Source organism: Sphingobacterium sp. MYb382 (assembly GCF_037572665.1).
Classification (GTDB): Bacteria; Bacteroidota; Bacteroidia; order Sphingobacteriales; family Sphingobacteriaceae; genus Sphingobacterium.
This window is the reverse complement of the sequence record NZ_JBBGZT010000024.1, coordinates 346030-733518: the sequence shown is the minus strand read 5'-3', so window position 1 is coordinate 733518 and position 387489 is coordinate 346030. Positions and strand designations below refer to the sequence as shown.

The window sequence follows — 387489 nt, the reverse complement described above, 5'->3', positions numbered from 1 at the left end:
GTTGATACTTGCTGGTGTATCATCATTGGCAACAAGCAAGGCTGCATCCACGACAATAGTAACCTCAGCGCTAGAACAATTTGTTGGGTTCAATACCTCACAAATTGAATATGGATAAAAATAGGTGCCTGCTGGAGTTTCCGGTGTAACCGTAATCGCCCCGTCACCATTCATCGTAATATTCGCATGTGGACTTACGCCAGGTGTTAAGCTGACTTCCGTAGGATCAACAACATTACCGTTCAGCGTATCGTTATCCAATACCGAAACCGTCGTACCACCATCTTTACCGTTGATACTTGCTGGTGTATCATCATTGGCAACAAGCAGATTTGTAACGGTAATAAATATAGCACTCTGATTATTATCTAATTCATTATCTTGTGTATCGGACTCCACATCCGCCACGTTATTGGTATCCCCAGTCTCCAATACTAGCGCACGTATCGTTAATTGAGCTTCCTGATCAACATCCAAGTCACCAATAGTCCATAATCCCGTAGTTTCGTCATAATTACCAATACTGGCAACAGCCGAGACAAAAGAAAAACCTGATTTAAGAATATCCGTCAGCACCGTATTCACGGCCATAGCCGGACCATAGTTTTTAACATCCAGTGTAAACACAATCTCCTGGCCCACCTTCTTCGCATAGCTATCCGCCGTCTTCACCACTTCCAAATCTGCCGAACAACCATTGACCACCACTTGAATAGCGTTCTCAATCGTACAACCTTCATTAGTTACGATTTTCAGGATATATTCACCCGCATCACTAAAAGCGACCTCCGGAATACTGATACTTGCTTCCGTAGAAATGACGGCACCATCTTTTTCCCAAGAAAAGGAAATCACAGTTCCAATAGGACCAGCATTAAGTTCCAAAGGTTGACCTAAGCACAGTACGCCATCAGTAGGGTTTGCATGAATTATATTAATTGAGTTTGCGTCTAGCATTTCAAACTCATATGGCGTGGAGCCAAATGAATTGCTAATGTTGAATTCGTAGACACCCAAAGTCAAACCACTAACAGAAAAGACGGTATTACCTTCTGGGCCAACCGTTCCTTCAAAATAAGGAGTATAAGGACCGCCATCCGCTTTGCGTCTATATTGAAAACGATAATCAGGCTGCATATCCTCCATGATCACCGACAAGGTTCCTGTCGTTAATCCCGAACAAATTAAACCACCAGACCGTATGCCATCTACGAGGATAGGTAATACGCCACCTGCAGTCAACTCAACGGTATAAACATTCATATAACATTCAGGCTTATCTTGGTTGTTACCATAGGTACTTACCATATAGTTAACGATCGTATAAGTGCCTGGTGCTAAATTAGACCACTTCAAGTTTCGCATACCCACCAGTACATTTGTCGGATAACCAGCAGGACCATCAATAATTTTATGACGAACTGTACTACCGCCAATACTTGTATTCGAAAAACCGGTGTAAGTAGGCGTTAACTGCAAATCAAAGTTTCCAGAAACAAGCTCTATAGGCTCAAAGACCGTCTGCACATCGTAAACGAAGTTTGGCATGGTTAAATTTCTGGCCACGTAATCAGCCCCAGGACAGTTAAAGGTAACCTCCATATCATACCTCACTCCTGCTGCAATGCCACTTGCAACGACAACCGTAGCCATGGTATTTGCCGGCTCACTATTTATGGTGACACTGCCTAACAGTCTACCCGTCACCTGTTCAATCGCTTTGACGGTCATTGGGTAAGCATTAGGCTCCCCATTTGGTAAATCAAGCACTGCTAAACGTCCTGCATTCTTATCACAGCCATCAGGTTGTGTCCGTCGTTGGAGTTGCTTTTTCGCGATAGGGGCTACTACAATAATTTTCTCTATCACAATCCCACATTCATTATAAACAAGGGCTTTATAGCGTTTATTAGGCACAAGCTCGTGTTTCACCAAGTGCGCACCAATTGGCCAGTTGGTCTCGGGTATCGCATCGCCACCGATAACCTCATTATTTGTTCCATCAATTTCAAAAATCCGATATTTTACCGTTCCTCCTACCAACGAAGCGGCAGGCGTAGAGGTAGAATTGTCTACTGCAGAAATAAACACGAGTTCCACATTTTTCTTTGTCCCAGTTTCACAAAACCCTTCACCAGGCTGCCTATCATTCAATGGTCGCACAGCCATCCCTACATTAATAGTAGCTACGTTTTCAGGTTTACAATTATCCCTTACTTCAACACCAATAAGGTTAGAAGTCGAGGTAATCATATCCCGATTGGCCGCATTAGCGGCAATTGACGTCTTATTTGCATATGCTGTCCAAGCGCTCCAAGCATTATTCCCTAAACGCATTCGATATTCCAAGGTAGGCGACTTACTATTCACGTCTACAATGGCTGGATTAAAATCATAGGTACAGGCGCCAGCTCCAAGTGCAAAAGCAAAATTATTTACGTTTCTACTTAACACAATCGGTGTGGGCGTCAGTAAATCTTCCGTTACTTGAGCCGCCCGAACAACAGTAGCACCACAGGCATCCCTAAGCGTAACCTGATAGGATCCTTTTACCAGTCCTTTGAAGACATTGCTACTTTGAAAATTCACCCCATCAATGGAATACTCAAAAGGCTCTTTCACATTTAGCATGCCTTTATTATCATGAACGGTAAGTGTACCTGCCGCTACACAGGGTATTTCATACGCTGTAGCTTCAACGACATTGGTTATGGATGGAGACGCATATTCTAGTAGCACTGTTGCGACCTTTACGCCGACTAGGTTCGCCCCTTGATACACCGCTACGGTGTATGTACCCGCTGGTACCGCCAAAAACTCAGGAAGCTCTTGTTGTGGCCGCAGTTGCGTAGAAGGATTGATTAGCGCAAACCGCGTTTGCGCGTTAATACCAGTTGCCTGAACGCTAATTGTTCCGTTTCCAGGACAGGTTACATTCGTGGATAACACCGTAAAGTCAGTGACCTGTGCTATTGTCTTTATTTGCCCCAACATTAGTAGGCACAATAGCCCAATGGAGGAAATCCGTTTTAGTAAAGAAGAAAGGTCCATCTATGGGATAGTTTTGTTAAAAAAAAGTTAAATAGCGACATTCGGTATTTCATAAGCATTAATAACAAGCAACATAGGATTTTGTTTCACTTATAGTTCAACAATTTAACTCTTAAGAATTTTGTTAAACAATAGTGTCCATCTAAAAAATAGAAAACTCAGAATTGAACAACTATTTTTTTAGTAGGATAAAAAGATTAAAGTTCCGCAAATCACAAAACGCCAAATCATCAAGTAATATGAGATGAAATCAGTGAAATAAGAACTGTTTAAATAGACTAACGACTAATTTCAATCGAATACCTGCACATGATATTATAAAAGTGCCTCATGTAGCGAATTAGCCTGACAAGCTTAAACGTTTACATCGATAAACGGATTAATGAACCTTAACGACTATTTCCTATGGGCTAGAAAAAAGAGTAACTTAAATGTTCTTCTTTTTTTTGCTTTCTAGACCGTTTTCGAAACATCATCAAATTTAGTTCCTCTTTAATGAACATTTATCAGAAATGTCTTAATCTAATACTAATTAAACTTTTACGGGCTTAAATCATTACTCAACAGCTCTACTTTTAGTGAGCCTTTACAGAAATAATGGTCTACCAAATTATTAGGAAACAATGTATTGATTTTTAATAAAGGGATGTTGCCCCTACTGTTATTAACATAAAGTATCAATCGGCTACATGTAGCCTTCATTTTACGTCTCAACAAAATAAATTAAATGGAAATCATAACTATCCTTGGCTTCGCAGTGCTTATATTCCTGCTACAAAACCTAAAAAATGAAATCACAACGCTTCGGCGAGGATTAGACGAGGCCCTTGATCAGCTAATTTCTATTAGGCAAACTTTTGAAGACAAACAGGAAGATACGCTTGAACCGGTTGACCTCCAGCCCGACCTTCAACTTGCTGAAGCGCCTATCACTGTCGAGGAAGAGCACAGCATACCTATAGAAGTCGACGCCGTGCCAGCATATGAGACGGATGAACCTATCGAACAGCATATTGTCGCCGAAACTACATATCCTACAGAAGAACTGCTACCAAGCCTTCCAGAACCGACTTTTCTGCAAGAAGTCGAAGACAACGATGTGTATGTACAGGAGGAAGATTTAGTACCGGAGCTTGATTGGTTTGAGCGGTTTAGACGGGATAACCCGGATATAGAAAAATTTATTGGTGAAAACCTCATCAATAAAATAGGTATTATCATCTTGGTATTAGGGATAAGCTACTTTGTAAAATATGCTATCGACCGAGACTGGATAAACGAGCCTGGTCGCGTGGGAATCGGCATACTATCGGGTGGTATTTTGTTAGGTATAGCGCATCGTCTACGTGCCAAGTTTAAAGCCTTTAGTTCAGTGCTTGTTGCCGGAGCGATATCGGTTTTTTACTTCACCATGGGCATTGCTTTTCACGACTATGGTTTGTTTAGCCAAACTGTGGCTTTTACAATAATGGTCTGTATTATGCTATTTTCCGTATTTGTGTCGCTAGCCTATAAACGGCAGGAGCTGGCCATCTTAGCCACAATTGCGGGTTTTGCTGTTCCTTTTATGGTAAGTACCGGGCAAACAAATTACCATGTACTCTTAACCTATCTCTGCATCTTAAACTGCGGGATATTAACGATGTCATACTTTAAACGTTGGTTTATCCTGAATTTCACAGCCTTTATATTAACATTTTTTATCGTGTTGGGTTGGTATGCCTTATTAAAAGATAGCAGCATAATGGTACAGCAGCATACCTTGATATATAGCAGTTTATTTTACCTCATCTTTAACCTTGCTTTTATTATTAATAATATTAGGCAGAAAACAAAATTCACCAACTACGAAATTTTCGCCGTAATCATCAATAATGCAGCCTATTATGGCATTGGCTATCAGACTGTACATATAATAGCCCCTCAATACGCAGGTCTGTTTACTTTAGGCATCGGAATTTTTAACCTGTTATCAGCGTCCTTCATTTATAAACGCTATAAGTTGGACAAAAACATTATTTATGTACTTATCGGTTTAGCTTTAACATTTACGACCCTTACCATACCGGTACAATTTGAAGGAAATTATATTACGATATTCTGGGCCTGTGAAGCCATTTTATTATTCTGGTTAACGAATAAAACAAAATTATATGGTTTTGTGGTTGGTGCTATTATTGTTCAATGGCTATCGGTTCTAAGCCTATTTATAGATTTAGTAGCCTATCCCAATAAGACGGTGGCCTTTGTGTTGGGCTTCAATTCTACTTTTATAACGGGCTTAACGGTTATTGGCACCTTCCTATTCACTTATAGGATGTTAAAAAAACATGCATATGTTTATACGTTTGTTGAGTTCACCTTTGATCCGGTCTTTTATCGGAAGATTCTCTATGCTACAGTCCTACTATTCGCCTATTTTTTACCCATCATAGAGATCAGTTATCAGGCGAAAAATTTCTTTAGCAATAGCGCTACAATAAATTTCTTTCCATACCTATACCATATGCTGTACAGCACTATTTTAATCTACTATATTCAAAACCGAAGTTCTTCCCTCCGCGCAATAACGAAGGTCTTGATTATTGTCAATATGGCGGCATACCTATTAATTGTCTACCGATTGCCATTAATAGAGAAAATGCAAGCATTATCCAGTAATAGCAAAGATCTACCACTAGCTTTCCTATTCCACTACATCAGCCTACTGCTACTGCTATCTCAAACTTGGACATTCATCAAAACATTCCTATTCGAAGGTGAAAAACTGATGAAATCGCAGCAGCTATGGTTATGGTTTATTGGCTTTTTCATCGTGTACCTATGTAGTAGCGAACTCAATATCATCTGCTTGATTAACACCGTATCGAAAAACCATTATAATGAGACCTTCTCTATGGTTATTAGAGCTTTATTCCCTATTCTTTGGGGTCTATTATCTTTTATCTTCTTAACAGTGGGCATAAAAAGAAACCTGAAGATTGTGCGCATCATCGCGTTAACCCTATTGGGTATAACCATCGCAAAGCTCTTTTTATTCGATATTTCCGAAATATCGGAAACTGGGAAAATTATTGCTTTTATCTTATTAGGTGCCTTAATATTAGTTATATCTTTTGTATATCAAAAAATTAAAAACCTTGTTGTCGATACCAATGAGCAAACAGATGACTAAAAAACTTTTATTCTTTCTGCTTGGTTACTTTTTTACGGCTCTGGGGCAGGCACAACAAATTCAAGGGCAATTAATGGCGACCGACAACGGCTACCATATCATTCCTATACCCGAGGCTTTTCGTGCCTTATTAGGTAACGATGTAGGGATGTTACGACTAAAGAATGAAAATGGTCGAGAAATTCCTTATGTCCTAAAAAAGCTTCCAGAAAGTAAAATAAACTTTAAATCGGCACAGTACAAACGCGTGTTGAGCGATAGCAGCGAGCAGATTATCATAGAGAACCCGAATCGAGAAGAGTGGCAATCAATCTCCTTCCGCATCGCGAATACGAATGTAAAAAAAAGGTATACCCTAGCGGGTAGTAATGATCTACAGCGTTGGTTTAGTATTGAAAGTTATGGGGTACTAAGCGATTTAAATGCGATAAATCAAACGACGTCTATTAAATCAATCAGTTTCCCGCTTAACGATTACAAATACCTACGTTTTATCTTCGATAACACAAGAACAGCTCCTATAAATATTTTGGAAATCGGCTTCATCACGAATGAAAAGATAAAATCGACGCTGGAGCAATTACATACGTTGAAGAGTACAATTGTAAACGACCCTAGAACGAAAAGCACCATTATACTTTTCACCAAGCCCAATCGTTTACCTGTAGACCATATTCAGTTTCATATTACGACACCTAAACAATACTATAGACAGGCTAAAATTTTTAATATACTGAAAAACACGACAAACCAACAGGCACAACAAAATCAAACAGCTTACTTTACATTAACGGAAAGAAACCTTACAGGTCAGCCTATAACGAATAACTATTCGGAAACATTTTGCATTGTCATCGCTAATGAAGACAATGCTCCATTACAGATAGACAGTATTTCTGCCTACCAGCTACCGATAGAAATTATCGCCGACCTCACAGCTGGATCTAGTTATGTTTTGGAAGCAGACAACAATTGGCATGCTCCAAATTACGATTTAGCGATGATTAACATGGAGCTTCCCTCACACATCCCAATCGCAAACGTAACACAAATAAAGTCGTTGGCAGTTAAAGTTCCACAAAAAACAGAACCCGAAGAAAAGGAAGAAAACAGCCGCACCCTACTGATTGTCTGCTCAATAATTGGTGTGGCTATCGCCTTTTATTTTGGACATAGCTTGTTAAAAGATCTACGTAAAGAGTAGTTGTACTACGCCTATAAGAACCTTTATATACATGCAGAAATAGGAAAAACAGGGTATTCCGCGACACTTACTCAAACCAATATACAACATTGGCATTAATGCAAGCGGTACGACGGACGTCTTTTAATTCATCCGTTAGTAACAATTTTACAGAAACACCAACAATACCATTGATCCAATCTACTAGAAATGTAAAAAGCAACTCCCACGAGTTGCTTTTTACATTATGGACAATCTACGACACCTGATTTAAACGTTCCAGCTTCCTAAATCACCTACTTTTATTATCCAGTTTTAAACATGTCTTAATTCGAGGTCTTTTAAACTTCTTTTGGCCTTCCCTCCTTCATGCCAACACTAAATTTAGTTAATCCTTATATGATAACACACAAAAGTGTGTAGGGCGACCTTTACGTCCTTACTTACCCAATTTATACATACAGTTTTAACCTTATCGGCACAGCAAATTTTATACATGTTGAAAGAGTGAATATACGCAATGTTATCACCTTCTTTCATTCCCCACACTAAAGAGGGAATTACGAGATCCGCTCATCACATGGATATTTAAATAATAAGAGCAGATCATCTATACCTAAAAAACAAACATTTATTATGAAAGATTACTTAAAATTCATTAAAAGGGTAAAAGGAATTAAAAACCGCACTTCACCCCTAAAAGCGTTACTTATTGGTTTTATGCTTTTTAACTCCTGTAACGACAAAATTTCACTACCTGAAAATGAAGTAGAAATTTCAGGTTCACAAATGGATACCACAACTAGTGTAGCAACCTCCTTATCCTCCTATTCTTTGGTTGACTTGGAAAAAATTGCAAGCGATCTTGAAAAGCAAGGTTACGATGTTTCTAGTACGATGCAACAGATCAGGGAACAGAATCCTGTAAACCCTAAAGCTAGAACGACTGCATTAATTATACATTCCAAAAAAATAGTGGTGAAATTACCGAACCCTGCTAACCCTCTTGTAATGATGGATGTGTCGGCAGTTTTACTTTACCCACGTTTACACGCGCTGCTACACCAGAAACAGTTGATTGTAGCGACCCCAGGCACATATGTGATTAATAAATTAGCACCATCAAATCTATTCGGCAACTTATGGACCTTAAAGGGATCTGATTTAATCGACGGAATAGCGATAGCCCCTTATCTATTAAATGCGGGACTTCAGCCTGTATTAATTATTGACTACCCAGGTTTTGGCAGCTCTCATGGGCAATTACAGCATCCGTACTTAGACCAAAAAGTTATCGCCGTAAGCTCTATTAGATTAATCAGGGCCGCACAGAAAACCCTTAATCAGGATTTCGTAAAATTAGCGAGTGATGATTTAATTATAACCGGATATTCGCAGGGTGCCTTTTCTGCTACAGCTATTGCTCGAGAAATAGAGACAAACCGAGAGCATAAAGACCTATCCATTAAGCTAATTTCTGTAGGTGGAATTCCAGCCAACCTGACTAAGGTACTAGATTACTCCATAGCTAAGGATTATGCTGAAATTCCCTACTTTTTCCCGTATGGCCTTTGGGGATATAAAAAAGTAAGATATCCGAATATTCCTGTTGCCAAAATTATGAAAGAGCCCTATTACACCATGAGTTTTAATGATTTTAACGGGTATGGAGCTATAAATTATCCACAAAAACTATCGGCTATTTATACAGCAGATTTTTTGACGAACTATAAAACCAGTAATACCTACTCGGAAGTCAGAAGAGCACTTGACGAAAACAATATCAAACCATGGGTAAATAAGGCTCCCCTTTTTATGCTGCATGGAACAGCAGATGTAACAGTAGAATTTAAACAAGCAAAGAGTTTTGCACTCAAAATGAATGCTGCCGGAGGCAACGTGCACTTCGCCGAATACCCTGGGTTGAATCATTATAGCGGCGCAATTGCATATGTCGCAGCATTCAATTTACAATTAGCTTTAGCAAAATAGTAAACCTCCTAATTTAGGATGCTGTAAAGGGCATCCTAAATTAGAAAAATATTAAGGCTGACAGACCATCCTATTGTGCTCGGTAAAAAACAATTAAAGCTTCTCTCTGTTAAAAAAGTGGCTTATGTCGATAATAATTAAACTTTTTGTGGTATCCCTTGATTTTTAAAGCCTTTATTTTTGAAAAAAATTAGGAAAAAGATTTGTCCATCTCTTTTCCATTATTATCAAGGTATCACTTAGCACAAGCTACACACAAACTTATTTAACATATGAAAAAATTAGGATTACTACTATTTACTGCCAGCATCTTTTTAGGCTGTTCAAAGGATGACAAAAATGATATCCCACAAGTGGAAGGCTGTCTGGTTACAAAACTGACCATACTTCCTGCAGAAATCGACGACAGCAAATTTATCGCATCATTTAATTATGACCAATCAGGACGAATTAATGCTATAAAAAGCAATAGTATTGATAATGGAGAAAATGACGAGGTCCTCATCACTTTTAATTATACAGCCAATAAAATTACAGCAGTTTCAAAAGAGGCAGGCGATGAAGATGAAATTCTTGAATTTACGCTAGATGATAAAGGTCGTATTACTGCTGGAAAAGAAGTTAGAGAAAAAGGAGAATCTTTAGCATTCAACTTTACCTATAATCCCGCAGGACAACTTGAAAAAACGACTGAAACATATAATAACAAAATTTCAACAGAAGAATACCTCTACACAAATACGAATCTAACTTCCTTAAAAAATGCTTCGGGGAATTTTTCACTTAGCTATGACCTCACGAAGAAATATACACCATATAGCACGGTTACATCTCCTTACTCAACTTTTTCAGAATTTGAAAATATCCAACTATTAGTTTTTTTCTATGAAACTGGATTTTTAGGTAAAAAATCAACAAACCGTATCACATCAATAAAACATAATGATGGTTTAACAATTCCTTTCACCTATAAAGATGATGCGCAGGGAAATGCAACATCAATAACAACAATTGTAGAAAACACCCCTGTAATTCACTTATTAGAATACTATTGCAGATAGGCAAACTAGGATTTTATTGAAAAAGGTTAAAATGGTCGTCTTCAGATTGGAGGCGACCATTTTAACCTTTTGTACGAGGCAATCCTTTTTCATATAAAAGAATAAAACACACTCCCACCAGTAAGAATTAACAATTCTTAAGTCACCAACCTTAACACACTTATTATCATGAATAAAGCCAAGTTAATATTTTATTAAAAAAATAATCTATTAAATAGATAGATATTATATTTAATAACTATATTTGTTTCATCATTTCATAAATGACTTGATGGACAACGGAAACTTAGTCAACTGATCAACAGGAAGTTTTCCATATTTAGCAAACCGTAATATATTATCCCTTATGGAACAAAATCTACCAAAACCACTACAAGCAGAATTTCAATCTCTAGAATTCTTTGCCTTCCCACAAACTCATCTTTGCATCGCATCCATGCGAATGTGTTACTAGTCGCTACTGTAGAGCATCAAACTACAGATTACCTATTATCTTACGTATTTACAAGTAATCAATTGGCGTTGGCACTTGTTGTTTAATTATTAACTATTAATACATATCTAATGAAAAACACTAGAGTACACCTGTATTCTATCAGCTTTCTATTGCTTAATTTTTTGGTTTTCACTACAGCTACTTTTGCACAAGTAAAACCAATCGTTAATGCCTCCTTAGAAGGTAAAATAATAGATGCAATCACAAAAGAGCCTATCGAAGATGTAACCGTCCAACTGGATGCCGTTACGCATAGTGTGAAAACAGATGGACAAGGGAAGTTCCAATTTGTAACCGGACAAAAGCTACCGTTTAAGGTACGCATAAGCCACCTAAGCTACCTACCGCTAGCTTTAGTTATTGAAACCAGCCCGATCACCATTGAATTAACGCCCCTTTCCAAGGAGCTCGACGAGGTTGTCGTGACGGGTGTTGCACAAGGAACAAGCCGCAAGAAGCTATCTTTTGCTTTAACAAAAATAGACAATGAGCTGATTGGTACTGTGCCTTCTTTGGACGCTTCTACCAGCTTACGTGGCAAAGTAGCGGGCTTGCGCGTTAATCAGGCCGGCGGAAATGCCGGAGCCTCCGTTTACCTACGCGGTTCAAAATCTGTAACAGGCGAAATTGAACCTTTGATTGTCATCGATGGCTTTGTAACGTCGCTTCGTCTTTCGGATCTTAACCCCAATGACATCGAGACGATTGAGGTCGTAAAAGGTGCTGCAGCATCGGCCCTCTATGGAACACGTGGAGAGGGTGGTGTTATCCAGGTATTAACGAAGAATGGAAAGAAAGAAGGCAAACTAAATATCAACGTAGACAATGAATTGGGTTATTCCAGTTTGCTATTGTTGCCGCCATTATCTTACAATCACCACTTTAAAGTAAATCCCGACGGATCATTCTTATTGGTTAATGGCGCGCGCGTTATTGATTACAAAGAGAATGGTTACTCGGTCAATCTACATCCCTACAAAGACTATGTAGATAATACAAAAAACCTGCTAGGTAGAACAAGCTACTACACAAATTCCGCTTCTCTAGGTGCTAGCGGCGAAAAGTACAACATATTCTTATCTGCACAAAACCAAAACAAAGGCGGTGTTTCCCCCGTGGTTAGTGCTGACAAAAGACAAAATATTCTATTCAACTTAGGTTATAAAATAACACCTAAAATAACCGCGGACCTGACAACGCAGTACAGCTATTTCGATACACCTTCAAATGCGGTATCTAGCCGTTCCGAAGGCTTGCTATACTCCACTTTATTGGTTGAACCTTTTATCGATTTAAGCGAGAAAGATGCTTCAGGCAAATATGTTTATCTGCCTAAAGGGAGTAACTTATCAGGACAACAATGGACAAATCCATTTTATAGACTAAGCAACGAAGAGTACGCTTATCAAACGGAAAACTTACTCTTAGGTGGTAAGCTGAGATATGTAATCACCGATCATTTAAGTGCCGAAGGAGCATTATCCTTACAGACAAAACAGTACAACACGGAAGAATACTATCCGAAAGGCTACCAAACGATTGTTCCAGACATTGAGCTAAACAACGGTAACTACGCTTTAACGACACAACGTTCCAACAGCAAGAATGGCCAATTTCAAGTAAACTATAACCGCAAAACAGGAAAGGTAGACTGGGGATTAACGGCTAAGTATGTATACGAGTTCTCCTCAAAAACAGGATTTAATGCCTCAGGAAGAAACCTAACGGCTCCCGTAAAAAGCTTAAATGTGACCGAGCCGAGCACCCGTAATATCTCCTCTACTTGGGAAAAAACCGTTAACCATGGTTATTTCTTAAATGCGAAGATAGCATGGGCCGATAAAGTGTTTATTGACGCTTTGGGACGCCTAGATCAAAGTTCACGCTTTGGTCGCGATGTAGGTACGGCCTTCTTTCCACGTATCTCAGCAGCATACCGTCTTACAGAAGATCTGAACCTGAATCCAATCACCGAGTTGAAGCTCCGCGTAGCCTACGGTAAAGCGGGTAGCCTTCCACCATTCGGCGCTAAAGATAGCCGAGTACGCATCTCCAATACAGGCGGGGTTAGCTACACACAAAATGACAACACCAACCTAAAAAGAGCCATTACCGCAGAGACGGAGCTTGGTTTTGATGCGGTACTTTTCAAACGATTGAACGTGCAATTTAACTATGCATTTTCGAATAGTACCAACGACTTTATTTCCGTTCCTGCCTTCACACCTATTTCAGGGTCTGCAAATATTTATGACAACCTAGGAGCAGTGAAGTCGAACTCCTTAGAGTTGGAAGTAAATGGAAAAGTAATCGAGCAGAAAAAATTCTCCTGGACCTCAGGCCTAACATTCAGTAGAGTACGCAGCCGCATAACTTCCTTGGGCGATGTGCCTGAATTTACATCCAACGGCTATAGAAAGGCTGTGGGCGCAAGCACAACTGCAATCTATGGCTACAGCATCCACTCGGACCTTGGTCAGCTACAAACCAACCAGCAAGGTTTCGTTACCAATGCGGGTGATGGCACGAAGCGCATAGATGACTATGTTGTCAATGAGTTTGGCGTGGTTGTAGAAAAAGCGGCTTTAGGAAAAGCAAATGAAGCACCTGTATTTTATGTGAATGCCGCGACAGGTAACGCTAAGATTCTAGGAGATGCTAATCCTGATTTCTTAGTTGGCTTTAGCAACACATTTAACTACGGGCCTTTCTCTTTATACACGGTACTTGATTGGCAGCAAGGCGGACAGAAGTTTAACGAAACCGCACAGTACTTGACGTATGTATACCGTTCTGCATTCTCGGATGCTACAGCGGCAGCGGGAAAACCATTAAACTTCACCACCCAAGTGTTCAATGCATCGCAAGTAACAGACTACTGGATTGAGAAAACGACCTACTTGGCGCTACGTGAACTATCGTTATCCTACAAACTACCGACACAGAAGCTAGGCGTTGCCAAAATATTTAAAAATGCAAGCCTATCGCTTATCGGCCGCAACTTGTTCATCTGGACCAATTTTGAAGGTACTAACGTGGATGGTATCGGACAGGATGGCTTTAATTACCCTACCTACAGAATTATCTCGGGTAAATTAACCTTTAATTTTTAATGTAAAGCGTTTAGCACAAGACTATGAAAAAGATATTTTTAAGTATAGCAATTGCTGCGTCACTTACCTCGTGTGAGTCTATAGGTTTTGACGATCCGTCGACCTTAACCAACGAAGCAGCCATAGACAAAATAAAAAGCTTAGGCTATGTATTAACGACAAGTAGTATACAGACAGCCTTTAATACGACGACGAGCAATGCCGGAGGTTCCCACTTTAGCCTATGGGCCGATCAATCGACAAATACTAACGGTAGCCAATCGTGGTGGGATTTTGCCAATGAACCACGTATTCGCCTAAATAATAATGCAGCTTATCGCGGCTATGCTGCCGTGCGCGAGATTTATGCCAACTTCTATCAATCCAATTTGGATGCTACCAAGGTGATTGACATGATTGAAAACCAAAAAATAACCATCTACGATGATAAGGGTGCCGACCGCACACAAGACTGTCTAATAGGCGCCTACTATGCCAAAGGTGTTTCACAAGGCTATTTGGGTGTTATCTTTGACCGTGGTATTATCGTCGATGATACCAACCTGAAGTTGCGTGAATTTCCGCACTCCTACAAAGATCTTATTGCCAACGGCATCAAACATCTAGATAAAACATTACAGCTTGTTGAGGCTTCGCCGAATCTGAATTTTGACTTTCTGAAAGGCGTAACAATTTCGAAGGCCGATTTGGTGCTTCTCATCAACTCGCTTTCCGCACGTATCCTATCATCGGTTGCGCGCGATAAAGTGGAGGCTGAAGCATTGGGCGAACAGCACTGGAAAAAAGTACTAGACTATGCCAACAAAGGATTCACCAAAGATTACACCATCACCACTACGGTAGGTGGCTATTACAATGCGTTGGTGGATGTATTGGAAAGACCGTATGGTACGGCCTCTTATGTGCCGGCAGATATAAAAATTGCTTACCTAGCCGACAAAACAAAGAAAACACCAAACTTATACCCGCTCGACAACTCGGTTATTTTAGCGCCGATAGCATCGGATGATAAACGTTTTTATCAGTATTTCACCTACACGAGCAACTTCGGAATCCTACTGGAGGCACGCGGTAGAGGCTTGTTCAGCAACTACCTACGCTCGCGCTGGATGTATCCAAAGCAATCGACATTAAACGTAGCTGGAGCTATAAATCCGTATTTCTTAGCCGAGGAAACACGTTTACTACGTGCCGAGGCAAAATATTGGTTGAAAGACTATCAGGGTGCCGCAGCTGAACTAAACAACCCTACCGCAGCACGAAAACTTAAAGGGGGATTACCTGATATTGCGGCCTCTGCGAGTGTGTTGCGCGATGCGCTTCACTATGAGTATGCTATCGAGATTGATGGTGCTGGTGGAACTTTTGTGCCCTTCACCTTTATGCGTCGCAACGACCTCCTACAAGGTGGTACACCGACCCAATTCCCTATTCCGCAAGTTCAGCTAGAACTAATTGGCGAACCGGCCTACAGCTTCGGTGGGAAAGATGCCGCAGGTGAAAAAGGTAAATATGGCGAACTCGGTACCGCCAGAGACAACGGATGGAAGCCTTCCCTATAAATTAGGCTCTTCCAAAAAATAGACTAACCCTCCATTACATAGTGGCCTTTTGTTTTCTATGCGGCGATTAAGTGCAATCCTTAATCAAAGCAGGAAAGCAAAGGCCCTTTTTTATTAAAGTCCTTTCGCTATGCTAGGAAAACACATATACCTAGATGGTTGACGTCTCATTAGATATTAAAAGCAAAACAATCTGCACTTTGTTGCGTATTTAATTTTAAAACAGTAATATTACTGCAATTAAATAACCGAACATGTCTTTTGACATGCTGTAGGAGTCAAAAGGCTTTTACTTAACAATAAACCATTGTGCATCACCTTATAGGTTTTGTTACATGCTAAAAGAATAATTATGAAAAAGATGAGGTTTACACTTCTTATTTGTGTCTGTTTTCTTCTTGTCCAATCGACCTACGCTCAGTTTCGTACAGGCGCAGAGCAGACGGCAGCCTATGTGGGCTACCTTAAAGGAAAACGTGTCGGCATGGTGGTCAACAATTCTTCCAAAATAGGCGATAGCAGTACTGTTGACAGCCTTATCGCTTTGGGCGTTACTATTGTCAAGGTTTTTGGCCCGGAGCATGGTTTCCGTGGTGATGTGGGTGCTGGCGTTAAAGTATCTAATGAGATAGATCCTAAAACGGGAGTCAAAGTGGTATCCCTATATGGGAAGACGAAGAAGCCTACAAAGGAAATGCTATCCGACGTAGACATATTGGTTTATGACATCCAAGATATTGGCGTTCGTTATTTTACCTATATCGCGACCATGCATCGCGTTATGGAGGCCTGTGCGGAGCAAGGGAAAGAGTTAATTATCCTTGACCGCCCGAACCCTAACGGTTATTTTATTGATGGGCCAATCTTGGATATGGCTTACAAATCGGATATCGGGATGCACCCGGTTCCTATCACGCACGGGATGACCGTCGGCGAATATGCACAAATGATTAATGGTGAAGGCTGGCTTGCTAATGGCGTTCAGTGTAAAATCAAGGTTATTAAAATGCAGAACTATAGCCATGACATGCCTTACCTACCTCCTGTGAAAATGTCGCCAAACATCAACACAGCACAAGCGATACTCCTTTATCCAGCGACCTGTTTATTTGAAGGCACCATATTGAGTGAGGGTCGTGGTACCCAATATCCATTTACGGTAATAGGCAGCCCTGCCCTCAAAGGCATTTATTCGTTCTCGTTTACTCCTGTGAGCATTAAAGATATGAGCGCTACGCCGATTTACAAAGATCAAGTTTGTTACGGATTAGACTTGCGGAATGTTGATTTACAAAAGCTAAGAGCAGAGAAAAAGGTAAACCTTTCATGGCTTATTGAGACGTACAACAAGTACCCTAAAAAGGAAATTTTCTTTGACAACAAGCAAAGCAAGGAAATCGTACCTTTTGAGAAACTGGCTGGAGGCACCAAATTAAAAGAACAAATTGTAGCAGGCATGACTGCTGAGGAGATTCGCAAAAGTTGGGAACCAGACTTAGTAACCTACAAAAAAATGCGTCAGCAATACGTATTATATCCTTAAAAAAAGAACCGCCCTATCCTTTCGGATACGGCGGTCTCAACAAAAACCGATAAATAATTCTCCTGCGGCCAGGAGAGCTATTTACCAATTACAGGTTCGGGTTATTGTTTAATTCGTTTAGCGGTATCGGGAATAAGAAATAAGTGCTATTTGCCGTTATACTCTTACCATCCGGGAACTTCGTGATATAATGTCCAACGACGGATGCTGTTTTTCCGGCATCATCGATAAAAGTCTCATTTGTTTCACGACGAACAGGCGCTGTTTGTGTACGTAAGATATCATACAAACGGAAACCTTCACCCCACAACTCTTTACGGCGCTCCAGAAGTATCTCTTCCACAGCTGTTGTTTTATTGAAACTAGCCACGCTCAAATCAGGAAGGTTACGTTTACGTCTTAATTCATTCAGCAGGTCGATAGCACCCTTCACATCGTCTAGTCTAGCTTTACTTTCAGCTTCGATTAACAATTGCTCGGAAGCACGCATCAACACAATATGACCATCACGATTCGGGTGTTTATTTCTAAACTTACGGTATCGGTATGAACGATAGATAGCCTCTGCCGGCTGCTTAGCGATCTCAAATAGTGATTTGCGTACATCGCCATTAGTAAACAAACCGATAAAATTTGGATCCGGCACAATACTATTATAACCGAAGTATAAATTTACACCTTTAGCATCGGTCGCATAAGGCGTTGTCTCAATATAAGCTAAAAATGATGCTCCACCTAAGTTTTGCGTTTGTGTTTGGGGATGTCCCCAAATCCACTCTGAATTGCTGACATCGTTAAAGCCCTCGGTATATTGCGTAGCCGTCATAATAGGATAACCTACACGTGCTTTGTTAGCATAATCGCGCGCCTGTTCCCAGTTTTCTTGGGTGAGGTAGGTTCTTGCTAATAGGCCGTACACCACATTAAGATCGAGTCTATTTTTCACTTTACGTTTAAAGCCTGGCAACAGTTTTTCGGCCTCCTTCAGGTCGCCAATAATCTGGTCATAAACCTGCTTCACTGTCGATCGTGGCTTAGGCTCTGTTGTCGGTGTTGTAGGGTCGGTATAGATAGGAATAGCTTTTGCATTCGGATCTTTCACATAGGTAAACTGATACTGACGTACCAAGTTCAGGTAGTTCAAACCCCGCAAAGCATAGGCCTGCCCTTTCAGGTGCTTCAAGCTCTCTTTGCTGCTATCATCAATCTTAATATTTGCGATCAGGTTGTTGGCATGATCGATAGACTTATACTGCAAAGTCCAAAAGAAAAGCGCACGTCGTGTGCTGTTATCAAAAGGATCTTTATAGGGATAGGAGTCACGAAAACCGTAGCGTCCATCACGCGCAATAGCATCTTCCCCCATCACTTCGTGGGTCAAGAAAATCGCTGGAAGCCCAGGGTTATCTTGCGAGGTACTATTCTCCATCAGGAAGCGCAACGATCCATTTATAAAAGCATCGATATTACTCTCCGAGGAGAATACCTCGGGCGTAGTAATCTGCGTTGCTGGTGCTGTATCAAAGAAACTATCCCCACAAGACGAGAGTGTCAATAAGGGTAAGATAGCAGCTATATATTTAAATTTTAATTTCATCATTGAAACACATTAATGGGTTAAAAGGAAACATTAAGAACCAATGCATATGATTTCTGTGCTGGATAACGGTAGTAGGTAACACCACTTACTGCTTGTTCAGGATCCAAGCCCTGTGTTCCATAGAAAGTCAACAAGTTCTCGCCGACAAAGCGGACACGCACATCCGACAGCGACCATTTAGAAACCAAGTTGCGCGGAATGGTATAGCTGAAACTTAAGTTCTTCAAGCGGCCATAGCTTGCGCTACGTAGAAAACGCGTCGAAGGAATGGAAGTCCAAGAATCCGTTACATAGGCTAATCTAGGGAAGTCGGTATTTGGATTTTCTGGTGTCCATCTATTTAGCGCCTCTTTCGACCAGCTTCTACCTGGCGAAGAACCTACATGCATAATCATCGGTTGGTCACCATCAAATATTTTCCCACCTAAGCTATAGGAGAACAAGAAAGATAAATCAAATCCTTTATAGCTAAAGTTATTGCTAATACCTCCATATAAATCAGGCAAAGAGCTTCCTTGAAAATAAGGCGTTGCTTCCGTCTGGTTGGCTGTGGTCGTGCGTCCAGTAACGTTACCTTGCGCGTCCAACACATCTTTATACCAGGTAGCTTTACCATTTTCAGGGTTTACACCAGCCCACTCTTTGATAAAGAAGTCATAGATAGAACCTCCTTCGACCATCTTTTTCGTGTTACCATACTGCCCAATAGAACCCGTTAAGATTTCTTTCTGCGGAAGCTTGGTTATTTTATTTTTATAGTGCCCGAAGTTGGCCGTCACCGACCATCTGAAGTCTTTGTTACGAATAGGAATACCTGTAATCTGGCCATCGATACCTCGGTTACTCAAAGAGCCAATGTTGGCATCGATACCACTATAGCCTGTTGATGGAGAAAGCGGCTTTTGGAAGAGTAGGTCTTTCGACTGACGGTCGTACACATCAATCTGAGCAATCAATCGATTATTGAATAAGGCGATATCGGCTCCAATATTAAGGTTTAAGTTCGTCTCCCATTTTAATTCTGGTGTTGGCAAGTCGGAAGGCAACAGGCCTAGCTGATCCAAACTATTGTAGATAGAATAGAATCCGCCGTAGGCGTAATTTCCAACCCTATCGTTTCCTTGCGCCCCATAACTAGCACGTAAGTTCAAGTTATTAATGGTTGTCACATCACGCAAGAAAGACTCTTTCTTCACGTTCCATGCGGCCCCCAATGACCAGAAGTTACCCCAGCGCGACTGTTTACTGAAGCGAGAGGAACCATCTCTACGGTAGCTTGTCGAGAAGTGATAGCGATCTAGATAATCATAGTTCAACTGTCCCAACCAGCTGGACAGTTTATAGTCCGAAGAGGTACCATTAAAAACACCACTTACCGTTCCTGCGGAAGGCTCCGTTTTACCCAACACTTGAAAACCCGTACGGCTTCCCGATAGCGAAGAACTTCCTTGCACGTAAACCTCGGGTCCTGCTAATGCAGAAATATGATGTTGATTACCAAAGTTCGTGTCGTAGTTTAAAAAACTGTTTACCGTATAGTTTAATGCTCGACTGGAACTACGGCTTGCCGACCCAGCTCCTTCCGTCAGAACACCGGTCGTATAGTAAGAGTGCGAATAGCTATGTCCACTGGTCGTGCGGTAGTCGATATTGGCGGTTGATTTTAAAGACAACTTATCCGAGAAGGAGATCTTGATATTGGTACCCAACAGCACAGACTCATTATTTGTTCCGGAGATTGCATTTTCAGCACTTCCTAAGATATTGGAGCCGCTAGCTGCCGTTGTTGGTCGCCACAATCCATAATCCCATTTTTTATTACCCTGTTCATCCAAAATCAATGACCCATCTGGGTTGCGTTGGTAAACGGGATATAAATCGGATACTAAACGCTGGAAGTTGGCAAAGTTACCCGTGTTGCTATCACTCTGCGTTGGCGAACGCTGGAAACCCGATGACAAAGCGATATTTCCACCGGCCTCAAACCAAGAGTTTACCTTCGACTGCACATTGGTACGGAAATTATAACGGCTGAAATCGGCCGTACGAATCCACCCTTGCTCGTTCAGGTAACCACCCGAAATATAGTAACGCGTATTGGCACTACCGCCGCTTAGGCTAAGGTCATACTGCTGGCGAACACCACGTCTTGAAATAGCCTTGCCCCAGTCGTCGTTCCATAGCGGCGTTGCTCCCGCTACCAACTTACCATCTACACCTACAGGCTTCGGAAAGTTAGGTCCAAAAATATTGACCTTTAGGGCACCATCTACGAGGTAATCTGTCGCATATTGTGCCGCAACGGCTGCCGATTTACCTTGATCTAGCTGCGTATTACGAATGGCTTCCCATTGCAATTCATAATACTCTTGCTGTGATAGGTATTCATAATCTTTAACAGCACGCCCCGTAAAACCATAGTTTGCCGAGAAATTTACGGAGGTCTTACTATTTAATTCACCCGATTTGGTCGTCACAACGATTACCCCATTGGCACCACGCGAACCATACAGCGCGCTGGCGGTTGCATCTTTCAATACGGAAATGGAAAGGATATCTTTAGGATTCAAGTTGTTCGCATTCGCTCCCGGAATACCATCGACCACATAGAGTGGTGCTGTTGATGCATTCACAGAACCTACACCACGGACGAACAAGTCGGCATCACTACCTGGCTGTCCTGCGGAAGCAATAGACTGCAATCCAGGCACCGTACCTTGCAAGGCTTTACCGATGGTGGTTATCTGTAGGTTATCTAATTCTCTACCGCTAACGGTGGAAACAGAACCTGTGTAACTTGACTTCTTCGCTGTCGTATAACCGACAACAACGGTTTCTTCTAATGCATTCTCAATAGGCTCCAACTGAATAACGACAGGAGAAGTACTGATGACTAAGGTTTTACTTTCGTAACCAACGAAAGATATAGTAACCGTAAACGGCAATTTCTGTCCCGTCACGAATTGGAACTTACCAAATTTATCGGTCGTAACCTGATGGGTTACATCTTTCAAACTTAGGGTAGCTCCCGAAAGTGAACGTCCCGTGGCAGCATCCTGCACCACTCCGCTGAGCACCGCATTAATAATAGGTTTCGCCTGCTCTTGTGCATGGGTAGGTGTAATCACCCCGCCGCCCGAGAGCAAGAGAAGAAAGTAAAACAGACTTGTTTTTTTCATCGTCTTTACTATTTTTTAGGTTGTATTTAAGGAATAAGCAACGCTTTGAAGCGCGCTTATTCACCATATATTTCTTTTAATTTCTCCTGCAGCTCTTCGCCTTTGATATTACGAGCGACGATAACGCCATGCTCATCAATAAGCAAGTTGCTCGGGATAAAACGTACCCCATAAAGTGCTGCTGCCTCGGTATCCCAGAATGCTAAATCAGACACTTGTGCCCAATCAAGGCCATCATCTTTAATGGCTTTCACCCAGCTTGCTTTATCCTTATCTAAGGAGACACCAAACACGGTAAAGCCTTTGTTTTTATACTTTTGGAAAGCCGCTACTACGTTTGGATTCTCTCGACGACATGGTCCACACCAAGCAGCCCAGAAATCAAGAAGTACATAGCCCTTACCTAGGTGGTCACTGAAACGAACGGTATTTCCATTAGGATCTTTAGACACAAAGTCCAAAGCTTTCTTGCCTGGCAATACAGCTCTTTGCTTTTGAATCAAGTCTTTCAAGATGCTCACATACTGCGTTTGCTGCAATGAAGGGTCTAACAACTTGATATGTGCTTCCAGCTCATCTGGTGATAGATTGTACGAATAGTTGCGGAACAAGGTGTAAGCGGCAACGATAGATTTTGGGTCTGTCTCGATAAACTCTTTAGCCGTTTGTTTACGCTGCTCTTTGCTGGAGCTTTCAAAGTAGGCCTGTGCTTTTGACCCTTTGACCTCTGCACGTCCACCTTTTTCACCCCATTGGATAGCTACTTCTATCGGGGCATCCTCGAGAAACACCTGCACAGGATAGCCGTCGCCTGTCAGTTTCAACCCATAAAGCTCAGGCAATTGAACCTTCGTTGCGAAGCTAAAACGACCATTCTTCACGAGCGTAGAGTCTACGGTTTTGAATATTTTATTATCATATTGTTGAAGGTAAATTATACCATCTTTTGCGCCTGTTACTGTTCCTTTTAAGCGTAAAGGAGCGACTTTTTGTGCCGATGCTTGTACAACGAATAGTAGCATCAAGGCTGCGAATCCTATTAGTTTATTTTTCATATTATCCTTACTTATACTTGTTTATACGTTTGTTTTTTATCTTCTTCCTCCTGATTGAATCGTTTGCCCTAAGAAAACAGCATTGAAGAAACTGCGTGCATTTCCAAAGGATATCCCGCGGAATAGCGGATCCTCAACAAAATAGACAATGCTACCACTGCCACTACTTTCCACCAAAATGCTAGCGGTACCTTCCAATTTCTTTTGATTTTCCTTTGAAGCATATCCATTTAGCAGGGGTGCTTTTGTATAGATCGCGACATTATTATAGGGCTGGTCGCCAAGCTCTACAAAGAGGTTGTGACTACGGTAAACGGGCTTACTTTTTTGTGTAAAACCATAGCCTATAGGGTGTGTACGGTCTATTTCAGTATTGAAATAGGTGCCTCCAATACGCTTAGTACCTTCTCTTCCTTGTGCAGAAGCATATTCATAGCGTTCCTTCGACTTAGCTTCTTTACCTTCTTTGGCCTCTTTAGCGTCAGCACGCTCAGCACGGGCGCTTTGAAATTTGAAGGATGCTACTTTCTGTTCAGCAAGCCATTCGCCGGTGCGTCCGACAGCAATTAAGGTTCCTCCTTTTCGTACCCATGCTTGAATACGGTCAACAGCAGGCTTCCCTAAAGCGGAATACTCGCCGCTCACCAACACCAATACTTGATAATCATCGAGGTTCACACGGTTAAACTGTTCGACATTCACGCGTAATAAAGACTGCTCTAGCTGACGCTCGAAAGCATACCACACCTCACCCGCTTCGTAAGCGCTCACACCATTACCGGTCAACAACAGTGCATTTTGAGGCTTCAGCGCCTTAAATCCGCTACTTCCTAAATCTATACCTTTACTGCTATAGCCTGTCGTCGTCGCTGTGATAGCGATATCGCCACGTTTATTTAGGTCTTGCAAAACCGCAAATAAAGCATCCGCAGAAATTGACTGTCCACTCACAGGAATCAATAGGGTCCCATAATCAAATGCTAAAGGCTTCCCTTGGTCTAAAACTTCAAACTGACTGCTTGATGATTTAACGATGATTCCTTTTTGTAGCAATTGCGACAAAAACCAAGGAGCTCCTTCTTGACGCCAATCAACAAGGTAAGCGTAGTCACTTCTACTTACTGCGGGAGCGACAACTTTCGCTGCCGGTTGGTTGCTTTCACCTTTATCCAAATCTTGTTTTATTCCAGCATAAGGAAAGCCGTAGAGGTAAGCAATGGAATTGCCTGACCCATCATAAAATACGCTGTCCACATACTCTTTAGCTTCGTCGAAGATGACCTTCACGAGGCGGTAGTTGGCTTGCGCTGTCGGAATAATAATGGATGATCCTTTTTCAAAATCTTTACCATCTACTTTACGATCGCGCGTATTTTCGGCATATTGAATTTGATGCTGATCCAATAATTCTTTGAAATTCGCTGCGGTACGGTCTCTATATTTTAAGTCGACGAGATATCCTTTTACAGGATCTTTAGCCGCTAACTCAAAAGCCGAACGGAAGAACTTCAGCTGGTTGTCTTGCAGCTTATCTCGATGATCTACGGACGCCGTAATGCTAGCTAAAGCGATTCTAAAATGGTTACGAATGGCCAAAGGATAGGTCAGATCGCCATTGCTGGTGGTTTGAAATAAACCACGCGGGCTTGCTTGTTCAAAGAGAATACCCAAGCTTCCCGCATGGTCAGGATAGGTTGATCCGTATGTTGGGTTAATGTTATCGAATTGTTCTTTAGTGAAGTAAAAAGAGCCAATCTCATTCAATGCTTTTGCATAATAGGTTGCGAAAAGCTCGTTCAGTTGAAAGGTACTTTTAGGTACTAAAGGAGACTCTTGTGCTTCTGGTTTTGTCGGTTCAAAGAAGAAAGAGGAAGCAGCGCCCATCTCGTGGAAATCTCCCTGAAAATGAGGCAACCATGATTGGAAATAACGAACACGAGCTTTACTTTCTGGATGTACTTGATTTACCCAGTCGCGGTTTAAATCAAACCAATAGTGGTTTGTGCGTCCTCCGGGCCATACCTCATTATGTTCGCGATCTAACGCGCTACCATTGGGCGGGAAAGCACTATTGGAATTTACCCATGTTATATAGCGGTCATAGCCATCTGGGTTACGCACAGGATCTACAAAGAAAATGGCCTTATCAAGCTCTTCTTTCACCTTTGGATCTTCGGATGCAGCGAGGTAATAGGCTGTCAAGATGGATGCCTCAGCTGCCGAACTTTCATTACCATGCACGCTAAAGCCTAAAAATACCAAGCCTTTCTGGTCTGTTGCACTAGCCGCTTGATTATTTTTAGCACGGTTGATCGTTTCAATATGCTGTTGACGAATTTGATCAGCTTTGCTGATATTTTCTGGTGAAGATACCTTCAGCACCACTAAAGGTCTACCCTCCCAGGTATAGCCTAGGGTATCTATCTTCACACGGTTAGAGCTCTTCGCTAGCGCCTGGAAGTAATTCAGTATTTGGTCATAACGGGTATGGCTATGTCCAATTTGACGTTTAAAAAATTGACTAGGTGTAGGCACCGCAGCCGAAAAACGGCTGTTCGCCGGAAAGTAATAATCTCTCTCTAAGTTTAATGCGGATGCTCCAGTTTTTAATTCTGCAGGTGTTGAACCTACCTGAGCTAGGGCAATAAGGGTGCTGCTCCATAGAAAAACAGGCAACACCAAGTATTGTAAAAATACCGTGTATTTTTTCATGCGGATGAATATTTAATAAATGAATACAGGCAAGTACTTGACTTGCTTCAGGATAGGCACATAGAAAGCTAAGCTAACTGAAGTACCTTAATGAATGGAGGTGGTATTTAAGCGCAGCAGCGCATTCGACACGACAGGGAGATACGTCGTATTCCTTTTATAAAAAATAGAGTAGTCAAGGTTGAATTTTCTGATTTCATAGTAGCTGTCTTCTGTTAGATTAATTCGTTGCCAACGCCAATTGATAAACGATTCGTATGCAAATATATAACATATCACTATAAATACTACAGGAATAGTAGTCTTTTTTTAACTTTTTTTGACATCTCTTAATTAATAGCGCCTTTTTAGCTTATAAACCCCATTTATTAACCTAATAAATTATTCCCAAGCAAGCTCCGTTATCTGTAAAATGTTAGCCCAGAGCAGTATTGTCAGCCTAGGTTTAGGCTCTTCCTTATTCAACATTGTACCCAGACTCCTCTCCCCCATCCGATGATGAGTAAGAAAAAACAGGATAAGGGACTTGATTCTCATCGACTTCCAGTATCTTTGCGCTCAACTATTTTTTTGACATGAAATTATTAAAAGACCGCATCTTAAAGGATGGCAAAAGCTTTGCAGGTGGAATATTAAAGGTCGATAGCTTTATCAATCACCAGATGGATCCGATTTTAATGAAATCCATAGGCGTTGAGTTTGTTCGTCGTTTTGGCCATTTGCCGATTAATAAAATTGTAACGATTGAAGCTAGTGGTATTGCGCCGGCGATTATGCTAGGCTATCTACTAGAGCTGCCTGTTGTTTTTGTTAAAAAGGCAGTCCCTAAGACGATGGAAAATATGTTGACATCATCGGTATACTCTTACACGAAAGATAAAACGTATGATATCTGCGTAAGTCGTGATTTCCTAACCCCTGATGATAAAGTTGTATTTATCGATGACTTCTTAGCCAATGGTAACGCTTCTATTGGTGTGGCTGACTTGGTACAAAAAGCTGGTGCCGAACTTTTAGGCATGGGCTTTATCATTGAGAAGTCTTTCCAACAAGGTAGCGAGCGCCTTCGCGAACTAAATATTCCGATTGAATCTTTAGCACGCATCAAAGCGTTGGGCGACAACCTAATTGAATTTGAAGAGAACTAGATATACTGCTGCATAGGAGGCATAAAAAAAGCATCAACCCCAAAGGATTGATGCTTTTTTTATGTGTAGGAATTTACTTTCCTATCGACCAGTGGATAGCATTGCTAAACATGGTGGTAAAGTCTTTCGATGCAAATAAAGAGCCGCTATGACCGATTAAGAAATATACGTTGCGTGCTTTAACGCGTGGATTGCTCCAAATCACGGGATGATCGCCCATCTTGATGTCGGAAGGAGGCTGGTAGCTATCTTCATCTACGCGCGCCAACACATGTGTTTTTTCTCGCGGACTTTTATCGAAGGTATAAAATTCATCGTTGGGAATTAGGAAATGTGGGTTCACTCCTTTCATCACAGGATGTTTTGTATCTTCTACATAAACTGTTGCCGAGGCAGTCTTAGCGATATAATTTTTAAAGCGAACACCGCCTAAAAAATCGGAAAACCACTGCCATAGCGGGTACCCATCAAACTCGCCTAAAAGACCAGCATGGTGAAAACCTACCCATCCACCTTTACCCTTCTCGATATAATCTATAAAAGCATCTTCCGCTTCTTTCGACCAGGTATATGGCGGATAGTCCAACTGGATGATGGTCTTAAACTGGGCTAAATACTCTTTAGTAATCTTCTTGGGGTTATTGATTTCTTCAATTTGGAAACCGTCCTTTTCTCCAGTTTTACGTAACCACTCCAATGCGGTATCTGTGAAGGAAGCGTGCTGACCACCGCGTTCGGTGAGCACTAACACTTTTGTTTGTGCCTGTGCTATAGTCAATAGGCTAGCCATGAAAAGGCAGACCAACACAAGGTAGCGGAAAGAAAGACCGTCCTTTCCGATGCTTAATAATCGTTTTGTGAACATCTATATGCGTTTATATTTTTTAAAATTCTGCTGTTAAGGAGAGCCACTTTCCTGCGGTTGTCATCCACACCTCTTTGTATGTAGCGTTGTTCGCTTGTGGCCAATATGGCACATCTTCGTTATAACGAGTCTGAATACCGACAGGCATTTCGCCAACCATCTCTCCTGGCAATGGGCAATATTGCTGTGCAAAGTTAGCGCCCTCTCCATAGATTAATGACTGTCCAAAAGGATTTTTACCTACCGTCCAGTATAGCTGTTCACGGCCAATCTGCAATAGCTCCTCGTTCTTCAAATACTTACCAACGATAGTCGCCGCCTTACCATGGCTGAGGTGAATGGCAGCATTACCACGGAATGAAAACCATACCGGAAAACGTTTTAAATAATACTCATTATCCAATTGCACCCCTTGTTTCAACTGGTCAGCATAATCATCTTTCGCTTTTGCTCCCGCAAAGAGATGCTGTCTATTGAAGCTCAAGGAATCTTTAGCCTCATCGATATGATAAACACCTGCTGGCGCCATACCATAAGGTGCGGTATACTTCATAATCTTGGTTAGGTAATCACCATACGACTGCAAGGATTCACGCCAAGCATGCTGACGTGCATGATTGGGCTGTCCTTCGGCAAGGGCGACCAATGCCTGCGCATATACCTGCTCGCGCGATTGGTGATTGGCATGAACGACTACTTTCTGCTGCTTATCACGGTAGAAGAATCCTTTCAGTCCATCAGCATCGGCCAGCGGTGTTTTGCGCTGTGCCAACAACACTTCTTCCATAAAGTCTACAGCATGTTGTGCATACTTTGGATCTTTGGTCAACTTATACAATAAGCTGGCCGCCCAAGAGGCTGTCGCCATAAATTGACTCTCGGAAGTATTGTAGCTATGCTCCCAAAAAATTGGAAAATGATCGTATCCTTTTTCTTTCCACTTGGCCAAGGCGAAATCGAAATCTTCTATGGCTACTTTACGTAATTTTTCCGCTAGCGCGGGATCTTTACCGACACTCATCGCTCCATATGCTTCATAGCCCGAGAATAAGAAATTGTCGAAAGGACTATCATGCACACGCGCTTTCATATCGTCCATATTACCAATAAGGCCATCCGTCCATATCACAATGCCGACACTACTCGCTCGGTATCCCTTACCCAAACGGGTCTTCAAGACAAAGTCTAAGCCCCACTCTGCTTCTTCCAATAGACGTAGGTAAAGGGCTGGGTTTTCATCTTTAACTTTATTGGCCATTTCTAGCAAAGCAAATACCACATCACCCGTTTGCAAACTCTGCTGCGATAAATCGCCTGCATCATGCCATCCGCCGTTGTAGGCTAGACGTAGCCCTTCATGTGTAGCACCAATATCGGCATGGCAAGAGCCATGTTTTTCCGAAACAGGATGCCCACAGCGCTCGCAGAAAATAAAGTTCAACACGCGCCATACGGAGTTTTCCCAGATATTAGCACCGATGCTAAAAGGCTCCGTGCGGCTATTGCCAACACTAAGCAAATACTGCCCCGCAGTAGAAAAAGCGGAAAAATCTAATACCTGATAACTACCAATACTTGTTTTTGCCGTCGTAACCTTTCCTTCGTAGGCCACTGTACCATCGCTCGCTCGCAGGAGTTTAAATACTTTCGCCTTTTCGCTATCATCACTTAGCAGGGCTGTTTTCAACCCTTGCTGATCATAGCCCGAAGAGGAATAGATAATGCGGTTGGGAACAGGCTGCCACCCCAGCATACGCTCGGGTTGTTCTATTTGTTGGAGTTCGACTCCTTCGATAAAGAAATTCAACGAGTCGCCTGTAGTGCGATCTTTACCAAAACCAGGTACACCAAAGGCAATACGCGTAATCTTATCACGTGGCAAGTCGCCAATTTCTAGGTAGCAGGTATTCCATTCGCGATTGACTAAATTAATTTCGTGTGTCCCTTCGCGATAATATTCATCAGGAATCTTCTGCTTACCATCGTTGTAATAGTGTAAGTTTAAGTGGATATTTCGCCCTCCTTCACAATCGGGATAAATACGAAAAACAATACGGTTGTACTTCTCCCAATTTTCTCCGCCTACCTCAAATACCGCAGAAGCGCCGCCATAGTTGGCGTAGTCGCCATCAGCAGGAGCCCCAGGAGCCCATTCTTTACGCACCGTTGGCACTTGCAGCTTTATGCTTCCTTGGCTCGATTGCGCATGCTGTTTCTCCAGAAATATTTTACCTACACCCTGCTGACGCCAGTTTTTGAAGTCTGTAATTCCTTTTGGCTGATAGCGCTGTAGGACCTTCTTTTTCCATCCTAAATTTTCCAAGGAAAGCACCGTGTCTAAAGGGAGCGGTCGATGCAAAATACCCGTTTGCCAGATTTCTTCATTCAGCTTGGGATCTTTGGTCAACTTTGGTGTCTGCGCTAACCCCAGTTGGAGCAAGAATAGCGATGCAATACTGGTGGATAAGATTTTAAATCGATTCATCTTTTTTATTTTGCATTAAATGGAGCTTTGAATTCTTTTCTAAAAGTCTGAATACCGTCGGAAGGAAAATCCTTAGGCACGGGTTGTGTCACCTGTCCTGTTGCGGCCCATTCACATCCACGCAACAGTGTCACTTGAAAACCGGTACATTCCATGGCATAGCGTAGTTCAGGATCGTTCCCGACATGGCCCATAACCGTTACGAACGTGCGTCCTTTACCGTAGTTTACAGTCCACATTATAGGGTCTTCACGTCCATCATTACGTGAATCTGTATCGTCTATCGTTGTTGCTAGAATTTCCATATGCTGACCCGGCCCACGCAACCTTGTATATAGCTCATCTTTAAAATGGCTCCATAATGGAGGTAATCCTTTCAAGATGGGATGTTCCATCTTTTTATGGCGTACGGTGAACGGATGTTGCAGGCCATGATGCCCCGCAGACCCCGGACTATAGTCATATACGATACGGTCATTTTTATAATACACATAAGGGCCTACACGCTCATCGCGACCATCCCAAGCACCCAATGCGGTCATTTTATTATACGCAGGCCAATCGGCCATCGGCACAATAGCGGAATGGATGACGACAAGGGCACCACCATTCTCCATGTATTGCTCCATATCGCGCTGGGTATCTTTAGGCCATGTTGTTCCGCCATAATTTACAATCACCAAATCAAAGCGCTTAAAGGTTGGTCGGAAGCCCGAAATATCTTGTCCTAGAGGAGGCGTAATTGCTACCTCTACACTAAAACGGTCACTATTTTCCAATATTTTCTGAATAGCATCGGTACTACCCTTCCACCAGTGGTTTCCATCTTGCCCGGTCACGATTAGCGCTTTAAGCTTTTGCTGCGCCAAGGCAGGCATAAGCTGCAGGAAAAATAAGCCCACAAAGAGCCATATGTATCTTAATTTCATGTCTATTGCGGTTATTTACTTTTATTAAACTCAATACGGTCATACACCCATTGTCCACGAAGGTTGTTACCATTTTCATCTACGGTAAACTGACCATCTTTTAAATAACGTCGGTACAATTCGAATCGACCGTCTTTATTACGGTCTTCCAAGATAAGTTCTCGTTTATCGGATAGTATTTCGGACGACGTATATTTCACTTCTTTAGAATAGTGACCGATTATAACGTAGTAGGAACGAAATAAATCGAAATAAGGATAGTGCCCCGCGTCTCTAGCGAATAAAATTACTTCTACCTCTTCGGCCTCATCTTCCATGGGCACGACCTTACTCTGGTTGAATCCGTAGCCCGACTTAACGACCGAGGGAGGATAGGCATTCCAGGTACGAGCTTCTGAAGTTTGATATTGGGCATGCGAAGCTTTTGTAAAACACAAAAACGCAAAAAGGTAAAAAACATGCTTGAATGTCATTCTTATCTTTTTAAATAAAATATTTTTTTGACTTGGTATAGGTTTGCTAAGCATTGAAGCTTAGCATGGTTATCAGCACAATATAAGAAAAAAAGCTTCAGTCTACTTACTAAAGACTGAAGCTTTTTCATTTTATTTCCAACCAGGGTTTTGATCTAAAGCACCTTTAGAAGCATCAATCTCCTTTTGAGCGATTGGGAAATAGCGAAATTTCTCTGTCCAGCCTTTAGCTGCCAGGATCTCGGTACCTTTATCGAAGCGCATTATGTCAAACCAACGTTGCATCTCATCAATAAATTCGTAACCACGCTCTTCAAACAAACGATTTAAAGCATCAGTTTTTGACAATCCTTGCAAGCTAATTCTGTTGCTAGCATTTTGAAAAGCACGATCTCTAATTTGGTCAAACCAAACCTGTCCTTCGGCATCTACCTGCCCTAAGCTTCGTACCTGCAACTCTGTAGCTAAGAGTAAAACATCCGCGTAGCGGAAAAAGCGAAATGGCATAGAATAGTTGTTTAACGGATTTACATCGGTTGCATTCTCCTTGCGTGCATGGTATTTATAATGACCTAACCATTCAAATTTCTCTTGATTGGTTTGAATACGAAAAGCAGCACTAGATTCCAATTGACCAGAAGCAACTAAGGCATTCACTTTATCGATTTCTTTCTTATAGTCGATTACGGTACCTTCACGGCGCGTATCACCTGTTTTAAACATTCTGTAGATGGTGCTAGGCATGGTATTCTGCCCATACCCTTCACGAAGGCCTCCCTGTGCTGCCGAGCGAGGATCAATAACGCCACGACCGCTCAATGCTCTTCCCAAACCATTTCCTTCGCCAGAGTTATTACCCGCATAGGCGATATCATAAATATTCTCGGAGGAGAACTCTCCTTCTTTCAACCAAATCTTGGTGTAATCAGGAAGTAAAGCATAGCGTTTGCTAGCAATGATTTCTTTCAAATCTGCCAAAGCTGTAGGGTATGCTTTTTCATCACGCTGAAACAACACAATTTTTGCGCGCAATACACGTGCTGCATCTTTACTTACTCTTCCTTTTTGTGTACTTCCTTTTTCCGGTAAATACTGGATAATATCATTCGAAAGATCATTCATCATAAATTGATAAATCTCTTCACGTGTGCCTTTCTTCACGGAATAAATCTGTGATGGCGACAGACGATCACCTATTAATGGAAACTGCTCGTAGCCCATAAATAAATGGTAGTAGAATAATGCTCTGTAGAACTTTGCTTCAGCAGAGATAGCATTGGTAAATGTCGCTGGAAGGCTGCTTTGATTTAACTTAGAAATCAAAATATTACAGCTGGTCACACCGTTATACAAACCATAGTCCCACTCATTCCACCATGCTGGAGACGTGGTCGGGTCGAATGTAAATCTATCATACTTTTCTTTGTATACCCCTTCACCAATTCCGCCTCCTGATTCTGACTCGTCGGAAAGTAGCGAGGCATAGCTAAACACCTCCATCAAGCCATTTTGAGCATCATCCATGACGGCATGCAAGCCCATCATTACTTCTTGTTCATTTTTATAAAACTCCTGCTCAGAAACCTGCGTCGACGGGTTTATCTCTAGAAATTTACTACAAGAATTCAATCCTACTAGCAAAGAAAGAATAACTGTTGATCTTATAATTGTTTTCATTAGCTTCTAATTTATACGTGAATAGATAGGGTTAAAAGGTTACACTCGCGCCAATCGTGAAAATCTTTGCTTGCGGGTATGTACCACCATCAAAACCATTACGTGTACCTACCTCAGGATCGTAACCGGTGTACTTTGTTGATGTCCACAAGTTTTCGCCTTGTGCAAATACACGTAGCTTAGACATCCACAATTTTTTAATCGTTGCCTCCGGCAATGAATACCCTACTTGCAACACTTTTAAACGTACATAATCACCTTTTTCAACAAATAAATTGGATACCCAAGTTGTGTTGTGATTGGGGTCTCCTTCTACTACGCGTGGCATCCAGTTGGATGTCCCTTCACCATGCCATCTATTCAACCAGCTGTCGTCCCAGTTGGCCTGCGTAATATTAGCTCTACGGTAGAACTTATAAATTTCATTGCCTGCTACACCTTGCAAGAATGCTTGCACATCAAAGCCTTTCCAATCGGCATGTAGATTAACGCCAAAGGTCCAGTCAGGATTTGGTTTTCCTAACATTTGACGGTCATTACCATCTAGGCTGCCATCACCATTCACATCTTTGAAGCGTACATCACCCGGTTTAGCATTTGGCTGGATAAGCGCACCTGTTTTCGGATTCACATAGGCATTTACCTCATTCATATTTTGGAAGATGCCATCATGCACATAGCCATAGAAAAATCCATATGGCTTGCCCGACTCCATCCATGTAACGGTACCGCCAAGTCCACCACCGATAATATCGAGACCTACGCGGTCTGGACCGATATTGCTCACGACATTTTTCACGTAAGAGGCATTAGCTCCGATTCCAAAGTTCACTTTGTTGATTGTTCCTTTGTAGGACGCTTCCAACTCTACCCCTTTATTTTTTACCGCACCATAGTTCACACGCATACTTCTAAAGCCTGTGTATTCTGGTAATTGCATCCAAAGCAACATATCTTTGGTGTTTTTCACGAAGTAATCTGCTGTAAAACTGAACTTACCATTGAATAGACGTAGGTCTAAACCGATATCCGTCTGCTCTGAAGTTTCCCATTTAAGGTCTTCATTCACATAACCTGATGTTTTTGCTCCTGTAAGTACTTTGCCATCAATAACGGCATTGTAACCCACAGACATGTTGCTGGTATATCCAAAAGCACCAATCGCCTCATTACCATTTTGTCCCCAGCTCGCTCTGATTTTCGCAAAGTCTAACCAGCCCGGTCTGTTTTCCATAAATCCTTCTTTCGTCAATACCCACCCTGCGGATACAGAAGGGAAAACGGCATATTTATGCTTGGGTCCAAAATTGGATGAGCCATCACGACGCATCACCGCTTCAAAGAGGTATTTTTCATCGTAATTGTAGCTTGCTCTACCAAAAACAGATACCAACTTATGCTCTGATGCCCCGCCACTAACACGCTCGTTAGCACGATCAGCCGTTGCGATATCGATATACGCTTTATTCAAATCAACCACCAACAAATCGTAGTCTGTACCTGATAAGTCGGAATAGAAGTAAGAAGACATTGTTGTTCCGGCCAATAAGTTTAGGTTATGCTTATTCCACGACTTCGTGTACGACAATACATTCTCTACTTGCCAAAATTTGGAATCTGACTTTAAGTCTTCTACGATGGAGTTTTGGTTTTTATTATTTGTATTTAGGTCGTAAACTGGCGTCACCTTACGGCGCGAATTAAATGCCCAATCTAAGCCTAAGGAGCTCTTCAGTTTCAAGCCTGGTAAAATAGAAACATCTATGTTCATATTAGACCCGAAATATTGTGGCGTGCGCAATTGATTATTATTAACCTGCATCGCTGCCAACGGATTGTTGATCTCATTGAGGTCGATAATATTGTAAGGCATCCCGTTAGGAGCGACAATATAGTTCGGAAAGTTTTGTTGATACTGCTTGATCTTTGCAGGATCCGTCTGATAGATAGCTTCTGTTGGTGGCAACATGTTTATCGAAGCAATTAATCCACCGGCTTCCGAGTTTCCTATATCAGAGCCTTTTCTACGCTCTTTAGCATAGTTGGCAATAGTGGTAAACACCACTTTGTTCAACCAGTTTCTGGAATCTTTATCCATCAATGTCGTTGAATAGTTCAAGCGCGCGTTCGTACGTTCATAGTCGGAATAGCCCTTTCCAAAAATACCGGACTGCTCAACATTAGAAAACGAAGCATAGAAACTACTCTTATCGGTACCTCCGGATAAGGAGAACTTATGGTTCTTCAAGGGTGCATTCTTATACGTTAAAGCCTCTTGCCAGTCGGTATTCACCGTAGATGGCGTAGGGAAGTATGGCGATTTACCGGAGTTCTGCGCCATCTCGTTCATCAACATTTGATAATCTGTGCTATTCAACAGCTTAATTTTACGTTCTGGATTTTGGATGCCATAGGTAAATTCGTAGTTCATTTGCGTAGGGCTACCTTGTCTTCCTTTTTTTGTACTCACTAGAATTACACCGTTTGCTCCACGTGCACCATAGATAGCAGCCGAAGCGGCATCTTTCAAGACCTCGATGGATTCAATATCGGAAGGATTCAAATAGTTTATACCGGAGTAAGAAGGCATACCATCCACGATGTATAAAGGTCCAGCATCATTCACCGTACCTGTTCCTCTAATTCTGATTTTAGAGTTAGCACCAGGCTGTCCGGATTCAGAGGTAATCTGCACCCCCGAAACTTTACCCTTAAGTGCATTCTGCACGTTCGTTGGATTTCCAAGATCTAGCTCATCGGCTGTCACTCGACTGATTGCTGCCGAGACTACACTTTTCTTTTGTGTTCCGTAACCGACTACGACAACTTCTGATAAATCAGAAACTTGGTCTTCGAGCACCACACGTATTGTTCTTTCGTTGGTTACATTCACGTCCTGTGGTTTAAAACCTACAGCCGTAAATTGTAGTACAGCACCATTCCCCGTTAACTCCAAATTGAAAGCACCTTTACTATCGGTCATTGTTTTTTGTGAAGTCCCTTTAAGCAATACCGTTACAGACTGCATCGGTGTGCCTTGCGCATTAACAACGGTACCTGAAATTTCCTTTTTCTGTTCTTTCACATCAGTCGTCACCGCCTTTTGCTCTTTTGCTGGAGCTTTTTCAATAACAATACGGTTATTACGGACGAAATAACGTAAAGACTGGGGGCTTAAAGCCTTATCCAATATGGTTTCTAACTCGGCATTATTCATGGATAGGCTCACCGGCTTACTGCCGGCTAAATCTTCTTCTAAATACAAAAAATGGAAGCCCGTTTGCTTACGCAGGTCTTCGAAAAGTCGCTTAAGACTTATATTTTTTGAGTTTATGGAAGCACGCTGTCCAAATACCTTGGCTGTAAGTTGCGTTGTCGAAAGCACGACTAGCAGGAGTATAAACTTGAGCATCATCAAAAGCTTAATCAAATCACTATTAGGGGACTTGCTAAAGCAAGCCATTAATTTTTTATACATTTGTAAATGGGTTTGAATTAAATTGGTTACACAAAACTATCATCATTTAGGCCCCAGCATTTGATGCTTTATGACCGGAGATGTTCCAGCATTTCCGGTTATATTTTAAGGCGAATATATAGGCTTAACTTACCATACTATCCGGACCTCCTTTCCTGTTCTATTAAATTTAAAACCACTTAATAATTCCAAATCTTGCAACAGGTCGTCTAACTTTCCTGTGATAGGAAATGAACCACCAATACGCTTGGTAGGCAACCCCTTCTCGGTTACCACAGAAATATTGTACCAACGGGCAACGGTCTGCATGACCGAAGCTACGTCCATATCGTTAAAGACAAAATACCCATTGCGCCAAGCCATTGCCTGATCAAGGTCTGCTTTCTGCAAATGCATATCTACCCGACCTACTGCACTTATAACGGCATATCCTGGCTTCAAAGCGAGCTGTTTATCTTCTTTACGAACGGTAACAGCACCTTCAAACAGGGTTGTTTTCACGATCTTTTCTAGCGGATAAGCTGACACATTGAAATGGGTACCATGGACTAACACTTCCGTTCCATTGGCCATCACTTTAAAAGGTTTACTGGCATTTTTAGTCACTTCAAAGTAGGCTTCACCTTCTAGCTGGACATAGCGCTCATTCGTAGCGAACACACGTGGAAAGCTAATTTTTGAAGCGGCGTTAAGCCATACCTGGGTTCCATCTGGCAAAGCAAAATTAAATTGCTCTCCCGTAGGAACCTCAATGGTACAGCTACCCATATCTTGGCTACTATTTTCGAGTATATTTTGAATATTCTCCTCATTATCTGAGTCAAGCGAAATAGCTCGACCATCGGCGGTTCGCAGTATAACCCCAGAAGCTTGTTGATCAACGGAAGAAGCTAGCTGCTGTACGGTTGTTGTTGGTGCCACCTGCTGATATGTCCACAGAAAATAACAAACGCCAATCAGCAGTATTGCAGCCACAGATGATGCTACCCAATATGTCTTTAGGGGTCTCACAGGTTTTTTGATTCGCTGATCTATCTCTTGTTTGATTTTTATCTTCATCAGCAATCGTTGTTCTTCCGAACTCCATTGCCAATGATTAATCATCGGATTTTTCAGCAATATTTTTTCGATAAGTGCTTGCTCCTCTTTCGAACATGCGCCAGCAGCATACCGTTTAAAAAGTATTTTAAACTCTTCTTGATTCATAATTGAGATTTTGACTTTAAGGTAAAATCAATATGAAGAGTATGTTAAATCACCCAAAGTGGTAGCTGTTTTTACACAAAACACATAAACACCTAAAATACAGATGATTAATTTTTGTAAAAGGAAGAAAAATAATCAAAAATAAGGAAAACAGTAAGGTAAGGTAAATAGGCAGGGTCAATATGATGACGCAGAAACTTCAATGAATTATAGATTTGTTTTTTAACCGTTTGGTCGGATATATTCAATAATTGAGCAATTTCCTGGTAAGAAAGATATTGTTTTCTACTCAGAATAAATATCTCCCGCATTTTTACAGGAAGCTTATCAATCTCATTATCAATCCAATCGCTCAGTTCCTTCAGCTCGACCAACTCTGGAGACGAGACATCAGGCGCTGCATAAAAAGAAGACATCTTCTCTACCAAGTGCTGGTTTTTAAGATTATCCTTCAATCTTTTAAATGCTTTATTACGTGCTAGTATGAAAAGATAGGCTTTTATAGAGCGGATGCGAGGAATCTGCGCTTTTATCTCCCAAAAGCTAATGAACGATTCTTGTACAATATCGGCTGCCTCGTCGAGGTCATTCAAAATACGCATCACGTACTTGAACAAATCCTCCCAATAGGTTTCATAAACATGTGAAAATGTAGCTTCATCCCCATCTGCCAATAAGGATAATATTTTTGGATCATTGGCATTGGTTATCATCCCTACTTAGCATTTATTTGATTGGTTCTGCAATCTTACAAAATTTCAAGAGGATTGCAAAATATCGGTTTCATAAAAAGAACTACGTAAAAGCCCCAATTTTTCGCACAACACCTTCAAAGTCATCGCGCAAAATCTTGGCTTTATTTTTCATCTTCGTCCTGTAATTATAGATGGTATTCACAGAATAGCCTAGAAAGTTAGCAATCTTCGTACTGTCCTGGATTCCCAATCGGATAAGTGCATAAATACGTATTTCTGTATTTAAAACTTCTCCTTTTTTGATTACTATTTGCTCATCATCGAGCAATAAAGCATTAAAATGTAGCAAAAAGTCAGGAAAAAGATTTAAAAACATCCTATCGAAATTGGCATATAGCTCCTTAAATTCAACTTCCTTTAGTGTGGTATCACGGGTGGCTGTAAAAAGAACTTCATGCTGATTATGCTGCAATTTTTTATGAACCATCTTCCGGTAGTCATCGAGCTTCACGATATAAGAAGAACAAGCATCCAGGAAGTAGGCTATGTATTCCTCTTTGATGAGATTTGCTTCGGCGACTTCTAAATTTCTTTTCTTCAGCTCTTCGTTTGTGCTAGAGAGCTTTCTATTCAACTCCGACAATTCTTCATTGATTTCCTTAAGCTTACGGCTAAAATTTTGTCCCTTCTTCATCTGCTTATAGACATAAACGACGGACACACTCAAGAGTACAGATAAGACGGAGGCGAGAATGAGTAAATAATGTAATTGCTTATTTTTTTTATCACTACGCAATTGATATTCTTTATCGATGATGGACTGTATCGTCAACACTTCGGAGCTGCGAATACGACTGTTGTAGTCACCACTATTCCCAAGCGCAAAACGAATATATGCATAGGCTCTATTAACATCCCCTTCTTGCATCAGCAGGTTCGCTAATTGAGAAATAGAGGCATTATCTTTAATTCCATGCTGCACGTCGGATAGTGCCGACAAAATCAGGTATTTCTTCTCGTTAACAAGATCGTTCATTTTTCGAAAAATCAACGATCGATGGAAAGTCACTAAAGCATATTGCGTAGTATTAGGCATGGCAAAGTTCAACCTTTGAGCATTAATTTCCAATGCCTTTGCATACGTTCCTTTAGTTCTTAATGATTTTTCTAAAGTACGTAGATAGATTTCACTCCCTTTCTCCGCATTTTGCAATAAAGAATCACTATAAGCATTTGCTTTTCGCCAATATTGACGTCGATTTCTACTATCTTGACTATACATCCCCAGGCCCGTATAGAGCTCTCTATTGGCGAATAAATAGTCTAAATATTCATCTTTATTTAACGCTTTCACATCCATTTTCTCCAATAGGTCTGCACTTTCTTTATACATTCCCAATCGGACAAAAAATATAGCAGAAGCAATTTGTGCTTCTTGAACTTTCGACAAATCTGGCAAGGTCTCTGCTAAGTCCATATTGGCATTTAGATAATGTATCGCAGAGTCTGAAGAATAGGCTTTGTACTCTTTAAACAGCAACTGATTGAGCCTATAGGCTTCTCCTGCATTATCTTTACGCTTAATCAACTCTTCTTTAAGCGCTTGTATCCTTCTTTCTTTAAGATGTATATAAACTTCATTATTTTGTATATAGCTATCTAATTTTTGTAACAACGTGTCGGGTACATCATGCGCTGTTGCAGCGATGGTGCATATAAAAAGTAACATCGAAAGAAATAGATACTTATGCATAAATAGGTTGGTTAGGCTTATCTATCAAAATTTCAGCTAGTTCACAATAACGGGATAACAAAAACGTCTTTAGAATTGGCTTAAATCATGGTTTTGACTGACTAAAGATAATAATTAAAACGAAAAATAAAGATTTGTTCCATGTTACGAAAAAACAAATTTTATGCTGTTTCACGAATGTGCAGAACGTATAAAAGCAAGGAGAAGCCTCCTTGCTTTTATATAAAAATAAGACTCATTAAAATACACAGGTTTGTGTCAGACAAATCAATGTATTGCAGTCGTTATTATTTCTTAACGACTTTTTTTGTCGATGGGCTTATCAAAGACTCCATTGATGGATACAACAATCGACGACGATCTGTCAACTCTAATTTTACATAGGTCTTAGCGAGATTTTTATATTCTTTTTTCGCTGGATCTAGCTCCACAATACGTAATAAATCGACACATAAATCTTGCTGTTTAGCTTCCCATCCACTGATCTGCTTATAAGGCCAACTCGTCACTCCTTTTCCTAAGAAAGTCGCTAAGTAGTCTATGGCTTTATAGATAGAACGTCCATCGGCAGACTGTTCAGCCAACAAATTAATACCCAGCTTTTGCGCTGTAGCAGCGACATCAATCATGTGGGTTAAATTGTACTGCGAATAATGATAGGCCAATGTGCGCCATAGCTCATTGGGTTGTTTTCCATCAGGTTCTATTTGTGCAAATATTCTACGCGCAGGAAAGTCGTTAATCACTTTTCTTGCTGCATCTTCATTTCCTGAAAACAGGTAATAGGTAACCATTTGGGAATCGTATGCTGTTGCATGATTGTTTTTCGCATTCTCCTCCGCAATCCCTTGACTACTTTCTTTCATCCATTTTGCAAAGTCAGAAAACCATTGCTGCAACCCTTGCTCTAAGGCAGGCTTATAGCTCGGAGAACTTTTCAACAGCGGCAAACTATTGATCATGCCGACAAAGGAATAACTATCGATAAGTCCTTCAGGACGTCCTTTTGAGCCATCACGACCTGGGATAAACTGCGAATATTCTAGATTGGGATTCATTCGAGTTTCCTCATCAAAAAACCAAACACGAACAAGTTGCACAGCCTTATCGGCATATTTCTCATCACCACTATAGAAATAGGCTAAAGCAAGGGTATTTACGGCACCACACATATCTCCCAAAGTATTGCGATCATACCCATTTAACTCAGGATTCGACTGTCCATCTTTAAAGACATAAGGAAGCCCATCTTTCGTCTCAGGGTTAGGCCACCAATAGCGACTTAAGCTCACATAATCGTGTTTATCGCCACTAGGGGCGCGTCCTTTTTTATTAGTTACCGAATAAATATGTCCATTTAGCGCTTTGTCTGCTTGCGCAATCAACGCTGCATATGCTGGAGCATATGCAGCTTGATTAACGTGTTCTTTTATCGTTTGCATCTTCTGGGCGTCCCAAATCCATTGGGCCTTAAGGCCTGCAATAGATAGGAACCCGACAAGCAATGTTAAACTTAATCTCTTTATCATCATTCAAGTTTATAGGTTGATTAAATAGAAGAATTATTTAGTTCCACTTAAAAGAAACTACAGCACGAGCTGGTACCGCATAGGTAAATTGCTTACGTCCATCAGAAACAGCAATCTCTCTAGCTTTTGTATCTTTATTAACCAATACTAACGCGCGAGACCCATCTTTATTTTCAAAACCTGTATAATCAATCGCATCATCGGCATTTTTTGTTGTGCCAATACGTACTGCACCAGGCTTAACAACTGCTGCCAAATGACTAATCACATAGTAATGTGAATTACGTGTAATTGTTTTAAAATCTTTCGCAATATCGACAGCACCATAGCATGTTTTACAACCTTCCTCACGCCAAGGGCCGCGGTCAGCATCCAACATCAGGTTCCACACCATAACACCTTTACACCAGTTATTTAATGTGCCCGTTCCTAACTCCTGCATATCTTCGACCAAACGAATGGTAAGATCTTGCCCTTTATTCCAAGTACCGATAGAAGATTCTGTAAAGATTAATTCTTTATCTGGACGAGCTTCATGAATTTTCAACAATTCACGGCGGTTTCCACCATAGTTATGGTAAGCAGCACCCGTAAAATATTTAGCAGCTTCGCTATCTTCATAGATATGCAAAGGATACTGTTGTTGATCCTTCATATTATCATAGTTATAATTATGATCGAAGGCATATACTTTGGTTTTTAAACCTGCTGCGGCCAACTTAGGTCCTAAACCAGCCTTCACAAAGTTTAATTGCTCTTGCCAGCCCATAAAAAGAGAAGCGGAATTACCACGATTAAGCGGTTCATTTTGTGGTGTGATGGCATAGATTTTCAATCCTTCTTTTTCAAAAGCATGAATCCATTTCACAAAATAGGTACCATAATCTTCATAATATTTTGGATTTAGTTGACCACTTGTCCATGAGTTAAAAGGTTGTAAGTCGGTTAGATTATTAACCTTCATCCAGCGTGGAGGTGTCCATGGAGATCCTAGAATTTTGATTGACGGATTAATTTTAAGGATTTCTTTAAGAATAGGGATTACGTAATTATGCTCTTCATCTTGCAAAGCGAAATGCTCAAGGCCTTCCTCATCACAACAGGTGTATTCGCTCATCGAAAAATCAGAACAGCCAATAGAGATACGAATATAACTATGACCAAAGCCATTTATAGGATCGAACGTTTCTTTTAAGAAGCGTAAACGATCAGCCTTATTCATTTGCATTAAGTTATAGCAAGTAGACCCAGTAACGGCGGCGCCAAAGCCATCAATCTCTTGGAAACGTACTTTAGCGTCAAGCTCAATAGTTGTTGCATTGGCACTCACTTTTGCCGAAGCTTTTTGATTTGTTTTCTTTAAATCTCACGACCGGTCACCCTTCGTCGTATAAATGGATACGTTAGCCTGGGGTAAAGTATTTCCCGCGAAAGCTGCCGACCCAACAAAGCAGGTCAACATTAAAGGGGCAATACTCTTCTTCAACCATGTAAGATTAGGTTTGATCATGTTCTTCATTTATTTTTCAGTTGTTATTAAGGTTTATCGCTTGCTTTTATTTTACAAGCTAGGTTAAAATGGTATTCAGCGATTTCATATCAAGGTTTTATCAAAATGCGTTCAAGGAGGAATAAACAGCGCTTCAAATCTATCATTTCAAGAGATCAAACAGGTCTACTTTTAAAAAAAATGAAATAGACAATCTCCTTAAAAAAATACAATAAGCTCTAATATAGCATTTTAATAGATTCGTAAAGCTAAAAAAAAGTAGTAAATAATAAGAAAACACAATGGTTTTGTTACTAAGTGGACTGCTATAGGGCATCTATGCTAGAAAAAGGGACACTACATCTTTTCCTCTCCAAAAAAAACATTAAACACTGAAGAACAAATAATTAGCAGTCCCCAAAATATATGATTGTTTCACTTTTTTTTCCAGCTAAATTTTGTCCTGCCTTTACTCTTTACATTTGTTTCATACGGATTTATTAGCAACGGGCCTACCGTGACATATTTCCCAAATAGAGAAAAACTAACCTTTTTTTTAAAACCTTATTGCTTGTACTATGATGAAATAAATTTACAAGAACCTAGAATAAAAATGTCGTAAAGACAGCGCAGTAAACTAACCAAAAGTATAGTTACAGAATGGACTAAAACACTATCCTGTACACCAAAATTTCAAACCTAATTAGTCAAATAACATGAGAAGAAAAGAAAAATTCTCCGTGCTGTTTGGAGAATTGTTTTCGCTTTCCTTTTTACCGAAAGAACGCTTAAGCACTCTTAACGCATCCTCCATTTGGGCGTTCATCGTTCCTCAAGATGGAATCAAACAAACGTTCATGCCTCATTTTCCTTCCCTGAAGGCAACATTCATTCGTTTATCCTAAAGCTGCAACTTATGAATATAAGAAACATAACAAAAGCCTTTACCCAGGCAATGAATGGAAAAATGTCCTTGCTACTTTTTCTTTTCTTGATTCCTTTTACACTGTGGGCACAAAATAAGAGTGTAACGGGTTTGGTAACCGATAATAAAGGAAACCCCGTTGCTGGCGTAACAATCTCCGTAAGAGGCCAAGATGCAAAAACAAATACGGACGCTAATGGACGTTACAGCCTGAACATAACGACAGGGAAAACGTTAATCTTCACCTATGTTGGTTTTAATACCGAAGAACATAACTTAAAAGCGGACGAAAACACCGTAAATATTAGGCTGACAGAAAGTGCAGCAGATATCGATGAGGTTGTAGTCGTTGGTTTTGGTAAGCAGAAAAAAGAAAGTGTTGTTTCCTCCATCAGTAGTGTTACTGCTAAAGATCTTGCCGTAACAGGACGTGGGCTAACCAACTCCCTGGCGGGTAAGCTTCCTGGAATTATCGCTATCCAACCATCGGGTGAGCCAGGTTATGATGACTCCAACTTTTGGATTCGTGGTATCAGTTCTTTCGCAGGCGGTACAGGTCCATTAATTATTATCGATGGAGTACCTCGTAGTAAAAGCGATATGAGCAATATTCCTGTTGATGAAATTGAAAGCCTTTCCGTATTGAAAGATGCAGCAGCAACAGCGGTATATGGAGCAGAAGGCGCAAATGGGGTGGTTTTAATCACGACAAAACGAGGTATACCACAAAAAACGGCTATCTCTGCCAACCTACAACATGCTGTACGCAAACCTTTACGCTTGCCAAAATCGTTAGACTCTTACAACACTATGGTATTGGTCAACGAGGCAGACTGGAACTTTGCTGGTAATCCGACAACATGGTTGCCGACAATAAGCGATGACATTTTAGAAAAATATCGCACTGGATCAGACCCTGATCTTTACCCCAACACCAACTGGCTAGATTTGTTAAAGCCGAGCACCAATGTTTCACGTTATACGTTAAACTTCCGCGGTGGTGGTGATCGGGTACGCTTTTTCACTTCAGGAGCCTACTACTCTGAGGATGGTTTATACAAGAGTAATACGATAGAGAACTATAGTTCCAACTTAAAGTATGATCGTTTCAATTTGCGTTCAAACATTGATATGGACATCACAAAATCAACCAAAATGTCGGTCGATCTTTCGGGCTTTTTTGTTAAGCAAAATGCACCTTCTATCACGGCTAATGATTTATGGAGTTTAGTTGCCTTAACACCGAGACATCTCTTTCCGATGATTTATTCGGATGGCACCTATGCCGAACATAGTCTTTTTTCTACAGGTGCAGAACGTGTAAATCCATACAATCAACTTAATTTAACGGGCTATAGCCGTAATCAAGAAGTCACCATACAATCTAAGGTAAGCTTAACACAAGACCTATCTGTAATAACGCCAGGCTTATCGTGGCGTGGAGCATTAAGTTTTGACAACTTATCGCAAGGACGTATCAACCGCACAAAAGAACCTAGAGCTTTCAATGCAAAAGGACGCAATCCAGATGGAAGCCTATTATTAACCCAAGTACGTTCGGGATCAGCCTTATCCAATCCAGTATCTGCTGGTAGCTCGGGCGAACGCAACACCTATATTGAAACCGCTTTTGACTATAAAAAAACCTTCGGTAAGCACGACGTATCTGGTTTATTTCTTTACAATCAGAAAGAAAAACAATATCAGAATAGATCTACCGGTGTTGAGATGCTTCCTTTCCGCAAACAAAGTGTTGTTGCCAGAGGTACTTATGGTTTCGACAATCGCTATTTGCTTGAAGCGAGTATCGGTTTAACGGGTAGTGAAAACTTTGCTAAAGGCTTCCGTTGGGGTACATTCCCAGCTGTGGGTGCCGCTTGGTGGGTCAGCAATGAAAAATTCTGGGAACCCGTAGAACCAATCATCAATAAATTAAAGTTCCGTGCATCTTATGGTAAAACAGGTAACGATGTTATTGTAGATTTAGCACGATTCCCATACCGTGAGCAAGTTGAAGAAGGTGCACCAGGCTACAATTATAGCTGGACCGGCGGTGCCGGGGTCGGCAATAACGGGCAAGGAAGTGGAAGCCCTGGTGCAGGAATTATTGAAAAAGATTATGCAACACCAAAACTGAAATGGGAGGAAGAGAATAAATTTAATACGGGTATTGATATTGGTTTGTTTAAAAATCGTATCGATGCGACTATCGACTTTTTCTATAATGAACGTTCTGATATTTTAGTACGTCGTCGGACAATTCCAACAGTAGCAGGTTTCCGTGTGACTCCTTTACAAAACTTTGGACGTACAACCAACCAAGGTATTGACATGAATGTTACAGGATCACAACGTATTAATCAGGTGAACTTAACGGCTCGTTTAACCTATACCAAAACGAGAAATAAAATCATCGAATATGATGAGATACCACAGGCTTTCGACTACCAAGCAGTTACGGGACAACGTATTGGACAACCAATGATGCATATTGCAGAAGGACTATACACTCCCGATGATTTCATTATTACCAAAAGAGCAAATGGAAGTGAAAACTATGAGTTAAAACCAGGTATTCCTGACCCAAGAACACAAGTATCCCCAGGTGATATTCGCTATAAAGATTTAAATGGCGATGGTATTATTGACTCTTATGATGCTAGTTACACAAATGGATTCTATTCAAGTGCAGCACCTGGCGTCGTTTACGGCTTTGGCTTAACAGCCGATTGGAAAGGATTTAGTATCGGCGCCTTCTTCCAAGGAGCTGGTCAATTTTCGACCAATTTACTAGGAAAAGCGGAAAACTTCTTCCCTTTCCAGCGTGCGGTTAGTGATGCTGCATTGCGTGAAGAAGCAATGGATCGTTGGACAGCAAGTGACCCTTACAACCAAAATGTCCTATTCCCACGCATAAGCTCAAGCAACAACTCCAATAATACAAGAGCAAGCTCTTGGTGGTATAGAGATGCTTCATACTTACGCCTTAAGAACGTAGAATTTGGTTATTCTGTGAACAAGAACTGGTTAAAACGCTACCACGTCAACGGAATGCGCGTATATGTGCAGGGAGAAAACCTCGCTACTTGGGATAAAGTAAAATTCTGGGATCCTGAGATTACAGGCCGTTCGGGATCACGCTACCCAATTAGTGCTACATGGACCTTTGGATTAGATATCACTTTTTAATTGAATCGAAGATGAAAATATTAAATAAAATACTGTTTTGCTCTTTATTAGCAACAACAGCCTTATCAATGTCATGCGCCAAATACCTCGATGTATCAAGCGAACTGGCAGACAACCTAACCATAGATGGTGTCTTTGAGAACGCGAATTATGCAAAACGCTGGCATGGGAACACGTACAACTGTATTATTGAGTACTCTAAAAATGCCGCAAGTGCCGACAATATGAGTAACCCTTGGTCTGCGATATCTGGCGAGCTTGTTACCAACTTTGCACGTAACATCATGGTATCTGGCTACAATGCCGGAAATGCGGGCTACCACCGTTGGGCTACGCAATACCAATATATCCGTCAAGCACTAATCTTCATTAAAAGAGCACATCCTATCGATGGCTCAGGGAGTGATGCCTTCCCGTTGGAGGAGGTAAACCGCTTAAAAGATGAATCCAGATTTCTAATTGCTTATGCTTACTTCACCTTACTAGAGCTTTATGGACCAGTTCCGTTAATCACAGAAATTGAAGACTCGCAAAATCAAGATATAGACTATGCTCGTGCGCCAATGGACAATATCATCAACTATATTGATGGTTTATTGGGCGAAGTGATTAATGCAGGCGTACTTCCATCAACCATCAAAAATAGTGGTAACGGTACCTACAATACCGGAGAGATGGTTCGCCCAACAATCGTTGCTGCAATGGCCTTGCGTGCTAAGCTTTGGGTATATGCCTCTTCCAAGCTTTTCAATGGTGGTTTTGCCGAAAGTTTGAGCGTAGTAAACCGAGATGGAACACAGCTTTTCCCAAGCTATAATGCAGATAAGGTTCAAAAAGCAAAAACACATTTAGAGGCTTTCTTAGAATATGCACATGGCCGCGGGCATAAGCTACACGAAGAGTTCAATCCGGTTACAAAAGCATTAGATCCGCATGAATCTATCTATCAATTGTTCCAAAAGTATAATGATGAAATTATATGGGCAACTGCATACAACAATTACAGCGATCCAAATGCACAGGAACGCCGTAGTAACCCTATTGAGTTGTATTCCAACCCAACAAGTTTTGCGAACATATCCATCTCTCAGGAGTCGGTAGATGCCTTTTTCATGAATAATGGTCTTACTATTTATGACCAAGGAAGTAATTACAAAGAAAATGGTTTCACCACGGTCAATAACCCAACCCATGTGAAGAACAATCCTGATCCGAATGTATTCAACATGTATGCAAACAGAGAGCCGCGCTTCTATGCAACGGTGGGCTATAATGGTAAAAGTTGGCACCTACATGCCAATGAGCATCAAAAACCGTCGGGAATTTTCTATCAATGGTTTGGAAAACAAAAGCCTTCAGGTATGACTTCTGGAGAAAACTGGCCGCGTGCAGGTTACTTATTCTACAAGTTTAAGAATAGACGTATTGTACAAGGAAGAACTTCCGTAGATGTAGCAGGTGCACCGGGTACACCATTTACCGTTTACACATCATGGTCTAGACCTTCTATTTTATTGCGTTTAGCAGATTTCTACCTTTACTATGCTGAGATTCTGAATGAAATAAACCCTAATGACCCGAGAATCATCGAATACATTGATAAAGTGAGAATCCGTGCAGGTATTCCGGGCTATGCTGCCATGAAAGCCAACAATACGAAAGTAAATGTCATTGGCAATAAGGAGGCGCAATTCAAAGCTATCGTTCAAGAAAGACATGTCGAACTCCTTGCTGAAGGACAACGTTGGTTTGATATGCGCCGTTGGATGATTGCTGATCCAACAGCGGCCAATCAACCCGACAAAGGTGGTGTTGATGGTGATATGACGCGTATTTCGGGTATGTATACGAATGGATTCGACAACATAAGCATTACGGTAGGAAATCAGGCAACACCAATACGACCTATAGGTGACCCTGAATCCTTCTTCCAACGCACACAATTAGAAAATCGTCGTTGGTACAAAGAATATTATTGGTATCCTGTTCCGCAGAATGAAATCAGTAAAAGTCGAGGCAGTTTATTGGTACAAAATCCATTATGGCCAGCTGTCATCGTACCTAAGTAATCTAATTTAAAATTATCCTTCTTTAATCCTGCAAGCTAAACCCTTGCAGGATTTTTTTTGTAGGTCGATTCCAGATCATTTTACTTCATTTTTCCTTTTGACCGCTAATGAACATACGACTGTTCATTAGCGAACAGTTGTTCAAGATGCTATAAAAACACAAAAACCTGAAAAACAACTATTTAAAAAGTTTGGCAAGGCCATTGCCTATATCCATGAAAAAGAACTTAAGATTTTTAAAAAAATAAAAGATGAAAAAGACAATTACCCTACTGATGAGCGCCTTTCTAATGATTGTATCGCTACAGACAATGGCCTCAAACAAGGCTAACCCATTAAAAAACTTTAACGCTACACAGATTTTAACAAGCTATGTAGAATCTGCTACACAAGGTAAAACAGAACTCAACAAATACCTTTTGGCAAGCGACTTCACGTACCAAAACAGTAAAAATGAAAAAACATACAACAAGCGTGAATACTCGGACTTTACAGAAGCTAGCAAAGGACTAAAATATGATTGTACGACAACCTATGAAGTAACGGAGCAGTATGGCGACGTATACCGTGCAAAAATTACAATGAAGTTTGCTCAATTTACACGTGTTGATTATGTTACTTTAACGCAGTCTAAGGACAGTTGGAAAGTAAGTCAAATCATTACAACCTATCCATAATCTTCAAAAAAATCAACAAAAAACCGGCTCAGTTATCAGAAGCCGGTTTTTTTTGTTAAAAACTGCTAAATACAGTCAGTGAAGGCAGATAAAATCAAAAATAAAGTAACTTAGCACCACCGGATTTACATCCTTAACTCGCTAACAAACGGTATGAAACCTATCCTAAAACTTTTTTTATGCCTCCTGCTGCTTCCTATTAAAAGCTTGATGGCACAAGTTCAATTTATTGACGAAGTTAGTCTACAGCCTATTCCTTCGGTCAATGTATATCACCAAAAAGGAAACCTTATTGGTTTTTCCACCAAGGAAGGCATCTTGGAGTTTATACCTGAGGGGAAAGCTAAAATTAGCTATCCCTTACAAATCCATGTGCAGCATGTATCCTACGAGAATGCCACCCTACAGATAGCAAATGAGAACGACAAAAAGACCATCCGCTTAAAGCCTCGTGCAAATGTTCTTCCTGAAATTGTGATGAACAAGCCCGACGCAGCATTTGTATGTATCCGTGGTTACTTCCGCTCCTTGGAGACCTACAATTTGGAGCATAAATACTTTGCCGATGGCATCATGGAGTTTTACATTCCTTTAAAAAAAGGAAGGGTAAAATATAAATTGCTAGACTACCGTGTTTACCGGGACTCCGCCGTTGTAAAAGAATATAATGAAAAAATGGGACCTTTTTTTCAGGCGCCACGTGTGGTTGATATTGCAGCAGGAAAGATGCTTGACCGGCTCACCAAGCTACAACAAATAGAAACAAGCGATAGCAGTATAAGTTTACAGAAAAAGAATAGCGAAGTAGGACATGTTTTAATTGCTAAGTCCCAAAATTCATTAAGCTTCTATCAAGATGAAGTCCTTCCGGACACGGTAAGATTTCAAAAAATATTCCGCCTAGAGGCGAAAATACGACATGCCGCATCTATAGAAAATTATGCCTCGACATCCTTAAATACGGTATCGGCTAAAGATTTGCAAAATGTATATCAACTCATCACTGGCAGTATAAAACGGAAAGCCGAGTTTGGACACATACCCTATGAAGTTATCAATGAGTTTTATGTGATGGACCGCAGCTTCCTTTCCGAAAGCGCCTACAAAAAAATAGAATCCGAATTGACAAAAAACGTCTATAAAGTACCAGCACATAGCAGGTATAAAGAACGCTTTTGGGAAAATCTAACCCCTTATGATATTGCCCCCATCAACCAAGGCCTAGCAACTCAATTGGGAAAAAACTTGAAATTAGTAAACTAAAATCCAGCAAAAAACAAAAGGCCCGAACATAAACTGCTCGGGCCTTTATTATTTTATTTTTAAAGTCCTTTCAATAGATCTCCCCATAATTCGGGGGCGTCTGTTTGTACGATACGTACAAAGGGAAAACGCTTCAAAAAGTCGGTGTAAATGGAAATACCTTTCTTGGCCGCTTTATCATCGGCTTCGCCCAAGCTGTTTATCCAAAAGAAATAACCTTGCTCTTTCCAGCTATTCAAAACTTTCAAATCCGTAAAAGAATCGTCTAGGTGTACTACTTTGGTCATAGCTAAGGATACAATTTCACGTAGGTCATCCATACTGCGTGCACGCGGAAAAAGCGTGATCCTAGGATTTAATGCATGTAAATCAGCCATCTTTTGATACTCGTAAAGAAAAAATAAAACCTCGTCCTCCATTCCTTCTTGATGAATTAAGGCATAGGTCTTTTCCATAAAGCCATCTCTATCCTCTTTGTAGTCAATATCGATAATAACTTTACCCTTACAGCGTTTCAACGCTTCTTGAAAAGTTGGAATACGCTGCTGACTTATTTTACCATTTGCTGTTTCGCGCAAATAGAGCTGCTGAATTTCAGCATAGGTATACTCACTAATTTTTCCCTTTCCATTAGTTGTTCGATCGAGCTTTTGATCATGCATCAATACTAAGACACCATCTTTTGTGGCGCGTACATCTAGCTCAACCACCGAAACACCTAGTTCTATAGCCGCATCAACAGCGGCTATAGAATTTTCCGGCGCGTGGTTATGCGCCGCACGGTGTGCTGCAACATGGATGTCTTGCTTTCCCAGTTTGGCCAATAAAACTGAAGATTGCGCAAGCGCTGTTGTAGCTAATGAAAGGTTAAAAATTGTGGTTAAAAAAAGTCTTATACGTTGAGAAATCATTATTTCTTCAATTCAAATGAATCAAACAATTCACCATTCAGCTTGTAAGCTTGAAGCTTTAAACTTTTAGGTGTAATATGGATTACTTGATACAGCTGCGTATGCGAAGTCGCTACTTGCATCCATCTGTCCGAATCGGAATCATACATTTTTGGCCCTGCTACAGAAAGTAAATAAACAGGACGTGCTTTGCCGATAGATCCGCGTGCATAGGTATGATCATGACCTTGCAGCACAACATCAACACCATACTGTTCAAAAACTGGTTTAAATCGCTCACGCAAAATTGTATTATCGCGACTCTTAGCCGTTGACAACACCGGATGATGCATCAAAACGATATTCCATTTTTTCTTAGAGCTTTTCAAAACATCCGTCAACCAGTTCAACTGAATTTCAGCAGATATCGAGTCGAGCATAATCATCTGCGAGTTTAAAGAAATCACACGCAGATCTTGGTAGTCCATATAGTAAACAGACTCCTTCAAGCCATCAGGCCCATTAGTAGGCAGATTAAACTGCACTTTCCAGTGTGGGTCAAGTACAAGATCACGTGCCTCATTACGGGTATACTCGTGGTTTCCTGGCGTAGGCACAGCAGGTATCATTTGGTGAATGAAACTCGCTCCCTCAAACCATTCTGCCCATTCGTTATCCGTATTCGAACGGTTGATTAAATCACCACCATGCATAATAAAGCGCGCATTTGGTGCTTGCTGGAAGGCACGACGAATGCTTCTTGACCAAAGGGAACGCAAATCATTTTGGGCATCGCCCAAATAAATAAAAGAAAAATCACCCGCTACATCTGCTGTACGAAATTGATTCCATGAGCTCCAATTTTCACCATCACCCACACGGTACACATATACTGTACCTGGTTTTAGGTCTGTAAAAGTCACGCGTTGGTAGGCGTCTGCTCTTCCTGGCTCCCGATCTAGCCAAAGACGTGTTCCCGTCACGGTTACAGCTTTCGTTACTAAATCTGGCGCGCTTAGTTCTTCGGCTACTTGCCCCACCACATTACCACTGCGATTATCGCTACGCCACGATACCGACTGGGTAGTTGTTGGATCTGCCGACCAAGTCAACATGATACGATCTGGCAACTTACCAGCTTCTTGCGCAAGGGCATTTCCCAAACTAGCACTTAGGCCAAGGGCAATAAAAAAGGTTTTTAATCTCATGCTTATTTATGTATTTAGTAATTTTTAACTTACCAAGGTTTGTTGGTGCCTTGTAGCAACCAAGACTTTGACCAAGGGCTGTTTTCATTGTCAGCCTGCGAATGTGCCGTTTTCTCTATACGACGTAAGGCTTCTTCAGCATTCGCCTGGTTCACGGTGAGCTCCGTTTGCATGTAAGGCAAACGAAGGGGCAATACGGTACGTTTTGCCGCTGGTCCAGCTTTCAAAGCAGGAAATCCTGTACGACGGTAGTCAAACCAAGATTGTGCTGCTGTAGACCAACTCGCTATCCATTTTTGTTCTATAATTTGCTGTTGCGTACCCGCAAAAGCAACAGTTGCTTGCTGGATATAGATATTGTAGTTCGCACTTTTACCCCATACGTCGAAAGAGTTTTTCACCGCTTGTTCGTAATATTCTTTAGCCGTTCCTTGTGTTTTCCACCCTTTTACAGCAGCTTCGGCTAAAATGAAATTAACCTCAGCAGCCGTTAGCAAACGTGCTCTCAACAAAGGTCCTTCAGCTTTTTGATAAATCTCGTTTAAGTAGGAAACGTGAGGATTCACCGACGACTGTCCTGGCGTTGGGTTTAAATTATAGGTCGAAGGATTTTGTGACACACTCGGTGGTAACCCCACATAGTCGGTATTCGTATTGATCGCAATACCTTGCACCACATCGGATGAAACTAGACGCACACCATTAACAATTTTATCCGTTTTTGCGGGCAGCGTAGCATCTACTTGAATAGGTATCTCTACTCTTTTTGCCCAAACAGTTAAGCGTGGATCTTGTAGCGCACGCAGGCGCTCCACCAAGGTAGCACACATCTTCAAACGACGATAGTTACTACCTCCCGAATCATAAACTGTATTTGATGGCCAAGAGTCACCACTATTTTTGCCGACATAAGCCATCGATGGTTCATCCGCAATTTGGGTAATAACAGGGTATTTATCAGGCTGACCTAAAATTGTTTCTAAAGTTTGACGAGCAAATGCTGGATCTTTCTCCGAAAGACGCATCGCATAACGAAGGATTAATGAATTTGCTAAGCGACGCCATTTTGAAGCCTTTCCAGCAAAAAACACATCCGCATTTGGGAGAACAGATTCATAGGCACCATCAGCCTTTGACAGCACATCATTCGCTTGTAATAACTCATTAATGATGCCTTTATAAATCACATCTTGCTGATCATATTTTGGGAATCTGTATTTCACATCATTTTGATCTCCTTTTACAGCATCCGTATAGGGAGCATCGCCCCACAAATCGGTAATTAATCCAAATGTATAGCCACGAACGACTAATGCTACACCTTGATGAAATTCCCATCCTAAGGTCTCCGCACGTTTACGCATCAACTCATTATTACGCAATATCCCGTAATAACCTTCCCAGCTCAAGATTCCTCCCGTCCAGGAGTAATCGTTATGACCTGCAAACCAAGCATCCATCTGCGTATGTTGCATCACACCCCCTAAATCGGTGAAGCTCAAATTTTCATAACTCGTGCCAAGACCTGTCAACACCGTTGACATCAGCAAGTTGGGATTCGCGAGTTCCTCACTAGGGCCATTTGGATCTTTATTCAATTCCGTTAAATCATGGCAGCCCGTAAAACTTAGGCCGAAGGCCAAGACTAACAAGGTCCGTTGTATATGATTCCAATATTTTATCATTGCTATTTCTTTCTTAAAAACCATGGGTTTAATCATTAAAAAGTAAGGTTTAACTTAAAGCCAATTGGCATAGACCAAGGCGTCACATTATAACGTTCAATACCTTGTTTAAAGGAACCTGCCTCTGGTTGAAAGGCTTGTTCAGGGTCAATACCTATGTTCGCTTTTGTCCATAAAATTAAGTTCCGCGTATACACGCCTACAGATCCGCCAGATACACCAAGTTTCTTCAACCAGTTGCCTGTCATATCGTAGCTGAAAGAGAGCTCTCTCAATTTGATGAAAGAAGCATCAAATGTAGAAGCGCTCATAAAATCCCATGGATAATCATCTGAATAAGCAATATACTTTGTTCCTGCTCCACCTAAATTCTCGGTATAACCGGTAATATTTCCTTTCGCATCATACTGCGCAATCACCCCTGGATTGAAAACACCATAGTTTCCTGAATATTTCCCGAAATCGACAGGAAAGCCACCATACTCATCACCAGGACCACCAACGATAGGGAAGAAATTACCTTTCACACGTACTAAATCATTATTAACTAAGTGATCGCGCAAAGCAGCACCTTCCAATCCATTTGGATTGATTAGTCGGTCAAGGAAGCGCTGTGTCGTTAAGTTAGACTCGAAATAACGATAGGTCTGCGACATAAACTTACCGCCAAAGCGCATATCCGCCGCGATATTCATGGTAAACTTTTTATAGCGTACACTAGACTGTACACCCATCGTAAAACTAGGGTTAAAGTTTCCGATTTTATTTCTCGCATTGTTGATACGAATAGCTTGCCATCCACCGTCTTTATCTAAAATAGGGTACCCGAAATACGGTGAACTAGGGTCCTCAACAGTAACCAATTGCGAATCGTACAAATCACCAATCTCCTCACCCAGATAGGTACGTGCTCCACCTCTACCTTCCGTCCAGAACGTATGGAATTTCATACCATCAGAAAGCTCGTTAAGGCGTGTACGGTTGCGTGACCAGTTTACGCCGATATCCCAAGTCCAATCTTCTTTTTGAATAGGACGACCTGTTAATGCCAACTCAAGCCCTTTACTTGTCAGTAAGCCGGCGTTGATATTCACCGAATTATAGCCACTCGACGGCGGTAAAGTCGTCTGCATAATTTGGTTTGTATTTTCGATACGGTAATAGGTTCCTTCAAATTTCAAGCGGTTGTTCCATAAACCAATATCAGTACCAAACTCAAAAGAAGTTGCTAATTCAGGCTTTAAATTTGGTGTCCTTAATCCGCCTGAACGGCCCATACGAATCACATCGCCCCAACCGCCAGCATTACCTAAAGTATTGTACAAGTTGTAAGGAGACGTATCGTTACCTACACGCGCAATACCACCTCGCAATTTGAATAAGCTAATTGTTTTTGGCAGTTCAAACACCTTATCGGCTAACACACTTAAAGAAGCGGACGGGTAGAAATAAGATCTATTATTGGCAGGTAGCGTACTCGACCAATCATTTCTTCCTGTTACATCTAAATAAACCATATCACGGTAGCTGACATTTAATAAGCCATAGATACTGTTTACCGCTTTTTCAGACAGGGAACTAGCATAATCCAAGCTGGAGGGAGCGATATTTGATAAGGTGTATAAATCTGGAGTAATTAATCCGGTTTTATTTTTAGAGGTATTTGACACGGCAGTACCGCGATAATAGCGGGTATTACCACCTACAGATGCTGAAAAATCAAAATCACCGACTTTTTTCTTATACGTTGACAAGAAATCGGCATTTTGCTCACTATTCATAAGGTTAACAAGACCATAAGCACCACGAGGCTCATTGGTGTAACTAAATGGAATTTTAGTTTCCCTATTCTCCCAATATATATCTGCGGCATAGCGAACCATTAACGTCCAATCACGCATAATGTTCCAATCTAAGCGCAGGTTTCCAAAAACACGATCGCGTGTAAATGCATTGTTCACCCCGTAGGCTAAGAAATATGGATTGTCCTTCTCTCCAGGAGCGGTACTCAATTGCTTTAACCCTTCTTGCCCCGGTACCCAGTAGTTTTTTAAATCTAGAATATTAATGTGTGGAGCTACAGCATAAGCTGCTTGCAAAGGATTCGTCCCTCTGTTACCTGCAGGACGGTTATTGGAATAGTTACGACTTCCGTCTACCTGTAACCCCAACGTTACTTTATCACTCAGTCGCATCGATGAATTTACATTCAAGGAGTTTCTAAACAAGTCTGAGTTGGGAACAATACCACGATTACTCATATTGGTATAGGAGAATCTATAATCTACCTTCTCACTTTTATTGGCTACAGAAAGTCCATTGGTGGATGTTATCCCCGTTTGTACGAAATTCTTGATATTATCAGGGTAAGATTTCAACTCCGTTGGAATACGTTTTCCATCTTGCCCAATAGGACTATTCCATTGAATAGCTTTATAGCCTTTATCTAGTGCTGGCCCAACCATCACACTGGACATCTCATCAATAGTCAAATCGCCCGTAGATTCACCTGGTTTCAAAGGCATCGTTCCACTCGCAAACTTATTATGCAAGGAGATAAATTTGTAAGGGATATCCAATACCGTATTGCTCGTTACGGAGATCGTCATCTTCTCGGCGGTTTTACCACTCTTTGTCGTAATCAATACGACACCATTACCAGCACGCGAACCATATAAAGCCGCCGCACTAGGGCCTTTTAGGATAGAAATGCTCTCAATATCATCGGTGTTGATATTAGATATTGCATTACCATAATCCACCTTATTTCCATCACCAATCTGCCCTACGTTGCCAAAGCCATTCATTAGTGGTACGCCATCGACAACAAATAAAGGCTGATTATCGCCTAGGGAAGTCGCTCCACGGATAATCATACTTACCGATGAGCCTGTAGGACCTGCAGAACTGATGGACACGCCTGGCACTTTACCCGCCATAGCGACCATAAAGTTGTCATTCACCACACGGTTCATGTCTTCACCTTTGATACTACCGACCGAATAACCCAGGGAACGATCTTTACGTTTTATCCCTAAAGCCGTTACGACCACCTCTTCCAGGTCGCTACTTTTTTGTTCCATCACCAAGCGTTCCTGTTGCTTGCGCTGCGCATCAACACGCACCGTAGCACGGAACTCTTTATAGCCCATGTGGGTCACCACTAGGTTGTACGTACCTTCAGGAATTTGGCCTTCCGCTACCCCCTGCTCATTGGTAGAAAAGCTACGATTTAGGGATGTGATACGGATAGAAGCACCAGCAATAGGCGCTCCGTTTGCATCAACAATTTTTATATTTAACGGATAACTAGCTTGTTTACCTGTTTTTTGCACCAAGATAAAACCGCCTGCTTTCTGCTCGGCGACGATATTTGTTTCTTTTAAAATGTATTGTAAAATCTCATCAATCGGTGCATTTTGAAAAGAACGCTCTTGAACGCGCACGTTCTCTAATTTTAGTCCTTTAATATCATAGCCGATGGAGATTCCAGTTTCTTTGGCCAATTGCAATAAGGCTTGAGCCGCCGTACTACCCCCAAAACGAATACTTACACGCGTTGACAACTCTTGCCTCACGGTTTCATGTGTAACAGCCATCGCTGGTAGCGTACTGATTAGGCTAGCACTAAGCATAAGCCCCGTCGTTAATTGGGTAAGCTTTCCTTTTTTATACATATATTTGTGTTCGTGTTTTTTATAAACATGTGATTAAATGGTGCTCACTGAATGATTTCGCCGTCTGCCAGTTTGAGCACTTTTTTATTTTTCGGATCCTTTCCGATAAGCTTCTACTGGTAAAGTATTACTTCATGGTTTTTCCTCCTATATTTTAATTGATGAATGCTACATATCATATCCATTATATGCTCCAACGACTGTACGTTAGGCATCAATAATGTATATCGAAAATCAACGGTATTTAAATTTTCGCTTGCTAGGTGAACCCCAAAGCGATTGCTCAACAATTCTTGTAAATCTTTAAACGATGCTTGTTGAAAAAAGATACCTCCACGCGTCCATAGGTCGACATAAGCAGGTGTATTGCCTGTTAAGACGAAGGTTTGTGTCATTGAGTCATAGGCTAAGCCCTCTCCTTTGCGCAAGATATGTGCTAGCCCAGATGTATGCTGGCTTATTTTTACCACACCTGTCTTCACATCGACACGCATATCGTGTGACTCCTTAAGGTGACGTACATTGAAAGAGGTTCCTAGCACTTGAATGGTTAAATCGCCCGACTCGATGCGGAATGGATGAAGCGTATCACGATGCACATCAAAAAATGCCTCTCCACGTTCTAGATTGAGCTTACGATTTTTCGCATAACCGTCGGCACGATAGCTCAAGTGTGTATTTCCACCCAGCCAAATCACCGTACTATCGGGTAGACGGTATTGTTTTACTTCTCCAGCATGTGTTTGCACCTCGATTAAATCGCCTGACAGGCGGATTTTATACATACCTAAGTAAACGAATGTACCCAGCAAGAGTACAGCCGCTGCAACAAGCCAACGGTAAGAGGACTTTAAAGTACGCTGCGGTGCCGGTTGAACCTGCGCTTGCAAGCTCTCAAAAATATCTTGACGGATTTTCTCCTTATGATCTGCATGCTGAAAGGGATTTACTTTACCCCTGGAGATGGACTCATACCAAGCGTCTATCCCTGTTTTCTGCTGCTTGGAAAGTTTACCATCCAAATAATCGCGAAGGAGTTGTTTACGTTTTTCTAACTTCACTATTTCCTGATTTATATAGACAATACAGGAAGAAGGCTAGAAAGTACTTTAAGAAAAGATGGTGTTTATGTTAAAAAATCATGAACAATATAAGCACTGCTTAGGAATAGCAGAACGAGACTATTTTCCGTAAAACTTTGATTAAGGTCTTGCTTAAGTCTACGACGTGCTTCCGTCAGGTAATTCTTTACGGTTTGTTCTGCGATATTTAGCGCTTGCGCAATTTGCGTAATGGAATGATTATCATTGCGCATCAAGTATACTGCTTTTACCAAAGGAGGTAGTGCTGAAACCGATTTATCAACAAGCTGCTCGAGACGTTCATAATCACGAGGGCTATATTGACCTTCGTCGATGAACACATCCATACGCTGAGCTACTTGTTCCCAGACCTGTTTACGTACTTTTTCAGAAGCATAGTAGTTAAGGATTTTATTTTTAACAGCCTTCCATAGGTAAGGCTTTAACGAAGAATAATCGGTGCTTATAAGGTGCTTGCGCTCCCAGAGGTGTATGAAAACCTCCTGCACTACGTCTTTCGCTAATTCTTCATCTTGCACATGCTGAAAGGCACGCCGATAGAGTTCTTCCCAATAGCGGTCAAAAAAATAAGTAAAAGCCTGCGAATCTCCTTCTCGAAAACGGATCAGGTAGTCAGACTCAATACTTGGTTGGTTGGCGTTCACGCGGTAAAGATAAACATGCAAGGTTAGCTCAATATTAAATCTATAGACAAGTGTAGTTTTTTTTTAAATAAGGCCCTTTCATGGGTACAAACCTCCATACAAGTCTTTAAAATCGAACTATTATTTTCAGTGATTAATTAAAAAAGCGATTATTCTTCACCGGAATATGGCATTGATCCTTATACACTTGCCAGCCTCCAACCATCATGGCTCGCCATACATCAACCTTGAGACTATTAGAGTCTTTATCAAACAGCGCCGAAAAAGAACTTTTATACGTACCTACAATATCTCCTAGTGCATTTCCAAATTCGAAATCGATGCCGTTAAGTGAATAGCCTAAATAGAGAGAACCACTGGAGCCATATCCCCCATGTCGGGTACTCGTTACAAGCATCATCCATAGTTGACCCACCTTGCGTACTTCCAGATGCCATGGATCTTGACCACTTCCCCAGGGTCTATTTTTCACGTTTATCTTTACATAGTTTACATCACGTATAAGATCAGGATATTGATTCGGAGAAGAAGAAACAATTCTACGAATCGCTATTTCGTTAAAATAATTACCAGCAATGGGTTCGCCCGTACTTATCGCATAGGTATAATATTTATCATTATCCTTGATAACAGAAGGAGCAATCATATCAATTCCTTTAAACGGCCACTGGCAAACAAGCTTATCATCGGTCCATCGTTGTCCATCTGTAGTTTCTGTCACCAACAATGATCGGTCCGTCGGGAAAGAGCTTTTCCGATAATAACACAATAGCTTCTTGTTGTCGAGCAACAAGTTAACATCTGAATTATAAGCGACGCCTTCGGGACATGGGGTAATCGGATTTATACCTCCAGCGGGTTCCATCCAATTATTGCCATCCACCGAATGAAATATATGTGGATTTTCATACTGACTATCCCCTCCAGGATAAGGCGTTATCGCCATCCAATAAGGAAAAGAATTCCACTTCTCAGGGATATACAAAACAGAAGGATGCGTCCATCCCGTTTTTGCTAACATAATACTAGGGCGATCACCATCAGCATTTGCACGACCATAGGCCGTCGAAACGAAACTCAAAGGGTTGCTCCCTTTAGTATAACTTAGTCGATCTAAATCTAGAATTTCAAACTTGTTGTTTTTGGTTTTGTCGCCAGGCTTAAGATGCTCCTCCTTACTACAGGAACAAATGAAAACAAGCAAAATGAAATACGTAATTCGCTTCACCTTTTAAAGGATTTAGTGTACAATAAAAAAACGGATAAAGTTATTTTATTTTTTCATTTTCCAATAGGGTGAACAAAAATATTTTATCTATCACCAGAAAAGACTACAAAAACTCATTATCAGCAGCTTGAAGCCCTTATTTTAAATTCAAAAAGCAAGGCATTTTAATACGTTATAAAAAAATAGGGCAACACTCTATGTGTTGCCCTATCTATAATTCCGTTTGGATAAGCTAAATTATCTTCTTTCGTTGTATACACCAACCTCAGTCAATACGGCTTGTGCTTTAGTTTTTTCGATGTTCAAACGAACTTTCTTTCCAATTACGGTATCGAATCTAAACACTTTGATACGACCTTGAACACTAGGTTTAGCATTGATCGGGTACCATTTTCCATCTTTCAAATACTCAACTTGGTAGCTTGATGAATGATCTTTACCTTCAGTAACAACAATTGTATTGAACGATTTAGAACGATCAAATGTCAACTCGTACCATGGTTTACCTGGATCTGCAGCATTAGAAACCCAAGAACTATTGAAACTATCATCATTGGCAAAGTCCATGATATTCATATCATCACTCCAACTACTATTACTGACTACTTTTTTAGCAATGTTGCTTGCAATAATAGGGTATTCATACTTTGGAAGCTCTTTATAGTTCGTGTTGTTTGTATAATGCTTACCAATCTCTGCTAAAGCATCTAAAGCATTCTTATCGATTGTACCGTCCGCATTTGGCGCAACATTCAACATGAAGTTACAGTAAGCTTGGTTGTAGGGGATGATGAACTCTTCCACCAATTTCTTAGCATCTTTAACAGGAGTCGTTGGAAAATTTTTCTTCCAGAACCAATTTTGCTGCAATGGTAAACAAGCCATAGCAGGCAATTTGTTGTGCTCTTTAGAGATAAACTGACCAGCACCTTGCTCGTATGATTTAATATCCGTGTAGAACAATAAGTCACCAGGATATTTCGCGGAGTTCAAGTCCATCACTAAACAGTTTGGCTGAAGTGATTTTACCAAGAAGTAGATATCATCAAAAGGAATATCATCATATTAAATACGCGACCATGGCGCATCCCAACCATCGATAACCAAGGCATCAATCTTGCCATATTTCGTCAAAAGCTCGGTAATCTGGGCTTTAATTAAGTCGATTTGCTGTTCTGTAATTTGGTTAGGACGAATACCTTGGTGTGTATCCAAAATAGAATAGTAAAGCATGACACTTAAGTTATTCTTGCGGAAGGCATCGGTAAATTCTTTCACAACGTCTCTCCCAAAAGGGGTATTCATCACGTTATAATCCGTTGTCTTCGTATCCCAAATTGGGAAACCACTATGGTGCTTTGTTGTTAAACAGCCGTAGGTCATTTTCGCAGATTTCGCCGCTTTAGCCCATTGATCGGCATCCAACTTCGGAGAATTAAACAATTTTAAAGAAGCATTGGGATCAGACCAGTCTTGATCCATAAACGTAGGCATACCATAATGGATAAACATACCAAAGCCAAGATTTACAAAGTCCAATTGGTTTTTACGCAATTGAGCCTCTAGGGGCTGTGTCTGTCCGCACACCTGACCCAAGGTCAACATATTAAGTAAAACAAACAGATAAGTAACAAAGTAGGTTTTGTTCATAATTTATTGATTTTAATTTACCTACAAACATAGGGTACAAACCCCTCAATTAAACTTAACGAATACCTAAATAATGCTTAACAAAAGCTTAACAGAGACGCTGAAATAGAGAATTTATCCTAGATTTAGATCATGAAAGTCAAAGACAATCCGATAGTATATAAATGGATATTGGTCCTTAGCTCTATAGCTTTAACCTTTATGGTGACTTTTTTGGTGTTCAATACATACAAACTAAAAGATGAAAGCTTTCACACCTTCCAAAAAGAAAGCATGGTTGCCGCCTATGGCCACTACATCAAGAATGATAAATTATTCCCGGGAGGAAATGCGATTTTTACAGACTATTTTGAGAAGCATCTTCCCCATTTATTTACCATAGAAGATAAAGGCACCTTTGAAAAAACGAAAGATAGTGTTGTCAATGAGCTCATTAACCACCTGCGACAAGCAAGTAATTTTGACGCTATATTTGATCAGATTCTTACCGACCAGCATTTGGATAAAGACTTTATCTATAAACTTACTTTCGACAAACTGGAAATCATGAAAGATCCAGCCCAGGGCTGGTTTACCATCTATGGATCAGAGGACCCGTATGCTGGTGCCAGCATCGCCGGCACCTTAAAGAGGGTGTCTTCCAACAACCGAGCACTTCAACTATCGGTCAATGATAACCACGGTTATGACTATCGATTTACGTACAACTTGTATATAGACCGTCCAAACCGTGTTTTCCAGGTTATAAAGGACATGTCATTGGTCTTATTTTTCTCCATTTCCTGCATTGTCCTCACAATCCTGATTAACTACCGTACCTTTCAAAATTGGGTAAGCCAGCGTAAGGAGACACAGCTAAAGAACGATTTCATCCAGCATATTCGTCATGAGTTCAACACGCCGATAACCACAATTTTGGTCGCCGCGCGCACTTTAAATGAAATGCCGCTCCTCGGCAAAGATGCTAAAGATGTCTTCGAGACGAGTGCTATTATTGAGCGTCAAGGTATACGACTTCGTGGCTACGTAAAGCAAATTTTAACGTCCATTACGATGGAGGAGCAAGAACCTGAGCTTCTACATTTAGATATCAATAAGCTGACCTCGGCGTTATTACGCGATATCGTTTTGCGCTTTGAAGATAAAATAACGATTACCTACCAAAAGGCAGAAAAACCGTACCTAACTTGGGTAGATACACTTCTTTACCTGTGTATACTAGACAACTTAATAGAAAACGCCTATAAGTTCAATAAAGAAAAAGAAAAAAGCGTGCATATCTTCTGGAAGGAAGCTGGAAAAGATAGTGTGCATTTATGTGTGCAGGATAATGGTATCGGTATTAAAGACCAGGATATGGATTACATCTTCAAGAAGTTCTATCGATCGAAAAGCACACCAACCAAATCGGGCTTAGGGCTGGGGTTATACTATAGTTATTTATGTGCGACAAAGATGAATTGGCAGATTAAAACCATAGCGCACCAAGCACAAGGAACATTATTTGAAATTACCATTCCACTTAAAAGCGTGTAAGATGAAAGAACTTAAAGATATATTATTAGTTGAGGATGAACCTGCGTTAGGTGCTGTTTTATTACGTTATCTAAAAAGCCACGGCTACCAGGTGGAGTGGAGTCCTTCTGCCGAGGATGCCTTAAATAAATTTTTGGACTGCAACTTCCGTCTACTACTTATCGATGTGCAGCTTCCCGAAGAAGACGGCTTCCAGCTAGCCGATAAAGTCAAAAAACTATCATCTACACAGCCTTTACTTTTCTTAACAGCGATGAGCGGCAAAGAGAATAGAAAACGGGGCTTAGCACTAGGAGCTTTTGATTATATCGAAAAGCCCTTTGAAATGGATGAGCTCATGCTCAAAATACAGAATATACTTAACTTCACGACACAAAAACCTATAGACAACTCCAGCACAGAGGTAATCATGCTCGGCAATATGTCGTTCTATAGAAGTCGGCTAGCCCTCCTTGCTGCCGATGGGGAGCAGAAGAATATGACTGTACGGGAAGCAGAGATATTAGGCTTTTTAGTAGAGCGCAAGAATAGATTAGTCCTCAAAAAAGAAATACTATTAAAATTTTGGGGAGATGCCGATTACTTTAATGGCAAAAGCTTAGAAGTCTTTATCTCTAGGCTTCGCAAATTACTTAAAGAAGAACCTTCAATTAAAATAGACAGTATTTATGGTGCTGGTTATATCCTAATTACTAACGAATCCTAATACGTTTAGCTGTCATCCTTATCAAAAAGAAGCAACACGTTATCCATTATCGCCAAAAACCAAACACAAAAACCTAAAATACAGATTATTAAAACATGCTTTTATAAAGTTGAAATATAAAGCTTTAATATTTATATTTGCTCCGCAAAATTGTTCTTTCAAAGGGTGTTTGGAAAACAATGCGGATTATTTTAAACGTAAACTTATTAAAAGAGATTTTTAGCAGCAGCTAGTCATAATTTGAGTCTGGAAGCTCCTTGTTTTAGCATTTCCTCCAAAGTGCAACAATAGCCCATACGCATCTAAAGAAACTTAGAAGCCCTGATAGTAACGCCATGAAACTTACAAAAGAAAACCCATTTTTCTACAATAGAACATATCTCTATTTGCTTGGATTTTTAGTAACCCTAGTTATTACGTTCCTTGAAGTCTCGAAAGGAAGACATCATAATTTTATCGTCTTCGCCGGAGCTTCCCGTGATTTCTGGCTAGGTATAAGTCCCTACAGCGAAGCATGGATAGCCAACAATGGGCGTTTTTTCTTGTATATGCCTGACTTCTCTATCTTATTTAGTCCTTTTGCTATGCTACCCTCCTGGCTCGGTCCATTTGCATGGAATATATTTAACTTCAGTTTATTCTTCCTATCGATTTTTAATCTGCCCGCTTTTTTCAGCGAACGACAGAAAGCCAACATGTTCCTATTCACCTTTTTGATATTAGCGCAAAGTTTACTCTCTTTTCAATATAATATTACTGTAGCCTACATTTTCTTGTTCGCCTACAGCCTCCTTGAACGAAAACAATATTTCTGGGCAATTCTCCTGATTATGATATCTGGGATGACCAAGGTATACGGTATTTTTCAGTTGGGCTTATTACTTTGTTACCCGCAATTCTGGCGTAACATAGGTTATGTAGTAGTAACGGGCATTGCACTCTTTTTATTGCCCTTAGTAAAATTATCTCCATCAGAATTACTCCCTTACTATCAAGAATGGATAGATATTCTGTCGTTACACCATACGAGTCAGCTTTTTGATTCTATCTATTATGTAGAGCCTTTCTTGTCGCTCACAAAGCCGTACTATCGCTATGTGCAGCTTGGAGCTCTCTGCATTTTAGCCGTCATTTTACTTCTAAACCGCAAGAAATATGACAGTTGGGCCTTCCGCGCACAAGCATTGGGCGTACTGATGGGCTGGACAATTTTATTTAGCGATGCAGCAGAGAAACATACCTATGTTATTGCCCTTGCAGGCTATATGCTTTGGTATTGGAGCCTTACAGAACGTCAGAAAATAGATAAAATTTTCTTTTGGGCGGCCTTCGTGTTATTATGTGTCGTGCCTATCGATATTATTATACCGAAGCCTGTTATGAATATCATCTGTTATACGTTATGGCTAAATGTGTGGATATTCCTTTTTATATGGATAAGAATGGTATGGATAACCTTCTTACGCCACAGCAAGTCAAAAAATCAATTATTATATAATTTAGTATGCAACACTTCTACGACTTAGATATTGTACTTCCTTGTTACAATCCTCCTCCGGATTTTGTAGAAGTACTCAGCAGTAGATTCAATGAATTACAAGATGCTTACCCAGAGAAGCATTTTCGCCTCATTGTATCCAATGATGGCTCAGCGCGCAACTTTGGGCAAGCAGAGCAAGATGCACTACGTGCAACCATTACGAATTGCCTTATTGTAGATAACAAGGTGAACAAAGGAAAAGGAGCTGCCGTGCGTGCTGGAATAGCATGTTCCGACGCCCATTATACCCTTTATACGGATATTGATATGCCTTACTCTTTGGAGTCTATGTGTCATGTTATTGATCGCACCTTTTCGAACACCGATATTGTTATTGCCGTACGCAACATGAGCTACTATTCCAAATTGCTCCCATTGCGTCGTATCATGTCGCATGGCTCTCAGCTAATGAACCGTGTGTTTTTAGGTATTCCCTACACGGATACACAAGGGGGATTAAAGGGGCTATCTGCACGAGCACGACAAGTGATGCTGCGTACCAAAATAAACGACTTCCTTTTCGACACCGAATTTATCGTCCTTGGTGCTAAGCACAAAGATTTTCGTATCGAAAATGTAGAAACCAACCTTAGAGATGGTATCTTCATGTCTAGAATGTCCCTTTCGGTATTATTCCGTGAATCGATGAATTTTGTAAAAATAGCTTCATACCGATGATTGTTAACCTCACTTTTGATGTTGAAGAGTTTGACTTCCCTACCGAGTATGGTAAGGAGGTTCCTTTTGAAAGCCAACTTTCGGTATCAACCGATGGACTTATGTCTATCTTACAGGTGCTAGAAAAACATCACGCGAAAGCGACTTTCTATGTGACGGCAAACTATGCGCAGCATAAGAAGGCTCTTATCCAGGATATCCAACAAGCGGGCCATGAAATAGCTTCGCACGACTTTTACCATGCTCCAGGAAGTAAGCTACAACCTAAAGCCTCAAAAATAGCGCTCGAAGAAATTACAGGACAGCCTGTGTTGGGCTACCGATCACCACGCTTGGCTAAAGTAACGGTGCAAGAATTACAAGAAGCTGGTTACCGTTATAATTCGTCGATGAACCCCACGTGGATTCCTTCGCGCTATAATAACCTGAATAAACCAAGGTCTGTATACAAGGAAGATACGCTCGTTCAATACCCGACTTCGGTATCATGGCCTTTCCGTATACCGCTATTCTGGATTTCCTTTCATGTGATGCCTATTGGTTTTTACACTTCACTAGCGCTATCAGCGCTAAAGAAAGATGGGCATCTAAATTTGTATTTCCACCCTTGGGAATTTGCTGACCGACTAAAGGAAGAGGCTTTTGCGGTACCGGCTTATATTGCCAAATGCTCAGGAACCGAACTGGTTACTAAATTAGATCAGCTGATCACGGAGTTAAAAACGAAAGGCTGTGCCTTCCAAACGACTAAACAATACTTAGGTTTCGATGTCTAAAATAAAACAGCTTATTCAAAAGCTATTCTCCTATTCTATTATTCGCTTTATTTTTGTTGGCGGTATTGCGACGACCGTTAACTTCAGCATATATTACCCCTTAGTATATATCAATACAAACCCTACGCTAGCCTACCTGATGGCTTTTACGGTAAGTATTATATGTAACTATTTCCTATCGTCGTATTTTACGTTTCAGGTGAAACCTGAATTAAAGCGAGCTTTACAGTTCTTGGGCGCTCACCTGATAAACTTAGGAAATGAACTTCTTATACTTAATGTTTTAATTCACTCTGGCGTTAACAAGTATTATGCCCCTTTATTGGTTCTTGCGATCGCCTTCCCACTAAACTTTGTCATCGTGCGCTATGCGTTAAAAGGAAATTTTATGCTAAAGGTTTCAAAATTATTTGGCATAAATAAAGCCACACATTAAAAGAATTTTTCTGCTAATACTAACTGGTGGGCGGTGTGTAGACAAGAATCTCACCAGGCAAGCCATCGAAATCTTTAAACTCCCGAGAGACGAATCCTTGGTTGATTAGTATTTTTCGGGATGCTTCATTCTTAGGGTCAATAATCGCGAATACATATTTTAGCTCGGGATGGCCCTCCAGCTTTACCATAAGTTGCTGCGCTAAAATGGTTCCTATCCCCTTACCCCAAAATTCAGGCAGCAGGATGTAACCTAGCTCTACCTCTTCTGGGTTATCAATGGTTATTTCCAATTTACCTAAGCCCATAAAAGCGTCAGAAACCGCATCGAAGACCATGAAACTACCGAAATTTGCATGTTGTCTATTGCTAAACAACAGCTTCTCAAAGTCTGCTTCGGCCTCTTCCTGCGATAAAGCACGCTCGGTTATCATCGCCATAACACGCTCATCACCTACCAATTGATAGTAGGCAGAAAAATCCTCTCGGTTAAATTTCTTCAACCGTAGCGTTATACGTGTAGCTGTGTATTTAATGGTCATCTTCAATTAAGATACAAAAAACACACCAATTTTCCTATAGCTATAAAAAACAACGAGCCGGTATTTCTACCGACCCGTCGCCTCTATCTAATAATCAACCTATCCCAATAGGTGGACTACTTGAGGTATACTTTACGAATAGCTTTATTCGGAGCATCTAAAACATAGATTGTCCCATCTTTATCAACAGCCATATCGGTGATATTACCAAATTTAGCAACCAATAATGAACCGTCGACAAAACCATTTCCATTTGTTTTGTAAAGCGTTGTCGTACGTCTACTGGCAATATCTACCTCTCGAATATTGAATGAATAACGTTCTCCAACGCGGATTTTATTCTCGAAACGAACCATCGTTCCGATATTGTTAAACAAAGCGGATGTTCCATCTTGATAACCACCATCGGAGCTACCCACCCAGTCTGTTACGCGCGTACCGTTAGGGGTCATCAAATGAATAGAGTTTCCTGAACTTGAGCTTTGATCGGAATAGTAGAAGCTTCCATCGGTATCAATAGCCGTACGTGCAGTCACAGAAAATGCCTGTGCAAATCTCGAGTATACACCTGTCGGAATAACCTTTACTAAACCTGCAGAAAACGAATTATTGTTCGAAACATACAAATTACCAGCCTCATCGACAGACATATGTCCAGGCTTAAATCCGGACGCATGTATCGATCGCTGACCACTAGACGTGATTTTTACGATGTTGTCATTACCCATATCACCGATGTAAATGTTATTTTGCTTATCAATAACAATTCCGAAAGGCGTGTTAAAGGTAGCGTCGGCACCATTTGCCTGCAAGACAGACACTGCGCCTGCTGGTGTAATTTTCTTCACATTCTTATTGTTGGTATCCGTCACATACAGATTACCCTGCTGATCAATAGCGATCGCCGTCATGTAGCTCGCAAACAGTGATGTATTAGGACCTCCAGCTAAGGTTACCACTCCTGCACGGCGGAAATTAGTAGGCGCTACAGCTTCTTGACCATCGACTTTAACACGCACAGCACCGGTACTTAAACCCGCTGGCGCATCCAACACCAGCTTATTTTCCGTTGCTGTTTTCACCGGTGTCAATACACCATTGAAATACACTTGGTTTTCCGTTACATTCGTACTAAAACCTGTACCGGAGATGGTTACCTGCGTGCCCGCCATACCATTATCTGGCGTCATGCCGATGACACCTAAGTTCTGATCCTTAAACTGTGGCCCTTCGGTAACCTGATCATTAACAACCACACGTACCGTCCCCGACCCCGTACCACCCGGAATCTTTAGCTTTAATTCTTCGGCATTGGCCGAAATAACAGAAATAAGAACGTTGTTAATATACACCTTATTTTCACTCAAATCAGCACTAAACAGTTCGCCTGAGATCGTCATTTCCACATCTTTAGGCCCACTCAATGGGGATACGGTTCCAATAATAGGTTTACCAACAACCGTAAATGCGGGACCTGTAATTTTCTGATTGTTGATATTAACAGACAAAGGACCGGAGCTCACTTTATCGGGTGCTAAAACGACCAATTGCTTATCGGTCGATTCGACAACGACAGCTCGCTCCCCATTGAAGTCTACAATATTACCAACAGCCTGCTCTTCAAAACCAACACCGCTGATTACAACACGTGTACCTTTACCTCCCGACAACGGCTTAATGCCATATACCGCTTGATACTTGAAATTTTGACCTTTAGACTCTTTACCTTCTACTTTCACCGAAACTGGACCAAAGCCAGCTTCATCAGGGACTTCCGCAACGATAACCTTATCGGAAACACTAACAACAAGTGCTTTTTTACCATTAATAGACACCTCCGCTAATCCAGCTGTACTACCAAAGCCCTCTCCTTCAATCCGTATCTGCGTTCCTTCCATACCATTCGTAGGAAAGATTGTGCTTACCGTCAAGTCTTGGTATGTATAGGTACCGATAGACAACACTTTCTCTTGATACTTAACTTCAAGCTTCCCGCTCGCACCACCCTCCGGCATCCGCAATACCAAATAATCAGCTGTAGCACTGATCACTTCGGCATCTTTACCTGCAATGGTCGCTTTATAATCTGCGATGGAAGTCGAAAAGCCAGACCCAGCAATCGTTACCAACGTACCTGCCCTTCCCGAATTCGGGTAATAATCCTTTACGACTAACTCTGGCTGTGGTGCGGTGCCTTCCTTTTTTTCACAACTGACGAACCCCAAAATACTGAGGAACAAAATCATCGTTAGTTTAATAGTGTGTTTCATATTTCATGTATTTGGTCCTTTATAAGCGCCTAGCAAAGGAAGACCGAAGCCTTTCCTTCACCTACTGCGCTTTTTCGACCTGTTTATGATCAATCGTTTATAGTTTGTGATAAAACATCCTTTAGAAGGTATATCTTACGCCAAACTGCATTTGTGTTCTCGAGTTAAAATAGTCGATACTATACGGCTGTCCTGGATCTGCAAATGTAAATACAGGCCAACTTCCACCATTCTGCTGCGGCGGAAACAAGGAAGGCGTCAAGCCCACACTGCTCGTCGAGTTGAATGTATTTGGAGAGAAATACTGAACTCCCCATTTTTTGTATAGTAAATTAGTAACATTGATAATATCCGCTGAAAGCGTAATAAATTGACCTTTATTTTTGTTGACCGGAATGTCATGCGCAATCTTCACGTCTGCCTGCACATTCCATGGTGTTCTACCCATGTTACGCTCTGTATATTTACCACGACGACTACTTAAGTAATCATTACCGTCTATAAACTTATTAAAAGCCGCTGCTTGCTGAACTGCTGTAGCACCACCCTCCATATCTTTGAAGTAACGAATAGCTTCATTTTGCTGTGGCACATACACGATAGAAACTTGCTGTGGCAATCCTTGGATATTATTGTTTACCACCCCATAGGTAAATGGGCTTCCCGACTGTGCACTAAAGAATAGCGTGAAATTTGTCTTACCCGCCGATCTCCATTGCTGACTATAGTTGAAGCTCGTAATGATACGATGACGAATATCAAAGTTACTTGCTGCTAACTTTGGATTATTCGGTACTAAAGCCTGATTCAACTGCCAGTTACTCTCCATCGAGTTACGCACCCCATTACTTAAGTCTTTAGATTCGCCATAAGTGTAGCTTGCTGTAGCTTGGAAATTTTGACCTACCGACTTGCTCACCGTTGCTGTCAAACTATAACGGTACCCTTCACTCGCATTACTCAATAAATAGATATTCGAGAAACGACTGTCCACAGCACCGCTATAAACAGGCTGTTGGTGTTCCTTATCATAGCCATACCAAGTTGGGTTGTCCTTCGTATTCAACTGTTGAAACATAACATCTTTAATGTTTCGTGTATACATCCCTTCAAGGGTAAACTTCCAGTTGTTTGCCGCTTCATAATCGAAGCCTAAGCTTGTACGAAACACCTGCGGCAACACAAAGTCATTATCCACTAAATCCACTTGTGTCTTCCCACTATTCGGGTTAGTCACGTCAGCACCATTCTGCGCAATAAAATCGGCCAACCCATTCGGACTAGGCTTAATAGCGTCCGAACCGGGTACAAACGGCTTTTGATCAGCACGCTGGTCGAAAGCACCATACGTATCACCCGTATTGTAATAGGCATAGGCCAACCAAGCAAATGGAACACGGCCTGTAAACAAACCAGCACCTCCACGAATCACCAAGCGACGATCTTCTGTAGCTTCCCAACGGAAACCTACACGTGGCGATACCTGCACACGATTTAAGAAATCATTCTTAATACGGCTTAATGGGGTATACTGATAGGTCGTACCGAAGTAAGGGTCAGCCTGTGCATTTTTCACCTTATCACTTAAGGTTGGCATTTCTGGAAGATACGTCCAGTCGGCACGTAAACCCGGTGTGATACGTAAACGATCGTTGATGCGGATCTCATCCTGCACGTAGATACTATACATTTGAATACCGAAATCTGCCGCTGGGTTATTTTGGATGTATTCTCTTGTGTTGTTTTTGTAGTTGTAGCTACCACGCACACGGTACGGGTTATTACTTAAAAAGTCTTCAATATTATTAAAGTCGACACGTCCATTCCAAGCGTTCACAAATCCATAACGGATGTTGTAAAGCTCATTATGCGTTCCGAAAAGCAATTTATGCGCCCCGATATTATAATTTATATTCGCCGTTAACTCCAAGGTACGTTGTTGCATCTTGAAAATACTAGCCTCTCTATCGGTACCTAGATAAATCGTTGTTCCTGGCGTACGTCCTTGAATCTGTACTTGCGGTAAGGTAGGGTCACTCAATGGGTCACGACTATCATTAACTACCGTATAACCAATAACAGCATTACCAGACAGAGAATTACTGAAACGGCTCTTCAATTCAGCCACGGTACTCGTCTGATTGTTGGTTTGCTGGAAAGTCATACTCGAGAATCGGAAATCTTGCTGATCACGATCCATATGTGTAGCCTTACTAAAAATGGTATTGTTACGTACCGCCAATTGATGCTTATCATTAATATTCCAGTCCAAACGATTAAAGAACTTCGTCGATTTTGACCAATTCGTATACACATCGGCAGTACCCGCGTCGAAGATATTGCCATAGCGCCCTTTAACGGCCGATGAAATAGCCTCCGCATCAGCCACACTCAAAATATGAGCCGTCTCCGCCTGTCCGATACTCAACTGCGTAGGGTCATTACGATGGGTTATCTCCTCATTACTGAAGAAGAAAAGCTTGTCTTTAATGATTGGAAAACCGATACGGAAACCTGCTTGATAGTCATTAAAGTCACTATTCATCTTGCCTAAACTCCCTACGCGATCTTTACCAACCACGGCAGCATTACGCCCGAATCCATATACAGAACCCTCCACCTTGTTGGTACCACTACGCGTTACCGCATTGACAGATCCACCCGTGAAATTACCAATCTTCACATCGTAAGGCGCTAGGTATACTTGCATATCCTGAATCGCATCGATAGAAATCGGATTCGTACGTGTGCTACTACCAGCCATCCCCGAAGTACCTGTCTGCCCACCTAGCGAGGGACTAAAGCCGATGGCATCGTTGTTAACAGCACCATCTACAGTAACGTTGTTATAACGAAAGTTCGCTCCACCAAAGCTATTATCTTTACTCGCCTGCGGCGTAAGACGTGTTACATCCGTAATCGAACGGCTAACCGATGGCATATTACGCACCTGCTCTCCGCTGATATTCTTTCCTGCGCCATAGCTATCCGCACGCTGGCGTTGTGCCCGTGCCGACACCACCACTTCATCCAATTTTTGGGAGGAGTTACCCAAGATGAAATTTAACTCCTGTGCGCCACCAAGACGAATAAAAACCTCCGACTTCACTTCCGTTTGTTGGCCTACCATATTTACCGTAACCTCGTAGGGGCCACCAATACGCATGTTATTGATGGTAAATCGGCCGTTTTTGTCTGTCGACAATGCATAGCGAGTTCCCGACGGCGTGTGTATGGCCTCTATCGTGGCGCCCACCAACGGTTGCTGTGTGGCATCAGCCACACGCCCCGTTAAGGCACCTGAAGTTTCCTGTGCCCACGTTAATGTCGGTGTAATAAAACATAGAAGGAGTGCCACTATAATACTAGGCCAACTCTTTATTTGATGAATAAAATTCATTTTTCTGTTCCTTAATAGTTGATTATTGGGTAATACGTAAGGCTTGATCAACAATATGCAACACGCCATTACCCGTTAAAATATCCTGTTTTATCACGCTTACCGCCGTTGTATTTCCGAGCCCTTTTAAGGTAATTCCATCAAATAAGCTTGTGGAGCCAGTCGCTTTTTTTAGCGTAATGGCAACACTATTACCATCCAGCATCGCTTGTCGGGAAACATTACTCGGCCCTGTACTCAAGATATAATCATAGATAAAACGTCGGTCTCTAACGATATGGTAGTCTACCAAACGTTTAAGCTCTTCTACGGCTATGCCTTCAATCTGCTGAACTGTTCTATACCCTAAAGCTTCCATCGCCATATTGCTCGGTGCGAATACGGTGTATGGTCCATTTTCAGCCAGCGTTTGTGCCAATCCGGAGCGCTGCAACGCTTGTGCAAACAAAGTGATATTCGGCTGTGCAACGATAGCGTCCATAATTTTATCATGCTGATAAGGCGTAAGCACCCTATCCAATACTTGGATAATGCCGTTCGACGCCGGAATATTTGTCGCCACAACACGTGCCCCATTTAATGTCAAAACGGTATCTGCACCTTTAGCCCAGCGCGTTGCGAAGACTTTTCCACCGCGCGTACGAATCTCTTGATTGAAGAGAAATGGAAGCTTATTGAGTTCGTATTTACCATCCATAAGGTGGTACTTAACCAATTGAGAGACGACCGACGGTCGTTCACTCAAAATACTAACGGTGTTATTGTATCCTGCCTTCCCAAAGGCAGCATCCGAAGGAGCAAGCACCGTAATCGGTCCATCATTACTTTGGAGCTCTTTATCTAAGCCACTTACACGTAAAGAGGCGCTCAGTAACGAGAGATTAAAATTGTCGGCAATAACCATATTGAGCCTATTGCTATCATATGCTACCACAGTACTTTCCGCTTTATCACAGGATACAGTTAATACGCCCACAAACAGGACTGCATATAATTTATAGTGTTTTACGTACTGTCTCATCTATTTAAATTTAAATCCCTTGGGTACAAAAAGATTGTCAACAACATGGATAGGTCCATTTAAGGATAAAATATCGCCATCGATTACAGTTGCAGCAGGGGCATTACTACCTTTAATTTTGATTTGCACACGACCGCTGTTTACAGTAAACTCTAAAGGCATTTTGTAAGCATACTCTGGTCCCACATTGCCCGCCAAACTCACGTAGTAATCATTCAGTCTCGGGCCTAGATCGTTGCTAAAGAAAACAGTCGCATTCTGTATAGCGCGGTCACCTCCCGGTGATAGACGCTGAAAGAAACGACCAAAATCACGATGATAGTTATACAAAGTATCCATCGGATAACCGCCACGAATGTCAAAATACTCCTCATCAAAACGTGCATTACCATGTGTTAAATTGAAGTTGACAATATCCTCAACGGTATTAAAACCGACCTTACGAAAGGCTTCATCCGTTGGCGCAAACAAAGTAGAGACAACTAAATTTTGTCCAACATATCCTTCATAAATAGGACGTGTGAATGTCCAATCTTTCGTATAATAGGATCGGTAGAAGGCATAGGAGGTCATAAATTCGTCGTCATCTGGCGTATAGCCCAAATAAGGCTCCAGCTCGGGTGCGATAGTTTCAATAAACGCCCGATCAGTTAACCTTTGTGAGGCAACAAAGAGGTTGAAACGTCCATCTTCTTCTAAAACCTCCAACATTGTTTTCGTTGGTTTTTCGATGGTACTACTCAAAATATAGAGTCCTCCGTTGGTTGCCGGCGCATAATTTAGCTTTCCTGTTTTTTTGCCGTTGGCAAAGAGCTCGTCACCCTGAATTTTAAGATAGTAGCGATGATGGTACAAATCATAACTCACTGTACCTGGTACATTCCCATCATAATATTTTACGTAAACACCTGGTTTTGGCAATAACGATTTAACCATCAAGTTGTCGGAACGGTCTCGCAAATCCACAGGCTTCACATCACTCATGCTCACATACAGCAATAAGAGACTATCCACATTTGCCGCTGACATGGCTTGAATGCTAGCGACTGTCAGTCCTTTAGCTTGAAAAGCAGCATCTGAGGGTGCAAAAACCGTAAACCGTGCTCTTGTCCCTTTCTCTTGCATAATATTCTTAATGCTTCCTTTTTCCCAAGCGGCATAAAATGTTTTAAGCTCTGCGGCCTTAACCATCAAGTCTCCTAAGGAAGACTTTACCGTATCCGGGTATGGTACTTGCTCACCCTCCGGATCGGGCATAAATTCTCTTTTTTGACAAGCCGTAAAAAATAAGGCTGTTGCCAAAAACAATAATCCCCAGACCGGTATTAAATTCTTTCTGTTTTTCATTTTCTTATTTTTTAATCGCTTGATCGGATCTCAACAAACCTGTTTCGGTAAGATGAATGAGGCCATTACTACACAAAAAATCCATATTAGCCTGAATATTGGAACTTGCCACAGCAAGAGTTCCATCAAAAGGCCCGTTACCCGCTCTTATGCTTAGGCCAAACGTCAATATCCACGATGGATATTCTTCCGCGGAGCCGAAAGTAGCTAGGTGTTGATTGTTGCGCAGCTTATACGTAATACTACCACCACCACTATTAATTTTCGCAAAGATTACCGGATCAGAAATAAAGAAGTGCTTCTGGGAAATGATGTAAGCGCCAAACAAAACATCGCCATCGTACTTATCTACAGTCAATTCTGCTATTGTTTTCGACGTAATACCTAGTTTTTCTAATACGGCATTGCTTGGCACAAATAGCGTCACAGGACCTTTGCCAGCAAGCTCATCCCAAAGACCAAACTTCTTCAAGCCAGCAACAAACACACTGTAGGCTGGTCGCTTTGCTAACCAATCTTGTACCGACACTTCAAACTGAGGCTTCATAACCTTATCTAGAATATGAATGACACCATTGGCTACCGCAACATCTCTACGGCTAGCTTTAGCACCAGAAAAATAAAGCTTATCGCTCTCGCCCAATTTGCCAACACTTTCCGGAGCGAAGGATGCATATAGCTCACTACCCTCTAGTGTTGCATAGCGCATATCCGCAGTGTTCGATGGAATATCTTGCACATACAAACGACGTGGCAAAATATGATACCCCACAATACGCTTTAAACTATCAAGGTTCATTTTATCGAAGTCTGTAGCCTTGGTAACGCCAACCTCTCTAAAGGCATTGTCATTCGGGACCAGTAGCGTAAATGGGCCTTTTTCGTTAACTTCTTTATCGTATCCTGTTTTCTTAAGCGCAGCATAAAAAAGCTGTGTATCGTAATTGTTTTGTATAAAGTTTCCTGCCATCCGGATATTATCATTCGGTGCAGCCATCGTAAGATCATCGTATTTACAACCTGTAAAGCCTAGGATGGACAGCACAAGCAGCCATAACCAATTTTTGGTAGATACCTGCTTTTGCATAAGTGCCCCTATATTCCAATTTGTTGTTCTCATTTTTAATATCTCCTTATCCGAATTAATAAATTGGTGGTGCATATTTACGTTGAATAGTCGTCAAATAGATTCGTCCGTTCACCACTTCAATGGTATTTACCGTAGCAAATGTTTTAGGATTGTCTTTACCCGAGTGTATATTAACCAATAGATTGGGCAGCATAGTACCATTGTCATTACTCTGCATAGATACTTTACCGTTCAACACACAATTCACGGCAGCCCAATTTGATCCCGTACGGGTATCACCATCATAGAAAGGGTTGTTCGTAGGATCCATCCCTGGGACAAAAAAATCAAACCGTTGCCAGATATCGGTTTTTATACCATCAGATTTATTGCTGGCCCATAAAGGAAAACTCACATATGGACTCACCGCATTAGACGAAGTATTGCGTTTTACAGAGGCAAAATACTTCCCTTTGTAACTAGGCACCTTTTCGCCCGTATGCTGCAACACCGCTTGACTTTCATACAAGGATAAAAAGATGTTCATCTCCTCTTTGATACCACTTTTAAAGCTTCGTAAACTGGCACTATTATCTTTCAAGTCTTCACTCGCCTCCCAAAATCCCTTGGCACTCATGTTGTAGAAATTCACATAGACCAACGAGTCGGATAAAGGAAGTTTATAGAAATTTTCGTGACGCAATAAAACATCATGGCTCTTTTTAACGAAGTCCGTCTGCAACAAATGCAAGGTATACACCTCTTTACTATTTAAATTGATAACCGTATCGATAAGAATATCCTTTTTCAAGCGATCTTCAAGCTGAAAAAAAGGAACCGTATTTTTCGGTCTATAGGCAAACACAACACGTACATTGCCTGCTGGAACCTGCGCCCAACTACTCAAATCAAAACCATTCAATACGGGACCGACAAGTACATTCTCTTTACCTGGATATTCTGGATTATTTACCGAAGTACTACTCCCAACATGCGATGGATATGGCGGAGCATAAGGCTCCCGCTTATCCAAGAAGTCACCAACAATTTCAGCGCCTGTAAGCATGCCCGATGCGTCTGTCGTTGGGTTGATTAACATACAGAAATACGGCACCTTATCATCTTTCGTTTCTAAGGTTTGTATATAATTCAGGTTATTGAAAACACGCAAATAAGCAGGTTCTTCAATTTTGGTATACTCTACTTTTGTACAACCCGTAATCGCGAAGCACAGGGAAACAAACATTCCCAAAACGAGATATAAATTATTTCTTTTCATTACCTACTATGTTTAATAATGACTATTCTTGCTTGTTCGTCGGCACCTACAGCACTACCTGTTTTACCGATTAAGACCACAGAGAAAACACCAGGCTCCTGCGCTGGCAATTTTCTACCGGCCTTCAAATACAAATCTTTATTCGCGATAAAACGCTCACTCGCCAGCACCTCAATATCTTTAGCCCAAATACCAGGCACCACTGTCGGTGTAGATCGATAAGCAACAATTTCATATGAAGGAGCAAGCATATTCGCGAGGATGTAAGGCTGCTCAAAAATTGGAAGGCCAGGTTGCAAATTTGTTTTCGCAGCTTTCAAGTCCTGTCCATTTCTGGCCGTAAAAGTGAGGTATGGATTACCAACCGAAAGATTAAGGTATCTGTCAGCGTTGAAATAATTAACTTCCATACGTCCATAGGTAGCATCGTCCTGCACAGGCAACGACAAACTGCCACTCAAATCATTAGCCAACACCAACAGCCTTGGTGTTCCATTTGCTTCAGGGTGCAGCCATAAGGTATAGTTTTGTGAAGGCCTAAGCACCTGATCGGCTGTTGCCAGCACTTTCCCCGAAGCATCTATTGCCTCTATTTTTGCCTGTCCATGCACAAAAGTGCTATAATCACTAGCCGTACCGAAGTCTACACTTTTGGCAATTTCCTTCCCATTCACACGAAAACCGATAGCCTGCTTACCAAAACCATTAGCCCCTTGTACACGGTAAAAAGTCTGATTTACAACTGGCGTAACATCCGTGATTACTTGAAAAGAGTTCTGATACATCGTTACCGTTTCACCCAGCTCGTTCGAGATGTACTCAAACTTCTGTGGCGCTATAACAATCGTATACACACCACCTGGTTGGTATGTTTGAATAGGAGCAAATGTTAAGTTTGTATTTCTAGTATAATCAAATGGCAACGTCGACGTTGGCGGATCTAACACCACCGACTCTGGAAAAACTTTACTCTGTGCCGGAACCTGACGACCATCAGTCATCAATATCTTAAACTGATACGTCCCATAAGGCACCTCGATATATTCAGAATATTTTCCTGCTGCCGTGATATTATTTGTCTTCGCATCAACCAATGTTCCATCGGCATAAGCCAAAGAAACAGGCCCCTCCAATTTCTCCTGCATACCTGTAGGTCCTGATGCTGGATTTTTGATAGCCCCTGAAAGATTGACAATCCGAATTTTAAAATGATCCGCTTTCGCCGCCGTGGTTACCGCACGAGAAACAGGTACCACCTCTTGCTGTCCATTCATAAAGAAGGTAGGCAACAGGTAATAATCGGTCGGGTTCTGGTAACTATTTGTCACCTTAAAATTAATATCCTCGTTGATACCACTTCCCGGATAGACACGCGTAGCAATATGCAAATCAATATGCTCCTGCTTATCAAAAAGGTTCTGCGGGACATTCCATATTTTCCCTAATCTCCCATCGCCCGGAAAATAAGACGTCGCTGGATATTTGTAATAATCAGGACCACGCGGGTTTTGCACCACGAAATTGGTTAAGCTATCGCCATTGGCGACAACTTGATTAAAACTGGATAAATTTATAATACGTACATTGGAGTTTGCCCGATAATCTGTCACTGGACGATTATCAACCGTTATATCTATCTTCTCCTTTTTACAAGACGAAAACAGTAGGGCTACAAATCCAAAAAACAAAAGATAATTTCTTTTCTGTTTCATAGTTAAAACAAATTATAGGTAAAGCCTAACATAATTTCGGTTCCACGTTGAAAACTACGGTTGATATAAGTATTACCATACCATTTACCTCCTGTTTGTGGATTAGCATATACCGTTTGTATAGCTGGGTTCAAGATATTCTTTGCATACCCCTTAAACTGAATACGCTTATTGATGCGCTGACGCCATACGAAATCTAGATAAGGGACTGGACGACTGTATAAATCAGGCTCACCAGTAAGGTTAATCTGCACCAGACGTTCGCCAACAATATTAAATGTCAATGTCAAGTCCGTACCAAGTTTTTTATTGTCGTAATTCAACCAGGCATTTACCGAATAAGGAGCCTGCTCAAACAAAGGGCTATTTTTAGGCGTATAACGGTCTAATGAACGGTTAGCTTCATAGCGCTCCTTCGTTTTCTGGATATCACTCTGAGCCAACAATAAGTTAGAACCCAAGAAGAAATTTTCCAGTGGATCATACAACAGGCCTAAGTTTTTAACCAACTCCAGCTCTATACCCCACACCTTACCAATATTTGGATCATTCTGAAATTGAATCGTAGGAAACTCTGGATAAGTCGCTGCCAAGCCATCAGTCTTCAAGCTGAAAACCTTTACCAATTGGTTTTCTATCCGTTTTCCAAAAGCTGAAATCGCGATAACCTCTCCTTTTGCAGGAAACCATTCCCAACGAAAATCCGCATTCTGCGTATATTGATTTTTAAGATTTGGATTACCAACAACTAAACCCATCTGGAAAGCATCGAACTCAAATACATTGGTAATCTCACGCAATTCAGGACGTGCCAATGTAGAATTGTACGCCACCCTAAAATTCATATTATCGTTTAAGGTGTAGGTAGCATTTACGGAATAAAAAGGCTTGTACCCTGTTTTATACACCGAATTTGGATCCGTTGGGTTCAACGGAATACGCGTCCCATTTGGTGAGGTCGCCGTCAATGAAGGATCCAAGAATACATTCGCTGTATCTACTGCCGAGCCTATATTTGTTTTCTCAAAACGTACACCACCGGCCATTCTAAAGCGCTCGCTAAAGCGCAAATCAAGCATCCCATACAGCGCATTAGTCTCAAAATGACCTTTATAATTGTTAGGCGACTTTTGCATATTGTATAAAAATCCACCCGTCGGCATCGTTCCTTCACCTTGTCCAGGCATAGGCACTTTAACACCAATCACCTCGTTACTTACCAAACGGTCTAGGTTTCCATGCACATCATATAAGGAGTTCGCTTTATATTGGGAGAAATTGGAACCCGGCAGAAACAATTGGTTCTCCGTAAACTTACGATCACGGAACAAGTAGTTGAAACCTGTTTTAAACTCCTGCTTTTCGCCAAATAATTTAAAAGGAATGGTTAAATCGGCTTTATAGTTGTAGTTTTTCTCATCAAGGTTACGCCATCTACGTCCGTTAGGCTCTGCTTGCATAACCCCAAAAGGACCAAAACCATTCACGAAACCCGACGTCAGCGCATACATATGCTCACTATAAACGAATCCCTCCGACGGTCCCTGCGGGCCTGTTGTGGAACGACGGTAGTAACCGCCACCTCGCGGCGTATAGTCGGCTAAGCTCACAAAGCGAAAATCAGGGTCGTTCTGCGTAGACTTAGAATGTGCTGCATTGTAGCTTAAGCGAGGCGACAAAGCACTCGCAAAAAACTTATGCTCTCCCTGTAGGTTGAACGTATTAAGTGTACGATAAGATTGTTTTAAAGAATAAATTGTACTGCGCACATCGCCCGGCAATCCCGTATATTCATAACGACCATTCAAATTCGTTGTAACCGTTTCACCGCCCCAGCTACCCAAGTATTGCATACTTATTTCATGACGGGGATTAAATCGGTAGGTAAGTCCGGCTAGTGTACCATAATTTAAAGTCTCCGTTCCTGTATTTTCCTTGTAAGTCTGGTATTTCCCCATAAACAAGCTATTTGGGGTGATATAGTTCGGAATATTACGGAAGCTATACACATCTGGATTACCCGTTACCACTCCTTGGTAAATACTATATTGTGTTAAATCGCCTCCAGAAATATCCGTTGTACGACGGTAATAATTAGCACCAAGAATTACCCCTAGCTTATGCTTGTTAAACACATCATAACTATTTCCGAAGGTTGCTGAATACAACTGATTTAAAGGCGCTTTACGATAAGCACTCGTCATAACTGGATCAAAGCCTTGCATAATCCCATTGACACGGTTTACCTCTTGGTATGCTGTAGGGCTATAATTACTGTTTGCAATCATCTTATGAATCGAGGAAAGACCATCAGGATATTCTTTCGATAGGTTTAAAAAATCTTTAGATAGGTTTTTGTTGTTGATTTTTGTGCCCAAAAAGCCCATTTCACTATTCCAAAAGCTGTTGTAGCTTCCGCCAATACCAATATTGGAATTCATTCCCGTTTGTGCGATAACCTCAAAAGTCATTTTCTCTGGTACCGATTTCGTTTTCAGTTCCACAATACCCGAGGCCGCATCCGCAGGCTTATCTGGCGTTACTGTTTTATAAACCGTGATGTTATCTAACAACGATGCAGGCACCAAATCCAACGGAATCGTGCTACGGTCAGGATCCGAAGAAGCCAAGCGTACACCATTCAACTGCCCAATAACAGAACGGTCACCAAGACCACGCACCGCAACATATTTATCATCCGTCACCGTCACCCCCGTCACGCGCTGTAAAGCCTGTGTCGTCGTTAAGCTACCCGTACGTTCGATAAGTTCTGCCGAAATAGCATCCTGAACAGTAGATGATTTTTTACGTTCCTCTAAAACAGCCTGTTCTGTATTGGCCTTCTTACGTGCTTGCACCGTCACTTCCACCTCGGCCAAAGTAGAAGCCTTCGCTTTTAACCGAACCGTAAACTTCGCATTGTTCGCGCCCACCGCAACTTCATGTGTCTCATACCCGAGATAGCTCATTTGCAAGGTAGCACCAGCTGTAGGCACATTCATCACGAAATTACCTTGTTGATCTGTAGAGGTAGATCCCTGTCCGCCTTTCACACGCACAGACACGCCGCCAATAGGTGCTCCCGTACTGGCATCCAGCACGCGACCTTCAACACGTATCGTTTGTTGAATCCGCTTAGCTCCTCCTGTCTTCGCATCTTCCGTAATGATGACAGACTCCTCTTTAATGATAAAAGAGTAAGGAAGATTTGCAAAACAAAGCTTCAAAACCTGATCTATCGTTGCATTCTTAGCCTCCACAGAGACCAATCGGGCATTATTAAACAGATTCGTATCGTAAAAAAAATCATACTTGGTTTGCTTTCTGATTTCTTCTAAAACGCTCTGAATATGACTATTTTGCCTATTTATAGTAACACGCTGTGCATAAGTAGAGGCACTAACCTGTACCAACAAGCATGTTAATAAGACCATGGTGATTTTCATAACACGCATGATTTGATAAAAATTCATACTTTTGTTTACGTTAATATTATCCAATTTTGATGTTTACCGACATTGTATGTAGATAAGCTTAACAATACAGCCAAAGGTGTTCCCGCATCTTTGGTTTTTTTGTTAGCTATCGTGCTCCTTAGAAGTACTAGTTCGTCACGATAAGCCTCCTTCCTTCTAATGTAATTTGTACTTTATTTGTAGATTGAATAATCTCAATAATTGTAGATAGAGGCTTCTTCCGCGACACCATACCGTTGAAACGCATAGACCTCAAATGTTCTGGACACGACACCTCCACATCATACCAACGCGAAAGCTCCCGTAGGATACGCTCCAAGCTTTCCCCTTGAAAAATAAAATCACCCGTTTTCCAAGCAATCTCCTTCTCTGTCGCGACGGTACTCACTTTAAAAACATCCGTCAATACCGCCTGCTGGCCAGGCTTCAATAACACCGACCCCATATTTCCTTCCCCCTGAATGCGCACACTACCCTCCACCAGCGTGGTACGTATCGCTGGCTCATCGGCATAAGCATTCACATTAAACTGCGTACCTAATACCTGAATCGTCTGCTTTTCCGTTTCCACAAAGAATGGAACCCGCTCATGACTATTCTTTTTCGTCTGCTTAGCCACCTCAAAATAAACCTCCCCCGTCATCTTCACCCTTCTTTCTGCAGCAGCAAAACGTACCGGATAGCTCAGCGTAGAAGACGCATTCAGCCAAGCTTTAGAACCATCGGGCAGCGTGATTTGAAACTGACCGCCACGCGGGGTCGCAATCGTATTGAAAGTAGATTCCGCTAATTGATTGTCCGGACCACGATATACAATACTTCCATCATCAGTTTTTTCAATATGCACACCCGATTCCAACGCAATTTCACCCTGCTTCACCTCCGACAGCGAAATCGTCGATCCATCGGCCAGAGTCAACAAGGCGTGATCCGTCCCCGGACTTACGGCAGGCAGCCCATTGGCAAACTCCGCTTGTGGCCCCTTCTTGTTGCGCAGCACAAACAAAGCTCCCGTAGCTAAAGTCAAGAAACCAACAACCACCGCCGCATAGCGCATACGTGCCTTAGCACGCTTCATCCGCAAGCGATCGGCTTCATCAAAATTCACGATGATAGCCTCCGAAATACGGCTCTTTATTTTTTCCTTCCACGACTCCATCCGTGGGCGCATATCTTCGGCAATCTCCTCCTCGGCAGCCGTTTCCTCCATATCCTTTTGCAACATCAGCTCGTGCAACAGCGCTAACATTTCCTCCTTTTGCAACAAACGATTCACCTCCTGCTCTTCGGCGGGGCTACATGCATTGTTCAAAAATCGAATGAAAAGTTCTCTTATTTCCATGTACTTTCTGGCTCTTCTATCGCCACTCTATAGTACTACTCGTAAAAAGACAGCCCCTACCACCTAGTGAAATGAAAAAAAAAGTAAAAAAATGAAAATTAGCTGCTAAACCCTCTTTTTATACGTTGGGCGCTCCCCTATGGCGCTTTTCATGGCGCCATAGCGTCGGGCTTTCCGCACTCGCTTTTGGCGCTAAGGCGCCAAAGAGCTCAAACAGATGCTCCAATCCCTAGCGCATCGCCCGAAAGGGCAAAAAACTAACGATACAGAAAAATAGATTATTAAAAAAAGGAATGAAAAGCCTCCTTACAGGAAAAAAGGAAACAGCAGGCTCATTAAGGTTAAATACTCTTTGGTACGTTTACGAAAAATTTCCAAGGCCGCCGCCACATAGTTCTCTACCGTATTTACAGATAGATTCATCTCCTGGGCAATCTCCGCATAGGTAAACTGCTCTTCGCGGCTAAGCTGAAAAACCTTCCGCCGCTGCGGGCTCATACTGTCCAGCGCCTGACGATATACATCCTCCGCATCGGCAGACAATACCAAATCGTCACCCTTACGGTGGTCAATCAACGTTTCTGAAAGCGATGTTTCATCAAACTTCACCAACGGCGGAATAGCACGCCTACGCTGGTCAACAATTTTATTACGCATACAACGATAAAGGTAAGCACCAAGCTCGCCCGTCAGTTCACGTGTATGACGCTTATCCCAAAGGTCAAACAGCAAGTCCAACATTAGCTCCTCAGCAATCTCCTCCTGCGCTAAATAGCGTAAAGCCTGCTTATAAAGCTTCAGAGAATAACGTTTAAAAAGCTCATTATAAGCTTTCACATCGTCCTCTTTGCAGTATGCTAATAATTGAAAATCGGCTACTTGATTATAATCCACCTTGGTCGTTGTTTACGGCTGTAAATTTGACAAAGGCGGATGTGCTTAGTATAAGCTTTCTATTAAGTTATTATTAATTGCAAAAAAAACAGGCCTCTTGTGAAGACCTGCTCTTTCTAATAAGTTACAATATTAAAAATTCTATTTAGTAAGCCACTCCGTAATCAGTGCCTTTAATTTTGGATCACTAGGGCGTGGGCTATCTGCGGTAATCAAATTACCAGCCTTGTCAATCAAGATATAACGCGGAATAGCATTCACTTTGTAGGCTTCGGACAACGGGTTAGCAACACCAGCGTGTAGCTGAATACCTTTCAACCCTTTTGTCTTTACGTACTCCTCCCATTTTGGTTTATCCTGATCCGTTGATACGCCTACAAAAGCAACGGCCTTACCTTGAAATTCCTCGTTCAATTTCTCCCAGAAAGGCTCCTCCGCACGACAAGGACCACACCAAGTAGCCCACATATCAATCAATACAACTTTCCCCTTTAAATCTGTTAAACCAGTCTTCTTTCCACTTAAATCAGGAAAAGAAAATTGAAAAGCAGGAACTCCAGTCTTTGTCTCCACCAGCTTGGTCTCTAGCGCTGTCAGCCGTTGCTGCTGCTCCGGCAAGGTGAAATACGCCTGATACTGATCACGCAACTCCTGAAAATCGCTGTACGAACGTGCAGATTCTAAACGCTGCAAAACATACTGTCCCTTCAACAAATTTGAAGGAATGGCATCCACTTGCTGCTCTAAAGTAGGCTTGCCTGCTAAATCAACTTTACTATACACCAATTTACTTATAAAACGATCCCCATAAGGAAAACGCAGCAAATCATCCGTCAGGAAGCGGTCTGCCTTAAAATCATTATAATAAGCCGTACGTTCTTCTTTACTCGGATGGGCGATACGTGGCATGTATAAATAAGAAATGGCATAGTAGGCAAAATCAGTCTCCACCAATTGAGCGAAGAACGTATCAAAATTCACATTTCCCGTGCTTACCAACTTTGCTATTCCTGGCAACTTCCCTTTAAAGGCCTCAACTTCTGGAAAAAAATCTACATACGTACTTACACTACCTAAACTCGTTGCCTTTGTTTTAAAGGTAACAGTCTCCTTATCCCAAGCGGCAAGAGCCTCATTCTCCTTGCTATTTTTCCCTTGCAACTCATACCCTTCTTTAGTAAGTTTTAAATTTAACTCTTCATTACCACGGAAATAAAAACGATAAAGGCCCTGCTGACTTTGTAGGCTACCGTTGCCAACAGCATAAAGACCTTCATATTCCGGCGTAAAGCGAAAAGCAAAACGCCCTTGACCATCTGGCGTAGCGGTAGCAATCTCAGCCAACCGACCATTAAGGACCTTATATAAGCCTACGTTCTTTGTAGACCCTCCCTCAACAACCCCATTAATATTACTCGGGGATTGCGCAAAAGCAGTGTTCATTAACACCGCAAATACGATAACAAGTACTTTTTTTATCATTTTTATTAAGGTTTTAAAATTAATTCATGGTTATGGCTAATGCCTTCTTAGCAACGACAGGCTGAAAATGGCTAATATTCTTTTGCTCAACAGCTTCTTTCAATGCTGTGATATCGGTATCCTTTAATGTCAATCGAGAAGTAGAAATATCTTGCTGCAGCAAAAGACTCATCTCTTTCTTGGCCCCATTCCAATCGCCTAAGTAAGCATAAATAATAGCGAACTTATAGTTATCTACTGGAGCGAAGGGCTTACTTTTTTTTGCTTCCAAAAACAGGGCACTCAAACGTGTCAAAGCCTTCTTATTGTCTTTCTGATCAATAATCACCTCTGCCAAGGCATTGCTACGCTCATCCCAAGAAGAAAAAAGGGAGTACTTATCCATCAAGTCTAGATAAACAAGAGCATCTTTACTGCCCTTGTAGTAGTTGTTTATATGTATAGGTAGATACACAGACCATAATCTATCATTATAAACAGGTCTGACCCGATTCAAGGTTACCGCTATACTATCTAAATGTTGCTGCTTTCCGAAGGCCTGCAATCTTTGCTCGACCAATTTATTGACCTTATTGAGTAGTAAGGTTCCGCTATATCTTTCTATTAATTCAGGTAAATGCGCATAAACCCATTCGTTTACTTCTTGCGTATTCACTAAGGTACTCACTACAAATGGGACTTCATCATACAAGCTCTTTCCTTTTAAAAAGAAGGGGAGCTCCCCAAAATCACCTTTCTCTCCTTTGCGCATATAGCGATAGTTATACGACGCTGGATATACGTAATCTAAATACGCATCAAAAGCTAAAAACTGCTGCTCCTCACGTTTATTTTTTAGTTGCTGCAGAAAAGGAATAAAACGATTCACGGCCATAAATCCTGCCTCTATGTCTAGGACTTTCCCCGCAGCATCAACCGCAACATAAGTCGGAAAACCACTAGCTGCATATTTACGTGCTAACTTCATTCCATCCTCTTCCTTAAAAACATCCGTTTTATACAGAATAAAATCTGAAGCTAACCGGCGTGCAACTTCCGCATTAGGAAACACTTGTTCATCCATTTGCTTACAGGGCATACACCCTTCAAAGTATAAATCAATTAAAATGATTTTACCCTCCTGTTGTGCCTTTTCTTTACAAGCCTCAAAACTGCCTGTAAACACATAATCTTGCGCATAAATGCCTACCCTTGCGCCCAGCACAAAAAGCAAAAGAATCAATATTTTTTGTTTCATCTCTCTATAATTAAAATAGTCAACGATAGCTCTGTAAGCTATAATGATACCGTCGCTTGTCCCTCCAATACAACAGGTACGGCATTTCCATCTTTTGCCATTCCCTGAATTTCCTTAATCAAATTACCCTTACTTTTTATGACGTCTGCTTTGAAGCCTCCAATATTCAACACTTGCACTCCTACAGCCAATAAACTAACCCCTTGAGCATCCAAACCGGAGCTAATTACAAACAACTCGCCTTGATTATTCCATCCAAATTGACAGCCCTTGACAATAAAATCTTGTGGATATCTATGCAAACGATTGGGACTAAAAAACAACTCACCTTCCGCTAAATTTATCGTCAGATTGTATCTGCTTAACATGCGAACACCAATGGACCCATCAGCTCCTGGATTCCAATTTTCATTATGGCTCGTACCACCCATTAGCGTTACAGGTAGCGCAGGCATAGGTGGCAATGCAGCAATTTCAAACTGATGGCTAGCCCCCAGGAAGGTCGGCGACGAGATTCCCATGCTCACTGTGGAAGCTTGAATTTCCGGTTTAAAACCCGAAACCAATAACTTATGCTGACGAACAAAAGGTCTAAAACAAATTAAATCATAAGAAGCACCAGTGTCAAATACAAACGTCCCTATAGCACGCTGCCCTTTGACAATATCCAGCTGTCCAGGAACGAGCAACAAGCCTGAAGGCAATGTGATAGGTATCCTTTGTCCTTTCCCTTCATAGGTGTAATCCCCAAAACTATAGAGAGATAAAATATTTCTATCATAATCTATCTTCGTCAAATAGCGATATAGCAGCGTGTTCCCAATAATACCCTCAGCATGATCTTTTTTCATCTCTGGGAAAATCGCAATCCCCATTCCAGTCAACTGAATATTATCCAATAAGACCGTATTATTTTCAGAAACGTTAATCTTCGTATTTCCTCCGACAACGGAAGCATTGTTTTCACGAGTCACCTTAAGGCCAATCTCCGCGGCCAAAGATTCACTAACAGCCATCCCATCAGCACCAGTGTCAAAAAGTAAGCGAATAGGCCGTTGAAGCTCATTGATGAAAACAGTCAGAATAATAGACCCGTTATGATTTTCAAAAGGAATATCAGCCAAGAGTCTACTTTTGGGTTCACGAGACATCCCGTACAGCTCGTCAAACAGCGTGCTGTAAATAAGTTTTCCATCTGCGTCTACGAGGAGACTACTCAATCTAGCTTTTCCATCTCTCGTCGTTTCCACGTCATACAAAATACCCTTAGCAACTTTCTTACGACCGACCTCCCGAATCGATTCAACAGGGTAATTTGTTAAAATCTGCCTTAACTTAAAAGCAGCTCCTTCGTGTGTAGAGCCCGACACCGAAAAAGAAGAAGATAAATAATCCTGCAAAACCGCAGCATCCTTATCCTGAAAAGCCCGCTGCACAACACCCAACAAAGGATGCTGTGCATAGACTGCCATTGACGAAAAAATCAACATAAATAAACAGAACGCTAATGTTCGTTTTATAAAATAATAGGGCATAGTTTAGTTTAAAATTAATCGTAAGATCGTTTCAGGATTAATACGAATTAGGATAAGTATATTCAGTTGTAGATGGAGAAATATAAACTATAGCTGCAGCATTTCCTTTTCCTGACAATGTCTGTACAGGTGTTGAATTTAGATTTCCTGAGCTTTTAGTAAACATTCTAACCTTATATTCTCCTCCTTGTTTAGAGCCGACTAGGACATAATTAAAGCTATATCCAGTGTTAGCAGCCTCCGTATACTTCAAATGCTTAATAAAGGTTATTTCTTCTCCTGCAGGCGTAGCAAATTGCAGTTGTTCAAAACCGTTACTTAAATTTCTGCTATAAACCTGATTATTGTAAACGAAATATAAAAGATTCTCATCCTCATAAAGTAAGGTATACAAACTACCCTGGTATAACTTCGTCGATGGCTCAATAGCTGTCTTTTTTAGTGTCAACACAAATTTGTTTTTCTCTACAAGGGCTAGCGATTTCAAACTTGGATCCGATTTATCTTGGAGAACTGCATAGCCTACTGTTTTATAATAATAATCAGGTGCAGGGAGATAAATGTTGTTTTTGATGCCTAAAAAAAGAACATTTTGATTATTCTTCGCTGCCGAAAAATCATTATCAGGCATGTCGCTATAGGTTGTCAAAGTTGAGCCATATCCATTGCCTAAGGTCACAAAAGAACTACCAAGCTGGTCAAACAAAATCGGATCGACACTTGCATTTGAAAGCATATATTTAGATAATTCATAATTTGTGTTGTTTGCATCTAGCATCACCTTTCCTCCAAACTGTCCCGAGTTAGCACTCATCGCATAGATATTGTAAAGTTGTCCTTGATTAATAGCATATAGTGCTGAGGACCCATTGAATATACCCGTTACACCATTAATTACACGACTTCCCCCTAAAAACAAGCTTTCTTTATCACGTAAATATTTTAAGTTATTAATGCCAATCGTTTGAACATCCTTATCCGTAGCGACATACAATGTTCGGGTATTTGAAAACAAATTAGGATTAAGAACATTACTTTTGTAATTACTTGCAAACGCCAGAAAGCCGCCCTTTCCTTCAATTTTTTTATTGTTAGTTTGGCTATATACATTTTCCATTTTCCCATCAGCAAGTATGGTCTGTGGGGTAAAAAATAAATCCAAATCTGAATTTACACCATCATCCTTAAGCACATACCAGCCACGTGTAAAAAAAGTGCTTACAGCCAAAGAAGTGTTCTTATACTGTGTAAATCCCGTTTTCTTATTCTTTACAATAAATACCAAAACCCAGGTCGTAGCACTTTTTTGAATAAAATAATTCAATGCTTGAGTCCGTGCAATGGTATCGAGTGGTTCTGTACGTCCTTGGACATTCGTCTCATAAATTCCCCATCGATATTCCAACTCACCTTCTTTATTAGACTTAACTTGGGGAAATATTTTCAACGTATCTTTTTGCGATATCACACTATAACTCGGTTCAAAACCGGTAATTTCTATCTTTTCGGCATCTGTATAATCATAATTCCCTTTGTCTTTAGCACAAGAGAAAACGATAAATAACAAGATAAACCCTATAAAATATGGTAACTTTTTCATCTTAATCGTTAATTAGGGAAAGTAATAAGTTCACCTTTCTCGTCGCGTAATGGTGCACCAGGATGTTGCTTGTTGTAATCAATCAATGCCATCGCTAAAACGGATTTGAAATAATTATTCTGGTCAATAGGTAGATTAGCAATAAAGCTCTGATCCCATTTCTCACCTGTAGTCTCAATCATAAAAGCATGCTTACGGACACTGTAGGCTCCAAAATAATATTGCGTAAAAGAGGCTGTCCAAGCGTTAGGTTTACTCAAACGGTCTGTAAACTCGAGCTTACGTTTTAGTTTTGTCGGCTCTCCAAGAGCAAACTGATCATTAGCCAAAAGCTCAAAGCTTAACGTTACCGTCTTACCTTTCAACTCTTCATCACGAAGCACAACAACAGGTACACGTGCATGAACAGAATCAGCTTTGATGACATAATGAGGAGCCAAGCTAGAATTATCAAAAGCGATGTAATGCTTCCCCGGCTGAGCGTTGTCAACTCCTGACACATTGATCTGTCTAAGTTTATAATTACGATCCTGCTTTTCTACAGCTCCAATTGTATAGACATCAAAATAAATGGTATCCTGCTTTATGAACTCTGGTGTATAATAAAACGTTTCAGATTTTAAGGAGTCCGTATATTCATTAACCACACGCCCTGGTATTATGGGAGGCCCAAACTGGATACGAGCTTCACTATTGAATAGGTAAAATTGATCTTTTTTACATCCGTAAGAGAGAAATAAAACCGATAATACCACTATATATAAATAAGTGTTTCTTTTCATAATTTAGTTTAATTAGTTGTTTCAACGGTAGGCATAGGCAACAAGTAATTAACGACAGCAGTTGCCGGAACAAACAAAATCTGTTGCTTAGGGACATTTAATCTTTTATAAGCATAATAAGATTGTCCTTCACCGTAAAACTCCTTACGATATTCTTTTACAACTTCTTGTACAAGCGTTGGATAATCAATAGGATTTGTTAGCGCGCCAATGTTACGTGCTATTCTAAACGTTTTCAAATAGTTTACACCTTCAGCAAACGGTGCGGCCTCTGCAAGGATTAAGTATAGCTCACTTGTACGGATTAAAGGTATCTGCTTATAATCGGTCGTTACAGTTACATTGTCTGTGGTTACCCAATATTTACGAATTACATTAGCACGGGAACCGTTAGCAAGCGTAATTAAGTTCCACAAAGAAGACTCCCGAAAGTCCGTTCCTGTATTTCCATACAACTGTGAGGTAATTGTGGTCGCAGCAGTTCCTTTTTTAAAATTGGCATTACCAAAATTATCGGTATACGTTTTTCCCATATCGAAGGCATACAATCCTAAAATATGTTCTGTTGTCAAAACATAGTTTGTAGCTGTATAGTCCGCCCCTGAAGCTAATTTAAACTTCAAGCCACCATCAGCATTCTTTGCTTCAACCACCTCTTTGGCGGAGACATAAGCCTCATTTTTATCACCGTACCACAAGTGAGCACGCGCGTCCAAAGCCTTCATGGCATAGTAATTCATGCGCATATTTCGATAGGACAAGAAATTGTCTGTCGGTTTAAAACTGCTCCCAGACCCATTAGGGTTACGTACATCTGCCATCGAGTATGTTAATAGGGGGTCAAATGGTTTTATGAGGTTAGTTGCTTCCTCTAAATCAGCAAAAATATTGGCTTTAAAAGCTTCAAAAGAAATACGCTGATTAATCTCTCGGTTAAACAGGGTCACATAGGCCAATTTATTTCCATTAGTGGGATCGCTAGGAACGGGCCCATACAGACGCATTAAATCAAAATGAATATAAGCACGCAATGCCAAGCATTCTGCTTTTACAACTTCATACAAACCGGGAGTAATCAAAACAGACCGTCTAGATTCTAGATTTTGTAAAATAGAATTAAGGTGCGCTACTGTATAGTACTGTACGCTAAATATGGTATTAAAACGATTAATTACGTCAACATGCCCATAGTTAAATAGGGTCAATTGCTGAGGCAATGTATTTGCAGTAACATCCCAACTGGATATTAAATGCTCAATCGTAGAAAAACTAAGTTCTTTTCCATACGTTTCAGAACTTTTGGCGATAATGTAAACACCCGCTAAGGCATCTTTAAAGCCTTGCTCTGTACTAAATTGCTCAACATCAGGAACCTGAGTTTTAGGAACAATATCTAAAAATTTGTTACAAGCACTAAAAAATAAAGCACCGGTCAAAAGAAAGAGGTTTAGGTAATTCTTCATAGTCCTTAAAAAGTTGCGTTAATACTAAAGGTGAATTGACGAGAGAATGGATAAACTGTCCCTCTTTCTTGACGAATGCTTGACACTACAAAAGGATCAGTCACATCAACGGCAACGTTGACATTATGAAAACCAATTTGTTTCACCCAATTTGCATAACGAAAATCATATTGAAAATTAAAACTACGCGCGTAAAGGGTACGCTCATCCTGTACAAAACGTGATGTTTTATATGTAGGCTTATCATTAAGCAAGCCTTTGAATGGTTTGAAATCTCCCGGTTGCAACCAACGTCCCTCAAAAACACGCTTGTCAACATTATACTTGTAACTACTTGTTTCTACCCGATCAACAAGTGTTTTGTTATAGGCTTGCCCGCCAAATTTAAACCCGAAAGAAGCGTTGAAAGTAAAGCCTTTATAACGAAACATCGTATTAAAGTTACCCCAAGCCTTCGGGTCTGTATTTCCAACAGCCGTCACGTCATTAGCACTCCAAGTATATGTTGGCAGTCCATTTGCTGAAAGATAAAGCTCCTTCCCAGTACTAGGGTCGATACCCAGCGAAGGAACAACCCAAATTTCATTGCTTGAATATCCTTCTATGTACATCTTGCTGACGTCATTCAAGTTATCACGAAGCACTTTTTGAGCATCCTTTAAAGCTTGAGAGGTTTCTATGACTTTATTTTTGTTATGTAAAACCGTCCCGGAAATAGCCCATGTGAAACGGTTAACATCCTTAAATAAAAAAACCGTCGCATAAAGCTCAAAGCCTTTATTCCGTAGCTTTCCAACATTAGCTGTATAATATGAGAAACCATTAGAGGCTGGTGTATTGACTGAAGAAATAAGATCATTCGTATTTTCAACGTAATAATTCCCTTGTAGCAGAACGTATTTATTAAATAGATCAACATCAGTCCCGATATTAAACTTCAGAACTTGTTGCCACTTCAAATCAGGATTTCCCAGTCCTAAAAGATAAGATCCATTCCAGTTGTAATAACGATTATCTGTAAAATAGCTGTAAGTTGTTAGTGCTTGATAGGTGTTGAAATTAGTTGACCCCGACGTTCCTACCGAACCTCTAATTTTTAAACGGTCGACAAAGCCTCCTATATTAAAAAAAGACTCTTCATGTAGGTTCCATCCCAAACCGGCAGACCAAAAGGGAGCAAAGCGCTTGTCAGCACCAAATTGCGAAGAGCCATCCATCCGAAAAGTCCCATCTACAAAATAACGGTTGTCATAATTATAGTTTGCATTGGTAACAAGACCGACGGTACGATAGAAATACTCAGAGCCCGATGGTTTTCCACCCTTAGCATATTGCAACGCCATAGAAGGAAAATCTAAATTAGCATTTGGAAAACCCTCTGCTACAAATCGATAGTTTGAATTTTTACTTTGATAAACATTAGCCTCAGCACCAATAAATATTTGATGCTTCTCTTTCAGCCGCTTACTATATGATACATTTAAAGCACTTTCATAACGCATTCCATTTTCTAATCCCAATGCATAATCTCCCTTCCTGAAAATATCATCACCCGTATAATTTGCGAATGCAGTATGTTCAGCCGGTCTAAACACATCAGTTTGCTTATTAGATTTTGTAAAACTGAACTTCCCAATTAAGCGTAAGCCGGGTTGAATAGTCCATTCTACCGCCGTCTGATTGGTGATATCTGTTTGGTCTCCTTTATTCAAATTGTTCAACGTAGCATTGAACAATGGACTCGTTGGTAGGCTGTTCCAAACGCCTGAATAATCGGTATTCCCAGGATTACCCAATAGTTTATTTACACTGCCGTTCTCATTATAAGGCCTCCAATATGGATTAAGACTTACATAATCGGAGAAGCTACCATAAGGAGATATGGTATTCTTGATATTATTAATATTTAAATAGTTACGAAAAAGAAGCCCTTTGTAAGCGTACGATAAGGTAATCGACCCATTCAACGTATTTCTTGCCGAACCTTTCATGACACCGGCAGTATTATTATTCTGAATTCCGGCGGAATACCGAAATTGACCATCTCCGCCTTCCAAACGCAGGTTACTTCGCAAAGCATATGACGTACGTAGCGGGATAGCTAACCAATCTGTTTCAACACCTTTGTTGACTTCATCCAACAAAAAATTATAGTAACGCTTCAGTGGAATATCGGTACTTGCATTTGGAGAATTATATATCCCTGCTAAACGCTCCAGCTCTAATTTATCTTTGGATTTCAATAAATTATAACCGTTCAAATCGGGTGCTTCCACCTTTAGCTCGGAACCAAAAGTAACACGAAGTCGGCCGGCTTGCGGCAGCTTCGTTGTAATTACGATTACTCCATTTGCTCCTCTAGAACCATAAAGCGCAGTCGCTGCAGCATCCTTTAAAATTGTTAAAGACGCTACATCATTCTCATTAATATCAATAAGTGCACGTAAAGAAGATTGAAAGCCATCTAACACAATCAAAGGTGTATTAAGCTGACTTGAGGACTCGCTTTTTATCTCATTTACATTTGGAATACTTGAGTTTCCACGTAGCTGAATTTCGGGGAGCCGATTGGGATCATTTCCATACAAATTGTTTTCAATAATATTAAAAGAGGGGTCAATATTACGTAAAGAGGTAACCAAGTTTCTAGAACCATACTGTCGCAATTCTTGGGTAGTAACAGTTCGTGATGCTCCTGTGAAACTTTTATCTTCCTTCTTAAAAATACCGGTAGAGACGACCACTTCTTCCAGCTCACCCTTAGCCACTTTCAGTCGAATAACTTGGGACTCTTCCGTTGAACGAACCTTTTGCGTATGTTTCACAAAACCTAACAGACTAAAGACGACCTCTTGATTGTTTGCACTTGCTGGCAACGTAAACTCGCCTTTTTCATTTGTAGCAACAGCTTGCTTCGGGTTATTTTTAATAGAAACGGTAACTCCCGCCAAAGGCTTTCCTTCTTCATCAACGACAACTCCACGAACATAAGATTGGTTCATCGCAACAACAATGGTTTCTACGACCTGAAGATTCGTAGAGCGTGAGGCCGCAGAGCTGGGTAATCCGGCACTCTTCTTAATGACGATGGTCTTATCAAAGTAATCAAAAGTAAAATTGCTCCGCTGAAGAACCGTATTTAGGGCACGCTCTAAGGGTTCCTTATTCAGGTCTACATCAATCCCTTTTACGGTAGCGATATCAGCTTTTTTGTAGAAGAAAGTGTAGCCACTTTGTTTTTCGAAATCCTTCAAAATAGATTCCAAACTAGCTTTATTTTTTTTTAGCGTAATCTGTTGGGCATAACTATGCGCATTAACATAGGAAAAACCTAAGCCCAACAGTAAGGCTATAAGGTTCATTTTCATAAAAATAAAAAATAATGGTCGAGCAGTAATAATGCATATAGGAACCTCCTTTAAAAGCGGTTTGTGCATAGCATGACCTTGTTCTTGAGGAAACGAGGTGTTTTTACCTCGCTGCAAGAACGGATTTAAGAAAAAATTCATTAAATTCGGAGTTGGTTGTAATGAAAAAAATATAGATCGTTTCTGACGTTATAGCCGTTTTTAGAATCGGGTTCTGCGCCAACAGAATCCGATTTTTTTATGGCCTAACTCCACTTAGGTTGAATTTTGGTATTGTTTCATGTCGTTCGGTTAGGTTAATGTTAATTAATGATCAAGCTGATTCGCTTATCCTTGCCAATCAGCGCTTTGGTTTTCAATTCTGCGTAATTCAATAATTCAATCAATCGGTCTAAAGGTAAATTCCGCGGAATCTTACCTTTATATAGGTCGATTTGACCACTCGGCTCATACTGGATATTAATATCATACCAGCGAGCAATTTCTGCTAAAACAGCTTCCGTATTTGCTCCATCAAAATAAAACTGACCCTGTGTCCAGCTTAATATACTTTCCACATTGACGGATTTCACTTTTATAGTCCCTCCTTTCACAACAGCCTGTTCGTCGGGCTTTAGTAGTACCTGTTTTCCTTTGTCGAGTGCGTTGTGTACTAAGACAGAACCCTCAGCTAGAGTTGTCTCTACCTGTTGCTGATCGAGATAGCTTTTGATGTTAAACTTAGTGCCTAAAACCTGAACTCGTTGCTGCCTTGACTCTACGATAAATCGACTTTTATTCGTCGTTTTATGAACTTCAAAATAGGCCTCCCCTTCAAGCTTAACAACACGGTCGCCAGCGCCAAAAGAAGAAGGATAGGTAAGCTTAGAATCGGAATTTAACGTAACTCGTGTACCATCCTTTAAGGTTAACTGATACATTCCCCCTTTCGGAATCTGCAAACTATTATACTGTACCTTCTCGCTTCCATTCTTTGCATCCTGATAGCGAATTTCACCCTGTGCATCCTTAATTATAAGCGATTCTCCAATTTGAATGGACTTATGCATCTCCAATTGATCCAAATCAATCTGCTGTCCATTTTCTAAAACAATAGTTGCCTTCCCTTGTCCGGGCATGATTTGAGCAAGCTCTGCTGTAGTAACTAGTATTTCCTTATTAAAATAGGAAAACCCAAAATAACCAAGAACAAAAGTTGCCACCGCAGCAGCAGACCAACGCACAATCGTATGACGTAAACGCCTAGCACGATCTTTACGAATAGAATGCATCAAACGCGTCTTCACCGCATTTTGCATCTTTTCAAGCGTTGGCGTTGTTTCGGAGGAAGTATTAGATAGATCATCATACCAATCTAAAACCTCCTTTTTGTTCTGTACTTTTAAGTTTAAAAAACTCGTTAGCTGCTTATAAATTAGCTTTACACGCTTCATAAAATGATTGCAATATTTCGGGCACCGTTAATAGTTAAGTGTATAAAAAGAGAGAGAACCCCCACTCGGAATAGATTTTTTTTTAAAATAATAAAACAAAGCTTCTAGCGATTATACGCAACCTCCTGATAGCCTTAGTTATATGCTTTTCAACTGTAGATTCAGAAATTTCCATTTTTTGAGCAATTTCTTTATTCGTAAACGATTCATTACGACTTAGCTTGAAAACTTCACGACATTTTTCTGGTAAATTTTCAATCTCATTCGCAACCATGTCAATGAGGTAACGATAATGTAATCGCTCCTCAATAGAAACACTTTCATCCAAAACATCAACCTCCTGAACATCAACAGCGTGTAAATATGGCATTGTTTTTCTGTAATGTGCTAAAACAAGGTAACGACAAGAAGAATATAAGTAGGCAGGAAGGTTTTCGATAGTTTTTAGTTGAGCCCTATTTTTCCATAAAGACAAAAATAAATCATGCAAAATATCCTCCGCAACATCATAGTCAACAACCTTAGTAATTAAGTGTCGCATCAATGCAGGAGAGAACAAATCATAAAGCGTAGAAAAGGCTCGTTCATCTCCGCTCGTAATTCGCTCCACAAGAAAGTCTAAATCATGTAACTCTATCTCTTTCATGATAATTCTCGAATAAACGTAGTAATTTCATAATCTCCAAGCCTACCCCAATAGCACAATCCATGAAAACCAAATGAATCAATCGATTTATAGGGATTAACGGTTACTAGTACAACGGTTTCGCTAGTAAAGCAAATATAGAAGTAAAAAATAGTCTACCAAACCTGTAGTTTATTTTTCACACCTTTATTTTCCGTTAAATCATATCTCTTCACCGAGAAACCGTTCAAAGTACAATCACAATACAAACACGATAATTTCATTTTTCACCTTAATTTATGCACGAATCAACAAGCAATAGACATAAAAAAGATTTTTAGGCTTATCAAAGCTATAAATATAGATGACATTATCCCATTTAAAATAAATTTTATGAAACCTTTCTCACAAACAGTACTTTGTTTAAAAAAAACTAAATTCACATACTTTTATCACCGTAACAAACTGTAATTCTACTGCCTATTAAATAATAAATCATGAGTCTACAGCAAGCACAACTAACCCCTGCACAACAAGAAGGTCTTCTTCAAATCTTACAAGAACGCTTTGAACAAAATATGCATCGCCATGCGAATCTAACATGGGTTAGCATCAAACAACGCTTGGCCAGCAATCCCGAAAAACTATGGTCCTTACACCAAATGGAAAGTACAGGTGGTGAACCCGATATTGTATCCTTTGGTCAACAGGAAAATGAATATACTTTTTACGATTGCGCAAAGGAAAGCCCTTCAGGAAGACGCAGCTTATGCTACGACCAAGAAGCGCTTGATGGCCGAAAAGCAAACAAACCGCAAAATAATTGCATCACCATTGCTCAAGCAATGGGTATAACCATACTGAACGAAGAACAATACCGAAAGCTTCAGGCCATCGAGCCCTTCGACCTAAAAACATCGAGCTGGATAGACACCACTCCAGAGATTCGTAAGCATGGCGGTGCTATCTTCTGTGACCGTCGCTACAACCATGTTTTCACCTATCATAATGGCGCCGACTCTTATTATGCCGCGCGCGGATTTCGTGCTTTTCTACAGATTTAACAAAATGGAAACACTTTAAATACACCAGAGTATCGCTTTTATTCCGTATATTACACTTATTAAACAAGCGTATACAGATTATGGGAGAGTTCGTAAAAACACAACACAACGACCATATTGCATGGATTGCCCTTGACCGAGGGAAATCCAATGCCTTACACATGGAGATGATCCAAGAGCTCCGTGAAGAGCTGAAGGCAGCAAAGGAAAATCCAGCATTGGAGGCCGTTATACTTCATGGTAAAGAAAGCTTTTTTTCCGCAGGCTTAGACCTTATTGCCCTCTATCAATATGATGAACCACAAATGGAAACCTTCTGGGCCGCATTTATGGACCTTGTTTCCGAACTAGCTTCTTTTCCAAAACCAACAATTGCATCCATTACCGGGCATAGCCCTGCCGGCGGCTGCGTGCTCGCCCTTTGCTGTGACTACCGCGTGATGGCAGAAGGAGAATTTGTTATCGGCCTAAATGAGATTCCGGTAGGCATTACCGTTCCTCCGAGCATCTTTGCCCTATACAGCTTTTGGATAGGACAAGCGGCAGCCTATCACAACCTTTTAGAAGGAAAGCTCCTATCACCAAAAGAAGCATTAGCAAGTAAACTAATTGACGAGTTGGTACCTGCCGACCGCATACATACCGCCGCAACGCGTAAAGCCAAAAGCTTGATGCAATATGATAAACATGCATGGCAAGCCAGCAAGTTAAACTTCCGTCAGCACCTACTCGAAGCACTAGAAAAAGATAAAAAAACAGCTATACCGCAGGTACTAGCACAATGGTGGCGACCATCGACACGTACAATAATGAAAACAATTATTGAAAATCTCACCCAAAAGAAAGGTTAATCATGGTTCAAGGAGCATTACATAAAGACGCACTCAAAGGAAAGACAATTGTTGTTACTGGGGGCGGAACAGGACTAGGCAAAGCTATGTCTACTTATTTCTCTTCACTAGGTGCTAACCTGGTTATCACCAGTAGAAAGATTGAAAATCTTCAAAAAACCGCTGGAGAGATAACCACAGAAACAGGAAATCCTGTATTGCCTATCGCTTGCGACATACGCAATACAGAAGAAATAGAACAGGTACTTAAAGCAGCAGAAGAAGCTTTCGGACAGGTAGACAGCTTGGTCAACAATGCTGCCGGCAACTTTATATCGCCAACGGAACGCCTGTCGTCGAATGCCTTTTCGACGGTTATCGATATCGTCCTGAAAGGTACCGTAAACTGCACCCTTACTTTCGGAAAAAACTGGATAGCGAAAAAACAAAAAGCATCCGTTTTAAATATTGTCACCACTTATGCTTTTACAGGTTCCGGTTATGTCGTACCTTCGGCTGTAGCTAAAGCTGGTGTAGCGACATTAACAAAATCATTGGCCGTCGAGTGGGGTAAATACGGTATTCGCCATAATGCGATTGCACCGGGTCCTTTTCCGACAAAAGGCGCTTGGGATAGGCTTCTTCCGGGAGACCTACTTGAAAAGTTTGATTTTAAAAACCGTGTTCCGTTGAAAAGAGTAGGCGAACACCAAGAACTTGCTAACTTAGCGGCCTTACTTGTATCCGACTACACAGGCTTCATCAATGGGGAGATAATAACAATTGATGGAGGCGAATGGCTACAAGGAGCAGGACAATTTAACGGGCTTGATGCCATCCCTACCGAAATGTGGGACACTATTGAAAAAACAATACGAAAAAGTAATGAAAAATAGCTTTCTATTCATGAGCATTATCCTGTTGGTCACCGTAGCTTGTGGACCAACGAAAAAACAAAATGAAGAAAAAAAAGATAGCGTAACCACCCTTGTGGATACGACAAGTATCCCGGTTACGGCAAATCTAAAAGAGGTTATTACGGAATTTGCTCAAGCCTACGTAAGTCAAGATCAACAAAAGATAAATACACACATCAACCCTGAACTGGGCCTGTATATCATCTACAGGCCCGGTGCAGGTGATGAATATACCCACGTAGACAGCATAAACTTCAAAAAACCAGTGCCGGAGCATTTCCCTTACGGAAAAATCAGCACGACGGATCTTATTTCCTTTGCGAAGTTGCCAGAGTTTGACTGTGGAACAGACCGCTGGTCTAAACTTGGCTTTTTCTGCGACACCACGAAAACACCAAACCAGCTATCTACCATCATAAATTTCAAGAAAGAATTTGAGCCTATTTCATCAAGTGAAGTAAGCAAAATTCAAACGATTGAAAAAGATAGCTACCGCGTCATCTTAACGCGTGGTGACAATCTGATTTTCCATGTAAAAAAATATAAAGACGCTTGGTATGTTATCACCTTAGACCGTGCCTACGGCTGGTGTGATGCCTAAGCATACGATTAAGAAACATCTACCTTAAAGAATATATAAAACGTATGAGTAATATTGACCAAGCCACACAGACACGTGTACAGCAGTGGCTGAGTGCGGAGTACGACGAGCAAACGCGTGCGCAAGTACAGAAACTTATTGACCTAAATGAAGAAACAGAGCTTATCGATTCTTTCTACAAAGAATTAGAATTTGGCACCGGGGGATTACGCGGAATTATGGGGGTGGGCTCCAACCGTATTAATAAATTTACCATCGGCAAAGCAACACAGGGGCTAGCAAACTACCTGAAAAAACAATTTCCGGAAACACCTCTTAAGGTGGCCGTGGCTTACGATAGCCGCAATAACTCACAATCCTTGGGACAGCTTGTGGCGGATGTTTTTTCGGCAAATGGAATCTTCGTTTATCTTTTTGAAACCCTAAGGCCAACGCCTTTACTTTCCTTTGCCGTTCGTCATTTCGGATGTCAAAGCGGTGTTATGCTGACAGCATCACATAACCCGAAGGAATATAACGGGTATAAAGCGTATTGGAATGACGGTGGACAACTTGTTGCTCCGCATGATAAAAACGTCATTGACGAAGTAAATGCCATTCAGTCTGTCGCATCGATTAATTTCACGCGCAATCCTGAATTTGTAGAGGTTGTAAAAGCAGACTTTGACGAGCTATACATCCAAGCCAACAAAGCTTTATCCTTCCACCCGGAGGTCGTAAAAAAACAGAAAGATTTAAAAATCGTCTTCTCGCCAATTCATGGAACAGGCGTCACCCTTCTACCAAAAATGTTGGAAGCCTGGGGTTTTGACAATGTATATGTCGTGGCAGAACAAGCGGAGCCTAACGGTAATTTCCCAACAGTTGTTTATCCAAACCCAGAGGAAGAAGAGGCTATGACCCTAGCTTTAAAAGCAGGAAAAGAGCGTGATGCTGATATCATTTTAGCAACAGATCCAGACGCTGACCGTGTAGGTTTAGCCGTAAAAAATAATAAAGGGGTATTTCAACTGCTAAACGGAAACCAGATTGGTAGTCTTCTGGCTTACTATGTGCTCTCTTCCAAAAAAGAAAAAGGCACCTTAAAAGCAAACCAATACATCGCCAAAACAATTGTTACCAGCAATTTAATATCGGATATCGGTAGTAGTTTTGACATAAAAACGTACGAAACCCTAACAGGTTTTAAATTTATCGGAGAGGTAATCACTAAGCACCAAGCCAATGAGGAATACCTTGTCGGTGGAGAAGAAAGCTATGGTTTTCTAGTCGGTGAATTAGTCCGTGATAAAGATGCCATCAATAGTGCTGCATTTATTGCAGAGATGGCTGCTTACTTTAAAGAACAGGGCAAGTCCTTATTTGAGGTGTTACTAGCGATTTATCAAGAATATGGCTTCTACCAAGAAAAGCTTATCTCTTTAACGAAAAAAGGTAAAGCTGGTGCTGAAGAGATTCAAGAGATGATGCGCAACCTACGTGCAAATCCGCCACAACAGTTAGGTGGAGTCAATGTACAAGAGATACGTGACTATCAAACGCTGGAGAGCCATGTGTTAGACACCGGCATCAAAGCACCTATTCTTTTACCACAGTCGGATGTATTGCAGTTTATCACCGTAGATGGCGACGTTATCTCAGCTAGACCTTCGGGCACCGAACCAAAAATAAAGTTCTACTGCTCGGTAAAAGAACCACTAAGCAGCGCTGCAGATTACGAATCCGTAGCACAGAAATTAGAAGAAAAAGTTCAACGTATAATGGCTGATATTGTAAAATAGAAAAAATGGAAAAGTGGAAAGTCTTAGCATCTAAGTACCTCGTTCAACGCCCTTGGGCAACCTTACGGGTAGACACCTTACAAATGCCCAATGGAAACATTAAAGAGGAATACTATGTATTGGAATACCCCAATTGGGTGAACATGATTGGTATAACCGAAGACAACACCATCATCCTTATCAAACAATATCGCCATGGAGCAGAAGATATCCTGCTGGAGCTTCCTGCGGGTGTCATCGAGAAGGGTGAAGACCCTGCCGATGCAGCACGCCGGGAGATGTTGGAAGAAACAGGCTATGCCTTCTCACAGATAGAGAAAATAGCAACGCTCTATGCCAATCCCGCAACAAGTGGGAACCAGACCTACACCTACCTCCTACAACAAGGGAGGAAAGTGCAGGAACAGGATCTTGACAACTCCGAAGATATAGAAGTCGTAGAGCTGTCGATAGCGGAAGCAAAACAACTGCTCCTCGACAACAAATTTGCGCAGGCTTTGCATACTTCTGCCCTATTCTACGCTTTAATAAAGTTGGGTGTCCTTTAAGGATACCCAACTTTATTTCATAAACAACGCAGTCAACCGAATTTTACTGGCCTTTTTTGTACCTTTGCTGTATGGCAAGAGAAATTTTTGAAACAAAAAGAAAAGCATTAAAAATCAACCTGAATTCCGACATCTACGGCACCTTTGCCGAGATTGGCGCAGGACAGGAAGTGGCACGCAATTTTTTCGAAGCTGGAGCAGCCTCAGGAACTATTGCCAAATCCATCTCTGCCTACGATATGGCCTTCAGTGATGCCATTTACGGAGAAGAAGAGTCCGGCCGCTATGTGAGCCGTACCCGACTTACCAAAATGCTGAATCATGAATTCAACCTCCTGCAGGAAAGACTTCAAGGTGAAAAATATGAATCCAAAAAATTCTTCGCTTTCGCAGATACCGTTACTACGCTGAACTTCACCAAAACCAACGAGCCACACGGCTGGATTGGTATCCGATTCCAACATGAAGTAGACGGACCAACAAACGATATCATTATACACGTAAGACTACTGGATAGCGACTCTCGCTTACAATCTAAAGTATTGGGTATTCTAGGCGTAAACTTGATTTTCGCTGCCTACTACTACGCGGAGAATCCAAAAGTCATGATTGAATCCTTAGTGGACAACCTATCTGTTGGATCGGTAGAAATCGACTTGGTAAAAGTATCAGGCCCAGTTTTTGAAACTGCCAATGAGCGTTTATTGAACCTCTACTTAATTGCTAAAGGATTTGCCAAAGCTGCTATTTTCCGCCCTGATGGAAAAGCAGCGCAAATGAAAGACTACTTGTACAAGAAGAATATCATTATCCTTCGTACCAAATATCGTCAAAAATCAAATCCTAACTTTGACCTTTTCAACCTTGCCGTTGAGCAGTTTGTCAAAAATACGGGATCAGCACCTGAAGACACCGTCTTGCTGATTGAAGTATTGATGGGCAACGTATTGGAAGAAGATAGCAAAATCACGGATGAAGATTTAACTTATTTTGCGGAACGTGCAGAATACCTCTGCTCGACAGGAAACAACATTATCGTATCCAACTTCCGTAGAAATAACCATTTGGCCGAGTTTATCAAGAGCTTCAAACCACAACATGTCGGTATTGCAACCAACGTGTCCAACTTGAAGAACATCTTTAACTCCGACAACTACAATAAAGAAAAATATACACACGAATTGCTATCCTATATCTCAGGAATGTTTAGCAAAGATGTTAAGTTATATGCTTATCCATACCGTGATCGAAAAACAAATACCATCATCACTAGCAAGAACCTTCCAGTTTGTGGTCAAGCGAAGCCATTATTTGACTTTTTAATACAAAACCAATACATCGTAGATATTGAGAACTACGATGATGAGTTTGTAAAAACAGTATAAAAGAAAAGCGGGAATCTTTATAGATTCCCGCTTTTTTATAGCTAGTGTAGCCCTCGTCTACAAGTATTTCTTAAAAATAGAATACAAGATTTTCATATCTTCATCCGTTAGGTTCGCCGTGTTCGTATCCTTCTGAATGTAATGTATCTTAAACGCTTTAATTGCAGCATCCAATTGCTTCACATCATAACCAATAACGCGTAGCGCTAACTTCGGATCAAAACCTACCGGCGGAGTTTCTAAAACGTCATCATACCAAAAACCAAAACCTCTATCCGCTAATACTTTCCAAGGAAAGCGTGAAGGATCATTTTTACGCGTAGGCGCGTAGTCCATATGCCCAATGAAATTGGCTTGCGGAATCTTATAGGTATCCTTTAAGTATTGCAATAAAGAAACCAAAGCATTAACCTGCGCATCCGTCCATGGGTCGGTCGTACCGTTGTTGTCCAACTCAATACCAATAGAGGATGAATTTAAGTCTGTATCGTTCCCCCAACGACCAGCGCCAGCATGATGCCCACGGTATAAATCATTCACCATTTGTACAACTTTGCCATTACGACCTACCACATAATGAGAACTCACGCCCGCACGAGCACTATGAAATGTTTTAACCGTCTGCGCTAATGAATCCTGTGCCGTATGGTGAATCATTACGTAGTTAGGCTTACGAATACCAAAGTTAATCGAGGCAATCCATTCCTTATCTGCCGTAGCAACCTTCTCCAACTGTCCTTTTACCGGAGCTTCTTTATATTGCTGCGCAAACTCTCCAGCCTTCTGTTTATATACTTTTTCTGTAGCGGCATATTTACCACCACCACAGGCAGCAAGCAAGCTTATGCCTACTGCTGAAATCATAAAGCTTATTTTTTTCATCATAATTTTTTATCAAATGTACTCGCTTTATTGCGTATTCATGCATGTTTGCAAAAATATACAGCAAACAAATCTGTTACAAAAACTGTAAATAAGAACAAACGCTTTCCCCTAAAATAAGAAAAACTCCCTAGATATTCATCTGGGAGTTTTTCTTTATACCTAAAAGGAAGGATTAAGCTTCCGCGTATTCTTCGATAGAAGGACACGAACAAATTAATGTTCTATCTCCTTGCGAATCATTCACGCGACCTACTGAAGGCCAGAATTTCTTCGCTTTCACATAAGGAAGCGGGTATGCTGCCGTTTGACGACCGTAAGGTCTTGTCCACTCATCAGCCGTTACCACATCCGCCGTGTGCGGCGCATGCTTCAATACGTTATCTTTTTGATCAGCTTCACCAGCTTCAACCGCAGCAATCTCTTGACGGATAGCAATCATAGCATCACAGAAACGATCTAACTCTGCTTTAGACTCCGACTCTGTAGGCTCCACCATTAATGTTCCAGCAACAGGGAAAGAAACCGTTGGTGCGTGGAAACCATAATCCATCAAACGCTTAGCGATATCCGCTACTTCGATGCCTACAGCTTTGAAACCACGACAATCTAAAATCATCTCGTGTGCACAACGACCATTAGCACCTGCGTATAATACTGGGTAGTGGCTTTCTAAACGTGCTTTGATGTAGTTTGCATTTAAGATAGCTGTTTGCGTAGCACGCGTTAAGCCATCAGCACCCATCATTGCGATATATGCGTAAGAAATAGTTAAGATCGAAGCCGAACCAAATGGTGCTGCCGATACCGCAGAGATACCTTGCTCGCCAGATACCGCAACCACTTCATGGTTTGGTAAAAATGGAACTAAGTGTGCTGCAACACCGATAGGGCCCATACCAGGACCACCACCACCATGTGGAATACAGAAAGTCTTGTGTAAGTTCAAGTGACAAACGTCTGCGCCAATAAAGCCAGGGCTTGTTAAACCTACTTGTGCGTTCATATTCGCACCATCCATATATACTTGACCACCATGTGCGTGAATCACCTCACAAAGCTCAATAATAGATTCTTCAAATACACCGTGTGTCGAAGGATAAGTAACCATCAAAGAGTTCAAGTTTGCAGCATGTTCTGCAGCTCTCACTTTCAAATCGTCCATATCGATGTTACCATGCTCATCACATTTCACAACAACAACCTTTAAACCAGCCATCGATGCTGATGCAGGATTTGTTCCGTGTGCTGATGCAGGAATCAAACAGATATTACGGTGACCTTCGCCACGGCTTTCATGGTATGCACGAATAACCATCAAACCAGCATACTCACCCTGAGCACCTGAATTTGGTTGGAATGACATCTTCGCAAAACCGGTAATCTCCGACAACCAATCGTTTAACTCGTTGATTAAAGCCATGTAGCCCGATGTTTGATCAATCGGTGCAAAAGGGTGCAAACCACCAAAATGTGCCCATGTCAATGGAACCATCTCCGTTGTAGCATTCAATTTCATTGTACATGAACCCAAAGGAATCATTGAATGACATAAAGACAAATCTTTAGCCTCTAATGATTTTATATAACGCAACATTTCACTCTCAGAGCGATAGCTGTTAAAAATAGGGTGTGTCAAATAAGCTGACTGACGAATCAACGCTTCTGGAATAGAGCTCGCTGATAAGTCTTTAACCAATGCTTCTAAGTTCACATCGCTTAAATTTTTGCCTTTAACCTTAGCAAAAACCTTTACAATTGTTTCGATATCTTCGTATGAAGTTGTCTCGTCGATAGAAATACCAACAACATTATCACTATAGAAGAAATTCAATTCGTGGTTTAAAGCTTCACTTTTCAATCCACCAACTTCAGCACCCAATTGAATACGTAACGTATCGAAATATGTTTTATTCGTTTGCTCGTAACCCAACTCTTGAAGTGCTTTATCCAACAACTTCGTTAAATCATTGACACGGCTAGCGATATTTTTAATTCCTTCAGCACCGTGATAAACAGCGTAGAAAGAAGCCATAATAGCTAATAATGCTTGTGCTGTACAGATATTTGAGGCCGCTTTATCACGACGGATATGCTGCTCACGTGTCTGTAAAGCCATACGCAAAGCATAGTTTCCATTCGCATCCGAAGTAACCCCGATGATACGTCCTGGAATATTACGCTTGAATGCATCTTTAGTAGCAAAGAAAGCAGCGTGAGGACCACCAAAGCCCATTGGTACACCAAAGCGTTGCGAGTTACCGACAACAACGTCAGCTCCCCATTCGCCTGGAGGCGTCAATAAACTTAAAGATAATAAATCTGCAGCAGCACAAATCATAATGCCTTTATCAGCCGCAGCAGCTGTAAATGTACGGTAGTCTTCAACAGTACCATCAGCCGCAGGGTATTGGATAAATGCAGCAAACACATCTTCCGTAAGATTAGCCGTAGCTAAATCTGCTACACGAATTTGAACCCCGAAAGGAACAGCGCGTGTCTGCAATACATCAAGTGTTTGTGGGTAAATATTAGGTGTAACGAGGAACGTCTGCGCATCTTTGTTTTTACGCGCATTGTATAACATGAACATCGCCTCTGCTGCTGCCGTAGCCTCATCCAATAGCGATGCATTTACAATTTCTAATCCCGTCAAGTCCGAAACAGCCGTTTGGAAGTTCAACAACGCTTGTAGACGTCCTTGCGCAATTTCCGCTTGGTAAGGCGTGTATTGGGTATACCATCCTGGATTCTCCAAAACGTTACGTTGAATAACACCAGGAACCGTAACATCATAGTAACCTTGACCGATATACGATTTGAAAACCTTATTCTTACTCGCTACCTCTTGAACTTTAGCCAAGTAAGCTTTCTCGCTTAGGGCTGTAGGTAGGGTCATCGGTTTCTTTAATCGGATTTGGCTAGGAACAGTCTGTTCGATAAGTTCATCCAATGATTGTACTCCTAAAAAGGATAACATCTCTTGCGCTTCCGTGGAACGAGGTCCAGTGTGGCGATCTACAAATTTTTCTTGATAAAATACGTTACTCATTTTTACGCTTAACTTTTTGACCTGTATAGCCCTAACACCTCATTATTCGCCATTAGCGGCCACACGATTTTCATATACTTTTGAGAGCACAAAGATACGACTTTAAAAGTGAATAAATAACGAAAGAAAACATCCATTACCCTATAAAATCAAAAAGATGATAACATCGCCATGAACAGCCTTCAGCAAAAAGGAAAAACGTATTAGCAACCTAGATAAAAACAACAAAAATCAGACAATTTACCCGCACTAGAAAAACATCAGCAGCCAACAATTGTAACAAATAAGGTACTACTGATGACCGCTATTCACCCACAACCGCCCCTTCTCCTGACCCCACATATAATGTAAGCGACAGATTCATCTTAAATCGCCTGAAAATATGTAATTTTGCAGCTATGAATTCGGAAAGAAAAGTTAGAGTACGTTTTGCGCCAAGCCCTACGGGCGGCCTGCACCTAGGAGGTGTACGTACAGCCTTGTTTAATTACCTTTTTGCTCGACACCACAAAGGGGAGTTTATCCTAAGAATTGAAGATACTGACCAGACACGCTTTGTACCTGGAGCAGAAGAATATATTACGGAGTGTTTAGATTGGTGCGGATTAACGCCCGACGAAAGCCCCAACAAACCGGGCGCTTTTGGACCATACCGCCAAAGTGAACGTAAACCATCCTACCGGAAATTTGCCGAGCAGCTTATCGAGAATGATAACGCTTACTACGCTTTTGATACTGCCGAAGAATTGGACGCACAGCGTCAGCTTCACCCCAACTTCCGTTATTCGCATGAAAATAGAATGAGCTTACGCAATTCTTTAAGCCTATCGGCTGAAGAAACACAGCGTTTGTTAGCGGAAGGACACCCACACACCATTCGTATTAAAGTACCGGTGGATGAGACTATATCTTTTGAAGATATGATTCGTGCCCGTGTTTCCTTCGACTCCAACCTTGTAGATGATAAAGTTTTACTAAAAGCAGACGGCATGCCTACCTACCACTTAGCCGTGGTTGTAGACGACCATGCTATGGAAATATCCCACATCTTCCGTGGTGAAGAGTGGTTACCTTCGGCGCCTGTTCACATCTTGCTTTGGGAATATTTAGGATGGAAAGATGTGATGCCGAATTGGGCGCACTTACCATTGATTCTTAAACCTGATGGAAATGGTAAATTAAGTAAACGTGATGGTGACCGTTTGGGCTTCCCCGTATATGCAATGAACTGGACAGATCCAAAAACGACCGTTGAAACTAAAGGATTCCGCGAAATGGGCTTCTTGCCGGAGGCATTTGTCAACATGTTGGCTGTACTTGGTTGGAACGATGGTACAGAACAAGAATTGTTCACCATTGACGAGCTTATCGCGAAATTTAGTGCCGACCGTATCAGTAAAGCCGGTGAAAAATTCTATTTCTAAAAAGAAAAATGGTTCAACCATGAGTGGTATTAAAAAAATCGACCAGTCGGTAATTACTGAAAGTGTAAAAACTATCCTTACTCAACATAGCGTTTAAAATAAACACGACAACTACCTAAATGCAGTAATTGGGTTAGTTAAAGAAAGAATGACCTTCGTTGAAGACTTCTGGGAGCAAGCATCTTTCTTCTTCCAGCGCCCAACAACATTCGATGCTGATGCTGTAAAGCCGAAATGGAATAGCGACAAATCGCAATTCTTTACAGACTTAACGCAAGACTTCGAGCAGGTGGAAGAATGGACCGCAGCCGTATTAGAGCCTTTATTCAAGAATAAAATCGCTGAATCAGGCATGAAAGTAGGCGAGCTCATGATGCCTTTCCGTATCATGCTTGTCGGTGGAAAATTTGGCCCTGATGTTTTTCAAATAACAGCCCTTTTGGGTAAAGAAGAAGTATGCAGCCGCATCCACGATGCGCTTCCTCACTTCGAATAGCCTAAAAAAGCAGCAGCGCAACAAAGCACTGCTGCTTTTTTTTATCCATTAAACGCACCCTTTTAAAACCTAAATAAGCAAGGCTATTTTCTCTTAATTTAGTACCTTAGCTATCATAAAACCTATAGATAGACATGAAAATAAAATTCATTTACCCTTTATTGTTAGTGTTGATTAGTGTGCTAAGCATTAATCTAGTCACAGCACAGCAAAAACAAAAATATCCTGAAGAAGCATTAGGCTGGAAACTTGGCGCACAGGCTTACACCTTCCGTCTTTTCACATTCGAGCAAGCCTTAAACAAAATTGATAGCTGCAACCTACGCTTCGTAGAAGCTTACTATGGTCAGCCTATTGGTGCTGGAAGTGAAGAGAAATTTGGCCCAGGATTATCGCCTGAAGGCCGTCAGTTAGTAAAAAAACTATTAAATGATAGAGGAATAACACTCTACGCCTTTGGAGTAGTCAATGGGAATAACGAAGCAGAATGGGAACGCCTATTCGCATTCGCTAAAGACATGGGTATTCAGGTTATAAACTGCGAGCCGCAAGAAGATCAGTTGGATATTGTTTCCGCACTATGTGATAAATATGATATCAAAGCGGGTTTACACAACCATCCTGAACCATCCATCTACTGGCAACCGGAAACCGTATTGAAAGCCCTAGAGGGACGCAGTAAGCGTATGGGGGCTACAGCAGATGTAGGCCACTGGATGCGCTCCGGATTGGACCCTGTGGAATGCTTGAAAAAACTAGACGGACGTATTATACACTTACATTTCAAAGACTTAAACGAATTTGGAACGAAAAAAGCACATGATGTTCACTGGGGAACAGGAAAACTTCCTTTAGAGGCTGTTATCAAAGAGTTGAAACGTCAAAAATTTAAAGGCATGCTTTCCGCAGAGTATGAGTACAACTGGGAAAACAATGCACCAGACGTTAAACAAAGCGTTAAAAACTTTCGCGCTATATTGCGTTAAGCAAAAGCGATAATCACGAAGAAAGGCTTGCTAAAGATGTACATCGAACACCACGACGACATCGCGTAGCAAGCCTTTCTTTTTCTTTATGGGCTAAGAATGCATAAAAAATAAGTACTTTGCAGGAAGATATGGTCAACAAAGAACACCTATACCAATATAACAATAAGCAACGCTGGAAACTGTTGCTCTTTCTTTTTGCGGCCTTCATAGCGGCAGCATCTCTACTATACACCAACTACTTAGTCAAAAACCTGTCGCGTTCAGAACGAACGAAAGCAGAAGTATGGGCGATGAGTACCAAGAGCATCATCAGCATGCCCGATGTAGACGATGAGTTCATCAGTTTTGTCTATGCCGTTCGTGACAGCCTATCCATCCCAGCAATTATCACTGATAGCGCGGGGAATATCATTTTTTGGCGTCAACTCGACAGTACAAAAACAAATATTCAAACACAAACAGACTCTGCTGTTACACACCTTGAGTATGATCCGGGTTACTTCCAAAAGCAATTGTCGCTCATGCAGCGCAATCACGCCCCTATCTACCTAAAGCTTGATACGGGTGGAACTTGGTTGGTATACTACCGAGATTCCGACGCTCTTCGCCAACTGCGCATATTCCCCTACTTACAATTGTCATTAATTGCGCTGTTCCTCATTATTGCCTATACCGTTTTTAATTCCATCAAAAAATCGGAACAAAACCAAGTATGGGTTGGTATGGCCAAAGAGGCAGCACACCAACTGGGCACCCCTATATCCTCGCTAATGGGCTGGTTAGAGCTGGTACGCATCAAATATGCGGCGCAAGACGATAGCATCCTCAACGAGATGGAGCGTGATGTGAACAGACTAGAGATTGTGGCCGATCGTTTTTCAAAAATAGGATCTACCCCTACCCTTACCAATCACCTCATCTATCCGGTGATTCTCGATTACATGAATTATTTCCGGATTCGCACCAGTGAAAAGATCCACTTTGAGCTTACCGGCGACAAAAACTTAGAGGCTAAATTAAACATACAGCTCTTCGACTGGATTATAGAAAATTTATTGAAAAACGCGGTAAATGCCATTGAGTCAGAGGGCAACATCAGCATTAATATTACCGACAACATTGCAAAAGAGGAAATTTTTATAGACATTAGTGACACAGGAAAAGGAATACCGAAGTCAAACTTTGAAACAATCTTCCAACCGGGCTTCACCACGCGCAAACGTGGATGGGGATTAGGCTTAAGCTTAACGAAGCGCATGGTGGATTACCATCAAGGACAAATATTCGTCAAAGAATCCGAAATAGGAAAAGGAACTACATTTAGAATCATACTTAAAAGCAACTTAAAATATGAACCCACTCAAGTCTGACGAATATCCAGCGATTTACAATCCTTATATTGAACAAGTTGTAGGCGAAGTGCTTGATGTACTCAACGAACAACTGGAATCATTTCCTGAATTTATAAAATCAATCCCCGATGATAAAGGTGCTTATACCTATGCGGAAGGAAAATGGACGATAAAGGAAGTGCTGTGCCACATCTTGGATACAGAACGCGTCATGGCCTATCGTGCATTACGCTTTTCTAGAAACGACATGACTGAGCTCGAAGCCTTTGAGCAAGACGAGTTTGTGCAAAATGCAAGACACAACGAGCGCAGCTTCGATAGTATTATACAAGAGTTTATCCACCTCAGAAAAGCCAATTTGCTTTTCTTCGAAAGCTTAAATGATAACGAACTGGAAAGAAAAGGAATGGCCTCCGGTCGACTTATTACGGTAAAGGCTTTTCTATATGTTATTGCAGGACACCTTACCCACCACAGAATCATTCTTAAAGAACGCTATTTAAACAATGAAAACGCAGTCAATCTGGTTTAGGGAATATTCCCTCACAGAAATCAACAGTATTTTCGCCCGATACATGACCGAATTCCTCTCCATCAAGGCGACGGAAATAACGGACAACACCATAGTGGCTAGCATGCCCGTAAATGAGCGTGTTTTTCAGCCTTTTAAAATTTTGCACGGAGGAGCATCTGTCGTCTTGGCGGAATCCATAGGCAGTGTAGCCTCCAACCTTATCGTAGACCCCGATAAACTGGTCGGTGTCGGCATGGAGATCAACGCCAACCACCTTAAGTCGGTTGCCGGAGGCACCGTTTATGCACATTGTACGGCCATACATATAGGCAAGAAAAGCCATGTGTGGGATATCCGTATAAAAAATGATCAGGACGAACTGATTTGCATATCGAGGCTCACCGTTGCCATAATAGATAAAAAATAATACAAACAATATAGGCTACCGTTTGTACTATAATAAAGAAACCCTTATAGCTAGGTTTCATGATACGGTTTAGATTTCGAAGAGACTATGCCCATCATAGTCTCTTCGCTATTGTAGATAATTCACTTCCAGCCTTTTTACTTTCAAAATATTTCAGTAGTCTTGTATAGGCAAACCGAATCCACTATCTACGCGCCTTAATTATGATTATTGAAAAACATCTTAGCATAATACCATGAATGTAACACCAACTGGGAGAACAGCATTCCGTCCTATGGCCATCTGCTGTGCCCTCTTCTTTATCCTAGGTTTTATCACTTGGGCTAATGGAACCTTAATTCCATTTTTAAAGATCGCTTGTAACCTAGAAACTGATCTACAAGCTATTTTAGTAACCTTCGCCTCCTACATTGCTTACTTCTTCTTAGCCCTACCTAGCTCTTGGATTTTAAAGAAAATAGGATTCCAAAATGGACTTGTCGTAAGCTTACTTATTTTAGGCTTGGGCTCTTTAATATTTATCCCAGCAGCTGATAGCAAAAGCTACGCCCTCTTCCTTACGGGTATTTTTATTCAAGGCTCAGGAATGGCTCTACTTCAAACAGCAGTAAACCCTTACTTAAGTATCATTGGCCCGATTGATAGTGCTGCACAGCGTATATCTATCGCTGGCTTCTTCAACAAATCGGCCGGTATCCTTGTTCCGATTATATTTGGAACCTTGTTTCTGAAAGATGCTGAAAAGGTAACCGCCAAATTAGAAGCGACAGTAGATATTGTAGAGAAAAATGCCATCCTCGATAAATTAATAACCCGTGTACACACGCCATACATCGCGCTAGCGGTTATCTTCGTGCTCTTCGCTATTTTCTTAAAATTCACCAAGCTGCCGCCAGTAGATGTAGATGCGGAAGAAGAAGTCGATGAATCGGCAGACAAGACTACTGTTCACAAGCAAAAAACATCCGTGTTCCAATTCCCTCACCTTTTCTTAGGTGCTTTAGCTATCTTTTTCTGCGTAGCGGTAGAAGTAATGGCGGGAGACATCATCGGAATATATGGCCGAGAACTGAATGTAGATCGTTTCTTTGTGACCTACGCGACCGCTTTTACATTAGCCTGTATGCTCGTTGGTTATATCGTTGGTATTATTGCCATCCCAAAATATGTATCTCAGCAGTTTGCCTTACGCGTATGTACTCTTGCAGGTATACTCTTCACCAGCTTATCGGTTTTCACAACTGGCACAACGTCGTTCATCTTTGTAGCCCTGTTGGGAATAGCCAACTCCTTAATGTGGCCAGCAATCTTCCCATTAGGAATTAAAGGATTGGGTAGATTCACCAAAACAGGATCCGCTATTATGATTATGGGTATCGCCGGTGGAGCCATCTGGCCATTAATTTATGGGTATTTAAAAGACTCTTTAAACATAGACTTCCAGCATGCCTTCCTATATGCGATGGTTCCTGCCTACTTATACATCCTTTTCTTCGCCGTAAAAGGGCATAAAGCAGGAAAATAGTACTATTAAAAAATATAACAAAAGAGCGTTTGTCCTACCGGTACAGGCGCTCTTTTGCGTATTGACGATATTTTTTACTTTATAGCGACCACTTTTTTCTAATAATCTCCCTATCTTTAAGTTGTTGAGGACTGGTCAACCAAGGTTTCACGATGTGCAAAGTTATGTTGCACGTTCAAACGAAGCATAACAACAAAAACTATATACAATGAAAAAAACACTTTTATCGCTTCTGATGACAGCAGGCTTATTGCTTTCGCTTTCTGAGGCAAATGCACAAGCTAAATTTCCGCAAGCAAGTAGCACGGCAAAAATCGAACAAACGGTTGGAATCCGTAGCATCCACCTAACTTACCAACGTCCAAACATCAACGCACGTACAATTTTCGGTGGTCTTGTTCCTTACGATCAAGTATGGAGAACAGGCGCTAACAACATTCCGTCGATTACCTTTGAAGAAGCGGTAACTATCGCTGGAAAAACAATTCCTGCTGGCACATACGGAATTTTCAGTATCCCTACGAAAGGCGACTGGACTATTATTTTCAGTAAAAACGAAAAACAATGGGGTTCATATCAGTACAAACAAGAGGAAGATTTTGTACGTTTCACAGCTAAAGCTCATAAAATAGCGGATAAAGTGGAGACTTTCACCATTGCTTTCGAAAATGTAACACCAAAAGGAACAGACTTAACAATTGCTTGGGAGAACACGAAAGTATCCTTCCATATTGCTGTAGATCAGTCTAAAGAAATCGTTGCATCTATCGAAGAAGCAATGAAAGGTGCAAAAAAACCATACTTCGCAGCAGCACAATACTTCTACACCAATGACCTTGACATTAAAAAGGCCGTAGAATGGGTTAATGAAGCGGATAAAGAAAATTCACAAGCAGCACACATTAAATACTGGAAAGCTAGAATTTTATTGAAAGCTGGCGATAAAGCTGGTGCTATCAAAGCAGCAACTGAAGGTGTAAACCTTGCTAAAGCAACAAATACAGAAGAATATGTGAAATTGAACACGCAGGTGATCAACGAAGCAAACAAAAAATAAGCTATATGCAACATGTAAAGGGTTCCAAATTGGAGCCCTTTATTATTTATATGCTTTTTAGCAAAGCATCATAAAGTATCTCTACCGGATGGTAAGCACGCTCTTGTACGCCATCTTTTATCTGATGACGACAGGAAGATCCCGAAGCAGCTACTAAGGCCTCCTTGGCCTTCGCACGAATTGTAGGAAAAAGAACAAGATTACCTATCTTTTGTGATAAGGCATAGTGCCTCTTTTCATAACCAAAAGACCCCGCCATACCACAGCAGCCCGAATTAATCGTTTTCACAACATAACCTTTTGGAATACCCAATACCTTCGCGACACCGCCCTGTAAGCCCCATGCCTTCTGCTGGCAATGCCCGTGCAGCAATATCTCTTTAGCATTATTTGTGAACTGACCCGACTGAATGCGACCAGCCTCCTGCTCCCGCAGTAGAAACTCCTCAATGGTTAAAGCATGCTTAGCCACCTGCTTCGCTTGATCCAGCAAGTCAAGCTCCACCAAATCAACATACTCATCCCTAAATGTCAGCACCGTCGATGGCTCTACAGCAACAAGAGGAATACCGGCTTCCAACAGTGGTGAAAAAACACGTACATTTTCCGTTGCTAATTTCTTCGCTTCACGCAAGAAACCTTTCGATATCAAGGCTCTGCCACTAAAGGCATGATTAACAGACAACACCTGATAACCAAGCTCCTCCAAGAGCATAATCGCCTTCTTACCAATCGCTACATCTTGATAATTCGTAAATTCATCAAAGAAGAAATAAACTTGCCCTTTCGGGCGATGTAGGACGGGTAGGCTACGCTGGGCAAACCATTGGCGTAGTGAAGTTCTTCCTATAGTGGGGATAGCGCGTTCGTCCGCAAATCCCAATACTTTTTTCAGCAATCTACTGCTCCACGACCAGGTAACCACAAGGTTGTAAAGTCGAGGAACATGAGCAGCCATTGCTGTCATTTGGTCTACATGGCCTACCATCCAGGTGGCCAAAGGCACCCCATTACTATCATGATAAGCCTGCAAGAAGTCGGCTTTCAGCTTGGCCATATCCACACTCGATGGGCATTCAGATTTACAAGCTTTACAGCTCAAACATAAATCCATCACCTCTTTAAGTTCGGGATGGTCAAACGGATTTTCCTTTGTCGAGGTCGTCAAAAGCTCACGCAACATATTAGCCCGTGCCCTTGTCGTATCTTTTTCCTCCTTGGTAGCCATATAAGAAGGGCACATCGTTCCGCCCGAAAGATGGGTCTTCCGGCAATCGCCAGAGCCATTGCACTGCTCGGCGTGTTGCAAAATATTTTGTCCCGCATAGCGAAATACACTAGGTATCGCTCGCTGTTCCTTCCCTGGCGTATAGCGCAAGGAGCTATTCATAGGTGCTGTATCAACGATCTTACCCGGATTGAAGATACCTAGCGGATCCCACGTTTTCTTGATACTTTGCAAAAGCCCATAATTACGCTCCCCTAGCATCAAGCTAATAAATTCACCACGCAGACGGCCATCACCATGTTCGCCACTCAGCGAACCGCGGTAACGCTTCACCAGGTGGGCAATTTCCGTAGCCACCAACCTAAACTGCTCGTTACCTTCTTTTGTCTTTAAGTTAAGGATAGGGCGTAAATGGAGCTCACCAGTTGCAGCATGCGCATAATGCACGGAATAGAGATTATGCTTGGCCAATGTAGCGTTAAACTCAGCAATATAAGCAGGCAAATCGGCCACATCAACCGCTGTATCTTCGATAACAGCCACCGGCTTATTATCTCCAGGCGTATTGCTCAACAAGCCTAAACCCGCTTTACGCAAATCCCAAACTCTTTTTTTATCAGGACCCAAAATTAGTGGGAAAGCATAGCCCAGACCAGCATGACGCATCTCGGCCTCCACAGCCATCACTTTAGCACGGATAGCCGTTTCATCGGCTCCGTCATATTCAACAACCAAAATAGCGGCAGGATCACCTTCGACAAAAAAGTTATTCTGCGCCTGCTGCATATTATTTTTGGTGCATTCCAAGATATAATGATCCATCAGCTCGGCCACAAGTGGCTGATGCTTTAAGGCAATCAGATTAGCTTGTAGCGCATCATCTAACGTATCGAAATGTATACATAGCAGGCCCGAAGGTTGGATAGGAAGGTCTACGAGCGCTAGTTTAATGGAAGTAATAAAGGCTAAGGTGCCTTCCGAGCCACAAATAAGCTTGCAGAAATTAAAAGGAGCTGCGCCCGCCGTAAAAGGATCACTCTCAAGCAACAAGTCGATTGCATAGCCTGTATTTCGACGTTCAATGCTTGGTTTTGGAAACTCAGCACGAATCTCTTCTTGATTGCCATAGTCACTCAGCAAGCTGCGAATATGCTTGTAAAGCTGCCCTTCCAAGTCCGTTTGTTCACACTTCGCACAAAAAGCGTCAAAATCCAAGGCCTTAAAAGTAACCAATGAACCGTCACTTAAAATAGCCTCGACTTCTAAACAATGCTCCCGTGTGCTTTTATAAATTAAGGAATTGGAACCACAAGAATTATTGCCTACCATTCCGCCAATCATAGCACGGTTGGCAGTAGATGTCTCCGGACCGAAGAAGAAACCATGAGGCCTCAAATATTGATTCAACTCATCACGAATAACCCCCGGCTGCACCTGTACCCACCGTTCCTCCTTATCAAGGCTAATAATATCCGTAAAATAACGCGATATATCCACCACGATTCCGCCCCCGACGACTTGACCAGCAAGGGAAGTACCTGCGGCACGCGGAATCAAGGAAAGTCGCTGCTCGGTAGCAAAGCTAATCAACGTTTGTAGGTCACCCACGGTGCGCGGGATAGCTACCGCTATCGGCATCTCCCGATAGGCAGAAGCATCTGTCGCATACAAGATGCGCATCTGCTTATCCCAATATAAGTCGCCCGCTAGTGACGTTGCAAGCTGTTGAAAAAGCCTTTCCCTCTCCATCTTTTCGTATTATTTCGCCTCTCCTGTAATTTGAGTTGTATAGGTACTTTCAAATATCTTATCCGCATTATTCGCTTCAAATCCCTCTCTACGGTGTTCCGGACGGATATCCGCCTTCGGTAAATCAGCAAATTTAGGTAATACCCCACGCTCTGCAAATTCGACATAACTCCCCGCGATGGGCAACATTTTCCCGTCGGCAAAAGTAGCATCATACAAGGCCGACACGGTACTACTTTGACGTAGCAAACCATCCGCACTCGTTTTAATTTTTCCACCGGAGCTATTAAGTTTGATGCCTATGCTTTCTAAAAAGGCATTAAAGGCCTCTAGCGTATTGTAGCCTTCGGGTAAGGCATGAATACTAATTGTATAATGATTGAGGTAATAGCGGTTGTAAATCGCCCAAGCGGCATATTCACTCTCGGCAAGTAAAGTTGTATACTCTTCCGAGGTCGGCAATGCCCATAAAGGCTTCTGCAAAAAATTCGCCACCTTTTGTCCATTTTGCAAGTCTAGTGTATCAACAGGGTCGACAACAATCGCATCGGTATACCGGTGGATTATGGCTTGCACCGCTGGACTTAATGCCTCGATAATTAATTCAGACACAAAAATACGTGGGTAATCCGGATTCGCTGGTGCATACCAATACGCATTTAGCTTCTTCTCTTCAAAGTAGAAGTAATCCTTGCGTGTATAACCATAGGCCAAGAAAATCTTTTCAAAGGAGGCAATTCCAAGATGAGGAACACCTAAAGTACGAAAGGCGATATGATCATTGACAATATCAGCTTGCTCCTGAATGATAGCTTTAGCCAATAAGCTGTTTGTAATTTTTGACACATCAGTCACATGTTGGCGATAATGTGCAAACAAATCATTTAAGACAAAGTCTAAAGGTTCTTGCTCTTCAAAATGCATAGCCGAAAAATTTGAGGTTTACAATGCATTAAATCTAAGCATTCATTCGAATAATAAAAAGAATTTATAAACAATATTCGACACGAAAGCATAAATATCGAATTAAATACGAAAAGCGCTACAAGTCTTCTTTCAATATTTTCTCTAATTCTTCGGGTGTCAGGTTCATGTTTACATTACCATCTTTGGCAAGCGAAATTTGTCCTGTTTCTTCCGATACAATAACCGCAATGGCTTCCGACACTTCCGTCACACCAATAGCGGCACGATGTCTCAATCCAAATTGAGGGGGTAAATCTTCACTATCTGACAAGGGCAATACGCTGCTCGCCGTCATAATGCGGAAGTCAACAATAACAACCGCCCCATCATGAAGCGGACTATTCTTAAAAAAAATGGATTCTAACAAGCGTTTGGACACAGGCGCATCAATATACTCCCCACTCGATTGATAATATTCTTCATCAAAGTAACGAGAGAATACCAACAAAGCCCCTGTACGCGATTTAGACATGCTACGGCAGGCTTCAATGATTGGTTTTATCTGCTCGGCATGATCAACCTGACTCGTGCGCTTATTCCCGAGGAAAGACCATAAGAATTTCTTCCTCCGCAAGGAGATATTTTTTCCGATATGAATCAAAAAGCGTCTTATCTCCTGCTGGAACACGACGATTAAAGCGATAGACCCGACAGAAATAAAACCACCAAATATCTCCGTCAGCAGGCGCATCTCCATTTGCTTCACGACAAGATATACGCCGTAAAACAAGAGTAATCCTACGAGAATATTAACCGCGATGGTTCCCTTTATCAAACTATAGATATAATAGATGATAATGGCTACCAGTAGAATATCAATGATATCCAACAACCGGAAGCTACTTAGTATGTTTAAATCAAATCCCCCCATGTATAAGATGCAATTTAAGAAAATTATAACAAGATTTTTTGTTTATGCTTTAATCCTATTCCACGAATTTAATTGAGGCCTATATTTTCAAGGTAAGCCACAGCCCTTAAAAATAATTTAAATACGCTTTTGCGCCCCTGAACTAGGTAGAAATAGATACATTTGTAAGACTAAATCATGTGTGACTATGACTAAACTATCCGTTAATATCAACAAAATTGCTACGCTACGCAATTCTCGTGGTGGCAATACGCCGAATGTATTAGCCGCAGCCCTAGCCTGTGAGCGCTTTGGTGCTGAAGGAATCACGGTACACCCACGTCCTGATGAGCGCCATATTCGCTATCAAGATGTGTATGACCTCAAAGCAGAGATCACTACAGAATTCAATATTGAAGGAAACTGTCAAGAACAGAAATTTATTGACTTGGTATTAGCCAACAATCCAACGCAAGTTACGCTAGTGCCTGATGCTCTTGGTCAAATAACGTCAAACCACGGTTGGGACACCATCAAAAATAGAGACTACCTAAAAGATATGGTGAAGCTTTTCAAAGATAAAGGTATCCGTGTATCGATCTTTGTAGACCCTGATGTTGACATGGTAGAAGCGGCCGCAGAAACAGGAACCGACCGTATAGAGCTCTATACAGAAGCCTATGCTGAAGGATTCGGCTTTGATTCGGCGGCAGCCGTTGCCCCTTATTTTCATGCCGCCAAGAAAGCACAAGAAGTAGGCCTAGGCCTCAATGCAGGTCACGACTTAGACCTCAATAATTTAAAATATTTCAATGAGCATATCCCAGGATTACTGGAAGTAAGTATTGGTCATGCCCTAATATCGGATGCCCTATACCTAGGCTTAGAGGAAACCATTAAACGTTACCTCGCTAGTTTAAAAGCATAAAAAAAGGAGAGCTAAGCTCTCCTTTTTTTATTTAATACCTTTAAATATTCTACTCCAACGAATCTTCGATAAGAAAGATCCTTGTTCATCGTAACTCATCCATGTAAATAAAGCTTTACCTACAATGTGGTCTTCAGGCACAAAGCCCCAACCACGAGAGTCTAACGAATTATGGCGGTTATCACCCATCATCCAGTAGTAGTTTTGCTTGAACGTGTAGCTTGTAGCCTTTTGATCGTTCACATAATAACCATCTGCTTTTTTCTCAAACTTATTACCCTCATAATCACGAATAGCACGCGCATATAAAGGCACACTCATCGAGTCTAAAGGAACAGTCCATCCTTTAGCAGGAATAGTAATCGGACCGAAGTTATCAAAGTTCCATAAGTATTTAGAGCTATGTGGATAGGTATCACCTAAAATGGTACTCTTATCTAAAATTCCAATCACGACAGATTTAACATTACCCCAGCTTTTTACTATCGCAGCCTCATCCTCCGTCATATAAACACGGAAGGTATTCGGCTGATTTACGGCCGAATATTCTAGTCGTAAGTCATCCATCTTCTGCTTATTCAACCCTGAATCATCCGTATACACGTAATAATCCATCTGCATCTCTGCAGGCACAACAGCTGGCTTACCATTTATCACAAGTTTAGCCTCGTGCATCTCCACGACGTCACCCGGCAAACCTACACAACGTTTGATATAATTCTCACGCTTATCAATTGGACGTGTAATAATGGTAAACTGATTGTGAATTGCTTCTTTACCCATGTAACGAACCATATCAGCATAAGTCTGATCTGGATATTCCAAGATTACCGTATCTCCCGCAGGGTAGTTGAAAACAACCACATCATTACGTTCTATTTTCTGGAAACCTGGCAAACGTTTGTAAGGAAGCTCAATAAGCTCTGAATATGCTTTACCACCCGTTATCGGCATGGTATGGTGCGCAAAAGGAAATGCTAATGGCGTCATCGGAATACGTGGGCCATAGTTTAATTTACTGACGAACAAGAAATCGCCAATAAGTAAAGTACGCTCCATCGATCCCGTAGGAATCATGTACGCTTCAATTAAGAAACCACGAATCAGTGTTGCAGCAACTGTAGCGAATACAATGGCATCTGCCCACTCGCGAACGACGGTCTTCTTATATGGATATTTCTTCTTAAACTCTTCTGTATTTGACTGACCTAAGTATTTCACCTTAGGATCGCGACCCCAGATAGGCAATACAATAAATGGACAGATAACAGCCGCTGCCGTCTCCCAAAATCTGCGTTTGCCGAAGCTCTTTAAAAGATCAAAATACAAACCGTAGAAGATGAATATATTCACAATAGGCACTAACAAAAGTAATACCCACCATGCTGGACGACCCGTCAATTGCGTCATCACGTATTCACGATAAAAAGGAATAATAGCTTCCCATCCTTGTTTTCCGGCCTTCTTAAACAGTAGCCATAAACCATAGATAAAGAATATCGTAAACAGTGCAAAAATTATATACCACATAGTATAAATCAAATTATATTTTTATAAGCCTCCCGCTCAGTATTCCGCTGCGCGGGATATATTTTAACGGCTTCGCTTACGCTTGATTAAAATCAAACATATCCGTCACCTGATAAAAACCTTTTTTACCAAATAGCCACTCGGCCGCAACAACCGCGCCAAGGGCAAAGCCTGCTCTATTATGTGCAGTATGCTTAAACTCGATTTGATCAACCTCCGAGCTGTACACCACCGTATGCGTACCCGGAACCTCCTCGATGCGTAGACTCTCGATTAATAACTCATCGGCTTTTGGAATAACTTCGTCTCCCTCACCTACCAAATCATTAACCCATGTTTTCTTATGGTCAACGCCATTTAAGATACCTTCCGCAATGGTAATAGCCGTTCCACTAGGGGAATCCAACTTATGCACATGGTGAATCTCTTCAACCTGCACATCGTACTGCTTATACGGGTTAATCGCTTTCGCCAATAACTTATTGATATGGAAGAAAATATTCACGCCAATACTAAAGTTTGAACCAAACAATAGCGATTGATTTGTATCGATACAGATGCTCTCTACTTCATCCAAATGCTCATACCAACCTGTGGTACCGACTACAATCGGCAGATTAGCTTCAAAACAAAGGCTGATATTTGCCAACGCGGCAGCGGGTTCGGAAAAGTCTATCGCTACATCTGCTCCTTCTAAATCTTCGGGAGCTAAGGATTCACGGTTATCTTTATCGACAATAAGGGCAATTTCATGTCCTCTTTTAATGGCCAACTGTTCTATTTGTTGGCCCATTTTGCCGTATCCTAACAATACTATTTTCATATAAATATTAGGTTTTCTAGTTTAGGTTCATTGTAAGTTTTAAGCCTGGAGCAACAGCAGCGCCTTGAAAAGACATGCTACCTGTGCCACCAACAACAGGCATTAAAGTTGGTGATAATTTCATCGTCATATCGCGACCGATATTCCAGCGGTTTTTAAGCATCGAGTCCGTATAGGCCTCAATAACGTTAATTCCCCACCAACCGATGGTCAATAAAACGGTAAGATCACGATTACGACGTGCGTAATCTTTCTGATTAATCAAACCGCTTTCTGTCCAGTTTTTTAAATCGGCATCATCCGACGGTACACCAGGATTCGATATACGAAAATCAAGCTCATTCAAGAACTTCTTATAATACCACTGCCAGTAATCAATAATCAAATACGAAGCGGTAAATCCACCGTAAATAACCGGTACTTTGATCCACCACAGCCCTTTATTGGTATACTGACCCCAGCCCGGCACCATCAACGAACGACGCCACGCCACGCGCGACAGATGTTCGATTTCTAATCGAGCGGAATCTTTCTTAATTCCATTATAATAGTACTTTTCGCGCTCCTGCTCCGCATGTATACGGGCTTTTTTTTCTTTACGCGTTTCCTTCTTCACGGTGTCTTGTGCAACTTTATCCTTCGCCAACAAAGAGTCGGCGACGACTTTCTTACTCAAGCTATCAACAGAAACAGGCTTTGTTTCTTGTGCTACCGCTGCAAAGAACAGAAACAAATAAAAAAAAACGCTGACAATATATCGCATTACCAATCTAATAATTCCAAAATACGGCTCAAATCATCCTCACTATCAAATGGAATTTCAATAGCTCCTTTACCACGTGCATTTTTTAAGTTCAATCGCACACGTGTTGAAAAACGAGAAGCTAAATCATCTTCAATTTTTTGATATTGAAAATCAAGTTGCTTTCCTACCTCATGCTTCTTAGGCTTAGACTGCTGTTGGATATTTCTAACCAAAATCTCCGTCATACGTACGGATAAGCCTTTATCTAAGATCTCTTGATATACAAACAACTGTTTATCAACCTCGCCAACATTAATCAAAGCACGCGCATGGCCCATAGAAACCTGTCCATCGCGAATACCTGCCTGAATAACTGGCGGAAGCTTCAACAAGCGCAGGTAGTTAGTCACCGTAGAACGGTTCTTACTGACACGCTCGCCCAATTCCTCTTGTTTCAAGTTACACTCCTCAATCATGCGATGAAAACTTAAGGCAACCTCAATGGCGTTTAAGTTCTCCCGTTGAATATTCTCAATCAAGGCCATTTCCAACATCTGTTGGTCATTGGCAGTACGCACGTAAGCAGGAATTTCATCGATACCAGCCAACTTGGAAGCACGTAAACGACGCTCCCCACTAATCAGCTGATACTCATCTTTGCCAACCTGTCTAACGGTGATTGGCTGAATCAACCCTTGTACCTTGATGGAATCTGCTAACTCGATTAAAGCTTGCTCATCGAAATCTGTACGTGGCTGAAACGGATTTACCGCAACCTGATCAATGCGTATAAAATTGATGCTTCCAGCAGCAGATACTACTGTATCTTTAGCGCCACCTTGTGGAGCAACAAGGTTTCCTCTAGAAACCTCAATATCTTCACTCTGCAATAATGCACCCAGTCCTTTTCCTAACCCGGTCTTTCTTTGTAATGCCATACTATACTGTTGCTGTTTGCGTTTCTTCCATCACTAAACCATTCTTTTGAAGGATCTCGCGTGCCAAGTTCAAATAATTGATAGCTCCTTTACACGAAGCATCGTGCATAATGACAGAGATACCGAAACTTGGTGCTTCACTCAAACGCGTGTTACGTTGAATAATTGTATCGAATACAAGTTCACTGAAATGCGTACGTACCTCTTCAACAACTTGATTTGATAGACGTAAACGCACATCATACATCGTCAATAAAATACCCTCGATTTCTAAGCTTGTATTTAAGCGTGTCTGAACAATCTTAATTGTATTCAACAATTTACCTAATCCTTCCAATGCGAAATACTCACATTGAACCGGGATAATAACGGAATCAGATGCCGTCAAGGCATTAATCGTAATCAATCCTAAAGATGGCGAACAGTCGATGATGATAAAATCATAATCATCCTTAATCTGCTCGAGCATTTTCATCATTTTATATTCACGTTCGTGCATATTGATCATCTCGATCTCGGCACCAACTAAGTCAATATGTGCTGGAAGTAAGTAAAGATTGGGCGTATCAGTTGCTTGTATCGCATCATGCGGATCCAAATCGTTCACCAAGCACTCATAGACGCTAGCCTTGATGACGCGTGGGTCGAAACCAATACCTGACGTGGAATTTGCCTGTGGATCTGCATCCACTAACAATGTCTTGTGTTCCAAGACTGCTAAACTAGCTGCAAGATTGATGGAAGTCGTCGTTTTACCTACACCACCTTTTTGATTAGCAATTGCTATAATTTTTCCCATGAGATTGAAATCCTTTAGTAATCTAAACACCAATGGCCTAGCATCCTTTCAAAATTAATTTAAATAAACATGCTTTGTTGCATAGAAATGCTTAAATCATGTTAAAATTAGTACTTTTGACCCGCACGCTTACCCGTAGGCTAAGGGTGCTAAGATACAAAAAATAGAACAATCACTTTATATTGATTTTAGGCTTTTTCCTAACAGGTAATCAACATGAATCTAATCATCGCAGGAACAAACAGAGAACAGAGCAATTCACTAAAAGTAGCACAATATTATCAGAAACATTTAGCGAAAAAAGGAGAATCCTGGCAACTATTATCATTGACAGACCTGCCTGCGGACATCAGTATTTCAAACCTTTACGGAAAGAAGAGCCCTGCTTTTGCGGGCATACAAGATATCGTGTCGGCAAGCACGAAGCTGGTCTTCATTATCCCGGAGTATAACGGTAGCTTTCCTGGTATTTTAAAAACATTTATTGATGCTTGCGCATACCCGATGTCGTTCCATCACAAAAAAGTTGCACTGGTAGGCATCTCCACAGGGCGCCACGGAAATATCCGCGGATTGGACCACTTCACAGGTGTATGCAACTACCTTCGCATGCATGTATTACCGCTTAAGGTATACCTCCCACAAATTCAACATAGCATTGATCTGCAAGGAGACTTTCATGAGCCGGGAAGCATACGTTGTATTCAAGAGCAGATTGAGGAAATCAACCTATTCTAAAGAAATACAAAAAGCATTAGATTGTACCCTTAACGATGCTCTCTAATAGCTCATCCAAGTTAAAGCGGAATTGCGCTTGTTCACTTTTGCTAAACGGTAGGTTTTCTTTTTCCTGATCGTAGTAGAACATCCGCCAGTCGCCATCGTGGTATTCTAAAGCGGATAGATTTTCCACCCAATCGCCAGAATTCATATACACGCAGCTTCCTTTTTTATTTTCTACCCGTCGAATCTGTGGCTGATGAATATGTCCACAAATCACGTAGTCATACTTATTCTCAATCGCTAGATGAGAAGCAGTATCTTCAAAATCAGTGATAAACTTAACCGCCTCTTTCACGGAGTTTTTAATACGCTTGGAAAGCGAATATTTTTCTTTACCGAACTTCAACAAAGCCCAGTTCACAACATTGTTAAGCTGAATCAAACGATCATAACCCCAGCCTCCCAACTTCGCCAACCACTTGGCATGCTGTACGGAAGCATCGAACACATCGCCATGGAAAATCCAAGTACGCTTGCCTTTTAAATTCAGCAGCAATCTATTCGTTAAGGTGATCTGTCCCAGCTGCATCTTCCCAAACTTACGCAACATCTCATCATGGTTGCCCGTAATGTAGACCACTTCACAGCCTTGATAAGCTAAGTCTAAAATGTATTTTAGAACGCGTAAGTGCGACTCTGGAAAATAACTTTTCCGAAACTGCCAAATATCGACGATGTCTCCATTTAGCACAAGCATCTTAGGCTTTATCGAAGAAAGATATTGCAACAACTCTTCCGCCCGACAACCGTAAGTACCTAGATGTACATCAGAAATAACAACAAGTTCAACTGCTCTCTTCATAATCGTTTTTTCAAAATAAGCAGAATAGTATGAATTCAGTATTTCGTATAAATTAAATAATCATTATATCTTAAAAAAGAAAACAACAGCCTCATTCAGAATAATATTCGTAAAATTTGACCTACTCAAGAATGTTACCTATCTTTAAGTACCCTTTATAGATTGATTATGTTGAAAATTCAAGTGAAAAATGAAACAGGCCGATTACGCGCTGTTATCCTTGGCATCGCCAATGAGAATGGCCCTGTGCCTACGATAGCCGATGCTTACGACCCTAAGTCGGCCGAACATATAAAAGCAGGAACTTATCCCGCGGAATCCGATATGGTTTTTGAGATGACAGCCTTTCAGCAATTACTAGAGCGCTACGGGGTAACGGTCTATCGGCCAAAAATCATCCCCAACCTAAATCAAATCTTTACGCGTGATATAGGCTTCGTCATTGACGACACCTTCGTAAAAGCAAACATCCTACCCGATAGGGCCGAAGAGTGGGAAGCTATAGCCTTTCTCACCCAGCAGATAGATCCTTCAAAATTCATAGAAGCACCGCCCGAGGTACATATGGAGGGAGGCGACGTCCTGCTATGGAACGACTACATCTTTGTTGGCACCTACCATGGTGCTGACTACGCTAATATCAACACGGCACGAACCAACCAAAAAGGAGTTGACTTCCTCACCGAATCGTTCCCTAAAAAGAAAGTTAAAGCGTTCGAACTCATTAAGTCTATGACCGATGCTCGAGCAAATGCATTACACTTAGATTGCTGCTTTCAGCCGGTAGGCACTGATAAAGCAATTATCTATCCTGGAGGATTTAAGCACCGAGAAGATTACCAATACCTCGAAGACCTATTTGGTAAAGAAAACCTATTTGTAATTGATGCCGACGAGATGTACGCTATGTTCAGCAATGTATTCTCCATCAGCGACAACATCGTTGTATCCGAAAAAAGATTTGACAGACTCAATCATTGGCTACGCGAAAAAGGATTCCGAGTGGAGGAAATACCTTACCATGAAATTGGTAAACAGGAAGGTCTTTTACGCTGCTCTACCCTCCCACTATTCCGAGACTAAATTGCTAATGTATGCAACAAACGACAGACACCCTGCTACTGGTACGTCCATTTTCTTTTCGGAAAAATGAGCAAACGGCTGTAAATAATTATTTTCAATCGGATTTACCTAGCGACACCGCCAATGCGGATGCACAAGCAGAATTTGATGGCTTTGTAAGCAAACTGCAATCGGCAAAAATAAACACCATCATCCTCCAAGACAGTGGACAATGGGACACCCCGGACAGCATTTTCCCTAACAACTGCCTATCGACACATCAAGGAATAGCCGTCCTCTACCCCATGTTTGCCGAAAATAGACGATTAGAGCGCAACATAGATTACGTAGACCACCTCCAGAAGCGTGGCTACAAGATCACTGAAGTGGTTGACTATACACCGGAAGAAAGTGCGCATCTTTTCTTGGAGGGAACAGGCTGCCTTATCTTAGACCGCATCAACAAGATTGCCTACTGCTCCCTATCCGAGCGTGCGCATGAAGAAGTAATATCACGTTTTTGTAAGGATCTCAACTATCAACCCTGCATTTTCGAAGCCAAACAAAGTGTGGCAGGAGAGCGAAAAGCTATTTACCATACCAACGTTATGCTATCTGTCGGGCAGTATTTTGCCGTCATTTGCCTAGACAGCATTGATGATGTGGCACAACGTGAAAAGGTGCTGGCACAACTCCATCACAGCAAAAAAACAGTTATCATAATTAGTGAAGCACAGATGCATGCATTTGCGGCCAATATATTAGAGGTAAAATCTACCGAAGGGAATCCATTCATCATCATGAGCAGCACGGCCTATCATAGCTTTGACAACAGCCAACGGGAGGCCTTAGCCCAATTTGGTGCGCTCATCCACACCCCATTAAACACGATAGAAACAGGAGGTGGCGGCAGCGCACGCTGCATGGTGGCCGAGATTTTCTAGGTTAAAAAAGCATGCTGGAAGCATACTTAACGCAATATAAAAGGAGCCACTTTACAAAGCGGCTCCTTTTTCTATGCTACACGTACAGTTTGCCTAATGGCGAACCATTCGTTGATTAATATTCAATTGGGAAATTAAATTCCACCGTACCATTTTCTGATACCCCAGTTACGCGGACAATATTACGTTTGGAGTTCGCTAAAGCAGATTCTACATCATCCACACTATTCACAGCCTTACCGTTTACTTGCGTAATCACTAAGCCTTTTTCTACTCCGAAATACTCAAACATACCACCTCTACGTACTTGCGTTACCACAACACCTGAGTTAACACCAAATTTTTTCTTCTGTGCGTCCGAAGCTGGCGTGAAGCTGGCGCCTAATTTATTGAAGATCTCGGTAGCACTTTTACTGCTTCCCTCTTCATCAGATGCCTTTTTAGTATCTTGAGGACGTAAAGTCAATGTTGTTTCACGCTCTTTACCATCCCGCTTGAATGTAATTTTAACTTTGTCGCCAGGGCGAAGACGCGCAACACGTTCTTGCAAATCAGATGATGAATAGATCACATTACCTTCGACTTTCGTCAACACATCACCTTTTTTGATACCCGCATTTGCTGCCGCTCCATCTTTAACTACGTCTTGAACGAACAAACCGCTGACGTCCTCAATTTTGTACTCTTTACGAACAGCCTCGTTAATTTCATTGAACGTTACGCCAATATAACCACGCTGAACAGCACCAAACTCCTTGAAGTCATCCATGATTTTCTTAACCAAATCTACTGGTATCGCAAATCCATAACCTGCATAAACTCCCGTAGGCGAAGCAATAGCTGCATTAATACCTATCAGCTCACCTCTTGTGTTCACCAAAGCGCCACCGCTATTTCCTTTATTAATTACGGCATCCGTTTGAATAAAAGATTCAATTGCTGTATTCACCATAGGCTCATTACGCTGTCCATAAGGTGAACGCTGATTTTGTTCACCTAAGATTCCGATTTGTCGACCTTTGGCACTAACAATACCTGCTGTCACGGTAGACTGCAAACTTAATGGATAACCAACAGCCAATACCCACTCTCCAATCTGCACATTATCTGAATTACCAAAGCGCACAAATGGCAAACCTGTTCCACTAACCTTCAATAAAGCTAAGTCAAAATCAGGATCACGACCAATTACTTTTGCTTGGAACGTACGTTTGTCTGTCAACTGCACCTCAATCTTATCAGCATCTTCCACGACGTGGTTATTTGTTACAATGTAACCATCTTGCGAAATCAATACGCCAGAGCCCGAAGCCTCTGCCTGCCTAGGCTGACCACCACCACGCTGTTGAGGCATGCCGAAAAACTCTTCAAACATATCAAACGGAGAACCGCCGCCACCGCCGCCACGACCAGAACTCTTGGCCGTCATGGTTACTTTAATATGAACGACGCCTGGAGAGACGGCCGCAGCCGCTTGTGTAAAGTCTGGATTGCCCGCAGAAGAGACTAAATCTGCTCCCGTGCTGCTTGCTCCTGGATTTTTTGCATAGAACACTTTTTGTTGTTCTTCGAACGACATATTGTTCATTTGCTTGCTCTCAAAAACCTTATATCCTCCTATAGCAACAGCTCCACCGACGAAAGCTGTCAATAAACTTATTCCTATTTTCTTCATAATCTATTTACTCTAATTATCTTTAACCATTCTTATTGTATGGCTTATTCAAATGTAATACCATTAGGAATGGCACGACAAGTTTTGTCAGTTAAAAAATGTTAACACAGAGCTTCTAAAGAGCTATTTAACAAGATTTAACGTATAGACAGCGCTTTGTAACAAGAATATTAATTTTAAACGTAATTTTCAAACCAATGTCTACAAAAATTAGATTTTCGAAATACCAAGGTGCGGGCAACGACTTTATTTTAATAGACAACAGAATGTCTACTTTTGAGCGCGCAAACACCGACCTTATAGAGAAACTCTGTGATCGCAAATTTGGAATAGGTGCAGACGGATTGATGCTCCTTCAATATACGGAAAATTTCGATTTCGAAATGGTTTATTACAATGCGGATGGACGTCCAAGCACCATGTGTGGCAATGGCGGACGTTGTATTGTTGCTTTCGCCAAAGACTTAGGCATTGTAGATAAAGAAACTGCCTTTTTGGCTGTAGACGGACCACATCATGCCTTCATCCAAGACAATCAAGTCGACTTAGGCATGATTGACGTAGACACTGTTAGCCGTGATGAAGATGCCTACGTACTCAACACAGGGTCGCCACACTACGTTAAAACGGTAAGCAAGCTACAAAACCTTGATGTATATACCGAAGGTTATACCATACGCAACAATGACACCTATGGCAAGGAAGGTATCAATGTAAACTTCGTGGAGAAAGAAAATGATGGTTACTTTGTGCGCACTTTCGAGCGTGGCGTAGAAGATGAAACCTTAGCATGTGGCACCGGGGCAACAGCAGTAGCCATGGCTATGGCTATAGCGGAAGGAAAAGAAGGCGAGATAGAAATACCAATTCGCGTGTTGGGAGGTCAGCTTTACATTGCCTTCAACCGCCAAGGGCTTCATTTTACGAACGTTAGACTTAAAGGACCTGCTGATTTCGTCTTTCAAGGAGAAATCTAGAGAAAAGATAGACAAACCCATTAAAACAGGCTTTTTATTCCTAAAAAGCCTGTTTTTAACCAAACTATTCTGTATATTGCATCCTTTTTTAGGGATGTAATGCAAGAAGTGAACAGTAAACTACCTTTTAAATTAGTGTACTCCTTAGGGGAACACCCTTATTTAGGTTACTTAATTGAACCTCATATTGTACAGCTGAATCCCAACGGATCTTACTCCCTCACCTACAAACGTATATTTACCAATACCATTGGCGACTTTGCTCCCGCACTAGACGAAGTAGATTATCAAATCATCAAGCTTCTAGACGAGATTGAACAGACGCACATCATTAAGCGCTACCATAAAAAAGCAGTACGTCCCTTAGATTTCTTTGGTAAAATATTCGATCAGAAAATACTCGATCAGCTACGCCCCAAAATAGAGCAATACATGCTATCAGCCTTAAAAATAATTGGTGACAAACCATTATTCCTCATGAGCAAAGATGGCTACCCAGCAGATCAGAAACTACAGCTAGCGAAAGAACCTGCATCCATACTCTTTCATTTCCGTCGTGACGAGGAAGAAACACGCTACTTCCCTACCCTTAAATACCAAGGGAATCGACTCGATTTCATGTATAAAGGCGGACAGGTTATCATCAACAAGCAGGCTTGGTTATTATTAGAAAACACACTTTACTCCTTTGAGCAAGGCGTCGATGGCAAAAAGCTAAGTCCTTTTCTCAACAAACGCTATATCGCAGTTTCGCGCACTACAGAAAAGAAATACTTTGAAACCTTCGTTGTAGGTCTCGTCGAAAAGTACCATGTATATGCGGAAGGATTCACAATAAAGACCCATAAAGAAAATGCTCAGCCTGTATTAAAGCTTTTTTATGTCGCCTCCGGCGAATCTTTCCTACAGCTATCCTTTAATTACGGTCCCTACAATTTCAGTGCTGGTGGCGTACAGCCCATCAGTGTACGCTTGGAGCATCTTCCGGAGACGGACGACTACATCTTTCATCGTGTCAAGCGCTCCCTCCTATGGGAACAAAAGCAGGCGGATTTCCTACAAAGTTTAGATCTCCAAAAGAAAGATGCTTTATTTGGCTCCTACAGCACAACCAACGACGAGTCTGTAATCGCATGGCTCAACCAATGGCAAGAGACCTTACAAGAAAAAGGATTTGAGATAACACAAGAAAAAGGCGCTAAAACAATATTCATTGGGAAAACATCCCTCGAAATTGAAATCGAGGAAGGTAACGACTGGTTTGATGTGAAAGCCATGGCTTATTTTGGCCCTTATGAAATTCCTTTTCTTCAATTACGTGATAACATTTTAAATAAAATCCGGGAGTTCACCCTTCCGAATGGGGAAATTGCGATTATCCCTGAAGAGTGGTTCGCTCAGTATGAACATCTCTTCCATTTTACAACGCGGAAAGATGCCTTAAAGCTCAGCAAAACACATATCGGCCTGCTCTACGAAATATCTGAGCATAGCCAAGTGACCTTTCACCGCAAGCTGGAGAAGCTACTGGAGTTTGACCAAATTGAAGACCAAGAAGTACCGCAAAACTTTAAAGGCGAACTACGCCCTTACCAGAAAGCTGGCTACAACTGGTTTCATTTCCTACAGCGCTATAAATTTGGTGGCTGTTTAGCGGATGATATGGGTCTGGGTAAAACGGTGCAGACATTAGCGTTATTGCAAAAACAAAAAGAAGACCTTAAGGATAGTGACCAAGCAAAAACATCGTTGCTGATTCTACCGACCTCACTCATATACAACTGGCAGAAGGAAGCCGAGAAATTCGCTCCTTCCTTACGTGTTTTAATACACACGGGATCAAATCGACTAAAAGACGCATTTGGCTTCTCTCATTTCGATTTAATCATCACCACCTATGGAATTGCACGTAGTGACGAGGAACTTTTAGCTAAATTTTTCTTTAACTACATCATTCTTGACGAAAGTCAACATATAAAAAACCCAACATCGAAGTCATTCAAAGCGACGAAAAACTTAAAAAGTAAGCACAAGCTTACCTTGAGTGGTACACCTATTGAGAACTCCGTTGCTGATATATGGTCACAGATGCACTTCTCCAACCCCGGCCTACTGGGCTCGTACAGCTTTTTCCAGAAGGAATTTGTGATTCCTATTGAGAAAAAGAAAGACGAAGAGAAAGCGGCGAGGCTACAAGCCATTATCAAACCTTTTATCTTGCGCAGAACCAAAGATCAGGTAGCGAAAGAGCTTCCTTCGAAAACGGAACAGACCATCTTCTGCGAGATGACCGAGGAACAAGCGGAACGCTACGAAAGTGTGAAGTCGGAATACAGAAATGCGCTCCTCGACAACACCTTACAGCAAAATGGAAAAGGCAATCAAATTCTATTGCTACAAGGTCTAACGAAGCTACGCCAACTTGCCAACCACCCTAAAATGTTGGATGAGAATGAGGTATTATCGTCGGGTAAATTTGACGTAGTAACGGAGATGCTGGAGTCCATCATGGCGGAAGGCCATAAAGTATTGATATTCTCACAATTTGTGAAGCAGCTCCAGCTTTTTAAGAGTTATTTTGATAAGCATAAAATAGCACATGCTTATTTAGACGGAAGCACCAAAGATCGCCAAGCTGCTGTTGCAGAATTTAAAGATGGGAAGGACATACAGGTCTTCCTAATATCGATTAAAGCTGGCGGCGTAGGCCTCAACCTTACCGAGGCAGACTATGTCTTTATATTAGACCCGTGGTGGAACCCTGCCGTCGAGCAGCAAGCTATTGACCGCTCACACCGTATTGGGCAGACTAAAAATGTATTCATCTACAAATTCATTAGTAAGGATACGGTAGAAGAAAAAATATTAGCCCTTCAGGGACGTAAAAGAGCCCTTTCTTCGGCCTTAATCACCACCGAAGAAAGCTTCATCAAGTCTTTAAGCAAAATGGATATCCAAGAGCTTCTAAAATAAAAAAACGGCAACCCCTCGGTTGCCGTCAAACTTTACAATAAACTATTATTTAAAATCATTTTCATTCAGTAATTATTTTTTGGTTTTCAAGATATTTATAACTAGAATTACAGTAGCAACCAATATAAACTAGTCTTGTTAAAATATCTGAAGTACCTAAAGTACCTTATTCTACTAGCCATCGTAAGCTTCGTTGGCTACGACTTTATACGTTCTTTAGAAACCTTGGATGACGAATTCAAAAGTGGCATAGCAGCCTACCCTAAAATCAAGGATACGTACTATACCATTTTTCCAGAAAGCTCTCGAGATAAACTAGAACTTAGACCGACCTTTTTTAGAAAAAGAAATAATCCTACGGCCAGCTTTTCGGACAAATCAAAGGACTACATACTGATTGTAAACAAGTACGAATTGGCAAAGGAAGACCAAACGATAGCTGACATCATTCAGCTTACGCCCAACAAAGCGCCGATACCAACAAATAAAGCATATCATGAGACAGGTAAAACATCCGAATTTAAGGTATACCACAGTTTTGACTCAATACCTGCCGTAACGCAGCTTTTTGTTTCTCTAAAAGGGGAAAATATAAAAACCTTAATCAAAACAGACTCCTTGATTAATTACGCGATGAACTTGAACGAACTGCAAATATCTCGTACAGAAACGGCAAATGCATTCAACATTGTCAGCCAAGAAGGCTTGATAAAAAATAGCAAAAACTATTTCGAGATTCTCTTCTTAAAAAAAGAAAAATCTCTCTTTGTGATCTACAAACTTAAGAACTATGCAAAAAACAATATTTCGGATGAGCACCTATACAAACTCTTTATTCAAGAATAGAAAACAAAGCATGAAAAAAAACATCGGGTTAATTTTATTTTTCACGACCGTTTTTCTAGCAAACTGTACACTAAGTTCTGTCACCCACACCAACAGAGCAAAAGACCAAGATTTTGCGAAAGCTTTTATGGAAAAGTTTTTTGTCAATTTTAAAGAGGGAAACACCAAAATGTTATACCCCTTGTTTAGCACTTCTCCTTACACGAACAGTATGGAAAAACGTAACGAAAAAATAGACGAGATGTTTAACTCAAGTATAAAAACCCTTGGACCTATAACCTATACCAAGGTTATTTCTTGCAATACAAAAGTCAATGAAGGTGACAAACCCTCTGCTGAATATTTCATCTCTTTTGAAGTCGGTCACCAGAAATACATCACAAAAGAAAGTTTCAAACTAAATCAAGAAGGAGACTCTGTAAAAATCACATATTTCAAAGTAGACCCAATAAGACCACTGTAGCAGAGTTACAAAAGAGGAAGCTTCATCAAGTCTTTAAGCAAAATGGATATACAAGAGCTTCTAAAATAAAAAACGGCAACCCCTCGGTTGCCGTCAAACTTTACAATAAACTATTAAACAAAAAAATAAAATACTTCAGAATACGCTTACCGCTGCTTAAAGGCATCAATCCCCTTTTGCAGATAGGCGGCATAGCTACCGATATCATAATTCGCTCCACTAGGAGGTAGTAACACGTCGCCATTTGGATTTACAATGACATATAATGGCTGTGAATTGCTATTAAATGTAGCTGCTTGAAAATCACTATTCTTATTACCTATGGTCTTAATTTTCTTACCTGAATAGGTTGATACATACTGTTCTTCTGGTTGCAATTGCGTGCGGTCATCAACAAACAACTCCACCATCACAAATTCATTGCGTAATAGCGATGCTACCTTTGGATCAGTCCATACGTTGGCTTCCATTTTGCGACAGTTCACACAGTTCCAGCCTGTAAAATCGATTAAAACAGGCTTGCCTAGCTCTTTAGCTGCGGTTAGGCCTTCCTCATATGCGTAGTACGGCTCAAATCCTTTTGGTGTTCCACGTTCGTGGAAAATATCGTAATATTTCTTTGTCTTTCCTGCTGTTGCGCTCGGTGCTGCAGGGCTAAAGTTGCTGACTGAAAGGTCAAAATCTTGTGTTGCCGAAGGCGGCAGGAAAGCCGAAATAGACTTCAACGGCGCTCCCCACATACCAGGAATCATATATATTACAAAGGCGAACACAACAACTGCCAATAGCGTACGTGGTACCGATAAGAAAGGTAAGGGACTATCATGCGAGAAGCTGATTTTACCGATAAGGTATAAGCCCATCATCGCGAAGATAACAATCCATAACGCCAAGAATACTTCGCGGTCTAACCAGTTCCAGTGGTAAGCCAAATCGACGTTTGATAAGAATTTTAAAGCTAAAGCAAGCTCTAAGAAGCCCAATACAACCTTCACGCTGTTCAACCAACCACCTGATTTAGGAAGCGATTTAAGCATAGAAGGGAATACCGCAAAGAGTACAAAGGGTAGCGCTAAAGCAATAGAGAAACCTAACATCCCGATTGCAGGACCTAAGCGCTCGCCTTTTGAGGCAGCCTCAACGAGTAATGTTCCGATAATCGGTCCCGTACAAGAGAAGGACACTAAAGCCAAGCTAAACGCCATAAAGAATAAGCCTACAAGGCCTCCTTTATCAGATTTAGCATCTATTTTGTTAACAAATGAGCTTGGTAAGGTCAATTCGAAAGCACCAAAGAAGGATGCTGCAAAGACGACCAAAATCAAGAAGAATATAAAGTTGAATATTCCGTTGGTGGAAAGTTCATTTAAAGCGTCGGAACCAAAAGCGATGGTGATTAGCATCCCTAGGGCCACATAAATCACGATGATAAACAAGCCATACAACAAGGCTTGTGATACCCCTTTGGCTTTAGAGCCTGCTTTTTTGGTAAAGAAACTTACCGTTAGCGGCACCATCGGGAAGATACAAGGCATAATAAAGGCGGCGAAACCACCAACAAGGCCTGCAATGAATATTTTCCATAAGGACTGTTTCTCGGATGGGCCTGCGGTAGCTAAGGCATCCGTTGTATGTGCTGTACTATCTGCCGCAAGGCTATCCTTTCCGTCGGTAAATACCAAGTCGTCGGGAACTTCTAGTAAGGTTTGATTTGCTGTGTCTGCTTTAGCTTCTGTAAAGGAAACGTCGTCAAAAGAAATCAGACTGTCCTGTTGCAGACTTGCATTTCCCAGCAAAGGAAAGACTAAAAGCTGGAGAAATACAAAGTACGTAATGAATTTGCGCATAACTCTATTTATGATAATATGCTAAAATAGAAAAAAGGCAGTAAAGAACTGCCTTTTCAACTATGTATAATCGTAAAAATTACTTAATTGTTACGCTGAAGGCGTATTCGTCAGGAGGTAGACATCTTTCGGCATCACAAACCATGAATTCTACTACACCTTTAACGACAGCTGATTTACCTGTTAAATTAACTTTTTGTTGAAAAACAACCTCTTTCTCGTAGTAAGGAACATTCATTTTGAAGTCCTTTTCATATTTCGATTTAGGTGCCGGAGCAGCTACTTTACCGTTCAACGTGAATTCTTTTGTTGGGTTAATGGTAAAAGTCGTTGAGATTGGCCCACCATCAGGTACGTTTAAACCGTAAATGTGCCATCCTTGATCAACAGTTGCTTTAATAAAGATTACTCCTTCTTTATCATTTAATTTTTTTACTGCCGTAGTCCATTTAACGGGCTGGTGTATTTGTGCGACAACGCCTGTTATCGTGAATAATACAACGGCTATAAGTAAACTTAATTTTTTCATATTATTAATCAATTATAGATGTATGACTATTTGTTGTGTTAGAAGGTTTAATGATTAAGACATTCTTCTTAAAGCCAAATGTAAAAAGACTACACACAGTAAGCAAGTAATTTTGCTGTTATAGTGTCATAAAAGTGGGCTGACGAATTTAATTTCTTTTAAATCAAAAGATTGGATATTCCCGGCTATCAACACTTGTAGTCGTCCTTGGGTATCTACACCTTGTATTATTCCTGTATATTCTTCCCCTTGAATTTCATAAATAGCTTCTTTATCTTTTTGAAACAGCAGCTCATTATATTTGTTTAACAATAAATCACCGTCTTCAACGTTTATGCTAGCGTACACCGTTAAAATGGATTCGAGTAAGTCTAAGCCTGTTTCCTCAATATTGTATACTAGTTCACTTTCTTGCCTTAGGGATGTAGCTTTATCGCGCAGTTCTGGTGGAAATTCGGCTTGGTTTAGATTAATGCCGATGCCAATAATGCTGGATTTAATTGTGCCGCGATTTAATTGGTTCTCTATTAAAACTCCACCGACCTTTTTGTTGTTAACATAGATGTCGTTTGGCCACTTAATTTTTACATTGTTTACCAGTTGACTAGCCCAAGCGTGAATACCAAGTGACACAAGCATGTTTAGGTTGAAGGCGGAAAGCGGATTTAACTGCTTTGGATAGAGCACAAAGCTGATGGTTAGGTTTTCGCCAGGTGCTGAAAGCCAGGTTGTTCCTCGCTGTCCTTTACCTTGTGTTTGATGGTTTGCCATAATGGCAGTCCCTTCGGCCCTTGGCGTAGTATTTGACAAGTACTCCTTTAGATAATCATTTGTTGATGGAGTTTGCTCCAAGACAATTAAATTTTGTCTGAGGGAAAGTCGGGAAAATGTATTATTTTGCAAAAGGAAATGTATTAAAGGGTACAAACATTGTTCAAAATTAATGTTTTTTAATGAGTAAAGATACAAAAACGCAATTGTCTGGTAAGCTTGCAGAAGCCGTAGTCCTCGGTATGCAAGAGAAAAAAGGTAATGAAATTGTACGATTAGATATGCGTGCTATTCATGCTACCCTGTCAGATTATTTCGTGATCTGTCATGCTGATTCGACGATACAAGTAAATGCAATTGCTAAAAGTGTCGAAGAAGAGGTGTTTAAGGCCTTTGGGCAAGACCCTTGGCGTAAAGAAGGGCATGCAAATGGAGAGTGGGTATTGTTAGATTTTGTCGACGTCGTTGTTCATATCTTTAAAACAGAAAAAAGAAGCCATTACGGCATTGAGGACTTATGGGGAGACGCCCATGTAGATAGCTATAGAAGCGCCTAGGTAATTGAGTAGATAAAGTAAAAAGATATAAAAAACTGTAATGAAGAAAATTCCAAGTAAGAAGGTAACACCTATTCCTCCCAAATTTAACATGATATGGCTCTGGATATTGATTATCCTAGGTTTCTTCGGGTTGCAATACTTCTTCAGTAGTGGTACGGTAAAAAAAATCACTTACGCTGAATTTGAGCAAAAAATGTTGTTGCCAGGTGATGTTGATAAGTTGGTTGCTACGAAGAATAATGATCTTATTGATGTAGAAGTTTTTATTAAGAAGGATAAGTTATCCGACGAAAAATATAAAGAAGAGGCTCCAAAGTCAAATTCACTAATGGTAAGTCCGTCGACTGGACCTCAGTTTGTGTTTACGGAGCCTTCGGCTGATATTTTAGAGAAAAAATTGCAAGCTTCGCAAGACACTTTGGCCGAAGGCCATACGAGAGTTTCCGTTAGCTATGAAGATCGCTCTAATCCTTGGACGGGTTGGTTTGTAACATTTATGCTTCCATTGTTAATCATCGTTGGTATCTGGATGTTGCTTATGCGTCGCATGGGCGGTGGAGCTGGCGGTGGCGGTGGTGCTATTTTCAATATCGGAAAGTCTAAAGCACAACTGTTTGATAAAGAGTCGCAAATTAATATCACGTTTAATGACGTTGCTGGTTTAGAAGAAGCGAAAACGGAGGTTATGGAAATCGTTGATTTCCTTAGAAATCCGAAGAAATACACCAACTTGGGTGGTAAGATTCCTAAAGGAGCCCTTTTAGTAGGCCCTCCAGGAACGGGTAAGACGTTATTAGCGAAAGCTGTAGCGGGTGAGGCACAAGTACCTTTCTTCTCGTTGTCAGGTTCTGACTTTGTGGAAATGTTCGTTGGTGTTGGTGCATCACGTGTACGTGACTTATTTAAACAAGCAAAAGAAAAAGCCCCTTGTATCATCTTTATTGATGAGATTGATGCTATCGGTAGAGCGCGTGGTAAAAACTCGATGATGGGCGGTAACGATGAGCGCGAAAATACATTGAACCAATTATTGGTAGAGATGGACGGTTTTGGTACAAACGTGGGGGTTATTATCCTTGCTGCAACCAACCGTTTAGATGTATTAGACTCTGCTTTATTGCGTCCAGGTCGTTTTGACCGTCAGATTTCTATTGACAAACCAGATTTAATTGGTCGTGAGGAAATTTTTAATGTGCATTTAAAACCATTGAAACTTTCGGAAGAAGTGGATGCTAAGAAATTGTCTGCGCAGACACCTGGTTTTGCTGGTGCCGAGATTGCCAACGTATGTAATGAGGCCGCTTTGATTGCTGCTCGTAAGGATAAAGAGGCGATTAGCATGCAGGATTTCCAAGATGCTATTGACCGTGTGATTGGTGGTTTAGAAAAGAAAAATAAAATCATATCCCCTGAGGAGAAAAAAATCGTGGCTTATCACGAGGCTGGACACGCTATTGCGGGATGGTTTTTAGAATATGCAGATCCATTGGTTAAAGTATCTATTGTTCCTCGTGGAGTTGCTGCCTTAGGGTATGCACAATACTTACCAAAAGAACAGTTCTTATACACAACAGAACAACTGCTGGATAGTATGAGTATGACAATGGGTGGTCGTGTTGCTGAGGATATTACTTTTGGTCGTATCAGCACAGGTGCACAAAACGATTTAGAGCGTATCACGAAACTTGCTTATGCAATGGTTTCCGTGTATGGTATGAATGATAAGGTTGGTAATATATCTTTTAGAGATAGTTCTGGTGAATCCCAGTTCCACAAGCCTTATTCTGATCAAACAGCTGAGCTTATTGATGAAGAAGTACGTGTGCTAATCGCTAATATTTATGAGCGTACGCGTCTCTTATTATTAGATAATCAAGAGGGCTTAATTAAGATTGCTGAAAAACTATTGGAGAAAGAGATTTTATTCCAAAGTGATTTAGAAGAAATCTTGGGTAAACGTCCTTTTGATAATCGCACTACTTATGATGAGTTTGTAAACGGTGGAGCTGACGGTGGTGGTGTACCACAAACGGAGTTTCCTATTGAGTTGCCTCAAGAAGCTGAAAACAAACTTGATTTAGGCAAGGACAACGAAGAAGTACAGTCTAATTAATCCATAAAAAATTAGTCTAAAGTTGTCATTTATCGATTTTATCGATGGGTGACAACTTTTTGGCATTTGTTTTACCGGGAACATGAATACTAGGAATACGACAGCTAAAGAACGGATGCTCAAAAAGATTCGCCAAGCGCTTTTGGTGAAACGAGAACAGCCACATCTGGATTTTGAAGACTCACCTTTGTATAAGGATGAGGAAGAGCCTTTAGATGTCACTTTTGCACGGGAGTTTACAGAGGTCAAGGGTAATTTTGTCTATTGTGATGGTGAAATATCCGTTATTGAAAACCTAATTCTTCTTGCAGAGGAGCTTAAAATCACTAAAATACACGTGTGGGAATCTTCCTTACAGCAGTTTTTGGATGAATATGCTTTTCCAATCTATAAGACTCCTTATCATATGGAGGCTATGGAGGCTAGTATTACAACCTGTGAGGCTCTTGTAGCCCGTAATGGAAGTATTATAGTCTCTAATGGAAACGCAAGTGGTAGACCTCTTAGTATCTATCCTCCTGTACATATTGTGATGGCAAAGGCTTCACAATTGGTGATGGATGTGAAGCATGGTTTACAAAAGGTCAATGAAAAATATAAAGGCCAACTGCCTTCGATGTTGAGTGTGATTACTGGACCTAGTCGTACCGCTGATATCGAAAAAACATTAGTATTGGGAGCACACGGCCCAAAATCATTGTACGTCTTCCTTGTCGAAGATCGTTTTTAAACAATTTTTTTATGATTGAATACCTGTATCTTACGCCTGTTGCTTCTGTAATCTTTGGATTAACGATAGCACTTAGTGTCTATGTTTTTTCCAATCCGCAGTATTTCGGAAAATTTATGTTGCACCCCTACGGTATTTATAGAGATAAATCGCGGGTATACACTATTTTAACTAGCGGCTTAATCCATAAAGACTGGATGCATCTGTTGTTCAACATGATGACTTTCTATTTCTTTGGTTTTAGTTTGGAATTGATGTTCGTACAGTTTTCTGGACCGACCGGTCATTTGCTGTTTGCGCTGCTCTACATTGTAAGCTTAGTGCTCAGTGATATTCCTACCCTTATCCAACAGAAAAATAATCCAGGTTATTATAGTTTAGGTGCTTCGGGGGCTATTTGTGCGGTGTTGTTTAGCTTTATTCTGTTTCAGCCTAAGTCTATGTTGGGCTTGTTTATGATTATTCCTATTCCAGCATATCTTTTTGCTTTTTTGTTTTTAGGCTATTGCATTTGGGCTTCCAAGAAAGCTCAGGATGGTATTAACCATGATGCACACCTATTTGGGGCGCTTTCCGGCTTGTTAATCACGCTATTGCTATACCCTTGGGCTTTTAGGCATTTTGTAAGTCAGTTTATTTAAGACTTTCATTTAACCACCCCAGTTTTCTCGGTCAAGACTTCTAAAATGGATGGCTTCGGCAATATGTTGTGAGGCAATGTTCGTAGACCCATCCATATCTGCTATTGTTCGTGCTACTCTTAGGATACGGTCGTAAGCTCTAGCGGATAGTCCTAAGCGTTCCATGGCTACCTTAATGAGTTGTGCACTCGGTTCATCGAGGTCGCAGTATTGGCGTACCAGTTTAGACCCCATCTGCGCGTTGCTATGTAGGTTTTTAAGCTCTTTGAAGCGCTCCTGCTGTATTTTTCTTACCTCGATTACACGTGCTCGAATCACCATACTTTTCTCTCCTTGTTGCGTATCTGTTAGCTCCTTGAAGGCGACAGGTGTTACTTCAACATGCAGGTCAATACGATCGAGGAGGGGACCAGATATACGGCTTAAATAGCGTTGTACCATGGCGCTACCACAGATGCATGTTTTCTCAGGGTGGTTGTAGTAACCACAAGGACAGGGGTTCATGGCTGCGATAAGCATGAAGCTGGCTGGGTAATCTACAGAGAATCGTGCTCTAGATATTGTAATGTTGCGAGATTCAATGGGTTGGCGCAGTACTTCTAATACGGCACGTTTAAATTCGGGAAGCTCATCTAAAAAAAGTACACCATTGTGTGCTAATGATATTTCTCCGGGCTGTGGATGTGTGCCTCCCCCGACTAATGCGACATCAGATGTAGTATGATGAGGGGCTCGGAATGGACGTTTTGTCATTAGTGAAATCCGACTTTTTAGTTGACCAGCGACCGAATGTATTTTTGTTGTTTCCAGAGATTCTTCCATGCTTAAGGGTGGAAGTATGGTTGGCAATCGTTTCGCGAGCATGGTTTTTCCCGAACCTGGAGGGCCTATTAAAATAACATTATGGCCCCCTGCGGCGGCTATTTCTAAGGCTCTTTTGATGTTCTCTTGTCCTTTTACATCGGAAAAGTCAGCGCCTGTTTGTTCATTTTCTTGAAGAAACTCTTTCTCAAGATCGATATATACGGGTTGAATATCACTTTTTTCTGCACATATGGCTACTACGTCTTTTAGGTTGCGCACCGGTAGGACGGCTAGTCCGGTTACTACTGCTGCCTCACGTGTATTTTCTTCTGGTAAAATAAACCCTTTAAATCCATCTTTTAATGCCTGTATGGCAGACGGAAGGGCTCCTTTCACCGGTTGTATTGTTCCATCTAAGGATAGTTCACCCATGAGTAAGTATTGGGCGAGCAATGTACTACTTATTTGGCCAGATGCAGCTAGTATACCTATCGCAATGGATAAGTCAAAGGAAGAGCCTTCTTTCCGCATGTCAGCAGGGGCGAGGTTTACCACAATTTTTTGTCGTGGCATACGGTATCCTATAGCCATTATGGCACTCTCTACGCGTTGTAGGCTTTCTTTTACGGCGTTGTCAGGTAAGCCTACCATATAGTATCGGGTGCCAGTAGATATATTTACCTCGACGCTAATGGTGGTTGCTTCAATGCCGTAAACAGAACTGCTGTAGGTTGTTACGAGCATGGTTCGGTTATAATTGATTTACTTAAATATACGGTTAAAACCACAAGATTCCAAAACTATTCCTGTCATGAGTGTTTGCTTTGGAAAGGTTTTTGTAGTATCTTCAAAAGCCAATGTAAAGTGCCTAACTGGTTGGGTACGTGCTTTTGGTAATATCAAATGGAAACCGCGTGCGCTGCGCGCAAAAATGATTATCATATGAATGAAAACGGAAAAGTCGTTACAGCCTTATTGGCTGGTGTAGCAGTAGGGGCATTATTAGGGATGTTATTTGCTCCAGAAAAAGGATCAGAGACGCGTGACAAAATTAACGATTCATTGGCTGACTTGGGCGATGCTATTAAGGAGCGTGCAGAGGAACAGTTTGATCAAATTAATGAATTGAAAGAAAAACTTGTTGCAACTTTAAAGTCAAAAGTGTCTAAGATTGAGGCCGCTATTGATGATGAGATTGAAGAACATGCATAATTGCATTTCGGAAGTTACTCTTATTAGTTTTAAGCAGATGTAAGATGAAGCTGTTATCGTGTAAGCGTTCAGCTTCATCTTCCTAAAAAAATAGATGCATGGAAGAAGAAAAATTCTCTTTTAGTGGTACTTTTCAAAAAGGAAAGGAATACATAGATACACAAGTCCAGTTGGCTAAGCTTAAAGTGATGGCCAGAGGCTCTCGACTTATAGGTTCGATAGTATTAGATATCACAAAGTTGATTCTTTTTCTATTGGTTCTATTTTTCTTTTCACTTGCCTTAGGTTTTTATCTCAGCGCATTATTGAATAACTATGCTTTAGGTTTTTTCCTTACGGGATGTATTTTCCTGTTGATTATTCTTATTGTACGACTATTGGAGCCTAAAATAGAAGATCTTTTCAGAGATGCATTAATTCGTAAGCTGACAAGTAGATGGGATGATGAAGCAAAAAATGAATCGGAAACTTTAAAAGAGAATGATGATGAAAAGCATGCATAAAATAAAAAATCTGGCAGATCTTAAAGCTGAAATTGCACGTGTTGAGCTTTTAAAGAGAGAACAAGAAGGATATTTGTTGGATCAGTATACTTTGCTTAAGCATAAAATTGAGGCTCCTCGTCGTTTTTTTGGTGGTATTACCTCTGCTATTACTGGTGGAAATATGATGAAAAACGTAGTTTCTGCTGTTGGCAAGGCTGCCCAAAGTCAAGATGCTGATTGGTTGACGCGAGTATTGCAATTTGGTGCTCCTTTTGTGTTGAATTCGACCTTGTTGAGAAATGCAGGTTGGTTGAAAAAGGCGCTTGTTATGGTTGCTTCAGAGACAGCTATTGGTCAAGTAAATCAGGATAAGGTAAGCGGACTTGTTGGAAAGCTTACTAATTTTATACGCCCAAGTAAACGTAAGAAAAAACAAAAAGAGGTTGTTCCTCCTGTTATTGAAGACGAAAGCCCGGATTTCGGACTTCCGCCAAATAGCGAAACTTTCTAGGCTAAGTTTCGCTTTATAAAATCTTGGTAAGCTAAGGCAATACCCTCGCTGAGGTTTGTTTTATGCTTCCAGCCTAATGCGTGTAGCTTGCTGACATCCATTAGTTTTCGTGGTGTGCCATCAGGCTTTGTTGCATCAAGTTTTAAACTTCCCGTATAGCCTACAATTTCTTTAATCATCAACGCTAAATCTTTAATGCTAAGGTCTTCTCCCACACCAATATTAATGAATTGAGGCTCGCTGTAATTATCCATTAAAAATACACAAGCATCACCTAAATCGTCGGCATACATAAATTCGCGTAGCGGCGTTCCCGTTCCCCAAATTACAACTTCAGGACTGTTATTTATCTTTGCTTCGTGAAAACGACGTATCAATGCAGGCAATACATGTGAATTCTCGGGATGATAGTTATCATTGATACCGTATAAATTTGTAGGCATCACAGCAATGAAATCGCAACCGTATTGAGACCTGTAGGCCTCGCACATTTTGATTCCAGCAATTTTAGCAATAGCATAAGGCTCGTTTGTAGGCTCTAATGTACCAGTCAATAGATAGTCTTCCTTTAGTGGTTGTGGTGCCAATTTAGGATAGATACAGCTTGATCCTAAAAAGAGCATTTTTTTCACATGATGCACTTTACTTTGGTGAATGACGTTGTTTTGAATAGCGAGATTCTCATAAATGAAATCCGCTCTGTACGTATTGTTTGCTATAATTCCACCAACTTTTGCTGCCGCAAGAAAGACATAATCAGGTTGTTGGTCAGCAAAAAAATCGGCTACGGCCTGTTGATCCCTAAGGTCTAATTCCTGGGAGCTGCGCAAAATGAGATTGTTGTATCCTTTTTTCGTTAGACTACGCACAATGGCGGATCCTACCATGCCACGATGGCCCGCTATAAATATTTTAGCTTCTTTTTCCACGTTAAAGTATTGATTACTGCAAATATAAGTTTATTTTTGCGGACAAATTATTAGAAAATGGGTAAGGACAAGTTAAGAAAGTTTGCGGAAGTGTCCACTTTTGCCAATGTAGTGCAGTTAGAAGATGGTAAATCATATCAGGGGAAATGGGCTTCTGAATTTTTTAAAAACGATAATCCGGTCATCTTAGAATTGGCCTGCGGAAAAGGGGAGTATACCGTGAATTTGGCGAAACAGTTTCCGAACATAAATTTCTTAGGTATCGATTATAAAGGTAATCGGATTTGGAGAGGAGCAAAGACCGCCTTAGAAGAGGGTATTACGAATGTCGGCTTCCTACGCATACAAATAGAGACCATTCTTGAGCATTTTGCTGCTGGCGAGATTGCGGAGATCTGGATTACCTTTCCTGATCCTCAACCACAAGAAAGTCGTGAGAAAAAACGCCTCACAAACCCTACTTTCTTGACGAAGTACAAGTTGTTATTGGTGGAGAATGGTATCATGCACTTGAAAACGGATAACGATGGCTTCTATGCTTACACGATAGAGCAAATTGAGGCACTTTCTTTACCGAAGCATAAAGAGACAATTGACTTGTACAAATCGGACTTAGTGGATGAAGTATTGTCCATAAAGACCTATTACGAACGTAAATATCTCGCCGAAAATAAAAATATTAATTACGTACAATGGAGCTTTTAAAAAGCTCCTTTTTTTATCTCTTTATTTTAGAGATTCTTACCTTTTGTCTCCTGATTTTAGGTGCCATAACGCTCCGCTGCTGAGGTAAAAGTCTTTACTTATAGCGTTATTTCTTCCTTCTTTTTTCTATTTTTTATACAAGAAACCTTTGGACGAGTTATAGAACTTAATATATGGTTAAGGAGTCTTCTTTATGCATCTTTTTGCGGTCAACATCGACTGAGGTTTGATTGTAAAAGATGTAAAGATGATTATTGCTTATATATAGGTTTTTACAGAATTAATAGTGCGTATTGTTGCTTTTTTGTGGAGTAAATTTGATGAAATATGTTTTTCTGCAAATATTTTGGATAGCCTTTTCCTCGTCTTTTTTACTAACTAACGATTCTCATATCTTGTTTTTCGGAAAATCGTAACACAAACGCTTACATAAATGTTAACATTTGTTAAATTATGTAAGTCTTTGTTTTTCAATGTGTAAAACTTTGTTTTTTTTGTCTCAAATTCTTAGGTGGACAACTGCTTTTATAAAATGAGACAGTTTTTGGGGCTCTCGCTCCTATATTTGCGCCTGTTCTTTTTTGGGGAATACTCCCAAGAAGCTAATCAGACTATTATTTTCTTTATTATCAAATATGAATTTAAGTGTTTTACCTTTAAAAATGAGTAGTTCAATTAAGACGCCCGTCATGGCCTGTCTTTTTGTGCTAGCTCTTCTATTCAATGGACCTCTATTAGCACAGACACAAAGTAGTGTGGATGGAAGTGCGGCAGTTCCTGATTTGGATATTTGCGGAAGTGGAAAAGAGTTTTCTGTTACGCTAAAACCAGGAGGGGCAGACGTTTGTCTCGGGACGTTTGAAATTGACATTCCCATAGGCATGAACTATGTCAAAAATTCGGCTAAAATTACGGGCGCCACTCCGGGGTTTGATTTAGCAGAAGTTGTTGATGTAAGTGGACGGAAAGTCACGCTGAAAATCCCGTTAGTTTTGCGTACGGAGAGTCCTGTGATTACTTTTCAGTTGAGCGCCTCCTGTAGTGCGTTAGATCTAGGCCTTGATAAACGTTTAGTCGGTTATACATGGACTCCGGGTTGTTCAACAACCCAAACTAGAAAAGCAACGAGTAATACGATAAATCTACGTTTTGCGAAGTTAAATATTAGTATGCCTCAAATTAACCAGGCTGGTATTGGGGTGCCTGTTTCGCGTAAGATTACCATTGATAACTCCGGTAATGCGCCGATATCTAATATTTCTGTTCGTCCTACTTATGGAGCCAGCTTAGAACGTGTGTCGCACACAGGTACAAACTGGACGTATGACGCAGCAACTAATTTATATACATTTAGTGGAACACTTAATGAAGGAACTTCGGTTTCGTTTGATGAAGAAGTAAGAATTACAGGTTGTGGTAGTGGAGAGTCGTCTTATGACGCTTTTTATGGTTGTGATGAGGTGTGTGAATATGGTAGTACGGAGCAACCTGCTACAAATAATGTGGTAATCGATCGTACGAAAGTACCTATTATACGATTGACCGCTGTTAAACCAATTGTTGAATGTGTTGGACAAACGTATCCACATATTTATACCATTACAAACTCAGGATCGGCTATGGCGACAGATCTTGTGTTAAATCTTTTAGCTGGCGATAAACCAGCAAATATTACAGTTACTGATGCTGCTGGTGGTACGGTTGATGCCGCTACGAGTACGATTACCTTCGCTAATTTGGCAGCAGGTGAATCATTAACGATTAAGTTTGATCAGTTTTATCCAGCAGCTACTGATGCTGCCGACTGTAGCCAACGTCCTGATGCTTTTGACATCGCTAATACACATTATAAGTTAGCGTATGTAAATGCAGGAGCATGTGATGATAATGGAAATTCGCCAACGGTTAATTTGAGTGGAGAAACGAATCAAGGTTATAAATTTGCCTATTCAGGTAAAAATGTAGGTGAGCTTGATATTACTCACGGAGAGTCATATTTAGGTGAGATTCGTTTTGACGCTTTTGGTATACCGAAAGGTAGTTATGATGCAGATAATGCTTCTTTTAGTTTTGATATTAAAGTTTCTCCAAATTTAACAATCACTGACCTTTCTGAGGTTCACTTTATGTATTCGGGAAGAAAGGTTACTCTTCCTGCAAGTGCGGTTACCGCTGTTACTGGTGGTTATCGCGTTGTCTTAAAACCAGGAGATGTTGATTTTTGGAAAAAAGGAGAAGCGACGACTGTTATCGCGAAACAGTTGAGCCTGCAATTTCCTTTAGCGCTTGACTGTGATGCTGGTAAAGAAGCGAGTTATAGCGTGACTGGAAATTTTGACCGTGGTTATGCATGTACGCCAAGTACAGCTATTGCGTTTTCTTGTGAAAACGTGAACTTAGAAACGCACTGCCCAGATGGTGACTGTGAAGAAGGTGGATTGATGCGCGGTGTTTCTAGTTTGAAGCGTGTGAACTATGGCTACAAGGTTGATGGAGCAAAATTACCTATCCTTCAAAATGGAGAATATGTGAAATGGACTGCTACTGATAATTTATCAAGTATCAGAGAACGTTCTTTCATTGCATTTGATACATTAGAAATATCTCAAAAAGGTAAGGTTATTGGTGCAGACTTTAAACAAGCTGGATTTAAAGTAACTTATCCTGATGATTTAGATATCGTTGAAATTGAAAATAGTGGTAAGCTTATTATTAAGCGCGCTGGTCAGGCTGATCTTGTTATTGATGGCTTGTCAATTTCTTCTGGCGGAGAAAATGTGTTTTTAGTAAACTTTCCAAATTTAGATCTTAATGAAGATGACGAGCTTTTTGCTTCCTTGCGTTTGATGCCACGTAAACAAGATGCGGCAAGTGAGTTAAGATCATTCCCTACAGATTTCTGGCTTGTAAAAAATCAAGTTTCATATGGATGTGGAGATACCTATAAAGCTACAGGTGTTTATGGATCTACTATTTTATCTGTAGGTGCTGCTGATGATAAATTTAATATGGAGACTTGCGAAAGCGGAACGAGCGGTGCAGGTGTTGAAATTAAATTTGATTTAAACACATTGTCAGAAAGTGATGCTTTATTCTTAAATGAATTAAGACAGCAAGTTGTTCCTAAGAAAGTCGTATTGACTATTCCTGCTGGTCTTACTATGAGTGCTTACGTATTGGAGATTCATGGTAACAATGGTACTATCTTAAAAAATAGCTACCCAACAGCAACAGCTATTACAAATAGTACCTATACGATTGACGAGCTTGATAAAAAATTAGCAACCTTAAGAGCAGGTCGTGTTTACGACGGTCCGTTCTTAGACGAAGGATACAAAGTTATTGTTCGTCCAGTTGTTGCTATGGATTGTGCGACAAGTTTTGGAAACCAACCACAGTCGCCAAGTTTAAAAATGAATGCCGAGGTTACTGTTGTGGGTACTTTCTTTAATGATAATAAAGGATACCGCAATGAAACAAAAGTATTCAATCAAGAATTTACGGTAACGACCGATCGTAACAAATTATTGATTTCGGCTCCGGTTCGTTCTGTTAATGCATATTCTAAAGAAGTAAAATGGATTATCGAGGTGCGCAACACTTCAGGGTTCAGAAAATTTGATAATGTATGGTTAAGCAAAACGAATGTTACCGACTTAACGGTTATTCGTGCACAGGAAATTGTTTCACTTACAGATACGGTTAAAGTTGGAAATGTCATCACTGCCTCTAACGGCGAGTTAGTTTCATTTGGTGCTGTAAATCCTAACGCTACCCGTTACTTTATGCTGACGGCTACTTACCAAGATTGTGCTAGCACAAGATTAGATGTGGCATTTGGATCATCGTGTGGTGCTGCACCTACGACATATGCTGCAGGTAAAGATTGTTCGGTAGCGTTTACACAACCGTTAACATTCATTCCTCAAGATGCGGAATTCCAAATTGTATTCAAGAAACAAGGGGAAGTAGGTAAAAGACCAGCACTTTGTGAGGAGATAGAGTATATTTTAGAGGTGAATAACGCAGGTGGTGAGGCTCATGATTTAAGTATCAGTGTTCCTATTAAATCACTTGAAGGCTTAGAGTATGTGGCAAATTCGGCTAAATACAGTATCGTTTACGCTACAGAACCAGGTGCACCTGCATTTAGCTTAGTGCCGACTTTTACGAATGTAGACGGTACTTTAAAATTTGATATTCCGGCAGCGAATATTCCAAAACTAAAAAGAGGTGAACGTTTTTACTTAACCTTTAAACTTGTTGCTAAAGACTGTACATTCAAAAGTGGTCAAAGTTTCCAAGTAGCAGCTAATGGTACAAACTTCTGTGAAAATCCGGTAGCGGAGAACAGAAGAAAACCAGCTGGTTCGTCACGTATTATTATTGATGGTGCGCTAGAAGCAGAACCAACGGTAGAGTTGAGCTCTAGAGTTTCTTTAAATATTACAAACCCTAGTACACCACAAAATTTAACAGCTCAGTTTTCTAGTGTTATTAAGAATACTGGTCAGGCAAGTGGTGCTAACCCAGTTCCTGCAGGAACAAATATTACAAGTGATCAAAATTATTTCATTACGTTACCAACAGGTTGGATATTTAGAGATGGTCCGACGGCATTATTTAAAGCTAATGAAGCAACTTTCGTAAGTGAAACAAATAACCGTTACGTATTCAAATTTGTGGATAATGTAACGCCAAACAACTCATTAGAACTTAATGATGTAACGCTTGTTTATAGTAATCCTTCGGAAGTATTAGGCTGTGATCATGACTTTGGTCCGATTACACATGGTATATTTACTTTGTATAAACCAGTATCTATTTGTGCTAATCCGGTTACGGACCCGAGTTGTATGTCCGAATTGATTACAGCTTCTGCTCCACTTGATTTTAAATTAACGAAGCCAGAGAAGCCTGTTTTAAATAAAGAAGCTATTTTCTGTGTTACTGATAATGCTGAATTAAAAGATGTAGATATCACTAAAAATCCAAACTATTTCTTCTATTGGTATGAAACGGCAACGAGCACAACGCATTTGCCTGAAAATACGAAGTTAGTAAATGGTAAAAAATACTATGCAGAGTACAGCTTAATCAACGGTGGTAACTGTCCAAGCGAACGTTTAGAAGTAACGGTTCGTGTTGACGAAGTTCCTATTGTTGATGCAGGCCTTAATCAATTAAGCTACGACAGCGGTACATTTACTTTAGCGGGTACAGCTCCAGCAACTAGTAATCATGAAAGTGGTAAATGGACTGTGGTATCGACAACAGTACCAGGTGTTGTTTTTGAAGATGATACAAAATACAACACGAAAGTTACCATTAATGATAAAGCGAAGGTAGTTTTGAGATGGACATTAACAAATGCATGTGCTGCATTTGATGATGTGAACTTAGAATTCCAACGTCTTGTTGATTTGGGTATTACTAAAACGGTTGAAAATCAGAAAAGTTTATATATCGTAGGCGATGCGGTAAGTTACAAATTAGAGGTAACGAACCACGGCCCAGGTAAATTGTTTAGCGGTGATATTGTTAAAGTTCAAGAACAATTGCCTGCTGGATTAAAAGATGTTAAATATTTGTTTGAAGGTGATACATATACCGACAGAAACTTCACAGACTTTAGGTTGAAACGTGATCTTCTAGTTGGTGAAAAAATTACCATCACTGTTCAAGCAAAAGTAGATAAGGCGCTTGTAGGAGAGCCAAGAAGTCAAACAAGAATTCCATTAGCAAATAGCGTTCGCGTTTCTCCTCCAGCAGGTGTTCGTGATGAGAATCCTGCGAATGATAATTCTGCTGCAAATATTGAAGCGACACGTCAAGTTGACTTAGCCGTTTTGAAAACAGCTAACAAAACTGAGGTATTTGCTGGGGAGAATATTGAGTACGCAATTAGTATTAAAAATAATGGACCTGCAACATTTGGCCAAGGCGAGGTATTACGATTAAAAGAATTGTTGCCTGTAGCAGATGGATTAACGAATATAACTTTTAGCGCAACAAATAATCACGTTTTTAACTTCCTTGGAGAGCAACTTTCGTTAGGAAAATCTTTCGAACAAGGAGAGACAATTGTTGTGACTGTTAGAGGTACCGTTCCGGCAAACTCTAAAGTAACACAAATTGTAAACAGCGTATTTGTTGATGCTCCTGCAGGTGTAGAAGAAACGAATACGAACAATAATCAATCGTCTGTAACAACAACTGTTAAGCGTAAGGCTGATTTAGGAGTAACGAAAGTTGCCAATAAAGCGGAGGTTGTTTCAAGTGAAACATTAAGTTACACGATTACGGTAACTAACAACGGTGTAAGTACATTATTATCTGGTGAGACATTGACTCTTAATGAGCAAGTGCCAGCAGGGTTGACAAATGTGAGCTATACACCTTCTATTGGTACATACTCTCCAACAAATAAAGAGTTTACATTAGGTAGAGATTTACCGTCAGGTGCTAACTTTACCTTGGTCGTATCGGGTACGGTTCCTGCAAACTATACAGGAGCTAACTTAATCAACCGTGTAACGATTGCGCCACCAACAGGTGTTATCGATGAAAACCCAACAAATAATGAAGCTACAGTAACTACACCAGTGAAACGTAAAGTTGATCTTAATGTAGTGAAGACGGCTAACAAAACAGCGGTTATTGCTGGTGAAACGTTAACGTATACGATTACGGTTACCAACAATGGTCCAAGCACCATTTTAAATACGGAGGTTTTAACCTTCAATGAGCAGCTTCCTGCTGGATTTACAGTGACGTCTGCTACAAGTGCGAAAGGTACTTATGATGCAGCACTTAAAACCTTCACATTAGGAAGTGATTTTGTACAGGGACAAAACTTTACGCTTGTTATTGCGGGAACAGTTGATGCAAATCGTGCTGTTGGCAATTTAGTTAATACCGCGTCGGTTTATCCTCCTTCAACTATTGAGGAGACAAAACCTGGAGATAACGAGTCTACGATCACGACTCCTGTAACACGTGATGCTGACTTAGCGGTTACGAAGGTTGCAAACAAAACTACTTTAAATGTAGGTGATGCGTTGACGTATACCATCACGGTAACGAACAATGGATCGAGTACCTTATTTAAAGATGAGTTAGTAGGTTTAGATGAGCAACTTCCAGCGGGCTTTGTTCAAGATGGAGCAGTTGCGACAGGCGGTACTTACAATGCTGGTAATAAAACTTTCCAATTGGCAAGTGATTTAGCCAAAGGGCAAAGCTTTAGCTTAGTTATTTCGGGTAAGATTGCGAACGATTTCAAAGGTTCGTCTGTAACCAATACGGTTAAAGTATCTACGCCAACAGGTGTTACGGATAAAGATCCGAACAATAATACAGCTACGGTTACGACACCAGTAAAACGTGTTATTGATTTAGCGGTTACGAAGGTCGCTGATAAAACTACGGTAGTAGCAGGTGAAGCTATCACCTACACGATTACCATTGCCAATAATGGTGCTGCGACGATAACGAAGGATGAAATTCTTGCGGTTACAGAACAGTTACCTGGTGAGGCAGCACTACGCTCAATTTTTAATTCTGTAACAGGTGGACACACATTTAATTTAGCGAATAATGCATTGACGTTGAATAGTGATTTTGCTTTTGGAAACAAGATTATAATCACTGTTACGGGAGTTGTTCCTGCTAACTTTAATGGAAGTAGTGTAACCAACTTAGTTAATATCAAAGCGCCAGAAGGTATTGATGAACCAAATAAAACGAATAACGATGCTAAGGTAATTACGCCAGTTGCTCGTGTTGCTGATCTTGGTGTAACGAAGGTTGCTAACAAAACACGCGTAGTAGCTGGTGAGGCATTAAGCTACACGATTAAAGTAACGAATAACGGTCCTACTACCTTATTGCAAGGAGAAACGATTGGTTTAGTGGAAACTTTACCTGTCGGATTAACGGGCGTTACGTACTCATCGATTGGTGGTATGTATGCAGCAAATACTAGTGAGTTCTTATTATCTAGAAATTTAGCGAAAGATGAGAGCGTGACACTTACGGTGTCGGGTACAGTGGCTGCAAACTATAATGCTGCAACAATCAATAATACAGTTAAGGTGTCTACGCCAACAGGTGTTGATGATAGCAACCCTAACAACAATGAGGCTACGGTTTCTACACCAGTAGATCGCAAAGCTGATATCGCTGTTGTTAAAACAGCTAACAAAACTACCGTTGTTGCTGGTGAACCATTAAGCTATACTATTACGGTAACAAATAATGGTGTGAGTAGCTTATTAGCAAACGAGTCAATAGGTTTAGATGAACAATTGCCTGTTGATCTTAAAAATGTAAGCTATGTTGCTGTTGGTGGAACATATGATGCTACCGAAAAAACATTCAAATTACAAAATGAATTCGCCAAAGGACAACAAGTTACGCTTACTGTATCTGGTACAGTTGCGGCAGACCGTCTAGCGGGAACTATTGTAAATAAAGTAACAGTTACTGCACCGACAGGTGTAACGGATGAAAATCCAACTAATAACGAATCTGAAGTAACGACTCCAGTAACACGTGATGCTGATTTAGCGGTGACGAAAGTTGCTGACAAAACCAACCTAACGGTAGGTGATGCATTGAAATATACTATTACAGTGACGAACAATGGTTCGAGTACTTTATTAGCTAATGAAGTTGTTGGTTTAGATGAGCAGCTTCCTGCTGGATTAACGAACATAGCTTATCAGGCAACTGGTGGTACGTATAATGCGGGAGCGAAAACTTTCCAATTAGCAAGTAACCTTGCTAAAGGACAAAGCTTCACGCTTGATGTTACAGGTACTGTTGCGGTGAACTATACAGCAACAAGTATTACAAACACAGTGAAAGTATCTACGCCAGCAGGTGTTACGGATAAAGATCCGAATAATAATACCGGTACAGTGACAACGCCAGTAAAACGTGTTGTAGACTTAGCGATCGCCAAAGTAGCTAATAAAACTATTGTTGCTGCGGGTGAGGAAATCGAGTATACTATTTCTATTACAAACAACGGTGTTGCTACACTAGTAACAGGTGAGATTGTACCGGTAACAGAACAATTGCCAAATACAGCTGGTTTGACGAATGTTGTTGCTACAGCTTCGAACAATCATCACTATAGCTTAGTAGGCGGTCAGCTGACGTTGAGAAATGACTTTGCACAAGGAGATGTTATTACGATTACGGTAAAAGGACTTGTTCCACCTAAATCTAGAGAGATTGAATTGGTGAACAAAGTAAATGTAAAAGCGCCAACAGGTGTTACCGAAACAAATCCAACGAATAATGATGCCGAGGTTAAAACACCAGTAATCCGTCAAGCAGACTTAGAAGTTGTTAAAGTAGCTGATAAAGCTGTAGTAGTAGCAGGAGAGCCATTGAAATACACAATAACAATCACCAATAAAGGTACGACAACATTGTCTGCACGTGAGGTGATTGGTGTAGATGAGCAACTTCCAGCAGGATTGACAAATGTGAAATATACCAACACAGGCGGTACGTATAATGCAGCGAACAAAACGTTCAGATTACGTGACGATATGGCGACAGGCCAAAGTGTTGAAGTTACTGTTTCAGGAATTGTCGCAGCAAACTATACAGCGAAAACAATTACGAACACGGTGAGCGTAAGTACACCAGTAGGCGTAAGTGATAATAATTTAAATAACAATACCTCAACCGTAGTAACGGATGTAGAGCGCAAAGCTGATTTAGCAATCACTAAGGTGGCTAATAAAGATACAGTTGTTGCTGGCGAAGCATTAGTATATACGATTGTTGTGAAAAACAATGGTGTGAGCTCTTTAGTAGCTGACGAATTAATCGGCTTGACGGAACAACTTCCTGCAGGTTTGGTTGATGTCACTTATACGACTAAAGGAGGAACATATGACGCGACAGCGAATACCTTCAAGCTAGCGGCTGAAATGCCTAAAGGAACAAGTGTTGAGTTGAAAGTGTCGGGTACAGTTGCAGCAAACTACATTGCTAAAACCATCGTAAATAATGTAAACGTAGCGACTCCAGCAGGTGTTGATGATGACAACCCATCGGATAATGATGCTATAGTAACAACTCCTGTAATTCGCAAAGCTGATTTAGCGGTAACAAAAGTAGCCGATAAAGAAACAGTTGTTGCAGGTGAAGAGTTGGTATACACGATTAAAGTAACAAACAATGGTGTGAGCTCGTTAGTAGCAAATGAAGTAATCGGCTTAGATGAGCAGCTACCTGTTGGGTTAACCAATGTGAGCTACACAACTTCTGCGGGTGTTTATGATGCGACAGCGAAAACATACACACTAGCTGCAGAATTTGCAAAAGGTGATAGCTTTACGCTTGAAGTAAAAGGTCTAATTGATGCTACTTACACATCGAAGACTATCGTAAATAAGGTTAAAGTTTCAACACCAGTTGATGTTAGAGATGAAAACCCTAAAAACAATGAAGCGACAGTAACAACTAAGGTTGTTCGTCATGTTGACCTAGGCGTTGTTAAGGTTGCTGATAACCAAGTGACGAAAGTTACAGCTGGAACAGCACTTAGCTACACGATTAAGGTAACAAACAATGGCGTGAGTACCTTATTAGCAAACGAGATTGTTGGTCTTGACGAGCAAGTTCCAGCAGGATTAATCAATGTTAGCTATGTGCCAACAGGTGGTACTTATGATGCAGCGAAGAAACAATTCACATTAGGTGCAAACTTTGCAGCAGGTGATAGCTTCACGCTTCAAGTAGTAGGTACAGTTGCAGCGAACTACACGGCTAAAACCATCGTCAATAAAGTGGTCGTTAGTACGCCGAAGGATGTTATCGATGAGAACCCTACAAACAACGAGTCTACAGTAACTACTGAGGTAAATCGTAAAGCTGACTTAGCAGTTATCAAGACTTCTGATAAAGCAGTTGTAGTTGCAGGTCGTGAAATCACATACCGTATTGCTGTAACAAACAACGGTATCAGTAGCCTTGTGAAAGGTGAGCGTATCGGTCTAGTTGAGAAATTACCAGCAGCATTAGAAAATGTACGCTTCACATCAACAGAAGGAACGTACGATTTTGCAAAATCAACATTTACGTTAAACAAAGACTTTGTAAAAGGAGAGACAATCACGCTTGTTGTAAACGCAAAAGTGAAGTCTTCAACAGAAGAAGGTCATGTGTTAAACAACACGGTAACGGTAAGTACACCTGAAGGTGTTGAAGATGAAGATCTGACAAACAATGATGCTGATGCAATCGCTAAAGTGACACGTATTTCAGATGTTAAAGTAGAGAAAACAACAACAAGAATGGCTCCATACATTGGTATGGAAACAAACTTCACGATTACCGTAACGAATAACGGTCCTAGTGATGCAAGTGAAGTTGTTGTTCTTGAGAAGTTGAGAAGCGGATACAAATATGTGAGCTCTACAACATCGAAAGGTACATACGATGAGAAAACTGGTCTTTGGAATGTAGGTGAGTTACCATTCGGTTCGAAAGAAACCTTATCTATCACCGTGATGGTGTTGACTACTGGCGACTACGCGAACAATGCGAAAGTAGGCTTGAAAGAGTTAGATGAAGTTCCTGAAAACAATGAAGTAACGATTACGCCTAAGCCGATTCCTTCTCCACCAGTGGCGAATGATGATAAGCAAACGACGAAATCTAACACACCGGTTGACATTTTAATTTTAGACAACGATCGTCCAGGATTAACAAACAGTCCACTTGTACCAAGTTCGGTAGAGATTCTTACACAGCCGAAACATGGAACGATTACAATCGATGCAAATGGTAAAGTTGTGTACACGCCAAACCATGGTTATGTTGGTGAGGATGATTTTACATACCGTGTGAAAGATGAATTAGGATTCTGGAGTAACGTAGCAACAGTAACGATTACCGTTGTCGCTAACGACTTGTTTATCCCGAATGTCTTTACGCCAAACGGTGATGGAAACAACGACAACTTCGTGATTATTGGTATCGAAGGATTCGATCGCGTAGGCATTACCATTGTTAACCGTTGGGGTAATGAGGTGTACCGTAATGAGAATTACGACAACACTTGGAACGGTAGAGGTTTGAATGAAGGTACTTATTACTACATTATTACGACACATAAAGGCGGTAAGTCTGAAGTAATAAAAGGATGGGTATTAATCAAGAAACGTTAGGTCAACAGAAATAAGTAAAAGATGAATAAGACAATAAAATACTTTGCTTTTGGATGCATGCTTTTGTCGGGTGTAAAAACTTACGCCCAACAAAGTATCCAATTCACCCAGTATATATTTAATTCCATTAGTGTAAACCCGGCTTACACCGGGTACAAGGAAGAGTGGTTTGGTCAGATGGGATTACGTAGCCAATGGACTGGCTGGGAAGGAGCCCCGAAAACGGGTTCCATCTCCATCGATGGTGTTGTTGATCCGATCAACAAACGTCATGGTGTGGGTTTGCAAATAACAGCTGACCAGTTAGGAGCGCAATCGGCAACTTCAATTTTCGCTAACTATGCATTACGCCTTCAGTTGGATGATGAAGATAGTCACCGTTTAGCATTAGGTGTTGGTGTTGGTGTTACGCAATATGGTTTGGACGGAAATAAATTACGCTCTGTTCAAACAGGTGACGTCGTTATTCCGGCGGGTAAGCTTTCCAGCTGGAAGCCTGATATTCGTTTAGGTGTTTACTACTCTAACCCGAAATGGTATGCTGGTTTAGCCGTTCAAGATCTTTTTGCGAACGCGGCAAGTAATGATGAGTTTCGTTTCAATGAAAACTCTCTTGAAAGTTTATACCGTAACGTAAGTGCTTATTTAATCGGTGGTGCCTTATTCCAATTGGAAGAAGGCCTTCACCTAAGACCAAGTATCTTGTTGAAAGAGGATTTCAAAGGACCAACATCGTTAGACTTGAATGCCATGTTTATCTTCAACAATAAGTTTTGGATTGGTGGTGGATACCGTACACGTGCTCGTGTATTCAACCGTACATACTTTGATCAGTCGCCATTGAAGCTTTCAGCAACAAACGCGATTACAGGTATTGCACAGTTTTATGCTACGGACAGATTACGTATCGGTTATTCGTATGATGTGATGTTGAACAAGATGAGTGGTTTACAAAATGGGTCGCATGAGGTTACCTTAGGTATCACCTTCGGAAAATCGTTGCGTACCATGTTGAGTCCACGTTATTTCTAGTCTTAACCTTTTGAAAGGATAAATATGAATATTCAAAAAATAGTATTAGGGTTACTTCTTTCTGGCGCAGGACTGCTTAGCGTTCAAGCCCAAGAGCAACCAAGCCGTCGTTCAAAAGCCGATGGACTATATAATCGCTTAGAGTTTGCAAAAGCTTTACCAATGTATGAACACTTGGTAGACGTTAAAAAACCGAAAGTAAAAGATGTAGAAAAAATTGCCCAAAGTTATTTGTACTTAAAGCAATATAGCCAAGCAGAAAATTGGTTTGCACGTGCCATCACGATGGAAAAGCATACTAAAGAATCTGTATTGGGTTATGCAGAAACGTTGAAGCAAAACGGAAAGTATGCCGAAGCGAAACAACAGTTTGCAAACTATGCGACACAGTATGGTGATTCTGATAAGATTCGCATCGAGATCGCTGGTTGTGATTCTGCTGTTGTATGGATGGCAAGCCCACAACCATACAAGTTGAAAAACGAACGTGGTATTAATACGGAGCTATCTGAGTTTTCGGCAGTACCGACAGCGAAAGGTGTTCTTTATGCTGGTGAGCCTTTAAACGGAGGAACAGGAACGAGTAATATGACAGGTAACCGTTATCTGAAAGTATTCTCTTCGGATGTAAAGGCGGACAACTTAGAAGGAGCAACACTTCTTGGTTCCGACTTTAACCATGCAAGCTACCACGTAGGTCCACTTCTTCCGAACAAAAAAGAGGATGTGTTGTACGTGACGAGAACAAACCCTACCCATGAAGTGGAAATCTTTAAAGTAGATGGTACGCGTATCAAAAAGCATAATTTAGAATTGAAGATCTATCGTCAAGATGGAAACGATTGGAAGGTTGAAGATTTTGCTTACAATAATGTAAAAGAATATTCCTTAGGGCATGCTGCATTAAGCGAAGATGAACGTACGTTATATTTTGCTTCTGATATGCCAGGTGGTCTTGGTGGAGTAGATATTTGGTATAGCGAATTACAAGCCGATGGTTCTTGGGGTAAGCCTGTCAATGCAGGAACTACCATCAACTCTGCAGGTGATGAAATGTTTCCTACAATCTTTGGTACTAAACTTTTCTACTCCAGCAATGGTTTCCCAGGTATGGGTGGATTAGATATTTTCGTAGCTGAAGGAAGTAAATCGAGTTTCAAAAACCGTCAAAACTTACAATACCCAATTAACTCGGCATCCGACGATTTTTCTTTTGTTGTTGCGCAAGCGGATGATAAAGGTTCTCTAGCAGGCTACCTTTCGTCTAACCGTATTGGTGGTGTTGGTAGCGATGATATCTACTCGTTTAACTATGCGAAACCAAAAATTAAGATTCTTTTAAACGGTGTTACCTATGATAAGAAAACAGGATTAACATTAGATAACTCTAGTGTTAGCTTGGTTGGTTTGAATGGAGAGATTGTAGGGCGTAAGCTTAGTGATGGTCAAGGAAACTTTTTCTTCGAATTGGAGGCTGGTACACCTTACCGTATTAATGCAGAACATAAAGGATATATGAGTGATTCTATCCGTGTAGCGGCATTACAGCCAAAGGCAGATACTGTTATCAACGTAGCCTTATTCTTAGAACCATTATTTAAAGTAGGAGATAAGTTTGTTTTAGAAAACTTATACTATGATTTCGATAAGTTCAATATTCGTAAAGATGCATCCGAAATTTTGGACCACCTTGTTAGCGTAATGCGCGATAACCCTACGTTGAAAATTGAGCTATCAAGTCACACCGATAGTAGAGGTAGTGATAGTTACAACATGACTTTATCACAAAATAGAGCAAACTCAGCAGTGGCCTATATTATTAGTAAAGGTATTGCTAGAGATCGTCTTGTTGCGAAAGGTTATGGAGAAACAAGATTAGTGAATGAGTGTAGTAATGGGGTCCCTTGTACACCGGAGCAGCATCAAGCTAACCGTCGTACGGAAGTGGAAGTACTTGCTTTTTAACCCATAATATAAGTATACATTGAAAAGCCGCTGTACGTAATGTACAGCGGCTTTCTTTTTTAAGGAAGAAGAGTTTGATTAACTCTTTTATCGTATGTCCTTAAAAACCTGTCTCGTTAAGGTATTGCTCCCAAGCCCAAGCTGAAGTCATCATTTCCGCGATGCCTAGCTCTGCTTTCCAGTTAAGTTCTGTATTTGCTTTTTGAACATCACCCCATACTTTGATAACATCGCCCTCGCGACGTGAACCAATTGCATAGTTTAACGGTTTTCCTGATCCTTTTTCAAATGCTTTGATTGCTTCTAATACAGAATAACCAATACCTGTTCCGATATTAAAGACATCATAGTTGCCATTAGGGTTTCCTTTTTCAAGTAAACGAATAGCCGCAACATGAGCCTTCGCTAAGTCGACAACATGGATGTAGTCGCGAATGCAGGTTCCATCTGGCGTGTCATAGTCACCACCAAAGACGGTGATTTTTTCGCGCTTTCCGATAGCTGTCTGCGTGATGTAAGGCAATAAGTTTTGTGGTACACCTAATGGAAGCTCACCGATGAGTGCCGAAGCATGCGCTCCAACCGGATTGAAATAACGTAAAGCAATAACCTGATAATTTGAGCTCGCATTTGCGGTTTCCGCTAATATTTCTTCCGCTATTTGTTTTGTATTCCCGTAAGGGGAAGTTGCCGTTTTGATAGCGGCCGATTCGGAAACAGGTAATGTATCTGGTTCTCCATAAACCGTACAGCTGGAAGAGAAAACAAAGTTTATAGGTTTTCCTTTGTAGGCTTGTAATAAGTTTACTAAAGAAAAGATATTGTTGCGGTAATACTTTAATGGTTGTTCGACAGACTCACCCACCGCTTTTGAAGCTGCAAAATGGATAATGCCACTGATATCGGCATGTTGCTTTACAAACTCTTCAACTTTCTTTTCTTCACATAAGTCAAATTCGTAAAAATCCGGTCTTGTGTCGATTATCTTTTCAATTTGATCTAGAATTTTAATGTTGGAGTTGGATAGGTTATCCACGATAATAGGCGTGTATCCTGCTTGAAATAGTTCAACTACGGTGTGGGATCCGATATACCCCATTCCACCACTTACTAGTATTTTGCTCATTATTTCTTATTATAATAGGTAAAGTCTTGTTGTTTTAAATCTTGTTTCGTTAAGTTTTTATAATAGGCTATTGTTTTTTCTAAACCTGTAGCACGATTGACATGTGGCTCCCATTTTAGAATTTCTTTGGCTTTTGTAATAGCTGGACGACGTTGTTTCGGGTCATCCAGTGGTAGTTCTTGAAAACCGATGGTAGACTTACTTCCTGTCAGTTGGATGATTTCTTGTGCTACGTCCAACATGGATAGTTCATCCGGATTGCCAATATTAACAGGCAGGCTGTAGTCAGATAATAATAAACGGAATATTCCTTCTACCTGATCGGATACATAACAAAAAGATCGGGTCTGTGTACCATCGCCGAAGATGGTGAGTTGTTCGTCGCGGAGTGCTTGTGCAATAAAAGTTGGCAAAGCACGCCCATCGTTAAGGCGCATTCGTGGGCCATAGGTATTGAAGATACGAACAATACGAGTTTCCAAACCATGGAAATTATGATATGCCATGGTCATCGCTTCTTGAAATCGTTTGGCCTCATCATAAACTCCACGTGGGCCTACAGGATTTACATTTCCCCAATAGTCTTCCGATTGTGGTGAAACCAAGGGGTCGCCATATACTTCCGAAGTAGAGGCTACAAGAATACGTGCTTTTTTACTTTTAGCGAGGCCCAAAAGATTGTGTGTTCCTAAGGATCCAACTTTGAGTGTTTGGATGGGAATACGTAGGTAGTCAATAGGGCTTGCCGGCGATGCGAAGTGTAATATATAGTCCAGCTTTCCTGTAATTCTCACAAATTGTGAAACGTCGTGCTCTATAAAAGTGAAGTTTTCGTGCTGCTGAAGGTGGGCTATATTCTTTAGGTCTCCCGTGATTAAGTTATCCATGCCAATAACCTGCATTCCCTCCGCAATAAAGCGGTCGCATAGGTGGGAGCCTAAGAAGCCTGCTGCCCCCGTGATAAGCACACGTTTTTTTTCTCTCATTTTCACCGCTGTCGCGTATGGATAAAGTTTAATATCTTTGACGAATATAAGGATATTTTAATAACATGGAGCTTCTTTACAATTTAGGAATAGGCCTTTACAGCCTCATTTTAAGGTTAATTTCACCTTTCCATAGCAAGGCAAGGCTTTGGGTTCAAGGTCGTAAAGGACTCTTTGTGACGATAGAACAAACGGTTGAAAAGGGCAGCCAACCCATTTGGTTTCACTTTGCCTCGCTTGGTGAGTTTGAGCAGGGAAGGGCCGTTATGGAGGCTATAAAAAAGAAATATCCTAGTGAAAAAATTTTGATAACTTTCTTTTCCCCTTCGGGGTATGAGATTCGGAAAAATACAGCGTTGGCGGATTATGTGTTTTATCTGCCAACAGATACGGCTAGACATGCACGTCGTTTTATCGCGCTTGTGCAACCTAAGATGGCTATTTTTACAAAGTATGAGTATTGGCATCACTACTTCAAAACCTTACAAAAAAAGGATATTCCATTGTACATGATATCAGCAATATTTAGGGAGAAGCAAATCTTCTTTAAATGGTATGGTGGTTTTTTCCGAAGTATACTTAAACGTGTTACCTTTTTCTTTACACAAGATCATGATTCTGTTTTATGGTTGAAATCAATTGGTATCATTCGAACTGGACTAGCAGGCGATACGCGCTTTGACCGCGTGGTTAGTTTGCCTCAACAAAAACAGGAAATACCTATTGTAGAAGATTTTTTAGGTGAAGCAAAAGAGATCCTTGTTGCAGGAAGCACTTGGCTTCCCGATGAACATCTTTTAGCTGAGTTAGTTTCAGCTAGGTCCCACTTGAAAATGCTCTTAGCTCCTCATGAAATTGATGAAAATCATTTACAGGCGATAAAGGAGCTATTTCCTTCCGCTTTATTTTATTCAACGTATAATCAGTATGGCCCGGTTGAGAAGTCGGAAGCCCAAGTATTAGTCATCGATAATATAGGTATGCTTTCATCTCTTTATGGTTATGGACAAGTGGCCTATATTGGGGGAGGCTTTGGTGCTGGAATTCATAATACGTTAGAGGCGGCGACCTATGGTATTCCTGTCCTTTTTGGCCCTAAGTATGCGAATTTTAAAGAGGCTGTAGACCTTATTGAAAAAGGAGCCGGTTTTAGTATTCAGCAAGTGTCTGAATTAATCGCCGTTTATGGAGCTTTGACTAATTCTGAAAAACGGAGGTTGGCCGGAGACAGGGCTGAAGCCTATGTGCGACATCAAGCAGGGGCCACCCAGATTATTATAAAGTATCTGGAAAATACGGGCCTGCTTGCTCCTTAAATAAATGTTTTACGGTTTCCCGTTATGTTGAATGAGAAAAGACTTATAACTTTGGGTTGTAATTGTAGCGATAAAAATATAATTATCGTTTACTTTGCAACATATTAATCAACTCATTAACTTTTTAAAAATGGCCAATGCAACTTCTCGACCTAGTAGGTTAGTATTCAGTGTAGTTATATTTGCTGTTGTTGTCGTTCTTCAGTTGGTTTTACTTCTTTTTTTGGAAGCTAAAGAAAAAAAAGAACAGCAGAAAGCAGGAGGAGATTCGCTAGGGTTTTACCAAGTAAGGGTATAGAAGTAGGTTAACTTAATATTGTTGGTATGAAAAATATGCTTTATATCGATATATTTGGAATAAATTTTGAGAGTAATAACTATTGAAAAACTGGTTAGAATTACAACTCTCTTCCTACCATCTACTACTTTATCCGTAAGGAGATTATGAAAAAACTAAAAGAAAAAAAAGAAGATTACAACCCTGGCCCACGTGTAGGGATTACGTTTTCAACGTTTGATTTATTGCATGCAGGGCACATTATGATGTTGGCTGAGGCAAAGCGTCAGTGTGACTATTTAATCTGTGGTTTGCAGATGGATCCGACATTGGATCGTCCTGAAAAAAACCCGCCTACGCAAACCGTTGTTGAGCGCTATATTCAGTTGCGTGGTTGTCAATATGTCGATGAAATTGTACCTTATTCTACCGAACAAGATTTGGAAGATATATTGCGTTCCTTTAAGCTTGATGTACGTATCGTGGGGGATGAGTATAAGGATAAAGACTTTACTGGGCGCAAATATTGTGAACAAAAAGAAATTGAGCTTTATTTTAACAGTCGCGATCATCGTTTTTCTAGCTCTGGTCTTCGTAAGATTGTCGCGGAGAAAGAGGCTGCAAAAAACGGAAAGAAATAATTTCTGTTAAAAATAGTATTTTTATAAATTAGATTTTAAGGGACGGAAAGTATCTGTCCCTTTTGGTTTTTATTGGTTTAAAATAATTGCCTATATTCGTATTTCAGCATAAAAGATGAAAAGAATAATTATTACTGGTGGGGCTGGATTTATAGGCTCACATGTTGTTCGTGAGTTTGTTACGAACTATCCTGATGTACAGATTATTAATTTAGATGCTTTAACCTATGCGGGTAATCTAGAGAATCTAAAGGATATTGAAGATAAAGAAAATTATACTTTTGTTAAAGCTGATATAACTGATGCTGTACATATCCAGGCTGTATTTGAACAGTATCAACCTGATGGTGTGATACATTTGGCAGCAGAATCACATGTCGATCGCTCCATTACGAATCCAACGGCTTTTGTGATGACGAATGTTATTGGAACAGTAAATATGTTAAACTCGGCGAAATCGATTTGGCAGGATGATTTTACAGGGAAACGTTTTCATCATGTCTCTACTGATGAGGTATATGGTACTTTGGGGGAAACTGGTTTATTTCAGGAAGACACTGCCTATGATCCGCACTCGCCTTATTCGGCTTCTAAAGCTTCTTCTGATCATTTTGTACGGGCTTATCATGATACGTATGGTTTGCCTGTGGTTATCACGAACTGCTCTAACAATTATGGACCTAACCATTTTCCAGAAAAGTTAATTCCACTGTGTATTCATAATATTCTAAATAATAAGCCTTTACCAATTTATGGTGATGGCAAGTTTACGCGTGACTGGCTTTTCGTGGTGGATCATGCGCGTGCTATTGACATGGTGTTCCATCGTGGACAAAATGGACAATCGTATAATGTTGGTGGTTTTAACGAATGGAAAAATATTGATTTGGTGCAGGAGTTATGTAAGCAAATGGATGAAAAACTAGGTCGTGAAGTTGGTACTGCTGAGAAGCTTATTACTTTTGTGAAAGATCGTCCTGGCCATGATTTACGTTATGCTATTGACGCAACGAAAATTAATAAAGAGTTGGGTTATCAGCCTTCTGTTACGTTTGAAGAAGGATTGTCCAAGACTATTGATTGGTTTTTAGCTAATGAAGATTGGTTAGCTAATGTAACCTCCGGCGATTACCAGAAATATTACGATACGCAGTACGATAAGTAAGAAGTTCTTTTAATTAAGGGGCATAGATTGATAAGTGTTTTATTATCAAATCTCTTTGCAAGTTACTTTTTATGATTAAAAGCCGTTACTAAAATGCAAATACAAGAAACAAAATTAAAAGGCTGTTTTATTATAGAGCCTACAAAATATGGCGATAGCCGAGGTTATTTTTTTGAAAGTTTTAATGAGCGTACCTTTAATGCGCTAACTGGTACTACTATGCATTTTGTACAGGATAATCAATCGTATTCTAAAAGAGGCGTTTTACGCGGGTTACATGCGCAAGTTGGTGAGCATGCACAAGCGAAATTAGTTCGTGTTTTAGAAGGAGCAGTTATTGATGTTGCGGTTGATGTCCGCTCTGGATCTGAAACTTATGGTCAGTATGTTGCGGTCGAACTTTCTGCCGAAAATAATAAACAACTATTTGTACCAAGAGGTTTTTTACATGGTTTTGTTGTACTTAGTGAGGTAGCAACATTTTTTTACAAATGTGATAATTTCTATAATAAGGATTCAGAATGCAGCGTACATCCTTTAGATAAAGATTTGGCGGTTGATTGGCAGGTTCCAGTTGAAGAATTATTGCTTTCAGATAAAGATAAAGAAGCATTGTCTTTTCAAGAATTTCAAAATGTGGCAATCTCTTCTTCAATAAAGCATTCATAAGATGGCAGTAGCTTCTCAAGTTCAAAAAATTTTAGTCACAGGTGCTAATGGACAACTGGGCTCGGAGCTTAAAGAGCTCCTAGGTACAAATGAAAAGTTTCATACGTTCTTTTTAGATCGTAAGCAATTGCCTTTGGATCATACCTTATTGATTCACGATATTTTAGCTATGTATGAACCAGATATCATTATTCATGCGGCAGCGTACACGGCGGTAGATAAGGCAGAGTCAGAACCGGCATTGGCTGATACTGTGAATCATCTCGCAAGTGAAGAAATTGCCCAATATTGTCGTTTACATGATGTTAAGTTGATTGCTATATCTACGGACTATGTTTTTGATGGCAATTCAGACAAGCCTTTGCAGGAGGATGCTTCAGTGAATCCTATAAATACATATGGAGAAACCAAATTGAAAGGTGAGCAGGCTATCCAGAAATGGTTGCCTGAAGGTATTATCATTCGTACATCTTGGGTGTATTCTACCTACGGTAATAATTTCGTGAAGACAATGATTCGATTGATGACTGAACGTGATGATATTTCAGTCATTAATGATCAAATTGGTTCACCAACATATGCTAAAGATTTGGCCGAAGCAATTGTCTCAATCATTGAAGGAAATGTTTGGCAAGGAGGAGTCTATCACTATAGCAACGAAGGAGAGACTTCTTGGTATGATTTTGCTGAAGCTATTAAAGAGATAAAGGGTTTAGATTGTAAAATCAACCCGATTCCAACAACGCAATATCCGACACCAGCAAAACGTCCTAAATATTCGTTGCTCGATAAATCGAAAATTAAAATGGTTTATGGGATAGAAGTTCCTGATTGGAAGTTGAGCCTTCGACGAGCTCTTACGAATTTTCACTAATTTTAACGAATTACGCAAAACGTATGTAGATGAATAAACCGTTGATATACAAAGAGGAAAGTTGTCGCATCATTGGTGTCTGTATGGAAATTCATCGTGATATGGAAAGTGGATTCTTAGAATCTGTGTATAATGAAATACTGGAATTGAAGTTTCAAAAGGAAAAATTACCTTTTGAGAGAGAAAAGAAATTGGATCTCTATTACAACGATATCAAGTTAAACAAAAATTTTAAAGCAGATTTTATCTGTTTTAATGATATTATATTAGAAATAAAAGCAGTTAGTTACTTAACCGAATCTTTTAATAAACAATTGAAAAATTATTTAAAAGCAACAAATAAGAAGCTAGGAATTTTGATAAATTTTGGGCAGTCTTCTTTAGTATATAAAAGAATAATTAATCTTAATTTGGTTTAATTCGAAAAATTCGTTTAAATAGATAATAATGAAAGGTATTATTTTAGCAGGTGGTTCAGGTACACGGTTGCATCCGTTGACATTAGCAGTGTCTAAGCAATTGATGCCCGTATATGATAAGCCAATGATATATTATCCTTTGTCGACTTTAATGTTGGCCGGGATTAATGAAATTTTAATAATTTCCACACCGCAAGATCTACCTAATTTTCAAAAGTTATTAGGCGATGGCTCTAATATAGGATGTAAATTTTCATACAAAGAGCAACCAAGTCCAGATGGACTTGCGCAAGCTTTTATTCTTGGTGAAGAATTTATTGGTAATGATAAGGTCGCTTTAATCCTGGGAGACAATATCTTCTATGGGTCGGGAATGTCGAAGCTATTACAATCATGTGTGAATCCGGATGGTGGCGTGGTTTTTGCTTATTACGTGCAGGATGCGGAACGTTATGGTGTAGTAGAGTTTGATGCGGAGAACAAAGTTGTTTCCATTGAGGAGAAACCTGTATCCCCTAAGTCAAAGTATGCTGTTCCAGGTATTTATTTTTACGATAATGATGTTGTTGAGATTGCTAAAAGTATTAAGCCTTCGTATCGAGGTGAGTTAGAAATCACGGATGTAAATAAAGAATACTTGAGACGTGGTAAGTTGAAGGTTGGGATCTTTGATCGTGGTACCGCTTGGTTGGATACAGGGACGATACAATCATTGATGCAAGCCGGTCAATTTGTGCAAGTGATTGAGGAAAGACAAGGTATGAAGATTGCGGCCATTGAAGAGGTGGCCTATCGTATGGGTTGGATGACTAAAGAGCAGTTACTAAAAGTCGCTGAACCTTTACGGAAATCTGGTTATGGGGAATATTTGATAGGTATAGTTAAATAGAATTGACTATTTTTGTGGGAAACCAATAATAAAAAATGAGGAAACTTTTACTCCTAGTTATTACAGTAAGCTATTTAGTACAGGCGCAAGCCCAAGTAAATGCAAATAGTTTTAAGGTCGATGATTTGACAGATGCACAAGTAGAACAGTATGTGAAACGTGCAGCTACGATGGGCTATTCAGAGGCGCAGCTTCCTGAATTTGCTCGTGCTCAAGGTATATCCAGTGCTGAAGTTAAAAAGTTGCAAGATCGGTTGCAGAAAATAAAGTCAAAAGGTTCATCTTCTTCCTTCGGAAGTAAAGAGGCTACAGCTGAGGTTGGTGGTAAAGGCCGTCAAGTTTCAGGTTTAGTCCAAGCTAAATCTAGTCGTTTTTTTAATGACCAAGATTCTCTGCAGCATCGTCAGGATAGTATCTTGGCTTTAGGGAAACCAAAGGTTTTTGGTGCTGATTTATTTAAAAATAACGCAACAACTTTTGAGCCTAATTTACGATTAGCAACACCTCCTTCCTATATTATTGGTCCTGATGATGAAATTCTTTTGGACATTACGGGTAATAATGAAGCTTCTTATCGTCTTCAGGTTAGTCCTGAAGGTAATATTAAGGTGGATTATGTTGGAGTTATCAATGTTGCAGGGTTATCAGTTGCTAGTGCTAAAAGTAAAATTAGTCAACGTTTAAGTACGGTATATTCGGCTATCCGTTCGGGAGCAACCAAAGTCGATGTAAATATTGGTAATATACGGAGTATAAATGTAACATTAACTGGGGCTGTGACTAAGCCAGGTACCTATACCTTGCCTTCTTTGGCGACCGTGTTTAATGCATTGTATGCTTCTGGAGGGCCTGCCGAAAATGGTTCTTATCGTACGATTCAAGTGATTAGAAATAATCGAGTAATTTCAACGATTGATGTCTATGATTTCTTAGTCAACGGTATGCAAAAAGGGAATATTCGCCTACAAGATCAGGATATTATTCATATCCCTGTTTATGCTAACCGTGTATCTTTTGAGGGGGAAGTTAAACGACCTGCTAGTTTTGAAATTGTTTCTGGAGAGTCATTACAAGATTTATTAAACTATGCTGGTGGTTTCGCAGAGAACGGATTTACGGCTAAGGTTAAAGTCTTTCAAAAGACAGATCGTGAACGTAAGATTACGGATGTTTATGCGGACCAGTTTGCAAATTATGAACCTAAAAACGGGGATAATTTTGTTGCGGAGGAATTGTTAGCACGCTATGAGAATAGAGTTAGTATTCTCGGGGCTGTTTTTCGCCCTGGAGCCTATGGTCTAGAACCAGGAATGACCTTGCGTACTTTGCTTGAAAAAGCACAAGGACTGCGTGAGGATGCTTTTATGGATCGCGGATTGATAAACCGTCTTGCGACAGATAATACGCTTCAGCTGATTAATTTTAACGTACGTGATATTATCAGTGGGGCTGCCACCGACGTGCCTTTAAGAAGAGAAGATAAAATCGTTATTTCTTCAATTTTTGATTTACGTGATGAATATAAAATAACCGTACAAGGGCAGGTTCGTTTGCCAGGTGATTTTCCTTTTGCAAGTAAGGCTACTTTAGCGGATGTTATTCAACAAGCAGGAGGCTTAACGGAAGAAGCGAAAAATGCACGTGTCGAAATAGCTAGACGTATTCGTAATCGTGGAGCACAAGATTCGATATCTGCGGCAACAATTTTGGTCAATATTAGAGAGGGTAAACTAGAAAGTCCTTACATTGAGTTAAAGCCTTATGATGTGGTAAGTATTTTAGGGGATGCTAGCTTTAGAGAACAACGCCAAGTAAAGGTTGAAGGGGAAGTTATGTATCCTGGTATTTATACTATCAATCGTGAAGATGAGCGTATTTCTGATATTATTGCACGCGCTGGAGGTTTGACTACTTATGCTTATACGGAAGGAGCTTCTTTACGTCGTACTGGCGCATCTAAACTTAGAAAAGAAGCTGAAAAAGAACGCAAGTTGAATGCAGAATTACAAGATGTAGATTTGGATGAAGAATTCGAAGCTATAGAAAATGGAAGTGTTAAGAATGCGACAAAAGCTAGTAAACAAGCCTTAAGTAAAGTCTCTCAATCCGGTAATGTAGAAACTGTAGTTGCGGAACCAAGTGATTTAGTTGGTATTGAATTGCATAAAATTTTAGAGAAGCCTAATGGTAAGAATGATTTATTTCTTATGGATGGGGATATTGTTTATGTGCCAAAAGAGATTCAAACAGTACGTGTAATGGGCGAGGTCTTAAATCCAAATAATGTTGTTTATCAAAAGGGGAAGTCTTTAAGTTATTATGTGAATCAAGCAGGAGGTTTCACGACGGAGGCATTAAAGAAAAAAGTATTTGTGCAATATGCAAATGGGGCTGTTAAAGGTCGCGCTGGTGGCTATCCCGAAATCAAACCAGGATCTGAAATTGTGGTGCCGAAACGTGCTCCACGTGAACGCATGTCAGCTCAAAGCTGGATAGGGTTGGGAACAGGAGTTGCTTCTTTAGCTGCTATTATTGTTAGTTTACTAAGATAAAACAGAGATGACTAAAGGCTTGAACAATAGCATGGAAGAAACTTCTTTAAAAGATCTTATTCTTAATATTCAAGAATGGTTGAGGTATTTTCTCTCTCAATGGTATATTCTTTTAACAGCCGTTCTGATTGGCGCATCAGGAGGTTTTTTTTACACAAAGTCTAAAAAGCCTATTTATACAGCTACGACTACTTTTGTCTTAGAATCTGGAGAGAGAGGAGGGGGATTAGGGCAATATGCCGGTATGGCTGCTATGGCCGGAATTGATTTAGGTGGCGCTGGAGGAGGTATTTTTCAAGGGGATAATCTATTAGAATTATACAAATCTCGGAAAATGATTGAGGCAGCATTACTTACTCCTTCTTTAGAGACTAATCAAGAAATTTTAATAGATAAGTTCCTTATTATTACAAATACTAAAGATCGTTGGAAAGAAAAGAAACCTGAGTTATTGAGTATAAATTTTGGTAAATCAATACAAATCGATGCTTTAAAGCAACGCCAAAGAGATAGTGTAATAGCTACCGCTGTCGAAACTATAAATAAAGAGTTTTTAAACGTTGGGAAGCCTGATAAAAAGCTTTCGATCATAAAAATTGATGTGAAATCAGAAAATGAAACTTTTGCTAAGGAGTTTAATGAGGCCTTAGTTAAAGAAGTTAATGATTTTTATGTGCAGACAAAAACGAAAAAATCCTTAGATAATATTGCTATTTTACAGCATAAAACTGATTCCGTTCGGGCAGTTATGAATGGAGCAATAGCTTCTGCAGCGGTTGTAATAGATGCAACACCAAATTTAAATCCAACAAAGCAAGCGCAACGCATTGTACCTTCGCAGCGGTCTCAGTTTTCAGCAGAGACGAATAGGACGATATTAGGCCAATTGGTGCAGAATTTAGAAATGTCTAAAATGGCCTTATTAAAAGAAGCTCCATTAATTCAAAAAGTTGATGAGCCGATTTATCCCTTAAAAGTGGAAAGTGTTGGGAAATTAAAAATGATGGTATTATTTGGTTTGGGGGTTGGCTTAATTGTATTATTTTTTCTTGTTTTTAAAAAGGTTTATCAGTCAACTTTAAAAGACTAATTCAAGGTATGAGTATTTTAAACTTAATTGGAAGGACACAGGAGTTGTTTTCGAATGATATAACAGGACATGAGAAGGCACTAAGTAGAATTATCTCTTCTTCTAAATTTCTTGTTATAGGAGGGGCCGGATCTATAGGACAGGCGACTGTAAAGGAGATATTTAAGCGTAATCCTAAGAAATTACACGTGGTGGATATCAGTGAAAACAATATGGTAGAACTTGTACGGGACATTCGCAGTTCCTATGGTTATATCGATGGCGATTTTCAGACGTTTGCACTTGATATCGGTTCTGTTGAGTATGATGCTTTTTGGGAGAGTGATGGCAATTATGATTTTGTTTTGAACCTGTCAGCACTTAAACATGTACGTAGTGAAAAGGATCCCTATACATTGATGCGTATGATTGATGTTAATGTCTTTAATACTGATAAAACGTTACAACAATCCATTGCTAAAGGTGTGAAGAAGTATTTTTGTGTTTCAACAGATAAAGCTGCAAATCCTGTTAATATGATGGGAGCATCCAAACGTATTATGGAAATGTTTTTGATGAGAAGAAGTCAGAATATTACAATTTCTACAGCACGTTTCGCTAATGTAGCTTTTTCAGATGGGTCATTATTGCATGGTTTCAGTAAACGGATTGAAAAAAGACAACCAATTGTAGCTCCAAATGATATAAAAAGGTATTTTGTTGTTCCTCAGGAATCTGGCGAATTGTGTTTAATGTCGTGTTTTTTTGGTGAGAATAGAGATGTTTTTTTTCCAAAACTGAGTGAAGAACTGCATTTAATCACTTTCGCTGAAATTGCTAAAAAGTATTTAAAAGACATTGGTTATGAGGTTTTTTTGTGTAAGGATGAAGAAGAAGCTCGATTGTTAGTAGACACTTTGCCTCAAGAAGGGAAGTGGCCTTGTTTGTTTACAGCTAGTGATACCACTGGAGAGAAGGACTTTGAAGAATTTTATACCGACAAAGAAGTCTTGGATATGGAACGTTTCTGTAACCTAGGTGTTATAAAGAATGATTTAAATGTTGAATTTGATAAATTGAACTTATTTGAAAGCGAAATTATACGCATGAAGTCAAATAGGAAATGGGAGAAGGACGAGATTCTAGAGTTGTTTTTTCAAATGATCCCTGATTTCGGACATAAAGAAACAGGTAAATATTTAGACGCTAAAATGTAAAATGAGTTACATTCATGATTTTATCTCTTTCACAAGAGACCAATATAAAACAAAAGAATTTATTCCGCTACATGAACCTCGTTTTCGAGGAAATGAAAAGCAATATCTGATTGAAACTATTGAATCGACATTTGTTTCTTCCGTAGGACGTTATGTCGATCAATTTGAACAGAAAATGGAGAAATTTACGGGTGCAACAAAGGCTGTTGCAGTTGTGAATGGGACAGCTGCTTTACAAGTAGCTCTTCGTTTGGTTGGGGTATCCGCCGGTGACGAAGTTCTTACGCAGGCTTTGACTTTTGTCGCGACGGCAAATGCAATTATTTATAATAATGCATCTCCTGTTTTTTTGGATGTGGATTTGGATACAATGGGCCTTTCACCAAAGGCGGTGGAAGTATTTCTTAACGAATTCGGAGAGATTAGGGATGGTGTTTGCTATAACAAATCGACAGGAAAACGTATTGCTGCATGTATGCCAATGCATACTTTTGGCTTTCCTGTACATTTAGATGAAATGATAGTTGTTTGTAAACAATGGAATATTCCACTTGTTGAAGATGCGGCTGAATCCATTGGAAGTTTTTACAAAGGCCAGCATACAGGTACTTTAGGGCTTGTTGGTGGTTTTTCTTTTAATGGAAACAAAACGATAACAAGTGGTGGTGGCGGTGCGATTGTGTCCAATACTGAAACGCTTGGGGTACAAGCAAAATATTTGACAACTACAGCAAAAAAACCGCATGCCTATGAGTTTTTTCATGATGAATTAGGATACAATTTTCGTATGCCAAACCTGAATGCCGCTCTTGCTTGTGCACAAATGGAAATGTTGGATTCTTTCTTAAGGGATAAGCGTGAACTTGCCGAGACATATGGCTTGTTTTTCAAAAATATGGGTGTTAATTTTAGAAAAGAAACACCAGACACGAAGGCTAATTATTGGTTAATGTGTGTTGAACTTGCTGACAAGACTGAAAGAGAACTTTTTTTAAAAGAAACCAATGCAGCCGGGGTAATGACAAGGCCTATTTGGAACTTAATGTATAAGTTGCCTATGTATCAGCATTACCAGCGTGATGCGCAGCGCAATGCCGAGTTTTTAGAAGAACGCATTGTTAACATACCAAGTAGTGTGAGATAGTTATGAATCGGGTTGCAATAATCGGTTATTCGGGACACGCTTATGTTGTACTAGACGCTAGTGTAAAGATGGGCTTGGCTATACAGTATTATTGTGATAAGACCTATTTGGGAAACAGAGATCCTTATGGACTTAGTTATTTAGGTGATGAAAGCCATGCTGATTTTGTATGGGATAATGTAGAGGGGTTTGTTTTGGGGATTGGTGATAATAATATTCGTGCTCGAATTGCTGTCAGTGTAAAGGCAAAAGGTAAAAAACTTATTTCTGTTGTACATCCTTCAAGTTTAATAAACGACTTTGTAAGGCTTGGCGAAGGAGTTTTCCTAGCATCTAATTGTGTCTTAAATCCTTTTGCTGTTGTTGGTGACTATTGTATTATAAATACTGGTGCTATTGTAGAACATGAGTGTTTTTTGGGAAGTGCGGTACATATTGCTCCAGGCGCGGTTTTAGCGGGAAATATCCAAGTTGGAGATAATACATTTATTGGTGCTAACTCTGTGATAAAACAAGGTGTAAAAATTGGAAAGAATGTGATTGTTGGCGCTGGAAGTGTAGTACTAACGGATATTCCAGATGGTGAAAAATGGGTAGGAAACCCTGCTCGAAAAATGAAAAAATGAATAAGGTATTAATCATTGCTGAGGCCGGAGTAAACCATAATGGTGAACTTGAAAATGCATTTAAATTAATTGATGCGGCGGTAGCCGCTGGAGTTGATTATATAAAATTTCAAACCTTTCAAGCAGATAAATTAGTTTCTAAGAATGCCAAAAAAGCGGAATATCAAATTGCAAATACAGGCGATGGTGAGGATTCGCAATTTGATATGTTAAAGAAGTTGGAGTTATCTCATGAGGATCATGAAAAGATAATTGCTTATTGTAAAGTTAAAGGTATTAATTTTTTTTCTACAGCGTTCGATCTAGAGTCATTGCAATATCTTAAAGATATTGGTTTGGATTTGGTTAAAATTCCTTCAGGAGAAGTTACAAACTTGCCTTATCTTAGAAAAGCAGCGACTTTGTTTTCTAAGGTAATCTTATCGACAGGGATGTGTACAATGGAAGACATAGCTGCGGCTGTTTCTGTGTTTCAAAATAACGGAATAACTGATATTACTATTTTGCATTGTAATACAGAATACCCAACCCCTATGTCAGATGTCAATTTAAAAGCAATGTTGAGTATAAAACACCAATTTGATGTTGCGGTGGGGTACTCTGATCATACATTAGGTATTGAGGTGCCGATTGCCGCAGTTGCGTTGGGTGCATGTATTATAGAAAAACATTTTACGCTAAGCAATAAAATGGAAGGACCTGATCATGCAGCTTCATTGGAACCAATGGATTTAACTGCAATGGTTTATGCAATTCGTAATATAGAAAAAGCGATTTCAGGAAATGGTATAAAAGAGCCTAGTGAATCGGAACGTAAAAATATGTCAATTGCTAGAAAGAGCATTGTGGCCTCTACAAAAATCCGTAAAGGAGAACTATTTTCTGAAGCAAATATAACTGTTAAAAGGCCTGGCACTGGAATATCACCGATGAAATGGGACACTGTCCTTGGTAAGATTGCATCTCAAGATTTTAATGAAGATGATTTAATAGAGTTGTAGATGAATAAAATTTGTATTGTAACTGCTACTCGTGCCGAATATGGTTTGCTAAAGCCTTTGATGCATTTAATTCAGCAATCTGATTCCATGAAATTGCAGATAATTGCTACGGGGGCCCATTTGTCTCCGGAGTTTGGTCTAACTTATAAACAAATAGAAGCTGATGGCTTTGTTATTGATGAGAAGATTGAAATCTTGCTGTCCTCGGATACTGCATCAAGTATTGTAAAAACCATGAGTTTAGCTCTTAGTGGATTAGCGGACGTTTTTCCTCGTCTGACGCCTGATGTTATTGTGATTTTGGGAGATAGGTATGAGATGTTGGCAATAGCGTCTGCGGCAACTATTTTTAAGATTCCAATCGCCCACCTGCATGGCGGTGAAATTACTGAAGGGGCCTATGATGATGCAATAAGGCATGCCATTACGAAGCTTAGCCATTTGCATTTTACTTCTACAACAGATTATAGACAGCGCGTTATACAGATGGGCGAACAGCCAAATCGTGTTTTTAATGTTGGTGCAATAGGATTAGATAATATCGAGAATTTACCGTTATTAACAAAAGAGCGACTTGAGGAAGATTTGAATATTCGCTTTAAAAAGTATAATTATCAGGTAACTTTTCATCCAGAAACATTGGGAAATCAAACCTCAGCTGATCAGTTTCAGGTTCTTTTAGATGCTATTGATCAGCAGAAAGATAGTTTTTTTGTTTTCACAAAAGCTAATGCAGATACTGATGGCAGGATAATTAATCAAATGATTGATTCTTTTGTATTTAAGAACCCAAATAAAGCGGCTACTTTTCATAGCCTTGGTTCATTACGATTTTTATCGCTTGTGAAAGTTTGTACTGCGATAGTTGGAAATAGTTCTAGCGGTATTATTGAAGCTCCTTCTCTAAAAACGGCAACTATAAATATTGGTGAAAGGCAAAAGGGAAGGATTCAAGCTGGTTCAGTGGTAAATGTTGTAAGTTCAATAATTGATATAAATAGAGGATTTGCCGTTGTGAAAGAGTTGTTATTAACTAATTCTTTGAGTTCGATAATTAATCCGTACAATAACGGTGGAGCTTCAGAAAAAATTTTAAGGGAACTAGTGAATTTTTTGAAACAAGAGGTTAAATACAAAGTTTTCTTCAATAAATAATTAGAAAGGTATAATGCAGTACGAATATACGAAACACTTAATTACAACTGGATCCTCTATTAAAAAGGCTCTCTCTAAACTAAATGAATTGGCCGCTGATTCGATTCTATTTGTCGTGTCTGAAAGTGGACAATTATTAGGGTCTTTAACTGATGGCGATGTGAGGAGAGGTTTGTTGTCCGATTTGAATATGGAAGATATCGTTGACCGATTCATTCAATTGAATCCTAAGTTTCTTCAGAAAGGAAACTATACGATACAAGACGTAATATCTTTCAGGGAAAATAATTATCGAATAATTCCCGTTTTAGATAAGGATGGGATTGTTATCAATATAATAAATTTTCGATTTTTAAGATCATATTTACCTGTAGATACTGTTATTATGGCGGGGGGACGTGGTGAAAGGTTGCGTCCATTGACAGATCATATACCAAAACCCCTATTAAAGGTTGGGGTAAAACCAATAATTGAGCATAATTTAGACCGTTTAGCACTGTTTGGTGTCGATGACTTTTGGATTTCAATTAAATATTTAGGAGAAAAGATTGTAGATTTTTTTGGAGATGGGAAGACTAAAAACGTCCAAATTAATTATATTCAAGAGGATCAAGCTTTAGGAACAATAGGTGCAATATCAAAGGTTGAAAGTTTTACTCATGATTACATTTTAGTGACTAATTCAGATGTTTTAACAAATATAGATTATGAAAGATTTTTTTTAGAATTTATAGAGTCAGACGCTGATTTTTCTGTAGCAACAATTCCATATAATGTTAATATACCTTATGCAATCTTGGAAACAAATAATAATGTAATTAAGAATTTTACAGAAAAACCTACTTACACATATTTTGCGAATGCTGGCATTTATTTGATGAGGAGAGAAATATGTCAGTTAATTCCCAAGAATAGTTTTTTTAACGCTACGGATTTGTTATCAAAACTTATTGCAGAAAATTATAAAGTAACCTCATTTCCCCTTAGAGGTTACTGGTTGGACATTGGAAAACATGATGACTTTAATAAGGCACAAGAGGATATAAATTATATTAAGTTTTAATATGGAAAAGAAAATTTTAGTCATAGGACTTGGTTCTATGGGAAAAAGACGGGTTAGAAATTTAATAGCTTTAGGATATAAAAATATATATGGATATGATTTACGAGAAGATCGTAGAGCTGAAGCTAAAGATATATATAATATCAAGGTTTTTTCTGATTTTGATATGGTTGTTCAAAGTGGTGTTGATGCATTTGTTATTTCTGTTCCACCAGATCTTCATCATATTTATATGAAGAAGGCTTTAGAGTTAGAAATTCCGACATTTATTGAGGCAAGTGTTGTTGATACAGATATGGACAGTTTAATAAAGGAGGCTGATGCAAAAGGAATTCTACTTGCACCATCATGCACCTTGTATTTTCATGCTGCAATTAAGAAAATTTCAAAGATCTTACAAGAGAAGTATTTGGGAAGAATATCCAATATACTTTATCATTCGGGACAATTTCTTCCAGATTGGCATTCGTATGAACCAGTGGAGGATTATTACGTATCTAAAAAAGAAACAGGTGGTGGGCGAGAAATTGTTCCATTTGAGTTGACATGGATAACCTTGTTATTGGGGTTCCCAAAGCGTGTTGTAGGGCTCTATAAAAAAACTATTGATATCGAAGGTGCCGATGAAATAGATGATACTTATAATCTGTTATTGGATTATGAGCCAATGATTTTTAATCTTTCTGTAGATGTTGTTTCAAGGTACGCGACAAGACGACTAGTAATAAATGGAAGTGAGAAACAGTTGTATTGGAATTGGGATGATAGTGTAATTAAGATTTATCACCCAGAAGAAGAGACGTGGGAAGAAATAAGTTATGAAACAATTGCCGCACAAGAAGGGTATAATAAAAATATCACGGAGCAAATGTATATTGAAGAAATGGATGCCTTTACAAAAGCTGCATTTGCAAGAGTTGATTATCCTAATTCCTTAGCACATGATCACAGAGTATTAAAACTACTTTATGCAGTTGAATATGCAGATAATAACAATGTAATTACTCCTTTTTAATATGTTAACTGGTGTTTTTATAACCGCTAGATTAGGTTCTTCTAGGCTAAAGCAAAAACATTTGATTAAAGCTAATGGATTTACATTTTTGGAATGGTTGATTAAAAGGATGGAGTTTGAATTTTCTTCAGAATTATTAGCGGGAAATGTCCATATATTTATTGTTACTTCTGATTTAGAAGAAAACAGACAGTTTGAAGTGTTTTCTAATAATTATGTTCAGATTTTTTATGGAGCAGATGATAATATCCCACTTAGGCATTTGCAGTGTGCAAAAGCTAATGGTGTAGATAATATTCTTTCTATTGATGGAGATGATATTTTATGTTCACCTGCGGCAGCTAGATTAGTATTTGAAAGTTTATCAATAACTAATAATGTACTAGCAAAAACCTCAGGATTATCCTTAGGGATGAATGTTTTTGGATATAAAACTAGTTATTTAGAAGAAGTCATACAAGGTTTAGAAAATTCGACTTTGGAAACAGGATGGGGAAGAATTTTTGATATGAAAAAAGCTGATGATTTACTTTTAGTAAGTCCAATAGGTTACGAAAAACTTCGAATGACTTTAGATTACGATAAAGACGCTGTTTTTTTTCAAAAGGTAATAGAATCAATAGGTAACGCTATTATTGAAATTGATGATTTCGCCCTTGTTAGTACCGTTATTCAAAATCAATGGAATGATATAAATGATGAACTAAGCGAAGAGTACTGGAATAATTTTAAAAAACAACAGAAAGAAGAGAATTAGAACGTTTTGTATTATGGAATATAGAAATAGATTACACGAATTAATTCCGGGCGGAGCCCATACATATTCAAGAGGAGATGATCAATTTCCAGAAAATGCACCGTCTATTCTAGAAAAAGGCGAAGGTGCTTATGTTTTTGATCCTAATGGTAAGAAATATTTAGACTTTGGTATGGGCTTACGCTCAGTTAATATTGGTTACGGCAATAAAGAGATCGCTGATGCTTGCTATGCGGAAATTTTAAAAGGAAACAATCTTACAAGAGCTTCTATGACGGAACTCGCTGCTGCTGAGCTTTTAGTCGATCTAATTCCTTCCGTTGAGATGGTAAAGTTTGCCAAGCATGGTTCTGCAGTGACTACTGCAGCAGTCAAACTTGCACGCGCATATACCGGAAGAAAATATATTGCTATTCCTTATGAGCAACCTTTTTTCTCCTATGATGATTGGTTTATTGGCTCTACTGTCTTAGAAAGAGGGATTCCGAATGAGTTTAGGCAATATACTTTAAAATTTCATTATAATGATATAGAATCACTAGCAGTTTTATTTGATCAATATCCAGGTGAGATTGCCGGAGTTCTGATGGAACCAACGACTACAGAAGGTCCTAAGGATAATTTTTTGCAGAAAGTGAAAGATACATGTCATAAAAATGGTGCTATTTTTATTTTGGACGAAATGATTACAGGTTTTAGATGGGATTTAAAGGGGGCACAGAATTATTATAACATCGAACCTGATTTATGTACTTTTGGTAAAGCTATGGCTAATGGATTTGCTGTCGCCGCACTTGGTGGAAAACGAGAGATTATGAAAATTGGGGGGATTTTGGAAGAAGGGCAGGAGCGTGTATTTTTAACATCGACAACGCATGGTGCAGAAATGAGTGCCCTTGGTGCTTTTATTAAGACCGTAGAGATTCTTAAAAGAGAGAATGTGGTTAAACATTTTTGGGATTTCGGAAATCAGTTAGTAACTGGAATGAATAATATTTCTAAAGATTTAGGTATTGAGGACCAATTCTATGTTGAAGGATTTGAATGTTCTCCAAACTATATCTTAAAAGATTTTGATGGAAATATTTCTTTACCACTTCGAACGCTTTTTGCACAAGAAATGATTAATAATGGTGTAATTATGCCTTATATCGCTTTGTCACATGCACATCAGAAGGAAGAGCTTGATTTAGCGCTACGAGCGATAGAACACTCTTTGCAAATTGTTAAAAAAGCATTAAACGGTAATTTAAATAATTATTTAAAGTCTAAAGTAATTAAACCTGTTTTTAGAAAATATAATTAGTTTAGTATGAAAGTTGCTTTGGTTTCTTTTAATTCTGTTTGGGAAAGTAAGGATGCAAGTTTAGAGGATTTTAAAGTTTATGTACAAAAAGCCGCATTGAATGGAGCAAATTGTATTATTTTTCCTGAGATGACACTGACAGGCTTTTCTATGAATTCCGAAAAGTTAGCAGAACCTTTTAATGATTCTGTAACAATTAAGGAATATCAAAAGTTAGCGGTTAAATATAAGATTAAACTTATTGCAGGTGTAATATTAAGAGAAGGAGGTAACATATACAATTGTTGTGTTGTTGTTAGCGAGTATGGAGATATTCTTGAGATATATAAAAAAATTCATCCATTCTCATACAGTGGTGAAGAAAAGTTTTATGCAGCTGGTTCAGATTTAAAACAAGTGAATTTTGTGGGGGGGTGGGGTATTACAATTTGTTATGATTTAAGGTTTCCTGAGCTTTACCAAGCTCTAGCTGTTGATAATAATGTAATTGTTAATATTGCCTCCTGGCCAGAGCGAAGAGATGATCATTGGCAAAGTCTTTTAAAGGCTAGAGCAATAGAGAATCAAGTTTATATGATAGGTGTCAATAGGTCAGGTATTGATGGGAATGATTTGCATTATGCTGGTAACTCAATTATATATTCTGCAACAGGAAGTCTTTTGGAGGCTGTCATTAAGGAAGATGATATGAAAATTTTTGATTTAGATGTGGATGCTGTAGAAGTATATAGAAAAAGCTTTCCTGTGAAGAGCGATAGAAGGATAGATTTATACTCTACTTGGTTAAATAAAAGTGGAAATGTTAAAAAATAAAATTATTATAGTAACTGGCGCATCTGGATTAATTGGTTCGCTAACTGTTAAGGATTTATTAAGTAAGGGGGCCATTGTTATTGGTGCTGATATTTCCATGAATTCGAATCTTATAGAAGATCTTGATTTTGTGCTTTGTAATACTGCAGAAAAAGCTGGAATAGACCAATTAATTGATTTTGTTTTGAAGAAATATGATCGAATTGATGGTTTGGTAAACCTTTCTTATCCAAGAACGAGTGATTGGGGATTGAAATTTGAAGAAATTCCTTATGACTCTTGGGAGAAGAATGTTGATATGCAGTTAAATGCAGTATTTTATATATGCCAACGTGTTTTGGAAGTTATGAAAATGCAAATGTCTGGATCAGTGGTTAACATAGCCTCTATTTATGGTGTTGTTGGAAATGACTTCAGCTTATATGAGGAATATGGAGGGACATCCCCTGCAGCTTATTCTGCAATTAAAGGTGGAATAGTTAATTTCACTAAATATTTATGCTCTTACTATGGTAAGTATAATTTGAGAATAAACTGTGTTTCTCCAGGAGGTATTATTGATGAAAAAAATCAACATCCTTCTTTTATTAAGCGATATAGTGAAAAATCCCCTATGGGAAGATTGGGAAGGCCAGAGGAAATTGCACCGGCTATTAGTTTTCTTTTGTCTAATGATGCGTCATTTATAAATGGACACAATTTAATGGTTGATGGTGGATGGACAGCAATATAAAATAATGAAAAAAGTAATTTTCTTTCACACAGCACACCCTCGGTTAAATTTAATAGGACAAATTCAATTAGAGATTATAGCCGAGCATTTGAGTATATCTGATGAGGTTTATATTGTTCCTTCTAATTTTGAGCTAGTTGCATCTCAAACAAATTATGTAGATCCAAAATATAGTTTTTATCATTATAATAGGTTACTTGAAAAAACTGTCAAGTTTCTTGAATCGATCGGTAATCCATTATTTGTCAATTATACAAATTCTAAAGTAAGAGAGTTTGTTGATTTAGAAGATATTACAACACTGAGATCAATCTGTTATAAAGGAGTAAACATTGGTATTGGTGTTTTATCTTCTGTAATTAGTTTAATCCGAGATCATGAGTTCTCTATACAAGATTATAGAAAAGAGGTTATTCAAGAATTGTTCAATGCCGCTTTAGTTATCGATACACTTGAGGAATTATGTTTGAAAATCAAGCCTGACTTAGTGTATGTTTTTAATGGACGTATGTCTACATATTCCCCTGTTGTGCGATTTTGCCAAAAACATAATATTGATTTTAAAGTTTTTGAGTTCACGTCTCGATATGATAAATATCATGTTCTAAACTGCGCAATACCTCATGATACCTATTATAGGGAGAATGAAATGAGAAAAGCATGGAGTGACAACGTAGATTTGAACTTTAAGAAACAAGTTTCTGATAATTTCTTTGAGGCTCAGATGAAAGGTATAACACTAATGGATGGTACTTTTGCAAATGCAAATATTTCGAAAGTACAAGTTCAGTTTGAAAAGGAAGTGATTACTTTTTTTAACTCCTCCATAGATGAATTTGCATCAGTTCCAGGATGGGAGAAATATGTTTTTATTTATGAAAATGAAGTGGATGCGATACTTGATATTTGTAATTTTTTTGAAAAAGATGATACAAAGCAGTTTGTTTTGAGAATTCATCCGAATTTACGATTCTTAGATAACACCCAAACTCGCCATTTATTAAAACTGCAAGGAATTAAGAATTTGAAAATTTACGAATCTACATCTGACGTTTCTAGTTATGAGTTATTACGCTCATCTAATAAAATTATTACTTTCGGTTCTACTCTTGGAATTGAAGCCTGTTTTTTTGGAAAACCTTCAATTCTTTTGGGAAAATCTTTTTTTGAAAATCTAGATGTTTCTTACCTTCCTAGAGATAGAAAGGGTTTGATGGAACTGATAAATGATGATAGTCTTAAATCTAAGCCTAAAGAAAATGTAATGATATATGGTTACTGGTGGATGAGCTTCGGTAATAATTTTGCATTTAGGGATAATAAAATATACCTGCCAAATGATTTAGACCCAACTTTTTTCGAAACTTTATTTGGAGTATCGATTAAATTATCAAGTCCTAAATTTTGGAAAAGAGTTTTTAAAATTTTTGACATAAATAATGTTAAAAAAATGAAAAATTCAACATATAGAACAGCCATATTAAGAGAATTAATGCCATGGATAAAAAAATAATATCAACTTTTATGTTTAGTGAACCTCATGAACAAGAGCTTCTTTGGTTAAAATTTAATGTTGAAGATGAATTTATTTCTGAATGTGTAATTATAGAAGGAGTGTATACGTTTCAAGGTAAAAGAAAAGAGAAATATTTAAATCTAATTTTATCCCAACCAAGATTTCAAAAATTTATAGAGAAGATTCATTACATAGAGTTTGAGGATAACTATAACTTTAATTATGAACCGAGTTTCATAACCCTTCTCAAGCGAAAAATTAAGCGTTGGTTAAACAGCAATTTTGGTAAAAGTTATGACCAAGTTCCATATGCGGAATTAGCATCCTTTTATGCTGAAATTAATCAGAGAGGGGCAGCATTAGATTATTTAAAATCAAAATATTCTCATGATGATATTGTGATATTATGTGATGCCGATGAAATTTTTGATTTTAATGGGGAAAAGGGACTCGAATTAGAAGGGCTTTTAAGGACAAACTCTACTCCTTTTTATATTCGTAGAGATATTTACTGTTATGATTTTAATAATAAAACTTATAGAGAGCGTTTTAGTCCTATTGTGAAATTAGGTGATTTGAAAAATATAGTTTCCTGTCATAAAGTGAGACATCCTTCTATAAATTCAAGACGCATTGTATCTTCTGAATCTCGGTTAGCTTATGAGTATACCTTTTGTTTCTCAAAAGATGCAATTTTGAAAAAATTAACTTCTTTTGCACATGTGACAGATTTGGATGAAAGGTCTGTAGAGTTTTGTTTAGAAAATAACATTTCATTTGTAAATCCGACAAAAATTGATTGCGCATTTAAGATGGATGATGTAAATTATTATGAATTAATATCTCAGGAAAAATTAGACAGTCCAAAGTTCTTGATAGACAATTTTAATCAGTTTAGAACAGGGGTTGTTAGTTTAAACTATAGTGATAAAAGGAGGATAAGTAACATTGAGTACATCGATAATTAAACAAAGTTTAAAAACTTCATTGGTGAATTATTTAGGAGTGATTTTAGGTGCATTTTTTACAGTTTACCTAGCTCCAAGATACTTGACTGTTGAATATAATGGACTATATCGGTTACTATTAGAGTATGCTGCTATCATGGCTGTTTATTTTAATCTAGGTATACCGACTGTAATTAATAAATATTATTTTCAGTTTTTTAAAGAAGGTGCTATTAATAGAGGCTTTGATTTTTTTGTTTTTATTGTCCCTTTAATATTAATGGGGTTTGGAGCTGTGCTATTTATCTTTTACCGTTCTGAAGTTGTCAAATTAATATCCTCTAAAGAGGATTATAATTTTGTATATCAATACGTTTTATTTTTGATTCCTTTAATATTTTCTTATGCTTATTTTTTAATTTTAGAGACTTATTCAGCAATTTTAGGGAATATCTTTGTTATAAATTTTTTAAAGAATATTGTTGTCAAGTTGTTTAACATATGTTCTGTAATCTGTTTTATTTTTACAAATGACTTTTTTCTTTCTTTATATATAGTTTCCTTTGGAACCTTACTCTGTATTTTGATTAGTTTTATTTATGTTCTCTGGTTGAAAAAGTTTAAAGTAAATTTATTACCTAGTATCGCTTTTTTGACAGGAAATAAATTACTTGCTGACTTTATTAAATTTACACTATTTCTTGCGGTATCAAATTTAACCTATTTTTTAATTTCTAAAATAGATATCTATTTTGTTGGTAGATATACAGATTTATCTAACTTAGCATATTATACTACTGCTACGTTTTTTGTTACTATTATTCTTGTACCATATTCTGCAATATTAAATATATCCTTTCCAAAGATTGCCAAAGTATACTTTCAGCAAGGAATTGGAGAAGAGTTAAAACAAATGGTTAAATCAAACGCTAATTTTGCTTTAGCTATGGCAACTTATATTTTTCTTTTAGTCTGGATAAAATATAGATACAATTTATAGTTTGATTCCAAATGGAGAATTGTATCGTATTTGTAAATATGTCTTTCTAATTTTAGGAATTGGTAAATTGGTAGATATTTCCATAGGCTCTATTGGTCAACTTTTAACGGTTTCTAGGTGGTATTATATAACGTTAGTCTTTTCGATTTTTTTTTCTATAATAAGTGTTGTTATGGGGTTTTACCTTACGAAAATCATGGGGATTTACGGAACAGCTTTCTCAAGTACTATATGTATAATTTTCTTAGCTTTTTTTCAAGTTTTAATTGTTTGGCAGAGAATGAAAGTTCTTCCATTTAGTAAAGGCACATTAATCATTTTTTGTTTAATTCCACTTATAATGCTATTTGCGGCAGGTATAGATATGATTATCAATCATTCGATATTATCTAGCTTGATAAAAACCCTGCTCTGTTCAATGTTATTTTTTTGTATTATGGTGAAGTATAATGTAAGCATTGAAATTAAGGAACTTTTAATTAACATAAGAAACCGGATTGGATATGAGAAAAGTTAAAATAATTGACTCTTTTTGTCATGGAACGATGCATGAACAATTTAATGCCTCCCTGTTAATCATGTTCTCAACAATTTATCCTAATATTACTTATTATTCTGGTAGAGGGAATCGTTTGAATATATTAAATTTAGTTACGGATTTTTCAAACGTGAGTTTTAGGAATATCTGGATTATAGAGGGAGGGGGGAGATTTGCTTTGGCTTTTAGGTACTTAATTTCTACCATTTATAATTGTTTTTTTTTAATTGTATCTTCACCTAAGGATCTTCTTGTTTTTAATTATAACAATGCATTTTCATTGAGTATGGTTAATCTCATTAATAGAATCTTTAAAAGAAAAGTTTTAATTTTTTGTCATGGTGAAATGGAGTTACTTATTCCTTCTTGTAGTGAAACTGGTATTCTGCATAGACTTCTACAGGGGCGTATTACATCTTTTTTTTTGAATAAGAAAAATGTTCTATGTACAAATCTGTATTTTTTTGTAACAGGAGATATAATTCTTCAAAATTTAATGAAAGTTTTACCAATTCAATTTCATAAGAATTTTTTATCTCTAGATCATGGATATATTTTTGAAAAAAAAGTATTAGAAAAAAAAGAGAGGGAAAAAAGGCTCGTTCTTGGTTGGGTCGGTGTGTTTAATTTGATTAAGGGAGCCAATTTGTTTTGTCAGTTAGCTGATAAATTAGATTTATTAAAAAATGATGATGTTTGTCTTAAAATAGTTGGGAAAATTTTTTTTGATAGAAAGTCGTTGATAAAAAAAGGAATCCAATTATTTTCTAGTAATGGAATGCTTAGCAGGGATGAGTTTAATAAACGTATTGAAAATTTTGATTTTATTGTTTTTTTGTATCCAATAAATACATATAAATTTACCGCTAGTGGGGCAATAATGGATGCGATAGATAAAAGAATTCCTATATTGGCCTTGAGGAATGATTATTTTAGTTACATTTTTGAGAAGTATGGGGAAATTGGTTATTTAGTCGACACTTTAGATGAACTTGTTGGTGTTATTTATAGTCTTAAAGATGATAAAGCATATTTAACTGCTTCAAATTTCGAAGAAATTCAATTATTATTGTCTCCAAAAGCATTAAGCACTACTCTTCGTGAAAAATTAGTTGAAATAAATTGTATATAAGTGACGTTTTATTATCTTATTTTTTTTGTATTATCACTTTTCGTTCTTCTTGAAGGGATAAGATTAGATCGTCGGTTTCTAGGATTAATCTATACTTTATTTTGCCTTTCCTTTTTTTTTCTATCCTTTATTAGATGGGAAACTGGAACGGATTGGAAAAATTATTATAATTATTTTGAGAGTATTGAAAATCTAGATTTTGAAACAGATAGTTATGAACTAGGTTTCCATTACCTGAATAAACTTGTGAAGTTTATTAGTGATGATTATACTGTTTTACTAATTTTTTCCGGTGCTATTTTGTTTTTTTTTCAGAGTATTGCGATTAAACGGATGAGTCCTTATCCACTTCTTTCTCTATTGTTTTTATGGTCAACTCAGTTTGCTAATGTATTGTTTGTTAGGCAATGGATAGCAGTTGTAATTCTTTTTTGTTCAACAGTTTTTATAGAAAAGAGAAAACCTTTTCTTTTTGTAATCTTTGTTCTAATTGCTTGTTCATTTCATCGAACTAGCTTTTTGTTTTTGCTTTCATGGTGGATTTATAATTTAGATTTTAGTAAAAAGAAAATGATTATAATTTTAATTCTTTCCATTTTGGTATCATTACTTTTGACGAAGGTTATGGAATTTATAGCTGGGAATTTAGGTGGTGTTGTACAAGCAAAGTTAGATGGATATCTTGATGAGGATTATAATAGTTCCCAGAAAGAAGAACTAAATATTGTTAGTGTTATGTTGAGGGGATTTTCAAATAAATTATTAATACTAATAACGAGTTTTTATTTTTATAAACGAATTGTTAATGATTTTCCTGTTTTTAAAGGTTATTTAAATATTTATTGGTTTGGGGCAATTGTTTATTTTATGACTTTACCTGTATCTTTGGTTTTAGTTAGGATGTCTTACGCATTTGACTTCTTTCAAATAATACTTGCAGCTTTTATTTTTGCCCAATTTAAGTCTAAACACTCTAGACTTATATTCTTAACTATTTTTTTAATTTATCTTATTTTACGTTTAACACAGACATTAAATGGACCATATATGGAAGAATATGTGCCTTTCAAAACAATTTTAGATTAATATGGAAAAAAAAATTATTGTTGTCTCCGCTGTAAATCTGATTGTAGGGGGAACACTAACAGTATTACATGATTGTTTAAGTTGCTTATCTGAAATAGCAAGTGACAAAAACTATCGTGTTGTGGCCATTGTACATACTAAATCTTTGGCTTTTTACCCTAATATTGAATATATTGAAATTCCATGGGCTAAAAAGTCATGGTTTGCTAGGATGTGGTGTGAATATGTTACTTTAAAGAAAATTTCTAAAAACATTTCGAATGTCTTTTTATGGTTGTCATTGCATGATACCTCACCAAACGTTGAAGCGAAGCGTAGAGCTGTATATTGTCATAATTCTTTTCCTTTTTACAAATGGAGTCTCTTTGATTTGAGATTTAATTATAAGGTTGTTCTTTTTTCATTACTTTCAAAATTTGCATATAGAATTAATATAAAAAGGAATAATTATGTTATTGTTCAACAAGATTGGTTGAAAAAGGAATTTTTGAAAATTTTTGATTTAAATGAATCAAAAATGATTGTAGCTTATCCTAAGGCTTCTGATAAATTTTATATAGAAGGCGTTGATTATGAGAGTGATGGGTATGTTTTTTTCTATCCTTCTTCTGCGTCGACACATAAAAATTTTCATTTAGTATGCGAAGCAGCGAGTAAAATTCCTGAAAATATTAATTTTAAAGTTTATTTAACAATAAATCCTCTTGGTAATAGATATGAGCGATGGCTTTATAAAAAATACTCAAAATTTAATAGGATTAAATTTGTCGGTTTTCTGTGTAAAGAGGAAATGATTGAAATGTATACTAAAGCTGATTGTCTTATTTTTGCATCCAAAATAGAAACATGGGGACTCCCTATATCTGAATTTTCTCCATTAGGAAAGCCAATGTTACTTGCTGATTTACCTTATGCACGTACTTCTTCGCAAGGTAGCCATTTAACTAGTTTTTTTAATGCAGATAATGAAGTGGAGCTTCGGGATAAAATGATTAGGCTTAGTTCTGGAGATAGTGATTTTCTAAGTGTTGTTGATTTTGAGAGTAAAGGTAAAGGTATTACTGTTGACAATTGGTCAAGCCTGTTGTCTCAATTGTTAAAATAGTCATTTGATAGTGTTTTTTAATAGCCTTTTTAATATATTCTTTTTAAGGGAGACTCAATTATTATAATATGGTATTTGTTTTTTATTGTTAATTAATCTTATATTATTCTGGATCTTCTTAATATGCTAACCTAGGAGGTAATTATACTGGCTTATGAAAAAAAAAATATTATTTGTTGCAACTGTAGATGGTCACATTAAATCATTTCATATTCCATACTTAAAATGGTTTAAAGATAATGGTTATGAAACTCATGTGGCATCTAATGGTAATTTATGCCTAGATTTTGTCGATAAAAAATGGCAGATTGATTTTGAAAGATCACCTTTTAAAAGAAAGAACTTTTTAGCATTTAGGCAAATTAAAAAAATAATTACTGAAAATGACTTTTCTTTGGTTACTTGTCACACTCCTATGGCTAGTGTGATTACTCGATTAGCAAGTGTAAAGGCAAGAAAAAAAGGAATGAAGCTTTTGTATACTGCTCACGGATTTCATTTTTTTAAAGGTGCGTCAGTATTTAAGTGGGCACTTTATTTTCCTATTGAGATTTTTTTAACACAATTAACAGATGCTGTTATAACAATAAATGAAGAGGATTTCCGAAGAATTAAAAAATATGGAAATCAGTCTTGTGAGTATTTCAAAATTCCAGGTATCGGGGTAAATTCAAGAAAATTTTATACTTTACCTAAAAAAGTAAGAAATGGGAAGAGGAAAGATTTAGGTTTTGGAGAGAATACTCTAGTTTTTATTTATGCAGCAGAGTTGTCTAAAAGAAAAAATCATGAATTTATAATTCGTGCTATTTCTAAGAATAAGGAAACCTTTGAAAATACTATAGTTTTGTTTGCTGGTAGGGGAGAGTACGAGCATTATTTAAAGAGGATGGTTAAAGAATTTTCATTGGAAAAGGTTGTACATTTTCTAGGATTTAGAACAGATATTGAGGTTTTATTTCAAGTAGCTGATATTGGTTTATCTTCTAGTAAGCAGGAGGGCTTGCCTATAAATACTTTAGAAGAAATGTTTACTGGCCTACCCATTTTAGTCAGTGATGAAAGGGGACATAGGGAGCTCGTTAATAATGGGATAAATGGTTTCTTGTTTTCGCTTAAATCCGATCGTGATTTTGTTGAAAAAGCTAGTATTTTAATAAATGATTCTTCACTTCGTGAATCTATGGGAAAAGAAGCTTCTATAATAGCTAATAATTTTGAGTTAAATATTTGTCTCAAACAAATGGCGGATATCTTTAATAAATTTTTAGGTGATACAAACTAAATATACAATTAGTTTACTCGGTTCTTCGGGCTTTATCGGGCAAAGCTTATTGCAGCATATTAAGAATGCGACAGGCCTATCTTTAAGAGATCCGTCTTGGAAAGCATTTTTGAAGGAAACAGACGTAATTATCAACCTTGTTGGTAAAGCACACGACCATCAGGGAACAGCCACGGAGCAAGATTATTACGATGCGAATGTTGAGTTAGCAAAGGAAGTTTTTGAAGCCTTTAGCGCCTCGGATGCTAAATTGCTTATTCACGTAAGTTCATTAGCGGCGCTTGAGGAATTTGAATCTAGTGAAGCTTTAACAGAACAGGCTACTTCCAATCCTACTTCTTGGTATGGAAAGTCTAAGCGAGCTGCAGAAGAGTGGTTATTAGCTCAAGAATTAGCAGAAGATAAAAGGCTTATTATTCTTAGACCTCCTATGGTACATGGAGCAGGAGATAAAGGCAATTTAGGTTTGTTATACAAGTTGATATCTAAAGGAATTCCTTATCCATTAGCGGTATTTAATAACGAGCGATCTTTTATTTCTATTGATAATTTCTGTTTCTTTATCCAGCAATTGTTAGAAAAGAGAGAGCGGATTGAATCTGGAATCTATCATATTTCGGATGATGAGTCTATTGCAACATCAGATATCATTCAAATTATTAAGTCTGTCACGGGAAAGAATACGATGAAATTAGTTATCCCCAAGAAGTTAGTCGAATTGCTCGCAAGGTTTGGTGATATTATTCCTATTCCTCTTAATTCAAAGAGACTAAAAAAAATGACAAGCAGTTTAGTAGTCTCCAACCAAAAGATCAAAACAGCTTTAGGTATTGAAAAGCTACCGTTGACTGCTGAGGAGGGACTTATTAAAACAATTCAATCTTTTCGTGGTCTATAATTGTGACCATCTAAATTACTATTGACCAAGAGATGATTTATATTTTAATATTTATAATACTATTTGCCGTTGAGTTGGCTTACTTTCGAATCGCTGACCGATTTAACATTATCGACCGACCAAATGAGCGTTCCTCACATAGTACAGTTACTTTGCGTGGCGGAGGAATAATCTTTTATGTTGCTGTTCTTCTATATTTCGTACTATCAGGTTTTCCTTATCCTTGGTTCTTTCTGGGATTGACGTTGATGACGTCTATATCTTTCTTGGATGATGTTTTCACCTTGTCGAATAAGCTACGTTTGCTGATTCATTTCAGCTCCGTATTGCTGATGGCCTATCAGTTAGATTTGTTTGCTATGCCTTGGTATGTGCTGTTGATTGCGTTTGTCGTGGCTGTTGGGGTTATCAATGCATATAACTTTATGGACGGCATTAACGGTATTACGGCCAGTTATAGTCTTGCTGTAGGAGGACTATTGCTATTGGTAAACCAAACTGTAAGTTTTGTTGAGCAAGATTTGTTGATTTATACCCTTCTGGGTATTGGGGTGTTTGCCTTTTTCAACTTTCGTAATAAAGCAAAATGCTTTGCTGGTGACGTAGGATCTGTAGCCATTGCCTATATTTTATTGTTTGCTCTAGGCGCCTTGATGTTGGCTACAGGAGAGTTCTTGTACATTCTATTCTTGTCCGTTTATGGTATCGATGCCGTATGGACTATCGTTCGACGATTGGTGAGAAAAGAGAATATTTTTCAAGCCCATCGTTCGCATTTATATCAGTTTTTAGGCAATGAGGCAAAAGTTAATAAGCTTCTTGTATCTTTTCTTTATGGCGCTGTTCAATTCTTAATAGGGCTACTCGTTATTCAGTTTGTTGAAGAAGAATTAGTTACCAAATTATTTTTCGCTATTTCTCTTCTTACTGGAATGAGCATACTTTACCTTGTTGGGAAAACATATGTTATCCGTCGCTATTTCGTAGGTTAAATATGAGTAGACCTCCTCCCTAAAAAACGAATATTTTAAAAATAAAGAATTTGGATCTGAATTACTAATTTTAAATAAGAGGAAAAACGTTGAAAAGATTGGAGTTTAGCAGAAGTAGAGATTGCCTTTGTAACCACGCAGTCTTAGGCAGGAACTCGCGTTGATGAATTCTGTCGTAAGATACGTATTAGCGAAGTGACATTTAATAAACGGAAGCATAAATAAGGTTGTTTAGGTATTTTTGAACTACGCAAGTTACGTCAATTAGAAGGGAGAATGCACCGCTTGAAAAACTTGTTGCGGATTTGATTCTAGATAAGTAAATGTTACAAGTGTCTTAAAAAAGTATTGAGTTCTCCCTAGCGTCGCAAAATAGTTAAGGGTGTGCTTTCTGATTATCGAGTTTCCTTGAGTAGAGCCTGCTAAGTGTCACTTTTGAATAAATCTGTGTGGTATTATAAAAGCTCTAAGCGTTTTATACTTCGCTACACTTAAGAATACGAAATATTGCGGAGTATCGGGTTAAATATTTGCTTTGATGGGTTTATGTACTTTTGCGACACATAGGATGGCCAGATAATCATAAAATGGTTTATCGTATCAATATAGAAAAAAGATTAAACTTGAGTAGGAAGCCGCCTTAGAAGTTGCAGGCCTGCCTCAGATAGATTCGAAAGACCTATTTTTTTTAATTTGCACGATTGCTTGGGAATAGACTTTTTATCGGGCTCTCTATTTGACGGCAAGAAAATCCGGTGCTTAACTATGGTGTATAATTATAGCATAAATGTGTACCAATTCATGTAGGACAAAGTATCAAAGGCTATCAAGTTGTTGAAGTGATAGAACAGGTGAGGTTATTTAGTGGTGACATATCCAAGAAAATTCAAGTTGATAGGGGTTCAGAGCTTATCTGAAAAGAAATGGATCGTGGTATCTATGAACAAACAATTGAGCTTGTTTTCTAAAAGATAGGAAATCCAACTGATAATGCGTGTATTGAGTTGTTCAATGGCGGGGCTGTGATGAATGCTTAAATACGAAATTGTTCCTTTCATTGGAGAGAGCCAAACAAAAAATATAGGATTGGCGGTTAGAATATAACACATTTAGCTTTCACAGCTGTTTAGGGGATTAAACAGCTGAAATGTTTATAGATAAACAGTCGAATTTTCTACTTTTAAATAGCCCTAAGAATGGTAAGAGTTCATTGAAGTGTATCTTTATTCAATGTTTGAAAATGGGGAGGGCTTTATTTTTTCTTTAAAATAAGGATAGAAATTGACTTTTTCTTTTATTCCAAAGCATATTCGTGTAAGTTGAAATTGACTTAACACAATAAAGAATAATATTGACTGAATATATGTAAATACCATTATCATAATAAAGAAGTTGTAAGAGTCTAATGCTATTTTGTCAATTAAATATGTATTTAAAAAAATCAAAGGATGGTGAACAAGATATATCACCAAAGAGCTATTTACTAAAAAAGTTATTACAGAAGATTTTTTTATTTCTAGATTTTTAAAATAATTGAAGATAAAAAGCATAAGGTAAGCTATACTATAAGCATAAATTATTATCAAGAGTATTCTATTCAATGGATTTATTTCAGAAAAATTTACACTGCGAACAATGCTATTTAGAGTAATAAAAATAAAGGTTGAAGTTAAACCTAATAAATTTGATAATTTATAAGATTTATAAAAAAGCAGGGAGCCAAGAATAGAGATAGTTGTATTCCTAGGAATGGATGATAGTAAGAAAAAACGAACCTGTTCTCCATATGTACCTTGTAAAAAAGGAGCGTGTTCGTTAAGTTTTGTATAAATTAATAAAAAGGTTAATAGTAAGCTTACTATTATAAAATGTGGAATATTATTAATTAAATCTATTATTTTCTTTATTAGCGGGTAGTAAAAATAGTATATTAATGCTACAGCACTGAGGGTAATCATAAACCAAAGATGTGACGTTGTTCTTAATGGATTATCTTCGATAATTAAATCATACGTATAAATAGTAAGAGGGAGTATAAATATAAGGCTCGTTACCAAAGGATAAAACAATCTTTTTATCCTATTTTGCCAGAAATATTGTGCCCCTTTGTTTTCAATAAGGTAAGAACTGAAAAAACCAGAGAGAAGAAAAAAAAACTCCATCCTAAATGAGTGTGTAATTGATAATAAATTGTGGAGCAGAATATTATTTGTATCAACCTTAGTGATTATTTCAGGTGTGTCAAAAATAAGAGCTATATGGAAGGCGGGGCCAATTAACATTAAAATAGCTCTAAATAAGTCAAGCCCCACGTATCGTTTAAGTTTATTGCTCATTAAAAAAAAAGATTTTTCAATTACAGAGAGTACTGTTTAATTTTACAAATGTACTATTTTCTTAATACTTATTCTTGTTGTAATACGTACTTTTAAGCAAAAATGGAGTTTTTATAGAAAAATTGAAGTTTCCCATTTTCAAATAGTAAATGTTTTAGTGGACTAATGGATATAAAGATTGATTCCACCGGTTTGGTTATGTCTGTTGTTGATGACTAGTATAGTCTATCTTAAAGTTTGACTCTTTTTTCTATTTCATAGCAAATTGTCTAGTCTAATTTTACTAAAATAGATTTTAAATCCTTTTGTGATATATCTGTTTATGCTAAAATATTAGTTTTGAATAACGACTTGATTGTCCTTTTGTAAGTCGTAATAGTAGTGTAGACATCGATTCATACAGAAAATTTTACATGCTTTATAAATGTCGATTCCTTGCTTTTTTATAACTTAATACGAAAACTCTTTGAGTTCAGAGAATGTTAAATATTTTTTAGTTGTCTTGTTTAATATACAGTTGTCAATATGTAAGTTGATAAACATTTATTTTTATGCTAGCTTTTTCTTTTTGAAGAAGATTGAGTAACTCCCGATTCTGAAATTCCATGCTCTCGAAGCTATATTTTGTATCCTTTAATTCACAAGCTTTTGAGAATACTTACTATTTGGAACTCTGAAATTTTCTCTCCATTGAAATTTTTAACAGACTAAATGTAATGTTTTTAATTTGTTTGAAAAAAGAGAAATGTTTGCTAGAATACGAAGTCTTTATTTAAAAAATCATGTTGGAATGTCTTTGATGTGAAACTTATAAAACAACAAAATGATCTTCAAATTTGAAAAAATCAGTTTTTGGATTGCCGGAGAATACTATGCAGGCACTTAAAACGGAGAGTTTTGTTTTTTCGTTACTTTAAGAGGTTGAATTATAGCCGCATGTGCGGCCCATTTACTGATTGCTATTTCATTTTCTGTCATGCTAGTAATCCTGTAAGTATTGCTTTCAATTTTTGTTCTAAAAAGGGCTTCAAACCAAGTACATGAAGCAATATATCTTCCCTTGTCTAAGCTTAAATGATAACCATCTCTCGTTAAATCATTACCTAAAGAAGTGTTCCTAGCATTTTGTATTGCAGTGCCAGACGGAATAACTCGATATATTGGTATTAACTTTTTTGCCTTATCATAACTAGAAACGAGTGCCTCGTACATCTTTACTTGATCGTTATCATATCGTTTAAAACCTTGATGATTAGATTTAGGGCCATAGGCCCAGGTTTGATGTAAAAGGTATTTGGTGTTGTAATATGGGTTGTTTTTTGAAACGTAATCGTACAATTCAGGTAATAGTTTTTCAAAAGTTGAATAGATTCCACCTTCATAGCTTACTTGTTGAAAGCTTATGTAATCCCAATATTCATCATTTAATGCTTCATAAATCGATGTTTTTTCTGTAGTTATTTTTATTCCGTTTATTTCTATTTTTCTGTAACTATAGTTTGGAAGATTACCTCTTACATTTTGAATATGGTCTGAAAGACTGGAACCACCTATATAGAGATTACCTATCATTATTTGTTTGTTACTGGCAGAGGCTAAATTATATAGATGTTCTTCAAGAGCATCCTCAGAGAAGCTATTTCCAATAGCCAAAATGCGGACTAAATTGCTTTTTCCGACAGTCACTACGCACGAATCAACTTCATTCAATTCAGGAATTTTAATGTAAATGGTACTTTTTCCTTCATTTTCTGCAGTAAAAGAATATGAAATAGAATCTACACTGTATTCATTTATAACGTTTTTGTCAGATATTCCCCATTTTAATTCATAATCAAAGGGAATGTTTTTAAGAAGTGTAAGAGTAGCTGTATCTCCCGGTTTTAATGTTAATGTATGAGTGTTTAGCTCAAACGGTTTATTTGCATCTTGTTTTTTATTGCAAGAATACATTGAAAGAAAGACCATTGAAAAGGTCAGATATAGCAGGTATTTCATCCGTTGGAATTTGATAACAAATTAAAATATTTTTTTACTAAAAATACCCTTGTTTCTAAAATATTTTGGCGGTTTAATTTTCTAGTGTAAATCTTTTTGTCCATAAAATAAAAAATGTCCCCATTTGTTTTATCAAATGGGGACGTTTTTTATTTTGACTTATTTATGAGCGCACGAATTTCGTCTTCAGTGAGTTCTTGATATTTCTCTAAATAGTCTTTGACAATAAAAACCTGCTGCGCTCCGATTTTAGTCAGCGGAACAATAAACTTATTGCGAGGTGGTTTACGGAGTAGGTTGGTTATTTCACTAGGGTTTCGTGTTTCCAGCTGCTTGTCCATTTTTCCAAGTAGAATTGCTGAAGTCGTTGGCACATTAACTTCGGCTTCTTGGATTAGTTTGTCCAAGTTCTTTGCAAGTAGTGCACGATAATCACGAGTTGGTGTACCTATTTTTTTACGTCGTAGAATGACGACTTTCGTTTTCTCTGGAAGACGATCATAGGCCGGTATTGGGAAGTTCGGGTCAGCGAACTCATAATACGTAATACCGAATAAATCAGCGATTTTAATCATTTTGGCCAAGGTTAGGCTCACGTCTCCACGAATAATGGCCCGAACATTATCCGTGTTTGACTTTGTCATTTGCGCAAGGTCCGCTGTACTTAGCGAGGTTTCTTTGAGGTACTTGGCTACCTGTTCCCCATATTTACGGGGAGTGTTTAATTCTTTTCTCATGATTCTAGAACATAAAGGTTTGAATAATCTATTAATTTTTTTATATTTGATATAGGCGATTGCATAGCAACGCTCGTAATTAAATAGCGCACTACATTCCAAAAAAGACGCTTCCTTTTATAGGATTATCTTTATTTAAACGTTTCCAATATTTATTTCAGAGCATTTTAAGTGTAAAGCTTGATTTTAAAATCAACGGGGCAGTGCTTTACGGTAGACGATCATAAAAATTTGTTACGCAGGGCGTACAATAAACAAACCAATGGCGCTTGTTGAACCAATTTTATCGTTTCAGTCCCTTAATAGAAGAGCATCTATCTTGCTGTTTAGTGTGCTCATTGCATACTAAACAGCAAGGGAATAAAATTGAACACCTAAGGTGTCAAGCAAAGCGGCCTAGAGCAATCAGAAATGGAGCATTAGAAGAGTATCTATGTATGATGATGTTTCCAATACCCACTCAAAAGCCGCGGCCAGCTACAAATACAACGTACGAAAAAAACCATGTAGGTCAATCGTTAGATTTAGTACGGTCTGCAGACTAAAAATACTAATCTTTCTGCAACTTTGCAATGATTTCTTTGTACGGGGCGCTACTGGTTAGGAAGTAGCGCCAGGTAGCTGGTTTTTTATTATTGAAATAGCGTGTTTTATTGTTCCTGGGGCTAGTTTTTTAACAATATAGGACTGAAAGGCATAGTTTAATAATAAGTCACAAAATAAAGGTCATCAACTAATTGATGACCTTTATTTTGTAGAAAAAACGATTACCACTGAGGGTTTTGTGTTAAATTGTTTGGGTTTTTAGCAATTTCGTTCATCGGTATTGGCCACAAGTAATCCCTTTCAGGGTCGAATTTTCGTAGTTTGGCATCTTGTAAGATGATATAGTTTCGACTGTCGACGGGTGTATTTGGCGACCAAGCTTGACCTGAATTTGTTAAATATTCCGAAAACAGATAGCTCCCGTATAGTGTTTCGGGGAGTTCAATTTCGGCCGTTTTCCAACGGATAAGATCCCAGTAGCGGAATCCTTCAAAGGCTAATTCTACCCTTCTTTCTCTCCGTATTTCTTCTCGCATGCTAAGGCCATATGTTTGTATAAAGGCATTCGTGAGTTTTGGGATAGATTGGAAATTAGGCTCCGTAGTTGTGCCAATATTAACTTGAGGTAGGCGAGCTCTAAGTTGATTAATCGTTTTGTTCAATAGCTCATCAGAAATAGTCTCCTCAAGCTCATAGATAGTCTCCGCGTAATTGAGTAAAACTTCCGCATAGCGTAAAACAGGCTTATCGATAAACGAAGCTTGTAAGCCCCAGTATGTTTTGTTGGCATATTTACGGATAGCAAATCCACTTCGTTGAAGGTTTGGATGAGGAAGGTTGTATGCTCCACTTGTTATATATTCATCACCTTTTTTAAATAACGTAAAGCTCATGCGCGGGTCCTGTTTACTGAAATAACCGGCATGCGTTGTTTTTGCATTAGGCTCCGTATACAAAGGAGACTTCTTTTTAGGTAAACCGTCGGCCATTAAGTAACTATCTACAAAGTTTTGTGTGGCGACAATGTTGTTGCCTTCATAAAAACGTTGTACTGGAGTCGTAATAATGTTGTTCTCTCGTGTTTGGCCGTATACACGTACAATTATATTTTCTTTATTAGCGCGGCCTTCTCCTGCCTCTTGGAAAAGGTTGAAATATGCATTATTGAGAACTTCCTTTGCGGTACCTGCTGTAGGTTGAGAAAATATCGCATGATCACCCGTATTTATAACCGCTTCTGCAGCATCTTTAGCTAGGTTAAGGTGTTTTTTATAATCACCATATTGGTGAAACTTGGACCTCGTTCCTTCGAATAGGGCTACACTACTTTTGAAACTTAGGGCTGCTGTTTTAGAAATGCGCCCATATTCTTTGCTGCTATTCAGTTGGTCGGAAGTTCGTAATACGCTTATCGCAAAGTCTAAATCTGAATATATTAAGGTTAATACTTCCTCTCGGCTAGCGCGAGGAAGAAAGATATCTGGATCATCAACGAGCATTGTCTTTGTAATCAGCGGCATTCCTCCAAAGCGTTTAAAAAGTTCGAAATAGTACCAAGCTCTAAAAAAACGAGCTTCACCGATATACCAATTCACTTCTTCTGCTTTTCCGCCGTTTTGCAGCACTTGTGCTGATTTTTCTATTAATTGATTTGCTTGATAAATTCGATAATAGTCATAATCGTTGCTTGTTGCGGGAGTGACTCTGGATCCATCGCTAATGTTGTTGCCCGTACTATTCGGATAGGCATCGGTTGACCAGTTGTCTTCCGTGACATCTGAATTTGTAAGTCCCGGTAGGGTCGAATAAAAGTAATTGGCCGCTAGTCGTAAATCGGATACTGTATTCCAATAGTTCTGGTTGCTAATATTAGCCTCTGGCGATGTGTCAACGGAGCAGGAACTATAGAAAATTGCTAGGCATAAAAATTTAACGAGTTGTGTATGTAGGTTTTTCATAAGAATAGAAATTAAAAATCAACGTTTAGACCGAAAGAAATAGTAGTTGTAAATGGATAAGGAGATACTTTATTATCTTCAGGCTTCATTTCCGGATCGATAACACCTTTGTAAATGCCGAGCTTTGAAATTGTCAATAGGTCTTCGCCAGAGGCAAATAAGCGTATACGAGAAAAAGGTAATGCTTTAAATGTTTCTTTTGTTAAAGAGTATCCTATCTGTATGTTCTTCAGTCGGGCATAGGCTCCATTCATAAACCATTTATCCGAATCTTGGAAATTTTGGTTTCCTTGGAGGTAAGGTCTTGGATAGGCTGCATTTCTATTTTCTGGTGTCCAATAGTCCGTTTGAAAACTCATAGGAAGGTACCAAGAGTAAAGCTGCGGTTGAATAAGTTCATTACTAGGCTTAAATTTACGTTTAGCAATTCCTTGAATAAAGAAGCTTACATCAAAATTTTTGTAGTTTAGGTTGACGTTTAGGCCATATTGGTAGCGTGGGTTTGTATCACCTAGGTAGCGTAAGTCCCCCGAATCATCGACAGTATTTTTTCCAGGGCTGATTTCTCCATCTCCATTAACATCTATGTATCGGATATCTCCCAATCCAGGTACGCCCTCAACATTGAGTAGCTTTTGGTAGCTAGGCGCATTTTCTAGCTCCTCCTGATTTTGAAAGTAACCGTCGGTTTGGTATCCCCAGATAGATTTAAGGGCAAACCCTTCTACTGTTTTATTGACCCCTGGTGAAATGATATTGCTTGCTCCTCCGAAGTAGATGAGCTTATTCTTATTATCAGCCATACTCAGCGCAACGTTATAGCTGAAATTGGTTCCAATTTTATCCCTATAGCTTAATGCGGCCTCCCATCCCCAGGTTTTCAGTTTTCCTTCATTTGATTTAGGAACACGGATGCCGATGGTATTTGGGTATGCTACAGAAACAAGCATATTGTTGTTAAATTTATTGAAATAATCAAAGCTCCCGCTCAGCTTGCGGTTTAAAAGGCTGAAATCAAAACCGTAATTTCGGGTTTCAATGGTTTCCCATGTTAAATTTGTCGCCGGTATCAAGTTTTGATATACATATGTTTGACGTCCATCGCCGAGGATAAGGTCTGTTTTAATCGTTAATTGTCCGATGTAATCATAATAACCAATGCCAAGGTTTGAGGCTACTTTCCCCCAGGATACACGTGGCTTTAGTTCGTTGATATATGTACTGAATTTATTAAACCAGGGCTCTTTGTGGATATTCCATCCCGCAGAAAATGAAGGAAATACTTTAATTCTTTTATTTGGTGATAAGCGAGAGCTTTCATCACTCCGTACTGTAGCTTCAAAAAGATATTTTTCCTTAAAGTTGTAATTGAACCGCCCGAAATAAGATTGCATTTTTTCTGTATCTATTTCTTGAGAATGACTTTTGTTGGCCGGATCGGCCGTGAAATTTAAACTAGGGTTATCATTAACGTATAGATTTTTTGTCGATGCGGTAATTTGTTTACGTACATAGTCGTAAAACTGGTAACCCGCCATAATATGAAAATTGTGTTTCGCGCTGATTTTTAGGTCATAATCTAGAATAGCATGGTAGTTTTGTCTGAGACTATTTCGGTTCTGAATAGAAAAATTGTTAGGGTTATTTAATTGGCTCGCGCTATTCGATTGAGGGCCGGAGTAATACGTGACTGTTCTACGGAAATTTTGATTCTCTAAGCGAGTATCTTCTCTGCTGTACATGAACCGTGCTGTTAAACCATCAATAAGGTTATCTATAGTCGCTGTGACCGTGTTGAAGTAAGTCCCCTTTTTATCGGTGTTAAAGCCTCCATCTTTAAGTAGCGCATAGCCAAAGGCCGATGAGGTACCGTTTCGATAGTAGCTGCCATCCTCGTTGTAAATCGGGAAACGCATACGTGAAGAAAATAGTTGACGTAGGATGCCGTTTCCACCACCTTCAAGCCCATAGCCACCATCTTGAGGATTATCTGTGGATTGTTGTGTATATGTAGACCCAATATTTAATTTTAAAAAGTTCGTTATCCGTGCCGATAGGTTGACCCGTGCATTGGTGCGGGAATATTTATCATCACCGACTTTAAACATGCCGTTTTGTGACATGTTGCCCAAGGAAGCCATGTATGCTATTTTTTCATTGGCACCCGAAATTTGTACATTATGGTTATATATTGTGTAATAGTCTTTTACAACCATATCGATAAGGCTTTCTTGGTTGTAGGTGTGCCATAGTCCATTATCGCCCAATACGAAAGATGGGCCATTGACGGCATAGAATAAATCTTCTTCGGAGTATTCTGGATTAAGTCCTGCATTGGCGCGTGCAAGATTTACATAGTTCATTTCATCAATTAAGGATAGTCGTTTTGGAATATTTCCCGGTCGTTGAATCCCTAGATTACTGGATAGGTTGATTCTTGGTTTACCTATTTTTCCAATTTTGGTGGTCACTAGGATTACGCCTCCGGCAGATTGTGCTCCATAAATAGCTGTAGCTCCACCATCTTTAAGGATGTTGATATTTTCTATATCTGCAGGATTTAATGCGCTAAAGCTTTCTTGAGAGCTTATCACACCATCGATAACAATGAGTGGCGGCACATTTCCGTTGGCGGATGTTTCTCCACGAATCTGCATACTTAACCCCTGACTGCCAGGCCTACCAGAGTTTCTTGTCACCACCAAGCCTGGAGCAGCTCCTTGCAACATGTTCACGATACTCGGCGAAGGGCGGTCTTGCAATAATTTGCTATCAACCTGAGATACGGCGCTTGTTATGTTTGTTTTTTTCTGTGTGCCGTAACCGACAACAACTACTTCCTCAATCTGATCTTGTTGCTGGTTTAACACCACCATCGATACTGCTGAAGCGATTACTTCTTTATCGGTATAGCCTATGCTTGAAACCGTTAGCAGCGCTGTTAGGCTGCTAACCTGGAGTTTAAACCGGCCTTTTTCGTTCGTTTGTGTTGCATTTTTTGTTCCCTTTTCGGTAATGGTTGCGTTCTCTATAGGAACCCCATTGTGGTCTACTACCAAACCATTAACCGCAATTTGTGTGGTTGTAACATTTGTCGTTAATCGTTGGTGGTCAGTGTTTTTTGCTGCATGTACTGAAAACATAGGCAAGAAAATTACAAGGACAGCAACGGTTTTCCAATGCAAGGGGATTTGCATAGGTTTTGCTAAATTAAAGTTCATAATCGTATTATATTTGGTTTTTATCTAGTTAATATACAGTGGTTTGTGTTGTTTTTCATCGACGGTGTTATTAACAATCGATTGTTTTATCTACGAAATCGATTTCTGAAGATAATCACGGCTTGTTTTGTAATTGTCTGAATATTAGTTTTTTATTTTGTCGGCTGTTAGGAGGATAACTGTCTGGAAAAGTCCTTCCTAGAAGAATATAAAGTTGTATTTTCGTAAAAAAACAACTTTATGAAACCATCACAAATAGTTGGCGGCATCGCAGAGGACCATCGTGGTCATATTCGATTTGTAAATGATTTTGATATGAGCGAAGTCAAGCGTTTTTATATTATTAAAAATGCCGACACAGCGTTGGTGAGAGGCTGGCGTGCACATCGCACGGAGCAGCGTTGGTTTTATGTGATATCAGGTTCTTTTACCGTTGATATTGTGAAGATTGATGATTGGACAACGGCTAGCCAAGATCTTCCTGTCGAACGACTGCTTTTGAAATCGGACGATATGCAAGTTTTACATATGCCAGTTGGATATGGCACTGCTTTTCGTGCTTTGGAGCCGAATAGCGAGCTTTTAGTCTATGCGGATTTTGGTATTGACCACGCCAAGACTGATGACTATACCTATCCCGTTGATTATTTCCAAAATCGTAAGGAAGATTAGTCTATACGATGTTCATAAAGACGCCTAACCTAACGGCTTTATGAACATATTCTCTTCTTTTATAGACTATTTTGTGTTCACTATAAGGCCTTTATTATGTCTTTTCTTTTAAGTATTCTGACTTTTTAAGGCTTCTCTTTCACTGTGTCTTGATTATATTTAGTTGATTATAAGACGACTAAAATATGAGTTCCACAAGGCGACGTATTGATGATCCGCTGTGGAAAGCGATTATCGAGCAGACTTTTACCCATTTTTTGACTTTTTTCTTTCCCGATGCGGCTTTAGTCTTTGATCTACAGCGAAAGGTTGATTATCTGGATAAGGAATTTGAAACACTATTTCCCCCAGAGCCCCATGGTAAAGGCCTTCGCTATGTCGATAAATTGGTTAGAGTCTTTTTGAAATCCGGTGCCGAACAATTCATCTTGTGTCATATTGAGGTGCAGTCCGGGAAAAGTAAGGAGGATCTGGCTAAGCGAATGTTTCAATATTACTACAAGATTGTTGATAAATATCAGGCGCCCGTGATGGCTATCGTTATTTTAGCTGATGCTCATCGTGATTATCATCCAAAGTATTATAGACAACGGTTTATGGGTACGGATTTGTTTTATAGGTTCAATAGCTACAAAATTCTACAACAAAAAGAAGAAGAATTACAGGATAACGAAAATCCTTTTGCTGTTGTGGTATTGACAGCATTATGGGCTATAAAACATCAGCATGTAGCAGATGATATGCTTCGAGACATGAAACATCGTTTGTATGATGAAATGTTAAAACGAGCTATGGGGACTGCTGAGCGTAAAGCTATATATGATTTTTTAACCTATTATGTTGGTTTTCAGGAGTCAGATGGTTTGAGTAAATTTGTTAATGAGCTTGAAAATAAATTAGGAAGGAGGACAATTATGAATACAAAAGAATATTTGTTGGATAAGGCTAAGCGAGAGGGTATCGATATCGGTATTGAAAAGGGTAGAGTTGAGGGTATTGAGAAAGGTAGATTATTATTTCAGAAAGCTATTATTGAGAACTCGATTACAAGATTAGGTTTATCTGATGCTGATATTGCTGAATTAGTTAACTGTCCGAAGAGTCTGGTTACTCAAATTAGAGCAGATCTTGAAAAAAGGAATTCTTGATGTTTGATAGGACTCACCTGATTCTTTTAGGGGATATTTATTTCTGAATGATTCTAATAACTGTTGAGATTGTAAACTTCAGCTATGTTTTTTACGAATAAGCATTGATGTCAATTTAATGGGAAGCCTTTTAATGAGCTTGAAAATAAATTAGGAAGGAGGACAATTATGAATACAAAAGAATATTTGTTGGATAAGGCTAAGCGAGAGGGGATCGACATTGGTATTGAAAAGGGTATCGAGAAAGGTCGAGTTCTGGGAATCGATATCGGTATTGAGAAAGGTAGATTATTATTTCAGAAAGCTATTATTGAGAACTCGATTACAAGATTAGGTTTATCTGATGCTGATATTGCTGAATTAGTTAACTGTCCGAAGAGTCTGGTTACTCAAATTAGAGCAGATCTTGAAAAAAGGAATTCTTGATGTTTGATAGGACTCACCTGATTTTTTTAGGGGATATTTATTTCTGAATGATTCTAATAACTGTTAAGATTGTAAATTTCAGCTATGTTTTTTACGAATAAGCATTGATGTCAATTTAATAGAAAGCCTGTTAATGAGCTTGAAAATAAATTAGGAAAGAGGACAATTATGAATACAAAAGAATATTTGTTGGATAAGGCTAAGCGAGAGGGGATCGATATCGGAATTGAAAAGGGTAGAGCTGAAGGTATTGAAAAGGGTATCGAGAAAGGTCGAGTTCTGGGAATCGATATCGGTATCGAGAAAGGTAGATTATTATTTCAGAAAGCTATTATTGAGAACTCGATTACAAGATTAGGTTTATCTGATGCTGATATTGCTGAATTAGTTAACTGTTCGAAGATTCTGGTTACTCAAATTAGAGAAGATCTTGAAAAAAGGAATTCTTGATGTTTGTTATTACTGGTCAGTTCACTGTCTTTTGTTTTTGAAATTTAGTTCATCAAGTGTGAAACATTGTTTGAACCAAGTTGTTGGGGAGTTGTGCACCTTGTACAGGTCATTAAAATAAGACAACATGAGTTTTAATATTTCAGGAATTGCAATTAATAAAAATCTAGAACATCAATTACCAGATTTATTTCAGATGTTGGCGTTAGATTTGGAGTTTGATAGCCATATTGAATTTGATGAAGCTTCCGAAAATTGGAAGGAGGAGGGTGTCGTCGATATATATTTTACGGAACAGGGAACGTTGGTTTTTCTTGAATCAGACTTGTGTATCGGTGTAGATTATGGCCTTCCTGAAGCTCATGTTTTCACTTTTGCCCTGTCGGAGAGTGCTATGTTTTTTGATATCAACTATGTTGTCGATAATAAACTTGTTCGTTCCAAAATGGAGGCCAATGGCGAAGTTGATGATGTTGCTGGAGAACCATTAGATATGGAAACGGATAACGAAGACATGTCAGAGGTTATTTGGAAGCAAATTGAAGTCGTTCTTGGGAAAAGTTTCTTCGCTATACAGCCTGAAGAAAAGGCCGTGCGGTATAGGATTAAAAAAACGAATGAAGTAGATCATGAAGTTGCCGTAGATCTAGCAACCCCAAAGGCTGTCGTGGCGCATCCTGAAAGCTATTCCTTTCAACCAAGTGATCCAAATCGGAATCTAAAGGATAATATAAATCGTGCTATTATTATATTTATCATTGCCGCTGTATTGTATTTGATTTGGGCTATGTATTAACCAGATTGCTGTTTGAGGACATATATTGGAGCGCTTCGTGTATGTTGATGATAGCGAAGGCGAAAAGCTAATCGTACAAAGCGATTCTAATTTATCTTTAAAGAAGCTGTTAAGTTGAATAAACATTTAACATCCATTTGATTAAAGGGCTTTCCGTTTAAGACTCTCTAAGAATTTTCTTAAATTTGCAGAAACAATCCTTACTACGTGGGTATTCAAGAAGTTTTAGAAAGATATGCGCAAAGCACGCAAGTTAAAGCGTTAGTTCAAACGATTCAAGCAAAAAATCCAAGGGTACAGCTTAAAGGTTTAGTGGGTGCAGCCGATGCGATGGTTGCAGCGGCATCCTACACCTTGCAGGAACGCCCTTATATTTTCATTTTACCAAATCATGAGGAGGCTTCTTATTTTTTAAGTGATTTAGAAAGTATCCTCGATAAACAAATTCTATTTTTCCCTTCTTCTTTTCGGAAAGCTTTTGAGTTTACGCAGACGGATGCTGCACATGTTTTGCAGCGTGCAGAGACGTTAAATGCACTTAACTTTAGCTCGGAGCTACCGAAAATGGTGGTCACATATCCTGAAGCTATAGCCGAGAAGGTTATTAATCGAGACGATTTAGAGAAAAATACATTAGCAATTACGCAAAATACGCGCCTTAGCATTGAGTTTATCAATGAATTCCTTTACGAGTATGATTTTGAACGGGTAGACTTCGTCTATGAACCTGGGCAATTTGCTATTCGTGGAGGTATAGTTGATATTTTCTCTTATTCCAACGATTTACCGTACCGTATAGAGTTCTTTGGCGACGAGATTGAAAGCATACGTACTTTTGAGCTCGAGAGCCAGCTATCCGTGAGTAAGATGCATACGGTGACCATTGTTCCTAATGTACAAGCTAAGTTTTTGAGTAATAATCATATTTCATTCTTAGAATATGTAGACCGCAATGCGGTGGTATGGATTCGAGATGTGCAGTTTACACTGGACGTTATGAAAGATGGTTATAAAAAAGCTTCCGAATTTTGGAAAGCTTTGCCTGAGAAAGATATTTTAGCTAACGCCGACTGGGTAGATCCACGAGTGACGTTTACGACAGATAGAACCTTTAGTGAACTGTTGTTTGATTTCCCTACTATAGAGTTTGGCAAGCAGTATTATTACAAAGCGGATCAAGTATTATCGTTTGATACACATCCGCAACCGTCGTTTAATAAAGATTTCAACCTGCTGATTCATAATTTTAAGGAAAACAGCAAGCATAAAATAGAGAACCTAATTTTCTCCGATTCTACAAAACAAGTAGAGCGTATCTTCTCTATTCTTGAGGATATCGATAAGACGGTAACATTCATTCCTATTCACCGCGCACTGCGCGAAGGATTTCGTGATGATGCGCTCAAGCTCGCTTGTTATACAGATCATCAAATTTTTGATAGATACTACAAATATAAGCGTAAGAAAGGCTATGAGCGTTCACAAGCTATAACGTTAAAATATTTACGCGACTTGAAGCCTGGTGATTACATCACACATATTGATCATGGTGTTGGTAAATATGCCGGTTTGGAGAAAGTCGAGGTAAATGGGAAGACCCAAGAGATGATTCGTTTGGTATATGCCGATAATGATCTTCTTTATGTTAATATTAACTCTTTAAATCGTATTTCTAAGTATTCTGGTAAGGAAGGAACCTTGCCTAAGATGAATAAACTGGGTACAGATACGTGGGAGAAGCTTAAGAAAACAACCAAGAAGAAGGTTAAAGATATTGCACGTGACCTGATTAAGCTTTATGCGAAGCGTAAAGCACAGACGGGAAATGCATTCAGCCCGGATACGTATTTGCAGAATGAACTTGAAGCATCATTCTTGTATGAAGATACTCCAGATCAAGAAAAAGCAACAGCCGACTTGAAGCGTGATATGGAGTCACCACACCCAATGGATAGGTTAATCTGTGGTGATGTAGGCTTTGGGAAAACAGAGGTTGCTATTCGTGCAGCATTTAAGGCGGCTACAGATAGTAAGCAGGTGGCCATCTTGGTGCCAACGACGATCTTAGCATTACAGCACTTCCGTACGTTTAGTGAGCGTCTGAAGGAGTTTCCTGTTAATATCGATTATATCAATCGTTTTAAAAGTAGTAAGCAGATTAAAGATACTTTGGCTCGTTTGGCTGAAGGTAAAGTCGATATCATCATAGGAACACACCGATTGGTGAGTAAAGATGTGAAATTTAAGGATTTGGGGTTGATGATTATCGACGAGGAGCAAAAGTTTGGCGTCTCGGTGAAAGAGAAGCTTAAGGTGATGCGTGCTAATGTAGATTCGCTGACCTTGACGGCAACACCTATCCCGCGTACTCTACATTTCTCTTTGATGGGTGCCCGCGACTTAAGTATTATATCAACGCCACCACCAAACCGTCAGCCTGTGCAGACTGAGCTTCATGTTTTTAATGAAACATTAATTCAGGAAGCTGTTTCATTTGAGATAGACCGTAATGGGCAGGTATTCTTTATTCATAACCGCGTAGCGGATTTGAAGCAGCTAGGGCTGATGATTCAGAAGCTTGTGCCAGGAGCACGTGTCGGGATTGCGCATGGACAGCTAGAAGGAGACGATTTAGAAGATGTGATGTTGAAGTTTATCAACCATGATTTTGATGTGTTGGTAGCTACGACTATCATTGAGGCAGGTTTGGATATTCCGAATGCAAATACGATTATCATCAATCATGCCCATATGTTTGGCTTGAGCGATTTGCACCAGATGCGTGGTCGTGTAGGACGCTCGAATAAAAAGGCGTTCTGTTACTTGCTAAGTCCGCCACTATCGACATTGACCAACGAGGCATACAAACGCCTATCGGCGTTGGAGGAATTCTCCGAATTGGGTTCTGGTTTCAATGTGGCGATGCGTGATTTGGATATCCGTGGTTCGGGTAATTTGTTGGGAGCTGAGCAGTCAGGCTTTATTGCAGAGATTGGTTTTGAAATGTACAATAAGATTCTCGACGAGGCTGTACAAGAGCTTAAGGATGATGAGTTTGGCGAGCTGTTTGCCGATGATAAGAACCGTAAGTATGTGACGTTTACGCAGATTGATACTGACTTAGAGGTAATGATTCCTGATGAATACGTTACCCATATTGGCGAGCGTTATAACCTTTACAATGAGTTGGTGAAGTTGGAAAATGAAAGTCAGTTACAAGCTTTTGAGAAAGAGTTGGTTGACCGTTTTGGTCCGATTCCTAAGCCAGTGTTTGAGCTTTTTAATACGCTTCGTTTACAGTGGCTAGGTAAAGCTATTGGTTTTGAGAAAATTTCATATAAGAAAAATACCTTGAAAGGATTTTTTATCAATAATGCGAAGTCAAGCTACTTTGAGTCTGACCAGTTTGGAAATGTACTTGCTTTTGCACAGACGCATCCAGCAATCTGTAATTTGAAAGAGGTGAAAGGACAATTGAGGCTTGCTATAAGTAATGTGAACAGTATTACCTACGCGCTACAATTATTGGAAGCAATGAAGTAGGTATGTAGGTAGTTTTAACTATAAAAAAAGGCTCGGAATATATATTCCGAGCCTTTTTTTATAGTTGTTTATGGAGGTTTCTGCCTTCACCGCCGAAGAATTCTGGTTTAAAGCGGAAGGTCGGTGTTAACCAATACATGAGTACCACACGTGAGTAGCGATAGTTAAAGGGCGCTAAGATAATCGCTGTAAGGATGGCCACAACGAGGTATAACCAAGGAGATTCCAAGTTACCTGTTAAGATGTAGGTTCCCACACATGCCGTAACCAATTCGGCTACCACAAATACGTAACTAACATACATCGCTACGTAGAAATATCCAGGCTCTTTCTCAAATTTTAGTCCACAGTGTGGACAATGGATATGCATTTTCTTTGATTTCAAGCTAAATAAGGGCGCTTGAAACATATTTCCTGTACGACAACGTGGACATTTTCCGTCTACTGCGCTTTTAAATTCTCCAGCGAAGCTGTATTGACGTGCTATTTCTTTATTAGTATCCATAACGATTATTGTTTTTTGCGGAACTCTTCTGGAGTAACGCCTTCTATTTTTTTAAAAAATTTGGTGAAGTACGAATTGTCATTAAAATTAAGTTCGTACGCAATTTCACTGATGCTAAAGTCTTTGATTGCTAAAAGTCTTTTTGCTTCCAAAAGGATGCGGTTTCGGATAACTTCCCCCGCAGGGATACCTAAAAATTCTTTCGACAGTGCATTGAGGTGATTGGGTGTTATATACAATAGCTCTGCATAATTCTTAGGTAGGCGTAGCTGTTTAAAATGCTGCTCTATTAAGTTTAAGAAATTACGCAGAAGGGTGTGGTTGTAAACATTAGCTTCAGAATAAGCCGAAGGCTTTTGATGCTGGTCGACCAATTGAAATAGATAAAGCAAAGCTGCGCGAGCAAACTCTTTATTATGCTGTGTCTTGTTTAGCCTATTGAGTACATCTATAGCCGTAGGGCGTATTTCTTCCGGAATTATGATAACCTCATCACGTGTAATGCCGGAGAAGAATGATAAGGATGAAATGTAATCAGGACGAAGTAAGAAAGTCTTGAAGAAATCTTTATCGAAGTTGACAACATAGCCTTGCATATCACCTTCAAAGTGCCACGAGTGGATTTGTCCTGGCGACATAAAGTAAATTTGTCCAGGCTCAATAGTAAAAGTTTCAAAGTCAATACTGTGTTGCCCTGCACCAGCAGTAAATAATAAGAAATGGTAAAAGTTATGGCGATGCGGGAAAACAAGATTCCGGTTTCGTGCTAAATATTCGGCTAGCTCTTCCACCATGATTTCGCGGTCATGATGAAGAGAAACAGTACATTGCGCTATGGTTGGTACTTTCGCTGCCATAGTACAAAGGTATACTGATTAATCCACAAAAGATGGTGTATTTGTGGTTATTAATGGTGTTTTTTACTTATTGTTGTGAAAGTGGTCGAATAGACGCTCTTCTTGTAGGGATGGATTGTAACAAGGTGAACGCGTTGCATGTTATGCTGTAACACGTTCACCTTGTGCTTTTGAAGTTATTTAGCTTCTACCCATTCATTGTTTGTGGCGTCGATATCTGCCAGGCGTAATGAAGGGTCAATGGTAACTTTCTTGGGTGCTTTAGAAAGTTTAATGTCATATGTCGGTTTTGTCCAGAACCAGTCTTCAAGAACGGTACGTTTAACACCTTCGTAGATGCTTAACGATTCTACAGGTTTCTCGCCCCGCATCTCCCGAAGGGGAATGTAAAAAAGCTCTTTTGTGCCATCTTGGTATTCCACTAATAAATCAATAGGCATCGCTAAATCCGATTTATTAACCAATTGAATGTTATTTTCTGTAACCGATGCTACCGCATAATCAATTGTACGTGTCGTGTTTACAAAAATATTGAAGTACCATTTTAAGTTGATTCCAGAAATTTCTTCCGCTACGCGTTTAAAATCATTTGGTGTTGGGTGTTTGAATTTCCACAGTTCGTAAAACTTGATAAACGTTTTGTCTAAGTTCTCTTGGCCGATGATGTATCCCAGTTGCTGTGCCAATACCTGTCCTTTATTATAGGCTTGATTACTGTAGGCATAGTTTGTTTTGTAGTAGTCCGCAAGTAAACTCATCGGTTCCTCTTTGCCCGATAGGGCCAATTTGTAGTAGGCGCGGTAAGCATCCATAACTGGATTACTTTCTATAGCTCCCTTTTTCTCAAAAAGGGACTGCATAGCGAGCTCTTCCACATAACTTGTAAAGCCTTCATCAAACCATTCGTCTACAGTTTCGTTGATGCCAAATAGATGTTGATACCAGGAATGTGCTGCTTCATGAAAGATAACGCCTACGAGGCTTTTTATGTTTCTACCACCAGTAACGAGGGTTGCTGTTCCGTATTCCATGCCGCCATCACCACCTTGAACGATGGTGTACGTAGGCCACGGATATGCACCAAAGCGGCTGGAGCAGAAGTCAAAAAACTCCGTAGCTAAACCCAGTGCTGTTTTCCAGTTTGTTTTTACCTCTGCGGTGCTCGGGATAAATACCGTGTATACAGAAACACCACCTTGGCTACGTGCCGAGTCAACGACAAACTTAGGGTCTGCGGCCCATACGAAATCATGGATGTTCTCTGCTTTATAGTTCCAGGTGCTTTTGCCGTTTATACTTTTTATTTTTGCTTTTTTATCATAGCCTTTTACTTCCGTTGGATTTTGTAATTTACCGGATGCGCCAACGACATAATCTTTGTTGATATGAATGGTTACATCGAAATTTCCAAAAGGAGCAATAAATTCACGGGCTACGTATTCATCTAGGTGCCAACCGAAGTCGTCGAAATGGGCCATTTTCGGGTACCATTGCGCCATAGACAGGGCAACGCCTTCTTTAGAATTGCGTCCTGTTCTACGAATTTGTTCCGGCATTTGTGCTTCCCAAGTTAGGTTGAATGTTGCTGTTTCGCCTGCGGCTATAGCTTTTGGAAGGGTAACTTCTAGAATAGTACCATCCGTTTTATAAGTTGCCGCTTGCCCATTGAAAGTAAGGCTATTTATTTTTTGGTAACCTATCTGTTCCGGTGTTAGCGTATTTATACGGCTGATGTTTACAGGCTTCTCTGTTGTTCCTTGCTTAATGACCATACGTGCATCAGGATCTGGAACGGTAGCTAGCCGATAGTCCATCATACTGCCGGGTTGAAAGGCATTGAAATAAAGGTGGAAATACACTTTAGATAGCGCCTGTGAAGAGTTGTTGCTGTAGTTTAATTGCATATTACCTGTATACTGAAAAGTCTTTTCATTGACATCAATATCCATTTTGTAGTCTACACGTTGCTGCCAGTAGCCCGGTCGTTGTGCAAACAACTGGGTAGACAGGAGTAAGAGGGATAGAAACAGTAATTTCTTCATCATGCTTTGTGTTTAATTCTTTTTATCCGAGATCGTTGCGCAAACTCGGTGATTAATATTTAGAGATTATAGGTAGTAGTATTCGACTCCCTCTTCGCGCAATGCGTGGATTAGGCTGTTGAGGTCATCTTGTTTTTGAAATAGTTTGTTGCGCCAAAAGCGTTTAGGCGTTAACTTTTTATGCATAAAAATCATTAACAGATTGCCTCCCGAACGCGGTAAATTACGTAGATATTTTACCTCATCTATGGCAAAAGATACTTCATTTTTGTTGTCAAAGCGGATATGTACTTGTTTGTCCGCAATGGTCCATTCAGAGTTGTTTTTGCTAAGTTTAATACTTAAGAAAAGAAGAAAGGGAAGACTAATCAGGACGATTAGAATTTTTACGACTTCCTGCAATGGAAAGCGGGCCACGGCCGCAGTAACCAAGCATACGCCCAATAGAAGATAAAGCATATAGCGTCCACGATGAAGGGTCGCGATATGAAAAGTTGTTGCTGCCATCGTTCAAAAGTACGAAAGAACAGGCATATGAGGGGAAGATTAGGGAGGTAAACGATGATAAAGTTACAAAATGCGCAGCACACAAGTTGTTTTGTACGCTGCACATCCTGCTTTATGCTATAACCAGAAATATTTCTCTGGGTTGATTTTGCGGTCGTTTAGTAGGATTTCGTAATGAATATGTGGACCAGTACTTCGTCCGCTAGTACCCAGTAAGCCCACGACATCGCCTGCTTCTACCCGTTGTCCTGCTTTAACTTTAGGGCGTAGGAGGTGTGCATAGCGTGTTTCGTATCCATTGCTATGTTGTACTTTTACAAAGTGTCCATAGTCGCTTTGGTAGCCAGCGTAGATAACTTTTCCATTAGCTGTTGCTTTTACTAAATCGCCAACATTACCTTTTAGGTCTACGCCAGCATGCCTGTCAACACTTCTTCTCCCGAAAGGATTTTGGCGATAGCCGAATGAAGAGGTGATAGGCCCCGGATGCGGGGTGCCTAATGGCATGTTTTCAAGTTTCGTTTCCAACATTTTGAGCTGCTTATCATAGAACATAGAAAGCTCCGTTACGTTGTCTTCTTTTTCTATGGGGCCACCCATGTTTTTGAGTTTAATTTCCTGTAGACCGCGGCTTTTCATCTTTTTGTTGATGCGCATCAGTGTACTGTCTATCGCATGGAGCGATTTTTTCATTTCTTGCGCTGTCTCTTGCTGATATTCCTCGGCAGTAGCTAGCTTTTTGTTTTGTTTTTGTAATTCTTGTATACGGGTTCCATACGTTGCAGAATAATGCTCGGAGGTATGGGAACGTACTAAGTAGACCATGCAAAAAAAGACCAATACCATCATGCTAATGAGGCTGATTACTATCTTTTTCCAGTGGGTCAAAACAAAGCTTGGGATTTGTATACTTTTTGTTGATTTGCCTTCTGATTCGATGATCAACACGGCAACTTTTGTTCTTGACATCGTGTGATTCGTATTATGTTTTTCTTAAGTGAATGACAAAAGTACCCTTTTATGATGTTTAAATTCAGTGTTTTACATTTTTTAACATAATTTTAAGGATTTTTTATCGTAAAAAAATAAGCACCTTTGCACATGTCATTTGCTAGAGAGTTGATTGCCTGGTATCAGGCAAATGGTCGTGATTTACCGTGGAGAGCGACGCAAGATCCGTATATAATTTGGCTGTCGGAGGTCATTTTACAACAGACACGCGTCGAGCAGGGTATGCCTTATTTTTATCGGTTTGTGGAATCCTACCCTACGGTTTCGCATTTTGCGGAAGCGCCCGAAGATGATATTCTTCGTCTATGGCAAGGGCTAGGTTATTATTCGCGAGCACGTAATATGCATAAGGCGGCAAAGCTTGTTCTTTCCGAGTTTAAGGGTGTCTTTCCTGTTACTTATGCTGATTTAATTCGCCTTCCGGGGGTTGGTGAGTATACGGCTGCGGCAATTTCTTCTTTTTCCAGTAATGAGGCAAAAGCAGTGGTAGACGGTAACGTGTATCGAGTGTTGGCGCGTTATTTTGGAATTGATGAAGCCATAAATGGTACTGCAGGGAAGAAAATATTTGCTTCGCTCGCCGAGGAGCTCTTAGATAAAGAGCGACCAGGGTTGTATAATCAAGCGATTATGGATTTTGGCGCTTTACAGTGTAAGCCTAAATCTCCATTTTGTGGTACTTGTGTGTTTCAAGTGGACTGTCAAGCCTACCGAGAAGGTAAGGTGAATGTGCTCCCCGTTAAACATAAAGCGAAAGCTAGTCGTAACCGTTATTTCCATTATTTTATTGTTCAAAAGGATAATCAGTTGCTGATGTCTCAACGTGGGGCGGGCGATGTGTGGACAGGTCTATATGAATTCCCGATGTTGGAGACTGCAGAATCGATGACGGTTGAACAATTGTTTGAACAAGAGTTGTTTAAAGGTTGTTTTGCGGAAACGGCCGTATTGGAGCCTCTAGGTGCAATCACCAAACAGGTGTTGAGTCATCAAAATATATATGCACGTTTTTACCGACTCGATGATGCAGAAAAAGTGAGAAATAAAAAAAGTGAATGGAATTACTTTTTGTTGGAAAAATTAGATAGCTTAGCTAAGCATAAACTGATTTTCTCCTTTCTTGAGGAGAATAAAGAACTAATTAACCTTAAATTATAGAGATGATATGGCGAGCGTAAACAAAGTAATCTTAGTTGGACATTTGGGCAAGGACCCAGAAGTTCGCTATTTAGAAGGAAATATCACCGTCGCTAGTTTCCCCTTAGCAACTTCCGAAACATATAGTAAAGATGGCGTACGTATGCAACATACGGAATGGCATAATATTGTTATGTGGCGTAACCTTGGAGAGATGGTTGTGAAATACCTCAAAAAGGGTAAGCTCGTTTATATCGAAGGACGTCTGCGCACCCGTAACTATGAAGATCGTGACGGAAATCGCCGATTTGTAACCGAAATTGTAGGCGAAAGCTTTAAATTACTAGGTCGTCCATCCGATTTTGGTCAAGTAGCAAAACCTCAAGATGCTGAAGTAGCTCCTGAGATTGCCGAAAAAGAACAAGATGTAGACTTTACGGAAAACAACAGCGATACGGATGGCCTACCATTCTAGGTAGCCGCTTGTAGGTGTTTAAATTCTTTACAGGTAATCGCTTTTACAATTTTATAGCCTCATATATTTGACTTATCTTTGTCCTCTATGTTGCAAGATAAAATTAAGCAGTATACAGAAGAAATTAATCAGTTCCAAGCCGCAGCGCTGGCTGATGTAGAAGCATTTCGCTTGAAGTTTCTTGTGTCCAAAGGTATAGTTAAAGGATTGTTTGAAGAGTTCAAAAGCGCCTCAGCGGAAGATAAGCGTGTTTTGGGTAAGGTTTTGAACGAGTTTAAGCAGCTTGCTGAGCAGAAATTTGCTGAGCTTCAAGCTCCTTTTGAGTCGGCCTCAGCCAACCAAAAACAAGCCCAAGAGGGAGATCTTACCCTACCGGGTAATGGTTTTCAACTGGGGTCTAGACACCCACTATCGTTGGTGCGCAAGGAAATCGTTGAAATTTTCAAGAAATTAGGTTTTGTCGTTTCTGAAGGGCCTGAAATTGAAGATGATTGGCATAACTTTTCGGCACTTAACTTCCCGCCGGAACACCCTGCCCGCGATATGCAAGACACGTTCTTCGTAGAGAAAAAAGACGAAAACAATATTGCTTTACGTACACATACTTCCTCTGTGCAGGTGCGTATGATGGAGATGGGTAAACCACCGTTCCGCGCAATTATGCCAGGACGTGTATACCGTAATGAAGCAATTTCAGCTCGTGCACACTGTTTCTTCCATCAGGTTGAAGGTTTGTATGTTGATGAGAATGTTTCTTTTGCCGACTTGAAACAAACATTGTATCACTTTGTGCAAGAGTTGTACGGTGAAGGTACTAAAGTACGTTTCCGTCCTTCATATTTCCCATTTACAGAGCCTTCTGCGGAGATGGATATTTCCTGTACCATTTGTAAAGGTGAAGGTTGTCAGTTGTGTAAGCAATCGGGATGGGTTGAGATTTTAGGTTGTGGTATGGTGGATCCAAATGTTTTGGAAAACTGCGGTATCGATAGCAAAAAATACTCAGGCTTCGCTTTTGGTATGGGAATTGAGCGTGTTACGAATTTAAAGTATGTAATTCGTGATTTACGTTTATTCTCCGAAAATGATGTTCGATTCTTATCTCAGTTTGAGACAGAGCTTATCTAAAAAAAATATGTATAGAAAAACGGTTTATTTCTTGTTTTTCTTCTTGGCGATCTTTATCGCTCAAGGCTGCGGTTCGGGATCCTGTAATGTGGTGCCGAACCGTTCTTTTAATACGCCTATTTCTCAAGGAGAGCATGTGGGCGTGTTTGCTACTGGCGGTTGGGCTTACGCTAAAGGTGGTTTTGCAGGGCTGATTGTTTACAATATGGGGACGCAGCAAGCACCACGTTTGATTGCTTACGATCGTTGTAGTACGGTTAATCCGGAGAAGGGAAATCGTGTGGAGGTTGAAGGACAGTTGATTATTGACCGTGTTTCGGGAGCTAAATGGATGCTTATTGATGGTTCTCCAGCAGCTGTTGCCGAATGCCCATTGAAGCCTTATAATGTAAGTCAGCAAGGCAATATTTTTTACGTGAACAACAACTAAAGGATGGAGCCCGATAAAATTATCGTAGCCATAAAAAAATCAGCACGCGAGCTTTTTCGTCGATACGGTTATAATAAGACCAGTGTCAATGAGCTCGTTAAGCATGCTAATATTGCCAAGGCTACGTTCTACAAGCATTTTTCTAGTAAGGAGCTTATTCTTCATGCTGTTTTGATGGATTATATCCGTGAGAATGTGGAGGATATCTTGGATAAAAATGTTCAGGGACAAAATTTATCAGCTTTTTTGGCTACTACCATTTTGAAGGTAAGCCGCGTTACATATACCGTTTGTAATGAGTTTGTGGGCTGGGAATTTATTCGGGAGTCGGCCAATGCGCAGGAATACCTGAAAATTCTGTCCGACGATTTAGAGTTTCTGTTGTTAAGTTCATTTATTCAGAATGAAACGATTGCGGAAACAGTGCCGGAAGAGAATCTCACTTTCCTTATTAAATCAAGTAAAAATATTGTTTTTTCCTTTGCGTTCACGGCCGTTACCGATGCCGATGTGCGTAAAAATTTTATTTCCTTCCAAAAGGAAATTTTGCCTTATTTGGTAAAAGCTACGCTTCTGTAGCATCCCCTTGCATAGTTTCGCTATGTAGACTGAGTCTAAGTTCTTTTAGGTCTGTCTAAAATCAACTAAAAAAAGTGTAATTTTGCGCCTATTATGGGTAGAAGAATTCCACAAGATAAGAAGTTTGTTTCCGATGTGCATATTATTGATATTGCAGAAGAGGGAAAAGGAGTAGCTAAACAAGATGAGTTGGTGCTCTTTATAGAAAAAGGTGTTCCTGGAGATATTGTCGATGTGGAATTGATGCGCAAGAAAAAAAGCTTTGCTGAAGGTCGTGTTGTTACCATCAAAAAAGCTTCGGAGCATCGCGTAGAACCATTTTGTCCACATTTCGGTGTTTGTGGTGGTTGTAAATGGCAGCACATGAGTTATGATGCGCAGCTTTTATTTAAGCAGCAGTCTGTCGATAATGCATTGAAAAGATTAGGTAAAGTAGATACTTCAGGCATCGAGCCAATTTTAGGGTCGGAGCAAACGGAGTACTACCGTAATAAATTGGAATTTACATTTTCCAATAAGCGTTGGTTAACATCTTTGGATGAAACAGAGCAGCCTGATGACATGAATGCTTTAGGATTCCACGTACCGGGACGCTTTGATAAGATTTTAGATATTGATCACTGTTTCTTACAGCAAGATCCTTCAAATACTATTCGTAACACAATTCGTGCTTTTGCTACGGCTAATGCTATTTCTTTTTACGACCTAAGGGCACATGAAGGAGCATTACGTAATGTTATCATTCGTACGGCTTCTACAGGTGAGGTGATGTTGATTGTTGTTTTTGCTTACCCGGAAGAGGGACAGGTAGAAGCGTTGATGAGCCATTTAGCGGAGCAGTTCCCTGAAATTGTTTCCTTATTATACATCGTGAATCAAAAGTTGAACGATACAATTTTCGATCAGGAGATTGAGGTATACCGTGGGCGTGACTATATTTTTGAGGAGATGGAAGGCCTTAAGTTTAAAGTAGGTCCTAAATCTTTCTACCAAACGAACTCAAAACAAGCTTATGAGTTGTACAAGATTACGCGCGAATTTGCTGACCTGAAAGGTGACGAGTTGGTATACGATTTGTATACTGGTGCAGGTACCATTGCAAACTTTGTGGCTAAGTCTGCGCGTGAAGTTGTTGGTGTTGAGTATGTGCCTTCTGCAATTGAAGATGCTAAAATCAACTCTGAAATTAATGGTGTTCATAACACGAAGTTTTATGCGGGCGATATGAAAGATGTATTAACGGCTGATTTCGTTGCGACTCATGGTCGTCCGGATGTTGTGATTACAGATCCACCACGTGCAGGTATGCATGCTGATGTTGTGAACCGTATTTTAGAAATGGAAGCGCCAAAAGTTGTGTACGTTAGTTGTAATGCTGCAACGCAGGCACGTGACTTGGCTTTGATGCAAGATAAGTATGAGGTTGTTCGTATTAAGCCTGTAGACATGTTTCCGCATACGCAGCACGTTGAAAACGTCGTGTTGTTACAATTGCGTAGCCAAGCTTAAGGTTTTTCATTTTTTAATAAGCGTATAAAAAGAAAAATATGGATATTGAAGATTTAATGTCCGCATCCCAAGGTGGAGAGGCAAATGCAGGATCTAGCCCACTTAAAAGTTTAAAAGTGGACTTAGATTTTTATCGTGAGTCAATTAAAGAAGTAGCTACAGAGATGATGGTCGAGGGGTATACCTTGTATCCAATTTTTGTGGCCCACCAGCATAATGTGAACGTTGGGGAGCTTATCTTAGATAAAGCAGAGTTAAATACCCAATGGTCAATTCAAGCGAGCTCCTTAGAAGAATTTGTGGAAAAAGGTTTGGTTGAAGAGGAAAGAAAAGCTTATTTTGAGAAAAATTTTAAAAATGCAAATGAATATATGTGCCTTTTCGTGGTTGTGCCCGAAGGTGCTAATTTTGTGTTTTACCCTTACTAGATATTGATTTTTTACTCGCTCTGAGTTTGTTTTTTTATTTGCTTTATAGGACTTTACCCCTTAATTGTAGGGTAGGGCAGGAGCTTGATGTAAACATTCTTTTTCGTTGATAGATCAAATATTTAGTTTTTTTTAACATTAGCTTACTCTAAACGTTTATTATCTTTAGGTAAATGTATTTGATCAAAAAAAATAAAGTATGCAAACACCTTATCGGCCTGATGCTGATGCTGTTTGCTGTGCAATTTACTTCGGCACAGGTGCGGAATAGTGCCGGTATTTCGGGGATTGTGGTGGAAAAAGGCGGTAGTCTTCGCATCAGCGAAGTGAATGTTACGAACATGCGTACGCAACGGAAAGCCTTAACGAATACGTTTGGTGTCTTTATTATTGAAGCTTCTCCTGGAGATAGTCTTTCTTTCACGAAGACAGGGTATGGACCCGTGAAAACAATGCTATATACTTCTGAAGATATTCTTATCGAGCTGCAGGCAGGTCTTACGTTAGAGACTGTCGTGGTGAGTCGTAAATCCCGCGAAGCGGAGATGCGTGATATGATGGATGATTACAGCAAAAAAGGGGTTTATAATAACGGTAAAAATAAAGTTGGTACTTACTTAAACAGTCCTGCAACGGCCTTGTATAATTTATTTGGCCGTGATGCCAAGAATGCCAAGCGCTTTGCTAAAGTGATGGATCAGGAGTTGGAAGAAACCCAAGTCGATAAAATGTTTAATAAGACTTCCGTTGGCGCTTTAACGAACCTAACTGGAGATGAATTGCAGTCTTTTATGGATTTGTATCGTCCATCTTTCAGTGCTGTTCAATATTGGGGACAGTATGACTTTATGAATTATGTGAAGAGTTCTCTCACCACTTGGGAGAAAAATGGTAAGCCTCAATCAAATCGTTTGCCAAAAATTGAACTTCCTGTACAAGAACGGTAGTTCTTTACCTATTTTATGCTCTACAGGTGCGTTGCTAACTTTTTGGCATTTGCTTTGTTCGTAATAAAAAGGTGACAATAGTAGGTCAAAAAATGTCTATAATTGATGACAGGCGTTAATCTGTTGTTAGTGTTGGTCTGACCAGTTAAGATTAATTAAAACATATTAAGATGAATAAAAAGGTAGCTATTTACGGTTTATCGATAGCAACATCAGTGATGTTACTGTCTAGTTGTGCAACAATCCAAAATGCAAGCAACACGACGAAGGGAGCGGCTATTGGTACAACTGCTGGTGCAGGTATCGGAGCTTTAATTGGTGGTAAAGCTGGTAGTACAGCAATCGGTGCCCTCGCTGGAGCTGCTATTGGTGGGGTTGCAGGTACCTTAATTGGTAAGCGTATGGATAAACAAGCGCAAGAGATTCAAAATACGGTAGCTGGTGCTGATGTTATCAAAACAGATGAAGGTATTATCGTTAAGTTTGATGAAGGTATTTTGTTTGATTTTAATAGTTCAACACTTAAAGCAGCAGCGAAGACAAATATCAAAAACTTAGTTACAACGTTAAACAAAGAGGCTGGAACGCAAATTTTGGTGATTGGTCATACGGATAACGTAGGTTCTTTAGCAGCAAACCAAAAGGTTTCTGAGGCTAGAGCAGAGGCTGTTAAGGCATTTGCTGTATCTCAAGGTTTGGTTGGTTCGCGTGTTAAAACTGAAGGAAAGAATTTTTCTGAGCCTTTAACATCTAACGATACAGATGCAGGACGTGCTGAAAACCGTCGTGTGGAGATTGTTATTGCAGCGGGTGATCAAATGATTAAAGAAGCAAAAGCACAAGCAGCTCACTAAGGAAAGCTTGTTTTTTTAAGCGCCATTGCCTATGTTTTTTTAGCCGATTTTTGTGTTGAGGAAACCTGCCAAACGGCTCTTTTAATCAAAAGGATATATAAAGCAGTATACGTAAGTATGCTGCTTTTTTTGTGGGTATAGCTTTGTTAAATTTTAGTCAAGCTCTGCCAAAGTGGCATCGATTTAAGTTTTTATTGTTAACTTTGTAGTCTTTTAAATTGCACCATGCTAGAATTAGAACATACCACAAAAACACATGATGAATCTCGTCAAGGAGAGGCTTTAGATATGCTTCCTACAGGAAAGTCGACGGGACGCAAATTGTATATAGAGAGTTATGGTTGTCAGATGAATTTCTCTGATAGTGAGATTGTTGCTTCAATTTTATTGGATAACGGTTTTGAAACAACTAAGAATCACCTTGAGGCTGATGTTGTTTTCATCAATACCTGTTCAATACGTGAGAACGCAGAGCAGCGTGTTCGTAAGCGCCTGAAGGAATTTGAATCTGCTAAGGCTAAAAAACCAGGTATGATTGTCGGTGTTTTAGGCTGTATGGCAGAACGTTTGAAATCTAAATTCTTAGAAGAAGAGAAATTAGTTGATGTTGTGGTTGGGCCAGATGCTTACCGTGATTTACCGAACTTAATTGATCAGGTTGATGATGGCGCTAAAGCTGTAAACGTATTGTTATCGCGTGAGGAGACTTATGCAGATATCAGCCCTGTTCGTTTGAACTCTAACGGTATTTCTGCTTTCATTTCCATTATGCGTGGATGTGACAATATGTGTTCTTTCTGCGTTGTGCCGTTTACGCGTGGTCGTGAACGTAGCCGTGATTTTCAATCCGTGGTAAAAGAGGCACAAGATCTTTTCAACGCTGGTTATAAAGAAGTGACTTTGTTGGGTCAGAATGTTGACTCTTATAAATATACAAGAGCTGTGGCTGAAGGCGAACCTGCCGAGCCTACGGTAAACTTCGCACAGTTATTAGCTATGGTAGCTGATGTGAGTCCGGAATTGCGTGTTCGTTTTTCAACGTCTCACCCAAAAGATATTACCGACGAGGTGTTGCATACGATGGCTCGTTACGAGAATATCTGTAACTATATACACTTACCGGTACAGTCTGGTAACTCACGTGTTTTAGATTTGATGAATCGTACGTATGACCGTGAATGGTATATGGAGCGTGTAGATGCTATTCGTCGCATCATTCCAGAATGTGCTATTTCTACTGACGTAATCACAGGTTTCTGTACAGAAACAGAAGAGGAACATCAAGAAACACTTTCGATGATGGACTTTGTGAAGTATGACTTTGCGTATATGTTTGCTTATTCCGAGCGTCCTGGTACTTTAGCAGCAAAGCGCTATGCCGATGATATCCCTGAGGATGTGAAGAAGAGACGTTTGACAGAGGTTGTAGATAAGCAACAAGAGCATAGTTTGCTTAGGTTGAGCAACTTCGTGGGCAAAGTGCATAAAGTTTTAATCGAAGGATTTTCAAAACGTTCTGATCTGGATTACTGTGGTCGTAATGATCAAAATAGTATGGTTGTTTTCCCTGTAGATGCACGTTACCTACCGGGACAATATGTGCATGTGTTAGTAGAACGTTGTACGTCAGCAACCCTTATGGGTAAGATTGTAGATGTAGATTAATTTTTGCAAAAAAGAACCATCGTGGATAATCAAGATATAAAGAATCGCTTCGGCATTATCGGGAGTTCTCCCTTGCTCAACCGCGCTATTGACGTGGCTAAGCAGGTGGCACCGACAGATATTTCGGTCCTTATTCAAGGGGAAAGTGGTGCGGGAAAGGAAGTTTTTTCGCATATTATTCATCAGCTGAGTTCGCGCAAGCACGGCCCTTTTATTGCCGTGAACTGTGGAGCTATTCCGGAGGGAACTATTGACTCTGAGCTTTTTGGCCATGAGAAAGGATCTTTTACGGGAGCTCATGAGGCTCGTAAGGGTTATTTTGAGGTAGTTGATGGGGGTACAATCTTTTTGGATGAGGTAGGCGAATTACCGTTGGGCACTCAAGCACGCTTATTGCGTGTTTTGGAAACCGGCGAATATATCCGTGTAGGTTCCTCGAAGGTGCAGAAAACGAATGTGCGTGTTGTTGCAGCGACGAATGTCGATGTGTTTGACGCCGTGAAGAAGGGTAAATTCCGTGAGGATTTATATTATCGCTTGAATACTGTTCCTTTGCGCGTACCATCTTTACGTGAGCGTAAAGAGGATGTAAATCTGCTCTTCCGTAAATTTATCGTTGATTTCTCCGATAAATACCGTAGCCCTGGGATTCAGCTTACGCCAGATGCACAAGAACTTTTAATGAACTACAGCTGGCCTGGTAATGTGCGTCAGCTTAAAAATATTGCCGAGCAGATTGCTGTTTTAGAAAAAGAACGCGTTGTTGACGCTTCTATTCTAGCGAAATACCTTCCTGTAGAGCAAACGAAGTCTTCTTTGCCTGTTTTTGTAAAAGATGGAGGGAAGGAAGATTTTTCAGAACGGGATCTTTTATATAAGGTGCTGTTTGATATGAAAAAAGATATGGTGGATTTGAAGAAGCTTGTTGTAGAGCTTATTCAAAAGGGGATCGATACGAGTACCTTCGAGAAAAATTCACCTTACATCAATCAGTTGTATGATGAGGTAAGTCCTGCCCCTTCCTATCTTCGGGAGGAGCTGATGAATCAACCTGCAACCTTGACGATTCATAACTCGCTACCTGCTAACACGGGAAATACGGAGTTTTTACCCTACGAGACGCAAGATGCAGAAGAGGTGGAGGAGTCGCTATCTTTGCTTGACAAAGAGTCTGATTTGATAAAAAAAGCCTTAAAAAAACATAAAGGTAAGCGTAAAGCGGCTGCCAAAGAACTGGGAATTTCCGAAAGAACTTTGTACAGAAAAATTAAAGACTTAAATTTAGATTAGTAAAAATCAATATGATACAAAGATACTTTGCTATATTTTCCTGTATGGTACTGCTGCTCTGTTTGTCAGTTACTAGCTGTGGCGTGAGATATGGTTTCACCGGAGGGTCCATTCCTGATAATATGAAGACGGTCAACGTTCAATATTTTGAGAATATCGCACCGATGGTTTACCAAACCTTAAGTCAAAACTTTACAGAGGGCTTGAAAGAGCGTATCCGTAATCAATCGCGTTTAAGCCAGGTGAATGGAGATGCTGATGCTATGTTTGAAGGCGTTATTACAGGGTATGATATTGCTCCTGTGGCTATTGAAGCGGGCTCTGACCGTGCAGCGATGAATAGGTTGACTATTACCATTAAGGTGAAGTATACCAACCGTCTGGACGATACAGGAGAGAGTAATTTTGAACAGTCTTTCTCTCAATTTAGAGAATTCCTTCCCCCTATTCAAGGGAAAGAGGAGGCTACAGTTAATGAGATTATTAAACTCTTAACAGAAGATATTTATAATAAGGCATTTGCGAATTGGTAATGGAGTATATGGAAAACAGTAGCTTAACGCTAAAACAAGCTTATCATCAAGCATTAGTCAACCCTGAGGAACTGACTCAGGCAGACTTTGACCTGTTGATTGCCAAGTTTCCGTACTCACAACCATTGCACTTCGCTTATGAGCGTCGACGATTCCTTCGTGGAGAGTTGAATGTTTTGCAAGCAAAGGCTATTTTAATGGCACGCAATCCTAGTTGGTTGTATGATTATGTGCAGTTGTCAGTGACAGAGGTTCCATCTTTGGATGTTATCGATGATGATTATGTGCCTTTTGAAGAATTGGAATTCGAATAAAATTTAACGACAGTCGAAGAAGAACAGGTAGAGGAGCAAGAGAAAGAGATTGTTGAAGAAGAAGTCGTTGAAGAAGATACTTTAGCGGAGATAGATGATGTAGAGGCGATTGAAGAAGAGGAGATTACGGAAGAGCCAGTAGCTCGTATTGTACAGGAAGATGAGGTGTCTACTTTAGAGACACTGGTGCAAGAGGGAATTGGCGGCGGCGATTATTTCGCCTTACATGCACGTGAAGAACGACTGAAAGCGGAAGCTCTTGCCGAGGTTAAAGCTGAGGAAGCTGTAGCACCTTTATTAGAAGATACTGCTGAAGACGTAAGTTTGTATAATGACGACTTGATGCCTTATACATTTCGTTGGTGGTTGCACAAGACGCGTTTGGAGCATGCAGGAACATATCAGCCATTTGCTAACCCTACAGGAATGCAAGGAGCGCCTCTTGCTTTTGACCCTGCGAAGCAAGATAAGTTGGTTTTAGATCAGCAGATACGTCAAAACATTATTCATTTCCAAAGCCCAGAAGATAAGCTGAGCGAGGAAGTGAAGCAAAGAGCTGTAGCTGCTCCGGTTGAGCCGAATAAAGGAGCTTCGGTAATTGAGCGCTTTATTCGTGAGGAGCCTCAAATACAGCCACCTTCGGTAGATTATTTAAATACTGAGAATAAGGCACGTAAAAGTTCCGAGGAACAGTTTGACCTCGTTACGGAAACTTTAGCGAGCATTTATGCCAATCAAGCGATGTATGTAAAAGCGATAGAGGTTTACAAAAAATTAATTTTGAAATATCCAGAAAAAAAATCGTATTTTGCCGACCGTATTAAAGAATTGGAAGAAAAACTATATTAACTAAATAAAGAAATGCAAACGTTTTTAATTATCCTTATTGTATTAGTAAGTGTGTTGTTAACCTTGATCGTATTGATTCAGAACCCGAAAGGTGGAGGTCTATCATCAGGATTTGCGGGAAGCTCTAACTTAATGGGCGTTCAACGTACAGGTGATTTCCTAGAGAAAGGTACTTGGGGATTAGCTATCGCTTTGATGGTGTTTTGTTTAGCAATCAACATCGTTGGTCCTTCCGCTTCTACAGGTAAAGCAGGTGGTTTAGGTCAGCAGATTGAAGCACCAGCACAACAAGGACCATTAAACTTGAATCCAACGCAACAACAAGCGCCAGCGGCTCCTGCGGATTCAGCAAAATAATAAACCGTTCATTCGGATGGTGAAAGCCTTACATACGGTAACGATGTAAGGCTTTTTTCTTGCTCGCTAATGTGACAGGATGACACAGAAGGGAATGTCATTTTGAAATTTTGTCCTTGGCAGGTGAAAAAATGGCAAGAAAGACAGCCATTATGCCTTTGGCATAATTGGTGATAGTATACCAGAGAGAGAGTATTCAATTAGAAGAAATATAAAACTAAATAAATTATGGCTTTAAGTATTAAACCTATTGGTGATAGAGTTGTTGTTGAAGCAGCTCCTGCGGAGGAAAAAACAGCATCAGGTATTTACATTCCGGATACAGCAAAAGAGAAACCTTCTCAAGGTGTTGTTGTAGCTGTAGGAACAGGTAAACCAGAAGAACCGTTGACGGTTAAAGTTGGTGACAAAGTATTGTACGGTAAATATGCTGGTACAGAAATCACTTACGAAGGAAAAGAATATTTAATTATGCGTGAATCAGATATTTACGCTGTTCTGTAATTAAAGGTTAATCTAAAAAAATCAATTTGACGCCATCGTGGTGTTTGGTGACAAATAGGCGAGGCAATGATTTCAAATTATTAAAAAAAAATGGCAAAGCAAGTAAGATATAATGTTGATGCGCGTGACGCACTTAAAAAAGGTGTTGACACCTTAGCTAACGCAGTAAAAGTAACTTTAGGCCCTAAAGGTCGTAACGTAATTATCGAGAAAAAATTTGGTTCTCCTTTAATTACAAAAGATGGTGTAACTGTTGCTAAAGAAATCGATTTAAAAGATGCTTTAGAAAACATGGGTGCACAGATGGTGAAAGAAGTAGCGTCTAAAACTGCTGATCAAGCGGGTGACGGTACAACTACAGCTACGGTATTAGCACAAGCAATCATTGCTCCGGGATTGAAATCGGTAGCTGCTGGTGCAAACCCAATGGATCTTAAACGTGGTATTGACAAGGCTGTACAAGCAGTAGTTGCGAACTTAAAGTCGCAATCTCAAGTTGTTGGTGCAGACAATAATAAAATTAAACAAGTAGCTACAATTTCAGCAAACAATGACGATGTAATCGGTTCATTAATCGCTGTAGCTATGGAAAAAGTAGGTAACGACGGTGTTATCACTGTAGAAGAAGCTAAAGGTACTGAAACTGAAGTTAAAACTGTAGAAGGTATGCAGTTTGACCGTGGTTACTTATCTCCATACTTCGTTACAAACTCGGAGAAAATGGAAGCGGAATTAGAAAACCCTTACATTTTGATCTACGACAAAAAAATCAGTAACATGAAAGAATTGTTGCCGATTTTAGAAAAACAAGTACAAACAGGTAAACCTTTATTAATCATTGCTGAAGACTTAGACGGTGAAGCATTAGCTACTTTAGTAGTTAACAAAATCCGTGGTTCTCTGAAAGTTGCTGCTGTTAAAGCGCCAGGTTTCGGTGATCGTCGTAAAGCTATGTTAGAAGATATCGCTATCTTAACTGGTGGTACTGTAATTTCCGAAGAAAGAGGTTATAAATTAGAAAACGCTGAGTTATCTTACTTAGGTCAAGCTGAGAAAGTTGTTGTTGATAAAGACAATACAACGGTAATCAACGGAGCTGGTAACAGCGAAGATATCAAAGCTCGTGTATCTCAAATCCGTGCACAAATTGAAACGACTACTTCTGAGTATGATCGTGAGAAATTACAAGAGCGTTTAGCTAAATTATCAGGTGGTGTAGCTGTTCTTTACGTAGGTGCTACTACTGAGGTTGAGATGAAAGAGAAGAAAGACCGTGTTGATGATGCTTTACATGCTACGCGTGCTGCTGTAGAAGAAGGTATCGTTGCTGGTGGTGGTGTTGCTTTCATCCGCGCTACATCTGCTTTAGCAGACTTGAAAGGCGAGAATGAAGATGAGACTATCGGTATCGAAATCATCAAACGTGCTATCGAAGAGCCTTTACGTCAAATCTGTAATAATGCAGGTATCGAAGGAGCTGTTATTGTTCAGAAAGTGAAAGAAGGAACAGCAGATTTCGGTTACAATGCACGTACTGATCGTTACGAAAACTTAATTGGTGCAGGTGTTATTGACCCAACTAAAGTTTCACGTGTAGCATTAGAAAATGCAGCTTCTATCGCTTCTATGTTGTTGACAACAGAGTGTGTTTTAGCTGACGAGCCAGAAGAGAATCCAGTAGGCGCTGGTGCTCCACCAATGGGTGGCGGCATGGGCGGAATGATGTAATCATTATTCACTCCAAAATAATAGAAGAGAGGCTACGAAAGTAGCCTCTCTTTTTGTGTGATGCTTTTAGATTTAACTTGCGGTAAAAATCTTATATTCGTTTATTATGGAGTATAACGCTGTTTATGTCACTATTGCTATCCTGTTGGTTGGTGTAGCTTTGATTTGGTATGTTTTTAAAAATGTAGGCAATAAGAAGGTTGTTGAAAGAGATGTGCCCGATAGAAAAGAGCTGGATTCTATTTTGCGTGAGCATGTTGATTTTTTCGACCGTTTGGATGAAAAAGCACAACAGGTATTTGTTGATCGTGTAGCCTATTTTTTGGCGACTACCAAGATTTCAGCCGAGAAGGGCGCCCAAGTAGGAGAAGTGGATAAGGTATTGGTAGCGGCCAGTGCGACGATTCCTTTATTCCACTTTGATAAGTGGTCGTATGAAAATCTGGATGAGGTCATTATTTATCCCGGTACGTTTGATGAGAAGTATGATGTAGCTTCTACAGATAAGAATATATTAGGCATGGTTGGGGATGGGGTGATGAACCGTAAGATGATTCTTTCTTTAGCATCTTTACGTGCAGGCTTCGCGCATAGCTCTTCTTCCAATACGGCGATTCATGAGTTTGTACACTTGATTGATAAAGCCGATGGCGATACCGACGGGGTGCCAGACTATCTTATTCCGAAAAGCTTAGTGGAACCTTGGCTGCATGAAATGCATAAAAATATCACGTTAATCCGTCATGACCAGTCTGATATCCGCGATTATGCGGGAACCAATCCGGCCGAGTTTTTGGCCGTAGTATCAGAATATTTCTTTCAAAAACCTACATTTTTGCAGCAAGATCATCCCGATTTGTATGCACTTCTAGATAAAATATACAATCAAAAATAGGGATGCTTATTAGCATCCCTATTTCTTTTTTCACTAGAAAGCAAAAGCTTACCAGCCCGGATTCTGTTTTAATTTAGGGTTTAAAGTGAGTTGATTCGTCGGTATAGGATCCAAGTAATCGCGATTGATTCTAAAGCGATAGCCTTGTGTCCCGCCATTCAATGTATTTTTATAAATAGAAATATAGCCTGCATTATCGGTCTCTAATGCTGCTATTCTTTGCGTAAATACAAGCTGCCTTCCTAGGTCTGGTTGCGACTCGGGTAAGAAATCTGAAAACTTAAAGTCTATCCACTGTGCCTTTTTTGCACCTACAGGAACTTTTCCAACGATGAGTTCGGTTGCTGCCGCCCAGCGGAAGATATCGTCGACGCGAAATCCCTCGCAGGCAAGTTCCACTTTACGTTCTCGGCGTACCGCTTGTATAACCGCTGTTAGATTGGCGAATTCAAAATTGGGGTCTATAGCCACATCTGTCCGCAAAGGTGGCATAGCAACGCGCTGACGAAGCTTATTGATGCTTCGGTCGAGGTCTGCCTGTGTGAGCGTACCGAGTTCAGCCTTTGCCTCAGCGTAGCTGAGGAGAATTTCGCCGTAGCGATAATAGATGAGGGCCTGCAACCCTTGTCCGGCAGGTCTCGCTATGGCATAGCGGAAGTTATGTCCTTTATAAGTTTGGTAGCCCGTTGGGCAGGAACCTTCAGCATCGCCTGCATCAAAGGCTGGTGCTATAAAATAATTTGTGGGAATTGCTTTTTCCCAGCGGTAATGTTTTTTATCATTTATCTGTATCGTTTGCTCCAGTCTCGGGTCTCTATCTAGTGCCATACTTAGCAAAGAGCTATCGTCATAATTGGCAGCTACAGGATAGCCATCAGCTTTAAGGTAGGAGTCGAGTTAATTTTTTATTTGCTCCTCTACCTGCACCATTTGCAGAGTAGCGATCCCAAATACTATTGATAGCTCCTGTCTCGTATTTCCGCCAGAAAAGAATCTCCTTGCTTGAGGCATAGTTCTCTTGGTTGAATAAGTCACGGTAGCCATTCTCTTGACCCACATTGTCTAGCGATGGGTAGCCTAGGGATTCAGACTGTTTGATAAGGAGGTCGGCTGCTGATGCTGCTTTTTCCAAGAATTTCTGACTTTCATTTGCTGCCGATTGGAAAGGGCCTGCAGCGTGATATTTTTCCCAAGTACCTTCATAAAGGGCAATGCGTGTCTGTAGGGCTAATGCTGTTTCTTTTGTTAATCGTCCTGTCCAGCCCGATGCGCCACTTGGTAGATAGCTTATCGCATTATCAAGGTCTGCTATGATGTTGGTGGCAATAATATTACGAGCGCTACGTTCACCATACAGAATTTCGGCATCGACGGTTACTGTTGTTGGTGCCCAAGGGAGGTCGCCATAGCGTTTTAATTTGCTGAAATAAAAACTGGCCCTGAAGAATAGGGCTTCACCGACATAAGGTTTTACGGCATCAAAAGAGCTTTGTTCTTCTACTTTCTTGTAGTTATCCAAGAAATAGTTGATGCTACGTAAAGCCGCCCAGTCATATATCCCCCAACCATCATTGTCATCGCTAATTGTTTTTTCGCCATTCATGCGTGTGTTGTAGGTATAGCTCACTTGGGTGTCAGATCCATTGTCGGCATCCCAACCATAGGGACCGATAGAACCCCATCCATCTTCGCGGGCCAAGAGGTCGCTGCGGTTGTATAGGCTATTGATATACAATTTAAGGTCAGTTGGTGTTTTCCAATAATTGGCATCGCTTATTTTATCCAGAGGGCTACGTTCCAAAAAATCTTTCTTACAAGCTACTGCTGTGATGAGTAATAGGCAGATTAAACCTAAAAATTTATGATTTTTCATGCTGTTTTATTTTAAAAAGTAAGATTTATACCAAAGGCCCATGTCCTTTGTAAGGGGTATGATTTAGCATCTTCACTGACAATCTCCGGATCGACAATTTTGATAAGGTTGGTTATGGTCGCTAAATTTTCTACGCTGAAAAAGAACCTTGTTTTTTGAAATCTGATTTTATCGGTTATCTTTTTTGGGAGGCTATAGCCCAATTGAAGGTTTTTTATGCGTAAATAAGCTGCATTTTGTAGATAGCCACTCTGTGCTCTTCTATTTTTATCAGTATTGAAGTAGGCTCTTGGATAATAGCCATTTGGATTTTCGGCAGTCCATCGGTTTGTATGTGCCGTAAAGTAGGACGATTGCCATTGTCCGTCAGTAAAACCCCAAAAATAGTTTGAATTTGCGTCAAACATCATGTCTCGCTTACCTACACCTTGTAAGAATATAGATAAATCAAAATCACGGTATGCGCCATGCATATTTAGGCCAAATGAATAGCGAGGAGTTGAATTCCCAATAACACGACGGTCTCCCGGATTGTCAATAGTATTGTTTCCAATGTCAACCTTACTATCGCCATTAAGGTCTTTGTAGTGTACATCGCCCAGATACCAGTTGGCATGTATGAAAGATTGGTCTACACTGTTTATTTCTTCTTGGCTTTGGAATAACCCTTCGGTTTCAAAGCCCCAAATCTCTCCCATGGTCATGCCGTCATACCACATATCGCTGATTAGCTTTGTTGGATTATTGAACTTCTTAACAGAGCCTTTATAGTCGCTGAATACGAGGTTTGCACCGTAGGTGAAGTCTTGAATTTTATCCTTCCAGCCAATCGAAAGCTCGATACCCTTGGTTTCTGTCTCCGCATCGTTAATGCGGGGAGCATTGGTCCCCAATATAGCAGGAAGCTTCTCTCCAAAGCTTACAAAATTTTTCGCTTGTCGTTTATACCAGTCGAAGCTTAAAGTCAGACGGTTGTCCAGCAGTTCGATGTCAGTACCAAAGCCCAAGGTATTTATCGTGATCCAGGTAAGGTCGTAATTTACTAAACCGGGAGTTCCAACGGCCGATTCTCGACCTCCGTTAAAAATCCAACCCGTTTGTGATGGCGTGATGGTGCCTAGTGATGGATAGAAAGGGTAGTAGTTGTCTGTAAACCCTTGGTCGCCTAAGCTGGCATATGAACCTCGTATTTTAAACTGATTGACATGCTTTTGTATAGGGGCCCAAAAGGGCTCTTTGGAAAGGATCCATGCGGCAGAGACGCCGGGATAAAATTTGTAACGTACATCTTTTAAAAATCGGGATGTACCATCATAGCGGCCGTTTAGCTCTACGAGGTACTTCTCTTTATAATTGTAATTTATGCGTCCGAAGCCTCCTCGAATAGCAAGCTGGGATGCTTGATCCATCGCATTTCGATTTGCACCATAGCTGAGGGATACCATCGGAACTTCATCCGAATATAGATTATCATTAGAACCGCTGAGCCTCAAGTTGTCGTAGAGCTCTTGCGTATAGCCAGCTAAAAGTTTGAAGTAGTGCTCACCAACTTGTCGTTCATAGGAAGAAAAAAGATTGATGGTATGATGTTGGTTTTTGGTTGAGCTACGTTCAAAATAGTTGGGGGAAGTACCTCCTCTAGCCTCTTTGAGGCCGCTAGGATTCACGATGTAGAAGGTCTTCCGATGATTACTATCATCGATGTATGTTCCATCATAGGTGTAGTTGGCGGTAACATTCCAGTTGGAGAGTAGGTTCACAACAAATTCTCCGGTAACAATAGCATTATCTGTGGTTGCCTTTTGGCGACCACCATCGGTAAATATGCCCACGCCACTACCATTAGACCAGTAGCCATCTGGGTTTTTTAAAGGAACAGTGGGGTACGTTCGACCAATTTGATGTAGGTAATCGTACGAAAAGTTTCTGCCACCGCTAATGTTGCCATATGCCGTTGGGTTATCTGTCTGTGCACGCGACAGGGCGCTCCGGAAATTAAAGGAAAGCCATGGATTTAACTTGGTTGTTATATTGCTACGTATGTTATACCGTTTATAGACATCCTTGGCATAATTGTATAGTCCATCTTGTTGATTGTAACCTAGGCCTACATAATATTTGGACTTTTCGGAGCCTCCCGAAATGCCGAGATTATGTTGCTGGCTGAAGCTGAACTTCTTCATATAGATAGAGAACCAGTCGTTGTTGGCATTAGCACCACTCCAGTCTAGCCAACTATCTCCATTAGGATCTTTCATTGTCTCATCCTTAAGGATGCCTGCTTGATAATCCTTCATACGCTGGATAACATCGTCTTGAAAAAGCTTGGCTGGATAGTTGGAGTTTGCGGCTACCTCATTAAAAGCATTAGCAAAATCCAAGGAGTTCACAAACTTAGGCAGACCTAGTGGCTGGCCAGCTCCAAAATTGTTGTTGTAGCGAACGGTGGTAGCTCCAGACTGTCCTTTTTTTGTGGTGATGATGATAACACCAAATGGTGCGCTAGAGCCATATATAGCCGCCGATGCGGCATCTTTCAGGACAGATATATTTTCAATATCGTTACTATTGATGCTGCTAAGGTCTCCTCCTTGTATCCCATCAATAACAATAAGGGGAGAGCCTGCTACATTCGATTTATTCCCGTTATCATCAATGTTAATCCCTGTATAGCCACGGATATTTATGTTTTGCTTTGTCCCCGGAGCACCATTAGACGTCGAAATGTTTAAATTGGCTACTACACCTTGTAACGCCTGTGTTAAGGTAGGGACGGCACGATTTTCGAGTCGTTCACCACCAATTGAAGCTACAGAGCCGGTAAGGTTAGCTTTCTTTTGGGTATCATAGCCTACGACCACGACCTCTTCTATATTTTCCGATGATGTATCTAACGTGATGAGCAGCTCTCCTTGGTGTGTTACCGTTATTTCTTTACTCTTTTTACCTACGGCGCTCACAATAAGGATTCCTCCCTCGATTATAGGCACAGAAAAGCCACCATCTTTATCCGTTAAGGTTGATGTCGTGCTGTTTTTAACCTTGATGGTTGCCCCTTGAATCGGCTTCCCCAGTTCGTCGACTACGCGACCATAACGCTCGTTTTGTATTAGTTTACTTGTGCTTGAATAGTCATAAATGGTTGTTGGAACTAGTTTTTTTTGCTGGGTTTTACTTATATAAGTATCTGCTAATAACTGCTGACAAGTAAAAAATAAGAAGAATGCCAGTAGACATTTCTTTATATAGTTTACAGTTCTATAGTTATCATTCCAACTGTTAAATGATGATTTCATAATAATCTTGGGTTTGACAATGATTTAATAATGCGTGCTGTTTATTTGTCAAAATAGGCCCAAGAATAGAAGTGTGATTCTTTGTTTGGTTTAGTCAGCTATGTTCGGGGGCATAGCTGTTGGTATATTTAACCTCCTTTCTAATTGGTATTTGTAATTAGTAAGATACGTAAAATAAACGAGTCCCCTATGTTATGTTCTATTTAATAGGGGCGGAAGATTTATTCGATTTAAGTTTTGAAGTGCCTTGCTAACGAGGTTATTAATAGTCTACTAGTCGACTTGTCTTTTTTTTGTCAACTAATCAAATTTGTATTGCATAGATACAATTTGTTTTTACATTTGTGCTTGCAAAAAGGAATTGCAAATTAAGCTTTCAACTTAACATTAAAGAAATGAAAACAACATCCATCCTCGCTACAGCGCCCAAAATAGGTGCCTATACATTGGCCAACCGTGTGGTTATGGCCCCATTAACACGTATGCGTGCTAATGCTGATTTAGCTCCTTATGATTTAACAGCTACTTACTATGCGCAGCGAGCTTCTGCTGGATTAATTATTACGGAAGCCTCCCAGATTAGTCAGCAAGGGCAAGGTTATCCAGCTACGCCTGCCATTTATTCGGCAGCGCAAATTGAAGGATGGAAGAAGGTAAATGATGCTGTGCATGCAGAAAATGGACATATTTTTATCCAGTTGTGGCATGTAGGCCGTATCTCACACAGTTCACATCAGCCAGACAACAAACTGCCTGTATCAGCGTCAGCTATTGCTGCGCCAGGTAATGCTTTTGCTTCTGATTTCTCGAGGGTACCTTATGAAACTCCGCATGCGTTAACGGTTGAAGAAATTCAGCAAGTTTTAGCGGATTACAAACAAGCAGCTATTCATGCTAAAGAAGCAGGCTTTGATGGAATAGAGATTCATGCTGCAAACGGTTATTTAATCGAACAGTTTTTACGCGAGTCGACAAATAAAAGAGAAGACCAATATGGCGGTAGTCAGGAAAATAGAGCACGTTTCTTATTTGAGGTTTTAGAAACTGTACTTACGGTATGGCCTGCTGATAAAGTAGCTATCCGTTTATCGCCATTGTTTACAGGGACTATCCCTGCTGATCCGGATCCACTTCCAATTTATGACTATGTGGTAAAGAGACTTGCTCCTTATCATTTAGCATATCTCCATATTATTGAGTCTGTAGCCTTTGAACAAGGATTTACCCCTGAAAATAAGGAAGAGGTTTTAGCAAATTTATTAGTGAAACGTTATAGAGCATTATATAGTAATCCTATTATTGCAGCTAATGGTTTTACGAAGGAGAGTGCTGAGGCCGTAGTAGAAGCAGGTTATGCTGATGCTATTGCATTTGGTACAGCCTATATATCTACGCCAGATTTGGCGTACCGCTTGATTGAGGGAATCGCGCCTAATGAGCCCAATCCGAGTACATTTTACGGCGGTGGTGCTGAAGGATATACCGATTATCCGACGCATAAATAATTAGACATATTTGTATTTTCTTGTTTATAAAAAAAGCCAGTTCCTCCCGAGGGATTGGCTTTTTTATGGAATAATTGCGCTGTAAACGTTTATCTTTTTGACATTATGAAGACTATTTTGCTATTGCATAATGAAATTTCATTTATACATTTGCTGTTGCAAAAAGAAATTAAAAACATATTTCTATTATTGCTGTTTTAAAAAAGTACCCTTTAAAAAAAATAAGATGTCAAAAGTAATTTTAATTACCGGAGCTTCCCGAGGTTTCGGTAAGCTATGGGCAGAGGCCTTTCTGAAAAGAGGAGATAAAGTAGTCGCTACTGCGCGTAATGTAGCGAGTTTAGAAAGCTTAGTTACCGAATTTGGTGATGCGGTGTTACCGTTGGCTCTTGATGTGAACGATCGCCAACAGAGTTTCGCTATTGTGGAGCAGGCTAAGCAACGTTTTGGTCGTATTGATGTGGTAATTAATAATGCTGGCTATGGTGTTTTTGGTGCTATTGAGGAAACTTCAGAAGCAGAGGCTCGTGCGCAAATAGAAACCAATTTCTTTGGTACTTTATGGTTGACACAAGCTGTATTGCCGTTGTTGCGTGAGCAAAAAAGCGGACATATTATTCAAGTATCTAGTGTATTAGGTTTGGTTACTGCGCCTGTTTTGGGTCTATACAATGCTTCTAAATTTGCGGTCGAAGGTTTGTCGGAGACGCTTGCTACAGAGGTTAAACCTTTTGGTATTCATGTAACCATTGTAGAGCCTAATGCGTATGAGACCGATTGGTCAGGTACATCGGCTGCACATGCGGCTCCGGTTGCAGCGTATGCACCATTGCGTGAAAAAGCAGCAGCGGGCTTTCCGCCAGAAGCGATAGGCAAGCCTGTTGCTACGACAGCGGCCATTTTAAAATTAGTAGATACAGCACAGCCACCATTGCGTTTGTTGTTGGGTAAAGCAGGACTTCCACTTATCAAAGCCGTGTATGCAAAACGATTGGCAGAATTTGACGAATGGAAAGTTGTCAGTGATGAGGCTCATGGTCACTAATTAAGCGATTGGCATATCGATAATTGATTCATTAGAATAACAAAAGGGAGGACTGTTTTGTTCCTCCCTTTTGCGTATCTGTTTCACTAGCGTTTGACATGTTTCTTTTACGCGATTCAACAGCTAAGAGTCGTTAGAAATGGTTAAATTTGTGGTTGTGAAATACAAGGGAGACAAAGGATGAAAGAATTAAAACAGAGATCGGTTTGTCCGATCAGTTGTACATTAGATTTTTTTGGAGATAAGTGGAGCTTTCTCATTTTACGTGATATGATGTTTAGTGATAAGGTTACGTTTGGCGATTTTTTGGCTTCTTCAGAAAATATTGCTAGTAATATTCTGACCGATCGTTTAAAAGGGTTGGAAGCTTCCGGATTTATTTTTAAGCATTATGTTGCTGGAAAAGCACGCGTAGGTTATAGCCTGACGGAAAGGGGAATTTCTTTACTTCCAATGGTTATGGAATTTTTAAAATGGGGTGTTTCGCAAGGCTTTTTAGGTGTAGATCCTGCTGGGATGCGTTACTCCGCAACAAATAGCACAAAAGTAATCAAGAAAACAACTGCTAAGCTATTGGAAAAGCTTGCCCTTCAGCGTGCTGAAGAAGTAGAACGCATGCAAGAAGTATAAAGGTCTCACTTTTTTTATTTGCTTAAACTAAGTGCGTTACCTAATTTTGTCCCCGTTATGGGAATTCAGATTAAAGATTTTAAGCTTAAACGTATTCATATCTTCTTGGTTGGAGCGTTGCTATTGGTGCTTTTTGGAAGCATCAGTCTCTATCTGATAAATCAAAAACAACAACGTCTAAACAAACGTCTACTTGGTGAGTTTGGCGTCGAAAGTGAGCTCATCATTTCGAAAATATTAGAAGGCCTAGATCAACGTGTGGAGATGCTTAATAAGCTCCTGATTGTGAATAGCCCTGCTTTAGTAGATGAGTTTGTCGCACAAGATTCAATCAATCAACGATTGATATCGGCCTATTTTTTTCGTGATGGCCAGCATAGTCAAGCTCATAATTTTCATATCTCCAATAGTGCTTTAGATAGTGTACTTAGCCAGGTTGGCGATTTGTACAACGACGCTCGATTTGTACAATTGGGCGATAGTATGTTTATGGTGCGACATGTGCCACTGGCTTCTGGTAAGGAGGTCTTTTGGGTCTTGAGTGTTTATGAACTCAATGCCTATTTTTGGAAAAGTAACTGGGGTAATCGTGCTTATTTTTCGCTATATACTCCCGATGGTATCTGTGTTATCCATCCTGATATTAAGTTCGTTGGTAAACGATTCAAAGAACGATTGGATGAGATGGAGGGACTTAGAGATACCGTTGTTCTTTCCGACTACCTTAATATTGATGTGCTAGCCCGCAGTTATAATGTGAGAGGCCTGTTGGGGAAGTCAAAAATCATTTTATCCGTTTTACTCGTTTTTACAGAGGACGAGGTCAATGAGCTTTCTCGACTAACGTTTGGCTTAGGCTTAGGTCTGATGGTTATCACGATTGTGATGTTGCAGCTTTTATATCGGGAGCGCAAGCGATCGCAAGAAGGGGCGATGCACAATTTGCAGTATGAGAAGGAAAAGGCTGTTATGCGCTTTGAGAGCTTACGGGAGCAGATGAATCCTCATTTTCTATTTAACTCACTGGGTTCTTTGCATCAGTTGATTCCTAAGGATAATGAGGTCGCCCGCCGATTTGTGAATAAGTTGGCACGTGTATACCGTCAAGTATTGCAGGCCGACCGTAGTGGTTTATCGGCTTTGCCACAGGAGTTGGAACTAGTAAAGGCCTATGCCTTTTTGCAGGAAATTCGCTTTGGCGCTACGGCTTTCAGTATACATATCGATGATTTCTCCGCTTTCGCGGATAAAAAAGTGCCTTACCTGAGCTTACAAACATTAGTAGAAAATGCCATTAAGCATAATGAGCTTTCTACGGAATTTCCTTTGTCGATTTGTATCAAATTGGAAGAGGATGCGGTTTTGATATCCAATCCAATTCGTAAGAAGAATTGGGAAGATACCGTTCCTTCTACGGGCTATGGAATTTCCTACTTAGCCTCTGTTTATCAATACGCTGCAGTATCAGGCTTTTACGCTCGTGAGGAAAACGGCATTTTTACCGTAAGGCTGCCGTTTGCGTAACCATTTCTTCCGCTTAATATGTAGGTTCACTCCCTAATACTGCGTCTTCACGCTTATAGGGTTTATATCAGCAATATTTCTTTGCATTTTAGCGTGTTCATTTTTTGACTTTAACTTTTCTGCATGAAACAACGTCAACAACATGGCCTGTCCGTGTTTACATTTTTTTGTTTATCCATCACTTTACTTAGCTCCTGCCAATTGCTTACACCATGGCAAAAGAAAGAGCAAAAAGGTACAACTGTAAAAGCCGATAGCACCAAGAAAGAAGATTCAAAATTTATGGCCTACGATAAGTTGGCTAAAGGTGCGCGTATTGATAGCGGTTTGTTTCAAGTATTAGAAAAAGAGGGTAATTATTATTTTGATATTCCTTTCGCATTGATGGATAAAGACTTCTTGTTGATTCAGAAAGTTTCTTCCGTGCCATTAGCAATCAATGAAGCGGGTGTAAACAAAGGGATGAACTTTGAGAATAAGGTTATCCGTTTCAGCATGCCGAAATATAAGAAAGAGGTGTGGGTGAGCGAGATGAACCCGCAAGTTGAGGTAGCTAAGGATGCTGCCATCACACAATCGGTGATGGATAACTATACGCCATCATTTATTGAGTCTTTCAAAATCGAAGGTTTTGGTAAAGATTCTACCTCGGTTATCATCAAAGTGAATAAAGTGTTTGATGGTACAGAGAAGAGCTTTATGGATATCTTCAGCAGCTTAGGCTTAGGTACGTCTGCAAAAACGTCCCTTTCAAGCATTGAAGAGATTAAGTCTTTCGAAAATAACGTAATCGTTAAGTCTGTTTTGAGCACTAAAGTAACGGAAGGAAATGCCTCTATTCCGATTACGATTAAGGTGACTAATAATATTTATGCTTTACCCGAAAAATCAATGGTTCCACGTTTTGCGGACCCTAGAATTGGTTATTTCACAACACCGAGATGGTACTTTTCGGATGAACAACAAGAGTTAGATAAGCGTAATCTAGTAACACGTTGGCGTTTAGAGCCTCGTGAAGAGGATAAAGCACGTTACCTAGCTGGAGAGTTGGTTGTTCCGAAGAAACCTATTGTATTTTATATTGACCCTTCTACGCCTAAACAATGGCGCAAAGAAATTATTGCCGGAGTGAACGACTGGCAAGTAGCTTTCGAAGAGGCAGGTTTTAAAAATGCAATCGAAGCGCGTGAAATGCCACAAGACAGCTTGTTGGATGTAGATGATGCTAATGTATCTTCTATCGTTTATGCAGCGTCAGCACAAGCCAATGCGATGGGCCCATCAGTGGTGGACCCTCGTTCAGGTGAAATTTTAGAGGCTGATGTTATTTGGTGGCACAATGTGATGACCATTTTGAACAGCTGGATGCGTATTCAAACAGGTATTGTCGATACGACAGCACGTGGGAACACGTTTTCTTCCGAGAAAATGGCACATGCTATCCGTTTTGTTTCCTCCCATGAGGTCGGACATACATTAGGTTTGATGCACAATATGGGTAGTTCTTCGAGCTTCCCTGTAGACTCATTGCGTTCGCCAGCATTCACCTCTAAAATGGGTGGAACAGCAACATCGATTATGGATTACGCGCGTTTCAATTATGTGGCGCAGCCAGAAGATGGCGTGACGGCGATTACGCCAGTTATTGGTCTTTACGATAAGTATGCTATTGGATGGGCTTACCGTTGGTATGATAAAGCTACACCTTTTGAGGAGTTGCCAGCTTTACGTTCTGTTATTGAAGCACATCAGCATGACCCTCACTACTGGTATGGTGAGCAGCAAGATGGTAAAAACATCGTTGACCCACGCTCACAATCTGAAGATTTGGGTGATGATGCTATGAAAGCGGGTCGTTACGGAATCAAAAATTTAAAACGTACCATGCCGTATATCATCAAATGGACAACACAACCAGGAGATGATTATATCCGTGCAGGAAAATTATATATGGGTGTTATCGGTCAATGGTATACCTATGCTGACCACGTGATTAATAATATCGGTGGTATTTATTTGGAAAACCCAGTTTTGGGAGACCATAAAGATGCATATGCACCAGTGGCTAAAGCGAAACAACAGGCAGCATTAGACTATGTTAAAGAGCAGATTTTCACTTTCCCTGATTGGTTATTCGACAAGCAATTGATGACAAAATCATTCCCGCTTCGCGAAAGCCCAATTGGTCCATTCGAATATGCTCCATACAACTTAAGAAGAGAATTCCAGTACAGCTTATTGTACAGCTTGGTGAAAGATGACCGTTTACTGCGCATGACAGAGATGGAGCAACTTTTTGGTGAGGCTAAAGCATGGAGTGCTGAAGGATTCTTGGAGTCTATCCGTAAGTCTGTTTTCGCAAAAACGATGCGTAAAGAGAACCTAGATTTGAACACACGTATGCTGCAGCAAAACTATGTTGACGTTTTACTTGTTTCAACCAATAAGTCGATGGAAAAATTAATTAGCAAAAAGCTTGAAATGGTAGATACGTTCATGGAGCTTGCTAATCCAGACTTCTGTTTGGTACACGACCATAAGCAAGGTTTACGTAATGTACACGTTACAGGAATGAGCCGTACTTCGGATATGTTGATGCAAAAACGTACGGAATTGTTAGCGATTTACGAATTGTTGAATCAAGCGAGCAAAACAGGCGATACAGCAACTAAAGCGCACTACCAGGATTTAATCCTGCGTATTGCGAATACGCTTGAGCTAAAAAAATAATGAACCTTACTTAATAATTATAAAATGAACAAATTTTTACTTCTTTTCTTCTTCTCCTGTGTAGCACAGCTGCTACAAGCGCAGGATGTTGGGAAGTGGCAAGGGCAGGTGTTAGATGCACGTACAGGTAAGCCTGTGATCGGTGCAACTATCATTGTGGAATCATCCGCCGTTGCTGAAAACACGACCATTCCTGGACAAATCCAACAGTCGGCTTTAGGTACCGTAACGGATTTTAAAGGTATGTTTAGTTTACAGTTGCCAACCGATGTGAAACAGGTTACTGTTTCTTTCGTAGGTTATCAAACCTTGAAAATTGCTGTTACAAACCTTACGAAAACGATTAGGTTGCAGCCGCAAGATGCCACCCTTGAGGAGGTCATCGTAACGGGCTATAGCGACATTAAAAAACGCAAGAATACAACGGCCTACACGAAAGTGAAGATGGACGAAATTCAGCAAGTAGGTGTAGCTAGTATCGACCAAATGTTGGAAGGTCAAGTAGCAGGTTTGCAGTTAAGCAACTTGAATGGTGGCCCAAACAGTGCTCCACAAATCCGTATCCGTGGTACCGTATCAACAAACGGTACACAAGACCCACTATGGGTTATTGATGGTTTACCTATTGAAGGTACAGCTTTACCAAACAGCTTTGATAAAGACAATTTAAACAACTTAACAAATCTTCCTATTGCAGGTATCAACCCTGACGATATTCAAGATATCACCGTATTGAAGGATGCTGCGGCAACTTCTATTTATGGTGCACGTGCTGCAAATGGGGTAATCGTGATTACTACCAAACGTGGTAAAAGTGGCCCTACACAGGTGCAAGTTTCAGCGAATACGTTCGTGAACCAAAGACCTGACTATAGCCGCTTAAACCTAATGAACGCTGACCAGAAAGTTGACTTCGAATTAGGAATGGCTGGACGTACTGATTTGGATTTCCGTACTGACAGAGGTGCGGTAGCCCGTATTTTGAATAGCTCTTCTGAATTGGGCGCTTTCCAAAAAGGAGGCTTTGCGGCATTAACGCCGGCTACGCAACAAGCGATTAACGCTTTACGCTCACAAAATACAGACTGGGGGAAAGAATTATACCGTAATGCAGTGAACCAGCAATACACGGCATCAGTATCTGGAGGTACAGATAGTCACCGTTATTATATCTCTGGTGGTTTCTATGATGAAAAAGGAGCTACTGATGGGGTAGATATGCGTCGTTACAGCTTAACTTTCAATAATGATTTTCATATCAATGATCGTTTAAAAGGAGGTTTAAGTATTTTAAGTTCAGCAACAGATCGTCATAATCCATTGCAAGATAAAGGTGCTTTTTCAACGCCTTCTTACTATGCACGTACGGCAAATCCATATTTACCTATTCGTGATGCTAATGGAAATTATGCCTATGACCCAGATATCGAAGGTTATTCTGGTGATACTTATGTTCCATTTAATGCAGTCGAAGAGCGTACAAATACACGCTACAGCTTAAGTAATAAAAGTGTAAAAGCGATTGCTTATTTAGAATACCAAATTATCCCTTCCTTATCTATCCGTTCTGAACTAGGTTTACAGTTCGAAGAGATTGGTACGGAGCGTTTTGGCGATAAAGAGTCTTACAATACACGTAAGCTTCGTGCTTCAACACGTTATTACGATTCAGCAACGAAAACGTACAAGTATTTCTTGCCTGATGGTGGCGTGATTGAGAACAACCATAACAGCACTTTCCAGTACAACTGGAAGAGTTTTGCGCAATATAGAAAAGATTTTGGCGGGCGTCATGAAGTTGAATTGATGGCAGGTACAGAGCTTCGTCGTTCGAATAGTACAGTGATTAATACAAAAGGATTTGGTTATAACCCAAATACGTTAACAACAGTTCCACTTGTATTCCCGAATAGCTCTTTTGCAAATAGTGCCGATTTTAGACAATATGCAAAAGGTATTGGTGAAACGGCTTATGCTTCTTTCTATGCGAATGCGGGATATACGCTAGACGGTAAGTACAACGTGTACGGAAGTATCCGTTATGACGGTTCTAACATGTTTGGTGTAGATCCTAAATACCGTTTCTTACCAATCTGGTCGCTTTCCGGATCATGGAATGCTTCGCAAGAGGAGTTTATTAAGAACATCGATGTTATCTCTAATCTACGCGTAAGAGCTTCTTACGGTATCCAAGGAAACATCGACCGTAATACGTATCCTTTTATTGTGGGTCGTTATAGCAATGCGATTATCACGCCAGGAAATCCAGAAGGCACGATTGATGTTGATACCCCTCCAAATGATAAATTACGTTGGGAGAAAACAAAATCATGGAATGCTGGTTTTGATTTAGGCTTATGGAAAAACCGCTTGAACATTACAGCCGATTACTACAACCGTACAAGTACTGACTTAATCGGTTATAGCGATATGCCATTGGAAAATGGTTTTGCACAAGTACAACGCAACTGGGCTTCGGTACGTAATGAGGGTGTCGAGTTGACAATCTCTAGTCGTAATATTGTACGTAAGCACTTTAGCTGGTCTACAGATTTTAACATTGCACACAACCGTAGTAAAATGTTGAAAGTGTTGAATAATCCGAAAGCATATAATATGTCTATCCAAGAAGGTCGTCCAATCAACTCTTTATATGTGTTGGAAACGGCAGGTTTGGATGCTGATGGTGTGATGCAGTTCCGTGGTAAAGATGGTCAGCCGGTACGTTTTGAAGATCAATTCGGTTTATATGACCCTTGGGCGGATTTCTTCCCAGGTGCTATGTTGGCTACAAATTTGACTCCTGATTCTTACCGTGATAAATTTACCTACAAAGGTAGTTTAGATCCGAAGTTTGTAGGTGGTATGACCAACCGTTTTACGGTTTACAACTTTGACTTTGCGGTAACGGCAGCCTTCAATTTAGATAAATGGACGAAAGCAACACCGTTCTACAATCCGGCAACTGTTGATCGTGGTGTAAACCAGACGCAGTCTATGTTGGATGTTATGTCGAATAGTGGCAAATATCAAAGGATTGGTAGCGCAAACAGTGATTTGAATGATCGTTGGATGGCATATAGCTGGATGAGAGATAATGATCCTGCAGAAAGTTACAAGATGTATGACATTTGGGCTAAGAAAATGAGCTACGTACGTATTACAAGTATCCGTTTAGGTTACACGTTACCAGCTTCAGCGAGCAAAAAAATCGGTGCTGCTAGTATCCGTATCAATGCAGAGGCACGTAACCCATTTGTGTTTGGCTCTAGCTACAAAGGATTCTTTGATCCAGAAACATATGGTAATTATTATGCACAGCCAATCACGAAATCTTTCGCTTTTGGTTTATCGGCTAGGTTCTAATTGTATAGATAATTTAACATGAAAAAAATATTTTTTTATATCTGTTTACTATCCTTGGGGGGACTGACTTTACAGTCTTGCGATAAGTATTTGGATATCCAGCCAGTGGGAACGGTAGTTCCCAAAACGATTGAAGATTTCCGTGCGTTGATCACACGCGGATATAGTGGATTCCCTGCGCATAAATCATTGTTGACTTTACGCACCGATGAATTGGTAGTTGATGAGTATTCTACAGATATTGCATCCATTAAGGATCTTTATTTATGGAATGATGTGAATCCAGACCCTACAACACTAGCTATGCCTTGGGAGGCTTTGTACAAAAGCATCTTTTATGCAAACCACATTATCGATAATATCGATAAAGAAGTGGGTACAACGACAGAAGCAAAACAAGTAAAAGCAGAAGCTTATGCTTTACGTGCTTATGCACATTTCGAAGCGTTGAACATGTATGCAGATACGTACAGCCCAGCGAATGCGGATAAACGTGGTGTGCCATTGTCTTTACATTTAGACTTGGAGCAGAAATTCGTTCCTGCTACGATTGGAAAAACGTACGATCAGATTTTTGCAGATGTGCAAGAAGCAGAAAACTTAATGCAGCTTGCTGAGCAAGGCGAATTGGTAAAATATCGCTTCAGCAAGAGATCATTATTGGCTTTCAAAGCTCGTATCTACATTTATCGTGCAGAGTGGGACAAAGCTTTAACTGCCACAGAAGGTGCTTTAGCAATTAACTCCACGTTGGAAGATTTAAATCAAGCAAGTTCTTTATTGCCTAGTGACTTTAAATCTAAAGAGATGGTTTTATCATTAGAAAAATCAGCTTTGCCTACAGTTTTAAACTCTAGTTTTATCTCTGATGATCTTTTAGGAAGCTATGACCGTGCAAACGATCAACGTTTTGCGCGTTACTTCCAAAAAAGAGGTGGTGATTATGTGAGTTTGAAAGGTGGTGATAATCAGTTTAACGTGAGTTTAAGAAATGCTGACCTTTACTTAATGAAAGCAGAGGCACAAGCACACTTGAACAAATTGACAGATGCAAAAGCTACGCTTGCTTTGTTGTTACAAAAGCGATTGAAACCAGCTTACTATACAACACAAGTAAATGCTATCGCTAGCCTTGATGCAGATGCATTTATCACCTATTTATTTAATGAGCGTAAGCGTGAATTCGCGCTAGAAGGATTGCGTTGGTACGACCTAAAACGTAGTACGCGTCCTCAAATAACACATTATTTCTTTGGTAAGAGTTATGTGTTGCAGGCGAACGATCCACGCTATGTAATTCGTTACCCGAAAGCAGCTTTGGAAAATAATCCAGATCTACAATAAGAGCCTTCATGCATTTGTTTACATAATAAGTTATCCCCGCTTCTTTGTTGAAGCGGGGATTTTTTTTACCTTCACCGACGGATGGCTTTGCAGATATTACTTGTTGAAGATGAAGACTGGGCTAAAAATAGCCTTATGGAGATGCTTTTGGACGTCTCTTGGCTAGATTTTGAGGCTACGCATGTGAAGACAACGCGTGAAGCTGTCGACTGGTTGTCCAAGCATAAAGTGGACCTTATCTTTATGGATATTCACCTAGGGGACGGTCTGAGTTTTCATATTTTTGATCAGGTAGCCGTCAAAGTACCGGTTATTTTTACCACCGCTTTTGACAACTATGCTTTAGAAGCCTTTCGTAATCAGGGGTATGCTTATCTACTTAAGCCTTTTGATGAAGAAGAGCTACAAGAAGCCTTGCTGCGGATAAAACCTCTGCTAGTTGATGAGCAGGTGGAGGTAGAAACTCCTAAATATAAAAATCGCTTCTTGGTAAAATATGGTATTCACCTTAAATCTATCGCTACAGATAGCATCGCTTATTTTATGGCGGAGGACAAGTTACTATACGCTATTTTGCACTCCGGCGATCAATATATTCTGGAAGATACCATCAGCAATTTAGCGAGCCGTTTAGATCCGGCGCTCTATTTTAAAGTCAACCGAAAATTTATTGTGTCTATTTCTGCGATTGTAGATATGGTTAAACTAAACCGCAATCGCATCCGTTTAACGTTAAGTCCCACCGCTGGTGGGGATGGCGTAGCCATTGTTTCTGAAGAGAAATCTCCCGATTTTCAGCAGTGGTTGGGGCAATAGATATCTTTATTAGATTGCGCTATGAATTTACCGAAAACCATACATACCCTTACTTCCAGCAAGGCTGGCCATACCCTGCATCATCAGCATGTCTTTTCGCCCGACGATGCATATATTGTTTTTGATGGGCGTAATGATGAAACCAAAATCGGTGAAACGGCCGAGATTGGTGTCGTGCAAATAGCGAGGTCGACCGAAAGCGTGCTGTACAGAAATGCTAATCAGACTATGTATGGGCCTGGTGTCGGAGCTGCTTCATTTCATCCGCATCGCCATCATGTTGTTTGTATAAAAGGATTAGCAAGCTGTAGCCCCGAGGTGCCGTATGCTATGTCGCGTCGTATAGGTTGGTGTCTTGACTTGGAGAAACCTCAGCACGGATTTCACCTTGATGCACGTGCCGTCGTGGCCCCTTATCCTCCAGGGTCGCTTCGCGGAGGAACCCATTCCCATGGGTGGAGCGCTAGTGGCGAATTGGTGAGTTTTACGTATAATGATGCTTTTGTAGATGCTGACCTTCGCGTTGTTGGGGTGATGGTACCGTCGGGAAAGCCCATTTTAGTAGACGAAGTTCCAGGAAATAATAGTGGAGAAATGTATAGTGCTATTGTGTCGGAAGTAGTTTCGCAGGCAGCTTTTGGGTCCGACGAAATTGAAAAAGCCTTCGATGAATGTTGGCTTGGTGCTAAAAACACCATCGCTTTCCAAGGCAATACCCGAAATGCAGAGGGAGCGCTTATCACGGAAATTTTTCTTGTTGATATTGATGTTGCGGCGGTGCTAAGAGATGCAGATGCGGTAGGGCAGGTTGGAGAACGGCCTAAAGTTCCTGCAGGTATTCAGCAGCGTCGTTTATCCCGAACAAGTAAAGGACTTTCCAATTTAAGGCATTGGTTGCGCGCAAGTGCCGATGGCTGTTATGTATATGCCTTAGCCAAAGATAATCAGGAGCGTAATCAGCTGGTCCAGTGTGATGCCCTTTCGGGCGATTTCACCTATATATCGGCTTTTGATTTCTCCATTGATTCCCCTATAAACATAAGCTATAAGGGCGACAAACTAACTTTCATCGCCCAAAACAATGTATTTATATACAGGCTAGCCGATGGTCAGCTAGAGCAGTTAACCCACTTTGCTGCAGATGACCTTTCCTTGGCAGGTGTTCCTGTATTTAGCCGTAGCGATAAGCAAATTGCCTTCAACCAATTTGTCGAAGGAGATGGTGCCATTAATCTACAGGTTAAGCTTATTCAGCTCTCGTAAAATAACCACTATTTCTTTATACGCCTATTTTTTGTTTTTTTCTTCTTCCCGTAGTTGCGTTTATACCAAATCATAAATCCTGTTATTGGTAAGGATATACAAAATAATGTAGCGAAGAAGAAGAGTAATTTTGTTGGCATTCCGTAGATACTTCCTGTATGGAAAGCATAGTTGGAGTCGTCCCATTTTATACCCCTACTTTTATCCTCATGACGGAGTTCTTTTTTCAAAAGACCGGCATTGTTGTAAATGTATTGGTCACTTTCTTCCCATAGTGAACCATCGTTAAAACGTAGAAAAGCATAATATTGGCTTTTTTCAGTGATAGGTGCATAAGGTAGGGAAACCACTAAGCTTATCCACGAATCGCGCTTGCTGATGCTGTGTAGTGCTATTTTGTCTAAGGGGAGGAGGCTGTTCGTCGTCGTAGTATCCACTTGCCACACCGTGTAATTAGGCTCCATATCCTGTTTGCTAGAACCTAAGATGCGAAACATGCCATCGGCCCACCAGTTGAAACTCCACATTAATCCTGTAATTGATAAGAATAAGACGGGAATTAAAAAGTAAAAGCCCCCAACATTATGTAGGTCGTAAACACGACGTGGTGTACTAGCATTTCTTTTAAAGGTGAAGCGCTGTTTCACGGCCGCCTTGCTGCGTGGGTACCATAAAACTAGACCTGTCAATAAGGAGAATATAATAATTAAGGTCATATAGGCAGTAACCCAATGGCCTTCAAAGCTATAATGTAGGAGCATCCTTCGATGCAGTGCTTCGCAAATTTTTAACCAATCTGTGCGTAGGTCGCGTGCGCCTAATATTTCGCCCGTATAGGGATTGATACATACTTCTTTGTTGACTTTGGACTCCGCAAAGTAGGAGAGGCCACCCTCTTCATTTTCTTGATATACACCAAAAAGATAGGCTCTATTTGGTTCCTTTTTGATATTGATATGGGTGATGGCCTCTTCAGGCTTTAAAGATTGTTGTACCTTTTGTTGTAAGGCGGATAATGGAAGTGGCGCTGCGGTCTTTGGTTCAACAAGCATAATCTTGGCGTAATACCAATCAGAAATTTCTTTCTCAAAAACGAAGATTGCTGCTGGAACAAGATTAACAATAATCACTAGCCCGGTAATAAAACCGAGCCAGCGATGTGTGAATTTCATCCAATTCGTAAAAGATTTACCCATTAGAACTTGAATGAGGTGCTTAACAGCCATTGACGTAAAGGTTGGCTATTTGCATAATTCCAATATTTTTGATTTGTTAAGTTGTTAGACGCGATGCCAAAACGCCATTTTTGACGCTCATAATAGATAGAAGCATTCACCAGGGTGTATGAAGGAACAATGATGCTGTTTTCTTGGTTGAAATAGCTTTTATCCACATAGTTTGCACCCACACCAAAGCCAACGTTTTCTAGGACCGAGTAAGGCTGAAATTTATAGCTTAACCAAACATTAGCCACATTTGCAGGATTTCCTGTCACTTCACGTTCTACACCTGTTTCGAAAACTGTATATCTATTTTTGTTGTAGGCATAACCACCAATAATGTTTAGGCCGTCAACAGGATGAGCTTGCAGGCTGATATCAAAACCTTGACTTTTCTGCTTGCCGTCTTGGAAATACGTATAACTGGCATCAGAGCGCACGGCATCTTTCACATTGATGTTGTAGTAGCTGATGGTCGCTTTGTAGCGGTCGTTGGCCGAGTTTAGCTTGACACCACCTTCCCACTGCGTACTAAATTCAGGCTTTAAAACAAGGATAGTTCCATCAGGCTGGTCAACGGGGCCCATATTGGTAAAGCCACTCATGTAGTTGGCAAATAGGCTTACCGTTTCTTTCCATGGTTGGTAGATTAACCCAAATTTAGGCGTTACAGAAGTCTGCTTGTAAGAGTCGTTCCCCCCATCGCTTGTTTTACGGACATAATGGTCTAAACGTAAGCTTGCTAAGAACATAAAACGGTCACTGAAGTTTATCAAATCAGAAGCGTACGTAGCATAACGGTCTACTTTAGTACTGTATCCATAAGCCTGTCCGATTTTATCATTAGCCATTTTACGCGTTACATGATAAATAGGCTCTAACAATGATATTTCATCGATGGTGCCACGTGCCGTATAGCGGTCTTGACTTTCTTGGGTATAGTCTAATCCCCATACGATTCTATTGCGTATTTGCCCTATATTGACATCACCACGGAGGTTATGCTGTAGGTTCGTAATCGTTGTATTGATTGGACCAAAGACACGCATGGCACGACGAATGCTATCCCGATTGATAAATGTGGACTCATTCTGGTAACTCATTTTTAAGTCTTCAGAATTTACGGAAATAGATGTCTGTGAAGTCCATTTATCCGACAATTTATACTGTGCATCAAAGTAGGTGCGGAAAGAACCGGCGTTGGCATCAAAGTCCTCGCCAAAAAGTGTTTGGCGGTAACCTAGCGGAATTTGCTTCACGTTGTTAATGCCTAGCGCATCGATATTGTAGGATGAAGCACGGATAACGTTCTCATGATAAGCCTCAATATCTAAGGAAAGAGTCAATCGGTCACTTGCACGATATAAGATGCTTGGCGCAATGGTATACGTATTGTTATGTCCCGTTTCACGGAAGGAGTTTTGTTTGTTCATTCCCGCATTGATGCGGAATAATACTTTACCATCCGCTGTTAATGGACTATTTACATCCGCTGTGATACGGTTTAATCCCCAGCTACCAACGGTGTAGGCTATTTCTGATTGAGCCGTTTCAAAAGGTTTTTTCGTGATGATGTTTACAGCTCCACCGTAGGAAGATACTGTATTGCCAAATAAGGTGGCAGAAGGGCCTTTCAGCACTTCAATACGCTCAATATTGACAGGGTCAACACCCGTACGTCCACCAGCCATCATCTGAATACCATTGCGGGCACCAACAGATGCGGTAAAACCACGTAGCGTAAGCTGATTCTCACCACGAGAAGTATTGCTAGCTACGGCACCAGTGACATTGTTTAATACCTGCGTTAAGTTTGTGCTTAGCTGTTCTTTCATCAAACTGCTGTTGATGGTGTTGTATACCTGTGGATTTTCCAAATCCGTTAGTGGCATTTTGGATACGTACACCGAATTTTTAGTCGCAAACTTATTGCCTTGTTTACCATTGACGATGATTTCGTTTAAGGTGTTGGCATCTTCATTTAGGATAAGCGTAACTGAGCTGCTAGCCCCCGTTTTAATAACGATGCTTTGCGTCTTGCTTTGTAGCCCTACATAACTAGCTGTTAGCTCATGAGCGCCAGCTTCCACATTATTGAGCTGGAAAAAGCCAAATTCATCCGTCTGTGTACGATACTGATTGGATATGTTAATGTTGACAAAGCTTGCTGCTTTACCATCCGATGTTTTAACTTCTCCTTTAATTTGTCCTTTACCTTTTGAAGGTTGTATTTTTACTCTATTCCCTTGCGCAGAAAGGCCACGTGCAGCGTTGCCTAGAAGCTCTTCTAGTACTTTCTGTAGGCTCAGCTCGCGGAAAGAGACGCTAACTTTTTTATCTAAATCCAGAGCTGTAGAGCTATATTGAAATTCTACCTGGTACTGTTTTTCAAGCTGTTTTAAAATCTGTTCTATGGAAGTCTTATCTGCGGAAAAGTTTATTTTCTTAGCTAAAGCAGATTCTTGCGCATAGGATACGCTGATGCTAAGAGAAGCGAACAGGATGAAAAGGTTAATTTTCTTGGTAAAAGCGGCGCTAATCAAATAGCGGGCTGCTAAATATTTCATATTTTTGAATGAATTGTGTGATTGTTAATAAATCGTTTCAATTTCCCCGGTGAGATGTTTGGCGACGGAACACCGGGATTTTTTATTTAAAATCTGTTGTTTAGGGAGACATTAGGGTTAAGTTTTAAATTTCACGATACCCCCGCTATAGTGAGCATTGATATTTAATAAGTAATTGATTTCCTTCAGCAGTTCTTCCATTGATGGATTATCGAAGCTTGCTTTTATTCTTTTCTTTCGCAAACTGTCATCTTCAAACTTTACGTCTACGTTATACCAGCGTGCAATGATTGTTGCTGCTTCCTCTAGGGTATTATTGGGAAAGCGAATAACATTGTTCATCCATGAAGATACCTGTGTGGCGTCTATTGTTTCTTTACTTAGTTGACCAGCATTAAATAGTGCCGCTTCATTAATCGTTACTATTAAATTGTTGTGTTGTGTACGGTCAGAAAAGCGTACGCGTCCTTGCGTAACCTGAAGCGTCGCTGCTGTCTCGTTGGCATATTGCTGTAAATTGAATTTCGTTCCTAGCACTTCCGTTCGTGTAGATGCGGTTTCAATGATAAAAGGACGTAGGCTGTCGTGAGCGACTTCAAAGAAGCCTTCTCCTTGTAAAGAAACAAGTCGTCCCGTTCCTTCATCACCGATAAAAGGTTCTCCGTAGCTCAATTTACTGTCGGCATTTAAGTGTACAATACTTTGGTCAGGCAGTACAATGCGCATTTTTTTGCCTTTAGGCACACGAATCTCTTTCATGGCTAGCGATGTCTCCTGCTTCGTGTTTGCATGCTGCAGGAAAAACCAAATACTGCCAATAGAGATGGCTAATAGTATGGATGCGGCTATAGCCCAAGGGAGACCGAGAATACGGGATGCCGAGCGATGACGTTTTGGAGATGTTGCCCCTGAATGCTGAACCTGTTCGGTAATGTTTTTCCATAAAAAAGCACCGTCTAACTCCGTTAGCTCTTCTACCTCTTGAACGTCAGGCTCCTCTGCCGCTAACCACTGCTCTACAGCAATTTTTTCTTCCTCCGTACAAGAGTCGGAACCGTATTTTTGTAGGAGTTTAGCATCTATCTTCATGGACTATATGGCGCTTTTACAACAAATAGTTGCATAGCGGAGCATTTACCCTTAGTGGTAAACTAATTTTTTTAATAAAAAAAGATAATGAACTTATTTTGAGGTGATAAAAAAGCGAACTTTCTCGCGAAGTGTGCGTAACGCTTTGCTGAGGTGTGCCTCAACTGTTTTTTCGGAAAGAGCCAGCAATTGTGCAATCTGAGGAATAGTCATTCCTTTATTTCGGCTCATGGTATAGACCTCTTGGCATCGTTGCGGAAGGGCTTCTACTTTATGTTGAACAAAGCTATAAAGCTCTTTGAAATAAATACTTTCTTCGGTGGTGTTTTCACTCTCTTCAAAAGTATGTTGACGTTGCACATCATGGCCCGTACGAATACGTTGCGTACGGTAATGTGCTGCAATTTGAAGCTTCGCCGCACGAAATAAATAATGACCGATGTTGACGTGAATCGTTAGGTTAGCTCTACGTTCCCATAGCGAGCAGAAAATTTCTTGAACAATTTCCAAAGAAAGCTCTTTATCATGGGTATAGCTAATGCAGTAGGAGAGAATCTTCTTCCAATATTGATTGAAAATCTCCGCAAACTGCTCCTCATTGAGCCAGTTTGGGTTACCTTCATCCGGAAAGATTAGCTTCTGATTCTTCACCTTGTTTTAAGTGTTTAGCCCGTAAAGGTAAATATTTATTTGGAACAATTCCAAATAAGAATAAGCGAAAGCTTACATATTTGAAATGCTTGTCGAACGGATAAACAGAAAGAATGCATATCGTTTAGTTATTTCTTTTTTAATTTGTTATATTCGTGTAAGCCTTTTATTTAGTGTGTATTACTGAATGATTGGAACGACTAACTTGGATATCCTCGCCCGAGGGATATCCTATAAAATGAATAGAAAATACCTGTTTTATTTTTAGTAAAAGCTTTATATGTAGCACCAGAAGGGTAACATATTTGAACAACTAATTCTCTTTTTTTGTTTTTCATGGCGCTTCAACCTTCATATTAACTTAACACATAATAAGCTATGTTAACTCCATGTAAAGAGTAGGATTCTTCATGTGAAGTTAATTCTAGATGCTATATTCTACTTTAGTATAGCTTGTAAAACCAATATAATCGCGCTACTGCTCATCGCATAAACATCTTTAAGAAACCTTTTTAGTCGCTATAAATTCACTAAACTGTTTGTTGATAAAACGTTTTATCATCTACAGCCTATGGGAATTCTGCTCTTATTTTTTTGTTAGCTACACCGTGAGAAGTTATTTCATAAGCCCAAAAATAAACAGCAAACTTCTAGCATAGGCGCGGCTACTTTATAGAACATTAAAGGAAAGTTAACCACTAGCTAATATTGCAATTTGGAGATTTGTGATGGTTAAAAAAGAAAGCAAATGAAAAGATTTATCTACCTGTTATTTGCATTGACAACAGTTTCTTGTCAACGTAACGAATTCAGTCCGCTTGATTCCGAAATCGCTACCAACAAAGCGATGAAACTCCAGGCCACGGGTGCGCAAGCCAATCCATCGGGCAACGACTGGATGCAGTACCTTGCAAATGACCGTTCACTTTCCTCCATTACCATTCCGGGAACCCATGACGCCGGAGCACGCTTCGAGCCCGTTTATGGAACCGCTAAAACCCAAAACTTAACCATTGCCGAGCAACTAAATGCAGGTGTTCGTTTTCTAGATATCCGTTGTCGTTTCTTCGAAAATAGCTTCACCATCCATCATGGTGCTATTTATCAGAACATGAATTTTGATGATGTTTTAGTTGCTTGTCGTACTTTCTTGGAGGCCAATCCATCAGAAACGATTGTGATGAGTGTAAAAGAAGAGCATACGCCAAGTGGAAATACCATGACCTATGAGGAGCGTTTCCTTAAGTATACCCAAGACTACGCTGGTCTATTCCGTTTGGGCAATACCATTCCTACATTGGGCGAAGCCCGCGGAAAGATTGTGCTTTTAAGACGATTTGGGACAACACAACCCATCGGTATTAATGCGGCAAACGGATGGCAAGACGATACCAGTTTTACCATTAACAATCCAGAATCTACGTTAAAGGTTCAAGATGCGTATCAGGTAAGCAATAATAACACGAAGTGGAATGCTATCAGCGGGTTGTTGAACGAAAGCAAAAATTCGGCTGCCAACGCCAATGTATTATACTTGAATTTCTCTAGTGGCTACCAAAAGACGCTATGGGTTATTCCAAATATTCCGGCGGTATCTAACGATATCAACCCACGATTAATGAATTATTTCGGCCAACAGCCATCAGGTCGTTTCGGCATTATCATAACCGACTTTATCCACAGCGATTTGTCGAACCGTATTTTCAAAACCAACTTTTAATATAATAAATTACACATGAAGAAGAATTATGTTTGGCTAGCTGCGTTGCTGTTGTGCCATGCGGGCGTAAACAGTCCGTTGTACGCAAACACATCGCTAGTAGCAGGTGTGAAAGTGCAAAACAGCCAACGTCCTATTAAAGGGCAAGTTAAAGATGCCAACGGACGTGTTATTGCGGGTGTTTCCGTGCAGCTTGTAAAGTCGGGTGTGACGGTACAGACAGACCAAGACGGTGTTTTTCAACTTCCTGCTCATGCTGGCGACCAAGTGCGCATTAGCAGTGTAGGTTTTCTTTCGCAAGATGTTGTTGCTGACGACCGTTTGGTATATGATATCACCTTACAAGTAGACACACGCACACTTTCAGAAGTTGTTGTTGTTGGTTATGGTAAGCAGAGTCGTGCGACAGTGACAGGAGCTGTGGCTAGTGTAGGCTTAGACCGTGCAGCGTCACGCTCGATGAATAACCTAGGTGATGTATTGCAGGGTAAAGCTCCAGGTGTTGTGGTGACAAACGAAGGTGGTGACCCTACATCAAAGCCACGTATTAACATCCGTGGTTTAGGTGGTCTAAACGGCGAGAGCCCTTTATATGTAATTGATGGTTCGATTTACTCGGGCGTACCGATGTTAAATCCGAATGATATTGAGTCTATTTCTGTATTAAAAGATGCTGCTGCATCAATCTATGGAGCGCGAGCTTCTGGTGGTGTAATTTTAGTAACGACCAAGTCGGGACGTAAAGCACCAGTAGGTATCGTTGCTGATGCGAAGCAAGGTTTTCAAGCAGCATGGAAAAAGCCAACACCGTTAAATGCAGCACAACGTGCGCAAGTTTCTAATCAAGCGGCTGATAATGCAGGCGTGAAGCGTAACGATGCTTTCAATGCTGATATCTATCCTGAGGGACAAATAACACGTACCAATTGGGTTGATGAAGTAATGCAAAATGGCCGTATTCAAGATTATAGTTTGGCGTTGGATGGTGGTAATGAGCATTCGACAATTTATTCGAGTTTCAACTACCGTAAGGGAGAAGGAATCTTGTTGAATACCTACAATGAGCGTTACAATATCCGTCTGAATGCGAAGCATGAAATCAAACCTTGGTTAACTTTAGGTGAAAATGTATACCTAAACTATGATAATGGTAATGGCGCTTTCACGGGCGATGGTTACACCGGCGCATTAGTTTCGGCTATTTACTACCCATCAAACGTGCCTGTGTATGATGATAATGGCGCTTTCTCTGGTCTTCCAGCGAAATATGGCCCTGGTGCTTACGGAGATATTATCAACCCGGTAGCTTACTTAAAGCGTTTGGATGTCGACAATCCGATGTACAGCTTAGTGGTAAACCCATATGTAGAGTTGAAACTAGCTAAAGGATTGAAATTCCGTACGAACTTTAGCATGACGCAAGGATTTAACAATTTCAGACAGTTCACTTCGCGTGTTCCTGAGATTGGTAAACCGTCTAACGCTAATAAATTGCAGGTTAATAATACACGCTCTGCGGATATATTAGCTGAGCAAATCTTAAGCTATACTATGGATAAAGGCGACCACCACTTTGACGCTTTGGCAGGTTTTAACTATCAGAAAACTACGACTCGTCAGAATGGATTGACAGGTCAAGGTTTTGTGAGTGAAGCCAAAGAGATGCGTTACATGGTAAATGCTAGCGAGGTTTTAAACCCTATCGATTCTTACCAAGGCGCAACGCTAGTGTCCTACTTAGGACGTATCAACTATAACTTCAAGCAGAAGTATATGTTGTCCTTAGTTGGGCGTCGTGACGGTAGTTCATTGGTAGCTAAGCAAAATCGTTTCGCAAACTACGGTTCCGTTTCTGCTGCTTGGTCAGTGAAGAAAGAAGAATTCTTGAAGGAGGTTGACTGGCTTTCTGAATTGAAAGTAAGAGGTAGCTACGGACGTTTAGGAAACTTAGGTAGTTTAGACCCTTCAGCAGTAAACCCACTGTTGAACCGTGCACAGATATTTATGGGTAATGCGCCTGCACGTGTATCTTACCTTGCCGAAACAAAAAGAGCAAGTAGCAACTTGACATGGGCAGAGTCTGAGCAAACGAACGTAGGTTTAGACTTAGGCTTCTTAGACAACCGCTTGTCGGTAATCGGAGATTACTTCGTGAAAAATACCAACAAAATGTTGATGGACCTACCATTGCCAGGAACAACAGGTTTGAAAACACAAACGGTAAATGGTGGTAGTGTTCAAGATAGAGGTTTTGAGTTAGGTCTACAGTACCAATCTAAAAATAATAACCCATTCCAGTATGGTTTTGGCGGAAGTATCACGACCGTGAAAAACGAAGTTAAATCATTAGCCGATGGCTTACAGCGTCAAGCATTGCCTATCAGCTACCGCCAGATGTTAAACCCTGTAGTCGTGGAAGTAGGGCAGTCGCTTTACTCGTACAAAGTGGTACAAACAGACGGTATCTTCCAATCTGCTGAAGAAGTTGCTGCTTATAAAAATGCAAACGGACAGTTGATTCAGCCGTATGCTAAAGCTGGTGATTTCCGCTTTAAAGATGCCAATGGCGACGGCAAAATCGATGCTAACGACCGCGTATTTGTAGGTAACGCATACCCTAAATTCTCTTATGGTGTGAATTTCAACGCAACGTATAAAGGTTTCGATGTGAACTTATTCTTCCAAGGCGTACAAGGAAATAAACTATTCAATGCCATGAAGTTTAGCACGTTAAATGCAGGTGTTGGACAGCAGTACAATATGTTGGAAGGTGTGTTGGATGCATGGACACCAGAAAACCACAGCAATAGTTTACCGCGCGTAAACCTACGTGATGACAACCGTAACTTCTATGAGACTTCAGATTTCTATGTAGAGAATGGTTCTTACTTACGTCTTAAAAATTTAACGATAGGCTATACCATTCCGGCAGCTGTAACAAACCGTATCAAGTTGAAAAATGTACGCGTTTATGCAACAGGAAACAACGTATTTACCATCACCAAATACACAGGGTTTGACCCAGAGGTAGGTATGGATACGTATGGAATGGACTCAGGAAGATACCCACAAGCGAGGTCTTTCATTTTTGGATTGAATATCGGACTATAACAGCTTAACACAAAATGAAAAATAATATAACAAAAACGATGTTACTGGGGCTATCTGTAGCTTCCCTATTTAGCGCGTGTAACAACCAACTTGACATAGTCCCTGAAGGAGCGCCAACGAAGGCCAACTTCTGGAAAACAGAAACCGATGCGATTAGCGCAAGTAATGCTTTGTATGCTTTATACGACCAGAGTGAGTCTTTCTACGGACGTGGATTATTCTGGTTCATCAACTCTTGTGACGATATGGTTACGGGACGTGCCAATGCGCAAGGTGACAACATGAAAAACTTCAACCGTGGTTACATCGGTGGTTCCTATACAGAAAATAACTGGGTAGACCGTTTTACGGTAATCAAGCGTGCGAATGATATCATTCGTTATGTGCCAGCTATCGATATGAACGTTGGTATTAAAAACCGAGTGTTGGGTGAAGCCTATTTCAATAGTGCCGTAATGAACTACGAGTTGGCAGCCAACTGGGGCGATGAGCGCCAAGGAGTACCTATCGTGACGGTAGAAAATATGGACCACACCGAAGCCGTGCCGCGTGCGGCAAACGTGACTGAAAACTATAAGCATGCCATCAGCCAATTTAAAAAAGCGGCAGATTTGCTTCCATACTTTGATACATACCAAGCACCAGACCAAGGTAGAGCTCATAAAGTAGCTGCTTGGGGCTATCTAGCGAAAACGTATTTGTATATGAAAGATTATGCAAATGCAGAGCTTTACGCCGACTCGGTGATGAACTACGGAAAGCGTAAGCTAGAAGATAACTACAAAGATGTATTTACAACATCACACAACTACGGTTCAGAATATATCTGGTCTGTAACGAGTAGCGCGACAGGTCCTGATGGTTGGGGAAGTATCCTTCCAGGTGTTATGTTGACCAACGGAGGTTGGGGTAAATACAACGGTTGGGGCTATTATTTGCCTACCAAAGAGTTGTATGATGCCTACGAAACAGGCGATGTACGTCGTGAGGTTACCATCTTAAAGCCAGGTGATAAATTCAAATACTTCGGGGTAGAAACAACCTTCACGCCGCCTACAGCAGCATTATCCGATTACCAGTTTAACAAATATATGGAGCCGTTCTCCTATACAGACCCTATCGGTAAATACGTAAGTCCAAATGGTGACCACAACTCTACCTCATTAAACGTACCGTTGATGCGTTATGCTGAAGTGGTGTTAATCAAAGCAGAAGCAGCGATAAGCCTACGTGGAGCAGGAGCAGGCGATAATGCATTAAACATGATTCGTAAACGTGCTGGCTTAGGTACAAAAGCAGGTATGGATATGACCGACTTGAAAAACCAACGCCGTTGTGAATTAGCAGGCGAGTTTGCAGACCGTCACCGTGATTTAATCCGTTGGGGCGATGCAGAAGCTACCTATGCGAAACCATTGCACGATTCACAAGGAAAAGTAATTTGGGTAGGTAGAAAGTTCAATCCAAAAGCAAACCACGTATGGTTAGTGCCGCAGCGTGAAATCGATAACAGTAAAGGCATCATTAAACAAAATGAAGGCTGGTAGTACCCTTATTGCATAACAATAATGATTAAAACAATAAAATTTATACTTGGAGGTGCGTTACTTGTAGCGCACCTTCATGGCTATGGACAGGAGCAGAGCAAACTGTTGGATAGCTTGATGTTTAATGGAGCCAAGACAGGAGCAACCTTAGCGATGAAGGGGCATAGCCATAACGACTATGCACAAGATATCCCTTTTTATCGTGCTTATTATGCAGGTATGGAATCTATCGAGGCCGATTTGTATTTGCGTGATGGCATACTGTATGTGGCACATGATAAATCCGAAATCCGTAAAGACCGTACCTTAAATAGCCTATATATCGAGCCAATCCGCAAGCTCGTAAAAGAGCATGGAGGCTATGTATTTGCCGATAAGAGCAAGCGTTTGCAGCTCATGCTTGACATTAAAGAAAATCATAGCCCCGTTTTAGCCGCTTTAATGCAGCTATTGGCTAAAGATGGAAAGGCGTTTGACCCAGTGGTAAATCCCGCTGCCGTGCGCATCGTTATCAGTGGTGACCGCCCAGCGCCAGCCGATTTCAAAAAGTACCCGAATTGGATTTCTTTTGATGGTGCTGTTGATGGTAAATATACTACCGAAGAATGGAAGCGTATCGGTATGTTGAGCGCTGATTTAAAAGCTTACACCAACTGGAATGGTAAAGGAACACCCGTACCAGAGGATAAAGCCAAGATTGTAGCGGCTACAGCCATTGCACGTCAACACCAAGTGCCATTTCGTTTTTGGGGAAATCACGATAGTCCAAATACCTGGTCAGAGCTCAACAAAATGGGCGTTTACTGGATAAATACGGACCAGCCCGATGCACTAGCTAAGTTTATCGAGCGCATTCCTTACGAGCAATATCGTCAAGAAAAGCCACAGGAAGTATATACACCTACTTATGTTTCAGATGCAACCGACCGCGAAGTGCGTAAGGTTATATTGTTGATAGGCGACGGTATGGGCCTCGCGCAGGTGAAAGCCGCATTAGCTGCCAATCACGGTAATTTAAACATGGCGCAGATGCGTAAAGTAGGACTTTCGCGCACCGAAGCCGTGAACTCCGACAATACGGATTCAGCAGCTGGCGGTTCGGCATTGGCCACCGGTAGTAAAACCAACAACAGAAGCATCGCCATGGACCCAGCGGGCAATGCGTTACCCAACCTAGCCGAAAAATTGCAAGCTAAAGGATGGGGAACAGCCATCCTATCGACCAGCGATTTGACAGATGCTACGCCAGCCGTTTTCTATGCACACGTTAGCGAGCGCGATTCTTCCAAAGCTATAGCACAGCAGGCGTTGACGGCTTCTTTTGATATCTTGGCTGGTGGTACACCAGGCTGGTTCAAAGGAACAGCAGCGGAGCAGTATAAAAAGTCGATGTCACAAAAAAATATCAGCTATGGCAATACGCCAAAACTAGATAAAGCGGCAAAAAGACAGATTGTATTTCTAGATGCTGATTATACAAAACCTGTGAAAGCAGGGCGTACCGACGTGTTGAGCCAGTTGTTGAATGAAAGCTTAACTATTCTTGATAAGAACCACGAGCGTTTCTTCATCATGGCCGAAGGGGCGCAGATTGATTTTGGCGGACATGCCAACGACCTGCCTTACTTGGTGAAAGAAGCACTAGATTTTGATAAGGTAGTCGGTGAGGCTTTGCGCTATGCCGATAAAGATGGACATACCTTGGTTATCGTGACCGCAGACCATGAAACAGGCGGATTAACCCTGTTGGATAGCGACGAGAAAAATGGATTTATCCACGGTAGCTTCAGTAGTAACGACCACACGAGCGTACCCGTTCCCGTATTTATCTACGGACCAAAATCGGATGCTCTTACCGGTTATTACCAAAATACAGAGATTTTCCACAAGGTAATTTCTATCCTAGGCGGCAAGCAGAAATAAAAGCTGCACCGCATAAAAGGAAGCCTCGCTTTCCCACAATTACGGGGAGCGGGGCTTTCTCTTTCAACATGAATTTTTGGGCGGCTGCTACGCACCGGGCTTTCCGTTCTATCTTTTCTCCTCCGCTAGCGCTCCATAGAAAAGGATGCCACTCCAATCCCTGCCGCAAACGGGGTAGTGGTAGCACCAAATAGGTGCAATTAGTGAGTTTATTATTTGTGTCTTGTTTATTCCATTTTGACAAATGGAAGGTTTTACCTACCCAATTATAGCTTCCGGATGGCATTAACAGCCCTTTTATTGGTGTTGTATGTTGTAATAGCTTTCATGATTTCTTAAATAGTAAATCCTATTTAAGTTCGTATTAAAAAAACGCTTTTGTATCTTTATAATAGGTTGTTTCCTTAGGTTTTAGCTATGGAAGTCGCCTTTGAAATAGACCAATTATATACCTGTGAAAACACATTTCGATATCGAGAAAAGGATTGCTGAAGGCACCATCTCCAATAAGCTTGATTATGAACGAGCATTAATTGCTGACCGTAGCTTACGTTTGTTGGCTAAAGAAGATGTGCATTTCAAAAAAATGCGTGCCGAGCTACGTGACCTTATAGCAGCTTTTGAAAAACAGAATTGGGCAAATAGTGACGAGATAGATGTTAGCAAAGTAGTAGAAAGCGACCAAGCCGAGAAAATAGCCGAGCTTGAACGTCTGTTTATACAGAAGCGTAAAGAAGCTATCCTTGATAAACTAAAAGACTTAAAATTAACACAAGAAGATTTAGCAAAGCTGCTCGGCCATAGAAGTAAAACTCATATGTCCGAACTTATAAATGGTATCAAGCCCTTTGCCCTAAAAGATTTGGTGGTTATCCATCGATTGTTACAGATTAATATCGATACACTAATTCCTGCTTTTCTTTCTCTAGATGATGAGCAGAAAATCAAAGCGGCAGCTCGTTTTGTATAAATAGGCTAAAACAAGTTCATCATCTTTATATGAAAGTAATATAAAGAGTCCTAAATTATTCAATATTATGGCAGAGACCAAAATACATCAGGGCCGAAATATCAAAAGGTTTAGAGAAATGCTTGGCATCAAGCAAGAGTTTCTTGCTTTTGAATTGGGCGATAATTGGAGTCAGAAAAAAGTGTCTTTACTTGAGCAAAAGGAAGCCGTAGAAATTGGGATTCTCCAGCATATCGCTACAATTTTAAAAATTCCATTTCAAGCGATTGAGAATTTTAATGAAGAACAGGCAATCGGTATAATTTCCAACACCTTTGATTTACTGGAACAAAGTAAAGTCGTTGAAAAAGAAGTTCTTCAACGCATAGAGGCTCTTTTATCCTTTTCTGAGCGCGTTATGGAAAAGGATAAAGGTGTATCCTCGATTAACATAATTTCAAATACCGTTTATAATCAAGATAATGCGAGTGGTAATTCTTTATTCAGTTATTATCTGGGAGTAAATCAGCTTGAAAAATAGTTCGACTTCATGAAGAGAAAATAGCTCTTTACGAACGTATGCTAAAAGAAAAAGAAGAGATGATGAAACAATTGGCGCAATTGATTGAAAAAAGATAAATAAGCCTCCTATTTGATTGATAATTAATTTTCATAATAACATCTTTAGTTTATTCAAAACATCAAATTATTGTTATCATGAAAAAGTTCCAGTATCAAATATTACAATTCTATCCCGACAAGGTAACGGGCGAGTTTTTGAATGTCGGTATTGTTGCTTTTGATAGTGAAAGTCAAGAGCTTGTTTTTAAAATTTTGCGTCGTGTAGGAGCAATAAGTCAGTTATTTTCCAATACAAATACACGTTACCTACTAAAACAATTGTCTACGGTTCAATCAAGTCTTACTCGTATTCAAGCACTTATTATAAACGATAAGTTTCATTTTAATCGTTATCAACATGTTGACGAAATAACACGTCAGGCATTTGTACGCGATGATAGCGCATTAATGTTTTCCGATGTGCGTTATTCTTTGGATATTTCTCTTGAACATTTAGTGGGGTATCTTAGTCAACGATTGCTAACCCTTGGTATGCTGGATGTTGATACAGATATTAAATCGGATAAGGAAGTGTGGACTAAGCTGTTTAAGGTTTTCTTTGATGAACAAAATATCTCCCCATATTTAATAGAAAGAACTGTACAGACGAAATATAGTGAAATTACATTTGAGCATTCTTGGAAGAATGGGCATTTGAACTTTTTTGAATCTGTTAATTTTGATTTAGTTAGAGAAGATAATATAAAAAATAAGGTTCGTCGGTGGGCTGGACAAATTGATGAACTTCGAACCGTAGAAGAGGATTTACACTTATATCTTTTGACAAAAATGCCAGAGGATAATGCAGATATGATGGCGTATGTAAAATCGTTTCTTACCGATAAGTCCTCACCCCATTTGAAGGTTGAAATTGTGACTTTGTCGGATATAGAGCTAGTCACAGCTGCGCTAGAAAAAGGAATAGCCAATCATCATGATTTAGCGTAGATTTATGTGTTTTATCGCCTTGTAAAATCTACTATCTTAAATACTATTATTTCTTTTTCTAGACCACATCCTGCATGCATGGCAGATTGTCCGTAGCCTAATGCCTTTCGGTGACTGGCTTTTCTTTTAAATATCCTTATTTCTACTTCCATTAAATAGTAATATAATATCCATTTGTATCTATTTTGATTATATTTGGTATTATAATGTCTATTATGTATGGAAGAATTATTTTTAAATGAGGTTACACTAAAAGAGGCAAAACTTAAAATAGCGAGGTGGTGTCAACTTTTGCGTAAGGAGCAGAATGAAACCCAAATGTCATTGGCAGAGAAATTGAACCTATCTCATAAAACGATATACAATTTAGAGAAAGGTAATAATTTTACGATTGATACACTTTTAAAGGTGCTTCAATATTTTGATAGATTAGATGTGTTTTATAAAATAACATTGAAGCTTATTCAAGATGAGGAAGAAAAAAGTAATCTTAATTTTTACTAAAAATGAAAGACATTGGTGTTTATTACAATGGGCAAGATATTGGAAGACTTGCTTACGATGAAAAGACTGATAAATCTTTTTTTCAGTATAATCCAGCATTTTTGCAAGAGGACAATTATAAACCTCTTTTCCCTTTCTTGTTGAAAAAGACTAAGACCGTTCAGGTTTTCACAACATTTAACGGCGATACTTTTAAAGGTATTCCCCCAATGTTTGCTGATTCATTACCCGACTTATTTGGTAATGTAGTTTTTAAAGAGTGGATGAACGCCAATGATAAAACCAGTGTTTCTCCTGTCGAACAACTTGCTTATGTTGGGTCGCGTGGAATGGGAGCGCTAGAGTATAGACCTTCTAAAGCATTTTCCAAAAGATTCGAAAATTCAGTCAACATAGAAGAAATGACCGAACTTTCAAAAAGGATTTTGGATATAAAAAATGAATTAAGTACAGAAGGTTTGAGTCATGAATCTTTATTAAATATGTTTCGTATTGGTACTTCTGCAGGAGGAGCACGTCCAAAAATTTTGGTATCTGAAGAAAAAGCCACAGGAAGACTAATTCCTGGCGATGTTAACTATGCCGATGACTATAATCACTATCTTATAAAATTGGCAATAGATTCTTCTTATCCCGCAGAAATTATTGAGTATTGTTATTATGATTTTGCTCTTTCATTGGGAATTGATATGCAATCATCTAAATTAATAGATGGTAAACATTTCTGTACTTTGCGATTTGATAGGGAAAATGGAAAGAAAAAACATGTTCTTACTGCCAGTGGATTGACAGGCTGGGATTTTAAAAAAGCTGAAAATTCGAGTTATGAAAATTTATTTATGCTTTCCACTCGCTTGCGTGTGCCACATGTACAAATCGAATCTCTTTTTAAGCGAATGGTTTTCAATGTTGTGTTCTTAAATGTCGACGACCACCTGAAAAATCACAGCTTTATTTACAATGATTCGACTCGTAAATGGAATTTGGCGCCCGCTTACGATGTCACATTTGCGCTAAATCCCCTTTTACATATTAAAAAAATCAATCGTGCTCTTTCAATAAATGGCAAAACAAATGATATTCTTATTGGGGACCTTCTCACAATTGCAGATACATACGCTATTAAGAATGCTAAAAACATAATTGAAAGTACACTTCAAAGCCTGCCTAATTTGAAACGAATACTTGAAAATAATAAAGTGCCTAGTAGAATTATAAATGCTATATGTGGTTCTATAGACTTAAATATTAGCATACTTCTAGCTCAAAAAAAGGGATAAAATAAACATCAAAAAACTATCAATATAGCATTAGATATTTTTTTGACTGGATACGATTAATGGTAGCCTGAATCATATTAAGACGATTATTATCAATGATAAATTAAATCCTCACCCCACTTGAAAGTTGAAATTGTGACTTTGTCGGGTATAGAGCTAGTCACAGCTGCGCTAGAAAAAGAAATAGCCAATCATCATGATTTAGCGTAGATTTATGTGTTTTATCGCCTTGTAAAATCTACTATCTTAAATACTATTATTTCTTTTTCTAGACCACATCCTGCATTCAGAGCAGGAATTGCAGCCGTAACATAGCCATCATGAGCTAATTTTTAACCAAGTAGTCTACGACCAAAATATCTTCAAGTATCGGTTTGATGTGTTTGCTAATTAATTCTAGATGAGCGTCCGATTGGTTAAAATCTTCCAGTGATTTTTTGTCTTTGAATACGGCTACCTCAGCATGGGTAAATCCCTTAGCTCTGTTGGTGAAGTCTTCCCCAAAGGAAATTTCCAATAGTCCTGGTACGGTATTTTTCTGTTTTAATATTTCGTTGCCAAGATGCTGTATCTGTTGCGACGTTACTTCTTGCTTGAATTTGAATAAGACGATATGAACGGCTTTTTCTGGACCAAATTCAGATTTATTTTGTCCATTAGCAGGAATGGTTAGGCTACCAATGAGCATAACCAATAAGATAATGATGTTTTTTTTCATGGTGTTGTTTTTAGGTATTATAAATTTGTGTTACCCGCAAGGCCACTTTTTTCGGCTACATCTCTGGTCACAAGTGGCGTAATATTAGGCGTTGCTAAAGCATGTTGAGCAAGTTCCGCTTTTGTGGCATACCACACACCACTATGTTGGGCTACATATTTGAAGAAACGTTCGATGACGCGTACACGAGAAGCATGGCCAGAAATACGGTCGTGAAAGCTGATAAGCATCATTCTTCTTCGTGTTGCAGACTCTTCATAGAGCTGGTCAAATTCATCTTTTAATTGTTGCTCATAGTCGGCGGGGGAGAAGCCCGAAAAGTCGTAGGAGCCGATGTCATTCATGTGGATGGTATATGGCATCGTCACAAAAGGCTTGTCATTCAGCTGTTGTATGTAGGGTTCATCTCGGCTAAGGTCATTGTTGTGGTAGATAAAGCCCAGTTCTTGCAGTAAGCTTAAGGTGTGTACACTGCCACGCATCCAGTAGCAGTCATAGCCCAAAGGAGTGACACCTGTTGCCTTTTCAATGGATTCCTTGACACTGCGTATCCATTCTCTTTCCTCGTCTTTTGATAGGTGGTATTGCCAGGCCCATTCTTTGCCGTGCGCCGCAGGCTCATGACCGCGTCTCACAATTTCACGGGCTAGTTCGGGATTATTGTCTACAGCTTTGCCCACCATAAAGGAGGTTGCTTTGACTCCATATTTATCAAAAAGGTCGAGCAGCCGTGGTATACCTTCCTGCACGCCATAGTCAAAGTAGGAGTTGGTAGCCAAATCGGGGTAGTCTTTTTTAATCGGTTCGGGTATCAATCCGGCGGCTCCCGAGATGGGCTGTCCGCCAGCTTCAAACTGTAGTGCTATAGAAATTGCTAAGCGGGAACCGTTTGGCCAGAAGTTATTGGCAGTATCGGTTGTGGGTTCTTTTTTGGGTGAAGCTTTCGCATTGACCAAATGGGGTATAGCTAGTGCAGATGCCCCAAAAGACGCCGTTGTAATAAAATTTCGTCTATCCATTTTAGATTTATTAAACTGTTATTTTATAATCGGGCGATTATGTAAATGTCAGTTAGTTTTTGCTGGTATCAAAATAACCTAAGTTATAAAGAGGTATCATTGAGGTGATAGTTGTGGATATTGATGAAGAAAGCTATAGCAGTTGCCATCCGCAATTTCGGAAATTTACTTTGTGCGGGAATATTTATTTTTATGCTAGATAGCTTGATAAATAGTTTTTCATTCGCGGCAGGGATAGGAGCGGCATCCTTTTTTGCGCGCGATAGCAGCGCAAAAAGATACAGCGGATAGCCCGGTGCACAGCAGCCGCCCAGAAGAACAAATTATTAAACGCCTAATTTTGAAGCTGGAAAAATCTCCTTCGAAACACCCTGATTAGAAAATTAAATAACTAAACATTGCATAGCAGGCACAAAAAAATTATTTTTGTGCTCAAATGAAAAGAAAAATCACATCATCGCAAGTTACTCCACCTTAGTCGTTTAGTTTTAAGTTTCTTTCTGCGTGGTAGACGCATTGGACACTATTCTACGTAGCATTTCATTATTTTTCTTGTATACTATAAAACTTTCAGTAGATGAAGGCTTATTTAAAATTATTTGATTTTACACAAAAAGTCAATTATAAAACGGAGGTTTTGGCGGGCCTTACTGTTGCCATGACCATGATTCCAGAATCACTATCTTTTGCTATTCTTGCCGGCTTAACTCCACTGACAGGCCTTTATGCGGCTTTTTTGATGGGCTTGATAACGGCTATATTTGGCGGTAGACCGGGTATGGTTTCTGGTGGTGCTGGTGCTACGGTTGTAGTGCTTATTGCGCTTATGCAGAGCCATGGTGTAGAGTATGTTTTTGCGGCTGTTGCATTGGCCGGTGTGCTGCAGATAACGGTTGGTTTACTCCGCCTTGGTAAGTTTATTCGCCTGGTGCCACAATCGGTGATGTATGGATTTGTTAACGGTTTAGCCATTATCATTTTTATGTCTCAAATAGAACAGTTCAAAGCGGGCGACACGGGCGATACGGCCTGGTTGGGAGGTTCGGCACTATGGATTATGCTTGGCTTGGTGGCTCTTACGATTTTTATCGTGGTGTTTTTCTCGAAAATAACGAAGGCTATTCCTGCTTCTTTAGTTGCTATTATTATTGTTTCTCTGTTGGTAATAGGTTTTGGGATAGACACAAAAACGGTCAAAGATATAGCGTCTATTAGTGGTGGTTTTCCTCCTTTCCATATTCCGGAAGTACCTTTAAATCTGGAAATGATAAAAATAATATTCCCTTATTCGCTGGTTATGGCAGGCGTGGGCTTGGTTGAAAGTCTGTTGACCTTAAACGTGGTGGATGAAATAACGGGCACAAAGGGTAAAAGTAATAAAGAGGCTGTGGCACAGGGTGCTGCTAACGTCGTGAATGGTTTTTTTACGGGAATGGGCGGCTGCGCCATGATTGCACAATCTTTTGTGAATCTTTCGGCCGGTTCGCGCGCACGTTTGTCCGGAATTATTGCTGCGGTAGCTATTTTACTTATTATCCTGTTTGGTGCTCCTATTATTGAAAGCGTGCCTATGGCAGCGCTCGTTGGCGTAATGATTATGGTCGCTATCGGTACATTTGAGTGGATAAGCATTCGCATCATCAATAAAATGCCGCGGCAAGATGTAATCGTTGGCATATTGGTCGCGGTTATTACGGTATGGCTACACAATTTGGCATTAGCCGTGCTCATTGGCGTGGTTTTATCGGCTTTAGTTTTTGCGTGGGAAAGTGCAAAACGGATACGTGCGCGTAAGTATGTGGATGAACAGGGGAGGAAGCATTATGAAATTTATGGGCCTTTATTTTTTGGTTCGGTCGCGACTTTTCTCGAGAAGTTCGATGTGGTAAACGACCCGCAGGACGTGATTATAGATTTTAAGGATAGTCGGGTGGCCGACATGAGCGCTATTGAGGCGCTACATAAACTCACCAAACGGTATGCTAAGGTGGGTAAGGTGCTCCACCTTAGGCATCTTAGTGATGACTGTAAAGTGTTATTGAAAAATGCCGATTCGGTTATCGAGGTTAACATTATGGAGGACCCGCGGTACGAGGTTGCTAACGACAAATAAAATCTAGAGTAGGCCGTTTTGCTAAGGCAAATGAGGCCTACTTTATTGTTGATAATAGTGCGGTGTGTAGCTACCTCCATTAAAAAAAAGTTACACCAACCGAAAAACAACAAATGGGTATAAAAATATTTTTAGGCCTTGGCTCATGTTTAACGTCACATAATGTGGATTTAACATTAAGTTCATGTCGTTTTCATTCAGACGTAATGTGAGATGTTTTGCTTTGCAAAGATTTGAGATTACGCGATGTCGAGCGTAATTATTATATTGTATCGCATTTAATAGGACAAGCCGAGGAGGAGTTCATGTTAGTTGACAAAAGTATAGACCTAGATTTCAAAGATTTTTTCGTTTCCCATAAAGATAAGGTGTACAAGTATGCCTATATGCATTTTAGGGATGGTGACCTAGCGTCTGATATTGTGCAGGAGGCATTCTCAAAAATATGGGCCAAGTGGGATACAATAGATGCTGGACAAAATTATTCTTCCTACCTCTATAGCACCACGCGCAATTTGGTGTTTGACGAATTGCGGAAGCGGCAGGTAAGGCTTCAATATTCAGCGTTGAAACAGCTGGGCGTTGAGGCGCATGATAATTCTATCGAAGATAAAATAGCCTACAAAGACCTCGAAAAATTGTATAAAGAAGCTATCTCCAAGCTTCCAAAATGTAGAATGGAAATCTATGCCCTAAGCAAAGAAGAATTCTTGAATAATAGCGAAATAGCCGAAAAATTGGGTATTTCCGTGAATACCGTTCGTGAGCATATCGTGAAGGGTAATAAGTTTGTGCGTAGCTATATCCTTGAACGCATGAGTCTTTCTTTAGCCCTCATCATCTTTTTTGAAATTTTTTAACTTTTTTCTCGACTAGAGCCGTCTTTCCCTCCGCCTTGACCGTATATATTATATATTGCATAAGAAAATATACATAATACCGATTTTTACCAACTGTATAAAAAGTACCTGTTGGAAGAATGTTCCGAAGAGGAGCGCGCCATTTTATTGGAGCTACTGCTTGATGCGGATGCCGAAGAGCATTGGGACTTGGAAGAGGTCGTTAATTTGTCAGCTGATGATATTTCTTTATCTGCTGGAAAGACAGCATCTATCTATCAACAGATTACTGGTGAAGCCTTCGAAAAGAAACCTTCGATTTTTAAGTTAAACAGACGGGTAGCAGCTGTTGCAGCGCTATTGGTAGCCGTTCTATGTGGCGGTATGTATATCTGGAAGTCTGCTAATCAAAAGAATAACCCATTCCAAGAGTTATCATCTATCAGTAACAACACCAAATTTGTAAAATCTATACTGCTTAGTGATGGTAGTAAAGTGTTGCTAAAGCAAGGAGCACGCTTAGCGTTGCTGTCGGATTTTAATCAAGACACCGTACGTCGCGTGAAATTGGAAGGTGAAGCCTTTTTTGAGGTCGCTAAGAATCCAAATAAAGCTTTCTGCGTGTTGGAGTCTGGTACTTTTGACGTCCGCGTACTGGGCACGGCCTTCAATTTAATAAACCTACCTGCGCAAAATAATTTAGTACTTAAGCACGGAAAGGTGCAGGTGTCACATGGCGACAAAAAAATGTATGTAGCACCGGGGGAAGGGGTTCAGTATGATGCTAAAAAGCATGATTTTGAGAAGTCGCTTGTTGATACTGCCGCGTCTAACCTATGGACTTATTCTTTCTTAAGTTTCGAAAAAGAGCCTTTACTTCAAATATTTGAAGACCTAAATAGTCTATATCCTGAGGCCCATTTGGTATTGCATGAAAGCAATAAAAGCCAAATTTTTACGGGATATCTACCGGCTAATGATTTAGAAAAATCTATAGAAATTCTTAACAAAGCATTCAATAAACTTATTATTTCTAAACGCTGATTTTATGAAAAGAAGCAAGTACTATTTCAAGGCCGCGGGAGGGGCTTTCCTCACGTTATTTATGGGAAGCCAGCTGATGGCCAGCACGATGCTGCAGGCAGATGGGTTTGGCTCAGTAATCGCCAACATGGAGAAAAAGCTCAATGTCAAGTTTAGCTACGATGCGTCTATCTCTAGCCGAAAGGTGAGTAGCAACATTGACCTAAACAAGCTCAACAAAGGAAATGTAGCCCAGTTTGTAGCGAATATTTCGGACGATGAGTTTGTGGTCAATAAGATTGACGATAAGCTGTATGTGATTGCTAAAAAAACAGACAAAGGGGCGTCGGTTGTGCGTGCGGCGGCAACAGCGGTAAGCCAGCAGGAGCTACGTGGGAAAGTAGTAGACAAAGCGACGGGAGAGGCGATTGCAGGAGTTAATGTGCGTGTTTTAGGTGCTAGCCAAGTTACCAACTCGGATGCATCGGGTGTTTTTGTGCTTAACAATGTACCTCAAAATGCAACATTGCAATTTACAATGGTAGGCTACAACCCTATCGAAGTGAAAAGTACACAAGTGGCTTTGGTGCAGCTAGAATCGTCATCGACTGCTTTAGATGAGGTGGTTGTAACGGCTTTGGGTATCAAGCGTGATAAAAAAGCATTAGGCTATGCGACACAAAATATCAGTGGCGCAGAGCTAAATAAAGTTAAAGGGGTAGATGTTGGAACGACCTTGACGGGACGTATCTCTGGGGTGCGTGTGCGCAACAGTACGGAGTTCAACGCTGTGCCTGAGATTCAGGCTCGTGGACTTACGCCGATTTTAGTAATCGATGGGGTATTGTATGAAAATATGACCTTGCGGGAGGTTCCTGTAGATAACATCGCAGATATGAACGTCCTTAAAGGAGCGGCAGCAGCGGCCCTTTATGGGGAGCGTGGTCGTGGTGGTGCCATCATGATTACAACGAAAAAAGGATTGAGCGAGGCAGGTACAGAGGTTAACGTGAGTACCAACAATATGTTCTTCTCGGGCTACCTCGCATTACCAAAAGTGCAACAGTCATACTCTTCGGGTGAAGGCGGTAAATTCAATAACAACGACTTTGTTTGGGGTGATAAATTGGATATCGGCCGCACAGCTATGCAGTGGAACCCTTTCACGAAGCAGCGTGAAGAGATGCCACTAGTTTCTGCAGGTAAAAATAATTTTAAGAACTTCTTGGTTCCTGGTTTTATTACGAACAACTCGGTTAGTTTTACCAATCAAGGAGAGCATGGAAGTATTCGTACTGCGATTAACCATATCTTAAATAAAGGACAATACCCGAATCAGAAGCTTAACCTAACGAATATCTCCGTGACGGGAACAACAAAAGTTGGGGAGAAGGTAGATTTGGAAACGAGCATTGGCTACAGCCGTAACGCTTCGAGCACCAATTTTGGTCAAGGGTACAACGACCAAGGTTATATCTACAACTTATTGGTTTGGACAGGACCAGAGTATGATATTCGCGATTACCAAGATTATTGGTTAGTGAAAGACCAGTCTCAAAACTGGATGTATAATGGTTGGTATGATAACCCATACTTAATTGCCCATGAGAAGATTACACCAGAGACAGTAAATAAAATTAATGCTGCCGTTACGCTAAACTATAAGGTGACCTCTTGGGGTAAATTTATCTTACGTACAGGTTATGATTATTTCGGGTCTGAAAAAACACAACGTAACCCGATAGGTATTTACGGTACGCGTGGTGGTTTTGATGGATACGGAGGTTTCAACAGTAGAGGTAAATATCAAAATGGTAAAGATGATGGATTCAGCAGCAATACCGATGCGATATTCACAGCCAACAAAACTTGGGGCGATTTCAATGTCGAAGGTTTAGCCGGTGGTGCTATATTGTATAGCTTGCGCAAAGGTTCTGTATTCTCTACAGTAAACGGTTTGTCTATTCCAGGGTTTTACTCATTGACAAACTCGATAGACCCTATTAGTACTATCCAGACGAGACGTGAGTTGATGAGCAATTCTGTTTACGGACGTGTGTCTTTATCATGGCGTAATGCGTTGTTTTTAGAGGCTACCGGACGTAATGAATGGGCTTCTACTTTGGCCAAAGAACAACGTTCTTATTTCTATCCTTCCCTATCAGCTAGTGCTACCTTGACCGATTTGTTTGACTTCAAACAATCGTGGTTAGACCAGTTCAAAGTGCGTGGTGCTTGGGTAGTAACGAAGCGTACCGCTAATCCGTACGACATTAAAACAGCGTATACCATTAGAAATAACGTGTGGGATGGATTGCCGCAGGCAACCTATGAAGCAAATATTAAAGATTATACCATCTCGCCAACGCAAGATAAATCGTACGAGTTTGGTTTTGACTTCGCTATCCTTAAAAATAGAATCTTCGGTAACTACACACGCTACTACCGTATAAGACAAAATGAAGCTATTTTTTCTAAGGTGTCACAAATGACGGGCTTTGATGCGCGACTCATCAATACTAAAGAAGAGACAATGACCAAAGGGCATGAGATTACTGTTGGCGGTGTTCCTATCAAGGGTGAGCACTTTAGATGGAATGTGTTGGCCAATATGTCACAAAATTTGAACTACTACAATAAGCTAGACCCGCAATATTCGTTAGACGCTTTATACGTGAAAAAAGGTATGCGTAAAGACTTTATCGTATCTAACGACTGGGAAAGGTCGCCTACTGGTGAGATTGTACACAATGCTTCAGGAATGCCCGTGACGGGTAAATATGCCGCACAATTAGTGGGCTATTCCGACCCTAAATGGTTCTGGGGATTGACCAACCAGTTTCAATACCACGACTTCCAGCTGTCTTTCAGTATTGATGGACGTATAAAGGGTATGTCTTCTTCTGGTATCAACGCGCGCTTATGGCAAACAGGAGCACACCCTGATTCGGACAATGCTTTCCGCTATGAAGAGGTTGTGAATGGTAATAAAACATACGTAGGTCAAGGGGTTAAGATTTTGTCAGGCGCTGTTGCGTATGATAAATATGGGCAGATTGTAGAAGATACACGCGTTTTCGCCAACAATGACCAAACAGTTTCTTACGAAGCATATTGGAAATCTGCTTGGGGTGGACGTCGCAACTTGCTGGATGAGACATTTATCAAATTGAGAGAAGTAGCCGTCAACTACACCGTGCCTACAGCTATCGCTTCTAAGTTTAAAGCATCAAAAGCAAGCATCGGTGTGACGGGACAAAACTTATTCTTGTGGACGAAAGAATACAAATTCTCAGACCCTGATGTGGGTAAAGAAGATTTGAACTCTCCGTCTATGCGTTACGTAGGCTTTAATATTAATTTGACTTTTTAATTCAATTTAGCATATAGCAATATGAAAATGAAAAAAAGATATTTAGCGGTAGTCTTATTGGCCATGCAATTGGTAGGCTGTTCTAAATTTGATGAGATAAATACAAACCCGGAGACACCAGAGAAAGTGAAGGCATCTATGATTGCGACACGTATTATTATGGATATCGCCAACCAGCCCGGGCAGAAAGGTTTTATGCGCCCTTATTTCTTGACTAAAGAAATTACTTGGGGAGAGATGGCCGACCAAAATGAACAGTTCAACTCCTTTGGTACGCAGTTGATGTCGCTTATCAGTTTGAATGATGCGCAGCATATGGTAAATTTCGCGACCAGCGAGAAGCTTAAAAACTCCTATAAAGGAGTTATGCACTTTGCGCAGGCCTACCGCTTCTATGAGTTGACAATGGCATTGGGCGATATCCCTTACAAAGATGCTTTAATTGGAGAGTCAGATAAAGTATACTTCCCAAAATATGATACCCAAAAAGATGTGTTCTTAGGTATCTTGAACGAATTGGAGCAAGCTGATGCCCTTTTTGCTGCTGGAGATAAGTTTGATGGCGACCCGATGTTTGCTGGCGATGTCAACAAATGGAGAAAGCTTGCCAATAGTTTCGAGTTAAATGTATTGTTGCAGCTAAGTAAGAAAGTTGGCGATGCCGATTTAAAAGTGAAAGAACGCTTCAATACAATTTTGACGAGCAAACCTATCTTTACTTCCAATGCAGACAACTTTCAGTTGCTACGTTCCGACAAAAGTGGACAGGCTTATCCTTTCTATAAAATTGGTAACAACAACCTTATCTACGCCATTGTATCTGATGAGGTTACCGACCGTTTGAAAACAACGAAAGATAGACGCCTATTTTACTATGCGAAGCCATCGCCCGTGAAAATTGCTGCTGGCTTTGCTGCAACCGACTACAATGCTTATGTCGGAGTAAGCCCTGCTTTAACCTATGGTGATTTGGCTGCCGTTAGAACAAAAAATGACTACTCCCGTTTGAACGACCGCTACACCGAGATTCCTACAGGCGAACCTACGCAGCAGTATTCCTATGCGCAGATGTGTTTCGTCGTGGCCGAAGCTGCAGCACGCGGCTGGGTAACCGAGTCGGATGTGAACTGGTATAAAAAAGGTATCGAAGCAGCGATGAAGTTTATCGTAGACAATACACCAAATACGACGCAATTTCACCAAGGAATGCCAATGGACCAAAACTATGTAACTACAGCAGTGAATGAGTATGGTACCAATTTCCCTACAGATTTGGAGAAGAAAGTCGAAGCCATCATCACGCAGAAATATCTTGCTAGCTTCTTGCAAGGTCGTATTTCGCCGTATTATGACTACAGACGTACAAGCTATCCGAAATGGAAAATCAATCCTGCATCAAGTTTGAATGTCGATGCGCCCGATAAAATTCCTACGCGTTGGAGATACCCTGCTGTCGAGTACAACAACAATGGGGAGAACGTAAGTGAAGCGCTGAAAAGACAATATGGAGGTATTGATGACCCTAATCAGCTGATGTGGATTTTGAAATAAGCACATTTTACAATTTCTAGTATAAATTAAAAGCTGTCTCGATTATTTTCGAGGCAGCTTTTTTTATTTTAATAACAATTAAAGAATTTGGGCGGCACCCTGCGGGTCGGGCTTTCCGCTCTATCTTTTCCCCTCCGCTAGCGCTCCGTGAAAAAGGATGCCGCTACTATCCCTGCCGCGGTAGTCTATGTCTAGAATTAAAGAAAAAGTACGCCAAGAGGTCGAAAAGTGCCTGTTAAAACATATTCTCTATCCAGTGGTTATATCCTCGGGCTAAGGCGTTGTTTATGATGTCGTTGTAACCCGAAAAGCAAAGGCTTCTTTTGGTCTATTCCTTGAAAATAGGCTCAATTTGGCCGCTTAGGCCTGCTTTTTGATAACTACTATACCTTTGAGAAGGGATTTACGTTCCTTTCTTGGATAAAATTGTTAATGAATTTTAAAGCCTCGAAGTACTACCGTAAGTCAATAATGGGTAGTAAAAAAGAGGCTTGATATAAAAATATATGAAAAATAGCATAGCTAAAACAACGTTAAACAGAGGTATCACCCTACCCAGTTTAATCTTTATTATCGGCATCTGTTTGTCTACAGTACTCTTCCCGACAGCAACAAGCGCTTACCTCGACCTTGTGAAGGAGTTTCTTTTTGTCAATTTGAATTGGATATACGTGTGGTCGGTGACCTTATTTGTCTTATTTCTACTCTTTTTGATGTTTAGCAAGTATGGTAAGATACGGCTAGGGTCAAACGGCAGTAAGCCTGAATATTCTTTCTTCTCGTGGATATCGATGCTTTTTGCAGCCGGTATGGGCATCGGGCTGATGTTCTTTAGTGTCGCCGAGCCAATATCGCACTACTCTAGTGGCGTGTTTGGAACCAATGATTTTATGAACCAAGCTAAAGGAGCGCAGATGTATACGTTCTTCCACTGGGGGATACATGCTTGGGCAATCTATGGTGTCGTCGGGTTGGCTTTAGGGTATTTTGCCTATCGCTATAAACTGCCTCTTTCTTTGAGAAGCTGTTTCTATCCTTTATTGAAAGACCGTATAAATGGGAAATGGGGTGATGCGGTAGATGTGTTCGCCCTGTGTAGTACCTTCTTTGGTATCACCACGACGCTTGGTTTTGGGGTGGTGCAGATTAATTCTGGGTTGAAAACATTAAATATTGTTCCTGATACTAGCTTTTCGAGCCAGCTAATTATCGTGGCTATCTTAATTACGATGTCCATCTTTTCAGCTACTTCGGGAGTAAACAAAGGGGTGAAGATTCTAAGTCAGCTCAACGTTGTAACGGTGCTTTTACTCCTATTTTTTGTGCTGTTCTGTGGGCCTACCGTATTTCTTATCGGTAGCTTTACCGAAGGGCTGGGGGATTATATCAATAATTTTTTCGGCCTAACCTTTAATACCCATGTCTACGAAAGTGAGACGTTGCCTTGGTTCTACAATTGGACAATTTTATACTGGGCATGGTGGATTTCATGGTCGCCGTATGTAGGTTTGTTTATTGCACGTATCTCACGCGGTAGAACCATTCAGGAGTTTATCGCTGCCGTATTGATTATCCCTGCATTGTTCAATTTTATCTGGATGACGGTTTTTGGGAATAGCGCCATTTGGTTTGATGTTAATGAGGCCAATGGAGCACTTAGCGCCATGGCACACAATGCTGACCAGCTTATGTTCTTGTTCTTAGACTATCTTCCGTTCACCGAAATAGTGAGCTACGCCGTCGTTATTATTATAGTTATTTTCTTCGTTACTTATGCCGATTCGGGTATCTTAGTGATGAATGGAATCGCTACAAAAAATGCAGAGAAATCGCCCAAATGGCAGATGCTATTTTGGGGTATCCTCCTAGCGGTGATGGCGCTGTTGCTTCTCAATGCGGGTGGATTGCAGGCTTTACAAACGATGACCTTGATTACTGCTCTTCCTTTTGCCGTGATTATGCTTCTTTTCTGCGTCAGCCTTATGAAGGGCTTGATAATCGACCAGAAATACTACGACCAAAACTACTCTGTCGCTACGGTGCCTTGGTCGGGCGAATTTTGGAAGGAACGCCTAAAGACTATCGTGTCTTTCAAAGACCGAAATGCTGTGGCCGTATTCCTCGGGCGAACAGCCAAGCCGGCTTTCGAAGAGCTTAAAGAGGAGTTTGAAGGCAATGGTATCGAGGCTAAAATAAATATGGCCGACAAGCCGGAGCGTATTGAGATAGAAATTAAACACGACGTCGTTAATAACTTTATCTACGGCGTCAAGATACACTCCAAGATGGTATCCGAATTTATGGTGCAGGAGGAAAATCTGCCCGACCTCGACGATAGTAAAACGTACTATCCAAAGGCGTACTTCGGCGATGAGCGTGAAGGATATGATGTTCAATATTTTACCAAGACTGAACTTATCAGTGACGTCTTAAAACACTATGAACGCTTTATCAAGCTGATTTCCGAGAAACAAAACGAAATGTTTATCAGTAGTAACTACAATAAGAATAAGTAAGGGATTGAACTATCGATTTTAAGAAAAATGTTAAAGAAATTCTGTTCTATTCTCCTTTAAAGCGGTTGAAGCTTTTTTTGAGGTATAGCTGTAGGTCGTAGGTATTCCAATATTTTACTTGACTAGGCGTTGGTCTGAATTTTTGTTTAAAGGATTCAAGTTCTTCGTCTGCAATGGGTATGGCCGCCTTAATAGTTTGGTTGTTAAAGAGTATATCCACGGCTGTTTCATCTTGCTCTTGTTGAAATGTTTTTTCCATGGCCCTAGCTTTTTTCCCGTTTTTACTGAGTAGTTCATAAAAGAAGGTGATGGGCTTGCCTCCAAATGGAGATAGTAAGGCTATCGGTGGACGACCGCCGTAATAGATGCCTCGTTTTTGGTTCTGCGCTTGTTGTAGTTGCTTCAAGTCTTTAAGGTTTGCCACCGGACTGCGTGCTGTGACAACAACTCCCTCCAACAGGACGTGTTTTTTCTCGATAAAAATGGAGTCTTTTAGATTCGAAACCGCTATCGTCTTTGTTTCCAGGTTGCTATGTCTAAACTCTACAGAATCACCCTTTTGGTAGGATATGGTGTAGTTCCCTTGCTGGTCCGACAGCACATGAGTCTTCGTCCGTAAATTCAGAATATTCACCCCTGCTAAGGGCCTACTTGTTTCTGCCGACAGCAAAATACCTGTATGTCGTTGTATTTCTTGTGCCTTTACAGTTATCAATCTGATGAAGCACAAGGTTAATATAATGCTTACTCTCCTAATCATCTGTAATTCCGTTTATTTGGTTGCTGTAAAGATAGTTAAAGAAGGATTTTTAAGGTTTATTTTAACGTTTTTAACAAGATGATGAGATATTCAGATGGGGCTGGTAAATCAGTGCATAAAGGATATTTCTCGCCTTTGATAGCTAAGGCTTATCCTGCCTAAAATAACCTGCTATTATAGCCGTCAATTTTATTTCTCTCCGATTTTCAAGATATAGTTACATAGTTTATTGAAATGGTGATTTCCATGTTTAACAGCCTTTTATATGTCTTTTTTAGCTAATATTCTTTTTGAAAGGAAATAATACTAGGACGATTATGGGATATAACTAGTCGATTTTCTACCTATTTACATTTTTCTCTGTGCTGTTTTATTAGATTAGTAATAGACTGACGCCCATTAGTCATTGACTATTAACGATAAAACTTAAAAAATGAAACAGCTAAACAGGATTCTCTTCGTCGTTTCGATGGGGGTACAAACCATTACGATATTTAGCCTATCTGCTCTTGGTATGCATACCGCAGTGCAAATTGCAAAAGAAACTTTTCTAGCTTCAAAATACCTGAATGGTGAGCTGTTTTACCACATGGAATAATTGAATAGGCTAACCGAAAGTTTACGTATCCTCTTTTGGATAGCACGTTTGTATTTGGTGAAATTATTTCTATTGCCCATAGCCCAATCGTCTAGCTTTTATACTAATAACCATGAAATTGTACCTATTAAAATTCATCTTTTTGCAGGCTTATGTTTTATCTAGCTTTCTGTTATTCGGTCAATATCAATTTTCATTGCCGGAGGAAACTAGCTATGCAGGCAAGGCGTCAACAGTTATTGGTGATAGCTATGTTCGTCTGGTAAAGGATTTGAAAAAGAATTCATCTTACATCGAATACTACAATCTGAAATCTGGTAAATTAACCAAACGAGTGACGTTGCCCAATAGTATTGGAGCATCAAGTTTTACGGTCGATAATGAAGGTGGTTTTTGGGTGTTTGATGAAGATTCTTTGCGTTTTCTCCACATTGTTAAGGATGAAGTGAAGTACACTGTGCGGCAAGATGTGTTGACAGCCACCCCGGTGGATGGTTATGGCAATTATTTTGCCTTTCTAGATTTTAGTCCGTTGGTTTATTATAAAGGACGCATCTATGTGGTAAACGCTATTGCACGGAATTATGAAGTAAAACTAGGTGATTTAACCAAAAGAGGATTTATTAACGTCTTTACACCAAAATATGGTTCCTTAAAGTACGCCGCAAAAATTCCTTCCAGTTTGTTGACCAATAACTATGGTTATCATGGACGTTTTTCGACGGCCCTAAATGGCAATAAAATAATAATTGCTCCACAGTATTCCAATGAAATAATGATTTACGATTTGGATAAAGAAACGTTGACCGCTGTACAAGGGGCTACTAAAAATAAGTATAGCCAAATTGTAGAGCCTATAGATTTAAAACAATTGGATAAGAAGCCTGAGGAGCTTAGCAGACAACAAGCGCATGCTTTATCACTAAAGCATTATAGTGAAAATAATAACTACATAGCAATTTTATATGACCAACAACGAAAGCGTTATTATCGATTGTTGCAGGAGAAAGTACCCTCTCAAGCTTATGCCTTAACGGTTGTCGTATTGGATGATAAATTTAATTACGTAACCCATAAAGACCTCGGTTCGAAATATAAATTTGATGGAGCCTTTGTGGCTAAAGAAGGTCTACAGCTATTAAATTATCAGGAGTATGTAAAGGATAATCGTAAGCTGACTTTTGATTTGATAAGTTTTAAGTAAATCTCTTTTAACGTTAATCAACGATTACTATGAAGAAGAAATTGTATAGGCTATTTATCCTTTTGTTCTGGTCTGTGGGAGTGCAAGGGCAAGCCATTAAATCCACGATTCATGAAAATCCTGTATATCGGGTTTATTATGAGCACCATCATGTGCGCGATGAGAATAATAAGGATGAGGTGTATAAAGAGTTGATGCTGCTGAAGGTGGGAACCGAACATGCCCAGTTTATCAGCTATGATAAGGTGTTGTCGAAAGCTGTTTTACAGAAACAGGTTGTTCAAGAGTTCGATATGGGAAAAGAGCAAGTAAATATTACAAGAGGTAAAGTCGTTATTCCTGATGAAATTATCATCTCCTATAATACAAATCAAGCGCTTGTTGATGCGTATATCAGCAGGCACTATGTATATCCCGAGATACTTAGTCCGATAGACTGGCAGCTGGTGGACAGCATTCGTACGATTGCCGGAATCCCTTGCAGTTTTGCGACGGCCCAATATGCCGGGCGCGATTGGAAAGTTTGGTTTTCCTTGGAGCATGCTATTCCGGCGGGTCCATGGTTCCTTCGTGGGCTACCGGGGCTGATTGTGGAGGCGGTTGATAATCGTGGTGAGGTTAAATATTTATTTTCTAGACTAGAGCCTGCAGAAACTAAAAATGAAGTACTAGACTACTTGCCACAATACAAACCTATACAGCTAAGTGCTACTGAAAGTTCCGTTGTAACAGATAAAGCCGATTTTGAGAAAAAAGCATATCTGGCCAAGACCAATCCAAATTTATTTAAGAAAGAAATAGATAATCCTTTGATGTATTCATTAGGTGGAGGATTTGACCTCGGTGTCTCCAATGATAAATCGTGGAATGTAGTTATTCCGAATCCCATCGCTTTATCGAAACTTTAATGTGTTATTTAATTAAGATACTCATTCACTTTTAATCAACGCTTGCTATCATGAAGAAATTGTATAAGCTATTTATCTTTTTGGTTATGCCTCTTGCAGTTTACTCTCAAAGCATTAAATCTACGATTCATGAAAAGCCTGTTTATCGGGTTTATTATGAGCACCATCATGTGCGCAATGAGAATAAAAAGGATGAGGTGTATAAAGAATTGATGTTGCTGAAGGTGGGAACAGAACATTCACAGTTTATCAGCTATGATATGGTTTTGTCGAAAGCTGTTTTACAGAAACAAGTCCTTCAGGAGCTCGACATGGGAAAAGTACAGGTGAATATGATTGCGGGAAAGATTATTATTCCCGAGGAATTTATTATCTCCTACAATACTAATCAAGCACTTGTTGATGCGTATATCAGCAGGCATTATATTTATCCCGAGACACTTAATCCGATAGACTGGCAATTGGTGGATAGCACCCGTACCATTGTCGGTATCCCTTGCAGTTTTGCAACGGCCCAATATGCAGGGCGCGATTGGGAAGCTTGGTTTTCCTTGGAGCATGCTATTCCGGCGGGTCCATGGTTTCTTCGTGGGTTACCGGGCTTGATTGTGGAAGCGGTCGATAGTCGTGGTGAAGTTAAATATTTATTTTCTAGACTAGAGCCTGCCGATACTGAAAATGAAGTATTAGACTACTTGCCGCAATACAAACCTATTCAGTTAAGTTCTGCTGACGGTTCAATTATTACTGATAAGGCCGACTTTGAGAAAAAAGCACATTTGGCTAAGATAAATCCTAAGTTGTTTAAGGAAGATGTAGATAATCCTTTGACAGCCTCAGGATTAGGTGGAGGGTTTGACTTAGGTATTTCGAATAATAAATCGTGGAATGTCGTTATTCCGAATCCTATCGCTTTATCGAAACCTTAATGTGGAAACTTCTTATACTTTTTATGTTAATGGCTGTGGACGTTTTGGCACAGCAAAGTATTGGTGGTAAGGTACTCAACCAAGAGGGGAAGCCCATTGCTGGTGGTTCCATTTTACTGAAGATGGAGGATAAAATTTTACGCTTTACGCGTACCAATGACCAAGGAGAGTTTGCCTTGTCGTATGATTTTCAGTCACTCTCTAAGGCTGCGGTGTTGGAATTTAATCATATTGCCTACGAAAAGCAAAGTGTAGCCTACGACAGCAAGTTGTCTTATTACAACATTACAAGTGCGGCTAAGGTTCGACAGATTGAAGAAGTCTATGGTAAAGCCGTGCCTATACGACAAAAAGGAGATACCTTGGTGTATCAGGTGGGTGCTTTTGCCGATTCTATCGACCGTAGTATAGGCGACGTGCTCAGCAGGATGCCCGGCTTTGCGGTGAGCGATGCTGGTAAAATTAGCTACAATGGGCAGTCTATAAGTCAGCTGATGGTTGATGGTGATGACCTATTCGGTAATAAATATGGGGTAGGTACCAACAATATCAAAGCTGATATTATCTCAGCCGTTGAGGTATACCGAAATCATCAACCTATAAAAGCTTTAAAAGACCGCATATCAAGCAATGATGTGGCTATAAATTTAAAGGTTAAGTCTGGTGCCGCGGCCCAATGGTTAGCAACAGTTTCCGCTGCTGCGGGATTACCCAAACAATACCTCCTAGAAGTTCATACCACACGGTTTAAGGCTAGTTTTAAGTCTTTGAATAGCCTCTTTTTAAACAATATAGGGAAAGATGTGAAAGAGGGGATGCAGGATTTAGGTGGATATGAGCAGGGGGCTAATCTGTCACCCTATTACCTGCGAAACGGAATTAATGCCGCCGCCGAGCTCCCTTCCTCCAATTTTTATGACAATAGAGGAATTGCTTTGTTGTCTAATCATTTCCTGAAATTGGGAAAAGAATGGAATATACGTGCCAATTTAGGCCTTTCGGCCGATAAAAAACTGCTGAGCTCATCTTTTCGACAGGATTATCTGCTTTCGGATGAAAATTTGTTTTACCTAGAAACAGCACAACTAACGAGTAAGCCTTTCGATGTTGATTTTAGACTTTCCCTACTGAAAAATGTAGAGCGTAATTATTTTGTCAATAACTTGAATGTGCAATATGGGCGTGTTAATACGGCAAATGAAGCGCTAACAGGAGTTGTTTCCGTTTGGGAGCGATTGCTGCAAGAACGCTATGTGCTGTTGAATGATTTACAATTTGTGCCTAATGGTAAAAGCGCGAATACTTGGCGTTTTAATTGGAAAACGAAACTCGATAGAAGCCCTGAAAATTTAAAGGTCATATCTTCCGAAGAATTACCCATTCTCCTTCCTTTTGAGCTAAGTGGTAACCCTCGGCAAGATGTGCGTAAATCACGATTTGAGACGAGTCTTTCTGCAAATTATATGTTGAAGCCGTGGAAGAATATACAACAGAGCTATGGCGTAGTTTTGGAAATAGACCATCAGCAGTTGGACGCTAAGTTACAGACAGATAACGAAGGAGCCATACGTTCACCTTTTAACTTTGTAAACGATTTGAATTGGGATATTCAACGGGTGAAAACATTGTCTACTTTTAGCTATACCAAAAGAAAGAGCCTACTTTCGCTGAAAGTGCCTTTGGGTTGGCAAGGTATAGGCTATAAAGATGAACCACAAGCTTTGAAAAGTAGGAAAGACTTACTGCTTTTCACACCTCGTTTAGATTTTAACTACCGTCCCGTTCGGAATCATCGTTTTTTAGCCTCACTATGGCGCGAACAAAAAGTAGGCGAAATCTCGGATGTTTTTGCGGCTTATATTATGAATAGTTTTCGGTCGGTGCAGAAGTCAGCTTCTACGCTGCCCTATTCGCGTACTCATAACCTAATTGCATTTTATTCCATTGAATCACCACAGAAGATGTTGTTTGTCAATGTGAACTACAACTGGAGCCGCGAGTTTCGAAATGTGATAAGCTCCGTGCAAGCCGATAGTGTGGCGGAACAGTTGGGCTATATTTCCGGAAATAATTCGGTGACAAGCCAAACCGTGAATGCCGACATCAGTAAATACCTCAACTTCCTGCGGGCAACTTCGTCCTTGGGGGTGAGTTTTAATGATAGAAATAGTACACGTTTATTCAATGGGGAAAGCTATAACTATGTGCTACGTAACTACCTCTTAAAACCTACATTGGCCGGTCGTTTGGTTGGTGTTCAATGGAAATATGTCGGTAGTTTGCAGTGGAATAAAGGACATCAACGCGAGAGCATTCGTGTTGATGAAGGATACATTAGTCAACATAATTTGAGCTTATCCTATACCTACCGGTCGCGGGCGTTTCTTACCCTGCGGGGAAATTCTATGTACCTAAAAAATAATGGAAATGAGTTTTCTTTCCTAAATGCGGATGGAACGATTCGGTATAAATTGAATAAAAAAATGGACTATGAGTTTACGATGCAAAATATCTTCAATCAGAAAGATTTCTCTACTTATCATCTGTATGAAGGTACCTCCGTCAATCAGAGCTACCGATTGCGCGGTCGGATGGCATTCCTCAAAGTCAATTGGAGCTTTTAGTTTGTCGAGCATACTTTTTGAAAATACTACGCTAAATAAAAAGGAGCAACATTTTCACTGTTGCTCCTTTTTGTATTTATTTCCAGCCTCCGCCGAGGGCTTTGTACAAGACAATTTGGTTAATCATCTTCTCTTTTAAGATATCCACCTGCGACTCTTGAGCCAAGATAATATCTTTTTGAGCGGTGATGATATCCAGATAACTTACGCGGCCAGCGATAAATAATTCTTCAGCCGCCATAATAGCATCTGAAAGTGCGGTCACCTGTTGGTTGATAATCTCGTGTCGTTCAGCAATAGTTTGCTGCGTCTTTAAGGTCAATGAAACCTCATTAACGGCATGGAGAATAACCTTTTCATATTCTAGGAAACCAATTTCATAATTCGCTTTCATCGTTTGATAGTTTGCTTGTAGCTCGCGCTGACGAAAGATAGGTATTGTAACCGAGCCTAATAGACCATATGTTAATGATTTATCTACGTTGAATAGCTTATCAATACTAAAAGTTTGTAGGCCTAAGTAAGGAGCCAGAGCTACCGATGGTAGGTGCGAAAGTCTAGCCACTTCGAGGTCATTATATTTGGCCTGTAGTTCCATGCCTGCTTGGCGGATGTCGAGCCTGTTGTTTAGTAGGTCATCCAAACTGCCAACCGTCAGCTGTGCGAAAAGCATGGTGTCGATATCGGCAACCGCACTTCGGCTGATAGGTTGATATATACGGCCTAAAAGCTGATTAATCTGGTGCTCGTAGTTTAATATCTCCTGCCGTGCAAGTGCGGCTCTTGCTTTGGATTCCGCAAGGATAGATTTAAACTGCTGCACCGCTAGCTCATCTGCGCGACCAGCTTCCTTTTGTGCTTCCACAATAGCAAGCGCTCGCTCATGTAATACAATATTATTTTGATAGACCTTAATTTTACGGTCTAGACTCAATAGTTCATAATAAGCCGATGAAACGCCCGTAATTAAGGAGGTTTCTAGCAAACGTGTCGTCTCGTATTCTGCGAGTAGGCTCATGTAGGCCGATTCTCTACGGTTTCTTAATTTCCCCCATAAATCGATTTCCCAAGAAGAACGCACGCCAACAAAATAATCCGGAATAAAGGGTTCTGGAATCATCTCATCGGATTTCAGGTTTTCCGAAAAGTTTGAATCGTAATTACCAATACCCGATTCCGTATAGTGGCCATACTTACGCAAGCCGGCTTCTACAGCAGCATCCAAGGTGGGATAAAGCGATGCTTTTTTCTGTCTGAAATTTGCCTGTGCGATGTTTATGCGATACAAAGCTTGTTTCAGGTCTTTATTGTTTTTCAGCGCCGTATCGATTAAGGCTACTAATTGCGCATCTTGAAATACTGTTTTCCACGATAGGTTAGCGATGCTGCTGGAATCTGTTAATAAGGCTTTCGACTCTACTTTCAAGGTTTCTTCCACTTCATTTTTACTAATTTTCTGTGGCACATTACAAGCCGAGAAGAAAAAGAATAAGGCAATAATGGAAACAACCTTTGTCGCTTTGGCCCTTTTAGAAAACAAAACCACTAAGCCTGGGATAATGATAACCCCTAAAATTGTTCCGATAACCATTCCGCCGACAGAGGCGGTACCGATGGTTCGGTTACCAATAGCACCGGCACCATTGGCCAACATCAATGGAATTAAACCTGCCGCAAAGGCGAAGGAAGTCATTAAAATAGGACGCAAACGGGCTACAGCACCATCAATGGAAGCTGTCAAGATGTCCTTGCCTTGTTTATACTGTAGGTTCGCATACTCTACGATAAGAATCGCATTTTTACCGAGCAAACCAATAAGCATCACGAGAGCTACCTGTGCGTAGATGTTGTTTTCCAATCCAAATGCTTTTAAGAAAATAAAAGCGCCAAATATACCTGCAGGTAAACACAAGATAACAGGCAGAGGGAGTAGGAAACTTTCATACTGCGCCGCTAAAAGTAGGTATACGAAAACTAAACACAGCAAGAAGATATAAACGGCTTGATTTCCAGATATTTTTTGCTCACGCGTCATACCCGACCATTCAATGTCATAACCTTGCGGCAGATTTTTCGCCACGCGCTCGACAGCTTCTATCGCCTGCCCCGAACTAAATCCTGGTGCTGCCTGTCCGGTAATCATCGCTGAGTTGAACATGTTGTAACGCGTAATTTGTTCTGGACCACGTATTTTTTCCATCTTCATAAAAGAAGAGTACGGCACCATCTCGCCATCTTTTGTTTTTACATACAAATTTAGGACGTCCTCAGGTTTCTGGCGCGAGAAAGCATCCGACTGTACCATAACTTTGTACATCTGCCCATAGCGGATGAAATTGGTTGCATACTGGCTACCCAGTAGCGTTTGCAAAGTATTCATCGAGTTCTCTACCGAGATACCTTTCTTAGCTGCCAAATCGTAATCGATGTTCAGCATATATTGTGGGAAGTTCACATCAAAGGTGGTACTGGTACTTTCTATTACGGGGTCATCGTTTAAAGCTGTAATAAAATCTTCGAGTACTTGACTGGTTTGATTAAGGTCTTCATTGCCACTTTTGTCTAATAAGCGAAGTTCAAATCCCGAAGAGTTACCAAAGCCGGGAACTGTTGGTGGAGGGAAGAATTCAATCTCCGCGTCAGCTATATTTTCTGTTTGCTCCCGCAGAACTTTAATAACATCATCTACCGATTCGCTACGGTCAGACCATGTTTTCAAGTTAATCATACCCATACCGTAGGATGCACCTGATACTTCCGTTACAATGCTGTAGCCGGCTAAAGTAGATACGGTCTCTACTACGTCAAGTGAACGTGCAATGGAGTCAATCTCATCTAGCGCTTTTTCTGTACGGTCTACGGTAGCGCCAGGAGGCGTCGTAACGGCTACATAAATCATCCCTTGGTCTTCCGTAGGAATAAAACCGGAAGGTAAGATACTCGCCGAACCCCAGGTTAAAACAAAAAGAATAGCAAGTGTTGCTAAGGTAACGACTCTCCGTCCGGCGATACGTACCAATAGACTTTTGTATCCACCGCTAAGCTTGTCGTAACGCTGGTTGAAAGCCTTGAAAAAACGTGTTAAGAGCCCTTTGCTTTCCTTTTTATCGTGTGGCGACTTGAGGATGATGGCACATAGGGCAGGGGTCAACGTCAACGCGTTGATACCTGAAATAACAATAGAGCCCGCCAGCGTAAGGGAGAACTGTCTGTAGAATATACCTACAGGGCCCTCCAGAAAGGCGACCGGAACGAATACCGCCGACATAACTAACGTAATAGCGATAACGGCGGAACCTACTTCTTTCATCGCTGCGATGGTTGCTTCTAGTGGTGCTAGGTGTTCTTCTTCCATCTTGGCATAGACGGCCTCGACGACGACAATACCGTTGTCGACGACAATCCCGATGGCGAGAACCAATGCAAATAGGGTCAATAAGTTGATAGAGAAGCCCATCATTTGCATGAAAAATAAAGCCCCAATTAAACTTACAGGTACCGCTAAAATTGGGATAATAGTAGCTCTAAAATCTTGTAAGAAGATAAAAACAACAAGAAATACAAGTATAAAAGCCTCTAGCAGGGTTATTAAAACGCTGGATATCGATGCATCCAAGAAACGCGAAACATCGTAACCCATGGTATAGGTCATCCCCGGAGGGAAGGTTGTTCCTTTGAGCTCTTCCATGCGGTCCTTAACACTCTGAATTACATCTTGTGCATTGGAACCTGGCAATTGTTTTAGCATGATGGAAGCCGATGGTCTGCCGTCGGTCTTCGATACCATTTCATAGTCAAGCGAACCAAATTCTACGTCTGCCACATCTTTAACACGGATAATCGACCCATTGGCGTTTGCACGAATAGGAACGTTCTCGTATTGGCTTACTTCGGTAAATTTACCCGGGTAGCGCAACACATATTGCTGCATATTTATCGCCTTATCGGAACTGATACCTGTTTGTCCTGGTGCTGCTTCGATATTCTGTCTGCGTAAAGCTTCGACAAGCTCATCAGTCGATATGGAGTAGGCAGAAAGCCTATCGGGTTTTACCCAAATACGCATGGCATAATCTTTCATACCCATGATTTGTGCAAATCCAACACCTTCAATTCTTTTCAGCTCTTTCAGAACATTGATATCCGTGAAATTGTAGATAAAGCGTTCGTCAGCGGTTTCATCATCCGTATAGAGGTTTAAGTACATCAACATACTATTTACCTCTTTTTCTGTGGTTACACCGGCCTTGATAACCTCTTCCGGCAACTCATCGAGAACGGTCGTTACACGGTTTTGTACGTTTACGGCAGCGATATCAGGGTCTACACCAACTTTAAAAAATACTTGAATCAGTGTCGTACCATTATTGGTGGATACTGAATTCATATACGTCATACCAGCAACCCCGTTAATAGCACGTTCCAAAGGAATAGCTACTGCGTTGGTACTTACTTCCGCATTGGCTCCAGTATAATTTGCTGTGACCACCACCGATGGCGGTACGATATCAGGAAACTGCGTGATAGGCAGTGTAAATAGGGATAATAACCCGAGAAGGGTTATAAAAATCGATATGACCAGCGATAGTACTGGTCTTTTTATGAACGTTTCAAACATCTATTTCTGACCTCCTATATTTGTTACTTGCACTTCTTTAGGCTTTATTGTCATGCCGTCACGTAGGCTTTGAACGCCTTCATATACTACTTTGGTATTTGGTGCAAGGCCTTCTTCAACGATGTAGTAATGGCCTACACGTTGACCCGGTTTGAAAGGTGTCATTTTGATTATATTGTCTTTAACGACGAATACATAAGGCTTATCTTGTATCTCTAATACCGATTTTTGATGCACAAAGGTTAGGTTTCCAGTGCTTGTAGGTACCGCGATACGACCCGAGGCTCCATGTTTCAGTAGTCGGTTTGGGTTGTCAAACTTAGCACGTAGGGAAATAGAACCCGTGCTCGCCTCAAATTCACTCTCTACAATTTCGGCAACACCCGGATAAGGGTATAGCTCGCCATTTGCAAGAATTAATCGTACATCGCGTTTAAAGTTATGTCTGTCAAAAGTTGGGTCGGAGGCAATTGCTAAGTACTCTGTTTCCGAAATATCGAAGTAAACATTTACACGTTGTAAATCGGAAATTGTCGTTATTAATGCGCCTTCGGCTAATAAAGAACCTTCTTTAAGCAATAGACGGTCTATTCTTCCATCGAAAGGGGCACGTATTTTTGTGTGTGCTAATTTACTGCTCGCTTGGTTAACAATGGCTTCTGCCTCGGCTACTTTCGAAAATGCAGCACGCAGTTGTAAGGCTAACAAATCGGACTCCGTCTTACTTACAATATTTTTATCAACCAGTTTTTTTGTACGCTCGATTTCGAGCTCTATTTTTTTTACTTCTGCCTTGGCATTATTTAAGATGGCTTTGGCCTGAGCTAAATTAGCGCTGTACTCATCTTCATTTAAAGCGAATAGCACTTGTCCTTTTTTAACAGGTGCGCCCTCATCTACATAAATGCGGTCTAAAAAGCCTGCTAAACGGGAGCGTAGCTCTACGTTGCGCTGTGATTGTATATCCGCAATATATTCTTTGTAGATGATCGTGTCCATCTGTACCAGATTGCTGACAGGTACCGTTTTAATTTGCGGTTCTTTTTTGTTTTCATTGCTTACAGCTGTACATGCCGCAAAAAATAAGCTAATCCCCAATAATGAGAACAGCACGTGTTTTTTGTTCATAACAAATATGAATTTTAAATAATAAAATTTTAAGAAATAAGGAATTGACCTACAAAGAATAATGCAGGTTTATATAGCGATGCTATAGGGAATTAGAACGGGAAAAAACGGTACAGAAAAGTATAGTATCCGGGTTGCGGTAGTCTATTGAAGGAATAGACCGGATGTTTGATGATGCGCTCGAAAAGAAGAAGCTTGCGGCATAGCCACGTGAGAATAAAAAATAACGGTATCAGCAAGATGGTTTTCACCATATTGCTATAGTCATCAAACATCAACTCTGGAAGTTTTTCGCTGTGCGACTCAAAGTTCAGCACATCTTCAAATAAAACTTCCAATAAGCTGTCCGTTGCTGTGATAGGTGTCATTTCTGCCACATCAGCATACTTCACCTCAAAACTTAGCAAGTTGAGGTAACCAAATAAGGCTAAAAAGTGAAGCAATTTAAACATCGTGGGCAAAGATAAGGAAGCTAAACCGGGAAAGCCACCCTTTAATGTAAAAATAACATGATTAACTTCTGCTAGGGCAGCCCTTTTTTATGATGTTTGTACTGGAGGCTTTTTATCTGGAAGTTTGCCCAAAAGCAGGATTGTCGAAAATATAGGTGATTTTATGGATGATGCGCCCGAGTTGTTGAATCTGTTGGAAAATGAGAAAAAGATGAACAACAAAGTGTTTATAGAGTATATTAAGCGCTACAATGAGTTTAAAAAGAATAACGATAAGGAGGCTGCCGATTATGGGACGAAGTTATTTTAAAGGTCATAACACGAACCGTACGCTATAGTATTATTTTTAATAAGCTCGATCAACAATCGGGCTTATTACTTTTTTAAACCACTTATGTGAATTTGGTGAGTTTTTTAAATGCAATTGATTTTAACTGTTAATTTTATAATCATATAAAATTAAAAATTACTCTTTTTGATTTTATATGATTTTCTTGTATCGGTGGAAAGAATGGCCTTAAAGCAAAAAAGCAACTCTTTAGAGTTGCTTTTGTAGCCCGTAGGGGAATCGAACCCCTGTTTCTAGAATGAAAATCTAACGTCCTAACCCCTAGACGAACGGGCCATTGTTTTTGGTGATGCAAATATAGATAAAAAATCAAATATTACCAATTTGAATAGATAAAAAGCGCCTTTTTTTACTAACTCTTTGTTTTTAAGCGACTAATTTTTTGAAATTTATTATTGCCTTTATCCCGCTACCTACTTTTCTAGAGGACTTACCTTCCCTTTGGTTGCTCACCATCGTGCTACTTCCTGTTTTTAAACATGACAACACCGAAATATCCATAGATAGAATATGTCGATAACCAGCTATAGTAGAATTTCGACCTCATAATTTTACGGTAAAAAATAAAAATCTCACTTTTATTTTTTGATTAACGATAAATTAATAAAAGTATATTATTTTTGTTACCAATATGTTTGTGCGATTATCTGCCCCCCTAAAAGCAGAAAATCAGCTCAAAATACATCTGCCAAAGAATTAACAATCAATTTAATAATCATACTCATGGATGAATTACCTCCGCACCAGGTCAAGTTGTGCCCATTATGTAAAAGAGGTCATTTGCAAGATCGCGTGCCTCGCGCTCAATGGGTAAAAACTTTCTTCTTTTTTTTACCACTCAAACGATTTAAATGCTATGCCTGCTATAAGAGGCCTTATATCTGGGAAAAATAAACATAGATATATTAAGTGTAGACCTATTTTTTAGGACACGTTATAATAGTATGCAATGATTAACGTAGAAGAGCAAGAGATTCGGTTTTATTTCCTGCTTTTCTACGTGCTGACTTTTATTAGTTTACTGCTGTTACGGTATAGCCTTTGGATTGTAGTAATGGAATTAACCCTTGCTCCCCGAGTAGATGACCCGCTCCGACAGCTATGAAGCATGATTCTTGTTTAATCAGTGCTGGAATAAGAGTCACCCAGTTTTTATTTCTATCATTTAATAATTTCTCTTTTTGTTCCTTGCTCATCCATGTCGGGTCTTGAATCAGCTTTGTCAATTCTGCTAGATTTTCGCTTTTATAAGCGTTTACCATTTTGGCCGTCAAGTCAGGATATTTATCCAACTGAAACACTGACTCCATAAAAAGCTTGGGTGTAATCAGGTCTTTAAGCATTGAAAATTGAAATTCTGGCGTTTCAAGTTCTCCAACTGTTTTGCCTTGCGTGTGCGCTAATGCTAATAATTCTGCTTCAAAGGATTTTAGCTGTCTCGGGTCAGGGCAATTGAAACTTTTCATGGAGAAGAGAGAGACCGCGGTGATAGGTGAAACATAGTCTAATATCTTTATGGAGAACTGCTCTGCGGTTAACACACTATCCATTTTTCTGATTTCCTCTTCTGAATAGGCCTTTATGAAATCGGGGTCGGGCGAAGTATATTTCTGGATGATAGACATATTTTCTGCCTTTGAAAGGTCTACTTCGAAAATAACTTTTTGACTAGCTGCTAGTGCTGTCAAGTTTTTCTGCTTGATTTCAAAGTCTTCCGGACATAGCATATGTATAGTGCCAAATAGGTAAGAATCTTGCTTTAGGCCATTGCCCGAAATTTTCCATAGCAAGGAATTGCTTTGTGCAAAGCTGAGCGATATTATAAAGAAGAATAAAAAGAAAAGAATAAGGTTTTTTTTCATGTCATTACTTATGATGGTTTTCTTTTTAAAAGTACGTACTAACGACGGTTTTATAATAAACCACGGTCATGTTTTTTATTATCAAAGTAATATATGCTATAGTCGCGCTTTTAATGAATTAGTTTACTATCTTCAATAAGAATTATGAAGATTAAAGAACTGATGCTGTCCAGATAAGTTGATAGACTTTCAAGAAAGTAGGTTGGATCGCAGGTGACAAGGTTGCTTATTTTGGCAAGTATAGGTTAGAAGTATAGCTAAAATTCTATTTGTAATGAGAAAGAAAACATCTTTACTTTTAAGTCTCTTTTTCTTATCAACTTATTTTTTGGTCGCACAATCCGTCGATCAGCAGAAAAATATTGACCAAAATATAATTAATATACGTGTTTCAATTAGGGATACTAGCAATAATCCATTTTTTTTAAGCAAGAAAAACTGAAAGAAGTATGGGGGCTGTTCCGAAATGACAAACTCCATGAAATACGATTACGCTATCGAGATCACAATACTGATTTTTGGGATAGTGAATTCTACGATATGAATTTTGAGGGGGACGTATACGTATTCAACAATAAATATAAAAACAGTATCCGCTTCGTCGAACCCCAAATAGATGTTCAGCAGATTTATGGAAAGAAAATAGAATGTCTAAACAGTAAAGTACTTAGAACAATTATTCGCCAAGATTCTGTGATATTTAATTTTAAACTGGAATGTCTAGGAAATGGTATAAACAGAGACATCCCCGTTCGTACAGAACTGGGTGTACCAGCAAAATATTCTGGTGATTTGAAAAAACTCTGTTCGGCAGTAGAAAAACAGTTCGCTGATATTAATACTACATTTGGTATTGATTCAATTGTTGTTTTTCGTGGTGTAGTTGATGTGAGTGGAGATTTGAGTGGTTTGATTCTAGAAGCTGGCGAGCAATCTGCATTTTCCGATGCTGTAAAAGATGTACTAAAATTTTCGCAAAGAACTCCAACATTAAGAGAACGCAAGTATTGGGTACCTGCTAAAATCGAGAGAGGCCCTGTAAAGTCAAACATTAGGATTTATGCTAGACTTAATGGAGATGGAAGTGTTACGTTGTCCACACCCCATTTACTGGGGACACTTTCTGTTTGGTACTAAATTAAGGTAACGATGAAGCTCTTTCGATTAATGACTATTGCAAGTTATTAAAGACAATGCCGTAAAGTAGAGAAAAATAATTTTTTATTTACAGTCAATTGTAGTTTTTCCGCATTTGATTTTAGAATCTTATATGACGAAACGTTACTTTTTGAGAATTTTAATGATTCTCTTAAATAATGGTCTAAAAACAAAAAAAGCAACTCATTTGAGTTGCTTTTGTAGCCCGTAGGGTAATATCTCCTTGGAGTTTTTAAGTTCTTTATCAGTTGTTTACAAATGTTTTTTTTCGAACTCACCGAATAACGCACTGGTTTGACATACGTTTTTGCTGCAATTGCTATTAATACAATATAGTGATTTTTCTTTAACTTTAAATGTAAACATCCCTTTTAATTATCTTGGTGGTTCGAATCCTTTGTAACTTTGTAAGTTTTTGATTATTAATGTGTTTTTGTTTTTTTTTTTGTGCATGTGCCGGACAAAATTGAAAATTTAGGCTTTTAAATCGCCACTACGTGGCCCGTTATCAGAAATACCTAAATTATTAAAACGTTTACGGATTCCCGTAAGGAACTTTCTTTTTTTAATAAGACTTTAGCCTTTAAATAGATTTTTGAAAAAAATAGATTGTATTTATATCAGTCTTTTACGGATGAGAATAATTTAATATATAGACTCTATAACAGTACTAAAGCTGGTATTCTGTTATTTAAGTTAAAATAAGATTGATGATAGGTTCTGTCTGTTGTTAATATTTATTTAAAGTAACTAATATATAACAGCATCTGATAACATGGTATTAACGAAAGGTGAAGATTGTGTGGTATTCAAAGTTGTAACAATCTACAATGTTTATTTTTTTACAAAGCTTTTACTTGATAATCACCCTTCGCCAATACCCGGAACGTTAGCTCTATTTTAAAAAGACCGAATGAACATTTTTATATCATACAATTGGAATAACAGAACCGAAGCTGACTACATTGAAAAAAACTTGTCATCTATTGGGATTTCTATAAAAAGAGATCTTAAAGACATTAATTACAAAGATGATTTACGGGAATTTATGCGACAAATCCGTGATAGTGATTATGCAATAATTTTAATCAGCACAGATTATCTGAAATCACCAAATTGTCTGTATGAATTATCTGAATTATTCAAAGACAGAGATTTTGACAAAAAGATACTTCCAGTAATTTGCGATGAGACGAAAATATATGGTATCAAAGACAAGGTTGAAATAATTAAATATTGGTCGGATAAATGCTTAGATACTGAAGAGAGTCTTAAAGAACTTGAGCCAACTAATTCCTTGAATTTGCTGAAAGAGTTAAAAGTATACAAGGATATCTATTCTAATATTGATGAATTTATTGACAATGTTACCAAAAGGTTAAATGTGAAATTTTCTGATGCCATTAAAAGCAATTTTGAAGATATATTAATGTTTATTGGCTATAATCAATACTCTCTGCAAAATGAAATTATTCGAATTCGCAATTTTGACAACACACAATTAAAAGAAATTGAACTGGAGAAACTACTTAGGAGTTATCCAAGCAATAAAGACATAATTTTTGCCTTAGGCTATCTAAATCTTACTGAATCTAGAAACAACCTTAAAGCTAAAAACTACTTCAAGGAATATGTTGAAATGTATAATGATAAATCTTATATCGCCTTCAACAATTTGGGATTAGCTTGTCATAATCTTAATGAAATTGAGCTATCTGAGAAATATTACTATGAAGGATTAGCGTTGAATCCAAATAGCTTTGAAATATTCCATAATCTTGGAAATTTAGAAGCGAAAAAAAAGAACTACAAAAAGGCGAAAGAGTTTTTTACAAAGACAATTGGATTATATCCAAACTACGCTGAAACATTTTATAATGTTGCCAAAATATATTCAGATTTTGAAGACAATTTAGAGCTAGGAAAACAAAATTATAAAAGAGCAATAGAGCTTGAACCCGACTTCTTTATGGCTTACAACAATTTAGCTTCAATTTATTTAAGGGAAAAGAACTATGATAAAGCAATTAAAACTCTTGAATTTGGCTTAGATCAAAATCCAAATGATTCTGTAACACTTTATAATTTAGCCACACTCATTACAATTCATTTGAAAGATTTTCCAAGAGCAAAGAAATATTTCAGAGAATCAATTAGACTCAATAATTTTTACATTTCTGCTAAACTAGGTCTCGCAAAATTACTTATTCTTAATAATGGTGATATTGATGAGGCGAAAGAACTATTATTAGACGCTATTCAGATAGAACCTAACAATGAAGAAATATTAGTTCGCCTTTCAAGTGTATACAACCTAATTGGAGAATTAGAAAAGGCAAATGAATATTATGACAAAGCAATTGAAATTAATCCAAGGCTAAAAAGATGAAAACTACAGCTAACAAGTTGTTTAGCAAAAAAGTGGGTTCAGTGCTTAAATGAAGTTTTGTGGCTCCTATCAAGTTCATTGCTAATAGACTACGAAATCCGCTTTTTAGCCAAACGCAGAAACGTTAGTGGCAATTTTAGAACGACACCAGAAGCTGAAAACTAATAATAAATAAAAAGAATATGGCAAATAATGAAATAGTTGGACTTGTAAAACAGACCCCGACAATTCTTACAACAATATATGGTGATCTTGCTCAGCCATCTGTAAAAAAAATTGGAACAGCTTTAGAGACTGTTTTTGAATTTAGCACATCTTTTCTTTTACCGCTCAAGCTACATAATGAGAAATTCAAACTAAATTTTGAAAAAAGACTTAACGATTATAAGCAAAAAATAGAAAATGTTCCAGAAGACGAATTGTGTGAAGTTAACCCACAAATAGGAACTCCATTAATTGAAAAATTAAGCTACACAACAAATGACGAGATAGCTGATTTATTCACCAATCTTCTCACTAAAGCTAGTTCAACAAAGACTGTAAATATTGCTCATCCGAGTTTTGTTCAATTAATCGAAAGGCTGTCCGTTGATGAAGCAAGAATTATTAAGTTTCTAAATGGTAAAGACATTATACCCTGTATCACTTTTCGAGCCCATATGAAAGAAAGTGGTCTTGGGTTTTTCGAGATTTTAAAAAACAGAACTATGCTTCAATTTGAAATTGAATTCTTATTCCCACAAAATATTTCAACCTATTTAGACAACCTTACTGGAATGGGTGTGTTAGATATTTCACACGGATTGCATAAAATGGACGACGATATTTATAATCCGATTTATGAGAAATATAATTATGACAAAGTGAATGAAAATTATATAAAAACTGATACGTATAGTCGTGTGGAAAAAAAGAAAAGTTATTATCAAATTACGAATTTCGGAAAGACATTCATAGATGCTTGCAATCCTATTGAAAAATAAAACAGCCACCAACAAGGGGTTGGCTCAATGACGGGTTAAGGCTAAATTGAAACTTTTGCTTCAATTTCCGCTACTGACGTCAAGCCCCGAAACGTTATATGACATTTTTAAAAACAGAAACCTAATTAATGTATTTAGTTAATAATTTAATCTCAGAACTTTTAAGACGAAAATCAATACTACCTAGATTGGTAATATATTTATTTGTGCTAGTGTTTATTCTTACAATAGGAATTACATTAATATTTAATGAAATAAAGAAAAAAGATATCACAAAAAGCCAACTTGAAATTGAAAAAAATAGAATTTCTCAAATAGATAAACAGTTAGAAATACTATATTCTAAAACTTATTCTAGTAGTGATAGCCTATTTTCGGCAAATAGTCGTAATAAAGGCAATTACCTTAAACAAATTTATTTTTTAAAAAATCAAAGAGGTGAAGCAGTTAAAAATATATATACGATAAATAAAAATCCAGATACTGAAATTTTAATATTTACAATATTAACATCAGCTATAACTATTTCAATTTTGACATTTTTCACAAGTTCTTTTAAAACTAGCTCACCACTTATTTTAAAGGAAAAGTTAGATAAATCATTATCAGAAAGCAGATCAAAATTTATAAATAACAATCAAGACTTTCTTGCATGGGCGACAAATAATGAAATTGCAAATATTGATCTTAATGGATTAGATTTAGAAAAAGCCAAGACATTAAAAGACATTTATGACTACTCTGAAAAACTAGGAGAAAAAAGGAATGATTTTTTTAATAAGATTATAAAGTTTACTACTTTAAAGAGAAAACAAGATGAAATAGAAAATAAAACATACTCAGAAATAAATTTAGTATTTGAAAATATACAAGAAAGATTGAAGGAAGAATGTAATAGATTAAATAAACAAGCTTTAATCAATCTTTTTTTATGCTTCTTTATAGCATTTATATTAATGAGTTTTATTGCATATACCTCAATAATATCCTCGGATATAAATAATCAAAATACTTTACATTTATTCATTATTAAATATATACCAAGAATAATAGCTATATCAAGTTTGCTTACGATGTTCTTATATTTTGCGAAGCTTTATAAAACAAATATTCTAGATGTTAAATATTATCAGAATGAACTGACAAATATTGAAATTAAGCAAATATCACTCAAAACAGCTTTAATAAATAATGAAAAGGATGTACTAAATAAAGTAATTTCAGATCTATCAAATATTGAGCGTAATCTAGTTTTAGGCAAAGACCAGACTACTAATGATATTGAGCGTTTGAAAATTGAAAATGAAATCAATAAAGATTATTTAAATAAAGTCTGGGAATTAATATCTATTACTAAGAATAAAGAATAAAACGTCACATAACAAAGGATTGCAGGGAGTGTAACACGAACTGTGTCATTGAATTGAGCAAGCGGAAGTTGGGCATAGCCCTACTTTCCTTGCTTTATACCATTTAAATGGCATTTAAGGTATCCTCTAGGGATACCTTTGTTGTATTATGTAGCAATTAATTGGCTTTTTAGTATACTTGATCGTATACTTTCACAGTAAGTTTGGACATCTCAAGCCAAGTATTACCTTTCAGCCTTACTTTATATACTTCCATATTCCTATGATATAGATTTAGTTAATTGATGCAATGGAGCATCAGGTTTAATACTTAATCATTATGGAGATAAATTTGGTAACAAAAGAAGATTTGATTGTCTTCAAAGCCGAAATGTTAGTGGCCATTCAAGAAGCACTTAACAAAGCATCTGAAAATGGTTTGGCTAAAAAGCAGTGGTTTCGCAGTGCTGATGTAAGAAGAATGTTAGGGATTTCCGGAGGTACACTTCAAGCCCTTCGAATCAATAGCAAACTGTCCTACCGAAAAATAGGAGGTAGCATGTTTTATCACGCTAGTGATATTGAAAAAATGTTGAAGGGAGGTCAGTATGGCTAGCAAACGGATCTTAAGTAAAGCGTTGTTTGAACAGTTTTCAAAACGCCTATCAGAGGATAAAAGAATATTACAGTCTCATGTAGGATTATTTGCTTAGTCCCCAACTTTTGGTACTGATTCATGATCCTCTCATGTTAGTGAAGGTAATGGTCTAAAAACAAAAAAAAGCAACTCATTTGAGTTGCTTTTGTAGCCCGTAGGGGAATCGAACCCCTGTTTCTAGAATGAAAATCTAACGTCCTAACCCCTAGACGAACGGGCCATTTGCTTTTGGTGATGCAAAGGTAATAATGTAGTTTGATATCTCCAAAATATTTATGAAAAAATTTTATTTAGTTTTTTTTGATTATTTTAGGCATCAATCTATAAACATGATGAATAAAACCTCGCTAAAAATTAAAACCGTATTATCTTTAGCCATGCTTATCCCAATGTGTAGTTCGCTACAGGCTCAAGTGGCTAATGGACAGCTTTCTGCAAAATGGAGAGCTAGCAAAGAGTACAATGCACATGATAACCTAGGCTTAGTTGTTGTCTTGAAGAACGAGAAAAATGAAACTGTCCGTTTAGATAAAGGGGACATTTTTTTTAACTCTATGTTTCCCGTAATTCCAAGCCAGAACGATAAATTTTCTATCTCTGATGAGAAAGGAAACCTATTTCGTATTCGTTTTGCAGATGGTGTTGAGCTTAAAGCGAAGGATTCTATTGTTTTAAATTATGCCTCACGTTGGCCGATTACTAATATTTCGGTTGCACCAGTAGGGTTTTATTACCAAGACCGTGTAGACCACTCCAAATTCTATAATATACCATTAGCCGTAAGTTCAATTAAAAGTGCACCAGCAGAGCAGAATAAGTTTTGGGCGCAGCTTTATGACTACAACCAGGTGAGGACAGTATCAAACGTAAGTAAGCTAATCTTACCTACGCCGCAGTCTCTTGTCGTTGGTGAGGGCAAATTAACGCTCTCGGGCACGGTTTCTTGTTGGGCTGATGATGCTTTTCACGGCGAAAGCGCGAGCTTCAATGATTTTGCAGCCGGTTTTACTAAAGTTCGTTTTGTTCAAGGAGGTGCTGATTCGCAGGTTAAAATTGTACATACAGCAGGCTATAGTAAAGAAGGCTATGGATTAACGATTGATAAATCGGGAATTCGTATTGAAGCAACAGAAAGTACAGGTGCGTTTTATGCATTGCAGTCGCTGCGTTCTTTGCTAAGCGCGTCCGATTTCACCGCTAGTAGTGTTGTCTTTCCTTTTGTAAACATCAAAGATGAGCCTCGTTATGCATATCGTGGCCTGATGATGGATATCTCCCGTAACTTTAAAAGTAAAGAGACAGTACTTAAGTATTTGGATTTAATGGCTCACTTGAAGCTGAATACATTCCATTTTCACTTTATTGATGATGAAGGATGGCGTATTGAGATTGCGAAATTGCCGGAGTTGACGCAAATCGGAGCAAAACGGTCGCCTAATTTTCAAGGTGGACAAGCGATACAGCCGGGTTATGGTTCAGGAGCAACATTAACGGAAAGCCAGTATTTGACACGTCAAGACTTTGTGGAGATCTTGCGTTATGCGAAACAGCGTCATATCACTGTCGTTCCAGAGATTGAAACACCAGGTCATGCGCGTGCGTCTATAAAAGCGATGGAAGCGCGTTACCACCGTTATATGAAAGAGGGTAATGAGGCAGAAGCAACGAAATACTTATTGAATGATTTCGATGATCAGTCTGTTTATAATTCCGCACAGAATTTCAAGGATAACATTATGAATGTAGCCTTGCCATCGGTATATACTTTTATTGGCGTTGTGCTAGATGAGTTTAAGTCAATGTATAGCGATGCTGGTTTAACTTTAACCAAGGTTTCATTAGGTGCTGATGAGGTTCCGAATGGTTCGTGGGAGAAATCGCCGAAGATTCAAGAATTGATGGCTAAGGAGAACTACAAGACCGTTTATGAAGTATGGCCTTACTACATTAACAAAGTAAATGAACTATGCCACGATCGCGGTATTCAGATGGCTGGATGGGAAGAGATGGGTATGGTTAATGAAGGTAAAGGGATGGTCGTTAACAAGGCACTTTCTGATCATAATATCCAGTTGGATGTGTGGAACAACCTTGTTGGTGCTGGTCAGGAAGATTTGGCCTATCGTTTGGCAAATGCAGGTTACGAGACCGTATTTATTAGTGCCAATAACAACTACTTTGATATGGCCTGGAGTACGAATTTTGATGAACCTGGTTTGAAATGGGCTACTTATGCAGATTTGTACCAGTCGTATGCCTTTTTACCAGAAAACTTCTTTTCTACAATTGACTTTAGCTTCAATGGAGCGAAATTTCCTGCAGGTCACTTTAACGATAAAGTGCGCTTGACTGAAGAAGGTAAGAAGCATCTTGTCGGTATTAAAGGAGGTCTATGGGCCGAGACCGTGCATAGCCCTGAAGCTCTTGACTACATGATTTTCCCCCGTATTTTTGCTTTAGCAGAACGTGCTTGGGCGCCACGCAAGAACTATGAGGATGATGCGCGTTTCACTCGTGCTGATTTAGATCGCGACTATAATGAGTTTATCAATAAATTGGGACGTAATGAGCTGCCTAAGATTGATGGCTTCGTGAAGTTTAGATTGCCAGCTGTAGGCGTGAAGGAGATTAACGGAGTGTTGCACGCAAATACAGAGTTGCCAGGTTTTGATATTCACTATACGACAGATGGGAAGACGCCAACGGCGAATAGTACTAAGTATGTGAAGCCTATCGCCGTCAAAGCTGGACAAACAGTAACCTTTGTGACGATAGGAAAAGATAAAAGAACAAGTTTACCTACCGTTTTTAAGAAATAAACGGTAGGATATCTTGAATATTAATGTCTTGATGAGAGGCATTATAAAGACATGAGTCTCCTTGTAATACCAAAATTTGAGGGGATTCATGTCTTACCTTCCATTTCTCGGCGATGAAATTAGATATTTCACGTAGTGCAATGAGATCAAGGTAATAAATTTTAGTGCCAGCAGGTAGTTCGTCAAAATCAAATTCAACACTGCGTTTCGCCATACTGCTCACCGGACAGCGTGTACTATGTTTAAATACTACAAAAGGCTGCGGTTGGTTAGCCAGCTCAAGAAGCTGCTCAACCGAAGAAAGAGTTTCCCAATTCATTATTTTATAAACTTTCGAATTTATCAGTTTCAATATCCGTAAATGCGGCTACGGTTGTGAAGGATGTGTTCCTGTCGGCATGGTGTGTATGGTGGAACGATGTTGGTAGAATAAGGCCGCCACCAATGTCTTTGTAGCCATTTACGACATATTCATTGCCTTCTTTATCTACGAGCTGCTTAATGTAGCCACTCTCCGCATTGAAGAGTAAATCGCCCGTAAGGTTGTTGTCTTTGAGTTGAAAAGAAAAGCTTTGCAATTTCTCCGCATTGTAAATCTTAACGCCTACTTTACTAATTTTTGTTTCTGGCTGATCAATGAAAGCTGGCAGAAACAGTAGAGCTGCATCTTTTAAAAATTGCTCATTAATTTTCTGGAAAGCTGCTTGCGCCTCTGGGCTATTCTTAGCTACTTCCTTTCTGTTGTTGTAGTAACGAAGAATCTTGCCCGCTTTGAAGTCGAATAAAACAACGAGGTTTTGACCATCAACCGTTTTACCCTCAAAGCGACACTTATGTGTTTTCTTGTCAATTAAAAACTTCCTACCATTCAACAGGTATTTGGCATCATTGCCGTTGGCTGAGAATAGGATAAAATCTGTGTTGTTCCACTTGAGTTTACCTCCAATACCTTTCCATAGGCTAGCAATGCCACGTTGCTCCGTCACTTGCGCTTGGGAGATTAAAGACAAAGAAACCATACAGGTAAATACAAATATGGATAGCGTTTTTTTCATTCGCTGTTACCTCGTTCTTGTTTTATGTTTGGGATAGGTGCTATATGCAGCACACTGTTGTTGAGACCCACAAGAAGAAAGAAGGAAAGTCGCTACGGTCAGAAGACCCATGCCTAAAAGAAATAAACGTTTCATAGTTTTACTTTTACAAAAACAATACCATTAGTATTTTTTGCTGATCAGCGCCATCTGAATCGCTGTAATCGCCGCCTCTTCTCCTTTATTTCCGTGCTTACCACCGGCTCTATCAAGAGCTTGCGCTAAGTTGTCTGTTGTTAAAACGCCGAAAATTGCTGGTTTATTGTATTTGATGGCTACGTTTGCGATTCCATGTCCTACAGCATCACAGATAAAATCGAAATGACGGGTCTCTCCTTGAATCACACAGCCTAAGCAAATTACAGCATCAAGGGCTTCTTTTCTGAAGACAATATCAGCACCTGAAATAAGCTCAAAGCTGCCAGGAACCTGTACAACTTCAATATCAGCTTCCAAAGCGCCATGCTTCAACAAGCCCGATACAGCACCGTCTAAAAGGGCGCCTGTAACCTGAGAATTCCATTGGGATACGACAATCGCAAATTTCAATCCTTTTGCGTTTCCGACTTCAATATGTGAAAAATCGGATAAGTTTTTTAAGCTACTTGACATGCACCAAAGATAAATAAATAACTGTATAAAAAAGTCGCATTATGTCAGCCTTAAGTACGCTTATTATCCTCTTTTGCTGATGGATGCGCCTAAGCTATAAAAAAAGGGCTCAATCTATAGATTGAGCCCTTTTTTAACGTGTATTTTTAGCTTATTGTTTTGCTTTCGTGCGTGCAATAAGACCTTCAATCATTGATGCCTCTGGACTTTCAGGGTAATCAGTTTTGATAGATTGGTATGCTTGTTCAGCACTTTTGAAATCTTCTAACGCCTCATATACTAAACCTAACTTTTTCAAGAATAATGGTGTTGTGTACGAGTTTTTGCTTTTATCGGCAGCGCGTTTGTAGTAATCTGCTGCTGATTTATAATCTTTAGACTCGGAGTAAGCATCACCAATCAATCCTTTGATTAAAGGGTCTAGGATTTCGCTACCTGTGTCTGCATATTTTTGTAAGTACTTGATTGCATCTTGGTAATTGCCTTGACGTAAGTAAAGACCACCTAAGTAAGCATTAGCGATATTTGCGGACGGCGTATTAGAATACTCATCAGCAATTTCTTTAAAACCTAAGAAAGAACCATCACCATCGATAGCTTTTGCTTGTAAGGAGTCAATCATCGCATATTCTTCAGCTTGGTAGATTTGGTTTGCTGCTTTTTCTGCTCTTGGCTCTAAATATAATTTTTGATAACCTAAGTATAGCAATACCAAAACAACGATACCACCTACGATAAAGGTTATACTCTTTTGATTGTCCTGAAAGAAGGAACCTGTTTTTTTAGGCTCGATTGGATTTACAGTAGTGTTTGACATTTGTTATTATAATATAATAAGTATGGAACGCAAAATTACACTTTTAAAAATTTATTCCAACTTTTAATGAAAATTCTCTGCTTTATATCAAAGACTTGTGAAGGAACCCTCACGGTCTAGCTGTTCGTATATCGAATTTTGGCTTTTAAACTCGGGTACGATATGCTTCATTTGTTTGACAACATCTAGGTTATTATTGGTTTTTGCCAGAACGAATAGTGTGTCAATTAGGCTGCAAACCTCATCGAAATTGTTTTCACGCACTTTTGCGATCATAATTTTCCGATGGTGAGTTGGCATTGTGTTTTCTAAATCATTAAGCAATTCTTCATATAGCTTCTCGCCAGGTCTCAACCCGGTGAACTTAATATCTATATCCTTATAGGGAATTAGTCCTGATAATTTAATCATTTTCTCCGCTAAGTCAACAATTTTAACCGATTTACCCATGTCGAATACGAATATTTCGCCTCCTTCACCCATGCTTCCAGCCTCGATAACCAACTGGCAGGCCTCCGGAATAGTCATGAAATAGCGCGTTATCTCTGGGTGGGTAACTGTTAGTGGTCCTCCTTTTTCAATCTGCTCCCTAAAGCGTGGAATAACAGAGCCATTAGAGCCGAGTACGTTACCAAAGCGTGTCGTGATAAAACGGGTCTTCAACGCTTTGTTTTGCTGGCATATCCGACTATTAAGTGCTTGAACATAGATCTCGGCAATGCGTTTCGTTGCGCCCATTACGTTAGTTGGGTTTACCGCCTTGTCAGTAGAAACGAATACAAATTTCGATACATTATATTCTACCGATAAATTAGCCAGGTTGAATGTTCCGCCGATGTTCGTTTGTACTCCTTCAATAGGGTGACTTTCAATAATAGGGACATGCTTATAGGCTGCTGCATGAAAAACATATTGAGGCTTAAAGGTCTCAAATAGAAGGCGCATACGTTCTTCATTTTTCACATCAGCAATGAAAGCATGGTAAGCCTGGTTTTTATAACGCTCTTGAAGGTCTAGGTGTAAGTTGTGTAAGGGCGATTCCGCCTGATCACATAGGATAATTAATTGCGGCTTAAACTTACCCAATTGTTTAGCAATTTCACTACCTATAGAGCCTGCAGCTCCAGTTACCAAGATCCTTTTGCCCTCCAGGTCTTCAAGGATATTTTCGTGCGATAGCTTAATCGGCGCTCTTTCTAGGAGATCTTCGATTTTAACTTTCTTAATTTGACTCGCACTAATGTTGCCGTTAATGATTTCATTCACCGGAGGTAAGGTTAACACATTGACGTTATGGTCGAAACAGGTTTCAACAATCTGGTCTTTACGCTCAATACTCATGTTGTGCGTAGCGAAAATCAACTCATCAATTTCCAGCTTATTGATCAAGTGTGTTAGATCTGAGCTGTTGTATATTTTAACGCCATCGATTGATTTACCAATCTTGGTGTCATCATCATCAAGGTAGGCTGTGATAACCTTATTTGTCTTGAAGTCGTGGTCAAATGTTCTTTTTAAGGCAATACCTAAATCTCCAGCGCCAAAAACGATAACGTTCTTGCTCTCCGAACCCTTGGTTTTACTGTATTGGAAAAATATTTTAATCAGCGTTCTATAAGTTGTAAGTCCTGTGAAGGCAAATAAACTATAGATGATAATCAAGTTTGTTGGTAATATTGATGGAATCTTTAAGGCGATAAGGATTAGCTTTATTGCAAAAAGGATAATAATATTAAAGAGGATAGTCGATAAAATTCGAATGGAATCGACGGCACTTGTATAGCGCACAATACCAGAATACAGGCGAAAAGCAAAGAAAGAGAATGCCTTTATTGCAAGGCAATAAATCATCACCACACAAAACCCCCGCGACCGTAGGCGCTAATATTAAACGAATAAAACACAGCATAGCCACATACAAAGGCTATGGCCGCTATAGTAAGGTCACAAACAAATATTGTCCAACGCGGAACAATACCGATTTGATTAAAAAAAAGAAATTTCTGCATTTATACGATATTCTGCTAATGTAAATCTATGTAAAAAAAATGTATTTAACTTAAGTGGAAGATAAATATGAAGAATTATAGCTAAATTACACCTATGAATAGTCTAAAAATTGGTTAACAGAGCATGAATGATATGACAAGGCTTGCGCAGAAAGGAATCTTTCAAACTCAAGAGTCTTTAGCGCCAATTGCCAATAATAAGTATTCCTTGAAAATTGGTGTGCCGAAAGAAATTTCATCCCAGGAGAAAAGAATACCGCTTACACCGCTTTCGGTGGCTCTTTTGGTGGAGCACGGTCATGAGGTGTTGATAGAGTCGGGCGCAGGTGAAGCATCCAATTTTTTGGATACCCATTATAGCGAGCAAGGGGCACAGATAACCTATGATAAAGAAGCCGTTTTTCAGTGCGATATCGTCATAAAAATTACGAGCCCTACAGTTGAAGAGGTTTCGCTGATGCGCAACAAGCAAGTGTTGATGTCTTCGCATCAACCATCACTCATGGAGCTTGATGTCTTGAAAAGCTTGATGCAGAAACAGATTACAGCACTTTCTTATGAATACCTAAAAGATGAAGGCGGGCATCTAACTGTAGTAAGGGCCATGAGTGAAATCGTGGGCGCCACTTCTGTGTTGATTGCGGCCGAGTATTTAAGTAATATTTTTGAAGGCAAAGGCCTAATGTTGGGAGGCGTTACTGGTGTTCCACCAACGGAGATGGTTATTATAGGAGCAGGTACCGTTGGTGAATATGCCGCACGAACGGCTATTGCCTTGGGGGCTCAAGTGAAGGTGTTCGATAGCTCCGTGTATCGCTTGCGCCGTTTGCAAAATAATGTCGGTAGCCGTGTGTTTACCTCCGTTATCCAGCCTTTGGTGCTAAATAAAGCTGTCAAGTCGTGCGATGTGGTCATCGGTGCCCTGCGGGCGACAAATGGGCGTTCGCCTTGTATTATCTCTGAAGAAACCGTATCTCGTATGAAGCCCAATTCTGTATTAATCGATGTTAGTATTGATCAAGGAGGATGCTTTGAAACATCAGAAGTTACTTCGCATGAGAAACCGGTCTTTCGTAAGCATGATGTTATTCATTATTGCGTTCCTAATATAGCTTCGCGCGTTGCGCGTACAGCAACCTATGCGTTGACCAATATTTTCACGCCACTGTTGCTACAAGTTGGTGAAGTGGGAGGGATGAATAATAAAATTTGGGCTGATCAATGTATTCGAAGTGCTATTTATCTGTATCAAGGGATGTTGACAAATAAAGATGTCGCTGATAAATTTAATTTATCATCAAAGGATTTAAACTTAATTATTGTCGCTAATCAATAGCGGGTACTTCTACTTCTTGATAAGTGAATATATAGCTGTGAAATAATTATTTAGGATGAGTTACTATCTTTTAAATCAGCAGCGTATAGCTCTTTATCCAGATGGGATTCCAAATAGTCGGTTTGATCAAGCTGATATTTCGGTTGAAAATCAGCCTATGCTTTATGCCTATGAGTTAGAAAAAGCAAAGAAAGCTGTACTTATTATCCCTGGAGGAGGCTATGCTCGTGTTGCCTTGCAGCATGAGGGCGAAGCTGTTGCACAGCGATTCCAAGAAGAGGGGTGCCAGGCTTTTGTGTTGTACTATCGCTTACCTAAAAAGGAATGGTGGCATGATGCCGAATACGCTCCTTTGGAGGATGCTCAACGTGCAATGCTGCTTATTCGAGAGCTGTATGCACCCGATAGTTTAGGTGTTGTTGGTTTTTCTGCTGGCGGCCATATTGCAGCGGCAGTAGCCAATCATTATGATAATATGCATATCGCTAATCCTAAGGGCTTATCGCTAAAGCCTGATTTTTCCGTTTTGGTTTATCCTGTCATAACGATGAAAGCACCTCTTGCACATAAAGGGTCTGTAAATAATCTGTTGGGCGAATATCCTCCTGCAGAGTGTGTCGCTTACTTTTCACTCGAAGAGCAAGTGACGAAAGAAACGCCTCCTACTTTTTTGGTGCATGCAAAAGATGATTACGTAGTACCTATAGCGCATAGTTTGGTTTATAAAGACAGCCTGGCAAGTTACGACGTTCCCCATGCTTCTTTTTTCTACGAAACTGGCGGCCATGGTTTTGGGTTAACAAATAAAACCGATACGCATTTGTGGATTGATGATTTATTTACTTGGTTAGATACATTAATATAAAACATGAAATAATACCTATGTTACAAAAGACAACTACATGGAAAGGGCTAATGCTCTTGTTATTTTTTAGCGTTAGCACGTTGATGCTTTCTGCGCAGGAATGGAAAGTGAAGGTGGGTGATTCTGCGCCAGCTTTTACCGTTACCAATAAAGCGGGGAAAAATATTAATAGTAAAGACTTGAAAGGGCGTGTTGTATTGTTAAACTTCTTTGCCACTTGGTGTCCACCATGTCGACAAGAGTTGCCGCGTGTTCAAAAGGAAATATGGGACCGCTGGGGCGACCGCAAAGATTTTGAAGTGATGGTTCTTGCTCGCGAAGAAGGATGGGATAAGTTGGATCCTTTTATCAAGAATAACAACTATACCTTCCCGTTCTATCCGGATTTAAAAAGAGGCGTTTTTGCTCTTTTTGCCGACTCTTCCATTACACGGAACGTGTTGATAGATAAAGAAGGTAAGATTTCTTACCTATCAATCGGCTATTCCGAGAAGGAATTTACAGAATTTGTGACGTTAATTGAAAAAGCTTTAGCGAAGTAACAATTACGCAAAGTGGATATGTTGCTCAATGCGGATATCCACTTTACTATTTTTTGCAATCTGTGCAATTGGATATTGAATGCTGTGTAGGTTCACCTGCTCATTACCAACAACTATTTCTCGATAGAAACCGCGGAAGCGGATATCCTTAATCCAGTATTGGCCATTATCATTTAGTTCAAAATGAACATGCTCCTGATGGATACCTATACTTTTTTCACTCTGTATACCTATCTCCGATGCTTCCTCAGGCGTCAAAATATTGCTTTTTGCCAATAGCTGAGCTGTATAGCTGTTTTTAGGCTGATAATATAAAGCTTCTGGTTTGCCTTGTTCTAAAATTGTTGCGTTGCGCATCACAATAAGTGTGTCAGCAAGAGCCAACACCTCCGTAGGGTCGTGAGATACTAAAATAATAGTCAGCCCTGTTTCTGCTACAATATTGCGTATATCTTGTTGTAAAGCATCTCTAAAGGCGGCATCTACCTGATTGAAAGGCTCGTCCATTAGTAATACTTCTGGCTCGTTGATTAAGGCGCGGGCAATAGCAACCCTTTGCTTTTCACCACCGCTTAAGTCAGCAATACGCTGCTGTGCAAGGTGACTAATCTTAAGTTTTTCTAAAATTTCTTGCGTTTTAGATTGTTTACGCTCAATATTGGTATTAGGAAGCTGTGACGCAATGTTATCCCATACTTTAGCGAAAAGATTGAGGTCATCAAATCCCTGAGAAACTAATTTCATGGCGTCATGCCCCGGTATAAGTTTGTCTCTACGCGTCGGAACCAACCATCCGCGGTAGCGTAGTTCCCCTGTGGCAGGCTCTAAAAGACCGTAGATTAATTTTAGTAGCGTACTCTTTCCACTTCCCGACTCCCCAATTATAGCGGTAATCTCTCCTTCATTTATAGAGAAGTTAACGTCTTCCACAGCTACTACTTTATTTCGTCCTTCAAATACATGAGATACGAACTCACCATGAATTAATGCTAAACCGTGCTTTTGAATATCTTGAGGTACTTTAGAACAAGAAGATGATTGATGCGCCATAAAATAAAAGTGTCGGGCTATAGTGCCCGACACAAAAATAGTATTAATATCTGAAAATGACTCTTTATCTATGGGATAAACACGTCTAGAAGCCTAGTGTTAAACCAAAAGTGAAGTTGCTTAAATTCTTTTGTTCAGGGCTGTTTTCAAACATATCGTTGAAGTAGTATTTCCCGAAAAGAGCAAAAGAACCAAAGCCTACACGGGTAAAGGCACCATATTGGAAGCTCGCCAAGTTGTAGTTATCACGGATGCTCTGCTTGCCAAGTTCACTACTTTTCAAGCGTTGTGATCCTTTAAGCAAGATGCCTGTCATCAAACCTGCCGCAACTTTAGCACGACGACCATTATGGTTACTCGGGCCACGCCACTCGAAAGTTAATGGAATACGTAGGTATGTCGACGTAAGTACGTTCTTTTTGTAGTGAATGTCTGATTCTTCATAGCTCAAAGGCGACTGGTCTGGCGTAAGAATAATGTCTTTTTTAAGCCTTAAGTAATTCCACTCGAAACCCGTAGATACATAAAATTTTACGGCATCGCTCGCACGAACACCAAACTGTGCAATATCAAAACCAAAGTTCGACGCTTTACTATAGCTTAAAAATTTGCTGTCCTCACCCAAAGTAAAGCTGCCATTATCGATAAGTCTTGAAAAACCCCAATCAATACGCGTGAATGTTAGTCCGCCGAATACTCTAGGATATTTAATTTTGTTTCCACGGTCATCATAGTCTTTTTTGCCGATTTCGGTGGTTACTTTGATGGATTTTGACACTACGATAGTATCCGTTTCTGTTGTTTCCTTTTTATCTACTTTTTCTTGTGCATGAATGCTGTTAATGCCAATGAAAAGCGTCGCCGTTGCGAGTATTGTTTTGAGTGGTGTATATAACTTGATCATAGTATCTTATTTTCTTTTTTTGAATCTATTTTTTGCAAAATTGTTATTAAAGTCAATGCGGAATGAACCCTCTTCATCACGACTGAAACGTGGCTTTTTCTGTTCGTCCGATACGATTACATCGGATATTTTATTCAGAATGCCTGTCACAACGGATTCCGTTGAGGCTGGCGCAAAGGCAAGCATGCTCTCCGTATCGTCTTCACTAAGGTCTACCAAAGGGCGGATTGGTGCGATCTCAACCACTCTTCGTTTTGGGGATTGACCATCATTAATATCCTCCGGCAGCGTTACATTGGGTTTGCTAAGTGGTATGCTAGCAAGTGTCAGGTGCTTAGTTTCTTCCGCTTTTTCTGTTTCTTCTGCGCGTTCTACTTTTGCAGGACGTACTGCATTTTCAATTTTTAACACCGGTTTTTCGCGATTGCTAGCTAATGTGCTACTTTCTTTTTCAGGCGCTATCGTCGGAGTTTCTGTTGTTATTTTTTCGGTAAGAGCCGGTTCGTGTGCTTGTTCAATAACTTGCGGAACACTAGGAGGCTGTTGTGCAATAGTATTTTCGCTAGCCTGTTGCGTATACCACCAAGTGCTCGTCCCTAAGACGGCAAGTGCTACAGCAGCATACTTAAGCCATGATAAATGAAGGACTTTAACCTTTTTATCCTTACGATCTAGTTCGGCTTCAATATTATCCCATAGGCTAGCCGATGGCTTGCTAGGCTGGTCTTTCAGCTGTTCCCTAAATAGTTTGTCTAATTCGTTGTCGTTCATAATAGCTGCTTTTCTAATTGAACCAATTTATCTTTTAACCATTGTCGTGCTCTAGAGAGCTGCGATTTAGAGTTCCCTTCACTAATGGATAACATCTCTGCTATCTCTTTGTGTGAATACCCTTCAATCGCATACATATTGAATACGGTGCGGTACCCTAAAGGTAAGCTATGCACCAGCTTCATTAAGTCTTGGTAGTGTAAGTTCCCATCCTGCTGATTTGTGTTCGCGGGAATTACCTCATGCCGCTCTGCCAAGCTTTCGAAGAAATTTTTCTTATTTCTTCGGTGAATTTCAATAGCTGTATTTACCATGATGCGACGAATCCATCCCTCTAAAGAGCCTTTATTGTCAAAAAGTGTACATTTTGAAAACACTTTGATGAAGCCCATTTGCAGGATATCCTCTGCCTCGTCATGATGCTGCGCATAGCGCAGACATACGGTAAACATCTGACTAGAAAACTGTTGATAAAGCTGGAATTGTGCTTTGCGGTCTCCCGCAACACATTTAGTCCATATACTATCCAAATTTAGTTTTTCCAATTTTCAGTCTTCTTATAAACAAGACGTCGGTACGTCGGGAAAGGTTGCGTGGAATGTTAAATTATTTAACAATAATTTTTCGTGCTGTAGGTGATAGCACTTCTATATGTATGCTACGTGCATCGCTCGGTAATAGATTAGGGATTTTTTCAGGCCATTCTACAAAGCAATATTGATTGGAATAAAAATATTCTTCATAGCCTAAGTCTAGCGCTTCTTCTTCTTTGTTTAAGCGGTAGAAGTCGAAATGATAGATAGCGCCGGCACCTGATGCATATTCATTAACGATGGAAAAGGTAGGGCTAGAGGTGGTGTCTGTTACGGCCAATGCTTTACATAGCGCATTGATAAGCGTCGTTTTTCCAGCACCCATCTTTCCGTAAAAAAGAAAAACACGGTCCTCAGGGAATGTTTCTACGATTTGTTTTGCTGCTTTATCGAGCTGCGCTAAGTCATCAACTAAAATTTCCATCCTCAAACATAAATAATTTTTAGCTTAAATGGTGGGTGCGCTTAGTTGAAAATATTGGTTTGTGAAGCGGGTAGGGGATTTTGTGCACGATATGTCGGTACATAAAAAGGAAAAGCAAATCGTAGCTTTTGAGTAGCTACGATTTGCTTAAAATATCAAATAATCGCTTATTTCGGAGTATATACTGCGTAGGGGATAATCATTTCTTCCAGTGATATACCGCCGTGCTGAAAAGTTCCGTTGTAGTAATTCACGAAATGATTGTAGTTGTTGGGGTATACGAAGAAGTAATCGTCTTTTGAAAATACAAAAGATGAACTTACATGCAGCTTCGGAAGCTGTGCATCATGTGGGTTTTTGATTACGAAAACCTCTTTACCATTATAGTTAAGGTTTTTACCCTGTTTGTATCTTAAATTCGTGTTCGTGTTGCGGTCGCCGACAATTTTGCTTGGTCTTTTCACGCGGATGGTACCATGATCGGTCGTGATAATGACGCGAACGTTACGTTGTGCTAACCATTTTAACGTCTCTAAAAGTGGCGAATGCTCAAACCAAGACAACGTTAAGGAGCGGTATGCGCCTTCGTCATTTGCCAGTTCACGAATCATAGCCATGTCGGTACGTGCATGCGACAGCATATCAACAAAGTTATAAACGAGCACATTAAGGTCGTTTTGCATCAAGTTGTTGATGGTGTCTAAAATATCTTTTCCTTGCTCTAAGGTTAGTATTTTATGATATGAATGCTTAATATCTCTACGGTACACACGTTTAATCTGGTCAGCAAGGAAGAAATCTTCATGTTGGTTTTTTCCACCTTCGTCTTCGTCATTCTGCCATTTTCCAGGATATTGACGCTCCATCTCTAAAGGTGTAAGCCCGCTGAATATCGCATTTCGAGCATACTGCGTTGCCGTAGGCAAGATACTATAATAGGCATCTTCCTCCTCCAGTCTGTAGTAATCGGTCATCACATCGTTGATGATTTTCCATTGATCATATCGCAGGTTGTCGATTAAAAAGAAGAAAGTTGGTTGTTCACTTTTAAGGACTGGGAATACTTTCTTTTTAAACAATTGATGTGATTGTATCGGTCCATCCTTTTTATTTTGAATCCACGAAACGTAATTCTTTTCAATGAACTTGGAAAATAAAGCATTAGCATCCGATTTTTGCATCGTTAATATTTCATGCATACCTGCATCCTCGAGTTTCTGCAACGAAAGCTCCCAATAGATTAGTTTTTTGTAGGCGTCGACCCATTGGTTATGATCTAAATCATCATTAATCGTCATGCCCAACGTTCTAAACTCCTGTTGATAGGCCATCGAAGTACGCTCACTAACCAAACGTTTGTTTTCCGTAAATTTCTTGATGGTTAATAGTATTTGCTTCGGGTTGACGGGCTTAATGAGGTAGTCGTCTATTTTGGAGCCAATAGCATCTTCCATTAAATGCTCCTCTTCATTTTTTGTGACGAGAACCGTCGGGATACTAGGGTTTATAGTTTTTAGAATTGCTAATGTTTCTAATCCCGTTTTTCCGGGCATATTTTCATCAAGAAATACAAGGTCGAACTGCTCACTCTGGAAAGCCTCAACGGCATCGTTTCCGTTGTTGACTGTTTTTACGCGGTAGCCGCGTTCTTCCAAAAGTAAAATATGCGGGCGAAGGAATTCTATTTCATCATCAGCCCAAAGTATGTGTGTTTTATGCATAGATATGTTTTCGATTTACAGTTTCAAACGTCAAGTGTGCCAGTCGTTGGCGTTGAAATGAAAATTGAACCGTAAACTAAAATAGTCAAAAAGGAAAGTTTACTGGTGTTTTTAACATTAATTAACTTCATTCTACTTATCTTTGCGCCTAAATTAGCTTCGTAAAAATGAAGAACCGTATTCGTATGGACTATCTTTTTTTCAAAGGTAAATAATTTGTTTAAAAAGATGTTAAGTGTTAAATAAGAGGAAAATCATTAATGACCCTGTATATGGATTCGTATCGATTCCATCGGATTTTATTTTTGATCTTATTCAGCATCCATTTTTACAACGTCTACGCTATGTTAAACAGGTGAGTATGACACATTTGGTTTATCCGGGTGCTTTGCATACTCGTTTTCAACATGTTATTGGTGCTATGCATTTGATGAGCTTAGCAATTGATACATTGAAAACAAAAGACATTAAGATCTCCGCAGAAGAGGAGGAGGCCGTGTTGGCAGCGATTCTTTTGCATGATATCGGACATGGCCCTTTTTCTCATTCGTTAGAACATACATTGATTGAAGGTGTTTCACATGAAATGATATCTTCTTTGCTAATGGATAAGTTAAATGAAGAGTTTGACGGGCGACTTACCTTAGCGATAACGATTTTTAATAATCAGTATGATCGTAAATTTTTTCATCAGCTGGTGTCTAGCCAGCTCGATACTGATCGTATGGATTACTTAAATCGGGATAGCTTTTTTACAGGTGTTTCAGAGGGAGTAATTTCTTTTGACCGCATTATTAAAATGCTACACGTTTATAACGATGAATTGGTTGTCGAAGCAAAAGGAATTTATTCTGTAGAGAAATTTTTGATTGCACGTCGCTTAATGTACTGGCAGGTATACCTGCATAAAACAGTTATTGGTGCCGAGCAAATGTTAATCAAAATTTTGTTTAGAGCTAAAGAGCTGAGCGCACAAGGTGTTTCCCTATTTGCGACAACGGCATTGCAGCATTTTTTACAACATAAGGTGCATCAGGAGAACTTTTTAAAAGATCCTGCCCATTTGGAATGGTTTATGCGTCTTGATGACAATGATATTATGTCTGCCGTCAAGGAATGGGCGATTAGCTCCGATCCTATTTTGAGCTTGTTATGCCAGAAGTTGATGGACAGAGATCTATTGCGTACCGATTTGAGAAGTCAGCCTTTTACGGAGGATGAAGTCAATCGAGTGAGAGAGGCCGTAAAGGCCCATTTTGGCATTGGTTCAGCAGAAGTAGACTATTTTGTATATACTCAGGTGGTGCAAAATAGCGCTTACGATTTATTGCATAATAGTATCAAGATTGTCAATAAACAAGGCGTATTGCAAGATATTACAGAAGCTTCAGATTTATCAAATTTGGAAGCTTTGGCTAAGCGTGTTGTGAAATATGCGATTTCCTATCCTAAAGAGATAGGATGGCCATTAATAAATAGATAAGAAATAATTAAGAAAAAGTATACATTTGTAAGATGCAATTTACTGCAAATCAAATAGCAACATTGTTGGGAGGCTTCGTAGAAGGTGATCCTGATGTGCTTGTAAATCAGTTGGCTAAGATCGAGGAAGGTTCTGAAGGCTGTTTGTCATTTTTGTCAAACCCAAAATATGAACATTTCTTGTACGAGACTGCGGCTTCGGCTGTGATCGTCAATGAGGATTTACAACTCAGCAAGCCAGTTCGGACCTCGTTAATACGTGTTAAGGATGCGTATTCTGCTTTTTCTGAATTGTTGAAAATTTATAATCAACTTAAGCTCGAAAAGAGTGGTAGAGAAGAGCCTTTATTTGTACACGAAAGCGTTGTTATTGGTGAAGGATACTATTTAGGTGCCTTTTCGTATATCGGTAAGGATACTAAAATAGGGAATAACGTAAAAATTTATCCGCAGGTTTACATTGGCGATAACGTGACCATTGGTGACGATTGTATTTTGTATCCAGGTGTGAAAGTTTATTATGATAGCCAGTTAGGCAATAATGTCGTGCTGCATGCAGGCGTGGTTATTGGGAGTGATGGCTTTGGCTTTGCTCCTCAGAAAGACGGTTCTTACAGTAAGATTCCTCAAATAGGAAATGTAATCGTTGAAGATGATGTAGAGATTGGTGCAAACACCGTGATCGACCGTGCTACAATGGGTTCTACTTACGTGCGTAAGGGCGTTAAATTGGACAACTTGATTCAAGTTGCCCACAACGTTGAGATTGGTAGAAATACTGTTGCGGCAGCGCAAGCAGGTATTTCAGGAAGTACCAAAGTTGGAGAAAATGTGATTATCGGCGGACAGGCGGGACTTGTAGGTCATATTCATATTGCTACAGGTTCACAGATTCAAGCGCAATCGGGCGTTAACAAATCTATTGTTGAAGAAAATAGAAAATGGGGTGGTACACCAGTGATGGCGTATAGCAGCAACCTGCGTTCACAGGTTTTTTATGCTAAACTACCGCTGTTAGAAAAACGTATTGCTGAGCTTGAAGCCTTGTTGTTAGAACAAAAAAAACAAACGCCTTAAAATAGTGCAAAATAGAATGTTAGATATGAATGTAAAACAAAGGACTATACAATCCGAAATTTCGATTTCAGGTATAGGTCTACATACAGGGTCTGCTGTAAATCTGACCATTAAACCTGCTCCTGAATTTCATTGGTATAAATTCAAAAGAGTGGATTTGGAAGATGAGCCTATCGTAGCGGTGGATGCAGACAATGTAACGGACACTTCAAGAGGAACAACGATTTCTCAAAACGGAGCTTCAGTAAGTACAATCGAACACTTGATGGCGGCCTTAGTGGGTTTGCAAATTGATAATGTGTTGATTGAAATTGATGGACCAGAAGTTCCAATTTTAGATGGTAGTTCCCGTATTTTTGTGGAAAAACTCCTAGAAAGTGGTTTTGTAGAGCAGGATGCTGATCGTGATTACTACGAAATTAAAGACAATATCCTATACGCAGAGAAGGATCGTAAAGTAGAGTTAATCGCTATGCCTTTAGATGGCTACAGATTGACCTGTATGATTGACTTTAACTCGCCAGTATTGGGTAGCCAACATGCATCTATCAGCTCGATTACCGAGTTTGTACAAGAAATCTCTAGCTCCCGTACATTTTGCTTTTTACATGAATTAGAAGCTTTGTTAAACAATAACCTTATTAAAGGTGGTGATTTATCAAATGCTATCGTCATTGTAGATAAAGAGGTGAGCAGTGGTGAACTAGATAAGCTTTCTTCTTTATTTAATAAGTCAGTTGAAGTAGCTAATGAAGGTATTTTAGATAATATCCAATTGCGCTACCAAAACGAGCCTGCTCGTCACAAGCTATTAGATATGATTGGTGATTTAGCTTTAGTAGGTCGTCCGTTGAAAGGTCATATTATGGCTGCTCGTCCTGGACATGCTGCAAATGCTGCTTTTGCAAAACGTATCAAAGCGCAGATTAAAAAAGATAAAAATAAGAAAAATGTAAAAGTGTATAATCCGAATATGCCACCAGTATACGATACGGTGCAGATTATGAAGATTTTACCACACCGTCAGCCATTTTTAATGATTGACAAAATTTTGGAACTCTCGGATACCCATGTTGTGGGATTGAAGAATGTAACCATGAATGAAGATTTATTTATGGGACATTTTCCTGGAGCACCATGGTTCCCTGGTGTATTGCAAATTGAAGCAATGGCACAAACCGGTGGAATTTTAGTGTTAAATACGGTGCCTGATCCAGAAAATTACTTGACACTGTTCTTAAAAATCGAAAACGCTCGTTTTAAGAATCAAGTTACCCCTGGTGATACCGTTATTTTTACCTGTGAATTGATTGAGCCTATTAGACGCGGTATTGCTAGAATGAAAGGCGTGGGAATGGTAGGAGATAAAATAGTAAGTGAGGCTGAGCTAATGGCCCAGATCGTAAAAGTTAAAAGTTAAAAGCATGATACAACCGTTATCATACATACATCCAGAGGCCAAGATTGCGCAAAACGTAGTCGTAGAGCCATTTTCTACCATCTACAAAGATGTAGAAATTGGTGAAGGTACCTGGATAGGATCCAATGTGACCATCATGGATGGTGCACGTATTGGAAAAAATTGTCGGATTTTCCCTGGTGCTGTTATTTCAGGAGAGCCACAAGATCTTAAATTTGAAGGAGAGATTACAACAACCGAAATCGGCGATAACACGACGATTCGCGAATGTGTAACCATCAATAGAGGCACAAAAGACCGTTATAAAACGGTGATTGGTAAAAACTGTTTGATTCAGGCATACAGCCATATCGCACACGATTGTATTATCGGCGATTACTGTATCTTCTCAAACTCGAGTACCCTAGCGGGACATATCACGGTAGGTGACTATGTCGTTCTGGCAGGTATGGTAGCCGTTCATCAGTTTTGTCAAATCGGCTCACATGCTTTTGTAACCGGTGGAACGCTGGTTCGTAAAGATGTACCTCCTTTTATTAAGGCTGCTCGTGAACCTATTGCTTATGCTGGTATCAATTCCGTAGGTTTACGCCGTCGCGGATTTACACCAGATCAGATCACAGAGATTCAAGATATTTATCGCGTATTGTTTGTACAAAACCGTAACCTGACTAAAGCCTTGGATTTGATCGAAGCAGAGTTTACACCAACAGAGATTCGTGACGAAATTTTATCGTTCGTTCGCAATTCAAACCGTGGGGTAATCAAAGGATTTAATCAAGGAAAATCTTCAACATTGTAAAAAAAGCTGTCTATTTGAATATAACTTTACAAAACATTGGTAGAAGGTATAATAAAGAGTGGATATTTAGCCATATCGATTATACGTTCTCATTTGGAAAAAAATATGCTATCCTCGGGCCTAACGGCTCGGGGAAGTCTACTTTACTGAAGCTGATCTCGGGAAGCTTGTCGCCTAGTGAGGGACAATTAACTTACACGGATAATCAACAAAAAGTAGTAGATGTAGAGGATGTTTTTCAGCATTTGACTATTGCTGCGCCCTATGTTGAGTTATTAGAAGAATTGACCCTTCGGGAGATGATAGCCTTCCACTTTAAGTTTAAGGACTATCTTTCTGGATATGATGAGCAAGGGCTGCTTGAATTGATGGGCTTGCGTCGTGCGGTAGATAAGGAAATACGCTTCTTTTCTTCAGGAATGAAGCAAAGGGTTAAGTTGGCCTTAGCATGCTGTTCCGAAAGTTCTATCGTGCTGTTGGATGAACCAACAAGCAATTTGGATCAAGAAGGAGAAGCCTGGTATAGCCGTTTAGTGAAAGAAACGATAGGGCAGAACCGACTGTTGTTGGTCGGCTCAAATCAAGAAAAAGAATATGACTTTTGTGAGGAGCAATTGAATATTCTAGCTTATAAGTAAGGTAAAAGATTGGTTTTTAAACCAAACGTATATTTTGTACTTTTGTACAGCAAAAACGAAAAATTATTATGTCGAAAGCATCTGAAGTAAAATCAGGAAATATACTTCGTTTCAACGGAGAATTAGTGGCAGTGGAAGAGTTTATCCACCGTACACCAGGAAATTTGCGTGCATTTTATCAAGCACGTATGCGTAATGTTAAAACTGGAAAATTGGTTGAATACCGTTTTAGAACTGACGAAGAGGTAACAATCGCTCGTGTAGAAACAAACGACTACCAGTATCTTTATGACGACGCTGACTTCTATGTGGTAATGGACAATACTTCTTACGAGCAGTTCAATATTCCGAAGTTTTTATTCGGAGATTCGGCACGATTCTTGAAAGAAGGTATGAACGTAATCATTGCTTTTGAAAGTGAAGAGCCTATTATAGCGCAAATTCCTACAACAGTAGAATTAGAAATTACGTACACAGAGCCTGCTGTAAAAGGTGACACCTCAACAAGTGCGTTGAAAAGCGCAACAGTGGAAACCGGCGTTGAAATCCGTGTTCCAATGTTTGTTAACCAAGGTGATAAAGTTAAAGTTGACACACGCACAGGTGATTACATCGAGCGCGTTAAATAAAATATTAGGTTTAGGTTGATTATTCGGTCTTGTTAGCTCCCAGCGCAAGGCCGTTTTTTTTATACCCTATTTGATATGACAAAAGAACAGTTACGAAAAGCCTACAAAGCCGAAAGACTAAAGATTGATGAAGGCGCCTACGAACAGGCGTCTGTAGCAATAATCGAACAGCTAAAGCAGCGCGATTGGTCTACTTATTCTTATGTGCATGTATACTTGCCTATACAGAAGATGCGTGAAATTGACACATGGCCTTTTATTGACTGGTTGCAAGAGCAGCACCCTAATGTGCATGTTGTCATCAGTCGTTCAAATCCGGTGGATTTTACCATGAAGCATTATCGTTTTGTGAATCGTACGTTCCTCGTGGAAAATAGTTGGGGTATTTTAGAACCTGTAGATGGGGAAGAAGTTCATGCGAGCTTGTTGGATGTTGTTGTAGTCCCGTTGCTCGTTGCCGATAAGCATGGAAACCGTGTTGGCTACGGGAAGGGCTTTTACGACCGATTTTTGGAAGACTGTCGTCCCGATTGTTTGAAGCTGGGGCTATCCTTGTTTGAACCCGTTGAGCAGATAGAAAATTTGCATGCTCAAGATATTCCGCTCGATGAACTAATCACACCGAAAAGAACTTATTCTTTTAAATAGCTAAAAAACAAGGGGCAAATTTTAATTTGCCCCTTGTTTTTATTTGTATAAAATTCTGAATTTTATGGTTTTATCAATTTGTTTTAGCTGTTTTAGTAAAGCTTTGTCATAAGCCATCTTAATATCGATATCCGTTACCGCATAACCAATATCCCCCTTCGTCATCAAAAATTGAGACAAGATATTGATTTGGTTCTCGGCATAAACGTTATTGATTTGTGCCATAATGCCAGGTACATTCTGATGAATGTGCAACAGCCTGTGTGCATGTGACAGTTTAGGCAAAGTCAAGTTCGGGAAGTTGCGACTCATATAGGTATCTCCGTTATTAATGAAGTCAGCCATACGGCGAGGAATGAACTCGGCATTTCTCTTTTTGCTTTTCTTATCGTCGAAGACGACAATACCTTTTTCTATGGTAATTTTTCTGTTAATGCTTTCTTTAGAATCACCGAGATAACCGATTGTTTTTAACTTATCGGCCCGAGCAAGCTGCTCATCATCAATAGATATACCGTCGGCAACCAATAATAAACCTACATCCTTGGTGTATTTTTCTTCAAATGTTTCTTTCAAGCGTACAGAGAAACCATCTCTTTTAAGAATGTGTACCGCAATCTCAGGCACATCGCCAACGATTAAACATAGGATACGGTTCTTCGGGTAAGAGATTGCTCTAGGCAAATCGTTAACATAAAGAAACTCATCAAAGCTCGGGGTAATGTGGTCCGCCTTTTCAGTTACACTTTTACGTGCTATATTCTCTGTGAAAGCAAAGAATTTCTCAATCAATCCAGATTCTTTTAGTTGGAAGTCTGAGTAGCCATCGCCGATACCAAAAAGATGACCTTCAATTTTAAGCTCTTTTAGTAATTTTACTTTTCCTCCTTCGTCGGATAAAGGATTGTGTTCGTCGTAACCAATAATGTTACCATCCTCATCAAATTTGAATGTATTTGCATAAATATTCTCAATCTTGATGTGGTATGGAGTCACAACAGGGGTGATGAACTCTTTAAAACCACCAGAAACAATCCACGCTGTGTCCGCATTTTCTTTGAAAAATTCCTTATTCCGTTCAAAAGAACGAGATACTTTTTTCTTAAGGTGTTGAACAAGCTTATCTAAATGCTTTTTGTTGGCATTTAGCAACTGTACCCTTCCAGCAAGGCTTTCTCTGAATGAGATTTTACCTTCCATAGCCAGGTTGGTATACTCTTCAATTTGGTTATAGATTGTGTCACGGTCTGGGTGGTCGGCGAGCGATATTTTAGCGAGCTCATCTAAGGCTTCGACTTGTGTAAAGGTGCTATCGAAATCAATGATGTAATAATTCTTCACGTTGGTTAGGGGTTGATATTTACTATTTTATTTGTAATCTAAACTCATTTCTTTTAATGTCTCCACGACGGGTTTGAACTGATAGCTTAGCGCATCGGTTATCTTCTTGTTGGAATAAGCCAATAATGTAGACGATGCTTTGGCTGTCTCTCTGGTGAGTGCTGGTTTCTTTTTGTTGAAAAAAGATTGAAGTTTGGCAGCACGCCATGCTACGCTTAGTAACCATTTTTTAGCCGGAATACTAGGTGCTGGTTTTTCCAGTAGGGAAGCGATTTTTTCTAATAGGCTTTTGTTGCTCAGATTATCACTGTTCAGGATAAAACGTTCGGCATGGATGCTTGTGTCGTTCATCAGCTGAATCATGACAGCAGCAACATCCGTAACATCAACAATACCGATGCTTCCCGTAGGATATATTTTTAATCCTTTATTTATAAGTGCGAATAAAGCTCCGGCGCCTTTCTCTTTGTTTCCCGTACCCATAATGACTGATGGGTTTACGATAACGGCGTCAAGGCCTTCTGCTATACCTCTCCATACCTCCATCTCACTTTCATACTTGGATAAGCTATATTTTGAGTGTGGAGCGCCATCATCCCAAAAGTTGTTTTCACTAATGAGCTCATCGTTTTTACGGGGGCCTAGGGATGCAATAGAACTTACATGAACAAGTCGTGCATGATGCTCTAAGCAGAGGTCAACAATATGTTTGGTGCCCTGAATATTGGTATGGAGCATTTTCGCCCAATCCGATTTCTGATAAGATACAACAGCAGCACAATGATATACCTGCGTTACTTCTCCAAAGATATCCGCTAGCGCGAAATAATCGGTGATATCAGCATCTACCCAATGCACAGCAGACGCTGCGTTCAGACGAGAAGGAATAATAGAATCTACACGTTTAGTCGCGATGACACGATGTCCTGTTTGGACTAAATGCTGAATTAATATAGAACCCAGAAAACCAGTTCCTCCTGTTACTAATACCACGTATGCTAACTTATTGTTGAAAACTTATTCTTTTCAAAAATAGCTTAATAAATGCATATTTGCGAAATACTCAGTACATTGTTTCTGATTTTTAAAAAATACAGCACGTCAACATGTCATTATCCGTTTTTTTTTCACCGATTGTTGTTCAAGAATTTGCTCATGGAGCTACTTTTTACAACTCACAATTTGGTCAGACGATTCAAACCTATGAGGTCGGAGCGCAATTCCCTGATTTAGAAGATGAAGATGAGAAGCCCAATTTGGTAATTATCGGGGTAGAAGAAGAACGCGGCTCTGTTAATAATGCAGGGACAAAGAAGTCGCCAAATGCTGTTCGAAAACATTTGTACAACTTATATCAGGGTGATTATACAATTCGGATTACAGATTTAGGAAATATTAAAGCCGGAGAAACGATTCAAGATACCTATTTCGCTTTGAAGACGGTGGTGGAAGAGCTTGTTAAGCAAAATATTCTGCCCATCATTATCGGTGGAGGGCAAGACTTGACTTACGCGCAGTATACTGCTTATGAAGGATTGGAGCAGCGTGTTGAAGTGGCGGTAATTGATGGTCGCTTTGATCTGGATCAAGATAACGCAGATACCATGGGGCTTACGTCACAGACGTACTTAAATCATATTATTTTACATCAACCCGACTACCTGTTTAATTTAAGCAACCTTGCTTTCCAAACGTATTTAGTAAGTAAAGAGTCTATCAATATGTATGATAAGCTCTTCTTTAGTATGCTACGTTTGGGGATGATGGCCGGTAAGCTTGACCAAGCAGAGCCGCTAATCCGTGCTGCGGATATGGTGAGTTTCGATATCGGCGCTATTCGCGCTTCTGAGGCGCCCGGAAATGCGAACGCCAACCCAAATGGCCTTTATGGCGATGAAGCTTGTCAGTTGGCCCGCTACGCGGGGATGTCGGACAAGTGTTCTTCTATTGGTTTTTATGAGTTGAACCCTACATTTGACCCGATGGGACATACTGCTAGTTTGGTAGCTCAAATGATTTGGTGCTTTATTGATGGCTACTACAATCGTAAGAATGACGCTCCGCTAGTGCCGAAGTCAGCCTATATCATTTATAGAACAACCTTAGAGAACGACGATTACGAATTGGTATTTGTGAAAAGTAAGCGTTCGGATCGCTGGTGGATGCAGGTGCCTTATTTTGGGTCCAAATCTGTTAATGAGCGTTACTATTGGGTTCCATGTCGTTATGAAGACTACCAGCAGGCCGTTGGTGGTGATATGCCCGATATTTGGTGGAAGACCCACCAAAAGTTACAGTAATTCTACCGGTCTCGCCCAGTAGAGATTACCATCACCCTTTAATTACACTACCTATGGATATACTTATTCTTGTAGGCTTTTTTGTATTGCTTGCTCTCGTAGCTTTTCTGCTATGGAAGAACGGGCAACAAGTGAGTCCTGCAACACATCGCAAGCTGGAGCAAGAAAAACAGCAAGCTATTTTAGATTTGACAAAATTTCAAGAACGGGAGCGTCTGTTGCTCGTTAACCAAGAGAAGTTAGAACAGAGCCTGTCGCGGGAGCGTGAAGCGCGCGCTAGTGTTGAGCGTACCTTGGAGGGTACTTATGTTACCTTGGAAGCTCAACAAGAAAAATTTAAAGAACAACAAGTAGAGATGTCCCGTATTCGTGAACATTTTATGCTAGAGTTTCAGCATATGGCGAATAAGATTTTAGACGAGAAGACACAAAAATTTACGGCGACAAATCAATTGCACATCAGTCAAATATTAGATCCGCTGAAGGAGAAGATAAAGACTTTTGAAGAAAAGGTAGATAAGACTTATCAGCAAGAGTCTGCCGAGAGACATGTTTTAAAAGGCGTCGTTGAACAATTGATGCAACAGAGTGCACAGATCAAGGACGAAGCTAATAATTTAACTAAGGCCTTGAAAGGGGACAGTAAGAAGCAGGGGAATTGGGGTGAGATTATTTTGGAGCGCGTTTTGGAGCGTTCTGGATTGGTTAAAGATCGTGAGTATCGTTTGCAGGCTACCTTTAAGGAAGATGATAAACGAAAGATTCCCGATGCAATCATTCTCTTGCCCGAGGAAAAACACCTTGTCATCGACTCTAAAGTTTCTTTGACGGCTTATGAACGTTGGGTAAATGCAGAAGAAGAGGAAGAGCAGGCTTTGGCACTCAAGCAGCATGTACAATCTATAGAAAACCATGTGCGTGAGCTAGCATCAAAGAATTACCATGATCTTTATGGGATTCATTCACCAGACTTCGTTTTACTATTTATGCCTATTGAATCAGCTTTGAGTGCTGCCGTGCGCGAGAAATCTGAGCTGTTTTCAGATGCTTGGGACCGTAAAGTTGTTATCGTAAGCCCATCTACTTTACTCGCAACGCTACGTACCATTGCTAGTGTGTGGGTACAAGAGCGTCAAACACGCAATGTGCTCGAGATTGCGAAGGAAGCAGGAGCACTATACGATAAGTTTGTAGGCTTTTTGCAAGATGTTCAACAAGTGGAAGGCTATATGCTAAAGGTGGTTGAAAAGCAGCAAGATGCTATGAAAAAGCTTTCCAGTGGGCCTGGTAATGTAATTAAGCGTATTGAAAATTTAAAAACATTAGGCGCGAAAGCGAATAAACAAATCGATCCTAAGTATTTGGATTAGTCTTAATCTGTAGGAAAGAATTTGCTATTCATATAATTAGAAAAGGCCAAAAGTAGCTTACTTTGGCCTTTTATCGTTTATAAGGTGAATGGCTTAGTATCCTTCTGCAAAATCATCACCTCGTGGATCTGCTCCTGTTTGAAGTTTCCCATTAGGCAGTCGGATAATATTTTCCATGCGTCCAATACGAGGACGCTTGAAAATAGGATAGCCATCTTTTTCTAAGTTTTGTCTAACCGTAGGGCTTATCGCTTCATTTTCTACATCTATGCGATCAGGATACCATTGATGGTGAAAACGAGCCGCCGTAACTGATTGTTGGGCATCCATACCAAACTCGAGCACGTTGAGGATAGCTTGAAAGATTGATGTAATGATGGTGGATCCTCCGGGCGTTCCAACGACCATTTTTAGCTGTCCATTTTGTTCAATAATTGTTGGAGACATCGCACTTAGCATCCGTTTTCCGCCTTCAATGGCGTTAGCCTTTCCACCAAGCAGGCCATACATATTTGGCGAACCCGGTTTTACCGAGAAGTCGTCCATCTCGTTGTTGAGTAGAAATCCAGCCCCATCTACCCACACGCAGGAACCATAAGATCCATTGATTGTGGTCGTAATGGCGACCGCATTCCCATCTTTGTCAACGATATTGAAATGCGTAGTTTGCTCCGATTCATAGCCAGGGATGCTTCGCGCTTTAATGGCAGCGCTAGGCGTCGCTTTGTTGAAGTCTATCGTCGACATTCGTTCCTGATTGTATGCTTTGTCTAGCAAGGCTGCTGTTGGTACCGAATAAAAATCAGGATCACCTAAGTAGCTTGCACGGTCAGCATAAACCCTGCGCTCGGCCTCTACCATCACACGGATGGTGCTATCTGCTTGAAAGCCCCATTTTGCAAGGGGGTATTTTTCTACAGATTGAAGAAGCGTCATCACCGCAATACCGCCACTAGAGGGAGGTGGCATGGATATAATTTTGTAATCTTTATAGGCTCCAACAATAGGCTGTCGCCATATGGCTTTATATTGCTTTAAGTCCTCATGTGTGATAAGTCCGTTTCCACGCTTCATCTCAGCGACAATAAAATCGGCTGTTTCACCGTTATAGAATCCTTCGCGTCCCTGCTCTGCAATACGATGAAGCGTATGTGCTAACTCCTTTTGGACGAATAGGTCATCTTTTTTCCAAGCTTTCGCTTGGATGATGGCGGCACCATTCGGGTTTAGTGCTTTGAAGCGTTTTTCATGTTCATTAAATTCGTTCGCCTGCATCGCAGTGATGGCAAATCCTTGTTCGGCTAGCTTAATTGCAGGAGTTAGGAGTTGTAGCCAAGGTCGACTTCCATATTTTTTATGTGCTTCTACCATCCCTGCCACCGATCCTGGAACGCCAGCAGCAAGCTGTCCGTAGAGGCTTAATTCCGTAATAGGATTTCCATCACGATCAAGGTACATGTCGCGTGATGCCCAAGAGGGAGCCGTTTCTCGGAAGTCTAATGCGGCCACCTCTCCGTTATGTGCACGGTAGACCATAAAGCCGCCACCACCAATATTACCTGCATTTGGGTATACAACGGCCAAGGCAAATTGTACGGCAACAGCTGCATCGACAGCATTACCTCCCTTTTTTAGGATGTCGACACCAATAGCTGAAGCCAATGGATGTGCCGTAATGACAGCTCCATTTGAAAATGTTTTTGCCTTTGGTGGGGCAGGGGCTACTGTCTTTTGTGTGCTGCATGCAACAACTGAAAAGTAGAGAACTAGCGTATAGTAGAGAAGCTTCATAAGATAAAGATAAGCAAAAGCTTATAGTTTGAAATTTGGAAATTGTATATAGATGTTGTTATTTAGGTGTTATGAAAAAATGGATTGTACTTATTGCATTTACTTTTAGTATATTAGCAGTATATGCGCAGCGTATAAAAATATTGACCTATAATATTCACCATGGTAATCCGCCCGAATTTCCAGGAAAGATAAATTTAGAGGAAATAGCTCAGGTAATTTTGCAGTCTGGAGCAGACTTAGTAGGATTACAAGAGGTTGATGTTTATTTATCTCGTTCCAACAATACTGATCAAGCGAAGCGATTGGCCGAGCTTACAGGGATGTACTACTTTTTTTCTAAAGGAATTGATGTAGAAGACGGAGAGTATGGAACACTGATTTTAAGCAAGTACGAAATTATTAAAGCGCGTAAGTACAATTTGCCTATGCCTATTGCGAGTGAAAATCGAACATTAGCGCTTGTTGATGTTGCTTTTCCTGGCGGGCAAATCGTTACTTTTGCAAACACACATTTAGACCTAAAAGAAGAGAATAAAATTGCTCAAGCAGACTTTATTGCCGAAATAGGTGATTGGTATCAACGACCATTCATCTTGGTAGGTGATTTTAATGCTGAACCGGCAAGTAAAACTGTCGCCATGTTGGAACAATGTTTTCAACGTAATCGAGCAAACAATAAATTTACTTTTCCAAATGTGAACCCCAATATAGAAATTGATTATATACTAATAGGTAAACAGACTGACTTTAAGTGGTTAGATTATAAAGTAATTGAGGCTGTTAACGCTTCTGATCACCTACCTGTGTTTGCAGAGGTAGAGGTTGTAAAGCGTTAGTAGCTAGTTTGTTTTATGCTATTTTTTTATATTTTTATAAACTCGTAATCGTGAAAATTAGACAATGAGATATATTTCGGCAAGTACAATTGCTCCGGTAATTGGTAATATCATTAAGGATGGAGTTGTCGCTCTTGATGATGAAGGGGTGGTGACAGCAATTTATGAGGCAGATGCTCCTCAAATACAGGATGTAACGAAGGAGGTTTATAAAGGCGTCCTTATTCCTGGTTTTGTTAATGCACACTGTCATCTTGAGTTATCCCATATGCTCGGCAAAACAAAAAAGCAGAAGGGGCTACCTAGTTTCTTGGCTGAGGTGATGCGTATGCGCGCTGCCGAGCCAGCAGTTATTCAGGAGGAAATAGTCAATGCAGATGCAATGATGTATGCCAATGGGATACAGGCTGTCGGTGATCACGTTAATACTACCTCTTCTGCTGAGGTGAAGAAAAATAGTAAAATCCTATATCATACTTTCGTAGAAGCCATCGGATTGGTTAGGGATGAGGCACAAGCGCGTATTGACAAAGCACGAGATATCGAGTTTTATTTTGATCATAATCATAGCTCCATCACGTTGCATGCTCCTTATTCTTGTTCAAAAGAACTATTTAAGATCTTCCGTAAAGCGGTTAGCGCGGAGAATATTTTAAGTATTCACAATCAAGAAAGCGAAGAGGAAAATAAACTTTTCCGTTATAAGGAGGGTGAATTCTTGAAGTTCTATGAGGTAATGGGATTGGATGGTAATATGATTAAGGCACAAGCGCGTAATTCTATTCAATCGTATCTTCCCTATACGCCTGCGCCAAATCGCTTGATTTTGGTGCATAACACCTTTACGTCGCTTAAAGATATAGATTTCATCAATCGTCAAGATCGTGATGTGTACTATTGTCTTTGTCCGAAGGCTAACTTATATATAGAGGGTAAATTGCCTAAGATACTGAGCTTTATTCCAAATACGGATAGAATGGTTATTGGTACCGACAGCCTAGCGTCCAATGATACGTTGGATATTCTTGAAGAGCTTAAAACGATAACTAGAGCTAGCGATCAGTTAGACTTTTTACAGCTGTTGAGATGGGCTACCATCAATGGAGCCCATGCTTTGGGGATTGAAAGTCAAATCGGTTCTATCGAAGTTGGAAAGCGCCCTGGATTGGTGCTGCTGGAAGGGATGGATGATTTACGCCTGTCGGATGCGGTAACTTTGCGTCGTATTGCATAGATAGTTCGGTTTTCTTCTGTACATTTGCTCCCCATGAAGCATTTAAATATCCAAGTTATAGGTCTAGTGCAAGGCGTTTTCTATAGAGCAGCAAGCAAGGCTGTAGCAGATCAGTTGGGCGTAAAAGGTTTTGCGATGAATCAGCCTGATGGTTCTGTTTATATGGAGGTTGAAGGTGATTCTTTTGCACTAGATTCCTTTTTGGAGTTTTGTGCCGAGGGGTCTGACCGTGCTAAAGTTGAAAAGTTGGTGACAACGGAAGGGACTTTGCAAGGGTTCAAAAATTATGAGATTCTAAAAAAACGTAAATAGGTTTACAGCAATGTCAGTCATTAAGCGCTTTTTGAACGATACCGCGATTTATGGGCTATCGACCATCGTGTCGAGGCTTTTAAATTTTATACTAACTCCTCTTTTTGTTCGTAAGTTTGAAACTTCTGTATTCGGTATTTTTACGAATATGTATTCATGGACGGCTCTCATCAACACCTTTTTGGCGTTTGGTATGGAGACGACCTATTTTCGATACTTACAAAAGGTAGAAGAAAAGGATAAAAGTAAGGTGTTCAATAACAGCTTTATCGTGACTATTTTTACGACGTTATTATTCCTTTCCGTACTATTCACTTTTATCTCTCCCATAGCAACCTGGTTTTCTAATAATGGTTTGCAGTCTGTCGCTAATTATAAGCAATACCTCCTTTTTATGGGCGGTATTTTGGCAACCGATGCGCTCGCTGTCGTGCCTTTTGCGAAGTTGCGTGCCCAAAATAGACCGATTCGCTATAGCATATTGAAGTTGTTAAATATTGGGGTATTCGTAAGCTCCAATCTCTTTCTGATTGTTTTTCTGCCTTGGTTTTTAGCAAAGTTTCCGGCCTACCTGTCTTATTTTTCGTGGTATAAAGGACCTTGGCTAGGTTATGTGTTTTTGTCCAATCTTTTTGCTAGCGTACTTACTTTACTATTACTAATCCCTGAGATTAAGTCTTTCAGTTTCAAGCTCGATAAGGCGTTGTTGATGAGTATGTTTTCGTATAGCTTTCCGGTATTTATTGCAAATGTATCGTTTATCGTAAATGAACATCTCGATAAAATATTAATGCCCACACTTTTGCCGGACCACGTGGGAGAGCAAGATTTAGGGATTTATGGTGCTATTTCTAAGATAGCCGTATTCTTAAGTATTTTTGTTCAAGCATTTCGTTTAGGTGCTGAGCCTTTTTTCTTTTCGTATGCAAAAAATGAAAATGCCAAAAAGGTGTATGCCTTGATTATGGAGTATTTTGTGCTGTTCATGGTGCTGGTGATGATGGGATTATCCATGAATATAGAATGGCTTAAGTACTTTATTAAAGGAGGCGATGCGGTGCAAACAGCTAAATATTGGTCTGGGCTAGATTTTATTCCTATTATTCTATTTAACTACGTCATGTTAGGGATCTATATGAATCTATCCGTTTGGTATAAGCTGTCCGATCAAACGCGCTTTGGTCTCTATATATCTGGTATCGGTGCTTTGGTGACAATTATTCTTTGTTATCTACTTATCCCGATGTATAGCTATGCTGGTGCTATCGTTGTGACTTCTATTGCCTATTTGGTGATGGTTTCTTTATCTTATTTTTGGGGGCAACGGAACTATCCTATTCCTTATAAAGTGGGGAAAATGCTCGCCTTTATTACGTTCGGAAGCATTTTAATCGCTATTAACTACCTTGTGTTTCACCGTAATTTCTGGACAGGAAATCTTCTTTTATTACTGTATTTATGCGTTGTTGTTTATAACGAAAGGGCTATGCTGAAGAAAATTATCGGTGGATTGACGGCTAAATAGATACGTTATCTGTGTATGTAGGAGCCTGTTAATAATTTTCAATAAAAACTTCCTCGGTTAGATTAAAGCTTATGTTTGGTTTACCAATGCATAAGCCTATGAGTAACCACCCTAAATATATAAATCCGGTAAGTGATTTCGGGTTTAAGTTTCTCTTTGGTTCAGCTTCCAATAAAGAACTGTTGATTTCATTGCTTAACAGCATTTTTCGTGGTCGAAAGATAATCCGTGATCTCGTTTTCAATAAGAATGAACATGTAGGCGATACCGATAAAATAGGTGGTGTTGTGTTTGATTTGAGCTGCACCGGCGAAAATGGTGAGAAATTTGTGATTGAGGTGCAACGTAGTTCACATGTTAATTTCAAACGACGGATGCTCTATTATGGGTGTAAGTTGATTTCAGATCAGGCACCAAAAGGGAAGCGCCATGCCTGGAATTATGCAATTTCAGAGGTTTACGTCATTGTTCTATTAGATTCTTTCTCTTTAAATGATGCCAAGAGTTCGGGAAAATGGTTTCATGATATCTGTCTGTGTAATAGAATTACAGGTTCTGTCTTTTACGAAGATCTTGGGTTTATTTATATTGAATTGGTTAACTTTACTAAAGATGTCGATGACTTGAAAGAGGATTTAGATAAGTGGTTATATGTCTTAAAACATTTAACGAGTATGGATGAACAACCTATTTATCTCGATAAGCCAATATTTGAGAAACTTTTTAATATTGCGGAGTATAGTAGGCTAAATATGGAGGAAAAGGAAATGCATGATATTAGTTTAAAAAGACTGTGGGATGCGGAGGCTGTGCGTCAGTATCAGGAACAGCGGTTAGAAGAGGCTCATCAGAAAGGGCGAGAAGCTGTTGCTGAGGCTATAGAAAGAGGGCTTGTTCAAGGGATAGAGCTTGCATTAGAGACGAAGTTGGATTTACTTGAAATGGCAGGCTCGATGAAAAAACTTGGTTTATCAACTGATGATATTGTTAAAGTCACCAAACTATCTATTTCAGAAGTTGAAGCCTTATAACAGTTTGTTGGCTTGTTGATAAGATATATTGATGCGGCTTAAAGTAATGGAGGAAAAGGAAATGCATGATATTAGTTTAAAAAGACTGTGGGATGCGGAAGCTGTGCGTCAGTATCAAGAACAGCGGTTAGAAGAGGCTCACCAGAAAGGGCGAGAAGCTGTTGCTGAGGCTATAGAAAGAGGGTTTGTTCAAGGAATAGAAAGAGGGCTTGTTCAAGGGATAGAGCTTGCATTAGAGACGAAGTTGGATTTACTTGAAATGGCTGGCTCGATGAAAAAACTTGGTTTATCAACTGATGATATTGTTAAAGTCACCAAACTATCTGTTTCAGAAGTTGAAGCCTTATAACAGTTTGTTGGCTTGTTGACAAGATATATTGATGCAGCTTAAAGCGATTACTACATCGCTAAAAAAGGTAGGGCAGTTGGTGATATTATTGAAGTCACCAAGCTACCTATTTCAGAAGTTGAAGCATTGTAATGCGCTATTTTCTGAACCTATTATTTTAATTTATCATTGTTTTTATGACGGTCTGCATCTCGGATAGACTTTTTTTCTAGATTTTTTTCTAAGGCATCCGTTAAGTCTATTCCTGTTTGGTTTGCTAAGCACATTAATACAAATAATACATCAGCCATTTCGTCAGCAAGGTTTACCTCTTTATCTGATTTTTTAAAAGATTGTTCTCCATATTGGCGCGCCATAATACGTGCTACTTCACCCACCTCTTCCATCAACATAGCCGTATTCGTTAACTCATTGAAATAACGAACGCCTGTCGTATTGATCCATTTATCAATAGTTTCTTGTGCTTCTTTTATTGTCATTTTATTAGAAATTATCTTTGTCTTGTGTATTCATAAGAATGGTCACAGGGCCATCGTTACGCAGATCTATTTTCATGTAAGCTCCAAATATACCTAACTGTGTTTCTTTGCCCAATAAATTGCTTAGGTAGCCTGCCATGGCTTCATACATAGGCTTTGCCTTGTCGGGCTTAGCAGCACGTATAAATGAAGGACGGTTACCCTTTTTCGTTTGTGCAAACAAGGTGAACTGTGAGATGAGCAGTATGTTTCCATCCATATCTTGAACCGACTTATTCATCAGACCCTGATCATCCGAGAAGATACGTAAGTTAACTAGCTTTTGGGCTAACCATTGCATATCCTCTACTTTGTCGGCATCTTCTATGCCAATGAAAACCAATAATCCATCATTTATTTTTCCGGTGATTTCTTCTCCTACGGTGCAGGATGCATGAGTCACCCTTTGTATTACTGCGCGCATGGCTTTAAAAGTATAAAGTAAAAATTGAAAAGACAAAAAAATATGTACCTTTGCCCCATCGTTAGGGGTGCCTTGTTTTCGAACACGAATAAAGGCTGAGAATATACCCGGTCTCGTTGTGCTTGCACAATGTAGACGCACCTGATCCAGATAATGCTGGCGTAGGGAAGAGGTTAAGTTAAATTGGTGAGCTATTGCGTACCCCTTGCAATAGTATGTTTAACGCAATAAGAATCAAATACATTAACGATGACAAAAGTATTTATCAGTATGTTGTTTATGACGGTTTCGTCCTGGACATATGCGCAACATCGGCTGTCTGTAGAGGTAGTCAATGAAAAACAAGAAAAACTAACTCATGCCTCCGTTTCGGTAAGCAGGGCTGTACGTTTGCAGCAGCAGTCCGACAAAGATGGTCGTGTGCAGTTTGACAATTTGGCCGCAGGCCGATATCAAGTTCAAGTTTCCTATGTAGGTTATTCCATTCAGGATACAAGCTTACGTATTGACAAAGATCAAGTTATACGTCTGCAGCTACAGCCATTAAGTATTCGTGCTGAAGAAGTGTTAGTGACGGCCACACGTGCCAAAAGTAACGCAGCAACTACATTTACCAACATTGATAAACAAACTATTGAAAAAGCTAATTTAGGCCGTGATATTCCTTATTTGTTGGACCAAACCCCTTCCGTGGTTGTTAGCTCTGACGCTGGTAACGGAATTGGATATACCAGTATGCGGATTCGTGGTTCAGATAACGCGCGTATTAATGTAACCCTAGATGGTATTCCGCTGAATGATGCGGAAAGTATGGGTTCTTTCTTTGTGAACCTTCCCGATTTTGCTTCAAGTCTGGATAATATTCAGATTCAGCGCGGTATCGGTACGTCGACCAACGGGGCAGGTGCATTTGGTGCTTCATTAAACATCCAAACAGATGGATTGCAAAGTAAGCCTTATGCGGAGCTTAACAATAGCTACGGGTCGTACAATTCATGGAAGAATACCGTAAAAGTGGGTACAGGCTTGATTCAAAACCGCTATGCTTTTAATGCTAGGTTGTCGCGCATTGCGTCCGATGGTTATGTGGAACGCGCAAGTTCCGATTTAAAATCGTTTTACTTAGATGGTGGAATCTACGGGAAGAAGCAAACGTTGAAAGCAACCATCTTCTCAGGAAAGGAGAAAACCTATCAAGCTTGGTACGGTACACCAGAGCCTTTAATTAAAGGTGATCGTGGGCTATTAAAAGATTATGCTGGAGCGATGGAAGTACCCAAAGGTGCCGAGACAGACCGCTTGCTGTCAGCAGACCGTAAGTACAATTATTATACCTACGACAATCAGACAGACAATTATACCCAAACACATGCTCGATTACATTACAACAATTATGTAAATGAACAGTTTAATTTCAGCGTAGCTTTACATTATACACGTGGTGAAGGTTACTATGAGGAGTTCCGTCCAAACGATAAGTTCGCTAAGTACGGTATGAAGCCGGTTGTCATTAAAGATTCTGTGATTAACAAAACGGATTTGGTGCGTAGACGTTGGTTGGATAACCATTTCTATGGAGCTACGTACGCTTTTAACTACACACCGTCGAATCGATTGAAGATGACCATTGGTGGTGCTTACAATCAGTATTTAGGGGATCATTATGGCGAAGTTATTTGGGCTCGTTATGCATCGACTTCCGAATTGGGCGACCGTTACTACTTCAATGATGCTAAGAAAACAGATTTTAATATCTACGGTAAAGTGGATTACAGCTTAGATAAATGGTTATTCAACTTGGATTTGCAATACCGTAATGTGCATTACAAAATCAAAGGGAATGATGACAAGATCAAGAATATTGACCTCAAAGATGATTTGAATTTTCTTAATCCAAAGGCTGGTATTACCTACTTAATTAACGAGCGTAGCAATGCCTACCTATCTTATGCCTATGCGAGCAAAGAGCCCGTGCGTAAAGACTATGTCGAAAACCCAATGAAATCTTTCCCTACTCCAGAGAAGATGCAAGATATTGAGGCCGGTTACCGCTTTAGAAATGAACATTTCAATATTGGCGCCAATGTATACGCGATGTTGTATAAAGACCAGTTAATTCCTACAGGAACACTTAATGATGTGGGAAGTGCACTTCGCATAAATGTTCCCGATAGCTACCGTGTAGGTGTGGAGCTAGATGCTGCATGGCAGATTTCTACTCAGTTCACTTGGCGTGCAACAGCAGCGTTCAGTCAAAATAAAATCAAGAATTTCCACGAGTATGTAGCTGTTATTGATGGAGACTGGAATACCTTAAGAACGGATGAAATTGTGTACAAAAAAACAGATATTGCACTTTCTCCAGCTACAATTCTATCCAATGAATTTGTGTACAGTCCGCTACAGAATTTAAGCTTTAGCTTGCGCAGTAAATATGTGTCACGCATGTATCTAGATAATACGTCGAGCAAAGAAAGAAGCATAAATCCATTTACCGTAACAGACTGGTCAACACGCTATAGTTTTTCTGCTTTAGGCTTGAAGAATGTCGACCTTATAGCAAGTGTTAATAATATTTTCAATAAAAAATATGAAGCTGGTGGTTACACCTTCGGTAATTTAACGCCTACAGGCGATCGGGTGTATTACAATTTCTATACGCCGCAGGCGACAACCAACTATATGTTGGGCTTGAATATCAAATTCTAACAAAAAAGGCTAAGTTGATAATCAACTTAGCCTTTTTTGTTTTATTTCTCCCGTTTCTAAACGACAGCCGTATCTACATAAGAATGTTTTATTTCCTCTAATACTTCGAGAATATCAAGGTGGTTTTGTAAACCGACAAGCTTTGTTCTGTATTCTTTAAAGTTTGGAATACCTTTGAAATAGTTTGAGTAATGTCTACGCATCTCAAATACACCTGTTTTATCGCCTTTCCACTCTATCGATTTGGTGAGGTGTGTTTTACATACTTCCACACGTTCGGCAATAGTTGGTCCCTCTAGGTGTTCGCCTGTTTCGAAGAAATGCTTAATCTCGCGGAAAATCCATGGATAACCAATAGAAGCACGTCCAATCATAATGCCATCCACTTCATATTCTTGACGCCAAGCAGCAGCTTTCTCTACAGAGTCTACATCACCGTTACCAAAGATTGGGATCTTAACACGTGGATTTTGCTTCACATCGCGAATCATGGTCCAGTCGGCTTGTCCTTTATACATTTGAGCACGTGTTCTACCGTGGATAGCTAGTGCTTTAATACCGATATCCTGAAGGCGCTCGGCTACTTCGTATACATTCTTGGTGTTGTCATCCCATCCTAAACGTGTTTTCACCGTCACAGGAAGATGCGTTGCTTCGACCACCGCTTTGGTCATAGCGACCATTTTGTCAATATCTTGTAATAATGATGCACCGGCTCCGCGACAGGCAACATTTTTCACCGGACAGCCATAATTGATGTCGATAAGATCAGGTTGGGCGAGTGTGCAAATCTCGGCCGACTTGCGCATACTTTCAATGTCAGACCCAAAAATCTGAATACCAATCGGACGTTCGTACTCGAATATATCCAGCTTTTGTCTAGACTTGGCGGCATCACGAATCAAGCCTTCTGAGGAGATAAACTCCGTATACATCATATCCACGCCATTTTGTTTGCACACATAACGGAAGGGAGGATCGCTCACATCTTCCATCGGCGCTAGCAAAAGCGGGAATTTCCCTAGATCAATATTTTCACCAATTTTTACAGACATGGTGCAAAATTAGAAATTAAAAGCTACAAATTAAAAATATGTAACGTCAGTGCTCCTTAATACCTCTCGTTTCTAAGCTTTACAAAGCCGCTACGAATGCTTTTATGGCTTCTTGTGGCGATTCTGTACGCATGAAATTTTCACCAATAAGGAAGCCTTTGTAACCAACCTTTTTTAAAGCTTTTATTGTCTCCGAGTCTGAAATACCACTCTCTGATACTTTGATAAAGCGATCCGGAATTTTAGTTGCCAAATCGTAAGAATGATCTAAGCTTACGGAGAAGTCTTTTAAGTTGCGGTTGTTGACACCGATAGCATCAATACTGTCAAAAATACTGCGGTTAAGTTCTTCTTCGTTATGCACTTCTAGTAAGACGCTAAGGCCTAAAGATTTTGCATAAATAGATAACGTTTCAATCTCTTTGCTGCTTAAGCAGGCCGCAATAAGCAAGATGATATCAGCACCATAAGCTTTAGCCTCCGCTATTTGGTAGCGGTCAATAATAAATTCCTTGCGTAGCAAAGGAATCTGTAGTGCTTGGCGTGCCTCCGTTAAATCGGCTAATGTACCTTGAAAAAAGTCCGCATCCGTTAATACCGATATAGCTGATGCTCCAGCTGCTTGATATCCTTTTACCACTTCAGAAACAGAAACGTCGCCATTTATTAATCCTTTAGAAGGAGAGGCGCGTTTAAATTCCGCAATAATGCCTGTGCGTTGCGGATCTAAGATAGAGTCACGTAACGAATAGCAGTCTCTAGAGAACAGCGGATAGGTTTGTAAGGCTGCCAAAGAAACCTTTTCCTTCGCCAGTTCTACCTCGACCTTTTTTCTTTCTATAATTTTATCCAGTATCGTCATGATATATTTCTTAAGCTATTTACCTATCCAGTTAGCGATAAGTTGTTTTCCATTTGTTGTTAAAATTGACTCCGGGTGGAATTGCATGCCACGAACGTCATATTCCGTATGTGATAAGGCCATGATGGTGCCTTGTGGATCTTCTGCTGTAATTTTTAGGCAGGAGGGCAAAGAATCCTTTTCTACCGCCCAAGAGTGGTAGCGGCCAATTTTAGAATCTGTAGGAAAGTCTTTGAATAGAAGTTCCTCTGGATCCGTTATAATAATATCTGTAGCTATACCATGTAGTGGCTTAGGCATATTGAACAGCTTTCCACCAAAAACCTCCGCGATAGCTTGTTGCCCTAGACAGATGCCTAAGATACGCTTTGTGGGCGCATAGGTGCGAATAACATCCATTAAAAGCCCCGCTTCTTCTGGAATACCAGGGCCTGGCGATAGCAAGATATTGTCGTACTGCGCTACCTCTTCAAGCTGAAATTTATCATTGCGGACAACAACGTATTCTTGTTGTAGTTCTTGGAGAAGATGGACCAAATTGTAGGTGAAGGAGTCGTAATTGTCAATCACCAATATTTTTTTACTGCTCATTGTTGTTGTCTAAAATGTTGTTTGAAACCTGTTTAGCTTGTTCGTCGGATGTAACATCCAATAGCTTGTTTAAATAGTCGGCACGTAAAGAAGTCAATTCTTGGATGCGCATATTAATCGTGTCTAAGGAGCTAACCAGCTGATCGCTAGTTTGGCAATAGTCTAGTGGACGAATCATATTGTTTCTGCAATTTCTAGGGCACGGCGTAAGGCCGCAATTTTATTATTTACTTCTTGTAATTCTTTTTCTGGTTCTGAATCCAAAACGATACCTGCACCAGCTTGGTAATGCAATACATTCTGTTTGCTGAGGAAAGAGCGTATCATAATCGCATGGTTAAAATCACCGTTGAAACCCATATAGCCTAAAGCTCCAGCATAAAAGGAACGTTGTAAACCTTCGTAGCGGTCGATTAGGGTGATGGCTTTATGCTTCGGTGCGCCAGAAAGTGTTCCTGCTGGAAAGGTGTCACCAACAACATCAAATGGACTAGCATGCTCATGTAAACGGCCCGATACCTTAGACACCAAGTGAATGATATGCGAGTAGTATTGCGCTTCTTTGTATGATTTTACCTGTACTTCCGTGCAATGTCTGCTCAGATCATTACGTGCTAAATCAACAAGCATCACATGTTCTGCGGATTCCTTTGGGTCATTTTTCAATGCTTCGGCAATCTTTTCATCTTCCTCCATATCACCTGTACGTTTGAAGGTACCCGCAATTGGATAAATGGTGGCTTCTCTTGATTTTATAGTTAGCTGTGCCTCTGGAGAGGAGCCAAATAGCTTAAAGCTTCCATAATCGAAGTAGAATAAATAAGGTGAAGGATTTACGGAACGTAGCGCACGGTATACATTAAATTCATCGCCCGCAAATGGGGTAGCGAAGGCTCTTGAAGGAACAATCTGGAAAACATCACCACGCTGAATATGTTCTTTCATACGGTTGACGAGGGCGATAAACTCTTCATCCTTCATATTGGATGTTTCAGCACCTTTACGTTGGAAGGTATATTCAGGGAAATTTTTATTCTGAATAAGGTATTGCATACGCTCTAAGTCCGACTCTTCACCATCGAGAAGATTCTCGAAAATGTACAGTTCATTGCGAAAATGATCGATTGCAATGACATAACGATATACATGATACTGTAATGTTGGAATTTGTCGTTGCTCATCCTTCGGTGTAACGAGTTTTATATCTTCAAAATGTTCAATAGCATCGAAGGTGAAATAGCCAAACAAACCAGATGATAAAACCGGCATTTTTACGGTTTCTTCTTGGACAAATTGCTGCCTGAAAGCGGATACCTCCGCACGTAGGTCAAGTCCATTTGCTGACTTTACCTGCGCATCCTTGTTAGGATATTTTAGGGTAAGCTGCTCATCGTCCAAAATAATGTGGGCGATAGACTGGCAACATATATAGCTAATATTGTTTTCTCTACTATGATACTCAGAGCTCTCAAGAAGCAGACTGTTGGGAAAAGAATCACGTAGGCGAAGGTAGATACTCACCGGTGTGGTGGTGTCTGCTAGTATTTTTTTGTAAGTTGTTTTAACGTTATATATCATGATGCTGCTGAATAGTATACCAAAAAAGAAAGGCCCGACAATTACATGTCGGGCCTGTTTTTTCACAATGGTTTTGGTTGATTATGAATATTTTTATAACATACCAAAAGTGCTCCCGACGCTATTAGCTTCCGGCCACCACCAATTAGTATGTAAATTTCTTGTTGTCATTTTGTATACCGCAAATTTATTATATTTTTTTGCTTTACAAAGTTTTTTTGTAAAAAAAACAAAAAAAAATGTGAATTGTTAGTCATTCAATAAATCTGGGCGACGTTCGCGCGTACGATTTAATTGCTGCTCATCGCGCCATGCCGAAATTTTAGCTTCATGACCACTTAATAAGACGTCAGGAACCTTATGACCACGCCATTCTGCGGGCCTAGTGTATATTGGAGCGTCTAAAAGACCATCTTGGAAAGAATCGGATAAAGCCGATGTTTCATCCGATAATACGCCCGGAATGAGTCGTGCAATAGCGTCAACTAAAATGGCTGCTGGAAGCTCTCCGCCAGACAAGACATAATCACCGATGGAAACTTCCTTTGTAACAAACACGTCTCGTATGCGCTGGTCTATTCCTTTGTAATGACCACATAAAATCATGATGTTCTCTGTAGAGGAAAGGCTGTTTGCCATCTCTTGGTTTAGCGTAGGACCATCTGGCGTCATGTAAATGATTTCATCATAGCTTCTTTCGCCTTGCAGTTTCTCTATGCAAGCCGCAAAAGGCTCTATCTGCATCACCATGCCAGAACCACCACCGTAGGGGTAGTCATCAACCGATCGTTGCTTGTTGGTGGTATATTCACGTAGGTTGTGTACATGGATTTCTACCAAGTCTTTTTTCTGTGCGCGTTGCAAGATTGAATGAGCAAAGGGACTTTGCAATAAATCTGGCAATACGGTAATAATATCAAAACGCATGGTACAAAGATAAATAAATTATGATTGCTTCATTCTTTTGTGTTGCCAGCTCGCTGTACTAGTATTCTTACGTGTTTTTTTATTTGTTTAAATATCAGCTATTTATTTTGGTTCGTGATTCTAAATAGCTATATTTAAGGATATTATCTGTTTTTCGCCCGAAGGAGTTGATAATAAGTAATTGAAACAAAGACATAGGCTGAGAAGATGCGGTTGCCCACCCACGCTAGCTTATATTTAAAAACAACTAATACTAAGCCACTAAACAATGAAAGACAAACTCTTTATGCGCTTCGCTGTATGGATACAGTGACCCCTTCTTAATTTTTTACTTATTGTAGCTTTCGGAATTTAACTGTTTTAAGAAGCGCTATACTATCACTATGCCTTTTTAACTAGGTTTTTATAGCCATTGCTACCTACCTGATGAACAGTAGATTTGATCGGGATGGGATTGCTATGTCTTATCATTTAAGCGGAATGTAGCAGGCTAACCACAGATCTCTTGTTTCATTATTCAATCACTACTTAATATCATGAAAACTTATGAAACAAAAATTACTCTATACCTTTTTGCTCGGTTTTCTGTTGTTTGGTGTCGCTGAAGCGCAACAACAACAGATTCGTGGAAAGGTAACCGATGCACAGGACGCCAAAGGGATATCGGGTGTTACAATAGCTGTGCTTGGAACATCAATCGCTACCCAGAGCGATGCTACAGGCGATTATAATTTAAATGTTACCACAGGATCGACACTTGTTTTCTCTTACATCGGCTATGTAAGTCAGCACATAATCTTAAGAAGCCAAGCTATAGTAAATGTGTCGTTACTGCGCAATGAAGAAAGCCTAGAAAGCGTGGTGGTTACGGCGTTAGGCATTAGTCGTGCTAAAAGTTCACTAGGCTATGCTGCTCAAGAAGTGAAGGGAGACGTGTTGGCTGCTGCGCGTGGCGGAAATGCATTACAATCTTTGTCTGGAAATGTCGCTGGAGCTGTTATTGGTTCACCATCTTCCTCTTTGGGAGGTTCTACACGTATTGTTTTGCGTGGTATTGGTTCTTTAACCGGTGAAAATAGACCTTTAATTGTTATCGATGGAATTCCTTTGGATAACTCCAATTTTAATTCTGTAGGTGGACAGCGTGGCGGTGGTGGCCGAGATTATGGTGACGCTTCTTTTGATGTTAATCCAGATGATATCGAATCAATTAATGTGTTAAAAGGAGGCCCCGCATCTGCTCTATATGGATCAAGGGCCGCTAATGGGGTTTTGTTGATTACAACAAAAGGCGCTAAAAAAGGACGCGACGAAATTATTATTAATAGCGGCTTTTCGTTTGATAAGCTGGGTGTTGTTCCGAGGTTACAGAAGCTTTATGGTGGTGGCTTTGAACCGAAGTTTGCAAAGGAAAATATAAAAGGTGTGGAATATAGCGTGGTCGACTATTCTGCCGATGAATCTTGGGGGCCAAAGTTTGATGGACAGCAGGTGTTAAGTTGGGATGCTTTTGATCCTGATGATGCGGCAAACTATTTGAAGACACAAACATGGGAATACCCAAAAAATGATTACAAATCCTTTTTTAATACAGGAGTAGGATGGACCAATTCGGTTTCTTTAGCGAAGTCTTATGAAAATACTTCAGCCCGGCTTTCTGCTTCTAACTTAAGTCAGACAGGTATTGTACCCAATTCTAACTTAAAACGGAGTTCATTAAGCTTAAATATCGAAAATAAATTTTCGGATAGGCTTACGGTACGAGGAGTGCTAAACTATGTGAATACAAGAGGGTTTAATAGACCAGAGCAAGGGTATGGAGATAATTCTATTCCGCAAAAAATGTTTCAATGGAGTCAGCGTCAGCTAGATTTTAACCGTCTTAAGAATTACAAGACAGCATCGGGAGAGCAAAAAACATGGAACAGGTCCTCATGGGACGATGCTACACCAAAATATTCAGACAACTTTTATTGGACAATCTACGAAAATATAAGTAGAGATGTGCGAAACCGTACGTTTGGTAATGTCGAGTTGAAGTATGACTTCCTCCCGGGATTATATGCTGTGGCTAATATCTATGGAGATAATTACGACTTACGAATTGATTCTCGAGTGGCCGTAGGCTCGCAGGGAACTTCTTCATATCAGGAGAGTATTCGCCAAGTGAGGGAAATGAATTATGAAGGACGACTACATTATGATAAAACATGGAGTAAGTATTCTTTAATCAGTTTTGTTGGTATGAACAGACGTAACTCTGATCGTTATGGGTCCAATGGAGCTACTGCTGGAGGGTTGATTGCTCCAGGATTGTATAGTCTGGGGAATAGCAGAGAGCAGGCTTCGATAGAAGCGACAACGATGCGGAAGCGTGTTAATTCTGTCTTCGGGGGTATTTCGTTGGGGTACAATGAGCTTGTTTATGTTGATTTCTCTGCTCGTAATGATTGGTCGTCTACACTGCCTGTCGCTAATAATTCTTATTTCTATCCTTCTGTTACAGGTTCATTTGTTTTTTCAAAATTGATTAACACCACCTGGTTAGATTATGGTAAGCTTCGTGCTGGAATTTCAAAGGTAGGAAATGATACGGATCCTTATAATTTGCGCGATGTGTATACAAATCAGGTGTTTGACAATACATCCTTTCTTGACGATCCTTACTTTATGAAAAATTTAGCCAAGTTAAATGCATACCTGAAGCCGGAGTCAAAATCTACCTATGAGTTTGGCTTAGAAATGCAGTTTCTCAAGAATAGGGTAGGTATAGATTTTACCTACTACAACGAGAAAACAACGGATTTAATTATGGGGGTTACTACAGGTGCAGAAACGGGTTATACTTCCAAGTTGATGAATACAGGGGAGGCGGTGAATAAAGGAATTGAAGTCATGTTAACTTTTGTTCCTATTCGAATAGCCGATTTTGAATGGACCTCACGTATTAATTTTTCTAAGAATAGAAATAAAATAGTTGCTCTTTACGGTGATTTGCAAACCCTAACGATTGCGAATGCTCCTTTCAAAGCTTCTTTAATTGCACGTGTTGATGAACCTTATGGACAGATCTATGGTTCAAATTTCATTTATGATAATGAAGGAAATAAGGTTGTTGGAGCAGATGGTCTCTATCTATCGTCTGATGTGCAAAACTTGGGCTCTATTTTACCAAACTATAATGCCGGCTGGCGAAATACTTTTAATTACAAGTCTCTGAGCTTCTCCGCATTGGTGGATATACAAAGGGGCGGTAAGTTTTTCTCTGTGACAAACATGTTTGGTCTTTATTCAGGTATGCTTGAAGAGAGTGCCGCTGATGGAGTTAGGGAGCGTGGAGCCATATCTCAGGGAGTTACGGGGACGGTTGTACGTAATGTCGATGGTTCTTACACGGTGACGGATACAAAGGAAAATACAAAAAATGTTACTGCTGAAGAATATTTTGGTCAGAACTATGGTGGTCCTACCGTACAAAATGTTTTTGATGCTAATTACGTAAAGCTTCGCGAATTGACGCTAGGCTATAGTTTGCCAAGTGATTTTATCCGTCGATTTCGACTTTCTGGGGTAACGGTATCTGCTTTTGCTCGAAACTTAGCTACTTGGGGATTAGCTAACAAAAACTTCGACCCTGAGATGACGACAATGGGGAGTGGAAACATTCAGGGGTTTGAGGGAGGTAGTCTTCCTTCGTCTAAAACATTTGGCGTTAATTTAAAATTACAGTTTTAATGGAGGTATTTGTTATGAGAAGTATAAAAATAATAAGGAAAATAAGTTTAGCAATAGCTTCAATATTGTTATTAAATGGGTGTACCAAGAATTTAGAGAATATCAATATAAATCCGAATTTGCCGGAGATTGTGCCGACAAACACAATTTTCAATGGAGCTAACAAATTTTTATTATCCAATACACGTGATGGCTGGTGGCAAATGCGTATGTCGATGCCATGGATGCAATATTCAGCGCAGAACAATTATATTGAAGAAGACAAGTATTTATATCGTGATGCTCAAGGAAATAATGGCTGGAATTACCTTTACCGATCAGCAAATAATTATCAAGATATTATTAAACAATGCGAAGACCCTGTATTAAGCAAACAGATGAGTGTTTATGGTGATTTAGCGAATCAAATTGCTGTGTCTCGAATTATGTTAGCCTACGTTTTTGATAATCTCGTTACTCATTTTGGTGCTGTTCCATATTGGTCTTATGGACAGCCTGATAATCCGGACTTTCAGGCTTTGGATATCGAAAAGACGATAACAGCGGCCTATGTTTCTGAAGAAGTAATTTATAAAGACCTGCTGAAAGAGCTGAAAGAGGCTGTGGCACAGTTAAATTTGGATGAAGTAGTTTTTACGTCTTCAGATAATATCTATCGTGGGGATGCGGCCAGTTGGAAGAAGTTTGCCAACTCACTACGCCTGCGTATTGCTAACCGTGTTAAAGAGGTGATTCCTGAGGCAAAAGCAGAAATTAAAGATGCTATTAATAGTGGCGTATTTACGTCTAATGCTGATAACGCGATACATGCTTTTGGGAAGACCAATGCAGATGCAAATCCCTTCTGGAGTCTTTTTTATGTAGACAATAGAACTGATTATTGGGTAAATAGGTCTTTTATACAGCTATTAGTGGGTGCTAAAGGTAATTTTGGTTTTGACCCTCGGTTATACAAAGTTGCTGCTCCTAAAGGTTTAATATTCAAAGACTATACTAGGATTGGTTATACGGATTCTGAGGATATGAATGATTATACAGGATTACCTTATGGGCTACCTAAAGTAGAGGCTTATTATCAACAAGCGGTGAATATTAATATCTTTTCTAAGGATTTTCTAAAGGTTGATAGAGGAGAGGTCTTAATGGAATATGCTGAGGTTGAATTTATACTAAGCGAACTGAACGGTTGGGCGCAGGATAGCTATGTGCGTGCTGTTGTGGCCAATATGGAAAGATTGGAAGTGCCTTCAGTATCTATTGCGAAGTTTGTAGGAGCTCTGCCTTCGGCGAATGAAAAAAATGTATTGACGCAGAAGTATGTTAGTTTGATGTATGTACCTGATGAGGCATGGAATGAGTATCGAAGAACGGGCTATCCTGATGGGGATATTTTGTTGCTACCTGGTGCTACGGGCGTCCGTCCGCATGACGGAAGTACGTATATATTTACCCCATTAAAGTCAGGCAACGTGGTTGCCACTGATCTTCCTGCGCGAATACGCTATCCGTCGACACAGCAAACGCTGAACCCAATTAATTGGCGTGTAGCAGTCGCTAAGTTAGGTGGAGATGAGATTGATAAAAAACTGCTGTTTGCAAAGAAGTAGCCGTTTTATAAGATTTTGTATGTGTACTTATTACTAATCATGTTTACTATTTTTTCGATATCTATTGGTTTACTATTTAGCATCATTGAAATCGATTAAGCAATATTTTGTATAGGTATTAATCAAAGAAACTATAGCTTTTTAGGCTATGGTTTCTTTTTTTGTAGAACTCATTTGTCATTTTCTGCCGTTTTAAGGTTGTTTTATGGTGTTATAGCCGACTGTTATTTTTAAAATTTAATTGTGGACAGAAAATTAAAACGTGATTTTTATTCAAAAAAAAGATTTTGTGGAATTAAACTGCTATATTTAAGTATATTATCTGTTCTTCGCCCGAAGGAGTTGATAATTAGTAATTGAAACAAACGTATAAATTTAGATGATGCGGTTGCCCACCGACACTTGTTTATACACTACCACTAAACCCTTAAACAATGAAACAAAAATCCTTTATGCTTTTCACTGTACAGATGTAGTGATTCCCCTCTTAATTTTTTACATGTTTTAGCATTTGGTCTATAAAAAATTGGAAAGCGCTATTCCTGGAATATGCCCTTTCTAAGCTGATTTTTATTGCCTTTGCTTCCAACCGATGAACAGTAGATTTGCTCGGAATGGGATTGCTATGTCTTATTATTTAGGAGGAGCATAGCAGGCCAACCAGAGGTCTCTTGTTTCGTTATTCAATCACTTCTTAAATTATGAAAACTTATGAAACAAAAATTACTCTACACCTTTTTGCTTAGTTTTCTGTTGTTTGGTGCTGCTGAAGCACAACAACAGATTCGTGGAAAGGTTACCGACGCAAAGGATGCTAAAGGACTATCTGGTGTCACTGTTGCTGTGCTCGGAACATCAATCGCTACCCAAACCGATGCTAAAGGTGATTATAGCTTAAATGCTACAACGGGATCAACACTTGTTTTTTCTTCTATTGGCTACGTGAGTCAGCAAGTCATCCTAAGAAATCAAGCTGTAGTCAATGTTTCTTTACTCCTTAATGAAGAGAGTTTAGAGAATGTTGTGGTGACAGGCTATGGGACGCAGCGCAAACGGGAAGTAACAGGGGCAATAAGTTCCATTCGTGGTGAAACATTACAGGATATTCCTGTTCCCTCACTTGATAAGGCGTTGCAAGGACAGGCTGCAGGCGTGCAGGTGTCTACTACTTCAGGAGTTTTAGGTCAAGCAGCAAAAATTCGTATTCGAGGAACGAATTCGATTTCTAGTTCTTCGGCTCCTTTGTTCGTTGTTGATGGCGTTCCTTTTCTGTCTAGCGATAACGGGGCTGTAATAGAAAATAATCCATTAGCAGATATCAATCCGAACGATATCGAAAGTCTTGAGGTCTTAAAAGATGGGGCAGCAACGGCTATTTATGGGTCTAGAGCAGCAAATGGCGTTATTCTAATAACAACAAAAAAAGGACGATTGGGTAAACCAATTATTACATATGACGCATGGATTGCAGTCGCAAAGGCGAGTAAGTTGTATGATTTAATGGATGCTAATCAATTTATTGAGATAGCAAATGAAAAATTGGCGAACGCAGGATTTGAAGCATCTGCTTTTGAAACAAAAGACCCATTGACGGGGGAAGTTTATAATACCGATTGGCAAAAGGAAATCTTTAGAACAGGGTTGCAACATAATCATGTGTTGTCCTATAGCGGCGCTACAGAACAAGCGAACTATTATTTTTCAGGTGGTTTTATGGATATGCAAGGTGTTGCTGATGCAAATAGTTTAAGGAAATATGCGCTTCGTGGACGGGCTGAGCAAAAAGCATTTGATGACAAACTTACAATAGGCTTCAACACGAGTGTTACGAATCAAACTAATCGTGGGTTTAATTCATCTGGCAGTGGTTTGTCTGGAAATGTTGGAGCAGCATTGTATGCTTTTCCTAATGTACCTGCTAAATGGGCAGATGGCAGTTACAATTTTAGCCCAGATGGTCAATCTTTAGGCTCTGGGGGTAATACGAGACCAATTTATGGGAATTATACAAATCAGCGGTATGTTTTGGATAATAATATTTATAAGTCTAATCTTTTTTCTTTTAATGGAAGTGGGTTTGTAAATGTTGAAGTACTCAAAGGGTTGAGCTTACGCTCTCAAATAGGAGTGACTTATCAGCAAGGTGAAGATTATTTATATTGGAATCCTTTGCATGGTGATGGAAAAAGTGTAAATGGTCGGATTTATCAATATTCTCTACCACGATTATTATATAATTGGCAGAATACGGTTAATTATGCTTTAACATGGAATGACCATCGTTTATCTGCAGTTGTAGGAACGGAATATCAAAAATCTAAATCTAGATATTTCTTTGCTCACGGTTATGGTTTATCATCTATTTATTTTGGTGAAAATGAGAATATTATTTCTGGCTCTTTAGCAAATCAACTGTTAGGTGGTGGTGCAAACGAAAATGCCTTTAATTCATTTTTTGGAAGATTAAACTATACTCTTTTTGATCGTTATTTTTTATCGGGTACATTACGTTATGATAAATTGTCGGCTCTCCCATTTGGTAGTCAGGGAGCTCTTTTGCCAGGTGTTTCATTAGGGTGGGATGTTGTTAAAGAACCATTCTTTAAAAGTTCTATTATTTCACAATTGAAGATTCGCGGTGGTTATGCTAAGGTTGGAAACACTGATATTGGCAATTATCCGTATGCGGGGCTTTTTGGAGCAACTCAATATGGTCCTGATAACGCGATTTACTTTTCGCAAGCAGGAAACTCTTCCTTGAAATTTGAAACTAGTTATAAAAGTAACGTTGGTGTAGATGTCTCTTTTTCGCAAAATCGCGTCAATCTAACAGTGGATTATTTTAATAACAATATTGATAATATGATTTTGGAGGTTCCAACGCCTCCCTCTTTAGGTGTACCTAATAATCGTATTTACCAAAACGTTGGTAAGATGTACAATAGAGGTGTTGAAGCCAGTATTTCAGGACTTGTGGTTAGTAAGCCTAATTTTTCTTGGAGTATAAATCTTAATGCAACCTACGTTAAGAACAAAGTAACACAATTGTATGGAGGTAATCCGATTAGCTATGTTTATCATCGCGTAGCTGAAGGAGAGGCTCTAGGTTCTTTTTATGGCTATGAATCTGCAGGTGTTAATACAGCTAATGGTAATGCTTTGTTTTATAAAAAAGATGGTAGTATAATTCAAAATTTAGCTGGTCAAAATGCATTCGCTAAGTATAATCCAGAAAATCCGACAAATATTTCTGAAACTGAAGGAATTGTATTGTCTATTGATGACAAAAGGTTTTTAGGTCAAGGAGATCCGAAGTGGTATGGAGGCTTTAGTAATACCTTTGTTTATAAAAATTTAGACTTAGCCTTAAACTTTAGTTTTGCTGCAGGACACAAAGTTTATAATGTCACTCGGCAAGAGACATTGATGAACATGTCATTCGCAAATACAGGAAAAGAGCTTCTCGATCGTTGGACAAGCCCTGGTCAAATTACTGATGTACCAAAAGTATATTTCAATCGAGGCAACATGATTAATCAAGATGGGAATCTTAATAGCAGATTTTTAGAGAATGGGTCATTCTTGCGTGCTCAGCGTATTGGTTTGGGCTATAACCTATCCGGGACATCTTTTTTGAATAGGATTAATATTGATAAGCTTAGATTTTTTGCTACGGTAGATAACGTTTTTGTTATTACGAGTTATTCTGGCTTAGATCCAGATTTGGCTCGGATACCAACACAAAACGGTAATGCCCAGCCGGGACTTGATAATCGGAACAATCCGATCCCACGAACTTTTACGCTAGGAATTAATGTCGGTTTTTAATTAAAATTATTATGAGAATTAAATATATATATAGAAGTGTCGTCTTTGTGACATTTTTGATAGTCTTTCTGTCTGCGTGTAAAAAGTTTACCGAATTAAACCCTTTGGCATCATTGTCTCAAGGTACCGCATTCTCAACGAAGGAAAATATTGAGTTAGCGAGGAATGGTGTGTACTGGCAGGCCGCTGTGGGGAGGTATAATCCAGGAACTAGTTTAACGACCGGTCGTGGCTATCCATTTGGTGGAGCTTCCATAGAACAAGCGGAAATGCGTGCTGAAGATATGGTGAATTTGCAGGCATTTTTTTCCTATACTTATGAAGGAGGCTATTCGCCAAGTACTGCAAATAATGTAAATCATTGGGAGCAGTTGTATGCATTGATCAATCAAGCAAATGTATTTATTGCTGGTGTTCAGCAAGCTAAAACGAGAAATGTTGTTACCGAAGATGAAGGGAATTCATATATAGGGGAGGCTTTGTTCCTTCGTGCTCTGGCACACCACGAACTACTTTTACATTTTTGTAAGCCTTTCGTTGATGGTGATGGAAAGAACTTAGGGGTGCCCTATAGGACAGTGGCCATTGTAGGAACAGCTGAAGTAGAAGTCGGCATAAAGCAAACTAGAGGTACAGTGGCTGAAACCTATGCTGGAATATTAACCGACTTAGATTTAGCGGAAAGTTATTTGCCAGAAAAGCATGGTACGAGAGGTTATACTATTTCACGAGCAACAAAAGGTGCTGTTATAGCCCTTAAAACTCGTGTTTATCTTCATAAATCAGACTATGTGAATGTTATTGCTGAGGGAATTAAATTGGGTACAGGTACATCAACTGATGTGTTTACCTCGCCGATAGCAGGATATATAGTAGAAAATAATGTGGAAGTTCCTTTTACTGTGCAGGATAATAATTTAGAGTCAATTTTTTCGATTGCTCAAAGTGCTGCACAGAATGGAGGTGTTAATGGAGCGATTACGAGTATGCTGGGACCAAGCTCTTTTGGTGCAAGAGATTTAATAGCAACAAGCCCTAATCTTTATAATGCATCTTTTTGGCTAGATGAGGATTTACGAAAAACAAAGCTTCAATACCGTCAAAGTAAGGGCAATTATAAGTTAGTCTTTAATTATAAGTACCGTAATTATGGTATTAACGACAACTGGAATCCAATTCTTCGCTATACAGAGGTCTTGCTCAATGTTGCTGAAGCTTATTCCTTTGTTGGAAATGATAAACAAGCTCTTTCTTTATTGAATGCTGTGCGCAATAGAGCTGTACCTGAGAGTAAACAGTTTCAAGAGCCACCTATAGATTTGAAACTAGCAATTTATCAAGAACGTCGTATAGAGTTTACTGGTGAAGGTAAACGTTGGGGAGATATTCATCGTTTAGCTTTAACTTCATATGGGACAAGAGGTGTTCCTGCAAAGGTAGATGCTAGCCAGATTACTCCTAAGGGTTTGGATAATTATAAACCTGGAGTTTTTATTGATCCGCAATGGCCTGCTATAATTTATGATAACTCTAGATTTATTTGGCCTATTCCTACGTCGGAGCGGAGCGCAAATCCAAATATTGTTCAAAATCCTGGGTATTAAATTTATTTGAAAGTAGGTGTTAATTTGGTTCTACTGATTTTATATGAAATTTGGTTGACCAAATAATATTTTGTGATGTTATTAATTGAAGAAACCATAGCTGTTATCGCTATGGTTTCTTTTTTGTTTTGTATGCAACATATTCGTTGTTTATTTCAGTTTTATGATTGTTTTATGTGTTTGTAACAGATTATTGTTGCAAATATTGTTGCAATAATGAAATTTATAATGATTCTAAATAGCGGAATCTTGAAAAATTTTATTTGGTTGTTTTAACAGATTTTAACGTTTAATTCTGATTTAGTGTTCGTTTACTAAATGAATTTTTGCTTTTAAAGTGATAAAGAAGAAAGGTAGGTTTTGCTTTTTTTATCAATTAGGTGCTTAAATGTTAAAAAACTTGCAATAACAACTACCATCTTATACATTTGCTATCCGCTTCCGATGGGGATTTTATAAGGAAGCCTAATACTACCAACTTACTAATTTTAAATCATTGAAAGGAGCACTTATGTGCATTTTCATTGACTAGCCCATTGTTTTCAAGAGCTTTCTCAATGTTAATTTTAATTGTTGCTAATGCAATTGTTGTTGTTTTTGATAAAATCAACACGTATTGCTTGGTGACATAAGCGGATAACCAAGTGGTTTTTCGTATTAAGGTGATTGATAAACTAAACAAATAAACAAATGAAACAACAGGTATTAATTTCAAACAAGGTGCCCATGCACTGATCTTTTCGGGTCATCTAATTAAAAATAGTCTTATACAAACTATTTGGTTGAGGTTTAAGCACTTTTAAAAAAAAAGTGAATTGCTTCTTCTTAGGGAATTCTTTGTGCCTATTTTTTTTGAATTAGATGTTTCACAGCCGAATAATCAACACAACTTAATTTAATTTTTTGTCCTTTTCGGAGGATTTATTTACTAAACAACAAATATAATGAAACAAAAATTACTCAGTATTTTTCTGCTGTGTACGCTTCTAATCGGAGCTGCTTACGCGCAGAATCGTCAGGTGAGTGGAAAAGTGATTTCCGCAGCTGACGGGAAGCCTGTTAGTGGTGTTTCTGTTGCGGTGCTAGGAACTTCCTCAGCAACACAAACAGATGCGTACGGGAATTACACAGTTCCAGTAAATGGTGCTTCCACACTAGTTTTTACCTACATTGGGTATAATGCACAGCGTATTGCTGTTTTAGCTTCACAATCCACACTAAATGCTACATTGACAGTTGATGCGCATGATTTGGATGAGGTTGTTGTAGTTGCTTATGGTACTGCTAAAAAATCAAATTTCACTGGTTCTGTAGCGACTGTAAAGGCTGATGCAATTGAAAATCGTTCGATTTCTAGTATTACTAAAGCCCTTGACGGTGCGGCACCAGGTGTTGTTTCTACAATGGGAAGTGGTCAGCCCGGCGCAAATGCTTCAGTTCGTGTACGTGGTTTTGGTTCAATTAATGCATCAGCAGATCCATTATATGTCGTAGATGGTATTCCTTTTAATGGTGATTTAAACTCTATTAACCCAAATGATGTAGAGAGCCTAACGGTGTTAAAAGACGCTTCAGCATCTACTTTATATGGTTCGCGTGCTGCGAATGGTGTCGTCATGATTACGACGAAATCAGGAAGAAATTCCGATGGACGTATTGATGTGAACTTTAAAGCGAATGTCGGTGTTAACTCTCGTGCCATCAAGCGCTACGATGTAATGAATACGCAGGAGTATTTAGAGACTGCTTTTCAGGCTTATAAGAATGATGAAATCTACGCAAAAGGGACTGCTGCGGATAAAGCGGGGCAAAATGCTGTAGATCGTATGTTTGGTACGGTTGATCCGATTTTCGGTGTTAATGGTGAATACAACCCATACAATGTTACTCAGAAAGATTTGTTTGACATTGAAACTGGAAAAATCAATCCTAATGCACAATTGAAGTGGAATGACAATTGGTTGAATGAAGTAATGGCGAACAATCCTATTCGTCAAGAATACCAGTTCGATATGTCGGGTGGTTCAAGTAAGTATAAAGGGATGCTTTCTATGAATGCTTTGAAAGAAGATGGTTTATTGAAAACTACAAAATTTGATCGTTTTTCAGGACGTTTAAGTAATGAGTTTAAGCCTAAAGATTGGTTTAAAGCGACATTGTCGGCAAACTTTGCAAAAACAAACTCCAATTCATTAAATGCAACAGGAAGTGGCGCTGCCAATGTTTGGTATTCTGCAGAGCAAATGGCGCCTATCTATTCTATTTGGACGAGAGAGGCTAATGGGGATGTTGTTATCGGTTCAAATGGAAAACCGCAGTTTGACTATGGTAAAAATAGAGCTTCAGGTGCACAACAAAACTTTAACTCGATTGCTACTTTGTATGATGATAAATATTATAACAATATTGAAAACTTTGGCACACGTGGTGGCGTAGAGTTTAATACGCGTGATGAGAAATATGGTATCTGGCAAGGCTTCAGCTTCGCTGTTAACTTAGGTGCAGATTACCGTAATAATGCATATACATATTACTATAATCCTTTCTTTGGTAATGCTGCGGCAACAAATGGTCGTTTGAACAAAGAGTGGACAAAAACTTTTTCATACACTTTCAATCAATTATTGACTTGGTCACGTGATTTCAATAAACATAATGTTGATGTTTTATTGGGGCATGAGAGTTATGAATACAAATACAACTTGTTGAGCGCACAAAAAACAGGATTCCCATTAGGAGATCAGTATGAATTGGCACCAGGTTCGACTATCGCTTCGGCAAACTCATATGAGAATAAAGAAACACTAGAATCCTACTTCTCTAGATTGCAGTATAACTATGATAGTAAATATTTCTTATCCGGTAGTTTTCGTACAGATGGTTCTTCAAGATTTAAAAAAGGCAGTAGATGGGGGTCTTTCTGGTCTGTTGGTGGTGCTTGGAAAGCATCTGAAGAGGATTTCTTAAAGGATGTTTCTTGGTTAAACAGTTTGACAATTAAGTCTAGCTACGGTGGTCAAGGTAACAATGCTTTGATTGTTGATAACGTTCAGTCTTATTATGCATGGCAAGCTTTCTACGACTTAACTTGGCCAAATGCTGGTTATAGTGGTGGTGCTGTAACTTCTGTTGAAAATGCTAAAGTTACTTGGGAGAAAAATCAAAGTTTCAACGTTGGTTTTGATGGTCGCTTCTTAGCGAACAGATTAACTGTTGGTTTTGATTGGTTTAGTCGTAAAACTACAGATATGTTATTAAACCGTCCTATTGCTTTTTCTCTAGGCTTCGAAGGATTTAATGATAATATTGGAGATATGCGCAACTCGGGTTTTGACTTAAGCTTAGGGTATGACTTCATCAAAAGAAATGATTTAACCTGGAACGTAACTGTTATGGGATCTAAAGTGAAAAACAAGATTTTAAAATTAACAGATGAGGCTAAACAAATCGTCGGTGGTTCTACTATTAATAGAGAAGGGGAGGCGATTAACTCATTTTATATGACGCGTAGCGCAGGTGTTGATCCGACAAATGGAGATCAATTGTACTGGGTATATGATAGCAAAGATGATGAGTTTGACTTTAGTAAACACTACATTTCTAGAGATAAAAATAAAGCAGCAGCAAGTCGTGTGATGCAAGGAAACCGTATTCCTAAAATCTCTGGATCTTTAGCTACAAGCGTTAACTACAAAAATATTGATTTCTCTATCATGACGACCTATTCTATTGGTGGAAAAATATATGACTCTGTAGGTTATGGTTACTACAACCCAACATACATTGGTAATAACTATTCACGTGAGGTGTTGAGATCATGGCAAAAACCAGGTGATGTTAGTGATTTGCCAAGAATTCAAAAAGGTCAAACAAATACCCTTACTGATTTAGCTTTAGTTGATGCATCTTATTTCGCTATCAAAAATATTGCTGTAGGTTATACGTTCGATGTTAAAGCTGTTGGTTTGAAATCTGTACGTGTGTTTGCTCAGGGTGATAACTTAGCGGTTTTCTCTGCACGTCAAGGTTTGAATCCACAATATAATTTTACAGGAACGACAGATTACGTTTATTCACCGAATAAGACCATCTCTGCTGGTGTTAATTTGAAATTCTAATCCTTAAACAGAACAAAAGATGAAAAAAATATTATATGCATCTGCGTTAGCCTTGACTTTAGGGTTATCGTCATGTAGCAAAGACTTTTTAGAAACAAGTCCTACGGATAGAGTTGATGCTGGAACCTTGTTGACGACAGTTCAAGGTGCTCAAGTGGCAATGGATGGGGTGTACAGAATGTTGTATAGTTCGGGATGGACGACTGCAAATACATCTCAAAATTTTGGTATCATGTCTACGAAAGTTTATACTTCCTTGATGGGAGAAGATTTTTTGCAAGATGCACAAGGTAGCGGCTGGTTTTACTTCGATTATAAGTACGATGTGCGTAGCCGTTTTTCGAGTACCTCGTTTAGATCTTATGCGACTTGGAATTTTTATTACACCTTGATTAGTAATGCTAATTATATTTTAGGTGCTGAATCGACGATTACGGGCGATGCTAATGCTATCAAAAATGTAATGGCACAAGCTTATGCGATGCGTGCTTATGCTTATTTTCAATTAATCCAAGGTTTCCAACAAACGTATGTAGGTCATCAAACGTCACCAGGGGTCCCTGTTTATACAGAGCCTACACGTTCAACATCCAAAGGAAACCCAAGAGGTACAGTTGAAGATGTTTATACGCAGATCAATAAGGATTTAGATATTTCTATCAAATACTTTGAAGATGCTAAGATTGGACAGAGACATAAATCTAATATTGATGCTTATGTAGCAAGTGCTATTAAAGCAAATGTCGCATTAGTGCAGAATCAATGGGCCGTTGCCGAAACATATGCTACGAAAGCATTGGATAAGCCTGCGTCAGGTTTAATTAGTGGAGATGATTTATACAGTGGTTTCAATAACATCAAATTGAAAAACGTATTATGGGGAGCTGAAATTATTGCTGCACAATCTTCAATTTGGGCATCATTCTTCTCGCATATGGATGCTTCGGCAGGTCAATATGCAGAGTCTTCGCGCAAAGCAATTTACAGCTGGTTATACAACCAGATTCCTGCAACCGATGCACGTAAAAAATGGTGGCATGACGCTACAGATGGTGGTACTCCAGCTACTAAACCTTATAATCAAGTTAAGTTTAGATATTCCGATAAAGCGACAAGCTTAGGTGATTATGTTTTCTTGCGTGCAGAAGAAATGCAGTTAGTAAAAGCAGAGGCACAAGTGCAGCAGGAAAAATATGCAGAAGCAAAGGTTACAATTGGTGATTTGATGAAGTTGCGTAATCCAACGGGTTACGAGGCTATTTTAAATAACATGTCTGCTTCAAAAGCCTTAACCATGGGTTCTATTGGTACGCCAACAACATTGATGGATCAAATTATCTTACAGCGTCGTATTGAGTTGTGGGGAGAGTCAGAACGTATCTATGATATTTTGCGATTGAAAACAGGTTTTGATAGAAAAGCCGCTGGTTCAAACCATAGTTTTGCACCAACCTGGAACACTTTGGATCCAGCAAACAAAGAGATGATCTTGACAATTCCACAAAAAGAGTTTGATGGTAATACTAGTCTTGATGCAACAAAAGATCAAAACCCTATTTAAAAAATTAAACACGAACGATGAAAAATATTATATTAAATAGTCTTTTGGTAGCTAGTACAGTTTTTGGACTTTCTTCTTGTGATAAAGTCGATGGATCTTTGTACACACCGGAAGCAAATAAGGCAAGCTTCTTGGCCGCGTCGGGAAGTTTTTGGATGGCGAACGGCGTTGTTGAAGTGCCGGTAGATCGTCCAGATGCAAAAGGAGAATTTTCTTTTCCTGTAACCTTAACGTCCGCTGATAAAAATATTTTGGCGGTTTTTTCAGCGAATGATGAAGTCCTGTTTGCAGCAGGTGACTTGAAAACTACCGTTAAGGTAAAGTATACTGATGTAACTAAGGTTGCGTCGAATTCACTAGCTGTGGAACAAACAGGTGTTAATATTAAGGCTGGAATTTCCTATCCTTTTACGTTGACAATTGCTAAGCAATTTATTGCTCCTCGTGATATCCAGCGAATTAATGTAGCAGCGGCGAGTCCGCTTGAGTTTGAAGAAATTGGAACAGGGGAAATCGATTCTCGTGGCGGTTGGGGTGAGGATATTTTTCCTGTAAAAATTCAAAAAGCTAAAACAGCTGAAGTATATAAAGTGGTAAGTCCTCTTGGGGATTATAGCATTGCCTTCCTTGTTAGAGCTGATGGAACTACGATTACATTTCCTGATCAACTCCTTGTTAAGGATGCTAAAGAGGGTAATATTACGTTGAAAAGCGTAACGGGTAAGAAGGCTGGTAATGTAATTACTTTGTCTGGTACTTATGCCGCAGGTGCTACCTCTTTTGGTACAGGTAAAGAGATTATTAAGTTGCCGACAAAAGCGTCAGCTCAGTAGGTTTTACAGAACTTAACCTAACCTAGTAAAGCAGGTGTCTCAAAAGACACCTGCTTTTTTTATACTGAATTTTCAGTCTCTATTTTTTTAATCATGTTTTCAATTTTCGGTTAGGATAGGTTGCTAAGTAAATCAACGATTTTTGTTTTCTTTGCTTGCTATTAACAAAAAAATAACTTTATTACCGGTCGTACTAGGTAAGCCATTACTGATGTCCCGAACTGAATCTGCAGAAGAAAAATGGCAAAACAACATGCTCACAAGATGTGTCCAACTGTTGATCCCTTTGCAATGTTTGTCACTTTTGTGTTTAGCAACCAAATCTTTGAATAATTCCCGGTCGATAAGGGATAAAACCTGACTAAAAACGTTTAGGACGGAACTGATTAAATATCAAAAAAAAACTTTTTTCATATTAAGAGAATCTTTAAATAATTGCTCCCTAAAAATATATTTATAGGGAGCAATGTGTTAATGGAAGTTGTTAACAAGATCTGCAACAAATGTTTTAACTATAGTAGTTTTAGGTTTTCCATTATTAGGAACAACATTAAAAGAAATTCTTACAAAGACATCAGTATTTAACAATCGTTTTATGACAGGAAGATTTGTTCTTGTCCAAAAACCGAAATACACAGGACCAGTTAAAACGCTTTTATCAATTCCCATATATTCAATATCTCCGGAAATATCATCAATGTCAAACTGCGCAACATTTCTTGGGTCACTTATTACAATTTCTTGACGATAGTTTTGAATAGTTGCTCCCGTTGCAGAATTATTTATAATATCTGGATTTGTAACAAATTGAAACGATTGTTCATCAATATAATAATCAGCCAAATAATATTTCATCATCACATCTTCTGGAGGGTGTTGCATTGGCGGATTATTTATTACTACAACTTTAGGTTTTGCTGATAAATTAAATATTCCCAGGTTACCTGTATAATTAGGAGCACCTCCTGGAGCGGTAGAGAGGCCCTGCATTCCTGAAATAAATAAAGTTGTAGAAAAAAGCCCATTTGGAGCATGACTGATTGAACCATTCAACTTCATTTTTGTGTCCATAATCAGGTTCACTTTCTGTTCTGAAAAACCTCCACCGGTACCTCCAGTCACTAAGGAACTTAAAGCATTAAATATACTAGAGCCTCCTGTCTTTAAATTCTTATTTGAAGCTTCCTCAATACCCTCTTTCACTTTTTCAAGTTTTATAGGTCCATAATTCTTGGAAAAGAAATTGCCTAATACTTTTGACCCTGTAGCGAATATGCCTACTCCGCCTGTCCCCAAATTCATTGCACCTGAAACTACCTGTCCCATAAAATTAGTCGTTGGTTTAGGAGTTTGGATGGTACCATTTATCTCTCCCTTTTGTGTTCCATCTAAACTAATTTGATCGACACTTACTGAATACATATTCCAACGCAGTTGATTACTAGCATAATTTTTATTTTTTAGATTAGCATCATAAGCAAGTTGAAATTCTTCAGCGTACCAGGATCCACTTTGAAAAATTTTCTCTGGCTGAACTTTAGATATGGTAGCAGGATTACTGGAAAGATCTATTGCTTCCCCATTGTCAAAACTTAGTATAGATGATTTACTTTCGGTACCTTTGAGATCCAGTTGAAATGTTACTTGCGTTGTTTCTACACCTGATTTAGGTACAAAATAATAATATATCCGCATCGTTCCTCTATATCTATTATAAAGAACAAAATAAGGAGCATCTACTTTTATTATGGGGTTAAACGTATTAAAATACATTTCCCAACCATCCTCTGGTTTATAATCACTTAAATAATCATCCGGAAAAGAACGAGACGCACCCCCTGCCCATGGAACAGGTATAACTTCGTTTGGCCCATTGTTAAAAGAGGATATATTGTGCCAATTTAAACCAGAAGCGGGCGTACTCCCTTTAAGTGACAATTTCTTTAAACCTTCTTCCGACACATTGTTAAGTTCGACTTCTTTTTTACAAGAACTAAAACTCAATACAAGCACAGCAAGTGAAAAATAAATTGGTTTTTTCATAAATTTTTAAGGGTAACTAATTTGTTTAATATTCCTTTAAAAATAGAGAAATAAAGTTGTTAATGCAACTTATAGTTAAATTATTTGGAAACATTTAAAGCTTTGTACGAACTAAAATTTCTTAAATTGATTTACTATGTAAAAAAAAACTATAGGATAGGAAGTAGAATGTAAAAAATTAAACTATATAATATCAGTTGTGTCCTAAAAAAATTTAGGCGTGTGTTTCCATTCAAAAAAACAGCTATTTTTAGATTATTTCCATTTTGATCCTATTTTTTAGTCTGAAAACATTTGTAACTGGCCATTTTCCCCTTTAATTGGTTGCCTGATAAAACAACTTTTTATTTAGGTTTGAATTCATTGAATTCCAATGGTGTTTTCCCTGGTCAAAACGACAACTTCAACAAATACGGTGTGCGTTTTATTGGACAACAGAGTTTTCAAACAAATTTTCTGCTGAAATTTCTTTTAACTACAACCGTATTAATAGTAGTAATATTGATGGTGGTCAGGGTTCAGGCTCTGTATACAATAGTGTTTTACAAACACCTCGCGATATTGATATTAAGGGATTGAAAGATTTAAGTAATCCATATAATGCATATGGTTTTACAGATGCCAATGGTGCATGCACCTTGAACCCGTACTGGATTATGGAGAACTTCCGTAACTTAAATGACGTTAGTCGTTTAATGGGGAATTTTAATGTTACTTATAAGCCATTAGAGTGGGGAACTTTCCAAGAACGTTTAGATACGTATACAGATCGTCGTCGTACGCAAACACCTAACTATAAATTTGTTCCTACCGATAACACAACTAGAAATTAATATTATGCGCGATGATTAGTCTTTACAATGTCGCTTTGCTGCAAAATTTCGTTACGTTAGAAAGTAATTTCATTTTGTTATATTATTGATTATCCCTGTTTCCTCCTTAAAAATGCTCGAATTCCCCTCTCTTTTTATGTGTTTTTTAATTTTTGTACACTAATCAGAAGATGGAATTGGAGTAAGGAACTAGTTGTAAAATCAACTAGTTTTTGATTTTATTTTAAGTGTTTTGGTTTTTGTTTGTTGTTTTGTTAATGATGTTGTATTTGTTTTGTTAAAAAGACATTTCTTATATTAACTCAGTAGATTTTAATTTTTCTTGAAAAGTGATTTAAAACGTAAAAACGAACATTAATTTGTGAAAATGTTGTAGATGATAAATTAAATTATATATTTGTAAACGTTTAACAAATTTTAACACTAATCAGGTTTGTTATTCTACTACTGGTCTGTGCGTTACTTAACGTTATGAGAAAAAACTACTAACGCAGCTCAGACTATCAATACATATTAAACTAAACAACTAAACAAATGAAAAGAAAATTATTACTTCTTAATGCTTTGCTGTCGCATTGATTTTAAGTCCTGCTAGTTAGAAAATTTTATTGCTTGTTTTGATTTGCTTTATCCTGTCTTTGTTCCTAATTAAGAACGACGGGTACAAGGTGAAGGTGGAATATTAAACTCTTTTTTTCTGTAAAGAAATTCTTGAGGATTTTAGCTCGATTTTTATCGAGGGTGGAGCTTGTTGCATTTTATTTTCCTAGTATAATTTTTTGTTCACCGTTTGGAAACAAAATTGCTTTTAAAAATCTCCCTCATGGGAATATATTAACTAAACAACAAATCATATGAAACAAAAATTACTCAGTATTTTTCTGCTGTGTACGCTTCTAGTAGGAGCGGCCTATGCGCAGAATCGTCAGGTGAGTGGAAAAGTGACATCAGCGAGTGATGGGAAGCCTGTAAGTGGGGTTTCTGTTGCTGTAGCTGGAACAAACACCGCGACACAAACGGATGGTTCTGGAAATTATTCAATTTCTGCTGCAAATGGAACTACTTTAGTTTTTACTTACATTGGATTTAACAGCCAACGTATTAATGTTACTGGTTCTCAGTCGACATTTAATGTCTCTTTTGTACCTGCTGAATCGGCTATCGAAGAGGTCGTTGTAACGGGATATGGCGATGTAAAGAAATCTGATTTTGCGGGTGCAGTCGGTGTAATTTCTAATAAAGAAGTTGAAAACAGACCTGTTGCCAATGTAACTCAGAATCTTCAAGGACGTGTACCGGGCTTATTAGCAAACTCTGGAACAGGTCAACCTGGTCAAGGAGCAAACGTTACTATTCGTGGTATTAAATCTATTCAAGGAGCTTTTACGCAACCTTTATATGTTGTAGATGGTATTCCTGTTGCTGATAATGCTGTTGCAAGTTTAAACTCCAATGATTTTGAAAGTGTAACTGTATTGAAAGATGCAAGTGCTGCTGCTCTTTATGGAGCTAGAGGTGGTGCCGGTGTTATTGTCATTACTACAAAACAAGGTAAAAAAGGTACTTCTGATATCACTGTTCGTTCTCAAGTAGGTTTTACTGCTGCGCCGAATTTTGATCGTATGAATTTAATGAGTACCAATGAATTGCTTAACTTCGAAGAGACTGTTGGTCTTGCTTTAAATTTGAGTAATGCATCTTTGTCTAGTGCACCAGGCTGGTTCTATAGCCCTAAAAACCCTGTAAATGCTAATCTTTCACCTGAGAGACGCGCAGAGTATGCTAGAAAGTTAGATAGTACACGTAATATCAATACAGATGTGTCAAAGTTACTTTTCAGAAAAGGACTTTCGCAAAATCATGAGCTTAACTTAAGAGGTGGTGTTGATAATGTGAGGTACTATGCATCTGTAGGATACTATGATCAAAAAGGTTTGGATAAGACTTCTCAATTCAAAAGATATTCAAGTAGATTCAATTTAGATTATACTAAAGGAGCTTTTCAAGCTGTTTGGAATACAAACATGACGTATTCACAAACTAAAAGAGCAGTAGGTGATAGTTATGGAAATAGTGCTGTGAACCCATTTCAAATGTTGTTCCGTGCAAAACCTTATGATAATCCATACTTAGCTGATGGTAGACTTAATTTTGGTGCTGGTGGATCTAACTTAAACCTTAAAAGTTTAGCGAATGTTATTGAAACGATGGAAAATGTTAGATGGAATGAAAACCGTTGGAAAGTTAACACAGGTTTAAATTTATCTTACAAAATTACCGAAGATTTGACATTACGTAACATTTTAGGTGTTGATGCAGATAATAACTTGTATGAGTATTATATCAATCCAAATTCATACCGTGGTAATGCTGGTGCAAATTTTAACTCTGGTATGGCACGTGAAGCTAGTTTAGTAAATGCTCAACTTTTAAACACAACTAGTTTAACATACAATAAGACTTTTAATGATAAGCACACTTTAAATGCGGCCGGATATTTTGAAGGTTTACGTGTGTACAACAAAGGTATGGGTTTCTTATTGTATAACTTGAATAAGCTGTTGCCTTGGACAGGCCAAGGAGCTAGTGCGCTACCTACAGGTGGTGCTACAACTATGCCTCAGTATGGTACTAGTGCACGTTCAGGCTATGGTATCCGTTCTTATTTCTTTGATGCTCGTTATTCTTATGACGATAAATATTCTGTGAATGCTAACATTCGTCGTGATGGAACTTCTCGTATTGCTAACTTAGCTAATAGAGAGATTACAACATGGGCTGTTAGTGGTGTTTGGAATGCGATAAATGAATCTTTCATGAAAGAACAAACGTTGTTTGATGATTTGAAATTTAGAGGTTCTTATGGTATCACACCAAATATTGGTAGTATTATCATTAATAGTTATCCAGTAAATGGATTTAACGTTCCAAACTATTTATCAGCACAGCTTCCTGGTTTTTCTGAAGTTAGCTACGTAGGATCTACTGTACCAGGTTTGTACCCAACATCTCCGGGTAACCCTAATTTGAAAATTGAGCATGTACGTAAAGCCAATGTTGGTTTTGATGCTTCAATTCTTGATAAAAGAATAACCCTTTCGATGGATTTCTATCGTGAGATTACCAAAGATTTATTTGTTAGCCAACCATTATCTAGTACGACCGGATTTAATACCTTGGCTATAAATGCAGGTACAATGTCTAATAAAGGTATTGAAACTGTTTTACGTGGCGTTGTCTTGAGATCTCCAGATTATCAGTTGACTTTAGGCTGGCAACATGCTGTCAATGTAAATAACATTGATGATTTAGGTAGCGTTAGTGAATATCAAGCAGGTACTTTTATTATTCGTAAAGGTCTTCCATATGGTTCACACTATACGTATAACTACTTAGGAGCTGATCCAGGAACAGGACGCCCAATGTATTACGCACAAGATGGTAAAACTATCGTTTATACGCAATCAGAAGCGGGTAGATTTGCTGATTATGGAACTTATGTGCCTAAACATGTTGGTGGTTTTAATTTAGATTTCCGTTATAAGAGATTATCAGTTTCTACTTTGTTCTCCTACCAATTTGATGTCGTAAGAAGTAACAACACACGTAACTGGATTACTGATGGATCTTTGGGTTATATTTCACAAGTTAGACAGTCGCGTGATCTACTTGATAACCAATGGTTGAAAGCTGGTGATGAGAAATTTTATCAATCGCCTAGTGTTAGTAGAGGTTTCACCCATACAGATCTTGAAAATGCAAAGTTCTTACGTCTTAGAGAGTTAAATGTAGCGTATAATCTTCCTGCGATTAAAATGGGTGGAAAAACTGTTCTTAAAGGAGCAAACCTTTATATGAATGCGTATAACTTGTTAGTTTGGAGTCCTTGGTCTGGTCAAGATCCGGAGGATGATAATAATATCAGTTTGAACGAATACCCAAATCCAAGAATGTTTGTTTTCGGTATTGACTTTAAGTTTTAATTATGAAAAGTAGATTTTTAAATATATTGTTAGCGACATTTCTTGTGTCTGCTACTACGTCCTGTAATAATCTATTAAATATTACAGAGACAGATTTTCTAGGGGGTGATTTAGCTTTAGGAACTGTAAAAAATAATGAATCCTTATTGATGGGGGCATACAGCGCTTTGAGTGCTAGATCTCCGGGGCTTAGCTACGGTAATGGTGCGCATGAGATGGTTATTTTGAGTAACGGCGTATTCTCTGATGAGTTAAAAGTTGGTGATTTTTACAATGCACAAACTACACACGAGTGGTTGTTTTCTGCAGATGACGTAAGTCTTCGTGATAATTATAATGCATTTGCGAATTACTACCGTATTATTGATCGTGCGAATCGTGTATTAGCGGCTTTACCGAAAGCCGTTGGTGAAGGTGCTGCTGATGAGGCTTTACGTACTAGACTTCAAGGAGAAGCTTTATTTTTACGTGCATTCTCACATTTTGAATTGTTCCGCTTTTATTGTAAGAGTTATGACCCAGCAGGTTTAGGTTTAATTTACATGAAAGAACCATCATTAGACAATAGAGCTCGTGATTTAATGGGCCCATATTTTGAAAATATGGTTGCTGATATTGAGACTGCTAAAGGTCTTTTAGCAGACAATGTTAATGATGTGTATAGAGCGAATAAATTATCTGCAGTTGGCCTACGTGCTCGTGTTGCTTTGTATATGCGTGATTGGGATGCAGCAGCTAAGAATGCTACTGATTATATTAATGCCCTGCCATTAGCAACGCAAACACAGTTTCCTGCAATATGGAGTGATGCTGGTAAAACTGAAATTGCATTTAAAATAGCTAGAACAACTGCCACGCCTAGAATTGGAGCTATCTATCGTGGTCTATTTACCAAAGATGCGTCAGGAAATATAGTGCCACCAAATTCAATTCCATGGATACCTAGTGATAAACTATGGGATTCATTTGATCAAACAAATGATATTCGATTTAAAGAATATGTCCTTGATGAGCCTATTTTAAGAAATTATCCAGGAAAGCAATCTAGACTTGTTCACAAATATCATGGAACTGGGTATGCTACCACAAATGAGAATGTTAATGATCTTAAGGTTTTCAGAACTGGAGAAATGTATTTAATTCGTGCTGAAGCTCGTGCCGAGTTAGGACAAGTTACGGGAGCTAACAGTGGAGAAAGCGATTTGAATGATTTACGTAAAGCTAGAATTACAGGCTATGCAAATCAGACAATTTCTAGCAAAGAGACACTTGTTACTGCTGTTTTAAATGAACGCTTTAAAGAGTTAGCTTTTGAAGGTCACCGTTTCTGGGATTTGAAAAGAAGAGGTTTAGCAGTAGAACGTTTAGTTAATGATTCTCCGGCTACAGGAAGAACACTTCCTGCAAATGATTACCATTTCGTATTACCAATCCCGAATACAGAAATTGCTGGTAATAGTTTGCTTAAACAAAATGATGGTTATGCATCTATCAACTAGTATTTAAGTAGTTCTTATAAATACTTTAAAGGCTCACCATTTGGTGAGCCTTTTTTTATTGAGACATATACTTAGAAGCTGTTTTAAATGGATAGGTACTAGTTTAATAACATTGACGACAGCATACTAGTAAAATCTTTTTTTTCGTTTAAAGTCAAGGTTGTTGCAGTAGTAATCGTCTTCAATCCAAGTAAGTCTTCCTGTTAATGGCTATAGGTTTACTTTGTTTATTGTGAACTTTTTAATAACACAAAAAGATATAAATAACTAGGATATTTTTTTTAAATTTATAGTAACTAATAAACTAAAGTCATGAGAAACCTATTTTTTTTATTTTTATTTATAATGCTAGCAAGCAATGTTTATGCACAGCCACAGATAACTGAAACCACGATTATTAGGCAGGTTTATGTAAATAATTTGGATAAGAAAGAGGAAAATATAGCAGGTTCAAAATATTTTGATGACGCTTTCTCTTCTGCCAAAGTAAATGGAGGAACTGGAGATTTTGATATTCGCTATAATGCATTTTTAGATATTATGGAATACAAAAGTGAGAAAGGCCTTGTTGAATTACTTAAAGAAAATAACACATCCTTTAAGTTTTCAAATGGAGATGTTTATGAACTATTTAATTATTCCTTAAAAGGAACTCCTGTTTCTCGTTATCAGCAAGTATTAGTGGACACCAATGGTGTTAAAATTTCCTTATTTAAATCTATTAAATTTAATAAAGCACAACCAGCTGCTAGTAGTTATCAGACCGATGTGCCAGCGAACTATAAGGCTCTAAAGGATCAGCTTTTTATTACTTTTGGTGGTAATACGGTTCCTTTTGATGGTAAACAAAAGTCTTTAGAAGAGGTATTTCCTGCTAAGGCTGATGTTATTAAGAAATTCTATAAAGAACATAAAGTGAAAGATACAGATTTGACAAAGTTAACAGATTTGTTTGCCACCTTTTAAGCGCAGTTTTAGATCTAAAATAATCTGATAACTAGTATAGCCTTAGTTTTAAATTGCTTTCCGTGTTTCTGATGCAGAGGCATGGATTAAATGGCGGACATTCTAACAAAAATAGGCTCACCAAATGGTGAGCCTATTTAATTATCTATATTTTTTTATTTGTTAGCTAGAATACTTAGCTGCTGTGCCACACGGCCAGCGATAAGTTTAAAAGCATCGACTACTTGCTCGTCAGCATCTAACAATATTGGGAAACCGTTATCACCAGCATCAGCAATAGATTTTACCAAAGGAATCTCGCCTAAGAAAGGTGTGTTATTGCTCTCTGCCAAACGTTTGCCACCATCTTTTCCGAAGATATAATATTTATTTTCTGGAAGCTCAGCAGGCGTGAAGTAAGCCATGTTTTCAACGATACCGAGGATAGGTACATTGATACCTTCCATTTGGTACATCGCCATACCTTTAATTGCGTCGGCTAATGCCACTTGCTGAGGCGTAGTAACAATTACTGCCCCTGCGATAGGGTATGTTTGTGAAACTGTTATATGGATGTCTCCTGTCCCCGGAGGCATATCAACAACTAGGTAATCCAGTTCACCCCAGTCTGTATCTCCAAAGAGCTGTTTAATCGCCGATGTTGCCATTGGCCCACGCCATGGAATAGGCTGGTTTGGATCCGTAAAGAAACCAATAGATAAAAGCTTAAGTCCAAATTTTTCTATTGGTAATATTTTAGTTTTACCATCAGGTGTTACAACCGACTCAGGACGCGCACCATCAAGACCAAACATGATTGGTAATGAAGGTCCGTAAATATCGGCATCCATAAGTCCTGTTTTAGCACCTGTTTCAACAAGAGCCAATGCGAGGTTGCTTGCCACGGTTGACTTACCTACACCACCTTTACCAGAAGATACGAGGATAATATTTTTAATGCCATGAAGCTGTTGGTTTTCATTGCTTACGACGCGCGCCGTCATGTTTATTTCTGCTTCAACCTCTTTTCCAATAAAAAGAGCAATTGCATTGCGGCAAGCATGTTCAATATGTCCTTTTAGTGGGCAAGCAGGTGTCGTTAAAACGACATCAAATTTTACTTTATTAGGTAATATTTCAATGTTTTGAATCATGTGTAGCGTTACTAAATCTTTTTTAAGATCAGGCTCTTCCACATGACTTAAGGCATGTAATACTTGTTCTTTTGTAATCATAGTTAAATAATCTATTACAAATGTACGTATTGCACCGATAAATCCTGTCATAGCTATGTTGTTAATCTGTTTATTACTTAACGTTTGGTCGTTTAGTTTGCCTATATTTAGTACGTGTATTTTAAAGAATATGTATCATAAATAGACTATTTGTCGTTCTAAGATCAGATAAGCGAATAATACTTTAGCGGTTTAAAAAAATGTTCTATTTTTAAATCGAAATATATTGGAATGAAGTGGATAGAAAGAATACCTTCCTTAGGGCCTAAGCAGAAGAAAATAGCATTCATCGTAAGCGGCTCCTTGCTCTTATTGGTGCTTGTAGCGATAGGTGTTGGCCTGGCGGTGCGTGGTCGTATGCTGGATAAGGCGATGAAAAAAGCCGAACTTACCCTGCGTGATCGCTACCAATTAGGATTTAAAGTCAGCGATTATCGATTTACAGGATTGCGTACCGTTACCTTTGATAACATTGTGGTCGTTCCTCAAGACCGAGATACCTTGGCTCGATTAGCATCAATGTCGGTATCTGTGCGCCTATGGCCATTGTTGTTTGGTGACGTTAAAATTGGAAACCTAGACCTGAAGCATACCCGCATTACGCTAGTTAAGCACGATAGCATCAGTAACTACGATTTTCTGTTTAAGAAGAAGGAGAAAAAAGAAGAACCCGTAGATAATGAACGCAATTACGCGGCACTTATTGATGATGTATTGAAGAAGGTATTTTTCAAGATACCGAGTGATATGGCCGTTGATGATTTTGAGTTATCCTATCAGGATGATAGCGTGCGCCAGCGTATTCGTTTGCCGCAGGCAGTGATTGATGGTGGTGATTTTGAAGCCAGCTTATTTTTAAATGACCACGATGCACAGTGGAATTTTGCTGGGCGTGTGAATCCCGATAGACAAGAGCTTCGTGTGGAGGTATCATCAGAGCAAAAAGATGTAGAGCTGCCTTTGTTGAGACGTAAATTTGGCCTAGGTGTCAGTTTTGATAAAATCATGTTCGATTTGAATCGTGTCAAACGTGAAGGTCGCGACTCGCTAACACTTGCCGGAAGTTGGGCTTTTGACAATCTTAAATTAAGCCATCATCGACTTTCGGAGAAGCCTATTGTATGGCCGGAGGCCGAAGGTAAAGGGCAACTTAACATTGGGAAGCTCGCGCTGGAGATTGACCCTTCGAGTACAGTGAAAGTTAAGAACTTTGTATTTCAACCGCATGTGAAGTTTATTCCAAAGCCAAATAAAGTATTAGCCTTATCAGTACATACCGGAAAATTTGCTGCACAAGATTTCTTTGACGCTATTCCTAAGGGGCTTTTTGAAGCCATTGACGGAATTGAAGTTACGGAGAATATCGCCTATGATCTTGATTTTCAGGTGAACTTTGATCAGCCCGATAAGCTACTGTTCTCTTCGAAAATGGATGATCATGATTTGAAGGTAATTAAATGGGGAAATGCGAATATCCCTCTTTTAAATAGTCCGTTTGTTTACCAAGCCTATGAGGACAGTGTCTTGATGCGTCAAATTATTGTAGGTCCTGAGAATCCGAAATATACCGCATTAACACAAGTCGCACCCATTCTTCGGAAGACCCTTCTAAATACCGAGGATCCGTATTTTTACCAACATAAAGGATTCGAGGAAGAAGCTTTCAAGCTTTCCATTGTCACAAATATCAAAGAGCGTAAATTCAAGAGAGGCGCAAGTACAATCTCTATGCAGCTCGTGAAAAATGTATTCTTGAATCGGAATAAAACGATGATGCGTAAGTTTGAAGAAATCGTTTTGGTATGGTTGATGGAATCATCTAGAGCAGTTAGTAAAGACCGAATGCTGGAGATTTATCTTAACGTTATTGAATGGGGAAAGAATGTGTATGGAATTGATGAAGCTGCAAATTACTATTTTGGTAAGAAGCCAATCGACCTAAATATTGGAGAAAGCTTATACTTGTCTAGTATCGTTCCAAGACCGAAGACCGGATTAGGGTCTTTCGATTATACAGGGCATCTAAAACCATGGGTGCAACGTCATTTTAACACCTATGGCTATATTATGATGAAGCGTGGTCAACTTAATGATGAAGCGGTGCCTGCGAGTTATGGTTTTTATGAGGTGTTACTGCAGCCTAACTTAAGGCCTGCACGACCTATAGGCGTTGTAGATACTGCTTTTGCGGAAGAAGAAGATCACCAAGAGTCTATTATTCGTGAATTTGAACGTGACGAAGCAGTACGTAAAAGCTTAATGGATAAACTTTTTGGTTCAGATCCTAAAAAAGAAAAAGAATAATGAAACAGATACAAATCGACAAGCTCCACTTTGAGTTGTTTATTGACTATGAACAGATTCAAAAACAAATCCGATTGATGGGCATTGACATTAGTTTGCAGTATGCAGACAAGAACCCTGTATTTATTGGTGTTTTGAACGGTTGTTTTATGTTTATGGCCGATTTGATGAAGGAGGTTACCATTCCTTGTCAGCTTTCGTTCGTGAAGCTAGCTTCCTATGAAGGGGTAGCTTCTCAAGGAACTATTCAACAGCTGCTTGGCGTAGGGATGGACCTTAAAGGCCGACATGTTGTCATCGTTGAAGATGTGATTGACACGGGTAATTCATTAAAGCATACCATTGCGACCCTTCAAGATTTAGAAGTGGCAAGCATTTCGGTATGTGCCTTATTGATGAAACCTGATTGTTTAGTACATCAATTTGATGAGGATTTGCTCGTTGGTTTTGAAATCGATAAAGAGTTTGTTGTTGGTTATGGCCTAGATTATAATGGACAGGGGCGTAATCTTCCAGATATTTACAAGAATTTTTCTCTATAATGTCGATTAAGGTTACGAACATACTTACTGCTGAAGACAAGAGCTATGCGTAAATTTATTCTGCTATTTTCGTTGTGCTGTCTTGTACTTTTCACTGTAGGACAAAAGAAGAAAAAGCCGGTTGTCATGATTGTGGGCGATGATATTCTTGCTTTTACGGCCGCGGTGCAAAGTGCTCGTTCGAATGTGCCGACATTGTGGGTTTTATCCGGTGCCGAGTTTATTCCAGAACTAACGGCAGAGACATTATGTATCGACAATTATGCAAATTTGGATGGTGGCATTTGGATGGAGATACTCATGGAGACTGCTTTAACGACGCAACGGAATGACTCTTTGGCTGCCGTTGTGAAACGGGAACTAAATCCACGTCTTGTGCGTAATGCTTTAGATAAGATTGTCCTAAAGCAGCAAAACCTTACCGTTGTTTTTAAACAGTCTGTTGTACAGCTGAAACAGCATAAAAAAAGATGGGTTGCTACACTCTCCAATAAGAATAAATATGAGCTTCATAGTATCGTCGATGCTAGTGCTGATCAATATTTACAGCCATATATTGGCAATCCAATTCAGTATGCTAGGCCTGCAAAATTATCAGCAATACAAAGCTTGACAGATGTTCAATTGAAGACCATGGTGGCCAGCGGTCAATCTGCCGATCAGGTGTATGGAATTGGCCTAGCTAACCTCTTGTTTTTACAAAAAAATAATTTGTTGAATACCTACGGTGTAAACCAACTGTTTGATGAGGCTATAGAAACGATACCACTAAAAGCATCGGTTGGACAAGCCTATGGTGCGCTAGCGGCCTATTTAGCCTTCTTTAAGGCCGATGTTGAAAAGGTCGATATCCGTAAGCTACAGTCGGAGCTTTTGGTTTATGGAGCACGTATCATGCCTTATCAAGATATTCAGATTAATGATCCTAATTTTGTTGCTATACAAAAAATAGGCCTGACCAATTTATTTAAGGGAAAAGCTAGCGATAGGGATTTCCTATTTGATGCCGATGCGCCTGTACAGTTTGAGGAGGTGAAAGACGACTTTAAGCAATTTTTCTTTAGAAGCCAATTGTGGTTCCTTGATCATCAAGGTACGACCTTCACCTGGAGGGAGTTTTTGAGTCTATTAAAGTTTGTCGGGTTGCGTGGCGATGAGATTGAGCAGCAGCTGATTAAAGATTGGTCGAGCAAATTGAAATTTAAAGGGACCTATAGTCCCGATACAGCGGTTACTCGTTATGAGTTTGCAACGCTTTTGGACCGCTATGCTAGTCCTTATGTAAAGACATTGAGTCAAGACGGTTTACTGATAAATTA

At 39.6% G+C, this 387489-nt stretch carries 286 protein-coding genes, 2 tRNA genes and 3 pseudogenes (1 of these 291 only partly in view); 175 read left to right on the top strand and 116 right to left on the bottom strand.

The annotated features are described in order from the left end of the window. The coding region (locus WH223_RS13665; RefSeq protein ID WP_340048288.1) for a DUF11 domain-containing protein at positions 1-3051 on the bottom strand (3051 nt) is incomplete at its 3' end. A 727-nt stretch (positions 3052-3778) separates the two neighbouring features. Between WH223_RS13665 and WH223_RS13660 the strand changes: the two genes are divergently transcribed. Next, the gene (locus WH223_RS13660; protein ID WP_340048287.1) at positions 3779-6226 is read left to right on the top strand and encodes a DUF2339 domain-containing protein; all 2448 of its coding nucleotides are present in this window, start codon (positions 3779-3781) and stop codon (positions 6224-6226) included. Continuing rightward, positions 6219-7430, top strand: coding sequence for a DUF3999 family protein (locus tag WH223_RS13655; protein ID WP_340048286.1), 1212 nt, complete (start codon positions 6219-6221; stop codon positions 7428-7430). The genes WH223_RS13660 and WH223_RS13655 overlap by 8 nt, the downstream gene beginning before the upstream one ends. 67 nt (positions 7431-7497) lie before the next feature. Here WH223_RS13655 and WH223_RS13650 read toward each other — a convergent pair whose 3' ends face one another. Continuing rightward, entirely contained in the window at positions 7498-7632 is a 135-nt protein-coding gene (locus WH223_RS13650; RefSeq protein WP_340048285.1) for a hypothetical protein, read from the bottom strand. 413 nt (positions 7633-8045) lie between these two features. On the opposite strand from WH223_RS13650, the gene WH223_RS13645 reads away from it, so the two are divergent. The 5 genes from WH223_RS13645 to WH223_RS13625 all read left to right on the top strand — a co-directional run bounded on the left by WH223_RS13645 (position 8046) and on the right by WH223_RS13625 (position 17176). Further along, positions 8046-9401, top strand: a complete 1356-nt coding sequence (locus WH223_RS13645) for an alpha/beta hydrolase family protein (RefSeq protein ID WP_340048284.1) — start codon at positions 8046-8048, stop codon at positions 9399-9401. Positions 9402-9673: 272 nt separating this feature from the next. Continuing rightward, a complete protein-coding gene (locus tag WH223_RS13640) occupies positions 9674-10462 on the top strand; it encodes a DUF4595 domain-containing protein (RefSeq protein ID WP_340048283.1) in 789 nt (262 codons plus the stop codon). Positions 10463-11026: 564 nt separating this feature from the next. After that, positions 11027-14071 (top strand): SusC/RagA family TonB-linked outer membrane protein, encoded by a 3045-nt coding sequence (locus WH223_RS13635; RefSeq protein WP_340048282.1) that lies wholly within the window; start codon positions 11027-11029, stop codon positions 14069-14071. 23 nt (positions 14072-14094) lie between these two features. Next, positions 14095-15633, top strand: a complete 1539-nt coding sequence (locus WH223_RS13630; RefSeq protein WP_340048281.1) for a hypothetical protein — start codon at positions 14095-14097, stop codon at positions 15631-15633. A gap of 352 nt (positions 15634-15985) precedes the next feature. After that, positions 15986-17176 carry an exo-beta-N-acetylmuramidase NamZ family protein gene (locus WH223_RS13625; protein WP_340048280.1) on the top strand — a complete coding sequence of 397 codons (1191 nt, stop codon included), beginning with the start codon at positions 15986-15988 and terminating at the stop codon, positions 17174-17176. An 88-nt stretch (positions 17177-17264) separates the two neighbouring features. Here WH223_RS13625 and WH223_RS13620 read toward each other — a convergent pair whose 3' ends face one another. From WH223_RS13620 to WH223_RS13605, 4 genes are read right to left on the bottom strand one after another with little or no spacing between them, the layout of a single operon-like run. Then, complete coding sequence (locus tag WH223_RS13620) at positions 17265-18776, bottom strand: RagB/SusD family nutrient uptake outer membrane protein (RefSeq protein ID WP_340048279.1); 1512 nt, start codon at positions 18774-18776, stop codon at positions 17265-17267. Positions 18777-18793: 17 nt separating this feature from the next. After that, positions 18794-21955: a SusC/RagA family TonB-linked outer membrane protein gene (locus WH223_RS13615; protein ID WP_340048278.1), complete on the bottom strand. Its 3162-nt coding sequence runs from the start codon at positions 21953-21955 to the stop codon at positions 18794-18796. A gap of 56 nt (positions 21956-22011) precedes the next feature. Next, positions 22012-23010: a TlpA disulfide reductase family protein gene (locus tag WH223_RS13610; protein WP_340048277.1), complete on the bottom strand. Its 999-nt coding sequence runs from the start codon at positions 23008-23010 to the stop codon at positions 22012-22014. A 36-nt stretch (positions 23011-23046) separates the two neighbouring features. Continuing rightward, positions 23047-25722, bottom strand: coding sequence for a M14 family metallopeptidase (locus WH223_RS13605; protein WP_340048276.1), 2676 nt, complete (start codon positions 25720-25722; stop codon positions 23047-23049). A gap of 575 nt (positions 25723-26297) precedes the next feature. On the opposite strand from WH223_RS13605, the gene xpt reads away from it, so the two are divergent. Then, positions 26298-26870, top strand: coding sequence for a xanthine phosphoribosyltransferase (gene xpt / locus WH223_RS13600; RefSeq protein WP_340048275.1), 573 nt, complete (start codon positions 26298-26300; stop codon positions 26868-26870). 73 nt (positions 26871-26943) lie between these two features. Here the strand turns inward: xpt and WH223_RS13595 are convergent, their stop codons facing one another. From WH223_RS13595 to WH223_RS13545, 11 genes are all read right to left on the bottom strand, one after another. Continuing rightward, positions 26944-27735: a ThuA domain-containing protein gene (locus tag WH223_RS13595; RefSeq protein WP_340048274.1), complete on the bottom strand. Its 792-nt coding sequence runs from the start codon at positions 27733-27735 to the stop codon at positions 26944-26946. A gap of 19 nt (positions 27736-27754) precedes the next feature. Further along, complete coding sequence (locus tag WH223_RS13590; protein WP_340048273.1) at positions 27755-30220, bottom strand: glycoside hydrolase family 9 protein; 2466 nt, start codon at positions 30218-30220, stop codon at positions 27755-27757. A 5-nt stretch (positions 30221-30225) separates the two neighbouring features. Continuing rightward, positions 30226-31149, bottom strand: coding sequence for a ThuA domain-containing protein (locus tag WH223_RS13585; protein ID WP_340048272.1), 924 nt, complete (start codon positions 31147-31149; stop codon positions 30226-30228). Between the two features lie 11 nt (positions 31150-31160). Then, positions 31161-31622, bottom strand: coding sequence for a hypothetical protein (locus WH223_RS13580; RefSeq protein WP_340048271.1), 462 nt, complete (start codon positions 31620-31622; stop codon positions 31161-31163). Between the two features lie 132 nt (positions 31623-31754). Further along, the gene (locus tag WH223_RS13575) at positions 31755-33299 is read right to left on the bottom strand and encodes a RagB/SusD family nutrient uptake outer membrane protein (protein WP_340048270.1); all 1545 of its coding nucleotides are present in this window, start codon (positions 33297-33299) and stop codon (positions 31755-31757) included. A 31-nt stretch (positions 33300-33330) separates the two neighbouring features. After that, positions 33331-36777 (bottom strand): TonB-dependent receptor, encoded by a 3447-nt coding sequence (locus WH223_RS13570; protein WP_340048269.1) that lies wholly within the window; start codon positions 36775-36777, stop codon positions 33331-33333. Positions 36778-36906: 129 nt separating this feature from the next. Further along, on the bottom strand, positions 36907-37983 hold the full coding sequence (locus WH223_RS13565) for a FecR family protein (protein WP_340048268.1): 1077 nt from the start codon (positions 37981-37983) through the stop codon (positions 36907-36909). 107 nt (positions 37984-38090) lie between these two features. Beyond that, on the bottom strand, positions 38091-38696 hold the full coding sequence (locus WH223_RS13560) for an RNA polymerase sigma factor (protein ID WP_340048267.1): 606 nt from the start codon (positions 38694-38696) through the stop codon (positions 38091-38093). Positions 38697-38778: 82 nt separating this feature from the next. After that, entirely contained in the window at positions 38779-40431 is a 1653-nt protein-coding gene (locus WH223_RS13555; RefSeq protein WP_340048266.1) for a DUF6377 domain-containing protein, read from the bottom strand. A gap of 287 nt (positions 40432-40718) precedes the next feature. Then, a complete protein-coding gene (locus WH223_RS13550) occupies positions 40719-41963 on the bottom strand; it encodes an alginate lyase family protein (RefSeq protein ID WP_340048265.1) in 1245 nt (414 codons plus the stop codon). Positions 41964-41997: 34 nt separating this feature from the next. Next, complete coding sequence (locus WH223_RS13545) at positions 41998-43290, bottom strand: glycoside hydrolase family 30 protein (RefSeq protein WP_340048264.1); 1293 nt, start codon at positions 43288-43290, stop codon at positions 41998-42000. 875 nt (positions 43291-44165) lie between these two features. On the opposite strand from WH223_RS13545, the gene WH223_RS13540 reads away from it, so the two are divergent. The 5 genes from WH223_RS13540 to WH223_RS13520 all read left to right on the top strand — a co-directional run bounded on the left by WH223_RS13540 (position 44166) and on the right by WH223_RS13520 (position 51572). Further along, entirely contained in the window at positions 44166-44354 is a 189-nt protein-coding gene (locus WH223_RS13540; protein WP_340048263.1) for a hypothetical protein, read from the top strand. Positions 44355-44365: 11 nt separating this feature from the next. Further along, a complete protein-coding gene (locus WH223_RS13535) occupies positions 44366-47563 on the top strand; it encodes a SusC/RagA family TonB-linked outer membrane protein (RefSeq protein WP_340048262.1) in 3198 nt (1065 codons plus the stop codon). An 11-nt stretch (positions 47564-47574) separates the two neighbouring features. After that, complete coding sequence (locus WH223_RS13530) at positions 47575-49632, top strand: RagB/SusD family nutrient uptake outer membrane protein (protein ID WP_340048261.1); 2058 nt, start codon at positions 47575-47577, stop codon at positions 49630-49632. A gap of 251 nt (positions 49633-49883) precedes the next feature. After that, on the top strand, positions 49884-50309 hold the full coding sequence (locus WH223_RS13525) for a nuclear transport factor 2 family protein (protein WP_340048260.1): 426 nt from the start codon (positions 49884-49886) through the stop codon (positions 50307-50309). A gap of 210 nt (positions 50310-50519) precedes the next feature. Further along, positions 50520-51572, top strand: a complete 1053-nt coding sequence (locus WH223_RS13520) for a hypothetical protein (RefSeq protein WP_340048259.1) — start codon at positions 50520-50522, stop codon at positions 51570-51572. 59 nt (positions 51573-51631) lie between these two features. On the opposite strand, the gene WH223_RS13515 is transcribed toward WH223_RS13520, so the two are convergent. The 9 genes and pseudogenes from WH223_RS13515 to WH223_RS13475 all read right to left on the bottom strand — a co-directional run. After that, positions 51632-52396: a glycerophosphodiester phosphodiesterase family protein gene (locus WH223_RS13515; protein ID WP_340048258.1), complete on the bottom strand. Its 765-nt coding sequence runs from the start codon at positions 52394-52396 to the stop codon at positions 51632-51634. Between the two features lie 86 nt (positions 52397-52482). Next, a complete protein-coding gene (locus WH223_RS13510) occupies positions 52483-53670 on the bottom strand; it encodes a metallophosphoesterase family protein (protein WP_340048257.1) in 1188 nt (395 codons plus the stop codon). A 29-nt stretch (positions 53671-53699) separates the two neighbouring features. Then, positions 53700-55391 (bottom strand): SusD/RagB family nutrient-binding outer membrane lipoprotein, encoded by a 1692-nt coding sequence (locus tag WH223_RS13505; RefSeq protein ID WP_340048256.1) that lies wholly within the window; start codon positions 55389-55391, stop codon positions 53700-53702. After that, a complete protein-coding gene (locus WH223_RS13500; RefSeq protein ID WP_340048255.1) occupies positions 55391-59032 on the bottom strand; it encodes a SusC/RagA family TonB-linked outer membrane protein in 3642 nt (1213 codons plus the stop codon). Before WH223_RS13500 ends, WH223_RS13505 begins: the two co-directional genes overlap by 1 nt. A gap of 113 nt (positions 59033-59145) precedes the next feature. Then, on the bottom strand, positions 59146-60093 hold the full coding sequence (locus WH223_RS13495) for a FecR family protein (protein WP_340048254.1): 948 nt from the start codon (positions 60091-60093) through the stop codon (positions 59146-59148). 65 nt (positions 60094-60158) lie between these two features. Further along, positions 60159-60779 (bottom strand): RNA polymerase sigma factor, encoded by a 621-nt coding sequence (locus tag WH223_RS13490; protein WP_340048253.1) that lies wholly within the window; start codon positions 60777-60779, stop codon positions 60159-60161. A gap of 133 nt (positions 60780-60912) precedes the next feature. Next, the gene (locus WH223_RS13485; RefSeq protein ID WP_340048252.1) at positions 60913-62007 is read right to left on the bottom strand and encodes a hypothetical protein; all 1095 of its coding nucleotides are present in this window, start codon (positions 62005-62007) and stop codon (positions 60913-60915) included. 237 nt (positions 62008-62244) lie between these two features. Further along, a complete protein-coding gene (locus tag WH223_RS13480; RefSeq protein WP_340048297.1) occupies positions 62245-62625 on the bottom strand; it encodes a discoidin domain-containing protein in 381 nt (126 codons plus the stop codon). A gap of 63 nt (positions 62626-62688) precedes the next feature. Continuing rightward, positions 62689-63489, bottom strand: a pseudogene (locus tag WH223_RS13475) (alpha-L-fucosidase); the annotation flags it as partial. 300 nt (positions 63490-63789) lie between these two features. On the opposite strand from WH223_RS13475, the gene WH223_RS13470 reads away from it, so the two are divergent. The 6 genes from WH223_RS13470 to WH223_RS13445 all read left to right on the top strand — a co-directional run bounded on the left by WH223_RS13470 (position 63790) and on the right by WH223_RS13445 (position 69329). Then, a complete protein-coding gene (locus WH223_RS13470; protein WP_340048251.1) occupies positions 63790-65193 on the top strand; it encodes a sensor histidine kinase in 1404 nt (467 codons plus the stop codon). 1 nt (position 65194) lies between these two features. Further along, positions 65195-65899: a response regulator transcription factor gene (locus tag WH223_RS13465; RefSeq protein ID WP_340048250.1), complete on the top strand. Its 705-nt coding sequence runs from the start codon at positions 65195-65197 to the stop codon at positions 65897-65899. Positions 65900-66234: 335 nt separating this feature from the next. Then, positions 66235-67425, top strand: a complete 1191-nt coding sequence (locus WH223_RS13460; RefSeq protein ID WP_340048249.1) for a glycosyltransferase family 87 protein — start codon at positions 66235-66237, stop codon at positions 67423-67425. Then, entirely contained in the window at positions 67404-68117 is a 714-nt protein-coding gene (locus tag WH223_RS13455; protein ID WP_340048248.1) for a glycosyltransferase, read from the top strand. Before WH223_RS13460 ends, WH223_RS13455 begins: the two co-directional genes overlap by 22 nt. Beyond that, the gene (locus WH223_RS13450) at positions 68114-68893 is read left to right on the top strand and encodes a polysaccharide deacetylase family protein (RefSeq protein WP_340048247.1); all 780 of its coding nucleotides are present in this window, start codon (positions 68114-68116) and stop codon (positions 68891-68893) included. The genes WH223_RS13455 and WH223_RS13450 overlap by 4 nt, the downstream gene beginning before the upstream one ends. Further along, positions 68886-69329: a GtrA family protein gene (locus tag WH223_RS13445; RefSeq protein WP_340048246.1), complete on the top strand. Its 444-nt coding sequence runs from the start codon at positions 68886-68888 to the stop codon at positions 69327-69329. Before WH223_RS13450 ends, WH223_RS13445 begins: the two co-directional genes overlap by 8 nt. 19 nt (positions 69330-69348) lie before the next feature. Here WH223_RS13445 and WH223_RS13440 read toward each other — a convergent pair whose 3' ends face one another. The 20 genes from WH223_RS13440 to WH223_RS13345 all read right to left on the bottom strand — a co-directional run bounded on the left by WH223_RS13440 (position 69349) and on the right by WH223_RS13345 (position 101226). Beyond that, positions 69349-69870: a GNAT family N-acetyltransferase gene (locus WH223_RS13440; protein ID WP_340048245.1), complete on the bottom strand. Its 522-nt coding sequence runs from the start codon at positions 69868-69870 to the stop codon at positions 69349-69351. A 116-nt stretch (positions 69871-69986) separates the two neighbouring features. Continuing rightward, on the bottom strand, positions 69987-72140 hold the full coding sequence (locus WH223_RS13435) for an IPT/TIG domain-containing protein (RefSeq protein ID WP_340048244.1): 2154 nt from the start codon (positions 72138-72140) through the stop codon (positions 69987-69989). A gap of 121 nt (positions 72141-72261) precedes the next feature. Continuing rightward, positions 72262-75540: a TonB-dependent receptor gene (locus WH223_RS13430; RefSeq protein WP_340048243.1), complete on the bottom strand. Its 3279-nt coding sequence runs from the start codon at positions 75538-75540 to the stop codon at positions 72262-72264. A gap of 22 nt (positions 75541-75562) precedes the next feature. Next, complete coding sequence (locus WH223_RS13425) at positions 75563-76561, bottom strand: fasciclin domain-containing protein (RefSeq protein ID WP_340048242.1); 999 nt, start codon at positions 76559-76561, stop codon at positions 75563-75565. Next, positions 76562-77908, bottom strand: coding sequence for a fasciclin domain-containing protein (locus tag WH223_RS13420; protein WP_340048241.1), 1347 nt, complete (start codon positions 77906-77908; stop codon positions 76562-76564). A 4-nt stretch (positions 77909-77912) separates the two neighbouring features. Next, positions 77913-79028, bottom strand: a complete 1116-nt coding sequence (locus tag WH223_RS13415; protein WP_340048240.1) for a fasciclin domain-containing protein — start codon at positions 79026-79028, stop codon at positions 77913-77915. A 22-nt stretch (positions 79029-79050) separates the two neighbouring features. Next, positions 79051-80256, bottom strand: a complete 1206-nt coding sequence (locus WH223_RS13410) for a hypothetical protein (protein WP_340048239.1) — start codon at positions 80254-80256, stop codon at positions 79051-79053. Next, complete coding sequence (locus tag WH223_RS13405; RefSeq protein ID WP_340048238.1) at positions 80256-81968, bottom strand: DUF4397 domain-containing protein; 1713 nt, start codon at positions 81966-81968, stop codon at positions 80256-80258. Before WH223_RS13405 ends, WH223_RS13410 begins: the two co-directional genes overlap by 1 nt. 2 nt (positions 81969-81970) lie before the next feature. Next, on the bottom strand, positions 81971-85441 hold the full coding sequence (locus tag WH223_RS13400) for a TonB-dependent receptor domain-containing protein (protein WP_340048237.1): 3471 nt from the start codon (positions 85439-85441) through the stop codon (positions 81971-81973). Between the two features lie 130 nt (positions 85442-85571). Beyond that, positions 85572-86786 (bottom strand): FecR family protein, encoded by a 1215-nt coding sequence (locus tag WH223_RS13395; RefSeq protein ID WP_340048236.1) that lies wholly within the window; start codon positions 86784-86786, stop codon positions 85572-85574. A 306-nt stretch (positions 86787-87092) separates the two neighbouring features. Continuing rightward, entirely contained in the window at positions 87093-87680 is a 588-nt protein-coding gene (locus WH223_RS13390) for a sigma-70 family RNA polymerase sigma factor (RefSeq protein ID WP_340048235.1), read from the bottom strand. A gap of 141 nt (positions 87681-87821) precedes the next feature. Then, positions 87822-89162: a TlpA family protein disulfide reductase gene (locus WH223_RS13385; RefSeq protein ID WP_340048234.1), complete on the bottom strand. Its 1341-nt coding sequence runs from the start codon at positions 89160-89162 to the stop codon at positions 87822-87824. Positions 89163-89181: 19 nt separating this feature from the next. Further along, complete coding sequence (locus WH223_RS13380) at positions 89182-90399, bottom strand: thioredoxin family protein (RefSeq protein WP_340048233.1); 1218 nt, start codon at positions 90397-90399, stop codon at positions 89182-89184. Positions 90400-90437: 38 nt separating this feature from the next. Further along, entirely contained in the window at positions 90438-91871 is a 1434-nt protein-coding gene (locus tag WH223_RS13375) for a retropepsin-like aspartic protease (protein ID WP_340048232.1), read from the bottom strand. A gap of 100 nt (positions 91872-91971) precedes the next feature. Beyond that, complete coding sequence (locus WH223_RS13370) at positions 91972-93534, bottom strand: PKD-like family lipoprotein (protein WP_340048231.1); 1563 nt, start codon at positions 93532-93534, stop codon at positions 91972-91974. 8 nt (positions 93535-93542) lie between these two features. Next, positions 93543-94316, bottom strand: coding sequence for a DUF4843 domain-containing protein (locus WH223_RS13365; RefSeq protein ID WP_340048230.1), 774 nt, complete (start codon positions 94314-94316; stop codon positions 93543-93545). A gap of 8 nt (positions 94317-94324) precedes the next feature. Beyond that, the gene (locus WH223_RS13360) at positions 94325-95779 is read right to left on the bottom strand and encodes a RagB/SusD family nutrient uptake outer membrane protein (protein WP_340048229.1); all 1455 of its coding nucleotides are present in this window, start codon (positions 95777-95779) and stop codon (positions 94325-94327) included. Positions 95780-95784: 5 nt separating this feature from the next. Further along, positions 95785-99147 (bottom strand): SusC/RagA family TonB-linked outer membrane protein, encoded by a 3363-nt coding sequence (locus WH223_RS13355; protein ID WP_340048228.1) that lies wholly within the window; start codon positions 99145-99147, stop codon positions 95785-95787. Positions 99148-99449: 302 nt separating this feature from the next. Next, positions 99450-100580 carry a FecR family protein gene (locus WH223_RS13350; protein ID WP_340048227.1) on the bottom strand — a complete coding sequence of 377 codons (1131 nt, stop codon included), beginning with the start codon at positions 100578-100580 and terminating at the stop codon, positions 99450-99452. 82 nt (positions 100581-100662) lie between these two features. Further along, on the bottom strand, positions 100663-101226 hold the full coding sequence (locus tag WH223_RS13345) for an RNA polymerase sigma factor (RefSeq protein ID WP_340048226.1): 564 nt from the start codon (positions 101224-101226) through the stop codon (positions 100663-100665). 476 nt (positions 101227-101702) lie between these two features. Here WH223_RS13345 and WH223_RS13340 point away from each other — a divergent pair, with 476 nt between their 5' ends. The 7 genes from WH223_RS13340 to WH223_RS13310 all read left to right on the top strand — a co-directional run bounded on the left by WH223_RS13340 (position 101703) and on the right by WH223_RS13310 (position 108331). Then, entirely contained in the window at positions 101703-102269 is a 567-nt protein-coding gene (locus WH223_RS13340) for a DUF4256 domain-containing protein (RefSeq protein WP_340048225.1), read from the top strand. An 80-nt stretch (positions 102270-102349) separates the two neighbouring features. Next, positions 102350-103120, top strand: a complete 771-nt coding sequence (locus WH223_RS13335; protein ID WP_340048224.1) for an enoyl-CoA hydratase/isomerase family protein — start codon at positions 102350-102352, stop codon at positions 103118-103120. Between the two features lie 2 nt (positions 103121-103122). Further along, on the top strand, positions 103123-103995 hold the full coding sequence (locus WH223_RS13330; RefSeq protein ID WP_340048223.1) for an SDR family oxidoreductase: 873 nt from the start codon (positions 103123-103125) through the stop codon (positions 103993-103995). Next, positions 103985-104617: a hypothetical protein gene (locus WH223_RS13325; RefSeq protein WP_340048222.1), complete on the top strand. Its 633-nt coding sequence runs from the start codon at positions 103985-103987 to the stop codon at positions 104615-104617. Before WH223_RS13330 ends, WH223_RS13325 begins: the two co-directional genes overlap by 11 nt. A gap of 44 nt (positions 104618-104661) precedes the next feature. Further along, positions 104662-106398: a phospho-sugar mutase gene (locus tag WH223_RS13320; RefSeq protein WP_340048221.1), complete on the top strand. Its 1737-nt coding sequence runs from the start codon at positions 104662-104664 to the stop codon at positions 106396-106398. A 5-nt stretch (positions 106399-106403) separates the two neighbouring features. Next, positions 106404-106946, top strand: coding sequence for an NUDIX hydrolase (locus WH223_RS13315; protein ID WP_340048220.1), 543 nt, complete (start codon positions 106404-106406; stop codon positions 106944-106946). A 71-nt stretch (positions 106947-107017) separates the two neighbouring features. Further along, complete coding sequence (locus tag WH223_RS13310; protein ID WP_340048219.1) at positions 107018-108331, top strand: nicotinamide mononucleotide adenylyltransferase; 1314 nt, start codon at positions 107018-107020, stop codon at positions 108329-108331. Positions 108332-108388: 57 nt separating this feature from the next. Here WH223_RS13310 and WH223_RS13305 read toward each other — a convergent pair whose 3' ends face one another. Together WH223_RS13305 and gcvP are read right to left on the bottom strand one after the other, a co-directional pair. After that, positions 108389-109213 carry an N-acetylmuramoyl-L-alanine amidase gene (locus WH223_RS13305; RefSeq protein ID WP_445265618.1) on the bottom strand — a complete coding sequence of 275 codons (825 nt, stop codon included), beginning with the start codon at positions 109211-109213 and terminating at the stop codon, positions 108389-108391. A 175-nt stretch (positions 109214-109388) separates the two neighbouring features. After that, positions 109389-112265: an aminomethyl-transferring glycine dehydrogenase gene (gene gcvP, locus WH223_RS13300; RefSeq protein ID WP_340048217.1), complete on the bottom strand. Its 2877-nt coding sequence runs from the start codon at positions 112263-112265 to the stop codon at positions 109389-109391. A gap of 398 nt (positions 112266-112663) precedes the next feature. Here gcvP and gltX point away from each other — a divergent pair. The 7 genes and pseudogenes from gltX (at position 112664) to WH223_RS13265 (ending at position 120049) form a co-directional block, all read left to right on the top strand. Further along, positions 112664-114185, top strand: a pseudogene (gene gltX, locus WH223_RS13295) (glutamate--tRNA ligase). Between the two features lie 134 nt (positions 114186-114319). After that, the gene (locus tag WH223_RS13290) at positions 114320-115171 is read left to right on the top strand and encodes a sugar phosphate isomerase/epimerase family protein (RefSeq protein ID WP_340048216.1); all 852 of its coding nucleotides are present in this window, start codon (positions 114320-114322) and stop codon (positions 115169-115171) included. Positions 115172-115302: 131 nt separating this feature from the next. Further along, positions 115303-116544 carry a sensor histidine kinase gene (locus tag WH223_RS13285; RefSeq protein WP_340048215.1) on the top strand — a complete coding sequence of 414 codons (1242 nt, stop codon included), beginning with the start codon at positions 115303-115305 and terminating at the stop codon, positions 116542-116544. Next, entirely contained in the window at positions 116525-117058 is a 534-nt protein-coding gene (locus WH223_RS13280) for a DinB family protein (RefSeq protein WP_340048214.1), read from the top strand. Before WH223_RS13285 ends, WH223_RS13280 begins: the two co-directional genes overlap by 20 nt. After that, positions 117033-117467 (top strand): hotdog fold thioesterase, encoded by a 435-nt coding sequence (locus tag WH223_RS13275; protein ID WP_340048213.1) that lies wholly within the window; start codon positions 117033-117035, stop codon positions 117465-117467. Before WH223_RS13280 ends, WH223_RS13275 begins: the two co-directional genes overlap by 26 nt. A 235-nt stretch (positions 117468-117702) precedes the next feature. Next, positions 117703-118992, top strand: a complete 1290-nt coding sequence (locus tag WH223_RS13270) for a sugar MFS transporter (RefSeq protein WP_340048212.1) — start codon at positions 117703-117705, stop codon at positions 118990-118992. A gap of 208 nt (positions 118993-119200) precedes the next feature. Continuing rightward, positions 119201-120049, top strand: coding sequence for a DUF2911 domain-containing protein (locus WH223_RS13265; RefSeq protein ID WP_340048211.1), 849 nt, complete (start codon positions 119201-119203; stop codon positions 120047-120049). 46 nt (positions 120050-120095) lie between these two features. Here WH223_RS13265 and WH223_RS13260 read toward each other — a convergent pair whose 3' ends face one another. From WH223_RS13260 to cdaA, 3 genes are all read right to left on the bottom strand, one after another. Continuing rightward, a complete protein-coding gene (locus WH223_RS13260; RefSeq protein ID WP_340048210.1) occupies positions 120096-123026 on the bottom strand; it encodes an FAD-binding and (Fe-S)-binding domain-containing protein in 2931 nt (976 codons plus the stop codon). Between the two features lie 9 nt (positions 123027-123035). Continuing rightward, positions 123036-123950, bottom strand: coding sequence for a DUF1338 domain-containing protein (locus tag WH223_RS13255; RefSeq protein ID WP_340048209.1), 915 nt, complete (start codon positions 123948-123950; stop codon positions 123036-123038). Between the two features lie 118 nt (positions 123951-124068). Next, positions 124069-124863: a diadenylate cyclase CdaA gene (gene cdaA, locus WH223_RS13250; RefSeq protein ID WP_340048208.1), complete on the bottom strand. Its 795-nt coding sequence runs from the start codon at positions 124861-124863 to the stop codon at positions 124069-124071. Positions 124864-125050: 187 nt separating this feature from the next. Between cdaA and WH223_RS13245 the strand changes: the two genes are divergently transcribed. Continuing rightward, positions 125051-125770: a pyridoxine 5'-phosphate synthase gene (locus WH223_RS13245; RefSeq protein WP_340048207.1), complete on the top strand. Its 720-nt coding sequence runs from the start codon at positions 125051-125053 to the stop codon at positions 125768-125770. A gap of 27 nt (positions 125771-125797) precedes the next feature. Here the strand turns inward: WH223_RS13245 and lepB are convergent, their stop codons facing one another. From lepB to WH223_RS13220, 5 genes are all read right to left on the bottom strand, one after another. Continuing rightward, positions 125798-127300, bottom strand: a complete 1503-nt coding sequence (gene lepB / locus WH223_RS13240) for a signal peptidase I (RefSeq protein WP_340048206.1) — start codon at positions 127298-127300, stop codon at positions 125798-125800. Between the two features lie 76 nt (positions 127301-127376). Then, complete coding sequence (gene dapB, locus WH223_RS13235) at positions 127377-128123, bottom strand: 4-hydroxy-tetrahydrodipicolinate reductase (RefSeq protein ID WP_340048205.1); 747 nt, start codon at positions 128121-128123, stop codon at positions 127377-127379. A 16-nt stretch (positions 128124-128139) separates the two neighbouring features. Next, positions 128140-128886, bottom strand: a complete 747-nt coding sequence (locus WH223_RS13230) for a DUF5683 domain-containing protein (protein WP_340048204.1) — start codon at positions 128884-128886, stop codon at positions 128140-128142. Then, complete coding sequence (locus WH223_RS13225; protein WP_340048203.1) at positions 128886-129806, bottom strand: ParB/RepB/Spo0J family partition protein; 921 nt, start codon at positions 129804-129806, stop codon at positions 128886-128888. Before WH223_RS13225 ends, WH223_RS13230 begins: the two co-directional genes overlap by 1 nt. A 1-nt stretch (position 129807) precedes the next feature. Further along, positions 129808-130605 carry a ParA family protein gene (locus tag WH223_RS13220; RefSeq protein WP_340048202.1) on the bottom strand — a complete coding sequence of 266 codons (798 nt, stop codon included), beginning with the start codon at positions 130603-130605 and terminating at the stop codon, positions 129808-129810. 216 nt (positions 130606-130821) lie between these two features. Between WH223_RS13220 and WH223_RS13215 the strand changes: the two genes are divergently transcribed. Beyond that, the gene (locus tag WH223_RS13215) at positions 130822-131343 is read left to right on the top strand and encodes an NADPH-dependent FMN reductase (RefSeq protein WP_340048201.1); all 522 of its coding nucleotides are present in this window, start codon (positions 130822-130824) and stop codon (positions 131341-131343) included. A gap of 16 nt (positions 131344-131359) precedes the next feature. On the opposite strand, the gene WH223_RS13210 is transcribed toward WH223_RS13215, so the two are convergent. Beyond that, positions 131360-132190, bottom strand: a complete 831-nt coding sequence (locus tag WH223_RS13210; protein ID WP_340048200.1) for a UDP-2,3-diacylglucosamine diphosphatase — start codon at positions 132188-132190, stop codon at positions 131360-131362. Positions 132191-132358: 168 nt separating this feature from the next. Between WH223_RS13210 and WH223_RS13205 the strand changes: the two genes are divergently transcribed. Both WH223_RS13205 and ctlX read left to right on the top strand, forming a co-directional pair. Beyond that, complete coding sequence (locus WH223_RS13205) at positions 132359-133273, top strand: dimethylarginine dimethylaminohydrolase family protein (protein WP_340048199.1); 915 nt, start codon at positions 132359-132361, stop codon at positions 133271-133273. Positions 133274-133284: 11 nt separating this feature from the next. Then, positions 133285-134196 carry a citrulline utilization hydrolase CtlX gene (gene ctlX, locus WH223_RS13200; RefSeq protein ID WP_340048198.1) on the top strand — a complete coding sequence of 304 codons (912 nt, stop codon included), beginning with the start codon at positions 133285-133287 and terminating at the stop codon, positions 134194-134196. A gap of 115 nt (positions 134197-134311) precedes the next feature. Here ctlX and WH223_RS13195 read toward each other — a convergent pair whose 3' ends face one another. Next, positions 134312-135871 carry a Do family serine endopeptidase gene (locus WH223_RS13195; protein ID WP_340048197.1) on the bottom strand — a complete coding sequence of 520 codons (1560 nt, stop codon included), beginning with the start codon at positions 135869-135871 and terminating at the stop codon, positions 134312-134314. A 197-nt stretch (positions 135872-136068) separates the two neighbouring features. Here WH223_RS13195 and dapF point away from each other — a divergent pair, with 197 nt between their 5' ends. From dapF to WH223_RS13175, 4 genes are all read left to right on the top strand, one after another. After that, on the top strand, positions 136069-136848 hold the full coding sequence (gene dapF, locus WH223_RS13190; protein ID WP_340048196.1) for a diaminopimelate epimerase: 780 nt from the start codon (positions 136069-136071) through the stop codon (positions 136846-136848). Positions 136849-136947: 99 nt separating this feature from the next. Beyond that, positions 136948-139821: a DEAD/DEAH box helicase gene (locus tag WH223_RS13185; protein WP_340048195.1), complete on the top strand. Its 2874-nt coding sequence runs from the start codon at positions 136948-136950 to the stop codon at positions 139819-139821. A gap of 135 nt (positions 139822-139956) precedes the next feature. After that, the gene (locus tag WH223_RS13180; protein WP_340048194.1) at positions 139957-140667 is read left to right on the top strand and encodes a hypothetical protein; all 711 of its coding nucleotides are present in this window, start codon (positions 139957-139959) and stop codon (positions 140665-140667) included. 10 nt (positions 140668-140677) lie between these two features. Next, entirely contained in the window at positions 140678-141130 is a 453-nt protein-coding gene (locus WH223_RS13175; protein ID WP_340048193.1) for a hypothetical protein, read from the top strand. Positions 141131-141276: 146 nt separating this feature from the next. On the opposite strand, the gene WH223_RS13170 is transcribed toward WH223_RS13175, so the two are convergent. From WH223_RS13170 to WH223_RS13160, 3 genes are all read right to left on the bottom strand, one after another. Further along, entirely contained in the window at positions 141277-142977 is a 1701-nt protein-coding gene (locus WH223_RS13170; RefSeq protein WP_340048192.1) for a protein-disulfide reductase DsbD family protein, read from the bottom strand. Between the two features lie 79 nt (positions 142978-143056). Next, positions 143057-143506 carry a protein-disulfide reductase DsbD domain-containing protein gene (locus tag WH223_RS13165; RefSeq protein WP_340048191.1) on the bottom strand — a complete coding sequence of 150 codons (450 nt, stop codon included), beginning with the start codon at positions 143504-143506 and terminating at the stop codon, positions 143057-143059. A 126-nt stretch (positions 143507-143632) separates the two neighbouring features. After that, complete coding sequence (locus WH223_RS13160; protein WP_340048190.1) at positions 143633-144409, bottom strand: biotin--[acetyl-CoA-carboxylase] ligase; 777 nt, start codon at positions 144407-144409, stop codon at positions 143633-143635. Between the two features lie 50 nt (positions 144410-144459). Between WH223_RS13160 and rsfS the strand changes: the two genes are divergently transcribed. From rsfS to WH223_RS13140, 4 genes are all read left to right on the top strand, one after another. After that, complete coding sequence (gene rsfS / locus WH223_RS13155; RefSeq protein ID WP_340048189.1) at positions 144460-144834, top strand: ribosome silencing factor; 375 nt, start codon at positions 144460-144462, stop codon at positions 144832-144834. Positions 144835-144874: 40 nt separating this feature from the next. Beyond that, entirely contained in the window at positions 144875-146950 is a 2076-nt protein-coding gene (gene ftsH, locus WH223_RS13150) for an ATP-dependent zinc metalloprotease FtsH (RefSeq protein WP_340048188.1), read from the top strand. 82 nt (positions 146951-147032) lie between these two features. After that, positions 147033-147680, top strand: coding sequence for a LutC/YkgG family protein (locus tag WH223_RS13145; protein WP_340048187.1), 648 nt, complete (start codon positions 147033-147035; stop codon positions 147678-147680). An 11-nt stretch (positions 147681-147691) separates the two neighbouring features. Beyond that, on the top strand, positions 147692-148321 hold the full coding sequence (locus tag WH223_RS13140; protein WP_340048186.1) for a rhomboid family intramembrane serine protease: 630 nt from the start codon (positions 147692-147694) through the stop codon (positions 148319-148321). 9 nt (positions 148322-148330) lie between these two features. On the opposite strand, the gene WH223_RS13135 is transcribed toward WH223_RS13140, so the two are convergent. Beyond that, positions 148331-149869 carry a YifB family Mg chelatase-like AAA ATPase gene (locus WH223_RS13135; protein ID WP_340048185.1) on the bottom strand — a complete coding sequence of 513 codons (1539 nt, stop codon included), beginning with the start codon at positions 149867-149869 and terminating at the stop codon, positions 148331-148333. Between the two features lie 198 nt (positions 149870-150067). Here WH223_RS13135 and WH223_RS13130 point away from each other — a divergent pair, with 198 nt between their 5' ends. The 3 genes from WH223_RS13130 to WH223_RS13120 all read left to right on the top strand — a co-directional run bounded on the left by WH223_RS13130 (position 150068) and on the right by WH223_RS13120 (position 151333). Then, positions 150068-150337 carry a YtxH domain-containing protein gene (locus tag WH223_RS13130; protein ID WP_340048184.1) on the top strand — a complete coding sequence of 90 codons (270 nt, stop codon included), beginning with the start codon at positions 150068-150070 and terminating at the stop codon, positions 150335-150337. A gap of 98 nt (positions 150338-150435) precedes the next feature. Continuing rightward, positions 150436-150840 (top strand): hypothetical protein, encoded by a 405-nt coding sequence (locus WH223_RS13125; RefSeq protein ID WP_340048182.1) that lies wholly within the window; start codon positions 150436-150438, stop codon positions 150838-150840. Further along, complete coding sequence (locus WH223_RS13120) at positions 150833-151333, top strand: hypothetical protein (protein ID WP_340048181.1); 501 nt, start codon at positions 150833-150835, stop codon at positions 151331-151333. Before WH223_RS13125 ends, WH223_RS13120 begins: the two co-directional genes overlap by 8 nt. Here WH223_RS13120 and fcl read toward each other — a convergent pair. Then, positions 151330-152262, bottom strand: coding sequence for a GDP-L-fucose synthase (gene fcl, locus WH223_RS13115; protein WP_340048180.1), 933 nt, complete (start codon positions 152260-152262; stop codon positions 151330-151332). The genes WH223_RS13120 and fcl overlap by 4 nt on opposite strands. A 57-nt stretch (positions 152263-152319) precedes the next feature. On the opposite strand from fcl, the gene trmB reads away from it, so the two are divergent. The 4 genes from trmB (at position 152320) to WH223_RS13095 (ending at position 168161) form a co-directional block, all read left to right on the top strand. Then, complete coding sequence (trmB, locus tag WH223_RS13110) at positions 152320-152967, top strand: tRNA (guanosine(46)-N7)-methyltransferase TrmB (RefSeq protein WP_340048179.1); 648 nt, start codon at positions 152320-152322, stop codon at positions 152965-152967. Positions 152968-153629: 662 nt separating this feature from the next. Then, on the top strand, positions 153630-165164 hold the full coding sequence (locus WH223_RS13105; RefSeq protein ID WP_340048178.1) for a T9SS type B sorting domain-containing protein: 11535 nt from the start codon (positions 153630-153632) through the stop codon (positions 165162-165164). Positions 165165-165185: 21 nt separating this feature from the next. Next, positions 165186-166196 carry a PorP/SprF family type IX secretion system membrane protein gene (locus WH223_RS13100; protein ID WP_340048177.1) on the top strand — a complete coding sequence of 337 codons (1011 nt, stop codon included), beginning with the start codon at positions 165186-165188 and terminating at the stop codon, positions 166194-166196. Between the two features lie 24 nt (positions 166197-166220). Further along, a complete protein-coding gene (locus tag WH223_RS13095; protein WP_340048176.1) occupies positions 166221-168161 on the top strand; it encodes an OmpA family protein in 1941 nt (646 codons plus the stop codon). 100 nt (positions 168162-168261) lie between these two features. On the opposite strand, the gene galE is transcribed toward WH223_RS13095, so the two are convergent. Both galE and WH223_RS13085 read right to left on the bottom strand, forming a co-directional pair. Next, on the bottom strand, positions 168262-169287 hold the full coding sequence (gene galE / locus WH223_RS13090) for a UDP-glucose 4-epimerase GalE (protein ID WP_340048175.1): 1026 nt from the start codon (positions 169285-169287) through the stop codon (positions 168262-168264). Then, complete coding sequence (locus tag WH223_RS13085) at positions 169287-170273, bottom strand: UDP-glucuronic acid decarboxylase family protein (RefSeq protein ID WP_340048174.1); 987 nt, start codon at positions 170271-170273, stop codon at positions 169287-169289. Before WH223_RS13085 ends, galE begins: the two co-directional genes overlap by 1 nt. Before the next feature lie 176 nt (positions 170274-170449). Here WH223_RS13085 and WH223_RS13080 point away from each other — a divergent pair, with 176 nt between their 5' ends. The 30 genes and pseudogenes from WH223_RS13080 to WH223_RS20120 all read left to right on the top strand — a co-directional run. After that, positions 170450-171589 carry a 3-deoxy-D-manno-octulosonic acid transferase gene (locus WH223_RS13080; RefSeq protein WP_340048173.1) on the top strand — a complete coding sequence of 380 codons (1140 nt, stop codon included), beginning with the start codon at positions 170450-170452 and terminating at the stop codon, positions 171587-171589. A gap of 444 nt (positions 171590-172033) precedes the next feature. Continuing rightward, positions 172034-172507 carry an adenylyltransferase/cytidyltransferase family protein gene (locus WH223_RS13075; protein WP_340048172.1) on the top strand — a complete coding sequence of 158 codons (474 nt, stop codon included), beginning with the start codon at positions 172034-172036 and terminating at the stop codon, positions 172505-172507. 115 nt (positions 172508-172622) lie between these two features. After that, complete coding sequence (rfbB, locus tag WH223_RS13070) at positions 172623-173672, top strand: dTDP-glucose 4,6-dehydratase (protein WP_340048171.1); 1050 nt, start codon at positions 172623-172625, stop codon at positions 173670-173672. A 93-nt stretch (positions 173673-173765) separates the two neighbouring features. Next, the gene (gene rfbC, locus WH223_RS13065; RefSeq protein WP_340048170.1) at positions 173766-174341 is read left to right on the top strand and encodes a dTDP-4-dehydrorhamnose 3,5-epimerase; all 576 of its coding nucleotides are present in this window, start codon (positions 173766-173768) and stop codon (positions 174339-174341) included. 1 nt (position 174342) lies between these two features. Next, positions 174343-175215, top strand: coding sequence for a dTDP-4-dehydrorhamnose reductase (gene rfbD, locus WH223_RS13060; protein ID WP_340048169.1), 873 nt, complete (start codon positions 174343-174345; stop codon positions 175213-175215). Positions 175216-175244: 29 nt separating this feature from the next. Further along, the gene (locus WH223_RS13055) at positions 175245-175634 is read left to right on the top strand and encodes a GxxExxY protein (protein ID WP_340048168.1); all 390 of its coding nucleotides are present in this window, start codon (positions 175245-175247) and stop codon (positions 175632-175634) included. Positions 175635-175662: 28 nt separating this feature from the next. Continuing rightward, the gene (gene rfbA, locus WH223_RS13050; protein WP_340048166.1) at positions 175663-176523 is read left to right on the top strand and encodes a glucose-1-phosphate thymidylyltransferase RfbA; all 861 of its coding nucleotides are present in this window, start codon (positions 175663-175665) and stop codon (positions 176521-176523) included. 35 nt (positions 176524-176558) lie between these two features. After that, positions 176559-179075: an SLBB domain-containing protein gene (locus tag WH223_RS13045; protein WP_340048164.1), complete on the top strand. Its 2517-nt coding sequence runs from the start codon at positions 176559-176561 to the stop codon at positions 179073-179075. A 31-nt stretch (positions 179076-179106) separates the two neighbouring features. Beyond that, entirely contained in the window at positions 179107-180165 is a 1059-nt protein-coding gene (locus tag WH223_RS13040; protein WP_340048163.1) for a lipopolysaccharide biosynthesis protein, read from the top strand. Positions 180166-180173: 8 nt separating this feature from the next. After that, positions 180174-181361 carry a UDP-N-acetylglucosamine 4,6-dehydratase gene (locus WH223_RS13035; RefSeq protein ID WP_340048162.1) on the top strand — a complete coding sequence of 396 codons (1188 nt, stop codon included), beginning with the start codon at positions 180174-180176 and terminating at the stop codon, positions 181359-181361. A 1-nt stretch (position 181362) separates the two neighbouring features. After that, entirely contained in the window at positions 181363-182505 is a 1143-nt protein-coding gene (locus WH223_RS13030; RefSeq protein ID WP_340048161.1) for a LegC family aminotransferase, read from the top strand. Positions 182506-182507: 2 nt separating this feature from the next. Next, positions 182508-183131 (top strand): acetyltransferase, encoded by a 624-nt coding sequence (locus WH223_RS13025; RefSeq protein ID WP_340048160.1) that lies wholly within the window; start codon positions 182508-182510, stop codon positions 183129-183131. Further along, positions 183128-184132, top strand: a complete 1005-nt coding sequence (gene neuB / locus WH223_RS13020; protein ID WP_340048158.1) for an N-acetylneuraminate synthase — start codon at positions 183128-183130, stop codon at positions 184130-184132. The genes WH223_RS13025 and neuB overlap by 4 nt, the downstream gene beginning before the upstream one ends. Next, positions 184133-185287: a UDP-N-acetylglucosamine 2-epimerase gene (gene neuC, locus WH223_RS13015; RefSeq protein ID WP_340048157.1), complete on the top strand. Its 1155-nt coding sequence runs from the start codon at positions 184133-184135 to the stop codon at positions 185285-185287. A 13-nt stretch (positions 185288-185300) separates the two neighbouring features. After that, positions 185301-186350, top strand: a complete 1050-nt coding sequence (locus WH223_RS13010) for a nucleotidyltransferase family protein (RefSeq protein WP_340048156.1) — start codon at positions 185301-185303, stop codon at positions 186348-186350. A 1-nt stretch (position 186351) separates the two neighbouring features. Continuing rightward, entirely contained in the window at positions 186352-187365 is a 1014-nt protein-coding gene (locus tag WH223_RS13005; protein ID WP_340048155.1) for a Gfo/Idh/MocA family protein, read from the top strand. 1 nt (position 187366) lies between these two features. Continuing rightward, positions 187367-188122, top strand: a complete 756-nt coding sequence (locus WH223_RS13000; protein ID WP_340048154.1) for a hypothetical protein — start codon at positions 187367-187369, stop codon at positions 188120-188122. A gap of 13 nt (positions 188123-188135) precedes the next feature. Then, positions 188136-189428 carry a glutamate-1-semialdehyde 2,1-aminomutase gene (locus WH223_RS12995; RefSeq protein ID WP_340048153.1) on the top strand — a complete coding sequence of 431 codons (1293 nt, stop codon included), beginning with the start codon at positions 188136-188138 and terminating at the stop codon, positions 189426-189428. Positions 189429-189434: 6 nt separating this feature from the next. Next, positions 189435-190241 (top strand): nitrilase-related carbon-nitrogen hydrolase, encoded by an 807-nt coding sequence (locus WH223_RS12990; RefSeq protein WP_340048152.1) that lies wholly within the window; start codon positions 189435-189437, stop codon positions 190239-190241. Then, positions 190228-190974 carry an SDR family oxidoreductase gene (locus WH223_RS12985; protein WP_340048151.1) on the top strand — a complete coding sequence of 249 codons (747 nt, stop codon included), beginning with the start codon at positions 190228-190230 and terminating at the stop codon, positions 190972-190974. The genes WH223_RS12990 and WH223_RS12985 overlap by 14 nt, the downstream gene beginning before the upstream one ends. 4 nt (positions 190975-190978) lie before the next feature. Beyond that, positions 190979-192487 carry a capsular polysaccharide export protein, LipB/KpsS family gene (locus WH223_RS12980; RefSeq protein WP_340048150.1) on the top strand — a complete coding sequence of 503 codons (1509 nt, stop codon included), beginning with the start codon at positions 190979-190981 and terminating at the stop codon, positions 192485-192487. Continuing rightward, positions 192472-193458, top strand: a complete 987-nt coding sequence (locus tag WH223_RS12975; protein WP_340048149.1) for a hypothetical protein — start codon at positions 192472-192474, stop codon at positions 193456-193458. Before WH223_RS12980 ends, WH223_RS12975 begins: the two co-directional genes overlap by 16 nt. Further along, positions 193439-194437: an oligosaccharide flippase family protein gene (locus WH223_RS12970; RefSeq protein WP_340048147.1), complete on the top strand. Its 999-nt coding sequence runs from the start codon at positions 193439-193441 to the stop codon at positions 194435-194437. Before WH223_RS12975 ends, WH223_RS12970 begins: the two co-directional genes overlap by 20 nt. A 503-nt stretch (positions 194438-194940) precedes the next feature. Then, the gene (locus WH223_RS12965) at positions 194941-196107 is read left to right on the top strand and encodes a hypothetical protein (protein ID WP_340048146.1); all 1167 of its coding nucleotides are present in this window, start codon (positions 194941-194943) and stop codon (positions 196105-196107) included. Next, positions 196108-197193 (top strand): EpsG family protein, encoded by a 1086-nt coding sequence (locus WH223_RS12960; protein WP_340048145.1) that lies wholly within the window; start codon positions 196108-196110, stop codon positions 197191-197193. A 1-nt stretch (position 197194) separates the two neighbouring features. After that, positions 197195-198298: a glycosyltransferase gene (locus WH223_RS12955; protein WP_340048144.1), complete on the top strand. Its 1104-nt coding sequence runs from the start codon at positions 197195-197197 to the stop codon at positions 198296-198298. A gap of 154 nt (positions 198299-198452) precedes the next feature. Continuing rightward, complete coding sequence (locus WH223_RS12950) at positions 198453-199583, top strand: glycosyltransferase family 4 protein (protein ID WP_340048143.1); 1131 nt, start codon at positions 198453-198455, stop codon at positions 199581-199583. Then, positions 199570-200481 carry an NAD-dependent epimerase/dehydratase family protein gene (locus WH223_RS12945; RefSeq protein WP_340048142.1) on the top strand — a complete coding sequence of 304 codons (912 nt, stop codon included), beginning with the start codon at positions 199570-199572 and terminating at the stop codon, positions 200479-200481. The genes WH223_RS12950 and WH223_RS12945 overlap by 14 nt, the downstream gene beginning before the upstream one ends. 32 nt (positions 200482-200513) lie before the next feature. Continuing rightward, positions 200514-201473, top strand: coding sequence for an MraY family glycosyltransferase (locus WH223_RS12940; protein WP_340048141.1), 960 nt, complete (start codon positions 200514-200516; stop codon positions 201471-201473). 150 nt (positions 201474-201623) lie between these two features. Further along, positions 201624-201793: pseudogene (locus tag WH223_RS20120) on the top strand (IS3 family transposase); the annotation flags it as partial. Positions 201794-202696: 903 nt separating this feature from the next. Here WH223_RS20120 and WH223_RS12935 read toward each other — a convergent pair. The 5 genes from WH223_RS12935 to WH223_RS12915 form a co-directional block, all read right to left on the bottom strand. Then, positions 202697-203809 (bottom strand): acyltransferase family protein, encoded by a 1113-nt coding sequence (locus WH223_RS12935; RefSeq protein WP_340048140.1) that lies wholly within the window; start codon positions 203807-203809, stop codon positions 202697-202699. A gap of 882 nt (positions 203810-204691) precedes the next feature. Then, positions 204692-205807 carry a DUF4886 domain-containing protein gene (locus WH223_RS12930; RefSeq protein WP_340048139.1) on the bottom strand — a complete coding sequence of 372 codons (1116 nt, stop codon included), beginning with the start codon at positions 205805-205807 and terminating at the stop codon, positions 204692-204694. 149 nt (positions 205808-205956) lie between these two features. Beyond that, positions 205957-206544 carry a helix-turn-helix domain-containing protein gene (locus tag WH223_RS12925; RefSeq protein WP_340048138.1) on the bottom strand — a complete coding sequence of 196 codons (588 nt, stop codon included), beginning with the start codon at positions 206542-206544 and terminating at the stop codon, positions 205957-205959. A 767-nt stretch (positions 206545-207311) separates the two neighbouring features. Then, entirely contained in the window at positions 207312-209048 is a 1737-nt protein-coding gene (locus WH223_RS12920; protein ID WP_340048137.1) for a RagB/SusD family nutrient uptake outer membrane protein, read from the bottom strand. 11 nt (positions 209049-209059) lie between these two features. Continuing rightward, positions 209060-212191, bottom strand: a complete 3132-nt coding sequence (locus WH223_RS12915; RefSeq protein WP_340048136.1) for a SusC/RagA family TonB-linked outer membrane protein — start codon at positions 212189-212191, stop codon at positions 209060-209062. Positions 212192-212509: 318 nt separating this feature from the next. Between WH223_RS12915 and WH223_RS12910 the strand changes: the two genes are divergently transcribed. From WH223_RS12910 to mfd, 6 genes are all read left to right on the top strand, one after another. Further along, a complete protein-coding gene (locus WH223_RS12910) occupies positions 212510-212941 on the top strand; it encodes a WxcM-like domain-containing protein (RefSeq protein WP_340048135.1) in 432 nt (143 codons plus the stop codon). A 185-nt stretch (positions 212942-213126) separates the two neighbouring features. After that, a complete protein-coding gene (locus tag WH223_RS12905; protein ID WP_340048134.1) occupies positions 213127-214089 on the top strand; it encodes a hypothetical protein in 963 nt (320 codons plus the stop codon). 168 nt (positions 214090-214257) lie between these two features. Continuing rightward, positions 214258-214515 carry a hypothetical protein gene (locus WH223_RS12900; protein ID WP_340048133.1) on the top strand — a complete coding sequence of 86 codons (258 nt, stop codon included), beginning with the start codon at positions 214258-214260 and terminating at the stop codon, positions 214513-214515. Positions 214516-214683: 168 nt separating this feature from the next. Further along, positions 214684-214965 (top strand): hypothetical protein, encoded by a 282-nt coding sequence (locus tag WH223_RS12895; protein WP_340048132.1) that lies wholly within the window; start codon positions 214684-214686, stop codon positions 214963-214965. Between the two features lie 127 nt (positions 214966-215092). Then, positions 215093-215761, top strand: a complete 669-nt coding sequence (locus WH223_RS12890; protein ID WP_340048131.1) for a hypothetical protein — start codon at positions 215093-215095, stop codon at positions 215759-215761. 207 nt (positions 215762-215968) lie between these two features. Further along, positions 215969-219304 carry a transcription-repair coupling factor gene (gene mfd / locus WH223_RS12885; protein WP_340048130.1) on the top strand — a complete coding sequence of 1112 codons (3336 nt, stop codon included), beginning with the start codon at positions 215969-215971 and terminating at the stop codon, positions 219302-219304. A gap of 58 nt (positions 219305-219362) precedes the next feature. On the opposite strand, the gene WH223_RS12880 is transcribed toward mfd, so the two are convergent. The 5 genes from WH223_RS12880 to WH223_RS12860 form a co-directional block, all read right to left on the bottom strand. Beyond that, on the bottom strand, positions 219363-219809 hold the full coding sequence (locus WH223_RS12880) for a DUF983 domain-containing protein (protein WP_340048129.1): 447 nt from the start codon (positions 219807-219809) through the stop codon (positions 219363-219365). 5 nt (positions 219810-219814) lie between these two features. Next, a complete protein-coding gene (locus WH223_RS12875) occupies positions 219815-220666 on the bottom strand; it encodes an AraC family transcriptional regulator (RefSeq protein ID WP_340048128.1) in 852 nt (283 codons plus the stop codon). A gap of 176 nt (positions 220667-220842) precedes the next feature. Next, entirely contained in the window at positions 220843-222711 is a 1869-nt protein-coding gene (locus tag WH223_RS12870; protein ID WP_340048126.1) for a M1 family metallopeptidase, read from the bottom strand. Between the two features lie 63 nt (positions 222712-222774). Further along, positions 222775-223215 carry a hypothetical protein gene (locus WH223_RS12865; protein ID WP_340048125.1) on the bottom strand — a complete coding sequence of 147 codons (441 nt, stop codon included), beginning with the start codon at positions 223213-223215 and terminating at the stop codon, positions 222775-222777. A gap of 117 nt (positions 223216-223332) precedes the next feature. Continuing rightward, positions 223333-224184: a M23 family metallopeptidase gene (locus WH223_RS12860; RefSeq protein WP_340048124.1), complete on the bottom strand. Its 852-nt coding sequence runs from the start codon at positions 224182-224184 to the stop codon at positions 223333-223335. Positions 224185-224316: 132 nt separating this feature from the next. On the opposite strand from WH223_RS12860, the gene mutY reads away from it, so the two are divergent. From mutY to WH223_RS12770, 18 genes are all read left to right on the top strand, one after another. Next, positions 224317-225384 carry an A/G-specific adenine glycosylase gene (gene mutY, locus WH223_RS12855; RefSeq protein WP_340048122.1) on the top strand — a complete coding sequence of 356 codons (1068 nt, stop codon included), beginning with the start codon at positions 224317-224319 and terminating at the stop codon, positions 225382-225384. A gap of 7 nt (positions 225385-225391) precedes the next feature. Beyond that, a complete protein-coding gene (locus WH223_RS12850) occupies positions 225392-225838 on the top strand; it encodes a single-stranded DNA-binding protein (protein ID WP_340048121.1) in 447 nt (148 codons plus the stop codon). A gap of 87 nt (positions 225839-225925) precedes the next feature. Next, positions 225926-226966 (top strand): phenylalanine--tRNA ligase subunit alpha, encoded by a 1041-nt coding sequence (gene pheS, locus WH223_RS12845; protein ID WP_340048120.1) that lies wholly within the window; start codon positions 225926-225928, stop codon positions 226964-226966. 7 nt (positions 226967-226973) lie between these two features. Further along, entirely contained in the window at positions 226974-227396 is a 423-nt protein-coding gene (locus WH223_RS12840) for a hypothetical protein (protein ID WP_340048119.1), read from the top strand. A 3-nt stretch (positions 227397-227399) separates the two neighbouring features. Beyond that, positions 227400-227975, top strand: coding sequence for a TetR/AcrR family transcriptional regulator (locus tag WH223_RS12835; protein ID WP_340048118.1), 576 nt, complete (start codon positions 227400-227402; stop codon positions 227973-227975). A 93-nt stretch (positions 227976-228068) separates the two neighbouring features. Next, entirely contained in the window at positions 228069-229484 is a 1416-nt protein-coding gene (gene rlmD / locus WH223_RS12830) for a 23S rRNA (uracil(1939)-C(5))-methyltransferase RlmD (RefSeq protein ID WP_340048117.1), read from the top strand. Positions 229485-229522: 38 nt separating this feature from the next. After that, positions 229523-229912: a hypothetical protein gene (locus tag WH223_RS12825; RefSeq protein ID WP_340048116.1), complete on the top strand. Its 390-nt coding sequence runs from the start codon at positions 229523-229525 to the stop codon at positions 229910-229912. Positions 229913-230085: 173 nt separating this feature from the next. After that, the gene (locus WH223_RS12820) at positions 230086-230859 is read left to right on the top strand and encodes a hypothetical protein (RefSeq protein WP_340048114.1); all 774 of its coding nucleotides are present in this window, start codon (positions 230086-230088) and stop codon (positions 230857-230859) included. 170 nt (positions 230860-231029) lie between these two features. Continuing rightward, on the top strand, positions 231030-231713 hold the full coding sequence (locus WH223_RS12815; RefSeq protein ID WP_340048113.1) for an OmpA family protein: 684 nt from the start codon (positions 231030-231032) through the stop codon (positions 231711-231713). 225 nt (positions 231714-231938) lie between these two features. Further along, positions 231939-233378 carry a tRNA (N6-isopentenyl adenosine(37)-C2)-methylthiotransferase MiaB gene (gene miaB / locus WH223_RS12810; RefSeq protein WP_340048112.1) on the top strand — a complete coding sequence of 480 codons (1440 nt, stop codon included), beginning with the start codon at positions 231939-231941 and terminating at the stop codon, positions 233376-233378. Between the two features lie 21 nt (positions 233379-233399). Continuing rightward, a complete protein-coding gene (locus WH223_RS12805; RefSeq protein WP_340048111.1) occupies positions 233400-234668 on the top strand; it encodes a sigma 54-interacting transcriptional regulator in 1269 nt (422 codons plus the stop codon). An 11-nt stretch (positions 234669-234679) separates the two neighbouring features. Further along, positions 234680-235201, top strand: coding sequence for an LptE family protein (locus tag WH223_RS12800; RefSeq protein WP_340048109.1), 522 nt, complete (start codon positions 234680-234682; stop codon positions 235199-235201). Then, positions 235201-235515 carry a hypothetical protein gene (locus WH223_RS12795; RefSeq protein ID WP_340048108.1) on the top strand — a complete coding sequence of 105 codons (315 nt, stop codon included), beginning with the start codon at positions 235201-235203 and terminating at the stop codon, positions 235513-235515. The genes WH223_RS12800 and WH223_RS12795 overlap by 1 nt, the downstream gene beginning before the upstream one ends. A 165-nt stretch (positions 235516-235680) precedes the next feature. Then, positions 235681-236364 carry a hypothetical protein gene (locus WH223_RS12790; protein ID WP_340048107.1) on the top strand — a complete coding sequence of 228 codons (684 nt, stop codon included), beginning with the start codon at positions 235681-235683 and terminating at the stop codon, positions 236362-236364. Between the two features lie 12 nt (positions 236365-236376). Further along, positions 236377-236721 (top strand): preprotein translocase subunit SecG, encoded by a 345-nt coding sequence (secG, locus tag WH223_RS12785; protein WP_340048106.1) that lies wholly within the window; start codon positions 236377-236379, stop codon positions 236719-236721. A 228-nt stretch (positions 236722-236949) separates the two neighbouring features. Further along, positions 236950-237225 (top strand): co-chaperone GroES, encoded by a 276-nt coding sequence (locus WH223_RS12780; RefSeq protein ID WP_340048105.1) that lies wholly within the window; start codon positions 236950-236952, stop codon positions 237223-237225. A gap of 90 nt (positions 237226-237315) precedes the next feature. Then, positions 237316-238953, top strand: a complete 1638-nt coding sequence (gene groL, locus WH223_RS12775; RefSeq protein ID WP_340048104.1) for a chaperonin GroEL — start codon at positions 237316-237318, stop codon at positions 238951-238953. Between the two features lie 106 nt (positions 238954-239059). Continuing rightward, positions 239060-239848: a M90 family metallopeptidase gene (locus WH223_RS12770; RefSeq protein WP_340048102.1), complete on the top strand. Its 789-nt coding sequence runs from the start codon at positions 239060-239062 to the stop codon at positions 239846-239848. A gap of 48 nt (positions 239849-239896) precedes the next feature. On the opposite strand, the gene WH223_RS12765 is transcribed toward WH223_RS12770, so the two are convergent. Genes WH223_RS12765 through WH223_RS12755 form a run of 3 tightly spaced genes read right to left on the bottom strand, consistent with a single transcriptional unit; the run spans position 239897 to position 245017 of the window. After that, positions 239897-240685, bottom strand: a complete 789-nt coding sequence (locus WH223_RS12765) for a RagB/SusD family nutrient uptake outer membrane protein (protein ID WP_340048100.1) — start codon at positions 240683-240685, stop codon at positions 239897-239899. A gap of 43 nt (positions 240686-240728) precedes the next feature. After that, the gene (locus WH223_RS12760) at positions 240729-241721 is read right to left on the bottom strand and encodes a RagB/SusD family nutrient uptake outer membrane protein (RefSeq protein WP_340048099.1); all 993 of its coding nucleotides are present in this window, start codon (positions 241719-241721) and stop codon (positions 240729-240731) included. An 11-nt stretch (positions 241722-241732) separates the two neighbouring features. Continuing rightward, on the bottom strand, positions 241733-245017 hold the full coding sequence (locus WH223_RS12755) for a SusC/RagA family TonB-linked outer membrane protein (RefSeq protein ID WP_340048098.1): 3285 nt from the start codon (positions 245015-245017) through the stop codon (positions 241733-241735). A 395-nt stretch (positions 245018-245412) separates the two neighbouring features. On the opposite strand from WH223_RS12755, the gene WH223_RS12750 reads away from it, so the two are divergent. The 9 genes from WH223_RS12750 to WH223_RS12710 all read left to right on the top strand — a co-directional run bounded on the left by WH223_RS12750 (position 245413) and on the right by WH223_RS12710 (position 259240). Further along, complete coding sequence (locus WH223_RS12750; protein ID WP_340048097.1) at positions 245413-246522, top strand: alkene reductase; 1110 nt, start codon at positions 245413-245415, stop codon at positions 246520-246522. A 226-nt stretch (positions 246523-246748) separates the two neighbouring features. Further along, complete coding sequence (locus WH223_RS12745; RefSeq protein ID WP_340048096.1) at positions 246749-247567, top strand: SDR family NAD(P)-dependent oxidoreductase; 819 nt, start codon at positions 246749-246751, stop codon at positions 247565-247567. A 180-nt stretch (positions 247568-247747) separates the two neighbouring features. Continuing rightward, on the top strand, positions 247748-248197 hold the full coding sequence (locus tag WH223_RS12740; RefSeq protein ID WP_340048095.1) for a winged helix-turn-helix transcriptional regulator: 450 nt from the start codon (positions 247748-247750) through the stop codon (positions 248195-248197). A 57-nt stretch (positions 248198-248254) separates the two neighbouring features. Further along, positions 248255-249721 carry a sensor histidine kinase gene (locus WH223_RS12735; RefSeq protein WP_340048094.1) on the top strand — a complete coding sequence of 489 codons (1467 nt, stop codon included), beginning with the start codon at positions 248255-248257 and terminating at the stop codon, positions 249719-249721. 123 nt (positions 249722-249844) lie between these two features. Further along, the gene (locus WH223_RS12730; RefSeq protein WP_340048093.1) at positions 249845-252451 is read left to right on the top strand and encodes a zinc-dependent metalloprotease; all 2607 of its coding nucleotides are present in this window, start codon (positions 249845-249847) and stop codon (positions 252449-252451) included. A 24-nt stretch (positions 252452-252475) separates the two neighbouring features. Continuing rightward, positions 252476-255817, top strand: coding sequence for a SusC/RagA family TonB-linked outer membrane protein (locus tag WH223_RS12725; RefSeq protein WP_340048092.1), 3342 nt, complete (start codon positions 252476-252478; stop codon positions 255815-255817). A gap of 18 nt (positions 255818-255835) precedes the next feature. After that, positions 255836-257161, top strand: a complete 1326-nt coding sequence (locus WH223_RS12720) for a RagB/SusD family nutrient uptake outer membrane protein (protein ID WP_340048091.1) — start codon at positions 255836-255838, stop codon at positions 257159-257161. 81 nt (positions 257162-257242) lie between these two features. Further along, entirely contained in the window at positions 257243-257977 is a 735-nt protein-coding gene (locus WH223_RS12715; protein ID WP_340048089.1) for a LytR/AlgR family response regulator transcription factor, read from the top strand. Positions 257978-257998: 21 nt separating this feature from the next. Next, on the top strand, positions 257999-259240 hold the full coding sequence (locus WH223_RS12710; RefSeq protein ID WP_340048087.1) for a DUF3748 domain-containing protein: 1242 nt from the start codon (positions 257999-258001) through the stop codon (positions 259238-259240). An 8-nt stretch (positions 259241-259248) separates the two neighbouring features. On the opposite strand, the gene WH223_RS12705 is transcribed toward WH223_RS12710, so the two are convergent. The 4 genes from WH223_RS12705 to WH223_RS12690 all read right to left on the bottom strand — a co-directional run bounded on the left by WH223_RS12705 (position 259249) and on the right by WH223_RS12690 (position 264767). After that, the gene (locus WH223_RS12705) at positions 259249-260466 is read right to left on the bottom strand and encodes a PepSY-associated TM helix domain-containing protein (protein WP_340048086.1); all 1218 of its coding nucleotides are present in this window, start codon (positions 260464-260466) and stop codon (positions 259249-259251) included. Further along, on the bottom strand, positions 260436-263027 hold the full coding sequence (locus WH223_RS12700; RefSeq protein ID WP_340048085.1) for a TonB-dependent siderophore receptor: 2592 nt from the start codon (positions 263025-263027) through the stop codon (positions 260436-260438). Before WH223_RS12700 ends, WH223_RS12705 begins: the two co-directional genes overlap by 31 nt. 117 nt (positions 263028-263144) lie before the next feature. Further along, on the bottom strand, positions 263145-264116 hold the full coding sequence (locus tag WH223_RS12695; RefSeq protein ID WP_340048084.1) for a FecR domain-containing protein: 972 nt from the start codon (positions 264114-264116) through the stop codon (positions 263145-263147). 93 nt (positions 264117-264209) lie between these two features. Further along, positions 264210-264767 (bottom strand): RNA polymerase sigma-70 factor, encoded by a 558-nt coding sequence (locus tag WH223_RS12690; RefSeq protein WP_340048083.1) that lies wholly within the window; start codon positions 264765-264767, stop codon positions 264210-264212. Between the two features lie 748 nt (positions 264768-265515). Here WH223_RS12690 and WH223_RS12685 point away from each other — a divergent pair. The 9 genes from WH223_RS12685 to WH223_RS12645 all read left to right on the top strand — a co-directional run bounded on the left by WH223_RS12685 (position 265516) and on the right by WH223_RS12645 (position 277370). Then, complete coding sequence (locus WH223_RS12685) at positions 265516-266487, top strand: phosphatidylinositol-specific phospholipase C (protein ID WP_340048082.1); 972 nt, start codon at positions 265516-265518, stop codon at positions 266485-266487. A gap of 15 nt (positions 266488-266502) precedes the next feature. Next, positions 266503-269598: a SusC/RagA family TonB-linked outer membrane protein gene (locus WH223_RS12680; protein ID WP_340048081.1), complete on the top strand. Its 3096-nt coding sequence runs from the start codon at positions 266503-266505 to the stop codon at positions 269596-269598. Positions 269599-269612: 14 nt separating this feature from the next. Next, entirely contained in the window at positions 269613-271145 is a 1533-nt protein-coding gene (locus WH223_RS12675) for a RagB/SusD family nutrient uptake outer membrane protein (protein WP_340048078.1), read from the top strand. 21 nt (positions 271146-271166) lie between these two features. Next, positions 271167-273068, top strand: coding sequence for an alkaline phosphatase (locus tag WH223_RS12670; protein WP_340048077.1), 1902 nt, complete (start codon positions 271167-271169; stop codon positions 273066-273068). 454 nt (positions 273069-273522) lie between these two features. Further along, positions 273523-274038 (top strand): helix-turn-helix transcriptional regulator, encoded by a 516-nt coding sequence (locus WH223_RS12665; RefSeq protein ID WP_340048076.1) that lies wholly within the window; start codon positions 273523-273525, stop codon positions 274036-274038. A 67-nt stretch (positions 274039-274105) separates the two neighbouring features. Next, entirely contained in the window at positions 274106-274558 is a 453-nt protein-coding gene (locus WH223_RS12660) for a helix-turn-helix domain-containing protein (RefSeq protein ID WP_340048075.1), read from the top strand. 176 nt (positions 274559-274734) lie between these two features. After that, on the top strand, positions 274735-275586 hold the full coding sequence (locus WH223_RS12655; RefSeq protein WP_340048074.1) for a DUF3037 domain-containing protein: 852 nt from the start codon (positions 274735-274737) through the stop codon (positions 275584-275586). 219 nt (positions 275587-275805) lie between these two features. After that, positions 275806-276090 carry a helix-turn-helix domain-containing protein gene (locus WH223_RS12650; protein ID WP_340048073.1) on the top strand — a complete coding sequence of 95 codons (285 nt, stop codon included), beginning with the start codon at positions 275806-275808 and terminating at the stop codon, positions 276088-276090. Between the two features lie 2 nt (positions 276091-276092). Continuing rightward, entirely contained in the window at positions 276093-277370 is a 1278-nt protein-coding gene (locus WH223_RS12645) for a type II toxin-antitoxin system HipA family toxin (RefSeq protein ID WP_340048071.1), read from the top strand. Positions 277371-277695: 325 nt separating this feature from the next. Here WH223_RS12645 and WH223_RS12640 read toward each other — a convergent pair whose 3' ends face one another. Together WH223_RS12640 and WH223_RS12635 are read right to left on the bottom strand one after the other, a co-directional pair. Then, positions 277696-278088, bottom strand: coding sequence for a Dabb family protein (locus WH223_RS12640; RefSeq protein WP_340048070.1), 393 nt, complete (start codon positions 278086-278088; stop codon positions 277696-277698). A gap of 17 nt (positions 278089-278105) precedes the next feature. Then, positions 278106-279107, bottom strand: coding sequence for a polysaccharide deacetylase family protein (locus WH223_RS12635; protein WP_340048069.1), 1002 nt, complete (start codon positions 279105-279107; stop codon positions 278106-278108). Between the two features lie 577 nt (positions 279108-279684). On the opposite strand from WH223_RS12635, the gene WH223_RS12630 reads away from it, so the two are divergent. The 6 genes from WH223_RS12630 to WH223_RS12605 all read left to right on the top strand — a co-directional run bounded on the left by WH223_RS12630 (position 279685) and on the right by WH223_RS12605 (position 290522). Further along, positions 279685-281220 (top strand): SulP family inorganic anion transporter, encoded by a 1536-nt coding sequence (locus tag WH223_RS12630; protein WP_340048067.1) that lies wholly within the window; start codon positions 279685-279687, stop codon positions 281218-281220. Positions 281221-281453: 233 nt separating this feature from the next. Then, positions 281454-282080 (top strand): sigma-70 family RNA polymerase sigma factor, encoded by a 627-nt coding sequence (locus tag WH223_RS12625; protein WP_340048066.1) that lies wholly within the window; start codon positions 281454-281456, stop codon positions 282078-282080. Between the two features lie 111 nt (positions 282081-282191). Continuing rightward, positions 282192-283103: a FecR family protein gene (locus tag WH223_RS12620; protein WP_340048065.1), complete on the top strand. Its 912-nt coding sequence runs from the start codon at positions 282192-282194 to the stop codon at positions 283101-283103. Between the two features lie 4 nt (positions 283104-283107). Next, complete coding sequence (locus tag WH223_RS12615; RefSeq protein ID WP_340048064.1) at positions 283108-286455, top strand: SusC/RagA family TonB-linked outer membrane protein; 3348 nt, start codon at positions 283108-283110, stop codon at positions 286453-286455. A gap of 27 nt (positions 286456-286482) precedes the next feature. Further along, complete coding sequence (locus WH223_RS12610) at positions 286483-288006, top strand: SusD/RagB family nutrient-binding outer membrane lipoprotein (protein WP_340048063.1); 1524 nt, start codon at positions 286483-286485, stop codon at positions 288004-288006. A gap of 506 nt (positions 288007-288512) precedes the next feature. Continuing rightward, entirely contained in the window at positions 288513-290522 is a 2010-nt protein-coding gene (locus WH223_RS12605; RefSeq protein ID WP_340048062.1) for a BCCT family transporter, read from the top strand. 46 nt (positions 290523-290568) lie between these two features. Here WH223_RS12605 and WH223_RS12600 read toward each other — a convergent pair whose 3' ends face one another. Continuing rightward, a complete protein-coding gene (locus WH223_RS12600; RefSeq protein ID WP_340048061.1) occupies positions 290569-291282 on the bottom strand; it encodes a carboxypeptidase-like regulatory domain-containing protein in 714 nt (237 codons plus the stop codon). Positions 291283-291715: 433 nt separating this feature from the next. Here WH223_RS12600 and WH223_RS12595 point away from each other — a divergent pair, with 433 nt between their 5' ends. From WH223_RS12595 to WH223_RS12575, 5 genes are all read left to right on the top strand, one after another. Beyond that, entirely contained in the window at positions 291716-291880 is a 165-nt protein-coding gene (locus tag WH223_RS12595) for a hypothetical protein (protein ID WP_340048060.1), read from the top strand. A 112-nt stretch (positions 291881-291992) separates the two neighbouring features. Further along, on the top strand, positions 291993-293084 hold the full coding sequence (locus WH223_RS12590; RefSeq protein WP_340048059.1) for a DUF4221 family protein: 1092 nt from the start codon (positions 291993-291995) through the stop codon (positions 293082-293084). A gap of 29 nt (positions 293085-293113) precedes the next feature. Continuing rightward, positions 293114-293992 (top strand): GLPGLI family protein, encoded by an 879-nt coding sequence (locus tag WH223_RS12585; protein WP_340048058.1) that lies wholly within the window; start codon positions 293114-293116, stop codon positions 293990-293992. Positions 293993-294042: 50 nt separating this feature from the next. Beyond that, a complete protein-coding gene (locus WH223_RS12580) occupies positions 294043-294921 on the top strand; it encodes a GLPGLI family protein (RefSeq protein ID WP_340048057.1) in 879 nt (292 codons plus the stop codon). Then, positions 294921-297545 carry a TonB-dependent receptor gene (locus WH223_RS12575; RefSeq protein ID WP_340048056.1) on the top strand — a complete coding sequence of 875 codons (2625 nt, stop codon included), beginning with the start codon at positions 294921-294923 and terminating at the stop codon, positions 297543-297545. The genes WH223_RS12580 and WH223_RS12575 overlap by 1 nt, the downstream gene beginning before the upstream one ends. A 76-nt stretch (positions 297546-297621) precedes the next feature. Here the strand turns inward: WH223_RS12575 and WH223_RS12570 are convergent, their stop codons facing one another. From WH223_RS12570 to WH223_RS12560, 3 genes are all read right to left on the bottom strand, one after another. Beyond that, positions 297622-302163, bottom strand: a complete 4542-nt coding sequence (locus tag WH223_RS12570) for an efflux RND transporter permease subunit (RefSeq protein WP_340048055.1) — start codon at positions 302161-302163, stop codon at positions 297622-297624. Continuing rightward, the gene (locus WH223_RS12565; protein WP_340048054.1) at positions 302164-303291 is read right to left on the bottom strand and encodes an efflux RND transporter periplasmic adaptor subunit; all 1128 of its coding nucleotides are present in this window, start codon (positions 303289-303291) and stop codon (positions 302164-302166) included. A gap of 92 nt (positions 303292-303383) precedes the next feature. After that, positions 303384-303743 carry a hypothetical protein gene (locus WH223_RS12560; protein ID WP_340048053.1) on the bottom strand — a complete coding sequence of 120 codons (360 nt, stop codon included), beginning with the start codon at positions 303741-303743 and terminating at the stop codon, positions 303384-303386. Positions 303744-303867: 124 nt separating this feature from the next. Between WH223_RS12560 and WH223_RS12555 the strand changes: the two genes are divergently transcribed. After that, positions 303868-304053: a hypothetical protein gene (locus tag WH223_RS12555; RefSeq protein ID WP_340048052.1), complete on the top strand. Its 186-nt coding sequence runs from the start codon at positions 303868-303870 to the stop codon at positions 304051-304053. 243 nt (positions 304054-304296) lie between these two features. Here the strand turns inward: WH223_RS12555 and WH223_RS12550 are convergent. Together WH223_RS12550 and WH223_RS12545 are read right to left on the bottom strand one after the other, a co-directional pair. Then, positions 304297-304368, bottom strand: a tRNA-Glu gene (locus tag WH223_RS12550). A 737-nt stretch (positions 304369-305105) separates the two neighbouring features. Continuing rightward, on the bottom strand, positions 305106-305954 hold the full coding sequence (locus tag WH223_RS12545; RefSeq protein WP_340048051.1) for a TraB/GumN family protein: 849 nt from the start codon (positions 305952-305954) through the stop codon (positions 305106-305108). Positions 305955-306494: 540 nt separating this feature from the next. On the opposite strand from WH223_RS12545, the gene WH223_RS12540 reads away from it, so the two are divergent. The 5 genes from WH223_RS12540 (at position 306495) to WH223_RS12520 (ending at position 312449) form a co-directional block, all read left to right on the top strand. Next, positions 306495-307091 (top strand): hypothetical protein, encoded by a 597-nt coding sequence (locus WH223_RS12540; RefSeq protein ID WP_340048050.1) that lies wholly within the window; start codon positions 306495-306497, stop codon positions 307089-307091. Between the two features lie 934 nt (positions 307092-308025). Beyond that, on the top strand, positions 308026-309501 hold the full coding sequence (locus WH223_RS12535) for a tetratricopeptide repeat protein (RefSeq protein WP_340048049.1): 1476 nt from the start codon (positions 308026-308028) through the stop codon (positions 309499-309501). 182 nt (positions 309502-309683) lie between these two features. Continuing rightward, positions 309684-310484 carry a DUF4393 domain-containing protein gene (locus WH223_RS12530; protein ID WP_340048048.1) on the top strand — a complete coding sequence of 267 codons (801 nt, stop codon included), beginning with the start codon at positions 309684-309686 and terminating at the stop codon, positions 310482-310484. Between the two features lie 128 nt (positions 310485-310612). Further along, complete coding sequence (locus WH223_RS12525; RefSeq protein ID WP_340048047.1) at positions 310613-311854, top strand: hypothetical protein; 1242 nt, start codon at positions 310613-310615, stop codon at positions 311852-311854. Positions 311855-312173: 319 nt separating this feature from the next. Continuing rightward, positions 312174-312449 carry a helix-turn-helix domain-containing protein gene (locus tag WH223_RS12520; protein ID WP_340048046.1) on the top strand — a complete coding sequence of 92 codons (276 nt, stop codon included), beginning with the start codon at positions 312174-312176 and terminating at the stop codon, positions 312447-312449. 190 nt (positions 312450-312639) lie between these two features. On the opposite strand, the gene WH223_RS12515 is transcribed toward WH223_RS12520, so the two are convergent. Then, positions 312640-312711: transfer RNA gene (locus WH223_RS12515), tRNA-Glu, on the bottom strand. A gap of 109 nt (positions 312712-312820) precedes the next feature. Here WH223_RS12515 and WH223_RS12510 point away from each other — a divergent pair. Then, positions 312821-315310: a family 20 glycosylhydrolase gene (locus WH223_RS12510; RefSeq protein ID WP_340048044.1), complete on the top strand. Its 2490-nt coding sequence runs from the start codon at positions 312821-312823 to the stop codon at positions 315308-315310. On the opposite strand, the gene ytxJ is transcribed toward WH223_RS12510, so the two are convergent. From ytxJ to WH223_RS12485, 5 genes are all read right to left on the bottom strand, one after another. After that, positions 315300-315629, bottom strand: a complete 330-nt coding sequence (gene ytxJ, locus WH223_RS12505) for a bacillithiol system redox-active protein YtxJ (protein WP_340048043.1) — start codon at positions 315627-315629, stop codon at positions 315300-315302. The genes WH223_RS12510 and ytxJ overlap by 11 nt on opposite strands. 4 nt (positions 315630-315633) lie before the next feature. Continuing rightward, positions 315634-316365, bottom strand: a complete 732-nt coding sequence (locus WH223_RS12500) for a hypothetical protein (protein ID WP_340048042.1) — start codon at positions 316363-316365, stop codon at positions 315634-315636. A gap of 162 nt (positions 316366-316527) precedes the next feature. Further along, positions 316528-317016, bottom strand: a complete 489-nt coding sequence (ribH, locus tag WH223_RS12495; RefSeq protein ID WP_340048041.1) for a 6,7-dimethyl-8-ribityllumazine synthase — start codon at positions 317014-317016, stop codon at positions 316528-316530. Between the two features lie 151 nt (positions 317017-317167). Beyond that, positions 317168-317833, bottom strand: coding sequence for a tetratricopeptide repeat protein (locus WH223_RS12490; RefSeq protein WP_340048039.1), 666 nt, complete (start codon positions 317831-317833; stop codon positions 317168-317170). An 87-nt stretch (positions 317834-317920) separates the two neighbouring features. Further along, the gene (locus WH223_RS12485) at positions 317921-319684 is read right to left on the bottom strand and encodes a polysaccharide biosynthesis protein (RefSeq protein WP_340048038.1); all 1764 of its coding nucleotides are present in this window, start codon (positions 319682-319684) and stop codon (positions 317921-317923) included. A 282-nt stretch (positions 319685-319966) separates the two neighbouring features. Between WH223_RS12485 and WH223_RS12480 the strand changes: the two genes are divergently transcribed. The 3 genes from WH223_RS12480 to WH223_RS12470 are packed head-to-tail and all read left to right on the top strand — an operon-like array spanning position 319967 to position 322585. Beyond that, positions 319967-321178, top strand: coding sequence for an alanine dehydrogenase (locus WH223_RS12480; RefSeq protein ID WP_340048037.1), 1212 nt, complete (start codon positions 319967-319969; stop codon positions 321176-321178). Between the two features lie 55 nt (positions 321179-321233). Next, positions 321234-322043, top strand: a complete 810-nt coding sequence (locus WH223_RS12475) for an alpha/beta hydrolase (RefSeq protein ID WP_340048036.1) — start codon at positions 321234-321236, stop codon at positions 322041-322043. Between the two features lie 17 nt (positions 322044-322060). Further along, positions 322061-322585, top strand: coding sequence for a TlpA family protein disulfide reductase (locus WH223_RS12470; protein ID WP_340048035.1), 525 nt, complete (start codon positions 322061-322063; stop codon positions 322583-322585). 3 nt (positions 322586-322588) lie between these two features. Here the strand turns inward: WH223_RS12470 and WH223_RS12465 are convergent, their stop codons facing one another. The 6 genes from WH223_RS12465 to porX form a co-directional block, all read right to left on the bottom strand. Continuing rightward, positions 322589-323635: an ABC transporter ATP-binding protein gene (locus tag WH223_RS12465; protein WP_340048033.1), complete on the bottom strand. Its 1047-nt coding sequence runs from the start codon at positions 323633-323635 to the stop codon at positions 322589-322591. An 85-nt stretch (positions 323636-323720) separates the two neighbouring features. Next, positions 323721-324539 (bottom strand): outer membrane beta-barrel protein, encoded by an 819-nt coding sequence (locus WH223_RS12460; protein WP_340048032.1) that lies wholly within the window; start codon positions 324537-324539, stop codon positions 323721-323723. Positions 324540-324545: 6 nt separating this feature from the next. After that, on the bottom strand, positions 324546-325310 hold the full coding sequence (locus WH223_RS12455) for an anti-sigma factor (RefSeq protein WP_340048031.1): 765 nt from the start codon (positions 325308-325310) through the stop codon (positions 324546-324548). Continuing rightward, positions 325307-325855: an RNA polymerase sigma factor gene (locus WH223_RS12450; protein ID WP_340048030.1), complete on the bottom strand. Its 549-nt coding sequence runs from the start codon at positions 325853-325855 to the stop codon at positions 325307-325309. Before WH223_RS12450 ends, WH223_RS12455 begins: the two co-directional genes overlap by 4 nt. Positions 325856-325916: 61 nt before the next feature. After that, positions 325917-326327, bottom strand: coding sequence for a tRNA (adenosine(37)-N6)-threonylcarbamoyltransferase complex ATPase subunit type 1 TsaE (tsaE, locus tag WH223_RS12445; RefSeq protein WP_340048028.1), 411 nt, complete (start codon positions 326325-326327; stop codon positions 325917-325919). A 167-nt stretch (positions 326328-326494) separates the two neighbouring features. Further along, positions 326495-328048 (bottom strand): T9SS response regulator signal transducer PorX, encoded by a 1554-nt coding sequence (porX, locus tag WH223_RS12440; protein ID WP_340048026.1) that lies wholly within the window; start codon positions 328046-328048, stop codon positions 326495-326497. Between the two features lie 235 nt (positions 328049-328283). Here porX and WH223_RS12435 point away from each other — a divergent pair, with 235 nt between their 5' ends. The 7 genes from WH223_RS12435 (at position 328284) to WH223_RS12405 (ending at position 334744) form a co-directional block, all read left to right on the top strand. Further along, positions 328284-329531 carry an HD domain-containing protein gene (locus WH223_RS12435; protein WP_340048024.1) on the top strand — a complete coding sequence of 416 codons (1248 nt, stop codon included), beginning with the start codon at positions 328284-328286 and terminating at the stop codon, positions 329529-329531. Between the two features lie 32 nt (positions 329532-329563). Then, positions 329564-330607, top strand: coding sequence for a UDP-3-O-(3-hydroxymyristoyl)glucosamine N-acyltransferase (lpxD, locus tag WH223_RS12430; protein WP_340048023.1), 1044 nt, complete (start codon positions 329564-329566; stop codon positions 330605-330607). Positions 330608-330632: 25 nt separating this feature from the next. After that, positions 330633-332027 (top strand): bifunctional UDP-3-O-[3-hydroxymyristoyl] N-acetylglucosamine deacetylase/3-hydroxyacyl-ACP dehydratase, encoded by a 1395-nt coding sequence (locus tag WH223_RS12425; RefSeq protein ID WP_340048021.1) that lies wholly within the window; start codon positions 330633-330635, stop codon positions 332025-332027. Positions 332028-332031: 4 nt separating this feature from the next. Beyond that, positions 332032-332829 carry an acyl-ACP--UDP-N-acetylglucosamine O-acyltransferase gene (lpxA, locus tag WH223_RS12420; RefSeq protein ID WP_340048020.1) on the top strand — a complete coding sequence of 266 codons (798 nt, stop codon included), beginning with the start codon at positions 332032-332034 and terminating at the stop codon, positions 332827-332829. 14 nt (positions 332830-332843) lie between these two features. Then, the gene (locus tag WH223_RS12415; protein ID WP_340048019.1) at positions 332844-333467 is read left to right on the top strand and encodes an ABC transporter ATP-binding protein; all 624 of its coding nucleotides are present in this window, start codon (positions 332844-332846) and stop codon (positions 333465-333467) included. 68 nt (positions 333468-333535) lie between these two features. Then, positions 333536-334096: an elongation factor P gene (gene efp / locus WH223_RS12410; RefSeq protein WP_340048017.1), complete on the top strand. Its 561-nt coding sequence runs from the start codon at positions 333536-333538 to the stop codon at positions 334094-334096. A 75-nt stretch (positions 334097-334171) separates the two neighbouring features. Next, the gene (locus WH223_RS12405) at positions 334172-334744 is read left to right on the top strand and encodes a 5-formyltetrahydrofolate cyclo-ligase (protein WP_340048015.1); all 573 of its coding nucleotides are present in this window, start codon (positions 334172-334174) and stop codon (positions 334742-334744) included. Between the two features lie 39 nt (positions 334745-334783). On the opposite strand, the gene WH223_RS12400 is transcribed toward WH223_RS12405, so the two are convergent. Both WH223_RS12400 and WH223_RS12395 read right to left on the bottom strand, forming a co-directional pair. After that, positions 334784-336085 carry an HAD-IB family phosphatase gene (locus WH223_RS12400; RefSeq protein WP_340048014.1) on the bottom strand — a complete coding sequence of 434 codons (1302 nt, stop codon included), beginning with the start codon at positions 336083-336085 and terminating at the stop codon, positions 334784-334786. 27 nt (positions 336086-336112) lie between these two features. After that, positions 336113-337078, bottom strand: coding sequence for an SDR family NAD(P)-dependent oxidoreductase (locus WH223_RS12395; RefSeq protein ID WP_340048013.1), 966 nt, complete (start codon positions 337076-337078; stop codon positions 336113-336115). Between the two features lie 113 nt (positions 337079-337191). Here WH223_RS12395 and WH223_RS12390 point away from each other — a divergent pair, with 113 nt between their 5' ends. After that, on the top strand, positions 337192-338385 hold the full coding sequence (locus WH223_RS12390) for a formimidoylglutamase (protein ID WP_340048012.1): 1194 nt from the start codon (positions 337192-337194) through the stop codon (positions 338383-338385). Between the two features lie 53 nt (positions 338386-338438). Then, positions 338439-339755, top strand: coding sequence for a DNA recombination protein RmuC (locus tag WH223_RS12385; RefSeq protein WP_340048011.1), 1317 nt, complete (start codon positions 338439-338441; stop codon positions 339753-339755). A 93-nt stretch (positions 339756-339848) separates the two neighbouring features. Here WH223_RS12385 and ggt read toward each other — a convergent pair whose 3' ends face one another. Then, positions 339849-341546: a gamma-glutamyltransferase gene (ggt, locus tag WH223_RS12380; protein ID WP_340048010.1), complete on the bottom strand. Its 1698-nt coding sequence runs from the start codon at positions 341544-341546 to the stop codon at positions 339849-339851. A gap of 71 nt (positions 341547-341617) precedes the next feature. Between ggt and WH223_RS12375 the strand changes: the two genes are divergently transcribed. The 6 genes from WH223_RS12375 to WH223_RS12350 all read left to right on the top strand — a co-directional run bounded on the left by WH223_RS12375 (position 341618) and on the right by WH223_RS12350 (position 346836). Continuing rightward, positions 341618-342385 carry an endonuclease/exonuclease/phosphatase family protein gene (locus WH223_RS12375; RefSeq protein WP_340048008.1) on the top strand — a complete coding sequence of 256 codons (768 nt, stop codon included), beginning with the start codon at positions 341618-341620 and terminating at the stop codon, positions 342383-342385. 64 nt (positions 342386-342449) lie between these two features. Next, positions 342450-343619, top strand: coding sequence for an amidohydrolase family protein (locus WH223_RS12370; RefSeq protein ID WP_340048007.1), 1170 nt, complete (start codon positions 342450-342452; stop codon positions 343617-343619). Positions 343620-343652: 33 nt separating this feature from the next. Continuing rightward, a complete protein-coding gene (locus WH223_RS12365; RefSeq protein WP_340048006.1) occupies positions 343653-343931 on the top strand; it encodes an acylphosphatase in 279 nt (92 codons plus the stop codon). Between the two features lie 10 nt (positions 343932-343941). Beyond that, the gene (locus WH223_RS12360) at positions 343942-345456 is read left to right on the top strand and encodes a lipopolysaccharide biosynthesis protein (protein WP_340048005.1); all 1515 of its coding nucleotides are present in this window, start codon (positions 343942-343944) and stop codon (positions 345454-345456) included. 86 nt (positions 345457-345542) lie between these two features. After that, on the top strand, positions 345543-346487 hold the full coding sequence (locus WH223_RS12355) for an Rpn family recombination-promoting nuclease/putative transposase (protein ID WP_340048004.1): 945 nt from the start codon (positions 345543-345545) through the stop codon (positions 346485-346487). Positions 346488-346533: 46 nt separating this feature from the next. Continuing rightward, on the top strand, positions 346534-346836 hold the full coding sequence (locus WH223_RS12350; RefSeq protein ID WP_340048003.1) for a hypothetical protein: 303 nt from the start codon (positions 346534-346536) through the stop codon (positions 346834-346836). Between the two features lie 152 nt (positions 346837-346988). Here WH223_RS12350 and WH223_RS12345 read toward each other — a convergent pair whose 3' ends face one another. Together WH223_RS12345 and dtd are read right to left on the bottom strand one after the other, a co-directional pair. Then, the gene (locus WH223_RS12345) at positions 346989-347315 is read right to left on the bottom strand and encodes a nucleotide pyrophosphohydrolase (protein WP_038695397.1); all 327 of its coding nucleotides are present in this window, start codon (positions 347313-347315) and stop codon (positions 346989-346991) included. A gap of 4 nt (positions 347316-347319) precedes the next feature. Further along, on the bottom strand, positions 347320-347778 hold the full coding sequence (gene dtd, locus WH223_RS12340; RefSeq protein ID WP_340048002.1) for a D-aminoacyl-tRNA deacylase: 459 nt from the start codon (positions 347776-347778) through the stop codon (positions 347320-347322). 249 nt (positions 347779-348027) lie between these two features. Here dtd and WH223_RS12335 point away from each other — a divergent pair, with 249 nt between their 5' ends. Next, entirely contained in the window at positions 348028-350487 is a 2460-nt protein-coding gene (locus WH223_RS12335; protein ID WP_340048001.1) for a TonB-dependent receptor, read from the top strand. Between the two features lie 56 nt (positions 350488-350543). Here WH223_RS12335 and dusB read toward each other — a convergent pair whose 3' ends face one another. The 6 genes from dusB to trmD all read right to left on the bottom strand — a co-directional run bounded on the left by dusB (position 350544) and on the right by trmD (position 355500). Beyond that, positions 350544-351542, bottom strand: coding sequence for a tRNA dihydrouridine synthase DusB (gene dusB, locus WH223_RS12330; protein WP_340048000.1), 999 nt, complete (start codon positions 351540-351542; stop codon positions 350544-350546). 79 nt (positions 351543-351621) lie between these two features. After that, the gene (gene trpC / locus WH223_RS12325) at positions 351622-352404 is read right to left on the bottom strand and encodes an indole-3-glycerol phosphate synthase TrpC (RefSeq protein ID WP_340047998.1); all 783 of its coding nucleotides are present in this window, start codon (positions 352402-352404) and stop codon (positions 351622-351624) included. Positions 352405-352419: 15 nt separating this feature from the next. Next, positions 352420-352995 (bottom strand): anthranilate synthase component II, encoded by a 576-nt coding sequence (locus tag WH223_RS12320; RefSeq protein ID WP_340047997.1) that lies wholly within the window; start codon positions 352993-352995, stop codon positions 352420-352422. After that, positions 352985-353173 (bottom strand): hypothetical protein, encoded by a 189-nt coding sequence (locus WH223_RS12315; RefSeq protein WP_340047996.1) that lies wholly within the window; start codon positions 353171-353173, stop codon positions 352985-352987. Before WH223_RS12315 ends, WH223_RS12320 begins: the two co-directional genes overlap by 11 nt. After that, entirely contained in the window at positions 353170-354573 is a 1404-nt protein-coding gene (locus tag WH223_RS12310; RefSeq protein ID WP_340047995.1) for an anthranilate synthase component I family protein, read from the bottom strand. Before WH223_RS12310 ends, WH223_RS12315 begins: the two co-directional genes overlap by 4 nt. Before the next feature lie 249 nt (positions 354574-354822). Then, on the bottom strand, positions 354823-355500 hold the full coding sequence (gene trmD / locus WH223_RS12305) for a tRNA (guanosine(37)-N1)-methyltransferase TrmD (RefSeq protein ID WP_340047993.1): 678 nt from the start codon (positions 355498-355500) through the stop codon (positions 354823-354825). 546 nt (positions 355501-356046) lie between these two features. On the opposite strand from trmD, the gene WH223_RS12300 reads away from it, so the two are divergent. The 7 genes from WH223_RS12300 (at position 356047) to WH223_RS12270 (ending at position 372786) form a co-directional block, all read left to right on the top strand. Beyond that, positions 356047-359235, top strand: coding sequence for a SusC/RagA family TonB-linked outer membrane protein (locus WH223_RS12300; protein ID WP_340047992.1), 3189 nt, complete (start codon positions 356047-356049; stop codon positions 359233-359235). Between the two features lie 14 nt (positions 359236-359249). After that, a complete protein-coding gene (locus WH223_RS12295; protein ID WP_340047991.1) occupies positions 359250-360842 on the top strand; it encodes a SusD/RagB family nutrient-binding outer membrane lipoprotein in 1593 nt (530 codons plus the stop codon). Positions 360843-361553: 711 nt separating this feature from the next. Continuing rightward, the gene (locus tag WH223_RS12290; RefSeq protein WP_340047990.1) at positions 361554-364670 is read left to right on the top strand and encodes a SusC/RagA family TonB-linked outer membrane protein; all 3117 of its coding nucleotides are present in this window, start codon (positions 361554-361556) and stop codon (positions 364668-364670) included. 104 nt (positions 364671-364774) lie between these two features. Then, entirely contained in the window at positions 364775-366274 is a 1500-nt protein-coding gene (locus tag WH223_RS12285) for a RagB/SusD family nutrient uptake outer membrane protein (RefSeq protein ID WP_340047989.1), read from the top strand. A 944-nt stretch (positions 366275-367218) separates the two neighbouring features. After that, complete coding sequence (locus WH223_RS12280) at positions 367219-370392, top strand: SusC/RagA family TonB-linked outer membrane protein (RefSeq protein ID WP_340047987.1); 3174 nt, start codon at positions 367219-367221, stop codon at positions 370390-370392. A gap of 19 nt (positions 370393-370411) precedes the next feature. After that, on the top strand, positions 370412-371953 hold the full coding sequence (locus tag WH223_RS12275; protein WP_340047986.1) for a RagB/SusD family nutrient uptake outer membrane protein: 1542 nt from the start codon (positions 370412-370414) through the stop codon (positions 371951-371953). A 17-nt stretch (positions 371954-371970) separates the two neighbouring features. Then, positions 371971-372786 carry a hypothetical protein gene (locus WH223_RS12270; RefSeq protein WP_340047985.1) on the top strand — a complete coding sequence of 272 codons (816 nt, stop codon included), beginning with the start codon at positions 371971-371973 and terminating at the stop codon, positions 372784-372786. 132 nt (positions 372787-372918) lie between these two features. On the opposite strand, the gene WH223_RS20115 is transcribed toward WH223_RS12270, so the two are convergent. Both WH223_RS20115 and WH223_RS12265 read right to left on the bottom strand, forming a co-directional pair. After that, positions 372919-373173, bottom strand: a complete 255-nt coding sequence (locus WH223_RS20115; protein WP_445265617.1) for a DUF4372 domain-containing protein — start codon at positions 373171-373173, stop codon at positions 372919-372921. An 84-nt stretch (positions 373174-373257) separates the two neighbouring features. After that, positions 373258-374829 (bottom strand): hypothetical protein, encoded by a 1572-nt coding sequence (locus WH223_RS12265; RefSeq protein WP_340047984.1) that lies wholly within the window; start codon positions 374827-374829, stop codon positions 373258-373260. A gap of 575 nt (positions 374830-375404) precedes the next feature. On the opposite strand from WH223_RS12265, the gene WH223_RS12260 reads away from it, so the two are divergent. The 4 genes from WH223_RS12260 (at position 375405) to WH223_RS12245 (ending at position 382110) form a co-directional block, all read left to right on the top strand. Further along, positions 375405-375662, top strand: coding sequence for a hypothetical protein (locus WH223_RS12260; RefSeq protein ID WP_340047983.1), 258 nt, complete (start codon positions 375405-375407; stop codon positions 375660-375662). Positions 375663-376516: 854 nt separating this feature from the next. Further along, positions 376517-379645, top strand: a complete 3129-nt coding sequence (locus WH223_RS12255) for a SusC/RagA family TonB-linked outer membrane protein (protein ID WP_340047982.1) — start codon at positions 376517-376519, stop codon at positions 379643-379645. A 2-nt stretch (positions 379646-379647) separates the two neighbouring features. Then, positions 379648-381144 (top strand): RagB/SusD family nutrient uptake outer membrane protein, encoded by a 1497-nt coding sequence (locus WH223_RS12250; protein WP_340047981.1) that lies wholly within the window; start codon positions 379648-379650, stop codon positions 381142-381144. A 312-nt stretch (positions 381145-381456) separates the two neighbouring features. Next, entirely contained in the window at positions 381457-382110 is a 654-nt protein-coding gene (locus WH223_RS12245; protein ID WP_340047980.1) for a hypothetical protein, read from the top strand. A 155-nt stretch (positions 382111-382265) separates the two neighbouring features. Here the strand turns inward: WH223_RS12245 and WH223_RS12240 are convergent, their stop codons facing one another. Continuing rightward, a complete protein-coding gene (locus tag WH223_RS12240; RefSeq protein ID WP_340047979.1) occupies positions 382266-383324 on the bottom strand; it encodes an Mrp/NBP35 family ATP-binding protein in 1059 nt (352 codons plus the stop codon). Positions 383325-383555: 231 nt separating this feature from the next. On the opposite strand from WH223_RS12240, the gene WH223_RS12235 reads away from it, so the two are divergent. The 3 genes in view from WH223_RS12235 to WH223_RS12225 are tightly spaced (at most 45 nt apart) and all read left to right on the top strand, a layout consistent with a single transcriptional unit that may run on beyond the window. Further along, on the top strand, positions 383556-385628 hold the full coding sequence (locus WH223_RS12235; RefSeq protein WP_340047978.1) for a transglycosylase domain-containing protein: 2073 nt from the start codon (positions 383556-383558) through the stop codon (positions 385626-385628). Further along, positions 385628-386170 carry a phosphoribosyltransferase gene (locus WH223_RS12230; protein WP_340047976.1) on the top strand — a complete coding sequence of 181 codons (543 nt, stop codon included), beginning with the start codon at positions 385628-385630 and terminating at the stop codon, positions 386168-386170. Before WH223_RS12235 ends, WH223_RS12230 begins: the two co-directional genes overlap by 1 nt. A gap of 45 nt (positions 386171-386215) precedes the next feature. Then, positions 386216-387489 carry the 5' portion of a hypothetical protein gene (locus tag WH223_RS12225; protein ID WP_340047975.1) on the top strand. The gene runs 1 nt beyond the window's last position, so only the first 1274 of its 1275 coding nucleotides appear in the window; its start codon is at positions 386216-386218; its stop codon straddles the right edge of the window (only 2 of its three bases are visible, at positions 387488-387489).

Excerpts from the sequence above, each read along its gene's own strand:
- WH223_RS13660 (WP_340048287.1), top strand. The coding sequence starts at position 3,779 with ATGGAAATCATAACTATCCTTGGCTTCGCAGTGCTTATATTCCTGCTA.
- WH223_RS13655 (WP_340048286.1), top strand. The coding sequence starts at position 6,219 with ATGACTAAAAAACTTTTATTCTTTCTGCTTGGTTACTTTTTTACGGCT.
- WH223_RS13645 (WP_340048284.1), top strand. The coding sequence starts at position 8,046 with ATGAAAGATTACTTAAAATTCATTAAAAGGGTAAAAGGAATTAAAAAC.
- WH223_RS13640 (WP_340048283.1), top strand. The coding sequence starts at position 9,674 with ATGAAAAAATTAGGATTACTACTATTTACTGCCAGCATCTTTTTAGGC.
- WH223_RS13635 (WP_340048282.1), top strand. The coding sequence starts at position 11,027 with ATGAAAAACACTAGAGTACACCTGTATTCTATCAGCTTTCTATTGCTT.
- WH223_RS13630 (WP_340048281.1), top strand. The coding sequence starts at position 14,095 with ATGAAAAAGATATTTTTAAGTATAGCAATTGCTGCGTCACTTACCTCG.
- WH223_RS13625 (WP_340048280.1), top strand. The coding sequence starts at position 15,986 with ATGAAAAAGATGAGGTTTACACTTCTTATTTGTGTCTGTTTTCTTCTT.
- WH223_RS13620 (WP_340048279.1), bottom strand. The coding sequence starts at position 18,776 with ATGATGAAATTAAAATTTAAATATATAGCTGCTATCTTACCCTTATTG.
- WH223_RS13615 (WP_340048278.1), bottom strand. The coding sequence starts at position 21,955 with ATGAAAAAAACAAGTCTGTTTTACTTTCTTCTCTTGCTCTCGGGCGGC.
- WH223_RS13610 (WP_340048277.1), bottom strand. The coding sequence starts at position 23,010 with ATGAAAAATAAACTAATAGGATTCGCAGCCTTGATGCTACTATTCGTT.
- WH223_RS13605 (WP_340048276.1), bottom strand. The coding sequence starts at position 25,722 with ATGAAAAAATACACGGTATTTTTACAATACTTGGTGTTGCCTGTTTTT.
- xpt (WP_340048275.1), top strand. The coding sequence starts at position 26,298 with ATGAAATTATTAAAAGACCGCATCTTAAAGGATGGCAAAAGCTTTGCA.
- WH223_RS13595 (WP_340048274.1), bottom strand. The coding sequence starts at position 27,735 with ATGTTCACAAAACGATTATTAAGCATCGGAAAGGACGGTCTTTCTTTC.
- WH223_RS13590 (WP_340048273.1), bottom strand. The coding sequence starts at position 30,220 with ATGAATCGATTTAAAATCTTATCCACCAGTATTGCATCGCTATTCTTG.
- WH223_RS13585 (WP_340048272.1), bottom strand. The coding sequence starts at position 31,149 with ATGAAATTAAGATACATATGGCTCTTTGTGGGCTTATTTTTCCTGCAG.
- WH223_RS13580 (WP_340048271.1), bottom strand. The coding sequence starts at position 31,622 with ATGACATTCAAGCATGTTTTTTACCTTTTTGCGTTTTTGTGTTTTACA.
- WH223_RS13575 (WP_340048270.1), bottom strand. The coding sequence starts at position 33,299 with ATGAAAACAATTATAAGATCAACAGTTATTCTTTCTTTGCTAGTAGGA.
- WH223_RS13570 (WP_340048269.1), bottom strand. The coding sequence starts at position 36,777 with ATGTATAAAAAATTAATGGCTTGCTTTAGCAAGTCCCCTAATAGTGAT.
- WH223_RS13565 (WP_340048268.1), bottom strand. The coding sequence starts at position 37,983 with ATGAATCAAGAAGAGTTTAAAATACTTTTTAAACGGTATGCTGCTGGC.
- WH223_RS13560 (WP_340048267.1), bottom strand. The coding sequence starts at position 38,696 with ATGATAACCAATGCCAATGATCCAAAAATATTATCCTTATTGGCAGAT.
- WH223_RS13555 (WP_340048266.1), bottom strand. The coding sequence starts at position 40,431 with ATGCATAAGTATCTATTTCTTTCGATGTTACTTTTTATATGCACCATC.
- WH223_RS13550 (WP_340048265.1), bottom strand. The coding sequence starts at position 41,963 with ATGATGATAAAGAGATTAAGTTTAACATTGCTTGTCGGGTTCCTATCT.
- WH223_RS13540 (WP_340048263.1), top strand. The coding sequence starts at position 44,166 with ATGAGAAGAAAAGAAAAATTCTCCGTGCTGTTTGGAGAATTGTTTTCG.
- WH223_RS13535 (WP_340048262.1), top strand. The coding sequence starts at position 44,366 with ATGAATATAAGAAACATAACAAAAGCCTTTACCCAGGCAATGAATGGA.
- WH223_RS13530 (WP_340048261.1), top strand. The coding sequence starts at position 47,575 with ATGAAAATATTAAATAAAATACTGTTTTGCTCTTTATTAGCAACAACA.
- WH223_RS13525 (WP_340048260.1), top strand. The coding sequence starts at position 49,884 with ATGAAAAAGACAATTACCCTACTGATGAGCGCCTTTCTAATGATTGTA.
- WH223_RS13520 (WP_340048259.1), top strand. The coding sequence starts at position 50,520 with ATGGCACAAGTTCAATTTATTGACGAAGTTAGTCTACAGCCTATTCCT.
- WH223_RS13510 (WP_340048257.1), bottom strand. The coding sequence starts at position 53,670 with ATGAGATTAAAAACCTTTTTTATTGCCCTTGGCCTAAGTGCTAGTTTG.
- WH223_RS13505 (WP_340048256.1), bottom strand. The coding sequence starts at position 55,391 with ATGATTAAACCCATGGTTTTTAAGAAAGAAATAGCAATGATAAAATAT.
- WH223_RS13500 (WP_340048255.1), bottom strand. The coding sequence starts at position 59,032 with ATGTATAAAAAAGGAAAGCTTACCCAATTAACGACGGGGCTTATGCTT.
- WH223_RS13470 (WP_340048251.1), top strand. The coding sequence starts at position 63,790 with ATGAAAGTCAAAGACAATCCGATAGTATATAAATGGATATTGGTCCTT.
- WH223_RS13465 (WP_340048250.1), top strand. The coding sequence starts at position 65,195 with ATGAAAGAACTTAAAGATATATTATTAGTTGAGGATGAACCTGCGTTA.
- WH223_RS13460 (WP_340048249.1), top strand. The coding sequence starts at position 66,235 with ATGAAACTTACAAAAGAAAACCCATTTTTCTACAATAGAACATATCTC.
- WH223_RS13455 (WP_340048248.1), top strand. The coding sequence starts at position 67,404 with ATGCAACACTTCTACGACTTAGATATTGTACTTCCTTGTTACAATCCT.
- WH223_RS13450 (WP_340048247.1), top strand. The coding sequence starts at position 68,114 with ATGATTGTTAACCTCACTTTTGATGTTGAAGAGTTTGACTTCCCTACC.
- WH223_RS13445 (WP_340048246.1), top strand. The coding sequence starts at position 68,886 with ATGTCTAAAATAAAACAGCTTATTCAAAAGCTATTCTCCTATTCTATT.
- WH223_RS13440 (WP_340048245.1), bottom strand. The coding sequence starts at position 69,870 with ATGACCATTAAATACACAGCTACACGTATAACGCTACGGTTGAAGAAA.
- WH223_RS13435 (WP_340048244.1), bottom strand. The coding sequence starts at position 72,140 with ATGAAACACACTATTAAACTAACGATGATTTTGTTCCTCAGTATTTTG.
- WH223_RS13430 (WP_340048243.1), bottom strand. The coding sequence starts at position 75,540 with ATGAATTTTATTCATCAAATAAAGAGTTGGCCTAGTATTATAGTGGCA.
- WH223_RS13425 (WP_340048242.1), bottom strand. The coding sequence starts at position 76,561 with ATGAGACAGTACGTAAAACACTATAAATTATATGCAGTCCTGTTTGTG.
- WH223_RS13420 (WP_340048241.1), bottom strand. The coding sequence starts at position 77,908 with ATGAAAAACAGAAAGAATTTAATACCGGTCTGGGGATTATTGTTTTTG.
- WH223_RS13415 (WP_340048240.1), bottom strand. The coding sequence starts at position 79,028 with ATGAGAACAACAAATTGGAATATAGGGGCACTTATGCAAAAGCAGGTA.
- WH223_RS13410 (WP_340048239.1), bottom strand. The coding sequence starts at position 80,256 with ATGAAAAGAAATAATTTATATCTCGTTTTGGGAATGTTTGTTTCCCTG.
- WH223_RS13405 (WP_340048238.1), bottom strand. The coding sequence starts at position 81,968 with ATGAAACAGAAAAGAAATTATCTTTTGTTTTTTGGATTTGTAGCCCTA.
- WH223_RS13400 (WP_340048237.1), bottom strand. The coding sequence starts at position 85,441 with ATGAATTTTTATCAAATCATGCGTGTTATGAAAATCACCATGGTCTTA.
- WH223_RS13395 (WP_340048236.1), bottom strand. The coding sequence starts at position 86,786 with ATGGAAATAAGAGAACTTTTCATTCGATTTTTGAACAATGCATGTAGC.
- WH223_RS13385 (WP_340048234.1), bottom strand. The coding sequence starts at position 89,162 with ATGATAAAAAAAGTACTTGTTATCGTATTTGCGGTGTTAATGAACACT.
- WH223_RS13380 (WP_340048233.1), bottom strand. The coding sequence starts at position 90,399 with ATGAAACAAAAAATATTGATTCTTTTGCTTTTTGTGCTGGGCGCAAGG.
- WH223_RS13375 (WP_340048232.1), bottom strand. The coding sequence starts at position 91,871 with ATGGCAGTCTATGCACAGCATCCTTTGTTGGGTGTTGTGCAGCGGGCT.
- WH223_RS13370 (WP_340048231.1), bottom strand. The coding sequence starts at position 93,534 with ATGAAAAAGTTACCATATTTTATAGGGTTTATCTTGTTATTTATCGTT.
- WH223_RS13365 (WP_340048230.1), bottom strand. The coding sequence starts at position 94,316 with ATGAAAAGAAACACTTATTTATATATAGTGGTATTATCGGTTTTATTT.
- WH223_RS13360 (WP_340048229.1), bottom strand. The coding sequence starts at position 95,779 with ATGAAGAATTACCTAAACCTCTTTCTTTTGACCGGTGCTTTATTTTTT.
- WH223_RS13355 (WP_340048228.1), bottom strand. The coding sequence starts at position 99,147 with ATGAAAATGAACCTTATAGCCTTACTGTTGGGCTTAGGTTTTTCCTAT.
- WH223_RS13350 (WP_340048227.1), bottom strand. The coding sequence starts at position 100,580 with ATGAAGCGTGTAAAGCTAATTTATAAGCAGCTAACGAGTTTTTTAAAC.
- WH223_RS13345 (WP_340048226.1), bottom strand. The coding sequence starts at position 101,226 with ATGAAAGAGATAGAGTTACATGATTTAGACTTTCTTGTGGAGCGAATT.
- WH223_RS13340 (WP_340048225.1), top strand. The coding sequence starts at position 101,703 with ATGAGTCTACAGCAAGCACAACTAACCCCTGCACAACAAGAAGGTCTT.
- WH223_RS13335 (WP_340048224.1), top strand. The coding sequence starts at position 102,350 with ATGGGAGAGTTCGTAAAAACACAACACAACGACCATATTGCATGGATT.
- WH223_RS13330 (WP_340048223.1), top strand. The coding sequence starts at position 103,123 with ATGGTTCAAGGAGCATTACATAAAGACGCACTCAAAGGAAAGACAATT.
- WH223_RS13325 (WP_340048222.1), top strand. The coding sequence starts at position 103,985 with ATGAAAAATAGCTTTCTATTCATGAGCATTATCCTGTTGGTCACCGTA.
- WH223_RS13320 (WP_340048221.1), top strand. The coding sequence starts at position 104,662 with ATGAGTAATATTGACCAAGCCACACAGACACGTGTACAGCAGTGGCTG.
- WH223_RS13315 (WP_340048220.1), top strand. The coding sequence starts at position 106,404 with ATGGAAAAGTGGAAAGTCTTAGCATCTAAGTACCTCGTTCAACGCCCT.
- WH223_RS13310 (WP_340048219.1), top strand. The coding sequence starts at position 107,018 with ATGGCAAGAGAAATTTTTGAAACAAAAAGAAAAGCATTAAAAATCAAC.
- WH223_RS13305 (WP_445265618.1), bottom strand. The coding sequence starts at position 109,213 with ATGAAAAAAATAAGCTTTATGATTTCAGCAGTAGGCATAAGCTTGCTT.
- gcvP (WP_340048217.1), bottom strand. The coding sequence starts at position 112,265 with ATGAGTAACGTATTTTATCAAGAAAAATTTGTAGATCGCCACACTGGA.
- WH223_RS13290 (WP_340048216.1), top strand. The coding sequence starts at position 114,320 with ATGAAAATAAAATTCATTTACCCTTTATTGTTAGTGTTGATTAGTGTG.
- WH223_RS13285 (WP_340048215.1), top strand. The coding sequence starts at position 115,303 with ATGGTCAACAAAGAACACCTATACCAATATAACAATAAGCAACGCTGG.
- WH223_RS13280 (WP_340048214.1), top strand. The coding sequence starts at position 116,525 with ATGAACCCACTCAAGTCTGACGAATATCCAGCGATTTACAATCCTTAT.
- WH223_RS13275 (WP_340048213.1), top strand. The coding sequence starts at position 117,033 with ATGAAAACGCAGTCAATCTGGTTTAGGGAATATTCCCTCACAGAAATC.
- WH223_RS13270 (WP_340048212.1), top strand. The coding sequence starts at position 117,703 with ATGAATGTAACACCAACTGGGAGAACAGCATTCCGTCCTATGGCCATC.
- WH223_RS13265 (WP_340048211.1), top strand. The coding sequence starts at position 119,201 with ATGAAAAAAACACTTTTATCGCTTCTGATGACAGCAGGCTTATTGCTT.
- WH223_RS13260 (WP_340048210.1), bottom strand. The coding sequence starts at position 123,026 with ATGGAGAGGGAAAGGCTTTTTCAACAGCTTGCAACGTCACTAGCGGGC.
- WH223_RS13255 (WP_340048209.1), bottom strand. The coding sequence starts at position 123,950 with ATGCATTTTGAAGAGCAAGAACCTTTAGACTTTGTCTTAAATGATTTG.
- cdaA (WP_340048208.1), bottom strand. The coding sequence starts at position 124,863 with ATGGGGGGATTTGATTTAAACATACTAAGTAGCTTCCGGTTGTTGGAT.
- WH223_RS13245 (WP_340048207.1), top strand. The coding sequence starts at position 125,051 with ATGACTAAACTATCCGTTAATATCAACAAAATTGCTACGCTACGCAAT.
- lepB (WP_340048206.1), bottom strand. The coding sequence starts at position 127,300 with ATGTGGTATATAATTTTTGCACTGTTTACGATATTCTTTATCTATGGT.
- dapB (WP_340048205.1), bottom strand. The coding sequence starts at position 128,123 with ATGAAAATAGTATTGTTAGGATACGGCAAAATGGGCCAACAAATAGAA.
- WH223_RS13230 (WP_340048204.1), bottom strand. The coding sequence starts at position 128,886 with ATGCGATATATTGTCAGCGTTTTTTTTTATTTGTTTCTGTTCTTTGCA.
- WH223_RS13225 (WP_340048203.1), bottom strand. The coding sequence starts at position 129,806 with ATGGCATTACAAAGAAAGACCGGGTTAGGAAAAGGACTGGGTGCATTA.
- WH223_RS13220 (WP_340048202.1), bottom strand. The coding sequence starts at position 130,605 with ATGGGAAAAATTATAGCAATTGCTAATCAAAAAGGTGGTGTAGGTAAA.
- WH223_RS13215 (WP_340048201.1), top strand. The coding sequence starts at position 130,822 with ATGAATCTAATCATCGCAGGAACAAACAGAGAACAGAGCAATTCACTA.
- WH223_RS13210 (WP_340048200.1), bottom strand. The coding sequence starts at position 132,190 with ATGAAGAGAGCAGTTGAACTTGTTGTTATTTCTGATGTACATCTAGGT.
- WH223_RS13205 (WP_340048199.1), top strand. The coding sequence starts at position 132,359 with ATGTTGAAAATTCAAGTGAAAAATGAAACAGGCCGATTACGCGCTGTT.
- ctlX (WP_340048198.1), top strand. The coding sequence starts at position 133,285 with ATGCAACAAACGACAGACACCCTGCTACTGGTACGTCCATTTTCTTTT.
- WH223_RS13195 (WP_340048197.1), bottom strand. The coding sequence starts at position 135,871 with ATGAAGAAAATAGGAATAAGTTTATTGACAGCTTTCGTCGGTGGAGCT.
- dapF (WP_340048196.1), top strand. The coding sequence starts at position 136,069 with ATGTCTACAAAAATTAGATTTTCGAAATACCAAGGTGCGGGCAACGAC.
- WH223_RS13185 (WP_340048195.1), top strand. The coding sequence starts at position 136,948 with ATGCAAGAAGTGAACAGTAAACTACCTTTTAAATTAGTGTACTCCTTA.
- WH223_RS13175 (WP_340048193.1), top strand. The coding sequence starts at position 140,678 with ATGAAAAAAAACATCGGGTTAATTTTATTTTTCACGACCGTTTTTCTA.
- WH223_RS13170 (WP_340048192.1), bottom strand. The coding sequence starts at position 142,977 with ATGCGCAAATTCATTACGTACTTTGTATTTCTCCAGCTTTTAGTCTTT.
- WH223_RS13165 (WP_340048191.1), bottom strand. The coding sequence starts at position 143,506 with ATGAAAAAATTAAGTTTACTTATAGCCGTTGTATTATTCACGATAACA.
- rsfS (WP_340048189.1), top strand. The coding sequence starts at position 144,460 with ATGAGTAAAGATACAAAAACGCAATTGTCTGGTAAGCTTGCAGAAGCC.
- ftsH (WP_340048188.1), top strand. The coding sequence starts at position 144,875 with ATGAAGAAAATTCCAAGTAAGAAGGTAACACCTATTCCTCCCAAATTT.
- WH223_RS13145 (WP_340048187.1), top strand. The coding sequence starts at position 147,033 with ATGAATACTAGGAATACGACAGCTAAAGAACGGATGCTCAAAAAGATT.
- WH223_RS13140 (WP_340048186.1), top strand. The coding sequence starts at position 147,692 with ATGATTGAATACCTGTATCTTACGCCTGTTGCTTCTGTAATCTTTGGA.
- WH223_RS13135 (WP_340048185.1), bottom strand. The coding sequence starts at position 149,869 with ATGCTCGTAACAACCTACAGCAGTTCTGTTTACGGCATTGAAGCAACC.
- WH223_RS13130 (WP_340048184.1), top strand. The coding sequence starts at position 150,068 with ATGAATGAAAACGGAAAAGTCGTTACAGCCTTATTGGCTGGTGTAGCA.
- WH223_RS13125 (WP_340048182.1), top strand. The coding sequence starts at position 150,436 with ATGGAAGAAGAAAAATTCTCTTTTAGTGGTACTTTTCAAAAAGGAAAG.
- WH223_RS13120 (WP_340048181.1), top strand. The coding sequence starts at position 150,833 with ATGCATAAAATAAAAAATCTGGCAGATCTTAAAGCTGAAATTGCACGT.
- trmB (WP_340048179.1), top strand. The coding sequence starts at position 152,320 with ATGGGTAAGGACAAGTTAAGAAAGTTTGCGGAAGTGTCCACTTTTGCC.
- WH223_RS13105 (WP_340048178.1), top strand. The coding sequence starts at position 153,630 with ATGAGTAGTTCAATTAAGACGCCCGTCATGGCCTGTCTTTTTGTGCTA.
- WH223_RS13100 (WP_340048177.1), top strand. The coding sequence starts at position 165,186 with ATGAATAAGACAATAAAATACTTTGCTTTTGGATGCATGCTTTTGTCG.
- WH223_RS13095 (WP_340048176.1), top strand. The coding sequence starts at position 166,221 with ATGAATATTCAAAAAATAGTATTAGGGTTACTTCTTTCTGGCGCAGGA.
- galE (WP_340048175.1), bottom strand. The coding sequence starts at position 169,287 with ATGAGCAAAATACTAGTAAGTGGTGGAATGGGGTATATCGGATCCCAC.
- WH223_RS13085 (WP_340048174.1), bottom strand. The coding sequence starts at position 170,273 with ATGAGAGAAAAAAAACGTGTGCTTATCACGGGGGCAGCAGGCTTCTTA.
- WH223_RS13075 (WP_340048172.1), top strand. The coding sequence starts at position 172,034 with ATGAAAAAACTAAAAGAAAAAAAAGAAGATTACAACCCTGGCCCACGT.
- rfbB (WP_340048171.1), top strand. The coding sequence starts at position 172,623 with ATGAAAAGAATAATTATTACTGGTGGGGCTGGATTTATAGGCTCACAT.
- rfbC (WP_340048170.1), top strand. The coding sequence starts at position 173,766 with ATGCAAATACAAGAAACAAAATTAAAAGGCTGTTTTATTATAGAGCCT.
- rfbD (WP_340048169.1), top strand. The coding sequence starts at position 174,343 with ATGGCAGTAGCTTCTCAAGTTCAAAAAATTTTAGTCACAGGTGCTAAT.
- WH223_RS13055 (WP_340048168.1), top strand. The coding sequence starts at position 175,245 with ATGAATAAACCGTTGATATACAAAGAGGAAAGTTGTCGCATCATTGGT.
- rfbA (WP_340048166.1), top strand. The coding sequence starts at position 175,663 with ATGAAAGGTATTATTTTAGCAGGTGGTTCAGGTACACGGTTGCATCCG.
- WH223_RS13045 (WP_340048164.1), top strand. The coding sequence starts at position 176,559 with ATGAGGAAACTTTTACTCCTAGTTATTACAGTAAGCTATTTAGTACAG.
- WH223_RS13040 (WP_340048163.1), top strand. The coding sequence starts at position 179,107 with ATGGAAGAAACTTCTTTAAAAGATCTTATTCTTAATATTCAAGAATGG.
- WH223_RS13035 (WP_340048162.1), top strand. The coding sequence starts at position 180,174 with ATGAGTATTTTAAACTTAATTGGAAGGACACAGGAGTTGTTTTCGAAT.
- WH223_RS13030 (WP_340048161.1), top strand. The coding sequence starts at position 181,363 with ATGAGTTACATTCATGATTTTATCTCTTTCACAAGAGACCAATATAAA.
- WH223_RS13025 (WP_340048160.1), top strand. The coding sequence starts at position 182,508 with ATGAATCGGGTTGCAATAATCGGTTATTCGGGACACGCTTATGTTGTA.
- neuB (WP_340048158.1), top strand. The coding sequence starts at position 183,128 with ATGAATAAGGTATTAATCATTGCTGAGGCCGGAGTAAACCATAATGGT.
- neuC (WP_340048157.1), top strand. The coding sequence starts at position 184,133 with ATGAATAAAATTTGTATTGTAACTGCTACTCGTGCCGAATATGGTTTG.
- WH223_RS13010 (WP_340048156.1), top strand. The coding sequence starts at position 185,301 with ATGCAGTACGAATATACGAAACACTTAATTACAACTGGATCCTCTATT.
- WH223_RS13005 (WP_340048155.1), top strand. The coding sequence starts at position 186,352 with ATGGAAAAGAAAATTTTAGTCATAGGACTTGGTTCTATGGGAAAAAGA.
- WH223_RS13000 (WP_340048154.1), top strand. The coding sequence starts at position 187,367 with ATGTTAACTGGTGTTTTTATAACCGCTAGATTAGGTTCTTCTAGGCTA.
- WH223_RS12995 (WP_340048153.1), top strand. The coding sequence starts at position 188,136 with ATGGAATATAGAAATAGATTACACGAATTAATTCCGGGCGGAGCCCAT.
- WH223_RS12990 (WP_340048152.1), top strand. The coding sequence starts at position 189,435 with ATGAAAGTTGCTTTGGTTTCTTTTAATTCTGTTTGGGAAAGTAAGGAT.
- WH223_RS12985 (WP_340048151.1), top strand. The coding sequence starts at position 190,228 with ATGTTAAAAAATAAAATTATTATAGTAACTGGCGCATCTGGATTAATT.
- WH223_RS12980 (WP_340048150.1), top strand. The coding sequence starts at position 190,979 with ATGAAAAAAGTAATTTTCTTTCACACAGCACACCCTCGGTTAAATTTA.
- WH223_RS12975 (WP_340048149.1), top strand. The coding sequence starts at position 192,472 with ATGGATAAAAAAATAATATCAACTTTTATGTTTAGTGAACCTCATGAA.
- WH223_RS12965 (WP_340048146.1), top strand. The coding sequence starts at position 194,941 with ATGAGAAAAGTTAAAATAATTGACTCTTTTTGTCATGGAACGATGCAT.
- WH223_RS12955 (WP_340048144.1), top strand. The coding sequence starts at position 197,195 with ATGGAAAAAAAAATTATTGTTGTCTCCGCTGTAAATCTGATTGTAGGG.
- WH223_RS12950 (WP_340048143.1), top strand. The coding sequence starts at position 198,453 with ATGAAAAAAAAAATATTATTTGTTGCAACTGTAGATGGTCACATTAAA.
- WH223_RS12940 (WP_340048141.1), top strand. The coding sequence starts at position 200,514 with ATGATTTATATTTTAATATTTATAATACTATTTGCCGTTGAGTTGGCT.
- WH223_RS12935 (WP_340048140.1), bottom strand. The coding sequence starts at position 203,809 with ATGAGCAATAAACTTAAACGATACGTGGGGCTTGACTTATTTAGAGCT.
- WH223_RS12930 (WP_340048139.1), bottom strand. The coding sequence starts at position 205,807 with ATGAAATACCTGCTATATCTGACCTTTTCAATGGTCTTTCTTTCAATG.
- WH223_RS12925 (WP_340048138.1), bottom strand. The coding sequence starts at position 206,544 with ATGAGAAAAGAATTAAACACTCCCCGTAAATATGGGGAACAGGTAGCC.
- WH223_RS12920 (WP_340048137.1), bottom strand. The coding sequence starts at position 209,048 with ATGAAAAACCTACATACACAACTCGTTAAATTTTTATGCCTAGCAATT.
- WH223_RS12915 (WP_340048136.1), bottom strand. The coding sequence starts at position 212,191 with ATGTTTTCAGTACATGCAGCAAAAAACACTGACCACCAACGATTAACG.
- WH223_RS12910 (WP_340048135.1), top strand. The coding sequence starts at position 212,510 with ATGAAACCATCACAAATAGTTGGCGGCATCGCAGAGGACCATCGTGGT.
- WH223_RS12905 (WP_340048134.1), top strand. The coding sequence starts at position 213,127 with ATGAGTTCCACAAGGCGACGTATTGATGATCCGCTGTGGAAAGCGATT.
- WH223_RS12900 (WP_340048133.1), top strand. The coding sequence starts at position 214,258 with ATGAATACAAAAGAATATTTGTTGGATAAGGCTAAGCGAGAGGGGATC.
- WH223_RS12895 (WP_340048132.1), top strand. The coding sequence starts at position 214,684 with ATGAATACAAAAGAATATTTGTTGGATAAGGCTAAGCGAGAGGGGATC.
- WH223_RS12890 (WP_340048131.1), top strand. The coding sequence starts at position 215,093 with ATGAGTTTTAATATTTCAGGAATTGCAATTAATAAAAATCTAGAACAT.
- WH223_RS12880 (WP_340048129.1), bottom strand. The coding sequence starts at position 219,809 with ATGGATACTAATAAAGAAATAGCACGTCAATACAGCTTCGCTGGAGAA.
- WH223_RS12875 (WP_340048128.1), bottom strand. The coding sequence starts at position 220,666 with ATGGCAGCGAAAGTACCAACCATAGCGCAATGTACTGTTTCTCTTCAT.
- WH223_RS12870 (WP_340048126.1), bottom strand. The coding sequence starts at position 222,711 with ATGATGAAGAAATTACTGTTTCTATCCCTCTTACTCCTGTCTACCCAG.
- WH223_RS12865 (WP_340048125.1), bottom strand. The coding sequence starts at position 223,215 with ATGGCAGCAACAACTTTTCATATCGCGACCCTTCATCGTGGACGCTAT.
- WH223_RS12860 (WP_340048124.1), bottom strand. The coding sequence starts at position 224,184 with ATGTCAAGAACAAAAGTTGCCGTGTTGATCATCGAATCAGAAGGCAAA.
- mutY (WP_340048122.1), top strand. The coding sequence starts at position 224,317 with ATGTCATTTGCTAGAGAGTTGATTGCCTGGTATCAGGCAAATGGTCGT.
- WH223_RS12850 (WP_340048121.1), top strand. The coding sequence starts at position 225,392 with ATGGCGAGCGTAAACAAAGTAATCTTAGTTGGACATTTGGGCAAGGAC.
- pheS (WP_340048120.1), top strand. The coding sequence starts at position 225,926 with ATGTTGCAAGATAAAATTAAGCAGTATACAGAAGAAATTAATCAGTTC.
- WH223_RS12840 (WP_340048119.1), top strand. The coding sequence starts at position 226,974 with ATGTATAGAAAAACGGTTTATTTCTTGTTTTTCTTCTTGGCGATCTTT.
- WH223_RS12835 (WP_340048118.1), top strand. The coding sequence starts at position 227,400 with ATGGAGCCCGATAAAATTATCGTAGCCATAAAAAAATCAGCACGCGAG.
- rlmD (WP_340048117.1), top strand. The coding sequence starts at position 228,069 with ATGGGTAGAAGAATTCCACAAGATAAGAAGTTTGTTTCCGATGTGCAT.
- WH223_RS12825 (WP_340048116.1), top strand. The coding sequence starts at position 229,523 with ATGGATATTGAAGATTTAATGTCCGCATCCCAAGGTGGAGAGGCAAAT.
- WH223_RS12820 (WP_340048114.1), top strand. The coding sequence starts at position 230,086 with ATGTATTTGATCAAAAAAAATAAAGTATGCAAACACCTTATCGGCCTG.
- WH223_RS12815 (WP_340048113.1), top strand. The coding sequence starts at position 231,030 with ATGAATAAAAAGGTAGCTATTTACGGTTTATCGATAGCAACATCAGTG.
- miaB (WP_340048112.1), top strand. The coding sequence starts at position 231,939 with ATGCTAGAATTAGAACATACCACAAAAACACATGATGAATCTCGTCAA.
- WH223_RS12800 (WP_340048109.1), top strand. The coding sequence starts at position 234,680 with ATGATACAAAGATACTTTGCTATATTTTCCTGTATGGTACTGCTGCTC.
- WH223_RS12795 (WP_340048108.1), top strand. The coding sequence starts at position 235,201 with ATGGAGTATATGGAAAACAGTAGCTTAACGCTAAAACAAGCTTATCAT.
- secG (WP_340048106.1), top strand. The coding sequence starts at position 236,377 with ATGCAAACGTTTTTAATTATCCTTATTGTATTAGTAAGTGTGTTGTTA.
- WH223_RS12780 (WP_340048105.1), top strand. The coding sequence starts at position 236,950 with ATGGCTTTAAGTATTAAACCTATTGGTGATAGAGTTGTTGTTGAAGCA.
- groL (WP_340048104.1), top strand. The coding sequence starts at position 237,316 with ATGGCAAAGCAAGTAAGATATAATGTTGATGCGCGTGACGCACTTAAA.
- WH223_RS12770 (WP_340048102.1), top strand. The coding sequence starts at position 239,060 with ATGGAGTATAACGCTGTTTATGTCACTATTGCTATCCTGTTGGTTGGT.
- WH223_RS12760 (WP_340048099.1), bottom strand. The coding sequence starts at position 241,721 with ATGAAAAATCATAAATTTTTAGGTTTAATCTGCCTATTACTCATCACA.
- WH223_RS12755 (WP_340048098.1), bottom strand. The coding sequence starts at position 245,017 with ATGAAATCATCATTTAACAGTTGGAATGATAACTATAGAACTGTAAAC.
- WH223_RS12750 (WP_340048097.1), top strand. The coding sequence starts at position 245,413 with ATGAAAACAACATCCATCCTCGCTACAGCGCCCAAAATAGGTGCCTAT.
- WH223_RS12745 (WP_340048096.1), top strand. The coding sequence starts at position 246,749 with ATGTCAAAAGTAATTTTAATTACCGGAGCTTCCCGAGGTTTCGGTAAG.
- WH223_RS12740 (WP_340048095.1), top strand. The coding sequence starts at position 247,748 with ATGAAAGAATTAAAACAGAGATCGGTTTGTCCGATCAGTTGTACATTA.
- WH223_RS12735 (WP_340048094.1), top strand. The coding sequence starts at position 248,255 with ATGGGAATTCAGATTAAAGATTTTAAGCTTAAACGTATTCATATCTTC.
- WH223_RS12730 (WP_340048093.1), top strand. The coding sequence starts at position 249,845 with ATGAAACAACGTCAACAACATGGCCTGTCCGTGTTTACATTTTTTTGT.
- WH223_RS12725 (WP_340048092.1), top strand. The coding sequence starts at position 252,476 with ATGAACAAATTTTTACTTCTTTTCTTCTTCTCCTGTGTAGCACAGCTG.
- WH223_RS12720 (WP_340048091.1), top strand. The coding sequence starts at position 255,836 with ATGAAAAAAATATTTTTTTATATCTGTTTACTATCCTTGGGGGGACTG.
- WH223_RS12715 (WP_340048089.1), top strand. The coding sequence starts at position 257,243 with ATGGCTTTGCAGATATTACTTGTTGAAGATGAAGACTGGGCTAAAAAT.
- WH223_RS12710 (WP_340048087.1), top strand. The coding sequence starts at position 257,999 with ATGAATTTACCGAAAACCATACATACCCTTACTTCCAGCAAGGCTGGC.
- WH223_RS12705 (WP_340048086.1), bottom strand. The coding sequence starts at position 260,466 with ATGGCTGTTAAGCACCTCATTCAAGTTCTAATGGGTAAATCTTTTACG.
- WH223_RS12700 (WP_340048085.1), bottom strand. The coding sequence starts at position 263,027 with ATGAAATATTTAGCAGCCCGCTATTTGATTAGCGCCGCTTTTACCAAG.
- WH223_RS12695 (WP_340048084.1), bottom strand. The coding sequence starts at position 264,116 with ATGAAGATAGATGCTAAACTCCTACAAAAATACGGTTCCGACTCTTGT.
- WH223_RS12685 (WP_340048082.1), top strand. The coding sequence starts at position 265,516 with ATGAAAAGATTTATCTACCTGTTATTTGCATTGACAACAGTTTCTTGT.
- WH223_RS12680 (WP_340048081.1), top strand. The coding sequence starts at position 266,503 with ATGAAGAAGAATTATGTTTGGCTAGCTGCGTTGCTGTTGTGCCATGCG.
- WH223_RS12675 (WP_340048078.1), top strand. The coding sequence starts at position 269,613 with ATGAAAAATAATATAACAAAAACGATGTTACTGGGGCTATCTGTAGCT.
- WH223_RS12670 (WP_340048077.1), top strand. The coding sequence starts at position 271,167 with ATGATTAAAACAATAAAATTTATACTTGGAGGTGCGTTACTTGTAGCG.
- WH223_RS12660 (WP_340048075.1), top strand. The coding sequence starts at position 274,106 with ATGGCAGAGACCAAAATACATCAGGGCCGAAATATCAAAAGGTTTAGA.
- WH223_RS12655 (WP_340048074.1), top strand. The coding sequence starts at position 274,735 with ATGAAAAAGTTCCAGTATCAAATATTACAATTCTATCCCGACAAGGTA.
- WH223_RS12650 (WP_340048073.1), top strand. The coding sequence starts at position 275,806 with ATGGAAGAATTATTTTTAAATGAGGTTACACTAAAAGAGGCAAAACTT.
- WH223_RS12645 (WP_340048071.1), top strand. The coding sequence starts at position 276,093 with ATGAAAGACATTGGTGTTTATTACAATGGGCAAGATATTGGAAGACTT.
- WH223_RS12640 (WP_340048070.1), bottom strand. The coding sequence starts at position 278,088 with ATGAAAAAAAACATCATTATCTTATTGGTTATGCTCATTGGTAGCCTA.
- WH223_RS12635 (WP_340048069.1), bottom strand. The coding sequence starts at position 279,107 with ATGGATAGACGAAATTTTATTACAACGGCGTCTTTTGGGGCATCTGCA.
- WH223_RS12630 (WP_340048067.1), top strand. The coding sequence starts at position 279,685 with ATGAAGGCTTATTTAAAATTATTTGATTTTACACAAAAAGTCAATTAT.
- WH223_RS12615 (WP_340048064.1), top strand. The coding sequence starts at position 283,108 with ATGAAAAGAAGCAAGTACTATTTCAAGGCCGCGGGAGGGGCTTTCCTC.
- WH223_RS12610 (WP_340048063.1), top strand. The coding sequence starts at position 286,483 with ATGAAAAAAAGATATTTAGCGGTAGTCTTATTGGCCATGCAATTGGTA.
- WH223_RS12605 (WP_340048062.1), top strand. The coding sequence starts at position 288,513 with ATGAAAAATAGCATAGCTAAAACAACGTTAAACAGAGGTATCACCCTA.
- WH223_RS12600 (WP_340048061.1), bottom strand. The coding sequence starts at position 291,282 with ATGATTAGGAGAGTAAGCATTATATTAACCTTGTGCTTCATCAGATTG.
- WH223_RS12595 (WP_340048060.1), top strand. The coding sequence starts at position 291,716 with ATGAAACAGCTAAACAGGATTCTCTTCGTCGTTTCGATGGGGGTACAA.
- WH223_RS12590 (WP_340048059.1), top strand. The coding sequence starts at position 291,993 with ATGAAATTGTACCTATTAAAATTCATCTTTTTGCAGGCTTATGTTTTA.
- WH223_RS12585 (WP_340048058.1), top strand. The coding sequence starts at position 293,114 with ATGAAGAAGAAATTGTATAGGCTATTTATCCTTTTGTTCTGGTCTGTG.
- WH223_RS12580 (WP_340048057.1), top strand. The coding sequence starts at position 294,043 with ATGAAGAAATTGTATAAGCTATTTATCTTTTTGGTTATGCCTCTTGCA.
- WH223_RS12575 (WP_340048056.1), top strand. The coding sequence starts at position 294,921 with ATGTGGAAACTTCTTATACTTTTTATGTTAATGGCTGTGGACGTTTTG.
- WH223_RS12570 (WP_340048055.1), bottom strand. The coding sequence starts at position 302,163 with ATGTTTGAAACGTTCATAAAAAGACCAGTACTATCGCTGGTCATATCG.
- WH223_RS12565 (WP_340048054.1), bottom strand. The coding sequence starts at position 303,291 with ATGAACAAAAAACACGTGCTGTTCTCATTATTGGGGATTAGCTTATTT.
- WH223_RS12560 (WP_340048053.1), bottom strand. The coding sequence starts at position 303,743 with ATGTTTAAATTGCTTCACTTTTTAGCCTTATTTGGTTACCTCAACTTG.
- WH223_RS12545 (WP_340048051.1), bottom strand. The coding sequence starts at position 305,954 with ATGAAAAAAAACCTTATTCTTTTCTTTTTATTCTTCTTTATAATATCG.
- WH223_RS12540 (WP_340048050.1), top strand. The coding sequence starts at position 306,495 with ATGAATTTTGAGGGGGACGTATACGTATTCAACAATAAATATAAAAAC.
- WH223_RS12535 (WP_340048049.1), top strand. The coding sequence starts at position 308,026 with ATGAACATTTTTATATCATACAATTGGAATAACAGAACCGAAGCTGAC.
- WH223_RS12530 (WP_340048048.1), top strand. The coding sequence starts at position 309,684 with ATGGCAAATAATGAAATAGTTGGACTTGTAAAACAGACCCCGACAATT.
- WH223_RS12525 (WP_340048047.1), top strand. The coding sequence starts at position 310,613 with ATGTATTTAGTTAATAATTTAATCTCAGAACTTTTAAGACGAAAATCA.
- WH223_RS12520 (WP_340048046.1), top strand. The coding sequence starts at position 312,174 with ATGGAGATAAATTTGGTAACAAAAGAAGATTTGATTGTCTTCAAAGCC.
- WH223_RS12510 (WP_340048044.1), top strand. The coding sequence starts at position 312,821 with ATGATGAATAAAACCTCGCTAAAAATTAAAACCGTATTATCTTTAGCC.
- ytxJ (WP_340048043.1), bottom strand. The coding sequence starts at position 315,629 with ATGAATTGGGAAACTCTTTCTTCGGTTGAGCAGCTTCTTGAGCTGGCT.
- WH223_RS12500 (WP_340048042.1), bottom strand. The coding sequence starts at position 316,365 with ATGAAAAAAACGCTATCCATATTTGTATTTACCTGTATGGTTTCTTTG.
- ribH (WP_340048041.1), bottom strand. The coding sequence starts at position 317,016 with ATGTCAAGTAGCTTAAAAAACTTATCCGATTTTTCACATATTGAAGTC.
- WH223_RS12490 (WP_340048039.1), bottom strand. The coding sequence starts at position 317,833 with ATGTCAAACACTACTGTAAATCCAATCGAGCCTAAAAAAACAGGTTCC.
- WH223_RS12485 (WP_340048038.1), bottom strand. The coding sequence starts at position 319,684 with ATGATTTATTGCCTTGCAATAAAGGCATTCTCTTTCTTTGCTTTTCGC.
- WH223_RS12480 (WP_340048037.1), top strand. The coding sequence starts at position 319,967 with ATGAATGATATGACAAGGCTTGCGCAGAAAGGAATCTTTCAAACTCAA.
- WH223_RS12475 (WP_340048036.1), top strand. The coding sequence starts at position 321,234 with ATGAGTTACTATCTTTTAAATCAGCAGCGTATAGCTCTTTATCCAGAT.
- WH223_RS12470 (WP_340048035.1), top strand. The coding sequence starts at position 322,061 with ATGTTACAAAAGACAACTACATGGAAAGGGCTAATGCTCTTGTTATTT.
- WH223_RS12465 (WP_340048033.1), bottom strand. The coding sequence starts at position 323,635 with ATGGCGCATCAATCATCTTCTTGTTCTAAAGTACCTCAAGATATTCAA.
- WH223_RS12460 (WP_340048032.1), bottom strand. The coding sequence starts at position 324,539 with ATGATCAAGTTATATACACCACTCAAAACAATACTCGCAACGGCGACG.
- WH223_RS12455 (WP_340048031.1), bottom strand. The coding sequence starts at position 325,310 with ATGAACGACAACGAATTAGACAAACTATTTAGGGAACAGCTGAAAGAC.
- tsaE (WP_340048028.1), bottom strand. The coding sequence starts at position 326,327 with ATGGAAATTTTAGTTGATGACTTAGCGCAGCTCGATAAAGCAGCAAAA.
- porX (WP_340048026.1), bottom strand. The coding sequence starts at position 328,048 with ATGCATAAAACACACATACTTTGGGCTGATGATGAAATAGAATTCCTT.
- lpxD (WP_340048023.1), top strand. The coding sequence starts at position 329,564 with ATGCAATTTACTGCAAATCAAATAGCAACATTGTTGGGAGGCTTCGTA.
- WH223_RS12425 (WP_340048021.1), top strand. The coding sequence starts at position 330,633 with ATGAATGTAAAACAAAGGACTATACAATCCGAAATTTCGATTTCAGGT.
- lpxA (WP_340048020.1), top strand. The coding sequence starts at position 332,032 with ATGATACAACCGTTATCATACATACATCCAGAGGCCAAGATTGCGCAA.
- efp (WP_340048017.1), top strand. The coding sequence starts at position 333,536 with ATGTCGAAAGCATCTGAAGTAAAATCAGGAAATATACTTCGTTTCAAC.
- WH223_RS12405 (WP_340048015.1), top strand. The coding sequence starts at position 334,172 with ATGACAAAAGAACAGTTACGAAAAGCCTACAAAGCCGAAAGACTAAAG.
- WH223_RS12390 (WP_340048012.1), top strand. The coding sequence starts at position 337,192 with ATGTCATTATCCGTTTTTTTTTCACCGATTGTTGTTCAAGAATTTGCT.
- WH223_RS12385 (WP_340048011.1), top strand. The coding sequence starts at position 338,439 with ATGGATATACTTATTCTTGTAGGCTTTTTTGTATTGCTTGCTCTCGTA.
- ggt (WP_340048010.1), bottom strand. The coding sequence starts at position 341,546 with ATGAAGCTTCTCTACTATACGCTAGTTCTCTACTTTTCAGTTGTTGCA.
- WH223_RS12375 (WP_340048008.1), top strand. The coding sequence starts at position 341,618 with ATGAAAAAATGGATTGTACTTATTGCATTTACTTTTAGTATATTAGCA.
- WH223_RS12370 (WP_340048007.1), top strand. The coding sequence starts at position 342,450 with ATGAGATATATTTCGGCAAGTACAATTGCTCCGGTAATTGGTAATATC.
- WH223_RS12365 (WP_340048006.1), top strand. The coding sequence starts at position 343,653 with ATGAAGCATTTAAATATCCAAGTTATAGGTCTAGTGCAAGGCGTTTTC.
- WH223_RS12360 (WP_340048005.1), top strand. The coding sequence starts at position 343,942 with ATGTCAGTCATTAAGCGCTTTTTGAACGATACCGCGATTTATGGGCTA.
- WH223_RS12355 (WP_340048004.1), top strand. The coding sequence starts at position 345,543 with ATGCATAAGCCTATGAGTAACCACCCTAAATATATAAATCCGGTAAGT.
- WH223_RS12350 (WP_340048003.1), top strand. The coding sequence starts at position 346,534 with ATGGAGGAAAAGGAAATGCATGATATTAGTTTAAAAAGACTGTGGGAT.
- WH223_RS12345 (WP_038695397.1), bottom strand. The coding sequence starts at position 347,315 with ATGACAATAAAAGAAGCACAAGAAACTATTGATAAATGGATCAATACG.
- dtd (WP_340048002.1), bottom strand. The coding sequence starts at position 347,778 with ATGCGCGCAGTAATACAAAGGGTGACTCATGCATCCTGCACCGTAGGA.
- WH223_RS12335 (WP_340048001.1), top strand. The coding sequence starts at position 348,028 with ATGACAAAAGTATTTATCAGTATGTTGTTTATGACGGTTTCGTCCTGG.
- dusB (WP_340048000.1), bottom strand. The coding sequence starts at position 351,542 with ATGTCTGTAAAAATTGGTGAAAATATTGATCTAGGGAAATTCCCGCTT.
- trpC (WP_340047998.1), bottom strand. The coding sequence starts at position 352,404 with ATGACGATACTGGATAAAATTATAGAAAGAAAAAAGGTCGAGGTAGAA.
- WH223_RS12320 (WP_340047997.1), bottom strand. The coding sequence starts at position 352,995 with ATGAGCAGTAAAAAAATATTGGTGATTGACAATTACGACTCCTTCACC.
- WH223_RS12315 (WP_340047996.1), bottom strand. The coding sequence starts at position 353,173 with ATGATTCGTCCACTAGACTATTGCCAAACTAGCGATCAGCTGGTTAGC.
- WH223_RS12310 (WP_340047995.1), bottom strand. The coding sequence starts at position 354,573 with ATGATATATAACGTTAAAACAACTTACAAAAAAATACTAGCAGACACC.
- trmD (WP_340047993.1), bottom strand. The coding sequence starts at position 355,500 with ATGCGTTTTGATATTATTACCGTATTGCCAGATTTATTGCAAAGTCCC.
- WH223_RS12300 (WP_340047992.1), top strand. The coding sequence starts at position 356,047 with ATGAAACAAAAATTACTCTATACCTTTTTGCTCGGTTTTCTGTTGTTT.
- WH223_RS12295 (WP_340047991.1), top strand. The coding sequence starts at position 359,250 with ATGAGAAGTATAAAAATAATAAGGAAAATAAGTTTAGCAATAGCTTCA.
- WH223_RS12290 (WP_340047990.1), top strand. The coding sequence starts at position 361,554 with ATGAAACAAAAATTACTCTACACCTTTTTGCTTAGTTTTCTGTTGTTT.
- WH223_RS12280 (WP_340047987.1), top strand. The coding sequence starts at position 367,219 with ATGAAACAAAAATTACTCAGTATTTTTCTGCTGTGTACGCTTCTAATC.
- WH223_RS12275 (WP_340047986.1), top strand. The coding sequence starts at position 370,412 with ATGAAAAAAATATTATATGCATCTGCGTTAGCCTTGACTTTAGGGTTA.
- WH223_RS12270 (WP_340047985.1), top strand. The coding sequence starts at position 371,971 with ATGAAAAATATTATATTAAATAGTCTTTTGGTAGCTAGTACAGTTTTT.
- WH223_RS12265 (WP_340047984.1), bottom strand. The coding sequence starts at position 374,829 with ATGAAAAAACCAATTTATTTTTCACTTGCTGTGCTTGTATTGAGTTTT.
- WH223_RS12255 (WP_340047982.1), top strand. The coding sequence starts at position 376,517 with ATGAAACAAAAATTACTCAGTATTTTTCTGCTGTGTACGCTTCTAGTA.
- WH223_RS12250 (WP_340047981.1), top strand. The coding sequence starts at position 379,648 with ATGAAAAGTAGATTTTTAAATATATTGTTAGCGACATTTCTTGTGTCT.
- WH223_RS12245 (WP_340047980.1), top strand. The coding sequence starts at position 381,457 with ATGAGAAACCTATTTTTTTTATTTTTATTTATAATGCTAGCAAGCAAT.
- WH223_RS12240 (WP_340047979.1), bottom strand. The coding sequence starts at position 383,324 with ATGATTACAAAAGAACAAGTATTACATGCCTTAAGTCATGTGGAAGAG.
- WH223_RS12235 (WP_340047978.1), top strand. The coding sequence starts at position 383,556 with ATGAAGTGGATAGAAAGAATACCTTCCTTAGGGCCTAAGCAGAAGAAA.
- WH223_RS12230 (WP_340047976.1), top strand. The coding sequence starts at position 385,628 with ATGAAACAGATACAAATCGACAAGCTCCACTTTGAGTTGTTTATTGAC.